Source organism: Bradyrhizobium sp. BLXBL-03 (assembly GCF_051853015.1).
GTDB classification, from domain to species: Bacteria; Pseudomonadota; Alphaproteobacteria; order Rhizobiales; family Xanthobacteraceae; genus Bradyrhizobium; species Bradyrhizobium manausense.
The window spans coordinates 3,727,156-4,169,013 of the sequence record NZ_CP182470.1 but is presented as its reverse complement, the minus strand read 5'-3'; the positions used below and the strand labels follow the sequence as shown (position 1 = coordinate 4,169,013).

Here is a 441,858-nt window from a genome sequence, read left to right as displayed (position 1 = left end):
AACGCCGCATGCGCCGTAGCGTCGGTCACAGTGCCGACAAGCAAGAGCAGCGTGACGAGCGCGGCGACGAGACGCATTACGGCTTGGGCAGCAGTTTCACGCCAGGCGCCGGCGACTTGTCTTCACCCGAATGCGCTGCACCCTGCGCCGGGATTTCAATCCAACGGCTGACACCCTTCTCGCATTCCTGCACCACAGGGAAATACAGCGTGGTGTTCGGTTTCAGGCTGTCGGTGAGGAAACTGCTGACGATGAACTCGTCGTAATTGTGATCCGGCAGCTTGCCGCCGGACCAGACAATTTCCTTCACGCCCGAGGTCAGCCTGTTGCCGTGATAGTCGTATGCGCTGGCATACTGGCCCTCGACGATATCGACATTCCAGCCGGCCTTCGGCATCGGCTTCACGGCGATCACGCCTTCCGGAATCTGCACGCGGATCTTGACGGTCGGCGAGCCGGAACAGCCATGCGGCACGGCGAAGACGGCCTTGTAGGACGCGCCGACCGTGGCCTGCTTGCCTTCCAGATATACATGGGCTGCCGCTGGCGATGCGGCGAGCGCAGCCATCAGGATCAGCCAGGGTGTCTTCGACATGCTCTTTCTCCCGGACATTAGATCGCGTCGGTCACATCTTCATTCCCGAATGATCGGGCATCTTCTTCATCATCATGCCTCCGCCACCGGGCGCCTGCGCGCCGACGCCCTGGACGTCAAGTGACACGGAGACCTTGCCGGCCTTCTCGAACTCGAGCGTCACCGGCACCTTCTGGCCCTCCTTGAACGGGCCCTTCAGGTCCTGGAGCATCAGATGGTTGCCGCCGGGCGCAAGCTTCACGGTCTTGCCGGGCTCGATGACGAGGCCCTTGTCCAGCGGGCGCATCTTCATCACGCCATTGTCCATCGCCATCTCGTGGACCTCAGCCTTGCCGGCGATCTCGGCCGACACGGCGATCAGCTTGTCGGGCGCCGTCCCCTTGTTCTCGATGGTCAGGAAGCCTCCGGCGACCTTGGCGCCTCCAGGCGTTGCACGACTCCACGCCTGCGAAATGACGAGGTCACCGGCCTTCACGTCGTCGGCGCTGGCGGGAGCACGCAGGGCGAGAGTGAGCAGGACGGCGCCCGCGATTGATCCGAACGATGCTTTATTGATGCGCACTTTGTGCTCCTTTTGTTGATTTCAGTTCGCGAGGTGGATGGCGGGATGCAGCGTGCCGAGCAGCCCGACTATAGCGAAAACGACAAGGCCGAGAACGAACTCGATGGTGCTGTTGCGCACGAGAGAGGCGCGCGCAGCATCCCCGTACTTGCCCAGCCGCGGGGTCAGTGACAGCCGGTTGACCGCAGCGAATGTCAGCATCAAGGCGAACACGGCGAGCTTGACCAACAACAATTGGCCGTACTCGGTGGCGATCAGCCCACGCACAGAGCCGACCAGGACCACGGTGTCGGCCACGCCCGTCAGTATGAGAGTTGCCACGCTGATGATGCCCATCGTCGAAAATCGCCCAACAGCGTCGCGGGCGAGCAACGGCGAGCTACTATGGCGGGTAGCGCCGAGGAAGAGAATCAGCGGCACCAGGCCACCGATCCAGGCGGCAGCGGCCAGAATATGGAGCGCGTCCGCAGCAAGATGCAGATGGCCCACGATACCAAAGGTCGCGCCGGCATGTCCGGTCCAGGCCAGCATTGCAGCAAATGCAAGCGACGCCGCAAGTCCAAGCCATCGCGCGGTAGCCGCACGATCGCAGACGAAGCAGATTGCCAGGCACACTGCAAGGCCGGCTCGAAGGGCAGTCACCTCGCCGAACTGGGTCTCGGTGACGACGGTCGACAGCACGTCCGCAGTGAGCGCTTCGTGGAGCGGCAGGCCACTCATCGACGCCGCCTGGAGCATGAGCCAGATCGCACCCGAGATCACGGCCATGGCAAGGCCGAACCACGAGAGCTGCGTCAGCTGCCCCCACAACGCGGCAGCCCTACCCGGCTCCGACCGCAAAACGGGCATGGCGATGAGACTGCCGAAAACGGTGTTTCCGATCATCATCGCCGTCGCCGCGAAATGCACGGCACGCGTTGCGACCAACGGCGCACCGGACGCTGACCAATCCATCAGCGGCTCGTCCCTATGGACCGACCTCGAAGCTGAAGCTCCCATCGGTCGTGTGTGTATCCACGGACAGGACGCGCCAATTGACATGGTAGGTGCCGGTGCCGCCGCCCTTGAGCGGAACCGACATCTGGTTGCCGCTGACGCGGGCCTTGCCCGCGTCGACGCGTTGCCCGTTGGGGCCTGTGACCGTCACAGAGCTGAATGCAGCCTCTAGCTTCTGCGTGAAGGTGAGCGTCACCTCGCGCGGCGGACTTCCGACCTTGTTACCGACGCGTGGCTCGGCATGGTCGAGGAACGCGTGCGCCTGCGCGTAGCCGGTTGCGAACACGAGCAAGAGCGGAGCAATTCCAATCAAGGATGAACGTCGCACGGTTACCTCGCAAACGGGCTTGCGGGCTGGACAGAGCCGCCGAATAGCGGTTTGCCGATCCCGCGCGGGTCGATGTCATCGAGATAGAGGTGCAACTGAGCGATCACGCCAACATTGCTGCCGCTTTGCCGGTTGATTGGGATCAGCGCCTCGACCGCGAACTGGAAGGTGTTGCCGACCCAGATCACACCGGGTTGGATCGTACCTGTAGTCAACGTTCCCGAGGTCAGGGTGTTCGCCACCGGCGTCTGCAGATTGGCCTCGACTAATGGGATCAGATGGTTGATGAAATCCGGCAGGCCCAGATCGACCACGGACGATTTCAGATAGGGCATGCTGTATTGAATGGTCCCGCCCCAGTTCAGCACGCGCGGGTGAAACTCGGTGTCGGCGGTCAGGTCGCCAGTGTCGGGATCAATCCCGAAGGTGGTTGTGAAATTCCGCCCCGGGATTGCATAGCCGACTTGACCGGTGATCGCGACCGGCCTGAGCCAGGAGAGTGTGTCTGGCAGGTCTCCCAACCCTTTGCCGAAAAAGACCGTCGGCGTGTAGGTGTTGAAAGCGTCGGCGCCCACAGTGGCCGAGCCGGTGCCGCCCCATTCCACGCCCAAGCCTACCGACATGACGAACTCATGCTCGGGGTTCTTGTACACCCGATACTTGAACATGGTGTCCAGATTCTGGAATCCGTTGGCACCAGGCACTGTCGGGTCGACCGGACCGAGAAAGGTGTAGGTCGTGCCAAACGAGATCGCGAAATCCTCGGTGATGCGCTTGGAGAACTCGCCTGACACGTCGCGCTGCCGAACCGGTGGAACGTCGCCGGTCTTGAAGCTATCGACGGTTGGAAGCGAGAGCTCATCGTTGACGCCGGGATCGTCGATGCCGAGCGTTGCCGGAAAGAAGCGATTGCCGACGATTTCGTGGGCAAGGCTTCTGGAAACAAGAGATGGGGAAAGAGAAAAAAGCGCAATGGCAAGGCCAGACAGGCCCGCGCGCCCGCGACTGATGGACATGAGAAGTCTCCGCAATAGTGACTTGCAAGTTCAAGCGACCGGTCCGGCCGCGAAGCCTTACGCCAATTGCGGAGGCGCGCGCGCCTGGGAGTTGGACCCGCCATATGCAGTGACTACGCCCGCATCCGCCTGATGCCACACCACGCGCTCGGCGTGGCGGAGGGGAACGGAGAGCGCCGCGTGTGGTGACGAATCAAGGGACGCGTTGGCCTGCGCGAGGCAACACAGCGCGCATGCGCCGGAATGCGCGATGGGCGAGCCGCCCTGGTCATTCGGAGCGCCCTGCTCGCTGATGCTATGGCAGATGACACCGGCGCCAAGCGGATCGGCAACGTCCTGACCGGCCGCCCAGCAAGCGGCAATCGGCGCCAGCACCTGCATCACCAACGCGAGCAGGACAACCGGTAAGAACTTTTGTAGCCGCGCGCGCATCCGCCGAACCATTCGTTAGCCTGCTAACTAAACACCACGCCTGCCCCGAGTCGAGATCACTTCGCCGGCCGTGTTCCGGCGGCGCAATTTTCTCGAAAAACGTGTCTGACGGCCTCTGCATCCGGGGCGATGTCCGACATTTGAGGCAGGTCTACAATCGGCCATATCCACAGAATTCTTATATCTGTCATATACTTACGCCTCTATCAGGCCGATCGTTTCGTCAGCTGCTCGAATTTTGAACATTCGTTGCCGAAAATGATGACAAGTGAGAAAAGTTGATCTAGCATCCCTCTTGCTCAGGCTGGCCGTGAGGTCGAAGTCTGGTGGTCCAAGTCTCGGGAGGAGCCCCTGGCGCGCAAAACGCAGCGTCGCCCCGTCAATCAAGATCAAATCTTAGAATCGGGGATAATAGGGTCGACACAATTTTTGAGCGGGGCCAGGGCCCCGCTCTTTTTTTATCTGCCTCTCCCAATCTGATCGAACAGCTTTAGGCTCGCAGCCTCGCGTTACGCCGATCTGCCGCCCCTCGTCTACCAACGGCCGTTCGATGAGCATCCTGAGACGCGCAGCGAGCCCGTGATGAGATCGATGCTTGCGCTGCCCATCAAGCCGATTCTCGACTTCGCGGGCGAGCGCAGTGGACTTGCAGCGTAGCGCGCTTTGCGCTGCACCAACTCTCGCGTAGCAGATTGGGTGGCGTGAACTCGTCGATTGTGAGACACTTTCCAGATCGGTAGCGCAACCAATGACGCGCCGACGACAAGATATATGGGAGCGAGCGATGTCCGAGACGAAAGATTTCTCGACGACGAGGCGCGATCTTCTTCAGGCGGCTGCGACCGCCGGCGCCGCGACTGCCATCCTCGGCAGCATGGGCATAAACCCAGCATTGGCAGCCGAGATGGGACGAAGTGAGAAGCCGCTGAAGGCGGCGTTCTCCAACGCAGGCCTTCAGGCCACCTGGTGCGCGCAGGGCAAGCAGGCCGCGGAATTCTGGGGCAAGCTGTTCAATGTCGAAGTCACCTGGTTCGATGGCCAGCTCGATGCGGTGAAGCAGCGCGCGGCGATCGACAACATGGCCTCGCAGAAATGGGATTTCGTCGCGATCCAGGCGTTCGGCATCGGCACCCTCACCCAGCCGGTGCAGAAGATGATCGACGCCGGCACGCCCGTCATCGACATGGACACGCTGATTGCGCCGCTCGACCAGATCAACGTCCATTCCTTCCTCGCCCCCGACAACGAGTTCATGGGCGCCTCGGTGACGCAGGCGCTCTGCAACGCGATGGGCGGCAAAGGCAAGATCATCATGACGCAAGGCGCGCTTGGCCACACCGGCGCACAAGGTCGTGCCAAAGGCTTCAACTCGGTGGTGAAGCAATTCCCTGCGATCGAGGTGCTCGACACCCAGCCGGCCGATTGGGACGTCTCCAAGACCGCCCGGCTCTGGGAGACCTATCTGACCAAGTACCCGCAGATCGACGCGGCGTTCTTCCACAATGACGACATGGCGCTGGCCGCTGCCAACATCATGAAGGCCCACAACCGCACCAACATCCTGATCGGTGGTGTGGACGCGATGCCGCCGGCGATCCAGGCGGTGAGCGAGGGCCGGATGTACGCGACCGTGCGCAATCCGTCGTGCCGCATCCACGGCGGCGCGATCATTGCGGGCGTTGCGGCCGTCGTTGGCGGCGAGAAGAGCGGCCAGGGCATTCCCAAGAACGTCGTCACCGACGGCCCTGTCGTGACCAAGGCCAATGCCGCGGGCATGCAGTGGATGCAGGATCACTTCCTGATCTGAAATCTCCATGCCTGAGGGTCGACGGCCCATCCTGGAACTGCAGGGCATCACGAAGAGCTTCGGCGGCGTCGAAGCGCTTCGTGGTGTCGACTTCGCGCTTCTCCCCGGCGAGATCCACGGTCTCGTCGGCGAGAATGGCGCGGGAAAAAGCACGCTGATGAAGATCATCGCCGGCGTGCACACCGAATTTTCCGGCCGCTTCCTGATCGACGGCCATGAGACCCATTTCCGCTCGGCGCGCGATGCGCATGCCGCGGGGATCGCCATGGTGCATCAGGAGCTTTCGGTCGCGCCTGATCTCACGGTCGCCGAGAACGTCTTCCTCGGCAACCAGCCGACCAACGCGCTTGGCCTCGTGCAATGGCGACGCATGGCGCACGAGGCCGGCGAGCAGCTCGCCCGCTTCGGCATCGACGTCGATCCGATGTCGAGGCTCGGCGACTTGCCGATCGGGCTACAGCAGCTGATCGAAATCGCCCGTGTGCTGTTCTCGGGCGCGCGCATCGTCATCCTGGACGAACCGACCTCCGCCCTCTCCCCGCCCGAGGTCGAGCGGCTGTTTACGACGCTGCGGCGCTTGCGCGAGGAAGGCACCGCCATCGTCTTCATCTCCCATTTCATCGAGGACATTCTTCGCGTGTCCGATACGGTCACCGTGTTTCGCAACGGGCGGAAGGTTGCGGAGACCGCGAGCGCCGCGACCACCAAGGGCGCGCTGATCGAGGCCATGATCGGCCGCGGCGGCGAGGCGCTCGAGCACAGCTACACCGACGATCTGATGCTGCCGCGGCCGAGCGACAGTTCGGTCGTGCTGAAGGTCGACCAGCTGTCGCTGGCGCGCAGCCTCAAGGACGTCTCCTTCGAGGCCCGCGCCGGCGAGGTGCTCGGCATCTACGGCTTCATGGGCTGCGGGCAACAAGAATTGTCCCGCATCCTGTTCGGCAAGCTGAAGCCGGACGCCGGCACGCTGATCGTCGAGGGCCGGCCGAAGACCTTCGCCAGCACGGCGGCGGCGCGGCGCGCGGGCATCGCGCTGGTGCCGGAGAGCCGGCGCGCCATGCTGTTTCACCAGGAGCCGGTGTACAAGAACATCTCGATCAGCATCCTCGAGCGCATCTCGTCGCTGCTGCTCAAACCGGCGCAGGAGCGTGATATCGCCAGGCGCCAGGTCGAGCAGTTGCAGATCAGGCCGCCGGTGGTCGGCCTCGACCTCGGCATGCTCTCGGGCGGCAACCAGCAGAAGGTTGCGCTGGCAAAATGGCTGACCTATCCGCCCAAGCTGCTCGTCCTGTGCGAGCCGACCCGCGGCATGGATGTCGGCGCCAAGAACGACGTCATCAACATCGTCCGCGACCTCCGCGCCAGGGGGCTCGCGATCATCGTGCTGTCGACCGAGCCGGAAACGGTGCTGTCGCTGGCCGACCGCATCCTCGTGCTCAAGCGCGGCGCATTGGTGCGGGAATTCAGGAACGAGCCGGTCAGCAAGGACCGCCTGCTGGAAGCGGCGTGACGGAGAAGCACAATGGCGAGCAGTGAGACGGCACCAGCAGCAAGCCAGCGCGCACGGGGCGCTGCGACGTTCCTGCGCTCGCAGATGCGCAACATCGCGCCGTTCCTGACGCTGATCTTCCTGTCCGCCTTCTTCGCCGTCGCCAGCCCCTCCTTCGCGACCATCGACAATCTCGGCAACATCCTGACGCAGGTGTCGGTCACAGGCATCATCGCCGTCGGCCTTACCTTCGTGATCCTCTGCGCCGAGATCGACCTGTCGATCGCGGGCATCGCCAACGTCACCGGCATCGCCGTCGCCTACTTCACGCTGCAGGAATCCTACGTCAACATCGCCAACATCCCCCTGCCCGGCGCGATCGCGATCATCCTGTCGCTCCTGCTATGCGCGGCTCTCGGCGTCGTCAACGCGCTGGGCCTGACCGTGATCGGCATCCCCTCCTTCATCATGACGCTGGCGATGATGCAGATCGCAGCCGGCATCTCGGCGCTGCTGGTGCGCGGCCAGATCGCCTACAAGGTCCCGAGCCTGATCTCGACGCTCGGCTCGGGCTCGATCGGCGGCATTCCCTGGATCGTGATCGTCGCCGCCGTCATGCTGCTCGGCGGGCACCTCGTGCTGACCTACACGCGCTTCGGCCGCTACGTCTACATGGTCGGCGGCAATCGCGAGGCGGCCGAATATTCCGGCCTCAACGTCAAGCTCATCTTGGGCAGCGTGATGATCATCTCCGCGGTGTGCGCCGGCATCGGCGGCATGCTCGGTGTCGCCCATTTCGGCAGCGCGCAGCAGAACGAGTTCGACACCTATCTGCTCGACTCCATCGCCGCCGTCGTGGTCGGCGGCACCAGCCTGTTCGGCGGCCGCGGCGGCATCGGCAACACCATCGTCGGCCTGTTCGTTCTCGGTGTTCTCAATAACGGCCTCGACCACGTCAACATCGACAGTTTCCTGAAGATCCTGATCCGCGGCCTGATCCTGCTGGCGGCGCTGATCATCAACGTCTATGCGCAGCGGTTGCGAGAAAAAGCGGCGGAATAGACGCCCTCGAAACAAAACCGCGAAAACAACCCCATGCACAGTAAAAATCATTGCGATGCGCATGAATTCTTCGCTATTCCCGAAATTAGGTTTGACGCGTCGGGCAAAACAGGAGTAGGATGTCATCATGGCAACGACCGGGTATCTGCGCAGCCGCTAGCTCAAGCTTGGCCAGCATGAGCGCGCGGGATCTTGCACGCTTCGGATTACTGTTCCTCAACAAGGGACGATGGAATGACGCTTCCGTCGTTCCGTCGCAATGGACGACCGAGTCGACCAAGGCCCATTCGGAGACCGATCGAAAAGACCGCGGCTATGGCTATCTATGGTGGACACTCGATGCCGGCGTTTGGGGACGAGACGCAATCTTTGCGTCCGGCTACGGCGGACAGTTGATCGTCATCGTGCCGGAGAAGCGTCTGGTTGCCGTTCAACTCGTCGAACTGGACCGGAGCCAGAAGCGAATTCATAGCGCGACTTTTCTCGACCTCGTTCCACAGATCGTGACGTTGGCCAATTGATTTGCCAGACCACGCCCCCGCACCGCGGCGTCATGCGACGAAGGTAATGTCCGCCCTATCCCCCATAGCGCTCGAGTTCGTGCAATGGGTATCCGCTACGGGGCCACAAGCGGCTTTCCTTCCTACCGCGCGCCCGCCGGCAGCTTCAAAATGTGGCCGGTAGCCGAGAGTGCGCATCGAGGGTTCATCTTCGAATGCCGCAACCTGGTCCCAAAGCTGCTCGACCGCACTCGCGGAGTCGCCATCGGCTCGGACGTTGATCGCGATTGCCATCGTCGCTCTATGGATTCCTGCAACTTCAGCTGCGAGTCCTGGGGCTGTAACGGGTCATCGGCGATTCTCCGGCGGTTGATAGGGCTCTTCCGGTCCAACTCCAGATACATCTCTGCGTCGCACCAACAGACACAATGGGCCAGAAGCGAACTACAGTGGGTTGGAGCAGCGGTTGGAAACGAACATCAAGCGACAGCTTCCTTGAGGAGCCGTTCTTGAGCCCGGAGTGTCAGAGCTCGCGCGAGTCGATCCTCGCACGCAGGTGATGGCAGAAATCCTCCAGGATCGTCTGCAGATTTTCGCAGTTGACCAATAGGCGATCTGCCTGTGCGCGTTCCGCCGTGTCAAACGCGAAGGCATTACGCAGGCGCCTTACGTGGTTCACTCTTTGGCGGCCATTGGCGGCGCGGGTTTCCGCGAACTCAAGATGCTCCAGATCGTGGCTGAGCCTGTCTTCTTCCTCGATGAGCAGCTTGGTGATGGTGGCCCGATTATGCGGTGCAAGGTCATCGCCATTCAGGAGATCGAGATAGTGATCCACATTCGCTCGGGCCACATATCGGTGCATGACGCCACTCCCGATTCGCTCATCTACATCAATCGGCATTTGCCGAAACGTCGCGCGCTGGCGCGCAACTTACACCGCAGAAACGGCCCTGCGATATGACGCCGATCAGCGTACAGTCGCCTGCTCCAGCGAGTTAATTTAAGTTGGGTTGTTGGGAGGCGCAAGAACGGATTACCGCAGCGATCCCGCTCATTGTCCATGCCGTGCAGACCTCGCGCGCGGATCGGCGTATTGCGCGCGGGTTGGCAGCGGCCAGAAGCGAAAATGCGTAGGCTGATGCCAACGAGGCGGCGTTCAGTTTCGTCCGGGCCTTCTTAAGGAACTCGGCCGCTCTTCAACATCCACACCGATCATCTTGCCGATGCGGCCTATTCAATATTTTGAATGCAGGATTGCGGCGGGGTCGAAACTAGCTTCCGAAAGACGATGCTGTCGTCCGAGAAGCTTGCAACGCATCCATGCCCCTTAACGAAATGACGAAGGCGGCTCAGAGCCGCGTCGTTTTCGCCAAAGAGCCGCTTGTAGTCGTCCGTCGACAAATTGTGGAGAGCTCCGTCGCCTAAGTCAGAGAGGGACTTGTCAAGGTCGGCCAAGGTGATTCTGGTTTGTCGCATTGCCTGCCTCGCCAACCATGACAGCATCCGTCAACCCGGCAAGATTGAGCGCTGAGCTCGGCTTCCTTGAAGTGACGTAAGCCTATGATGCCGGCTCGTATAATTTTTGACGTAGATCAAAAGCAAACCGAGGGCTCGCCAGCAGCGTCTATGTCAGCTGCGCGCCCTGGTTGTGTGGAAACGCATGGGTCGCACAAGCGGAAGTGATGTTACTGATTTTGAGTCACATCATGGGACCCGGAATGAAGCAGCGAATATCGGTTACGCGTGCTGGCATGCCATCGATATACTCATACACGGGCCACGCAATCGTCCGCCCGGTGAGGTTGGGTCCGACAATCACCGCTTCCGGTGGCACATCCCACCATTGTCCGTACAAACGGACGCGGTATCCGCTGCCCTTACTCTCCCAATCGGGGTTGGCAACTGCTATTCCGTCCGCGTTTGAGCAGCATGGCCCCTTGCCACTTTTGAGGCTCTCGAACCAATGATTGAGTTCAGGTCGGTTAGGATCGTGCGCGTTCGCTGCCAAGTGCGAGACCAGTAGCACGATCAATGTGGTCGCCGGGTTGGCGGTCATCGAGTGCATTTGAGTCATTGCAATTTCTCTAAGAAAACAAGAAATTAGCGCCGTGATCCCTTCAAATTGCGTTAGTTCGAACTGCGCGGTCTTCCGATACGAGCCGCGTCATGCTGCACCAATTCCGGACAATTGGACGACCTCCAAAAATCCCGCTCGTTGCTACGTCTGCGATCCGGACCCTAAGGTTCAATGGCTGCCGATATGAGGTAGGGGTCAAAAGCAGCCATCAGCGGCCAGCATGATCTTGGTCACCTGTCCGCGAATCTGGTTTGGAATCGAGCGAAACCCGACGCGCCTCCCGCGTCAGCGCATTCCAAGAGACATTCTCTGCTCAGCCGCGCCTGGGTTTCCGCGTTTTCGATCGAGCGTGGCGCCACGCCATCCCGCATCGGGCAGCTGGACGCGATCAGCAGCGCCGTCGCGATCGACAAACGTCCGACATTCATTGATACCCCCGACAAGTTGGACCAACGCCTATTTGATCTCGCCGTATGTCAGATCGTCGAACAAGGTCACGCTATCCGCCTTGGTCCACAGGCCGATCATGCCGGCATCAACGATGCTGGCGTCCTCCACTTCGAATAGCGATTTTCCGTCGTAGGTCACCTTGAACCGACTTGCTGCGAAATCGCAACGCAGCACGTGCCATTGCCCTGATGTCACCGGCGTGCTGACGCCGTATCCGGCTTTGCGGCCAACGATCTCCAGCGACGTCCTGACGCCCTTGATCGTCTTGTAAAGCACGACATTGTCCTCAAGGGCGTTGGCCCGGACGACGTAGTAATTGTTGGCATCCTTCGCGCGCCAGATGAGTCCCGCGGCGCGATCTTCCGACCCTGAGACTGCCTTGAATTTGACTTCAACGAAGCCGTTGCGGATCGCGGTGTCGCTCTTGATCGCAAGCGGAAAAGTCGCTCGTCCGGATTGCTTGAGAACGTTCGGCTTGCTTGGCGCCGAGGGCTCGGTCTCCACGGTCCATTTCGGCTCTCCCCTGCCGGTCATCGTCAAAGTCCACCCATCGGGCGGCATTCCGGCAGGAGCGTTGTCAAAATTCAGGGTCTCGGCCACGGCGTTTCCTCCCATCAACAAGCTCAGCACAGACGCCGCGGCGAGCCATACGCGCAATGAAGATCGCGACGGTAAGGCAGCGGCGGTGTACGTCATTGATCGTCCCACTCCCGATGTTCGGGCCGTTCTCAGCGGCATGATGTCCTCGTCAATCAGCGAAGCGACGGAAGCGTTGATGCAAGCAAGGACAGCCCGGCGACCAACAGCAGCGCCAGTACCGTCTTTCGGAAGGTCTCGTCGTCAATCTTTCCAAACAGCCGGAAACCGGACCACAGACCGGCGACCAGGAACGGCGCGCCCAGCGCGTACAACACCAGCGTATCCTTCGTGATGCTGCCGGCGGCGGCCTGGGAGATCGAAATGACCACGAACGCCAGGAACAGCACCGGCTGGAACACGGCCCGCTGCAGATCCTTCGGCCAGCCGCGCCATTGACAGGAGATGGTCGAGATAATGCCGCCGAGCCCGGTCAAACCGCCAAGCAGCCCATTCGAGATGCCGATCGCGATATCGGCACCGGTGCCGATCTTCATCGGCGCGAATACGGGTCGCGCCAGACCGTAGACGGCGTAGATCATCAGCAATACGCCGACAAAAAGCTGGAGATAGATCGGGTTCAAATAGGAGAGAATGCCCACTCCGATGGGAATTCCGACGACCGTCCCGAGCGCAAGCGGCCAGGCCTTGCGCAAATCCAGGCTGCTCCGCAGCTTGAAGATGCCATAGCCCTGCGTGAGCAGGCCATAACCGGCAATCAAGGTCGCGGTCTGCATCGGCGTGATGATGTGCAGCCATACGCCCGACACGACGAGGCCCATCGCAAATCCGGAAAATCCGCTGACGAAGCCGCCGACAAGGGCCGCAAGTGCAAAAATAGCAAAGACAGGAGCATCCATGAGCCGTTCTCCCGAACGAGACCGCGAACGCTTGGATGGAAATCCATCTGATGGGGAGGTCGCAGATCCCCAAAATTTGCAAAGTTTCATTTCCGAAACGGTTGTATGCTCAGCACTGCCACGTCTCTCCCCCAATGCGATGAAACGTGCACAACGCTACCGGTTCGGCTGCACTGCACGCACCGCAAAACGCGCGTGCCTTCCGAACAAAGCTCGTCACTGCGAGTTGGTGCAGCACCTCCTGCAAGGAAGGGAGACCATCATGAGACATTCGACATCAGCTGCCCTGCTTTCCGTTCTGGCGCTAGGCTTCCTGTTCGGCGGAAGCGCCGCACAAGCGCGATCCACCCCTGTCCAGCAACCCCAGTCGCCGCAGCAGTCGGAACAATCCCGCGAGCAGGATCGTAGCCGCGCGGAGGATGTCACGATCGGACGCGACTGGAAGACCCAGGGCAGCGAGGGTGATCACGCTGGCCAGACCGCGCCGAACGAGGACCATCAAACCGTGGGCCGCGACTGGCGCGCTCACCCCGAGGATCGGGATCGCCAATAGCCTCCCCGTCATTGTTCTCCTGGTCTTGCTCTCCAGCCCAGGTTCAGTCGGTGTCGTCGCCCCCAGGCGACGACGGCACAGTGCAGGGAGAGCCAGCTGCGCTTCGATGCGCACATCGATCGGCGCCGGCGCGTTGACCGCACCGATCAGCCGAGACAGCCTATTTGATGAAATCGCGGTATGTGATGTCGACATGCAGCGCCCCTGGTGATCAGGACGCGATTCTTGGGCATGTCGCCTCGCGGGGAGATCGCAATTCCCCGTGCCACGAATAAAAGCCCTGCCAGCCGGGCTGTCAACCCGGTTGCGCCGAAAGAAGCAAAGAATCGTCGGAGCGGAGATGCTGCACCGGCCTGCGAGGTGCCAGCGGTGCCTGGAGTTGCCCGCGTCAGTGCGGTGTGAACTGGTTCAGGTCGTGAATGCCCATCTGCTGCTCCAGCTCGGCGACGCGAGCCGCCATCTTCTCGAAGCCGTCCTCGCCGAACAGCTGGTGCTCCTTCTTCTCGAAGTCCTCGGCCATCGCGTCGTACTCGTTTGCGGAGACGACGTCTCTCAGCTTCGGAAAGAGATCGGTGTCCTCGCGGGCCGCGTGCGGACGGTACATCGTGATGAAGGATTGCATCGCACCGACCAGTTGCTTGCGGTCATCACTATTGCCTCGGCTAGTCGGTGCGAGCTTCAGGATATCTTCCGTGACCTTCCGGCCGGCCTCGTGCTGATGCAGCAGAATGTCCACCAGATCGGTCATCTGGCCGGCCTTCCTGAAGCGCGGGAAGACGTGCTCCTCCTCCGATTTTTCGTGGTAGTTGTTGATGAAGTCGCGAACGATGCCGGCGGATTGCGTGATCAGGCCTGGATCGAAATCCTCATTCGCCGAGAACTTCCGTATGCTGGCCTCGTAAAGCAACAGCACCCGATCGAGCACGCCGTGCTCGCGCATCAGGTCTTCGGGCGGGGTGACCTCCTCGCCTTTTTTCTCCGCACCCTTCTGCTTGCCGCCGACGCCCTTCCTGTCAGCAAGCGCTGGCCTGGTCAGGATGGCCGGAGCCGCGACAGTGGCCAGCGATCCTGCGAGCACAAGCAGGCGGCGCCTGCCGGGCACGACGTCCATCATGGCTCTCCCTGAATGCGCTGGTGGCCGCAGGGGCCTATCAGCGCCAGGCCTTTTCGTTCTTCTGCTCGTAATCCTTAAAGGCCTTCTCAAGCCCGCCCAAAACCTCGGCGGACGTTTCGAACATCGCCTTCAACTGCGGCTCATCGACCTTCTGGATGTCTTCGCGCAGGTGGTTCCTTATATCGTGCAGGGCTTTCTGCATCTTCTGCGTACGGTGTCGCGGATCGCGATCTGCCGCACTCGCCATGGCCGGTCTCCTCGCTGCTGAGGTGGCGCCTCCGAACCCGGAACGGCTTCTGGCGCGACGGCGCATTAACCGACAACGATCGACCTCGTTCCAATTCTGAAATCCGCCAAAGTGCATGAAGTTCAGGGATCTGCTGGCCGTGTTCGAGCGGATCGACGAGCACGCCTGCGCCGATCTCGTCGGGCTGTGCCAGTTTCTGCCCGGCCCGCCAGCAGCAAGGTCGGCTTCTCGACCGGCCTAGGATTTCGGCATTCGACGCCCTGTACGCGCGGATGGAGCCGGACCCGCAAAGGTTGTGGGATAGCGATCGCCATCAACGACGGGGTGTTCCACTGGCTGCGAGGTCGTAGTATCGTCAGGCGTTTTCAACCTGGAGAGTAATATGGCTGCGAAAAAGAAAGCAGAGGGCGAAGGCCCGCTCGCAAAGGATTTTGTTGCAGTGCGTGTCAATTTGACATCGGAGCAATTGGACCAGGTTCTCACCGCGCTCGGCGTTGCAAAGAAGCATAGGGCTAGTTTTGTCCCTGGCGCCGCGTTTATCGTGCAAAAGAAGAAGCCCGCTGCGAAGAAATCACAGCGACGACCGGCGAAGAAGTAGGCGTCGCAGACATTGACGAGTGACTGGAAGCTTACCTCAGTTGTTAGACGCTCGGGATCACCCAAACGGTCTCGATTGACAAGGTCTCCGGTCTTTGAGGGAGATCTTGGCGCGTTCAAGCTGCTGTCGACTGAAACGCCTGTCTCGTTGGAACATCCATCCGGAAGGTCCATGGCGGTCCTTCCGGGGGACGTTTTCCTTGCGACTCCCGGACATCGCGAGTCGACCCGATGGGTCGTCGGCGGCGTCCCCAAGGAGGGACTCATTCCCGGCAAGGAGTATTCGATCCTCTCGAGTTGCGGAATTGTCGGCGAACTAATCGGCTCATCCTCGCAAAGGAAAAGCCCCCTCGGCAAAGTCGAATTTTTGGGAAGGTGGGGGTCGAACCAGGCGAATATTCGAGATTTTTCGGCAATCAACGACGACGAGGCAGGCGCGGACAAAGGCGCGGAATTGTACCTGATCGTGGGCACGTCGGCGGAGGTCGGAAAGACAACGGCCGGGCTCACGATTTTGCGGTCGCTGCTTCATCAGGGTTATTCGAAGATCGCGGTCCTCAAGGCCACAGGGACCTCCTCGATCGTCGAGCTCATGACCTATCGGGATTTCGGCGCTTTCACGACGCTGGATTGCGTCGACTTCGGCCTTCCCACCACCTATCCCTCCGAAAGAGAAGATATCGCTCCGGTGTTCGATCGCGCAATCCGCTACATGCTCGGACTGCCCGCTCAAGCCGTGTTGATCGAGTGCGGCGGAGATATCCTGGGCGCAAACGTTCCTATCTTCCTCGAACGTCTCAAGAAGGCGCGCCAAGTTGACAAGCTCGTGCTCGTCGCTCCCGACTCGCTGGCGGCGTTTGGCGGCCTGCGCATCCTGGAAAAGATGGGCTTCGCGGCGGACCTGCTGACCGGCCCCTGCACCGACACGCCGACCCTGCTGGCGCGGACGGAGAAACTGTGCGGGGTCAAAGCGATGAACATGCTGGGACCACGTCCCTGACGGTGATGCGCCGGCTAGTCTAATTCGCCTTGATGCGTGCGCTGACCGCCCAAAAATGCGTTAGTCGCGTGATCCGCACGCGATCGCAATATCCAGAAAGCGAGAGCCTCAGATCGTCGTCGGTCGGGTAATTCTTGACGATTTCAAAGAGCGAATTGTCCTGCCCCACCCTTATCTCGTGCCTGTCACCGAAGCGATCATGCCTCGAGATCGGGTTCTTCGCCGCATTGCCCCGATAAACTTCATCGACGAGCAGAAGCTTTGCGCCTGGCGCAAGCCGCGACAAGAATTGAGCGACGAACTTTCCTTGCTCCCGCTTCCTGAGATGCGACCACCACAGCATCGCGATCCCAACTTCGAATTGGGTTTCGAATGCAGGCAGACGGAATGCGTCTGCGGTAACGAGTGAAACGTTCGAACCAAGGCGTCGCCCGGCTGCAACGGCCAGGGTATCGGCGTTATAGTCGGTGGCGACCACGAGCCTCGCCGATCGCGAACACACTTCTGTCCAATAGCCCGTGCCTGCGGCGATCTCCAACACGCTTCTTCCCTTGACGTGTCGCGCCACCCATCTGCGCAGCCTGGCGAGATCCGCCTGACGCCGACGCAGTTTGTAGATGTCGTCGTATTCAGACGATCGTTGCTTGTAGTACGTCTTGAGCGCGCCGGAGCCGCTTCGGATCATCACTCCACTGAATTTCAGCATAGAATGGCTCAATCCTCGGCATCATTTCCGGACATGCAGCTTGCACCGACGTCGGCCTTTATGCGGGCGAGAAGCCTCGAGGCCGTCTTGAACTCAAGCGTCGATTGACCCTCCGTCACGCCGGACAGAGCTGGCGAAAGGATCTTGTAGGCGGCGTCCATCTTGCTTTCGGCATGCCAGCACGCTGCCTGGGCGGCCGCGGCGCGCAGCTCCCAGAGCCTGGCCCCCTGCCCTCTGGCGATCGCTATCGCTTGGGCAAGCCACAGGTCTCTTTCAGTCGCGCTTGCCGCGCAAACCAGGGCCCGCATCCGCATGATCTCCGATTTGCACCAGGTCTCACCCGTCAGCTCCACCAGCTGGAATGCCCTCTCCAACAACATGAACGCCTCGGCGTGCTGCGCTTGCTCGTGGTGCACTTCCGCAGCCACGGCCATGAAGAATGGCAGGATGACGGAGTGACCGGCCTCGTCCAGTTCCGCAATGTGGCGCCTCATGGCTTCCAGATGGCTGACCGAGGCTTGGGTCCGCGACAACGCCCATGACTGGAAAAAGCCGCCTTCACGCTTTCCCAGAAAGGTTTCGTGGTCCCTGTTGACTTCCAGAAGCCGTGCGGAAAGCGCTGCACAGCCCTCCACGTCGCGCGACATGATGCGCTGTACGCATGCCCTCCTCATGGCAAGCACCAGCGTTATGACGTGATTGAGCGATTCCGCATGCCTCACGCCTTTCATTGCCGTATCGCAGCCGGATTCGGGATAGCCCATGGCGGTCTGCGACATCCCCATGATCGTATACATGGATGCCTTCATGTCCCGGCTGGCCAAATTGGCCTCGGGACCATCCCGATCGACTTCATAGTCGGTCAGCAACCTGGAAAGCACGTCGCAGGTTTCGCTAAACTGTCCGCGGATGAAATGCGCCAATCCGGCAGCGCGCAACGACATCACGTCCGACCGGGAGCCGGAAAGGTTTGTATCCTGGTGAAGGTTTCGAATATCGGCGGCGCATCGAGACAGGCTCTCCGCATCCGAATGCGTAAAATAGTAATTGATGAGACCGTCGTAGACTCTCAGGAGAGATACGGCATCACCGGTGCGCAGGCCCAATGCACGAGCCCGCTCATAGCAGGTCAGGACCTCTGCGCTGCCCGATCCACGAAGATCTATCAGTGCCCGACCGAGCTGCAGTTGCAACATCAGCTCTCGTTCAGCGCTCTGCGCCTCGGATGGAAGCAGCTCTTGCTGACGCAGGGCATTCTTCAAATGGCTGGCTTTCTCAGCCAGCGCCGAGCGACCCGACGCCTTTTCTGCGGCAAGCAGATAGTACTTTATCGACCTCTCGGGCTCGCCGGCCTCTTCAAAATGCAGCGCCAACGCCTCGGCGTTGGTGACCGGGCTATGTTCGGCAGCTCCTTCCAGCAGCAAAGCGAGGCGGAGATGCAGGTGCCGCCTGCGATTGCGCAGAATGGAGTCATAGGCCGCATTCTGGACCAGGGCGTGCTTGAACGAATAGGCGCTCTCGGGCGCGTAACCGCGGCCATTCACGAGCCCGGCCGCGGTCAGCTCGTTGAGTGCGGCAATCAAAACGCCCTCATCGAGGTCACTGATGCTCCTGAGAACGTCGAACGAAAACTCTCGTCCGATCACCGATGCGGTCTGGGCCACTTCCTTCGCATCGGGATGACGATCCAATCGCGCAGTCAGGGATGCATGGAGCGAGGGAGGAACCAACGAACGTCCCACGCCGACCTTGAGCTGGTCCAGTTGGATTTCCAGCACTGACTTGGTCAGCTCCTCGATGTGCAGCGGCACCCCATCGGAGCGGGATACGATTTCATCGATGATTTCTGCGGACAGGGCATGCTCGCCAGCGACCGCGCCGACAAGCAGGGCTGCGTGACGCCGGTCGAGCCCGGTCAGCATCAGGTGGGTCACCTGCGGACGGGTGATCCAGGGCGGCCGGAACTCCAGGCGACCGCTCGCGATCACCATGAGAGGAAAGCGATCTATTTCGTCGACCAGCCTGTCGATCAGATCCAAGGTCACCTGATCCGCCCAATGCAGGTCTTCAAAGACAGCCAACCTGGCGGATTGAGCCGTCTGCATTCTCAGCAGTCGAATGATCGACGCCAGGGTCATGTCCCTTTTCTTGCGCGCCGACAAGTCGAGCGGCAGGCTTGGCGCTGGCATGGAAATCGAAAGAAGGTCGCCGATCAGGAATCCATCGATTTCCGTCGCGCCGTATTCCGCGAGCAGAAGCGCCAACTTCTGCGACCTCACGGACATCGAATCTCCGCCCTCGATCTTCGCGGCGAGTTCGATGTGGCGGATGATCGGATAGAGCGGAGCGTCCTGCTGGTGCGCCGAGCACGAGAATTGCAGCGGCGGAAGTCGATCTCCTTCCTGGCTTGCATCTTCGAGGACCGAAATGAGCCTGGATTTCCCGACCCCGGCTTCACCGATCAGCAGACACATCACCCCCTGACCGGCGAGAACCTGTTCCCATCGGCGCAGAAGCAGGCTCTTCTCCTCCATTCGGCCGACCAGCGGCGTCTCGATCGAACGAAGGGCCCTGAAACGGCTCTCGATGATATTTTCCTTGGTGACCGCCCAGGCCGTGACCGGCCCCGCCAGGCCTTTCAGGTCCAGGGGCCCCAGGCGCCGGTATTGAAAGATTTCGCCGGTCAGTCGGCGGGTCGCCTCATCGATCACCACCGCGCCGGTGTCCGCGATGGCCTGCAAACGCGCCGCGAAATTCGGAGTTTCGCCGACCGCGGTCTGCGAATCCCTGTCGCCATCCACAATAGCGCCGATCACGGCGATGCCCGTCGCGATACCCACGCGACAGCTCAGCGAGCCCGCAGGCCCGGCCGGGGTGCTCAGACGATGAACGGCCTCGACCGCAAGCAAGCCGCTCCGCACCGCGCATTCGGCGTCGTCCTCGTGCGCGCTTGGATAGCCAAAATATGCCAGGATGCCATCGCCAATGTAGCGAGCGACATATCCTCCGTTTTCGGTGACCAGGTTCGTCACACAATTGTGGTGCGCGGAAATCGCCTCGCGCAGATCTTCCGGGTCCAGCCTCGTTCCAAGCGCTGTCGACCCAACCAGGTCGACAAACATGACCGTGAGCCGGCGACGCTCGACCTGCGGCTTTGCGCTGGCCTTGACCGGATCGGCCGCTTCGCGATCTTCGGGAAACTCCTTGGCGCTCGTCTGGCCGCAGACAGAGCAAAAGCGCGCGCCCGCAGCATTCTGGTGTTCGCACGAGGCGCATTGCCAAGACAGAGGCATGCCGCAGTCTCGGCAAAACTTGGAGCCGGTCGCAACATGCAATCCACAGCGCGAGCAGAGCATTTCCACCTGCTGATCCGGACCGTACCACACCACGCTTGGTCCCGACAAAAGCTTAAGGTCGTGCCGGCCCGCTGTCACGTGGCGGCACGGGTATTGCGTCAAAATCATTGCCGTTTCGGCAGCCACCGCCCGCGCATGGGACTGCCATGCCGACGGCGTCTGATCCCCTAACCGGGAAGACTCAGCCCATCGCCATAGTCCGGTTTTGCCACACTGCGGTCAGAGGTTGTCAACCCTCGCTCCACAACCCCGGAGACCGCAGAGCGGCGGTGCGCTCTATGCCTGGGTATGCCCATTGTCGCCCGACGCCATTGCCGCCTGCCCGGCGATCTCCTCGCTCCGCCAGCACCTGACTGCATGCCCGTCTGGCCGTGTCTCCAGCACCGGTCCCGGCTCATGGCGGCACAAATCTTCCGCGTAACGGCAGCGCGGGCTGAAAGCGCATCCGTTGGGCGGATTGAGCGGGTTGGGAAGATCTCCGCCCGTCGTCGCCAGCGGTGCATGGTGGAGCGGATCGGGGATCGCCGCGATCAAAGCGCGCGTATAGGGATGCGCAGGCCGCTCGAAAATCTCGCGCCAGTCGCCGTTCTCGACGATGCGGCCGAGATACATCACGGCGACGCGGTCGCTCATATGCTCGACGACGCCGAGGTCGTGGCTGATCATGATGTAGGACAGACCAAGCGTGTCCTTCAACTCCAGGAGCAGGTTGATGATCTGGGCGCGGATCGAGACGTCGAGCGCCGACACCGGCTCGTCGCAGATGACGATCCTGGGGTTGAGGATCAGCGCGCGGGCGATGCCGATGCGCTGGCGCTGGCCGCCGGAGAATTCGTGGGGGTAACGGTCGGCCTGTTCGGGCCGCAGGCCCACGTGCCGCAGCATGGTCGCGACGCGATCCTCGATCTCGCTTCTTGCAGTCACGCCATGCACGCGCAGGGGATCCTCCAGCGTGCGGCGCACCGTCTGGCGCGGATTGAGCGAGGCATAGGGATCCTGGAACACCATCTGCACGATACGGGCGAGCGCCTTGCGATCGCCCGACGGCCTGCCCGTGATCACCTGCCCGTCCAGCACGATGCGGCCGCGCGTCGGCGCCAGAAGACCCAGGATCGACAGGGCGACCGTCGACTTGCCCGAGCCGGACTCGCCGACGAGGCCGAGGCACTCGCCGCGTTTCAGATTGAGATCGACGCCGTCGACGGCGCGGAGCATCCGCCGGTTGCGGCCCAAGAGGCCGCCTCCAACTGGAAAATGAACCGCGAGATCCTCGACGCTGAGAATGAGATCGTCCTTCCCCCGCGGCTCATGCATGGTGGTGGCACCTCACCAGGCCGCCAGCCTCCAGGAGGTCCGCCGGCGGCGCAACGCTCCTGCAAATGTCGGTGGCATGGGCACAGCGCGGATTGAACCGGCAACCATCAGGGAAATTGGTGATGGCGGGCACGACGCCCGCAATCTCCTTGAGCCTGCTCCGGCCCAGGGCTGCGCGACTGCCCAGCCGCGGCAGCGAGTCGACCAGGCCCTGAGTGTAGGGATGCGAGGGCGTGCGGAAAATATCTGCGGAGCCGCGCTCCTCGACGATGCGGCCGGCATACATGACGGCGACGCGGCGGCAGACATTGGCGACGAGGCCAAGATCATGGCTGATCATCAGGATCGCCGTGCCGCGCTCGGCGCAGAGATTGCGCATCAGCTCGATGATCTCGGCCTGAACGGTGACGTCGAGCGCCGTGGTCGGCTCGTCCGCGATCAGCAGGTCCGGACCGCAGGCGAGCGCTATGGCGATCATGACGCGCTGGCGCATGCCGCCGGAGAGCTGATGTGGATAGTCGTTCACGCGCCGCTCCGGCGCAGGCACGCGAACGCTGGCCAGCGCCTCGACCGCGAGCTGATGGGCTTCACGCCAGCTCTTGCCCTTGTGCAGCACGAACATCTCGGCGATCTGCCGTCCCACCGGCGAGACCGGGTTCAGCGCCGTCATCGGCTCCTGGAAGATCATGGCGATCCTGTTGCCGCGCAGGTCGCGCTGTGCGGCCGCCGAGAGGTGTTGGATCTCCCGACCGTCAAACCGGATAACCCCGCTGCCAATCGATAACGGCGGCCGCAACAGGCCGATCAGGGCGAGCGCCGTGATGCTCTTGCCGCAGCCGGACTCACCGACGAGACCAAAGGTCTCGCCGCGGTCGATGCGGAAGGAGATGCCCTCGGCCGCGGCAACGCGCCTCTCGCCATCGTCGAGATTGATGCGCAAATCCTCGACCTCGATCAGCGGCGCGCCGGTCATGTCCGCCGGCTCCGCGAGTGGGGATCGAGAATGTCCCGCAGGCCGTCGCCGAGCAGATTGAGGCCGAGCACGGTCAGGAAGATGGCAAGGCCAGGAAACACCGACAGCCACGGCGCCGTGGTGATCTGGTCGCGGGCATCCGACAGCATGCTGCCCCAGCTCGGAAACGGCGGCCGGACGCCGAGGCCAAGGAACGACAAGGCCGCCTCCGAGAGCACCGCGCTGCCCATGCCGAGCGTGCCGATGACGACGATCGGCCCAAGCATGTTTGGCAGCAGCTGCGTCATCATGATGCGCAGATCGCCATAGCCGAGTACGGTTGCCGCCTGCACATAGCCCTGGTTCCGCAGCGACAGCGCCGAGGCGCGGGCGATGCGGCAGGTGAAGGACCAGTTGGTGAGGCCAAGCGCGATCAAGAGGCTGGTGAGGCCCGGCCCCAGCACTGCCATGATGGCGAGCGCAAAGATCAGCGAGGGGATCGCGAGCATGACATTGGTCAGGGCATTGACGACGTCATCCCACCAGCCGCCCCAATAGCCGGCACTGAGGCCAAGTGCGACGCCGATGACGCTGTTGATGAGCTGTGAGACGATGCCGACCGTGAGCGAGACGCGCGCGCCATAGACGACGCGGGAATAGATGTCGCGACCCTGATCGTCGGTGCCGAACCACCAGGTCCAGCTCGGCGGCTCCTCCGCGTTCATGAGGTTGGCATCGAGGACGGGGTCGGTATGGGCCAGCCAAGGGGCGAGCACGCCGACCAGAACCGCAAGCGCGAACAACGTGCCACCGATGACGAGATTGGCGCGCAGCTTCATGCGTATCTGATCCTCGGGTCGATCACGCCGTAGAGCAAATCGACCAGCAGGTTGATCGCGAGAAAGGCCAGCACCACCACGAGAATGGAGCCCTGGACGGCAGGAATATCACGCTGCAAGACACTGTCCACCAGCAGCGAGCCGATGCCCGGCCACGAGAACAGCTTTTCCACGACGACCGCCTGCCCCATCAGCCCGCCGAATTGCAGGCCGACGGTGGTGAGAATGATGACGAGCGCGTTGCGCATCACATGCCACTTCACCACGCGCGTCTCGCTCATCCCCTTGGAGCGCGCGGTGCGGACGAAATCGGCCGTCATGATCTCGAGGACGGCGGCGCGCGTGGTCCGGGCAAACAGCGCCATCGGCGAGACGCCGAGGGTCAAGGCCGGCAGCAGCAGATATTTCAGGCCGCCATCGCCATAGCCGAAACTCGGCAGCCAGCCGAGCTTCAGCGCGAAGACATACATGATCACCAGGCCGAGCCAGAACTTGGCAATCGACAGCCCCGTCACCGCGACGATCATCGCCGCACTGTCGACGAGGCCGCCCGGCCGCAACGCGGCGATGAAGCCGAGCGGCACCCCGAGCACGACGGAAAACGCCATGGCCGCGAGGATCAGCTGCAGCGTCGGCCATGCCCGCTTGGCGAGCATCGCCGTAACGGGCTCGCGTGTCCGGAACGAGGTCCCGAAATCGCCGGTGGCGAGCTTGGCGATATAGGCACCGAAACGCACATGGACAGGATCGTCGAGGCCGAGCTGTTTCTTCAGGCGCAACTCGACCTGCGGATCGGCGTCATCGCTCATCGACGAGACGATGCTGCCGGGGACGACGCTGAACAGAACGAACACCAGCAACACGACGGCGAGCACGGTCGGGATGGTTTGCAGCAGACGACGGATCAGGAAGGAGAGCATCGGCACTTTCTTCCGCCCCTATACCGCTTCCATCGCGATGGAGGAGCACGAGAATCCGTGTCATTTCGCGGGCGAAGTGTCGTCGACCCACAGCTCCTCGGTATTCTGATGGGTCAGCTCCGTCGGGTTCTTCTGAATGCCGTGGAGCCAGGGCTGCACGGCCATGACGGCCTTGTTGTAGTTGAAGAACCAGACCGGCGCCTCCTCATAGAGGAACGCATTGGCCTTTTGCAGTAGCTGCGTGCGCTTGGCGCTGTCGTCGGCCTGTCCCGCCTCGTCGAGGATCTTGTCGAAGTCGGGATTCCTGAAATTCATGTAGTTGCAGGCCGGCTGCGGCGTCGACGAGTGGAAGCATTTGAGGGCAGCCAGCGGATCCGGTCCGCTCTGCTGCGAATAGATGAAAGCCTGGTAGTCGCCGGTGCGCACCACCTCCGCCAGCACCGCGGTCTCGACCTGCTTGACCTTCACCTTGATGCCGACCTTGTCCAGCATCGGGATGACCGCCGAGACAATCGGCAGGCCCCAGCTTTCATTCTGGCTGGTGGTCCATTCGAATTCGAAGCCCTGGGGATAGCCGGCCTCGCTAAGCAGCTGCTTGGCCTTGGCGGGATCATAGGGATACGGCTTCATCGTCTTGTCGTAGGCGGGCGAGGTCAGCGGCAGCCAGCTGGTGGCGCGATACGCCTTGTCCTTGACCAGCTTGCTGATGATCAAATCGGAATCGATGGCGTAGTTGATCGCCTGCCGCACGCGCTTGTCGGCGAACGGCTTGAAGGCGGGATTCATCCCCATGTAGCGCGTGAAGACCTCGGCGACCTCGACGATGGTGCCCTTGAGATTGGGGTCGGCCTGATAGGCGACATACTGCGCCGGCCCGAGCACCGAGGTATCGATTTCCTTGTTGCGGAAGGCGACATCGCGCGCCGCGGCCTCGCCCATGATCGAGACGATGACCTTGTCGGCATAGGGCTTGCCGGCCTTGTAGAACTTGTCCCACCGCTCCAGGACGATGCGCGAGCCCGGCACGTGCTCGACGAACTTGAAGGGACCGAGACCGATCGGGTGCTGGATGAAGCTGTCCTTGGCGCCCTCGTCGGCGGGATAGATCGAGGTCAGCGCGGTGAAGAAATAGAAGCCGGGATCGACCTTTTCGGTCAGCTTCATCTCGAGGGTGAAGTCGTCGATCTTCTTTAGGCCGGAGATCTCCTTGGCCTGGCCCTTCTCGACCGCGGCTGCGCCCTCGATGATCCGGACATAGCGCGCGCCGGGATAGGCTTTGGTGCCGTCCATGATGCGGTTGAAGGTCCAGATGATGTCGTCGGCCGTCATCTTGCGGCCATTGTGGAAATAGGCGTCGTCGCGGAGCTTGAAGGTGTGAACGAGACCGCCGCCCGAGACGACGACCTCCTTCGCAAGCTCCGGCACCGGCTTTCCTTCCGCGGAGTCCCAGGTGTAGAGCGAGCGATGCAGCGCCTTGGCGTAGATCTCGTCCTGGGCGCGCTGGGTGGTGTGGATGTCGAGGCTGGTGAAGCTCGAACCGTAGGGCGCGGTCATGCGGATGGTCCCGCCCTTGCGTGGGGTCTGGGCCTCCGCCGATCCGGCAAGTGCCAGTGCCATCCCCGCGACGATCGCCGTCATCCTGAACATCATGTGGTCTCCCAATAGCGCAGGTATTTCGATCACGGATTTGATCATTCACTGCCCGTCGAACGCAAGCTTCGTTTTGAGGGCGGCCAATGCCGGTTCCTGAGGCAGGGCGCCTGATGACGCGGTGCGTCATCGCGCCGCCAGGGGCAGTGAACATTCTTCGCGATCGACGCGACCAAGCCTGAGATCGTTATCTGAGCCCCGGGAAACGCAAAACAATGATGCGCCAAACGTTAGGTATCTTGTTCGCGGGCAGCCTGGTTGCCGCGACGGCGGCGATGGCGATCCCCGTCACGCCGGATCCCGACAGGGACGGTCCCGCTGACGCCATCGACGTCGGCTGGTACCGCAGTTCGGGATCAAACACCTATGTCGACGAAACCTGGTGGGCGACCAGGAACCGCTGCACGCCTGATTATCTCGGCGAACGCTTGATCTGCGGCGCGCTGCGGATTTTGGCGCGGGCCACCAGCCGGACCTTCGAGGCCAAAATGTCCGATGATGCCGGCCTGCCGCTGCCGGCCAGCTGGGAGCTGATGACCGCAAAGAACGCCTTCTTCATCCGCTCGGGTCACGTCGAGACGCCGCTCGATCTCGCAACCGTAGCCAGCTTCTATCGCGCCGCGCTCGGACAGCGCGGCTGGATCGAGAAGGACGGCGCGGTGATCAAGCCTGACAGGGCCGAGATCGCCTTCACGACACCGGACGGACCGGCGATGCTCCGGCTCACTCGCCAGGACAACAGGACCATCGTCGACCTGTCCGTGCGCAAGCGTGCGAACGCGACGGCCGGTATCCCGCCCAAGTCGGGGCAAGTGAGGCTGATGCTCGGCAATGAGACCGATGAAGCGGCCGTCGTCACCGTCAACGAGCGGACCATCAGCCTGGCGCCGCATGTGGGAGAAAAACTGGCGCATACCGACGACGCAGCGAGCGAAGGGTCTGATATCCAAGAGATCGATCTGCCGCCGGGAAAGCACACGATCACTGTCAAGGTCGCGGGCAACGCAGCCCGGAGCCGGGAGCTCGAGGTCGCAGCAAATGAGACCTGGGGTCTGCTGGTCGGCCCGGACGGCGCTCCGCTGCCGATACGGCTGTATTGAGCGCGACGCTGTCTCCCCGTCATTGCGAGCGCAGCGAAGCAATCCAGAATCTTCCCGCGGCAGCAAGTCTGGATTGCTTCGCTGCGCTCGCAATGACGGAGCGCAAAGAGGCGCTCCGTCAGCCCGACAGCTCCGGCTGCCAGTCCCGCAGCTTCCGCGCCGCGCCGGTGACGTCGGCGACCGTCCGGAACGCTGCCGCCTCCACCATCATCCCGCGTGCGAGCCTGACGGCGCGCGCCTCGCTCACCGCCCGCTGGCGCGGATCCTCGATCAGCTCGAAATCGATGTTGTGGGCGAGGCCGAAGATGCGGCGAATGGTTTTGGCGGCGGCGAAACCGACGGTGTCGGTGAACAGGCGCTGCATGTAGGCTTGCCGCTCGGCTTCGAGCCGCATCGCGCCCTTTTCGCCGGCAAAGAGCGAGACCGGATAGGCATCGCCGCTCGCCTCCGACCGCCAGAGCTCGAGGAATTTTCGCGCGAATTCGTTCCAGACCTGGTCGACCGTCTCCAGCACCCAGGCTTCGAATTCGCGCCGCACGCCCGGCGCGCGCTCATGGCCGGCGGAGGCGAAATAGGCCATCAGGAGATTGGCGAGCACTGCGCCGACATCGAACCCCATCGGACCGAAGAAGGCGAATTCGGGATCGATCACCCGCGTCTCTGACGCCGTCACCATGATCGAGCCGGTGTGGAGATCGCCATGCAGCAGCGCCTCCGGGCTCGCCATGAATTTCAGCTTCAGCCTGCTGATCGCGACATGGAGCTCCATGTCCTCGCGCAAGGATGCGGCGAGGCCATCGAGATAGGGCGCGGTCCAGCGGTTCTGCTCGGCGATGCGATAGGGGTCGGTGAAGATCAGATCCTCGGTGATCTTGCAGAGCGCATGATTGCCGGCGAAGGCCGCGATGGCTTCCTTCTTCTCGGCGGCCGCGAGCGCGAGGTCGGAGGTGAAGAACAGCGTCCGCGCCATGAAGGTGGTGATGTCGTCGACGAAGCGCGGATATTGCACTCCTGCGACCAGGCCCTTGCGCATGATGATGTGGGGCCCGAGCAGCTCCATCACGGTGAGCGCGAGTGTCTCGTTGTGATGCAGCAAGGCCGGCACCAGGCGAGGTGCAAGCTTGGCCTGCCGGGACAGTGCGAGATATTCGTAATGGGCCCGCGACAGCGGCAGCGGCCAGCTCTCGCCGACGAGGCGGACGTAAGGCAGCGCCTGCTTCACGGCGATGCCACCGCCGGCGCCCTTCACGATGAAGACGAGATTGAGATTGCCGTCGCCGACCTCGGTGATGGACCAGGCGGTTGGCGCGCCGCCAAGCAGCGCCGCGATGTCGGGCAGGCCCGCGAGATAATCCCGCAAGGCTGCTTCCTGAAGAATCCGATAAGCTCCCTGCCCCATGACGATCCCTTCCCGCCTGTGTCGGCCGGATCGTTACTCCCGCTCCAGGAAGCTCGAGCCGATCTCGGCCTTTCTTTTGATCGGATCGTAATCACAATAAACGCTGTCCGCCACCAGCGTGTAGCTGGCGTAGACGCTGTATTTATCTGTCTTGACCGAGTTCAGGCCGATTACCGAGGTGCTTTTGCCGCCATTCCACTTGAACGGCGTCGAGCTCTTGGCCTGCTCGCAGGCCAGCACGGCCTCGTTGAAAACATAGCCCTCGACGAACGCCTTCAGCGTTCGCACCTGCACAGCCATTTTCCACTCGACATAGCCGACGGCTCCGAGGCCGGCGACCACAAGCACCAGCAGCGCGACGACGATCCTCTGAAAAGTCATTCGTTCCCCCAGTATACGAACTATCTCCGCCCGTCATTGCGAGCCGACGGGTCCGCGCAAAGCGCGGCCCGATGACGGGCTCCGCAAAGCAATCCAGAATCCCTCCGCGGCAAGACTCTGGATTGCTTCGCTGCGCTCGCAATGACGGGCTTGGCTGACATCCCCTGTCCCTTACTCTCCTAAAACGGCATTCCCATCATCTTCGACAGCCGCTCGAGCGAGAGATAGCCGGCGTGATAGGCGGCAAGCCCGAGGCCGTAGATGATCGCCGAGATGATCGTGGTCCAGATCAGCTTGCGCTTCATGCCGGTCAGGACAGGCGCGCCAGGGTCGGTGCCGGGCGCGCCGATACCGTCCTCGTGCTGGCTGCGCACGCCGAACGGCAGCGTCAAGAACAGCGCGATCCACCAGATGACGAAGTAGATCGCGAGCGCGGTTGAAATCTGGACGGCCATGATCCGGTCTTAAGCCTGCTCGATCTCGACCAGCGCGCCGGAAAAATCCTTCGGGTGCAGGAACAGCACCGGCTTGCCGTGGGCGCCGATCTTCGGCACGCCGTCGCCGAGCACCCGCGCGCCCTCCTTCACCAGCGTATCGCGCGAGGCGATGATGTCGACGACCTCGTAGCAGACGTGGTGGATGCCGCCGTCGGGGTTGCGCTCGAGGAATTTAGCGATCGGCGAGGCCTCGCCGAGCGGCTCGATGAACTCGATCTTGGTGTTGGGGAGCGTTGCGAACACCGTGGTGACGCCGTGCTCGGGCAGCGGCACGGCCTCGGAGATCACCGCGCCGAAGGCCGCGCCGTAGATTTTTGCGGCCTTGACGGCGTCCTTGGTCGCGATCGCGACGTGGTTGAGGCGACCCAGCATGTTCCTTCTCCCTTAGCGCGTGATGCGAAGACCACGCTCAGCCTACACTGTCAGGACGTGGACCAGACAGGGGGGCTTCTTGCCCCAATGTTCGTTGATGACGGCCCGGACGGCGCGTCGCACCGATTCCGCCAGCGCATCCGGATCCCGCCGGCGCGCCTTCGGCAGGCCCTCGACCGTGGACATCACGGCATCGAAAACCAGGTCGTCAAAAGTCTCGCCCGCCCTGTTCTTTTCGGGGATTCCGACCAGATCGACTTCGGGCTCGTCGGCAAGCTCGCCCTGCGCGGTCATGGCGATGGCGACGAAGGCGCAGCCGGAGAATGCCATGCGGCGGCGCTCGACCACGGCACGGGACTTGGAATCCTCGAGAATGGTGCCGTCCTTGTAGAGCCGGCCTGAAGGCACTTCGCCGACCACGCCCGGATCGCCCGGGCCGAGCTTGACGAGGTCGCCGTTGCGAATGACCAGCACGCGCGGCACGCCGGCGGCGCGCGCGAGCTTGGCGTGCTCGTTCAGGTGCAGGGCTTCGCCGTGGACGGGGATCAGGAGCTGCGGCTTTACCCAGGAGATCATGTCGCGCAGCTCATCGCGGCGCGGATGGCCGGAGACATGGACCAGATGGTCGCGGTCGGTGAGGACCTCGACGCCCTGCAGCACCAGATTGTTGATGATCGAGCCGACCGCCTTCTCGTTGCCCGGAATGGTGCGCGAGGAGAAGATCACGCTGTCGCCGCGATTGAGCGTGATCTCAGGGTGGTCGTCATTGGCGATGCGGGCGAGCGCCGCGCGGGGTTCGCCCTGGCTGCCGGTGCACAGCGCCAGCACCTTGTCCTGCGGCAGGTGGCCGTAGACCTCGGGCGAACGGAAATTCTGCACGCCGTCGAGATAGCCGGTCTCGCGCGCGACCTGCACCACGCGTTCCATGGCGCGGCCGACCACGACGACCTCGCGGTCAGCAGCTTTGGCCGCATCGGCGACGGCCTTGATGCGCGCGACGTTGGAGGCGAAGGTCGTGACCGCGACGCGACCCTTTGCTGATTTCACGAGATCGATGATGGTGCGGGCGACCTCGGCTTCCGACGGCGAGCGGCCGTCACGCACCGCGTTGGTGGAATCGCCGATAAGAGCGAGCACGCCCTCCTCGCCGAGCTCGCGCAGCCGCTTCTCGTCGGTCGGACGTCCCAAGGTCGGGGTCGGATCGATTTTCCAGTCGCCGGTGTGCAGCACCAATCCGGCCTCGGTGTGGATCGCCAGCGCATGCGCTTCCGGAATCGAATGAGCGACCGGGATGAACTCGACATTGAACGGGCCGACATCGATTCGCCCCCCCGACGGGACCACGGTGACCGGGATCACGGGCGCATTGCGCTCGGCGGCGCATTTGGCCTCGAACAGCGCTGCGCTGAATTGCGTCGCGTAGATCGGGCATTTCAGTTTCGGCCAGAGGTCGATGATGGCGCCGAAATGGTCCTCATGGGCGTGCGTCAGCACCAGGCCCATCAGATTCTTGCGTTCCTTCTCCAGGAAGCTGATGTCGGGCATGATCAAATCGATGCCGGGCAGATGCTCCTCGTCGCCGAAGGAGACGCCGAGATCGACCGCCAACCAGGAACGCTGGTGGCGGTTGCCAAGGCCATAGATCGACAGGTTCATGCCGATCTCGCCGACACCGCCGAGCGGCGCAAATACCAGTTCGTCGGGCCTCGCCATCACGCAGCTCCCACCGAACGGGCCGGGCCGAAGAACACTTCGCCCGCCGCCACGGGCACAAGGCGGCCCTCCGCGGTGCGGACGATCAGGCAGCCGGTTTCGTCGATCGTGTCGAAGATGCCTTCCAAGACCGTGGTTCCCGTATGGATCGCGATCGGCTCGCCCAGGCGGGCGGCGCGCTGCAGCCACAGCTTACGGATCTCGGCAAAGCCGCGGCCATTGTCCCAAATGCCGCGGAATTCGACCCAGGCGTCCGACAGCGCCGCGAACAGCTCTTCCGCGCTGATCTGGACGCCGAGGGCTGCGAGCGACACAGCGGGCGTCGGCATGCCTTCTGGCGCCGCCACGATGTTGGTGCCGATACCGACCACGATGGCGAGGCGATCGCCGACAGCTTCGGCCTCGAGGCCAATGCCGACCAGCTTCTTGCCGTCGGCGAGGACGTCGTTGGGCCATTTCAGGGCGTAGCGCGGCCTGCCCTCGCCGAGCCGTAGCGCGGCCTCGAGGCTGACCTTCTCCAAGGCGGCCTCCTCGGCCAGCCCGGCGGCGAAGCCGATCGTAGCAGCCACCGCAGGGGCGACGTCGAGGACTTCGAGGACAGTGGCGGCGAGATTACCTTTGGGCGCAATCCAGGGGCGCTGGCGGCGACCGCGGCCGGCGGTCTGCTCTGATGTGACGAACCAGATCGGGCCGCGTTCGCCGGCGCGGGCCGCTTCGATGGCGTCGGCATTGGTCGAGCCGGTCCGCTCAAGGACGGCGAGCTTGTAGCCCGCCGCGATCGCGCGAGGACCGAGCGCGAACCCCATCCTAAAACAGCGATTTTGCTGCGGCGGAGGCGACGCTCACCACCGGGCCCGCAAACAGGGCGAACAGCAGGTTGAACAGGCCCGCGACCGCCAGCACCGTCTTGACCTCGACCCTGACGGGATCAACCTGGCCGGCCGGCTCGTCGAAATACATCGTCTTGACGATGGCCAGATAGTAGTAGGCGCCCACGACGCTGGAGAGCACGCCGATCACGGCCAGCGTGAACAAATTCGCCTTGATGGCGGCGACGAAGACGTACCATTTGGCGAAGAAGCCGGCGAGCGGCGGAATGCCGGCCAGCGAGAACAGCAGCATCGCGAACATGAAGGCGAGCAGCGGGTTGGTGCGGGAGAGACCGGCGAAATCGCTGATCTGCTCGACGGCCTGGCCGTTGCGCTTCATGGCGAGGATGATCGAGAACGAGCCGAGCGTCATCGCGACATAGATCACGATGTACATCAAGACGCCCTGCGCGCCTTCGACGGTGCCGGAGGCGAGGCCGACCAGGGCAAAGCCCATATGGCCGATCGAGGAATAGGCCATCAGTCGCTTGATGTTGCTCTGGCCGATCGCGGCGAACGAGCCCAGCGCCATCGAGGCGATCGCCACGAACACCAGGATCTGCTGCCATTGCGAGACGATGCCGGGGAACGCCGTCAGCGTGACGCGGGTGAAGACCGCGAGCGCCGCGACCTTCGGCGCCGAGGCGAAGAAGGCGGTGACCGGCGTCGGCGCCCCCTCATACACGTCCGGCGTCCACATGTGGAACGGCACGGCCGAGACCTTGAAGCAGAGGCCGGCGAGCAGGAAGACCAGGCCGAACACCAGGCCGACATTCGCGGCGGTCGCCGCCGTTGCGATGCCGGCGAAGCTGACGGTGCCGGTGAATCCGTAGACCAGCGAGGCGCCATACAGCAGCATGCCCGATGACAGCGCGCCCAGCACGAAATACTTCAGGCCGGCCTCGGTGGACTTGGCGTTGTCGCGGTTCGAGGCCGCGACGACGTAGAGCGCGAGCGACATCAGCTCGAGGCCGAGATAGAGCGAGATCAGGTCGCCGGCCGAGATCAGCACCATCATGCCGAGCGTCGAGAGCAGCACCAGAATGGCGTATTCGAAGATGCGGCGCGACGCGTCAGCCAGGAACTCGGTCGACAGGATCAGCGTCACGGCCGAGCCGACCAGGGCCAGGATCTTCATGAAGCGGGCGAAGTCGTCGACGATGAAGCTGCCGCCGAACGTCACCTGCTTGCCCGCGGGCAGCGTGTATTCGAGCACGCCGACCAGGATCAGCAGCAGCACCGCGAGCGTCGTCACCGCGCCGGTGGTCCCCTGCCCGCGATAAGCGCCGAGCATCAGAAGCGCCATGGCGCCGATCGCGAGCACGATCTCGGGCAGCACCGGCGCCAGTTGATAACCTGCAGTCGTAATGCTCATGACGATATCCTGACCTGCCCGATCACTGGAGCAGTGCGGCGGCCTTCACGGCCGTCACAGCGGTGTTGTAGTTATTGACGAGTTGCTGAACCGAGGCGGCCGACATGTCGAGCACCGGCTTCGGATAGACGCCGAACAGGATCGTCAGCGCGATCAGCGGGAACAGGGTCACGCATTCGCGCAAGGTGAGATCCTTCATGCTCATCAGCGTCGGCTTGACCAGCGCCCCGAACACGACCTTGCGGTAGAGCCACAGCGCATAGCCAGCCGACAGGATCACGCCTGTCGTGGCGAAGAAGGCGGTCGGGATCGAGACCTTGAAGGTGCCGAGCAGCGTCATGAACTCGCCGACGAAGCCGGAGGTGCCGGGCAGACCGACATTGGCCATGGTGAAGACCATGAAGGTCAGCGCGTAGAGCGGCATCCGGTTGACGAGGCCGCCATAGGCCGCGATCTCGCGGGTGTGCAGGCGGTCGTAGACGACGCCGACGCAGAGGAACAGCGCGCCCGAGACGATGCCGTGCGAGATCATCTGGAACATGCCGCCGGCGACGCCCTGCATGGTGCCGGCGAAGATGCCCATGGTGACGAAGCCCATGTGCGCGACCGACGAGTATGCGATCAGCTTCTTCATGTCCTCCTGCATCAACGCCACCAGCGAGGTGTAGATGATGGCAATCACGGACAGGGTGAAGATCAGCGGCGCGAAGTCGTGCGAGGCCAGCGGGAACATCGGCAGCGAGAAGCGCAGGAAGCCGTAGCCGCCCATCTTCAGGAGGATCGCCGCGAGCACCACGGACCCCGCGGTCGGCGCCTCGACGTGCGCATCGGGAAGCCAGGTGTGCACCGGCCACATCGGCATCTTCACCGCGAAGGAGGCGAAGAAGGCGAGCCAGGCCCAGGTCTGCAACGACCGCGGCACGGCCGTGTGCATCAGGGTCGGGATGTCGGTGGTGCCGCCGTTCCAGTACAGCGCCATGATGGCGAGCAGCATCAGGACCGAGCCGAGCAGCGTGTAGAGGAAGAACTTGAACGACGCATAGACCCGGCGCGGACCGCCCCAGACGCCGATGATCAGGAACATCGGGATCAGGCCGCCCTCGAAGAACAGGTAGAACAGCACGAGATCGAGCGCCGAGAAGGTGCCGATCATCAGCGTTTCCAGGATCAGGAACGCCATCATGTATTCGCGGACGCGGTTCGAGATCGCCTTCCAGCTCGCGATGATGCAGAACGGCATGATCGCGGTGGTCAGGATCACCAGCGGCAGCGAGATGCCGTCGACGCCCATGTGATAGGTGATGCCGGTGGCGAGCCAGGCCGACTTCTCGACGAACTGGAAGTCGGCATTACCAGGGTCGAAGCGCATCACCAGGATCACCGACACCGCGAAGGTGATGATCGTGGTCCACAGCGCGATCCAGCGCGAATTGCTCCTGCTTGCCTCGTCGTCACCGCGGCTCAGGTAGACGATCAGCGCGCCGACCAGCGGCAGGAACGTCGTGACCGAAAGGATGGGCCAGGTTGTCATTTACTGGCCTCCAAAGCCGAACATGAACCAAGTGATCAGGCCGGCGGCGCCGATCAGCATGGCGAATGCATAGTGATAGAGATAGCCGGTCTGGATCTTGACGACGTTGCGGGTGACATCCAGCACGCGGGCGGAGACGCCGTCGGGGCCGAAGCCGTCGATGATGAAGCCGTCGCCCTTCTTCCAGAGCTGGTAGCCGATCCACTTCGCCGGACGGACGAAGATGAGATCGTAGAGCTCGTCGAAGTACCATTTGTTGAGCAGGAACTGGTACAGCATCGGCTGCGTGTTCGCGAGCTCGACCGGCAAATACGGTTTGCGGATGTAGAAGGTGTAGGACACCAGGAAGCCGCCGACCATCATCAGGAAGGGCAGCCAGCCGAGCAGAGGCGGCATGTGCTCCATATCCTCGAGGATATGCGGGTTCATCTTCACGGACTCGCGGAAGAACTCCTCCACGCCGTGCGGACTGGTGAACAGCTCCTTGAACGGAAAACCGGCCAGCACGGAGCCGACGGCGAGCACACCGATCGGGATCAGCATCCAGATCGGGCTTTCATGCGCGGCTTCGTAATGCTCCTGGTCGTGGGGTTCGCCGAAGAAGGTCTTGAACACCAGACGCCAGGAATAGAACGAGGTCAGGCCGGCGGCGACGATCGTCAGCAGGTAGGCGTAGGTCGAGAACGGGTTATGCGAGGCATAGGCGGCTTCGATGATCGCGTCCTTGGAGAAGTAGCCGGCGAACAGCGGGAAGCCGGTCAGCGCCAAGGTGCCGACGGTCATCACCGCGAACGTGTACGGGATCTTCTTCCAGAGGCCGCCCATGTTGCGGATGTCCTGCTCGTGGTGCATCGCGTAGATCACAGAGCCGGAGCCCAGGAACAGCAGCGCCTTGAAGAAGGCGTGCGTGAACAGATGGAACATGCCGACCGAATAGGCCCCCGCGCCCATCGCCACGAACATGTAGCCGAGCTGCGAACAGGTCGAGTAGGCGACGATGCGCTTGATGTCGTTCTGGACGAGACCGACGGTCGCGGCGAAGAACGCCGTGGTGGCGCCGAAGAACATCACGACGGCCTGCGCGTTCGGGGCGAGCTCGAACAGCGGCGAAAGCCGCGCCACCATGAAGACGCCGGCGGTGACCATGGTCGCAGCGTGGATCAGCGCCGACACGGGGGTCGGGCCTTCCATCGCGTCCGGCAACCAGGTGTGCAGCAGGAACTGCGCCGACTTGCCCATCGCGCCCATGAACAGCAGCACGCAGGTCAGCGTCAGCGCATCGACATTCCAGCCGAGGAAGTTGATGGTCTTGCCGGTGAGGCCGGGCGCGGCATGGAAGATGGTCTCGAAATCGGTCGAGCCGACCAGCGCGAAGATCGCGAAGATGCCGAGCGCGAAGCCGAAATCGCCGACGCGGTTGACCACGAAGGCCTTGATGGCGGCGGCGTTGGCCGACGGCTTCTGGTACCAGAAGCCGATCAGGAGGTAGCTCGCCAGGCCCACGCCTTCCCAACCGAAGAACAGCTGCACGAGGTTGTCGGCCGTCACCAGCATCAGCATGGCGAAGGTGAACAGCGAGAGGTAGCCGAAGAAGCGCGGCCGGTACGGATCCTCGTCCATGTAACCGATGGAATAGAGGTGCACGAGCGAGGACACCGTCGTCACCACCACCAGCATCACGGCGGTGAGCGTGTCGACGCGCAAGCTCCACCAGACTTCGAGCTCGCCGGAGAATATCCAGGGCAGGAGCTGGTAGCGGACGTCGTGGCCGTTGAAGCCGACATCCACCAGCGTCATCCAGGACAGCGCCGCCGAGACGAACAGCAGCGCCGTCGTGATCAGCTCGGCACCGCGCGAGCCGGCTGCGGCCGGCTCGGCCGGGCCGTGACCGTGGTCATCATGCCCGTCGCCGGGCTCGTGATGAGACTCGTGGATGACGGACGCATCCTCGTTGATCGTATCGGACGCATGGGCGTGCGCACCATGGCCGTGATCGCCGTGATGCTCGACCTCGTCGCCCGAGGGGTTGCGGCCGTGCGCGCCGACGAGCGAGATCAGGCCGGCCAGAATGGCGCCCAGCAGCGGCAGAAAAACGATTGCCTGAACCATTTGAGAGCTCAGCCCTTCATCAGATTGACGTCCTCAACCGCGATCGAGCCGCGGTTGCGGAAATAGACCACCAGGATGGCAAGGCCGATCGCGGCTTCGGCGGCAGCAACGGTCAAGACCAGCAGCGCGAAGACCTGACCGACGATGTCGCCGAGGAAGGTCGAGAATGCCACCAGGTTGATGTTGACCGAGAGCAGGATCAGCTCGATCGACATCAGGATGACGATGATGTTCTTGCGGTTCAGGAAGATGCCGAGGATGCCGAGCGTGAACAGGATCGCGCCGACCGCCAGATAATGTCCGAGCCCGATCGTCATTTCACCCACTCCGCCGCGTCGGCATCCGAGAGCCCCTGCCCCGGCGCCACCTGGCGCATCGCCATCGCCATGTCGGGCGTGCGTGCGTTCTGAACGTTGATGTCCTGCCGCTTCACGCTCGCCTTGTGGCGCAGTGTCAGCACGATGGCGCCGATCATGGCGACCAGCAGCACCATGCCCGCAAGCTGGAAGTAGTGGATGTACTTCGTATAGAGCACGAGGCCCAGCGCCTCGGTGTTCGAGACGTTGCTCGGGATCGGCGACGTGATGGTCTTGCTGACGGTCGGGTTGATGACCCAGGCGCCGACGGTCAAGAGCAGCTCGAACAGGAAGATGCCGCCGATCACGACGCCGACCGGCAGGTACTGGATGAAGCCTTCGCGCAGCTCGAGGAAGTCGACATCGAGCATCATGATCACGAACAGGAACAGCACCGCGACCGCGCCGACATAGACGACGATCAGCATCATGCCGAGGAATTCGGCGCCCATCAGCACGAACAGGCCGGAGGCGTTGACGAAGGCCAGGATCAGGTACAGCACGGAGTGCACGGGATTGCGCGAGACAATCACCATCACCGCCGAGGCGACGCAGACGGCTGCGAAGAGGTAGAAGAACAGCGCGGGAAGGATCATCGAGAAACTCCCGTCATTCCGGGGCGCGCGCCAGCGCGAGCCCGGAATCCAGAGGTTATGGCGCGAGATTCCGGGTTCGCGCTGCGCGCGCCCCGGAATGACGAGAGGGTGACGGGAAGGATCATGCCCTCACCTCACCGGTACGGCGCGTCGAGCTCGATCGCTTTCGCGATCTCGCGTTCCCAGCGGTCGCCGTTGGCGAGCAGCTTGGCCTTGTCATAGAACAGTTCCTCGCGGGTCTCGGTCGCGAACTCGAAGTTCGGACCTTCGACGATGGCGTCGACCGGACAGGCCTCCTGGCAGAGGCCGCAATAGATGCACTTCACCATGTCGATGTCGTAGCGCACGGTGCGGCGGGTGCCGTCGTTGCGGCGCGGGCCGGCCTCGATGGTGATGGCCTGCGCCGGGCAGACCGCTTCGCACAGCTTGCAGGCGATACAGCGCTCTTCGCCGTTCGGATAGCGGCGCAGCGCATGCTCGCCGCGGAAGCGCGGCGAGATCGGGCCCTTCTCGAACGGATAGTTCAGCGTCGGCTTCGGCTGGAAGAAATAGCGCATGGCGAGGAAGAACGCCGAGACGAATTCCGACAGCAGAAGCGAGCGCGCGGTGGCGTTGATGTTGATACCCATGACGGCCCTCACTTCGGCGCGATGCCGGCGAATTGCAGCACGCCCGCCACCACCACCACCATCACCAGCGAGAGCGGCAGGAACACCTTCCAGCCGAGGCGCATCAGTTGGTCGTAGCGGTAGCGCGGCACGATCGCCTTTGCCATCGCGAACAGGAAGAACATGAAGAACAGTTTCAGCGAGAACCAGATGATCCCCGGCACCCAGTTGAACGGCGGCAGGTCCACCGGGGGCAGCCAGCCTCCGAGGAAGAGGATCGTGGCCATCGCGCACATGGTGACGATCGCGACGTACTCGCCGAGCATGAACAAGAGATACGGCGTCGAGCCGTATTCGACCATGAAGCCGGCGACCAGCTCGGATTCGGCTTCGACGAGGTCGAAGGGCGGACGGTTGGTTTCCGCCAGCGCCGAGACGTAGAACACCACGAACATGGGGAACAGCGGCCAGACGTACCAGTTCAGGATGGTGAGCTGCGGCAGCCCGATCAGGCTGGCAAGGCCGCGGACATGCTGGGCCTCAACCACGGCCGACAGGTTCAGCGTGCCGGCGCAGAGCAGCACGGTGATGATGACGAAGCCGATCGAGACTTCGTAGGACACCATCTGCGCCGCCGAGCGCAGCGCGGCCAGGAACGGATACTTCGAGTTCGACGACCAGCCGGCCATGATGATGCCGTAGATCGACAGCGACGAGATCGCGAAGATGAAGAGGATGCCGACATTGATGTCGGAGATCACCCAGCCGAGATTGGTCGGGATCACCGCCCAGGCCGCCAGCGCGAGCACGCAGGACACCAAGGGCGCCAGCAGGAACACGCCCTTGTTGGCGCCTGACGGAATGATCGGCTCCTTCAGCACGAATTTGAGCAGGTCGGCGAAGGACTGGAACAGGCCCCAGGGCCCGACCACGTTCGGGCCGCGGCGGATCTGCACCGCCGCCCAGATCTTGCGGTCGGCCAGCAGAATGTAGGCGATCGCGATCAAGAGCACGACGAGCACCAGCACGCTCTCCGCGATCATGATGATCAGCGGCCAGAGGAAGCCGGTCCAGAATGCGCTTTCGAAGAATTCCATCAGCTCACTCCGCTGCGGTCAGCATCTGCCCGGAGGCAAGCCGCGAGCATTCCGCCATCACGGCGGACGCACGCGCGATTGGGTTGGTCAAATAGAAGTCCTCAATGACAGGCTTGAACGGCGCCTTCTCGGGCGAGCCGCCCCTCCCCGCCAGCTTCTTGATCTGGTCGGCGGAGCCGGCTTCGATCTGGTCGAGGCGGATCAGATGCGGCACGGCCTTGAAGATCGCCTGGCGCAGCGCGCTAAGAGAGTCATAGCCGAGCTTCTTGCCGAGCGCCTCCGAGAGCGCACGGACGATCGCCCAGTCCTCGCGGGCTTCGCCCGGCGGGAACGCGGCACGACCGGTCATCTGCACGCGACCTTCGGTGTTGACGTAGATCGCTGATTTCTCGGTGTAGGCGGCCGCCGGCAGGATCACGTCGGCGCGATGCGCGCCACGGTCGCCATGGGTGCCGATGTAGACGACGAAAGTGCCGTCCGGCGCCTTGATCTCGTCCGCGCCGAGCAGGAACAAGAGGTCCAGCGTGCCGAACGTCGTCATCTGCGCGGCGTTGAGCCCGCCCTGACCGGGGACGAAGCCGATGTCGAGCGCGCCGACCCGCGAGGCGGTCTCGTGCAGCACGCCGAAGCCGTTCCAGCCGTCCTTCACTGCGCCGACGTCGAGCGCGAGCTTGGCGGCGGCAGCCAGGATGGCAGCGCCGTCGTGGCGCGCGGCCGCGCCTGCGCCAACGAGAATGATCGGGTTCTTGGCGTTCTTCAGCACGTCCATGAAGGAATGCTTGCCGGCGGCGAGCTCACTGAGCGTCTCGGTGCCTGCGCCGAGATGGTCATAGTCATAGGTGAGATCGACCTTGGCGCCGATCACGCCGACCTTGAAGCCGCCGGCGCGCCAGCGCTTGCGGATGCGGGCGTTGAACACGGCCGCCTCCTTTCGCGGATTGGCGCCGATGATGAGCAGCGCATCCGCCTGCTCGACCCCTGCCAGCGTCGGGTTGAAGATGTAGGAGCCGCGGCCGAGCGCGGGACCGAAGGCGTCGCCACCCTGCACCGCCAGGTTGGCCGAGCCGAATTTGGCGAGCAGGTCTTTCAGCGCGAACATCTCTTCGACGCCGGCGAGATCGCCGGCGATCGCGCCGATGCGCTTGCCGTCGGTGCGCGCCGCCTTGGAGGCGATCGCCGCAAAGGCTTCCTGCCAGCTCGCCGCACGCAGCTTGCCGGCTTCGCGGATATAGGGCCGGTCGAGGCGCTGGGTGCGCAGACCGTCGACGATGTGGCGGGTCTTGTCGGAGATCCACTCTTCGTTCACGGCCTCGTTGATGCGCGGCAGCACGCGCATCACCTCACGGCCGCGGGTGTCGACGCGGATCGCCGAGCCCACGCCGTCCATGACGTCGATCGACTGGGTCTTGCCGAGTTCCCAGGGCCGCGCAGCGAAAGCATAGGGTTTCGAGGTCAGTGCGCCGACCGGGCAGATGTCGACGAGATTGCCTTGCAGCTCCGAGGTCAGCGCGTGCTCGAGATAAGTCGTGATCTCCATGTCCTCGCCGCGCCCCGTCGCGCCCATTTCGGGAGCGCCGGCGACTTCCGCCGAGAAGCGGACGCAGCGCGTGCACTGGATGCAGCGGTTCATCGAAGTCTTGACCAGCGCGCCGAGATACTTGTCCTCGACCGCGCGCTTGTTCTCGGCGAAGCGGCTGGTGTCGACACCGTAGCCCATCGCCTGGTCCTGCAGGTCGCACTCGCCGCCCTGGTCGCAGATCGGGCAGTCCAGCGGATGGTTGATCAGAAGGAATTCCATCACGCCTTCGCGTGCCTTCTTCACCATCGGCGAACGCGTCGAAATCTCCGGCGGCTCGCCCTTCGGGCCCGGACGGCAATCCCGCACGCCCCAGGCGCAGGATGCGACCGGTTTCGGGCCGCCCTTCACCTCGACGAGGCACATCCGGCAATTGCCGGCGATCGACAGGCGCTCGTGGTAGCAGAAGCGCGGAATCTCGGCGCCGGCCGCCTCGCACGCCTGAAGCAGCGTGTAATCGGCGGGGACATCGATCTCTTTGCCGTCGATGATGAGCTTGGTCATTGGCTCAATTCTCTCAATGCGATGCGTCGGTCAGCTCGAGGCGTCTCTCGATCCGGTCGACGCGAATCTCCAGCCGATCAAGTCTACGGTTCACTCCGGCCAAGCCCTCTTCCATCGCGGTTACGGGCACCTTTAGATCCTGCAGATCGTCTGCCATCCGCTCGGTTCGCTGATCGATCTTGCGCAGCAAGGCAAGCACGATGTTGTCGGGTTCGTCGGTCATTCTCTCTACTCCGCCGCGACCATGTTCACGGGATCGCGGACGCCGATGTCATCGACATCGGCCTTGTGCGAATACTGGTCGATGCGCGCTTCGATCTCGTGACGGAAATGCGTGATCAGGCCCTGGATCGGCCAGGCGGCCGCATCGCCGAGCGCGCAGATGGTGTGGCCCTCGATCTGTTTTGTCACCTCGAGCAGCATGTCGATTTCGCGCTTATGCGCACGGCCTTCAGCCATGCGGGTCAAGACGCGCCACATCCAGCCCGTGCCCTCGCGGCACGGCGTGCACTGGCCGCAGCTCTCATGCTTGTAGAAATAGGAGATGCGCGCGATGGCGCGGATCAAATCGGTCGACTTGTCCATCACGATCACGGCCGCGGTGCCGAGACCCGAGCGCAGCTTGCTCAGGCTGTCGAAATCCATCGGCGTGTCGATGATCTGCTCGGCTGGCACCATGCGCACCGACGAGCCGCCGGGGATCACGGCCTTGAGGTTGTCCCAGCCGCCGCGAACGCCGCCGCAATGCTTGTCGATCAGCTCACGGAACGGAATGCCCATGGCCTCTTCGACGTTGCAGGGCCGCTCGACATGGCCGGAGATGCAGAACAGCTTGGTGCCGACATTGTTCGGACGGCCGATGCCGGCGAACCAGGCCGCGCCGCGGCGCAGGATGTCCGGCGCAACGGCGATGGACTCGACGTTGTTGACGGTGGTCGGGCAGCCGAACAGGCCGACATTGGCCGGGAACGGCGGCTTCAGGCGCGGCTGGCCCTTCTTGCCTTCGAGGCTTTCGAGCAGCGCGGTCTCCTCGCCGCAGATATAGGCACCGGCGCCGTGCGCGACATAGAGGTCGAACGGCCAGCCGTTGACGTTGTCCTTGCCGATCAGCTTGGCCTCATAGGCCTGGTCGATCGCAGCCTGCAGGCGCTCGCGCTCGCGGATGAACTCGCCGCGGACATAGATGTAGCAGGCATGCGCGTTCATCGCGAAGCTCGCGATCAGGCAGCCCTCGACCAGGAGATGCGGATCGTGCCGCATGATCTCGCGGTCCTTGCAGGTGCCGGGCTCGGATTCGTCGGCGTTGACGACGAGATAGCTCGGACGGCCGTCGGTGGATTCCTTCGGCATGAAGGACCACTTCAGACCGGTCGGGAAGCCGGCGCCGCCACGGCCGCGCAGCCCCGAGGCCTTCATCTCGTTGATGATCCAGTCGCGGCCCTTGTCGATGATGTTCTTGGTGCCATCCCAGGCGCCGCGGCGCCGCGCGCCCTCGAGCCCCCAATCGTGGAGGCCGTAGAGGTTCTTGAAGATACGGTCCTTGTCCTCGAGCATATCAGTGCTTTCCGATCAACGGTTGGCCTGCTTGTAGGCAAGCCCGGCGGCGCAGACGGCGAAGGTCAGCGCCCAGAGCAGACTGGTTTCCTGCGTCGCGTTCATCACGAAGCGCTGCAGCAGGAACATGAAGGTGGCGGCGAGCGCGGCGTGGATGGCGATGAAGCCAACTTTCTTCACGGCTTCGCTCCCACGGTTCGCCTTGGACGGAAGACCCATCAGGAGGTCTCCTTCAGAGTGGTCGGCCCGCCCATCGGTGCGGAGAACTGGCGGCCGTTCTGCGGGCCGGGCTTGGGCGGGTTGCCCGAGGCAAAACCGTCGAGCACCTTGCCAAAGCTTTCCGCGGTCAGGTCCTCATAGGTGTCCTTGCCGATCAGCACCATCGGCGCGTTCACGCAGGCCCCGAGGCACTCCACCTCTTCCCAGCTGAAATTGCCGTCCTTGGAGAGGTGGAAGGGATCGTGATGGATCCGGCTCTCGCAGACATGGATCAGATCTTCGGCACCGCGCAGCCGGCACGGCGTGGTGCCGCAGACCTGGACGTGGGCCTTCTTGCCGACCGGTGCGAGCTGGAACATCGTATAGAAGGTCGCGACCTCGAGCACGCGGATATAGGGCATGTCGAGCAGGTCGGCGACGGCGCGGATCGCGGCTTCCGACACCCAGCCCTCGTGCTGTTCCTGGACGCGCCAGAGAATGGCGATGACGGCCGAGGCCTGGCGTCCGGCCGGATATTTCGCGATCTGCTGCTTGGCGAACGCGAGGTTCTCCTCCGTGAACGTAAAGCTCGCGGGCTGGACTTCCTTCGGTGCTAATCGGCGAACGGACATCTCTTAATCTCTCACTGCATACGGCGCGCGTTTTTGGCGTTCAGGGCATCGATCCTGTCCTGCCAGAACGCGCTTGCGGTGCCGAAAACGTTGTAGCCGACATGGGTCGAGACCTTGATGCGGTCGAGGATCGACAGCTCGGTCACGGTCTCCAGCCGGTTGGTGCGCGGATCGAGCACGATCAGCTTCAAGGGGGTTTGTTCGAGGATGTAGCGCGACACCGCATGCGACCGGTCGCTGCCGTGCTCCTCGCACATGATGACGCTGTCGGTCTGAAGCAGGCGGGCGCCGCCCTTGATCGCCTCGATCTCGACGCCCTCGACGTCGAGCTTGATCAGGTATTTGCCAGTCGCTGCAACCTTGCCGTCGTCGATCAGGTCGTCGAGCGCAAGGACAGGCACTTCTTCACCGCCAGCCGACGCGGCGCCGGCGATGCTGAAGGCTTCGTGCTTGGTGCCGGAGAGACGCGCGGTGCCGCGGGCGGCGCCGATCGCGCACTTCATGGTCTCGAAGCGATTGCCGTTGATGCGGGCATTGTTGGCGAGCTTCGGATAGTTCTGGCCCGACGGCTCGATCGCGATCGCCTTGTGCGCGCCAAACGGCCTGCTCGATACCAGTACCGACCAGTAGCCGTAATTGGCGCCGCAATCGAGCAACGTGTAGTCGACGTCGATGGAGTCGGCGAACAACAGCTCCAGCTCGTCCTCGTAGCAATAGGAACGGTTGAGCAGCTTGCTCCAATAGCCATCGCCGTAAGGAAATTCGAACACCGCGTCCGGGTTGAGCTTGATGGCAATGTTGCGCTCGGGCAGCGTCTTCCGCAGCAAATTCGCGCAGGCGATGTAGCCCATATGCGAGAAATGCGAGGAGATCTTCGATCCCGTCACCAGCGCCAAGGCAGCCGTCCGCTCCCACAGGTTGGCCCCTTCAAGGGCCCCCGAGGCACGGTCAAACTGGATTGGCGCCTGCGCCATCACCGATCGACCTCTCCGAACACGATGTCGAGCGAGCCGAGAATGGCCGAGACGTCGGCGAGCAGATGGCCGCGGCAGATGTGGTCCATCGCCTGGAGATGGGCAAAGCCCGGCGCGCGGATCTTGCACTTGTAGGGCTTGTTGGTGCCGTCAGAGACGAGATAGACACCGAACTCGCCCTTGGGCGCCTCGACCGCGGCGTAGACTTCGCCTTCCGGCACATGAACGCCTTCGGTGTAGAGCTTGAAGTGGTGGATCAACGCTTCCATCGAGCGCTTCATCTCGCCACGACGGGGCGGTGCGACCTTGTTGTCCTCGACGACGACGGGGCCCTTGCCGTCAGGTGCGTTCAGCTTCTGGATACACTGCTTCATGATGCGCACGGCCTGACGCATCTCTTCCATGCGGATCAGGTAACGGTCGTAGCAATCGCCGTTCTTGCCGATCGGAATGTCGAAATCCATCTCGGCGTAGCACTCATAGGGCTGCGACTTGCGCAGGTCCCAGGCAGCGCCCGAGCCGCGCACCATCACGCCCGAAAAACCCCACTCCCAGGCTTCCTTCAGCGACACCACGCCGATGTCGACGTTGCGCTGCTTGAAGATGCGGTTGGCAGTGAGCAGGCGGTCGAGGTCGTCCACGACTTTCAGGAACGGATCGCACCAGGCCTCGATATCGTCGATCAGCTTCTGCGGCAGGTCCTGATGCACGCCGCCGACGCGGAAGTAGGCTGCATGCATACGGCTGCCCGAGGCGCGCTCGTAGAACACCATCAGCTTCTCGCGCTCTTCAAAACCCCACAGCGGCGGGGTCAGGGCGCCGACGTCCATCGCCTGCGTGGTGACGTTGAGAAGGTGCGAGAGAATGCGGCCGATCTCGCAATAGAGCACGCGGATCAGCTGGCCGCGGCGCGGCACCTCGATGCCGAGCAGCTTTTCGGCGGCTAAGCAGAAGGCGTGCTCCTGGTTCATCGGCGCGACGTAGTCGAGCCGGTCGAAATAAGGGATCGCCTGTAGATAGGTCTTCTGCTCGATCAGCTTCTCGGTGCCGCGGTGCAAGAGACCGATATGCGGGTCGACGCGCGCAACGACCTCACCATCCAATTCAAGCACAAGACGAAGAACGCCATGCGCCGCCGGATGCTGCGGTCCGAAGTTGATCGTAAAGTTGCGAAGGTTTTCAGGTTGCTCGTTCATGACGCGCTACTCACTGCTTCGCCTTCTCGTCGCCGGGAAGTGGATAGTCCGCCCCTTCCCACGGCGAGAGGAAATCGAACTTGCGGAATTCCTGGTTGAGCCGGACGGGCTCGTACACCACGCGCTTCTCCTGGTCGTCGTAGCGGACCTCGAGGAAGCCGGTCAGCGGAAAATCCTTGCGCAGCGGATGCCCCTCGAAGCCGTAATCGGTGAGGATGCGTCGCATGTCGGGATGACCGACGAAGAACACGCCATAGAGGTCGTAGGCCTCGCGCTCGAACCAGTCGGCGCCGGGGAACACCTCGATCAGCGACGGCACCTGCGTGGTCTCGTCGGCCTGGGCCTTGAGGCGGATGCGGGTGTTCAGGGTGGGTGACAGGAAATGATAGATCACGTCGAAACGCTTTTCGCGCGACGGATAGTCGGTCGCCGTGATGTCGGTGAAGTTGACGAAACGGCAGTTCGGATCGTCGCGGAGGTACTTGACCACCTCGACGATCTTGCTGACCTCGACATCAACCGTGAGCTGGTTGAAGGCCACCTGATAGCCGGTGGCGGCGCCCGGAAGCGCGCTCACGATCGTCTGCCCCAGGGCGTCGAGCTTGGCGTCGTCCATGACGTAAAACCTTAGCGTTCGATGGTGCCGATGCGGCGGATCTTCTTCTGCAGCAGCAGCACGCCGTAGAGCAGCGCTTCCGCCGTGGGCGGGCAGCCCGGCACGTAGATGTCGATCGGCACGATGCGGTCGCAGCCGCGCACGACCGAGTAGGAATAGTGATAATAGCCGCCGCCATTGGCGCAGGAGCCCATCGAGATGACGTAGCGCGGCTCGGGCATCTGGTCGTAGACCTTGCGCAGCGCCGGCGCCATCTTGTTGGTCAGCGTGCCCGCGACGATCATCACGTCGGACTGGCGCGGCGAGGCACGCGGCGCAAAGCCGAAGCGCTCGACGTCATAACGCGGCATCGACACCTGCATCATCTCGACAGCGCAGCAGGCGAGACCGAAGGTCATCCACATCAGCGAGCCGGTGCGCGCCCAGGTGATGAGATCGTCGGTCGCGGCCGTGAAGAAGCCCTTGTCGGACAGCTCGGAATTGACCTCGAGGAAGAACGGATCATTGGCCCCGACCGGCTTGCCGGTGGAGGGATCCAGAATGCCCTTGGGGGCCGGCGCGATGGCCGGTCCAGCGGACCGCACAGGGTTCAATCCCATTCGAGTGCCCCTTTCTTCCATTCATAGGCGAAGCCGACTGTCAGCACGGCGAGGAACACCAGCATGGACCAGAAGCCGGTCGCGCCAAGCTTGCCGAACGCCACCGCCCAGGGAAACAGGAACGCCACCTCGAGGTCGAAGATGATGAAGAGGATCGCGACCAGATAGAAGCGGACGTCGAACTTCATGCGGGCATCGTCGAAGGCGTTGAAACCGCACTCATACGCCGACAGCTTTTCCGGGTCCGGCTGCTGGAACGCCACGATGAAGGGCGCGATCAGAAGCACCAGGCCGATGATGGCCGCTACCCCTATAAAGACGACGAGTGGAAGATAGTTCTGTAGAATGCCGCTCATTGACGAGCCCTTTTTCCCGCAGCCTCGGGACAGCCACGGATTCGTCCGATTTGGAATTATTCTGAGCCTTAGCGCAGTGCACCAATGGGCGCAAGACACGCTCTTTTCAGGCCCTTTCCTGCTCCCGGACCGGTGGAAATCCCGGAATCACCCCGCGGCTGGTATGAAGCAGATCGCCGGACGCGACAAGGGCGGCCACAGCTTTGCAGGGCAGCTGTTCTGGGATTGCGGCGGACGGACCGCGCCCCGCTATTTGCCGCCGATCGTCCCAGAAAATGGCCCGATTTTTTGGCTGCGGCGACGCACCCAACGCAGCCAATGACCGCGATCGTGGCCCCGACTGTCACCCGAGCGACATACTGGACCACATTCCCCCGAGCAGCGCAGCCAACAGACCCGTGACGGTCGCGGCCGCGAGCACGCCTGGTACCGCAAAGAAGCATATCCAAAGGCCGCGCGGTCAGGCGAGCCATGCATCACGACGGGGCCGAGCCTCGTTTGGCGAATGCGTCATGTCCGGAGATGACCGAACGATCAGTGCGCATCCTTCTCGGCCTCGAGCATCGCCTCCGCGGTCGCGGTGAGACGATCGATCTGAGCGAGCAGCGTCTCGAGCTCGTCCTTGCTCAATTGCGCCAGCAGTATCCGGTTGCGCTCCTGCGCGCCTTCGACGATCACATCATGCGCGGCGAGGCCTGCCGGCGTCAGCGACACCAGCACCTCGCGGCTATCCCTGGGATTTGCCGACTTCTCGATCAGCTTGCGCGCGACCAGCTCAGCCAATGCACGGCTGATCTGGCCCTTGTCCTGGCCGACGGCTTCGGCGAGCCGCGCCACGCTCATCGGCGGCCGCCGGCCAAGCGAGGCGACCAGACCGAACTCGACCGACGACAACCCAGCGAGACGCTTGTAGCGCAGGATGGCACCGCGCTTGAGCAGATTGGCAAGCACGATCAGCCGCGACGACAGCATCTCGGTGATCGGGGCCGGCGAATGATTGTCGTCCGTATCGGACGATACACGCCCGTCCCTGCTCACAGTCTGGCTCATGGCTCACCTCTGCCAAGAAAGCCAGGACGTGCCAAGTGGTCGTAGAGCCTTGGTAGCGCAACCTCTCTAATCTGTTCCGAATGCGACCGGGAGGTCTCCGGGAAGATCGTTGACATTGTCATCTAATTATTTTCCACTGGGTCAACGCATTGAAAACGACCCGGCCTACCCAAGGGCAGCGGCGGGAGGAACCAGCATGACGACCACCCAGCGCGATCGCGATCTCGGCACGGCCTATGCGATGAAGCCGGCGCAGACGCGCACCGAGCTCACTTCGGTCGTACGCGGCACGCCGATGGGCGAACTGCTGCGCCGCTACTGGCATCCGATCGGGCTCACCGGCGATGCCACCGACACGCCGAAGAAAGTCCGCGCGCTCGGCGAAGATTTGATCCTGTTCCGCGACAAGCACGGCCGCGCCGGCCTGCTCCACGCGCGCTGCTGCCACCGCGGCACCACGCTCTATTACGGCAAGGTCGAGGAGGACGGCATCCGCTGTTGCTATCACGGCTGGAAGTTCGACACCGAGGGCCATTGCCTGGAGCAGCCGTGCGAGCCCGATGGCGGCCAGTTCAAGGACAAGGTACGCCAGCCCTGGTATCCGGTCGCGGAACGTTACGGGCTGATCTTCGCCTATATGGGCCCGGCCGAGAGACGTCCGGTCCTGCCGCGCTATGAGTGCCTCGAAAACATGGACGACGGCGAGTTCGTCGAGGCCGACGATTCATCGATCGGCGGCGGCGGACCGGCGATCATTCCCTGCAACTGGCTGCAGCATTTCGAGAACGTGGTCGATCCCTATCACGTGCCGGTGCTGCATGGCTCGTTCTCGGGGCCGCAATTCACCAACATGATGGCCGCGATGCCGGAGGTGACGTTCGACAAGACGCCGCGCGGCATCGCCGTTCGCTCGATCCGCAAGCAGGACGATGGCCGTGTGTTCTACCGCGTCACCGAAGCCGCCCTGCCCACGCTGCGCGTGGTGCCCAATCCGCGCGTGGCGCAATTCGCCCGTGTCGAGTCGATCGGCTGGACGCTGCCGATCGACGACACCTCCTTCCGCATCTATGTTGCCGGTCGCGTCAAGACATCAGGCGACATCGGCCGCATGCGCTCGAAGTTCAACGGCAAATTCTGGTGGGACATGACGGAGGAAGAGCACCGGCAATTCCCCGGCGACTACGAAGCCCAGGTCGGCCAGGGCGCGGTGACCGTTCATTCCGAGGAGCATTTCGGCCAGAGCGACCGCGGCATCCTGATGATCCGGCGCATGCTGGGCGAGCAGTTGGAAGCGATGAAAGCGGGCCGTGACCCGATCGGCGTGTCCTTCGATGCGAACATGCCGCCAATAGAGTTTGAAGCGGGGAATTACATCCGCGAAGGCTGACGCAGCCCATGATGGGCCGTGCGCTATTCCCTGCTCTCCGCAGCGGTCACGACCACGCTCGGCGCGCTTCTGTTCATCTGGGCGGCGCGGACCATCCGCGCCGACATCGTCAGGGCGAGCTGAGCTTCCCTCAAGCCGCCATGAAGGCGAGCATGTCCGCAATCACCCGCTCGCCATGCGTCAGTGGCAGCGGATGCGGGCCGCCTTCGTAGACAACGAGCCTGCTGCCCTTGATCAGCTTTGCGGTCTTGGCCCCTGTCAACGGCAGCGGCGCGCTGGCATCCTCGTCGCCGTGGAGGATCAGCGTCGGGCGATCGATGCTGGCGGCAGCCGCGCGCAGATCGGAGAAGGAGATGGTCTTGCGGCATGCCAGCGCCACCGGCAGCGGCACGCGCATCATCATGTCGCGGATCCAGCTCCGCGTGATCTCCGGTGTCTCGGGCAGGAAGAATGGCGCTTCGTTCGCTGCGATCCATTTGGCGAAATCGCGGGCGATGGCTGTGTGGCCGGCCTCGATCATCTCCCTCGGCACCGCATCCGGATTGTCCTCGGTCTGGACCAGGAACGGCGTCGTCGGCGCGACCAGCACCAGCCGAGCGATCCGGTCCGAGCCATATCGTCCGAGATAGTTCACTGCCTCGACCGTCCCCATCGAGAAGCCGACCAGCGTGACGTCGCGCAGATCGCGAGCCTCGATCACCGCGGCGACGTCGTCGGTCAGGGTCTCCAGGTCATAACCCGTGGACGGCATCTCGGACCGGCCATGCCCGCGCCGATCAGGCGCAACGCAACGAAAGCCCTTCGCAGTGAGAGCTTCGATGTGACTGCCCCAGATGCTGGCATCGAAAGTCCAGGCCGACAGCAGCAGCACCGGTTTTCCGTTGCCCCAGTCCTGCACGAACAGCTTGGTGCCGTCCCTGGCGGTCACATAGGGCGATCGCGCCGCCGGCTGGGCGGTTTCGAGGAGCGAGGCTTGGATGGCTGGACGGTTCATGGGGCTTCTCCCTTGCCGGATGGTTCGCGGCGATGGAAGCGATCATGACGAGGGGATTACGCCCGCGCGATTACGCGGCAGGTAGGACTGCCCAGGACGAAGCGGCGAAATGGGGAGAATGAAACCATTTTGCGGAACCGCGAAACGATCCGGAAACAGATGATCCTTAAGACGTCAGCCTGCAGACGGCGCCAAAGCCCGTCGGGAGGCTTCGATGAACCACTCAATTCACTCTGCAGATCGGGGTACCCACCTGAAGATCGTGGTGGTGGCGCTGGTGGCCGGCATCGCAGTCGCCGCCTTCGGGATCGCAGCCCGCACCAATGCCGAATTCAGCCAGACCGCCCAGTCCACCCATGTGATCAAGGCCGGCAAGCCGGTGGCGGTCACGAGTTCGGGGGCCGCCGAGATTCGCTGACACGCCCTATTCCGGGCTGACCAGAGGCCGCCGTCCAGCGGCCTTTTTCGTTTTCCCAGGCAATGCTTAGCCGAGATGCTCCGGCGCATCGCAACGTCCTTGACTTCACCAAGCCCCGCCTTTAAGTCCCCCCTCGTTCCGCGGACATCGCGTCACGCGGGAGTAGCTCAGTTGGTTAGAGCGCCGGCCTGTCACGCCGGAGGTCGCGGGTTCGAGCCCCGTCTCTCGCGCCATTTTTGGCAATCCCTTCATCGTCTTAGCTCGAAATTCTCGACGCCTTTCCCGGCTGCGCCGGCTGTTCTCGACACGCCGACGGAACCCTCGGCATAGTCAGCCCACGTCCGAATCGTCTACGCCTTCCAGGAACTTAGGGGATCCCCGCGCTTTTCCGGTTTTTCCGGGGCTTCCCTGGCAATCGAGGAGGCCAGACAGCATGGCGAAGAAGGCAGCCAGTCCCGTCACCATCACCCTCAAACACCTTGCAGCCGATATCGCGGAACGCCAGGACGTCTCCAAGAAGCATGCCGAGGCCGTCCTGACCGACATGGTCAACCTCATCACCAAGCACCTGAAGAAGGGTGACCGCGTCCGCATTGTCGGGCTCGGCATCCTCCAGGTCCGCAAGCGCGCCGCCCGCACCGGCCGGAATCCGGCCACGGGCGAAGCCATCCACATCAAGGCCAGCAAGAAGGTTGCGTTCCGCCCGGTCAAGGAGCTGAAAGAGGCGATCTGAGCGCTTACGCCTCGTTAAGGCTGATCCGGCGTCTCGCGCGCCGCAACGCCGCCGCTTTCTGGTATATCGATGCTTCCCAGCATCTGCTCCCCCACAGCCGCGGCGGTTTGACCAGAAATGTCCCTGACCTTTTCGCACACCGTGACCGAGCGCTTCCTGCGCTACGTCACCATCGACACCCAGTCGGATCCGAATTCCCCGGCCTCGCCATCGACCGAGAAGCAAAAGGATCTCGGCCGCGTTCTCGTGACAGAGCTGAAGGCCATGGGCATCGCCGACGCCCATCTCGACGATTACGGCTATGTCTACGCAACAATCCCGGCCAATACGACCAAGAAAGTGCCGGTGATCTGTTTCTGCTCACACATGGACACCTCGCCCGACGTGACCGGCAAGAACGTGAAGCCGCAGGTCGTGAAGAACTATCGCGGCGGCGACATCACGCTGCCGGGCGATACCAGCCAGGTGATCCGCTTCACCGAGCATCCCGCGCTGAAGCACCAGATCGGCAACGACATCATCACCACCGACGGCACCACGCTTCTGGGCGCCGACAACAAGGCCGGCGTCGCCGAGATCATGGATGCCGCGCATTTCTTCCTCAACAACCCTGACGTGAAGCACGGCGCCATCAGAATCCTGTTCACGCCGGATGAAGAGATCGGCCGCGGCGTCGACAATGTCGACATCAACAAGCTTGGCGCCGACTTCGGCTACACCATGGACGGCGAAAGCGCGGGCAGCGTCGAGGACGAGACGTTCTCTGCCGACGGCGCCACCATCACCATCACGGGCGTCAGCGCCCATCCTGGTTATGCCAAGGGCAAGATGGAGCACGCGATCAAGATCGCGGCGGCCATCATCGAGCGCCTGCCCAAAGAAGGCTGCTCTCCCGAGACCACCTCAGGCAAGCAGGGTTTCCTGCATCCGGTCGGCATCGAAGGAGCGCTGGAACAGGCGACCCTCTCCTTCATCGTCCGCGACTTCACCGAGGAAGGGCTGAAGGAAAAGGAGGCCCTGCTCGAGGCCATCGTCAAGGAGGTGATGAAGGACTACCCGCGCTCGACCTACAAGTTCGAGGTGCGCGAGCAGTACCGCAATATGAAGCAGGTGATCGATCGTTACCCGCACATCCTCGAATATGCCATCGAGGCGATCCGCCGGGCCGGCCTGCGTCCGATGCGGACCGCGATCCGCGGCGGCACCGACGGCTCGCGCCTCTCCTTCATGGGCCTGCCCTGTCCCAATATCTTCGCGGGCGAGCACGCCTTCCACTCGCGGCTGGAATGGGTGAGCCGGCAGGATATGGAGAAGGCGGTGCAGACCATCGTGCATCTGGCGATGATCTGGGAGGAGAAGGCTTAAGCCTTCTCCTTACGGCATCGTCATGGCGCGCCGGCCGCGATGGAAGCGGTTGGAGCTTGCCATCCAGCTCGGCAGCGGCTCGCCATCGCGGTGCCGCCCACCGGCGACGGCCGCAGCCCAGGCCACGGCGGCGCCGATCAGGGCCGCAGCTGCGACCGAGAAAGCGACGATCACCGAATTGCGCCTGGCACGGTTGATCGCCGCATGGGCCTCGACGATCGATGCATCGACGCGCCGCTCGGCGTCCGGCGCACCCAATCCCGTCAGCGCGGCGACTTGCTGCACCAGATAAGCACGGTCGTCGACGCTGATGCCGCTGTGGCTCGATGTCGTCATCAGAATGCGCCCGGCTTCGGCACGGGCCTCCCGCATGTCAGTGTTAGGCGGTCGGCGTGGGGCGCGGAACAGCTTGTCGAGCTCGTAGCTGAGCAACGGCTCGGCGGAGCTCGCGTTGCCGGCGCCGCTGCGCATCGGCGAACGGTCGAGCGCAGCCGCACCGATAATTGCCAGCAGCGCCGCACCGATCAGCACGGCCAACGCCCATGACGTCAGCCCATGCAGCCCGTCGCGCCGTTCGCCGTCATCCTCGATGGTTGCCAGCGCCGGCGCCGGCCGAGCCGTGCGGCCGGCGATGTAGCCGCCGAAGCCAAAACTGATGATCGCCTGGATGATCAGATACAGTCCTGATAACAGCGCCAGCGCGGCCGAGGCATCGCGCCAGGTCGGCGAGGCCGAGCTGACACCGAGGCCCATGGCCACGCCGAAGCTGACCAGAATGAACGACATTGCGCCTGCCGCAACAGCGCCGGCGATGACGGAGCTCCACTGGATGCTCCGCCCCTCCTCGGCGGGGATAAAGCCGCCTTCCATGACGTTGTCCTGCACGAGAGTTTCGATCGCCATAGCGCGTCTCTCAGCGCAGGCCGAAGAACGACAAGATCGCCATGATCACGACGATCAGGCCAATCAGATAGATCAGTCCGTCCATAGTCCCATCCTCCTCAAACTCCTCAAACGCTCCGGAGCGCTAATGAGGGGGAGCGGAGAACGTTCCTAAATTTTGCAGGCTGACGGAACGAATTGACGAGACCTGAATTCTCTCTGCAAGTCCCAACGGATGAAGATTGTGAGCAAAAGAGGCCTCAGCCGGTCAGCCCCGGGCTGGGGCCTTTTTGTTTTGGCGCGTGCGACATCAAGTTCCGAAGATCGGGTCCCCGATAGCGCCAACGAGCTGGCGCTGCCGGCGCTCAACCTGTTGTTCCGGCGTGACGGCACGAACGAAACGCCTACAATGGCGGCTGATTTGGCTGATGCGGGGGAGCGCAGGTTTGGGTAGCCACGACCATCATGGTCATCACCATCATGACCACGGCCACGCGCATGATCATGGCCATGACCATTCCCACGGTCATGGTCAGGCCCATGTCCATGCGCCCGCCAATTTCGGCAAGGCGTTCGCGATCGGCATCGCGCTCAACACCGCGCTGGTCGTGGCGGAGGCGGTCTATGGCTATATCGGCAATTCCACCGCCCTGCTCGCCGATGCCGGCCACAATCTGTCCGACGTGCTCGGCCTGGTCATTGCCTGGGGCGCCTCGGTCGCGGCGAAGCGCGCGCCGAGCGGCCGCTTCACCTACGGCTTCCGCGCCTCCACGATTCTGGCGGCGCTGGCCAACGCGGTGTTCCTTCTGGTCGCCACCGGCGCGATTGGCTGGGAGGCGATCCTGCGACTGCGCGAGCCGGAGCCCATCGCAGGCGTCACCGTGATGGTGGTCGCCGGCATCGGCATCCTCATCAACGGCTTTACCGCCATGCTGTTTGCGAGCGGCCGCAAGGACGACATCAACATCGAGGGCGCCTATCTGCACATGGCGGCCGACGCCGCGGTCTCGCTCGGCGTCGTGGTCTCGGCCGCATTGATCATCTGGACCGGTTGGCTCTGGCTTGACCCCGTCACCAGCCTCGCGATCTGCGCCAGCATCCTATGGGGCACGACGAGCCTGCTGCGCGGCTCCATCGACATGTCAATGGCGGCCGCGCCCAGAGGCACCGACCTCGTTGCGATCAAGACATTCTTGCTGGCACGACCGGGCGTTTCGGCGATCCACGATCTCCATGTCTGGCCGATCTCCACCACCGAGACCGCGCTGACATGTCATCTCGTGATGCCATCAGGCACCGCCGATGCGTTCCTGATGGAGACCGCGCACCAGCTCAAGACGACCTTCCGCATCGGTCACACCACCCTTCAAGTCGAGACCCATCCGGACAATGGCTGCGCGCTGGCCCCGGATGATGTGGTGTGAGGGAAGCTCCATCAACACCGTCAGAGCGGCGACTTACGTCACCTTTGCCGTCACGATCCAGATCGCGCCCGGAAGCGCGACGCTCTGTCCTTTCACGAACGGCGCCAGCGTCTCGCGGATCGAGGCCTTGGCCGCCGCGACCGTCTCGGGCGGATGGCCCTGCAGCGCGCGGCTTGCGGGACCGATCTGCAGCGAGCCGTCGACGGCCGCATCGAGCCCGCCGCCGATGGCGATGTCCATCGGCAGATTATGCGGCTCCATCGCCACGTCCGCGAAACCGGCGCCCTTGAGGATGCGCATCACGCGCTCCTCGGAAGCAAACGCGAACGGACCCGGCTCCTCCGGCCCGACCGGCGGCATCTTCGGCACGTGCTTGTAGACCGCCATCAGCGGCGCCATCATCCACGGATTTTCCTTCGGCTCGCGCCAGCAGACGAACGCAAGGCGTCCCGTCGGCTTGAGCGCCCGGCGAAGATTGGTGAAGGACGCAATCGGATCGGCAAAGAACATCACGCCGAAGCGCGAGGCGAGCAGGTCAAAGCTCGCAGGCTCGAACGGATACACCGTCGCATCCGCCAGCACGAAATCGAGCGGCAGGCCCTTCGGCGCGAACGCCCGCGCTTGCGACAGCATCGGATCGGACACGTCGAGGCCAAGGGCGAAGCCGTCAGGTGCGACCGCTTTCGCGAATGCAAAGGTCGTTGCCCCCGAGCCGCAGCCAACGTCGAGAACGCGCTCGCCCGGCCTGGGCTTGGCGCGGTCGATCAGGACATCCGCGATAGGTCCGAGGATTTTCTCCTGTGCCGCGTGACGATCGGCCCAGCGTTGCCCGCCGGGACCGTTCCAGTAAGCGATCTGGTCGGCGTTTTGTTCGTGTCCGCTCGGTTGCTGCATTGGGGCCTCTGCCGTTTTCCAGGCGGGGTCATACCACGACGGCCGCCGTTCAGGGGGCAAAGGGGCCCGGTTTATGACAAGGCCACCTCTTGCTCCGAGACCCGGTGGAGCGCTAAAGAGGCGCCGTGGGGCGGTTAGCTCAGCTGGTTAGAGCATCTCGTTTACACCGAGAGGGTCCGCGGTTCGAATCCGTGACCGCCCACCAGCCTTCGCTCGCTTCGCGAGCTTCGGCTAGGCAGGCCAGCCAGGAACTTCATTGACGCGAAGCGAGTGAAGGCTGCCGCGCCGAAGCCGTTGGACGAAGGCGGGCTTTGGGCCGCAGGCTACGCTACGGCTCGGCAAGCCAGCCCCTCAATCCCCAGGCCGGCCCGGCAGCAGCGGCACCGCGTCGATCCACACCGCAGCCGACCGGCACCAGATCTGCCTGACTGGGCGCAATTTGTCGCGCTGGCGGATCGAGCCCCAGCGGATGCCCCAATCGTCGGCCTCCTCGCCCTCGCCGCTGGTGAACAGCGGGGAACCGCAGTCGGCGCAGAAGTGCTGGAAGCGCATCCGTCCATTGTCACCGCGCTTGCCGTAGACCTTGGGAATGCCGCTGGTGAGCTTGACATCGGCCGCGGTGCAGACGGCTGTCACCCGGAACGGCGAGCCCGTGAGGGTCTGGCAGTCGGTGCAGTGGCAGACTGACACCGCCTCGGGATCGATCTCGGCCTCATAGCTGATCTTGCCGCAGTGGCACTGCCCGTCGACCTGCATCACCATCCCCTTCCCCGAAAATAAAAACGGCGCCCGAAGGCGCCGTTTTATCATGTTTTTGAAGTTGCGATCTCAGTGAGCGGTCAGGCCGCCGGCGGCCTCATCCCCGTCGGGCTTCACGGTCACCTTGGTATCCTCTTCCCAGACGATCGGCACAGGCTTCTTCACCAGCGCCTTGGCGATGACGTCGTCGAGGCGCGAGACCGGGATGATCTCCATGCCGCCCTTGATCGCATCGGAAATCTCCGTGAGATCCTTGGCGTTATCCTCGGGGATCAGCACCGTCTTGATGCCGCCGCGGGCCGCAGCCAGCAGCTTCTCCTTCAGGCCGCCGATCGGCAACACGCGACCGCGCAGCGTGATCTCGCCGGTCATCGCGACATCGTGGCGGACCGGGATGCCGGTCATGACCGAGATGATCGCGGTGGCCATGGCCACGCCCGCCGATGGACCGTCCTTCGGCGTCGCACCCTCGGGCACGTGCACGTGGATGTCGCGCCGGTCGAACAGCGGCGGCTCGACGCCGTAGTTGATCGCCCGCGAGCGGACATAGGATGCCGCCGCCGAGATCGATTCCTTCATGACGTCGCGCAAGTTGCCGGTGACCGTCATCTTGCCCTTGCCGGGCATCATGACGCCTTCGATGGTCAACAGCTCGCCGCCGACATCGGTCCACGCCAGGCCCGTCACGATACCGACCTGCGCCTCGCTCTCGATCTCGCCGAAGCGGTACTTCGGCACGCCGAGGAACTCTTCCAAGGTCTTCTCGGTGACCTTGACCGACTTCTTCTTGGAGATCATCAGCTCCTTCACCGCCTTGCGGGCGAGCGTGGAGAGCTCACGCTCCAGATTGCGCACGCCCGCTTCGCGGGTGTAGCGACGGATCAGAAGCAGCAACGCGTCGTCGTCGATCGAGAATTCCTTGGAGTCCAGGCCGTGCTTGGACACCGCGTTCGGGATCAGGTGCTTGCGCGCGATCTCGACCTTCTCGTTCTCGGTGTAGCCCGCGATCCGGATGATCTCCATGCGGTCCATCAGGGGCCCGGGAATATTGAGCGTATTCGCGGTCGTGATGAACATGACGTTCGACAGATCGTAGTCGACCTCCAGATAGTGGTCGGCAAACGTCCCGTTCTGCTCGGGGTCGAGCACCTCGAGCAAGGCCGAGGACGGATCGCCGCGGAAGTCGGCGCCCATCTTGTCGATCTCGTCCAGCAGGAACAGCGGATTGGACGACTTCGCCTTCCGCATCGACTGGATGATCTTGCCGGGCATCGAGCCGATATAGGTGCGGCGGTGACCGCGGATCTCGGCCTCGTCGCGCACGCCGCCGAGCGACACGCGCACGAACTCGCGCCCCGTCGCCTTCGCGATCGACTTGCCGAGCGAGGTCTTGCCGACGCCGGGAGGTCCGACGAGGCACAGGATCGGCCCGGTCAGCTTGTTGGCGCGCGACTGCACCGCGAGATACTCGACGATACGTTCCTTGACCTTCTCGAGACCGTAGTGATCGGAGTCCAGGATGGCCTGCGCCTGCTCCAGGTCCTTCTTCACCTTGGACTTCTTGTTCCACGGGATCGACAGCAGCCAATCCAGATAGTTGCGCACGACGGTCGCTTCCGCGGACATCGGCGACATCTGGCGCAGCTTCTTCAATTCATGCTGCGCCTTGTCGCGCGCTTCCTTGGAGAGCTTGGTCTTGGCGATCTTCTCTTCGAGATCGGCGAGCTCGTCGCGGCCGTCGTCGTCGCCGAGCTCCTTCTGGATCGCCTTCATCTGCTCGTTGAGATAATACTCGCGCTGGGTCTTCTCCATCTGGCGCTTGACGCGTGAGCGGATGCGCTTCTCGACCTGCAGCACAGAGATCTCGCTCTCCATCAGGCCCAGCACCTTCTCCAGGCGCGTGGTGACGGACAGCGTCTCCAGGATGCCCTGCCGATCCGCGATCTTGACCGCAAGATGCGAGGCAACGGTGTCGGCGAGCTTGGCGAAATCGGTGATCGCCTGCACGACGCCGACGACCTCCGCCGAGATCTTCTTGTTGAGCTTCACATAGCTCTCGAAGTCGGACACGACGGAGCGCGCCAGCGCTTCCGCCTCGACCGACTTCGCATCGGTGTCGGCGAGCGCAACGGCGGTGGCCTCATAATAGTCCGCGCGATCGGTGTATTTTGACACGCGTGCGCGCTCGAGCCCCTCGACCAGCACCTTCACGGTGCCATCAGGGAGCTTCAAGAGCTGCAGCACGCTGGCAAGCGTACCGGTCTCGTAAATGGCATCGGGCGCCGGATCATCGTCGGACGCGTTCTTCTGCGTCGCGAGCATGATCAGCGCGTCGTTCTTCATCACCTCTTCGAGCGCGCGGATCGACTTCTCGCGACCAACGAAGAGCGGAACGATCATGTGCGGGAAGACGACGATATCGCGCAGCGGCAACACGGGATAAGCGTGCGTCTCGCCATGGACGATGGTTGGCCGGGGTTTTGGATTAGTCATGGCCTTTTCCTTTTGCTTTGCCCCCTCGCACGCAGCCCGCATCTGGTGCGCAACCGCCACAAGGTGCCGAGATGATCCACGAACCCGGTCTACCCTTCTTAGGTTGGACCGGGCTTGCCGGATCGAAACTGAGGCGAATCTTGAACAGAATTCTCGCTCGCCGCGGACATTAGGTGGCTATCGACCGGGGGGGTGTCAAGTCATTGAAAAACACGCGCCATCAGGCGCTTACGCAACCTGCAAGCGACGCAATTCCGGCTGCGGAGGAGATGTCCGCAGCCGCTACTATCAAAGACGGCAGGAAGCGTTCCAGCGCCGGGAAATCAGGCGCTGGCGTTCTCGACCGCGCGATCGGTCCGATCGGCGTAGATGTAGAGCGGACGCGCCGTGCCTTCCACAACTTCGCGGGAAATCACGACTTCTTCCACACCTTCCAGGCCCGGCAGGTCGAACATGGTCTCGAGCAGGATCGCTTCGAGGATCGAACGCAGACCACGCGCGCCGGTCTTGCGCTCGATCGCCTTGCGGGCGACCGCGCCAAGCGCCTCGTCGGCGAAGGTCAGCTCGATGTTCTCCATCTCGAACAGCCGCTGGTACTGTTTCACCAGCGCGTTCTTCGGCTCGGTGAGGATCTTCTTCAGCGAGGTCTCGTCCAGATCCTCGAGCGTCGCCACGACGGGCAGACGACCGACGAATTCGGGGATGAGGCCGTACTTCAAGAGATCCTCAGGCTCGACGTGACGGAAGATCTCGCCGGTCCGGCGGTCTTCCGGCGCCATCACCTGCGCTGCGAAACCGATCGAGGTGGACCGGCCACGCGCCGAGATGATCTTCTCGAGGCCGGCGAACGCACCGCCGCAGATGAACAGGATGTTGGTGGTATCCACCTGCAGGAATTCCTGCTGGGGATGCTTGCGGCCGCCCTGCGGCGGGACCGAGGCCACCGTGCCTTCCATGATCTTCAGCAGCGCCTGCTGCACGCCCTCACCCGACACGTCGCGCGTGATCGAGGGATTGTCGGACTTGCGACTGATCTTGTCGATTTCGTCGATGTAGACGATGCCGCGCTGAGCGCGCTCGACATTGTAGTCGGCAGCCTGGAGCAGCTTCAGGATGATGTTCTCGACGTCCTCACCGACATAGCCGGCTTCGGTCAGCGTGGTCGCATCCGCCATGGTGAACGGCACGTCCAGGATGCGGGCGAGCGTCTGGGCGAGCAGCGTCTTGCCCGAGCCGGTCGGACCGATCAGCAGGATGTTCGACTTCGCGAGTTCGACGTCGTTGTGCTTGGTCTGGTGATTGAGGCGCTTGTAGTGGTTGTGCACCGCGACCGACAGGACCTTCTTCGCATGGCTCTGCCCGATGACGTAGTCATCCAGCACCTTGCAGATTTCCTTCGGCGTCGGAATGCCGTCGCGCGACTTGACCAGCGAAGACTTGTTCTCTTCGCGGATGATGTCCATGCAGAGCTCGACGCACTCGTCGCAGATGAAGACCGTGGGACCCGCGATCAGTTTGCGGACTTCGTGCTGGCTCTTGCCGCAGAACGAGCAATATAGCGTGTTCTTGGAGTCGCTCGTGCCGACCTTACTCATTCATGTCTCCGTCCGCGGTTCGATCCCGTCCGCTCGATCGTCCCATCCCGAAACGTTGGCGGGTAAGGGATTCAAATAGAGCAAATTCCGTACCAAAAAAGACCCTACGCGTTACATCCAGTGCGAATCAGGGTCACTCGATTCTCCGCGATCATAGCCGATCAATCGTAGCCAACCATGCTGTCACCCGACTATCAAGAATTCGCTAATCGGGGGGCGCCGGCTACCCGTTACAATACCGTGATTTCAGGTCTTGGCACGGGCGAAGTGACCGAAATCACCCCGACGTTGCTGGATTACCACGAAAAAACGAGCACGAAAGCGGAACTTTCTGCTTGTCGCAGCGCGCAAAACGGCTTTTTGCGCCCTCGCGAACGCGTTCCCGACATAAACGCGGCGCTGACGATCCCCACCGATTGCGGCGATCGCCGTTCGCAGTCCCGGTCCTGCTACGGGGTCTTCGCAGGCGCGGCCTCTTCGGCGCGCTTGTCGATGACCTTGTCGACCAGACCGAACTCCTTGGCGTCGTTCGCGGTCAGGAACTTGTCGCGTTCCAGCGCATCCTCGATCGACTTGTAGGTCTGGCCCGTGTGCTTCACGTAGATCTCGTTGAGCCGCTTCTTCAGGTTCAGGATTTCCTGCGCGTGCAGCATGATGTCGGTAGCCTGGCCCTGGAAGCCGCCGGAAGGCTGGTGAACCATGATGCGCGCGTTCGGCAGCGAGAAGCGCATATCCTTTTCGCCGGCGGCGAGCAGCAGGGAACCCATCGAAGCCGCCTGGCCGGTGCACAGCGTCGAGACCGGCGGGCGGATGAACTGCATGGTGTCGTAGATCGCAAGGCCCGATGTCACCACGCCGCCCGGCGAGTTGATGTACATCGAGATTTCCTTCTTCGGATTTTCCGCCTCAAGGAACAACAGCTGCGCGACGATCAACGTCGACATGCCGTCCTCGACCGGTCCGGTCACAAAGATGATGCGCTCTTTCAACAGACGCGAGAAAATGTCGTAGGCGCGCTCGCCACGGTTGGTCTGCTCGACCACCATGGGCACGAGGTTCATGTAGGTTTCAACCGGATCGCGCATGAGTCACCTAGGGTTTTAGAGACGGACATCGCCAGTCCTGGCTGCAATCTTGGCTGCCGGTCGGACTGGATGTGCCTGAAGGCCGATGGACGTCCCGTGATGCAGGAAGTTGGTAGAGGTAGAACGCGTAGGTACCGACAGATATAGCGCAATTCGCGCCAGACAAGTGCGGAGCGAATTAAGGCTTAATCCACCGAGCCCTTTGCGGCACTTGAAGCTGATTCTCGCAAAAAGGCCCAGCCGGCCATCTGGCTAGCTGGGCCCGTTCGCTGATCATCCTTAATAGAAGACTGTGTCAAGGCCTTCAGGCTGCAGTCTTTTCCTCTTCGTCCTTGTACAGGTCCTCGCGCGAGACCTTCTTCTCGGTCACGTTGGCAAGCTCGAGGATGAAGTCGACGACCTTGTCCTCATAGATCGGCGCACGAAGCTGGGCCAAGGCCTGGGCATTGTTGCGATAGAAGTCCCAGACTTCCTTCTCGCGGCCCGGCATCTGGCGCGCACGCTCGATCACCGCGCGGCCGACTTCGTCGTCGGTGACGGTAATCTTGTTCTTCTCGCCGATCTCCGAGAGCACGAGGCCGAGACGGACACGGCGGTCGGCGATCTTGCGGTACTCTTCCTTGGCCGCCTCTTCAGTGGTGTTCTCGTCGGCGAAAGTCTTGCCGGCGGAATCCATCTCGGCCTTGACCGAGTTCCACATCAGGTTGAACTCCTCCTCGACGAGCGAGGACGGCGCCTCGAAGCGATGCGCCTCATCGAGACGATCGAGCAGCGCACGCTTGACGCGCTGGCGCGTCGCACCGGCGAACTCGGCAGCCAGGCGCTCGCGCGCGGCTTCCTTCAGCTTGTCCAGCGATTCCAGGCCGAGCGTCTTGGCGAACTCGTCGTCGATGGTGATGTCCTGCGGCGCTTCGATCAGCGTCGCGGTGGTCTCGAACTCGGCCGGCTGGCCGGCGAGCTTCTCGCTCATGTAATTCTTGGGGAACGAGACCTTCAGCGTGCGCGTCTCATTCACGCCAATGCCGATCAGCTGCTCCTCGAAGCCCGGAATGAAGCTGTTGGAGCCGATCACGACCTGGATGCCCTCACCGGTGCCGCCCTCGAAGGCTTCGCCGTTGATGGTGCCTTTGAAGTTGATGGTGACGCGGTCGCCGGAAGCGGCCTTCTCGCCCTCGGCCTTGGCGGCATAGGTGCGGTTGCTGTCAGCGATGCGCTTGATCGCCTCGTCGACGTCCGAATCGGACACGTCGGCGACGGGCTTCTCGACCTCGAAGCTCTTGAAGTCGGCGAGCGCGATGGCGGGCACCACTTCGATCGCAACCGTGTAGGTCAGATCGGTCTTGCCGTTCAGCAGCTCCTCGACCTCGGCCTTCTCCGTCGGCATCGTGATCTTCGGCTCGGTCGCGAGCTTGAAGCCGCGCTCGGAGAACAGCTGGGTGTTGGTGTCGCGGATGGTCTGGTCGATGGTCTCGGCCATCACCGAGCGGCCATAGACCTTCTTGAGGTGAGTGACCGGCACCTTGCCGGGACGGAAGCCGTTGAGGCGTACCTTGTCCTTGAGGTCGACGAGTTTGGCGCCAGCCTTGGCGTCGAGATCAGACGCGGGAACGCTGATCTTGAACTCGTGCTTCAAACCTTCCGAGAGGGTTTCTGTGACCTGCATGGCGTCCAATCTTCTTCTCGTTCGGCCCCGGCACGCTAACCGCGTCGGGACGCTGTCATTAATCGATCCAGCGCGAGGCAAACGCCTCAACGCCGGTGGTTCATCGAGCCCGGCCCAGACGGAAAAACTTCCGAACGGGAGCCAAGGCCCCTCAGTAATCCGTGCAAACGCGATAAGCGCTTGGTGCGGGCGGAGGGACTCGAACCCCCACAACTTTCGTCACTGGAACCTAAATCCAGCGCGTCTACCAGTTCCGCCACGCCCGCGTGAATTTGCATCAACACCGGCCGCGATGCCGCGGGCGGCCGGGCTTATAGCATGTGCCCGACTGTTCGCAGCAAAAAAATGGCCTGATGGAGGCAGCCCTCAAGTAGGTACTATGGCTGGACTTATCCAGCGCCGCGTGATCCGGATCCAGTCATGAAACCGCGGATTCTTGCCCCTGATCGGCGTCAGGTTCTGGCCGGGCTGGGAGCCTCGCTCGGAGCCCCGGCGGCCGGGTTCCTGGCCGGTGGCGCAGCCCCGGTCCCCACCGCCCAGGTCCTTCTCCAGGCCAGGCCCGCAACTCTGGATCTGAGACCGGGTCAGCCGACTACAGCGATCTGGGAGCTTGCTGCCGCAAGCCACACCAGGGGCGTCCATCTCAAGCGCGGCGACCTCTGCGAAGTGGTGTTTCGCAACGACCTGCCTGTGCCGCTTGCGCCGGCCTGGTACGGCCTGAACGGCGCAGCCGTGGCCGACCCCCAACGGGGGCGCGCGCCCACAGCTCCGGGGACCACGGAAACATCAACGATTTCAGTATTATCAGCGGGAACCCTGCTGACTGACTTCCGGCTGTTCGAAGACAGACTGAAGCAGCCCGCGCGGCCGCTTCCGATCATCGCTGAGGAGACAGGGCTCGTCGCCGTTGATCGCGACGAGGTCCTGCTGATCGAGGAATGGCGCCTGAGGCCGGACGGCAGCGCCGTCCCGCCGGGCCAGGATCCGAAGGACACCACGGCGCTCTATACGATCAACGGGCAGACTTCATTCGAACTCTCAGCCTTCGGCAACGAGCGACTGCGGCTGCGCTTTATCAATGGCTCGCAACGCTCTGTTCTGGCGATCAAATTGGAGGGTCACGAAGTCCTGGTCATGGCCCTGGACGGCCAGCCGGCCGAACCGTTCCCGGCGCGCAACGGCGCCCTCGTGCTGGCTCCCGGCGCAAGGGCCGATGCTTTTGTGGATACGGCCAGATCGGCCCAATTCCTTCTACACGATGGCAAGGAGGCGCGCCGGATTGGGGCCCTCATGGTCACCGGCTGGCTGGAGCGGCGCGCGCCTCTCCTGCCGCCGCGGCCGCTGCCCTCGAACGATTTGCCCGAAAGGCTCGACCTCAAAGGAGCCCTGCGGCTGGATGTCGTGCTCGGCGCACCCGACACCGGATGGGCGCGGACTGCCAACTTTTCCACCGCCTCTGACCCCGCCTTCCGCACCAAAGCCGGCCGCACCGTCATGCTCGCCTTGAAGAACCCGGCCCCCGTTGCCACCGTCTTCTCTCTGCACGGCCACCATTTCCGCCTGCTCGACAAGCTCGACGACGGCTGGAAGCCCTACTGGCTCGACACGCTCGCCATCGAGCCCGGCCAGACCGAGCGCATTGCCTTTGCCGCAACCTCGCCGGGGCGCTGGCTGATCGAATCCGTCGTGACCGATTGGTCCGCACCGCGGCTGGTGCGCTGGTACGGGGTGGAGTGAGCTATCGGCCCGGCCGCGTCCAAACGTACCGCGCGTCTGGCTCTTTCTCCTCGTTCCGCATTCCATCGGTCTGCTCAACCAGCGTGAACCCGCGCGCCGTCGAAATGTCCCCACACGCGGCAGGCCGGGAAAACCAGCTCGCGATAGAACCAGCCGTCTTGATCCGGCGGGCGCAGCCCGACGAGCCATGGCATTGCGTGATCGAACGCGATCCGATGGACTTGCGCCGCGGCGCCCATATCAGTGAGCGCAAGCGGCCTCAGCATCAATACTCGATCCCGAGCGCGTTATAGATCCGCCGGTGCACGGCCGGCAGGGTCTCGGTGAGATCTTCCGCGATCAGTCCCGGCCCTGCTTCGCTGGCCGCTTCACCGTGCATCCACACCCCGATGCTGGCGGCCTCGAAGGCCGGTACGCCCTGCGCCAGGAGCCCTGCGATGATGCCCGAGAGCACGTCGCCGGCGCCGGCGGTGGCGAGCCAGGGCGGCGCGTTGGCGGCGATGGTGGCGCGGCCGTCGGGCGCGGCGATGGTGGTGTCGGGGCCCTTCAGCAGAACGACGGCGGCGGAGCGTTCAGCGGCAGCACGCACGCGCTCGAGCTTCGAGCGACCCGGAGTCTTGTTGCTGAGATCGGAGAACAGCCGCGGAAACTCGCCCTCATGTGGGGTCAGCACCACGGCTGTGTCCCGCGACGATTTTATCGATTCAAACAGGCGCTCCGGCTTTGCGGCAAAGCTCGTCAGCGCGTCAGCGTCGAGCACCAGATGCCGCTGCGCGGTGAGCGCGGTGTGGACCATGTCGCAGGTGCGCTCGCCAACTCCCGCGCCGGGCCCGATCATGCAGGTGTTGTACCTGATGTCTCCCAGCAGCTCGCCGAACTCGATCGCGGTGTCCACGGGGCGAAGCATCACGGCTGTCAGCGCACTTGCGTTGATCACAAGCGCATCGCGCGGGGTCGCGAGCGTCACCAGGCCCGCGCCGGCGCGCAAGCTCGCTCGGGCAGCAAGCCGTGCCGCGCCGGTCGCAGCGGCATCGCCCGATACCGCAAGCACGTGGCCGCGCGCATATTTGTGGCCATCAATACGCGGCACCGGGAAAGCGGCGCCCCAGAAATCCGGATCGTTCTCAAAAATCTTCGGCGCGATCTCGTCGAGCACCTGCGCGTCGATCCCGATATCGGCAACGCGGACGCGGCCGCAATGCATGCGGCCGGGCAACAGGAGATGCGCGGGCTTCTTGCGAAAGAAGGTGACGGTCTCGGTCGCGTTCACCGCGACGCCCATCACCGCAGCGCTGGTGCCGTTGATGCCGCTCGGCAGATCGACTGCAAGCACGGGCGCGCCATTAGCGTTGATGGCCTCGATCATCGCGCGCGCCTCGCCGTCAACAGGGCGGCTGAGGCCGGCGCCGAACAATGCATCGATGATCAGCGCCGGCTTTCCGATCGCCTGCGGATTGAACGGCAGCACCGGATGCTTCCAGCCGCGCGCAGCCGAGGCCGCATCGCCCTGGAGCTGGTCGCGCTCGCACATCAGGATGACCGAGACCTCGCGCCCTTGCGCAGCGAGCTCGGCGGCTGCGACAAAACCGTCGCCGCCATTGTTGCCGGGACCGGCGACGATCAGGATCGGCCCCTCCTCCACCAGCGCATTGGCGGCCTCCGCAACCGCCTGGCCCGCGCCCAGCATCAGCTTGAAGCCGGGCGTGCCTGCCGCAATGCTGAGCTGGTCAGCCCGCTGCATCTCAGCGTTGGTCAGTACTTCCATGCCACTTCCCTGGTCCAAACGCCCTTTCAACAGGCACGTCCTGTGCCCACACGCCCAACGGAACAATTGATTGCACAGATATTGAACCGTTTGCCTATTTCGTAGCCTGCGGTATTTTGAGCCGGCCGGCCCCACCTATCAGAGATGCACGTTAAAAGGCTGATAACGCTCCAATATCCAGGGCATTTGCAACTTGGCATAGACCCTGCTTTCGAGGAAGCCGCTTCGGTTCGTCGTGCTCCCTGGCATCTTCTGGGTGTGGCCGGCCGTTGTTGCCGGGCTGGTCAGGTCCCGGCATGACGAAGACAAATCGCGCGTGAGACAAGCGCATCCTGACGACGACGTTGCTATTTGATCGAAATGCCGGGAGGCGCGCAGTGAAGAAAATCGAAGCCATCATCAAGCCATTCAAGCTCGACGAGGTGAAGGAAGCGCTTCAGGAAGTTGGTCTCCAGGGGATTACCGTAACCGAGGCCAAGGGTTTTGGCCGCCAGAAGGGCCACGCCGAGCTGTATCGCGGCGCAGAATACATTGTCGATTTCCTGCCCAAGGTGAAAATCGAGATCGTGATCGGCGACGACCTGGTCGAGCGCGCGATCGACGCGATCCGCCGCGCCGCGCAAACCGGGCGCATCGGCGACGGCAAGATTTTCGTCTCCAATATCGAAGAGGCGATCCGCATCCGAACCGGCGAATCCGGGCTGGACGCTATCTGAGCCGGGTGCTATCTCGCATTTTGCGACACTCTGACAAGAAATAAGGCTGCTTCGGCGGCCTGATTTCGTTTGTGCGCTCGCGCAAAAACTCGCCGAAAGCGAGAATAATTTTGCTCATCTGGAAACCGACCCGCAGAGCCAAAAGGGGTATGCATGAAGACCGCCAAAGACGTCCTGAAATCGATCAAGGACAACGACGTCAAATACGTCGACCTGCGCTTCACCGATCCGCGCGGCAAGTGGCAGCACGTGACCTTCGACGTCACCATGATCGAAGAGGACACGTTCGCTGAGGGCGTGATGTTCGACGGTTCCTCGATCGCGGGCTGGAAGGCGATCAATGAGTCCGACATGTGCCTGATGCCCGATCCGGTCACGGCCACGATCGACCCGTTCTTCGCCGAGACCACCATGGTCATCGTCTGCGACGTGCTCGAGCCGACCACGGGCGAGCCCTACAACCGCGACCCCCGCGGCATCGCCAAGAAGGCCGAGGCCATGGTGAAGTCGATGGGCGTGGGCGACACCGTGTTCGTCGGTCCCGAAGCCGAGTTCTTCGTGTTCGACGACGTGCGCTATTCGTCCGATCCCTACAAGACCGGTTTCCGGCTCGATTCCTCGGAGTTCCCGACCAACTCCGACACCGAATATGAAGGCGGCAATCTCGGCCACCGCATCCGCACCAAGATGGGCTACTTCCCGGTGCCGCCACAGGATTCCGTGCAGGACATGCGCTCGGAGATGCTGGGTGCCATGGCCAAGATGGGCGTGAAGGTCGAGAAGCATCACCACGAGGTTGCCTCGGCCCAGCACGAACTCGGCATGAAGTTCGACACGCTGACGCTGATGGCCGACCATCTGCAGATCTACAAATACTGCATCCATCAGGTCGCGCACATCTACGGCAAGACCGCCACCTTCATGCCGAAGCCGGTCTATGGCGACAACGGCTCGGGCATGCACGTGCACCAGTCGATCTGGAAGGACGGCAAGCCGGTGTTCGCGGGCAACAAGTACTCCGACCTGTCGGAGACCTGCCTGTCCTACATCGCCGGCATCATCAAGCACGCCAAGGCGATCAACGCCTTCACCAACCCGACGACCAACTCCTACAAGCGCCTGGTCCCGGGCTATGAGGCGCCGGTGCTGCTCGCCTATTCCGCGCGCAACCGCTCGGCCTCCTGCCGCATCCCCTACACCGCTTCGCCGAAGGCCAAGCGCGTCGAGGTGCGCTTCCCCGATCCGCTCGCCAATCCCTATCTCGGCTTCGCCGCGATGCTGATGGCCGGCCTCGACGGCGTAAAGAACAAGCTCGATCCGGGCCCGGCAATGGACAAGGACCTCTACGATCTGCCGAAGGAAGAGCTGAAGGCGATCCCGACCGTGTGCGGCTCGCTCCGCGAGGCGCTGGAAAACCTCGACAAGGACCGCGGCTTCCTCAAGAACGGCGGCGTGTTCGACGACGACTTCATCGACGCTTACATCGAACTGAAGATGACCGAAGTCGCCCGCTTCGAGATGACCCCGCACCCGGTCGAATTCGAGATGTACTATTCGGGCTAAGCGGCTCGAGATCACGACGCAAAAGGCGCCCTTCGGGGCGCCTTTTTTCGTTTGAATACCATCAGCTTTCGTTCTGCGTCTGACTCCATTTCGTTCTCAAAGAACGAATCGGAATCGCGAAAATCAGCACGCACCAATTCCTGACAATTGGTTTATTCGAGATATTCATTGCCCTCTTATCTACGCCGATCCACGCTCACGTCGCCTCACGCCGCGACGTGAAATGATCGAGCAAGCCCGTCGGCAGCGGAAACACGATGGTCGAGGATCGCTCACCGGCGATGTCATGCAGGGCCGCGAAGTAGCGCAGCTGCATCGCCTGTGGCTCCTGCGCGAGAATCCGCCCCGCTTCGACCAGCTTTTCGGCGGCCTGCTGTTCGCCCATCGCGTTGATCACCTTGGCGCGCCGCAACCGCTCCGCTTCGGCCTGCTTGGCGATCGCGCGCACCATGGTCTCGTTGATATCGACGTCCTTGATCTCGATGCCGGTCACCTTGATGCCCCAGACATCGGTCTGCTTGTCGAGGATCTCCTGGATGTCGGCGTTCAACCTGTCGCGTTCGGCGAGCATCTCGTCGAGCTCGTGCTTGCCAAGGACCGAGCGCAGCGTGGTCTGGGCGAGCTGACTGGTCGCGGCCATGTAGTCGCCGACCTTGATGATGGCGCGCTCGGGATCGACGATGCGGAAGTAGAGAACGGCATTGACCTTGACCGAGACATTGTCGCGCGAAATCACATCCTGCGGCGGCACCACCTGCACCATCACCCTGAGGTCGACCTTGACCAGCTGCTGCGCGACCGGAATGAGGATGACGAGGCCCGGACCCTTCACCCCGGTGAAGCGGCCGAGCGTGAAGATCACGCCGCGCTCGTATTCCCTGAGAATGCGAACGGCCTGGGTGAGAAACAGGACGATGATGAGCGCAAGCACTGCATAAAGCGAATATTCGAACATCAGACTTGACCTCCCTCACCGCTCGGCCGCCGAACCACCAGGGTCAAGTCGACGATACTGGCGACCTCGACCCTTTCTCCGGGTTTGAAGGTGTCGGCGCCGCGCGCTTGCCAGCGTTCGCCATGCGTAAAGACGTGCCCCTCGTTCTCGTTCCAGTCGAGCACCTCGGCGATCAAGCCTCGCATCGCCTGCGCGCCGACGCGTGGCGAACCGCGGCGGGCGCGCCTGACCGCACCGAGCACGACCAGAACGAACCCCGCGAAAATCGCCGCGACGATGGCGATGACCGACCACGACAACCGGTAGCTGGGCGACTCCACCCGGACCAGCATGATGGCGCCGAGCACAAAGGCGACGACGCCTCCAAGGCCGATCACGACGGTCGGATTGAAAGCCTCGATGGCAAGGAGCGCGATGCCGAGCAGCATCAGGCCGAGCCCGGCATAATTGATCGGCAGCATGTTGAGGGCGTAGAGGCCGAGCAGCAGGCAGATTGTCCCGATCACGCCCGGAGCAACGGTGCCGGGCGACATGAACTCGAAGACGAGGCCGTAAATGCCGACCATCAGGAGGATGAACGCGACGTTGGGATCGGTGATGACAGCCAGGAATCGGGAGATCGTGCCGGGATCGACGGCTTCGATGACGGCGTCCTGGGTCGCCAGGCGCTGCGTCGTGCCGCCGCCGAGTTCGACCATTCGACCATCGATTTGCCCGAGCAGATCGGCCTCATCGCGCGCGACGATGTCGATGGCATGCGCCTGCAACGCGCCGTTGGCGGACAGCGTGGCGGCTTCTCGGACCGCCTTCTCCGCCCAATCGGCATTGTGGCCGCGCAGCTCGGCAAGGCTGCGGATGAAAGCGACCGCATCGTTCGTCACCTTCGCCGTCATCGCGTCCTTCGGCTCGTCCTTCTTGTCCTTGTTGTCCTTATCGGGCGTACCGCTCGGCAAGCCCGGAAGCGGCCCGCCAATCTGCACCGGCGTGGCGGCCCCGATATTGGTGCCCGGCGCCATCGCCGCGATATGGGTGGCATACAGGATATAGGTCCCGGCGCTTGCCGCATGGGCGCCAGGCGGCGCGACATAGCCGGCGACAGGAACGGACGAGGCGAGCACATCCGCGATGATCTCGCGCATGCTGGAGTTCAGGCCGCCGGGCGTATTCAAGCGAAGGATCACGATCTCGGCGCGTCGTTCGCTTGCCTTGACCAGCGCCTCCCTCACATAGCTCGCCGACGCCGGGCCAATGGCGCCATCGATACTGACCGTGAGTGCAAGACGGCGGTGATCCTCCGCTGAGCCGGGACGGAGACTGGCAAGACAAGCGACGATTCCGATCGCCGCAACGAGGGCCGCCTTCATGATCTGCACGGCAAGGGCTCCCTTGCCGAAGATATGGTGGCCGTCACACAAACCTCAATGCGGAGGGAGGTCGCCGGCAAGTGCAATTGTGCGATGCAATGGGCGGGGTCGAACGGCGGCACTCATGAGGACAACGTCATTCCCGGATAGGTGCGCTAAGGAGGGCAACTCCTTCCTATTCCGAAGAAGCGGGAAAGGAGACCCAGCCCGGGCGAAATCTGTCGCGAAATCGCGAAGGCGTGGCTGCTATTTTCGTTCTGCATCTGACTCCATTTCGTTCGCAAAGAACGAATCGGAATCGCAACAACATCGCGAACCAATTCTTGCCGATTGGTTTAAGCAGCGACGCAATCCCGAATCCGAGATGGAGAGGAGGCGAAAGCGTGCCCTACGACCTCTCGCCTGTGTCCCTACGCCGCCGCCTTCTGCTTCGCCACCATCGCTTCGCCGAAAGCTTCGAACAGTTTCCGGTTGATGGGATTGCGCTGCGGGTCGTATTCGGCGTGCCATTGCACGCCGAGCGCGAAGCTCGGTGCTTCCGCGATGCGGATCGCCTCGATGGTCCCGTCCTCGGCGACGCCCTCGATCAGCACGCGCTTGCCGGGATCAAGGATGCCCTGCCCGTGCAGCGAATTGACCCGGATCTTCTCGCAGCCGAGGATTTTGGCGAAGGCGCCGCCCGGCGTGAGGTCGACGTCGTGGCGGTCGGCGAACACGACAGTCGGGTCGGGATGGATTTCCCCGTTCTCGAGCCGGGGCATGCGGTGGTTCATGCGGCCGGGGATTTCGCGGATCTCGGGATGCAGCGAGCCTCCGAAGGCGACGTTCATCTCCTGCAAGCCGCGGCAGATGCCGAACAGCGGAATGCCGCGCGCGACGCAGGCGACCGAAAGCGCCAGCGCGACCTCGTCGCGGTGGACGTCGTAGGGCTCGTGCTTCTCGCAGGGATCGACATTGAAGCGCGTCGGGTGCACGTTGGCACGGGCCCCTGTGAGCACGATGCCGTCCACGGTATCGAGCAGCGCGGCGATATCGGTAATGTCGGGCGCGCCCGCGAACATCACCGGCAAACCGCCGGAAACTTCGGCCACGGCGCGCAGATTGCGCTCACCGACCATCTGGACCTGAAATCGATTTTCGACGCGATGGGCGTTCCCGATCACGCCGACGACCGGCTTTCTCATCTCCCGTTCCGACCTCTCCGCAAGAAGATTCTCCAAACATGCCCCTCGTATGGAACATATTCAACAGAAGGGATCGCAGGACGGCAATGCCATTTTCGCGCAAATCCTGGGCGGAGGGCACCCCAAAAGGCACCCCTTGGCTCCGGACGCGTTGGCCGTAAGGCCGGCTCTCGGGCCAAATCGGCTCGGCCCCTGCTTGATTGCCGGCGGCAATTTGCGAAGAGTGCTCGATGCAGCCCGAAAAGGATCCGATGTGACCATTTCCAGAGACGAACGGCCCCGGACCCGCACCGACCTCGCGTGGGCTATTGCCGTCGGCGGCATCGCCGTGGTGCTGTTCACGGCACTGCTCGCCTTCACCTGGTATTTTGCCGCCACCGTGCTGCTGATCTTCGCCGGCATGCTGCTCGGCGTCGGGCTCAACGCGCTGACCAATGCACTCGGCCGCCTGGTCCACCTTCCCCATGCGGTCCGGCTTGCAATGGTTTGCGCCGTGCTTGCGATCCTGCTCGCGGGCGTCGCCTATCTCGGCGGCGCTACCATTGCCGATCAAGCCTCGGCGCTGAGCAAGACCATCAAATCGCAGATCGGCTCGGTAAAATCCTTGCTGGATCGTCATGGCATCGACACCAGCTTCTTCGATTTCGGCAATGCGGCATCCGACGGCTCGGCCACGACGCCACCGGACTCGACGTCTCCGCGAGCTGCGACGCAGCGCGGTCCCCTGCCCGCTGCTGACGCCCTGGCCTCCAGCGGCGGAGCCATCGTCAGCCAGACTTTCAAGCTGCTTCTCGGCACCATCCATGGCGTCGGCAACATCTTCATCTTGTTCTTTCTGGGACTTGCCTTCGCCGCCCAGCCAAGCGTCTATCACGACGGCCTGCTGTTCCTGACACCAGCGAAGCATCGCACCCGTGTTGCTCTGATTGTCGACCGCATCAGCGAAACGCTGGAGCGCTGGTTGATGGCGCAAATGATCGTCATGCTCGCGGTCGGCGCCGTGACCTGGATCGGGCTTGCCATCATCGGCATCCCCGGCTCGTTCATCCTGGGGATTCAGGCCGGCCTGCTCGCCTTCATCCCGACGGTCGGCGCCATCATCGCCGGCGTCGTCGTGGTGCTGGCGAGCCTCGCCTCGGGCTGGATCCCGGCACTATCGGCGCTGATCCTGTTCCTCGGTGTGCATGCGATGGAGAGCTACGTGCTGACGCCGCTGCTGCAGCGCCAGGCGCTGGACATCCCGCCGGCCACGCTGTTCGCCTTCCAGATCCTGCTCGGCGTCGTCTTCGGAATCTGGGGCCTCGCGCTGGCGCTGCCACTGGTCGCCATTGCCAAGGTCATGATCGATCATTTCAAGACGTATGAGGCGCCGCCTCTCGCCGAGGCGGCGTAAGGCGTCGTGCCGTAGCTCAGGTCGTCAGCACGGTCTCGGTGTGCTCGACATCAGGAGGCGAGGCGAAATACTGGCCGACCAGGCCGCGCCATTCGGTGAAATTCTCGGAGCCGCGGAAATCGACGGTGTGGTTTTCCAGCGTCGCCCATTTCACCATCAGCCGGTAGCGCTGCGGCTTCTCGATCGACTTGTGCAGCTCAAAACCGTGAAAGCCCTTCGAGCGACCGAAGGCGGCCTTGGCCTTGGCGACGGCGGCCTCAAAGTCCTTCTCGCTGCCCGGCTTGACGTCGATTTGCGCGATCTCGGTGATCATCGGTTTCCACCCCATTGTTTGGTGGCCGTGTCTAGCGCAGACGGAAGCAAAGAAAAAGGCGCCGAAACGGCGCCCTGCCCGGCCGAAAATGCGACGCTCTCAGGCAAACAGCAGCGCGGTGCCGGCGACGACGAGCGCGCAGCCGAGGAACAACGTGAACGGCCAATAGCTCCGGCTCTTGATGTAGCGCCCCTGGGCGCGGCGCTCGGCAATCAGCGCCGTCTCGTATTCGTCCGCGGTCGAGAACAGACAGGCGAAACCGCCGCGTGCCGAGCTTGCGGCGGCTTCGAGCGACATCAGGGCGGCTTGCGGGTTCTGTCGACGGATCGATTCCATGACGGCAATGGTAGGAACCGAATGGTAAACAGACGATTACCGCAAGCCCCAACCACCTCAGGCCGTTGCCGGCTGTGCCTTGGGAATGCCAATCCGCGCGGCGTTCTGGCGGCGCCAGTTCTCCAGCGACAGCGGCAGTTCCTCCGCCGCCTCGACGCGGTTACGGCCGCCGCGCTTGGCCTGGTAGAGCGCGGTATCGGCCGAGGCCAGCAACACTTCGAGCTCGGTGCCGGCAGGCCCGCCCGCCACGCCGATGCTGACGGTGGTGTCGACAGGGCCCTCCTCGACCACGACGCCTGATGTCTCGAACGCCTCGCGCACGCGCTCGGCGACCAGCACGCCTTCCTCGAGCGCGCAGGGAAGCAGCGCGGCGAATTCCTCACCGCCGATGCGGCCAGACAGGTCCGAGATGCGCAAATTGTTGACGACGATGGTCGAGAACAGTTTCAGCATCTCGTCGCCGGCGGGATGGCCGAAGCGGTCGTTGATCGACTTGAAATGGTCGATGTCGAAGATCATCACCGTGACAGGGCGGCCGCCCTTGGCCTCGCGGTCGATCATCCTTGCGCAGGCTTCCGAGAAGCCGCGGCGGTTGAGCATGCCGGTCAAGGGATCGGTCGACGCCGCGGTGCGGTGCGCGGTCACGGTGCGCTCCGACACCAGCATGAAGATCACGAACACGGTGCCGACGGCATAGAGGATGAGTTCGACCGCGAATACGGTGACCCAGACGCTGGCGGAGAAGCCGGCATCGTGCGGCCGCAGGAAGCTGCCGATCAGGATCGGCAGCATCAGCACACAGCCGTGCATGACCGGCACGACGAAGGCCGGCCAGCGCCGTTGCAGGCTCTTGCGCCGCTCCACCCAGAGCTCGCTCGCGGTCAGGGCCGCATAGACCGAGACGATGCCGGCGCCGATGATCATGCGCAGCATCGAGGCGGTGGGATCGAGCAGCGTGGCGGCCGCGACCCAGGCCAGTGCGCCGAATACGAGACCCGGCCAGTTCGGCTTGCGGCCGTGGAAGACGCGCGCCGCGTTCCACACCATGCCGCAGGCGACAAAGCCGACCGCGTTCAAGGCGAGATAGAGATACGGGCCGAGCTTGTCGCCGGTCGCGGTCCACAGCGCGACAGAGGACGCGCCGAGCAGATAGGCGCTGCCCCACCATTTCAGCGCGGGGCTGTTCTCCTGTTTGCCGAAAAACACCATCATGGCGCCGAGCAATGCGGCGACCATCGTGGCGACCAAATAGAGCGTGATGCTATCGAGCGACATCATGTCGGCCCCCTTCTAAACATAGCAGTTACGCGATCGGCCCAGCCGACTTGCGCGCCCTTCCAGATGCGACGCTAGGTCCGGCGAGTTCCATTCAGGTTTTCACGCGGGCCCAAGTTTTCGGGAAACACGCGCTCAATTTGCGTACAAACGAACAACAAAAAAGGCGCTGAAATCAGCGCCTTTTTGCTTCTCATTGAAGCCGCTTTCGCGGCGAATGTGACCGAAGCGATTAACGCTTCGAGAACTGGAAGGACCGGCGGGCCTTGGCCTTGCCGTACTTCTTACGCTCGACCACGCGCGAGTCGCGGGTGAGGAAGCCGCCCTTCTTGAGCACGCTGCGCAGCTCGGGCTCGAAATAGGTCAGAGCCTTGGAGATGCCGTGACGCACGGCGCCAGCCTGGCCGGACAGACCGCCGCCAGCGACCGTGCAGATCACGTCGTACTGGCCCGAACGCTGGGCCACGGAGAACGGCTGCTCGATCATCATGCGCAGCACGGGACGAGCGAAATAGACCTCGACCTCGCGCGAATTGACCGTGACCTTGCCGGCGCCTGGCTTGATCCAGACGCGGGCCACCGCGTCCTTGCGCTTGCCGGTGGCGTAGGCGCGGTTGAACTTGTCGACCTTCTTCTCGTGCTTGGGCGCATCGGGCGCGACGGCTGCGGTCTTGAGCTGCGAGAGCTGGTCGAGCGACTGAATGGATTCGGCCATGATTATGCGGCCCTCGTGTTCTTGCGGTTCAACTTGGCGATATCAAGCTTCTCGGGCGTCTGGGCCTCGTGCGGATGATCGGCACCGCCGTAGACGCGGAGGTTGCCCATCTGGACGCGACCGAGCGGACCACGCGGGATCATGCGCTCGACCGCCTTCTCGAGCACGCGCTCGGGGTGACGGCCCTCGAGGATCTGGCGCGCGGTGCGCTCCTTGACGTGGCCGACATAGCCGGTGTGCTTGTAATAGGTCTTCTGCTCGCGCTTGCGACCGGTGAGGACGGCATGCTGCGCGTTGATGATGATGACGTTGTCGCCGCAATCAACGTGCGGGGTGTAGGTCGGGAGGTGCTTGCCGCGCAGACGCATGGCGACGATGGTGGCGAGACGGCCGACGACCAGACCCTTGGCGTCGATCAGCACCCACTTCTTCGTCACCTCGGCCGGCTTTGCCGAAAAGGTTTTCATGTCAGAGTTTCCGTGGACGGGGAATAGCGGCGCGAACACCACGCCGGACTGGGCCGGTTTCTAGAGAAGAGACGCGCAACGGTCAATGCCCGATGATCGAATTTACGTAAATAGAATCAACGACTTAAAAATATGGTGCAATATTACCTGCGAAAAGCTCAAACATTTGGAATGGAATAGGTCGAGGTGACATGGGCGATGGGATCGGGCGACGTCCCGGACAGCAACTTGACCTCCCCGACCGCAAGGCGCTTGCCGAGCTTGAGCAGGCGGGCCTCGGCCAGCACGTCCTGACCGGGCTGGCCCTTACGCAGGAAGTTGATGTTGAGATTGGTGGTCACCGCGAGTCCGATCGGCCCGATCGCTGACAGCAGCACCACGTACATGGCGAAATCGGCGAGCGCCATCAGCGTTGGGCCGGATACGGTTCCACCCGGCCGCAGCATCTTCTCGCCGTAGCGCTGGCGTAAAAGGCAGGTCTGGCCGTCCGCGCTCTCGATCGTAATGTCGTCGCCGCTGAAGGCCTGGGGGAATTCGTCGCGGAGAAACTGCTCGAGCTCCGCCACGCTCATTTTCGCTGCCGCCATGCCGTTCCCCACCCTCGCTTCACGTCGCCTGCTACACTAGGTTATCTGCATCATCTAACCGCAATAATCCAATCGGAAACGCCACGATGTCTACCCAGGCCGCCCGCGCCCCCGCTCCTCATCAGCCAATTCTGCTGCGCGAAATGGTCGGGCCCATCGCTGTGCTGACCTTGAACCGGCCGGCGGCGCGCAACAGCCTGTCGACGACGATGATCGCCGCCCTGCATGCAGAGCTCGATGATATCGGCAACGACAAGGCCGTCCGCGCCGTCGTGCTCGCGGCCAATGGTGCCGCCTTCTCGGCGGGTCACGACGTGAAGGAACTGACCGCCCGCCGCAGCGATCCGGACCGCGGCCGCGCCTTCTTCGCCCAGACCATGAATGCCTGTAGCGCGATGATGCAGGCGATCGTGCATTTGCCCAAGCCCGTGGTTGCTGCCGTCCAGGGCATTGCGACGGCGGCCGGCTGCCAGCTCGTCGCGAGCTGCGATCTTGCGATCGCCTCGGAAGCGGCGAGTTTCGCCACGCCCGGTGTCGACATCGGTCTGTTCTGCTCGACGCCGATGGTGGCGCTGTCGCGCAACGTGCCGCGCAAGCAGGCGATGGAGATGCTGCTGACAGGCGAGCCGGTCCCAGCTGCGCGCGCCCGCGAGATCGGCCTCGTCAATCGCGTGGTCGCCGCCGGCACCGAACGCGACGCCGCCATTGCGCTGGCGCAACAGGTCGCGCTGAAATCCGCCTACACCGTCAAGCTCGGCAAGGAGGCGTTCTACCGCCAGGCCGAGATGAGCCTTGCCGACGCCTATCGCTATGCGGCAGAGGTGATGACCGAGAACATGATGGCCCGCGATGCCGAAGAAGGCATCGGCGCCTTCATCGAGAAGCGCACGCCGACCTGGCGGGATGAGTGACACTCTAGCATCGTCATTCCGGGGCCTCGCAGAGCCGAACCCGGAATCTCGAGATTCCGGGCTCGCGCTATCGCGCGCCCCGGAATGACGGAAAGAAACCATGAATCACGACGCCTATCCCGACAATTACATCCGCGGCATCCTCAACAGTGTGAAGTCGATCGCCATGGTCGGCGCCTCGCCGGTCAACGTGCGGCCGAGCTATTTCGCGTTCAAATATCTGGCGCAGCGCGGCTACGACATGATCCCGATCAACCCTGGACATGTCGGCAAGGAGCTGCTCGGAAAGCCCTTCGTCGCCTCGCTTCGCGACATCGGCCGCCCCGTCGACATGATCGACATTTTCCGCAACTCCAGCCACATCATGCCAGTGGTCGAGGAGGCGCTGACGCTCGACCCGCTGCCGAAGGTGATCTGGATGCAGCTTGGCGCGCGTGACGATGCGGCAGCTGAAAAGGCGGAAGCGGCCGGTATCAAGGTCGTGATGAACCGTTGCCCCAAGATCGAATATGGCCGGCTGTCGTCCGAGATCTCCTGGATGGGCGTCAATTCACGCACGCTCTCCTCCAAGCGCGCGCCGGCGCCGACGCAGGGCATGCGCCTCTCCCTCAACCGGATGAGCGTCGGCGGTGGCGACACCGCGGCCTCCGATCGCGCAGCCAAGAACAAGAGCGAGCAAAGCTGACGCACTTGCGAAGGATTCGTTTCGCGAACGCGTCGATGCGTAGCACGATCGTTGCGATGTGAAGCCGCGGCTTGACGCCGACCGCGGTGCCGATCAGCATGCCGCGCGATTTCAGACCACAAGAACAGGACGCCTCAATGAGCGATCGCCTTCCGGGATTTTCCACCCTCGCCGTGCATGCCGGTGCACAGCCCGACCCGACCACCGGTGCACGCGCCACTCCGATTTATCAGACAACCTCGTTCGTCTTTAACGACGCCGACCACGCCGCCTCGCTGTTCGGCCTGCAGGCCTTCGGCAACATCTATACCCGCATCGGCAACCCGACCAACGCGGTGCTGGAGGAGCGCGTTGCCGCGCTCGAGGGCGGCACGGCCGCGCTTGCGGTCGCTTCGGGCCATGCCGCCCAGGTCGTGGTTTTGCAGCAATTGCTCCAGCCCGGCGACGAATTCATCGCCGCGCGAAAACTCTATGGCGGCTCGATCAACCAGTTCACGCATGCGTTCAAGAGCTTTGGCTGGAACGTGGTGTGGGCCGATCCCGACGATATCGCGAGCTTCGAGCGCGCGGTGACGCCGCGCACCAAGGCGATCTTCATCGAGTCCATCGCCAATCCCGCCGGCAGCATCACCGACATCGAGGCGATCTCGTCGGTGGCGCGCAAGGCCGGCGTGCCGCTGATCGTCGACAACACCCTGGCCTCGCCCTATCTGATCCGCCCAATCGATCACGGCGCCGACATCGTGGTGCACTCATTGACCAAATTTCTGGGCGGTCACGGCAACTCGCTCGGCGGCATCATCGTCGATGCCGGCACCTTCGATTGGTCGACCGGCGGCAAATATCCGATGCTGTCGGAACCGCGCCCCGAATATCATGGCATCCGCCTGCAGGAGACCTTTGGCAATTTCGCCTTCGCGATCGCCTGCCGCGTGCTCGGCTTACGCGACCTTGGCCCTGCGCTGTCGCCGTTCAACGCCTTCATGATCCTGACCGGCATCGAGACCCTGCCGCTGCGCATGCAGAAGCACTGCGACAACGCCAGGGCGGTCGCCGAATTCCTCGCCGGCCATCCGGCGGTGGCTTCGGTGAGCTATGCGGGCCTTCCGAGTGACAAGTACAACCAGCTCGCACGCAAATATGCGCCGAAGGGCGCAGGCGCGGTGTTCACCTTCAGCCTCAAGGGCGGCTACGACGCCGGCGTCAATCTGGTGTCGAAGCTGCAGCTGTTCTCGCACCTCGCCAATGTCGGCGACACCCGCTCGCTTGTCATCCACCCGGCCTCGACCACCCATAGCCAGCTCGACGACGCCGCCAAGGTGAAGTCCGGCGCCGGTCCTGATGTGGTTCGGCTCTCGATCGGCATCGAGGACAAGGAAGACCTGATCGCCGACCTGGAACAGGCGCTGGGCGCGTAACATCCTGTCGTTCCGGGGCGGTGCGAAGCACCGAACCCGAAACCTCGAGATTCCGGGTTCGGGCTTTCGCGCGCCCCGGAATGACGATTTGCTTAACAGTCATTAACCATCCCTGCCCCATACATCATCCCTGGATCGCCCCTTGATTCGGAGCCGATGATGCTGCGCTGGATGGTACCTGCCCTTGCGGCAACGCTGACGGCCTCGGCAGCGTTTGCCGCCGACTTGCCGTCCCATCCGAAGCGAAGGGCCGCAGCTCCGCCGCCAAGGGTCTATGTCGAGACCGATCCGGACGCGCTGATCTCGCCCGCGGATGGCATCGGCAGTTACGTCAGCAATCTGCCGGGCACCCCGCTGTTGCCGGGCTCGCATACGTTGCCTGGATATTATGGCCGCCCCTGGAGCTACGATTATCAGGGCGGGTATTACGGCGGGAAGCAGGTCGATTATTTCTGGCGCCTGCCCTATGCGTGCGGCGTCTACGGCTATTGCTGATCAGCCGGGCTGTCCCACCGGAACCGCGCGCGGCTGCGCTTCCGCGTTCTGCCGCGACGCCAGCCGCTCCGCCTGCATCACCGCCAATGTCAGCACGGTGATCGCGACCGCCTGGTGCGAGAGCGCCAGATCAATCGGCACCTGGTTGAGCAGCGTGAGGATGCCGAGCACCACCTGCAAGCTGACCGCCGCGAACAGCCCGAGCGCCCCCCGCGTTGCCGCGCCTGCGCGCGAGCGTAGCGCGTCGAACGCATGCAGCGCCGCCAGCGTGAACAGCAGATAGGCCGTCATCCGGTGCTCGAACTGCACCGTCAGCACATTGTCAAACATATTGCGCCACCACGGTGTCTCGAACCACAGCCGCTCGACCGATGGAATGAACGCGCCGTCGATCTGCGGCCAGGTGTTGTAGGCGCGGCCCGCGCGCAGGCCTGCGACCAACGCCCCGAAATAGATCTGGACGAAGGTCACGACGAGCAGCAGCGCGCTGGTGATGCGCAGCCTTACAGGCGCGACAATCTGCGGCCGCTCCTCGAGCCGCCGCACCGTCCAGACGATGCCAGCGAAGATCAGCAGCGCCAGCACCAGATGTGTTGCGAGCCGATATTGCGACACCTCGACCCTTTCAGACAGTCCTGATGCCACCATCCACCAGCCGACCGCGCCCTGGAGGCCGCCGAGCGCGAACAGCAGCCACAGCCGCCGCTTCAGCTCACTGGCCAAGCCGCCGCGCCACAGGAAGAACAGGAACGGCAACAGATAGGCGATGCCGATGAAGCGCCCGAGCAGCCGATGGCTCCACTCCCACCAGAAGATCTCCTTGAACTCGGACAGGCTCATCCCCGCATTGAGCTCGCGATATTGCGGGATCTTCTTGTAGGCCTCGAAGGCGTCGGTCCACTGCGCCTCCGACAGCGGCGGAATACTGCCGGTGACCGGCTTCCACTCGACGATCGACAGGCCGGATTCCGTCAGCCGTGTCGCGCCGCCGACCAGCACCATCAGCGCGATCAGGGCGGCCACGGAGATCAGCCACCAGCGCACGGCGCGATGCGGATGGGTTGGGGCGGAAATCGTCGTCATTTCAGGGACAAACCAAGCCTTGTGACCAACAGACTTGAACCGGACTGCGTGCCCCTTATAGTCCCCCGCTCCCGCAGCGCAAGTTACGCGAAAGCCGCAAGTCCCCGCCATGACGATCCGCACCCGCAAGTTCCTCGGCGCCATTCTGCTCCTGGTGCTGGCCACCGTCTGGGCCCTGCTCGGCATGGCGGCGGCGCAGATGCCGTGGATCGCCGTATCCGGCTGGCGTCAGGCGATCTACTACGTGGTGGTCGGCATGGGCTGGGTGCTGCCGGCGATGCCGATCGTGAGCTGGATGCAGCGGCCGGACCGGGCGTAACCCCCGCAAACGCGCCTGCGCGTTTGTCGGTTGCGAAGGCTCTAACCATCGCGGCGTCAGCTCGTAGCGCTGCCCGTCGGTTTCACCGGTGCGAAGGCAATGCCCGACACCAGCACCCGCATCATGCGCAGCGAGCGCACCCGTCCGTCCCAGGAGATCCGAGGCAACGCCCGCAGATTGGTGCGCCCTTGCGCATCCACGATACCCGGGATGGTCGATACCGCGCTGGCAAAGCCCGCCTCTTCCGCCATCACGACGTGGCTGCGCCGGAATGAGGACCGATCGCCGAACGGATATGCCAGGTGCCTGACCTCACGGCGAAACGCGGCTTCCGCCACCGCCTTGCCCATCGTCATCTCGCGCAGCGCCGCCGCATCCTTCATGTTGGCGAGGTTGGGATAGTTCACGGTCGCACTGCCGATCGCGACCAGCGGATCGGCAGCCAGCCTCGCCAGATCCTCCCAATCCATCGACGCCTCGCGCGAGAGTGCAGCGAGATCGATGCTGTAGCGTGTGCAGAGATCGGCAATCGCGGCCGAGAGATCCGCCGGCGGCAGCGAGCGCAGCCAACCCTCGAGATGCCAAAACAGTGCCTGTTTCTCGGCATTATCAGTGATGGTGAAGCGCTGTTCCTTGTCGCCCATCATCAGGCTGATCCGGCTCTCGCGCGCGATCACCTGCTCGAGCCCAAGCCACCACGCTTCTCCAACGCCGTCGGGAAAGGCGGTCGGAACATAGAGCGTGAACGGCACGGCGTGGCGCGTCAGCACCGGATAGGCAAAGCTGATGAGGTCCTTGGGCGTGCCATCGAAGGTGAGTGCCACGAAGCGCCGCTTCTCCGGCAACGTCACCGCGCGCCGACAAACCTCGTCCATGCCGAGAAACTCATAGTCCCAGCGCTTCAGCGCACGAATGGCACGATCGAGGAATTGTGGCGTGATCTCGTGTTCGCGCAGCGGCTGGAACGCGCCGCTTCGCCGCGGCCGCACGTGCTCGAAGCGCAGGATGGCGCCCGCGCCGCGGCTGCGCAGCAAGGGTCGGCCCGAGAACCAGGCCAGTTCGAGCCGCAACCGCTGCACCCATCTGCCGTCGGATGCCAATACCCCACCTTCGCCTTTGCCGGCAGCCTGTTCCCTGCCCCATTGTCATTACCCTTTGTTGACATTTATTTGCAAAGGTCGGCCACAGGCCGAAATACGTATTTTTCGCTTTCTCGACAGGTTTCGCGCATGACCATGGCTGCGGCGATGCAAAGCCGGACGGCGGAATCGCCAGCGCGGTCCAAAGCCAGCCGTATTGCGCATGTCGATATCGTCGCCGATCTCGGTGAAGCCGAGAGAGTCTGGCGCGCGCTCGAGGAGCCCGGCCACCTCTTCACGCCCTATCAGCGGTTCGATCTCCTGGGCACCTGGCAACGATCGGTCGGGGAGCACGAAGGCGCCCGCCCCTTCATCGTGATCGCGCGCGATGCCGAGCAGAACCCGCTCGCCCTGCTTCCGCTGGCATTGCGCCGAGGTCACGGCGTGCGCACGGCCTGCTTCATGGGCGGCAAGCATACGACCTTCAACATGGGACTGTGGAACGCCGAGTTCGCAGCACAAGCCGTCGCTAGCGACCTCGACGCGTTGATCGCACCGCTGCGCAACCGGGTCGACGTCCTCGCGCTGACGCAGCAACCGAAGCGCTGGCACGATCAGCAAAATCCGTTCGCATTCCTGCCGCAGCAGAGCGCAATCAACGGCTGCCCGGTACTGGTCATGGAGCCAGGCGGCCCGCCCGCATCGCGGATCAGCAATTCCTTCCGCCGCCGGCTCAAGAGCAAGGAGAAGAAGCTCCAGGCGCTTGCCGGCTACCGCTATCACCTCGCCACATCGGACGCGGACGTCACCCGCCTGCTCGACTGGTTCTTCCGCGTCAAACCGGCGCGGATGGCTGAGCAGAAGCTGCCCAACGTCTTCGCCGAGCCCATCGTCGAGAAATTTATCCGCAGCGCCTGCCTGGCACCGCGCGGCGAAGGGCACGTCATCGATATTCATGCGCTGGAATGCGACGATGAGGTGATCGCGATCTTCGCCGGCGTTGCCGACGGCCAGCGCTTCTCGATGATGTTCAACACCTACACGATGTCGGAGCACGCCCGCTACAGCCCGGGCCTGATCCTGGTGCGCTACATCATCGACCGCTACGGCGAGCGCGGCTACCGCTCCCTCGACCTCGGCATCGGATCGGACGACTACAAGCGCATGTTCTGCAAGGATGACGAGGACATCTTCGACAGCTTCGTGCCCCTGACCCCGCGCGGCAGGCTCGCGGCCGCGGCGATGTCCTCGATCAACCACGGCAAGCGCCTGGTGAAGCAGAACCAGATGCTGTTCGACCTGGCCCGACGGCTAAGGCAGGCGTTCGGGTAGCGACGAATTGTCGTAGGGGGGGCAAAGCGAAGCGTGCCCACGTTCTGCGCGCGATCGGAGAGAGTGGTGGGGCAGCGCAAGCGCGCCTTTGCCCACTGAGGTAAGATCACTTATGCCGCCACCACGCGCGCAGTCTCGCCGGCGTTCGACGGCTGCACGGGCCGGCTCAACATCGTCACCTCGCTGAAGCCGACGGCCTTGAGCTGTTCGCACATGAGCGTACGCGCATCAGCCTCCATCGACGCGTCGGGGACCACGACAGCGCGGGCATTCGTCGTCAAGAGTTCTGCCGGCAATTCGGAAGCGCCACCGGCGTCGAGCAGCACGTAATCGTAAGCGCGCAGCAACGCATCGATTGCGAGCGTCACCCGCGGCGACTGGAGCAGGCTTTGGTCGAAGCCTGGACGACCGGCCAGGACGAGATGCAGCCGCGAGACTTTGTCGCGCGTAATGATCTGCGCGAACGAGGCCTGCCCCTGCATCAGCTCGGCAAGACCGGGCGACACCGGATCGACCGACACCGCTGATATCGTCGGCGAGGATGCGGCGAGATCGACCACGACGACGCGCGCCTCGCGTGCCAGATGCCGTGCGAGCGTCAGCGCCGACAGCGTGATCGCCTCGCCCGATGCGGTGCCGAGCACGGTGACCTTCTTCGCAGCTGCACCGGCAGCCCTCAGGCTCTCGGCCAGCTGTCCGATTTCGGCCAATTCGCTGACGTCGGCATCATCAGTCATCTCCGGCTGGAGCGGTGCCGCAACCGTCTCCACCGGATCGACAACAGGCTCGCGACGAACCGCCGCGGGGGCGAGCGTCGCGACGGCGCGCGGCGCGGTCTGGCGCAGCAGCTCGCCGGTGACGACAACACCAGAGGACAGCAGCAGCGTCGCAAGCGTCGCGATCAGTACGATCGGAAGCTTCTTCGGATAGGCCGGCGTATTCGAGACGATGCCACGCGAGATGATGCGGCCCTCGGTCGGCGCGGTGTCGATGGTTTCGCGGGTATTGGCCTCGCGATATTTGGCAAGATAGGTCTCGAGCAGGTCGCGCTGCGCCTTGGCCTCGCGCTCGAGCGCCCGCAGCTGAACGTCCTGGCCGTTGGTCGAGGTCGCCTGCTTCTTGAGCTGCTCGAGGCTCGTGGTCAGGCCGTCGACCCTGCCGCCGGCGATCCGCGCATCGTTTTCAAGCGAGCGCGAGATTTTTGCCGCCTCGTCGCGGATCTGACCATCGAGATCGCTCAGCTGCGCTTTCAGTTCCTTGATGCGCGGATGATTGCCGAGCAGCGTGGAAGACTGTTCGGCAAGCTGGGCGCGCAGCGTTACACGCTGTTCCGACAAGCGCCGCATCAGCTCGGAGTTCACGACCTCGGACGCCTCGATCGGCTTGCCGCTCTGGAGCATCTCGCGGATCAGCCGCGCCTTGGACTCGGCGTCGGCCCTCAGCGCGCGCGCATTGTTGAGCTGGGTATTGACCTCGCCCATCTGCTGGTTCGACAGCGTGGTGTTGTTGGTGCCGACGAACAGTGACGATTTGGATCGGAAGTCCTCGACCTTGGCTTCGGCCTCGGAAACCTTTTTGCGCAGGTTCTCGATCTCGCCCGCCAGCCACTGGCTGGCGTTGCGCGCCTGGTCCTGTCGCGCATTCTGCTGGAGCACGAGATAGCCGTCGGCGATTGAATTGGCGACGCGCGCGGCGAGCTCGGGATCCTGCGACTGGAATTCGACGACGATCACGCGCGACTTGTCGACGGCATAGGCCTGAAGGCGATCATAATACGCATCGAGCACGCGCTCTTCCGGTGTCATCGAGAACGGGTCGCGGCCGACGCCGACCAGCGCCGCGAGCGATTTCAGCGGCGAGATGCCTTGCAAGACCGGGTCGAATTCCGGCCGTTCGGCCAGCTTGTTCTTCTTGATGATCTCGCGCGCGAGATCGCGCGACAGCACAAGCTGCACCTGGCTGGTGACGGCCTCGGGGTCGAGTGCCTGCCGCTCCTCCGTGCTGCGATCGCTGCTCGGCCGCAGGAAGACGTTCTCGCGGCCGTCGATCAGGATGCGCGATTCGGATTTGTAGCGCGGCGTGATGAGATTGACGATCGCGACGGAGGCGACGAGGGCCAACACCGTCGGCACGATGATCCAGCCGCGCTTGCGCGCGAGCGCGCCGCCGAGCGCATGCAGATCGATGTCACCGGATTCGGCTGGCGCCTGCCTTGCAACGATCGGCGCCGGCTTGGCTTCGACCCGGGGCTTGGTGTTCGAAACGGCTCGCTCGATGACGGCCTTGTCCTTGCCGGCACGCCAGAACGCTAAACGCATCGAACACTCCCGCAGGGCAAGCCACTCGTGTACCTCAATGAGGCCGATTACACTCCATTAAGGTTGCTGCTGGGTTAATCGCGACCTCTGGCATGCAACGCAGAAGCGTTCGTCACCGTTTGTTAACCACGAGGGGTCCTTAATCGCATCGATATTTCGAGAAACTTTGTCCAGTTTCGCGCGCTGGTTTTGATCATGCCTCCCTCTCCTGACCGGCCGCTTCGCATTCTGCACGCCGTACGCGCGCCCGTAGGAGGCATCTTCCGGCACATCCTCGACGTCGCCAACGGTCAGGTCGATCGCGGCCATCACGTCGGGATTCTCGCCGACAGCCTCACCGGTGGCGAGCGCGCGGACAAGGCGCTGGCCGAAGTTGCGCCGCGGTTGAAGCTCGGCGTGCATCGGATGGCGATCCGCCGGGAACCCTCGGTGGAGGATTTTCTGGTTTGGTTGCGCATGCGCCGCCTGATTGCCGCGCTCAAGCCCGACGTCTTGCACGGCCACGGCGCCAAGGCCGGCGCTTTCGTTCGCGCGCGGCGCCGCGCTGACGACACCATTCGCATCTACACGCCCCATGGCGGCTCGCTGCACTATCCGCTCAACACCTTGAAGGGGGAATTTTACGCGCGCCTCGAACGCTCGCTGATGGACGCGACGGATCTGTTCCTGTTCGAGAGCGCTTTTGCGCGCGACACCTACCAGCGCATCGTCGGTACGCCCAAGGGCGTGGTGCATTGCGTCTTCAACGGCGTGACGCCGGAAGAGTTCGAACCCGTCGCTATCGCCGATGACGCTACCGACCTCTGCTATGTCGGCGAGTTCAGGCACATCAAGGGCGCGGACCTCCTGGTCGACGCGGTGGCGCGGCTGCGCGAGAGCGGCAGGCAAGTCACGCTGACGCTCGGCGGCGACGGTGAGGAGACCGCGGCGCTGAAGGCGCAGGTCGAGCGGCTCGGCCTGAAGGAGGCGATCCGCTTCATCGGCCACGTCAAGGCGCGTTACGGCTTTTCCAAGGGGCGACTGCTGGTCGTCCCCTCGCGCGGCGATTCCATGCCCTATGTTGTCATCGAGGCCGGTGCGGCCGGTATTCCCATGATCGCAGCGCGCGTCGGCGGCATCCCGGAGATTTTCGGGCCCGACAGTCCGGCGCTGTTCGCCGCCAGCAACGCCGAAGCCATGGCTGAGGCGATCGCGGCCGCGCTGGACGACGCGCAGGCGACCGCGCAGCGCGCATCGATCTTGCGCGAGCGCATCTCGGCGCATTTCTCGCAAGCCGCGATGGTCGAAGGCGTGCTCGCGGGCTACCGCGATGCATTTGCCAATCATTAACCACCCTTAAGCCGGCTTTAGAGAATCTTCCGATTTGTCCGATAATCGACGCCAGGGGATTGGAAGCCCGGGGCGCCAAGCCGTGCCGCGAGCTTTTGGAATGGACGTAGACGCCCGTGGAACCGTTCAACGCACGCTCGATGCTCGATGCCGCGACCAGCGCCGCGGCCCGGCCTGCCGGGACTAGTTTCGTGGAACGCCGCCGCCGGCTCACGCCGGCTGCGCTCGAGATCGTCAATCAGAAAGTCGCCCGCGCCTATTCGCCGATCGTGATTGCCGGCGTCGTGCGCGCCATCGACTTCGTGCTGCTCATCGTGGTGGGCATCGCCGTCTATGCCGGCTACGTCATGCCGCACAACGGCTTCAGCTGGGTCTATCCGTTAGAGATCGTCGCTGTCGCAGTCGCAGCCGTGGTCTGCTTCCAGGCCGCGGACATCTACCAGGTGCAGCTGTTCCGCGGCCAACTCCGGCAGATGACGCGGATGATCTCGTCCTGGTCGTTCGTCTTCCTGCTGTTCATCGGCGTCTCCTTCTTCGCCAAGTTCGGCAGCGAGGTCTCGCGGCTATGGCTCGCCGCCTTCTATTTCCTTGGCCTCGCCGCGCTGATCGCCGAGCGCCTCATCCTTCGTTCGCTGGTGCGCAGCTGGGCGCGCCAGGGCCGGCTCGATCGCCGCACCATCATCGTCGGCTCCGACAGCAACGGCGAGCAGCTGGTCGAGGCGCTGAAGGCACAGGAGGATTCCGACATCCACGTGCTCGGCGTGTTCGATGACCGCAACGACAGCCGCGCGCTCGATACCTGCGCCGGCGCGCGCAAGCTCGGCAAGGTCGACGACATCGTCGAATTCGCCCGGCGCACCCGCGTCGATCTCGTGTTGTTCGCGCTGCCCATTTCGGCGGAGACGCGCATCCTGGAGATGCTGAGGAAGCTCTGGGTGTTGCCGGTCGACATCCGTCTCTCCGCGCACACCAACAAGCTGCGCTTCCGGCCCCGTTCCTATTCCTATCTCGGCGAGGTGCCGACGCTCGACGTGTTCGAGGCACCAATCACCGATTGGGATCTGGTGATGAAATGGCTGTTCGACCGCGTCGTCGGCAGCCTCGCATTGCTTGCGGCCCTTCCCGTGATGGCGCTGGTGGCGCTGGCAGTGAAGCTCGACAGCCCCGGTCCCGTCCTGTTCCGCCAGAAGCGGTTCGGCTTCAACAATGAGCGCATCGACGTCTATAAATTCCGCTCGATGTATCACCACCAGGCCGACCCGACGGCCTCGAAGGTCGTGACCAAGAACGATCCGCGCGTCACCCGCGTCGGCCGCTTCATCCGCAAAACCAGCCTCGACGAGCTGCCGCAGCTCTTCAACGTGGTGTTTTCGGGCAATCTTTCCCTGGTCGGCCCGCGTCCACACGCGGTGCAGGGCAAGCTTCAGAGCCGGCTGTTCGACGAGGCCGTCGACGGCTATTTCGCCCGCCACCGCGTCAAGCCCGGCATCACCGGCTGGGCTCAGATCAACGGCTGGCGCGGCGAGATCGACAATGAAGAGAAGATCCAGAAGCGCGTCGAGTTCGACCTCTACTACATCGAGAACTGGTCGGTGCTGTTCGACCTCGTCATTCTCCTGAAAACGCCGCTCTCGCTGCTGACCAAGAACGAGAACGCGTATTGAGTTTCCGTCATGCCCCGGCTTGACGGGGCATCCAGTACGCCGAGGCGCCAGCCGTTTTCCGCAACAGGCGCCGCAGAGTCCTGGATCGCCCGGTCAAGCCGGGCGATGACAGCGGTATTTGTGGCGTGAGATTTGCGTGAGCGTGTGATGGCGTATGCGGCAACTGCCGGTGGAATGAACGTAGCCGCACCGGCTGCGCCCGGCGTGCTTGCCCTCCAGCGCGCGCTGGTCTGGCTGGTCGGCGCCTCGGGCGCTATCGTCTTCATCGAGCCGAGCCCTTACGAGATCGCGACGCTGCTCGCCACCGTCGCCTTCTTTGCCACCGGCCTGCGCCTGCGGCTCGTGCTGATGCCGCTGGTGCTTGCCCTGGTGCTGCTCAATGTCGGCTACACCATCGGCGCGATCCCGCTGCTCGACCAGTCGGAGGTCGCAAGCTGGATCGCGACCTCCTGGTACATGGCCGTCACCGTGGTGTTCTTTGCCATGGTCATTTCCGAGGACACGGCGGCGCGGCTCGACATGCTGCGCCGTGGCCTCGCGGTCGGCGCGATGATCGCCTCGCTCTCGGCTATATCAGGCTATTTCAACCTGGTCCCCGGCGGCCACGATCTGTTGACGCTCTACGAGCGCGCTCGCGGCACGTTCAAGGACCCGAACGTGCTTGGCGCGTTCCTGATCCTGCCGGCGCTGTTTGCACTTCAGAGCGTGGTCTCGGACAAGCTCGCCAAGGCGTTCCGCAACGCCATCGCCTTCGCCATTATGTCGCTGGCGATCCTGCTCGCCTTTTCCCGCGCCGCCTGGGGCGGGCTGATCCTGACCTCTGCCTTCATGCTGGCACTGATGGTGCTGACCAGCCGCAGCAATGCCGAGCGCTCACGCATCATCGTCATGGCGATCGTCGCGGTCGTGCTGGGCCTGGCGCTGATCGCGGTGCTGCTGTCGTTCGATTCCGTCGCCGAGATGTTCAAGCAGCGCGCGAGCTTCGACCAGAGCTATGACGAAGGCCGCTTCGGCCGGTTCGGCCGCCACATCCTCGGTGCGGAGATGGCGCTCGACCTGCCGTTCGGCATCGGCCCCCTGCAATTCCACCGCTACTTCCCCGAAGACACCCACAACTCCTACCTGAACGCCTTCATGTCCGGCGGCTGGCTCTCCGGCGTCTGCTATCCGGCGCTGGTCTTCACCACCGTCATCACCGGCTTGCGCCACATCTTCGTCCGCGTGCCCTGGCAGCGCGCTTACCTCGCGGTGTTCTCCGCCTTCGTCGGCACCGTCGGCGAAAGTTTCGTGATCGACACCGACCACTGGCGCCATTTCTGGATGATGCTGGGCGCGATGTGGGGCATGATCGCGGCCGCACAGGCCTACAAGGTCAGGTCCGGCGAGGACGCTCCTTCAGCTTGAGATCGGGCCGCTGCTCCGGTGGCGTATCAAGCAGGCCCTTCAATGCTGCGGTCGCTGCGACCACGCCCTCGTAGCCCTCATTGGCAAAACGCAGCAGCAGGCGCAGCTCCTCGTCGGTATAGGCGCTGAAGACCTTCTCCATCGCCTGCTGCATCGGCACATAGAGCTGGCCGATCCTCTTCGCGGTCTCGGGCACGACGGTGATGAAAACCTTGCGACGATCGGCCTCGTCACGCTCGCGTCGCACGAACCCTGCCTTCTCGAGCCGATCGACCACGCCGGTGATGGCGCCCGTCGTGAGCCCCGTCACCTCGGCAAGCCTGCCCGCGGTCACGCGCCCCTCGAGAGAGAGAATGTCCATGCATTCGAGGTCGGAATTGGCAATTCCAGCCACGTTCGCAACGGCTTGCCCATAGAGCACGCCCTGCGCGGACGACCGTCGCATCGCCTCTTCCAATTCTCCCAGCAACGCCGCGCGAGCCTTTGCCCTTGACAACGCCCACCTCATATCTTAGCCGATATATATCTTAGCCACTAAGAGAATTAGTGGCCTTAATTTCTCCTAGCACCACGGAAACCTCGGGAGCAAGCCAATGCCTCACCGTCCCCGCAAGGCCCTCATCATCGGCGCCGGCATTGCCGGGCCCGTCGCTGCGATCCTGCTGCGCCGCGCCGGCATCGAATCCGCGGTCTACGAAGCCTGGCCCTACTCCAAGGGCATCGGCGGCGGCCTCCAGATCGCGCCGAACGGCATGCATGTCATGGACGAGATCGGGCTTGCCGGCGAGCTGATCAGCCGCGGCTCGATCGCGGAATCCTTCGACTTCTATTCGCAAGACGGTCGACGGCTCGGCTCGATCAACCGCGACATGGCGCGGCGGTTCGGCCAACCCGCCGTGAACGTCTGCCGCGCCTCGCTGAACGAGATGCTGATCGACAAGGCCTGGTGCACGTGCGCGTCGCTCTATTTCGACAAGCGCCTGATCAAGATCGAGGATCGCGGCGACCAGCCCATCATCGCCTATTTCGCCGACGGCACCACCGCGGAGGGCGATTTTCTGATCGGCGCCGACGGCGTGCATTCGATCACGCGGCGCCAGGTTGTGCCTGATGGTCCCAAACCCTTCAACACCGGACTGATCGGCTTCGGCGGCTTCGTCCCTCATCCGGCCCTCGGCGGCAGGGCGATCGGCGGGCGTGTCGAGACCACGTTCGGACAGAGCGGCTTCTTCGGCTACGGCTATTGCAGCCCGGATCCCAAGGGCGGCGCAATGTGGTGGAGCACGCAGCCCGCGCACGGCATGGATGCCGCGATGTTTCGCGCGCTCGACGCACAGGCGCTGAAGCAGCATCTGCGCGGCTTCCATCAGGGCTGGCACGATCCGATCCCTGGGATCATCGAGGCGGCCGAGAACATTGTGGTCACCGACACTTTCGACGTCGCAACCTTGCCGACCTGGTCACGCAAGCGATCGCTGCTGATCGGCGACGCCGCCCATGCAACCAGCCCGCATGCCGGACAGGGCGCCTCGCTCGCGCTGGAAGATGCGATGCGGCTCGCCCGGCTGATGCAGGAGGGTCAGGAGTTGACGGCGACCTTCCAGGCCTTCGAAGCCGAACGTCGGCCGCGCGCGGAAAAGATCGTCGCCATCGCCCGGCGCAACGGCAACAACAAACGCGAGTTCAGCGCCGCCGGCGCGTGGATGAGAAATCACATGATCAAACTTCTGTTGCCACTGGGCTCGAAGGGCATGGACTTCATGTACGCCTATGACGCGAGGGCGGCGTAGCTTCATCTTCCCCCTCTCCCCGTTCTTACGGGGAGAGGGTTGCGGTGAGGGCTGCTTCCGCAAAAGCGGCGAGAGTTGGACTCGCAGAGACTCCCCCTCACCGGCCGCGCGTCGGCCTCTCCCCGCAAGCGGTGCGAGGCGAAGAAAGCCCTACTCCTCCACCCCAAACGTCAACCCGGCATTCTCCTGCAGCCGCTTGATCAGCTTGTGCTGCATCGCTGCGCCCGGAGTCCAGATTCCCCCGGGAACATCCGTTGCATCGCGCAACAAGCAGACGGCGCATTCGGCGATCATCTTCGAGGTCGAGCCGTAGCCGGGATCGCGGTCGCCCTTCACGAAAGTGCGGACCTGACGGCCATCCGGAGCAATCGCGACGAAGAGCAGGTCGTACATGCCGTTTTCGCGCTCTTCCTTCGAAGGCCCCTCGCCTGGCTTCGGCGGAGCCTGCGTCGCCATCCGGTTGTTAGCGGCGACGATTTCCTTTGCCGCCGCCTTGCCCTCCTCACCTGGACCGGCAATCTGCATCTCGTCGTAGACAAAGTCTCGGCCGTAAGCGAAGCCGAGCAGCATGTTGGAGCGGTGCACGTTGCGGGTGTTGATGTTCGCCATGAAGAAGGGCGTCAGCCAAGTCTCCAGGTCCTCGTCGTAGACTGGCTTGTTGCCTGGCGGCTGCTTCGGTCCCTCAAAGTCGGGCGTCAGCGCGAAGGGATCTCGTAACAAGGCTAGCAGGCTTGGATCCTGCGCGGCAGCGGCGAAGATCGCCTTGCTGCTCGCCGCCGTACCGCCCGAAAACGTGCCGCGCATCTCGCGCACCCGGCCCTTCACGCGCGGCGCCGTGGCGCCGAACACACGCTTGGCCTCTTCCTGGGCGGTGAAGGCACCGAGTTCAAATGGAATCGAGTCATAGCCGCAGGAGAACATGATCCGCGCGCCTGATTTCTGCGCGGCGGCAAGATGGGTGTCGATCATGCGGCGCATCCACGGCACCTCGCCACAGAGATCGAAATAGTCGGTGCCCGTGGCCGCACACTCAGCAATTAACTCATTGCCGTAAAGCAGATACGGCCCGACCGTCGTGATGACCGACTTCGTCTGCGCGACCATTGCCTTCAGCGATGCAGCGTCCGACGCATCCGCCACGATCAGCGGCGTGTCGGCGGGCGCGCCGATCGCATCGAGCACGGATTTCAGCTTGTCGAGGCTTCGTCCAGCCATCGCCCATTTGAGCTGCTTGTCGTTCTTGTAATGCGCCGCCAGATATTCGGCCACGAGCTGGCCGGTGAAACCGGTCGCGCCGTAGACGACGATGTCGAATTTCGCAGAGCTCATGACTGGCCTTTACTTCTTTGCGTAGCTCACGCCCATGCCGGCGCGGACGTCGCTTTGAATTCCATAGGGCGGGATCGGATAGCGCAGACCGTTTTTGGCCAGCGCCTTCATGCCTTCGATTGCCTTGGCGAGATGATGCGGCTTCAGCGCCATCAGCATCTCCTCATCAGGCACGCCGCCATAGCGCCGTTCGGCATAGCATGGCAAGGACAGGCTGGGCTCGCCTGATTTCAGCGCCCGCCCCCAGGAATCCGCGCACGCGGTCTCCCCGACCACCCCCCATTCGAACTTCTTGTAGCCGGTATATTGCAGCCCGTTGATCAGGATGATCATCTGGCCGGGCGTGGCGTAGACGAGGCAGATGTCGGGCGGATCGAGCCGGCCGCTTGCGAGCGGGCTGACCGCGAGCGCCTGATACTGCCCAAACGGAACCACGTCCAGCGCCTCCTGGCGCTTGCGCGCATCCTCCGCGGTGCCATGCCAGACCCCGACATAGTTTTCGCCGGCGAGCCATTTCTCGTCCTGAGGGCTGAGGCCGATCACCGCGCGGCACTGGTTGCCGACGAGATCGTCGCCGGTGATGCCCACGGTCCAGCCGAGCCGCGAGGCCATGCTGACGATCTGGTCGGTGGTGTGGATCGCAGTCGGCCGCCGGATCTTCGGGATCGCTTCCATGTCTTCGGCACGCGCGAACAGCTTCATGCCGATCACCGTGGTCTTCAGCCGCAACAGATTGTTGAGATCGGCGACGAGACCGGCAAGATCGATCCGGTCTGCACTCTGCTGTTGCATTGGAAGCCTCCCGACGGCTCGTTTGCGTTTCTGCGCTCTGTTCTAGTCCTTCGCAGGTCCCGGAAGCAACTCGCTGGTCCGGCCCATGAGGCGGTAGGCCAGAAGGCCGATCCATTCGCGCACCGCCACATCGGTGCGGCCGAGACCGTCCGCGCTGATATTGGTGAAAGAAAACAAATCGTCGGGCCCGCCCATCCGCCAGTCAACGGGATAGGCCTCGACGTCAAATCCGGCCTTGCGGAAAATGCCCATCGAACGCGGCATGTGAAAAGCCGAAGTGATCAGCAGCCAACGCTCGCCTGGCTTCGGCTGCACCAGGCGCTTCGTGAAGATCGCGTTCTCGTAAGTGTTGCGCGAGTTCCGCTCCACGACCAGGCGCTCTTTCGGAATGCCGATGCCCTCGAGGATCGGCACCGAATAGTCGGCCTCTCTGGCGTCGGTCGAGACCAGGTTCGCCGAGCCTCCCGTGAAGACGATACGCGCCTTCGGATAACGGCGTGCGAGCTCGGCCGGCGCCAACAAGCGATCGGCCGCATGCGCGACCACCGGAGTGCGATGCGCCGCCGACAGATCGGTATCGACGGAGCCGCCCAGCACGATGATGCCGTCGGGCGCGCCGCGCGACGGATTCCACGGCGGAAAACGCGATTCCAGCGGATAGAGCAGGAGATTGCCGAGCGGCGAAAATGCCGCGAGCGCGAGCAGGACCAGCGTGGCCACGGCCAGCTTGCGGCCGAACCGGGCAAAGCGCGTTGCCATCAGCACGACCGCGATGATCCCGAGCTCGACCAGAAGATTGAGCGGCAGCACCGCGGCACCAAGCGTCTTGGAAAGAACGAAGAACAGAAGAAACCCCGCTGAAATGATCGTAGCTGTGCCACGCGGGCTTGACCCGCCCGCTTGTCTTCAGAAATCTTCTTGGAAGAGGATCGATTGCCGGGTCAAGCCCGGCCATTGCAAGTTCTCAAGTGCTCTCGAATGAAAACGACTGGACCCCGCAAATGACCCATCACCACCTGCATGCGAGCGCCGAAACCTGCCATTGGGGCTTCTTCGAAGCCAGCCTCAAGCCAGTCCTCACTGTCGCAAGCGGCGACGAGGTCACGGTCGACACCATCAGCGGCGGGCCCGAAGTGATCCCGGAGCGCAGCCGGTTTCACGTTCCGCCTGAGATGGCCGAGGTGCATGCGAAATCCGATCGGATGGTGCCAGGTCACATTCTCACCGGGCCGATCGCCGTCGGCGGTGCCGAACCCGGCGACGTCCTCCAGATCGATATCCTCGACGTCCGGCTTCGGCAGGATTGGGGCTGGAATCTGATCAAGCCGCTCGCCGGCACCCTGCCCGACGATTTCCACGAGACCCGACTTCTCAACATCCCGCTGGACCGGGCGCGGATGGTCGGCCGTATGCCCTGGGGCCTCGACCTGCCCCTGAAGCCGTTTTTCGGCGTGATGGGCGTTTCGCCGCCCGCCAGCTGGGGCCGCATCTCCTCGCTCGTCCCGCGCGCCATGGGCGGCAACCTCGACAACAAGGAACTCGGCGCCGGCGCGACGCTCTATCTGCCGGTGTTCGTCCCGGGCGCGATGTTCTCCTGCGGCGACGGCCATGGCGTGCAGGGCGACGGCGAGGTCTGCGTCACCGCGATCGAGACCGCGCTCTCGGGCCGTTTCCGGCTGACGCTGCGCAAGGATTTGCGGTTCACCTATCCGCGCGCGGAGACGCCGACCCACTACATCACCATGGCGATGGACCCCGACCTCGACCTATGCGCGGTCCGCGCGCTGCGCGACATGATCGCGCTGCTCGGCGAAACGCGAAACCTCTCGCGCGAGGACGCCTATACGCTGTGCAGCCTCGCAGCCGATCTGCGGGTGACTCAGACCGTCAACGGCTCCAAGGGCATCCATTGCATGATCGAAAAAGCGATCGTGCACGGCTGAGCCCGGCCAAACCTCCTGCCTGCTGACACCACGCGCTGCCCGGCAATCCCGCGCGGCGCGTCGGCGCGCGCCAATTTTTCTGAGCGATTCCAATACGCTGCGCCACCGATAAAGCCAGGATTTGACTTCCACCCCCGAACCTAAATAGAGTCTTAATCGTTACTTTTATGTACCTGGGTAAGAGGCTAGCGTTCGGGCCATGGCCACCGAAAAAGCCGAGACTGACCGCATTCCCGTAACCTTGGCGCTCTCGACCATCACCTATCTGGAAAAACTGGTGAGACAGGGCACCCACGGCACCAGCGTTCCCGGCGTCGCACGGACATTGATCGAGGAGGGCATCCGTCTCGCCATCAAGGACGGGCTTTTGTCGATCCGCGACAATGGCAGGACGTGAACGCGCGACGAGCGTGAAAAGCGGACGGATCTCGGGCTGCTGATGGCCGGATGTCGCAACCTGGGACCGTTACAAATGCCTGTGCTCTCTCCGACCTGGACCGTTGAACGAATTGAACTGCTGAAGCAACACTTCGAGGCCGGCCTGTCCTGCCGCGAGATCGCGGCCGACATCGGCGTCAGCCGCAACGCCGTGATCGGCAAGCTGTCGCGCCTCAATCTCACGCGCGGCCGCACGCTCGACGAGCGCAGGCCGCAGGACCGAACGCCCGTCCCGCGCCCGCGCAAAGCGGTGCCTCGCCTGCAATTTGAAATGCTCGCCACGATCTACGGCGAAGCAGACACGGCAGGGGTGACCGGGCCGATCGACGACGCCAACCGTTGCTCATTGATGGAGCTCGATGCGAATAGCTGCCGCTGGCCGATCTCGACGCCCGGCGCGGAGGATTTCTGCTTCTGCGGCAACGCCGCGCACGAGGGCCAGCCTTATTGCATCGGCCACAGCCGCCTCGCCTACCGGCCCAACTCCCGCGCACGCGTCATGCGCGGCTGAGGCGAGTTCTAGCCTCTCCCCCACAACAAAAAACCTCCGGCAGGGCACTACCGGAGGTTTCTGGAGGCTTAGCGTGAAGCTAAGAGCCGTGACTTTCGAAATCGGCTGACAGGTATATAGCTTAGTAACTCAGGTAAGTAAATAAGATTGGCGACCTTTGAAACGCATAGCTCGTCTTCGCCGGCCGCAGGAGATTTCTGATTTTTGGAATCAGCCTGACCAATAAAAAAGCCCCGGCGGTCGCCCGCCGAGGCTCTCCAATCGATTGACGCGATCGATGATCAGAAGTTGCGCTGGGCGCGCAGCATCATGGTGAACGAGTCCTGGTCCTTCAGCTCGTACACAGCGGCCGGCTTGGCGGCGCTGGCAATCGCCGGCGCGTTGACGAAACCAGAGTACTTCTGGTCCAGACGCGACCAGCTCAGGTCAGCCGTGAACGCCAGGTTCTTGACCGGAGTCCACACGGTGTTGACACCGACGACGCCGAAGTTGAAGTCGGGGTTACAGGTCGAACCGGCCACGGCGATCGTAGCGAAGTTGGCGCAGATCATGGACTTGCCCGTCGAGCCGTAGCTCAGCGAACCATAACCACCATAGATGGCGCTCGCCCAATTCGGGCTCCAGTTGTGGGTATAACCACCGCGGACGCCCCAGGTCTTGACCGTATCGATGCCGGTACCGGTTCCGAAGACGCCGTCAGCAAGACCGGCGAAGCCGATGCTCTGATAGGCCGAGCTGCTGCCGCCGAACATGAAGAAGGCTTGCGGGAACAGGCTCTGGAAGTTGTAGCGGGTCGCACCGTCCGTATAGACGGCCTGCAGGTTGATCACGTCACCCGCACCGGTCGGGATGTTCTTGATCGACAACGAGCCCTGCACAGCCCAGCCCCACTTGTCGCTGGGATGACCGCTGGTTTCCGTCGCGCCGTAATAGGCCGCATGCATGTCATGCGCCGCGACCGAAATCTGGGCCAGACCCCAGGCTTGGTCGACACGGACCGCACCGGTGATGTCGGGTGAACGTGTTCCACCCCAATCGTTGGCGCCATAGACGCCGGTCACGAACTGGGCGGCCGTGCCCGACGAGACGTTCCAGAGATTCGACTGGCCGTTCGACGCGGTCGTCTCTTCCTCCAACGCGATCGAACCGGTGATGCCCTGGCCGAAATCAGCCGTATAGGCAACCTGGTTGATGCCGTTGACGTGGTTGGAGCCGCCCGGAAGGGTGTCGGGACCGCCCGCCACATAGCTCTGCCACGGGGCATCGAAGATCGAGACGGTGCGACCGAAGGTGAAGCCGGCAAACTGGATGAACGCGTGGTAGAGACCGAGCGCAGCCGAGCTGGACGAGATCGCCGACGGGTTGCTGCCGGTGACGTCGGACGAACTATAGGTAAAGACCATGTCGGCATAGGTTCGCACGACGCCGTATTCGGTCGCGGTGCGCGTATCGACGTTGAGGTCCATACGAGCGCGGGCGAGATAGTAGTTGGTCAGACGGTTGTTCGACCCGCCGTTCGCAGAGCTGGTGCTCTTGTTGAAGTCATAGTCGCCACCACCGCCGAGAACAGCGTCAGCGCGGACGTAACCGCCGAACTTGATGCAGGTGTCGGTGCCCGGCATGTAGTAGAAACCCGCACCGTACAGCGAGCAGATCTTCACGTATTCGACCGCCTTGGCCTTGACCGGAAGATCAGCCGCCTGAGCTCCACCGACGGCGATCAGACCCGCCGCAGTGCCGAGCAAAAGGCTCTTCACCACTTTCATTTAAAACCTCCAAGTTGCTCATTTTACGGAGATCGGACCGGATGGCCCCCCAGATCCCCGTCTCTTCATCAAATCCGCTCGGCCGCTTCGCGCTTTCGGACGTACCCGCGAAAGACGCGAGGAACGTGAACGAACCACCTGCAACGGGACGATCGAGAACCCCCCACCGTCACGGATCAATATGCCTGCGCCGTTCCGTTAATCAAAATAGTTTATTAGATCAGCTTTGTTGTTTCACTAACCCTGTGTCTGCGGCGCAACACCGCCCCCGGGGCCAAAATGCTGACCGGCTCATATTTGTAGTTTCCGTGACACAATTACCCTGCTCTGCACTTGCGTCAGGGCAGACTTGCGTGGACTATGCCCACCGCGAAGACTGGCGAGAATGAATCAGCTTGCGGGAGAGACGCGGTGTCAGCGACGAGGAAAGAAGGGGCGCGCCTCCGCTCCGCCGGCAATTTCGATATCATCAGGCGATTCACCTGGGAGATATCCTCGATCAACATGTACCTGGAGGAGCTGCGTCAGTTCTGGGCCAGGACGCTCGGCATCAGCGGACCGCAATGGCTGATCCTGATGGCGATTTCCGACCTCGACAAGAACGACGGCGTGCCCATCAACGTAGTCTCCAAGCTGCTTCACGTCGACCCGTCCTTCGTCACCACCCAGTCCAAGCTTCTCGAGAAAAAGGGCCTGCTGCGCCGCCGCCCCTCGCCAACGGATGCCCGCGTGGTGCGGCTGTCGCTGGTCGAGAAAACGCAGAAACACATCGCGAGCCTCAACGAGCAGTACAAGACGATTCGCGAATTCGTCTTCCAGGAATTCGACGAGAACGAGCTGACGGAATTCACCGCCAAGCTCGCGACGTTGAAGAGCCGGCTCGAGAAAGCCTGCGTCAGGATCTCCCTGGACTTCTAAGGCCGCTCGGCCTGAACGCCGCTCAGATCCGCTTCGCGGCGGCCCCGAGCTGGGATTCGAGCCAGTCGAAGATGTATTCGTTGGCAAGGCTCGGATTGTCGGCATGTGCCTGTGCCGCGCCGGTCTCCGCTGCGGTGAACACCTTCAGCACGATGTCCGAGCTACCGAGGCGGGATTTCTGCACGATCTGCTGCGCTCGGTCGGCCTCGAGCCAGCCGTCCTCGCCCAGCGTGATCAGCACCGGGCACTCGGCGCTTGACGCCATCAGCGGCGCATGCGGCACCGGAACGATGCTGAGGTCCGTCATGGCAAAACGGCTGGCAAAGAACGACCGCTCGTGCAGATCCCACAGACCGCCATCGCAGACGGCCGCGGCAAATCGCGGCTCCTGCAACACCGCGCGCGCGACGAACGACGAGCCCCACCCGTCGGCCACGATCGCAACGCGATCGAAATCGACATCGCTGCGCAGCTCCAAATAATCCATAGCGCTGGCGATCGAGCTCTCGATGTCCCGACGCTGCAGCAGCACGTCCACGTAATCGTCGCGCTCGACACCGAGCAGATCGAGCGCCAGCATCGCAAATCCGCGCTCGCGTGCATGCGGCGCAAGCTTGACCAGGAATTCCTCCTTGCGATGCCCGGGCTCACCGATGCAAATCACGGTCGGAGCGCGGCCGTTCGCCGCGGGCGCGGGCAGGAAATAGCCCTGCAATGAATGCGCTTCGCCCCAGGGGATTGTCACGACCTCGCCGGCGGGCCCGCGCGCCGCGAGGAAACGACGGGCGCATTCCTGCATCGCGAGCACCGCGACCCAGCGGCGCTCGTCGGCGGGATCGAGCGGCATCGCGGCTGCACCGTAATAATTCATCGCGCGCAGCCAATTGCGTTGCGCGGTGACCCTGTGGCCTTCGGCGAAGGCCGCCTCGGCACGATGCCTGTTGGCCTGGGCCAGCTTCTTCCACTCGCGATGCCAGGACTGTTCGTCGCCGTGCTTGAGCCGCCGTGCGATCATCAGGCATTCGGCGATGGTGGCGCCACCCTCTTGTGCCGCGGTCAGCAACCGGGTGAACTCAGCGGAGATATCTTCTCTCTCCGGGCAGAGGATGAAGTCGTCGGAGAGGCATGCGGGTATCATCGGAGCGACGCTCTGTCGTGGCATTACTCCTGATTCACTAAACTATTTTGGTTCCCCGACCAAGCAGCGCTGCGCCGAATGAGACCTATTCAAGATCACCATCGCTTGAACGGGGGAATATCCTTGCATGCGTGACTTTCGGTCTCGCCATGACGTCGTCAGGATGAGCAAGGGGCGCCGGCAAATACCTGAGTAAAATGTATCGCGCGCCCCTTGCGATGACGATGATCATCCCTAACTAGGCATGCCGTTATTGGCAGCCTCAGCCAAGCGAGGCAGCCAAGGAGAGTCAGCCAAGCCGCCAGCCGACCTCCTGGGTAAAGCTTTCGTAGAAGGCGCGGTCATAGGCCTGCTCTGGCGTCGCGCGGACACGTTCGTCGAGACGCTTTGCGTCATCTCCCACAAGAATACGCCACCGCTCTGCCTTCACGCCGTCCAGGATTATCTTGGCGGCCTGTGCAGCGGTCGTCGGTGCATCCTCGAGGAAGCTGCGGGCGCGCTCGGCGAACGCCGCCTGGATGTCCTCGTCCGACATTTTGTCAGCATCTGGCACGCCGGCCGCGACCATGCGCTTACGGGTCAGCGCGACCTCGTCGGCATTGAGCCGCTCCGAGCCGTCGCCGCTCTGCACCTTGCGGGAATTGGAGACGATCGAGGTGCCGATATGACCGGGCATCACCACCGAGCATTTGACGTGCGGGGCATGCAGGCGGAGATCGGTGATCAGCGCTTCGGTGAATCCCTTCACGGCAAATTTCGCCGAGCTGTAGGCGGTGTGCGCCTGGCCCATGCCGATCGAGGCCCAGAAGCCGTTGACGCTGGCGGTATTGACGATGTGGGCTTCGTCCGCCGCAACCAGCATCGGCAGGAAGGTGCGGACGCCGAGATAGACGCCGCCCCAGCAGATGTTGAAGGTGCGCTCCCACTGCTCGCGCGTGTTGGTGAACAGGCTGCCGCCGCCGCCGATACCGGCATTGTTGAACAAGAGATGGATCTTGTCCGTCTTCTGCTGCTCGGCAAGTTCAGCGCGAAAACGCTTCAGATGATCCTCGATCGAGACGTCGGCGACATGGGTGGTTACGCGCAGGCCCTGCGGCAGCTTCTCAACCTCGCAAAGCCGCTTGGTCTCGGCCATCGCAGCTTCCGAGACGTCGCACATCGCGACGTTGCAGCCTTCGGCCACGAGCTGCCGCGCGAGCTCCCGCCCCATGCCCGTGCCGCCACCGGTGATGACGGCGATCTTTCCAGCAAATTCCTTCATGGGACTTTCGGCCCTCCCCGCTCTGTTTCTTCGTCATTGCCGCGCCGCGCTTGCGACGCGCGCAAAATGTAGCAGCGCCGCATCAGCAGGTAAAAGCGGATGGGCGCTGCAATCGTTTTGGTTATTTCGGCGCGCGAACTATTCGGCCGCTTCGCCCCGCGCCCCGCTCAAGGCGCCGAGCGCCTCCAGCGCCTTGCGGATCACCGCCTGCTGCGCGGGTGAAGCCTCCGGCATTGGCGCGCGCGGATAGGTCCTGGGCAGGCCCTGCAGCGTTTGTGCGTAGCGCGTGCAGGCCGGCAGATTGTCGGCAATAACAGCGTTCCACAGTGTCAGCAGCTTCTTGTGCAGATCGAGCGCGCGCCCATGGTCACCCGCCTTCACTGCATCCCACAGCGCCACCGAGGCATGCGGCGCGGCGGTCAGAATCGCGGCGATCGAGCCGTGGGCGCCGAGCGTATAGGACGGATACATCAGGGCATCGACCGCGCTATAGATCAGCTTGTCCGGCGCCATCATCATGAGGTCCGCAAATAGCTTGAGATCGCCCGCGCTCTGCTTGACGCCGACCACCAGCGGCACTTCGGCCATGATCCGCGTCAGCAGCGCCGGCGACAGGTATGACCATGGCACCACATTGTAGATGATGATGGGCATGCCGGTTTCTTCGGCCATGGCGCGAAAATGCGCCACCATCGCCTCGTCATCCGGCTTGAACAGGTAGTGCACCGGCGTGACCTGGAGCGCTGCGACATCCATGTCGCGCACCAGCTGGCCGCGGCGGATCGCATCGCGCGTGGAATCCACGATGATGCCGGCGATGACGGGAATGCGTCCTTTCACCGCCTCGACCGTCGCTTCGATCAGGTCGCGATATTCCTCATGATCAAGCGTGTGCCCCTCACCGGTCGAGCCACCGGCCGCGACGCCATGCGCGCCGGCGCCGATCATCCAGTCGACCTGAGGCGCCACGAGCTTGTAGTCGATCTCGCCGTCTTTCCGGAACGGTGTCGTCATCGGCGGGATTACGCCGGTCGGTCGTACCCTCATGGTCTGCCCTCGCGTTTCCATTGTCATGTGCCGGTCCCGCTCTTTTGACGGATATTCCGCACGCCTCGAAGCGTATCGGCTGGGCCGGTCTTGTGAAGCGCTGAAGGCGCGGCGCAGCCCCTCCATTCGCTCATTGCTCTCTTATTTCCTGGGAGTTCCCCGTATTTGTCCGGCTTCGATTAAGGGACAAATTTTTTACAATCCGAATCGTCAAATGGGGCATTGGGGCGAGCAGGCCCAGCCAGCGTGTCGTTTCCGACACAGGCTGTGGCACTCGGCTTGCATCCTCCTCGTGGTCGAAACTGCCGATGAGGTGACTGGAATGTTCATAACTGTCGTTGCCGTGCTCTGCCGGCTTGGCGCTGCTGCCTCGGGCAGCTGTGTCGAGGAAATCGTGACCGACAGCAACATGACGCCCGACATGTCGATGATGGCATGTGCGGTCGGTGCGCAGGCCCCGCTTGCAAAATGGATGGACGAGCATCCGATCTATCGCGCAAATTGGCGCCTTGAGCGCTACAAATGCGTGCCGGGTCACTACGAGATCAAGGGCCGCGCCTAAGGCCCCGCAAAACCGCTGATATCGAGGAGACGCCCGCGGAGCCGCATTGTCCCTCCGTGCGGGCACCACCAACGCAAGGTCTCACGCGAGGCCGCGCGCAGCGTGACATCGGTCACGCTCTTTCCTTAAGCCACCGCCCCCAAAATCAGCGCACGCGCCCGCCGGCCCTCCGGCGTCGGCATCAGCGCGTAATTGTGCGGCTGGTCACGCCACAGATGCAACTCGACCGGCACACCAGCTGCCCGTGCTCGTACCGCGAGGTCGACACTGTCGGGGTAGAGCAGATCGCGCGTGCCCGAAAAGATCGTCATCGGCGCCAGCGCGCGGAACGCGCCATTGAGCGGGCTGACGAAGGGATGGCCGACATCGAGCTCGCCGGCATAGAGCCGCGCGGCCTCGATCATGCCAGGAATATCCTGGATCGGATCGCGCACGGCGATCTCCGCTTGCTCGGGGCGGCCGAGCGAGGCGTCGGCGGCCGGCGAGATCAGCATCAGCCGGTTCGGCTGGCGATGGCCGCGGTCGCGCAACCATTGGCACGCTGCAAGCGCAAGACCCGCCCCGGCCGAATTGCCCACCACCGTGACCTTTGCCTCCCCCGCATCCTCCAGCAGCATCCGCAACAGCTCGGCGGTTGCAGGCACGACATCCTTCGCAGTGGCGCGCGGCGCCAGCGGATAAATCGGTACGACGCAGACGACGTCCGCCTCGCGTGTCATCTGGCCGACAAAGCGCCAATGCGCCGGCACGATCTCGTTGATGTAGCCGCCGCCATGCAGGAACATGACGAAATTGCAGCCCTCATGTCCCGACGACGGCGCGGTATAATAGACCGGCCATCCGCCCATCTTGGTCAGCATCGCATCGACGCCGCGCCCCAAGCCCGTCGGCTCGAACGATGCAGGCTCCAGCGCGAGCTTCTGCACATGGGCCTGCACGGCCTCCGCGGAGGCGAGCTGCTGCTTGTAGGGAAGCTGCCGCAGCAGCAGGTTGAACAGCCGGCTCTGCAGGCTCGGCGCGGGATCGCGGCCGGCCGGCGGACTGAACCCGCAACCCACCGGGCAAAACTGCAAGGCCGACACGATCCTGGCAACGCTCATGGCCACATCCTCATCTGGCTCGTCCGAGGCGGCGACAAAGAGGCTTGCTGACCCGCCGCCCCTCGGCAATATAATGCGAGCATTCACTCGCTTTTCCTACTCGCATTCAGATCACAAGGCCGTGGGCCGCAAGCCGCCGACGAAACCCCGAAAAAGCGCTTCGCAGCAGCGATCCCGCGCCACGGTCGACGCGCTGGTCGAGGCGACCGCTCGCATTCTGGTCAAGGACGGTTTCGAGAAGACCAGCACCAACCGCATCGCCGAAATCGCCGGCGTCAGCATCGGCTCGCTCTATCAATATTTCCCGAGCAAGGAGGCGCTCGTCGCCGCCGTGATCGATCGTCACAACGAGGAGATCATGGCGATCGTCCGTGCAGCGCTCATCGAGGTTGCCGATATGCCGATCGAGAAAGCCGTGCGCCGCCTCGTCACCGTTGCGATCGAAGCGCACCGCATCAACCCCAAACTGCATCGCGTGCTCGCCGAGCAGATCCCGCGCGCGGGCAAGCTTGACGTCGAGGCCTTCAACCGCGAGGTCCACACCCTCATGCGCGCCTATCTCGACAGCCACCGCAAGGAGATGCGCAGGATCGACCTCGATATCGCGACCTTCATCTGCGTCAGCACCATCGAAGCCGTCGCGCACAACACGGTGCTGAACCAGGCCGAGACGCTGCCGGACCGGATCGTGCGGGCGCTGGTGGATGAGACGACGCGGATGGTGGTGGGATATCTGCGGCCGCCCGCCTAGCTAGATCTGCCCCGGCGCCGGGACGTCATCGAACCGAGGCCGCGATCGATTCGCGGGCGACCGGGACGGCACGCCGCACCCCGTTACCGAACTGTCGCGATTCAAGAACCCGTGCGCATGCCACGCAAGGGATTGAATCCCGCGCGAAGGGTAATTACCTGATGAAGTCAGATGATTAAGTCACCAGAATGGAAGGCGATCGCCATCGCGGCGACGGTTGCGGGCGTCTCGATGTCGCTTTTGGCCGTCGACGCAGCGCTGGACCTGAACGTCGGTGGGCTGACCAAGCGCCTGGAGAGTGCGCAAGCTTCCATCGTGGATACGATGGGACAATATCAACTCGCGTTCGCCGTTCCGACCTGGGCTCGTGGCAAGCCTCCCGCGGACCAGCCGTGTCCGCGCAACCGATGCTGATGACCAACCGCTGACGTCGGATTGTTCGGAGCACAGCAGATCGCTTGCCGATCCCGCGATCGCGCAAGCATTTGGTCCTTCTCTGAAGAAAATGGTCGGAGCGAGAGGATTTGAACCTCCGACCCCTAGTCTCCCAGACTAGTGCGCTAACCGGGCTGCGCCACGCTCCGAACGTCGTTCCATTAGCTAGGATCGGCGCGATGCGCAAGGCGAGCCGCAGCATTTTGGTGTCGTCGCCCAAAGCCCCGGAACTGCCCACAAAGCCGAGGAAAAGCCTGTCAGCCGTCCTTCAGCGCCTGATCCAGCATGTCCCGGCAGGCCACGAGGTCGGCGAGCACCCGACCCAGCCGTTCCCGGTCCAGCGCGCTGGGCCCCGCCGGCGCGGCGGGCGTGCCGCCCTTGCGGAAGGTGGTGAGGATTTCCTCGTCGTCGACCTCGGTGAAGCGGAAGTCGATGCCCTCCTCCTCGTCCCCCTGATAGTCGTCATCATCGGCATCGGTGATGCCCTTGATGGGCGGCTCCTCGTCCGGCTCCATCAGGCTGGCGCCGATGGCGTCCTCGATCGCGCCGAACGAAACCGCGGCTGCGCCGTCGGCCAGGCCCTGCACCGATTTGACACCGTGCTCCTTCAGGATCCGCTGCACCCCGCGAATGGTGTAGCCCTCGCCGTAAAGCAGGCGGCGGATGCCCTTGAGCAGGTCGACATCGTCTGGGCGATAATAGCGGCGGCCGCCGCTGCGCTTCATCGGCTTGATCTGGGAGAAGCGGGTCTCCCAGAACCGCAGCACGTGCTGCGGAATATCGAGTTCCTGCGCTACTTCGCTGATGGTTCGGAACGCATCCGGCGCCTTGTCCAAATGCCAATCCTTATCCGTTGGGCGGTTACGCCTCGGGTTGAGCCTTGCTGGCATCGCCATTGGTGCGGTGCTGGGCGTTGATCCGCTGCTTCAGGATCGCCGACGGCTTGAACACCATCACCCGCCGCGGCGAGATCGGCACCTCGGTGCCGGTCTTCGGATTACGGCCGATACGCTGGCCCTTCTTGCGGACCATGAAGGAGCCGAACGAGGACAGCTTCACCGTCTCGCCCTTTTCAAGGCAATCGGTGATCTCCTTCAGCACGAGTTCCACGAAGGCAGACGATTCCGTCCGCGACAGGCCCACCTTCTGGTAGACGGCCTCGCAGAGATCCACACGCGTTACGGTTTTGCTTTGATCGGTCATCGCCCTGCCCCACATCACGGCGAACAATTGTTGTCTGAAATTATGAGCTTACGATACGCCGGTCAACACCGCTCATCAATGCAAACGCATCGATATTAGGCGCAGATTCCGGCAAAACTTTATCTGATGTGGCTTTACCAGCGCACCAGCGCGGAGCCCCAGGTGAAGCCACCGCCCATGGCTTCCAGGAGAACCATGTCGCCGCGCTTGATGCGGCCGTCCTTGCGCGCCACCGCCAGCGCCAGCGGTATAGAGGCTGCCGAGGTGTTGCCGTGGCGGTCGACCGTCAACACCACCTTCTCCGGCGCGATATGGAGCTTGTGGGCGGAGGCATCGATGATTCGCTTGTTGGCCTGGTGCGGCACGAACCAGTCGATGCTGTCGGCATTGAGCCCGGTTGCCTGGAAGGCGTCGACGATCACGTCGGTGATCATGCCGACCGCATGCTTGAAGACCTCGCGGCCCTCCATCCGGAGGTGACCGACCGTCTGGGTCGAGGACGGCCCGCCGTCGACGAACAGCTTGGCCTTGTGCCGGCCGTCGGAGCGCAGATGCGTCGTCACCACGCCACGGTCGGTGGCAGCCATGCCCGGCTGCTCCTGTGCCTCCAGCACGACCGCGCCGGCGCCGTCGCCGAACAGCACGCAGGTGCCGCGGTCGTTCCAGTCGAGGATGCGCGAGAAGGTCTCGGCGCCGATCACCAGCGCGCGCTTATAGGCGCCGGTGCGCAGGAAATTGTCGGCGGTCGCAAGCGCAAACACGAAGCCCGAGCACACCGCCTGCAGGTCGAAGGCCGCGCCGTGGTTGATGCCAAGCGCGTGCTGGACGGCGACGGCCGTTGCGGGGAAGGTGTTGTCAGGTGTCGAGGTCGCGAGCACGATCAGCTCGATCGACTGCGCATCCACGCCGGCATCGGCGAGCGCGGCCTGCGCCGCCTTGATCGCAAGATGCGAGGTGAATTCGCCCTCGGCCGCAATGTGCCGTTCGCGAATACCGGTGCGCTGCACGATCCATTCGTCGGACGTGTCGATACGCGCCGCCAACTGGGCGTTGGTCACCACCTGCTCCGGCAAATAAGAGCCGCAGCCGAGCACGACCGAACGAATCTGAGTCACGAAACAGCCTCCTGCGCGGTCTGCACGGAATTGAGTGCACCACCCTCGCGGTTGAGCATCTGATTGATCTTGTTCAGGAGATCGTAGTGAGCCATCTCATAGCCAACATCGATCGCATAGGCAAAGCCTTCGGCGTTGATTCCGCCGTGGCTCTTGACCACCAGTCCGTTGAGACCCAGCAACACGCCGCCATTCGACTTGTTCGGGTCCATCTTGTCGCGCAGGGCCTGGAAGGCATTGCGGGCAAACAGATAGCCGAGCTTGGACAGCCAGCTCCGCTGAATCTCGTGACGGAGTAAGTCCGCCATCTGGCGCGCGGTTCCTTCGGCGGCCTTGAGCGCGATGTTGCCGCTGTAGCCCTCGGTCACGATCACATCGGCCATGCCCTTGCCGATGCCGTCCCCCTCGACGAAGCCGATATATTCGAGTTCCGGCAGGTCCATCGCGCGCAGCATTTCGGCGGCCTCGCGGATCTCCTCGTGGCCCTTGATCTCCTCGGTCCCGATATTGAGCAGGCCGACCGTAGGGCGCTTCTTGTCGAACACCACACTCACCATGGCTGCGCCCATCACCGCGAGCGCCACCAGATGGCGCGCATCGCCGCCGATGGTGGCGCCGAGATCGAGCACGACAGTCTGGCCGCGCGTGGTCGGCCATATCGCTGAAATGGCCGGGCGGTCGATGCCAGGCAGCGTGCGCAGATGGAACCGGGCCATCGCCATCAGCGCGCCGGTGTTGCCGGCGGAGACCGCGACATCGGCCTCCCCCTTCTTCACCGCATCGATGGCGAGCCACATCGAGGAGGTCTTGCGGCCGCGCCGCAGGGCCTGGCTCGGCTTGTCCGAGCCGCTGACGGCAACGTCGGTGTGAATGATCCTCGAGACGGCCTTGAGCTGCGGATGCCGGTCCAGCTCAGGCTCGATCCTGGCGCGGTCCCCGACCAGCAGGAATTCGGTGTCCCGATGCCTCGCGAGGGAAATGGCGGCGCCTGGAATGACCACGGCAGCGCCGTCGTCGCCTCCCATGGCGTCCAGCGCGATGCGAACCTTGCTTGGCATAAAAGTCCCGGAAACCTGGTCTGGTACGGTCCTGAACGGACGGGCCGCAAAATGGGTTCGCCATCGACATGGCGACCGGCCAAGCGCCACGCCGCACCCGGACCGGGGCGCGACAATAGCGTTTTGTTATCCCGAAACAACCTCTTGCCCCCAGCCTTTTGAACTAAGGGCGATCTGATGGCGGGCGCTCGAATTCACAAAAATATCATAATAATCAAATGGATGATGCGGACTTTCAAGTCGGTCCGGCAAGGACCTCACACGACGCAGGACGGCGGTCTTACGAGGAATGCCCAGCTATTTGCCCTTCTTCCTGCCCTGCTTGTTGTCCTGGAGCGCCTTCAGCGCCGCGAACGGATGGTCCTCGGGATCTGGCGCGGCGACCTCTGCCTCAAACACGGCACCCGGCTTGCGGGGGTATGGATCGATCGCCAGGAACAGCGCATCGGTCGCAATCCGGCCGAGGTCGATGATGCCGTTGACGATCGCCTCGGGCGGATCGGCGACATCAGGCGGCCCCTCGTCGTCCTGCCCTTCCTCGATCAGATCCTCCAGCCGCCGCGTCTCGGCCTCCGGGGCAAAGGTCAGATCGACCTCCTCGTCAATCTCGCTCTCGATCGGATCGAGCGTGACCACGCAGGTCTGACCGACCCGGGCGCGCACCCGGCCCGTGACCTGGACCCGGCCGCCGCTCTTCGGCTCGACGTCGAAATCGGCATGGGCCGACAGGACGTCGCGCAGCCCCGCGACATCGGCCATCGCCCGGCGTTCGGCCGCCGAGGCTTCGAGCTCACGGTGAAGCCCCGTATCGGGAATTTGCGCCACCGTTATGGGTGAACGCCAGGGATCGGGCTCGGACCCGGTCATCGATCGGTTCATGACGTCTCATCCTTCCGAAGCGGCGCGCGAAATTTGAAAGAGCCTTGCAAAAGGGCGGAATCGCCGGCCTGGCCGAGATCGGCATCAGCCGCCGCCGCGTAGCCGGCGAGTCGCCGCGCCTGATCCAGCCCTGAGCCATTCAAGATATTCTTGCAGACTGCCTGCGCCAGCGCCTCCGTGCCTGCCTCGATCGCCTGGTCGTAAGCCTGGACGCGGCCGTAAAAGGCCTCGCCGAAGGCCCGCATCCGCTTCGGAACGGATTGGTCGCCCACGCCCATCTCACGCAGATTGTCGTCCATATCCTCACAAAAGCGGTCGAACAGGGCCTGCGACAACTCCGCACCGCCCTGGACGACAGTCCGCAGCCGGCGCAGCAACAGCCAGAGGTGCAGGAGTAACAGGTCGAAACGGCCGTTAACCGTATCTGGCACGCCCAAGTCCCGGTAAAATATGGGTTCTCGCGCCTGCGTCACGATCATGCCATAGATGGCTTCAATGGTGCCGGGCGGGGCGAGCCGGGGTTTCCTGAAGTGATTGAACGGCCAAAGCATTGTGGTTTCCGCAAGCGGGCGCGCGCGAGTTGCATTCAGACGCCCAGCCCGGTACTTCAGCGCCTCGCGCGACGCAAGGGGACGGAATCAGTTCCGCTATGACGATAACGAACCAGACCAGCCTGCGCGCAACTCGGCGGCGCGGCCTTACCGCATGCTGGCGCGGCCTGCGCATGCTCGCGGCCGTGACCCTGGTTGGCGCCGCGCTCGCAGGCTGCACCGGCGAGCAGTTCCAGAAGGGCTACATCCTGCCGCCGGGTGCGCTCGAGCAGATTCCGATCGGCGCGAGCCAGGACCAGGTGCTGATCGTGATGGGCACCCCCTCCACCGTCGCGACCCTGGACGGCGAGGTGTTCTATTATATCTCGCAGCGCTCGGAGCGCCCCGTCGCCTTCATGAATCAGAAGGTGGTCGACCAGCGCGTGATCGCGATCTATTTCGACAAGAACCGGCGCGTGCGCCGGCTTGCGAATTACGGCCTGCAGGACGGCAAGATCTTCGACTCGATCAGCCGCACCACGCCGACCTCGGGCCAGGAGATGAGCTACCTCACGCCGCTGTTCAAGCTGCTCAGCTTCAACTGAGATCGAGCTGACCTGTCCGCCTGCGGCGTCGTGACGCTCTCCGCACGACGCGCATCGTCCCCCGACTTGCCGTTGCGCACCAGGTTCCCTACGCTCCCAGCAAAACAAGAAGCCGGGAGTGGATTCGTGCCCAAGAGACTTCAGAACAGATTGTTGTCCCGTCGTCGCGTGCTTGCGGGGGCCGCGGGCCTCTCGGCCGCAGCGATCCTGCCGCGATCGAGCCTCGCCGATTGGAAGCCGACCGAGAACGTCCGCATCATCGTGCCGGCCGCGGCCGGCGGCTCGACCGACGTGATGGGCCGGCTCCTGGCTGCGCATCTGCAAACCGCCTGGGGCCAATCGGCCGTGGTGGAAAACCGCTCCGGCGGCGGCGGCACGATCGGGACCGCCGAGGCCGTGCGCGCCAAGCCGGATGGTCACACCATCCTGATCGGCAACCCCGGCCCGAATGCGATCGCCTACAGCATCTTCAAGAACCTCACCTACAAGCCGGACCAGCTCCAGCCGGTCTCCAACATGATCCGGATCCCGAACATCGTGTCGGCGCATCCGAAGACCGGCATCAAATCGGTGGCGGAGCTGATCGCCTATCTGAAGGCCAATCCGGACAAGCTGAGCTACGCCTCGTCGGGGGTCGGCCAGAGCCCTCACCTCACCGGCGCCTGGTTCCTCCAGCTCACCGGGCTGAAGATGACGCACATCCCGTTCCGCGGCGCAGGGCCGGCGCTCCAGGCCGCGCTCGCCGGCGACATCCAGATCCTGTTCGACAATCTCTATCCAAGCCTGCCGCAGGTTCAGAACGGCACGCTCAACGGCCTCTGCGTCACCACGACAGAACGCAGCGAGCTCGCACCAACCTTGCCGACCATGCGCGAGAGCGCGCCGGAGCTTGCGAATTTCGACGTGTCGTCCTGGTTCGCGGTGTTTCTGCCGAAGGGCGTGCCTGCGCCCGTGCTCGAGGCGCTCAATCTCCAGGTCAAGGCGATGCTGGAGCGCGACGACATCAGGAAGAACATCGCCGCCATGGGGGCGCGCGCCGACTACGGCACGCCGCAGCAGTTCGCGGACTTCGTGGAGGCCGAGACGAAGAAATTCGCCGGCATCATCCAGAAGGAAGGGTTGCAGATGGACGTGCAGTAGCTTCCAGGCCGGCTTTAGGCAGGCTCGGCCGATGGCTGCTGCACCAGAGCGGCAATCGCCGAAATCGAGTCCAGGCGCGTCAGGTCGAAACCGATGTCGGAGAAATTGATCCCGTAATCGGTCTCGATGCTCATGATCAGCTCGACCGCGTCGAGGGAATCGAGACGCCCGCTGGTGAACAGCAGATCGTCGTCACTGAGCGGCGACATATCGCCCTTCATGATGAGGCGCTGCGTGATGTAGTGCCGCATCCGCGATCTGACTTCGGGGCGCTCTGTCGTGGTCATGTCGTGACTCCCAGGAGATAGAACAGGAATTCGGCGCGTTGCCAGAGCGAGTGCTCACGGTCCAGCGGTGCATCGAAGATGTGGATGACACAGAAGAAGCCGGAGACCCACAGGCAAGGCAGCAAGCGGCCGCGCAGCCACCCTCTCGGGGCCGGCTGCGGTACGCGGCGCATCTGCGAGAGCCCCACGCTGACAGCCAGGACGAACGTGTAGAATGCGTGGGATTGTTCGCCGACCACGGCGCGCCAAAGCCCCATCTCGCCGACGAAGTGAATGTCGCGAATGAAATGGAACAGCAAATTGCCGATACAGGCCGCGGCAAAGGTGGCGAAGAACATGCGAAGCCGGCGATGGCCGCGGAAACAGCGCACGAAGGTGGGGTAGAAGAAGTGATCGACCAGCAATTCCTTGTAGTAGAAGTAATAGCGGTTCCAGAACTCGGCGAGCGTCGCTGACTGCAGGGGACGATAGGTGTTGCGCAACAGCCGAAAGCCGGCAAGCCGCGCCGTTGCGACGATGACGCCGCCGAACACGGTCATGCTCAGCAGGTCGTCGACAAAGAAGACCACAACGCTTGCCCACCCCACCAGGCGTGGCTGTGGATGACCGGCGAGATACTGCAGCAGATTGTCGTCGAACATCGGAAGCCGCAACTGACCGTGGACGAGTTCGCCGAAGCAGATCTTGCCGATCGCCAGGATCAGGACCCAGGCCGCAAGCTTGACGCCCTTGAGCTGCGTGACCGCGAGCTCCTCCGACGTCTTGGCCTCGAAACGACGAAGATAGGACAGTCCTTTCCCGAATGGGGTCAGCGTTGCTCCCCAGAAGGGATGAAAGACGCCGAGGTGCTGCCACACCGGAGCTCGCTCCTTGGCCGCGTCGACCAGACCGTAGGTAAGGAACCACAGATACGGCTGGAACGTCATCAGGAACGACCAGAGCAGAACTCGCGGTGTGCCGGCCGTGAAACTGGCCTGCGTTACGACGACGAGCGCCAGGAATGCGATTAACAGGCCGAGCGTCGGGCGGCGGAGCACGATGGCTCCCGATCCCTGCATGGCCAGCAATCCCGAGAACAGCGCGAACGTCACGACCGCCATGGCGGACGACACCAATGTCTGATCGATCCGGTCCGCAACGCCTTCGTCGATTGCGAGCCGGGCGAGAAACGTGCGGTCGACCAGGAATCCGCTGCGCCAAAGCAGCAGCGAGGTCGCAAGAAAAATCAGGACGCGCCGGTATCGCCCGGCGTAGGCGCAGGCCAGCGCCAGACCGGCGGCCGAGAAGTCGATGCCGATCTGCCAGAACAGCACCGCCAGCAGCCCGACCCCGCAGCAAAGCAACACGCGTCCATGGGCCTCCTGCACACCGGCCACGAGCGTCGGGTCACGATCGATTTGAGGGATCAGTCGCCACGACGGCTTCGCGAGCACACCCGTGGCCGCACCATCATAGGGCTGGCTCTCGACGCTCATCGGACAACGCGCGTGGACGCTGCGGGCTGTGGCATCTACGAGGCCCTTGCGACGGCTTCACCAAGCAGTGACGCCACCGAACGCCGGTCTGCCTTGCCATTGGCGTTGACGGGAATGTGTTCCAGCCAGATGAACCTGCCCGGCACCATGTAGGCGGGAAGATGCGCGGCGCAGTGCTGACGCAGCTCGCTCTCCGGCAGTCTTTCACCTGCATAGGCAGCCAGCAGCCGGCTTGCACCGCCGGCATCCTGAAGCACCACGGCGAGCGCGCGCGTGACGCCCTTGCACGCGACGAGGGCGTGATCGATCTCCTCGAGCTCGACCCGGTAGCCCCGAAGCTTGACCTGATTGTCGGCCCGGCCACGAAAGCGGAGCACACCGGATCCAGCCTCGGCCTCGACGAGATCACCGCTGCGATAAAGGATCGATCGATAGCCCTGGATCAACGGATCCTGACGGAAGCGGCGGGCCGTCTCTTGCGGATTGTTGATGTAGCCAAGCGCAACGCCCGGACCTCCGAGCCACAGCTCGCCAGCGGTGCCCGCGGGAACCGGCTTCATGTCCTCGTCCAGAATCCGGTAGCTGAAATTGCGATTGAGCCGCCCCAGCGGAGCCAACCCGTCGGAGGTGTCAAAGGTGGATTCGACGATCTCGAAACCGCTACAGATGCAGCTTGTTTCGGTCGGGCCGTAGCAATTGATCAGCTTCGCCTTGCCGGCAAACGCGTCGTAGAACCGGCGAAGCCGCGCCAGCGGAAATCCCTCGCCGCCGAACATGAACCGGCTGACGCTCGGCAGCCAATCGGGCCTCAGCAGGTGCATGGAGTCCAGGAACATGAACAGCGTCGGCACTGCGAAGAAGAACGTGCACTGATGCTTCGTGATCTCCGACACCAGCTCCGCGGGCGGACGTCCCTTCAGCGCGTCGAGCGCAACGATCGCCGCGCCGTTGAGCAATCCGGCATAGATATCGAAGACTGAATTATCGAAGTAGATCGGATTGACGTTCGTCAGCCGGTCGCCGGGTCCGATGCCAAGATCGTGCTTGGCCCAATCGATCAGGTGCAGCACTCCTTGATGGGGGATGACCACGCCTTTCGGCTCACCGGTCGACCCCGACGTGAACATCACGTAGGCGGGATCAACCCCGGTGATCACAGCGGTTTGCGGCAGGTTCGAATCCTCAAGGCGCGACACGGCATCGCGCAGGGCCGCGCGGGCATCGGCGTCGCCGATCAATGCGCGGCTGCCAACTCCCCCGCGCACGCTGACGATCAGCGCCGGGCGGCATCGCTCCAGCATCAGCCGGGCGCGCTCCGCGGGAGCGGCCGGATCCAGGAACGCGTACGGCGCTCCGATCTTGATGCAAGCCATGGCGAGCGCATAGGCTTCGACGATCTTCGGCAGCTCGAGACAGACGACGGCGCCCCTGTCCACGCCCTGCGATGTCAGCCATCGCGCCAGCCGGTTTGCGGACTTGTTGAGCTCGGCAAAGGTGAGGCTGTCGCCTTCGCAGATAAGGGCGACGGCCTCCGGCGAGGCCGCGGCAACCGCTTCGAAATGCAGCGCCAGATTATGGGCGACCATCGCTATGCCTCGACCCGCTCATGGTTGGCAGCATCATCAGGCACGATCGACGGCGCCGGCATGATGTCGGCAAAATCGCGCTGGCTCAGCGCAATCACGGCCGCAGGCAATGTCTCCTGGCGGAATTGCCCTCGCAACGCATCGCTGAGCTCCATGCCGAGTTGCTGGAGGAACGCCGCGGCCATCGGGTCGGTCGCCAACGCCCTCCCCGCCCTGATCCAGGGTTCCGTTTGCGGCGCGAGGTCACGGCTCTTGCCGCACGCAGAAACAGCCTCGGGATCGACACGCAGCACCGCATCGTACCGATACCGGGTCAGCTCGTAGCTCGATCCGCGCTTGAGCTGGATCTCGGCTCCCGAAATCTGCGGGATGAATTCGGGGATGCCTTTAAAGTACTCGGGGTGGATCACCAGTTCGCGATCCTGGGCGATCGCCAGCATGATCTTGCGCTCCAGCGATGCCGGGGTGACACCCGACGGGGCTTTTGCGGATTGAACCTCACGGTGAAAGACCGGCAAGAGCTCGAGGTTGCGAACATCGCCGACGAAGATGTGGCCACCAGGAGCCACCAGCTTGACGGCCTGCTCCAGGACCGTGTGCAGATATTCGATGCCGGGGAAGTACTGCACGACGGAGTTGATCACCACCGCATCGAACGATTGCGGCGACAAGCCGCTGATATCAGTGGCCTCCCGCTCGTGAAATTCGACATGCCGAAGCTCGGCGTTCGACTGCGCGAACGCGCGCAATCGGTGAACAGCGACCGGTGAGAGATCGGTCCCGCAATACACCTCACACCCGGGCGCGAGCCTTTCGACGAGCAACCCAACCCCGCACCCGACCTCCAATATCCGCCTCGCACCGAAGGAGCGAATACGCTCGATCGTGCAATCCAGCCAATCGATCATCTCGGTTTCGGGAATGGGCCTGTTGGTGAAATTGCTGGTCCAGCCCACGAACGACGGCGCGACACTGTCAGGGCCATGACGGTACACTTGATCGAAAGCCCGACGCCATTGCGTCACCCTGCGATCGGTTTCGGCCTGAAGGTGTTTCGACTTGCCTGCGCTCAGGCGGTCAGGAGCAACGGCCGCGAACGCGACCTTGAACTGGCGGCCATCGGGGCTCTCCTCGGCGCAGATGACAGCATCCGTCACATCCGGATGCGCCGTCAGTGCACGCTCAATCTCGTTCATTGGGGGTGCACGCAACCGAACCTCCTCTTGCAGCCAGCCGCCAGGGCAACGAGCGCCGGAACATGTTGAGAGCGCATCGCGCCGTAGACGGGATGAGAGGACCCAAACGCGCGTGCTACGGAAATTCGCTAAAATGCCGCCAAAGCCTCGCGAGATTCTAGAGCGCAGCGGGTTAAGCAACCTTAAAGACGAGAGCTCCGGAACCGGCGCTTAACGGGCGGACGCCTGGCCCCTCGCCCCAAAATAAAACCCCCGCAGCCTGCGCCGCGGGGGTCACCGTCTTCAGGCCAGTTTCGTGGTTCAGTGCGCCAGGATCGCCAGCAGCAGGAGGGCCACGATGTTGGTGATCTTGATCATCGGATTCACCGCGGGACCCGCGGTGTCCTTGTAGGGATCGCCGACGGTGTCGCCGGTCACGGCCGACTTGTGGGCATCAGAGCCCTTGCCGCCGAAGTGACCATCCTCGATGTACTTCTTGGCGTTGTCCCAGGCGCCGCCGCCCGAGGTCATCGAGATCGCGACGAACAGGCCGGTGACGATCACACCTAACAGCATGGCGCCGACGGCCGAGAATGCCGCCGACTTGCCGGCAGGGCCGCCGCCCGCGATCGCGTAGATCACGAAGTAGACGACGATCGGCGACAGCACCGGCAGCAGCGAGGGGATGATCATTTCCTTGATCGCCGCGCGCGTCAGCAGGTCGACCGCCTTGCCGTAGTCGGGCTTGTCGGTGCCCTGCATGATGCCCGGCTTCTCGCGGAACTGGCGCCGCACCTCCTCGACGATCGCGCCGGCCGCACGTCCCACCGCGGTCATGCCCATCGCGCCGAACAGATACGGCAGCAGGCCGCCGAACAACAGGCCGACCACGACGTAAGGATTGTTCAGCGAGAAGTCCGGATTGACGCCGGCGAAATAGGCGTGGTGCGCGCTGTCTGCAACGAAGAACTTGAGGTCCTGGTTGTAGGCCGCGAACAGGACGAGAGCGCCGAGACCGGCGGAGCCGATCGCGTAACCCTTCGTCACCGCCTTGGTCGTGTTGCCGACCGCATCGAGCGCATCGGTCGACTTGCGCACCTCCTTCGGCAGGCCCGCCATCTCGGCGATGCCGCCGGCGTTGTCAGTCACCGGACCGAACGCATCGAGCGCGACGACCATGCCCGCCAGTGCCAGCATGGTGGCGGTCGCGATCGCGATGCCGAACAAGCCGGCGAGGCTATAGGTGACCAGGATGCCGGCGATGATGACGATCGCGGGCAGCGCGGTCGCTTCCATCGAGACGGCGAGGCCCTGGATCACGTTGGTGCCGTGACCGGTCACCGAGGCCTGGGCGATCGACTTCACCGGACGATAGTCCGTGCCGGTGTAGTATTCGGTGATCCAGATGATCAGCGCGGTGACGACGAGGCCAACCACGCCGCATTCGAACAGCGCCATGCCGGTGTAGTCGACGCCCTCGAGCTTGCCGAAGCCGATCAAATAATAGATCACCACTGCGATGCCGATCAGCGACAGGATGCCGGTTGCGATCAGGCCCTTGTACAGCGCGCCCATGATCGACTGGCTCGGCCCGAGCTTGACGAAGAACGTGCCGATGATCGAGGTGATGATGCAGATGCCGCCGATCGCGAGCGGCAGCGTCATCATGTTGGCGAGGATCGGCGTCTTGGCGAAGAAGATCGCAGCCAGCACCATGGTGGCGACCGCGGTCACCGCATAGGTCTCGAACAGGTCGGCCGCCATGCCGGCGCAGTCGCCGACATTGTCGCCGACATTGTCGGCGATGGTCGCCGGATTGCGCGGATCATCCTCCGGGATGCCCGCTTCGACCTTGCCGACGAGATCGCCGCCGACGTCAGCACCCTTGGTGAAGATGCCGCCGCCGAGACGGGCGAAGATCGAGATCAGCGAGGCCCCGAAGCCGAGCGCCACCATGGCGTCGACCACGGTGCGGCTGTCGGGTGCAAGTTTCAACGAATAGGTCAGGAAGCCGAAATACAGCGTCACACCCAGCAGTGCGAGACCGGCGACCAGAAGCCCGGTGATCGCGCCCGCCTTGAAGGCGAGCTCGAGGCCGCCGGCGAGCGACGTCGTCGCGGCTTGGGCGGTGCGCACATTGGCGCGGACCGAAACGTTCATGCCGATGAAGCCGGCGGCTCCCGACAGGATGGCGCCGATGGCAAAACCGATCGCGACATAAAGGCCGAGGAAATAGGCGAGCAGCACGAAGATGACGATGCCGACGATGCCGATCGTGGTGTACTGGCGCCGGAGATAGGCCTGTGCGCCTTCACGCACGGCTCCCGCGATCTCCTGCATGCGCGGCGACCCCGCATCCGCACTCAACACCGAAGACGTCGCCCAAATCGCGTAGACGACGGAAAGCACTCCGCAGAGCACTATCAACCATAATGCTGTCATTTGATTTTTGCCTCAGATCCTTGATGTACGACCCCCGGCGCCCTTTGTTGTCCGTCGTGCGGTGCGGCGCCTTGATTTTGAACAAAGCCGCCCGCAGGCGGCTTTAGTCGGCCGCAAGCTTGCCAAAATCAAATTGAGGGTGCAACGCCGTATAGGTGCGAAAAAGCCGATCTCGGCAAGTATTTAGACCTAGTCCCGAACGCCAGGCCGGCAGCTCCGATGCAGCCGGCCGCTACGTTTGGCAGGCTTGGCCTAAGCGGCCGCCCCCACGGGATGCCGGGATGAAGACGCCAATTCCAACCTCTGCCCGTCAGCACTTGTACGTCGGTTGAAGATTTTGACCTCGTAGACGCTGTCGCTCGCGCCGGCCTCCAGCGTCACCGAGATGACCTGGTCGAGCGTGAGGACACCGAGCGGCACTTCCTGATCGGGCAGGATCAGCGTCGCCTGCTCGCCGATGAACACGATCACAAGATGGCCTTTCGCCATGTTGCTCTTCGCCAGCACGCGCAACTGGCTGTGATAAGGCTGCCGCGTCCAGGCCGATGGCAGGTCGGGATCAACCACGACCTGGATGTTGTTGGTCTTGGGGTGCACTGTCAGCACCATCTTCGCCTGATCGGGCTTCCAGTGCATGGGCAGCGCCGGCGTGGTCTTCCAGAGACAATCGAACGCCGCGCACTCGCCTGGCCTGCTGTCATGGATGGCGCAGCCGACGGTGGGCTCGCAATGTGAGCACCACGTGCCGGCAGGCTTGCCGAACGCGACAACGTTGTAGACCTTGCAGCAAAGCATGCAGCTTCCGCACGCGCGCTCCTGAGCAGCCGGCGCCGCGCCCGCCCCCGAAATGACCGCCGTCATCGAAATATATCCATCAGCCGCCCATCCTCGGCGCTGATACATCCGCAGGCTTTCGCGGGGATTGCGGGAGGTCGGCCTTAAGCTGCCGATCTCCCGGAGTAGCGGGACGTGGATCCGACCTCGATCGTTTGGCCGTCCGGCATCCGAATCAAGCCCGCCCGTTGCGGTTGCCGATATTACCCTGATATCGCGAAAAACGGAGAGCCTGCGCTCGTATCCCGGCGAACCACGGGCCTGTCCGGGCCTAGAAATGGCTGTAGGACAATCGCCGCAGCTTGATCTCGCGGCCTTGTGCGTCGATCCATTGCGGCGCCCCCTGGCCGGCGATGATGGTCCCGATCATTGTAATCTGGACCCCGGCCTGCTCAGCCGCCCGCGAGAAGGCTGCGCTGCGTCCCTCCGGAACCGCGCACAGGACCTCATAGTCGTCGCCGCCCGACACCAGCTTCTCGAACCCGACCGCGGAGATCGCGATGGCGGCAGCCGGCGACGCCGGGACCTGATGCGCATTGACCACGGCACTGACGCCGGAGGCGGTACAGAGCTTGGCAAGATCGCCTGCCAGACCATCGGACACGTCCATTGCCGCGCTCGCATAGTCGCGCACGATGCTCGCCAGCGCATTGCGCGGCCGTGGAACGCGGTAGCGATCGACCAGATAGTCCCGAGCAGCCGGGTCCGTCAGCGCAGCAGCGGCCACACCGCCCGTGAGCACATCGAGGCCGAGGGCGGCATCGCCGATCGTCCCCGTCACAAAGATAAGGTCACCCGGACTTGCGCCGGTGCGTCCAACCATCCGCCCTTTCGGCACGCGACCGAAGGCGGTGATCGAGATTATCTGCGGTCCCGGCGTCGACACCGTGTCGCCGCCGAGCAGCGGACACGCAAAGCTCTTGGCGTCCTCGCCGAGAGCATCCGCGAACGGTCTCAGCCAGGCATCCTCCTTGCTGCGCAGCGCCAGCGTCAACACGAAACCAGCAGGTGAAGCGCCCTTGGCGGCAAGATCGGACAGGTTCACCCGCAGCGCCTTGCGCGCGATGGTATCAGGGGGATCGGTGGCAAGATAATGCACACCCTCGACCACGGCGTCGGTGGTGACGACGATGTCGTCGCCGGATGCGGACAGGATCGCTGCGTCATCGACCAGGGCGAGCGCACCCGGATCAGTCGCCAGCGGCTTGAAATAGCGCGCGATGAGGGAGTCTTCGGCGGAGACCTGTCTTTGGTCCTGCATCACGATAGCAGCCCCGTCATCCTGAGGTGCGAGCCCTTGCGAGCCTCGAAGGATGTGCGGCCGAGGTCGAGCCTCAGCGGCACGCCGCCACCCTTCGAGGCCTCCGCTTCGCTCCGGCACCTCAGGGTGACGGCTACGGCGGAAGTCGTTGCCTCAACTACCCCCGCCCGAACTCATCACCGCGAAACTGGCGGCCGATCTGGTCGAGCACGGCATTGACCATGCCGGTCTCCTCGCGGTCGACGAAGGCGTTGGCGACGTCGACATATTCGGACACTACGACGCGGCCCGGCACGTCCTTGCGATGCTGCAGCTCATAGGCCCCTGCCCGCAGCACCGCGCGCAGGATCGCCTCGATCCGCTTCAATGGCCAGCCCTTCGACAGCGCCTCGTCGATCAAGGGATCGAGCTTCTTCTGGTCGCGCACGACGCCGGAAACGACGTCGCGGAAGAATGCAGCTTCGGCCGGCAGATAGGTGTCACCTTCGACCTCGTTGCCGAGCCAGTGGCTCTCGAACTCGGCAAAGATGTCGTTGATGCCGGCGCCGGCGATGTCCATCTGGTACAGCGCCTGCACGGCTGCGAGCCGCGCCGCACCGCGCCGGTTGGCCTTCTTCTCCGCAGAAACTGCCGGTTTCTTGATCTCAGCCATGGCTCAGGCCCGCGCCAGGCGGCGCTTGATGCGCAGCATCGCAAGCGCCGCGCGTGCGGCATCGCCGCCCTTGTTGAGCTCGCTGGCGCGCGCCCGCGCCCAGGCCTGCTCCTCGTTGTTGACGGTGAGAATGCCGTTGCCGAGCGGCAGCTTTCGCGCAACCGCAAGGTCCATCAGCGCGCGCGAGGATTCCTGCGACACGATCTCGAAATGAATGGTGTCGCCGCGGATCACGCAGCCGAGCGCGATCACCGCGTCATAGGGATTGCCGTTCGCCGCAGCCGCGTCGACTGCGATGGCGACCGCCGCCGGGATTTCCAGCGCGCCGGGAACCGTGATGACGTCATGCGTCACGCCGGCCGCCTTCAGCTCCGCGACCGCGCCGTCCAGAAGCGCGTCCTGGAGATCGTCATAGAACCGTGCCTCGACGACAAGCGCCCGTGCGCCGGAAATGTCGGTCTGGTCCTTCAGGGGTGCGCGCCGCGCGTCAGCCATCGTTCAATCCGTTCTACTGGGGTCGGCGCGTTATGTAGTCACCGCGACCGCGTAAGCCAAGTTTTAAAGCGCAAATCCGGCTTCGCCGGTCACTTCATTTCCGTCAGCCGCGCCGCGTAGCGGGCCATCAGATCGACCTCGATATTGACTTCAGCACCCACCTTCCAGCCGCCGATCGTCGTGACTTCGAGCGTATGCGGAATGATCAGCACCGAAAAGGTCGTATCCTCAACCGTATTGACCGTCAGCGAGACGCCGTCGAGCGTGATCGAACCTTTGGTGGCGATGAAACGCGCCAGCTCCCGCGTCGTCGAGAGCTCGAATCGCGCCATGTCGGGCAGGTCTTCGCGGCTGATGATGGTCGCAATCCCGTCGGCATGGCCGGCGACGATGTGGCCGCCGAGTTCGTCACCGATCTTGAGCGCACGCTCGAGATTGAGCTTGGTGCCGAGCTTCCAATGCTTCGCCGTCGTCAGCGCCAGCGTCTCGGCGGCAGCATCGACGTCGAACCAGGTTTTGCCGTCGGCGACACCGGAAGCGACCACGGTCAGGCAGACGCCGTTGTTGGCGATCGAGGCGCCATCGGCGATGGTGGTCTGGTCGTAGCCGCAGGCAATGCGCAGGCGATGCAATTGCCCCTGCGCCACGGGCTTGAAGCTGACGATCTCGCCGATATCGGTGACAATGCCGGTGAACATATTAGGCGCGCTCGTAGATGGTGAGAGTATCGGGGCCGAATGTCTCGCTAGCATGAACCTCATAGGCCTGCGACTGCGTGATTTTCGACAGGGGCAATGCATCGAGCGCATCGACCCCGCCCGCGCCCACCTCTTCCGCTCCGCGGAACAGCCAGATCTCGTCGACGAGGTCGGCGGACACGAAAGAGGCCGCAACGCGGCTGCCGCCCTCGACCATCAGCCGCGTGATGCCTTTCTCGGCGAGCGCGCGCAGCACGGCTGGAAGGTCGAGCCCGGCTGCACCATTCGGCGGCATGCGCATGATTTGCGCACCGGCCGCGCCAAGGCGGGTCGCGGCGGCTGCTTCGGCAAGCTCGGAAGCAATCACCCAGAGCGGCATTTCGCGCGCAGAACGAACAAGCTGGCTGGAGGCGGGAATTCGCAAATTCTGGTCGAGGACGACGCGCACCGGAGAACGCGCTTCCATATCAGGCAGGCGGCAATTGAGCTGCGGATCATCCGCCAGCACCGTGCCGATGCCGACCAGGATGGCATCGCTCTGCGCGCGCAGCAGATGCACGCGATTGCGCACGGCTTCGCCCGTGATCGCGAGCGGCTTGCCGCCTTCAGCGCCAATCTTGCCGTCAGGCGAGACCGCGAGCTTCAGGATCACGTGCGGACGCTTGTCCCTGATACGGCGGAAATGGCCGGCATGGTCGAACGCCGCCTCCGCCGCGCACAGGCCGACATCCACGGTGACGCCGGCGGCGCGCAGGCGCCCATGGCCCTGCCCCGCCACTTCCGGATTGGGATCTTCGATCGCCGCCACCACGCGCTTGATGCCGGCCGCGATCACCGCATCGGCGCACGGCGGTGACTTGCCGAAATGCGAACAGGGCTCGAGCGTGACGTAGAGCGTTGCGCCGCGCGCCGCCTCGCCTGCACGCCGGAGCGCCTCACGCTCCGCATGCGGCCGTCCCCCTGGTTGCGTCCAGCCGCGACCGATAATGACGCCATCCTTGACGATAACCGCGCCCACGGCGGGATTGGGCCAAGTGCGTCCCTGCCCGCGCCGGCCGAGCGCCAGCGCCAGCTGCATGAAGCGGCGATCCGAATCCTTGGACTCGCGGATCCTCGCGGCGAACTGATCTTCCAGGATGCGGAAGATCATTTGCGGATCGCGGCGAGCCGCGCTTCCTCCTCGCCGGAGAGCTCGCCGAGCACGTCGGCGAAATCCTTGGCCTCGCGGAAATTGCGATAGACGGAGGCAAAGCGCACATAAGCGACGTCGTCGAGCGTGCGCAGATGCTCCATCACGGTCTCGCCGATCACCTCGGACGAGATCTCGGCTTCGCCCCCGGTCTCGAGCTCGCGCACGATGGTGGAGACCATCTTCTCCACCCTTTCAGGCTCGACCGGCCGCTTGCGCAAGGAGATCGACACCGAGCGCATCAGCTTGTCGCGGTCGAACGGCACGCGGCGGCCGTTGCGCTTGATCACCGTGAGTTCGCGCAGCTGCACGCGCTCGAAGGTGGTGAAGCGGAAATTGCAGGCGATGCACACGCGCCGCCTGCGGATGACGGAAGAGTCCTCGGTCGGACGCGAGTCCTTTACCTGCGTATCGAGACTGTTGCAGTTCGGGCAGCGCATCCGAGTACCTTGATCCCTAGAGCATGATCCGGAAAAATGCGAAGCGGTTTTCCGGAAAGATCATGCTCAAACAAAGAGCTAAAGCGCGATGACGATTCAACCCAATCTCATCGCGCTTTAGACTTGGCCGCTTACTGATAGATCGGGAACCGATCCGTGAGCGCCTTGACCCGTTCCTTGATCGCGGCCTCGACCAGCGGCGCCTTGCCGTCGTCGGACTGTGCGATCGCGTTGAGGACCTCCGCGATCATGCCGCCGACCTGCTGGAATTCGGCCACGCCGAAGCCGCGGGTCGTCGCTGCGGGCGTGCCGAGACGCAGGCCGGAGGTCACGAACGGCTTTTCGGGGTCGAACGGAATGCCGTTCTTGTTGCAGGTGATGGCGGCGCGAACCAGCGCCTTCTCCGAGACGTTGCCCTTCAGGCCCTTCGGCCGGAGGTCAACCAGCATCAGATGGTTATCGGTGCCGCCGGAGACAATGTCGAAGCCGTGGCTCTTCATCGCCGCGGCCAGCGCCTTGGCGTTCTCGACGACGTTCTTCGCATAGACCTTGAAGTCGGGACGCAGCGCTTCGCCGAAGGCGACCGCCTTCGCCGCGATCACATGCATCAAGGGGCCGCCCTGCAGGCCCGGGAAGATCGCCGAGTTGAGCTTCTTGGCGAGCACTTCGTCGTTCGAGAGGATCAGGCCGCCGCGCGGACCGCGCAGCGATTTGTGCGTAGTCGTCGTGGTGACGTGCGCATACGGCACCGGCGAAGCATGCACGCCGCCGGCAACGAGACCGGCGAAGTGCGCCATGTCCACGAGCAGGTAAGCGCCGACGCTGTCGGCGATCTCGCGGAAGCGCTTGAAGTCCCAGGCGCGCGAATAGGCCGAGCCGCCGGCGACGATCAGCTTCGGCTTGACCTCTTCGGCCTGCCTCGCGACCGCGTCCATGTCGATGATCTGGTCCTCGCGGCGCACGGTGTAGTGCGACGCCTTGAACCACTTGCCGCTCATGTTGACGGGCGAGCCGTGGGTGAGATGGCCACCGGCCGCAAGGTCGAGACCCATGAAGGTGTCGCCGGGCTGGAGCAGCGCCAGGAACACGGCCTGGTTCATCTGGCTGCCCGAGTTCGGCTGCACATTGGCGAAGTTGGCGCCGAACAGCTTCTTGGCGCGATCGATCGCGAGGTTCTCGGCGACGTCGACCCACTCACAACCGCCATAGTAACGTGCGCCCGGATAACCCTCTGCATACTTGTTGGTCATCACCGAACCCTGCGCTTCCAGCACGGCCCGGCTGACGATATTCTCGGAGGCGATCAGCTCGACTTCATGCCGCTGCCGGCCGAGCTCGCCCTTGATGGCGGCGGCGATTTCCGGGTCGGCCTGCTCGAGCGAGGCGGTGAAAAACGAAGCGGGCGCAGAGGTTTTGGCGGAGGCAGAGGTCATCGGCGAATATCTCCACCGCCGCAGCCTGTTGGTAAGGGCTACGGTCGGTCCTGTGTGGCGGTTGGAAGCACGCGCGATCTACCACATCGCCCGCCCCCGGCCAAGCATTTGCGGGTCGGGCGTCGGAATTATGCAAGATATGGTGGAGATGGCTGACCTGGAGGCCCGCAAGCTTACGGGACTGCCTCTGCGTAGAGATGGGGACTGACCGGTGTAGGCGGCCAAATCCCCAACCGAAGCCGGCAAGTCGCCCCCGCGGGGGTCAAGCTGACCGGACTTGCCGCCATTCAGGCCGTCCCGTCTACAGCCCGGTATACCCCGCCTTCACCGGGTCCACGCTGCCATCGAGCTGGCGCAGGTAGGTCAGGCCGCAGACGGTCAATCTGTGGGTGTCCTTCTCGCCGGCTTCCATCAGGGTGTTGAGGTAGTTTGTCACCTTTTCCCGCGCCTCTGCGCTCGCCGCCGCCGTCCGGTTGGCGAGCAGGTCATAGGTCTGCATGATGCGGTCGATGGCAGCTTCCATGGCACCCTCTGGTTCATCGATGTTTTTGGAGTCTTGATCAGGCAACGGCGCGAGCCTCGGACTGCGCCTCGAATCGCGTAATCGCCTTGTTGGCGAGCCTGATCTTGTTGAATTCGCCGTGCTGGAGCAGCTTGACGATGATCTCGAGCAGGCGGTCGTTGGTCGCCAGCGTGTCGGGGATTGCACCGGAGCGGCGAAGGTAATTCGCGGCGATGGCGTAGGCATCGCTCACGAGTTCGACGTTCATTACCTGGAACCCGCGCTCGACCAGCATCGCATCCTCCGATCCGGAGAGACAACTGCGACGCCAGAATCCGGTTCCGCCCCTGCTGGCTTTTTTTTGCAACTGCGAAGAGACGTCAAAACGCGCCGGTCCGGGCAAGCCGGGCCGACGGGCTTGGGGAAGTCAGGCACGTTGGGAGGCTTGCCGGTCTTGTTGCGGGCCGGCTTGGCCTTGATCCCTTCTGGAAACTCAGAGACGATACAGGATCTGGTCGGTCCAGAACCGCTCGAGGCGGTGCAGCGACTTGTTGAGGGTCGAGAACTCCTCGCCCGAGATGCCGCCGACCTGTTCAACGGTCTTGACGTGCTTCTGGTAGAGGCTGTCGACGATGCGGCGGACTTCCTGCCCCTGCGGCGTCAGGCGGATGCGCACCGAGCGGCGATCAACGCGCGAGCGCTGATGATCGAGGAAGCCGAGCTCGACGAGCTTCTTCAGGTTGTAGGAGACGTTGGAGCCGAGATAGTACCCGCGCGTGCGCAGCTCGCCTGCGGTCAGCTCCTTGTCGCCGATGTTGTAGAGCAGGAGCGCCTGCACGGAATTGATGTCGGCGCGGCCACGACGATCGAACTCGTCCTTGATCACGTCGAGGAGCCGGCGATGCAGCCGCTCCACCAGAGTCAAAGCTTCCAGATAGAGCGACTGCACCGAACCCTGCGGGCCGGAAACGCGCTCTGCGGTATCTGCCGCAGTTGCGACGGCTTTCATCATGACACTTCCCCTGTTGTCGTTTTTGTCGACACTTATTCGACGCAACTTGTGTTCCGTCTGATAGGTCCAACTTAAGAGGGGCGTTTGAAGATCGGCTTAAATAAGAGAATAAAGAGATCATGAATTTAAGACAGTGAATTGCGGATTAAGCCTGTGCCACAAGCACTTTTCGCAACCGTCTGTTGACCGTGGCAAGGTCCTGTTCACCCTCCGTCCGGGCCCGTTGTCGCATTCCAGAACAGCCACGCCCCAATTCGAAACGCTCGCGTAAGAGCTGTGGCGGATTCGGCGGAGTTAGCGAAAAGTTGCAGCGAATTTTACGCAACCAACGGTCAACCAAGTGCACCACTCCTGTCCCGGCCAAGGGGGAGCGCAGAGCCGGACCCAACAGAAGCCACAAGCGAGATCGCTGATACATGGGCCCGGCTCTACAATGCATCACACCGCTCTGGACGATGCTTTGCATCGCCAGGCCGCGCTGCATTGCGTCCGAGACACCAGCGTGCGCGCTAAGCTGGCGCCCGCTACGGCGGCCGTTCGCGCGCGGCCATCCAGGCGAGCGCGAGATAGGCGGCGAGCATGAAGGCCTCGACGCCGACGACGATCAGGCTGCCGCCATAGATCCCCGGAAACATCAGCTCGATCACCGCCATCGAGACCACGGTGGTCAGCCACACCACCGCGCCCCAGGGCGTGGCGAGCCACAGGCCGACGGCGGCGACGAGCTCGATCACGGCGAAGTAGATGGTTGAGGCCTGCCAGGCCATCGACTGGTTCTCGAATGCCTCGTCCTCGCCACCGACAAAGCCGGTCACCTGCGCCCAGTGATAGAGGCCCTTGAGGATCGACAGCAGCGCCATCACCCGCAGGAACAGCACCAGCCGGCGCGTCCAGACATTGTCATCGGACTCAGCTCGCTCCGACGAGATCGCAGCCACCGACATCGCGCTGTCCCGGGCGTTGTCTCTGACGGCATCCCTGGCATTGGTACTATCGCGGGTGGATATGTCGGACATGGCCCCCCTTCTGGCTGTTTCGCCCCGCAAAATCAATCGGCTGCCATCACCTTGCGGGAGGTCAAGCCGCGGTGACGGGAACCATGCGAACTGGTATAAGAATAATTCCAGCCGGAGGAAGAGTGTAATGGCGATCAAATACGGACGTCCGATCGAACTGCGCGAGGTTTCGCGCCGGGATGGCACGACCGCCTCCCCTGCCCTCGATCTGACCGTCCGCCCGCGCCGCAACCGCAAGGCCGAATGGGCCCGGCGCATGGTGCGCGAGAATGTGCTCACCACAGACGATCTGATCTGGCCGCTATTCCTGATCGACGGCAACAACAAGCGCGAGCCCATCGCCTCGATGCCCGGAGTCGATCGCCTCAGCGTCGATCAGGCTGTGCGCGAAGCCGAACGCGCGATGAAGCTCACCATTCCCTGTATCGCGCTGTTTCCCTACACCGACCCCTCCCTGCGCGATGAGCAAGGCTCGGAAGCGACCAATCCGAACAATCTGGTCTGCCAGGCGGTGCGCGCAATCAAGAAGGAATTCCCTGAGATCGGCGTCCTTTGCGACGTCGCGCTCGATCCCTTCACCAGCCACGGCCATGACGGCCTGATCTCCGACGGCAAGATTTTGAACGACGAGACGGTCGCGGTGCTGGTGCGCCAGGCACTGGTGCAGGCCGAAGCCGGCTGCGACATCATCGCGCCCTCCGACATGATGGATGGCCGCGTCGCCGCGATCCGGGAGGGGCTCGATCGCTCAGGCCTGCTCGACGTGCAGATCATGGCCTATGCGGCCAAGTACGCCTCCGCCTTCTATGGCCCGTTCCGGGATGCCATCGGCTCGGCAAAGACGCTCACCGGCGACAAGCGCACCTATCAGATGGACAGCGCCAACACCGACGAAGCGCTGCGCGAGGTCGAGCTCGACATCTCCGAAGGCGCCGACATGGTGATGGTGAAGCCCGGCATGCCCTATCTCGACGTGATCCGCCGCGTGAAAGACACGTTCGCGATGCCGACCTTCGCCTATCAGGTCTCCGGCGAATACGCGATGATATCAGCCGCCGCGAACAACGGTTGGCTCGACGGCGACCGCGCCATGATGGAGAGCCTGCTCGCCTTCAAGCGCGCCGGCGCAGACGGCGTGCTCAGCTATTTTGCGCCGAAGGCGGCAGAGAAGCTGCGCTCCCAAGCATAGTGCCGTTAGGGTGGACTAAGCGTAGCGTGCCCACCAGTTCCCGTCATTCCGGGGCGATGCCTTCGCATCGAACCCGGAATCTCGAGATTCCGGGTTCGGTCCTGCGGACCGCCCCGGAATGACGGTCGAGAGAGAACTTTGCTACACCACTCCATCAGCCGCTTACGCCGCAGGCCAGGGTCCACACAGCGGACGCAGCGCGTCGCGCTGCTCGCGGGACAGTACGGTGATGGGATAGATCGGCTCGCGCGCCTCCCGTTTGAAGAACGGATGCGGCCATGTCTTCCCACCCACCTTCCACGCAAGCACCTTGCCGATAGCGCGCAGGATGAGAGAGAGAGATTAATTCCAGTTGAGCCCACCGGCGGCTCGCCCACCGCATACTTACCGAGAATGGCGCCGACCGGCGGGCCGGCGGCATCGTCAACGGCCGACGTGCCTCCCTCGAACGCCTGCGCGATGATGCCGACAAAGGGAATGGTCGGCGAGACCGTGTTGCCGACCGGTGTGTTGCAGCAGCTTGCATACCACCGGTAGAGGCCCTTCGGGCTCAGTCGCACCCCCGCGATCCGGTCCTGTCCCTGCACAAAGGAGAGCGTCGACGGCGCGACCTGGACAATGTCGCTGCCGCCTTTCCTATTCAACAGATCGGCGCGGCCGAGCTGGTGGGCGAAGGCCTGGCAGTCGTCGCAGTAGCAGATCACACGATTGACCGTCCTGGGCGACACATCCGTTACCACGGCGCGGACGTCGCCGCAGCGGCAACGCAGTTCGATCTGACCACCCATGAAAATGATCCTGACCGGGGGCGGAATTGGGCCCTCGTCCCTGCAGCATGATGCAAATCATGAACCGCGCAAGCCATCGCCGGCCGTCGAATCGCCCGAATATTTTGCAGGGTTGACCGGCCGACAGCCTTGGCGTGTGGCCGGATGGTGCCCATGTGCTGCGGGTGAGAGATCCGAAACCGGAAGGGAAGCTCATGTCTTACTCGGGTTCGCCAGATGACAGCGGCGTCTGGCGCAATGACGGCGGGGCGCAGCCGCACGCCTACGATCCCTATCTGCATCCGGAACTGTTCCGCGGCGTTGCGACTCGGCGAGTGTTCGCGTTCCTGATCGATATGATCGTGATCTCCGTTCCCGTCATCCTCGGCTACATCTTCATCGCCTTGTTCGGCGTGGTGACGCTGGGCATCGGCTGGGCGCTGTTCTGGCTGGCCTGGCCGGCCTCCGTGATCTGGGCCATCGTCTATTACGGCGCCAGCATCGGTGGCCCCTCGTCGGCGACGGTCGGGATGCGGATCATGGACCTGGAGCTGCGCACTTGGTACGGCGCGCCGGGCTACTTTGTCCTCGGCGCCACCCACGCCGTGCTGTTCTGGGTCTCGGTCTCGTTCCTGTCGCCCTTCGTGGTGCTTGTCGGCCTCTTCAACAGCCGCCGGCGCCTGCTGCACGATTTCGTGCTGGGGACGGTCGTGATCAACAATTCCGTTCGCGCGCCCGTATCCCAGAGCGCACGGACCTGGTGAGTCATGATGGTCAAGGACCTGCTAACCTGGATCCGCTAGACTGATTGATCTGACCAGCCGAGCAGACAGATTGACCGGGAGCTTTCGTAGCGCGATGCTGATACCCAGTTCGGAGGCCCACGACGTCCCTTGACCCAGCATTCGCGCGACACCCCGCAATTCTACCTCACGGCGCCGTCCCCCTGCCCGTATCTGCCGGGCCGGCATGAGCGCAAGGTGTTCACGCACCTCGTGGGGGAACGCGCCGGCGACCTCAACGATCTCCTGACCCATGGCGGGTTCCGCCGCAGCCAGTCGATCGCGTACCGGCCGGCCTGCGACCAGTGCCGGGCCTGCGTCTCGGTCCGGGTCGTCGCCAACGAGTTCCGCCCCTCCCGCAATTTCCGCAAAGTGATGGCGCGCAACGCCGACATCATCGGCGAGCAGCGCAGCGCGGTGCCGACCTCAGAGCAATATTCGGTGTTCCGCGCCTATCTCGATGCCCGCCATCGCCATGGCGGCATGGCCGACATGACCGTGCTCGACTACGCCATGATGGTCGAGGACAGCCATGTCGAGACCCGCATCATCGAGTACCGCAAGCGCGGCCCCGACAGCGGCCTCACCGGCCGCGGCGAGGAGCTGATCGCGGTCGCACTTACCGACGTGCTCAGCGACGGTCTGTCGATGGTCTATTCGTTCTTCGAGCCGAGCCAGGTGTCCCGCTCGATGGGCACCTTCATGATCCTCGACCACATCGCCCGCGCGCGCCGGCAAGGCCTGCCTTACGTCTATCTCGGCTATTGGATCGAGGGCTCCAAGAAGATGGACTACAAGGCCCGCTTCCTGCCGCAGCAGCGCCTCGCCCCCTCAGGCTGGCTGCGCATCGATGCGCAGGGCGATACGGCCTCCGAGCCGCAGGATTAGCTTGCTGTCATGCTCCGCCTGGTGCGCAATTGCGCACGGGGGTCAACCAAACAGCGTATCCGCCAGCAGCTTCACGTTCAAAACCACGATCACGCCTGCGACGATCCACGCGGTCACAGCGACTGACGCCGGTATCGCGAACTGCCCCATCTTGCGGCGGTCGGAGACGAAGCGAACCAGCGGGATGACCGCGAAGGGAAGCTGCATCGACAGCACGACCTGGCTGAACACGAGTAGATCCGCCGTGCCGCGCTCGCCATAAACAGCGGTGACGGCGATCACCGGAATGATGGCGATGCCGCGCGTGACGAGGCGCCGCGCCCAGCTCGGCAGACGCAAATCGAGAAAGCCCTCCATCACGATCTGGCCGGCCAGCGTCGCGGTGACCGTTGAATTCAGGCCAGAGGCCAGCAGCGCCACCGCGAACAATGTCGAGGCGATGCCGAGGCCGAGCAGCGGCGACAGCAGCTCGAAGGCCTGGCCGATCTCGGCGACGTCGGAATGGCCGCTGGTATGGAACGTCGCGGCCGCGACGACGAGGATCGCAGCGTTGATGAACAGCGCCAGCATCAGCGCGATGGTGGAATCCGTCGTCGCCCATTTGATGGCGTCGCGGCGTCCCTCGTCGTTTCGCGCATAGGCGCGCGTCTGCACGATCGAGGAATGCAGATAGAGATTATGCGGCATCACGGTCGCGCCGATGATGCCGATCGCGATGTAGAGCATCTCGGGATTGGTGAAGATCTCCCGCTTCGGCGCAAAGCCGCGCAGCACCTCGGCAACCGGCGGCGCCGCAGCGACGATCTGAACCGCGAAGCAGACCGCGATCACCGCAAGCAGCGCCATCACGAAGGCTTCGAGGAAGCGGAAGCCACGGTTCATCAGGACCAGCAGCAGGAACGCGTCGAGGGCTGCGATCAGCGCGCCGCCGACCAGGGGAATGCCGAACAGAAGTTTCAGCGCGATCGCGGTGCCGATCACCTCGGCAAGATCGCAGGCGATGATCGCCGCTTCACAGGCGAGCCAGAGCAAGAAGTTCACCGCCGGCGAATAGGTGGCGCGGCAGGCCTGCGCCAGATCACGGTCGGTGACGATACCGAGCCGTGCCGCCAGCGACTGCAGCAGGATCGCCATCAGGTTCGAGAGCAGGATGACCGAGAGCAGCGTGTAGCCGAACCTTGACCCACCGGCGAGGTCGGTCGCCCAATTGCCGGGGTCCATGTAGCCGACCGAGACCATGTAGCCCGGGCCGACAAAGGCGAGCAATCGCCGCCACCATGCCCCGGCCGCGGGGATGGCGACGGTGGCATTCACCTCAGCGAGGCTCTTGGTGGCCGGCGCGTCGGTGCGCCAGCCGGCGGCATCTTGGGTCAGGTCCTGGGTCAGATCGGGCGATCGGGCATCCATGCGGTCAGAATACCGGAGTCGATTCTTATTGCAACTCATTTGCAACTGCATCTAGGCCCATTGGTTCCCACTGCCCGCCCGGGCTTTGCCCGCTCCTGTCGGGAAGCGGGTGGGATTGACCGTTCCCGGAAGCGAATACTGGCAGCATCACGAGTTTGCAGGAAATGCGCCATGTCAAATGCCCCTCGGCTTCCCGACACCTTCAACCGCCTCGCTTGGTCCAACCTCACGGCGCAATCGGCCGAGCAGATCGCGCTGGCCGCCGCCCCCATCGTCGCCGTGCTGACGCTGGGCGTTGCCGAGGGCCAGACCGGCGTGCTCCAGACCGCGCTCACTTTGCCCTTCGTGCTGTTCGCGATTCCCGCCGGCCTGCTGGCCGACCGCATCTCCCGCCGCGCGCTGATGGCAGGTGCCGAGGCGCTGCGGGCGGTGGCGCTGGCGGCGATCGTGCTGCTGCTCTGGCTCGGCGCGCTCAACCTGCCGCTGCTGGCGCTGCTCGGCTTTGCCGCCGTCTGTGGCACCGTCGTCTACAGCGTCGCCGCGCCGGCGCTGGTGCCCTCGCTGGTGAGCGCCGAGTTGCTGTCGGCCGCGAATGCCCGCATCGAGCTTGCGCGCACCATCGCCTTTGCCAGCGGGCCCGCGCTCGGCGGCGCGCTGGTCGGCTGGTGGGGCGCGAGCCCGGCCTTCGGCTTCGCCGCGGCGCTGTCAGCGATCGCCGTGATGCTGCTCTCCGGCCTCTACGAGCCCGCGCGTGCACCGGTGCCACGACGCCATCCGTTCCAGGACATTCGCGAGGGCGCCGGTTTTGTCTTCCACCATCCGCTGCTGCGGCCGGTGTTCATCACCCAATTCATCTTCAACACCGGCTGGTTTCTGCAGATCGCGGTGTTCGTGCCCTATGCGGTGCGCCATCTTGGCCTGACCGCGGCCGGCGTCGGCACGGTGCTGACGATGTACGGCGTCGGCATGGTGATCGGGGCGCTGTTCGCCACGCGCGTGATGAAGCGCATCGCCTTCGGCACCGTGGTCGGCCTCGGCCCGATCACCGGTTTTATTGCCGCTGTGGTGATGGCGCTGACGGTGCCGGTGCCCTCGCCCTGGCTTGCGGCCTTGAGCTTCTTCCTGCTCGGCGTCGGACCGATCCTCTGGGTGATCTCGACCACGACCTTGCGCCAGTCGGTGACGCCGCCGCGCCTGCTCGGGCGCGTCTCCGCCATCAACATCATGAGCTACGGCGCCCGCCCGCTCGGATCAGTGCTCGGCGCGATCGTCGGCGGCCTCTGGAGCGCGGAAGCGTGCCTCTTTGTTGCGGCAGCCGTGTTCGGCGTGCAGGCGCTGGTGATCTGGCTTTCGCCGGCGGTGACGCTCGACCGGCAGCCGGCGATGGTGGGCGACGAAGCAGCAGTGCGCTGTTAGGCGCAACGTCATTGCGAGCGAAGCAATCCAGTATCTCTCGGCGGGGCAGTCTGGATTGCTTCGTCGCAAGGGCTCTTCGCAATGACGGAGATGCGGAAGCAGCCGAGCTAGTTCGCCAGATACCGCTCATAGCTGCCGGTCACCGGCTCGCTCGCATCGACTTCAGGGTCGAGCGTGTAGAGATCCTGCGCGCGGCCGATGCCGCGCAGCGCATAGCGGCCGGTGGAAACGAGGTAGCGGCGGCCGGCGGCATCCAGGCCCTTGTAGAACTCGGCTGACGCCAGCAGCTCCCGATCGACCGAGCGGCTCATCGAGGCGATGCGGCTAACCTCGTTCACGGTCGGCCCCACCACGGTGAAATCGAGCCGGTCCTCGCTGCCGATATTGCCGTAAAAGACCTCGCCGACATGCAGGCCGATATAGGCCGACGTGGTCGGGCGGCCCTCCGCCGCCCGGCGCGCATTCAGCGCCGCGATGTTCTGGCGAAACAGGTGCTCGGCCCGCAGCGCGGCCCGCCGCGCATCGGCCATGTCCTCGCCCCAGAACATCGCCAGCACGCCGTCGCCGATCAGCTTCAGCACGTCGCCACCTGCCTCGTGGATCGCGTCGATCACGGCCTGGGCGTAGTCGTTGAGGAACGGGATGATCTCGTCAGGGGCGATGCTCTCGCTGATCCCGGTCGAGCCGCGCAAATCCGAATACCAGAGCACGGCATTGATGCGCTCGGTGACGCCGCGCGATATCCGCCCGCGCAGGACCTGCTCGGAGGCATCGCGCCCGAGATAGACCCGCCCCAGCGTCCGCACGATGTCGACCTGCTGCGCCGATTTGATCGCAAGTCCCAGCACCGGCACGAGATCGCGCAGCGCGGCGAGCTCGGCTTCGCTAAAACCTTCGTCCCGCCGCGTCGTCCAGTAGGAGTAGAGGCAGTCCATCTGCCCGAGCGCTCCGGTCTCGCCGAAGCGGTGCACGAAGGCCAGGAAATGGCGGTGACCGTGTTCGGCGAGCTCGCCGATCTGCGCGAAATCGAGCGAGGGCGCGTCGGCAAGATCGATCACCATCTCGTCGTGGCCATGCTCGAGCAGATGATAGAACACCGAGCGGCGCCAGTTCTTGGCCGCGTCGCCATCCGCCGTCGAGCCGTATTCGATGACGTTGCTCTCGTTGCTCGGCGTGTCGCTCCAGCGGAAGGCACGGCCCTCGTAGATCGGATGCAAGGTGTCGATGACGACGAGGCCGCGCGAAAGTTCCAGTCCTTCAGCGCGGCAGCGCTCGCAGAAGCCGCGCAAGAGTTCGGGTTCGGGAAGGCCGGTGAGCCCCTGGCCGGCCACCCAGTTCATCAACGCAAGGCGGGAGGTGAGTTGCATACGCCATTATGGCGTGCATTCGTGACGAACGAAAGGCCGCAACCAAGGCTCGCACGGCCAGCAGGTCGAATATGCCGCCAACGCTGTTGACGCGCTCTCGCCTCGGGTCGCAAATGCTGAAGATGACACCAAAGGCCAGAAATTCGACGACATGAGCCAGCGCCAGCTTCCGATCATCCTCGCGCTCGGCACCACGCAGACCCTGGCCTGGGCTTCCAGCTATTATCTGCCGGCCCTGCTCGCCGATCCCATGGCGCACGACCTCGGCATCTCCAGCAACTGGATTTTTGGCGCGTTCTCAGCCTCGCTCGTGATCTCCGCGATGCTGGGCCCCCGCATCGGGCGACAGATCGACCTCGTCGGCGGGCGACAGGTGTTGTCCGCCTCGAACCTGACCATTGCCGCCGGCCTCGTCCTGCTCGGCTTCTCCCAGTCGGTGGCGGTGATGACCTTCGCCTGGTTCGTGCTCGGCATCGGCATGGCGATGGGGCTTTACGATGCCGCGTTCGCGGCGCTCGGCCGCATCTATGGCACGGAAGCACGCGGCTCGATCACCGGCATCACCTTGATGGCCGGATTCGCCTCGACCGTGGGCTGGCCGCTCACCGCCTGGGGATTGGCCCATATCGGCTGGCGCGAGACCTGCTTCGCCTGGGCTGCCGCCAACGTCCTGATCGGCTTGCCCCTCAATTTCTTCATGCTGCCTTCGATCAAGGGCGCCAGGCAGGCCGCGGCAACGGCGGAGAAACCGCACGTCCCGCTCGACCGCACCATGGTCCTGTTCGCCTTCGTCTTTGCCGCGGTCTGGACCGTCACCGGCGCCATGGCCGTGCACTTTCCGCGCATCCTGGAGGCGACCGGTGCGAGCCATGTCGAGGCGATCGCGGCCGGCGCGTTGATCGGGCCGGCCCAGGTGGTCGCGCGCATTCTCGAAGCCAGCGTCCTCTCCCGCTTCCATCCATTGTGGTCGACCCGCCTGGCCTGCGTCACCCACCCGATTGGCGCGGCCGTCGTCGCCATCTTCGGCGCACCGGCCGCGAGCGCCTTTGCGCTGCTGCACGGCTCCGGCAACGGCATCTTGACGATCGCGCGCGGAACGCTGCCGCTGGCGATCTTCGGCCCGAAGGATTTCGGCTACCGCCTCGGCATCATCGGCGCGCCGGCGCGGATGGCGCAGGCGATCGCGCCGCTGGCCTTTGGCCTGCTGATCGACATGATGGGGGCCAAGGTGCTGATGGTCTCATCCGCGCTCAGCCTGTCAGCGCTGGCCGCGCTGTTCCTGATCCGCGCAGAGAAGCGGCCGGATTGACCGTGCCGCCGCTTTCGCGCACAAGCGCTGGCATGACCGACGACAAGAGCCCGCCCCGCACCCTCAAAGGCCTGATCCGCTGGGCCATGACGCCGCCGCAGGCCTGGGGCGTCTATCTGCTGGCTTTGCTCCTGGTGTGGCTGGTCTCGTTCTATGCCGGGACGCTGAAGCCGAAGAAGACGCCGGACGCAAGCCCGCCGCCGGTCACCGCACCGAAAAGCTGATCCTGTTTCAGTTGTAAAACTCCGGCGACATCTTCTGGGTGTCGCGCTGGGCCTTGTCGTGGTTGATCCAGAGCTGCGCCTTTTCCTTGTCGAGCGTGTCGGCAATCTTCTGCATCGAGGCCGCGCTCTGGTCCTTGTTCGCGTTCATGCTGGGAACGCGGCGGTTGTCCCAATTGTCCTTGAAGTGAACGGCATCGCCTGAGAGCACCACCACGCCGGTCTTCGGCAGCCGCACCATCAGCGATTGGTGCCCCGGCGTGTGGCCGGGCGTCGAGAGAATGGTGATGCTGCCGTCGCCGAACACGTCCTTGTCACCGGCGAGCAGCTCGACGGGATGTGAGGGCTTGAAGCGCGGCTCGTTGTTGGCGCCGGGCCAGTCATACTCGACTTTCTGCACGTAGAGCCTCGCCTGCGGGAACATCTCGACATTGCCGATGTGATCGGGGTGCGTGTGCGAGACGCCCATCACCTTGACGTCGGCGGGCTTCACGCCGATCTGCTCGAGCTGCGAAGCCAGCGTCTTCGGGCGTCGCCAGGTGACGGCCTTGGGATCGGCCGGCACAAGGCCGTTTGGCATCGCCGCGACGGCGTCGGCAATCCCGGTGTCCCACAGGAACCAGCCCTGGCTGTGCTTGATGAGATAGCAGGTGTCGACGAAATCCATCGGCTTGCCTTCGTTTACCCCCGGTGACCAGCGCCCGATATCGCCGGCAACGCCCTCCCCGCAATTCATGATGTAAAGCCTTTCGACGCCCGGCTTCTGCGCGAACGCAGCCTGGGCGGACAGCGCGAGTGCGGCCATAGCGAGAGCGAGCTTGAATTTGCGGGTCATCCTGGTCCTTCCTGCAGCCTTCTCTTTGCGACCGAGGATCAACCCCGGCCCCGCCGCAGAATTCCGCTTCCACGCACTCCAGGCGTGAGCGAATATCATTCTTGCGTACAATGCCATGGTATCAGGCGATTGACAGGTCGGCGTGGTTTCGCTGTAATCACGGCATGGGGATTTGAGCGATCTCCCCACGAGGCGACATGCCCAAGTATCGCGTCCCGTTCAGTTCCCACGAGGACGCATCAACATGCCTACATTCACGACGATATCTTCAGATAAATTGGCGCGCCTGATCGGCACGGCCAATGCTCCTGTCCTGATCGATGTCCGCACCGAGGACGATTTTGCCGCCGACCGGCGGCTGATCCCCGGCTCGATCAAACTCAGCCACGAGACGGTTGCGGAATGGGGCGGGCAATTTGCCGGCCGCCGCACCGTCGTCTCCTGCCTGCGTGGAGAAAAGCTCGCGCAGGGCACCGCGGCGTGGCTGCGCCAGCTCGGCGCCGAGGCCGAAACGCTCGAGGGCGGTTTCGAGGGCTGGAAAGCAGCAAATCTGCCGCTGCTCGACACCCGCAAGCTGCCCCCACGCGATGCCAAGGGGCGCACGGTCTGGGTGACGCGCGCCCGGCCCAAGATCGACCGCATCGCCTGCCCCTGGCTGATCCGCCGCTTCGTCGATCCCGCCGCGGTGTTCTTGTTTGTCGCGCCGCCCGAAGTGGTCGCGGTCGGCGAGCGCTTCAAGGCTGCGCCCTTCGACATCGAGAACGTGTTCTGGAGCCACCGCGGTGAACTCTGCACCTTCGACGTGATGATCGAGGAGTTCGGCATTGCCACGCCGGCGCTGCTGCGGCTCGCGACTTTGGTGCGCGGCGCCGATACGGCGCGGCCCGATCTGGCCCCGGAGGCCCCAGGCCTGCTCGCAGCCTCGCTCGGGCTGTCGCGCATGTACGACGACGACCTCGAACAGCTCGAGGCCGGCATGCTGCTCTACGACGCCTTCTATCGCTGGTGCCGCGACGCCACGGCCGAGACCCACAACTGGCCGACCAACAAGGTGAAGGCGTAATGGACACTCGTAACGTTCAAGCAGGAGCTGATGCCGGTCACGGCATCAGCTTCGGTGAAGCCTTTCGTGTCTGGCTCCGTGTCGCGTCGTTGAGCTTCGGCGGGCCTGCGGGCCAGATCGCCGTGATGCACCGCATCCTGGTCGAGGAGAAGAAGTGGATATCCGAAGGCCGCTTCCTGCATGCGCTGAACTACTGCATGCTGCTGCCGGGACCCGAGGCGCAACAACTCGCTACCTATGTCGGCTGGCTGATGCATCGCACCGCGGGCGGGCTGATGGCGGGCGGGCTGTTCATCCTGCCCGGCATCATCGCCATCATGGGCCTCAGCTATATCTATGCGGCCTACGGCAATGTCAGCTTCGTCGAGGCGCTGTTCTTCGGCCTGAAGGCCGCCGTGCTCGCCATCGTCGTCGAGGCCGTGTTTCGCGTCGGCAAGCGTGCGTTGAAGAATCGCATCATGATCGCGCTGGCCGCGATCGCCTTCGTTGCGATCTTTTTCTTCGCGGTGCCGTTCCCTGTCATCATCATCGCCGCCGGCCTGATCGGCTATGCCGGCGCCCGCGCCGGCCGCACCGAGTTCGCGCCCGCGGGTCATGGCCATGGCGGCAGCAACGCAGCAATCGACAGCATGCTCGGCGAAGCCGTGCCCGAACATGTGCGTCCCGACACCGCGCGTGCGATCCGCACCGCCGCGCTCTGGCTGTGCCTGTGGCTCGTTCCGGTAATCATTCTGCTGCTGGCGCTCGGCCAGGCCAGCGTATTCAGCCAGATCGCGCTGTTCTTCTCGAAGATGGCGCTGGTCACCTTCGGCGGCGCCTATGCCGTGCTGGCCTATGTCGCCCAGCAGGCGGTTGAGCATTATCACTGGCTGAAGCCGCACGAGATGCTCGATGGCCTCGGCATGGCCGAGACCACGCCGGGCCCGCTCATCATGGTGCTCCAGTTCGTCGGCTTCATGGCGGCCTATCGCGATCCCAGCGGGCTGTCGCCGATGCTGGCGGCAACCCTCGGCGGCTTGCTCGCCACCTGGGTCACGTTCACGCCCTGCTTCCTCTGGATCTTCGTCGGCGCTCCCTACATCGAACGGCTGCGCGGCAATACAGGGCTTGCCGGTGCCTTGAGCGCGATCACCGCCGCCGTCGTCGGCGTGATCCTCAATCTGTCGATCTGGTTCGCGCTGCACACGCTGTTCCGCGAGACCGTGCCGGTGCACGCCTTCCCGCTGGATTTCGACAGGCCGGTATTGACGAGCGTCGATCTGCCGGCGCTCGTGCTGTCGATCGCAGCCGCGACCGCGATCTTCCGCTTCAAGCTCGGCATGCTGACGGTGCTGGCCGGGAGCTGCGCCGCCGGCGTGGCGTTACGGATGGTGGGGGTGATCTAAAGCGGAATTCCGCGAGCGTTGACGTGGATCAATACTGCCGACGTTGGGAGTGCGACCGGTGTGTTGAACCCGACTTGGAGTACCGACTTGGAGTACCGACTTGGAGGACGCTCCAATGTGCAAATGGGCTTTGACGATTTTGACCGTGGCTATCGCCTTGACAGCGGGGCACGCCCGGGCCCAAAGATTCGATCCGGCTTTTCCCGTTTGCTTGAACGTCGTCTCTCGCGGAATCAGTCCATACTATCGGTGCACCTATACGACGATGGACCAATGCAGGGCGTCGGCCAACGGTCAGATGTGCGTCCTCAACCCATATTACGCCGGTGCGACGGCCGGAGGGAAGAAGCGGCGCAATTCTCACCAAACATACACGCCGCCTGAGCCGCCGGTCCACCGCCGGGCCGCGCCGTACAATCAATTCAATGAACCTTATTATGGCGCCTCCCAGGGTTACGCACCGGGCGAAAAAGAACGATTTCTCCAAAGTACGAGACAATACATGTGACGGATGATGCGCCGGTCGGGCAAAGCAGCCGCGATCGGGAGGCCCTTCTGTCAAGCCCTTCGGGCGCGATGGACGTTGCAACTCGCCGCGAGAAGGCAAAGGTGCGTCTGTTGTTTGGAATTTAGATTGGAGAGCGATGGCCTCTCCGCTTGCTCCGCCATTGCGAGCGCAGCGAAGCAATCCAGGGCCTTTTTTCAGAGGGATTCTGGACTGCTTCGCTGCGCTCGCAATGCCGAGATAGCCGCGAGGACCAGCGCACACGAGGCCCGCAGCACTACCTCATCATCATCCGCGCGATCGCTTCCCCGATCACCACCGTCGTCAAGTGCGTATTGGCGCGGCAGTCGGACGGCATGATCGAGGCGTCGGCGACGCGCAGGCCCGAGATGCCCTTCACGCTGCCATCAGGATTGACGACGCCGTCGGTATCATTGACGCCGCTCATGCGGCAGCTGCCGGCAGCATGCTGGATGTCGCCGGTTTCACGCCGCAACAATGCATCGAGCTCGTGATCCGGCAGGCTTGCTGCCTGCGGCAATGTCAGGTCGGTGTCGGCGAGCCTGATCCAGTCGGCGATGCCTGACAGCGCCGGCTGCGAGGTGATCGCTGCGAGCCGCTTCACCGCATCCATCATGCGCAGCATATCGCGGGGATCGGCCAGCATGTTTTCCTCGACGATGGGATCGATCGACGGATCGGTCGAGGCCAGCTTGAGCGTGCCGCGCGAATAGGCGTTGAACAGACCGGCGCCGATCGCTCCGGGCATGCCGATGCCGCGATGATTGAACGCGATCAGGATCATGTCGCGCTTGCCGCCATTGGCGAGGCCTGAGGAATAGGTCACGCAGCAATTGGTGTGGCGGGTGTCCGGATCAGTCGGCCGCAGATCCTCTTGGAGCTGGATCGTGGCGCGAAACAGTGGATGATCGAAGAAATGCTTGCCCACAGGCAGATCGCGTTCGACCCCGATGCCCATCGCCTTCAGCTCTTCCGCAGGCCCGATGCCCGAGCGCAGCAGGATCGCCGGGCTGTGGATCGCGCCGGCGCAGAGCACGATCTGGCGCGCGCTGATCTCGTGGGTGCCCTGCCCCTCGATGTGGACGCGAAGGCCGGTCGCCCTGTTGTCGCTGATCAGGACGCGATCGACCAGCGCACGCCCGCGGATCTCCAGATTGGCGCGGCCACGCGCGGGCTCCAGATAACCCTCATTGGTGGTGATACGGCGGCTGTCGCGGCTGTTGATGGGATAGCAGGCGACGCCCTCGCCGTCAGGGCCGTTGAGATCGGCGCACCAGGGATAGCCGCTCGCGAGCGCCGCATCGCGCAAGCCGCGATCGATCGGGCCCCATTTCTCCGGTGGTGCGCGATAGACCGGCAACGGTCCGCCGCGACCATGGCCTGAGGTGTCGCCGAACTCCAGATCGTCCTCGATCACGGAGAACAGCGGCATCACCTCCCGGGCCGACCAGCCGGTGCAGCCATTGGCCGCCCACTCGTCGAAGGCATCGGCAACCCCGCGGATGGCGATCTGGCCGTTCATCATCGAGGAGCCGCCCAGCCCCTTGCCGCGCCAATAGAAACGCGGCTCCTGCCCGGCGACGCGGCGCGTCAGCAGATCGGGCCATTGCCACTTCTCCTGATATTCGCGCTGGTGGATGATCGGGATCGGGTTCGGCGTCCTGACTTCCCAGGGCGCCTCGTCGGCGCGCCAGTCGAGCCCCGCTTCGAGCAGCAGGACGCGTCGTGCCGGATCCTCGGAGAGCCTTGCTGCAACCGCGGCGCCGGCGGAGCCACCGCCGACAACAATGACATTGTACATCGCGTTACTTCTCAACGTTCCCAAAAACCGGCATGACGGACGGTATCAGACCGCGCAGACCGATGCAGCAATGGAGGAGCATTGCTGCATATCAGGAACGAGAGCCACGCCTACCCGATCACCTTGCCGAACTTGTTCGACTTCGGAAAACCCTTCGGCGGCAGCCGGCCGGCGTCGGCGCGGGTGCCTTGCCATTCGGCGAGTTCCTTCATGCTCGCCGAGAATTCGCGCCCCGCGGAGTCCTTCCAGGTCAGGCCGGCCTTGGCGTCGAACACAGCGACGTCGGACAGGCCGCCGTCCTTGTACTTCTGCAAGCGCACGCCGCGGCCGCGCGCCATCTCCGGCACCTGCTCGAGCGGGAAGATCAGCATCTTGCGGTTCTCGCCGATGACAGCGACGGTGTCGCCAAGCACCTCGGTGATCGCGCGCGCCTCGTTTGGCATGTCGACGTTGAGGACCTGCTTGCCCTTCTTGGTGGTGCCGACGCAATCATCCTCGTTGACGACGAAGCCCTGGCCCTCGTGGCTCGCCACCAGGAATTTGCGGCCCCCCTTGTGCACGAACAGCGCGACGGGCGCCGCCTCCTGCTCGAGGTCGATGAACAGGCGGATCGGCTCGCCGTGGCCACGACCGCCCGGCAGCTTCGCAACGTCGAGCGAATAGAACTTGCCGTTGGTGGCGAACAGCAAGAGCTTCGAGGTCGTCTCGGCGAAGAAGGCGAAGCCGAGCTTGTCGTCCTGCTTGAAGGCCAAGCCGGAAAGATCCTCGACATGGCCCTTCATGGTGCGGATCCAGCCCTTGTCGGAGACGACCACGGTCACCGGCTCGCGCTCGACGAGGGCTTCCTCCATCGCGGCGAGATCGTGCTCGGGCGCATCGGCGAAGGTGGTGCGGCGCTTGCCGAGCGGCGTCTTCGGGCCGAACATGTCGCGGACCTTGCCGACCTGCTCGCCGACCTTCTTCCACTGCTCGGCTTCGGACGCCAGCAGGCTCTCGATCCCTTTCAGCTCCTTGCGGAGATCCCGGTCCTCGTTGCGGATTTCCATCTCCTCGAGCCGGCGCAGATTGCGCAGACGCATGTTGAGGATGGCTTCCGCCTGGATCTCGGTGAGCTTGAACGCCTTGATCAGGGCCGGCTTCGGCTCGTCCTCGGTGCGGATGATCTTGATCACCTTGTCGAGGTTCAGATAAGCGACCAGATGACCGCCGAGGACTTCGAGCCGGTGCTCGATCTGCGCCTTGCGATAGCTGCTGCGCCGGATCAGCACATCGCGCAGATGGTCGAGCCATTCGCGCAAGGCTTCCGCGAGCCCGACGACCTTGGGGATGCGGCCCTTGATCAGCACGTTGAGGTTCAGTGGAATCTTGTTTTCGAGCTCGGTCAGCCGGAACAGCGATTCCATCATGAGCGCCGGATCGACGTTCTTCGACTTCGGCTCGATCACGATGCGGACGTCTTCGGCCGACTCGTCCCTGATGTCGCCGACCAGCGGCAGCTTCTTCTGGTCGAGCAACTCGGCGATCTTCTCGATCAGGCGCGACTTCTGCACCAGGAAGGGAATCTCGGTGACGACGACGACCCAGGTGCCACGAGCGCCCTCTTCCTGCTGCCACCTGGCGCGGACACGGAACGAGCCGCGGCCGGTGGTGTAGGCTTCAGCGATCGCCTGCTTGGAATCGACGCAGATGCCGCCGGTCGGGAAATCCGGGCCCTTGACCCACTTCAGCAGCGCCTTGGATTTCGCGTCGGGCTTCTCGATCAGGTGCAGCGCGGCGTCACAGAGTTCGGCGGCATTGTGCGGCGGGATCGAGGTCGCCATGCCGACCGCGATGCCCTGCGCGCCGTTGGCGAGCAGGTTCGGGAAGCCGCCGGGCAGCACGATCGGCTCCTTCGATTGGCCGTCGTAATTGGCGCGGAACTCGACGCCGTCCTCGTCGATGCCGTCGAGCAAAAGCCGCGCGACATCGGTCATGCGCGCTTCGGTGTAGCGGTAGGCGGCGGGGTTATCGCCGTCGATATTGCCGAAATTGCCCTGGCCGTCGACCAGCGGGTAGCGCGAGGAGAAATCCTGCGCCAGACGCACCATGGCGTCGTAGATGGCCTGGTCGCCATGCGGATGGAACGAGCCCATCACGTCGCCGACGATCTTGGCGGATTTTTTGAAAGCCGTGCCCGGGTCCAGCCTGAGCAGGCGCATGCCGTAGAGGATGCGGCGGTGGACGGGCTTCAGGCCGTCGCGCGCATCGGGCAGCGCGCGATGCATGATGGTGGAGAGCGCATAGGCGAGGTAGCGCTCTTCCAGCGCTTCCTGCAGCCGGACCTCGTGAATTTCGGCCGGTTCTTCCGGTGGAACGATTCGTTTTCCCATGCCGCCCGGTTAAACCGTGGAAGCGAATCGGGCAAGGAGGGAGTGGTTCCCTGTGGGCTGCTCCTACCCTCCCCAACCCGCCGTCACGGTCGGCTGGACGCTGGCCGGGGGTATCGCCGGCATATTGGTGACACAGCGGCGGGCCGCCTCGATCTCGGCATCGGTTGCGCCATGGGACCGCGCCCATGTCTCTGCCGCCGCAGCGGAATATTTCGCCACATAGTACCGGACAAGGGTGCAGGAGGCGCGCCGAAACACGCCAGGTTGCGGTTCGCCGGCCATTGCATCGGGCGCAAAAGCAAGCAGCGCCGCCGTCAGCGCAAAACCCTTGATCAACATCTGGGCTGTCCCCCGTTGTGGAACCAGCCCGCCCAACGCGGAAGCCCCCATTTTGTTCCAGGAAACCCCATGTCACCAGGTATTGCAGGAGCGCGATCCGCTCATGGCGCCGGCAGCGCCGCCTTGGCCTGCTGCCGCGTCAGGGCGTTGATGAAGCCGGCGCGCGCATCGGAATGGCCCTGCCCGCGCGGCTCCAGCACATGGCGCAGCAGAAACAGGCCGGTCAGCCGAAAGCCGTCCTGGAGATCCTCGTCGGTGAGGTCGTCAGCGGCTTCGCCATGGCGCAGGAAGGGCGGCAGCCGCAACAGCCGGTCGCGCCACGGCTCGCCCGCGCCGCGCGACACCGCGCCGCCGGATTTCGGCGAGACGTAGATCAGATCCGTGGTCTCCCCGGTCACCGCGCAGTTTTCGAGTGCCAGCCCGAAGCCGAGCTCGGAGAGCATGGCCAGCTCGAAATGGATGAGATGCACGGCCGCGCTGCCGACGTCGTCGAAATCGTCGAGCGAATGCTCGAGCAGCGCAAAGATGTCCTCGTGCGGATCGCGCTCGGGCAGCAGCCGCGCAATCGAGGCCAGGTGGGTGATGCCATAGACACCATGGGAGGATGCCAGCAGCGTAGCGGCGCGCAGCTTCAATCCCTCGATCGCGTAGGTGCCGAGATGCTCGTCGAGCCGCGCCCGCCACACCGCGCTGACGCTGTTGCCGGGCTGCAAGAGCGGCCGCAGCCGCGAGCTGGCGCCGCCGCGCACCAGGCCGAGATGCCGGCCGTGCTGACGCGTCAAGAGTTCGACGATGGCGCTGGATTCGCCATGCCGCCGCACACCCAGCACGATGCCTTCGTCGGTCCATTCCATGGGGATGAAGCTTATCGCATTTCGAGCTGTCGTAGGGTCGGCAAAGCGAAGCGTGCCCACGCATTTTTCGTGATCGAGAGAGGTGGTGGGCGCGGCGCAAGGGCGCGCCTTTGCCCACCCTAGGGAACCTCTCGAAATCTAGGCGTTGAACCAGCCCCTCGCATCGCCGGTGAAGGAGAAATACAGCCCGAATGCCGTCAGCACGCAGGAGACGATCTCGATGGCGCTGTCGAGCTCCAGGCCCCGCTCGCCGAGGATCTGAGCGAGTGAGATCGCCGACAGCACCAGCGCCGCTGCCAGCACCCAGCGCGGCCAGTTCTTGCGCCAGCGCGCAGCCAGCCAGACGAAATAGACCAGCAGCAGGATCATCCCGCCGGCGAGCAGCGTCGCCGTCATGATCATCTGCTCGGTCATCTCGATGGAGGGCGTGCGATCCTGCACCGCCACCGACAGCGAGTCGAGCATCAGCGAGGCATAGAGCAGCGCTTCGAAACGCTGGACGTTGCGGGGCACGCTCATAAAATACCGATCTGTTCTTGCTTATTCTTTGGGGAATTCCAGGCCCATCTCGCGGTAGCGATCGGGGTCGTCACCCCAGTTCTCGCGCACCTTGACGAACAGGAACAGATGGACCGGCACGTCCAGGATCTGCATCAGTTCCTTGCGAGAGTCCGCGCCGATCGACTTGATGGTGGCGCCGCCCTTGCCGAGCACGATCTTGCGCTGGCTTTCGCGCTCCACGAAGATCGTCTGCTCGATGCGCACCGACTTGTCCTTGCGCTCCTCCCATTTGTCGGTCTCGACCGTCGACTGGTAGGGCAATTCCTGGTGCAGCTTCTGATAGATCTTCTCGCGCGTGATCTCGGCCGCCAGTTGCCGCATCGGCGCGTCCGACATCTGGTCCTCGGGGTAAAGATACGGGCCCGGCGGCACCATCTCGGCAAGCGTGCTGCGGACGTCGTCGACACCATCGCCCGAGATCGCCGCGATCATGAAGGTTCTGACAAACTTCGTGCGCTCGTTGGCGGCCTGCGCCAGCGCCAAGAGCTTCTCGCGCTGGACCAGATCGACCTTGTTGATGACAAGGATCTTGTCGTGATTGACGCTGGCGGCCTTGGCGAGGATCGCCTCGGCCTCCTCGTCGATGCCGGTCTTGGCATCGAGCAGCACGCAGACGAGATCGGCATCATGCGCCCCGCTCCAGGCGGTCGACACCATGGCGCGGTCGAGCCGCCGCTTGGGCAGGAAGATGCCGGGCGTGTCGACCAGAATGATCTGTGCGTTGTTCTCGATCACGATGCCGCGGATCAGCGCGCGCGTGGTCTGGACCTTGCGCGAGACGATCGTGACCTTGGCCCCGACCAGCGCATTGACCAGCGTGGACTTGCCGACATTCGGCGCGCCGATCAACGCGACGAAGCCGCAGCGCGTCGCCGTGGGCGTCCCGCCGCTTGTTTCAGCCGTCATTGCCACCGCCAACGCCTTCACGTTCGATCATCACTGAAGCTGCTACTTTCTCCGCCGCGCGCTTGCTGCCGCCGATGCCTTCGGCCGGCGCCAGTCCCGGCAGGTCGACGGCGACGCGGAACTGCGGATCGTGATGCGGGCCGGTCCGCTCGACCTCGCGATAAACGGGCGTCGGCAATCCCTTGCCCTGCGCCCATTCCTGCAGCACGGTCTTGGGATCGCGCAACGGGCGCCGCGGCTTGTGCATGCGCTCGGTCCAGTTGCGCTTGACGAATTCGTCCGCCGCCGCATGGCCGCCGTCGAGGAAGATCGCGCCGATCACGGCCTCGCAGATGTCACCGAGGATGGATTTTCGCAGGCGGGCATCGGCGCTGGAGCCGACCGAGCCGAGCTTGATGTCGTCGAGCAGGCCGAGCGACTTGGCAACGTCGGCGCAGCTCTCCTTGCGCACGAGTTCGGCAAGCCGCTTGGACAACTCGCCTTCATCGGCATTCGGGAAGGCATGATAGAGCATGTCGGAGACGACGAGCCCGAGCACGTGGTCGCCGAGGAACTCCAGCCGCTGATAGCTGTCACCGCGCTTGCGCCCGGACTTCAGCGCCGAGACATGCGTGATCGCCTGCATCAAGAGGTTCGGATCAGCGAAGTGGTGGCCGATGCGGGCCTCGAGCGCCGCGTTGGCGTCGGCCGCCGCCTTGGCCTTGTCCTTGGCCTTGCTGCTCCGCGTCCGCTTCTTCTTCGCGGGCACCTTGCTTTCAGGTGCCTTGCCCTCGGGAGTCTTGTTCGCAAGCGTCTTGGTTGCAGCTTCGCCGTCAGGGGCGGCTTGCGCCTCGATCGATTGGGTCGCGACGTCCTTGGCTTCGTCTTTCATCGGACGATTTTGAAGAAGCGATTCCAGCGCACCGACCACGGCCAGCGCCAGAACATCCAGGCATGCTCGCCCTCGCCGATCGAGAAGAAGATCATCTGGGCGCGGCCGATCAGGTTTTCCGCGGGCACATAGCCGACCTGGCCGAGGAAGCGGCTGTCAGTCGAGTTATCGCGGTTGTCGCCCATCATGAAGAAGTGGCCGGGCGGCACCGTATAGACGTTGGTGTTGTCCATGTAGCCGTTGTCGGCGCAGTCGAGCGTCTCGTAGGAGACGCCGTTCGGCAGCGTCTCCTTCCAGCGCTTCACCCGCGAGATGCCGCCGCCTTCGGAGCCGCACGGATCCTCGCCGACATATTCGCTCATGCGTTGGCGCTCGACCGGGGTATCGTTGATGTAGAGCAGACCGTCCTTCATCTGGATGTGGTCGCCGGGCAGTCCGATCACGCGCTTGATGTAGTCGGTGCTGTCGTCCTTCGGCAGACGGAACACGACGATGTCACCACGGTTCGGATCCGAGCCCCAGATCCGTCCCGAGAACAGCGGCGGCGAGAACGGGATCGAATAGTGGCTGTAGCCGTAGGAATATTTCGAGACGAACAGATAATCGCCGACCAGCAGCGTCGCCTTCATCGAGCCGGACGGGATGTTGAACGGCTGAAACAGGAAGGTGCGGATCACCAGCGCGATCAGGAGAGCATGGATCACGACCCGGACCGTTTCGCCGACGCCGCTCTCAGTTTTCGTTCCTGAAGTCACGCTCATTGCTCTCTCAATTCCGGCCGGCGATCACAGAACGCTCTCCCTCCGCGAACGGCCCACCCGGCTCGCAGCCCAAGGAGATTGTCCTGATTCTGATAGTGAGGGCCAATTCCGGCGTAAAGCCGAATTCACCCAGCCTGATTTGCGTCGGCAAACTTTTAGACGGTTGTCGCAGGCCACGCAATCAAGGATCGCATCAAAAACTCGCAAGCCATTGACTTGTAACAAGAATTATAAATTAAGCACTCGTCGTTCAGGGCTTAGCCAGCGGCACGGCGGAAATGATCACGAACGCTTGCGCCAGCGGCCAGTCATCGGTGATCGACAGATCAATCTGGGCCTCGAACCCCTCCGGCGTCAGGGCCTGGAGGCGGGCCAGCGCTCCCCCGGTCAGCCGCATCGACGGCTTGCCCCCTGGCAGATTGATCACCCCCATGTCGCGCCACCAGACGCCCTGCCGGATGCCGGTGCCGAGCGCCTTGGAGCACGCCTCCTTGGCGGCAAAGCGCTTGGCATAGGTCGCCACCACCATCTTCTCGTTCTTGGCGCGCCGCTCCGCCTTGGCGCGTTCGGCGGCGGTGAAGATGCGGTCGAGGAAACGCTCGCCATGGCGCTCGATCACCTTGGCCACACGGGTGATGTCGATCAGGTCGGAGCCGATGCCGATGATCATGCACGGCTCCGGCCGCGATCCATCGCCGCCCGCATCCGGCGCACCGTCTCGGCAAGACCGACGAACAGCGCCTCGCCGATCATGTAGTAGCCGATGTTGAGCTCCATGATCTCGGGTAGCGCGGCAATCTTCTCCGCCGTCGCATAGTCAAGCCCGTGCCCGGCATGGACCTCGAGGCCCGCGTCCTTCGCCAGTTTCACGCCCGCCACGATCCGCAGCCACTCCGCCTCGGCCTTGTCGGTATGGCCGTCGGTGACGGCATCGCACCAGGCCCCGGTGTGGATCTCGATCACGGGCGCGCGCAGGCGGGCCGCCATCGCGATCTGCGCGGGATCGGCGGCGATGAACAGCGAAACGCGAATGCCGGCATCGTTCAGCCGCGCAATATAGGGCGCAAGCGCATTATGCTGGCCGACCACATCTAACCCGCCTTCGGTGGTCACCTCCTGGCGCCGCTCCGGCACCAGGCACACCGCATGCGGCTTGGTGGCGAGCGAGATCCGCATCATGTCGTCGGTCGCCGCCATCTCGAAATTCAGCGGCTTGGAGATCTCCGCCTTCAGCCGCGCCATGTCCTCGTCGCGGATGTGCCGGCGGTCCTCGCGCAAATGCGCAGTGATGCCGTCGGCGCCGGCCTCGATCGCCAGCAGCGCGGCGCGGACCGGATCCGGATGGCGGCCGCCGCGGGCGTTACGGACGGTGGCGACGTGGTCGATATTGACGCCGAGGCGGAGCGGAGATGCAGGCATTTCAGGACTCGCGAAGTGATGTTTCCCAACTCGTCATGCGCGGGCTCGACCCGCGCATCCATCTTCTTTGAAAAGATGGGTTGCCGGGTCAAGCCCGGCAACGACGTGCTTCATCCATTAACACGTTCGACTTTGGCGACGACCGCCTTGGCGCGCAGCTGGGCCAGGATCGCGCTCAAATGCTTGAGATCGTAGACTTCGAGATCGATCGTCGTCTCCGTGAAGTCGGGCGAGCGGCGCTGCATGCTGATATTGTCGATATTGCCGTCATGCTCCGCGATCACGGTCGCGATCTGCGCCAGCGCGCCGGGCTCGTTGACGTTTTCGACCTTGATACGCGCCGGGAAGCGCTGCGGCGCGGAGTCCTCGATGTCCCAGCGGACGTCGAGCCAGCGCTCCGGTTCCTCCTCGAAATCCTTCAGCGCCGGCGACTGGATCGGATAGATCGTGATCCCCTCGCCCGGCGTGACGATGCCGACGATGCGGTCACCCGGGACGGCACCGCCGTTCGGGGCGAACTTCACCGGCAGGGCGGAATTGTTGCCGCCGATGGGAATCGCAACCGGGCTGCGCGACGGCTCCGGCGACTTCTCCTTGAGCTTGGCCGCAAGTGCACCCTTCTTGATGCCGTACCGCGCGACACGCTCTTCCTTGTAGTCAGGATACATCGCGCGGGCGACATGGGAGGCCTTGATCTCACCGCGCCCCACAGCCGCCATGACGTCCTCGATCGAGGTGCGCGCCAGCCGCGGCAACGCGCCCTTGAGCTTGTCATCGGCGTATTCGATCTTGGCACGTTCAAACAGGCGCTCGACGATCCGCCGGCCGAGGCCGACATATTGATCGCGCACGGCGGTCCGCGTGGCGCGGCGGATCGCGGCACGCGCCTTGCCGGTGACCGCGAGCGTCTCCCAGGCCGAGGGCGGCGCCGACTGCGCTTCCGAGGTCAGCACCTCGACCTCGTCGCCGTTCTGCAACTCCGAGGACAAGGGCGCGAACTTGCCGTTGATCTTGCACCCCACAGCGCTGTTGCCGACGTCGGTATGCACGGCATAGGCGAAGTCGATCACATTGGCGTGGCGCGGCAGCGCGATCAGCTTGCCCTTCGGGGTGAAGCAGAACACCTGGTCGTGGAACAGCTCGAGCTTGGTGTGCTCGAGGAATTCCTCGGGATTGGCGCTCTCCGAGAGAATGCCGATGGTATGGCGCAGCCAGGCGAACGCGTTGGACTCACGCTTGAGGAATTCGGTCGGCGATCCCACGCCTTCCTTGTAGAACACATGCGCGGCGATGCCGCGCTCGGCGATCTGGTCCATCGCCTCGGTGCGGATCTGCAGCTCGACACGCTGGTTGCCGGGTCCGATCACGGTGGTGTGGATCGAGCGGTAGTCGTTCTGCTTCGGCGTCGAGATGTAGTCCTTGAACCGCCCCGGCACGACCGGCCAGGTGGTGTGGACGATGCCGAGCGCGCGATAGCAGGCCTCGATGTCGTTGACCACGACACGGAAGCCGAAGATGTCGGACAGCTGCTCGAAGCCGACCGATTTGCGCTCCATCTTGGTCCAGATCGAAAACGGCTTCTTGCGGCGGCCATAGACCCGCGCCCCCAGGCCGCGATGACGCAGATTGTTGGAGAGCTGGTCCTCGATCTCGCCGATCAGATTGCGGTTACGCTCGGCGAGCGCATCGAGCCGCTGCATCACCACCGAATAGGCTTCGGGGTCGAGGGTGCGGAAAGACAGATCCTCCAGCTCCTCGCGCATCTCCTGCATGCCCATGCGCCCGGCCAGCGGCGCGTAGATGTCGAGCGTCTCCTCGGCGATGCGCCGGCGCGATTCCGTCGGCACGAAATCGAGCGTGCGCATGTTGTGCAGGCGGTCGGCGAGCTTGACCAGGAGCACGCGGACATCGTCGGCAATCGCCAGCAGCAGCTTGCGCAGGTTCTCGGCCTGCTTGGCCTCGCGCGAGACCAGCTCGAGCCGCTTCAGCTTGGTCAGGCCCTCGACCAGCGCGCCGATCTCGGGGCCGAAGATCTGGTCGATCTCGGCACGCGTCGCCTCCGTGTCCTCGATCGTGTCGTGCAGCAGGGCGGCGACAATGGTGGCGTCGTCGAGCTTCAGATCAGTGAGAATCGCCGCCACTTCGAGCGGGTGCGAGAAATAGGGATCACCGGAGGCGCGGGTCTGCGACCCATGCGCCTTCATGGCGTAGACATAGGCGCGATTCAGCAGGTCTTCGTTGGTGTTCGGATTGTAGGACCGCACACGCTCGACGAGGTCATATTGACGCATCATCCGCGCGCGCGGCTTCGCCGGCCGTGCCACTGGCGCAGTCGGAGCGACGGCAACCGATTCGGTTGCGGCCAGCATCTGCGTGGGTCTGCGGCGTCGATACACCATGCCGTCCTGCCTTCAGACGGACCAGGAAGTGGCCCGTTGTATACATCCTAAGCTCCGATCGCGGCTGCGGCCGATCAATTCACTGACAGGCGCGGCGCGAACGGGCGACGCTATGGTAACCACGAAAACGCCAACAAAAGCAAAGGCCCGAACGCGGGTTCGGGCCTTTGATAAGATCACAAGAAGTCGACGATCGCGAGTAAGACGATTACTCGTCCTCTTCGGGCTGCTCTTCGGGCGGCGCGAGGCCTTCGAGACCCTTCAGGAGCTCCTCTTCGGTCATGCGCTCCACGGCAACTTCGGTATCGTCCGCATCGACGCTGGCGCCGGCGGAGCCGATCAGCGGAACCGTGTCCGGCTCGGGCTCGTCGACCTCGACGAACTTCTGCAGGGAGTGCACCAGCTCCTCGCGCAGGTCCTCCGGCGAGATGGTCTGGTCGGCAATTTCACGCAAAGATACAACAGGGTTCTTGTCGTTATCGCGGTCAACCGTTAGTTGTGACCCGGACGAAATCATGCGGGCGCGGTGGGCGGCCAGCAGGACCAGGTCAAACCGGTTGTCGACCTTGTCGATACAATCTTCTACGGTGACGCGAGCCATGGACTGTCGCTCCGTTGTGGGTGGGACGAAATATGTGGATGATCGGGGCTAGTTATAGGGGCTGGGCCGATTTCGCAAGGCCAAATTGTGATTTGGCCTCGCCAAACGGCTCTGCTACCCCCACATTGGGGCTGAGATGGGTGGACCCCCGGGCTGCCATGGAAAGTGGCGCCGGGTGTAAGCAGGGCCGCCATAACTATACCTTGATTGCCCCGACTTCTCCGGATTTGCGGTTTCGACGGGTTTCGGCAGCACTTTGAACTGCGCGGCACGCTGCCGCCGCGCCAACAATAAAACGATCAATCACGAACACACTACGCGAGCAAACTGAATGTCACCTTCCCCTACCAACAAGATCGCGCTCTTCATCGACGGGGCCAATCTTTACGCGACGGCGAAAACCCTCGGCTTCGACATCGACTACAAGCGCCTTCTGAAGGAATTTCAGAGCCGCGGGACGCTGCTGCGGGCGTTCTACTACACAGCAATCATTGAGGATCAGGAGTATTCCTCGATCCGCCCGCTGATCGACTGGCTTGATTACAACGGCTACACCGTCGTCACCAAGGCGACCAAGGAGTTCATCGACGCCTCCGGCCGCCGCAAGGTCAAGGGCAACATGGACATCGAGCTCGCGGTCGATGCCATGGAGCTCGCCGAGCACATCGACCAGATGGTGCTGTTCTCCGGTGACGGCGACTTCCGGTCGCTGGTCGAGGCCGTGCAGCGCCGCGGTGTCAGGGTCACGGTGGTCTCCACCATCGCCAGCCAGCCGCCGATGATCGCCGACGAGCTGCGCCGGCAGGCCGACGTCTTCACCGACCTCGTCGAGTTGCAGTCCAAGCTTGGCCGCGACCCGTCCGAGCGCCCCGCCCCGCGCGACCGCGGCGAGCGTGGCGAGGGACGCCACCACGCCCCGCAATTCCTCCAGCGCGCAACCACGATGGCGCCGAGGGGCGATGACGACTTCGAGGAGTGAGGCGGCCCGGTCAAGCCTTAAGACCCCGACTCTCATCCCCGACCGTGACTGTCCGCTCTGTCCGCGCCTGGTCGCCTTTCGCGAGGCGAACCGCGCGCGGGAGCCGCTTTGGCACAACGCGCCGGTCCCGCCTTTCGGCGACATTACGGCCCGTCTCCTGATCGTCGGTCTCGCGCCGGGGATGCAGGGCGCCAACCGCACCGGCCGGCCCTTCACCGGCGACTATGCGGGCGACCTGCTCTACGCCACGCTGCTGGAATACGGCTTCGCGAAGGGCCGCTATCAGGCCCGGCCCGACGACGGGCTGAAGCTGGTCGACTGCAGGATCGCCAATGCCGTGCATTGCGTTCCGCCGCAGAACAAGCCGCTGCCGGCCGAGATCAACACCTGCCGCCAGTTCCTCGTCGCGAATCTCGAAACCATGCCGAAGCTGCGCGCGATCATCGCGCTCGGGCGGATTGCGCACGACAGCGTGCTCAAGCCCCTGAAGCTGAAGGCATCCCAGGCTCCCTTCGGCCATGGCGCCGTGCACCAGGCCGGCCCGTTCAAGCTCTACGACAGCTACCACTGCTCCCGCTACAACACGAACACCGGCGTGCTGACGCCGGACATGTTCCGCAGCGTGTTCGCGAAGGTGAAGGCCGGTCTCGACTAGGCTTTGGCAGGATTGGCCTTCAGCCAGTCCAGCACGTCGCCGGCGTTCCGGTCCGGCGGGAACACCGGATAGAACACGTGGGTGATCTTGGCGTCATCAACGATCAGCGCAAGACGCTTGATCAGCGTCAAGCCCGCGACCTCCATGGTCGGCAGATTGAGCGCGCGCGTGAACGCCAGCTTCTCATCCGAGAGCACCGGGAACGGCAAATGCAGGCGCGAGGCCATCTCAGTCTGGTAGGCGTTGCTCTGCGTCGAGAGGCCGAACACGTGGGCAGCGCCGGCAGCCTTCAACTCCGCGAACAGGTCGCGAAACGCACAGGTCTGCGGCGTGCAGCCCCGCGCCCCCGGGATCATGTCCCAATCGTCGACCAAAGAGATCTTGCCGGGCTCGCCGGTGCGGGGATAAGCGAACACCACGGTGCGGCCCGGTAGCGCCGCCAGATTGACCGAGGTGTCATCGGTTGCGAGCAGGCTGATCGCGGGCACCATCAGCCCCTTCAGATGCGCGGCACCGCCATCGTCATCGGGAGCGGGAATTTGGCTCCAATCGACCTCGAGCAAGTTCTTCTGAGACATCTCGTCCTCTTGCCGTCCTCTCAGGCCCTATCCCCTCGCCCGCATCAGGCGGCCCTTCTCACGGCTCCAGTCGCGCTTCTTCTCGCTCTCGCGCTTGTCATGCAGCTTCTTGCCCTTGGCAACTGCGAGCTGCAGCTTGGCCCGACCGCGTTCGTTGAAATAGAGCTTGAGCGGGATCAGCGTCATGCCCTCGCGATCGACCGCGCCCATCAGCTTGTTGATCTGCCGGCGGTGCAGCAGCAGCTTTCGCGGCCGCTTCGGCTCGTGGTTGAAGCGATTGCCCTGGAGATATTCGGGGATCGTGGCGTTGATCAGCCAGATCTCGCCGTTCTTGGAATCGGCGTAAGACTCCGCGATCGTGCTCTTGCCGTTGCGGATCGACTTCACCTCGGTGCCGGTCAGCGCAATGCCGGCCTCGATCGTATCCTCGATGGCGTAGTTGAAGCGGGCCTTGCGATTTTCCGCCATGACCTTGATGGGACGTTCGTTCTTATCGGCCATGTCAGACAAACCTGATCGAGATACGCAGCGAAGCTAACAGATTGGATGAAACGCGCGCGTCACTTCTTGAGGAGATCGCGGATCTCGGTCAGCAGAACGACCTCCGCCGACGGCTTCGGCGGCTCCGCGGGCTTGGCCTCCTCCTTACGCTTCAACGTATTCATGGCGCGGATCACCAGGAACAGCACGAAGGCGATGATGATGAAGTTGATCGTCAGCGTCAGGAAGTTTCCGTAAGCAAGCACGGCGCCTTGCTTTTTCGCATCCGCTAAGTTGGTGGCGGTCACCGCCTTCGACAAGGGGACGTAGTAGTTCGAAAAGTCGAGGCCGCCGGTCGCCGCGCCGATGACCGGCATGATGATGTCACCGACCAGCGAGGTGACGATGGCGCCGAAGGCCGCGCCGATGATGACACCAACGGCGAGGTCGACGACGTTGCCTTTCATGGCGAACTCACGGAACTCCGTGAGCATCTTCCGGCCCTTCTCGTCGACGCTCATAAACGGCTCCCCGGCAGGAAAATCAGTTGATCAGCCCGGCGTGCACCATCGCGCTGCGCACGGCGGCGCGGGTCGGCTCGGACACCGGGACCATCGGCAGGCGCAGCGTCTCGTCGAACTTGCCGAGCAGCGACATCGCGTACTTGATCGGCGCCGGATTGCTCTCGATGAACAGGTTGTTGTGCAGCGGCATCAGCTTGTCATGGATCGCGAGCGCCGCCTTGGTATCGCCCTTCGCCCACGCCGCGTGGAACTCGGCGCACAGGCGCGGTGCGACATTCGACGTCACCGAAATGCAGCCGTGGCCGCCATGCGCCATGTAGCCGATGATGGTGGCATCCTCGCCGGAAAGCTGGTTGAAATCCTCGCCCATCGCGGCGCGCTGCTGCGACACGCGCACCATGCTGGCGGTCGCGTCCTTGACGCCGGCGATGTTCTTCAGCTCCCATAACCGCTTCATGGTGTCGACCGACATGTCGATCACCGAACGCGGCGGAATGTTGTAGATGATGATCGGAATGCCGATCGCGTCGTTGATCGCCTTGAAGTGCTGGTACATGCCTTCCTGGGTCGGCTTGTTGTAGTATGGCGTCACCACCAGCACCGCATTGGCGCCGGCCTTCTCGGCGTGCTGGGCGAGCTCAATGGCTTCCTTGGTCGAGTTCGAGCCCGCGCCGGCGATCACGGGCACCCGCCCCTTGGCCTCCTCGATGCACCATTCGACGACCTTTTTGTGCTCGTCATGGGAAAGCGTCGGGCTTTCGCCTGTCGTGCCGACCGGAACCAGGCCATTGGTGCCTTCCGAAATCTGCCAGTTGACCAGGGAGCGGAACGCCGCCTCGTCCAGCGAGCCGTTTTTGAACGGCGTGACCAAGGCGGTGAACGACCCCCGGAATTTCGTCTTGGCTGCCATGGACTTCCTCCGTACGCGGCGAGATTTAGAGCAAGCCCTTTCATATCGGGTCTCACCCGCCCGTAAAAGGCCTGCATCCGCGTGACGCACCCGTTTAAGCCGCGATTTTGCCGCGGTGGTGGTGCAAACCCGGCGACGGTAAGCGGCTGTTGGTATTTTGTCCTCATATTCAATCAAATACAGCCAGGTCTTGTACACACAGGTCTTGGGCCAATTGACTGATTCGGGGCGACGAACCGCCGTGACCTCCTTATCCCGTTCCGCATGGCGATCTGCCGGTCTGGCGCTGTGCCTGATGGCCGGCCTGTCGGTCGGCTGCGTCGCTCTGGCCAAATCCAGCGAGACGACCGAAGACGGCACCAAGCAACCCGCCAAACAGGCGGCCAAGGGAACCGCAAAGCCAGCCGCCAAGCCGCCTGCGAAGGATACGGCAAAGGGCTCCGCCAAGGAGACCTCGAAGGGCGCGGGCAAGGACAGGGCCAAGGATACGGCAAAGGATACGGCCAAGGGTGCAAGCAAGGGAGCAACTCCGCCGACGGCCAAGGATGCTGCGAAGAAGCCTGCCGGCAAGGACGCCGCAAAGGACAAACCGAGACCTGCAGCTGCAGCCGCGGCACCAAAGTCACGACCAGCCGCTGGCGCGCCGGCGCCCCAGGCCGCGCCGGCGGTGACGGCCACCGTAAGACCCACTGCCCCTGCTCCAGCCTCCGCCAGACCCGTTGCAACGCCCGTGCTCGCGCCAGCGACCCGTCAGCATGCCGCACCGCGCAAGCCTGTGACGCCAGCCGCGGTCGCTGCGACCTCATCGACGTCGCAAGCCGACAAGGACACGCTGGAGAACGTCATCGAGCTCGTGCGCAAGCGCAAGCCGGGCGATGCCACCAGTTACGCGGATTCGATTTCCGATCCCGTCGCGCGAAAACTCGCCGAATGGATCATCCTGCGCAGCGAAGACAATGGCGCCAGCGTCGAACGCTACCGCGCCTTCCTCTCCGCCAATCCGAGCTGGCCGTCGCAAACCTTCCTGCGCCGTCGCCTTGAAGCTGCGATGTGGGACGACCGGCGCGACGATTCCGTCGCGTGGTCGTGGTTCGAGAACGAATCGCCTGTCTCGGCCAAGGGCCGCTTCGTGCTCGCCAAGGCGATGCTGGCGCGCGGCGACCGCGCCAATGCCGAGCGGCTGGTGCGCGAGGCCTGGCGCAACGATCCGATGTCGGAGGACACCGAGAACAACGCGCTCGACCAGTTCGGCGCGCTGCTGACGCCCGGCGACCAGAAGGCGCGGATGGACACGCTGCTCTATGGCAGCGAGCACGAGGCGGCGATGCGCGCCGCCCGGCGTCTCGGCGCCGGCTATGTCGCGCTTGCGAAAGCCCGCATTGCCTCCTTCAAGAAAGCGCCGAACACGCGCGCATTGCTGGAAGAGGTGCCGCGCGAGCTGCACAGCGATCCCGGCTTCATCTTCAGCAAGATCCAGCTGCTGCGCCGGGAAGAGAAGTTTGCCGAGGCCGCCCAGCTGATGCTGGCGGCACCGAAGGATCCGAACCGGCTCTACAATCTCGACGAATGGTGGATCGAGCGGCGCCTGCTGGCGCGCAAGATGATCGACACCGAGGATTTTCGCAGCGCCTATCTGATCGCACGTGATGCGGCCCTGCCCTCGCGCGACATCTACAAGACCGAGCAGGAATTCACCGCCGGCTGGATCGCGCTGCGCTTCCTCAACGATCCCGCCGCGGCCGCCCAGCATTTTGCCCGCATCGGCGTCGGCAGCGTCAATCCGACCACGCTGGCACGCGCTGGTTATTGGCAAGGCCGCGCCGCGGAAGCCGCCGGCCGCCAGCAGGAGGCGCGCAGCGCCTATGCCCGCGCCGCCGAGCAGTCGACCAGCTATTACGGCCAGCTCGCGCGCGCAAAGCTCGGCCTGCCGCAGATCGAGCTGAACAGCCAGCCGCGCGGCCGCGGCGCGGAGCGGCTCGAGATCGTGCGCGCGGCGCAATTGCTCTACGAGCTCGACGAGCGCGAGATGGCAGTGCCCATGCTTGCCGATATGGGCGAGAACGGCGATCCCGAGGCGCTCGCCGGCCTCGGCGAGCTGACCCAGCGCTATAGCGATGCGCGCGGCATGCTGCTGGTCGGCAAGGCCGCGCTCAATCGCGGGCTGCCGTTCGACTTCTACGCCTACCCCGTCAACGGCATTCCGCAGTTCACGCAGATCGGCCCCGAGGTCGAGCGCAGCATCGTCTATGCGATCGCGCGGCAGGAAAGCGCGTTCAATCCGGCCGTGGTCTCGCCGGCCCAGGCCTATGGCCTGATGCAGGTGACGCCGGATGCCGCCCGCTATGTCTGCAAGCGGCATGGCGCGACCTATGACCTGTCGCGGCTGAAGAGCGATTCGTCCTACAATGCCACGCTCGGCGCGGCTGAGCTCGGCGGCCTGCTCGAGGACTATCGCGGCTCCTACATCATGGCCTTCGCCGCCTACAACGCCGGTCGCGGCAGCGTGAAGAAGTGGATCGACCGCTACGGCGATCCGCGCGACCCCAAGGTCGACGCGGTCGACTGGGTCGAACTGATCCCGTTCTCCGAAACGCGCAACTACGTGCAGCGGATCATGGAGAATCTTCAGGTCTACCGCGCCCGCTTTGGCGGCGGCACGCGGCTTCAGATCGAGGCCGATCTGCACCGCGGCGCCGGCAGCGTGGAGTAGCGGCCATCTCCGCTCCATTTGCGGACGAGATTTGTGCGGGAACGAGTTCCGATCTCGGCCAGTGTTGCGTAAATGGCACAAACAAACGGCGAAGTATTCTTATCGTGTTGTTTTGATTTGGCTTTCTGAAGCGACGCCGACGCCCACCCGATCTCTCCGGACAGCAGAAACGGCCTTGGCAGCGCCCCGGATGGGTTGCTTGCAAAAATCGCTGGGAAAATTCGCGCCCAAACACGCGCTTCGAAATTGACCAGCCCAAGCAATTAGATGCATAAGGCTCGCACCGGAGAGGTGGCCGAGTGGCTGAAGGCAACGCTTTGCTAAAGCGTCATACGGTCTCAAGCTGTATCGAGGGTTCGAATCCCTCTCTCTCCGCCACCCCATTCAAATGACCCGATAGCACCGCTGAAGGCCGGCGGCAGATCTCGCCCGTCAGGCTGGCGCTCCACTGACGGAGCGCGGTCCACGGCGCTGTCCCCGCTCCAATGAACGGAGATGGCTCAATGCGCGGACACCCAGGCCCTCGCCTCGCGCTGCGCAGCCGAGATCTCGGCATCCGACATCTGGCTGGCCACTTCCTGGCGCAGCGCGATGGCGTCCTTGCGCCCCTTCAGAGCGGCGAGGTTGAACCATTTGTGCGCGGCAACGAGATCGACCAGGCCGGCGCGACCGCTCGCCCAGTAGATCCCGCGCTCGAACAGAACGTCCGACAGCGCGCTTGCATCGATCGGCGTCGCCGTATCGAGATCGAAAGTCCCCTGAAACATAACGCATCCCCTTTTTCTTGTGCCGCCCCGAATCCGCCGAGCGCGGCTCCCGTCCAACTCCGATGCACGTGATCCTTCCGGATCGCGCGCTGTTCAACTCATCCCCAGGGCTTCTCGCCCATTGCCGTTTGCCGGCTTGTTGAAGGCGATGATGGCGGGCAAATTTGAATGGCAGTTTAAGTATCGCGATGAAGCAGACGTAAACGCAAGGCTGCCCCTCGCCTGCGGGAACTTCAAGAAGTCCCTGATTCGCAGGTACTTCTGCGATTCGTCAGAATAGATTTACCTTGCGGTTTTCGGACATCGATAACCATCGCGCACGGTGGCGGACCGCGTCCGCCCCGTCATTCACCGCCACCGGGTCTTGTCTTCGGCGAGCCCGATGACAGGCTCCGGCGGGGGATCCAGCACACCGCGGCCCATCGCTTCAACCGCTGCCGCCTCGGCGTACTGGATCGCCCGGTCGAAGTCGGGCGATGACACTGCGAATGGGGAAGCGCCGCGCAAGCCGCGCGCGGCCTCAGCCCTCGCCTGCCTCAGGGCAGAACGGCCGGAACCACGACAGCCAAGTTCATGCTGCGGCGGCGTCGCGGTCAGATCAACAATGTGGGGAAAGGGATTGCCGGCAATACCCCGGCCTCAGGGAACGAGGGCGTCGGCGAACACGTCAGGACCAGATTCCAAATGAGCCCGAAGGCCGCTTGTGGAATTGCGGAGCCCTTTTGAGGGAGACCGCACCGAACGAAGAAAACTCTGTTTCTTCTGCCGGATCGTAAAGTCGAACGATCCGACCGTTGACCTGATGTCTCGCCGACACCCTCTTTCGTCGACCAGAACCTCTAGGAGGCGCCGATGACGTGCCGGCTACCAGGAGCCGGCAACTTCAGAAGTCGAAGTTACTTCTTCTTCTTCGCGACCTTGCGGGTCTTCTTCGCAGTCTTCTTCACTGCGCTCTTCGCCTTCTTCGCCTTCTTCGCTTTCTTGGCCATGTTGCCCTCCGATGTGTGAGATGGCTTTAATCGCTGTGCGCATTCGGGGATCGAATGCACTCACCCCGAATACACCAACACGACGAAAAAAACATCTTCTCACTTAAGGAAGTGTTGACGACGCCGCGCGCGTGCGCCAGCCGCACTTGATTTGCCGGTCAGCAGAGACACGCGTTCGCGATCGCAAATGCGTCGCGCTGTATCGACGCGGCCGTGCAATGCGATTGCACGAAAACACTATGCAGCAAGTATGATTCTGCGCGCGCGCATCGCGCGCGATCGATGCGATGAAGCGCGCGACTATGCGAGCGGTCGCCTCGCGAGGCGGAGTCGCGGACTCTGAGTCGCGATTTTTGGCAATGAAATTATTTTCATGCTTAACGGCGGAAGCGCTCGTCTGAGCGTGTGCAAGTCGCCGTTTTGAGCGAATCGAGCGAGCTGCGATTCGCCTCGCCGCGTCACGCTCGGATGGGATGATAACGCTATCGACGACGCGCGCGTGCGTCGCATCGCGAGGCTGATGCGAGGTGACGAAGCGTGTCGTCACCTCGTCCGAACGCGCGACGCTAGATGCCGAGCTTGGACTTGAGCAGCTCGTTGACCGCCTGCGGGTTGGCCTTGCCGCCTGAAGACTTCATCACCTGGCCGACGAACCAGCCGAGCGACTGCGGCTTGTCCTTCACCTGCGCGGCCTTGTCGGGATTGGCTGCGATGATGCCGTCGACAACCTTTTCGATCGCCGAAAGATCCGTCACCTGCTTCATGCCGCGGCTTTCGACCAGCGCGCGCGGGTCGCCGCCCTCCTGCCAGACGATCTCGAACAGATCCTTGGCGATCTTGCCCGAGATCGTGCCCTCGCCGATCAGGTCGATGATGGCGGCGAGCTGCTCGGCGTTAACAGGAGAGTCCGTAATGTCCCGGCCCTCCTTGTTGAGACGGCCGAACAGCTCGTTGATCACCCAGTTCGCCGCCATCTTGCCGTCGCGGGTGCGGTTGGCGAGCCTGTCCAGCACGGACTCATAGAACATCGCGCTCTCGCGCTCGGCGACCAGCACGCTCGCATCATAGGCCGACAGGCCGAAGTCTGCGACAAAGCGCGCCTTCTTCTGGTCCGGCAGCTCCGGCAGCTTTGCTTTCAGCTCGTCGACGAAGCTTTGCGAGAACTCGAGCGGCAGCAGATCCGGATCGGGGAAGTAGCGGTAGTCATGCGCCTCCTCCTTGGAGCGCAGCGAGCGCGTCTCGCCCTTGTTGGCGTCGAACAGGCGCGTCTCCTGGTCGATCTTGCCGCCATCCTCGATGATCTCGATCTGGCGCCGCGCCTCGTACTCGATCGCCTGGCCGATGAAGTTGATCGAGTTCAGGTTCTTGATCTCGCAGCGGGTGCCGAGCGGCCCGCCGGGCTTGCGCACGGAGACGTTGACGTCGGCACGCAGAGACCCCTTCTCCATGTCGCCATCGCAGGTGCCGAGATAGCGCAGGATCGAGCGCAGCTTGGTCACATAGGCCTTGGCCTGCTCGGCATCGCGGATGTCGGGCTTGGAGACAATTTCCATCAGCGCCACGCCGCAGCGATTGAGATCGATCAAGGACTGCGACGGCAATTTGTCGTGCAGCATCTTTGCCGGGTCCTGCTCCAGATGCAGCCGCTCGATGCCGACGGTGGCAGTCCTGCCGCCCTCGAGCTCGAGCAGCACCTCGCCCTCGCCGACGATCGGCGACTTGTACTGGCTGATCTGATAGCCCTGCGGCAGATCGGGATAGAAGTAGTTCTTGCGGTCGAACACCGAGCGAAGATTGATTGTCGCATTCAGCCCAAGCCCGGTCCGGACAGCCTGCCTGACGCATTCCTCGTTGATGACGGGGAGCATGCCCGGCATCGCCGCGTCGACCAGCGACACTTGCGTGTTCGGCTCGCCACCGAACGCGGTCGAGGCACCCGAGAACAGCTTCGAGTTCGACGTCACCTGGGCATGGATCTCCATGCCGATGACCACCTCCCAGTCACCGGTGGCGCCTTTGAGAAGCTTGTGCGTGGCCGTGCTCATGTCTTGCTCCCGAGCAGCGCGGCAGCGATCCGCTGCCACTCCGCTTCCAATGAATCCTTTGCCGCGACCTGGCCCGCCTGGCGATACCAGTAGCCGGCGTTACCAAGGTCACCTTCGACGCGGTGCAGATAAGCGTGCACCCAGGCGGCGTCGCGGCCGTTGTCGTCCTGGACGATCTTGTGCGCCTGGTCCCAGTCGCCCTTCGCAGCCCACCAGAGACCCCTCAGCGGCGCGTTCAGCTCAGGCGCGGGTGCCGCGCCGTCGAGGCTCGCGATGAAATCGGCGACATTCACCACCACCTCGCTGGCGTGAAGCGGCCGGCGGCCTGCTCGATCACCTCGCCGAGCGAGAACAGCGTCTCCTCCTCGAAAGGGCGGCCGATCAGTTGCAGGCCGAGCGGCAGGCCCTGTGCGTCCTTGCCTGATGGCACGGCGATACCAGGCAGGCCCGCCATGTTCACGGTCACCGTGAAGATGTCGTTGAGATACATCTCGACCGGATCGGCAGCGCCCTTCTCGCCAATGCCGAAGGCCGCCGACGGCGTCGCCGGGGTGAGGATCGCGTCCACGCCCTTGGCGAAGCAATCCTCAAAATCCTTCTTGATCAACGTGCGCACCTTCTGGGCCCGCAAATAATAGGCATCGTAATAACCGGCCGAAAGCACATAGGTGCCGATCATAACGCGGCGGCGCACCTCCGCGCCAAAGCCGCTGGCGCGGGTGTTCTCATAGAGCTCGATGATATTCTTAGCCGACTCGCGCAGGCCATAGCGGACGCCGTCGTAGCGCGCGAGGTTGGACGAGGCCTCCGCCGGCGCCACGATGTAATAGGCCGGCAGCGCGTATTTCGTGTGCGGCAGCGACACTTCGACCAGCTCGGCGCCGGCGCTCCTGAGCCAGGCCGCACCCTCGCTCCATAGCTTCTCGATCTCGGCCGGCATGCCGTCGAGGCGATACTCCTTGGGGATGCCGATCTTCATGCCCTTCACGGACTTGCCGATCGCCGCCTCGTAGTCCGGCACGGCAATGTCGGCCGAGGTGGTATCCTTCGGATCGTGGCCGGCCATCGAGCGCAGCAGCATCGCGGCATCGCGCACGCTGCGCGCGATCGGGCCCGCCTGGTCGAGCGAGGAGGCAAAGGCGACGATGCCCCAGCGCGAGCAGCGCCCATAAGTCGGCTTGATGCCGACGGTGGCCGTGAACGCCGCCGGCTGGCGGATCGAGCCGCCGGTGTCGGTCGCGGTCGCGCCCATGCAGAGTAGCGCGGCGACGGCCGAGGCCGAGCCGCCGGACGAGCCGCCCGGCACCAGCGTGGTGTTGCTTCCTTCGCGCCGCCAGGGATTGCCGACGGGGCCGAAGCACGAGGTTTCGTTGGCCGAGCCCATCGCGAACTCGTCATTGTTGAGCTTGCCGAGCATCACGGCGCCGTCGCGCCAGAGCTGCGAGGTCACCGTGGACTCATAGGTCGGCACGAAATTGCCGAGGATTTTCGAGCAGGCCGTGGTGCGCACGCCCTTGGTCGCGAACAGATCCTTGATGCCGAGCGGGATGCCGGCGAGCGGCCCCGCCTCGCCCCTGGCGAGCTTGGCGTCCGCCTCGCGAGCCATCGCGCGCGCCTGGTCGGGCGTCTCCAGAACGAAGGCATTGAGCAGGCGCGCTTGCTCGATCGCGGAAAGATGCGCGTCGGTCAGCTCGAGCGACGTGAAAGTCTTGTCGGCGAGACCCTTGCGGGCCTCGGCGAGCGTCAGCGATGTCAAATCGGTCATTTATTGATCGGGCTGCAGAAGAAAGGAGACAGGGTCTTGTCGTTGGCCGGGTCGTCTTTTTTGGCGGCCGCATTCGCCGCGGCCTGGAGCTCGTCGAGCACTTCATTGACGGCGACATTGGGATCGGCAGCCTTGCCCTGCCGCTCCATCTTGTCGAGGTAATTCATGTAGGCCTGATAGGCCTTCTCATCGTCGCAAAGCAGACACATCGGAGCACGTCCTGAGACTCTTTAGTTTGACGCGTTTTCTCTACGCGAACCGGTATCCGCTTCGCTCGAAAACGCTATGCAAGTTACTCGACGACCTTCGGCACCAGGAAGAAGTGTCCCTCGGTCGCCGGCGCGTTGGCAACGATATCGTCGGCGATCCCGCCGTCATCGACCACGTCCTGCCGCTTCTTCATCTGCATCGGGGTGACCGAGGTCATCGGCTCCACGCCCTCGACATTGACCTCCGAGAGCTGCTCGACAAAGGCGAGCATGGCGTTGAGCTCGCCTTGCAGATGCGGAACCTCGTCCTCGGAAACCGCAATGCGCGCCAGATGCGCGATGCGGCGGACGGTGGTGGCGTCGACGGACATTATATAAGGCCTCTCACGGCAAAACCTATGTGCCGTATAGCAGAGGCCGGTTTTGCGCCGCAACCGGCGCCTTTCCCCTATCCAGCCAGCGCTTTCATGCGGGCGAGCGCCGATTTGGCGAGATCCCGGGTCAATTCGGCTGCCGGGACCTCACGGCCGAGCGCAATCGCCTGCCCGGCCCAGAGATTGGTGAAATCCACCCTGCCCTGCTTTTCGGCCGCCGCCTTCAACGGCCCCAGCGCGGTCGCCGCATGGGGAAACGGCGGCGCGTCGGGTGAGATCGGCCCGGCTTCGCGCATCAGGCGATTCTGGACCCCGCGCGCCGGACGCCCGGTCATGACATTCGTGATCACGGTGGAATCGTCACCCGCCTCGGCGAGCGCCTTGCGCCCTCCGGGCGTGACCTTGGATTCGGGACACCGCAGATACGCGCTGCCGATCTGCACGCCGGCGGCGCCGAGCGCGAAGGCCGCGGCGATGCCACGTCCGTCAGCGATGCCACCACAGGCGATCACCGGCACCTTCACGGCATCGACGACCTGCGGCACCAGCGCAAACGTGCCGGGCTGCTCGGCGATCTTGTCGGTCAGGAACATGCCGCGATGGCCGCCGGCCTCGGCGCCCTGCGCAATAATGGCATCGACGCCGCGCTGTTCGAGCCAGACCGCTTCCTTCACCGTCGTGGCAGACGCTATGACGAGGCAGCCGGCCGACTTCACGCGCTTGAGCAGCGCCGGCTCCGGCAGGCCGAAATGAAAGCTGACGACCTCCGGCTTCAGCTCCTCGACGACTTTGCAGAAGGCGTCATCGAACGGTGCCCGGTTCGCCGCGTTGATCGGCGCTGACGGATCGAGACCATGCTCGGTGTAATATCCCGCAAGCCGCTGCTTCCACCGCGCTTCGGCCTCAGGCGTGAGATCGACCGGCTTGTGGCAGAAGAAGTTCATGTTCACCGGAGCCTTGACGCGCTGGCGAATGAGACCAACCTGCTCACGCGCTTTCTCCGCCGACAGCATCGCGCAAGGCAGCGAACCGAGCGCGCCACCTTGCGCGGCCGCGATCACCAACTCGGCATCCATCACACCGGCCATCGGCGCCAGCACGATCGGGAATTCGGTCTTGAACAGATCGATCAATCGACGGTCAGGCCACATGGCATGTCTCTCTTGGTTCAGGCGAACGATGCGATCGAGTTGCGTCGGCCGGCCAAAAGCTGCTCGGCTTCGGACGCAATCCGCTCGATGATCTCGGCCGCCGGCGGAATATCATGGATCAGGCCGACCGCCTCTCCCGCGATCACCGCGGCGACGTCAAAATCGCCCGAGATTTTCGCCGCTGCATACTCTGCCGAAACTGCGGCGACATTCTGCATCAGCTCGACCTCGCGGCCGATCCAGCGGCGGGCGTGGTCATTGATCAGACACCGTCCCGTGAACGGCGCGGGCCAGACATTGTTGCGCGAGAGATCGAAGATGATGCCGCGCACGGTCGAGCCGCTGCTCGCCGCGCAGATGCGCCGCTTGGCCTCACCGGCGCCGTCGGCCTCCTGGCTCGCATAGAAGCGCGTGCCGAGCAGCACGCCACTTGCGCCCAGCATCATCATGGCGGCGAGACCGCGGCCGTCGGCGATGCCGCCGGCTGCCACCACGGGCACACGGCCCGCTGCGAGGTCGACGATGGCAGGCACGAGATCGACGGTGGTGCGTGAGGCGCCGTGGCCGCCCGCCTCTGTCCCCTGTGCGATCACAATATCGGCGCCGGCATCGAGCGCCTGCCGCGCCATCGACTCGTCCTGCACCTGGCAGATCAGCCGCGCGCCGGCGGATCTGATCCGCGGCGCGAACGGCGCGGGGTCGCCGAACGACAACATGATCGCGGACGGCTTCGCGGCGAGCGCGATGTCGAGCAGCTCGGGCCGCTTGGCGAGGCTCCATGTAATGAAGCCGATCCCGAACGGCACACGCAACTCGGCGAGCTTCGCGGTCTCCTGCTCCAGCCACGCCTTCTCGCCGTAGCCGCCGCCGAGAATGCCGAAACCGCCGGCGGAGCTAACAGCCGTCACCAGTCGGCTACCAGCGATGACGTCCATCGGCGCCAGCAGGACGGGATGCTTGATCTCCAACAGCCGCGTCAGCGGCGTCGCAATGGGCATGGCCTCTCCCCGGTCTGGACACGGAGACTAGGCGCGTCTAGCATTCTCGAAAAATGAATTGTTGCGAACGCTGCCATCACAAAAGCGGAACGACGCCATGGAACTGAGCGACATCAAGACCTTTGCTGCAGTCGCCCGCACCGGCGGCATCACCCGCGCCGCAGAAGAGCTCCACACGGTGCAATCCAATGTCACCCAGCGCATCAAGGCCCTGGAGGCCGAGATCGGCACGCCATTGTTCGAACGCCATAGCCGCGGCATGGCGCTGACAGGCGCCGGCAAGCGCCTCCTTCCCTACGCCGAGCGGATGGCCGCGCTGTCGCGCGAAGCCCTGCTCGCGGCGCGCGACGATGGCGAGGCGAAGGGACCGCTGTCGATCGGCTCGATGGAGACCACGGCTGCGGTGCGGCTGGCGCCGTTGCTGGCCGATTTCCACCGCCGCTTTCCCGCCGTGCGCCTGTCCTTGCGCACATCGCCGACTGCCGATCTCGTCGCCGGTGTACTCGAAGGCACGCTTGATGGCGCCTTCGTCGCCGGCCCAATCGCGCATGACGACCTCACCGTGACAAGCGCATTCCGCGAAGAGCTGGTGCTGGTCAGCGCACGGCGCTGGGGCTCGCTCGCCGAGCTGCGCGCTGCTACGTCCGAGTCAGGCCCGACCGCGCTGGTGTTCCGCACCGGCTGCACCTACCGTCAGCGCCTCGAGCAGATCTTTGTCGAGTTCGGCTGGCCCTCGGCCGCACGCTTCGAACTCGGCACGCTGGACGGCATGATCGGCTGCGTCGCCGCCGATATGGGCGTCACGCTGCTGCCGCGCGCGGTGATCGAGCGCAGCGCGATGACCGGCAGCGTGACCATGCACGCGCTGGGTCCGTCGCATGCGCGCGTCGAGACGCTGTTCATCCAGCGCCGTGCCGGCCATCAAACCAGCGCGCTCGTCGGGTTTGCCGCCTGCCTGAAGCAGGACGACGAAACCATCGCGGCATGATATGCGCTAGTCCATGCCCGCTCTTATCCTGCCCCTCGTCGATGCTGCATCCCACTGGCCCGAACGCGGCGCACTTGTCGGCCTTGACCTCGGCACCAAGACCATCGGCGTTGCCGTGTCCAATCCGGACCGCCGGCTGGCGACCGGCGTCGAGACCATCCAGCGCAAGCAGTTCAAGCAGGATGCCGCCCGCCTGCTCGCCATCGCCACCGAGCGCAAGGTGGTCGGCTTCGTGCTCGGCCTGCCCATCAACATGGACGGCAGCGAGGGTCCGCGCGCCCAGTCGACACGGGCGTTTGCCCGCAATCTGGCCAATCTGACCCCACTGCCCATCGGCCTCTGGGACGAGCGCCTGTCGACCGCCGCGGTCGAGCGCGAACTGATCGGCATGGATGTCAGCCGCGCCAAGCGCGCCGAGGTGATCGACGAGCACGCCGCCATCTTCATCCTGCAGGGCGCGCTCGACCGGCTCGCCAATCTTCGCGCAGCATCGGGAAATGGCTGATTCATGGCCGTCGTCGTCGCGGCGCTGCTGCCGGTCTTCATCCTCATTGTGCTCGGCGTGGTGCTCAGGCACAGCCTGATGCGCCTCGACACGCAATGGCACGGATTGGAGCGGCTGACCTATTTCGTGCTGTTCCCGATGCTGCTGATCCAGACGTTGGTGAAGGCCGATCTCTCAAAAGTTCCGGTCGCCGGCGTCGGCGGCGCGCTGCTGCTGTCGGCGCTGGCGATGTCGCTGCTGTGCCTCGCGCTGCGCCCGGCCCTGTCGCGGCTCGACATCGACGGTCCCGCCTTCACCTCGATCTTCCAGGGCGCGACGCGCTGGCAGACCTATGTGGCGCTGTCCGTCTCCGCCAATCTGTACGGCGAGGTCGGGCTCGCGCTGGCCTCGGTCGCGATGGTCGCGATCATCCCGCTGGTGAACGTGTTCAGCGTCGCCGTGCTCGCGCATTACGCCTCGCCCGAGAAGCAATCCGCGCGTGCCATCGCCATGACCGTGATCCGCAATCCGCTGATCTGGGCCTGCGCCATCGGCATCGTCATCAATGTCGTCCATTTGCCGCTGCCAAAGATCTGGCACGAGGTCGCCGACGCGCTCGGCCGCTCCTCGCTCGCCATCGGCCTGCTCGTCACCGGAGCCGGCCTCCAGCTCAAGGGCCTGCTCCGTCCGAGCCTGGGGGCGACGATCGGCGTGGCGTTCAAACTGGTGCTGATGCCGGTGCTTGCGCTGACGCTTGCCGCCTGGTTCGGGCTGACAGGCACCAACCTCGCGATCGTCGCGATCTGCGCAGCGGTGCCGACCTCGCCGAGCGCCTATGTGCTGGCTCGTCAGATGGGCGGCGATGCGCCATTGCTGGCGCAGATTATCACGCTGCAGACGATCCTGGCGGCAATCACGATGCCGATCGCGATCGCGCTGGTGGCGTAGAACCCGTCGTTAGCGGGTACATCTCTCTCAACACCGTCATTGCGAGGAGCTCTTGCGACGAAGCAATCCAGAATCTCGGCGGAAAGATTCTGGATTGCTTCGCTCCGCTCGCAATGACGGAACGTGAGGCGACGGCCGGGCTAGCCGCCCAGCCACGTCGTCAGCACCACAGCGGTCATGTTGTTCAGCCCATGCAGCACGATGGTGAGCCACAGCGAGCCCGCGCGATAGCGCATATAGCCGAACCACAGGCCGATCGAGAAAACCTCGGCAAGGAAGTAGAGATCGTACTGGATGTGCACCACCGTCCACACCAGCGACGACAGCACGATCGCGCCGGGCACACGCAGAAAGCTCTCCGACCAGCCGCGATAGAGGAAGCCGCGCGCAAGCACCTCTTCCGACATCGGCGCGGCTACGCTGAAGGCGAACAGAAGCAGCACCGCGCCGCCCTTGTCGCGGCCGGATTTGAGGAGATCGGTCATGAAGCCAGGCGTCGCCTCGCGGCCCAGCGAACGCGAGACAACCTCCCATGCGAGCACGATCAGGACGAGACCGACCGCACCCAGCAGGATTTGCCGCCATGACGGCCAATGCAGCGCGAGATAATCGACAAAGGAGGCTTTCCTGATGCGAATGGCAAGCCACGCCACGAGAAGCGTTGCGGGCAGCCCGGCGATGACCGACAGTGCGAGCGCCTGAGGCTCAGCGCCGACGAGCTGCAGCGATGCGAGATCGAGCGGCAGACCGCGGCTCACCACGAGCCACACAACCGCGCCGATCTGCCCGACGAACATCGCGACAAAGAGCATGAAACCCCACAACGCCGTGCCCCAGAATTTCCAGACGCGCGGCTGCGCCGGCGTCTCGGTCAGCGGCGGATGGTCGGGATTGAGGGAGTCCATCAGCGAGACTTTCGTTGGGATTGCTGTCATTCCGGGGCGCCCGAAGGGCGAACCCGGAATCTCGAGATTCCGGGTTCGATGCTTCGCATCGCCCCGGAATGACGGCAAAAGAGAAGCAAGATACTCACGGCAGCGCCCGTTCCAGCAGCGCACGCACGTCGCCGTTGTCGAGCTCGACGGCGCCGTACATGCTGGCATGATGGGTAGGGAGGCGCGTGGCGGCGAACAGTTCTGCGTGATGCGGTGACACGCCATTGAGCGCGGCCGCGCCAGCCAGCAGCGCCAGTTTCTCGACCGCGAGCCGCGCGACGCGCTCGCCGTCAGTGCGGCGGAACGTCTTGCCGATGAAGGCGACGGCCTCGCCTGCCCCCGGCAAGCCCTTCGTCTCGGCCGCGAGAGCCTGCAGCACCGCCATCGCCGCCTCGCCCTCGCGCGAGAGCGCGCGGAGCACGTCGAGGCACATCACGTTGCCAGAACCTTCCCAGATCGCATTGACCGGCGCTTCACGGTAGTGGCGCGCCAGAATGCCGTCCTCGACATAGCCGTTGCCGCCCAGGCACTCCATCGCCTCGTAAAGGAATGGCGGCGCGCTCTTGCAGGTCCAGTATTTGATCGCGGGCGTCAGCAGCCGCATATAGGCGGCCTCCGCAGCATCATGCGGCGTGCGGTCGAAGGCGCGGCAGAGCCGCATCACCAGCGCCGTGCTCGCCTCCACATGCAGCGCCATGTCCGAGAGCACGGCCTGCATCAAGGGCTGATCGGCGAGATGCTTTTGGAACACGCTGCGGTGACGGGCGTGATGCAGCGCATGCGCGAGCCCCGAACGCATCAGGCCGCTTGAGGCGATCGCGCAATCCTGCCGCGTCAGCTGCACCATCTGGATGATGGTGCGGATGCCCTTGCCCTCTTCGCCGACACGTTCGGCATAGGCGCCGACGAACTCGACCTCGGACGATGCGTTCGAACGGTTGCCGAGCTTGTCCTTCAGCCGCTGGAACTGGATCGCGTTGACCGATCCATCCGGCGCGAAGCGCGGCATGAAGAAGCAGGTCAGCCCCTGCTCGGCCTGCGCCAGCACCAGGAACGCATCGCACATCGGCGCCGACATGAACCATTTATGGCCCGTGATGCGATAGGCGCTGCCGTCCCGCACCGCGCGCGTCAGGTTGGCGCGCACGTCGGTGCCGCCCTGCTTCTCGGTCATGCCCATGCCGAGCGTCATGCCGCGCTTGTCCCACCACGGCGCGAAGCTTGGATCATACCTTCTCGTCGACAGCACCGGCATCACCTTGCTGAGCAGATCCGGCTGCATCGCCAGCGCGGCGACCGAGGCGCGCGTCATCGTGATCGGGCAGAGATGCCCGGTCTCGACCTGCGCGGCCATGTAGAATTTCGCGGCGCGAATGACTTCGGCCGCGTCGCCCGCAGGCCTGCCGTCCGCGGTCCATGTCGAATTGTGCACGCCGGCATGCGCGCTGTGCGCCATCAGCTCGTGATAGGCGGGGTGAAACTCGACCTGGTCGCGGCGATTGCCCTTGGCATCGAAGGTGCGGAGCTTGGGCGTGTTCTCGTTCGCGATGCGGCCGCGATCGGCCATCGCCGCCGAGCCCCAATGCCTGCCGAATTCGGACAGCTCCCGTTCCGCGGCGGCGCCGCCATTGGCCTTCACGGCCTCGACCAGCGGCTGATCGACCGTGAACAGATTCACGTCCTCGAATGGCGGCGACTGGTTGAAGACCTCGTGGGTCGCGAATACAGGCTGTGTCATGGCGTGTCTCGGGCCGGAATCAGTTCCGCCGCGGCTGGATCGGGAAATCATAGGCCGCCCCGCCCGCCCCCGGCAGGGAAAAATGCCACCACTCCTTCGAATAGTTCACAAAGCCTTGCCTCGCCATCGCAGCCACCAGCCGCCTGCGCCAGGCGCGCTGATCGGGCGAGATCGACGGTGCTGCGGTATGCCCCTTCTCATCGGTGCAGTCATAACCGGTGCCCATGTCGACGCTGCCTTCCGGCAGCCGCGCCGCGACGGGCGCCGTGCAATCAGCGTAGGACCTTGACGGATCGATCCTGGCGGAATTGTCGGCCTTGAGATCGACCAGCGTGAGATCGAGCGCGGCGCCCGTGGAATGCTGCGAGCGGCTCGCGATATAGCCGAGGCGGAACAGTTCGGTCTTGGGAATCTTCGGATTGTAACGCCGATCGGCTGCGGTCTCGTGGCCGTTCTGCGACCATCTCACCATGTCGAGCGAGGCCCGCGCCGGCCGGTAGCAGTCGAACATTTTCAGCGACAAGTTCTGCGTCGCCAGTTCCTGCTGGACCGCTTTCAGCCGCAGGCCGACTTCGCGCTTCACCACGCATTCGCCGGCACCATAGCCGGCGAGCGGACGGCCGACGAAATTGTTCGGCGTGGCGTAGCGGATGTCCTGGATGATGGTGGGATCGATATCCCGCAGATAGACGAAGCCGCCGGGGAGTGACTGGGCGTGGGTGGTGGAGATTGCGATGATTGCTAAAAGTGCGATCGAAATCGTTCTGATGGAGCGCATCTAAACTTCCCTGTCATTCCGGGGCGGCTCGAAGAGCCGAACCCGGAATCTCGAGATTCCGGGTTCGATGCTTCGCATCGCCGCGGAATGACAGCAAGACAGATCAGGGGATAACTCCCCGCCCCGGCATTGGCCCTTGCTCCATCAGGCATCCGCGCCTATAGCTCTCGCTTTAATGACATCGAAATCGACCTTCGTCCTCGGCCACCGGCATTTGCTGGGCATCGAGGGCCTTTCCGCGGCCGACATTACCGGCCTCCTCGACCTGTCCGAAGAATATGTCGAGCTCAACCGCCAGGTTGACAAGAAGCGCACCGTCCTGCGTGGACGGACGCAGGTGAACCTCTTCTTTGAAGCCTCGACCCGGACCCAATCCTCGTTCGAGCTCGCGGGCAAGCGCTTAGGTGCCGACGTCATGAACATGTCGGTGTCCTCCTCGTCCATCAAGAAGGGCGAGACGCTGGTCGACACCGCGATGACGCTCAACGCCATGCACCCCGACATCCTGGTGGTGCGCCATCACGCCTCCGGCGCGGTGGAACTGTTGGCGCGCAAGGTCGACGGTTCCGTGATCAATGCCGGCGACGGTGCGCATGAGCACCCGACCCAGGCGCTGCTCGATGCGCTCACCATCCGCCGCAACAAGGGCCGGATCGAGGGCCTGGTGGTCGCGATCTGCGGCGACGTGCTGCATTCGCGCGTGGCGCGTTCCAACATCATCCTGCTCAACACCATGGGCGCCCGTGTCCGCGTCGTCGGCCCCTCCACGCTGCTGCCGCCCGGTATCGAGCGGATGGGCGTCGAGGTCGCGCGCGACATGCGCGAGGGCCTCAACGGCGCCGATATCGTGATGATGCTGCGGCTGCAGCGCGAGCGTATGAACGGCTCCTTCGTGCCATCGACCTCGGAATATTTCCATTATTTCGGGCTCGACCAGAGGAAGCTCGCCTACGCCAAGCCCGATGCGCTGGTGATGCATCCCGGTCCCATGAACCGCGGCGTCGAGATCGACACCGCGGTTGCCGACGGCGCGCAATCCCTGATCCGCGAACAGGTGGAGATGGGGGTTGCCGTGCGCATGGCGGTGCTGGAAGCACTCGCCCGTAACCTGCCGAACGCGTGATGCCCATGCTGATCGACCGCCGCCCGATCCTGCTCGCCAACGCCCGCGTCGTCGATCCCTCCAGGGATTTCGACGGCCCCGGCGACGTCCTGATTGCCGACGGCATCATCCGCGAGACCCGCCGCGGCATTGGGGCGGCCGGCGTCCCCGAGGGGACCGACGTCATCAACTGCTCCGGCAAGATCGTGGCGCCGGGCCTGATCGACATGCGCGCCTTTGTCGGCGAGCCCGGTTTCAGCCATCGCGAGACCTTTGCGAGCGCCAGCCAGGCGGCCGCGACCGGCGGCATCACCACCATCATCTGCCAGCCGGATACATCGCCCGTCATCGACAATTCCGCGACCGTCGACTTCGTAATGCGCCGCGCGCGCGACACAGCGATCGTCAACATCCAGCCGATGGCAGCGCTGACCAAAGGCATGCGCGGCGAGGAGATGACCGAGTTCGGCCTGCTCAAGGCCGCCGGCGCCATCGCCTTCAGCGATGGTGACCGCAGCGTCACCAATTCGCAGGTGATGCGGCGCGCGCTGACCTACGCCCGCGATTTCGACGCGCTGATCGTGCATCACACCGAAGACCCGGACCTGGTCGGCGAAGGCGTGATGAACGAGGGCGAGTTTGCCTCGCGCCTCGGCCTGATGGGCATCCCGAAGGCCGCCGAAGCCGTCATCCTCGAACGCGACATGCGCCTCGTTGCGCTGACCGGCGGCCGCTATCACGCGGCCTCGCTGTCCTGCATCGACTCGCTCGAGATCCTGAAGCGCGCCCGCGACGCCGGCCTTGCCGTCAGCGCCTCGGTCTCGATCAATCATCTTGCGCTGAACGAGAACGACATCGGCCCCTACCGCTCCTTCCTGAAACTGTCACCGCCGCTGCGCACCGAGGACGACCGCCGCGCCCTGGTCGAGGCGGTGGCCTCCGGCCTCGTCGACGTCATCATGTCCGACCACAATCCGCAGGACGTCGAGGTCAAGCGCCTGCCGTTCGCGGAAGCCGCTCCCGGCGCCATCGGGCTCGAGACCATGCTGCCGGCGGGCCTGCGGCTGGTCCACAATGAGGAACTCGAGCTCAAGACGCTGATCCGGGCCATGTCGACGCGGCCGGCCGAACTGCTTGGCCTTCCGGGCGGAACCCTGCGCGTGGGCAGCCCGGCCGATCTCGTGGTGATCGATCCCGATGTCCCCTGGGTGGTCGATCCCGCCGATCTGAAATCGCCCTGCAAGAACACCCCGTTCGACGAAGCCCGCTTTACAGGCCGCGCGGTCAGGACCATCGTCGGCGGAAGAACGGTTTACGAGCATGTCTAATGGGCGCTGGTTATGTCAGCCATGGAGAGGCCGCCAGAGGATTTGTAGACATGGGGCTTGATGCATTCCTGCCGGTGGCCTTCATCATCGGCTACCTCCTCGGCTCGATTCCGTTCGGGCTGATCCTGACCAGGCTTGCCGGCACGCAGGACCTGCGTTCGATCGGCTCCGGCAATATCGGCGCCACCAATGTGCTGCGCACCGGCCGCAAGGGCCTCGCCGCGGCGACCCTGCTGCTCGACGCGCTCAAGGGCACCGCGGCGGTGGTGATCTCAGGCTATATCGCCGGCCCCAATGCCGCGATGCTGGCAGGTCTCGGCGCCTTCCTCGGCCACCTCTTCCCGGTCTGGCTCAAGTTCAAGGGCGGTAAGGGCGTCGCCGTCTATATCGGCATCCTGCTCGGCCTGTTCTGGCCGGCGGCGCTGGTATTCTGCCTGATCTGGCTCGCGACAGCCTTCACCACCCGCTATTCCTCGCTCTCGGCGCTGGTGGCGGCCTTCATCACGCCGCTGTTTTTGTGGTGGTTCGGCCACCTTGCCCTGGCCTCGCTGTCCGTCGTGCTGACGCTGCTGCTGTTCTACATGCACCGCGAGAACATCAAGCGACTGCAATCAGGAAAAGAAGGCCGCATCGGCGAGAAGGCCTAAACAGCGCTTTCGAATCCAAGACCGGAAAAACTACGGATACCGCCGCGCCTCTTCCGCATTATATGCCAAATCCTGTTCGCAACTTTCACCCCACACGCGGGAGCTAGTGGCGGTCAGGTTCCATGCCTGTCATCCTGACAGTGGACATGGCGTTACGCGGTTGCTCAGAATGAGCGAGAAGATTGACGGCACGCATGAAGACGGTAGCTCGCAGAGCACTGCGGCGAGCCGCCTGCTGCTGTCGACCAATATCTGGTCTGACGCGCCTACACCGCCTCCCGCGCCAAAACCCGCTCCCGTTCCGCCGGCGCCGCCGCCCGCTACCATCGTGCAAGCGCCCGCGCCGGTCATAACGACAGCCGCGCCCCTTGCGCGCACTCGCCCCCAGCAATGGCCTCCGCGGAAACTTTCGGTGGCGCTCCAGGGCGGCGGCACCTTTGCCGCCTTCACCTGGGGCGTGCTGGAGCGGCTCCTGGAAGAGCCATCCATCGAATTCGACACCATCAGCGGCGCCAGCGCCGGCGCCATCAACGCGCTGCTCCTCGCCTGCGGCCTTGCCGAGGGCGGCCGCGAAGGTGCCCGCAACCGGCTGAACCGGTTCTGGACCCGGTTGATGCACGAGGCCTCGTTCCGCTCGCTGATGCTGGTCGGCGGCTTCTCGCCGGCAGGAAGCTCGGTCGCCTTCGGACCGACGCTGCGCTCCGGCCAGTTCGATCCGTTCGATCTCGACCCGCTGCGCCAGGCGCTCTCGCGCGACATCAATTTTGCCGCCTTGCGCGATGCGAAATGCCCGAAGCTGCTGATCGCGGCGACGCGGATCCGCGACGGCCAGCAGCAGATTTTCGGCAACGACGCCATCACCGCGGATGTCGCGCTCGCCTCGACCTGTCCGCCCCTCGTTCATTGCGCCGTCGAGATCGATGGCGAGGCCTATTGGGATGGCGGCTTCGGCGGCAATCCGCCGCTGCTGAAACTTGCGCAGCAATCGACGACGGCCGATCTGCTCATCGTCCAGGTCACGCCGACGCGCGACAGCTATGTACCGATCACGCTCGCCGCGATCGATCGCCGTCTCGACCAGATCGCAGCCAATGCCGCGCTCAAGGCCGAGATCGCAGCGATCGAATGGGCGCAGGCGCACGCAGCGCCAGCGCTGCGGCTCTCCAAGATCGCCGCCGAAGACTCTGTTGACGGACTTGCGCAGCGCTCGTCGACCGATCTCGGCCGCGGCTTCATCCGCCTGCTGCACCGGAGCGGCCGCGAGGCCGCCGAGCGTTGGCTTGGCCCAGCTGGCGCCGCGCCCCAGCGCGCGTTGCCCGCCGCCGAACCCGCGCTAGCCTGATTTCGCCAGCGCATTCTCCAAAAACCACGCCGCCGCCAGCGCGCCGGGATCGTTGCCGAAGCGCGCGATCACCTGCACGCCAACAGGCAGGCCACCGACCTTCATCACCGGCACGTTGACGCAAGGATTGCCCATCAGCGTCCACAGCCTGTTATAGCGGGGCGAGCCGGTCGAGGCGAGGTCCTTGGCCGGCGCAGTGCCGGGCGCCGAATAAGTCAGCAGCACGTCGAAACCCTCGAACAGCTCACCGAGCTCGCGGCGGCCGCGGCGAGCGATGCGGCGCGCATCATCATATTCCTTCGGCGTCAGCCCGACGGTCTCATCAAGGCTGGCGCGAAGCATCGGTGCGATCTCGTCGTGATGCTGGTCAAACTCCCAGGCGAGCGCGCGATGCGCCTCAAAATCCTGGATGATCGGGTGGATGCGCCAGGCCTCCTTGACCGCTTCGGGCAGATCGATGATCTGCACGCTGGCGCCGGCCTTCTCGGCCGCCTTGATCGCGGCCAGCAAGCCCTCCTCTACCGCCGGCTCAGCGGCTTCGGCAAACTCCTGCCGGACCACGCCGATGCGCGGCGCTTTCGCCGGCACAATGCCGGAGAACTCGGTGCGGCCGGTCATCGCCAACAGTCCGCGCGCGAGATCTTCCGCGCGCGATCCGAACAGGCCGACCGTGTCGAGCGCCCAAGAATAGCATTTCACGCCGACCGTCGGCAGCATCCGGAACGACGGCTTGATCGCGGCGGCCCCGCAATAGGCGGCAGGCCGGATCACCGAGCCGCCGGTCTGCGTGCCCAGCGCCAGCGGGATCATGCCGGCGCCGACGGCGGCCGCCGAGCCCGACGACGAACCTCCAGGCGTATGACCGGGATTGTGCGGATTGAGCGTCGGCGTCGGATCTCGCGATGCGAACGCCGTGGTCGTGGTCTTGCCGATGATGGTGGCGCCCGCCCGCTTCAACATCATCACGACAGGCGCATCGGCGCGCGGCTGCCAGCCACGATAGATCTCCGAGCCCATCTCGGTCGGCATATCAGCGGTATCGATGATGTCCTTGATCCCGACGGCGATGCCGCGCAGCGGACCGGAGGCCTGCGCCTTCGCGGAGATGTCGTGGCGGACGAAGGCATGGACGTCCTTCTCCTTGGCCTCGATCGCCGCATGCGACTGGGCGATGGCGTGCTCGGGCGAAAGCTCGCCCGCTTCGATGCGGCGCTGGAGATCGGCGAGTGAAATCATGGCAATACCCTTCTTATTGGCATCGCTTTTAGCATTGCAACAAGGCCGCGCAAGCGCATGCCACGCTTGCTCACGCCCTCAGGTTGTTCCATGCTGCCTCTGCAAGGAGACACCGTGGACGCCATCAACAAGAGCGTGGAGCTGAGCGAGCAAGAGCGGATCGACCGTCTGCGGCTGATCCGCTCGGACAATGTCGGGCCACGCACCTTCCGCTCGCTGGTCGATCATTTCGGCAGCGTCCGCGCGGCGCTGGAGCGGCTGCCGGATCTGGCCCGCCGCGGCGGCGCGCAGCGGTCGGGGCGCATCTGCAGCGTGGATGAAGCGAAGGCCGAGCTCGCCGCAAGCCGAAAGTTCGGCATCGCCTGGCTCGCGCCCGGCGAGGACGGATATCCGGCGCGGCTTTCGACGCTCGACGATGCCCCACCTTTGCTTGCCATACGCGGCGACAGAGCGACGCTGATGCGGCCGATGATTGCGATCGTCGGCTCGCGCAATGCCTCCGGAGCCGGCCTGAAATTCGCCGGCCAGCTCGCGCGCGAGCTTGGCGAGGCCGGCTTCATCATCATCTCAGGGCTTGCCCGCGGCGTCGACCAGGCCGCGCATGGCGCCAGCGTCGAGAGCGGCACCATCGCGGTGCTCGCCGGCGGCCACGACTGCATCTATCCGCCCGAGCATGGCGATCTGCTCAGCGCGATCCTCGATCATCAGGGCGCTGCGATCTCGGAAATGCCGCTCGGCCACGAGCCGCGCGCCCGCGACTTCCCTCGCCGCAACCGGCTGATCTCGGGCGCATCGCTCGGCGTGGTCGTGGTCGAAGCCGCACACCGTTCCGGCTCGCTGATCACCGCGCGCATGGCCGCCGAACAGGGCCGCGAAGTGTTCGCGGTGCCCGGCTCGCCGCTCGATCCGCGCGCTGCCGGCACCAACGATCTGATCAAGCAGGGTGCAACGCTCGTCACGGAAGCGTCCGACATCATCAATGCGGTGCAGCCGATCGTGGAGCGGCCGCTGATGAGTCCCGCGAGCGAGCCCGACAGCGAGCCGTTCGAGAGCGATCCGCAAGGCCACGACCACGACCAGATCACCGGCCTGCTAGGCCCCGCCCCCATCTCGATCGACGATCTCGTGCGCTTGTCCGGCGCCTCACCCGCGATCGTGCGCATGGTGCTGCTGGAGCTCGAGCTCGCCGGTCGGCTCGAACACCACGGCGGCGGACTGGTGTCGCTGATCTAGGCGTTGTTGCGCTCGTCGAACCGCGTGCGCGCCGCCGCGATCTTCTCCTGGTGCGCGATCGCCCACTCGCCCAGCGCCTTCACCGGCTGCTGCAGCCCGTGGCCGAGATCGGTCAACTCATAATCAACGCGCGGTGGAATGGTCGGGAAAATCGTGCGCGTGACGAGGCCGTCGCGCTCCAGCCCGCGCAGCGTCAGGGTCAGCATCCGCTGCGAGATGCCGTTGATCATGCGCTTCAGCTCATTGAAGCGCTTCGGCCCGTCGCTGAGCATCATGATCACGAACACGCTCCATTTGTCGCCGACCCGCGCGAGGATCGAGGCGACGTTGCGGCAGTCGGAATGGTTGGGATCGGGCCTCCGTTCGGCGGCAAAATCGATGTGTGTCGGTTCCAAAGATGTGCCCATGGCTCAAAAATGTGCGTTCTTGCGGGGTTTTTGACAGTCACTCATGTAGTGCGGGTTACAAATCTATACCATGGGTGACCCCAATGAAACTCCTCCATATCGACTCCAGCGTTCTCGGCCCCCACTCCGTCTCCAGGCAGGTTTCCGCCGCCATCGTCGACCGGCTCAGGCAGGCCACGCCCTCGCTTGAGGTCGTCTACCGCGACCTGACCGAGACCCCGCTCGCGCACTTGTCCGGATCCCACTTGGCCGCCGCCCAGGGCGCACCCGCGCCTGCGGAGCTCGGACCTGACCTCACCGCGAGCGAGACCGTCCTGAATGAGTTCCTCGATGCCGACATCGTCGTGATCGGCGCGCCCATGTACAATTTCACGATTCCAAGCCAGCTCAAGGCCTGGATCGACCGCGTGCTGGTGAAGGGGAAGACGTTCAAATATGACGCGAGCGGCCCGGAGGGCCTTGTTGGCGACAAGCGCGTGATCGTGGCGATTTCCCGCGGCGGTCATTATGGCGCCGAGACGCCGTACGCGGCCGGCGAACATCTGGAAACCTATTTGCGTTGGGTGTTCGGCTTCATGGGGATCACGAGCCTGGAATTCATCTCCGCAGACGGCGTCAATCTCGGGCCCGAACATCGCGAGAAGGCGCTTGCGGGGGCCCTCCAGGCCGCAACGGGCCTGCAAGCGGCCTGAGGCTACGCCGACGACGTCAGCCGCGAGCGGTGCTGCGGCGGCTGACAGAGCGGCAGATTGTTTGCGAAGCTAAAACCAGGAGCCCTGGATGCCCAGGATTACGGCCACGAGCGACATGAGCAGGCCGATGCCGGAGAAGATGGCAACCCCGATGAATTCCGACATGTCGGAGTGCTTGGCAGGAACTGCGGAGCGTTCAGTGTAAATACGCGGGTCTGAAATCGGAGCTAAAATGCGTGCTGCTTTCGGCATGACGGGCTCCCTCAAATGAGTCCTATGACCCCTGCCCGTAGAAAAGTCTTGGCAGCGCACGCAAAGGTTCAACGCGTCACGCAAGCTTCAGGAAATACATCTCCCGACACGCGGGAACCGGCCGGCGCAACCATTTTCGGCAAGTGCCGGCCGATTCAGTTTGAAACTGATTTGATCAGCCGCGATAGATCGGCGCGCCGGCGGGTGAGGCAACCGCGCCGCCATCGACGAAGATCTCCTGGCCCTGAATATGGGCGGCATCGTCCGAGGCGAGGAACAGCACCGTCTTCGAGATGTGATCAGGTTCGCCAATGCGCCCGAGCGGCGTCGACATTCCGATGCGCTTCTCGAATGCCTTCTCGGCTTCGGGCGTGGCAATCGCAGCGCCCCAAATCGGCGTGCGGATCGCACCGGGCGCGACCACGTTGACGCGGATGCCGCGCGGCGACAGCTCCGAAGCCATGATCCGCGCCATCGCTCGCACGCCGGCCTTGGCCGCGCCATAGGCCGAATAGCCGGGAATGCCGAGCACTGAGATCACCGAGCCGTTGAGGATGATCGAGGCGTTGTCGTTGAGGTAAGGCAGCGCGGACTGAACGGTGAAGAATACGCCGGTGAGGTTGGTGCTGATCACCTTTTCGAAAGCCTCATGCGTCGTCGAACCGAGCGGCGTGTTGCCGGGGATGCCGGCATTGGCGAACACGATGTCGAGCTTGCCGAACTTGTCGGTGCCCTTCTTGATCGCAGCTTCGGTCGCGGCAATGTCGGTCGCATCGGCAGCTAGCGCGATCGCGTTCGGGCCGAGTTCCCTGGCCGCGGCCTCCAGCGTCTCCTTGTTGCGCCCGGTGACGATCACCTTGGCGCCCTCGGCCACGAACAGCTTCGCCGTTGCCAGGCCAATGCCGCTGTTGCCGCCGGTGATCAATGCCGTCTTGTTCGTCAGCCTCATGCTCGTCTCCAGTGGTTGCATAATGAAACTATGTTGCCATCTAGGGCATATGGTTTTATGATGCAACCACACATCCGCGTGATCGGGGCCGAGCGGGCGCATGCGACAGGACCAGCACGATGGTGAAGCGAACGAGTTTTGAGGGTGATGCCTGCCCGATCGCACGATCGCTGGAGGCGATTGGCGACTGGTGGTCGCTGCTGATCATTCGCGAGGCGCTGTTCGGCGTGCGCCGCTTCGGCGAGTTTCAGAGCAAGCTCGGCATGGCCAAGAACATCCTGTCGGCGCGGCTGCGGTCGATGGTCGACCACGGCATACTGGAAACAGCCCCCGCCTCCGACGGCACCGCCTACCACGAATATGTGCTGACGCCGAAGGGCCGCGGCCTCTTCCCGATCCTGGTGGCGCTTCGGCAATGGAGCGAGGAATTCGACGATCATCCCGAGCAGATCACGACCATCCTGGTCGATCGCGCAAAAGGCCGACCGGTGAAGAAGCTCGAACTGCGCGCCGAGGACGGCCGGCTGCTCAGTCAGCCCGATACAATGGTGAAGCTGCGGCCGGCATCGCGCCGGCGGTCTGCGTAAGAGCAGCGTACTGTCGCCACACCGTCATTGCGAGGAGCCGTTGCGACGAAGCAATCCAGACTGTCTCTGCGGTGGGATTCCTGGATTGCTTCGCTGCGCTCGCAATGACGAGGTGGGTACGGTATGCCCTACACCGCCCCGCCCTCACGACAGCTTGCGCTTGCTCCGCAGCCGCAAATGCTCCTCGGCCTCCAGCTTGGTCATGCCCAGGAGATAATGGAGCACGCCCAGCTCGTGGCGCTCGGCGAGCTTGCGCAAGCTGGCCACCTGCTCGGCTATGAAGGCAACCGCCTCGTCAGCGCCGCCCTCGCCCGGTTCCTCGTTGCGCGAACGTGCTTGCGCGCGCGCCGCGTCGCGCGCGCGTTTCCGTCCTGGTTTTGCCACCAGTCCCACCCGAATCCATGCCCCGCGGGTACATTACGCCGACAGCGACTACAACTCCAAGGTGGTAATTTGCAACTTTCTCGATATGAAACTTTTCCCATTTGGCGGGCTTTCAACACCCTTCGATTTGACAGGACCCGCCCCACCACCCATGTTCGGGACGAAACGGCCGACCCGAATCTAGAGGAAATCGGCCCGAGATTTCCCCGTAAGTTACTGGAACTACATGAATATCGTCATTGTGGAGTCGCCGGCGAAAGCCAAGACGATCAACAAATATTTGGGCTCGTCCTATGAGGTTCTGGCCTCGTTCGGCCATGTTCGCGATCTGCCCGCGAAGAACGGTTCCGTCGATCCCGAGGCCAATTTCAAGATGATCTGGGAGGTCGACCCCAAGGCGGCCGGCCGGCTCAACGATATCGCCAAATCCCTGAAGGGTGCCGACCGCCTGATTCTGGCGACCGACCCTGATCGCGAGGGCGAAGCCATCTCCTGGCACGTGCTGGAGGTGATGAAAGAGAAGCGCGCGCTGAAAGATCAGAAGATCGAGCGCGTGGTGTTCAACGCCATCACCAAGCAGGCGGTCACCGACGCCATGAAGCATCCGCGCCAGATCGACGGCGCGCTGGTCGACGCCTATATGGCGCGCCGGGCGCTGGACTATCTGGTCGGTTTCACGCTCTCCCCCGTGCTGTGGCGCAAGCTGCCGGGCGCACGATCGGCCGGCCGCGTCCAGTCGGTGGCGCTGCGCCTCGTCTGCGACCGCGAGCTGGAGATCGAGAAGTTCGTGCCGCGTGAGTACTGGTCGCTGATCGCGACCCTGCTGACACCGCGCGGCGACGCCTTCGAGGCACGCCTGGTTGGCGCCGACGGCAAGAAGATCCAGCGCCTCGACATCGGTACCGGCGCGGAAGCCGAGGACTTCAAGAAGGCGCTGGAAGCGGCCACCTACGCGGTGACCGCGGTCGACGCCAAGCCCGCGCGCCGCAATCCGCAGGCGCCCTTCACCACCTCGACCTTGCAGCAGGAAGCCAGCCGCAAATACGGCTTTGCGCCGGCGCACACCATGCGCATCGCCCAGCGCCTCTATGAAGGCATCGACATCGGCGGCGAGACCACCGGACTCATTACTTATATGCGTACCGACGGCGTGCAGATCGATCCGTCCGCGATCACCCAGGCACGCAAGGTGATCGGCGAGGATTACGGCAACGCCTATGTGCCTGACGCCCCGCGCCAGTACCAGGCCAAGGCCAAGAACGCCCAGGAAGCGCACGAAGCGATCCGCCCGACAGACCTCACGCGCCGTCCCGACAGCATGAGCCGCAGGCTCGATGCCGATCAGGCCAGGCTGTATGAGCTGATCTGGAAGCGCACCATCGCGAGCCAGATGGAATCGGCCGAGCTGGAGCGCACCACGGTCGACATCACGGCCAAGGCCGGCGGTCGCACGCTGGAGCTGCGCGCGACCGGCCAGGTCGTCAAGTTCGACGGCTTCCTCGCCCTTTATCAGGAAGGCCGCGACGACGAGGAGGACGAGGATTCACGCCGCCTGCCGGCGATGAGCCAGGGCGAGGCGATCAAGCGGCAGTCGCTCTCCGTCACCCAGCACTTCACCGAGCCGCCGCCGCGTTTCTCCGAAGCCTCGCTGGTCAAGCGCATGGAAGAGCTCGGCATCGGCCGGCCCTCGACCTATGCCTCGATCCTGCAGGTGCTGAAGGACCGTGGCTACGTCAAGCTCGAGAAGAAACGCCTGCATGGCGAGGACAAGGGCCGCGTCGTGGTCGCGTTCCTGGAGAGCTTCTTCAACCGCTACGTCGAGTATGACTTCACCGCCAACCTGGAAGAGCAGCTCGACCGCATCTCCAACAACGAGATCTCCTGGCAGCAGGTGCTGAGGGATTTCTGGACCGGCTTCATTGGCGCCGTCGAGGAGATCAAGGATCTGCGCGTCGCGCAGGTGCTCGATGTGCTCGACGACATGCTGGGCCAGCACATCTATCCGCCGCGCACCGACGGCGGCGACATCAGGCAGTGCCCGAGCTGCGGCACTGGCCGTCTCAACCTGAAGGCCGGCAAGTTCGGCGCCTTTGTCGGCTGCTCGAACTATCCGGAATGCCGCTACACCCGTCAGCTCGCCGCCGACGGCGAGACCACCGCCGACCGCTCGCTCGGCCAGGATCCGGCGACGGGCCGCGATGTCTGGGTCAAGGCCGGCCGCTTCGGCCCCTACATCCAGCTCGGTGAGCAGAAGGATTATGAGGAAGGCGAGAAGCCGAAGCGTGCGGGCATCCCGAAGGGCACCTCGCCCAGCGATGTCGACCTGGAGCTTGCGCTCAAGCTGTTGTCGCTGCCGCGCGAGATCGGCAGGCATCCCGAGACCGGTCAGCCGATCACGGCGGGCCTCGGTCGCTTCGGGCCGTTCGTGAAGCACGAGAAGACCTATGCCAGCCTCGAGGCCGGCGACGAAGTCTTCGACATCGGCCTCAACCGCGCCGTGACGCTGATTGCCGAGAAGGTCGCCAAGGGCCCAAGCCGCCGTTTTGGTGCCGATCCCGGCAAGGCGCTCGGCGATCATCCCACCCTCGGCACCGTCACCGTGAAGAGCGGCCGTTATGGCGCCTATGTCACCGCGGGCGGCGTCAACGCGACCATCCCGGCCGAGTTCGAAAAGGACACGGTAACGCTGGCGCAGGCGATCGCATTGATCGACGAGCGCGCGGCCAAAGGGGGCGGAAAGGGCGGCGGCAAGGCGAAGGCCAAGAAGGCCGCGAAGCCGGCCAAGGCCAAAAAGACGACAGAGCAGGCTGCGGACGGTGACGACACCGCGCCGAAGCCAAAGAAACCGGCCGCGAAGAAAGCCGCGGCCAAATCCGAATCCACAAGCAAGGCGCGCGCTGCCGTGTCGACGACTGCCAAGACGTCGCCGACCAAGAGCGCCGCCACCAAGGCTCCGGCCAAGAAGAGTGCCGGCAAGAATTAGAGGTTAAGTGAAACCAAAGAAAGACCGTGGCTTTCCCGACAGGCAAGCCATCGTCGCCTTCATCAAGGCACATCCAGGAAAGGTCGGAACGCGCGACATCGCGCGCGAGTTCGGCCTGAAGAACGCCGACCGCATCGAGCTCAAGCGCATTTTGCGCGAGCTCGCCGACGACGGCACCATCAAGAAGAAACGCCATACGGTCTCCGAGCCGGACGCCCTTCCGCCGACGCTGCTCGCCGACATCACCGGCCGCGACCGCGACGGCGAGTTGATCGCCTCCCCCGCCGAATGGGACGAGGTCGAGAGCGGCGAGCCGCCAAAGATCCCGATCGAGATGCCGCGCCGGCCCAAACCCGGCACCGCCGCCGGAATAGGCGACCGCGCATTGCTGCGGGTCGAGCGCACGGACGAGGGCGAAGGCCCGGCCTATCGCGGCCGTATCATCAAGCTCATCGACAAGGCCAAGAGCCGCATTCTCGGCGTGTTCCGCGCGCTGCCTGAAGGCGGCGGACGACTCATCCCCGTCGACAAGAAGATGGCCGACCGCGAGCTGAATATCGCCGCCGCCGACACCAAGGGCGCGCAGGACGGCGACCTCATCAGTGTCGACATCGTCCGCACCCGTAGCTTTGGCCTCGCCTCAGGCCGGGTGAAAGAGAGGCTCGGCTCGGTCAAGTCGGAGAAGGCGATCAGCCTGATTGCGATCCACGCCCACGACATCCCCTTGCAGTTCTCCTCCGCCGCCGAGCGCGAGGCGGAAGCGGCGGAGCCTGCGAATCTCAGGGGACGCGAAGACTGGCGCGACGTCCCCCTCGTCACCATCGATCCGCCTGATGCCAAGGATCACGACGACGCGGTGCATGCGCAAGCAGACCCTGATCCGAACAACAAGGGCGGCTTCATCGTCGACGTCGCCATCGCCGACGTGAGCTTCTACGTCCGGCCGGGCACCGCGCTCGACCGCGACGCGCTCGACCGCGGCAACTCGGTCTATTTCCCCGACCGTGTCGTGCCGATGCTGCCCGAGCGCATTTCCAACAATCTCTGCTCGCTGGTGCCGGGCGAGCCGCGCGGCGCGCTCGCGGTGCGCATGATCATCGCCCCTGATGGCCGCAAGAAGTCGCACAGCTTTCATCGCATCCTGATGCGCTCGGCTGCGAAGCTGAGCTACGCGCAGGCGCAGGCTGCGATCGACGGCCGGCCCGACGACACCACCGGTCCCCTGCTCGACCCGATCCTGAGGCCGCTCTATGCGGCTTACGCCTGCGTCAAGCGCGCGCGCGATGAGCGCGATCCGCTCAATCTCGATCTGCCCGAACGCAAGATCCTCTTGAAGAGCGACGGCACCGTCGACCGCGTCGTCGTGCCGGAGCGTCTCGACGCGCACAAGCTGATCGAGGAGTTCATGATCCTCGCCAATGTCGCGGCCGCCGAGATGCTGGAGAAGAAGTCGCTCCCGCTGATCTACCGCGTCCATGACGAGCCGACGCTGGAGAAGGTCCATGCGCTCGCAGAATTCCTGGAGACGCTCGACGTCCCCTTCACCAAATCAGGCGCGCTGCGCCCGACCCTGTTCAACCGCGTGCTGGCCCAGCTCGAAGGCCATGACTACTACCCGCTGGTGAGCGAGGTGGTGCTGCGCGCCCAGGCGCAGGCGGAATATTCGTCGGAAAACTATGGACACTTCGGCCTGAATTTGCGTCGGTATGCGCATTTCACCTCGCCGATCCGTCGCTATGCCGACCTCGTCGTGCACCGCGCGCTGGTCCGCGCGCTCGGGCTCGGCGAAGGCGCCCTGCCCGACAGCGAGACGCCGGAAACTTTAAGCGAAGTCGCGGCCCACATTTCGCTGACCGAGCGGCGCGCGATGAAGGCGGAACGCGAGACCGTCGACCGCCTGATCGCGCATCACCTCGCCGACCGCATCGGCGCGACCTTTCAGGGCCGCGTCTCCGGCGTCACCCGTGCCGGCCTGTTCGTGAAGCTGAGCGACACCGGCGCGGACGGATTGATCCCGATCCGATCCCTCGGCACGGAATATTTCAACTATGACGAGAGCCGCCACGCGCTGATCGGCACGCGCAGCGGCACCATGTACCAGCTCGGTGACGTCGTCGACATCAGGTTGATTGAAGCTGCCCCCGTTGCCGGCGCGCTGCGTTTCGAACTGCTGTCGTCCTCCAGCGAGACGAGCCCGCGCGATCGCAGGCGCCCCAATCCGCAACGCCGCCCCTCCTTCAAGGCCCATCCCGGCCGCAGCCCGGATAAAAAACGCAAGCCGTCAAAGCAGAAATCCGGCAAGGGAAAGGACAAGGGAAAGAACAAGGGCAAGAGCAAAGGCAACAAGGGCAAGGCTTGGTGACCATGAGCACGGCGCCAAAAATCTGGACGCGCGAGACCGGCCTCGTCGAGAAGCGCGACCTGTGGGCGGCGATGAAGCGCGGCTTTCGCGGCCGCTGCCCACGCTGCGGCCAGGGAAAGCTGTTCCGCGCCTTCCTGAAGACGGCGGACCATTGCGCCTCTTGCGGCCTCGACTTCACGCCGCACCGCGCCGACGATCTGCCCGCCTATCTCGTCATCGTCATCGTCGGCCACATCGTGGTGCCCACCATCCTCTGGATCGAGACCAACTACACGACGCCGGTCTGGCTCAGCTTCGTGGCCTATTTGCCCTTCACCTTCTTCGCCTCGCTCGCCCTGTTGCAGCCGGTGAAGGGAGCTGTGGTCGGCTTGCAATGGGCTCTGCGCATGCACGGGTTTGACGAGGACCCGCCGGATGGTATTCCGCCTGTGTAAGCAACAAGCAAGAACCGTCTGGGTGAGGATATGAGCGATACGGCGCAGACAGCCGAGAAGGCCAAAGTCCACGAGGAAAAGGAAGCCGATCACCATCCCTATTTCCGCCCTCGGGATGCGGCAACGCTGATCCTGGTCGATCGCAGCGGCAGCATTCCAAAGGTGCTGGTCGGCAAGCGCCACGACAAGGTCGTGTTCATGCCCGGAAAATTCGTCTTCCCCGGCGGCCGCGTCGACAAGGATGATCATCGCGTGCCGTGTGCGGCCCCCATCACTCCTGAACTAGAGGCCAATCTCGCCAAGGGCAGCCCGAAGACGCCGGCCTCGCGCGCCAAATCGCTGGCGATCGCCGCGATCCGCGAGGCCTGCGAGGAAACCGGCCTCTGCCTCGGACGCAAGGCTGAAGGCAAGGCGAGGCTCGAAGGCCCCTGGAAGCCGTTCGCCGATGCGGGCCTCCTGCCCGATCCCTCCAGCCTGTTCCTGATCGCCCGCGCGATCACCCCGCCCGGCCGCGTCAAGCGGTTCGACACGCGCTTCTTCACCGCCGATGCGTCGGCGATCACCCATCACGTCGAGGGCGTGATCCATGCGGATGCGGAGCTGGTCGAACTGGTCTGGGTCGAGCTCGGCTCAAGGCCGCTCGCCGATCTGCATCCCATGACGCGGAATGTGCTCAACGAGCTCCACGCCCGCCTTGCCACCGGCCCCTTGCGCCACGACGCGCCGGTGCCGTTCTTCCATTTCTACGGCGGCAAGATGCAGAAGGATATTTTGAGCTAAGGGCTCTTGTAGCCCGGATGGAGCGCAGCGAAATCCGGGGCATCCCATCGCGGAGGGACTTTCCCGGATTGCGCTGCGCTCCATCCGGGCTACGCGCGCAGAGTATTCTTTCACGCGCCGTCAGCGTCGGGCTCGGTGCCGACATAGTCGCGCGCCGGCAGCTTTAAGACGCGGCCGATCTCGCTGGCGAGCTTGTTCGCATCCTCGCGCTTGGTGAAGCTCTGCAGCGTGATCGGCTCGGTGCCCTTGTTGCCGCAGAGATTGACGTCGTAGGTCGTCAGCTCGGGATCGTAGTCGTCGGTGATGCTGATGAAGTGATAATCGGCGAGATCGCGCGATTTGCGAAAGTTCAGCGGGCCGAATTGCCTGGTGACGACGATCTGGCGCAGAGCCGCGTTGAGCACGACGAAGCTGCGGAAGGTCAGCAGGATCAGGCCGGGAATGCCGACGAGCAGCCCGAGGCCCGAAAACACCAGCACCGGCACAAGGTCATCGGCAAGCCGGCCGAAGCCGGAGAAATCCTGGCGCAGGCCGAGCGCGACATTCCACAGCAGATAGAAGCCCGCCGCCAGCAGCGGCAGCGACAGCAGCCGGCCGAACCACGGCATCGGTCGGTCGATCCGGACGATGCCGCCGTCTACGGTCATTGCGCTGGCCATGAAAGGTCTCCTCGGGAGCGAAGGTCATGGCTTGGTCGGCGCAGGCGGCTGATTGGTTCGAAGGGACCCCCTCCCCGTCATTCCGGGGCGCGCGCAGCGCGAACCCGGAATCAATCGGGCCGCAGAGATCGGCGTCGGATAGATTCCGGGCTCGCCGCTAACGCGGCGCCCCGGAATGACGGAAACGTGCTGAACGTGCCGCAAAAAACAAAAAATTCTTCTTAGCCATCCCAATGGCGGAGTTCCGCGGCGTGCCTATGTCTTTCCCCAACAACACCAGAACGGGATTTTGGGCGCGATGGCACAACGGCAACTCAAGCTTGGCGCGTTCATGCGCCCGATCAGCATCCACACCGGCGCCTGGCGCTATCCCGGCGCCTGGCCCGACGCCAATTTCAACTTCTCGCACATCAAGACGCTGATCAGAAAACTCGAGGCCGGCAAGTTCGACGCCTTCTTCATGGCCGATCACCTCGCCGTCCTGAACATGCCGGTCAACGCGCTCAAGCGCAGCCACACCGTGACCTCGTTCGAGCCGTTCACGCTGCTCTCTGCCCTTTCCGCCGTCACCGAACGGATCGGCCTGATCGCGACGGGCTCGACCACCTTCGACGAGCCCTATCACGTCGCCCGCCGCTTCGCCTCGCTCGATCATCTCAGCGGCGGCCGCGCGGGGTGGAACATCGTCACCACCTCGAACCCGGACGCCGCGCTCAATTTCGGCCTCGACGACCACATGGAGCACGCCGAGCGCTACAAGCGCGCCCGCGAATTCTACGACGTCGTCACTGGCCTGTGGGATTCCTTCGCCGACGACGCCTTCGTGCGCGACGTCGACAGCGGGCTGTTCTTCGATCCGTCGAAGATGCACGTGCTCGACCACGTCGGCAAATATCTGAAGGTGCGCGGCCCGCTCAACATCGCCCGCCCGGTGCAGGGCTGGCCCGTGATCGTGCAGGCCGGCGCGTCGGAAGACGGCAAGCAGCTCGCGGCCGAGACCGCGGAAGCCGTCTTCACCGGCGGCGGCAGCCTCGCCGACGGGCAGAAGCTCTACGCCGACATCAAGGGCCGCATGGAGAAGATCGGCCGCGACCCTGAACATCTCAAGATCCTGCCGGGTGCCTTCGTCGTGGTCGGCGACAGCGTCGACGAGGCCAAGGAGAAGCGCGCCCTGCTCGACAGCCGCGTGCATTACGACAGCGCCATCGCCTCGCTCTCGGTGATCCTCGGCACCGACGCCTCCGGCTTCGATCCCGATGGACAGCTCCCCGAGATCCCCGAGACCAACGCCAGCAAGAGCGGCCGCCAGCGCATGGTCGACCTCGCCAAACGCGACAAGCTCACGGTGCGCCAGCTCGCCCAGCGTGTCGGCGGCTATGGCGGGCTGTCCTTCGTCGGCACGGCCAAGACCATCGCCGACCAGATGGAGGAATGGCTGGTCGGGCGTGGCTCGGACGGCTTCAACATCATGTTCCCGTTCCTGCCCGCCGGCCTGGACGATTTCGTCGACAAGGTGGTCCCGGAGCTGCAGAAGCGCGGGATTTTCCGCAAAGAGTATGAAGGGGCCACTTTGAGGGAGAATCTGGGCCTGCCGCGGCCGAAAAACCGCTTCTTCGAGGCTTAATCGGCCCGATTTGAGTGGTTTTGCGGCCCTAAATCCTTGACTTCCCCCGGTTTCTGGCTAGTTTGCCGGCCAACGCGGGCCGTTTGGCCGGCTCCAGATTCCCCTGATTTTCTGAGGTTCAGAACATGGCCAAAGCGGTCACCATCAAGGTCAAGCTCGTGTCCTCGGCCGACACCGGCTTCTACTACGTCGCCAAGAAGAATTCGCGCACCATGACCGACAAGCTGGTCAAGAAGAAGTACGACCCGGTCGCGCGCAAGCACGTCGAGTTCAAGGAAGCCAAGATCAAGTAAGATCTCGGAACGCTGAAGATTTTTGCGGGGCCCTATCGGGCCCCGTTTTCATTTGGCCCAATCCTCTCCACACGTCATTGCGAGCGCAGCGAAGCAATCCAGAATCCCTCCGCGGAAAGACTCTGGATTGCTTCGCGGAGGCTGTCATCGGGCCGCGCTTGGCGCGGACCCGTTGGCTCGCAATGACGGAGCGTGGGGTGACAGCACGCGCCCCTCTGCTCACCGGGACGCGCAGCACACCGCCAGCCTCGCGAAATCCTGGCGTGGTTAGAGTGGATCCGACTTCCACGCTCCAACCATTCATGAATCGCAGACAGCGCCGGGCCGCGGCGGCCAAACAAACCGGAAGAACCTCGCCGGCCGCACTCTGCCAGGCCGGCTTTGCGCATTTTCGTTCGGGGCGAATTGCCGAGGCCGAGCTGTGCTGCCAGCAGGCGCTGACACTGGATGAGCAGCACCCGGATGCGCTTCATCTCCTGGGTGCGCTTTGTTTTCACGCGCAGCAGCCTGACGCCGCCGAGGAATGGATCGGCCGAGCCGTCCGGCAAGCGCCGAAGGCCGAGTATCTCCTCAGCCTCGCCACGGTGCTGGAGCGACAGGGACGGCTCGAGGACGCACGGCACCACTACAGCCATGCCTTGAGCCTGAAGCCCGGCGATGCCGGCCTGTGGAATCACCTCGGCAACCTGCTCTGGCAGCTCGGGCACAAGGACGAAGCGGCGCAGCACCTGTTGCAGGCCTTGAAGCTCAATCCGCACTATTGGGAAGCCGCGCACAATTGCGGCATGCTGCTGCTTGAGCTCGAACGGCATGCGGAAGCCGTAAGATGCTTCGACATCGCCGAGAGGCTGAACCGAAGTTCCGCGGCCCTGCATCAGATGCGTGCCGTTTGTCTCTCGGCGCTGGGCCGCTTCGACGAAGCAGAGGCCGACTACGAAAAATCCATCGCGCTCGATCCGAACCTTGCGGAGACGCACAACAATCTCGGCCTCTTGCATTGGCGATTTGGCCGGCTGGAACAGGCCTTTGCCTGCTTCGATCGCGCGCTCGCGCTCCGCCCGGATTTCCACGCCGTGCTCAACAACAAGGCCGTGGTCCTGCTGCATCTGCAAATGCTGGATGAGGCCTTTGCGACCCTGCGCAAATCGCTCGCCGCCGCACCTGATGATGCGCAGACGCTGTTCTATCTGGCGACGCTTCAGCTCCTCACTGGCGATTTCGCGCACGGCTGGCTTGCGCGCGAGGCGCGTTGGCGGCTGCCTTCAATCGGCCTGGTCGATCGCGGATTTTCGCAAGCCCTTTGGCGTGGCGACCAGCCGCTCGCAGGCAAGACCATCCTGCTACACTCCGACGAGGGGCTGGGCGATGCGATCCAGTTCGCCCGCTATGTGCCCATGGTGGCGGCATCAGGCGCGCGCGTCATTCTGGAGGTCGAGCCTCCGATCCAACAGCTTCTGGGCGGCATCGAAGGGGTCGCAGAATGCATCGGCCGCTCCTCGACGCCGGAATTCGACTTGCACTGCCCCCTAGGAACGCTGCCGCTCGCATTCGGGACGCGGCTCGACACCGTCCCGCTCGCACAAGGCTACGTTCCTGCGCCGCCGGCAACGCGAATGACAGCGTGGGAAGACCGGCTTGAACAGCGGCTCGGCCCTCACGACCGCTTCCGCGTCGGCCTGGTCTGGGCCGGCAACCCTGACCATAAGAACGACCACAACAGATCGATGACTCTCCACACACTCGCGCCGCTGCTGGATTGCGACGCCCAGTTCGTCTCCCTGCAAAAAGGCGTTCGCGATCAGGACCGCGCCTTCCTCGCCGAACGCCGTGACATCGTCGACCTTACGGAGCATCTCACCGACTTCAGCGAAACAGCGGCGCTGATCTGCTGTCTCGATCTGGTGATCACAATCGACACCAGCGTTGCCCATCTCGCCGGCGCGCTTGCCGCGCCCGTCTGGACGCTGCTGCCCTTCAACCCGGATTGGCGCTGGCTGCTCGAGCGCGACGACAGCCCGTGGTATCGATCGATGCGGCTGTTCAGGCAGACAACGCGCGGCGACTGGGCCAGCGTGGTGGACGACGTATGCCGCGAACTCGAAAAGCAGATCGCCGCGTGGCGCGCAAGGAAGGATCAGGCGTCCCTCCCGCCTGCCTGATGAGCGCGCAGGCGGCCAAGTCGTCGAGATCAAAGTAAGATCGGCCAATGCTGCCGAGCTTTACGGGGCCCTCGCGACCCCGTTTTTATTTGCGACCAATGGTCGTAGCCTCCACGTCCATGATCGCAGCCTTGGACGAGGGACATGTCGGTGGCTATTCGGTCGCGTACGGCCGCGACGATACCTATTTTCCGGTCTACGTCACGGCGGCGCTCGCCGCGATCTTCTGCACGGCTGCGCTTCTCACCGGCGCGATCTACTGGCTTGCGCTCGCGGCACTCGCGGCCGGGTTCACCTACTACAACATTCCGCTGCTCGAGACCGGCCGGCCCACGATCGGCGCGAACCAATACGGCATCTTCATCCAGGCCTTCGGCCTGATCCGGTGGCGCGCCATCGAGCGCATCGATCTCGTCGAGATCGCCGAGCGCGCCATGACGGTGCATGAACTCCAGATCGTGCTGAACGCACCGCTCACCAGCGCGCTCGTGGCCGACTGGCGCAAGCAGCCGTCCTGGCGCTGGCTGATGCGCCTGCCCTGGCGGATGAGCCACACCAACATGGTACGGGTCAATGTCGAGCCGTTCGACCAGCCGCCGGACATGATCCATCGCACCTTCCTGCGGATGTGGCGCTACTACCGCAGCTAGTGCACGACCTCGCCATGCAGTGCGAGGTCGAGACCGTCGCGCTCCATATCCTCCGACACCCGCAAACCGACGAACAGCTTGATCACGGAGAGGATGATCAGGCTGACGACGGCGTCGTAAACAAAGACGGTAGCTACGCCGATGCACTGGTTGACGAACTGGCCGGGATTTCCTTCCAGCACGCCCGCGGTGCCACCATATTGCTCGACGGCAAAGACGCCGGTGAGCAGCGCGCCGACGATGCCGCCGAGGGCATGGACGCCGAAGCAATCGAGCGCGTCGTCATAGCTGAACATGGCCTTGAGCCCGGTGCATCCCCAGTAGCAGATGACGCCGGCCGCGATGCCGATCACGAAGGCCCCTACCGGGCCCACGAAACCGGACGCCGGCGTGATGGCGACGAGGCCCGCGACCGCGCCCGAGCAGATGCCGACAACCGTCGGCTTGCCCTTGAGAGACCACTCCACCAGCATCCAGGTGAAGCCGGCGACCGCCGTTGCGATCTGCGTCACCAGCATCGCCATGCCGGCCTGCATGCCTGCCGTCACCGCGGAGCCCGCGTTGAAGCCGAACCAGCCGACCCACAGCAGCGAGGCGCCGATGAAGGTCAGCACCATGTTGTGCGCCGGTCCCGTTTCCTTGCGCTTGCCGAGCATGATGGCGCACATCAGGCCCGCGACGCCGGCGTTGATATGCACGACGGTTCCGCCGGCGAAATCGAGCACCTTGACCCAGGCGGCGTCGTTGCCGGACGAGAAGATGCCGTCGGGGCCCCACACCCAATGCGCGATCGGCGCGTAGACGAAGATCGCCCACAGGCCGATGAACCAGAGCATCGCGGAGAATTTCATGCGTTCGGCGAACGCCCCTGCAATCAGCGCCGGCGTGATGATCGCGAACGTCATCTGGAAGCAGATGTAGACGCTTTCGGGAATCGTCGCCGCGAGCGGATTGGGATTGCCGATCCCGCCCTTGCCGATGTCGCTGAGGATGTCCCTCAGGAACATGCGGTCCAACCCGCCGATGAACGGCGTGCCGGCGCGGAAGGCCAGGCTGTAGGTCAAGATCGCGAACAGGATGGTGACGAGGCAGGTCACCGCGAAGCTGGTCATCACGGTGTCGCCGACGTTCTTCTTGCGCACCATGCCGCCATAGAACAGCCCAAGCCCCGGAACCGTCATCATCAGCACCAGCGCAACGGAGGTGAGCATCCAGGCGGTGTCGCCGGAATTGGGCGTGCACTTTTCGAGGATCTTGCCGCCGCAGGCGGGCGGGGCCGCATCCTCGGCGAGCGCAACCTCGCCGAGGGCGAGGTAGAGAAGCGCAATTCCCAACAGCGCGACCACCAGTGTCACGAGCCTTTGGCGCGTGGATGTTCTCGACTCCATCATCGTCCTCCCAAGTCTCGAGAGATCAATCGCAAGAGATTGGCTTCCGGGCATTGTTTGCGTGGAACCGCAGGGATGATCATTCGCGCCGGAGCGACAGCGCCAGCGTGATCGGCTCGGATTTTCGGGGCAAAATGATCGAGGCTCGACGCGATGAGGTCGTCGAGCGTCGATGTCTGGAGACTGGCATCGACCAGCCTCATGGCTTATCGGCCTTTCCCTTGTCGCCGGATCGGAAAGCGTTAGACGCGGTTCCAATTCCAGGCGAAAAGGAGATGCAAGATTCGCACCATCGGAACGATTCAATCAAGCTACTGAATGCGCTTCGATTCCAGTTTGCTGCTGTGCGGAAGCCGCGCCACGCGCTGCTTCACAGAGGTGCGCAACGCCCAACGGATGAGCAGCGGCTGATGATGCCTACGCCGTTCGCAGCAAGGGCGGCGCGGTCGGTTTGATCAGCGCGAATGCGATCTGGACGATGCCGCCGGCAAGGCCGAGCGCGACGCCGATGCGCCAGGCCATGGAGTAGGAGCCGAGCGTGTCATAGATCAGCCCTCCTCCGTAGGCGCCGAGGAAGCTGCCGATCTGGTGGCTCATGAAGGCCAGGCCCTGAATCATCGCCTGCCAGCGCAGGCCGAACATCTCGGCGACGGCGCCGGCGACCAGCGGGCCGACGCCCATCCACAGGAAGCCCATGATGGCGCCGAACAGCAGCGTCGAGAACGGCGTTGCCGGCAGCATGAAGTACCAGGCCAGCGCGAGCGAACGCAGCAGGTAGATCGCGCCCAGCAGCGCCAGCTTGTTCCAGCGCTGGCCGGCCCAGCCGAAGAACAGCGAACCCAGCACGTTGAAGCCGCCGATCATGCCGAGCGTCTGCGCGCTCAGCATCGGATCGAGCCCGCAGATGGCGAGATAAGACGGCAGATGGGTAGTGAGGAACACGAGCTGCATGCCGCAGACGAGATAGGCGCAGGTCATCACCGCGAAGGAGGCGTTGCCGAACGCGGCCCTCGTCACGGAGGCGGCCGTGGCATCGCCGATATCGTCGGCAGCAGGCTTTGGCAGCGGAATGGCATCGACGCGGCCGGCGTACCACGCCGCCGGGATCATCAGCACCGACATGACGACGAAGCCGGCAAGGCCAATGCGCCAGCCAAAACCCTCGTTGAGCATCTGCCCGACCGGCGCCGACAGCAGCGCACCGAGCGAGCCGGCGCCTGAGACGATGCCGAGCACGGTCGAGCGCACCGTCTCGGGCACCGCGCGCGCCGCCACCGACATCGCGATCGCAGCCGCGGTGCAGGCCAGCGAAGTGCCGATCAGCACGCCCGCGCCGATCATGATGCTGACGAGCCCGTTCGCCGTGGCCATCAGCGCGAGGCCGGCGATGTACATCAGCGCGCCCGCGATCATGATCGGGCGGAAGCCGTAGCGCACCGTCATCGCCCCGGCGAGCGGCTGGAGGAAGCCCCAGGCGAGGTTCTGCACGGCAAGGGCCAGTGTGAAATCCGACACCGAGAGATGGATGTCGTGCGTCAGCGGCGGCATGAAGATGCCGAGCGACTGCCGCAGCCCCATGCTCAGCGTCAGCATGATCGAGGCGCCGATCAGGATCGGCAATGTCGGACGCAGGACCTGCAACAGGGGCATTTTTGTTCTCCCTCATGGGCGCTGGCCGCGCGCCGGCATCTGCATGACCGGTTGATTTTGGTTACACAGACCTGTGTAATTAGTCTATAGGTAACGGGCGCTGTCAAGGTGCTTGTTACACAGGTCTGTGTTATGCCGTCCGCCGAAAAATCCGACATGAAGGAACGGATCCTTCAGACCGCCGACAGGCTGTTCTATCTGCAAGGCATTCGCGCCATCGGCGTCGATACCATCGCGGCCGAGATCGGCATCAGCAAGCGCACGCTCTACAACCACTTCCCCTCCAAGGACGCGCTGATCGCGGCCTATCTGGAGCGCCGCTTCGTCAGCGCCCGCCCCTCCGACAAGCCGCCGGCCGAGCAGATCCTCGCCACCTTCGATTCGCTGGAGCGGCGGTTTGCAGCGAAGGATTTTCGCGGCTGCCCGTTCGTCAACGCAGTCGCCGAGCTCGGCCCCACCGACCGCGCCGTGAAGAAGATCGCCATTGCCTTCAAGGAAAGCCGCCGCGTCTGGTTTCGCGAGCGACTGACCGAGCTCGGCGTCGCCGATGCGGATGCGCTCGCAACGCAGCTCGTGCTGCTGGTCGATGGCTCGATCGCCCAGGATTTAGTGCGTGACGATCCCGCGATGGCGCGCGCGGCGAAGGAAGCGGCCAAGGTGTTGCTGCGGAATGCCGGCGTGGATGTGGGTGGCGATGCGAAGCCGGTGAAGGGCAAGCGGTCATCCCAATAACCGCTGTCGCCGCACCTCTCGGTGTCATCACCCGCGAAAGCGGGTGATCCAGTATTCCAGAGGCAGTTGTGATTGAACCGAGACGCCGCGGCGTACTGGATTCCCCGCCTGCCGCCTACGCTAAAGCTTCGGCGCCCCTAGACCTCAACCCCGGCGAAGCCTTGGCGTAGCCGGGTCGCGGGGGATGACAGCCGAGTTTGTGCGAATAGCCGAGCGCAACACCCGAGCAGAGATCATCCCGTCAGAACATTGTATTCTAGTTCGTACCGCCATCGAGGTTTCGACATCATAGGGTGTCCCTGCGTTGCATTGTCTCGATCATGATCGTTGCAGATCGCTCGCCGGAATTGCGACAGCGGCGGCTTGAGGCCTCTCGAGCGGCGGAATGTGGCGCCTGACGGCCGCAAGCGCGACGAAGACCAGGATCATGGCCCCGCCGAGCATGAGCAGATAGGCCGACGCACCTCCCGAAGTGATCACGGCAGCTCCCGCGAACGCGCTCAGGATCGCACCAAATCGGCCAAAGGCGAGCGCCGACGCCGTCCCGGTTGCGCGCACGGCCGTCGGATAGACATAGGCGCACAACGCAAACATGGTCGACTGCACCGCATTGACGAACAGCCCGTGCACGCCGAGGCCGGCAATCAACAATGACGTGTGGTCCTTCGTGCCGAGCTGCTGGATGACGAGAGCGCTTGCGGTCGCGCCGATACAGCATGCCAGAAGCGGCCAGCGAGACCCGAAGCGTGCAATGGCGACAGCGCAGAACAAGGCGCCGAATACGCCACCCATGTTGTAGGCGGTCAGCCCGGAAGCTGCCACCGCCACGTCGAGGCCCTCCGAGGTCAGCATCGTCGGCAGCCAGCTGAAGGCGCTATACACGGCGAGCAGGCACATGAAGAACGCGCACCAGATCGCAATGGTGTCGCGAGCAAGCCCCGTCTCGAACAATGCGGCCAGTCCCTTGCGCTGCTCCGCGCGCTGTTCGATCCTGTCGCTGAACGTCGCGTCCGCGGGGATCGTCCGGGACATGCGCGCGAGCAAGCCTGACAGTTCCGCCCAGCGCGCCGAGCGGCGGACCAGGAAGCGCGGCGATTCCGGCAGGCCCAACACCAGCAGCAGACTGAGGATCAGCGGCAGCGAGCCGCCGATGAAGAAGAGCGCACGCCAGCCCAAGGCCGGGAGCACGGCGCTGGCGAACAGGCCCGCGAGCATCCCGCCCAGGGGCACGCAGACGATGGTTGCCGTCACCGCCAAAGTGCGGTGGCGGAGCGGCGTGAACTCCGCGGTCGTCGTCGTCGAGGTCGGCAAGGCACCGCCGATGCCAAGCCCGGCGACGAAACGAAGGCAGCCGATTGTCAGGAGATCCGGCGCAAGGCCGATCGCGCAAGTCGCGGTGCCGAATACAAGGACGCTGCCGATCACCGCCCAGCGGCGGCCAAAGCTGTCCGCGAACAATCCCGCACATGCGCTGCCGATCGCCATGCCGACCAGGCCGGCAGCGACCACCGGCGCAAACGCCCCGCGAGTGACGCCCCATTCCTTGATGATCACCGGAATCGCAAATCCGATGAGCTGACCGTCGAACCCGTCCATCACGATCGACAGCGCGGCCAACAGGACCGCGATCTTCTGGAACGCCGTGAAGGGACCCTCGTCGAGCAACTGGCCGACGTCGATTGCATTCGCTGCGCGTGCACCCGTGAGATTCATGATCTCTCGCCTTCTGTTCAGAACGGATAGTGACGTGGGGAGGTCTGCATGGTGATCCAGCGCAGCTCGGTGAACTCGGCGATGCCGGCCTTGCCTCCGAAGCGCCCGAAGCCAGAGTCCTTGACACCCCCGAACGGCATCTGGGCCTCATCATGCACGGTCGGACCGTTGATGTGGCAGATGCCGGATTCGATCCGCGCCGCCACCCGCATGCCTCTGGCGGAGTCCGTGGTGAATACGGCCGACGACAATCCGTAGGCATTGTCGTTGGCGCAGACGATCGCGGCCTCCTCGCCCTTGACGCGAACGATCGGCTTGACGGGACCGAAGGATTCCTCGCTGTAGATCCGCATGTCGGCCGTCACGTTGTCGAGCAGAGTGGCCGGCATCAGCGTCGAGTCCGCCTTGCCGCCGCAGAGCAGCTTCGCGCCCTTGGCGAGCGCATCGTCGATCAGCTCGTTGCAGCGAGCGACCGTCGCCATGTCGACGACGGAGCCAAGCACCACCGGGCCTTTCCTGGGGTCACCGACCGGCAGCTTGCCGGCCTTATCGGCCAAGCGCTGGACGAACACATCGGCAATGCTCTCGTCCACGATGATCCGTTCCGTGGACATGCAGATCTGCCCGGAATTGGCGAACGCGCCGAAGGCGGCGCCGTTGACCGCGGCGTCAAGATCGGCGTCGTCGAGCACCACGAGCGGCGCTTTGCCGCCGAGCTCGAGCACGACGGGCTTCAAGTACTTGGCGCAGACGCCGGCGATGATCTTGCCGACACGGGTCGAGCCGGTGAAGTTGACGCGGCGAACCGAGGGCTCGGCGATCATCGCCTCGACGACGGCGGCGGCATCCTTCGGCGCATTGGTGACGTAGTTGACGACGCCGGCGGGAAAGCCCGCCTCCCGCAACGCTTCGACGATGAGACCATGCGTCGCCGGGCAAAGCTCCGAGCCCTTCAGCACCACTGTGTTGCCGCAGGCGAGCGGCCATGCGACCGCGCGCACGCCGAGAATGACCGGTGCGTTCCAGGGCGCCATGCCGAGGACAACGCCGGCCGGACGGCGCACGCCCATCGCCAGGCTCCCCGGCACGTCGGACGGAATGATCTCGCCGCCGATCTGCGTCGTCATGGCGGCGGCCTCGAGCAGCATGCCGGCGGCAAGATGGACATTAAAGCCGCTCCATAGCGCCGACCCGCCTGTCTCCGCGGCAATCGCCGCCGCAAAGGCATCGGCCTTGGCTTCGAGGCAATGCGCAGCCTTGGTCAGAAGCGCGCGCCGCTCGGAGGGGCCGATGGCAGACCAGGACGGAAATGCGCGTGCGGCGGCCCGCACCGCCGCAACTGCATCGGCCGCAGTCGCCGCAGGAGCCCGTGTCGCAACGGTCGAATTGAGCGGGTTCTTCCGTTCGAAGGTTGCGCCATGGCTAGCCTGCTGCGGCTCTCCGTCGATCAGCATGGAAATCGTGTTCATGGTTTTCTCCCCTTCCTTCTCGATTTGTTTTGCTGCCCGGCGATCGTCGACCTCAACGTCGATGAGCATCGGCCCATCCGAGGCAAAGGCCTTGTCCAGCGCGGCATGCAGCGCCTCGGCATTGTCGACGCGGACTGCGGGACAGCCCATTCCCTTGGCAATCGCCACGAAGTCGAGGTCCGGCAGGTCGGTGCCCTGAACTGGCTCTTGCGAGGCAAAGCCGAACGACGGAGCAAAATCCTGCAGCGCGGCGTAGCGGCCATTGTTGACGATCACGAAGGTGATCGGCAGCGAGAGCTTGGCCGCGCTCCAGACCGACTGGATCGAGTAGAGACTCGAGCCGTCCCCGATCACGCCGATCACCCGCGTGCCCCGCTTTCCCAAGGCGACGCCGACAGCCGCCGGCATGCCGTAGCCGAGTCCGCCGCTGTCCATGGTGTAGAAGCCTTCGCTGCGGACAATGGGCAAATGAGCGTGCATCACCGGCCGCGCGCTCGGCGCCTCCTCGACGATGATGCTCTCGGCCGGTCGCCGCTCGGCGAGCGACTGGAAGAGATAGGCCGTCGATAGCGGAGCGGTCGGCTGGACCTGCGGCGCAGCCGCTCGCGGTGGAGGCGCGAGACGCGCAGGCGGCTTCGCCCGTTCCAGCAGATCGATGAGCCCGAGCCGTATGCTGCCGACGGCGGCCATGCCCTGCGGCGTCCACGTCGCGGTTTGGGGATCGTCGATCAACTGGACGAGCGTGGCGCCGGCAGGCACGTGTGGCCCGAAGCCCTCGACGTGATACGTGAACGCCGGAGCACCGATCGCGAAGACGAGGTCCGCGCCCTTGAGCAGAGAGACGATTTTCTCCCGCATGGCCGGCAGGAAGCCGGCGAACAGGCGATGGTCCTCGGGAAAGCTGCACCGGCCGGACATCGGCGCCACGAAGACACGGGCATTGTGAGCTTCCGCCAGACGGACCACTTCAGAGAACGCCGAGTCGCGGTCGACCGCACCGCCGACGACGAAGGCCGGGCTCGTCGCGCCGTCGAGGGCCCGGGCGATCTGGTCGAGAACATCGGGATCGGGCCGGATCTGCTGACTGACGAGGCGGACCGGCAGATATTCCGACGGACGATCCCAGTCGTCGACCGGGACCGACACCAGCACCGGCCCGCGCGGCGGCATCATTGCTAGATAGTAGGCCCGCGCGATCGCGTGCGGCACATCCTCGGCGCGCGCAGGTTCGATGCTCCATTTCACGTATGGCTTTGGCAGCTCGGTCGCCTCGCGCGAGGCAAGGAACGGATCAAGGGCCAGCATCGAGCGTGCCTGCTGACCGGCCGTGATCACCATCGGCGTGCGGTTCTTGAACGCGGTGAAGATGTTTCCCATCGCGTTGCCGACACCGGCCGCCGAATGCAGGTTGACGAACGCGGCATTGCGGGTTGCCTGCGCGTAGCCATCGGCCATTCCGACCACGACGGCTTCTTGCAGGCCTAGAATGTAACGAAAGTCGTCCGGAAAATTCCGGAACAGCGGCAATTCGGTCGACCCCGGATTTCCGAACACCGTAGTCATGCCGAGCCGGCGCATCAGGTCGCAGACGGCGTCACGAACAGTGAGGTGCGTGGCCTGCGAGCGCGCACGGTCGGTCGCAGAGCGTATGGCTTCCTGCATAGGCGTTTCCAAATGTTCTTGACGGCGTTGTTGGCGGCTTCGTCCGGCCGGCGCGAACTATGGAAAGCGGAGACTTGTTTTGAAATTGCCTTTTTACGGCAAAGTCATTACCTTTGTGCATGACCTTCGATTTGCGACAGTTGAACGCGTTCATGACGATCGTCTCGGCCGGCAGCCTCGGTCGTGCCGCGGACCTGCTGCACATTACGCAGCCTGCGCTCAGCCGCACTGTACGTCGCCTCGAGCAGCAGGTTGGTGCGCCGCTGTTCGAGCGTCATTCCAAGGGGATGCAAGTGACGGCCGTCGGCAGCGCCCTGCTTCCACATGCAACGCTGCTGCTGCGCGAGGCCGAAAACGCGACCGAAGAAATCAATGCGATGCGCGGACTTGCGAAGGGAACAATTCGCGTCGGCGCCGTCGGCAACATCGCGAGCCTTATTCTTCCGCTGGCGATCAGCGCCGTGCTGAAGAAGTGGCCCAACCTCACCGTCTTCGTGATCGAAGGCGTGTGGGACCGGCTTGCGGAGGCCCTCGTCAAGAATGAGATCGATCTCGCATTGGGTGCCGCGACCGAGACGCTCGATGAGATCGAAGCCCTCGCCGATTGCCGCTGGCAGGATCAGAGCCACGTGGTCGCCGGCACCCGTCATCCGCTGCGCAGCAAGCGGAAGCTGACACTGGAAGATACGATGACGGAGCAATGGGCGATCACGCCACGCGGCACCGCGCCCTACGAGGATTTGCTGCGGGTGTTCCGCACCCATGGTCTAGGGCTGCCCAACGTCGTTGTCGAGACCAGGTCAACCCTCGTCCTGAAGAGCCTGATCGCCCGCTCGGGCTTTCTTGGCTGGATGCCGGAATCGATCTACGACGCCGAGCGCCGCGCTCGCATGGTGGACGCCCTGAACATCCCTGGAGCCACAAGCGCAAGAACGCTGACGGCTTTCAAACGAAGACAGGGCATCTTACCCGCGCCAGCGATCAAGCTCCTCGAAGAACTGCGGAAACTGGCGGCTCGTCCCGCGAGATGGTGATCCGCGATAACCACGGGGAGAAGTTTGGCGAATACTCGGAGTTGCCAGCTTCGCGCTACAACCACTTCCTGTGGTTATGGCTTTCGCCAGGACGACGCCGGTGGATGTGGCGCGCAGCGCGCCCCTCGCCGTCTCACGCCGCGTGCGACACCACGCGATTGCGTCCATCATGCTTGGCGCGGTAGAGCGCCATGTCTGCGCGCTTGAGGACGTCGGCGACCGCCTCGCCCTTCTGCTCCAGCGTGGTCAGCCCGATCGAGATCGTCACCTCGACGCGCTTGGTGCCCTTGTGGACGGTGAACGGCTCGCCGGCAATCGAGCGGCGCAGGCGCTCGGCAACCATGCCGGCGACGTGCAGATCGGTCTCCGGCATCACGATGACGAACTCCTCGCCGCCGTAACGGCAGGCCAGATCGATGCCGCGGATCGACTTGCGCACGCGCACCGCGAATTCGCGCAGCACATCGTCGCCGCCGTCATGGCCGAAATTGTCGTTGATCGACTTGAAATAGTCGATGTCCAGAATCATCAGCGCCAGCGGCTTGCCGCGCGTCGCGGCCTGCTCGGCGAGCGTTGCCAGATGGCTCTCCATGTAGCGGCGATTGTGCAGGCCGGTGAGCGCATCGGTGATCGCCATCTCGATCGAATTCTGCACGTTGTCGCGTAAGTGATCGGTGTAGCGGCGGCGGCGAATTTGCGTGCGGGCGCGCGCCAGCAGCTCGGTCTTGTCGAGCGGGCGCAGCAGATAGTCGTTGACGCCGATCTCGAGGCCGCGCAGCAGCCGGGTCGAATTCTCCGCTTCCGCGATCGCCAGGATCGGCACGTGGCGCGTGCGCTCCAGCGAGCGGGCCTGGCTGCAAAGCCTGAGGCCGTCGAAATTGTTCAGATCGAGCGAGACGATCAGGAGGTCGTAATTGCCCTCGGCCGCATGGAACAGCGCTTCGGTCGGATTGGGCTCGACGTCGACGGTGTGCTCGGCGGCAAGGATCGACGCCAGCCGCTGATAGGACGACTCGCGATCGTCGACCAGCAGGACGCGGCCGCCCTTACCGGTATCGGCGACGGCACTGCGCTCGGGCGCCTGCATGCCGATTTCGAGCGAGGTGATGGCGCGCATGCGCAGCTCGTCGGTCATCATCTTCAGCCGCGTCAGCGAGCGCACGCGCGCGATCAACACGACGTCGGAGACGGGTTTTGTCAGGAAATCGTCGGCGCCGGCCTCGAGACCACGATTGCGATCGGCCGGGCTGTCGAGCGCGGTGACCATGACGACGGGAATGTGGTGGGTGGCCGGATCGGTCTTGAGGCGGCGGCAGACCTCGAAGCCGTCCATGTCGGGCATCATCACGTCGAGCAGGATGATGTCGCATTCGGCGCGGCGGGCCAGCGCCAGCGCCTCGGTGCCGTTCGAGGCGGTCATCACGTCGAAATATTCGGCCGACAGACGGGCTTCGAGGAGCTTGACGTTGGCGGGAACGTCATCGACGACAAGGATACGCGCGGACACCGAAACTCACTCCCTACCCGATAAAACGCCGGACCGTCTCAATGAATTTGCCGACCGAGATCGGCTTGGACAAATAGGCTTCGCAGCCGCCCTCGCGGATGCGCTCTTCGTCGCCCTTCATCGCGAAGGCCGTGACCGCGACGACGGGAATGGAACGCAGCTCCGGATCGTCCTTGATCCAGCGCGTCACCTCGAGCCCCGAGACCTGCGGCAATTGGATATCCATCAGCACGAGGTCGGGCCGCATCTTGCGCACGAGGTCGAGCGCCTCGTAACCGTTGCTGGTGCCGGAGGTCTGGTAGCCATGCGCCTCCAACAGGTCGCGGAAGAGCTTCATGTTGAGCTCGTTGTCTTCCACGATCAGGACGGTCTTGGCCATCCCGCCCTCCTGTTTGGTCCCGACGACCGGTGCATGGTAACGCCCCAGGCGCCGCTTTCCGGCGCTTCGAAAACTGGATTCAAACTAGCCCCAGAGTCGCTTGAGTTTGGTTAAACCCGAGCGGCCACTTTCTGCGATGTGGTTTCCAGTTGCTTGTCTGGGGCCGCAAGGCTCACGCCCAAGCCTCAACATAAAGACTCAGTCTCGAGACTCGGGCATAGTCCAAAGTAGACACCGAAAGTTAACGGAAAGGCAAACCGGGCCCGTGAAAAAGCCTGTTCACAACCCCCGCGAAGTCGCTGAAATCGTTGCGATTCAGGCGCTGTCCTTCGTCGCCGGCGAGCCTGAAAGGCTGGGCCTGTTCCTGGCCGAGACAGGGGTCGGTCCGGAGACGCTCCGGAATGCCGCCTCGGACCCGCATTTCCTGCTCAGCGTGCTCGATTTCGTGCTGCGCGATGACGACACCGCCAAGGCTTTTGCCAAGGCTGTGGGCCTGCATCCGACCAACGTTGCCGCAGCGCGGCAGGTGCTGGGCGATGCGCTCGGCGACCGGACCTGGGAGCGCGACGTGCCGTGACCGCCCTGGAGGCGGCCGGGCCCCGCTGTTTCTGCCGGGATTGTCTGGCCGATCAGGAAATGGGCGGGCGGCGCTGTTCCGCCTGCGGCTCCCCCCGCCTCGTCCGCCACCGGGCGCTTGCAGGGCTGACCATCGCCCATGTCGATTGCGACGCCTTCTATGCGACGGTCGAGAAGCGCGACAATCCTGACATCGCCGACAAGCCCGTCATCATCGGCGGCGGAAAACGCGGCGTGGTCTCGGCGGCCTGCTACATCGCGCGCACCTATGGCGTCCGCTCGGCGATGCCGATGTTCAAGGCGTTGGAGGCCTGCCCGCATGCGACCGTGATCCCGCCCGACATGACGAAGTACGTCCGCGTCGGCCGCGAGGTGCGGCAGGCCATGCAGGCGCTGACGCCACTGGTCGAGCCGCTCTCGATCGACGAGGCCTTCCTCGATCTCTCCGGCACCGAGCGGGTGCACGGCATGATCCCGGCAAAGGTGCTGGCGCGCTTTGCCCGCGAGGTCGAGCGCGACGTCGGCATCACCGTCTCGGTCGGCCTGTCCTGCAACAAGTTCCTGGCCAAGATCGCCTCCGATCTCGACAAGCCGCGCGGCTTTGCCGCGCTCGACCAGGAGGAAGCGCGGACCATGCTGGCCGAGAAGCCGGTCGGCTTCATCTTCGGCGTCGGCCCCGCAACGCAAGAACGTCTCATGCAGCGGGGCTTCCGCCTCATTGCCGATCTGCAAAAGGCCGACGAGATCGAGCTGATGCGGCTGTTTCCCAGCGACGGCCGCCGGCTCTGGCGGCTCGCGCGCGGCATCGACGATCGCCGCGTCGAGGCCGATCGCGGCGCCAAGACGATTTCCAGCGAAACGACGTTCGAGACCGACATCCGCGATTTCGCGACGCTGGAGAAGATCCTGTGGCGGCTGTGCGAGAAGACATCATCGCGGCTGAAAAGCAGCGAGCTTGCCGGCTCGACCATCACGCTGAAGCTCAAGACCGCCGATTTTCGCCAACGCACCCGCTCGCAGTCGATCGCAGCCCCGACGCAGCTTGCCGCAAAGATCTTCTCGATCTGCCGCGAGATGCTGGCGAAAGAGATCGACGGCACCGCCTTCCGCCTGATGGGCGCCGGCGTCAGCGCCCTGCGCGACGGCTCGCCCGCCGACGACACCGACATGCTCGACCGCCGCGCCGCGCATGCCGAGCGTGCGGTGGACAGCCTGCGCAAGAAGTTCGGCAATGCCGCCGTCATTCGTGGCATCGCCTATGAGGGACCGGAGAAGGCGCAGGAGTGATGGCGACCTGCCTCCAGATCGTCATTGCGAGCCACCGGGGCCGCGCTTCGCGCGGACCCGGTGGATCGCATGACGGCACACGGCGGGGCCTGTGTCATAGGCCGCTGGCCGACTGAAGTCTGCTCAACCCATGCGATTGGAACCGGGTTGTCCCGTAGTTTTCGATGTTTGGGCTTAGATTCTTGGGTCAAGCCGAGATCGCGGCTTGCTTCGCGGGAGCTTCGACGTGACACTGGCCGGATGCAATCGTTGGACCGGGGGGCCACGTGGAATCGAAATGGCGAATTCTGGCGCTGCTTTTCACAGTGCGCTGCGTCATGGGCATGCAGTTCGAAAGCGTCGGAGCGCTCGGCCCGCTGCTTCGAGCGGAGGGCCTCGATTACGCCCGGCTCGGCATCCTGGTCGGCGCCTATCTGGCACCTAGCGTCCTGGTTGCGCTTCCTGGCGGAATAGTGGTCCAACGGCTCGGCGAACGAACGACGCTTCTCCTCTGCGCGGCGCTGATGTTCGCCGGCGCCGTCGTCGATCTGTCGAGCGACTGGAACGCGCGCCTGCTGGCCAGAATCGTCGCGGGCACGGGCGCGGTGGTGTTTACCATCGCCGGCACCAAGATGATCGCCGATCTATTCACTGGGAGACAGTTCGGCCTTGCGATGGCGGCGTTCGCCGGCTCGTGGCCGTGCGGGATAGCGCTGGCGTTGGTCGCGTTGCCGCCGATCGCGGACAAGTTCGGGCTGATCGGCGCGTCGATGGCAATGGTGATCCTGACCCTCATCGCGCTGATCCTATTGTTCGCGCAGCCGAAGCAGGCGCGGCCGGTCGTGCCGTTGTCCGCGGCCTTCCCAGGCGCGGCCGTCACGGCCGCCGTGGTCATTGCAGGCCTCGTCGCCGGCACCGCCAACGCCACTTTCGCCAATGCGTTTGCGTTCGGTCCGCTGCTTCTCACCGAGAGGGGCTATACGGCCGAGATCGCCGCCTCTCACGTCAGCGTCGCGCTGTGGGTCACCATCGCGGCCATCCCACTCGGCGGCGCGCTTGCGATCCGGCGAGGTGCCGGCATCTGGATCGCTGCCGCGTCCCTCCTGCTCGCCGCGCTCGGGATGGCAGCCATTCCGGTGTCCGACCACGACCTTCTCATCTTCGCAGCACTGGGGCTGGTGGCCGGCCTGTCCGGTGCGACCTTCGCCAGCCTGCCGACATGGGCGCTTCCTGTCCAGGCGCGCGCGGTCGGAATGGGAATCTACTTCTCCGCGTTCTACGGCAGCATGCTGGCGTTGCCGCCGATCGCGGGCGTCTTCGCGCACCGCGCCGGCAGTGCGGGCATCGCCTTCAACGTCGCAGCCGTCGCGCTTTTTATCGCCATCCCGCTTCTCGGGGCCTTCGCCGCGCTGGTTTCCACGCCGAGGTTGGCTCCAGCGGTCGAGGAAGGCGCGGCCTAAGGCTTGCGATATTTGGGCGGCGGACGCGCATTCAGCGAATGTCCTCCGCTACAAAATCCAGCGCGTGCGGTAGATGTGTTCGTCGGCGGGCTCGACCGCTGCGCAGCCAAATCAGCGCCTGCACGAGGCTGCTGGTTGGCACCGGGACGACATGCGGTCGATTTCACCGAATCGCCTCGCCTCCTCAGCTTTATCGATCGCCGGGCCGCGACCTTTTCGCTGCTTACTTCAACGATTACTGCGAGTGCTCTCTCGGCCAGCAACGCCTGCGGCTGGAGGGCCGTCGGTGATGATGGCCAATAGACAGGGGGACCGATCGTTCCCAAAGATTTTCAAAACAAACGTCGTGAATCCGACTTAGATGTTGGCATGGCATCGCAACGGGGTTTGCACTCCCTTCTCCATTCAAGAGTGAACGAAGGTAGAGCGGCTTGGTTCACAAGAGGTCCGCGACGGGCCTACCGCTCGGGGCAATTGTGTCCACGTCAGCGGCGACGCTAATTCGAAGACTTGCAACTTAAGATTCTGGTTTGCAGCCAAAGGAGCCATAGCAATGCCGCAGCCGCACGGCGGATTGATCCGGCCAGGTGGCGGCTAACGCAAGATAAAGGCTGTCAGCAGCTCGGCCTTTCCTTTCAGTTCCAAAGTTGTGCGGTCTGCCTGCGGCTTCTTCTCAGAAAGGGCATCGTAAACCGTCTCGGAAATTAGAATCTCATTAGCTTTGGCCGCACTCTGCAGGCGTGCAGCCGTGTTCACCACGTCCCCGATAGCTGTAAAATTCTTCGATCCTCCTGTGGCCAGGGAGCCAACTTGCGCCTTGCCCATATGAATCCCGACACCAACCGGCAGCGACTCCGTGACCTTCCCCTCGGCCTGGATCAGCCGTCTCGTCGCTGCGACCATGATGTCCGCCGTTCGCGCGCCGAGCGAGGGCATATCGACAAGGTAGATAGCCATGACTTGGTCACCTATGAAGTCGACCAAGGCGTCATCGGAGGTGAGCACCCGATTAGCTCTCGCGTAGAAGCGGCTCACCAAGTCAGCTGCGGCGCTCGAGCTGTGGGTCTCGGACCACGAGGTGAACCCACGTAGGTCGGCGAAAAGCACTCCGACTTTCAGCTCATGAGTTGTTGTCGGCAAGGCTTCGAAGCAGCTCCGGCAGTAGTTTGGGTTGGGCGGCGACGGCCTGATGCCGAACACTTTGCCCAGGCCACCGAACGGCACCATGCAGAACCTACATCGCGGCTCTGACGGGAGCAGCCTCAGCATTCGCCGGTGCCTGCCAACGAATCCAGTTCTGCATAGCGGCAAGATCAGCGGGTTTTCCAGCGTCGATAGACGTCGCACGACCCAGGCATCGTAGTTGCAAATCAGCGAGACCAATCCCAGGAGGAGCACCCCGAGCAGAAGAAGGCCGGCCCAGATGGAGACGTACACGGCCAAAAGGAGCGCAAGCAACACCGCGATGATTTCGAGGCAGTCCACCCCGATCTCGAAGTATCTCGCCTTCGTCATGGGCGCACCACCTAAGTCGCAGGTTACCGGGGGTTCACCGGCAGGGACGCCGCGCTTTCAGCCACTTCAAGGAGGCGACATGGGGTTAAAGCTAGGGCACGTTGACTGGCGGCATAGGCGCCGTCGCGCGCGGCAAGAAATCAGTTTGATGCTGGCCGCGCGCCGCCAACATCAGCGCGAAAACGACAAAGAGTATTAAGAGCCCTCGCATCGTGCGCTGTCAAATCAAGGCATAGCCACCATGAGAGCAAGAGCAGCCCCGCCAGTTCCGGGACCAGCTGCCGCAAAATATAGCGCAGCCAGGGCGATAATCCCCAGGACGCAGTAGCCGGCGATAATCCGTCCGTCGTAATCCCTTGTTAGCTGGGCTGACGGCGCGTGAGTATATGCTTTAGCTGCCATGACCTAAGTCCTTCCAGTTTTGCTCGATGGGCGTGCTGAGACGAGGCGATGGTGTGTGTGGTGAAATGACTGTTAGTGAGCTGATCGATTGTCGTCGCGCAAGGTGGCGTGTTGTTCCATGCCACCCGACATAATCATGCTCTGGTGGAGACCAATCGCGACAGCGCCAGCGAAGAACAAGACAGCGTACAAGGCTAGGACAGCTCTCGCCCAGCGCCTGTGAGTGATCCTGTCTTCGTGAGTTCTGGCGGCAGTTCGGTCTAGTGAAAACGGCTTGGTAACGTGGGCGGAATCCTCACTAAAATAATCCATAGGAAAACTCCTTGAATTTGGTTCTGTGAGTGCTTGGGATTTCCTCTCCGATTTGGGATACTGCAAATTCCAGGATCACCTTACGCGTAAGCGCCGAGGGCGTTGTGTTAGCCCGTTCACATATGGGTCCCGACGGATTTCCCATAGTTCAATCGCATTACGAATTTAACAGGTCAGCGCTACTGCACTTCACGAGTAAGCGAAGACCGTTTCCGTTCGGCGGTATCCGACCAAGCACCACGTGCGACACGTTGGGCCATGCTTCGCTGATAACTTGCATCGGAATTCGATGCGAAACGTGAACTGGCTCACAGGGGGCACCGGAGACCCCAACTAAAGTAAACGCGGAAGTCGTGCTGCGAATATTTCTTTGCGTAGGAGATTTCCATGAAGAAGCTATTTTCGATCGGAGCTATTGCAGCTCTCCTCACTATAGCCAGAGCGTCGGCTGCGGAGCTTCCAACGTTTGAACTTGCGGCCTTCCCGATCACGGCACACCAAGTCGCCTTGATAGGAGGGACGAAGGTTGAGGAGCAGGCGCCCACGCCAACGCTTATGCTCAACGGCATGTCCGCCCTCCCCCCATCAGATCGCAGTCTTGGCTCCGCGCTCCAAGGTGACGGCGGCTACAATCGTTGCGAAGCAGGAATCAGTCGGATTGTCAGCGCGATAATCCAACCGGATGCATTTGCGGGTCTGATCGGCTTCGGTCGTCATCCTCTCCGTTGCTGTCTACTCGATCTGGAGGATTGCACCGCGACGCTGATGCGCGTGCCCGCCAAGTTGCGGAATCCGGAGATTGCACAATGAGCACGACCTATGGTGCAACAGGGCGGGCCAGACGGCTCGTTTTTGCGGAGCGAATTGTCAGCTTCCTGGAGAGATATTGGGATGCGTTTCAAGAGCGGTGCAAACGCGAAAGATTATGCGCCGTCTTGGCCAATCTAAATGACGCGGAACTGATGGACATCGGGATTTCACGCGGCGAGATCGACTACGTCGCCTCGAACCGGGACATCGACCCGCGAGGCGTCCGATCGATCCCTCCGATGAACGTCTGATGTCAGGTATCGATGGATTCTGGAATTGGACGCGTTGGCGTACCAATTTCTCGGGGCCGACTTTCTATGGGTCAAAGTGCAATGAACTCCGCTTATCTTGGTCGCTGCAATGACGGGCGATCGTTCGGCATCGCTCAGTTGTGGTGCAAGTGGCCGAGTTTCGAGAAGTCGAGCGGGACACCCCAATCAAATACCTGTTCAACGGGTGCGAGGTCCTGATCCGGAAACCATCGGACCGAACAGGAAAGTGACAGCCAGTCGGACCCTTTCCCCGGCATTCCCGAGACGTATCAGCGTCAAGATCCTGGTGCTAGACTTCCTGCCCTACCGATTAGGAGGACGAATATGCCCGACAGCGTCTACAAGGTCATAGAACTGGTCGGTACCAGCACCGACTCGTGGGAGAAGGCGGCCGCTAATGCGGTCGAGCAAGCTGCTCGATCTCTGCGAGATCTTCGCATTGCAGAGGTGGTCAAGCTCGATATGCAACTGGATGACAAGGGGAAAGTCGAGGCCTATCGCGCCAAGCTCAACGTATCGTTCAAGTTCGAGGGCTCCTGAGCCTCAGCACCTCGCCCCTTCTCGGGCGAGGATGGCTCCTGTTGGAAAAAGGGTGCGTGGTGGCCCATGTACATGGTCATTCGCAAGTACAGCAAGGTTCGTTCGGTAGCGGACGCCGCTCGTCGCGCCAGGAGCGGCGTTGGCGAGATCCTAAGGCAATCGCAGGGATTCAGATCTTACCATGTGCTGGATGCGGGCGACGGCGTCGGTATCGCGGTGATGATTTTTGACGATCGCGAAAGTGCCAACGCGGCGAACGCCAAGATACTGGCATTTGTTCAAGCCAGTCTACCTGACCTCGATCTTGGGGTTCCTGAAATCGCTGCCGGCGAGGTTTTGGTAAACATAGAGCCTAATGGGTCTTCAGGCATCAAGTAGCCGAAAACCCTGCCTGCTGTATGGCCTGCCGCCCGCTGATGATGCAGTCAACCTGACCCGCATCACGTTTGCGGTGATCGCGCCCTGGCACCGGCGTTTGCCGGCAAAGACTTTGCGACTGCGCATATGTTTTCAAGGAGCACACGGACATGAAGCAACACACCTGCGAAGCATTTTCCACTGCAGCGATCGGCCGGACACTACTCATGCTGACGCGCAGCGTGATGCCACCCAGGAATCCCGACGAGGACGAGGAGGACGAAGACGAAGACGAAGACGAGGAAGATGATGCTGACGAACCGGCGGTCGTGCGCGAGCCGGACGAAGACTAGACTAGCCCGTGTCTGGCAGTCAGCGTTATAATATCTACCATGGGCTGGGATGCGAAAGACATAGCGCTTCTCAAAAGGCTCTGGTCCGCAGGACAGAGCGCGGCGCAGATTGCGCGACACCTCGGCTGCAGCCGTAACGCGGTCTGCGGTATGCTGAACCGTTTGGGACTCAAGCGGGGCCACAAGCCGCCCACAGCTCGGCCCCAGATAAGGCCGGCCCCGAAGCTGACGCCGTCGTCGGCAGCCCGCGCCCGTCCCGTCGCGCGGAAGGTGGCGTCGAATACAGCAGAGAGCCAGCCGCCAAAGGAGTTCAACAGGCAGCAGCTTTACGCCATTTTGGCTGAGGCGGTCAGAAACACTGGTTAGGAGCTCACCACGAACGTCATTGCGCTCCGGTCAATCTCGGGCCCACCACGACGGTTCGGCTGTTGCGAAGCTTCCCAAGCCTTCGTCTGCTTCGGGGAGCCCCTTGTTTCCCTGCGCAGGCCCGAGCGCCGCTGTAAAAACTCATCAATCTCGCTATCGCTTGCCTGCCAACGTGGCCCACGTTCGCTTCTCAACAGCGACAGACCGAGGAGTTCTAACGGACAGCTGGCCACAAGCTGGAGCGCTCCTTTCTTCGCGATCCGGCGCTCCTCACCGTCCTTGTTGATACGATCAACCGAACATCCATGTTCGATTAGCGCAAGGTATGCTGGGACTTCTGTATTGCCTGCTGCCGCAATGCTTTCGCCAGTCATCTCATTCCCCGTGGCAGGCCAGGCAGGCGATGCTTGATTATCGCCTGATGATCACAATCGCTTGCCTGCGTTCCGCGACGACCGCATTCGGTCAAAAGGCGCCTTCGTCCTCGCGCCGGGGCTGGTCCGCTCTGCCCCATTGAGCGGAGCTCAGTCAGGCGCGGCGTAACTTCGCAGATAGGCCACAAGCGGCGGTCGGGCGCGCTTCCACTCCGCTCTGCTTTCGATAGCAGCAGCACAGCCGCATCACCGTGGTTCGGCTAAGGGCCACAAGGGCCTTCAAGAGATAGCAGGGCGGCCAACCGGATTTGCCAAGGCGGACTTGGAGCTTCGTCCCCCGGCGGTCGGCGCTGGGAGGCTGGGGCCGCCCCGCTTTGGTAGAGCTTAGGGCGCGGGCGCGGGTCCGCTTAGCTTGGTGTTGACGCTCGTGAATACTCCGGTCAATGCGGTACCAGTGTTCTTGACAGCAGCAATGATTCCGAGGGCGATGCCGGCCGCGATCAGGCCATATTCGATTGCTGTGGCGCCGGTTTCATCGGCTAGAAATCTCTTGACGGCAGACAAATCCACCTCCTTATGGTTGTGATTTTAGCGTGCAACAGCGGGTTGTAACAACCGCTTCATACTCGCGAGCGGATTAAGGATCGCTAAATCCGATCGGTCGATTTGACTGCAATCTGAGATCGAAGGGCCGCTGAACACCGCACGTCTCGTCGAGGTCTGCTCAGGGTCCACAAGCAGGCTTACAATGCTTATACAATCTTAGTCCGCCTTAAGTCAGACGGCGGACATTCCGAGGCTGATGATTGAAGCCAACGAGAGCCGAACTTGGATCGTCAAGCTGCGGGTCCGTCAGGTAGAGATGGTCGTCGTTCTGAATGTCGCACGTCATCCTTGCGCGATGGCTCCGGATGCAGCGTAGGCTTCTCGTCAGCGCGAAGGAAGTTTGCGTGGTTGATCAGTGCGGCCGCGGCAAGTAAAAGGTGAAACGCAGGAACTTTTTGCCGATTTTTCCCGTTTCCGACATTCTGGTTCAGTCATTCGCGGCCCATGCTGCATCGCAACGAACCCTGCCCACCCGCGCCGGTTCCTCCACAGGGCCGGCTGGGCCTGGTCGACATCCTGATCCGGCTGAAGCGCAATCCGCTCGAATGCTGGAGCGAAGACTTCTTTCGCGATCCGATTTGCAAGCTTCGCCTTCCTTTCCTTGACGCGTTCCTGGTTCACGAGCCGCAAGCCATCAAGCGCGTGCTGATGGACAATGCGAAGAATTATCCGAAAGACGCGATCCAGCGCCGGATTCTCTCCTCGGGCCTCGCCGACGGACTGCTCAGCGTCGAGGGCGAGCGGTGGGAGATCCAGCGCAGAGCGCTCGCCCCGTTGTTCGCGCGGCGGACGGTGAATTCGTTCACGAGAGCGATGCTGACGGCAGCAGACGAGCTGGTGGTGAAATGGTCGAAGCTGGGAGCGACCACGATAGACGTTGCCGCGGAGATGACTCTGATCACTCTGAGGGTGCTCACGCTGACGATCTTCTCCGACGGAATCGGCGGCGACCTCGGCGAATTCAGCTCGGCGATGACCGCTTACTTCGACGTGGTCGGGCGCATCGGGGCGCTCGATCTGCTCGGGGTGCCCACCTTCGTGCCGCGTCCCGGCCACGGACGCCTGCGGCGCACGATGGCCTATTTCGAGGGCATCATCGACAGGATCGTTCAGATGAGGCACGAACGGCTTGCCCGGGAAGAGGCCCCCGACGATCTTTTGACGCTCTTGCTGAAGGCGCTCGATCCGTCGACAGGCCAACGGCTGGATTCGACGGAGATCCGCTCGAACATCCTGACGTTTCTTTCAGCCGGCCACGAGACCACGGCAAATACGCTCACCTGGTCGTTCTTTCTGCTTTCACAATCGCCCGAGTGGCGCGCGCGCGTCCGCGAAGAGGCCGAGCGCGAGCTCTCTTCGCCGGACGGCCTGGCCGACCGGCTTGTCGTAGCCAGAGCGGTCGTGGAGGAGGCGCTTCGCCTGTACCCACCGATCGCAGCGCTGAGCCGTTCTGCCCTCGAGAGCGACCTGCTGGGCGACGTCAAAGTCGGGCGGCGCTCGCTGATCGTGATCGCGCCTTACGTGCTGCACCGGCACAGGGCCATATGGGACCGGCCCAATGCTTTCGACCCGTCGCGCTTCCTGCCGGAGGCGCGGTCCACCATTCCGCGCTTCACCTATCTGCCGTTCGGCATCGGTCCGCGGACATGCATCGGTTCTTCTTTCGCGCTGCAGGAAGCCACCATCATCCTGGCCGTCCTGATCCGGAACTTCGATATGCGCCTGTCTGCGGACGCCGACGTCTGGCCGGTTCAGCGGATCACGCTGCGAACGGCCAAAGGCCTGCCCATGCGGATCAGCCGCCGCGAACGGCTATGATGGCATAGTACTCCTGTTTTGCCCGACGGGTCAAAGGAAATTCTGCAAAAACGAAATGGACGCGCCGTTCGCGACGGCGCTTCTACTGTGCATGGGGTTGTTTTCAAGTTTTTGCGAGAGCGGCCTGCGACCTCAATCCGCGACCGCGATCGCCTCGATCTCGATCAGCCATTCCGGCGCGGCCAGCGCGGAGACGCCAACGAGCGTCGAGGCCGGCGGCTCCATGCCTTCGAAGAAGGCCGAGCGGGCCTTGCCGATGATCGGGCGCAGCTCCGGCTTGTAGCCGACGACGAAGGTCGTGATCTTGACGATGTTGGCGTAGGTGGCGCCGGCTGCCTTCAAGGCGTGGCCGAGATTCTGCATCACCTGCGTGGTCTGCGCGGCGATATCGCCCTCGCCGACGATCCGCCCCTCTTCGTCCACCGACACCTGGCCGGAGATGTAGATCGTTCGCGCCCCGGAGGCGGTGACGACGTGAGAATAAGCGGGATTGTGGTGCAGGCCGCTGGGGCGGAGATGATCAAGCTTGGGCAACGCTTCCTCCCGAAGTTCATGGTTGGACGGGAGCGTAACCGGAGATGGCGCTCCGGGCTAGTGTCGCCGCTCAATTGCAAGGCTTCTTCAATTACAGGGCTTCTTCAATTGCAGGGCTTCTTCAATTACAAGGCTTGCTGTCCTTGACGTCGAACTTGCCCATCGCGCCCGAGATCACAAAGTCGTTGTAATCGAGCACGAGCTGGCGGGAGACGCCGTTCTCGTAGAGCTCGAACGACATCGCATAGACCGGCGTCTGCTCGCCTTCCTTCTGCTGGGCTTCGCGGTCGAAATAGCTGACCGTCACCGGCCAGCGCGTCAGCGATTTCATGTGCTCGTCGGACGTCGACGGATCAGGCGAGGCGGTGCGGTCTGCGGGGATCGGCTGACCGATCACGGTCAGCGTATTGTAGACCTTCTGGCCGTCATCGGAGCCGTCATAGACGGAGAGCTCCAGCAGCGACTTGCCGTCCTTGGCGGCGGCAATGATGCGCTGGATCTGCTCGGTCGGGAACACGATCTTGCCGTCGAGGGTGAAGCTCTTCGGCGCCGGCAGTTTGAGCTTGACGTTGATGTGGTCGCCGTCGCGCTCCGCCGAGCCGTCGACGAGGCCGGCCTCGGCCTCGTTCATCCGCGTCTCGATCTTGAAGCGATAGCTTTTCCCGGCGGCATCCTCCCAGGAATTGGAGCGGAGGTCGCTCAGCGTGATCTTGCCCTCGCCGCTGTCGAGCTCGGAGACCTGGCGGAATTCGGACGTGTAGCCCTCGCAAGAGCTTCCGGCGAAATTGTAGAGGATGCGGCCGCGCGCGCTGTTGATCGAATTGGAGCGCGATTTGACCAGGCTGAGATCATAGAGCGCCTGGTGCGCGAGGAACGGACCGTTCGCGGCATGCGCGCCGCTACCGGCGCCGAGAGTGGCCACCGCGAGCGCCATCACACCGAGTGAAGTCCGGAAAAGGTGCACCATATCTATTCCCTGGGGACGCGCAGATTCGACACAATAATGACCGTTCCATTGCGTCGCAACTGCGGCAGTTTCACTTAAAGTTGCGCCCCTCCGTCGAACCTTCTGATCTGCCTCGGGAAAATGCAGAGCGCGCCGGCCTCTCGCGGACAAATCCGCTTGCTTGCATGTGGCGGCACGATGGGCGAAACAGGGCCGCCCGGGCAGTTCCCAGACGCACCGGGTTGGGACGAGTTTTCAGACATCGAGGTCGAGACATGGCAGGCACGGTCGAGCAGAAACTGGCGGAACAGGGCATCAAGCTGCATGAGGCCCCCTCTCCCGTGGCCAATTACGTCCCGTTCGTACGATCAGGCAATTTGCTGTTCGTCTCCGGCCAGGTCTGCTTCGATCCATCAGGCAAGCTGATCGCCAAGGGCAAGCTGGGCGCCGGCGTCTCGATCGAGGACGGCGCTGCGGCCGCGCGCGGCTGCGCCGTCAATCTGCTCGCGCAGGTCAAGGCCGCACTCGGCGACCTCGACAAGGTCACGCGCGTGGTGCGCCTCGGCGGCTTCATCAACTCGGCGCCGGACTTCCTGGACGGGCCGAAGGTGCTGAACGGCGCCTCCGACCTGATGGTCGCCGCGTTCGGTGACAAGGGCCGCCACGCCCGCACCACCGTCGGCGTCGCCTCGCTGCCCGCGGATGCGGCGGTCGAGGTCGAGGGCGTGTTCGAGGTCGCCTGACGTTCATGCGTGCTCCGGATTGGCTGACAGCGCGGCCGGTCGCCCATCGCGGCCTGCATGACATCTCCCGTGGCATCGTCGAGAACATGCCGGGGGCGGTACAGGCCGCAATCGCAGGCAATTTTGCCGTCGAGGTCGATATCCAGCTCTCCGCTGACGGCGAGGCCATGGTGCATCACGACCATGCGCTCGGCCGCCTCACCGAAGCCAGCGGCCCGGTGGTCGCGAAGACCGCCGCCGAGCTGAAGGCCATCACGTTCAAGGATACGCCCGAGCGGATGATGTCGCTCACTGACCTCTGCGCCATGGTCGACGGCCGCGTGCCGCTGGTGATCGAGGTGAAGAGCCATTTCGACGGTGACCGCAAGCTGGTGAAGCGGATGGCCGAGGTGCTGGCGTCCTATCGGGGTCACGCGGTCGGCATGTCCTTCGACCCCGACCAGGTGCTGGCGCTACGCGAGCTGCTGCCCTCCCGCCCGCGCGGCATCGTCGCGCAGCGGAGCTATGAGGACGAGTACTGGGCCTACCTGACCCAGGAACAGCGCGACACCATGCTGTACCTGCGTCACGGCTTTCAGACCCAGCCGCATTTCGTCGCCTTCAGCGTCGACGACCTGCCCGCGCCCGCCCCCTGGATCGCCCGGAACATCTTCGGCTGCGCCCTGCTCGGCTGGACCACCCGCACATCAGAGCAGCGGACGCGGGTCGCGCGATATGCCGACCAGATGATCTTTGAGGGCTTCGTCCCGTAAGCTTGATGGTCCGGACCCTTGAAGTCGCTGCTGCAATGCACGATCTTGGGCGCAATGGCATCATCCGAAATCACCCTGGAGGCGGTCCCGTCCATTGGCGAAGTCTCGCCGGAGGATTGGGACGCCTGCGCCAATCCTGGCAAGGCTCTCAACGAAAAGGCCTGCAACGGGCATGGCTTGGGAACCTCATCCGGGTTTCCAGGCGATTCGTTCGGCCTGTTAAAGCCCGCCTATAACCCGTTCGTCTCTCACGCCTTTCTTTCCGCGGTCGAGAAATCGGGTTCGGCCACGATCCGCACCGGCTGGGGACCGCGGCACCTCGTGGCCAAGATCGAGGGCCGCGTCGCCGGCGTCGTGCCCTGCTATCTGAAATCACACAGCCAGGGCGAATACGTTTTTGACCGCGGTTGGGCGGATGCTTATGAGCGCGCCGGCGGCCGGTACTATCCCAAGCTTCAGGTCGCTGTTCCCTTCACACCAGCCACAGGGCCGCGGTTGCTGGTGCGCGACGGCGTCGACCGCGAGCGCATCATGGAAGCGCTGGCGAGCGGCCTGGTGGCGCTGTGCGGCGTCAGCAAGGCGTCCTCGGTTCACGTCACGTTCGCGCGCGAGGCGGAGTGGAAGCTGCTCGCCCGGCACGGCTTCCTCCAGCGCACCGACCAGCAGTTCCACTGGCACAATGAGGGTTTTGCCACCTTCGACGATTTCCTGGCGACCCTGAACTCACGCCACCGCAAATCCATCAAGCGCGAGCGGCGCGATGCGCTTGCCGCCGGGATCAGTATTCACTGGCTCACGGGCAAGGACATCACCGAGGACGCCTGGGACGCGTTCTTCGAATTCTACATGGAGACCGGCTCGCGCAAATGGGGCCGGCCTTATTTGACGCGCGAATTCTTCTCACTGATCGGCGACACCATGAGCGAGGATGTGCTGCTGGTGATGGCCCGTCGCAACGACCGCTGGATTGCTGGCGCGATCAACTTCATCGGCTCGGACACGCTGTTCGGCCGCAACTGGGGCGCAGTCGAGCATCATCCGTTCCTGCATTTCGAAGTCTGCTACTATCAGGCGATCGATTTTGCGATCAAACATGGCCTTGCGCATGTCGAGGCCGGTGCGCAGGGCGAGCACAAGATCGCGCGCGGCTACCTGCCACGAACGACCCACTCCGCCCACTTCATCGCTGATCCGGGCCTGCGTCGCGCCATCGACGATTACCTCAAGCGCGAGCGCGCCTATGTCGCGGAGGCCGGGCGGGAGCTGGCCGAGCTCGGCCCGTTCCGGAAAGGCATCGACGAGGCGCCTTGACGCGCTCGCGCGGCTGGTGACAGTAAGCGCAAAATTGAGCTCAAAATTCCCGGGAGCCGCCGCCATGACTGCCTATGACCCCAACAACATCTTCGCAAAGATCCTGCGCGGCGAGTTTTCCTGCCACAAGGTCTACGAGGATGAGCATGTGTTCGCCTTCCTCGACATCATGCCGCGGGTAACGGGCCACACGCTGGTGATCCCGAAGGCCCCTGCCCGCAACATCCTCGACATCAAGGCGGACGACTACGCCCACGTCGCCCGCGGCGCGCACAAGATCGCCGCGGCCGCGATGAAGGCGTTCAAGGCCGACGGCATCACCGTGCAACAGTTCAACGAGCCCGCCGGCGGACAGGTCGTATTTCATCTCCACATGCACGTGCTGCCCCGGCACGACGGCGTCGCCATGCTGCCGCCCGCGAGCCGCAAGGAAGACGTCAAGGTGCTGGAAGAGAACGCGGCCAAGCTGATCGCGGCGCTGAAGGGCTGACCGTCATTCCGTCTGGGAATCCCCAGCCTGCGCCGCGGCCAATGGGGTGAACTCGCAGCGATCCGGCTTGATATCGATTAGTGGCGTATTATCGATGCAGTCGAGGCCGCGCACCAGAATCGCATTGCCTTCGATCCCGACCAGCTTGACGATCGAGGTGCCGATCGGATTGGGCCGCACCGGCGAGCGTAGTGAAAAGGTGCCGCGGGTCTTCTCGTTGTTCTTCGGGCTCTGCAGCACGATGTCGCGACGCGACTGGTCGAGCCAGTAGAGCACTTCGAGATTGCTGTAGAAGTCGACGCCCTTGATCGCCGGTATGAACGGCTCAAAGATCTCGAGGCGGCAAATCGGGCCGTCCTGGCGCCCCTGCCGTGGGGTCTCCAGCCGCGAGGTCCAGGGCGTGCGGATGCGGCCGATGAAGACGAGGCCGGCATCTTCCGTGGACGGCAGCTCGATGGCGACTTCGCCCTCGCGGAGCTCGTTTTCGCGAACCATATTTCCGGTTCCTTGGCTATTCGCTGGTGGTTTTAGCCCAACCACCACTTGCCGGCCAGCATGAAGACTTCGCCGGCGACAACGCCCGCGAAGATCGAACGGCGGGTCAGCAAGAAGACGACGAGGCCGGCGGCCACTGCGCCATAGCGCAAGCCATCCGGCACGCTGGCGAGCGCGCCGGGCGGCTGGACCACGATCTGGGCGATGACGCCGGCGAGGATCGCGGTGGCGACCGCCCTCACCCAAACCAGCAACTCCGAGCCCTCATCGATGCCGCCGCCGAACCACAGGCCGAGCATGCGCCAGATCTGGTTGGGCACGACCCCCGCGACGAACAGCACGACCAGCGCATGCCAATCGCCGATCAGTTGCGCAGCGTTCATGCGCGGACCTCGCGCCACCAGTGCACGCCATAGGCGATGGTGCCGGCGGCCACGCCGCTGACGAGGATGTCGAGGCCGGAGTTCATCTTCGCCGCCAGCGGATAGAGCAGGATGCCGAGCGCAAGTGCGACCACGTCGGCAACCTCGCGGCTGTTGCGCGCGGTCGAAAACAGGAAGGATAGCGGCGTTAGCAGCAGGATCGCGGCGCCCAATGCCTGCGTCAGATTGGCGGCGAGGAAATAGCCGACGATGTTTGCGGTGAGACACACCGAGACCAGGCCGAAGCCGAGCCCGTTGACGAAGGCGATGCGCCGCTCGCGCGGCACAAGCGGCAGGAAGCGATGGCATTCGACCCACAGGGTCACCGCCGTGAGATGGGCTGCAAAGAACAGCTCGCGCCGCTTGGTCGTCGGCGTGCGCATCAGGGGCAGCACCGAGACCACCATCGGAAACAGCCTGATCGCACTGACCGTGACCGCGATCGCCGACTGGATGATGGTGGCGCCGGAGCCGAGCGTCGTGATCAGGATGATCTGCGCCGGCCCCGCCCAAACGAACAGCGTCGAGCAGAGCGCCCAGAGCAGGCTGAAATGGGTGTCATGCGCGAGCGCGCCGATGCCGAGATAGGTCGCGAACAGGACCAGCGTGAGGATCGTCTGCGTGATCGAGCGCACGCCCCAGGCGAAGGCGCGCCAGGAACTTTGCCATTGCGGGGAATCGAGCGGAGGGAGCGCCACGGGAGCTTGGCCGAGGGTTGCGGAATCGTGCCCGCATAACGGGCAATGCGGATCGCCTCGTCAAGGAAGCCCGCGGCGGGGCTGGCATGCGCGTACAGCCAACGGCCGGACCCGCGCCCAAAGGGGCGTGCCCCGGAATGACGAGAGGCGCACCGCCTATCCGCTCACGCCGCGGTTCTTCAGCACAAAACATGCCCCGCCCGCTTTGCGAATGCGGTTACAGAGATCGTCCGCCTCACTTCGCGTGTCGGCCCCAATGCGCACCTGGTAGAAAGCGTGCGAGCCGCGGCTGCGCACCACCGAACTGAGCAGGCTCGGATCGCGCTCACCGATCACGCCGCTAAGCCGCGTGACGGCACGGGAATACATCGCCAGTGCCTTGTTGCGGTCGAAGCCCGCGGCCAGCTGAACCCCCCAGATCTTCGCAGCGGCGAGCTCGACATGCTGCTCGAGTTCTGCGACGAACGGGTTCGGCGCGCGCTTCAGCAGCGCCATCAGGTCGCGGCAGCTCGTCGGCGGCGAGCTCGGCGGTCCCTTGCCGCTGCTGCCGGCCTTGGCCCATGTATCAACGCTCGCGCCAGTGATGGCATAGACGTAATTGCGCGTCTGCTCCGGCATGGGACCAGTGCCCGCGAGCCATTCCTGGACCCGCCGCGGACCGGCATTGTAGGCGGCGGCGGCAAGGCCAAGATTGCCGAACTGGTTGCGCAGCTCGTTCAAGAACTCGGCGGATTTCGGCAATGCCTGAACCGGGTTGAAGGGGTTGAGAAGCCCGCGCTCGCTCGCGGTCCCCGGCATGAACTGCGCGATCCCCTGCGCCTGCTCGCCGCTGCGCGTCACCGGTCCGACCGCATCGGCCTGGAAACGGCTCTCCTGCCAGATCACACGGGCGAAGAATTCCAGCGGCAGGTTGGCATCACGCGCGGCCGCCTCGACGATCAGGCAGATCGACTCCCGCGTGTCGCTCTCGCGCGCGGGCTCGTTCGCTGCCGGTTTTGCCGGCGCCTCGGGGCCAAGCTGCGTCGGAGGGACCGGAGCATCCTCGGCCAGCACCGGCGTGCAAACGAACGCCGCCGCAAGCAGCCACCAGATCAGCTTCTGAGCCCCGACGAATGCCATGTCGCTCCCAAACTCGGCCCTTGAACTCGGCCCCCAAGGCAACTAGCACCGGCGGGAATTAGCAACGTTGAGCCCGGCCAGGATGCAGACAATCTATTTTGATCTCGACGGCACGCTGACCGATCCAAAGCCCGGGATCACCGGTTCGATCCAGTACGCCCTGAAAAAACTTGGGCAAGCGGTCCCTAGCCAGGATGAATTGACCTGGTGCATCGGGCCGCCGCTGCATGCGAGCCTCAAGAAGCTGACCGGAACCGACGCATTGGCCGACCAGGCGCTTCTGCTCTACCGCGAACGGTTTTCCGAGGTCGGGCTGTTCGAGAACACACCCTATCCGTCCATCCACGACACGCTGGCGGCGATCGCCGCAACGGGCGCGCGCATGTTCGTCGCGACCAGCAAACCCGCTGTCTATGCAAGCCGCATCATCGAACACTTCGGCCTGAAACCATATTTCGAGCGGGTGTTTGGTTCGGAGCTCGACGGCACCCGCGTCGACAAGCGCGACCTGCTGCGCTACGCGCTCGACGAGACCAAGGTCGACGCCGCCGGTGCCATCATGATCGGCGACCGCAGCCATGACGTGGTCGGTGCCCGGACCAACGGCATGACGGCGATCGGTGTGCTCTACGGCTATGGCAGCGAGGCCGAGCTCAGGGATGCCGGCGCGCATCACATTTGCGCGGCGCATCCGGAGCTGCTCGGCCACTGCGTCGCCTAAGCGGCAACCGTCTCGACCGCCGCAAGCATTCCCGTCTTCGGATGGCAGTTCAGATATTCGAAAAACTGCTCATCAGCGGCTGCCACCGTAACCTCGTGATAAAGCCGCAGCTTCGCTGACGGCCCCAGCGTCGAGAGATATTTCATCGCCGCGCCGAAGATTTTGACGTGGGTCGGGTGCGATTCCGCCCAGCGCTCCAGTGCAGCCAAGCTCCTCCACCAGCTCTGGCCGTATGATTTTTCACTTGCCTTGCCGTCAGCCGAGAGCACCTGCATGTAGCGGTTGGCATAGCATCCGATTCCGAGCCCGTCATCGCGCAGGAAATCCATGCCTTCGCGCAGCACGGGCTCGACGTCGTCGAGATACAACTTTCGCTCCGACGCTTCCGTATCGCTCCAGTCCTGCCCGGAGCGGATCAGGCAAAGATTGTCGTGCGCCTTCACCCGCAGCCGTGCACCGTCACGGATCAGTTCAGGATTGCCACAAGGCGACATCGGGTCGGTCTGCGACAGCGGAATGCGATCGCGCATGCCGCCCCAATAAGCGTGCTCCTGCACCTCGCCGCTCATGCCCTCGGCGATCGCCGCAACGCCTTCGGGCCTGCCTAACGAGGAGAACAGCGTCTCGTGCCGCGCCACAGCGGGGCGCAACACCTCGATGAAGGTGCCGATGCCGTCGCGCGACGCTCCGGTCCACGCCTCACGTGCCGGCGCAAACCAGGCGTCGAAGCGTGCAATGTCGTCCCAATAGGCCACCGAAACGATGTTGGCGTGTCCGGCCTGGTCGACATAGTGCGCGCGGTCCCAATGCGTGGGACCGCCCTCACCGGCAAACAGCCTGCCGATTTCGGCGAGCGCTTCTGTCGCAGCCGCCGATACCGCCCCACGATGCTGCACCCCGAAATAGGCCATCACCACGCGGCTCACTCCGGGTTTGTAGCGCGCCACGAAAGATGGATATGGCGGCTGATAGTCATCAGGCACGCGCTTGTGACGCGTGCGCGGGGTTTCGAGATGCGCGGGAATTGCGGATTCCATGATCATACCCTCCCCTCGATCGCAGCGATCAGCTCGCTGCCGCGCCGATTTCCACCGGCTCGACGGTGTCGACCGGCAGCGCGAACTGCTCGACCCGCTTGTACGGCTTCCGGTTGAGCAGCAGCCGCGTGACGTCGGGCCGCGAATAATGCCCGGCGGGATCGGCTGCGTTCTTGGCAACGCCGATGGCGCCGAGATCGATCTCTGCGATCAGCAGGCCCTCCTGGTCCGGCGCGAGCTTGTCGCCGATCTGGCTGCCGTCGGGCCCGTAGATCGCGGCAAACCCGCCGCCGACATGCAGCAGCGCATTCTTGTCCGGCCGGTCGCAGAGCTCGTCGATCATGGCCTGCGACACCGTCGCGCACGGCGCCAGCACGAAGCAGGAGCCCTCCACCGCATAGACGCGCGAGGCGGCGTTGTTGACCTCGGCCCCTAACGCCGGCGCGAAGGGATCGTAGAGCGAGAAGCTCGGCCAGGCCGCGACATGCACCTGCTCGTTCTGGGCGTACATCGCGTATTTCGATAGCGGCTGGAGATGCTCCCAGCAGCACAGCGCACCGAGGCGGCCGATGTCGGGCCGCGCATGGACCGCAAGATCGCTGCCATCCCCCTCGCCATACACCGTCCGTTCGGCATGGGTCGGCCGCAATTTGCGGCGTTTTGCGATGGTCTCGCCGTCGGGTCCGATCAGCCATTGCGCGAGATAGAGGCTGCCGCCGTCGCGCTCGGAGAGGCCGATCACCGCGGTGAGCCGCGCTTTCCGCACCGCATCGCGCAGCTTCTCGGCCTGCGGACTGTCATAAGACAGCGAATTGTCAAAGTAGCGCTGCACAAAACCGCGGCCGATCGCCCAGGCCGGCGAGTCCAGCCAGATATGCCAGGGGTATCCGGGGATGAACGCTTCCGGAAATGCGATCAGCTTGGCGCCCTTCTCGGCGGCCTCCCTGATCAGCGCGACCGACTTGTCGATCGAGGCGTCCAGATCGAGCCAGGCTGGCGCTGCCTGCACCACCGCGACCTTGTATTTCGGATGTTCGATGCCCATTGCCGCCTCCGTTGCCGGTTGATCCAAAACCACGTCCGATGCAGTCTATTGGGCCAAGCCGGGCGGCCGCGCTCGACCACGGCGGAACAAAAACTCGACTGGCAAGAACACGAGTAGGGATCGCGCCCCGGTACGGAACTTGCCTGCGAACCAGGCTGGATCTGAGCCACCATGCAGTTTGCTGGACGTGAAAGGGGAGGCCTGACGATGACAATCCAGTTCACGACGGACGGCAGCCCCGGCTACCGGCGCCTTGCCCTCTGGCAGGACATCGTCTGCGATGTGTTCGTCGGGCTCGACTGCAAGTCCGACCTCGGCAGCGCCTTTCACGGCTCGGTCACCCAGGCCCCGCTCGGGAAGGCCGTCTGCTCCGAGGTCTGCTCCGAGCGCCAGCACGTCTTCCGCACGCCCTCGCGCATCGCACGTTCGGATCAGGACTATGTCCTCGTTGCACTCGGCAATCGCGGCGATGGCGGTGTGGTGCAGGACGGCCGCGAGACGGTGATCCACCCCGGCGAGTTCGCGCTCTACGACACCACGCGTCCCTATGAGTTGAAGTTCAAGGACACGTTCTCCCAAACCATCTTCAAGGTGCCGCGCGAGATGTTGCAGCGGCGGCTGGGCGGCACCGAGAGGCTCACCGCGATCACGTTCGGGACCGATGCGCCGCTCGAGCGGCTCGCCTATGATTTCATCTTCAAGCTTTGCCAAAGCGCAGATCGGCTCGCGCCGAGCAGTGCAGCCGCCCTTTCCGAGCAGGCGGTCGACTTGCTGGGGATGGCGCTGAGCGAACGGCTTGGCGGGACATCGATGCCGTCCTCGACCCATCGCTCCGCCCTGCTCTACCGGCTCAAGGCGCATATCCGCGCGCGCCTTGCCGATCCCGATCTCTCGCTGGCCGAAACGGCCGCGGCTCTCGGCATCTCGCCCCGCTACGTCAACGACCTCCTCGCCGACGAGGACACTTCATTCCAACGCCATGTGCTTGCCGAACGTCTCGCGCAATGCCGGCGCGACCTCGCCTCGCCCCTGCTCGCCCATCGCCACATCAGCGAGATCGCGTTTGCCTGGGGCTTCAACGACGTCTCGCATTTCGGCCGCGTCTTCCGCGAGCATTTCGGGATGTCGCCGCGCGATTACAGGCAAAGCCAGCTGCAGCACTAGGATCCGGCCAACTCGATGACATGCGTCTGCACGAGTCCATTCCGCCAGCAAGGCGGGTATGTCAACGCGCCGTAGGACAACACATCTGCTTGCACTACGATCTCTCCCCAGGGCCGCGCCAATCAATCAGCGGCTCGCCGAGGAGCAGTTCGATGGAACACCGACGCTTGGGCCGATCCGGCCTCATGGTGCCCGCTTTGAGCCTTGGCACGGGCACGTTCGGCGGCGTCGGCCGCCTCGCGGCCTGGGGGACGACCGACGCGACCGAAGCGCGGCGCCTTCTGGACATCTGTCTGGAAGCCGGCGTGTCGATGTTCGACACCGCCGATGTCTATTCGCTCGGTGAATCCGAACGCGTGCTCGGTGAAGCCATCAAGGGCCGGCGCGACAAGGTGCTGGTCTCCACCAAGGCGACCTTCCGCTTTGGCGACGGCCCCAATGACATCGGCTCATCGCGCCAGCATTTGCTCGCGGCCGTCGACGGCTCGCTGAGCCGTCTCGGCACGGACTATATCGACCTGTTCCAGCTTCATGGCTTTGATGCCATGACGCCGCCCGAGGAGGTGCTCAGCACCCTCGATGTGCTCGTGCGCACCGGCAAGATCCGCTATGTCGGTGTCTCGAATTTCTCGGGCTGGCACCTGATGAAGTCGCTTTCCATTGCCGACAAGCACGGCTTCCCGCGCTACGTCGCCAACCAGACCTACTATTCACTGGTCGGGCGCGACTATGAGTGGGAGCTGATGCCGCTCGGCCTCGACCAGGGGTTAGGTGCCGTGGTCTGGTCACCGCTCGGATGGGGCCGTCTCACCGGAAAGATCCGCCGCGGCCAGCCGAGGCCTGAAGTGAGCCGCCTGCCCCAGACTGCCGATTTCGGGCCGCCCGTGCCAGACGAACATGTCTATCGCGTCGTCGACGCGATCGACGAGGTCGCCAAGGAGACCGGCAAGAGCGTTTCGCAGATCGCGCTGAACTGGCTGCTGCAGCGCCCGACCGTGTCGACGCTGATCATCGGCGCCCGCAACGAAACGCAATTGCGCGAGAATCTCGGCGCGGTCGGATGGTCGCTGACCAAGGAGCAGGTCGCCAAGCTCGACGCGGCGAGCAAGGTGACGCTGCCCTATCCGTACTGGCACCAGCGCGGGACCTTCTCCGACCGCAATCCGCCGCCGGTGTGATCGGCTCCCCTAAGAGCCGGCTTGAGCTGCATCAATCCGCTCCACGCTGACCATGGCACCATGCTGGCCCCACGAGGCAACCCGATGCGCCGATTTGCCATGAAGGCTCTGTTCACAGCCCTCAATCTCGACCGTGCAGAGCGGACGCGGATCGACTGGGATCGCCGCATCGTAATTTTCTCTACGGCAGTCACGATTGGGCTGATAGCACTCTACATCTACGGCAAGGCGACCTCGCGCTGGTGAGCGTGCGAACAGCGCGCCGATCCATGTCCCCAGCGCCGCCGGACCTGCTTCCGGCACAGGAACCGGCCGTGTCCTGCCGGGTTGCGATGGGCAGCGCAATTTCCTAATCGAGGGGACACTCACGGCTCCAATCAAGCACGCCCCCACTATGTCGTCTGTCCCGATCGAGCATGCCGACGGCTTGCCGCAACCCCAGCGCAACCAGGCGGTGCTGACGATTGCGCTCGGCATCATCATGGCCGTCGTGGACAGCGCCATCGCCAATGTTGCGTTGCCGACCATCGCGACCGACCTGAACGCCAGCCCGGCCTTCTCGATCTGGATCGTCAACGGCTATCAGCTTGCGATCACGATCTCGCTGCTGCCGCTGGCATCGCTCGGCGAGATCGTCGGCTATCGCCGCGTCTATCTGGTCGGCCTTGCGCTGTTCACGCTCGCCTCAGCCTTCTGCGCGCTGGCGCACACGCTGCCGCTGCTCACGATCGCGCGCATCCTCCAAGGCTTCGGCGCAGCCGGCATCATGAGCGTCAATTCGGCGCTGGTCCGCTTCACCTATCCCCGCAACCTGCTGGGCCGCGGCATCGGGCTTAATGCGATGGTCGTCGCCTTCTCCGCCGCGGTCGGGCCGACGCTCGCCGCCGGCATCCTCGCGGTCGGCAGTTGGCCCTGGCTGTTCGCCATCAATGTGCCGCTCGGCGTGGTCACGCTGGTGCTCGGCCTGCGCAGCCTGCCGCACACGATCCTGGCGAGCCATTCGTTCGACTGGCAAAGCGCGGCGCTCTCGGCGATCACCTTCGGCGTCGGCATCGCCGCGATCGACAGCGTCGGTCATGGCGAGGCGACGCTCACCTGCCTCGTCCAGTTCGCGATTGCGATCGTCGCCGGCGCGCTCCTCATCTACCGCGAGACGCACATGAAGTCGCCGCTGCTGCCGGTCGACCTGCTGCGCATCCCGGTGTTCGGACTGTCGATCGCGACCTCGATCGCCTCGTTCTGCGGGCAGATGCTGGCCTTCGTCGCGATCCCCTTCTACCTCCAGAGCCGGTTCGGCTATTCGGCCGTGCATATGGGTCTGTTGATCACGCCATGGCCGATCGCAGTGGCGTGCGCGGCTCCCCTCGCCGGTCGCCTGGTCGAGCATTATCCAGCCGGCCTGCTCGGCGGCATTGGGCTGACACTGTTTGCCTGTGGCCTCGGCGCACTCGCTTTCCTGCCGGCAAATCCGACCCCGCTCGACGTGGTCTGGCGGATGGCGCTGGCGGGCGCCGGCTTCGGCCTGTTCCAGACCCCCAACAACCGCACGATGATCGCAGCCGCGCCGCGCGAGCGTGCCGGTGGCGCCAGCGGCATGCTGGGCACCGCGCGCCTGCTCGGCCAGACCACTGGTGCGGCGCTGGTTGCGCTGTTCCTCGGCCGCTATCCGGTCGACGGGACCCGGATCGCTCTGCTCGCCGGCGTCGGATTTGCGCTCTGCGGCGCCGTGCTGAGCATGTTGCGGCTGTCGCCGGCCGGCGCACGCGGCGCCGAGCACGTCCGCATACAGGACGATCAGCGTCTGCGCGGCGAATAACACCGCCCACCACCCAAACAAAAAGGCCGGCTCTTCAGCCGGCCTTTTCGATTCATGATGCGCCGATCAAGCCTTGACCAGCGGGCCCTTCGAGGTCGGCCCCTTCGAGCCGCCGGGGCCGCCCGGCTTGTTGGGCTTGCCCGGCGGACGCTTGCGGGCGGGCAGCTTTTCCTGCTTCGGGGTGACCGGCCCCTCGACGAACTCGAAGCCGATCTTTTCCTTGGTCTCGTCGGCCTCGTCCTTGACCAGGACGACGCGAACGTGGCCGCCGCCCTTGAGCTTGCCGAACAGCACCTCGTCGGCCAGCGGCTTCTTGATGTGCTCCTGGATGACACGGGCCATTGGCCGCGCGCCCATCTGCTCGTCATAGCCGTGCTGGATCAGCCAGGTCTTGGCGGGCTCGGACAGCTCGATGGTGACGTCGCGGTCGCCGAGCTGCGCCTCGAGCTGAAGCACGAACTTCTCGACCACGGTGCCGATCACCTCGACACTGAGATGACCGAACGAGACGACGGCGTCGAGACGGTTGCGGAATTCCGGCGCGAACTGCCGGTTGATCGCCTCGTGGTCGTCGCCTTCCCGCTTGGAGCGCGTGAAGCCGAACGCCTGCCTGGCCAGATCCGCCGCGCCCGCATTCGTGGTCATGATCAGGATCACGTTGCGGAAGTTGACCTGCTTGCCGTTGTGGTCGGTGAGCCGGCCGTGGTCCATGATCTGGAGCAGCACGTTGTAGAGATCCGGATGCGCCTTCTCGATTTCGTCGAGCAGCACCACGCAATGCGGATGCTGGTCGACGCCGTCGGTGAGCAGGCCGCCCTGGTCGAAGCCGACATAGCCGGGAGGCGCGCCGATCAGCCGCGACACGGTGTGCCGCTCCATATACTCGGACATGTCGAAGCGCAGCAGTTCGACGCCGAGCGTCGCCGCGAGCTGCTTGGCGACTTCGGTCTTGCCGACGCCGGTCGGACCCGAGAACAAATAGCAGCCGATCGGCTTCTCCGGCTCGCGCAGGCCGGCACGGGCCAGCTTGATCGACGCGGCAAGCGACTCGATCGCCTTGTCCTGGCCGAACACGGTGCGCTTCAGGGTCTGCTCGAGATGCTTGAGCACTTCGGCATCGTCCTTCGACACGCTCTTCGGCGGGATCCGCGCCATCGAAGCGATCGTGGTCTCGATCTCCTTGATGCCGATCGTCTTCTTGCGTTTGTTCTCGGCCACCAGCATCTGCGCCGCGCCCGATTCGTCGATCACGTCGATCGCCTTGTCGGGCAGCTTGCGGTCGTGGATATAGCGCGAGGACAGCTGCACCGCAGCCTCGATCGCCTCATTGGTGTATTTCAGCCGGTGGTAGTCCTCGAAGTACGGCTTGAGACCCTTGAGGATGGCGATGGCGTCCTCGACCGTCGGCTCGTTGATGTCGATCTTCTGGAAGCGCCGCACCAGCGCGCGGTCCTTCTCGAAGTGCTGGCGATATTCCTTGTAGGTCGTCGAGCCCATGCAGCGGATCGTGCCCGAGGCGAGCGCCGGCTTGAGCAGGTTCGAGGCGTCCATCGCCCCGCCCGAGGTCGCGCCCGCACCGATCACGGTGTGGATCTCGTCGATGAACAAAATGGCGTTGGGATGCGCCTCGAGCTCCTTCAGCACCTGCTTCAGGCGCTCCTCGAAGTCGCCGCGATAGCGCGTGCCCGCGAGCAGCGTGCCCATGTCGAGGGAGAAAACGGTGGCGGCTGCCAGAACCTCCGGCACTTCGCTGTCGACGATGCGCTTGGCGAGGCCCTCCGCGATCGCGGTCTTGCCGACGCCGGCCTCACCCACGAACAGCGGATTGTTCTTCTGCCGGCGGCACAGCACCTGGATGGCGCGGTTGATCTCGGAATTGCGTCCGATCACCGGATCGATCTTGCCGTCGCGCGCCTTCTTGTTGAGGTTGACGCAATAGGTCTCGAGCGCCTCGCCCTTCTTCTTGGAGTCCTCGTTGCCTTTGGTCTCGGTTTCCTCATCGACGCCGCGCACGGGACGCGCCTCGGAGACGCCCGGCCGCTTGGCGATGCCGTGGCTGATATAGTTGACGGCATCATAGCGCGTCATGTCCTGCTCCTGCAGGAAGTACGCGGCATGGCTCTCGCGCTCGGCGAAGATCGCGATCAGCACGTTCGCGCCGGTCACCTCTTCACGACCGGAGGACTGCACGTGGATCACCGCGCGCTGGATCACGCGCTGGAAGCCGGCGGTCGGCTTGGCGTCGTCGGCGCCATCCGTCACCAGATTCTCGAATTCGGTCTCAAGATAATTGACAAGGCTCGTGCGGAGCTTGTCGAGATCGACGCTACAGGCGCGCATGACCGCGGCTGCATCGGAGTCGTCGATCAGCGAGAGCAAAAGATGCTCGAGCGTCGCGTATTGGTGATGACGCTCATTGGCGATCGCCAGCGCACGATGCAGGGATTGTTCAAGGCTTTGGGAAAAAGTCGGCATTCGCGTCCTCTATGGCCCCCACCATCATGATCGCCATCGCCCGGTCAGGCAACAACAACCTTTGTCACATATAGTTATACAAGATCGCGGCAAAAGACCGGTTCCGCGACTCTACGGGCATTGCGCGCCCACCGCATCCTCAATGCAAAACCCGTTCCGATTTGGGCAAAACTACCCATTTGGGCAGGACAGACGCCGGCGGTGAGTCGGCCGGATCACGCCGCGGCATGCGCTGACGTCACACACCGCACGAACAGAAGCACTCCAAAGAACGCCGGATTCGAACGCGCGGTTACTTCTTTTCCATCACGCATTGCAGGGGGTGCTGGTGCTTGCGGGCGAAATCCATCACCTGCGTCACCTTGGTCTCGGCAATCTCGTAGGTGAACACACCGCACTCGCCGATCCCGTGATGATGGACATGCAGCATGATCTTGGTCGCGGCCTCGACGTCCTTCTGGAAGAATTTCTCCAGCACATGGACCACAAACTCCATCGGCGTGTAGTCGTCGTTCAGGATCAGCACACGATAGAGGTTCGGCCGCTTGGTCTTGGGTTTGACCTTGGTAATGACAGACGTGTTCGGACCGGCCGGGCCACCGGAACGGTTCTCGTCGTTGCTCATCCGGGGAGCATGGGCGGCGGCCGCCGCGGACAGGTCGAGTCTGGAAGTCAATTGCAGCATGGCTCAGGCGTTCAAATTCCCCACGGAAGCGTCTGACGGTCCGCCGCGCCGCCCACACGCGTGGGTCTCGCGCCGGCGCGCCGCCTTGTCGGATCGCCGCTTCCAACCGACCCGGTCGAGCCGGGTCGATTGCAGCCAATATGGGCCCGCCCCCGGCTCGCCGCAAGCTTGCAAAGGCCCAGCCGATGCGGTCGCGGCGCCCCGATTCCCGATCCGGGCGATCCTGGACGAGGTTAGTCAATCCAGACCGGTTTGACAAAAACTTCCCGCCCGCCTGTTCAGAACACGCTGATCAGGAACCTGACATCGACATGACCGCGACGTTTCGGCCCGGCCATTTCTCCGGGTTTCTACGGTCCGCTTCATCCGTTGTTCAACGCTGTGGCGTGAGATCCAGCAAGACCACAATGACGCCGTCGTCATCTTTCGCCGGCCCGCTGACAGCCGCCCTTGACGAAGGCGGCCGCCTATTTCAATGCGCTGCTCGTCGATAAACGCTCACCGCGGACCTACACCGGGAGCGCTACGCGAAGAGAGCCCCGTGCAAAAATAAAAAAGCCCGGCTGATGCAGCCGGGCTTTGTGATCCGGAGTTCAGAAAATTACTGGGCAGCCGGGGTGAACTTCGACACGACCGTCTCAACCGGCTTGAACGCCTGCTTGGCGAGGTCGCTGTAGAGGCCAGCGATCTTCTGCGATTCCGCGACGAAGGTTTCGTAAGCGGAACGGGCGAAATCGGTCTGCGCTTCAAGCGCCTTGTCCAGCGACTTCACGCCGGAAAGCTTCTCGACGAACGACTTGGTGTCTTCGAACGACTTCTTGGTGTAGTCGCCATAGGCGCTGGCGATCGCCTGGAGGCCGTGCTGCACCGAGGTTGCGGAGGCAACGTAGGTCTCGAAATGCTCTTTCCCGTAGTTCTGGAAGTCTTCAACCTTGAACATCTTGGAATCCTTTTTCCCTGGCTCGCGTCCGGAAGCCCCGGCTCCCTGACTCTGCCCACAAATAGTGCAATGCACAAAAAAGTCAAGAATCTTGTGCGACGCACAAAAATCGGCAGCAGTTAGGGAAATTCCCGGGCTTTCCCGCAAGGGTTTCTTAAGCTTTTGGAAACCGCCAGCCCCTACCCTGATTCCCTGGACGTGTTCGCTTCAGCAGGCGGCCAAAAGCCGTTTGAGAACATCACCTTAGCCAGAACAGCGGCTCAGGCCCAACGTCCCCCGCAGTGAACACCAGCGGAGGGACAGCCTGAGCAGGTAATGATCCCGGGTCCGCAGGGCACAATTTCGCCTCACGAGCCGGTGATCAAGTCACAAACGGGGACGGGGTTCCATGCTTCGTAGCAACTGGTCTTCCTCGCGCTTGGCGCGGGTTGGCGTTTTCGGGTTTCTCACGGTCACCACAGCCGTCATCTTCACGACCGATGCAGCCGACGCACGGCGCTATCGGCGCCACTATGCGCACCACCGGGTGCATCACGAGGCCTCCGAGAGCTACAGCCCGCAATTCGCGTCGATCATCGTCGACGGTAATTCCGGTGCGGTGCTGCAATCGACCAGCCCCGACGGCATTCGCCATCCGGCTTCGCTCACCAAGATCATGACGCTCTATCTTCTGTTCGAGCGGCTGGAGTCCGGCAAGATGAAGCTCGATACCGAGCTGCCGGTGTCACAGCACGCCGCCGACCAGGATCCGACCAAGCTGAACCTGCGTGCCGGTCAGACCATCCGCGTCGAGGACGCGATCAAGGGCCTCGTCACCCGCTCGGCCAATGACGCCGCTGTCGTGATCGCGGAAGCGATCGGCGGCAACGAGGACGATTTCGCCGCAATGATGACGCGCAAGGCGCGCGCACTCGGCATGTCGAAGACGGTCTATCGCAACGCCAATGGCCTGCCCAACGACGAGCAGGTGACCACCGCGCGCGACCAGGCGACGCTCGGCCGGGCCATCCAGGAGCGCTTCCCGCGCTACTATCGCTATTTCTCGACCACCTCGTTCACCTGGCGTGGCGAGCAGATCCGCAACCACAATCACCTGCTCGGCAGCGTCGAGGGCGTCGACGGCATCAAGACCGGTTACACCCGCGCCTCCGGCTTCAACCTCGTCACCTCGATGCGCCGTGGCAACCGCCACCTCATCGGCGTCGTGCTTGGCGGTCGCAGCGGCGGCTCGCGCGACGCCATCATGCGCAATCTGCTCGCCGAGAATCTCGAGAAGGGCGCAACCACCCACACGGTTGCCGCAGTGACCGAGCGCAATGGTGCCGATGCCAGCACCGACGTCGCCGATGCATCGGAGACCCCGGCACGCCCCGTCCCGCAGGTCCAGGTCGCGGCCGCTTCTGCTCCCGAGGCCCCCGCGCCGCGTCCGGCCTCGCGCTTTGCGGCGCTGGCGGCTGCAACCGCAGCGATGCCGCCGGTGCAGCCCAAGCCTGAAGCCAAGCCCACCGAGTCCAAGATCGAGCCGGCGCCTCTCACCAACGGCGTGATCTCGAGCCAGCCGCTTGCCCTCATTCCGGGTTCGTCCGAGCCGATGAAGCCGGTCCGGGTCAAGACGGTTCAAGTCAAGGCCGGCGCAGTCAAGGTCGCCTCCGCCGCCCCGACGCAGGTCGGACCGCAGGTCACCAACACGGTTCCGGCCCGCGGTGACGTCGCCGAGACGTCCGGCGCCGTCGTCGCCAGGGCCGATATCGTCAACAAGCCGGAGCCCGCCCGAGCCGAATTGCCGCCGCAGCCGGCAGGCTTCGGCACCGGCAACGGCGTTCTTGGCGTGCTGCCGGCGGCCACCGCTGCCGCACCGGCGCCCGCGCCGGTTGCCAAGCTTGCCTCCGCCGATCCGGCGCCGCAGCCGATCCAGATGAGCGCCGGCAAGCCGGCCGTCACCCATAGCGGCTGGATCGTGCAGGTCGGCGCGCTCGAGAGCGAGAGCGAGGCCCAGCAGCGCATTGAAGCTGCCCGCAGCTCGGCCCGTGGCCTGCTCAGCAAGGCCGATCCGTTCACCGAGCAGGTCGTCGCCAGGGACAATCGCAAGCTCTACCGCGCCCGCTTTGCCGGGCTCGAACGGGACCAGGCCGAAGCCGTGTGCAAGACGCTGAAGCGCGCCGACATCTCCTGCATGACCCTCCGCAACTGATCTCCCGATCCTTTCGAATCAAAATGCCCGCGCCTTGCGCGGGCATTTTTGTTTTTGGGGACGTGGTGGCGCTGCAGGCTGTTCCGCGACAACCTCTCGTCAAGAATTTACGGTTAAAACTTTACCCAAGGGATCGACCACGCCGACAATGGCGGGCATCTGGGCGACGGCAAACAGAGCAAGGAAGCTCACGCGGTACGGGCGTTTGTGGCGTAGTGCCGGAGTTAGCCGTTATGCGTACGAAGCAAGGTATCCTTGGCCTCGTTTACCCGGGCAGCGAGGTACGTCGAGCCCCCCTGGTCGGGATGCAGTTTCTTCATGAGGGATTTGTGCGCCCGGCTGATGTCGTCGCGCCCCGCTCCCGGCTGCAAGCCAAGGATCTGATAGGCTTCCTCCGCCGTCATTTTGCCGCTCGCCGCCGTGCGGCGCTGCCCCCCTGCCGCGTTGCCCTGCGCGTTCTGACGCCAGGCGGGAAACCGGCGGTCCAGATAGCTTTCAAGTAAGGCCACGCTCTCGGCGTCGAACGCCGGGACCATCGCCAGCAGGCCGGCAAGATCGAACTCGTCGAGGCTGCGCCCGGCATACGGCCCGGAGACGATCTCGCCCGAGAGCTGGCCGGAATCGTGATCGAGCCGCATCTCCAGGAATTGCGATCGCACGCGCGAGGCCCGACCGGATGAGCGCGATGCGCCACCACCGAACAGCCCTCCGACATTGCCAAGGCCCGCATTCGCGAGCGGCGTCCAGCCGAGCAGTCCGGCTCCGAAAAGTCCGAGCGGAATCGCCACCGCCAGTTCGCCCCTCAAGCCGGTAAAGGCGGCGACCGCGAGCGCGACTACACCCCCGCCGAGCTTGATGGTGCGCGCCAGCACCGCCGGATTGGCGGCGCGGAACATCTGGAGCAACAAATAGAGCGTGATAACGGCGACAACGCCGGCGATCAGAGTCATGGCGTGAATATAGTCGCCCAATTGCCAAAAAGCATGCTGTCGCGCCCAACCGGAGGGGCCAGCCTCACTTCATCTGTCCGATCAACTGTGCAGCTCCGCCCGTCGTCTTCGCCAATCGCAGCAACGCCTCGCGGCCGCCGGCGGCATAAGCGGCGGCGGCTCGCAACAGCTCGCGGAGCTGTGCCGCCGCGCCCGGATCGAATCGGCACCAGGCACCGCCGGTCAAACGCGCGATCTCGCGAAACGCCTGTTCGGCGACCGCATCGTGGCCTTCCTGAAACAGGAACACCGGCACCTTCAGCATGCCGAGCTCGCCGGCCTTGGCGCAGAGCGCGTCGACCTTTTCCTCCATGGCGTCACCGACGAAGACCACGGCGCGCACGCCTGATCTAACCGCCTCGCCCCGCGCATCGGTCAGCACTCTGCCGATCTGGGTGTCGCCGCCGCGGCAATCGATCTTGCTCATCAGTGTTGCCAGCTTGCTGCTGTCGGAAATCCACCCCGTCGCGCGGCATTCATTGTAGCCGCGATAGTAGACCAGTCGGATGTCGAGGCTGCCAAGCGCCGCAGCCTCGCGAAACATGTCAGCCTGAAGCGCGCAGGCCATGTCCCAGGTCGGCTGCCGGCTCATCGTCGCATCCAGCGCGAAGATCAAGCGGCCCTTCGCACCCGGTGCATGCGGAGACAATGCACGCGCCTTGGCGACGAAGGCGGCGACATCCTCCGAGGTCGAGGTCTTTGCCTGCCGCAGCGCGCCGTCGCTCTCGGCTCTCTCGGACACGGGATCGCTATCGCGCGGTTTGATGGGATCGCCGGACATCTGGCATCGCCCTTGGTGTCTCGCCACCAATGTGGATAGCGTGCCCTGCCCGGTCAATGTGCAAAGCCTCCGCAGGCGGGCCCGGCGGAGGCTTTGAGACTTGTTTCGGTCAGCTCTTCAGATCAGCTCTTCTCGGATCAGCTGTTCCAGGATCAGCTCTTGGCGGGCGCCATCAGGGCAACCGGACCGGGCTCCAGCACCTTCGGCGGCGACGACGTCGTGTCGACCGGCGCGATCGAACTATCGGTATCGCTCAGGAATTTATCGAGCATGCCCTGGATCGAATTCTTGGCATCGTCCGGACCGGTGTCGCGCATGTCGTTGTGCTGGAAGTCGGTCTTCACGACCTGGATGCCGGCCTTCTCACACTCCTCGTCGGTCGGCAGCACGCCCGGATCGGTCTTGAACTGCGGATCGTGGGAGCGGAACGACAGGATCTTGAACTTGCCGGCGGTGACGAAGGGGACGCGGAGATTGTCCAGCGTCACGACTTTCTTGACCTCGTCCGGATACTGCTTGGCGAAATACATGGTGATGTCGCCACCCATGGAATGGCCGACCATCGTCACCTTGGTGTAGTCAGCGTTGGGCTGAACCTTCTTCATCTCCTGCATCGCCAGATGGATATTGGCGACACCGCGCAGGATCTGCGGCAGGCGGCCGACATAGAGCTCGCCGGGCTTGGTCACCATCGGCGGATCGGTCGGCAAATCGTGCTGCGGGCTCACGACCATGTAGCCGCGCGCAGCGAAGATGTTGGCAAGGAAGCCGTACTCGGTGTTCTTGACGGTGTTGCCGTGATTGATCACCGCGACCGGAAGCGTGATCATGCCGGCATTGGCCTGCATTTCCTTGTCGCGACGGATTGCGATGTCGACAGGCACGGGACGATTGTCGCGCGAAGCGTCGTAGAAGGTGATGGTCTCGTGCTTGATGGCCCACTTGCTCGCCGTGAAATAGGCGACACTGAAGAGGGCTCCCACAGAAACCAGAACGGCAATTCCACGCTTCATTTTCGTCCTCAGCCTCAGGCCGTGCGGCCTGATCCCTGTTGAAAATCGTGTTTCTTCCGAGGCTCTTCGGCCCCTGGTCGCCTATTCCCGAATATATGTCACAGGCGCGTGACAGGAAGGCTAAATATTGTGAACCGACAGCCCTTTCATTGTGCGACGCACACGTTTGGTAGGCACCGCGTTCTGATACCGCCACGTCCGGATACAGATGACCATCCGGCGCACCCCGTCACGATCGGGTTCAATTTCACGGTGAATGCGAGGTGAAAACAAACTTCAGGCCCAGCCGGTTCCCACGGGAACCGGCTGGGCCTGATTGACCGGAAGTACCGACGTACCGCGCCTAAGGCATGATCCGGAAAAGTGTGAAGCGGTTTTCCCTCGCGACATCAGCGGAACGCGTTTGCGCGGAGATCATGCTCCAACAAAGAGCTAAAGCGCGATAACGGTTCGACCCGATGTCATCGCGCTTCAGGCGCCTAGGATATCGTGGACCTCGAGCGGTTTGTCCACCTGGCTGAACCACTCGGCGCGATTTGCCGCACGTCGCCGGCCCCGCTCGTCGAGCGGCAGCTTGAGCTGGCGCAGCAGGCTCGTGACCTCCTCCCGCGCGGTGAGGTGGCCGAGATTGGGTCGCATCCCGAGCGTCGCCTCGTCGATCTCGTCGAGGGCAGTCAGGCCGCGCGGAAAGAACTCGCGATAGACGACACGCTCGGCGAAGCCGTCGACGTAGCGGAAGCCGAGCCGCAGCGACAAATCCTTCAGCCCGTCGGCGACGAGCTGCTTGTTGCGCGAGCCGAGCATCGACAGGCGATTGCGCACCACGATCCAGTCGGTGGTCGAGCCGTCGAGCTGACGGCGCTTGCGCCTGACATCGCGCACCATCTCGGCGTAATGGCTTTCCCCTGTTACCGCGTAGTTGGCGGGGTCGACGGTGCCGAGCACGTCGAAATCGAGGAAGCTGTCGTTGATCGGCGTCACCAGCGTGTCGGCCATCGAATGGGCCAGCCGCATCAAATAGCTGTCGGTGCCAGGTGTGTCGATGACGATGAAGTCGAAACTGCTCTCGACCGCCGAGACCGCCTCCATGAACTGCTGGAACTCGGAATTCTCGTTCTCGGCGATCAGCATGGTCTCGCCGAGCTTGATGCAGCGATGCACCGGCAGCTCGAGGTCGAGCTTGGTGCGGCGCGCCCAGGCGGACCGGTTGTTGATGTAACGAGTGAAGCTTTGCTGGCGGCAGTCGAGGTCGATGGTGGCGACGCGCTGACCGGCCTTCAGGAGCGCAACCGCGATGTGCAGGGCGGTGGTCGATTTGCCGGAGCCGCCTTTCTCATTGCCGAGCACAACAACGTGCGCCGAGCCAGATTGGCTTTGGCTAGCCTGCACAAGCATGGCGATCCTCAACACCCCTTAAGCAATATCTTCGATTTGGCCGCGTCTGCGGTCAAGTGAAATGCGTGACAGGATAACGAAATCACAGGGCGATAATGGTCATCATGAATCGCGCGCGGCCTCGCCTCCGTGATCCAGCCCACAATGGCGCGACATCCTCGCTGCAGAACGTGCTGTGCCCGATGTCGATGCATGGCGTCCACGGCCGGCGCTTGTTAAGGTTAGCCGGCTGCGCGGCTGGCGGCGCCGACCCCCAACCTTCCCGAGCTCTGATGTCACCAACCCCCTTGATCACCCGCACGGTGCCCGCCCTGCGACGCGCCGTCGACAATCTTCGCAAGCGAAAGGCCACGGTCGCGCTGGTGCCGACCATGGGGGCACTCCATGACGGCCATGTGTCGCTGGTGCGACTCGCCAAGCGGCGCGGCAGCCGCGTCGTCGTATCGATCTTCGTCAACCCGACGCAGTTTGCGCCATCGGAGGATTTCGGCGCTTATCCGCGGACTTGGACAGCCGACATCGCCAAGCTCGCAGCCGAGGGTGTCGACATCGTCTGGCACCCCGGCGTCGAGGCGATGTATCCGGAGGGTTTTGCGACTCGCATCGTCCCGGAGGGACCGGCGCTGGCCGGCCTCGAGGACCGCTTCCGCCCGCACTTCTTCGGCGGCGTCGCCACCGTCGTCGGCAAGCTGTTCACGCAATGCCGGCCCGACGTCGCGATCTTCGGCGAGAAGGACTTTCAGCAATTGCGCGTGGTCACGCAGCTGGCACGCGACCTCGACCTCGGCGTGAAGGTGATCGGCTCCCGCACCGTGCGCGAGCGCGACGGGCTCGCGATGTCCTCCCGCAACGTCTACCTCTCGCCCGAGGAACGCCAGACCGCAACCGTGCTCTACCGCGCCATGAAGGACAGTGCCGGCCGCATTCGCGCCGGCGAAGCGATCAGACCCGCGATGGCCCGTGGCGCCGAGACCATCGCCGCTGCCGGCTTTGCACTCGACTATTTCGAGGTGCGCAATGCAAAGACCCTGGCCCCTGTCACGTCGCACAACGATGGGCCGCTGCGAATCCTGGTCGCCGCCAGGCTCGGCACGACGCGGCTGATCGACAATGTCGCGGTTTAGAGCAGTCCGAGATCGCGCAGCTCCCGCCGCATCGGCTCAGGCATCGCCGCGATGGTGCCCGCAGCCGACTTGCCGAGATCGGGCGGCACGGAATCCTCGGTGAGATAGCGCCAGCCCTGGAACGGACGCATCGGTCGCGGCGACACCGAAATGACCTTCGGCTGCATCACGATCCGGCAGCGTCCGATGCCATCCTTGTCGCGGAATGGCTCGATGCCGATGATCTTCTCACGCGCGGCGATCTCGCCCTTGATGACCCAATAAAGCGATCCGCCGGCGAGAATCTCGGCGTCGCGCTTCGGCACCATGCGGGTGATGTGGATGTGGTGTTGCGGCAGGCCTTTTTTCTTGGCTGTCTGGATCCGTTCGGCGACCCACCCCTTCAATTCCTTGACGGAGTCGCAGCCGACGGCAAGCTTGATCAGATGGAGTGGCATGGCCCAGCATTAGCGGGCCATGCACAGGTTTTCAAAGCCGAACTAATTGTTATCCGCAGCCGCGGGAGCCGCGCCCGGCGGCGGTGCGAGCGGAACCGGCGCGGCGGCCGGCGCGCGCGCAGCCTTCGGCGCGGGCGGCTTCTTCGCAGCGGGCGCGGCGGCCTGAGCCGAGGTCGCAGCCGGCGCACGGGAGGCCGCAGCCGGTGCGGCCGACGCATTGGCGGCCGGCGACTGGCGCGTGGCTGCCGTCGGCGGCTCCGGAGTCATGATGCTCACCGGCGGGGTCGACGAGGCGCTCGGGAACTCGGCATTGGTCGGCTTGCCCGACGGCATCGATGGCGGCAATGCCGCGATCGCATTGGGCGGCAGCGCTCCTGGCGCCGCTGCAGGCGAATTCCAGGTCGGCGCATAGCGCGCGACCAGCTGATCATAGAGATGGGAATCCATATTGGCCGCGACCTGCTGCTGATCCGTCAGCGAGCGGAACGCGGCGCAATCGAACTGGGTGCAGCCGTCGCGGCGGACCAGCACCTGCGCCACGAAGCCGAATCGATCGCGCTCCAGCGCGTTGCGCAGCACCTTGGTGTCGAGCGTCAGGCTCTTGTCGGCGGTCGCGGCATCGCCAAGCGCGGTCAGCCGATCGATCCGGGCCGCCGTATAAGCCACTGCGGCTGCCGCCGTGTCAGGCGCGCCGAACAATGCCCTCTCGCAGCCGGCGGCCACGGCATCGCCGGCGAGATCGTCGAGGCACGCCAGCGCCGGGAGGGTCGCGGTGACAGTGGCTTGCGTGCGGGCTTCGGCCGGAGCCGCCTGCCCCACCGGTCCGTAGATATTCATGGTGGCGGCCACCGCGATGCCGATCGAGAGCAGCGTGATGACGGTCAGCGCGCCGTTGGCGACCGATTTCTCGGCGCGCAACAGCGTGATCAGCATGATCAATCCGAAGAAGCCGGCAGCCGCCAGCGTCAACCACATCGGGAAAGATGGCGAGCGCCAGGTTTGGTCGAGCGACGAGGCCCAGGCCCAGTTCATGCGCGATGTCCCCTCACGCGAGCAAAGAGCTGATGGTCAAGCGAGCACCGCGAGTCGGCAACTGCCCCCGGCCACCTTGCGGAGGTGAAGCGGGCCTTTTGACGGCGAGCGGCGCAAATTCGTCCGCGATGTCAATGCGCAGCTAGCGTCAGCGCATTACGACAGCGCGAGCTGGCTTTCCTTGGCGACCCGTTCGAAGGCCTCGGTGGAACTCTTGATCCGGTACTGGCAGTCGTCGCCTTCCGTCGGCAGCAGGCGAATGACCTCGTATGAGCCACTCGCAGCCGGGCGCGCGACGTTGCTGGCAGTGAACAATACGCGCGTTCCCACGGGGAATTTATGCTTCAACGCCCATCTCCATCACTCAAACAGCGCCGGCCGTGCCCAGGGTCCCACTGCGACGGACCGGCTGAAAACCCAGTGTGACCTATAGCATGCGATGCCGCGTTTTGGCCAGCAGTATACAACCATCGCAAGCGGGACAATCCGGCAACGTTTTCAGTACGATAGTAAGGGAACCAGGCTCCCTGTGATACCGCCGGAACGCCCCGCCCTTCAAGCGCCGTGAGGCAGATGGCCGTTCGGGCTTGCCTGGTCCACCGCCTTGGGCAGCTCCTGGGCCAGGATCTCGCCGAGCTGGTCAACCGGGATGTGGTAGCGCGCCGCGAGCTGGCGGACGGTGTCGTTGCCAAGCACGGCGCGGAGCTGGTCGGCCGAGATCGGCAGGTTCTGGCCATTGCCGAGCCAGGACTTCACCTGCTCGCCAAAGCCCGCCTGCTGCAGCTTTGCGACGATCGAGCCTAAGCCGCCCTGGTTGTTGCTGCCCATCACCTCGCTCAGCACGGCCGGCAGGACGGCGGCGCCGAGCTGCCCAAGCGCGCTGCGCAGTGCGGGATTGTTCTCCAGCGAGTCCAGAAGTCCCATGGCCGTCCCCTCTTCGTTATTCCCTATGATTGAGCGCCCCCGTTCGGCCCGTCGTCAAGCGGCGCCCATTCACATTTCAAGCGAGCATCAGCTTATCGAAGAACCGATATCCACGTCTCCGGCTCATGCTTTCGACTACGCGTCCTCGAACTTTTCGATGACAAGCGTTTCGGCGAGGCCATCGCGGGTCCATTCCTGGAACGCCGGCATCGCCATCATCGTATCCATGTAGGCCTTGGTCTCCGGCTTGACCTCGATTGCGTAGGTACGGAAGCGATGCACGACCGGCGCATACATCGCATCCGCCGCGCCGAAGCGGCCGAACAGGAACGGCCCGCCGGCGCCATAGCGGGTCCGGCACGTGTGCCAGATCTCCTCAACGCGCGCGACATTGGCCTTGGCGTCCGCCGACAGCGTCACAGGCCGCACCGGACGGTGCAGGTTCATGCCGCATTCGCTGCGCAAGGCCATGAAGCCGGAATGCATCTCGGCGCAGACCGAACGGGCAAAGGCGCGGGCCGCGACATCGTCGGGCCACAGCTTCTTCTCCGGATAACGCTCGGCGATGTACTCGATGATGGCAAGCGAATCCCACACCGTGATGTCGCCGTCGACCAGCACCGGCACCTTGCCGGCGCGGCTGAAGGACAGGATCTGCTCCTTGTCCGCGGGATTGTCGGTGTAGAGCGGGATCAAGGTCTCCACGAACGGGATGTCGTTGGCGCGCAGCGCAAGCCAGGGCCGCATCGACCATGACGAGTAGTTCTTGTTGCCGATCGCGAGCTTGAGCGCCGCCATGTCTCGTGTCCTTCCGTAAATCCGTCTGTGCGGCTGCTTTTAACGCCATCGCCTGCCGCCAATCAATCGTTGCCGCACAGGAGCATGCATGGCAATCGTGGTGGCCCGCGAGGAGACAGATATGAGCAGGCACTGGGTCGACATCACTGCCGTCGGCTTCTTCATCATCGAGTGGCTGGTCTATGCCGCCACGCTCGAGCACTCCGCCTATGGCCGCGACAGCCTGTCGGCCCGGATGAACAGATACCGCGAAGTCTGGGTGCGCCGCCTGCTCGACCGCGAGGCGCGCATGGTCGACATGCAGATCATGGCCTCGCTTCAGAACGGCACCGCCTTCTTCGCCTCCACCAGCCTGTTCGCGCTCGGCGGCGCGCTCGCGCTGCTGCACGCCACCAACGATGCCATCACGATTCTGGCCAAGCTGCCGATCGATCTCAGCACCTCGCCCGCAATGTGGGAGCTGAAATGCGTCGGCCTCGTGCTGATCTGCGTCTATGCCTTCTTCAAATTCGCCTGGGCGTATCGCCTGTTCAACTATGTCGCCATCCTCTATGGCGGCATGCCGCCGGCCTCGCAGCGCGACACGCCTGAAGCGGAAGCCCATGTCATGCGCACCACGCGCCTGTTCGAATCCGCCGGCCGCCACTTCAACCGCGGCCAGCGCGCCTTCTTCTTCGCGCTCGGCTATCTCGGCTGGTTCGTCAGCCCCTGGGTGCTGTTCGTGACCACCGCCGCGGTGGTGGTCGTGACCTGGCGGCGGCAGTTCGCCTCCAGCGCCTGGGCCGCCATGGCGCCGGAGGTGGCCGCGGGCGATGAGCGCAAGCGCGGCCGGTGAGCCGAGCTCTTTCCACATCGTCATTGCGAGCGCAGCGAAGCAATCCAGAGTCTTTCCGCGGAGGGGTTCTGGATTGCTTCGCTGCGCTCGCAATGACGGAGTATGAGGCGACGACATGGTTCTCCAAGTGACACTGTCATTCCCCGCGCAGGCGGGGAATCCAGTACGCCGCAGCTTCTCGGTTCTATCCGCGCCGTCTCGGAGTACTGGATCGCCCGGTCCAGGTGTGCAATTGCGCACTGGCCGGGCGATGACAGCGAGTGTGTAGACGCAGACACGTCGCGCGCTCGCGTCATTCCACCCGAAAACTATGACCCGAAATCCCGCGGCGTGAATGAAAGGTCCATCACCTTCCATTCCTCGTACTTGTCCGGCGGCAACATCTTGTAAGGCTGGCAGGCTTGCGCCGCACTGATCGCTGATTTCACGATGGCCACGCCCTTCGCGGACGGCGGCGCCTCGATCAGGATGGGTGGCCGCGCCAGCGTACCGTCGGTGGCCATCACCATCCGCAGCCTGATGCGCACGGCATCGGTCGGCGCGACGTCCGCCGGGAGTTTCGAACAACTTCTCAGGTGACGCCGTAGCTCGGCAATGACTTCCGGCGGCAGCTTCGCCGCGATCGAGTCCTTGGCATCGCCGCCATCATCCTTGGGGGCATCTTTCGACGCGGGCGGCAGTTCGGGCGGCAGGCCCAGCATCACGCCGTATTTGATCGTCACATCAGGCTCCGGCGGCTGATAGGCCGGAGCGGCCGCCTGCGGCTGCGGCACCGCAGGCTGCTGCTGTGGCGCCTCGTGCGCAGCCTGCTTCTGCTGAGGCGCCAGCTTGTCCTTGGCAGCAGGCTGGGCCGAGGTGTCCGGCTTATCCTTGTCGGTGAAGTCGAGCTTCGGCAGCTTCAGGTCAGAGGGCGGCTCGGATGGCTTCTCCTTCGCCTCCTCCTTTGCCTCCTCCTTTGCCTCCTTCTTGGCCTTCTCCTCTGCCTTTTCTTCTGCTTTGGCCTCTTGCTGCTTCACCTGCTCCGGCGTGACGATGTCGACCGCAACGGTCTCGGGCGGCGCGGAATGAAATGGATGGACCTCGCTGATCAGGATGATCAGCGCGACCAGCGTCAGATGCGCGATCGCCGACGCCGCAATGTCCGTCCGGATGATCTTGCGCAGTTCCATCGCCCGATCTTGGGTTGCCATCCTGCTCCTAGCATACCCAAGTTCCCCCTCAATCCCATTTCGGCGCGAAGCCGAAATCGGTCAGGCGTCCCTTGGGACTGGCAAGTGCGGCGATATCAGCCATCTCGCCATCCGAGAGCTCGAAATCGAAGATCTCGATGTTCTCCGAAAGACGTTCGACGCGCGAGGTTCTTGGAATGGCAGACACATTCTGTTGCACCAGCCAGCGCAGGCAGATCTGCGCCGGCGTCTTGCGATGGGCGTGGCCGATGTCCAAGAGTGTCTGGTCGGACTTGATGCGGCCCTTGGCGATCGGGCTGTAGGCAACGAGTGCCATCCCGTGCCGGTCGCAGGCCGCCCTCACCTTCGCCTGATCGAGATAGGGATGATATTCGACCTGGTTGCAGACCAGCGGCTCGCCTGACAGGGCGACCGCCTGCTCGATCAGCGCGACCGTGAAATTGGAGACGCCGATGTGGCGCGTGAGGCCCATGCGCTTGGCATGCGCCAGCGCGCCCAACGTCTCCTCCAGCGGCACGTGCGGATTGGGCCAGTGCAACAGCACGAGGTCGACAGCGGGAAGCCTCAGGCGCACCAGGCTCTCCTTGATCGACCGCTCGAGATCGTGGGGCGCGAAATGGTTGGTCCAGACCTTGGTGGTGACAAAGACGTCGTCGCGGCGGACGCCAGAGGCGCGCAATCCGTCGCCGACCTCGCGCTCATTGTCATAGACCTGGGCGGTGTCGATATGGCGGTAGCCCAGCCGCAGCGCCTGCTCGACCACGCGGGCGCAGGTCCGGCCGCTCAGCTCCCAGGTCCCGAGCCCGATCGCCGGGATTTTGGCGCCATTGGCCTCGACGAACAGCATGAGGAATCCTCTCTGTTGCGGCAGCCCCCGGGGAGTCGTCAACGCCGTCATTATGGACCTGGTCCGCCGGAGTGCAACGGACGAGGCTGGCTGTGAATGCGTCAGGCTTTGGCCAGCGCCTGGAACACCGTGTCAGGCGAATGCGCGATCACGGCCAGCAGCGCGCGGGCGGGTCCACGCGGGGCGCGCTTGCCCTGCTCCCAATTGCGGATGGTCTCGACGGGCACGCCGAGCTTGGCGGCGAACTCGATCTGGGTCAGACAGGCGCGCCGGCGCAGATCGCGCACCCCGAGCGAGCCGGCTTCCGCCGGCGGAGTTTCAACCGCTGGCTGGACCGGCTGGACGGAAAACGGCTGAACGGGAAGCTCTTGCCCATCCCGCAACTCAACGACCCGTCCGTCCGCCTTCAGCCGCAACCGCATGCTCATTCCCCCAAGCGCGGGCGATGATGCGACAGCACGCTTAAGGTCGGATTAAAGGCGCAGGCCGAGTGAGGGTGCCCCGCTCTCTCCCCCGTCAATGCGACGAGCCCTTGCGACGAAGCAATCCGGACTGCCGCTGCGGAGAAATTCTGGATTGCCTCGCTTCGCTCGCAATGACGGGGGAGAGAGCGGCATTCCAAATCAGCCGCTACTTCAGCCCGAACCACAGTGTCGCGATGCCGAGGAAGGAGAAAAAGCCGACCACGTCAGTCACCGTCGTCACGAACGTACCCGAGGCCACGGCCGGATCGGCCCTGACGCGTTCGAGCGCCATCGGGATCAGAATGCCACCGAGCGCGCCGGCGACGAGGTTCACGATGATCGCAAGCCCGATGACGACACCGAGGCCCGGGATCTTGAACCATGCCACCGCTGCGATGCCCGTGATCACCGCAAAGCCGATGCCGTTGACGAGACCGACCAGCGTCTCGCGGATCACCACGCGCCAGGCATTGGAGGAACCGAGCTCGCGGGTGGCGAGCGCGCGCACGGCGACCGTCATGGTCTGGGTCGCGGCATTGCCGCCCTGGCTCGCGACAATCGGCGCCAGCACGGCGAGCGCCACCATCTTCTCGAGCTGGCCCTCGAACAGGCCGAGCACGGACGAGGCCAGGAAGGCGGTGGCGAGGTTGATCAGCAGCCAGTTGAAGCGGCCGCGCGCAATGGTGAGAAAGGTGTCCGACAGCTCTTCATCGCTGGTGACGCCGCCGAGCGCCTTGAGGTCCTCGTCGGCCTCCTCCTCGATGACGTCGACGACGTCGTCGACGGTGATGACACCGACGAGGCGGTCCTGGGTGTCGAGCACGGGTGCCGCGACGAGGTTGTACTTGCCGAACATGCGCGCCACCTCTTCCTGGTCCTCCAGGACGGAGACGCGGCGGCGATCCTCGTCGGTCAGCTCGGTCAGCGGCACCGGGCGGCGGGCGCGGAGCAGCACGTCGAGCGGAACCGCGCCCTGCCAGTGCTGGTCCTTGTCGACGACGTAGATCTCGTAGAACCGGTCAGGCAGATCGGGCGTGTCGCGCATGTAGTCGATCGCCTGCCCGACCGTGAAATCCTGCGGCACGGCGATGAACTCGGTCTGCATGCGCCGGCCGGCGGAGTTTTCCGGATACAGCAGGCTGCGCTCGAGCGCGACGCGCTCCTTGAGCGGCAGCTTCTCGAGGATCTCTTCCTGCTCCGCCTCGTCGAGGGTCTCCAGCAACTCGACCGCATCGTCGGATTCAAGTTCGCGGACACCTTCGGCTACCGTTTCCGGAGGCAGCTCGTCGAGGATTTCCTCGCGAACGCTCTCGTCGACCTCGTTCAGCGCGGAAAAGTCGAAATCGGCGCCGGTAAGCTCGACCAGGCGGACGCGGTCGTCGGGCGCAAGCGCCGCGATGAGATCACCGAGGTCGGCCTCGTGCAGCTCGGCGACGCAGGCGCGCAGCGCAGCGCTGTCGGCGGCCTCGATCGCATGGGCAATTTCCTCGACGAATTCATGCCTGATTTCGCCGTCTTCATTGCGCATGGGGACGTGGTCGAGTACCAATGCCTCGGCGGAAGCAGCGCCATCGATCTGTTCATCCATGGGAACGCCTCGCCGTTTCACAGGTTTGATGGTTTGGGCTGACGGTGAGGGCAATACCCACAAGACAATCGCGAGCGCAATGGTAAAGATGCATCGGCCGAAATGGACCTCGATCACGACGGGCGTGGCTCTCGCCGGCCTCACCGCGATCGGCGCGGCCCGGGCGGCGGATTGCCCCCGGAGCGATGCACTCGGCACCGCCCGGATCCTGAGCGTCGATGCCAAGACCACGCCACGCGTTGGCTTGAAGAGCTTTCCGCAGACGCTGCCGCTTGAAGATCACGAGGTGGTGCTGACCTTTGACGACGGTCCGCGTCCCCCGTCGACGAACAAGGTGCTGGCGGCGCTGGCGCAGGAATGCGTGCGTGCGACCTTCTTCCTGGTCGGCCGCAGCGCCACCGAATTCCCTGATCTCGTCAAGCGCATCGCCCGCGAGGGTCATACCATCGGTCATCACACCTGGTCGCATCCGTACATGGCGCGTATCCCGGCTGATACGGCGAAGTACGAGATCGACCACGGCATCGCCTCCGACGAGAAGGCATTGCACGGGGTCTCGACCACGACACCGTCGACGCCGTTCTTCCGCTTCCCCTATTTCGAGTCCACGCCGGCCCAGCTCGACATGCTCGAGCACCGCGGCATCGTCGTGTTCGGCGCCGATTTCTGGGCCAGCGACTGGAACGACATGACGCCGGCGCAGGAACTCAAGTTGATCACCGACCGCGTCACCGCCGCCCGCAAGGGTATCATCCTGTTCCACGATGCCCAGGCGCGGACGGCCGCCATGATGCCGGACTTCCTGCGGTGGTTGCGGGAGAATGGCTATCGCGTGGTCCATATCGTGCCGGCGGGCACCTCCCAGAAGAACGCCGACGCGCATTGATGCCGGAATGTCACGGCTGACCAAATTGGGGTGATTTGAGCCCTATTAACATTCTGTTCATACTACGCCATGCAATGATTGAGGGGCGCCTCGGGCGGGAAGGTCTTGGCACCTGAACCGTTTCCCGATGTCTCCGACCTACCGATATCGCAGCCAATGTAGATGAGGGCAGACGGGGTTTCATGATCGGAAGTAGCGTTGTTTTTCGGGCGCGATCGTGGACCGTCCTGCTGCTGGGCTCGCTGACCATCGCGTCGCCGGCCGCCTTCGCAGCCGACTGCCCGGGACACCCCGATGCGCTCGGCACATCACGCACGCTCGTCGTCGACCCGCACGAGCATCCGCGCATTGGCACCATGCAGTACCGGGAGACGCTGCCGCTCAGGGATCACGAGGTGGTGCTGACGTTCGACGACGGTCCGCTGCCGAAATATTCCAACCAGGTGCTCCAGATCCTCGCGGGCGAGTGCATCAAGGCGACGTTCTTCATCATCGGGCAGCAGGCCAAGGCCAATCCGGAAGGCGTGCGCAAGCTGGTCGCGGCGGGCCACACCGTCGGCACGCACAGCATGACCCATCCGCTGACGATGGACAGGATGCCAATTGACAAGGCCGAGGCCGAGATCAACGGCGGCATCGAGTGGACGTCGGCGGCAATGACGGACCCGTCCAAGTTGGCGCCGTTCTTCCGCATTCCCGGCCTGATGCGTGCTGACGGCGTCGAAAACTATCTGATCTCGCGCGGCATCCAGGTGTGGAGCGCCGACTTCCCGGCGGACGACTGGCGCCACGTCTCGCCCGATCGCGTCTACCAGCTCGCGGTCCAGCGGCTGGAGGCCAAGGGCAAGGGCATCCTGCTGCTGCACGACATCCAGCCGCGCACCGTGGCAGCGCTGCCCAAGATCATCCGCGACCTCAAGGCGCGTGGCTATCGCATCGTGCATGTGGTGCCCGCGACCGCCGACCAGCCGGCGACGCCGACCACGCCGGTGGAATGGCTGCTGCATCCGCCGACGGAGACGACGCCGATCGCGCGCTGGCCTCAAGTGCCGAATTTCGTGTTCGCGCAAACCGCGACGCTGCCGGCGCCGGGTCTTGCCGATCTCAACGCCGAGACCGCGCACCAGCCGCGGGTGCTGCCGCGCAAGACCATGGCGCAGGCCGATATCGCCTCCACCCTGCCCGCGCCCGGCCGCGATCTCTTCGCAATCCCCGAGGGCTCGGTCGAGGTGCTGCTGTCGACGACCCTGTCGCGACGCGCCGCGACGCGGCTCGCGATGGCAGCAGAGACGCCGCATGCCGGCAAGGGCAAGGCAGGCAGAATTCAAGCCCGCCGGACGGCTGCGTCCTCCGCGCCGAAGCACGCGGCTCAGGCCAAGGGCACGGCGTCCCGCCCGACCCGGCTCGCCACCAGCCTGAAGAAGCGGGCCTGAGCTAAGCGCGTTACTGCCGCATGATATTGGCGACGCAGAGCAGCACGATCAGCGCCAGGAAGAACAGGTCCATATAGGACTTGAGCTCGCCGTCACGGCGCAACCGGGCAACGTCGGTCACGATCTGCTTGCGTGCGCTGCTCCCGCCCGAGCCGTCATTGATCGGCGCCTGAAGGCGCTTGGTCTCGGCCTCCAGCTTCTCGATCTTCTGGAAGAAATAGAACGCCCGCAGCGTCGAGGCTGCGCGCATGCCGGCATAGACAAGCACCAGGATCGCGAGGACCGCCCGGTTCTGGTACTTCTCCATGAAGTTCAGGCTGAAATAGACCAGCGCCATGAACGCAAAGTTGGTCAGGAACCGGTATACGAAGCTTAGAAAGACCATGCTGGCTCCAGCCGAGAGAGGTCGCGCAAGGCCCGTCTACGCCAATATTGTATCAAGAAGCCCATCGCCCGCGCGCCGCCGCCTTTTAGCCACGCGCCGCCATAATGCAAGCGAGAGCGCGCCGCCACCGCCCAGTGCTGCTCGATGGAGATTCAAGGAAAGCTACGGTAGACTGCTGCCGCCGCTGACGCGTGAGGTCTGCCGATGCCGAAGAAGGGAATCACGGGCCACGACGAGTGGGTTCTGACCGAGGCGCTCGCCACCGCCCTGGTCGCGCTGGAGCAGCTCGAGGCCAAGCACCAGCCGAGCGCGCACATGGACGACATCCGCAAGATTCTGTCGCACGGCAAGGAGCCGAACGCCGTGAGCCTGCACTTGGCCCAGGCCAAATGCCGCCTGTTCCCCGATCTCGACCCGCTCGAGATCTACCGGGAATACGGGATCGGCGAGGAATATGGCTGAGAGGCCCGAGCGGGCCGCTGGCTTCCAGGAATGAGATTTGAAAGTGGTGCGCTCGGAGGGACTCGAACCCCCACGGTGTTACCCACTGCCACCTCAAGGCAGCGCGTCTACCAGTTCCGCCACGAGCGCTAGGAGATACCGGCCTGAGGTCTTGAGGCTGGCCGGATCAGCGGCCGCCGATCTAACAAATCCATCAGGGGGATACAAGCCTGCAAAGGCGGGGAATTCCACAGGCCTGGCAGGAAAGTCCTATCCCCGCCCGGATCGGCCCTATCCGGCTGCGAATGCGTGCCCCGGCCGCTATCGGCTCCCGGGCGTCCGCGGCAGCATCTGCTTGACCTCGACCGCGATCCTGTTGCGGTCGACCAGCACGACGCCGGAAGCTACAGGCAGATTATTGGCGAGAACCTTGACCTCGTCGGCCTCAGTTGCGTCCAGCTCGATGATGGCGCCGCGGGAAAGACGTAATACTTGATGGATCGGCATGGTGGTCGTCCCGAGGACGACCATGAGATCCACGGTGACTTTATCGAGTGTGGGCACTGTCAGGACCGCCGCAACTGGAGAACGACACTTAGGGACTTGGCATTTGCTCCCGAGATGATCACCACGTTATGGTTAGCCAATGGTTAATTCGTCGCAAAACCCCCGCCGGAACAAGCGCCAAGAGCTCGATTTGACGTCGTTTTCCGCCGCCGGCGGCGAGCCCGTCGAGTGGCGAATCTCGGATAGCCCCGTGCCCTATCCGGATGCGGTGGCCGCCATGGAGGCCCGCGTCGCCGCGATTGCGGCCGGCGAGGCGCCGGAGCTGGTCTGGCTGCTCGAACACCCCCCGCTCTACACATCAGGCACATCAGGCAAGGCGACCGACCTGCTCGATTCCCGCTTCCCGACCTTCGCGACCGGGCGCGGCGGCCAGCTGACCTATCACGGCCCCGGCCAGCGGGTGGCCTACATCATGCTCGACCTCAAGCACCGCCGGCCTGATGTCCGGGCCTATGTCGCGAGCCTCGAAGAGTTGATCCTGAAGACGCTCGCCGCCTTCAACGTGCGCGGCGAGCGGCGCGAGGACCGGGTCGGCGTCTGGGTGAAGCGCCCGGACAAAGGGGCGGAGCACGAGGACAAGATCGCGGCGATCGGCGTGCGGCTGAAGCGCTGGGTCTCGTTCCACGGCATCGCCATCAATGTCGAGCCGGAGCTGGAGCACTTTGCAGGCATCGTCCCCTGCGGCGTCACTGACGCCCGCTACGGCGTCACCTCGCTGGTCGATCTCGGCCAGCTCGTGACCATGGCAGATGTCGACGTCGCGTTGCGACAGTCGTTTGAAGAACTGTTCGGGCCGACCCGCGCGCTGCTGCCGGAAGCCGCCGCCTGATGCATTCCTGTTGGCGATGAGCTGCTGCACGTTCTCCACGCGCGCGGAATCAGTTACGCTTGCATCAGGTGCCGCCCACGCCTCCCCCCTCCGCCGGGAAAGTAGAGATCATGCCGGGCGACTAAGCCATCGGACCGACTGTTCGAGCATCGGGCATAAGGAGGGATTGCGCTTTCTGCTCGCATCAGGAGGTTCTGACGATGAAATTGTCTGCGCCGATCTATCGTCTCAAGCGCAAAGCAAAGCGCCTGTCCCGCGAGCAAGGCATCCCGCTCCACGACGCGCTCGACCGCATCGCCACGACGGAAGGGTTTTCCGCCTGGAGCTTGCTCGCGGCGAAAGCTGCGGCGACAACGCCGGCCATCAGGCTGTTTCCGCAGGTCCAGCCGGGCGACCTCGTGCTGGTGGGGGCGCGGCCCGGTCAAGGCAAGACGCTGATGAGCCTCGAGCTCGCCGTGGAGGCGATGAAATCAGGCCACCGCGCCGCGTTCTTCTCGCTCGAATACACCGAGAAAGACGTGCTGGATCGCCTGCGTGCGATCGGCGTGGAGCCTGTGCAGTTCGACAAGCTGTTCGAGGTCGATTGCTCCGACGCCATCAGCGCCGACCATGTCGTCAAGCAGATGGCCACGGCGCCGCGCGGAACGGTCGTGGTCATCGACTATCTGCAGCTGCTCGATCAGCGGCGCGAAAACCCTGACCTCACCGTTCAGGTGCGTGCGCTGAAATCCTTCGCGCGCGACGAGGGGCTGATCGTCATCTTCATCTCGCAGATCGACCGCTCCTACGACCCGATGGTCAAGCCCTGCCCTGACATCAGCGACGTCAGGCTGCCGAACCCGCTCGACCTGAAGCTGTTCGACAAGACCTGCTTCATCAACAATTCCGAGATCGAGTTCCGGGCCGCAAGCTGACCGGCGAGCCGCGGGTGAGATGGCTCACCCGCGGCTCGAAGGCTTCACGCCGCCTTCAGCGACACGTCAAGCTTGCCGGCGATGTAACGCCGCTCCTGGGTCAGGCCGCCAAAGCCATAGGCGTCGCCCTTGACCTCGTCGACATGCAAGTACGTCTCCGGATGCAGCGGTCCCAGAATCTCGGCCATGCGTGTGAACATCGCGGCGAGATAGGTCGCCTTCTCGTCCTTGGTGTTGGTGCCCTCGCTGACGTGGATGTCGATCCAGTAGCTGGCGAGCTTCTGCTCGGCGAGCGACTTGCCGCCGGCGAACCAGTCGTCGGCATCGACCGACTTCACGATGATGGCGGTCACCTTGGGATCCTTGTGCAGGATTGTTGCGGTGAGTTCGGACACGGCGCTCGCGATGTCGGCCTTCAGCGACGGCGACTGGCGGGAGGTGCTGTAGGATACGGTGATCAGGGGCATGGTTGTTCTCCTCTAGAATGCCGCTGAACTCGCGGCGCTGGTGAGAAGCTAGACCTTCCCCTATCATATTGGTACCTTATCTCAGATGATACCAGTGATAACGGATTATAATGACAGCCACGCTCGACATCGCCACCGTCCAGGCTTTTCTGCTGGTCGCCGACCTCCAGAGTTTCACCCGCGCCGCCGAAGCGCTCGGCACGACGCAGGCTGCGGTCAGCCTCAAGCTGCAACGGCTGGAAACGCTGCTGGGCAAACGTCTCGTCGAGCGCTCGCCGCGCGCGGTCCGGCTCACCGCCGACGGCACTGGCTTCCTCGACCGTGCCCGCGCGCTGATGGCGGCGCATGACCGCGCGCTGTCGGGCGACGCACCGGCCGCGCAATCGCTCTCCCTCGGCATCTCCGATCATGCCGCCGGCCCCGAGCTGGTGCCGCTGCTCGAACGGCTGCACGCGATGTCGTCAAACCTGACGCTTGCCGTCACCATCGGCTTTTCACGCGAGATGCAGGAGGCCTATGACACCGGCGAGCTCGACGCGGTGATCGTCCGCCAGGAGGGCAGCCGCCGCGGCGGCGAGAAGCTCACCGAGGACGAGTTCGGCTGGTTCGCGTCACGACGCTTCACACTGCCGAAGGGCGAAGCGTTGCCGCTGGCAACGCTCGCCCCGCCCTGCGGCGTCCGGGCGATTGCCGTGCGGGCACTCGACAAGGCCGGCCTCCCCTGGCGCGAACGCTTTGTCGGCGGCGGCGTGACGGCGGTGGTCGCAGCCGCGCTTGCCGGGCTTGCGATCGCCCCGCTGGCACGCCGGATCGCGCCTCCCGGACTGATCGATATCGGTCCCACGTACAAGCTCCCGAAACTCGGTAGCTCGAAGGTTATGCTGCATTCGAAGGTCAGCGATCCCGCCAAGCTCGCGGCGCTGCGCGCAGTTGCGGCGACGTTCCGGAGCGCGGCGGCTTAACGCCGCGAGCCTCTACAAAATCGCCTCGAACGCGCTGCGCAGCGTCTCGTGCCTGAACACGAAACCGCGGCTCAGCGCCTTGTTGGGCAGCACGCGCTGGCCGCCGAGCAGCAGCTCATCGGCAAGGCCGCCGCCGATCCGACGGAGCAGGCCACCGGGGATGCGAAACACCGCGGGTCGACGCAGCCGGCGGCCGAGCTCCTCGGTGAACTTTGCATTGGTCACCGGAATCGGCGCCGTGGCGTTGACGGGGCCCGAGAGATCCGGCGTGGCGATCACATAGGCGATCAGCCGGATCAGATCGTCGCGCTCGATCCAGGACATCCATTGTCGCCCGGTGCCGAGGCGACCGCCGAGCCCGAACTCGAACGGCGTCAAGAGGCGCGTGATGAAGCCGCCTTCGGTGCCGAGCACGAGGCCGATGCGCAAGAAGACCACGCGGACGCCGAGCGCCTCCGCCGGCCGCGCCGCCTTCTCCCAGGCCGCGCACAGCTCATGGCTGAAGCAGGCGTGAGACTTGGCCGATTCCGTCAGCACCTGGTCGGCCCACAAGCCATACCAGCCGATCGCGGAGCCGCTGACCAGTACCTCCGGCTTGCGTTCGAGCCTTGCGATCAGCTTCACGACCTCGCCGGTCATGTCGATGCGCGAGCCGATGATCCTGGCGCGCTTGGCCTCGGTCCACAGGCCGTTGCCGATCGGCTCGCCGGCGAGATTGACGACGGCGTCGATATGCGTATCGGCTGGGAGCTGATCAAGGCTGGTGATCAGCGTCACCGGGGGCGGCAGCATCTCGGCCTTCGCAGGATTGCGGATCAGCGCAATGACGTGGTGCCCTGCTCCGCTGAGGCTCGCTGCAAGACGGCTGCCGATGAAGCCGGTGGCGCCGGTGATGAGGACGGTCTTGCGGCCGGGCAGCTTCTCGACGAGACCGTCCGTAGGAGCGCTTCGCAGGCGGCCGAGCCGGCGCACCGCGGCAAAATCCCTGAGACCGCAGAGTGTCGCGCCAATTGCGCAGGCGGTCGCAGCGATGCTGAGCAGGCCCTGATAGACGACGGTGACGCCAAAGGGCCGCATGGCCCAGGCGATCAGCAGCGGCAGCAGCAGCACCAGGATGGCGCCGTAATTGATCGCAAGCAGCGTGTGATTGATCCGCTCGCTCGGCGGCAGCTTGCGACTCAGATCCTCCTCGACGAAATCCATCAGCGTGATGACGATCTCGGCAACCAGCACCGCGACGACCAGCGGCGCCAGCACGCCATAGACCTCGAGCCAGCCGAGTGTGAGGAACAGCAGCGCATAAAACATGTTGCGGATGCCGTGCAGCTTCAGCTCAAGACGCTGCGACGGACGCCAGGCCAGGCGCTCGGTGAACTCGTGATGATAGAAGGTGTCGAACACACCCATCACGATCTGGATGGCGATGAGCGTCCACAACAGCGGCGTCATGACACGGCCTCCCTGAACAATGCTGATTGGTGGATCAGCGCGCCGTAACGCGGATGAATGACATCGAGGGTGAAGCGGAAGGCGCCCTCGCCGAGATCCCGATGCGTCACGGTGAGATCGCCCGGCGCGAGCCATCGCGGCAGCGGGATCCAGAGGCGTCCGAGCTGAAGGCCGTAACCGGCGCTGCGGAAGGTCAGCGTCTCACCCTCGACCGCGATGCGCAGTGCCATCGAGACGCCGAAGCCGACATATTCCTCCAGCCCGGTAGGGCCGGCGAAACGCTTGGCCGAATGGATCACCTGCGGAAAGCCGCGCTTGCGCGCGCAGATCCGGGTCCAGGTCTGACCGCCCGTCGTACCGTCCTCGGTGACGGTCACGATCATGGGCACGCCGGTGTCGCGCCCCGTGGGAAGTGGCCCGCCGATCAGGCGCGCGGCTTGCGCGAACCACCAGCCGATGTCGCTGAAGGCGACCTCGTCGACCACGCCGACATAGACCACGCTGTCGCCATCGGCGACGCGCTTGGAGAAGCGCCGCCAGGTCGCGAGCGGCAGCCGGCCCCAATCCTCGTCCGACAGCAATGTGCGGAAGCGCCGATCATCGAGCAGTTTGATGTGAGCAGTGGTTGGTGCGTTGGAGCCTGAGAATCGAGCCGACGTCATCGCACCCTCCTCAAACCTATTTGGCTTTGCCCAGCGGCAGCAGGTTGGCGATCTTCTCGCCAAGCCGCATCAAGGCGACCACCCGCGGCCGCGGCACTTTCAGCATCTGCATGAACCAGTGGTCGGCGAGCTCGGTGAAGGCGAGCATCTCCTTCAGCCGTTTGCTCGCCACCGGATTGATGGTCGGATCGTCGGCCGCATCGGTCACGCAGGCCCGCAGCGCCGTGATCGCGGGATCGAGCTCGCGCTCCTTGCGCCGCGCCGCGATACGCGTTGCGACCTCCCAGATGTCGGTCTCCGCCTCGTAGTGGTCGCGGCGGTCACCGAGGATCGGCACGCGCCGGATCAGGTTCCAGGCGAGCAGCTCCTTCAACGAATTGGAGACGTTGGACCTGGCCATGCCGAGCGTGTCGGCGATGTCCTCCGCGGTCATCGGAGCCTCGGCGAGATAGAGCAGCCCATGGATCTGACTGACCGAGCGGTTGACGCCCCACTGATCGCCCATGTCGCCCCAATGCAGGATGAAGCGCTGGACGGCGGCGGGGAGTTGCTTCTTTCCGGTTATTTCTGTCATAACAGAAATATCTGACGACATCGACCGCGTGTCAAGCACTTGTCGAAGCCTCCCCACCTCCATACCGTCCGCAAGATTTGCCTAAAAACCTCTCAGCAGATGGGAACCAAAGGCCCTTCAAGGCGTTTGCTCCGGTCGAGGCGGGGTCCGTAATGGTCAAAAAGTCCAGTCAACAGAGAGACTTGTTCGAAAGCGAACGGAGTTTCCGGCTGTTGGTTGAAGGGGTCGCGGACTACGCGCTCTACATGCTCGATCCCAATGGGATCATCACGAGCTGGAACATTGGCGGCGAGCGGATCAAGGGCTATTCGCCCCAAGAGATTCTCGGCCAGCATTTCTCGCGCTTCTATACCGAGGCCGACCGGGCCAACGGCAAGCCGGCCCGTGCGCTCCGCATCGCCCGCGAGCAGGGCCGCTACGAGGAGGAAGGCTGGCGCGTCCGCAAGGACGGCACTTTCTTCTGGGCCAGCGTGGTGATCGATCCGATCTATGAGGACGGAGCGCTGGTCGGCTTCGCCAAGATCACGCGCGACATCACCGAGCGCCGCAACACGCAACTGAAGCTCGAGGCGATGCAGACACAGCTTGCCGAGTCGCAAAAATTCGATGCGCTCGGCCAGCTCACCGGCGGCGTCGCCCACGACTTCAACAATCTCCTGATGATCATCAGCGGCAGCCTTCACATCCTCAAGAAGGGCGATCCCGAGGATCCCAGGTTCCAGCGCGCCATCTCGGCGATCGAGACCGCCGCCAAGCGCGGCGCCGCACTGACCGGCCAGCTATTAACCTTCGCGCGGCGGCAAAGCGTCAATCCGCAGGCGATCCATTTGGCTGACCGCATCGAGGCGATCCGCGAAGTGCTTTACGCCGGCGTTGGCAGCGCGGTTCATCTCGCCTTCGACATCGACCGCGAGGTCTGGCCCGTCAAGGCCGACATCTCCGAGTTCGAGACGGGACTGCTCAATCTCGTCATCAACGCACGCGATGCCATGCCCGACGGCGGCACGGTGACGATCGGCGCGCACAACATCGTCCTCGACGATCCGCTCCATAACGGCGAATACGTCGCCATCACCGTCAACGATACCGGGCTCGGCATCCCCTCCGACGTCGTCGACAAGATTTTCGAACCGTTCTTCACGACGAAGCCGGTCGGAAAAGGCACTGGCCTCGGCCTGTCGCAGGTGCACGGCTTCGCGCATCAGGCTGGCGGCACGATCAAGGTCGCAAGCGAGCTCGGCAAGGGCACGACCTTCACCATCCTGCTGCCGCGCGAAACCGCGACGGCGTCGAACGAGACGCCAGAGGCGGCGACGGTGCGCGGCAGCGGCACGGTGCTGCTGGTCGAGGATAATCCCGATGTCGCACTCGTCAGCACCGGTCTGCTGGAGCAGCTCGGGTACAGCGTGCGCCGGGTTGCAGATGCCGAAGCCGCGCTGCGCGAACTCGAGAGCGACGGCGTCGACTTCGTGTTCTCCGACATCGTCATGCCCGGCAAGCTGGACGGGCTCGGCCTGGCGCACCTGTTGCGCCAGACCCACCCCGACCTGCCGATCCTGCTCGCCAGCGGCTACAGCGAAGCCGCCGCCGGCGTGCGCGGCGACTTCCCGATCCTGCGCAAGCCGTATGAGATCCACGAACTGAGCGAAGCGATCTCGAAGCTGCCGCGGTGATGGTTCACCTCTCCCGAAGGGAGAGGTGAAGACCGCCGATGGAGCGCATAGAGGTTCACCTACACCGTCGGCAACACCGAGAATGCCTCCCCTGCCCGGCGCAGGTTCAGTTCATCGACGCTGGCCGTCTCGCTGGTCACGCTGTCCACGCGCGATGATGGCGGACCGTGGCGGCACAGCGCGACCATGTCGGCGACATGCTTCGGCGCGCCCGCGAACAGCGCTTCGACGCTGCCGTCGCGGCGGTTGCGGACCCAGCCTTCGAGGCCGCTCGCGGTTGCCTGGTATTCGACCCAGGCCCGATAGCCGACGCCCTGCACGCGCCCACGGATCATCACCTGGAGGATCGCCCGGCTCATTGCTTCAGCCCAAGGAGGTCGGCGCTGCGCACTTTGACATCGACCTCGCGCATGACGCGGCTGGTCAGCTCCGCCGACGGCAATCCCTTCAGCGCCTTCGGCGGCGTGCCCTCGCGCAACGCCCTCTGGACGTCGTAGACCGCCTGTATGGCAGCCGCGATCGGCGCGTGGCCCTGCAGCGCGATGCGCACGCGTTGGCCCGCGAGATAGTCGATCGCGTTCAATTCGTCCGGTGCACCGCCGAGCACGATGGGCAGACGCGTGGCGCCGGCGATGGCCTCGAGTTCGGCGCGTGACTTGATGCCGGTGAAGAACAATGCGTCGACACCGGTCGCCTCATAGGCTCTGGCGCGACGGATCGCATCCTCGACCGAGGTGATCGAGGCAGCGCCGGTGCGGCCCATGATGACCAGCGAGGGATCGCCGCGGCCATCGAGCGCGGCCTTCATCTTGCCGACGCCCTCCTCCAGGGAGATCAGCTGCGCCTTGGCCTCGCCAAAGGCCGCCGGCAACAGCGTGTCCTCGATGGTGAGGCCGGCGGCGCCCGCCGTCTCCAGCTCCTGCACCGTGCGGCGCACGTTGAGCGCATTGCCATAGCCGTGATCGGCATCGACCAGCACCGGCAGGCCTGCGGCACGCGACATCCGGCGCATCTGCTCGGCAAGCTCGGTGAGTGTGATCAGCGTGACATCGGGGTCGCCGAGCACGGCGAGCGAGGCGACCGAGCCGCCGAACATGCCGAGCGGAAAGCCGAGATCCTCGGCAATGCGGATCGAGATCGCGTCATAGACCGAGCCGGGATGGACGCAGGTGGGGCCCGAAATGATCGAACGCAGTTTCTCGCGGCGGGAACGAAAGGCCATGGTGCCCTCTCACACTATTGCGACGCAGCCGCAACATACTCCGTCATTGCGAGCGCAGCGAAGCAATCCAGAGTCTTTCCGAGGGAGGCAGTCTGGATTGCTTCGCTGCGCTCGCAATGACGATGTTGGTGGGGCCAGCAGGGCCCCACTCACACACTTACGCAAACTCCAGGATCAGCGCGTCCACCGCGAGCGTCGCACCGGCGCTGGCGTGGATCTTCTTCACCGTGCCATCCTGCTCGGCGCGCAGCACGTTCTGCATCTTCATGGCTTCGACCACGGCCAGCGTCTCGCCGGCCTTGACCTCCTGGCCTTCGGTCACTGCGATCGAGACGATGAGCCCGGGCATCGGACAGAGCAGCTTCTTGCCGGTGTCGGAGGCCGCCGTCACCGGCAACAGCCGGGCGGAGGCGGCTTCGGCTTCGGTCCAGACATAGACCGGCACCTCGACGCCCTGATGCGCGAGGCGAATGCCGTTGGGAACCGGCCGCGCCTGCACCGCAATGAAGTGGCCGTCGATGGTGCCCTGCCAGACCGGGTCACCCGGCTTCCATGGCGACTGCAACAGATGCGCCTTGCCGGCCGTGCCGTCGGCATCGACGAAACGGATTGCGATCGCATCGCCCTCGCGGGCAATCTCAAGCGGAATCTCCTGGCGGTCGAGCCAGACCGCGCGGCGGCGTTCGCGCTGCACGACGCGCCCGCCCATCTGGCCGGAGATCTGCCGCTTGCGCTCACCCAGCACGTGATCGATCGCGGCGCCAACCGCGGCGATGCGACGCGCGACCTCGCCCTCGGGCACGCGCACGGAAAAGCCCTTGGGGAATTCTTCCGCGATGAAGCCGGTCGACAGATTGCCTTCGCGCCAGCGCGGATGATGCATCAGCGCGGACAGGAACGGGATGTTGTGCCTGATGCCGTCGACATAGAACGAGTCAAGCGCGGTCGCCTGCGCCTCGATGGCGGCCGCACGCGACGGCGCGTGGGTGACGAGCTTGGCGATCATCGGATCGTAATGGATCGAGATCTCGCCGCCTTCCTGCACGCCAGTGTCGTTGCGCACCGTGATGCCGTCCTTGCTCACCTCCGCCGGCGGGCGATACTTCACCAGGCGCCCGATCGAGGGCAGGAAGTTGCGGAACGGGTCCTCGGCGTAGAGGCGCGACTCCACCGCCCAGCCCGTGAGCGTGACGTCCTTCTGCGCGATGGCGAGCTTTTCGCCGGCGGCGACGCGGATCATCTGCTCGACGAGGTCGACGCCGGTGACGAGCTCGGTGACGGGATGCTCGACCTGGAGACGCGTGTTCATCTCCAGGAAGTAGAAGCTCTTGTCCTGCCCGGCGACGAATTCGACCGTGCCGGCGGAATCATAATTCACGGCCTTCGCCAGTGCGACCGCCTGCTCGCCCATCTTGCGGCGGGTGGCCTCGTCGAGCAGCGGCGACGGCGCCTCCTCGATGACCTTCTGATTGCGGCGCTGGATCGAGCACTCGCGCTCGCCGAGATAGATGACGTTGCCGTGCTTGTCGCCCAGCACCTGGATCTCGATGTGGCGGGGATCGACGATGAACTTTTCGACGAAGACGCGATCGTCCCCGAACGAGGCTTTTGCCTCCGCCTTGGCGAGATTGAAGCCTTCTGCGACCTCGGCCTTGGAATGCGCGATGCGCATGCCCTTGCCGCCGCCGCCGGCAGAGGCCTTGATCATGACAGGGTAGCCGATCTCGTCGGCAATCCTGACCGCGTGCTTGTCGTCCTCGATGACGCCGAGATAGCCCGGCACGGTCGAGACCTTGGCCTTGGCGGCGGCCTTCTTGGATTCGATCTTGTCGCCCATCGCGGCGATCGCGCCGGGGTTCGGGCCGATGAAGACGATGCCGGCGGCTTCCAGCGCGCGCGGAAACGCCTCGCGCTCGGACAGGAAGCCATAGCCGGGATGCACGGCCTCGGCGCCGGTCTTTTTGCACGCCTCGACGATCTTCTCGATCACCAGATAGCTCTCGGCCGCGGCCGGCGGGCCGATTAGGACGGCCTCGTCGGCCATCTCGACATGGAGGGCGTCGCGGTCGGCCTCGGAATAGACGGCAACCGTCTGAATTCCCATCTTGCGGGCGGTCTTGATGACCCGGCAGGCGATTTCGCCGCGGTTGGCGATCAGGATGCGTTTGAACATGATTTTCTTGAGCTTCGTCCCCTGGGCGGGACCCTGCCCCACGCCTTGGCGGGCCGGTGGGACGGGGCCGTATCCTGTCGTGGTACAGCAAAATGGGCCGGAGGCAACGGGCAAAATCCGGCCCGCTCTGGCGTACCAGCGCAAGACCGGTATGGGCCTGAGGCCTTGACGCCCTATGGCTTTCCGCCCTTGGCCACGTCCCGGACCAGGCTGTGAATGAAGCCCAGTTTGGCGACCACGGCCGGCGACAGGATGAAGGGATAGAGGTCGCGCAGGCCCATGGCCCGGTTGACGCTGTTCATGGCGAAGGTGAAGGGCAGCCAGGCATCGACGATCGCCTGGATGTCCCGCGCCTCGTAAGGGTTGAAGCGGATCCGCGTCGACAGCTCCCCGTCGGGGTCGACCTTCGGACGCACCTCCATGCCGAACTCGCCAGCCATTTCCAGCGTATCGACGATGTGGAGGTAATGCGCCCAGGTCTCGGCGAAATCCTCCCAGGGGTGCGTGGTCGCATAGGCCGAGACGTAATTCTGCTGCCAGTCCGGCGGCGCGCCTTGGGCGTAATGCCGCTGCAGGGCCTCACCGTAGTCAGCGGAATCGTCGCCGAAGACCGCGCGGCATTCGTCCAGCCTGCCGCCCTCGCGCACCAGCACGTCCCAGAAATAGTGCCCGACCTCATGGCGGAAATGCCCGAGCAGCGTACGGTAAGGCTCGCCCATCTCCAGCCTGCGTCGCTCGCGCTCGATGGTATCTGTCTCGGTGAGCGCGATCGTGATCAGTCCGTTGTCATGGCCGGTCATGATCCTTTGCCCGGTGTTGGGATCATCGGCGAGGAAATTGAAGATCAGGCCGTGCTCGGGATCGTCCTGCCGGGTCTGGAGCGGCAGCCTCCAGCGGATCAGCGAATAGAACAGCCGGTGCTTTGCCACCTCCAACTCGCGCCAGCCGGCGAGCTGCGCGGGGTCGGAGAGATCGGGCACGATGCCGTTGTGGCGGCAGGCGCGGCAATAGCCCGTGGTATCGCCGGCATCGGTCAGCCAGTTGCAGGCGTCGTAATCGGCATTGCGGCAGAGCATCCGGCGCTCGCCTTTGTCCGCAAGCGTCTTCCAACCCTCCCCATCGGGCTCGATCGCCGACATCGTCTCCTTTTCCGGCAGGAAGGCGACCCGGTGGCCGCAGCGTCCGCAGGCACGGTTCTCGAAATAGAGAACGTTGCCGCAGTCCTGGCAAACAAAGAGCTTCAAGATCGAGCCTCTTGGGAAGGTGTGTCTTACTGACGTCAACTATGGCGCCACGCAGATACGCGCGCAGGCCGCTCATCGTTCCTTCTTTAGGAACAAATAGCCAGCCCCCACGTTCATTCACATCACCGGATGCGGTGCGGTGGGCGTTTCCTCAAGCTATTCCCTTTTGAGCAATGGCTATCACGCTATGTCTGTGTGAATATCGGTCCGCCACGTGCGCCCCCGCATCACAACGGCCGATACCTTGAACGATCCTTTGCCCGAGACCATCGCCGCCGAACGGCTGCGCCAGCACCTCGAAGAAATCGCGCGCGAGCGGGACGAGGCCTATCGCGCGCTGCAGGAGCGCGAGGCGGAGCTGGCGCGCATCCAGCGCATCGGCAAAGTGGGTGGGGTCGAAGTCGACCTCCGCGAAGGTTTCAAGAACCGCCGCTCGCCTGAATATCTGATCATCCATGGCCTGCCGCCCGAGGCCGCCGACGAGACGCATGAGGATTGGGTCAGCCGCATCCATCCCGACGACCGCGATGCCACCGTCAAGCATTTCTTCGATGCGCTGGCCGCGACCGGCGAGGACTACACGGCCGAATATCGCATCATCCGCCCCAGCGACGGCCAGACCCGCTGGATCCGTGTCGTCGCCAAGATCGAGCGCGACCGCGACGGCCGCGCCATCCGCCTGGTTGGCGCCCATATCGACATCACCGACCAGGCTCTGGCGCGCGAGACGTTGCGCGAGAGCGAAGAGCGCTTCCGGCTGATCGCCGACAGCGCGCCGGTGCCGATCTGGGTGACGAAGCTCGACCGCACGCGCTCCTTCGCCAACCAGGCCTATGTCGACTTCCTCGGCTTGCCCTACGAGCAGGCCATCGCCTTCGACTGGCGCAAGGTGCTGCACCCTGACGACCTGCCGCGTGTGTTGCAGCAATCGGTCCAGGGCGAAGCCTCGCTCAAACCGTTCGTGCTGGAGGCGCGCTACAAGAACGCATCAGGCGAATGGCGCTGGCTGCGCTCGGAATCGCAGCCGCGCTGGGACCCGACCGGCAAGCATATCGGCTTCATCGGCGTCGCCCACGACATCACCGCCGCCAAGCAGGCCGAGATCGAGCTGCGGAGGCTCAACGAGACGCTGGAAGAGCGCATCGTCGAGCGCACCGCCGAGCTCGAATCCAACGAGGCCCGGCTGCGCGCCATCCTGGAGACCAGCAACCAGTATCAGGGGCTGGTCAACCTGAAGGGCGAGCTGCTCTACGCCAACAAGACAGCGCTCGACGGTATCAAGGCCAGTTCTGCTGAGGTCATCGGCAAGCCGTTCTGGGACACGCCCTGGTTCACCGCTACGGAACGCATGAGCGCAACCGTGCGCGAGGCCTTCAACACCGTGCTGAAGGGCGAAGCCGTGCGGCTTGAGATGCGGCTGCGTCTGCCCATCGGCGAGCGCGATTTCGAGTTCAGCATCCGCCCCGTGCTCGACCGCCATGGCAACATCACCGGCGCGGTGCCTGAAGCCGTCGACGTCACCGAGCGCCGCCGCGGCGAGGAAGCGCTGCGGCAGTCGCAGAAGATGGAGGCGATCGGGCAGCTCACCGGCGGCGTCGCGCACGATTTCAACAACCTGCTCACCATCATCCGCTCGGCGACCGACTTCCTGCGCCGGCGCGAGCTGCCGGAGGAGCGCCGCCGCCGCTATGTCGACGCCATCTCCGACACCGTCGAGCGCGCCTCGAAATTGACCGCGCAGCTGCTGGCCTTCGCGCGCCGGCAGCCGCTGAAGCCGCAGATCTTCAATGTCGGCAGCCAGGTCGAGGGCGTGGCGCAGCTGGTCCGGCCGCTGGTTGGTGGCCGCATCGAGATTGTCGTCGAGATCGACGATGCGGACTGCTTCACCGTCGCCGACATCGCGCAGTTCGAGACCGCCCTCATCAACCTCGCCATCAATGCCCGCGACGCCATGAACGATGAAGGCCGGCTCACCATTTCAGTGCGCAAGGTCCAGGGCATTCCGAACCTGCGCGCGCAGTCCGCGCGCAGCGGCGACTATGTCGCGATCTCGATCGCGGACACCGGAAGCGGCATCGCGCCCGAAAACATCGACGCCATTTTCGAACCCTTCTTCACCACCAAGGAGGTCGGCAAGGGCACCGGGCTCGGCCTCAGCCAGGCCTTTGGATTTGCAAAACAGTCCGAAGGCGACATCGCCGTGACGAGCACACCGGGCCAGGGCGCGACCTTCACCATCTATCTGCCGCAGGCGCAGAGCCCCAGCGCCGAGAAGGAAGCATCCTCGCTGACCACTGAGGGCGCCACCACCGGCCGGGGCTATCGCGTGCTCGTGGTCGAGGACAATGACGATGTCGGCCAGTTCTCGACGGAGCTCTTGGAGGACCTCGGCTACGTCACCCGCCGCGTCGCCAACGCCAACGCCGCGCTCGCCATCCTTGGCGAGAACGAGTTCGCGGTTGATCTCGTCTTCTCCGACGTGATCATGCCCGGCATGAACGGCGTCGAGCTCGCCGGCATCATCCGCGAGCGCTATCCGGGCCTGCCCGTCGTGCTCACCTCCGGCTACAGCAACGTGCTCGCGGAAAATGCTCACCGCGGCTTTGAACTGATCCAGAAGCCGTATTCGGTGGAATCGCTCTCGCGCATCCTGCGCAAGGCGATCATGGAGAAACTGTCGGTGGCGAGGTGAGTGCTACAGTTGTACGACGTTGCCACAAATTCCGTCATTGCGAGCCAACCGGTCCGCGCGAAGCGCGGCCCGATGGCTCGCAATGACGACGATGGAGCGTCGTCCTGGAACAACGGATACCGATGACATGAAACCCGCCCTCTTCTCCGCCTGGCAAACCTGGGCGCTGCTCTCCGCCTGCTTCGCCGCGCTGACCGCGATCTTCGCCAAGGTCGGCGTAGAGACCATTAATCCTGATCTCGCCACCTTCATTCGCACCATCGTGGTGCTGCTGGCCTTCTCGGTGCTGCTGTTCTTCACCGGCCAGTTCACGGTGCCGTCGGCGGTCTCGCCGAAAACCTTCCTGTTCCTGGTGCTGTCGGGGCTTGCGACCGGCGCGTCGTGGTTGTGCTATTTCCGTGCCCTGAAGCTCGGGCCGGCGACGCTGGTGGCGCCGATCGACAAGCTCAGCGTCGTGCTGGTGGCGCTGTTCGCCTTCGCCTTTCTCGGCGAGCGGCCGAGCGCGCAGGGCTGGACCGGGATCACCATGATCGGCGCCGGGGCGGTGCTGCTCGCCGTGAAATTCTGACGCTTCCAATTTCATTCCACGCCAAGGACTATCCGTGCCGAGCCTGCCGTCTGCCCCCCTCTGGGCCTGGAGCATCATCGCCGTCGCGACTGCCGGCGTCATCATCCGCCCTTTCCACCTGCCCGAGGCGATCTGGGCCGTGCTCGGCGCCGGCGCGCTGGTGCTGCTCGGCTTCCTGCCCTGGCAGGATGCGCTTGTCGGCATCGAGAAAGGCGTCGACGTCTATCTCTTCCTGATCGGCATGATGCTGATCGCCGAGCTGGCGCGGCTCGAGGGCCTGTTCGACTATCTCGCCGCGGTTGCGGTGGAATATGCCGGCGGGTCGCCGCAACGGCTGTTCCTGCTGATCTACATCGTCGGCACTGTCGTCACCGTGCTGCTCTCCAACGACGCCACCGCCATCGTGCTGACGCCGGCCGTCTACGCCGCGACGCGCGCGGCCGGCGCAAAACCGCTGCCTTATCTCTTCGTCTGCGCCTTCATCGCCAATGCCGCGAGCTTCGTGCTGCCGATCTCCAATCCCGCCAATCTCGTCGTGTTCGGCGCGCGCATGCCGCAGCTCAGCGAATGGCTGCGCCTGTTCGCCCTGCCCTCGGCGGCGTCGATCCTGCTGACCTATATCGTGTTGCGCCTGACCCAGCATCACGCGTTGAAGGAGGAAACGATCGCAAGCAGCGTGCCGCATCCAACACTCGGCCGTGGCGGCAAGCTCACGGCTGTCGGCATCATCGCTGTCGGAATCGTGCTGGTCACAGCGTCCGCACTCGACAAGCAGCTCGGGCTGCCGACTTTCATCTGCGGCGTGGTGACGTCAGCCATCGTGCTGCTGATCAGCCGCCAATCGCCGATGCCGGTGCTGAGAGGCGTATCCTGGAGCGTGCTGCCGCTGGTTGGCGGTCTCTTCGTGATGGTGGAGGCGCTGATCAAGACCGGCGTCATCGGCCAGCTCAGCGCTCTGCTGCATGAAGCGGTGGCGCAATCGGTCCCGAAGGCGGCCTGGAGCGTCGGCATCGCAACCGCGATCGCCACCAACATCGCCAACAATCTGCCGGTCGGGCTCGTCGCAGGCTCGGTCGCTGCCAGCGATCACCTGCCCACGCCGGTCGTCAGCTCCATCCTGATCGGTGTCGATCTCGGGCCCAATCTGTCGGTCACGGGATCGCTTGCCACCATCCTGTGGCTGGTGGCGCTGCGGCGGGAGAAGATCGAGGTCGGCGCCTGGCCGTTCCTCAAGCTCGGCATGCTGGTGACGCCGCCGGCCCTGATCGCGGCACTGGCTGCCGCGATCAGGTGATGCTTCGACGTCAGTCGTTCTCGTAGCCGTAGACCTCAGGCAGGATGAAGATTGCCGCAAGCAATCCGATCAGCGGGAAGATCGCGACGAACAGCGTCGCGCTGGCCTGCCCGATCGCCGCGAACAGCGACGGGAACAGGAAGATCGCCAGGAACGACGGCAGCTTCACGAACATGTAGGCGAAGCCGCTGGCGGTGCCGCGGTACTTCGGCTTGGCGACCATGGTCGGGATCGTCATGCAGTTCGACGCGTCCCAATAGTGCCCCCACAGCATGGCGGCGGCCGCGAACGGCAGCAGCATCTTGTTGTCGGTGTAGAGCGCGAAGGCCGCGACCAGCAGCGAGGCCAGCACGATGGAAAAGCCCGCAATGGCGATGCCGCGATGGCCGATCTTCGGCGTCAGCAGCGGGCCGACCCAGCCCGACAGCGCGGCGAAGCAGAACAGGCCCATCGTCACCAGATTGTTGCCGAGCACGCTGGAGACGCCGACCATCACGAACAGCACCGGCAGGTAGAAGGCGAAGGTCGAGAATTCGCTGCCTTGCGCGAAGCAGGCGATCCAGCCGTAGATGGTGGCGCGCCAGCGGATCGGATCCTTCTTGAGGTCGGCGAGGAATGCACGGGTCGACACCTTCGGCACCTCGACGTCCTGGTCCGGCAGCATGGCGAGATCGTCGTTGAACATCTCGCGCGCGACCCGCTTGGCCTCGCGGTAGCGTCCCTTCTGCACCAGCCACACCGCCGTCTCCGGCACGTCGTGGCGCATCACCAGGATGATCAGCGCCGGCACCGCGCCGAGGCCCAGCGTCACGCGCCACAGCATCTCGTGCTGCATGTCGATCAGAAGGAAGATCACGATGACGCCGATGGTCAGCACCTCGCCGACGGCGAACATGAACTGCCAGCGGTTGCCCATCACCTCGCGCTCACCCTTGGCCATGGATTCCATGATGTAGGTGTAACCGGTCGAGATGTCGGAACCGAGCGGAACGCCGAGCAGGAAGCGGATCACGACCAGCCAGCCGACGCTGGGCACGAAGGCCTGCGCCAGGGCCAGCACGATGAACATCACCATCGTGATCAGGAACATGACGCGGCGGCCGATCTTGTCGGACAGCCAGCCGCCGAGCAGCGCGCCGATCAGCGCGCCACCCTGCGTGCCCGCGGCGGCAAGGCCGAGCATCAAGGGATCCGGATTGTACTGCTCCTTGATGAAGATCAGCACGAAAGCGATCGAATAGAGATCCCAGGCCTCGACCAGGATCGAGGCCATCATCAGCCAGCCGACCTTGTTGCCCTTGGGACTGTAATTGGTAATGAGGTAGCGGACCGCGGTTTCGCTTGCGGTCGGTTGTGGCATGGCCATTGTCTGCATGTTTGGTCCTCTCTTCAAAACTCTCTACGCGCCGAGCAGCGGCTCGATACTGCAATCGAGCAGGCGCGGATCGATCCCCGCCTCCATCCCTGAGAACATCTCGCCCATGTAGTCGATCAAGGCGTCGCTCGCCTTCACGGCATCCTCGACGCGGCGGTTCGCAACTGCGTTGAGAATACCGAGATGATGATCGATCGTTCCTGACAGATCGGCCTGTCCCGGCATGAAGCGATGATGGATGTAGCCGATGCGGCGATAGAGCGTGTGCAGGGGCCGCAGCGTATGCACCAGGAACGGCTCGCCGGCAGCTTCCAGCACCAGCGCATCGATGCGCCGGTCGAGGCTGTTGAACTCGTCCAGGGTCAAGGTGGCGCGGCGTTCACGAAGCAGGCGCTCGATGTGCAGCGCCTGATTGCGGTGCGAGAGACTGGCGCGATCGGCCGCGAGGCGGATGACAAACCGCTCCATGTCGCGGCGCAGGCCCAGCAGCATGCGCTCGCGCGCGAGGTCGATCGGCGCGATGTGCAGCCCGTGGCGCGGGCGGATGATGATGAGCGTGTCGGCGGACAGACGATTGACGGCGTGATGCACCGGCGTGCGGCCGAAGCCCGTGATCTGCTGCAATTCCAGCATGGTCATGAACTGGCCGGGCTTGAGCTCGCAATGAACCAGCAGCTCCTCAATCCGCTGATAGGCCAGCTCGAAGAAGTTGAGACGATTGCGCCGAGAGGGCCTGCCCCCGCCGTCCTCTGGTCTCACCACCTCGAGCGCGCGCTTGCGCCGTGCCATCGCATGTCCTCCCAACCGCCTGCGCTCTCGCTGCAGGGCGGCGCCTTATTTGTGGCACCCTTAAAACATGTTGTGATATATTACAAGCAGCGGTAAGAGACTTTCGCCGACGCCGCAATATGTTGCGTTGCGAAGTGAAAACAAGACGGCGCGAGGCGCCTTTTGACGGGAGGACTTGCCGTGAAGATCACGTCGATCGAGACGCTGCGCACCGAGGAATTCTCCAACGTCATCTGGGTGCGCGTTCACACCGATAGCGGCGTGATCGGTCTCGGCGAGACTTTTTATGGCGCCGGCGCAGTCGAAGCGCAGATCCACGATACTTTTGCCGGCCGCCTGCTCGGCCGCAATCCCCTGCACATCGAGGCCATCCATCGCGACATGCTGAACCTGCCGATGGCGCAGTCCTCGACCGGCGTCGAATATCGTGCAGCCTCAGCGATCGACATCGCGCTGTGGGACCTGTTCGGCAAGGTCTGCAGCCAGCCGGTGCACCAGATGCTCGGCGGCCTCTGCCGCGACAAGCAGCGCATCTACAACACCTGCGCCGGCACGCAATATGTCCGCTCCACCAATATCAGCCCGGTCTCGAACTGGAATCTCGGTGCCTCCACGGGACCCTACGAAGATCTCGACGGCTTCATGAACCGCGCCGATGCGCTGGCCGAGAGCCTTTTGGAAAGCGGCATCTCCGCAATGAAGATCTGGCCGTTCGATCCGGCGGCGCAGGAGAACAAGGGGCTCTACATCACTGCCGCGCAGATGAAGCAGGCGATCGAGCCGTTCGAGAAGATCCGTAAAGCGGTCGGCGACAAGATGGAGATCATGGTCGAGCTCCACTCGCTGTGGAACCTGCCGACCGCAAAGCAGATCGCCCGCGCGCTCGAGCCCTACAAGCCGACCTGGTACGAGGATCCGATCCGCATGAACTCGCCGCAGGCGCTGGCCGAATATGCCCGCTCGACCGATGTCTGGGTCTGCGCCAGCGAGACGCTGGGCTCGCGCTTCCCCTACAAGGACATGCTCGACCGCGACGCCATGCATGTGGTGATGGCGGATTTGTGCTGGACCGGCGGCCTCACCGAAGGTCGCAAGATCGCCGCGATGGCCGAGACCTATCACCGGCCTTTTGCTCCTCATGACTGCATCGGCCCGATCGGCTTCATCGCCGCCATCCACATGTCCTTCAGCCAGCCCAACACGCTGATCCAGGAATCCGTGCGCGCCTTCTACAAGGGCTGGTACAATGAGCTCGTGACCACGATGCCCGTGATCAAGGACGGCTACGTCTTCCCGATGGAAGGCCCCGGCCTTGGAGTCGACCTTCTGCCCGCCGTCTTTGAGCGCTCCGATCTGATCGTGCGCCGCTCCAACGCCTGAGGATTATTTGAGATGAGCACCGCCCTGTTCGACCTTTCCGGCCGCACCGCCCTCGTGACCGGCTCCTCCCGCGGGCTTGGCCGCGCCATCGCCGAAGGCATGGCCAAGGCCGGCGCGAAAATCATCATCAACGGTGTCGACCCGAAGCGTGTCGAGCAGGCCGTCGCCGAGTTTCGCGCCGCCGGCCATCAGGCCGAAGGCGCGGCCTTCAACGTCACCGACGAGCCCGCGATCATTGCAGCCTTCGAGCGCTTCGACCGCGAAGGACTCGCGGTCGACATTCTCGTCAACAATGCCGGGATCCAGCACCGCAAGCCGCTGGCGGAATTCACCACCGACGAATGGCGCAAGGTGATCGAGACTGATCTCACCAGCGCCTTCGTGATCGGCCGCGAGGCCGGCAAGCGCATGATCCCGCGCAAGCGCGGCAAGATCATCAATATCGGCTCGCTCGGCAGCGAGCTGGCGCGCCCAACGATTGCGCCCTACACCGCGGCCAAGGGCGGCATCAAGAACCTGACCCGCTCGATGGCGGTGGAATGGGCCCAGCACGGCATCCAGGCCAATGCGATCGGTCCCGGCTACATGCTCACCGACATGAACGAGGCGCTGGTCAACAATCCCGATTTCAACAGCTGGCTGATGGGCCGCATCCCCTCCAAGCGCTGGGGAAAGCCGGACGAGCTGGTGGGCGCGGCGATCTTCCTCGCCTCGGATGCCTCCACTTACGTCAACGGCCAGATCATCTATGTCGATGGCGGCATGATCGCCGCGATGTAGTCGCGAACAAGGAAACAGCACATGCGCGCCGTTGTCATTCACGCCCCGAAGGATCTGCGGATCGATACCTATCCGGATCCTGCGCCCGGCCCGGGCGAGGTCCGTGTCAAGATCGCCAATGGCGGCATCTGCGGCTCCGACCTGCACTACTACCATCACGGCGGCTTCGGCGTGGTGCGCATCCAGCAGCCGATGGCGCTGGGGCATGAGATCGCCGGCGTGGTCGCGGCGGTCGGTGACGGCGTCACCGGCGTGAAGGCTGGCACCCGCGTCGCGGTCAATCCGAGCAAGCCCTGTGGCCAGTGCCTGCATTGCCAGGAGGGCATGCGCAACCAGTGCCTCGACATGCGCTTCCTCGGCAGCGCGATGCGCTTTCCCCATGTGCAGGGTGGTTTCCGCGAGTTCATCACGGTCGATGCGACGCAGGCAGTTCCCATCTCCGACGAGCTGTCGCTGGCGGAAGCCGCGGTGGCCGAGCCGCTCGCGGTTTGCCTGCACGCCGGCAAGCAGGCCGGCCCCCTGCTCGGCAAGCGCGTGCTGATCACCGGCTGCGGCCCGATCGGCGCGCTGATGATCTTGGTGTCACGCTTCGGTGGCGCCTCCGAGATCGTGGTGACCGATGTCGCCGACGCTCCACTGGCCGTCGCGAAAAAGCTCGGCGCCACGCACGCCATCAACGTCGCGACCGATGCGGAAGCGCTCGATCCCTGGCGCGCCGGCAAGGGCGTGTTCGACACGCTGTTCGAAGCATCAGGCAATCAGGCCGCGTTGCGCACCGCGCTCGACGTGCTCCGCCCCGGCGCCACACTGGTCCAGCTCGGCCTCGGCGGCGAGATGACGCTGCCGATCAATTCCATCGTCGCCAAGGAATTGCAGCTTCGCGGCACCTTCCGCTTCGATCCCGAGTTCGAGCTGGCGGTGCGGCTGATGGGCGAGGGCCTGATCGACGTCAAGCCGCTGATCACGGCCACCATGCCGTTCGAGAACGCGGTCGCGGCGTTCGAGCTCGCCAGCGACCGCTCGCAATCGATGAAGGTGCAGCTGACGTTCTGAGCGCAGGCCGGCTTCAAGGCTGCGCCAGCGAAGCATCGCAGCAGTAGTTTTCCCGGCCGTTACCGGGAAAATTTCACGACGTTGCACCGCGGCAAGAGTGGCGCTTTGCGCAGGCAGGGTTCTGCCGGATAATGCGCAGGCGACAATTCCGTTCGCATCAGGTGCGCGCCGATGTGGAACCGTCCGAGATTCGATCTCAAGGTCCGCCTGACCTTGCGCGTGGCCGCCATATCGGCCGCCTGCTTCGCCGCGATATCGGCCTATTTCCTGATCACGGCGGACCGCGCCGCACATGCGCGCATCGACGCTATTGCCGCCATCGTCGCAAAGACGCTGGAGCTGCAACAAGGCAAGGTGCTCTGGACCGCGAACCCGCGCCCGGACTTTCCCAACCTCGATCCTGTTTCGGCCTATGTGATGACGCCCGGCCTGTGCCTCGCCTTCCGGGGGCCGAGCGGCGAAATCATCCAGCGCTTCTGCAGCGGCGCGCCCGTCACGGCCGACCCGCCGCCGCAGATTTTTACGGCGTTCTACCATGGCCTGTTCGACCCCGGCCGCGAGGCGGCACGGCCAGTGATGCTGCGTGGAAGCAGGCTCGGCGAGGCGGTGGTCTCGGTCGACCCTGCGGTGCAGACGGCCGAGGCCTGGCACGAGGTGGCCGCCTGATTCTGGCGCTTGCAATCGCCCTGCCGTTGTTGTGCGTGCTGGTCTACGCCGCGCTGGCACGCGCGCTGCGCCCTACCCGCTTGATCAGCACCGGCCTCGAGCGGATTGCCGCCGGCGACCTCACAACGCGGCTGCCGCCATTCGACCTCGCCGAGCTCTCGGCAGTGCGCGACGTCTTCAACCATCTCGCCGAAAGCCTCGACACCGCGCTCGCCGAGCGCGCCGAACTGACACGAAAGCTGATCGCGCTCCAGGACGAGGAACGGCGCCACCTCGCCCGCGAGCTGCACGACGAGTTCGGCCAGTCTCTCGCCGCGATCCGCGCCCTCGCCTCCTCCGCCCGCCAGACCGCCGCGCAGGACTGCCCCTCCTTGCTCGGCGAATGCGACGGCATCGCGCGGACCGCATCGGGTATGATGGAGACGCTGCGCGGCGCGCTGTTCCGGCTGCGACCGCCTGAAGTCGAGGAGCTCGGCCTCGTCGCCAGTCTCGAAGGCCTCGTTGCAGGCTGGAACGGACGCAGCCGCGGCGAGACGCGCTTTGCCATTCGCTTCGACGGCACGTTCGAGACGCTGCCGGCCTCGATCAGCGCCAATCTCTACCGCATCGTGCAGGAAGCGCTCACGAACGCCGCCAAGCACGCCGGCGCCACCAAGGTGAATCTCGAGCTGACCATGCATGAAGGCGAGATCGCGCTCGCCATCGACGATGACGGACGCTCGACCGATCCTGTCGCGAAATCAGGCATGGGTCTGCTCGGCATGCGCGAGCGTGTCGCGGCGCTGCGCGGCCGGCTGAGCTTTGAGGCCGGCCCGCAAGGCGGCTCCGCGCTGCGCGTCGTCATTCCGCTCGCGTCAGCGGGGCCGCAGGTGCTGGAGCACGCGGCATGACCGCGACGATCCTGCTGGTCGACGACCATTCGGTGGTCCGCGAAGGCTATCGCTCCGTGCTGCAGAAGCAGCCGGGACTTCGCGTCATTGCCGAGGCCGGCGATGGCGCGGAGGCTTATCGCCTGTTCAAATCAGAAGCGCCGGACCTCGTCATCATGGATCTCAGCATGCCCGGCATTGGCGGCGTCGAGGCCATCAGGCGTATCAGGCAATGGGACAAGGCGGCAAAAATCCTCGTCTTCACCATGCATGAGAATGCCGGGTTTGCGGTGCAGGCGATCCGCGCCGGCGCACGGGGTTACGTCACCAAGACCAGCCCACCGGAGACGCTGGTGCGTGCGGTGATGGACGTGCTCGCTGGCAAGATCGCGATCAGCCCCGATATCGACCACGAACTGGCGCTGAGCCGGCTCGGCGGCGAAAGCTCCGCCGCCGATGTCCTCACGCCGCGGGAGTTCGAGGTACTGCGGCTGCTGCTCGCCGAGAACACGACGGAGCAGATCGCCGAGACGCTCCACGTCAGTCCGAAAACGGTCGCCAATTTGCATTCGCTGATCAAGGACAAGCTCGGCGTCGGCTCCGACATCGAGCTGGTCCGATTGGCGCTGCGCCAGGGCATACTCACGGAGCCCGACCTCGGCGCGGCCTGAGCCGATCATTCACGCGCGACCACCTGATCCAGCCAGGCGCAGTTCAGCGGCGGCACGCGCGGATCGGGAACGCGCACACCGCGCGCGGCCGCATCCATCCGCATGTCGCGCAGGCGCTTGCGCTGCTCATCCGGCATGTTGAGCCGCTCGTGGCCCCAGAGTGACGGACCGTCGAAGGTCTCGTGCGGCTGCCAGGTCTGGGGATCGATGACACGCCCGCCCCAGCCATATTCGATGAAGAAGCCGGACGGCGTATTCACATAGAACGAGGTCATGTGATCGTTGGTGTGACGGCCCAACGTATAGGCGATGCGGCCATCGTCCATCTGCGCGAGGTCGTAGCCCTGCCCGACATCATCGAGGCTGCCGAGCTCGACCATGAAGTGATGCATCGCCTTGCGTCCCGAGCCAACCATCGCAAAGGAATGGTGGCGGCCATTGACGTGGAAGAAATAGAGGCCATAGGGCTTCAGACCAAAATCGGAGACGTGGAAGCCGAGCACGTCGCGGTAGAACGGCAGCAATGGCTCGACTTCCTCGACATTGAGCACCACGTGTCCCATGCCGAGCGCGCCGGTGCGGAAGCCCGAGATGGGGCGGCCCGGCTTGAACGGCTCGCTCGCAAGCTCGGGCTTGCAGAACGCTTCCAGCCTGTTGCCGGCGGGATCGGCGAACGCGATGAGCTCGGCGACATGCCGCTCGTCAGCCAGCGCGCGCGAGCCGCGCGTGACCTTGACGCCATGGCTTTCCAGCCGGCCGGCGAGTTGGTCGAGCTCCGCGGTCGAGGCGACCTCCCAGCCCATCACCGCAAGGCCGGCGTCGCTGCTGCCGTCGACGATCAGGCGCTGCTTGCGGTCGTCCATGCGGAAGGCGCGCATCTTGCCGCCGCGATCGACCTGTTGCATGCCGAGCAGGCTAGTTGCCATCTGGCCCCACTGATCGAGCTGCGACGAATTGATGCCGATATAGCCGAGCGCGGTGATTTCCATCGAATTCCTCCCGAGAGCACCGCCTTCGCCGCAGTGCGGCGAACTTGATACCGGCCGCGCGCGATCCTACGGTGGCGCAATCGCTTCGCGTTCGCAAAGACGATAGTCGCGTCGCGATCTGCCACAAGGGAGAAAACACGAAGTGTCCAAGGAGCGGACGCGGACCGGCCAACCGCGGCAGTCGGAAGGCGTCCGCGCCTTCAAGCGCGGTCTGGACGTGCTGCAGGAGGTCAACCGCTCCGGCGGCATCCGCGCCGGCGATGTCGCCCGCGCGCTCGACCTGCCCCGCCCGACCGTCTACCGCCTGCTCGAAACGCTGGAGGAACTCGGCTATGTCGCCCGCAGCGCCAGCGACGACCGCTTTCGCGTCACCCGGCTAGCCCTAAGCCTTGGCGATGGCTACGACCCCGGCGTGGTGATCTGCCAGGCGGCGGCGCCCTATTTGGCCGAGCTCAGCAAAACCCTGGTCTGGCCGGTCGATCTCTCCACTTACGAGAACGCCGCGATGGTGGTGCAGGAGACCACGCATTCCCGCAGCCCGCTCTCGATCGACCGCGGCATGATCGGCAAGCGCCTGCCGATGCTGCGGACCTCCGCAGGCCGGGCCTATTTGGCCGCCTGCCCCGCCCGCGAGCGCGACCTCATCATCAGCCATCTCCGCCGCATCGACGAAGCCGACGACCGCCCCTTCCTCGACCAGGGCCGCCTCGACCAGATGATCGCGGAGACGCAAGCGCGAGGCTACGCAATCCGCAGCGAGGGCGAATACAATCCGAAGACGGCATCGATCGCCGTCCCCATCGTGCGGAACGACGCGGTCTACGGTTGCATCTCCATCATCTGGATCCGCTCGGCGCTGGGGATCGAGGAAGCGGTGAAGCAATTTGCGGCGCAGCTTCAGGAGACGGCGCGGGCCATTCCGGTCGAGGTCTAGGGCCCGTCCGCAGAGCGGACACTTGGCGCGACGACGTTGATGCTGCGGCGCGGCTTGGGGAAGAGATAGCCCCATGCAAGATAAATCAACCCTCGAAGAATTCGATGTTGTCATCGTCGGCCGAGGCCCGGTCGGCGCGACGCTCGCCAACCTGCTCGGCCTCTGCGGTATCAGCACGTTGGTGCTGGAGCGCGAGGCGCGGACCTATCATCTGCCGCGCGCGGTGCATTTCGATGACGAATGCATGCGCGTGTTCCAGACCATCGGCCTTGCCGACGCCATCCTGCCGCATCTCATCCTCAGCCCCGGCATGCTGTTTCTCGATGCCCAGGGCAAGATGCTGCTGGACTGGTCGCGGCCGCAGACCCTGACGCCGATGGGCTGGAATCTCAGCTACCGCTTCCACCAGCCTGACCTCGAGGACGTGCTGATCTCAGGCCTCGCGCGCTGGCCGCATGTCAGCTTGCGCAGCCGCTGCGATGTGTTTGCCCTGGACCAGGATGAGAGCGGCGTGCGGGTCCGCTTTGAGGACCTCTCCAACGGCAAGCTCAGCGAGGTGCGCGCCGGTTACGTCATCGGCTGCGACGGCGCGCGATCTCTGGTGCGCCGCTTCATCGGCTCCGGCATGGACGATCTCGGCTTTCACGAGCGCTGGCTGGTGATCGATGCGCTGCTCAAGCGCCCCCGCGACGATCTCGGCGACTACAGCCTGCAGCATTGCGATCCCAGGCGGCCGGCGACCTATGTCCGCGGCACCGGGTCGCGGCGGCGCTGGGAGATCACGGTTCTCCCGGACGAGGATTCGAACGACGTCGCGCAGCCCGCCAAGGTCTGGCAGCTGCTGTCGCGCTGGATCACGCCTGATGATGCCGAACTCGAGCGCGCCGCGGTCTACACCTTTCATTCGGTGATCGCCCAGCAATGGCGGAACGGCCGGCTGCTGCTTGCGGGCGATTCCGCGCACCAGACCCCGCCCTTCCTCGGCCAGGGCATGTGCGCCGGCATCCGCGATGCCGCCAATCTTGCGTGGAAACTGGCGAGCGTCATCAATTGCGGCGCCGATGCCAGGCTGCTCGACACCTATCAGAGCGAGCGCCAGCCGCATGTCCGCGAGTTCATCGAACTCGCCATTCGCCTCGGCGGCGTCATCAACACCAAGGCGATCGAAGCCGGCCTCGCCGCCGGGCAAGCGCGCAAGAATGCGCCAGTCAAACTTGAAGTCAAAAAGCCCTTGCTCGGCCCCGGGCTGGCGCTTGGCGATCTGCCGCTCGCCGGTCATCTCGCGCCGCAATTCACGCTGAAGGACGGCAGCCGCAGCGACGACCGGATTGGTTACAGCCACCTGCTGCTTGTCGAAAGCGCGGCGCGCTTTGCTCGGTCACAGCCAGGGATCAACATCCTCGCCAGCGACGATGCCGAAGGCATCGGCCCTTGGCTGCGCGAGCACGGCATCATCGCCGCGCTGGTTCGTCCCGACCGCTACATCCGCGCCGCCGCGCGCAACGATGCCGAGCTTGACCGGCTTGTCGCCACCATTGCGCCTTCAACCCAAGTGCCGTCCGCGGCCTGACCCTACGCAGGATACCTCATGAAGCTGCTCTCTTTCATTGCCGACGGCCGCGCCTCCTTCGGAGCCGTCAAGGACAACGGCGTCGTCGATCTCGGCACGCGCATGGCAGGATGCACCACCCTGCGGCAGTTGCTCGAAACTGGCCGTATCGCAGAAGCCGCAAAGCTGGTTGCGTCCACGGCGCCGGATCATCCGCTCGACGCGATCAGCTTCGCGCCCGTCATTCCCGATCCCGGCAAAATTATTTGCGTCGGCCTCAACTATCGCGACCACGTCGCCGAAACCGGGCGCACCGTCACCGAGAAGCCGGCGCTGTTCGTCCGTTTCCCCTGCAGCCAGGTCGGCCATCTCCAGCCGATCGTGAAGCCGAAAGTGAGCGACGACTTTGACTATGAGGGTGAGCTCGCACTCGTCATCGGCAAGCAGGGTCGCCATATCTCCGCGAGCAACGCGCTTCAACACATCGCCGGCTATGCCTGCTACAATGAAGGTAGTATCCGCGACTGGCAACGCCACACCAGCCAGTTCCTTTCCGGCAAGACCTTTGCCGAGAGCGGCAGCTTCGGCCCCTGGCTGGTGACGGCGGACGAGATTCCCGATCCGTCGAAGCTCACGCTGCAGACACGCCTCAACGGCACCGTGGTGCAGGACACGACGACGGATCTGCTGATCACCGCCATCCCTGACTTGATCGCCTACATCTCGACGATCTGCCCGCTCGCCCCCGGCGACGTCATCGTGACAGGCACGCCTGGCGGCGTCGGCGCCAAGCGCACGCCGCCTTTGTGGATGCGCCCCGGCGACACCGTCGAGGTCGAAATCTCCGGCATCGGAATCTTGCGCAACAAGGTCGTCGCCGAGGCGGCCTGACCCTTGCAGCCGATCCATCAACGATAAAATCAGGAAACGCCATGGCCATCACCCGCACCCCATCCACTGCCGTCCTGCTGATCACATTGGCGCTGGCGGGCACTGCCCGCGCTGAGATCAAAAGCGACGCCGTCCGCATCGGTGTGCTCACCGACATGAACGGCATCTTCGCGACCGCGATGGGCCCCGGCTCGGTCGAGGCGGCGCGGATGGCGGCAGAAGAGTTCGGCGGCAAGATCAACGGCAAGCCGATCGAGATCTTGCAGGCCGATCACCAGAACAAGCCGGATCTTGCGGCCTCGCTCGCGCGCAAATGGTTCAGCGACGGGGTGCAGGCGATCGCCGATGGCGGCAGCTCCGGCGCGGCACTCGCGGTGCAGGAGTTGGTGCGCGGCAACGGAAAGATCTTCCTGATCTCCGGTGCCGGCGCCAACCAGCTCACCGATGAGGCCTGCGCGCCGTCGAGCGTGCAGTGGACCCAGGACGCCTATTCAACCGCAACCGCTGTCGTCTCCGGCGTCATGCAGACCAGCAAGGAGCCGTGGTTCTTCATCACCGGCGACTATGCCTTCGGCCACTCCATCGAGGCGACCGCGCGCGACCGGATCGCCGCACTCGGCGGCAAGGTGGCGGGCAGCGTCAAGGCCCAGCTCGGCACGCCCGACTACTCGTCGTTCCTGCTCCAGGCGCAGTCCTCTGGCGCAAAAATCCTCGCGATCAACGTCGCCGGCGACAATGCCACCGCGATCAAGCAGGCGGAGGAATTCGGCCTTGCGGACCAGGGCATCAAGATCGTGCCGATGTCGTTCCAGAACGTCGATATCGAGGCGGTCGGCCTCAAGGCGACGCGCGGCGATCTCATCGTCACCTCGTTCTTCGAGGACGTCTCACCGGCCGCGCGAAAGTTCTCCGATGCGTTCTATGCCCGCCGCAAGGCGATGCCCTCACAGATCCAGGCCGGCGTCTATTCCGCCGTCCGCCACTATCTGCAAGCCGTGAAGGATACGGATTCCGACGACAGCGCGACCGTGATGGCAAAGATGAAGGCGACGCCCGTGTCGGACGCCTATACGACGAACGGGCGCATCCGCGAGGACCAGCGCATGGTGCACGATCTCTATCTGGTGCAGGTCAAGACGCCAGCGGAATCCAAGGGCCCGTGGGACTTCGTCAAGCTGGTCGCGACCATTCCGCCCGACCAGGCTTTTCGCCCGCTCGACCGCAGCAAGTGCAGCCTGGTGGGGAAATAACCCTCAGGCGAGATACCGCGTGAGATAGCTTTCCATGGCATAGAGCGCGCAGAGCGCGAGGCTCGACCATACGGCGGCGCTGAAATACAGGAACATCCAGGTCAGCTCGCCCTTCCAATGCGCGATGTCGTGAGTCACCACCCAGCGCGTCGCAACATCATGCAGGCCTTCGAGGAGGCCCAGGAATCTTCCGCCCTCGGCGTGCCCTGCCCGCCAGCGGCTGAGATACATGGGAACGTCGACGGTGACGAGGAAGGCGAGGAAGCAGGCGATGCCGACAATGCCCGCGATGAGCGCCCAACGCACCACGCCCTGGAATTCCGGCGTCAGGCGGCACAGGGCGATGCCGGCGAGGAAGAAGGTCACCGCCCACAGCGAGTTCTCGATCGCGTTGAAGAGGAAATTCGTCGTCACCACCGCGTACCAGGAGAAGCACTCCGCGATGATGATAACAGGCACGATCACCAGCGCGATGTTCACCGCGGTCTCGGCGCCCGTCATCCGGCCGAGCTGATGCAGGATGATCGCCCACTGCGCGGCGAAGCAGACTTCGGCCACGGTCGCGACCGTGCGGCCGACAAACACGCTCGACAGCCAGGTGTCGAACAGGCAGATGCGCTGCACGTCGGCGCGCGGCAATACCGAGCGAAAGGCACAGCCGAACACATAGGCCGCGCAGAGCAGGAACATCAGCCCGATATCCGAGCCCCCGCCGACGCTGCCGGCGACGTTCGGATAGAACTCGCGATACAGCATGAACCAGACGAGAATATTCGCGGCGCTGACCAGCGTCAGGGACCCCCACCACCACGCCAGGGGATTTGACCGTGCCTGCCACCGCAACATGAACCGCTCCGCCGTAGTCATCTTGACATCCAACGGTAGCAATCCTGTCATAAATCCTTCGTTCCCGGCGACAAAAATCTGCGTACCGCCACTGTCATAATTCGACGACGCGCGCTGTCATAATTGTAAACGCGCCTGCGTTTCCAGGCTTATCCGGGAGCGCCACTGCGAAGGCGCCCCCGAATCACGCTGGCACCCTATTTCTTCAGCCCACCGACATAGGCCGCCAGCTTGTCCAGCGTCTGGTAGCCGTATTCGACGGCGCCGAAGCCGATCATGCCGTCGCGCTGTTCGGTGCTCGCGGCCAGCTGCCGCATCATCAGCACGGTCTTGCCGTTGGCCTGCTCGGCAAAGGTAATGGTGAAGCGGAACATGCCGGGATCATCGTCCTGGTCGACGCCGTGGTCCATCTCCATGAGGGACGGCCGCTCGATGCGGAGGAAGCGCATCCGGTTCGGATAGACGGTGCCGTCGGGGCCGATCATGTTGAAGCGCCAGACGCCGCCGACCCGCACGTCGATCTCGAAGGTCTCGATCTCAAAGCCCTTCGGCCCGAACCATTGCGGCAGATGCTTCGGGTCGGACCACGCCTCGAACACCAGATCGCGCGGCGCGTCGATCACCCGCGACATCACGATCTCGCGGTCGATCGACCATTGCGACAGGGCAGCATTCGTCATCATCAGGTCCCTTTCCGTTTGCTTGGCTTGTTGGTTGTCTTCTCTGTCGTTTTGGCCGGCCGCTTGGCGGCCGCCTTCTCCTGCTTGAGCTTCATCACATAGGCCTCGAAGCGGTCGAGCCGCGCCTCCCAGATCGCGCGCTGGTGCTGGAACCAGTCTTCCGCACCGACCAGCGCCTCGGGGCTGAGGCGGCAGGTGCGCACGCGGCCGGACTTCTCCGACTGCACGAGCCCGCTCAGCTCCAGCACGTGGATGTGCTTCATGAAGCTCGGCAGCGCCATGTCGAACGGCTCGGCGAGTTCGCCGACCGAGGCCTCGCCGGCGCAAAGCCGCATCACGATCGCGCGCCGCGTCGGATCGGCGAGCGCCGCGAAAACCTGGTCGAGTCGGGGTTGTTGGTTAGCCATGTAGCTAACTATAACCACAGCGCGAGCGGGAGTCAATGATTGTTAGCTCAGAAGCTAAGTATTCTCTTGTAGCCCGGATGGAGCGAAGCGCAATCCGGGTCTCTTCGCCCTGCAGACCTTCCCGGATTTCGCTTTCGCTCCATCCGGGCTACAAAGCGGAACCTGCACGCGCAATCGTGAATTGGGATGCGCAGCCCTCCCCGCTAGAACAACATTCGGGGCGCACCGCATCATCAGTCAGAGCACGTGCCACCTGTTGTCACCTCCCCGCAAATCACCCGGCGATCCCTCGCCCGCGCCGCGCTTGTTCCCTTCGTGGTTGCGCTGGCCCGGCCGCATCGTGCCTCGGCGGATTCGGACATGATTGCGCAGATGCGCGACATCGTCGCTGCCGAGCTCGCGCCCACCGCGACGCCGGATCACCCGGGCGGCCTCGCCGCCGCGCTCTATGCCGGCCGCCATGTCGAATTCTTCAGCTACGGCCTTGCCGACGCCGCCACCAGGCGGCCCGTGACGCCGGACACGCAGTTCAACCTCGCCTCGTTGCGAAAGCCGTTCGAGGCCGCGCTGGTGGCAGCAGGCACGCTGCGCGGCGAGCTCAGGCTCGACGATCCCGTGCCGAAATATCTGCCCGAGCTCACCGGCGACTATGTCCGCAGCATCACAATCGGCGAGCTCGCCACGCACACCTCGGGCCTGCTGCTCCCAACCGATCACCCGCCCTGGCCGAACGAGACCTACTCGCAGGCGCAATTCATCGCGATGCTCAACGCCTTCACGCCGCCCGCGGGCATCGCGCCGGGCAAGCAGCGCATCTACAGCCATGCCGGCTACGTCCTGCTTCAGCTCGTGCTCGAGCGCTGCTATCGCACGCCGATCGCCGGACTGATCGAAAGCCGCGTGCTCAAGCCGCTCGGCATGCGCGCAACATCCGTTCCCGAACGAGGACCGGACAATCGCGCGGTCATGGATGAGGCCATAATGCGGCGCGTCGTGCAAGGCTATTCCGACCAGGGCAGCGCGATCGGCCCGATCGGAGACCAGCAGAGTTATTTCGACTTCCCCGGCACGGGCCAGATGTTCTCGTCCGCGCGCGATCTCGCGACATTCGTCGCGGCCTGTGTCGACGGCCGCAGCATCGACCCGCGTCTGCGGGAGGCCTTGCGCATGACACAGCGCGAAGTTTTCCACGTCGACCAGAGGTACGAGCAGGCGACCTTCGGCCAGGCCATGGCCTGGGAGACCGTCCACCTGCCCGGCGTCACCATCGTCGACAAGCCGGGCGGCCTCAACAATGCATCGGGCTATATCGGCCTCGTGCCGGCGCACCGGATCGGCATCGTGCTGCTTGCCAATCGCGGCGACTATCCGCATGAGATCGCCCGCTACAAGATCCTGCCTGCGCTGGCGAGACTGCTGGCGCACGCCTGAGCTCCTGCCTCAGACCGAGCGGGTCAGCCCGCCGTCGACGCGGATGTTCTGGCCGGTGATGTAGGCCGCGCCCTCGGACGCCAGGAACGAGACGGTCGCCGCGATCTCCTCGACCTTGCCGTAACGCTTCAGCGGCACGCTGTCGCGACGCACGTCAGTCTGCGGCAGGCTGTCGATCCAGCCCGGCAGCACGTTGTTCATGCGGATGTTGTCACCCGCATGGGTGTCGGTGAAGATCTTCGTGAAGGCGGCAAGACCCGCGCGGAACACCGCCGAGGTCGGAAACATCGCGCTCGGCTCGAACGCCCAGGCGGTCGAGATATTGATGATGGCGCCGCCCTTCTGCGCCTGCATCACCGGCGTCACCAGTCTGACAGGACGGATCACGTTGAGCAGATAGGTGTCGAGACCGGTGTGCCACTGCTCGTCGGTGATCTCCGTGATGGCGGCGCGCGGGCCGTGGCCGGCGCTGTTGACCAGCACGTCGATGCGTCCCCACTTCGCCAGCGTCCCGTCGACGAGCCGCTTCAGATCGTCATTCGACTTATTCGAGCCGGTCACACCAAGCCCGCCGAGCTCGGCTGCGAGTGCCTCGCCCTTGCCGGAGGACGACAGGATCGCGACGTGAAAACCGTCGGCGGCAAGCCGCCGCGCGGCTCCTGCTCCCATGCCGCTGCCGCCTGCGGTGACGAGCGCGACCTTCTCTGCTGCCATGACTGATCATCCCTGTGATAACGTAGAGGCGAACCCAGATTCAGGCTGCTATGGCTCAGCCTGTCGTCTGGCCTTCTACAGCCATCCTTGCCCGCAAGCCAGACTTGCTAATAAGCCCATCGTCACGAGGCACCACGACATGAGTGATTTGCAGATCCGCAATCTGCGCCCCGAGGAGATCTCCATCGCCATCGACTGGGCCGCGGCGGAAGGGTGGAATCCCGGCCTGCGAGACGCCGCCTGCTTCGCGATTCCTGACGCAAAAGGCTTCTTCGTCGGCGAGATCGACGGCGAGCCGGTCGCATCAGTGTCCTGCGTCACTCATGACGAACGCTTCGCCTTCCTCGGCTTCTACATCGTGCGCGCAGGCTTTCGTGGCAGAGGCTACGGCCTGCGTATCTGGAACGCCGCGATCGCGCATGCGGGCGCGCGGGTCATCGGGCTCGACGGCGTCGTGGCGCAGCAGGACAACTACAAGAAGTCAGGCTTCCAGCTCGCTTACGCCAATATCCGCTATGGCGGCATCGTTGCATCGCCGCCAAAGCCACCCGCCGAGATTGTTGCGCTCGATACGATCCCATTTGCGCTTGTACAAGCTGACGACGCCACCGTCTTCCCTGCCCCGCGCGCGGCGTTCTTGCGCGCCTGGATCGATACGCCAGGACACGTCGGCCGCGCACTGCTGCGCGACGGCAAGCTTGCCGCGTGGGGCGTGATCCGCCCCTGCCGGACCGGCCACAAGATCGGCCCGCTGGTAGCTGATGACCGTGCCGCGGCGGAAGCGGTTGCGCAGGCCTTGCTGGCGAGCCCCGGCTGCAACGAATTTGTGCTCGACATCCCCGCGATGAACCGCGATGCTATTGCGCTTGCGGAATGCCTTGGGCTGAAGCCGACATTCGAAACGGCGCGAATGTACACTGGACCGATCCCGTCACTGCGGCTTGACCGCGTGTTCGGCGTAACCAGCTTTGAACTGGGCTAGTTCGATTTTGATTTAGGGCCGTGCCCACCTGGAATTTGTAATCTGGTTCACGTCGCCACTGTGGCGCAACGTGTATGCGTGTTGCATCCGCCAATTTTGCCGGACGGCTCGAACGACATTTCTTGACCAGCGCTATTTCATCGAGAGGATTTCATGAGCGAAGCCAGAACCAAGATCCGCTCTTCCCAGCATACGGCCGATGACACGGAGCGCCTCGGCATCGCGGCCGCGTTGGTGCTTGCCGTTGCGGCGGCCCTCGGGATTCACACGCTCGTCTCTGTGCCGACGATCCGGGAAGCCGGGCGGGCCGAGCTCGCGCGCGTCATTGCCGATGAGGATCGGGATGTCTGCGGACAGTTCGGGTTGCGCCCGGGAACGAGCGCATTTGTCGTCTGCAGCCGTGAGCTCGCCAATGTCAGGCGAAAACAGTCCGAGCGCGACCAGGCGGCCGCCGCGGGCTTTTTGTAGCAAGCCGTGAAATGCGGCGCGCTGCTCAGTAGCAGCGCGTGATGTTGACCGTGTGCTCGGCACCACCGCGGCCCGGCACCGTCACCTGCTCCGTTGGGCAGCTCGACACATAGGGCCGGTCGGACGGCACGACGTTCGGCGGGAAGCGATGCGCCCAGTCCCAGGGAACGTCGTAGGTGTAGGTATAGCGAACATCGTTGGTGGCGGGCTGGTCGGCGTAAGCGAACGGCTCGCTGTAGCCGGCTCCGTCGTTGTAGAAAGCGCCGCCACCGGGCCAGTAAACCCAGGGATTGTTGAAGCGATGGCCGTGGCCATGGAACCGCGCGCCCGGCGCGATCGGCGGGCGCACTGCCGGCGCGGCGGTCACCATGCCGTGCGGCGCGGCGCCGCCCGGTCGTGCAAAGCTTTCGCTGGAGCCGAGAAGCAGCGCGGCTGCGCTGAACGAGGCGAACAAGGCCCCATATGATCTGGACATCATGATACGCACCACACTCGTTTGGCTTCGCGAGACGGCTCCCCATCGCGACGCTAGGCCGGTCCATCACCCGTCCGCAAACCTATAATTAATTATTGGTTAAGGCACGCGATTAATGGGAACCCGGTGGTCTCGTAGGGTGGATTAGACGACGGCTGCGCGAAGCGCAGTCGACGGCGTAATCCACCGCGTTTGTCACCGCGAAGACGGACAGTGGTGGATTACGCCTTCGGCTAATCCACCCTACGAAGGGGCGACGAGATCTTGCGTTGGCCGTCGGGCAAAACACCCAAAATGCCAGTCAATCCGCTCGCCTAAAAATATTCCACTTTACCGAAATTCGGAAATGGCGTATGTGTCGCGGCAACCCGGCCCATGGAAGAGGGGCGTATCGCGATCGTCACGACGCGGGCCGGACGGCGGTGGGCGCAGGTCACATCGGCGCGATCAGGCTTTGCAGGGCGGGCAACCGTGAGCGAGGCCATCGCGCAAACGACCGGTGTGATTGCTGCGTACGGCAAAATCGTGTGGTCCTGGCGCCCGGAGCCTGTGCGCCAAGGCTCGTGGTGAGGTGCGATGTCCAACCGGGCGTGCACATCAGTCATCTGCGAGACGACGGGGGCAATAGTGCATCGCTCCCCGGGGAGATCACGACATAAGCCGTTCCAACCACTGCGCAGGGAAGGCCGGATGTTTCGGCTTCACCTGTATGCCGCTGTGCAGCCTCTTGTAGCGCAACCTATCGCACAGTGGACCGCGGGTGCCGGTCGGGCACCCGGTCTTCCCTGCGCCCTCTTTCAGATGAGGGTGAGGCGATGAAACAAAGCTCGGGCGAGATGAGCCGCGAGGATGCGAAAGTGTGTCTGCGATGAAGATGCGGATTGAAGAGCGACGCCGCCACCACACACTCCGTCATTGCGAGCGCAGCGAAGCAATCCAGAGTCTTTCCGCGGAGGGATTCTGGATTGCTTCGCTGCGCTCGCAATGACGGTGTTGATGCAGGTGCGCCCAAAAACGCAAACTCGTGCCCCGGACGCAGCGCAGCGTACCCGGCAATGCGGAGCATCGCCCGGTGCGGCGCGCTGCAGAGCCGGGGCCCACGCCACAGCATGCCTGCCCCCTCCCCATCACTTCTGCATGCCCGCTCGCTCTTGTAACATAATCGTCATACAGCAAAACTAAACGATTGCCGGGGGCCGCGGATCGGCGGCCGAGCCGCCTCACCGCTAGGAGATTTCGATGCGACGTTCACTGCTGCTGCTGTCGGCCGGGCTGACACTGCTGTCCAGCGGTTTTGCCTCCGCTGAGAACAACACGCCCCGCAACCTGATCCTGTTCATTCCTGACGGGCTGCGCGCCCTGAAGATCACCCCCGAGACCGCGCCGGCCATGGCCGAGGTCCGCGACAAGGGCGTCAACTTCAAGAACTCGCATTCGCTGTTCCCGACCTTCACCATGGCCAACGGCTCGGCGATGTCGACCGGCCACTACCTCGGCGACACCGGCGTGTTTTCCAACACGATCTGGACCAACTACACCTCGGTGCCAGCCGGCGACACGGTGGTGCCCTTCATCGAGAACGACGCCGTGCTCGGCGACATCGACGAGCATTTCAAGGGCGACTATCTCAACGAAGAGACGATTCTGAAGATGGCCCGCGACAAGGGCTACAGCACCGCCGCGCTGGGCAAGCATGGTCCGACCTACCAGTTCGACCACACCGACAAGCCCGAAAAGCCCGGCCTGCATTCGGTCGTGTTCGATGACGCCACCGGCGGCAAGAACGGCGTGGCGCTGTCGGACGAGGTCAAGGAGGCGCTGACCAAGGCCGGACTTCCCCTCGCCGCGCCGTCGCGCGGCGACAATGCAAAGGCGGGCGACGCCAAGACGCCAGGCACCACGGTCGCCAACGTCGCGCAGCAAGCCTATTTCGCCGACGTCGCCACCAAGGTGGTGCTGCCGATGTTCAAGGCACGCAACAAGCCATTCGTGCTGGTGTTCTGGTCGCGCGATCCCGACGGCACCCAGCACAATCAGGGCGACAGCCTCAACCAGATCCTGCCCGGCATCAACGGCCCGAGCACGATGGCGAGCATCAAGAACGTCGACAACAACCTCGCCCAGATCCGCAAGGCGCTGGACGAGCTCGGGCTTGCCGCGAGCACCAACATCATGATCCAGGCCGACCACGGCTTCTCGACCATATCCAAGGAGAGCAAGACCAGCCCCTCAGCCAAGGTCGGCTATGACGACACGCCGAAGGACTTCCTGCCGATGGGCTTCGTCGCCCTCGACCTGGCCAAGGCGCTCGACCTGCCGCTGTTCGACCCCAACGACAAGAACGCCGCCGTCACCGGCAACGCCCATCCGAAGGCCGGCAACGGCGTGCTCGGCAAGGACCCGACCAAGCCCGACCTCGTCGTCGCCACCAATGGCGGCTCGGACCTGATCTATCTGCCGAACAAGGACAAGAAGCTGGCGGCCAGGACCATCAACGCCCTGCTGGAGCAGGACTACGTCTCCGGCCTGTTCGTCGACGATTCCCTCGGCCGTTTCCCCGGCACCCTGCCGCTGTCGAGCATCAATCTGCGCGGCAAGGCGGCGACGCCGACGCCGGCGATCGTGGTCAACTTCCGCTCCTATGCCAGCGAATGCGGCGAGGCGCCGACCAATTGCTCGGTGCAGGTGGCCGACACCGTGCTGCGCCAGGGCCAGGGCATGCACGGCAGCTTCAGCCGCGGCGACACCTACAACTTCATGGCTGCGATCGGTCCGGACTTCAAAGCCGGCTATGTCGACGAGCTGCCGGTCAGCAATGCCGACGTCGGCATGACGGCGGCGCAGCTCCTCGGCCTGCGCGGTTCGCGCAATGGCAGCCTGGTCGGCCGGGTGATGTCGGAGGCGCTGCCCAACGGCGTCGTGCCGAAGGCGTTCAAGTCAGTCGAGCGGTCGAAGAAGAAGTCCGAGAACGGTCTGGAGACCGTGCTCAACGTCCAGCGCGTCGGCAGCCAGCGTTATTTCGACGCCGCCGGATTCCCCGGCCGCACGTTGGGCCTCGAGCCGGAGAGCGGCAAACAAAAAACGGCGGGGAAATAACCCCGCCGCTTGCTCTCGCGCCTCGCAAGGCGCGCGGGACTATTTCGGTTCTTACAGGCCCAGATTCTCTTACATTCCAATGTCGAAGACGTTAGGCAGTTGGCCCGCCAGAGGCAGCGCGGTGGCACCCAGGAAAGTCGCCACCATTGCCATCAGGCGACGGTTGTTCTGGCGCTTGCCGCGCATCTGGCCGGCGATCCACTCCAGCATCTCGCTCTTGACCTTCGAGGCATAGGACGGCGCCCAGCTTTCGATGTCGGTGTCCTGCGCCAGCGCGACGCAGCGCGGCGGCACTTTCAAGCCCGAAGCGCTCGCGGCATAATGGGCGACGGCCTTGGCCAGCAAATCGTCGAAGCGGCCCCCGTCGGCACGTTCGGTCGCGGCCTCGTTGATCTCGAACAGCGCCTCGGCTTCGGCGCGGCTGACCGGCTGGTCGTTGACCGCGGCGGCGGTCAGGATGCGCGCGCACCAGGCGGTGTCATCGGCATCGATGGAGCGGGAAAAGTGCACCCTGCCCTTGGTGGTCGGGCCTTCCCCCGTGATCACGCCGTCGCGCACGATGGTGAGGGCATGGGCCGCGGTGTCGCGGCAGGACGGTTCGAGCGACGGCGACTCAACGGAGTCTTCAAGTGACTTGGGCAGTGCGGCAGACATAGTTCACTTCCAGATTTCTTCTGATCGACCAGCATTTTCATGCGGGCGTAAAGGGGTGGTTAATGATTGGAAACGGGGGTCGCGACTTTTCTCAATGGTTGCCGATTAGTCGCTGCGAGGACCGTTCCGGTTCCGTAAGAGCGTCGGGCGGGCGTGATGCGGGTTATAAAAGGCATTATCGGGGCAAGCGAGACCGTGAAGCCCCGGTGGAGATGTTTCGCCGCAGGTGCGGCCGTAACAAAATTGTGCTGAGAAATCAGCCCTTCAGAGCAAGAATTCACATTTTACTTCAAGCGGTTCAGTTGGCGTTCACTTGGCGCCGGCAAGCCCCTATACTGGGTCTGACGGTCAGACGGCAATTTCCAAGCAATTTCAATGCGATGAGGTCAAACCATGACACTTCCGATCGGCACCACCGCCCCGGACTTCGAAGCCGAGACCACTGAAGGGAAGATCAAGTTCCACGATTGGATCGGTAACAGCTGGGCCCTGCTGTTTTCCCACCCCAAGGACTTCACGCCGGTTTGCACGACCGAGCTCGGCGCACTCGCCAAGCTGAAGCCGGAATTCGACAAGCGCGGCGTTAAGTTGATCGGCCTCTCGGTCGACCCGATCGACCGCCATGCCAAATGGGCCGAAGACATCAAGGAGACCCAGGGCGCCGCGCCGAACTATCCGTTGATCGGCGACACCGACTTCAACGTCTCGAAGCTCTACGAGATGCTGCCGGCCTCGACCTCGGGCGATCCCCTCACCCGCACGCCCGCCGACAACCAGACCGTCCGCAACGTCTTCATCATCGGGCCGGACAAGAAGATCAAGCTGGTGCTGGTCTATCCGATGACCACCGGCCGGAATTTCCAGGAGATCCTGCGCGTGATCGACTCGCTCCAGCTCACCGCCAAGCATCGCGTCGCAACGCCGGCCGACTGGTCGCAGGGCGAGGACGTCATCATCGCGGGCTCGGTCTCCAACGACGAGGCCAAGACGATCTATCCGCAGGGCTGGAAGGAACCGAAGCCCTACATCCGCATCGTGCCGCAGCCGAAGTGACGGGCTGCGGTTGCGACTAGCAACCGCGGACCGTCATCCCGGGACGATGCGTCAGCATCGAACCCGGGATCTCGAGATTCCGGGTTCGGTCCTGCGGACCGCCCCGGAATGACGCCATCAAGTAAAACGATCCGTCAGCAACAGACCCGCGGTCGACGAGACCGCGGTCACCACCGCGCCCCAGCCGATGTCGACGAACGCGACCGGCCAGCTCCAATGCTTGAGCAGTGCCAGCGCGGTGAGATCGAACGTCGCATAACAAAACAGGCCGAACAGCGCGCCATAGAGCAGCGTCGATTGCCAGGTCGCATCCGCAGAGCCGCTGACAAAGATCAGAACGCCGCCGACATAGAGCAGGTAGAACAGGATCGCCGGCAAAGGCTTCAGCTCACCCAGCATGTCGCCAACTTCCGCGGTGAAAAAGCCCTTGGCGATCAGACCAAGGAACAGGAAATCCAGCCCGGTCAGGACGACAAGGGTCGCGACATAAAGCACGGCGATGCGGTTCACTGGCGGCCTCCCCTGCCCGCAAAGCGCAGGCAGTCACATCTTGCCGTCAGCTACGTCACAGCGGGCCGATGGTTTCGGCCCGCCTCGTTCATCAAGCCGCTTGCACGCGGTCGAGGAAGCTGTCGACCTCGGCCTTCAGGCTCCGGCTCTCGCCCGACAATGCCTGGGCGGAGGCGAACATCCGGCTCGAGGTCTCGCCCGTCTCGCTCGCGCCTTCGGCTGCCTGACGGACATTGACGGCCACGTCGGCGGTGCCCGAGGCCGCCGCGCGAACGCTGACCGCGATATTGTGCGTGGCGCTGCGCTGCTGCTCGACCGCAGCCGAGATCGAGCCCGCGATGCCGCTGATGCGCTCGATGGTCTCGGTGATCGCCTTGATGGCGGTCACCGACTCCTCGGTCGCAAGCTGCATGCTCGCGATCTGGGTCGAGATCTCGTCGGTCGCCTTCGCGGTCTGGCCCGCGAGCGTCTTGACCTCCTGGGCCACCACCGCAAAGCCACGGCCCGCATCGCCCGCGCGCGCCGCCTCGATGGTGGCGTTCAGCGCCAGCAAATTGGTCTGCTCGGCGATCGAGGTGATGAGCTTGACGACGTCGCCGATGCGCGCGCCTGCTTCCGAGAGCTGCGCGATGCGCTGATCGGTGGCCTCAGCCTGCTGCACCGCCTCGGCGGAGATCGCGTTGGATTCCTTTACCCTTTTGGTGATTTCGGAGATCGACTGCGAGAGCTCGTCGGAGGCCGACGCCGCCGCTCGGACGTGGTCGGAGGCCTGCTCGGATGCGCCGGCCGATTTCGCCGACAGATCAGCGGTGGAGCGCGCGGTGTCGGTCAATTGCCGCGCCACGCGCTCGAACTCGCCGGAGGAACGCAGGACCTTGTCGAGCATGCCACCGACGCCGCTGCGGAATTCAGCAACGAAGTTGCGAAGGTCGGCCTTGCGCTGCTCGGCTGCCGCCGCCGCGGCTTCCGCCTGTTCGCTGCGCATCCGCGCCCGCTCCAGCGAATTGCTCTTGAACACCGCAACGGTGCGCGCGATCTCGCCGATCTCGTCGGCACGGTCCTCGCAATCGAGCGCGACATCGCTCTTGCCATTGGCGAGTGCCGTCAGCGAGCGGGTGACCGAGGTCAGCGGTCCGGTGACGCGGCGCACGACCAGAATGGTGAGCACCAGGACCAGCAGCGCCGCGATGCCGGCGGCGATCGCCATGCTTTCGATTGCACGAGACAGCATGGTCTCGTACTGCGCCATGGGGATGCCGACATAGAGAATGCCGACGATTTTGCCAGTCGCATCCGAAATCGGGAAATAAGCCGTCATGAAGGACTTGCCGAACAGCGTGGCCGGCCCCTTATAAGCCTCGCCACGGCGCAGGCCTGCTTGTGCCGGATGGTCGGCGGCAAGCTGGGTGCCAACGGCACGGTCGCCGTTCTCCTTTTTTACGTTGGTCGAGCGGCGGACGAACTGCCCGCTCGCATCGTCGAACACGAACAGGGTCGCATTGCCCCCGACATAGGACACCGTACGATCGACGATGGCGTGATCTTTGAACTCAGGCATCTTGGCGATCTCGGCGCGTGCCACCGCACCATCGCGCATGGTGATCCTGGCGTCAGGAACGACCTCGGCGAAGGCCAGCGCCAGCGTGCGCAGGCTGACCTCGATGTCGCGCAGCGCGCGATCGTTGAAGGCGGAGGTAAGAGACCAGTAGCCGGCGCCGACCACCAATGCGGTATTCATCGCAATCAGCAGGACGGCGCACAGGACAGCCTTGGTCCCCAGCTTGAACCGAGGCAAGAACTTCAGCGTTAACGAGTTGGTCATGAATGGAACCACCCCCGGAATTCCTGCATATTGATGCAATCCGCTTACGGCCCCATTAACGCTGGTTCACACCACCTCCCGCGGCATACTTTCCAAAGCGTAAACGAGGACGCACCTGCCCCCGCCAAGCCCCCCGCCTGCCATCGTCTGGCTCCGCGACGACCTTCGACTGTCCGATCACCCCGCCCTGCACGCCGCCGCCAGATCCGGCGCGCCCGTGATTTGCCTTTATGTGCTCGACGAAGGGGCCGGACGGGCCCTTGGCGGCGCGGCGCGCTGGTGGCTGGCCCAATCGCTGCGCGCGCTCGGCGCCGACATTGCAGCGCACGGCGGATCGCTGGTCCTGCGCAAGGGATCGGCGGCCTCGGTGATTCCCGAAGTGGCGCGGGAGACTGGCGCAGGCGCCGTACATTGGAATGAGATCGCTCAGGCCCCGCATCAGCTCGTCGAGAAACAGCTCGAAACAGCGCTGGCTAGGCTCGGCGTGGACTCGCAAAGTTTTCCCGGCGACTTGCTGGTCCAGCCGTCGGCGATCCGCAACAAGGAAGGCCGGGGCTTGCGCGTGTTCACGCCATTCTGGCGGCGGGTGCTGTCGCTCGGCGACCCACCCAAGCCGCTGCCCGCACCGAAGGAGCTGCGCCCGGGTCCGAAGATCGCGAGCGACAGACTGGAGAGCTGGCAGCTCGAGCCAAGCAAGCCCGACTGGGCCGGTGGCCTGCGCGAGAGCTGGACGCCGGGCGAGGCATCAGCCCGGGCGCGTCTGCGCGACTTCCTCAAGCACACGGTGCACACTTATGCCGGCGACCGCGACCGCCCCGATCGCCAGAGCACCTCGGGCCTGTCACCGCATTTGCGGTTTGGCGAGCTTAGCCCGCGCCAAATCTGGCACGCGGCCCGCTTCGCCGCGGCGGCGAATCCGGGGCTTGGCTCAGGCATCGACAAGTTCCTGAGTGAGCTGGGTTGGCGCGAGTTCTGCCGCCACCTGCTCCACGACCATCCGAATCTCGCCACCGAGAACCTCCAAACCAACTTCGACGACTTCCCCTGGAAGGCTGACAAGAAGGCGCTCACCGCCTGGCAGCGCGGCCGCACCGGCTACCCCATCGTCGATGCCGGCATGCGCGAGCTCTGGCACACCGGCGTGATGCACAACCGGGTCCGGATGGTGGTCGCATCGTTCCTGGTCAAGCACCTGCTGATCGATTGGCGCGATGGCGAAGCCTGGTTCTGGGACACGCTGGTCGACGCGGACGCCGGCAGCAATCCGGCCAATTGGCAATGGGTCGTCGGCTGCGGCGCCGATGCCGCACCTTATTTCCGCGTGTTCAATCCGGTGCTCCAGGGTGAGAAGTTCGATCGTGAGGGAGCCTACGTCCGGCGCTGGCTGCCGGAGCTGAAGGACATGCCGGCAAAGCTGATCCATCAACCGTGGCAGGCCACACCAATTGAGCTTGCGAGCGCAGGCGTTACGCTCGGAAAGACCTATCCACAACCGCTCATCGATCATGCCAGGGGACGCGAGCGAGCGCTCGCCGCCTACGCAAAGATCCGCAAAGGTTGAGCGTTGCTTTGACACAATCGTGAAACCCGCTATCGTCATCGTTCCATGCAAACCGTGGGGGACACGATATGGACGACGACAAGCCGATCACCGCGCAGGTGATGGAGACGATGACCACCGCCGTGGAGGCAACCAAGGACGCCGCCGTCACCGCCGTCAAGAAGGTGAAGAAGGTCGCGAAGAAAGCCGCGCCCAAGAAGGCTTCGAAGAAGAAAGCCAAGAAGGCTGCAAAGAAGGCTGCAAAGAAGTCTTCGAAGAAAGCAGCCAAGAAGTCTGCGAAAAAGGCTGCCAAGAAATCTGGGAAGAAAGCCACCAAGTCGAAAAAGAAGGCCAAGAAGGCCAAGCGCTGATCACAGCGCAAAGTGGGTCTCCGGGTTTGGGCGCGTCCGGAGGCCCCTCCTACCCTCGCCGCTTGGCGGCGCGCCGCCCCGGGTGATGCTGGCCCTTCGGATCGCGAAACTCGCTGCGATGGCCCCGCCGGTCCTCTTTCGCGAAGCGTCGCCGCTTCGCAGGTGAGCCGAACGCCCTGATCACCTTCCGTCCGTTGACCTTCTTGATAACGTAGCCGCCCTCGGCCATCGAGAACGGCGCTTTCAGCGTTCCCTTGTGGTCGAACTTGGTGCCGCGGGGATGCCTGAACGGCTCGAACCAGGACGGATAGACGAAGTTCGACATCGGCAAACCGTCGACCTTGAAGGTGTCTTCCTCCACGGCGTCGCAGACTTCATAGGCGTATTGGGTGTTCCGATTTTGGTCGGCCCAGAGATTGGCCATGGGATCGAGCACCATCTCAAACAGTTCGTGCGAGGCCGCCACGCTGACCGCCTCGCCATCCAGCGCTTTGACGAAGATCTTCGAGATCGGTTGGCCGCGATAGGTCAACTCGTGGCGTCCGAGCATATTCTTGTGCAGGGCATCGTCGAAATAGACCAATTGCCAATCGGTGGCCTTCGGCTTGCGCGTGACATAGAGGTCGACCGGATAGCCCCACACCGGCAGGAAATGCTTGTCGTAACACTTTTGCAGTGCCGCGGTGAGCAGCCTCATATCGCCGTCGCCAATCGACTCCCGGGCATAGTTGATGCAGGCAATCCTGACCGGCTTCAGGGACCTGCCGAGCAATGCGCGTTTTGCCGTCTTCATGGAAATCACCGTGGGCGCGGGCCGCTGAAATACGGTCAGCCTAACATGATTGACCTTGCACGTCAGGGATGTATTCCGGCAAGCCCGCCTACGCGCCGAAGCGGCGGTTGACCACGAACACCGCAGCCGCGCACATCGCCATGCCGGCGATCGCCAGCGCGTCGAGCTTCTCGCCGAATAGCAGATAGGCCATCAGCGAAGTCACGGCTGGCACCAGGTAGAACAGGCTCGCGACCGATGTCGCTGCAGCGTGGCGGATCAGCCAGTACAACAGGCCGATCGATCCGATCGAGAGCGCGACCGCAAGCCAGGCCAATGCGAGCACGAACTCCCGTGTCCAGTGCACGACCCGATCCTCGAACAGAAAGGCGGCGAGCGTGAAGAAGATCGTCACCGCCACGTACTGCACGAGATTGCCGGCGCGCCAGTCGATGTGGTTGCAGTAGCGGCGCTGGTAGAGCGTGCCAAGCGTGATGCTGATCAGCGAGACCACCGAGGCGAGCCAGCCCAGCCCGGCTTCGCCGGACATCGGGCGGTTGTGCAGGATCAGCCCGACGCCGCCGAGGCCGAGCACGAGGCCCGCCCATTGCACCGGGGTCACCTTCTCGCCCAGCCAGCGGTTGGCGATCGTCGAGGTCAGGATCGGCTGCAGCCCCGGGATGAGCGCGGAGAGCCCCGCCGGAATCGAATGCGCGATCGCAATCGCGGTGCCGCCGAGATAGAAGCCGTGGACGAGGATGCCGGCGACGGCGCTGTGCGCTATCCCTGCGCGATCAGGCCATTTCGGTCGGGCGATGCCTGCGATGATTGCCATCAGGCCGACCACCACCGCCATGCGGATGGCGAGGTAGGTGAAGGGATCGGCGTTGTCGACGACGTATTTGGTGGCGATAAAGCCGGTGCTCCAGAGCAGGACGAACAGCACCGGCGCTGTGCGGGCAGCGAGATGATCTTGGTTATGATTCATTGCCCTCTCATTGCCCGAGGGAGCGGTCGTGCGGCAATGCGAATTTCTGATGCTGCGCTGCGATGGACGCGGCGGCTCAGATCAGCCGCTCACCATTCTTCCGGACAGGGATCGATGATCTTCCAGAGTTCGACCCCGTTCTTGATCTTCTTCATGTCGGTGGTGAGCCCGCCATTGCGGCGGATCCAGTCTTTCACCGTATCCGGATAGTAGGACATCAGGTCGGACGTCCCTTCCGCACTGGTGACCTTGATGCCGAAGGTGAAGGCCTTGTCGTAGTAGGCCTGGTGGAAGCCGAGGCTCGCCTTGGGCGTCACGCAGATCTTGTTCAGCGGCACGATGCCGAGAACCAGCGTGCACGCCGAATTGCAGATGCCATCGATGATCACGCGCTCGCCGGTGTCGCGGACGCGCTTGTATTTGGCCTTGTACTCCTCGACATAGCCGCCGTGGTCGCGGGTGATATGCAGCTGGGCCCGCGCGGGAGTAGCGGCAGCGACGAAGAGCAACAGCAGGCTGAGGAGCGTGATGCGCATGGCAGCTTGACGACGAAAACCTTGCAAGGAAACGTACCGGCCCCGAAGAGCACCCCAGACAAAACCCCAAAGGAGCCGGCGCGAGAATTCTTTAGCCGGATTCTCTTTGGCCATACTTGTGTGGGGAATTCGTTAAGCATCCCGAAAAGGCCAAAAATGGGCAGCGTTCGCCCCTGGGTCCGGCAATTCTGTCACACCCGTCGAGGAATCTGCCGGATTTGTCCCGATTTCCAGGCTCCAGACGGGTGCCCCGGCGGCCCGAAATGGCTATAGATGACAGACTTATTTGCGGGTTCCGGAGAATCGAGATGAGCAAGTTGGCCCTTGTAGCCGCTTTTGCTGCCCTGTCGGCGGCAGTCCTTGCCCCTGGCTACGCGGAGGCGCGGGTGCACCACCGGTACCATCGCTATCACGCCAATCCGCTGCCCTACCCGATCAGCTATCTGCACAATTATGGCCCGGGAATCACCTCGGGCACCTTTGCCTACTATGACGGCCCGTCGACCAATCACTGCTACCAGAGCGCGGCTGGCTATGTCGGTCAGGACCGCCGCCGGCACCCCTGCTACTGAGGGGCGCCGCGAGCGTCCTCTCCCGGCGGGCAGTCCCTATCCGACCGCCCCCGACAGCAGCAACTGCTTCTCGATCTCATAGACCGGCAACTTGACGAGGTCCTTGCCGACCTCGCCGCGAAGCGCCCTGCGCACAGCATCCGAATAATCGGTCCGGATCATGCCCAGCGCGCGCGGTGAGGCCACCATGGTCAGGCCTGAGGTCTCCCCGGTGCTGAGCGCGGTATCCAGCCGCTCAGCCAGACTGCGCAGGAATGTGCGTTCGGCCTCGTCGTGCCAATCGGTCTGCTCCGCCGAGCTGCGGGCACCGCCGACGGATGCATGGAACCTGCCAGGCGCGTCGGTCCCTTGCGCGGCCGTGGATGGGTTGTCCTGCTCGCGAACCTCCCTGGTGTGAAGGTTCGGAAACATCTCGTCACCGAGATTTTCCAGGATGAGCGCCTTGCGTCCGTCGCACACGACGAGCCAGTCGCCCTTGTCGATCCTCATCTTGTTCATTGCACTGCTCCAAACCACCTGTGCGCCTATTCTTCGAATTCGGCGAAGGACGGCCACCATTGCAAGATTAGGCACGAAGGCGCACCGACGAATTGCGCAGGATCAACGAGGGTGGCGATGATCGAAGAGCTGGCCCGGCAAGTGATGGTCTGGCCTACGACGGAAGAGCGGAAGATTTGTTCATCAGCATTACATTTCGGCTCCGCCACAATTTAATCAGAACAACTTCGATATCCTTCGTTGCGTAAACGGAGGAATACATCATGAATCTCAAGATCGGCCTCGTCGCCGCGTCCCTGTTCGGTGCTCTTGCGGCATCGTCGACGGCGTCGGCCATGCCGGTTGCGCCGGCGCCTGCGACCGCTCAGGTCTCTGACGTCGAGCAGGTCCGCATGGTCTGCAACGCCTGGGGACGCTGCTGGTGGCGGCCGAACGTCTATTACGGTTACGGGCCCGGATATGGATATTATGGGCCGCCGCGCTATTACGGCCCGCGTTATTATGGCTATTACGGCTATCGCCGCTGGTGAGATTTGCAGGGGCCCTCTGGGCCCCCTCGCTTTGCGAGATAGCGGGCCTGCCACGGCCGATCAGGCTCGCGCAATTCCAAAACTGATCTAGATCAAAGATAAAATTTGGCGTGCTGTCATTCTGTTTCGATGGCTGATTTGATTGTTTTCCGATGCCCACAGACGGGCATGAATGTGCAAACCCATCTCGAAAGGCGGCAGGAGCACGAGGGCCGGAGCTTTGAATCCTTCAACTGCCCCGCCTGTACAAGGCTCCATTTCATCGACCTTACCACCGGTCAGCCGATGAGCCGCGACCGTTGACGGTGACATCGATGGCGGCATGACGTCCGCAATACGACGGCCGGAAATCCGATTTACTGAATCGCCATGTTTCGCCATGGATGGCCGCATATCGACGTTCATTTTATTGTCACGTTGTGGAGCAGAAAACCCTGCAACCCCTCGACAACCCGTTCGGCCCAAGGTTGTCACCCATGTCTTAGGTACGAAACGTGACCTATGTCTCCGGGCTGGACACAACCTTGGCCTGGCGCGCTCGGAAGGATTCGAACCTCCGACCCTCGGAATCGAAATCCGATGCTCTATCCAGCTGAGCTACGAGCGCCTGACCCCGGATATTGGGCCACCAGCCGAAGCGCCGCGGTCGTATGCTGGCTGGCCAGCACAGCGACGACGTTCGGTTCGGTTCGAATTAGCAGAGAGGCCGGACAATAAAAAGCCCTCCCGCCCCGTTTCGAGACGGGTCAAAAGCGCTCTCACCAAGTGGTGTTGAACAGACCGAAATGCGGCTGCTGCGCCACCAGCATCATCGGCTGGCCACGCTGCGGCATCGGACGCGCCCGGACGACCTTGCGCCTCGGGTGCGCCGGCGCCTGTGGCGTCTGGGCCTGGGCAACCTGAGCTTGCGGATTGGCGTCAGCCTTCTTGGCCGCAGCCGCATCGGCTGGCGTGAGCTGAGCGAATGTCTCGCGCACCCGTGCCTTGGCCGACATGTCAGCCGTCACGTCTGCCTGCGCGGTCGGCTGTGGCGCCGCGGCGGAAGCCGTCTTCACCACCGGCGCGGCAACGGTAGGTTGGTTGGTGTCGAGCACGACCCGGTCAGGCAAATGGCGATCGGACCGGATCCGGATCAGCGGCTGGTCGTAGCTCGCGACGCCGACGGTTTGGGCAATCGGCGCTATCGGCCAAACGAAATCTGCCGCAAACAACAATGCGAGCAGCGCTCCACCGACGAACATGAAATACCGAAAGATGGGCATTGACCGCGCTCCGCCCCGCATCCCCGCGTGGGCCCATCGCCTTAACCGGCGATCCTCTAATTGGTTCCTGCTCCCAGCCTTAGGTTCAATTGGCAACGCCAAGATTTTTGGCCAAGGGGCAAGGACGGTAACTTTTCCGCTAGCGGAATGGCCCCTCAGGCCCGCCGCGCCGTCACCAGCGAACACTTCGCCTGATCGGCGTTCACGTTGACGAATCCAACGGGAACGCGCGCAAAAGTCTTGCGGCTCTTCATGTTGACCGTATCCGCCAGAACGCGGCTGCGGTCGGTCAGGTGGCTGCCGTCGCGCCGCATGAACGCACAGACGATCTCGAGATCCTTTACGGCATAGTCGTTGCCATTTCGCACGGTGAACGTCACCAGCGCCTTCGAGCCGAGCCCGCCGCGACGCCAGGTCTGCGACGAGATCTTCATCCGGTCGAGCCCGGCGGCTTCCAGAGCCGAGGTATCTGAGGCTGAAATTGGCGAAGCAGAATCGTCACTTGCCAGTGCCAATTTCACGGGTTCGGTTTGGACGACATTGCCTTCGGAGGGAGGCATCAACAGCCAGACGGAAGCGCCGACCACGCTCACGGCCAGCAGCCACAATAGGCCTCGTTTCAACCAAATGCTGGTGGCCGCCTGGACCCGTTGCCGCTCCTCGCCGTTCCCGACGAAAGGTCCCAGTCCGATCCGGCCAAGCCTTGATTTCATGGATGCGTTGCTCGCTCCTCGTTTAATCCGCGAGACGAATTGAGGTTCCCGCCGCTGTGGCAAATCTCAGGGCGGAGCCATAGTGGCGATCGTCGATGGGGATCGCTAACATGCGCTGCAACATCGAAGGCCTTATCGGGAGGAATTGAAATGCCTTTCGCCGTCACCTGGGATCACGTCCATCTGCGCAGTCCCGATCCGGAAGCGACCGCCGCCTGGCTGCGCGATATCCTCGGCGGCGAGATCGTGCGCGCACCGGGACGAATCGACGTCAATCTCGGCGGCGCAAGGATCTTCATCGCGCCGCTGGAAGGTGACAGCGCCGTCAACCCGCCGCCTCAACATCCGCATCAGGGCCTCGACCATTTCGGTCTCACCGTGAAGGACATCGACGCCGTCGCTGCCGAAATCAAGGCCAAGGGCGTGACGTTCACGCGCGAGCCGACCACGATTCGGCCCGGCGTGCGCATCTGCTTCATCCGTGGTCCCGAAGGCATCTCCGTCGAGCTGCTCGAGCGCGACAAGAAATATACCTGACGCGGCGGGCGAGGCGCTGCCCGGCCAGCTAGGTCATGCTACCGGGCATAAAGCAGCGAATGGTGACGCCCATATAGCCATAGATCGGCCACACCATGGTTCGTCCAACCCGATTGGGCTCCGAGATCACGGCCTCCTCGGGCACATCAACCCAGACCAGCTCTTGCTGCTTGCCTTCGATGACGTAGCCGAGGCGCGGGATGCGCACACGATAGTGCCCGTCCTTGCTCTCCCAATCGGAATCCGATATCGCCGAGCCGTCTGCATCGGAGCAGCATGGTCCCTTGCCGCTGCGTAAGCTGTCGAACCAGGCCTTCAGCTCGGTACTGGTGTTGACGAACTGGCCGCGGTCGCGCGCGTGCCCGAGCGGGGCAATCAGCGCCAGCGCGCAAGCCACACTTGCCGCGCTTCGCCATGGTGTGGAACGGCCGATCCGCCGTCGTTTTATTTCACAAATCGTAGGACGCACATCGTACAGACGCGGCTCTTCGCCGCCGGAATTGATCCAGTTGCTCACGTTCGTCTTGCTCCAGCACCCCGCGGCCAGTGCAACAATGGTTATGCATTTCGCGGGCCAACTCTGATTCGCAACGACTGGCCTCGCTGCATGATCAGACCGTCATATCTGCATTACAGACAAGCCGGGACGACTACGGGTCGCATGCCGGCACAGGACACCGCCGGCAAAATTGCCGCGTTGCGCGAGGGGTTGCGCTTTGGCATAAAAGCTTCACCGGTGACGCCATTGGGCGATGGTGGCCGGCCGATGGGACGTTATGAAGAACGGCCTCTATTCGATTCACGTGAGCCTGCTCGATGGTCGAGTCGGGAAAGGCAGCGGCGTGATTCTTTTTCGCGACGGCAAGATCCTTGGCGGCGATGCCTACCTTTATTACACCGGCCGCTACGTGGTGAAGGACGACCACACGTTCAAGGGCGAGGTGCTGGTGCAACGACACACCACGCCGCGCGGCGATGACAATCCGCTGTTCGGTGGCCCTGCCCCTGTTGGCATCGGCGTCAGCGGGACCTACACCGATACTCGTGCGGAGATGACGGGAACGGCGCTGGTCGGCAAGGCCAGCCTGATTTTCGGCGCGACCCTGCACAAGCTCGTCGACGTCGATTAAAGCGTTTTCGAGCGAAGTGGATACCGGTTCGCGTCAAGAAAACGCGTCAAAACAAGAATCTAGAGCCCCATTCCGATTCCATCGGAACGGGAAAGCCTCTCGCGCGTACTATTCTGCGGCCTGCTCCAGTGGTGCGACGCGCGGCAAGATCATCTGGATGCGCGTGCCGCCGCCAGGCTCGGAATCGAGATCGAGCCGGCCGCCGAGCCGGTTGGTAACGATGCTGTAGACGATGTGCAATCCGAGACCGGTACCGCCCTGGTCGCGCCGCGTGGTGAAAAACGGATCGAAGGCGCGGCGCCGCACATCGAGGCTCATGCCACAGCCATTGTCGGAGACGATGACCTCCACATTGTCCTTGCCGGACTCGCGCACCTGGATGTCGATGATCCCGGGACGTCCGTCGGGGAAAGCGTGCGCCACCGAATTCAGGAACAGATTGGTCAGCACCTGGCCGTACGGGCCGGGATAGCTGTTCATGGTCAGATTGGGCTGGCACTCAACGTTGAGCGTCAGGTTCTGCTTGCGCAGGCCCGGGCGCAGGCTCATCACCACCTGCTCGGTGAGGTCGGCGAGGTCGAAGGTGCGCTGGTCTGAATAATTGCGATCGGCCGCGACCTGCTTGAATGACTGGATCAGCTCGGCCGCACGATTCAGATTGGAGACGAGCTGCGAGGACGCATCGCGACTGGTGTTGAGATAGTCGTTGAGCGTCGAGCGGCGAAGCTCGCCGCGCTCGACCTCGGCGCTGAACATGGCGGTCTTGCGCTCGAGCGCAGAGGCGACCGTCAGGCTGATGCCGACGGGATTGTTGACCTCGTGCGCGACGCCGGCGACCAGGCGTCCGAGGGCGGCGAGCTTCTCCGCCTCGATCAGCGAGGCCTGGGTCTCGCGCAGATTGCGCAAGGCGGTTTCGGCGGCGTCCTTGGCCTTGCGCATCTCCTGCTCGCCGCGCTTGCGTTCGCCGATGTCGAGCGCCACGGTGACGATCCGCTCGATCTCGCCCTCGGCATCGAGCAGCGGCAGCTTGTTGACCAGCCATTGCCGCATGTTGCCGGAGGCGTCCTTGTATTCCTCCTCGTAGAATCCGAGCCCCTTGCGCTGGCTCAGCACTCGCTTGTCGTTCTCGTCGGTCTTGGCAGCGCCATAGCGCGACATCAGGTCCGCGGTGGTGCGGCCGAGCGCATCACCGGGCTCGATGCCGAAGATGCCGGCCATGTAGCGGTTCATCAGCACGTAGCGGAGATTGCGGTCCTTGACGTTGATGACCGCGGGCACGGTGTCGATGACCTGCTGCAACAGGCGCCGGCCTTCGGCGATGGCATCTTCCGCCCGCTTCTGGTCGGTGATGTCGCGCAGCGTGCCCTCGTAGCGGACGATCGTGCCCTGCTCGTCCCGCACGCCGGTTGCGCTGTCGGAAAGCCAGAGGATGTCGCCGCTGCGCTGGCGCACCTGATACTCGAACTCGCGCACCATGCCGTCGCGATGCATCAACCGTTGATATTCCGCGCGCGCCTCGGGATGGACATAGATGGTGTGGGCGATGTCGTTGATGCTGTCGATCAGGTGCTGCGGACTGTCATAGCCCATCATCCGCGCCAGCGCCGGATTGGCGTTGAGAAGATCGCCTGCCGGCGTCGTCACGTAGATGCCGTCGACCGAGCCCTCGAACAGTTTTCGGTAGCTCTCTTCGGCCAGCCGCTGCTCGGTGAGCGCGCGCACCGCCGCTTCGCGGGCCGTATCGGCCTCCTCCAGCGCACGGCGGAACACTTCGGCCGCGCGTGCGATATCGCCAATCTCGTTGTTGAGATCGGCCGACGGGATCGACGTATCCTTCACGCCAGCCGCAAGCGCGCGGATGGAGCGCGCGATCTGCGCCAGCGGCCGCACCGTGCGCCCCACCACGAGGACGGCGGCGAGGATACCGATCAAGACGCCCATACTGCCTAGCACGATGCTCTGCCAGCGGGCCTCCGCCAGCGTCCGGGCAAAGTCGCGCGACAGCACATGGCCACGGCGGTCGCTGACGTCGCGCAGCAATTCGGTGACCCGGCCGATCAGCCGGCCCTCGGTGCCCAGCACCTCGCGGTCGATATCGGCGATCTGCCGTTCGCGCACGGCGACAGCGATGATGGCATCGGCGTAATTGTTCACCGCCGTCTTCAATTTGCCATCGGCAATGTTCATCGTCCGCATGCCCTGGGCGGCCTGTTCGGCCGCCGAGGGATTGCGCGCGAGCAGCCCAAGCGCGATCCGGCTCTGGGCTTCCGACAGGCGCGCGGCGAGATCACGGTCCCCGCTTTCGGAGACCGCCGCGTCGAACTGGTCGCGCAGCGGGGGCAGCCCGGCAAGCAGTTGCGCGCGGCGATCGATCAGGGTCGATATCCGATCCAGCCCGCTGCGATAGGTCGCGAGCCGCTCGGAGACGCCGTCGATCATGTCCTGCTGCTCGGGCGCGAGCTCGATCCGGGTCTTCTTGAGGATGTCGCTCAGCGTCGATGCGGCCCCGCCGACCTGCTTGAACTGGATGCCGGCGCCGGGATCGGTGACGAAGTCACGCGCGGCGAGCCGCAAATCGTTCATGCGGCGGTCGATGTCTTCGGCGAGATCGCCGACGCTTTGCAGCCGCTGGAGTTCGGCGAAGGTGGCATCGATGTGCCGGATCGCGATCACGCTCGCAGTCGAGGTGACGATGATCACCGCCAGCACCAGGATGAAGCTGCCATACGTCATCTGGCCGATCGATAGCGAAAATGATCGCTTCGGCGGCGGATTCGGTGGCGTTTCGGCGGACATTGGGGCGGAACCGGACTCCATACGCCCCTAATATACGCTGTATCGCCCCTCCGGGGGAACATGCCTCCACGGGCCGGAAGGGGCTGTTCTTCATGATGGTTTAGCGACGGCCGCCCGCCGCCCCGGGATCGTCATGGCGGCGACACCGAGGACGACGCAGGCGAGGCCAATCCATGCGGTCCGGCTCAGGGTCTCGCCGAGGAAGGCGACGCTGATGGCCACTCCGATGGGGACGCGCAGGTAAGCCTGAGCGGAAATAGATCGCGAAGGCGGCTGCGGTCGAGAATACCGCGAGCGCGAGCAGCGCGAGGACGGAGCTTAGCGACGGCGACAGCGTCCAGGGCTGCTCGAGCAGGAGCGAAGCCGGGATCAGCACGGCCGCGCCCGCCAGCAGCGAGCCGGCGGCGGGCGCCATGGGATCGAGGCCCTTGAAGCTGCGGCCGAAGATCGCGGCGCAGGCGTAGCAGATGGTGGCGGCGACGATTGCCGCCTCCGCAACGAGGCTGCGCCCGATCTCGCGGAACGCACCGACGCCGACGATCAGCAGGATGCCGGCCATGCCCGCGACCACGCCGAACAGCTTTCGCGGCGTCGTTGCCTCATGGCGGGTGATGATCGCGGTGAGCAGGAAGGTGAAGATGGGCCCGGCCGAATTGAGGATGGTGGCGAGCGCGGCATCGACATGGCGTTCGCCCCAGGCGATCAGGGTCCATGGAATGACGCTGTTGAGCACGGCCTGGAACGCGAAGCGCTGCCAGGTCGCGGCATCCGCAGGCATGCTGATGCCCCTCGCCCACATGACCGCGAGCAGTAACAGGCCCGCAACCGTCGTGCGCGCGGCGATCAGCGTGACCGCAGGGATGGTGGCGACGCCGAGCTTGATGAAGGTGTAGGAGCCGCCCCAGAGGGTTGCGAGCGCGACCAGCAGCGCCAGCTCGACGGCGATATTGGTGTCCTGCCTGGCATCCATCTGATCCATCCCATCCATTCGCGATGGACGGAACCTAGCTCATCGATGGTCGCCAATACTTCGTTCGGTATCGAAGTGTTCTAGCCGACCGCGCCGACCTCGAACACCTCGCCGTCATAGCCGGCCTCGCGGGGGATGCGGAGCTGCCGCCCGCTTTCGGTTTTCGTCATTACCGGCATCACCGTGACGATCGACATCCCCTTGGCATGATCGAGCGCAGCACTTACGGTTGGCTGCTTCGCCAGCCGAATCAGATTTCGCGTGGTCGGGAACGGCAGCTTGAAGCGGCCGCTCTGACCGCCCTCCACCGCCTCGCGGGCTGACAGCCAGATCGAGTCAGTCGACTCCCGCCCGTCATGCGCGCCGAGCTGGTCGGGCGGTGCAGCCGCGAGAAAAAACCAGGTGTCGAAACGCTTGGGCATGCCCTCCGGCGTGATCCAGTGCGCGTAAGGCACGAGCGTGTCGAGCGCGAGCTGAAGGCCGTTATCCTCGAGGATTTTCAGGAAGCTGATCTTGTGCTCGTTCAGCGCGACGCGATGCGCCTCGGCGATCTCGCCGGCGCGTTTGGCATCGATAGGCCTGTTCGAGCCTTTCGACCGTGCCAGCAGGATGCCGCTCTCCTCAAACGTCTCGCGGATCGCGGCGATACGAAAACCGCGGTCAGCTTCGCTTAAGCCCTCGCCGCCCGAATAAAGATCGGCGCGGGCAACGATTTCCTGATCGCCCGCATCGACGCTGCCGCCCGGAAACACCAGCGCGCCCGAGTTGAACTCGATCTGATGATGGCGGACCATCATGAAGATTTCGACCTCCTTGGCGCCATCACGCAGCAGGAGGATTGTCGAAGCCGGGCGTGATGCTGATGTCTCGGACATTCAACTAACCTGCCGCGCTGGATTGCGGGCCGAGATTGGCGCGCTTGTCGAAACGGGCGACGCGCGACAAGAGATAGTCGACTTCCGCTTTCGCGGTCGCCGTCATCGTCGCGCCCGGCTTGCGCTGTGCGCTGGAGGCGATGATGCCGCGCTTCTGCAGCACGTATTTGCGCACGGTCAGGCCGACGCCGGGCTGCTGCTCGTAGCGGATCAGCGGCAAATGCGCGTCGAAGATGTCATGCGCGGCATCGCGCTTGCCGGCCTTGGAGAGGTTGACGACGTCGATCAGAAGCTCGGGGAACGCATAGCCGGTCATGGCACCGTCGGCGCCGCGCTCCATTTCAAAGTCGAGGAACGTGCCGCCATTGCCGCAGAGGATCGAGAGCGGACGGAGCGAGCCGTCCTTCTGGAAGCCGCGCAGGGTCGTGATCTTTTCCAGGCCCGGCCAGTCCTCGTGCTTGAGCATCACGCAGTTCGGATTGTCCATGACGATCTTGCGGATCACGGCGGGCGTAAACACCACAGTGAGCGTCAAAGGATAGTCCTGGAGCACCCAGGGCACATCGGGGCCGATCGCCTCGGCCGCCTGCTTGAAATAGCCCACGATCTGATCGTCGGTGCGAAGTGAGGGCGGCGGCGCGATCATGACGCCGGCCGCGCCTGCGTCCATCGAGGCCCTGGCCAGCGAGCGCATGGTGGCAAAGCCCGGCGCGGAGACGCCGACGATCACCTGCATCTTCCTGGCGCGCTTGACGTAGCGCACCGCGACCTGCTCGGCCTCGGCGGCATCGAGCTTCGGGGCCTCGCCGAGGATGCCAAGCACCGTGACGCCGTCGCAGCCGACCTCCTCGTAGAAATCGGTCAGGCGGTCGATCGAGCGCTCGTCGATCCGGCCGTCGTCGTGGAACGGCGTCGGCGCGATTGCGAAAGTGCCCTTGGCGTCGGCGGTGAGTTTCATAAGTCAATATTCCCTTTGTTCGTCATTCCGGGGCGATGCGTCAGCATCGAACCCGGAATCTCGAGGTCCCGGGTTCGCGCGTTGCGCGCCCCGGGACGACCATGGCTAAAACCGCCGCGCGCCCATCTTGATCTGCTCCTCCGAGAAGAAGATCTCCTTGGCATGCGCAACGATGTCCTGGGCATTCCAGCCCGTATGCGGCGGCTTCCAGCCTTCCATCTCCATCATCCGCATTTCGCGCACGCCGCGGGGCCCGGACACGCCCAGCACCTTGCCGGTCTGGTCGCCCGACAAATCGCTGACCATGTATAGCACGGCCGGCGCGATGCCGTCCGGCCCCAGCGCTGCACCTGGGTTCTCCTTATAGCGGGGCAGGTCTGCGGTCATGCGGGTCAGGGCGCCCGGCGCCAGCGTCCAGATCCGGATGTTGTACTTGCGACCCTCGATCGCCAGCACGTTGGACAGGCCCCAGATGCCGCCCTTGGCGGCCCCGTAATTGGTCTGACCGAAATTGCCGATCAGGCCCGAGGTCGAGGAGGTGTTGACGATGACGCCGCCGCCATTTTCCCGCATCCAGCGAAACACCGGCATGGTGCAACAGAAGGTGCCTTTCAAATGCACCTTGATGACCTTGTCCCAGTCGGCCTCACTGGCCTTGTGAAAGGTCTGGTCGCGCAAAATGCCGGCATTGTTGACGAGGATGTCGGCGCGGCCGAAATGCCTGATGGCGTCGTCGAACACCGACTGGCCGCCCTCCATGGTGGAGATGTCGGCGCCGTTGGCGACCGCCTTGCCGCCCTCGGCCTTGATCGCGTCCACCACCTGCTGCGCCATGGACTTATCGGCACCGGAGCCGTCGCGGGGCCCGCCGAGATCGTTGACCACGACCGAGGCCCCTTCCCGCGCGAACAGCTTTGCGTAGGCCTCACCGAGCCCTCCGCCCGCGCCGGTGATCAGCGCAACCTTGCCGTCGAGTAGTCCCATGGTGGCTTCTCCCTGTTTATTATTGTCATTCCGGGGCAGCGCGCAGCGCTGAACCCGGAATCCAGAGGTTGTAACGCGCGAGATTCCGGGTTCGCGCTTCGCGCGCCCCGGAATGACTGCGAGGCCTAACCCAACACCGTCTTGCCGTTCTTGATCACCGTCACCCCGCGCGACTTCACCTTGGCTTCGAACGAGATCGTGTTGCCGTCCTTCCAGAGGTCCATGGTGACAGTCTCGCCTGGATAGACGGGCGAGGAAAACCGCGCGACGTGCTGGCGGAACGCTGACGCATCGTAGTCGGCATAGGTCTGCAGCACGCCGCGGCAGGTGATGCCGTAGGTGCACATGCCGTGCAGGATCGGGCGCGGGAAGCCGGCCTTCCTGGCAAACTCGGGATCGGAGTGCAGCGGATTGCGGTCGCCGCAGAGACGATAGACCAGCGCCTGGTCCGGGCGCGTCGCGATGTCGATGGTCTTGTCGGGCGCGCGCGAGGGGATCTTGTGCGGATCGGGCTGGGTGAGATTCGGCCCGCCGAAGCCGCCGTCGCCGCGAGCGAAGCGCGAGGCGACAAGTGTCGCGAGCTTCTCGCCCTTCTCGTTCTTCAGCACGGTCTGGTGGCTGATGACGACGCCCTTGTCCTTGCCCTTGTCGTAGACCTCGAGCACGGAGGAATCGGCGGTGATGTTGGCGGCGACCGGCAGCGGCTGGTGGAAGGTGATGTCGCGCTCGCCGTCAACCACCATCACGCGGTTGAGATTCATCTCGCCCGGGCCCGAGCCCCAGGCCGCGACGGAGGCAAAGGTCGGTACGACCTTCAGCGGCCGCGGCGTGAGCGTGCCCTCGTTGACGAAGGCGAGTTCGTTCTCGTCCATCGGGTCGGCGCCGAGACCGATGCCGTAGGCGTAGAGCATCACCTCGCGGTCAGTGTAGGCATATTTTTGGCCGAGGTTTTTCAGGCCTTTGAGTTCTTCGTATCTGGCGGACATTTTTTGGTTTCCTCCCGGTGGTTCTCATCCTCGTGGTGAGGAGGCGCTGTTGCGCCGTCTCGAACCATGAGGATGCCCGAAACGCTTCTTGTCATGGCCCTCCTTCGAGACGCTTGCTTCCCAAGCTCCTCAGGATGAGGACCTACACCGGCGTAAAAAACGGCAGTGGCGCCCCGTCCGTTGGCTTGAACACCACCTTCACCTTCTGGCCGATCTTGAGCTTCTCGAGATCGCAGTCGACGAAATTGGTCTGCACGGAAGGCCCCTCCTTCAACGTGACGTAGCCGATGGCGTAAGGACCGGTCGGAGATTTCCGCATCAGGCTGTAGGTGTAGATCGTGCCCTCGCCCGAGGCTTCCTCCCACACCGTCTTGTCGGAGTAGCAGAACGGGCAGATCGAGCGCGGGAAGTAATGCGCTTCGCCGCACGCCGTGCAGCGCTTGATCATGAACCTGCCCGATTTCGCCGCGTCCCAGAACGCAGCGGTCTCGGGGTTCGTGACCGGCGCTGGATATTTTCTCGCTTCGCTCATCACACGCGCTCCAGAATGGCCGTCGAGGCGGCGTGGCGAACACCCAAGAGGCCGCCGGTGCCGTGGGCGATGGCGAGATCGCAATTCGGAACCTGCACCTTCGGATGCGCCTCGCCGCGCAGCTGCCTGACGGCCTCGATGATCTTGGTCATGCCGCCGCGATTGACGGGGTGGTTGCTGCACAGGCCGCCGCCATCGGTGTTGAACGGCAGCTTGCCGACGCCCGAGATCAGATTGCCGTCGGCAACGAACTTGCCGCCCTCGCCCTTCCTGCAGAAGCCGAGGTCCTCGAGCTGCATCAACACCGTGATGGTGAAGCTGTCATAGATCGAGGCGTATTTGATGTCCTTCGGCGTGATGCCGGCCTCCTCGAACGCGCGCGGGCCGGACCAGACACCGGCGGAGTAAGTGAGATCGAGATCCTTGCCGCCCCGCGGACCCTTCATCGCCTCGCCATGGCCGATCAGGCGCACCAGCGGCTTCTTCAGGCTCCTGGCGATTTCAGGCGTGGTCACGATCAACGCGCCACCGCCGTCGGAGACGACGCAGCAATCCATGCGATGCAGCGGATCGGAGATCATCGGCGAATTCAGCACGTCCTCGACGGTGACGACGTCCTTGAGCATCGCATGCGGATTGTATTGCGCATGATGAGAGGCCGCGACCTTGATCCAGGCGAGCTGTTCGCTCGTGGTGCCATAGTCGTGCATATGGCGCATGGCACACATGCCATAGGCATTGTGTGTGGTCGCACCGTAAGCCGACTCGAAATCGGCTTCCGCGCCGGCCGCGCGCGGCGGCATCGCGCCGGTGCGCGGCTTGCCCGCGAGCGTGATGAGCGCGATCGAGCACTTGCCTGCCGCGATGGCTTCAGCGGCATGGCCGAGATGGATGATGTAGGAGCAGCCGCCGGTCTCGGTGGAATCGACATGGCGGAGCCTTTTGGTGTTCAGCCCGAGATAGTCGACCATCGGCCAGGCGCCGCCGGGCGCATCGCCCGCGCAGAAATAGCCGTCGACATCGTCCTTGCTGATCCCGGCATCCTCGATCGCGCCCTTGGCGACCTCGGCATGAAGCTGGGCGGTGGATTTGTCCGGCGCATGCCGGGTCGGGTGTTCGTAGATCCCGGCAATGTAGGCCTTGCCCTTGATGGTCAAAACAGAGGTCTCCGCTCGCGTCTCTTATTGGCTCTTTTTTCTGAACCGCACCGGGCGGATTGGCAAGCGCGGAAATATTCCGCCTCGCGAGAGGGCGGCGTGTGTGCCCGACGGCACAAGCCGCTTTTCGTTTTACACGAAATGGAGCCGGACTCTCGAAAACAACCCCATGCACAGTAGAACGAGGGTTGATTTCAAAGAGGAAATTGTAGGGTGGGCAAAGCGACAGCGTGCCCACGCATTTTCCGTGATCGAGAGAGATGGTGGGCACGGCGCAAGCGCGCCTTTGCCCACCCTACATGACTCACCCTACTCCGCCGCGATCTGCCGCGGCGCCGGGGGCGGGTTCGCCAGATCGGCGGCGAGCTGGGCGTAGCGGGCCTTGGCGTCGGTCACGGCCTTCTCCTTCACCGGACCGTAGCCGCGGATGCGGCCGGGCAGTGAGAGGAGTTCGACGGCTGTGTCGTGCGTGACCGGCGACAACAGACCGAGCACGGTGGCGACGTCCTTCTCGTAGCCTGCGATCAGGTCGCGCTCGAGCTTGCGGTCGGCGCTGCGACCGAAGATGTCGAAGGGGGTGCCGCGCAGGAATTTGAACCTGGCGAGCACGCGGAACGCCTTCAGCATCCACGGGCCGAAGGCGCGCTTCTTCGGGCGGCCCAGCGCATCGACGCCGGACGCCAAAATCGGCGGGGCGAGGTTGAAGCTGAACGTGTAGTCGCCCTCGAACTGGTCGCGGAGCTGCTGCTCGAAAGCGCCGTCAGAGAACAGGCGCGCGACCTCGTACTCATCCTTGTAGGCGAGCAGTTTTGCGTAGTTGATCGCGACCGCGCGCGGCAGCGCTTCGCCATAGCCCTTGATCGCGGCATCGCGAACCTGATCGACCAGCTTGCGATAGCGCTTGGCCAGGCGGCCGTTCTGATAGGCGGTGAGATGCTTGGCGCGATGCTCGATGACTTCATCGAGAGTCATGGCGTCCAGCGTCTTGGGCGCGGCAACCTCGTCCGTGCCCTTCAGCATCTCGGCGAGGCGCGCAGGGTCCGCGACGGCAAGGCGGCCGAGGCGGAAGGCTTCCTTGTTCATCTTGATCGAGACCCCGTTGACCTCGATGGCCTGCTCGATCGCTTCCGCCGACAGCGGGAACAGCCCCTTCTGATAGGCATAGCCCATCATCATCATGTTGGTGGCGATGGCATCGCCGAGCAGTTGCTCGGCCGGCCTGGTGAAATCGAAGAACACGGAATCCTTGTGCAGCGCCGTCTCCAGCAGGCCGGTCAGCTTGCGGGTCTGGAAGTTGAAGTCGCGGTTGAGCACGAAATCGGCGGTGGGGATGACGTGGCTGTTGATGATGCCGCGGGTGCGGCTGGTGTCGCACAGCGAGATCGTGTCCTTGGCGACCGCGACCACCTCGTCGGCAGCGAGCACGACATCGGCGGTGCCGGTGACGATGCGCGAGCACGTCACCTCGGCCGGATGATCCGAGAGGCGGACGTGGCTGAGCACCGCGCCGCCCTTCTGCGCAAGGCCGGACATGTCGAGGATCATCGAGGCCTTGCCCTCGATATGGGCGGCCATGCCGAGCAGCGCGCCGATGGTGAGCACGCCGGTGCCCCCGACACCACCTACGGCAATGTTGTAGGGCTTGTCCAGCGTCGGCCGCGAGGCCGGCTCGGGCAGCTCACCAATATCGGCGAGCTCGGCCGGCGCGCGGTGGCGCGGCTTGCCGCCATCCACGGTGACGAAGGACGGGCAGAATCCCTTGAGGCAGGAATAGTCCTTGTTGCAGGCGGACTGGTTGATGGCGCGCTTACGGCCGAACTCGGTCTCCAGCGGCTCGACCGAGATGCAGTTCGACTGCACCGAGCAGTCGCCGCAGCCTTCGCAGACGGCCGGGTTGATCATGACACGGCGCGCCGGATCCTCCATCAGGCCGCGCTTGCGGCGGCGGCGCTTTTCGGCGGCGCAGGTCTGCACGAACACGATCGCAGAGGTGCCCTTGTACTCGCGGCACATCTTCATGACGTTCTGCAAGTCGTCGCGGTGATATTTCTTGACGCCGGGCGCAATGCTGTCGGCGGGATAGGCGTCCGGGTTTTCCGAGACCAGATAGATCTCGCGGATGCCTTCGGCGTGAAGCTGGGCCATGATCTTCTCCGGCGAGAGATCGCCGTCATGGCGCTGGCCGCCGGTCATGGCGACGGCGTCGTTGTAGAGGATCTTGTAGGTGATGTTGGCCTTGGAGGCGATCGCCTGTCGAATGGCGAGAATGCCCGAGTGGAAATAGGTGCCGTCGCCGAGGTTGGCGAATATGTGGTTCTCGTTGGTGAAGGGGGCGATACCGACCCACGGCACGCCCTCACCGCCCATATGGGTGAAGGTCTCGGTGGAGCGATCCATCCACAGCGCCATGAAATGGCAGCCGATGCCGGCGAGCGCACGGCTGCCCTCAGGGACTTTCGTGGAGGTGTTGTGGGGGCAGCCGGAGCAGAAGTAAGGGGTGCGAGAAACCGGCGCCGTGGGGATCATCTGGGACGCCTGCCGGCCGTTGAACCAGTCGGCCTTGGCGCGGAGCATCTCGGCAATCTCGGGGTTGAGATTAAGTCGAAGCAGCCGTTCGGTCAGCGAGGTCGCAAGCGAGGCGACGCTGAGCTCGGCGGCGAAGGTCAGGAAGCGCTTGTCGTGCTCGTCCATCTTGCCGACGATGCGCGGGCGGACGTCGTCGCGCCAGTTGAACAGCTCCTGCTTGACCTGGTTCTCGACGATCTCGCGCCGTTCCTCGACGATGAAGATCTCCTCCAAGCCAACGGCGAACTGGCGCACGCCCTCCGGCTCCAGCGGCCAGGGCATGCCAATCTTGTAAAGACGAAGACCGATTCTAGCGGCGATCTCTTCGGTGATGCCGAGCTCGCGCAGCGCCTGCCGCACGTCCTCATAGCTCTTGCCCGAGGCCATGATGCCGAAACGGGCGTTCGGCGAATCCATGGTGACGCGGTTGACCTTGTTGGCGCGTGCGAAGGCGATCGCAGCAAAACCCTTGTAGTCCTGCAGGCGCCGGTCCTGCTCGAAGCGATCGTCGGGCCAGCGCAGGTTGAGGCCGCCGGGCGGCAGCTCGAAATCGCTGGGGATGATGAAGGGCTTCATCTCGTCGGTGAGGTCGATCTCGGCGGTGGTCTCCACCGTCTCCGTGATCACCTTCATGCCGACCCAGCAGCCGGAATAACGCGACATCGCGATGCCGAGCAGGCCCATCTCGATCATCTCGTGGATGCTCGAAGGATAGAGATAAGGCATCAGCGCCGAGATAAAGGCGTGGTCGGACTGATGCGGGACGGTGGAGGATTTGGCACCGTGGTCGTCGCCGGCAAGGCATAGCACGCCGCCGTTCTTGGCGGAGCCGGCGGCATTGCCGTGGCGGAAGACGTCGCCGCAGCGGTCGACGCCTGGGCCCTTGCCGTACCAGATACCGACCACGCCGTCATATTTGGCCCCGGGCGAGAGGTTGAGCTGCTGCGAGCCCCAGATGGCGGTCGCCGCCAGGTCCTCGTTCACGCCGGGCTGGAATTTGATGTTGTACTGCTCGAGGTGCTTTCGCGCGGCGAAAAGCTGCTGGTCGTACCCGCCGAGCGGCGAGCCGCGGTAGCCGGAGATGAAGCCCGCGGTGTTCAGGCCGGCGGCGCGGTCGCGCCTGATCTGCGCCATGGGCAGACGGACTAGCGCCTGGATGCCCGTCGTGAAGATATGGCCGGTCCCTTGTGTGTATTTCTGATCGAGACTGATCGGACCCTGGTTGATGCCCATTCTTGTCCTCTTCCGCCCTTTTGAGCGTTTGGCTGCCTAAGCCGTTGCCTGCCCGTTGTTTTCAGGTAGGGCACGCCGACCACCTCTGCCACTCTATGTCGGATATTTAACGCGGCGCATCACAAATCTGGACCTTCCGCGGCGACGGGAAAAAAACGCAATTTCGTGGCCGGAAAGACATTGGCGATTTTCAATTTGTGTCACCATACCCCCGCTGTCGCGAAACGACATGACGCCGCTATGATTGGGCATTCGACCGATGGTCGCAGGAGCAGGCTTCTCATGCGGACGATTCTGGCTGTTGCGCTGTTGTGCAGTGCGGTTGCGGAGGCCGCTCCCGCCGCCGAGCCGTCGCCCGAGCTGATCGCCTACGGCAAGACGCTTGTCGAGGCCGGCGACTGCGCGGGCTGCCACACCGCCGATCCCGCCAAGCCCTTCGCGGGGGGAAAACGCATCGACACGCCCTTCGGTGCGATCTATGCGCCGAACCTGACGCCTGATCGCGACACCGGGATTGGCGCCTGGACCGACGCCGATTTCACCCGCGCCTTGCGCTATGGCACCGCGCCGGACGGCTCGCTCTACTATCCAGCCTTCCCCTACCCCTACTTCACGCGGATGACCAAGGACGACACGCTGGCGATCCGCGCCTATCTCGGCACCCTCGCGCCCGTGGTCAGCCGCAACAAGCCGCCGGAGCTGCACTGGCCCCTCAACTATCGCTTCCTGATGCGCGGCTGGAACTTGCTGTTCTTCACGCCCGGGCTGTTCGAACCGGACCAGAACAAGAGCGCAGCGTGGAATCGGGGCGGCTATCTCGTCACCGGGCTCGGTCATTGCGGCGCCTGCCACACGCCGAAGAACGCTTTGGGCGCGGACAAAAGCTCGCAGGCGCTGACCGGCAACGAAATCGAGGGCTGGTACGCACCGCGCCTCGATGGCGCTGCGCGGACCGGGCTGCAATCGTGGAGCACTGAGGACATCACCGAATATCTGCAGAGCGGCCGCAACGCCAGGAGCCATGCCGGCGGGCCGATGGCCGAGGTGATCGTCGCCTCGACCTCGAAGATGAGCGATGCCGACATCCGAGCGATCGCGATCTATTTGAAGAGCCTGCCGCCGGCGCGGCGCGAGACCATCGTGGCGCCGCCCGAGGCGGCCGAGATGAAAGCGGGCCAGGCGGTCTACGCAAAATTCTGCATCGCCTGCCATGAGGCCGACGGCTCCGGCGCGCCCCGCATCTATCCGCCGCTGCCGGGCAATGCGCTGCTGCAATCCATCAACCCCTCCTCGACCTTGCGCGTCATTCTCGACGGCGCCCACACCGTGACGACGCCGCGCGCGCCGAACACCGGCGAGATGCCCGGCTATGCCAAGCAATTGTCGGATGCGGAGATCGCGGCGGTCACCAACTACATCCGCAATTCCTGGGGCAATGCCGGCCTGCTGGTGACGCCGGCGCAGGTGGCGAGGGCGCGCAGGCCGGCGCCGTAGCTGTCTCCCTGTCATTGCGAGCGCAGCGAAGCAATCCAGAATCCCTCTGCGGTGACAGACTGGATTGCGCTCGCAATGACGATGCCGAGAGAGCTGCTACTCCTCATCCCCCGTGAACACGAATTTCGGCATCTCCCATTTGTAGCGCACGGCGAGGAGACGAAAACTGATGCCGAGGGCGAAGGTCAGGATGGTCCATAGCTCGGCGTTGAGTTTCAAACCGAACGCGGTGGCATAGAACAGCCCCGTCACCACCGAGACGCTGGCGTAGAGCTCGGAGCGAAACAAGAGCGGCACGTCGTTGCAGAGCACGTCGCGGAGCACGCCGCCGGCGCAGCCCGTCACCATGCCGGAGACGATCACGATCGGCAGCGAGGCATCCATCTGCCAGGCGACGTCGCAGCCGGTCATGGTGAAGACGACGAGGCCGATGGCATCGAGCACGATGAAGGCGATCTTCAACCGGTGCACGAGACGCGCGAACAGGATCGTGAGGAACGCAGCCCCGCCGGCGAGCGCGAGATAGATCGGGTTCTGCACCCAGGCCAGCGGATAATGGCCGAGGAAGAGATCGCGTAGCGTGCCGCCGCCGAGCGCCGTGATGCAGCCGAGAAAGCAGACCCCGAGCCAATCCATGCTGCGCCGTCCCGCCGCAAGCGCTGCCGTCATGCCTTGCGCGGCGACGGCGATCAACGACAAGAGATGGAGCACGCTATCGATCGGTGGCAGGCTCCACATCGCTTTGTTCCCCCTTTTTGCCGTGGAACTTACGCGCCGAGTTCCGCGTGCACAGGTTCCCGATTCCTCGCTCGAGGGCAACATCCGACGAAAGCACTAGGGAACCCGGAACAGAATCTCGCAGCCGTGGGTTGTCTGAAGGCAATCAACGAGGAGACCCAATCGATGGCTGACGACCGTTTTCCCAACGATCCGTACCGCCCGAACCTCGCCGACGATGAGTATCTTCGCGCGGCGCGCCGGGATGCCGACCTGCAGGCTGATCCCGAGCTCGGCGAAGGCCCCGCCTCCAGCGGCAAAATCGCGCTGTTCGCGGTGGCGATCGCCCTGGTGCTGGGCGCCGTGTTCTATGGCTTAAACAATACCAACTCAGGCAACCAGGCGAGCAATACGCCGGCTACACAAACCGCGCAGCAGACGACTCCGGCCAACCCCGCCGCACCTCCCGGCATGCGTGACGTGACGCCGCGCAACAACACCGCGCCGGGCGTGACCACGGGTGCTGCGCCGAGCAAGCCGGCGGTGGATACGCAGACGCCGTCTGATGGCGCGAAGTAACGGCACGACCGTCTTCGCGTAGCACACAAACGTCATCGCCCGGCCTTGTGCGCAATTGCGCATCAGGACCGGGCGATCCAGTCCTCCGAGACGGTTGAAGTCGAATCGACAAGCCGCGGACGACTGGATGCCTCGCCTGCGCGGGGCATGACATCGAGAGGATGAGAGAGCGGCGGGATCGAAAGGTCCCGCCGCTTTCGTTGGGAGCTAGCTGAACATCTTGTTGAGCTCGCCGCCGGGATAGCCGCCGGCCAGTTCGCCAAACGTCCCCTTCTCCGCCATTTCCTTCGCCGCGCGCATGAAGCCGCCCCAGGCGGCGCGGGCGAGCGAGCCACCGACGCTGATGCGGCGCACGCCGAGATCTTCGGCCTCCTTCAGCGACAAGCCGGAGCTGCCGATCAGCAGGTTGAACGGCTTTGGTGCGACGGCCTTCACCACGGCCGCGATGTCCTCGCGCGTCTTCAGGCCCGGCGCGTAGAGGCAATCGGCACCGGCATCGGCGTAAGCCGTGAGCCGGTCGATGACGAGCTTGAGATCGGTGACACCCCAGAGATAAGCCTCGCAGCGGCCGACCAGCAGCGTGCCACTGTCGCCGATCGCCTTGCGCGAGGCCTTGATGCGCTCGACTGCAAGCGCGCGATCATAGAGCGGCTTGTCCTTGTCCCCGGTGGAATCCTCGATCGACAGGCCGGCGACGCCGGTGCGCACGCCACGCTCGACATTTTCGGCGACCTGGTCCGGCTCGACGGCAAAACCGCCCTCGAAATCCGCGTTCACGGGAATGTCGACGGACGAGCTCAATGCTGCCAGATGCTGACAGACGTCCTCCACGGTGACGCGATTGTCGGCCTTGCCGATGGTCCAGGCAAAGCCCGCGCTCGACGAGGCGATCGCCTTGAAACCGAGATGCTGCAACGCCCTGGCGCCGCCGACATCGACCGGATTGGGCAGGATGAAGCAGCCGCTCTCGTGCAGCTTCCTGAACGTCGCGCGCTTGTCAGCCGTTGTCACATGCATGTTTCTCTCCCATGTTGGCCGCGCAGAGATAGGGACGCTCGCAGGACGGCGCTAGTCCAATACCACCTTGCGCAGGAAGGTGCGCTCTTCCGCCAGGATGAACTTGTTGTCCTCGGCGAAATGGAAGTTCGCCATGCCATCGCCATCCTGCCGCAGCCGCGCGCGATAGGCCTCGTAGGCGGCGAGGCTCTCGAAAGTGATCAGTGCAAAGGCGATGTTGTTGGTGCCTTCATGCGGCATGAAATAGCCGATCAGGTCGCCGCCACATTTCGGGATGATGGACAGCCAGCGCTTCGAATAGTCCTCGAACTGCGCGCGCTTGAAGGGATCGAGCTGGTAGCGGATGAAGACGGTGACGGACATGTTGGGCTCCTGTTTTCGCGCTGTCATTGCGAGCGCAGGTCTCGTGGGGTGGGCAAAGCGAAGCGTGCCCACCTCGTCTCTTCGCAACGACGATTGGTGGACACGTCGCTCCGCTCCTTTGCCCACCCTACGGGTCCCGCGATGACGACTTGGTGAGACGCTACGCTCTTGCCCGACTACAATGCTTCGGCTACCATCGAAGCATGAAATCTGGACCCGACATCGCCATGGTCGCCGCGCTGGTCGGCGATCCCGCCCGCGCCAACATGCTCACGGCGCTGATGAACGGCCGCGCGCTCACGGCGAGCGAGCTGGCGCAGGAGGCCGGCATCACGCCGCAGACCGCGAGCTCGCATCTGGCCAAGCTCGAGGCCGGCGGGCTGGTCGAGCCGGAGAAGCAGGGCCGCCACCGCTACTACCGCCTCACCGACGACGACGTCGCCGGCGTGCTCGAAGGACTCGCCGGTCTTGCCGCGCGCACCGGCCATATGCGCGTGCGCACCGGGCCGAAGGATCCGGCGCTGCGCCGGGCGCGGATCTGCTACGACCACCTCGCCGGCGATCTCGGCGTGCAGATGCTGGACTCGCTTCGGTCGCGCAACCTCGTAAAGCAGAAGAAGCAGGAGATCGAGCTGACGACGGAAGGCGAGCGCTTCCTCGCCAAGCATTTGCAGATCTCGCCCGACATGCTCAGCCATCCGCGCCGCCCGGTCTGCAAGGCCTGCCTCGACTGGAGCGAGCGGCGCCACCATCTCGCCGGCACGCTCGGGGCTGCCATGATGCAGCGCTTTGCCGAGCTGAAATGGGCCGCGCGCGATGCCACGCCCGGCAGCCGTGTGGTGAATTTCACCCGCACCGGCGAGAAACAATTCGCGGCGCTGTTCGGGAACAGCAAGGACTGATCACGCAAACGGAGTGAGCTCGCAAATTTGCGTGTGATCGAGCGGTGTTACGATCGCCGGGCTTGACCCTGCCATCCACGCGCTTATGGCCTCAGTCATTCCGGGCGGCTCGCAGAGCCGAACCTCAGGTGCGCAACTGCGCACCGGGGAATCTCGAGGTTCCGGTTCGATGCTTTGCATCGCCCCGGAACGACGCCGTAAATTAAGAGACCTCTATGATCCGCATTCTCCCGGCCGCCCTCGCCGCCGCCCTCTTTGCGTCCCCACTCATCGCCCACGCCGCCGACGCGCCCCAGCGCGAGCCTTACGGCATTGCGCTCGAAGGCTTTGCCTATCCCTATCCCGTTCATCTGCTGCCTGTTGTCAATGACGGCGAGCAGCTCGCCATGGCCTATATGGACGTCGCCCCAGCTCAGCCGAACGGCCGCGCCGTCGTGCTGCTGCATGGGCGCAATTTCCCGTCGAGCTACTGGGCCGATGTCATCAAGATGCTCAATGACGCGGGCTATCGTGTGGTGGTGCCGGACCAGATCGGCTTCGGCAAATCCTCCAAGCCGATGGGCGAGTTGCATTTCGACAATCTGGCGCGCAACACCATCGCGCTGCTCGATCACCTCAAAATCGACAAGGTCGACGTCGTCGCGCATTCGCTCGGCGGCATGTTAGGGGTGCGCATCGCCCGCGCCTATCCGGACCGTGTCGCCCATCTGGTGCTGACCGCACCGATCGGCCTCGAAGACTATCGTCTCTACGTGCCGCCGGTTCCGACCGAGACAATCATCGAAACCGAGGACAAACTCACCGCCGACGGCTACCGAAAGCAGCTCCAGACCAATTATGCGATCAAGCTGCCGCCGGAGGCGATCACGCCGTTCATCGACGCCCGCTTCAACATCAAGGGCAGCCCCGACTATCCGCGCTGGCTGCGCGCCTTCGTCTCATCCGGCCAGATGATCTATCGCGAGCCGGTCGCGCACGAAATTCCTGAGATCACCGCGCCGACACTGTTCATCATGGGCGCCGACGACCACAACGCCCCGGGCCGGCCGAATGCGCCGGAAGCGTTGCGCGCAAAGATGGGGCAGAATGCCGAGCTTGCAAAAGCGTTGGCTGCGAAGATGCCGAATGCGCGCGCCGAGATTATTCCGGACACCGGTCACCTCGTCTTCTTGGAGGCGCCGGAGAGGTACCGAGAGCTCGTGTTGGGCTTTCTCGGCCGCTAGCGTCATCGATGTCGCGCGAAGCCGCACGCGCAAAATGTTCATGCCGCATTCAGGTCATGATTGGCAGGTTTGGATCGCAACGTGACGGCACGTACTCGTTTTGATGTGTCGAATCGTGTCTGTTGATTCATTGCGCGCCGCAGGCGCTAAGCCCCTGTCCCAAGAACTTGCTCCAAGAACTTGCTTCCAAGAACTTGCTTCCAAGAACTTGCTCCCAGAGACCAGAAGGAAAATCAGATGAAATATCTTTTCGCCGCCGCGATGCTCGCCAGCGCGGCCGTCGGCTTCAGCGAGTCCGCCAGCGCCGCCGGGGGTTGCGGCCCGGGCTGGTACCGCGGTCCCTATGGCGGCTGCCGTCCGATGGAGCGGGTCGTCGTGGCTCCCGCGCCGGTCGTGGTTGCTCCGCCTGTTGTCGTGGTGCGTCCGCGCGTGTGCCCCTATGGCTTCCGCTGGTACGCCGGCCGCTGCCGTCCGTTCTGATCTCTCCCAGTTGCGAAGCAGCAAAAAGGGGATCGCGATTGCGATCCCCTTTTTCATTCCGGGCCCGGCGTTACCAGTGACGCCAATGGCGATGATGCCAGCGATGGCGCCAACCCCAATGACGATGACGCCAGCCCCAGTGGCGGTGACGCCAACCCCAGTGACGGTGGTGCCAACCCCAGTGACGGTGATGCCAGTGGCCGTGACCCCAGCGCACCTGCTCCGGCTTGAGCTGGGCTGCTTCCTCGCTGGTGGTGACGGCAGGATGAGCGTCCGGATTGGCCGATGGCAGGCTGTCTTTCCCCAGCACTTGCGGCGCGAGCGGCGCGGCCTGCGCGGCGGCGGTGAATGCGGCAGCTCCCGCCGCGACACCGAATGCAAGTTTCAAAAAGTTCCGGCGCTCCATGACTTAATCCTCTGCTTCATCGATCAAGTGATGCAGAACAAGTGTCGCGGCGCCGATATGAACCGCCGCTGAATCGACCGTTCAGGTTCACTGCAGAGAGCCCCGATGGAACGAAGCTCTATCCGTCCTGCGCTCGGCCAAAAAATTCGCACCCCCCGTCGGAGCGCGCCGTCTCCATCCGTCCTAGGGCTGAGACAGCACGGAGACAGCACATGGCCGACCTCACGCACGGGAAGACCCGATGGCGCATGTCGCGGCGGCCGATAAGGCCCCGGGCAATGTGATCGACCGCACACACATGGCGTCGCGGTAGCTCTACAGTCACCCCAGCCATAACGAATTGCCGCGAAGCCATTTCAGAGAGAGAAAGGTGTCCCATGTCCCGCATCGCATATCTCAGAGAACAGATTGCCCGCGCCGAGCGGCTGGCGAAAGCCATCCTCGACCGGCGGACGGCGGAGCAGCTTCAAACCTTCGCAGCCGAATGCCGCGCCGAACTGTCCGAGCTGACCCTCAAGACCGCCGCGTGATGCGTACGGCCTGCCCGGGGCGTCACACCAGCTTCATCGGCGTATCCGCGACCACGCGCAGATCGATGCTGCCGATCAACGCCGACCGGCGCGCTTCCGCAGCGCCGATCGCATCGTCCGTCTGCCGCAACGTGCTGATGTTCGAGCCGAGCGAAACGATGCCGCCGAGCACCAGGGCGATCGAGCCGATCGCGGCGGTCTGACCAAATCCAAACAGCCCGAGAATGGTGGCCAGGAGCAGCACCGCACCGCTGCCAATCGCGATCTTGGACGCCAGGATGTACTTCCGGCACCGCTCGGCGATCTCGGCGAGCCGCTCGATGCGATCTTCGATGTCGGCGATTTCGTCGGTCGGATCGTCTTCGGTCATTGGATTTTGATCGAACCTGTAGGGAGGGTTACGGCTTCGCCTAACCCACCCTACTCATTTCTCACAACGGCAAATTGTCGTGCTTCTTCGCCGGCATTTCCGTCTTCTTGTCCTTGAGCATCGCCAGCGCCCGCGCGATCCGCTTGCGGGTCGAATGCGGCATGATGACGTCGTCGATGTAGCCGCGTTCGGCGGCGATGAAGGGCGACAGGAAGCGGTCTTCGTATTCCTTGGTGCGCGCGGCGATCTTGTCGGGGTCGCCGATGTCGCTGCGGAAGATGATCTCGACCGCGCCCTTGGCGCCCATAACGGCGATCTGGGCGGTCGGCCAGGCGTAGTTCATGTCGGCGCCGATCTCCTTGGACGCCATGACGTCGAAGGCGCCGCCATAGGCCTTGCGGGTGATGACGGTGACGAGCGGCACCGTGCACTGCGAGTACGCGAACAGGAGCTTGGCGCCGTGCTTGATCAGGCCGCCATATTCCTGCGCGGTGCCGGGCAGGAAGCCCGGCACGTCGACGAAGGTGACGATCGGGATGTTGAAGGCATCGCAGAAGCGCACGAAGCGCGCGGCCTTGCGTGAGGCGTCAGAGTCGAGCACCCCGGCCAGCACCATCGGCTGGTTGGCGACGAAGCCGACGGTGCGGCCGGCGATGCGGCCAAAGCCGGTGACGATGTTCTTGGCGAAGGCTTCCGCGATCTCGAAGAAGTCGCCCTCGTCCACGACCTTCAGGATCAGCTCCTTCATGTCGTAGGGCTTGTTCGGATTATCGGGAATCAGCGTGTCCAGGGACATGTCGACGCGGCCGATGTCGTCGAAGCTCGGCCATTCCGGCACGCCGTCGGTATTGTTGGACGGCAGGAAGTCGATCAGGCGACGCATCTGCAAAAGCGTCTCGACATCGTTCTCGAAGGCGCCGTCGGCGATCGACGAGCGCGTGGCGTGCACCGAGGCGCCGCCGAGCTCTTCGGCGGTGACGACCTCGTTGGTCACGGTCTTCACGACGTCAGGCCCGGTGACGAACATGTAGCTGGTGTTCTTTACCATGAAGATGAAGTCGGTCATCGCAGGCGAATAGACGTCGCCGCCGGCGCAAGGGCCCATGATGACCGAGATCTGCGGGATCACGCCCGAGGCCAGCACGTTGCGGCGGAACACGTAGGAGTAACCGGCGAGCGCGGCGACGCCCTCCTGGATGCGGGCACCGCCCGCATCATAGAGGCCGATGATGGGCGCCCGCGCCTTCATCGCCATGTCCTGGAGCTTTGTGATTTTCAGCGCGTGGGTTTCGGAGAGCGAGCCGCCGAACACGGTAAAATCCTTGGCGAAGACGAAGGTCTTGCGGCCGTTGACGGTGCCCCAGCCGGTGACGACGCCGTCGCCCGGCACCTTGGTCTTCTCCATGCCGAACTCGGTGGAGCGGTGCTCGACGAACATGTCGAACTCCTCGAACGATCCCTTGTCGAGCAGGAGCTCGATGCGCTCGCGCGCGGTCAGCTTGCCGCGGGCGTGCTGCGCCTCGATGCGCTTCTCCCCGCCGCCGAGCTTGGCGCCGGCGCGACGGTCTTCAAGGGCGTCCAGGATATGTTTCATTTGCTCCCGCCAGTTCTTAAGCCTTAAGTGCTGGGCGTTCTAACACGGCATTTTGCAGGCCGGGAAGCGGCTTTCGGCGCCGCAGGGCTGCTTTGACGCAGCGTGAAAGCGCAAGGAATTCCAAAGTTTTGCCTGGGGATGCGACCATGGACGACAGAGCTGTTGACACCGGCGCCGTGACAGGCGGCGTCAGGGCCCTGCTGCGGCTCGAGGGGCTCGCTCTGTTCGCGGCCATGACGGCGCTCTATGCGACCTGGGGCGGCTCCTGGCGGGTCTACGCCCTGCTCTTCCTGGTGCCGGATCTGAGCTTCCTGGCGTACCTCGTGGACGCCAAATTCGGTGCGCTGGTCTACAACGCCGCCCACAGCTACATGGCGCCGGTGGCGCTGATGACGCTGGGTTTTGGCCTCGCCTCGCCCCTCACGCTCTCCATCGCCTTGATCTGGCTCGCCCATATCGGCATCGACCGAGCGCTGGGCTATGGCCTGAAATATTCCGCCGGGTTCGGCTTCACCCATCTGGGGCGGATCGGCCGGCAGAACGGCGCCTGAGCTGCCGCGCGAGCGGCGGGATGACCGTGATTTTGTCGCGGCTGGCCGGTTGACCGGGCCTGCCGATTCAGGCTTGCTCCAGGCTTGCGATCAGGCGCCGAATGTTGCGTGAGCTCAGTCGGTACGGCGGCGGTCATCACGTCCGGCTGCAAGCATCACCTCATGTCCGCCACCGTCGTTCCCTTGCCTGCGAACAGCGCGTCCGAGACCACCGACTTCCTGCGGCGCATGGCCAGCATGGTGTCGGGGCGGAACGGCGAGATGCTGCTGCGCGCGGCCGCGCTGATTGAATCACTCAAACAGCGGGCCATGTCGGCCGAACGGCTGTTTCACGAGCAGCAGGAAGAGAACAAGCGCCTGGGGGAGCTGCGCGAGGCCACTGAACTCGCATCCGACGCGATGGCCAGCCAGATCGCCGCGCTGCGGACGCAGCTAGCCGAGGTGACGACAGCCGCGGCCAGCGAGCGTGCCGCGTTCGACACCGAGCGCGGCAAGCTGCTCGGCCTGATGCAGGACGCGGAGAGCCATATCGGCAAGCTCACCACCGAGCTCGATACGTTGCGCGCCTCGGTCGATGCTTTCAACGAGACCGCGGTGACCGTGCCGATCGAGGTGCTGCGGCTGGCGCGCACCCAGTTCGACTATCTCTCCAGCGGCTTTGCGCGCAAGGGCGACGTGATCGCGCAGGCGATGAGCGAGATCGGAGGCTTTGCCATCGATCAGGCGCTGACGGCGAAGAAGCCGGGCGACAAGGTGTGAAACTGCCTCTTTGGAGCTTTTGCAGGCCCTGTTCAAGCTGGGATAGCGACCCTACACTCCGTCATTGCGAGCGCAATGACGTGTGGAGAGAGACGCGCCGGCGTTGTGCGCTAGCGCGCGCGGCCCGACAGCCGCAGCACGAACACCAGAACTTCGGCGACGGCCTTGTAGAGGTCGGGCGGGATTTCGTCGCCGAGCTCGACCTTGGAAAGCGCGCCGGCCAAAATCTCGTTCTCCTCGATCGGAATGTCATGAGCCTTGGCGATCTCGACGATCTTGGCGCCGATCGTGCCCTTGCCCTTGGCAACCACGACGGGCGCGCCGCTACCCTTCTCGTAATGCAGCGCAATCGCGAGCTTGGATTCGTCGCTCATGTGGCGCGATCCAGGAAATGCCCGGCGCGCGCCGGCGCGGCCAGCGGCGGCGTGCCGTCGCGCACGATGATGTCGCCGGGCTTGAGCTCGGCCTTGGTCAGCGCCTGATTGAGCTCGCCGATGCCAGCGCGGAGCTGCTGCGCGGTCGCCGGCCGTTCGGCCCACATCCGCACAAAGGTCTTGTCGCCGTTGAGCGTGATCAGCGCGTGCACGGGTCCTGATGGCTCGACATTGATGGTGAAGCGCGCGCGCCAGGCGCGCTTGGCGGGATCGGGCGTTTCGTTGCCGCCGTCGCGCGAGATCTCGAATTGCGCCATCGCGGTACCTTGCGGGGTCGCAAACGGAATCTCGAAATTCCACTGCGGCGCGGTCGGGTCGCTGCGATGGCCACTGGCGTCAGTGCGATCAGGCAGCGAAGCGACCTGAAGCAGCGTCTGCCGCGCGATCGCAGCATCGGTGTCGCCGAGCAGGCGATGCACGGTGGCAGCGAGCGGTGTGGTGGGCGCGAGCGACGGCGAAGCGACGGGTTGCTGCGCCGGTAGCGCGCCGCGGAACGGCGGTGGCGTCGTCGTGCGCGCAGCTGCCTCGAAGATATGGCCGTCAGGAACGGCCTTGGTCGCACCCGGCACGTTGCCGGTCAGGCGCGGCAGGCTTTGCGTAACCTCTTGCAGCAGGCTCGCGGCAAGGCCTGCCGACATCGTGCGTGGCAAAGGCGCCCGAGGCGTCTCACCAGCCATGTCTTTCAGCACGGCAGCCGCAAGCGCAGCGTCGCGCGGCAATTGTGCAGGCTGGGCAATCCCCACTTCCGGCGATGGCAACGCCGCCTGCGCAGCCTCGCCTGGCACCTGCAGCGGCGAAGTTGCGATCTGCGGCGCGGCCGCAGGACTGGGCACAATCGTGGCGGTTGGTGTGGCCGCGTGTGGCGCGGCGGTCGCCGGTGTAACTGACGTCGCCGCCAGTATCTGGCGCAGCACGAGCAGCGCGGCCTTCAAGTCCGGCACGGCCCCAGGCTGCGGCGTTGCGCCCGCGGCCAGCGAAGCCTCGAGAAACAGGCCGGACTTCTGGAACGCGGATTCGATATCGCCGCCATCCAACGCCATGTTGAGTGGCGTCTGCTGTGCCAGCACGTCCAGCACGGCCTGCTTCAGTCCGGCCGGCAGATTGCTGCCGGATACGACCGATGCGAGATTGGCGAATAGCGGCGCCTGGCTGCCCTGTTTTGTGACCGCCTCGGCCGAGGCTGCGGTGACGGCGACTTGCTCCAAAGGTGTCAGCATGGTGCGGGCCGCATTGACCGACGGCGCCAGCGGCGGGCTCTCGACCAGCGAGGCTGCGGTCGACGTCAGCGTGACCTGATCGGCGCTGGCCTCGCCTGCCCCGTTGACCACGGCGAGCCTGATCGTGCCGTCGTTCTGCGAGACCGCGAGCTGAAGATTTTGCCCCGGGGTCAGCGACACCTCGGACATCACGTCCATCGAGAGGTTGGCGATCGCGATCCGCACCAAATTGTCGGCGAGCAAGCTGACGACCCTGGCATCGACGACGGTGCCGGCCTGGAGCACGAGATCGGGCGTCGCCGCATCAGCCACGGGGCTGGCGGCACTGACCGGAAGGATCGAGCTTATCGGCGTCGGCATTTCAGGGGCCCGGGAATGCGAATCCCACCCTAGGGCCCCGGCGTAAACCTCTCGTTAAGGACCTTAGGTCCTAGGCGGGTTCACCGCCGCCAGCACCGCGACGGCGGCCTCGAAATCCCTGAGGCGGGCGGCCCGGCGGGCGGCCGCCTCCTCATCCACGCCCCATTGGTCGATGTTCCAGTCCTCATCGACATGGCCCGCGGCCCAGACCTGGTCGGCGTCGCGCACGCCATGGGCCAGCGCCAGCGCCAGCAGCGCCGAGCCGGTCAGGGTCGTCACCATGTGGAGCGCGGCCACGGACCAGGGATCGCCAGGCAGCGCCGCACGGGCAGCCCGGAGCGCCTCATCGGGCTGCCTCACATGCATGATGCCCTCGGAGAGGATGAAATGCGCTCCCAGCGCCTCCGCGGCCCAGAACAGCACGCCGTCCCAATGCGCGGCCTCCCGGGCGACCAGCCCCTCGGGATGGCCGGCGCGATAGAACAGCAGGTCGGTCTCGAAGTATTTGGCGAGATCGTTCGTGACGAGCTCGACGCGGTCGATCACGCCCTCGACCACGCTGTTGGCGATCCGCGTCAGCGGCATGGTCACGGGGTCGATCGCCTCGCCCTGGGCGGCCCATTCCGCAGCCACGGCATCGGCCAGCGCCCGCGCCGGGATCACCACCTGGCGGCCGGACGGCGTGCGGATCGGCCTGCCATCGAGCGTGACGGCAAAGCCGCCCTCGGTCTCGGTGACGCCGACCTCCTTGTAGAAGCGCTTGCGCAGCGGCGTCCGCGCGGAGGCGCGTGCCGATTCCCGTGGGTCCGGCGGGGGCTGCCCGGCTGCTTCTTCGAACAATTCGCGCATGTGAGTTTTCGGTCCCGGTCGCTGAGTGCTAAAGCGCGATGAGATCAGGATGAACGTCAGCCGCTTTAGGTTATTGTTTGAGCATGATCTTTTGGGAAAACCGCTTCGCACTTTCCCGGATCATGCTTTAGGCTTCTAAAGTAAGACCTGTGGCCGATAAAGCGAGCGGCGGGCATGAGGGAACTTGCGGGCATCGTGGCCCTGTTCGCCGGGCTTTGGCCGGTCGCGGCCGGGGCCGGCTTTCGCACCCCGGAATCGCTGATCCGCAACGTCTATGCCCATTACGGCAACGGCGCGCCGGAGCTGTCGAGAGGCCTGCCGCGGGACGATGCCACGACCCGGCAATTCTTCGACCCCTCATTGCGCAAGGCATGGTCCGCGCCGCGCAGCGAGCCCTATGACTTCCTGGTGCAGAGCCCGAACTGGAAGCTCGGCCCTGTGACGATCGCGATCACCCGCAAGCAATACGACAAGACCTATGTCGCGGCGAATTTCGACAATCACGGCCGCAAGGTCGCGCTGAACTTCATCCTCGTCAACGGTCCGGAGGGCTGGCTGATCATGGATGTCGAGAGCCCGCATGACAGCTTGCGGATGTTTCTGGAGCAGTTTCGGAATTAGCCGCGGCTGTCGCCACGCCGTCATTGCGAGCGCAGCGAAGCAATCCGGAGTCTTTCCGCGGAGGCAATCCTGGATTGCTTCGCTACGCTCGCAACGACGGGGTTAACAGCCGGACCCAGCCCCCTACTCCTCCGGTGCGTTCTCGATCGGGTCGAACCGGCTGGCATCGAGCCCGAGCAGATTCCACGACTGCTGCATGTGCGGCGGCAATGGCGCGGTGGCGTCGATGACGCCGCCGCGGGGATGCGGGATCACGATGCGGCGCGCGAGCAGATGCAGGCGGTTTTGCAGGCCGCCCGGCAACTGCCAGTTCTCGATGTTGAAATATTTGGGATCGCCGACGATGGGATGGCCGATATGGGCCATGTGGGCGCGAAGCTGGTGGGTGCGGCCTGTCACCGGCTTCAGCGACACCCAGGTCAGCTTGTTGCCGGCGGTCTCGACCACCGCATAGTAGGTCACGGCGTGGCTGGCGCCCTCGTCGCCATGCTGGGCGATGCGCATGATGGTGTCGTCCTCGCTCTCCTCCTTGGCAAGGAAGGTCGAGATGCGGCCCTGCTTCGGCTTCGGCAGGCCCGGCACCAGCGCCCAATAGACCTTGCGCGCCGAGCGCGAGCGGAACGCGCCGGTGAGATGCGAGGCAGCAAATCGCGTCTTGGCGATGAGCAGACAGCCCGAGGTCTCGCGATCGATGCGATGCACGAGGCGCGGCTTCTGCCCCTTGGCATCGCGCATCACCTCCAGCATCTGATCGATGTGGCGCGTCATGCCCGAGCCGCCCTGCACGGCAAGGCCGGCGGGCTTGTTCAGCACGAGGACGTCGTCGTCCTCGTAGATCGTCATCTCCTTCAGCGCCTTGAGCGTCTTCTGCGCGGCCTCCGAGAGCTCGCCGACGACCTTCGGTGTGTCGAGTTTCAACGGTGGGATGCGGACGCTCTGGCCCTGCTCCAGCCGATCCTTGCTGTCGACGCGCTTGCCGTCGACGCGCAGCTCGCCTTTGCGGACGACGCGCTGGATGTGGGAGAATGACAGGCCGGGAAAGCGCGCTTCAAGGAAACGATCGACGCGCATGTTGTTCTCGTCGGCCGCCACCGTGACGGTCTGCACCTTGGTCGGCAGCAGCGCCTCGACAGGCTTCTCCGATGCCGGCCTTTCCTGTGCAGCCTTGTTCTGTGCAATCTTGGGCGGCCGTCGCTCGGCGCGGTCGCCGGCAAAGCGCGGCGGTTTGCTGGGCTTGCCGCCCGGACGCGGTCCCGCTTTCTTCGCGCTCCGTGCCTTGAACGGACGCGAATCCTTGCGCTCATCGCGCGAACGGGGCTCTTGATTGGTTCTTTTGATACGGCGGCTCATGGCTGCCTGCGTACCCTAAAAGCGGCCCTTCGTCACGGCGAAATGGCCACCTCTAGCGCGAACCCCGCTCCTTGCGCAGCTTGGCCCAGTAATCCAGCCGTTTCCTGATCTCGCGCTCGAAGCCGCGCTCAGGCGGATCGTAGAAGGTCTGGCGTCCCAGGGCCTCCGGGAAGTAGTCCTGCCCCGAAAAAGCGTCGGCGGCATCGTGGTCGTATTCGTAGCCTGAGCCGTAGCCTTCCGACTTCATCAGCTTGGTCGGCGAATTCAGGATGTGCTTTGGCGGCAGCAGCGAGCCGGCCTGTTTTGCCACCTGCATCGCCGTGCCGAAGGCCGTATAGACCGCGTTCGATTTCGGCGCGGTGGCGAGATAGACCACGGCTTGCGCGATCGCTAGCTCGCCTTCGGGATGGCCGAGGAAGTCGAAGGCGTCCTTGGCCGCATTGGCGATGACGAGCGCCTGCGGATCGGCGAGGCCGATATCCTCCACCGCCATGCGTACCACACGGCGCGCCAGGAACAGCGGGTCCTCGCCGGCATCGAGCATGCGGCAGAGATAATACAGCGCAGCATCGGGATCCGAGCCGCGCACCGATTTATGCAGCGCCGAGATCAGGTTGTAATGGCCGTCGGCCGATTTGTCGTAGATCGGTGCGCGGCGTTGCAGGATGTCCTGCAACTGTGCGGCGTTGAAGATCTCGTCGGCTCGTGCCGAGCGCCAGACCTCCTCGGCGAGCGTCAGCGCTGCGCGGCCGTCGCCGTCGGCCATGCGCACCAGCACCGCCCTCGCCTCCGCATCGAGCGGCAGCTTGCGGCCCTCGACCGCCTCGGCATGCGCGAACAGCTTTTCGATCGCGGCGGCATCGAGCGAGCGAAACACCAGCACCCGTGCGCGGGACAAAAGCGCCGCGTTGAGCTCGAAGGACGGATTTTCCGTGGTGGCGCCGACCATGACCACCGTGCCGTCTTCCATCACAGGCAGAAACGAATCCTGCTGGGCGCGGTTGAAGCGGTGCACCTCGTCGACGAACAGCAGCGTGCCCTTGCCCATCTCGCGGCGGGCGCGCGCGGCATCGAACGCCTTCTTGAGGTCGGCGACGCCGGAGAACACCGCGGAGATCTGCTCGAAATGCAGGTCGGTCGCATCCGCGAGCAGCCGCGCCACGGTGGTCTTGCCGGTGCCGGGCGGGCCCCAGAACACCAGCGATCCCAGCGTGCGCGTCTCCAGCATGCGCGTCAGCGCGCCGTCGGGCCCGAGGATGTGATCCTGGCCGACGACCTCCGACAGCGTCCGCGGCCGCAGCCTGTCAGGCAGCGGATGCGGGGCATCGTGATCGAGCCCCGCCGCGGCGAAGAGAGTTGGCGTCTGCTGTGGTCGCTTCGGACTCATCCGCCCAGCGTGACGTTGATCTGCTGACCGGCCCGCACCAGCGTGATGCGCCAGAGCCGCTGGCTGACGGCCGCCGCCTTCTCGAGGTCGCCGGTCTTGCCGATCTTCTGGTTGTTGACGGCCAGGATGATGTCGCCCTTCTGGAAGCCGACCTGGGCGGCGGGCGAGTCATCACCGAGATCGGTGATGACCACACCTTCGGTGTCGGCGTCGAGATGCAGCTCGTCGGCAACCGCAGGCGTGATGGTCGAGACCTTGGCGCCCTGGAACGGCGAGCGGGCGGTGACGACGAGCTCATTGCGGCCGGTATCGGGCGCGGTCTCGAGCGCGATGGTCAGCTTGAGCGGCCTGCCGCCGCGCTGCACGTCGATCTGCGCCGTGCCGCCGATCGGGCGAGTGGCAAAGCGATAGTCAAACGCGTTGGGATCGTCCACGGCCTGGCCGTCGATGCCGGTGATGAGGTCGGAGGATTTCAACCCGGCCTTCGCCGCAGGCCCATTGGGAACGACGCTCGCGACCAGCGCACCGCTTGGCGAACGCAGGCCGAGACTATCGGCGATCTCCGGCGTCACCGCCTGCAGCTTCGCGCCAAGCCATGGCCGCTTTACCGCCTTGCCGCCGCTCTTGGCGGAGGCGACGACGACGCGCACCATATTGGCGGGAATTGCGAAGCCGATGCCCTGCGAGCCGCCGGAGCGCGAATAGATCGCGGTGTTGATGCCGGCGAGCCGGCCGTTCATGTCGACCAGCGCGCCGCCGGAATTGCCGGGATTGATCGCAGCATCGGTCTGGATGAAGAACTGATAGTCGGTGATGCCGACCTGCGTGCGCGCCAGCGCCGAGATGATGCCGTGGGTCACGGTCTGGCCGACGCCGAAGGGGTTGCCGATCGCCATCACGACGTCGCCGACCATCAGCTCGTCCGAATTGGTGAATTCGAGCGCCGGGAACTTTTCCTTGGCATCCTTCAGGCGCAGCACCGCGAGATCGCTGCGGGAGTCCTTCAACACGATCTCGGCCTCGAACTCGCGCTTGTCCGACAGCGACACCTTCACCTGGTCGGCACCTTCGATGACGTGGACGTTGGTGACGACGAGCCCGGAGGCGTCGACGATCACGCCCGAGCCCAGCGACCGCTGCACCTGCTCCTGCTGCTGGCCGCCGCCGAAGAAACGGCGGAAGATGGGGTCGTCCAGCAGCGGGTTGCGGTTCTGCACCACCTTGGCGGCATAGACGTTGACGACCGCCGGTTGCACCCGCTGCACGATCGGCGCATAGGACAACCGCAGCTCGGCCTGCGACGAGGGCACGCGACGGTCCTGCGCCGCAGCCGGATTGAAGTGGGCCGAAAAGCCTATGCACAATGCCGTGACGACGGCGGTCAAGTTCGCTCGAAACATCCCTACCTCTTGGAAAAGACGCCGGAATATAGGCGCGTTCGCCCCCCAATAGAAGGGCGCCGGGCGGCAATATTCAGCCCCTTTCCGGTGTGTCCCACCTGCAAGCCCAGCGTGCGAAATCACAATCTGCCGGGACGATGGATTGGCATGATGCGCATCATCCTGCATGCTCGTGCCAGGCGGATTCGGTTGCGGCGAATTGGCATCAGTGGGAACCGCAGAGCCGGGCGCGCGCGTCGCGGGGCAGTCATCGATCAGTCTTAGGCTCTCCCGTTGCGACTTGGGGAAGTTCGTCAAAGGATGGAGCACGACATGAGCAGGACAGGACTAGCAGCCACGGCGATCGGTCTCGCCGGCGTGCTGGCGGCTTCACAGGCCCAGGCCCAATCGGCCAGCACCAGCGAGCAGGAGATCGCGCTCCTGAAGCAGCAGTTGAAAATGCTGGAGCAGAAGCTCGACAAGCTCCAGAGCCAGACCGCCGCGAACGCGGCCGCCACGGCGAAAGCCAGGCAGGAAGCGAAGGCCGAGGCCAAGGCCGAAGCGCGCTCGGAGGCGAAAGCCGCGGTCGCCAATGCCAACGCGGCCATTCCGGTCAAGGGGCCGGTGGCCCCATCGGGCGTCGTGGTGACGATGCCGAACAATCGCCCGACCATATGCACCGCCGACGGGCACAACTGCGTCGCCATCACCAGCCGCGTGCACTGGGACGTCGGCGGGTACGACTACCGACCCAACACGGCAGCCACGGTACCGCAGAAGCTCGACAGCGGCGAGAACGTTCGTCGCGCGCGCATCGGCGTCGTCGGCAAATTCCTCGAAGACTGGAATTTTGCGCTGATCTACGATTTCGGCGGTTCGGCTGACGGCTTCGGCGGCACCGGCGCCGCCGGCGCGACTCCCGTGGGCTTCGATCCCGGCGGAGGCACGTCCGGCATCGAGAACGCGTATCTGAGCTACACCGGGCTGAAGCCGTTCGGCGGCAAGATGGCGATCGAAGCCGGCATCATGGACATTGCCTGGACCATGGATGAATCCACGAGCTCCAACGACATCGCCTTCATGGAGCGCGCCTCGGTCGGTGTCATCGCGCAAAATATCGCCGCAGGCGACTTCCGCTCTGCCGCCGGCGCCCGCTGGTACAATGACGTGTTCTATGCCGGCGCCTATGTGACCGGCCCGACCACGGGTGCCATTCACTCGGCCTCGAGCATTTCACCTCCGGGGACCAGCGAGCAATACGGCGCAACCGCCCGTGTTGCCGGCCAGGTCGTCAGCGGCAACGACTATTCGGTGCATCTCGGCGCCGACGCCGAGTGGCTGATCCAGCCGCCGCGCAATCTGATCGCCAACACGCAAACTCTGACGCTCAGCGATCGTCCCGAACTGCGCATCGATCCGACGACGCTGATCTCGACCGGGGCGATTGCAAACGTATCGGGTGCGCAGGTGTATGGCCTCGAAGCCGCCGCTTCCTATGGACCGCTCTGGGTCCAGGGCGAATACTATTGGTTCAACATTGAACGCAATGCGAATACCGCCGTGGCGCCCATCGGCACGTCGAGCCTGAATTTCCAGGGGGGTTATGCGCAGGCGGCCTATGTCCTGACCGGTGAAAGCCGCAAGTACAATCCGGGCAACGCCGCGTATGGCGGCGTCAAGCCGAACAATCCGTTCTCGCTCGACGGCGGTGGCTGGGGTGCCTGGGAAATCGCAGCCCGCTACTCCACGATGAACTTGAACGATCAGCTCGCGACCGCCGCCGGAATCGCCGGCGGGCGGCAGGACGTCTACACGCTGGCGCTCAACTGGTACGTCAACGGCAACGTGCGCTTCATGCTCGACTACCTGCATGGCACGGTCTCGAAGCAGGCCTCGGCGGTGTCTACGGCGGATGTCGGCTCGAAGTTCGATGCGGTCGCATTGCGCACGCAGTTCGCGTTCTGACGCGCCCTGTTCGGGAGCGGCATCGTCCGCTCCCGAACATCTAGGCCGCCCGCTTCGGCTTCCTCTCGACCACAGGCGGCGGTGCGCAGGACAGCCGCTGCTGATGGCTCTCGCCCCAGGCTTTCAGAATATCGATCACCGGCCGCAGGCTCTCGCCCAACTCGGAGAGACAATACTCCACGCGCGGCGGCACCTCGGCATAGACCTTGCGGATGACGAGCTTGTCCTCCTCCAGCGCGCGAAGCTGCTTGGTGAGCATGCGCTGGGTGATCCCAGGCATCATGCGGCGCAATTCGCCGAAGCGCCGGGTGCCGCTCTGCAGGTGATAGAGGATCACGCCCTTCCACTTGCCGTCGATCAAATCCAGCGTCGCCTCGACCGAGCAGCCCGGACGACGGGCAAAATCGCGCCGTTTCATCAGTGTTTTCCCAATAGTATCCAAACGGGGACTATATCCCCGAATGTACAGTACTTGCCAAATTGGAGCCAGCGCGACAGGTAAGACGCGGGCGAAAACGCCATCTGATGGAGACAAGCCATGAAGGCCGTCGGCTACAAGAAGTCGCTTCCGATCGAGGATCAGGACGCGTTGATCGATTTCGAGACCGCCAAGCCAGAGCCGAAGGGACGCGACATCCGCGTCGCCGTGAAGGCGATCTCGGCCAATCCCGTCGATTACAAGGTGCGCAAGCGCGCCGCGCCGCCCGAAGGTGAGACCAAGATCTTGGGCTATGACGCCGCCGGCATCGTCGATGCGGTCGGGCCCGAGGTCACCCTGTTCAAGCCGGGCGACGAGGTGTTTTACGCGGGCTCGATCCTGCGCCAGGGCACCAATGCCGAATTCCACCTAGTGGACGAACGCATCGTCGGCAACAAGCCGAAATCGCTCTCCTTCGCGCAGGCCGCGGCGCTTCCCCTCACCTCCATTACCGCGTGGGAATTGCTGTTCGATCGCCTCGGCGCAATCCCGGGCAAGAGCGTCGATCCGCGCACGCTTCTCATCACCGGCGGCGCCGGCGGCGTCGGCTCGATCCTGATCCAGCTCGCCCGCCGCCTCACCGGCCTCACCGTGGTTGCGACCGCGACGCGGCCGGAATCGCAGAAATGGTGCCTCGATCTCGGCGCGCATGCGGTGATCGATCACGGCAAGCCGATGAAGGAGCAGATCGAGAAGCTCAAGCTGCCGCCGGTCGCGCTGGTCGCGAGCCTTACCTTCACCGATCAGCACTACAAGAGCATCGCCGAGTTCATGGCACCGCAAGGCCGGTTCGGCCTGATCGACGATCCCCCGGAATTCACCATGAGCACGTTCAAGGGCAAGGCGATCTCGGTGCACTGGGAATCGATGTTCACGCGCTCTTCGTTCCAGACGCCTGATATGATCGCGCAACATCACCTGCTCAACGATGTCGCCGATCTGATCGACAAGGGCGTGCTGCGTACCACGCTCGACCAGACCTTTGGCACGATCAACGCGGCCAATCTCAAGCGCGCGCACGCGCTGCTCGAGAGCGGCAAGTCGCGCGGCAAGATCGTGCTGGAAGGGTGGTAGGCGATCGCATCGCCAATGCGTAGGGCGGGTTAGACCAGCGGCTGCGCGAAGCGTAGTTGCTGGGCGTAACCCACCCTACGATTTCTCGCTCTATCGCAATATCCCGGACAACGCCGACAACAGCCGATCGATCTGCGCGTCGGTGCCGACGGTGATGCGCAGGAAATCCGAGATGCGCGGCGCCGAGAAGTGACGGACGATCACCGCCTGCTCCCGTAGCGCCGCCGCAAGCTTGGCCCCCTCGTGCGCGGGATGGCGCGCGAAGACGAAATTGGCGAGCGAGGGCAGCACCTCGAAACCGGCGCTTTTCAATCCGCGGGACAGGCGTTCCCTGCCCTCGGTCACGCGACGGCGGCCTTGCTGGAAATAAGCATCGTCCGCGAGGGACGCGATCGCACCTTCCTGGGCAGGCCGGCCGAGCGGATATGAATTGAAACTGTCCTTTACGCGCGTCAGCGCATCGATCAGATCGGCGTCCCCAACGGCATATCCGACGCGAAGCCCGGCGAGAGCGCGCGACTTCGACATGGTCTGCACGACCAGGAGATTGCGATGAGACGCGACCAGCGGAATCGCCGTCTCGGCCCCGAAATCGACATAGGCCTCGTCCACGACGACGGGCACATCAGGGTGGTCGTCGAGCAGTGTCGCGATCTCGGTGCGCGACAGCGCGATGCCTGTCGGCGCGTTCGGATTGGGGATGATGATCGCGCCGGCCGGCCGGCGATAATCAGCGGTGCGGATCTGCATGGCCTGATCGAGCGGCAAGGTCTCATAGGCGATGCCGAACAGGCGGCAGTAGACCGGATAGAAACTGTAGGTGATATCGGGAAACAGCAGCGGCGCATCGTGCTTCAGCAGCGCGACGAAGGCGTGTGCCAGCACCTCATCCGAGCCGTTGCCGACGAACACCTGCTCGGGCCTCACGCCGTGATAGGCGGCAAGGGCCGCCCGCAGCGCGGTCGCCTGCGGGTCCGGATAGAGACGCAACGTATCGGCCGCCGCGCCCCGGATCGCCTCCAGCGCACGCGGCGACGGACCAAGCGGGTTCTCGTTGGTGTTGAGCTTGACCAGATCCGCCATGCGCGGCTGCTCGCCCGGCACGTAGGGTTTCAGCTCATGCGTCAAGCTGCTCCAGAAACGGCTCATCTTCCTTCTCCCTCACGCGGACGCGTGGCGCGCTCAACGAAGCCCTTTGCGAGCGCGTGATAGATACCCTCCTCGCAGATCATCCGCGAGACGAAATGCGCGATCAGCGCCGCCGCCATCAGTGGCACGACCATGCCGTGATTGTCGGTCATCTCGGTCACGATCACGAAGGCGGTGATCGGCGCCTGCACGACGCCGGCGAAATACGAGACCATGCCGAGCAGCATGATCGCACCGAGCGGCGCGTCGTGGAAGAACGCGGCGATGTTGCTGCCGATGCCGGCGCCGACGGCGAGCGAGGGCGAAAAGATCCCGCCCGGTATGCCGCTGATCGCGGCGAAGCTCGTCGCCAGCAGCTTGAGCACGCCAAAATCCTGCGGCAACGGGGTGCCGTGATCCAGCGCCTCTTTCACCTGCACGTAGCCCGTGCCGTAGATCGTGTCGCCGGACACCAGGCCGCAAATGGCGACCGCGAGGCCGCAGGCAAAGGCGAACCACAGCGGATGGCCCTTGATCGCGCGTCCGAGCGGGCTCTTGAAACCGCGCGCCATGGCGATGACGACGCGGCTGAACAGGCCGCCGGCGAGGCCACCGACGACGCCGCAGGCCGGAACGGCCAGCCAGTCGGCGCCACGCGAGAGCGTCATCGCGCTGCTGCCGAAATAGGCGTAATTGCCGGCCAACGCGAGCGAGGTCAGGCCGGCCGCGATCACGGCGGCAATGATCAGGCTGGATGTGCGGGTCTCGAAGGCGCGGCTCATCTCCTCGATGCCGAAGACGATTCCCGCCAGCGGCGTGTTGAAGGCCGCGGCGACGCCGGCGGCGGCTCCGGCCAGGATCAATCCAGGCTGGCGGCGCGGCGAGACACGACCGAGCGCGAACATGATGGAGGCGCCGACCTGAACGGTCGGCCCTTCCCGCCCCACGGAGCCGCCGCACAGCAGCCCGAACAGCGTCAGGATCATCTTGCCGATCGCGATCCGGATCGAGACCAGGTTCTCGCGCGCGGCCTGATCGGTCAGCTGCCGCGCGGCGATTGCCTGCGGAATGCCGCTGCCCTGCGCATTCGGGAACAGACGGAGGGTCATATAGGCCGACAGCATGAAGCCGAGCGGCGTCACCGCCAGCACGGCATAGCGCGACTTCGCCAACAGGAGTGCGAAGGCGTAGTGCGCGAGATCGGCAAGCTGCGCCAGCGCCACGGCTGCTGCGCCGACCCCGATCCCGCCGAGCAGAAAGATCGCCCGCCGCTGCCAGCGTGCGGAGGTCAGCCTGAACAGGCGCTTGTGGCGGGTCGAGAGGGGCCAGGGCATGGAGACCCCGTTTTAGCCAGTCCCGGCACGAATGAAAGGGGGCGCAAGAGCAGAGCAGCTAGGCGGCCCGTCCCGTGCCCAATCGCGGCTTAAGCGATGGTGTTGACGATGCCGCCTTCGGCACGCAGCGCCGCACCGTTGGTCGCTGATGCCTCCTTCGAGGCGACAAAGACCACCATGTTGGCGATCTCCTCGACACTGGCAAAACGCTGGATCAGCGAGCTCGGGCGGTGCTGCCTGACGAAATTGGCGGCGGCTTCATCCACCGATTGCCCGTTCTGCCTGGCCAGATCCTTCACGAAAGTCTCGACGCCCTCGGACATGGTCGGGCCAGGCAGCACCGAATTCACGGTGACGGCTGTGCCCTGGGTGAGCTGCGCGAGGCCACGGGCGACCGCGAGCTGGGCCGTCTTGGTCACGCCGTAGTGGATCATCTCGGCGGGAATGTTGAGTCCGGACTCCGAGGAGATGAAGACGATGCGGCCCCAATTGCGCTTCAGCATGCCCTGCATATAGGCGCGCGAGAGCCGCACGCCGCTCATCACGTTGACCTCGAAGAAGCGGATCCAGTCCTCGTCCGGAATCTCGAAAAAGCCCTTCGGCTCGAAGATGCCGGCATTGTTGACGAGGATGTCCACGTCGGGCAGCGCCGCAACCAGCGCCTTGCAGCCGGCCGCGGTCGAGACGTCGGCGGCGATGCCGCGCACCTTGGCACCCGACCCCTCCAGCTTGCGCACGGCGGCATCGACCTTGTCCTGGCCGCGCCCGTTGATCACGACGCTCGCACCAGAGCCCGCAAGGCCCTTCGCGATGGCGTGGCCGATGCCGGCAGTCGAGCCGGTGACGAGGGCAGTCTTTCCGGAAAGATCGATCTTCATATGTCATCTCCGCTGAGGTTGAAGCGGATATCGTGCGCTGCACGGGCGGGTGCAATCACCGCTCACCGATGCGTGAGAGCTGCCACAACGGCAAATTTGCAGGGTGGGCAAAGCGGCCTGTCCGCCGAAGCTCGAAGAGCGAAGGCGGAAGCGTGCCCACCATCTGCAGGTGGTGGGCACGGCGCGCGAAGCACGCGCGCCTTTGCCCACCGTACGGCACCATTTCTTTGGTTGCAGCGTTCTGACAAACGCGAGTGCCGAATTTGTGGGACTGATTGGCCGAATTCCCCAAACAAAAACGGCGCCCGAAGGCGCCGTTTTCAAACTCAATGCTGCGATTTGGCTTACGCCGCCTCAGCTTCCTTCGCCTGCACCGGACCTGAGTCCTGGCCCTTGGCATCGACGTCGCGATCGACGAACTCGATCACGGCCATCGCGGCGTTGTCGCCGTAGCGGAAGCCCGCCTTGATGATGCGGGTATAGCCGCCCTGGCGATCCTTGTAGCGGGGCGCCAGCACGTCGAACAGCTTCTTGACCTGGTCCTTGTCGCGCATCTCGGAGATGGCCTGGCGGCGCATCGACAGGCCGCCCTTCTTGCCGAGGGTGACCAGCTTCTCGACGATCGGACGAAGCTCCTTGGCCTTCGGCAGCGTGGTGACGATCTGCTCGTGCTTGATCAGCGCGGCCGCCATGTTGGCGAACATCGCGCGGCGATGCTCGGCCGTGCGGTTGAGCTTCCGATGAACCTTGCCGTGACGCATGTAACTATTCCTTGTTCTAGAACTGCCGCGACGGTTCGTCGGACCAGTTGCTCAGGTGGGCTGCCTGCGTTCGCCCTTTCAGTCATTCCGGGGCGTGCGAAGCACGAGCCCGGAATCTCGAGGTTCCGGGCTCGGCTCTGCGAGCCGCCCCGGAACGACGAAGTCTCAGTAGTGATCTTCGAAGCGCTTGGCGAGCTCGTCGATGTTCTCCGGCGGCCAGCCCGGCACTTCCATGCCGAGGTGCAGACCCATCTGGGCCAGCACTTCCTTGATTTCGTTCAACGACTTGCGGCCGAAGTTCGGAGTGCGGAGCATTTCCGCCTCGCTCTTCTGCACGAGGTCGCCGATGTAGACGATGTTGTCGTTCTTCAAGCAGTTGGCCGAACGCACCGACAGCTCGAGCTCGTCCACCTTCTTGAGGAAGGCCGGGTTGAAGGCGAGGTCCGGGATGATCTCCTGGGCGACTTCCTTGCGCGGCTCTTCGAAGTTGACGAACACGTTGAGCTGATCCTGCAGGATGCGGGCGGCGTAGGCCACCGAATCATCCGGCGAGATCGCGCCGTTGGTCTCGATCGTCATGGTCAGCTTGTCGTAGTCGAGGATCTGGCCCTCACGGGTGTTCTCGACCTTGTAGGAGACCTTGCGGACCGGCGAATACAGGCTGTCGACCGGGATCAGGCCGATCGGCGCATCCTCGGGACGGTTGCGCTCGGCGGGCACGTAGCCCTTGCCGGTCGAGACCGTGAACTCCATGCGGATCTCGGCGCCCTCGTCGAGGGTGCAGATCTGCAGGTCCGGGTTGAGCACCACGACGTCGCCCACGGTCTGGATGTCGCCGGCGGTGACGACGCCCGGGCCGGACTTCTTCACGACCATACGCTTGGGGCCTTCGCCCTGCATCTTGATCGAGATGTCCTTGATGTTGAGCACGATGTCGGTGACGTCCTCACGGACGCCAGCGATCGAGGAGAACTCGTGCAGCACGCCGTCGATGTGCACCGACTGCACCGCCGCGCCCTGGAGCGAGGAGAGCAGGATGCGGCGCAGCGCGTTGCCGAGCGTCTGGCCGAAACCGCGCTCGAGCGGCTCGGCGACGATGGTCGCGAAACGCGAGGGGTCGCTGCCAGGGGTCACCTGGAGCTTGTTCGGCCGAATCAGTTCTTGCCAATTTTTCTGGATCGTCACTGTTTCACCCATACAGGCCAGCCGATTTGAAAATTCAAATACTGGCGTTGGAGAAAGGCCGCAGATCAAACCCGCGGCTTCTTAAAAAAGCATCGCGGGCACCACAGCGCCCGCATCTTCGTATCAGACGCGCCGACGCTTGCGCGGACGGCAACCGTTGTGCGGGATCGTGGTCACGTCGCGGATCGAGGTGACGGTGAAGCCCGCGGCCTGCAGCGCGCGGAGCGCCGACTCACGGCCCGAACCGGGACCGGCGACTTCGACTTCCAGCGTGCGCATGCCGTGCTCCTGCGCCTTCTTGGACACGTCTTCAGCGGCGACCTGCGCGGCATAGGGGGTCGACTTGCGCGAGCCCTTGAAGCCCATCGTGCCGGCGGAGGACCAGGCAATGGTGTTGCCCTGCGCGTCGGTGATGGTGATGGTCGTGTTGTTGAAGGACGAGTTCACGTGCGCGACGCCGGAGGCGATGTTCTTGCGCTCACGACGACGAACGCGAGTGGCTTCCTTGCCCATAGAGTACCTTTCCTGAAGATCTCAAACGCCGCCGTAATGCCAGCGGCTACACCTGTGGAACGAAAGGCGCGTGGCGAAAGGGTTTCCCCTATCGCCACACGCCGCGATTGGAATAGAAAACTTACTTCTTCTTGCCGGCGATGGCCTTGGCCGGACCCTTGCGCGTACGCGCATTGGTGTGGGTGCGCTGACCGCGCACCGGCAGACCGCGACGATGACGCAGGCCGCGATAGCAGCCGAGGTCCATCAGACGCTTGATGTTGATACCGACTTCACGACGCAGATCGCCCTCGACGAGATAGTCGCGGTCGATCACTTCGCGGATCTGGAGCACTTCAGCGTCGCTGAGCTGATTGACGCGACGATCCTCGGGGATCTTCACCTTTTCGAGGATCTCACCAGCGATCTTCTGGCCGATGCCATGGATGTACTGGAGCGCGATCAGGACGCGCTTGTTGGTCGGAATGTTCACGCCGGCAATACGGGCCACGGCCTTCTCTCCTGTTGCCGACCCCTCGTCAGGAATCGGGCTTTAAGTGCTTATGTTTCTCGGGCAGGTGTTCACAAACGCGAACACGACGCCCACCCCTGGTCTTCCTGGGGCCCGGCATCGTTTGAAACTATCCGACTTGGATGCTGGGCTTATTAAGGGATTCCGGGGGCTTTCGTCAACCGCCGCTAGCGCTTGGCTCGCTTTTTCGTGACCTTTTTTGCAGCCTTTTTGGCACCTTTTTTGACGGCCTTCTTGGCCGCCTTTTTGACCATTTTCTTGGCCGTCTTTTTGGCGCCCTTCACGACCTTTTTGGTGGATTTGGCCGATTTGGCGGCCTTTTTGGCGGATTTCGCTGGCTTTTTGGCTGCCTTCTTGGCCGGCCCTGCCTTGGCGGCGCTCTTGGCGTGAGTCCTGGGCTCGATCGCACCCAGCGCCAGGAGCTGGCGGTGGATGGCGCGGGTGACCTCATCGATGGCCATCATGCCGTCGATGGTCGAAAGCTTGCGGCGCTCGGAATAGTAGTGAATCAGCGGTTCGGTCTGGCTGCGGTAGCTGGCGAGACGCTTGGTCAGGACCTCCGGGGTGTCGTCGACCCTGACCTCCTCCCCGCGCTCCCGCATCTGGGCGACGCGGGTCTCGACGCGGTTCAGAAGCGCGCTCTCGTTGACACGGAGCTCGATCACGGCGTCGAGCTTCATGTGCTTGTGCTTCAGCAGCTCGTCCAGCGCTTCGGCCTGCGGCACGGTGCGGGGAAAGCCATCCAGGATGAAGCCGTGCTTGGCGTCCGGCTGGTCGATGCGGTCGGAGATGATTCCGACCACGATATCGTCAGGGACGAGACCGCCGCTGGCCATGATCTCCTTGGCCTTCAGCCCGACCGGCGTGCCGGCCGCGACCGCTGCGCGCAACATCTCGCCGGTCGAGAGCTGGACAATGCCATAGCGCTGCACCAGCAGCTGCGCCTGGGTCCCTTTGCCTGACCCCGGCGGTCCAAGAAGTATAATTCTCATCGGCGTACGCCCCCCGGATTGGTGAGCGATACGTCGCGCACCCGTGTTTGAAACTTCAGCAACAGTGCAAATCATAATCAGCGCCGCGCCGCTACCCATATCATAAGGGAGCAAGTGCCCGGACGCCAAGAAGGCCTTTGAAATCAGGGATTGCGCTGCAGTGAGAGCAGCTCATCCGATGCGACCAAAGGACGGGCTGATCGTCTCGGCGGGCGCCGCGCATCACTTGGGTGGCGAATCGGCGGCGCGGACGCGCCGCCTTCAGTCAACGTGCCGCTCAGCGGCGGCGGCCGCGCAGCTTCGACTTGCGGATCAGGCCTTCATACTGGTGGGCCAGCAGATAGCCCTGCACCTGCGCCACCGTGTCCATGGTGACACTGACAACGATCAGCAGCGAGGTGCCGCCAAAGTAGAACGGCACCGAGGCGTAGGAGATCAGGATTTCCGGGATCAAGCAGACGATCGCCAGATAAATCGCACCCAGCACGGTGATGCGCGACAGCACATAGTCGATATATTCGGCCGTGCGCTCGCCCGGACGGATGCCAGGGATGAAGCCGCCGTGCTTCTTCAGATTGTCCGCCGTCTCGGTCGGGTTGAACACGATTGCGGTGTAGAAGAAGGCGAAGAACACGATCAGCGCGAGATAGAGCACCAGGAACAGCGGACGGCCGTGGCCGAGCTGCGTGGTGATCCACTGGAACCATTCCGGTCCCTTGCCCGCGTTGAAGTTTGCGACCGTGGTCGGCAGCAGCAGCAACGAGGATGCGAAGATCGGCGGGATCACGCCCGACGTGTTGAGCTTGAGCGGCAGATGCGAGGACTGGCCCTCGAACATCTTGTTGCCGACCTGGCGCTTCGGATACTGGATCAGCAGCCGGCGCTGGGCGCGCTCCATGAACACGATGAAGGCGATCACGGCGACCGCCATCACGATCACGACCAGGATCAGGCCGGTCGACATCGCGCCCTGACGGCCGAGCTCGAGCATGTTGGCGAGCGCCGCCGGGAGCTCGGCGACGATGCCCGAGAGAATGATCAGCGAGATGCCGTTGCCGATGCCGCGCGAGGTGATCTGCTCGCCCAGCCACATCAGGAACATGGTGCCGCCGGTCAGCGTGATCGCGGTGGAGAGACGGAAGAACATGCCGGGGTCACTGACGACGTTGCCGGCGCCTTCGAGACCGACCGCGATGCCGTAGGACTGGAACGCGGCCAGGATTACCGTCAGATAGCGCGTGTACTGGTTCAGCGTCTTGCGGCCCGCCTCACCTTCCTTCTTCAGCGCCTCGAGTTGCGGCGAGACGGTGGTCAGGAGCTGGATGATGATCGAGGCCGAGATGTACGGCATGATGTTCAGCGCGAAGATCGCCATGCGGTGGATGCCGCCGCCGGCGAACATGTTGAACATGCCGAGGATGCCGCCTGCCTGCGACTTGAACACCTGCTCCCAGATGTTGGGATCGATGCCGGGCAGCGGGATGTAGGTTCCGAGCCGATAAACGAGCAGCGCACCCAGGGTGAACCAGATACGCTTCTTCAGTTCGTCGGCTTTGGCAAACGCGCCGAAATTGAGGTTGGCTGCCAGTTGTTCCGCTGCTGAGGCCATATTGGACTTTCTCCCGCCGCCTTTTGCGCCGTCATACCCGCGGCCGGGCTACTTTAGCGGACGCCGGACATTATCTGGCGCTTCGGCTTCGATAAGTCCATCGTCCCGCATGCGAAAAGGCCCGCGAGCCGCGGGCCAATGACGCAGTTGTTACGCCGCCTCGCCTTCTTCCTTCGCAGGGGCAAGGATCTTCACCGATCCGCCGGCCTTCTCGACCGCTTCGATCGCGGACTTGGTGGCGCCGTGGACCTCAATGTTCAGCTTGGCCTTGAGCTCGCCGCGGCCGAGCAGCCGCAGACCGGCCTTGGCGCGGCGCAGCACGCCCGCCTTGACCAGGGCCTCGACGTTGACGACGCTGCCGGTGTCGAGCTTCTTGGCATCCACCGCATCCTGGAGCCGGTCGAGATTGATCTCGGCGTACTCGACGCGGAAGATGTTGTTGAAGCCGCGCTTGGGCAGACGGCGATGCAACGGCATCTGGCCGCCTTCGAAACCCTTGATGCGCACGCCCGAACGCGCGGTCTGGCCCTTGCCGCCGCGGCCCGACTGCTTGCCCTTGCCCGAACCGATGCCACGGCCGACGCGCATGCGCTTCTTGCGCGAGCCGGCGTTGTCGGCGATATCGCTGAGCTTCATCGCCCTGCTCCTTGTGTTTTGCGCATGATCTGGCCCGAAAACCGGGATCATGCGCGCTATCTTACTTCTCGTCGACGATGCGAACGAGATGGTGAACCTTTTCGATCATGCCGCGGACGGCCGGGGTGTCCGGCAATTCGCTGACGCGGCCGATCTTGTTGAGCTTGAGCCCGATCAGCGTGGAACGCTGCGAGTGATGGCGGCGGATCGCGCTGCCGGTCTGCTCGAGCTTGATCGTCTTTGCGGACTTAGCGGCGTCCTTGGCCATCGTGATCTACTCCGAAAAGCGTTGGTTAGTCCGCCGCCGCCTCGGCATCGCCGCCGATGCGACGACCCTGGAGGGTGGACACCTTGATGTTGCGGCGCGCCGCGACCGAGCGCGGGCTATCCTGATGCTTCAGCGCATCGAAGGTCGCGCGAACCATGTTGTACGGGTTCGACGAGCCGATCGACTTCGCCACCACGTCCTGGACGCCGAGCGTCTCGAACACGGCGCGCATCGGACCGCCGGCGATGATGCCGGTACCGGCCGGAGCTGCACGCAGATAGACGCGGCCAGCGCCATGACGGCCGGCGATGTCATGATGCAGGGTGCGGCCCTCGCGCAGCGACACGCGGGTCAGGTTACGCTTGGCGGACTCGGTGGCCTTGCGGATCGCCTCAGGCACTTCGCGTGCCTTGCCGTGACCGAAGCCGGCGCGGCCCTTCTGATCGCCGATCACGACCAGCGCTGCGAAACCGAAGCGCTTGCCGCCCTTGACGACCTTGGCCACGCGATTGATGTGGACGAGCTTGTCGACGAACTCGCTGTCGCGCTCCTCGCGCTCCTTGCGTTCACGTCCGCCGCCGCGTTGATCGCGTCCACCACGTTGTTCGCGTTCTGCCATTTTTCCAATCCTTCAGAGGCTTGCGCCTCAATCCTCAAATTCTGTTAGAAGCTCAGCCCGCTCTCACGCGCAGCGTCGGCGAGAGCCTTGACGCGCCCGTGGTAGAGGTAGCTGCCGCGATCGAACACGACTTCCTTGACGCCCTTCTCGGCAGCGCGCTCGGCCAGCAGCTTGCCGACCGCCTTCGCCGCATCGATGTCGGCGCCGGTCTTGCCGCCGTCGCGCATCGCCTTCTCGAGCGAGGAGGCAGAGGCCAGCGTCTCGCCCTTCAGATCGTCGATGACCTGGGCGTAGATGTGCTTGGACGAGCGGAACACCGACAGACGCGGACGACCACCGCCGGAGCGGCGCAGCTTCAGCCGCACACTCCGCTTGCGCCGGGCATTGGTAACCTTGGCTTTGGACATGACCGGCTCCGTTACTTCTTCTTGCCTTCCTTGCGGAAGATGAATTCGCCCACATACTTCACGCCCTTGCCCTTGTAGGGCTCCGGCGGACGATAGGAGCGGATCTCGGCGGCAACCTGGCCGACGCGCTGGATGTCGCTGCCCGACACCGTGATTTCGGTCGGCTTCGGCACGGCGATCGTGATCCCTTCCGGGATCGGATAGATCACGTCGTGGCTGTAACCGAGCGCGAGCTGCAGGTTCTTGCCCTGCATCGCGGCGCGGTAACCGACGCCGGTGATCTCGAGCTTCTTCTCGAAGCCCTTGGTCACGCCTTCGACCAGATTCGCGACCTGGGCGCGAGCGGTGCCATACAGCGCCCGCGCGCGATTGGTCTCGGCCCGCGGCTTGACCTTGACCTGGCCGTTCTCGAGCTTCACCTCGACGTCGTCATGGACGACGAACTGAAGCTGGCCCTTCGGCCCCTTCATCTTGACGGTCTGCCCATCGACAGTCGCGGTCACACCGGACGGCACCGCCACAGGCTTTTTGCCAACTCGTGACATGGATCAAAAACCCTTCTCAGAACACCGTGAAGAGGACTTCACCGCCCACGTTCGCTTCACGCGCACTGTGGTCGGCCATGATCCCCTTCGGCGTCGACAACACCGAAATACCGAGCCCGTTATTGACCCGCGGCAGGTTCTTCACCGAGGCGTACACGCGACGCCCGGGCTTGGAGACACGTTCGATCTCGCGGATGACGGGCTCGCCGTCGAAATACTTCAGCTCGATCTCGATCTCGCTGCGGCCCGAGGCGTGCTCGAGGGTCGCGTAACCGCGGATATAGCCCTCGCTCTTGAGCACTTCGAGGACGTTCTCGCGCATCTTCGAGCCCGGCGTGGAGACCTTGCTCTTGGAGCGCATCTGCGCGTTGCGGATGCGGGTGATCAGATCGCTGATTGGATCGTGCGTAGACATCTAAACGACCCTCCTTACCAGCTCGACTTCACGAGGCCCGGGACCATGCCCTTGGAGCCAAGGTCGCGGAGCGCGATACGGGACAGCTTGTTCTTGCGATAGTTCGAGCGCGGGCGCCCCGACAGCTCGCAACGCAGACGGATGCGGGTGGCCGACGAATTGCGCGGCATTTCCGCAAGCTTCAGGGTCGCGGCGAACCGCTCCTCCATCGGCAGCGTCTTGTCGGCGATGATCGCCTTCAACCGCTCGCGCTTCGGGGCGGCGTTCTTCACCATCCGCTTGCGCCGGTTGTTCTTCTCGACTGAACTCTTCTTTGCCATGCTTGGCTCCTGGGTATCCGCGTTTGAGAGGCTTTAGGTCAGCGTCTCACTGCCGGAACGGGAAATTGAAAGCGGTCAACAAGGCCCTCGCCTCTTCGTCGGTCTTGGCCGTGGTGCAGACGGTGATGTCCATACCGCGGGCTTCCGTGACCTTGTCGAAGTCGATCTCGGGGAAAATGATGTGCTCCTTGATGCCGAGCGAGTAGTTGCCGCGGCCGTCAAAGCTCTTCGGGTTCAGGCCGCGGAAGTCGCGGACGCGCGGCAGCGCGACGTTGACCAGGCGATCGATGAACTCGTACATGCGGGCCTTGCGCAGCGTGACCTTGCAGCCGATCGGCTGGTTCTCACGCAGCTTGAAGGTCGCGATCGCGATCCGCGAGTAGGTCACGATCGCCTTCTGGCCGGCGATCTGGGTCAGCTCGGCAGCGGCGGTCTCGGCCTTCTTGCGGTCGTTGACGGAATCGCCAACGCCCATGTTCAGCACGACCTTGTCCAGACGCGGAACCTGCATGACGTTCTGATAACCGAACTTCTCGGTCAGCGCCGTGCGGATCTTCGCATCGTATTCCGCGCGCAGGCGCGGGGTGTAAGCGGTCTCAGCCATCGATCTCAGCTCCCGAGCTCTTGGCGATGCGAACCTTCTTGCCGTCCGCCAGAATCTTGAATCCGACGCGGGTCGGCTTTCCGTCCTTGCCGACATACGCGATGTTGGACAGTTGGATCGGCGCCTCTTTCGAGATGATGCCGCCCTCCTGGGCCTGCGTCTGCTTCTGGTGACGCTTGACCATGTTGATGCCGCGCACGAGCGCCGTGCCGGCGTCGGGGCGAACTTCGAACACTTCGCCGGTGCGGCCCTTGTCGCGACCGGTCAGCACGACGACCTTGTCGCCCTTGCGGATCTTCGCAGCCATCACAGCACCTCCGGCGCGAGCGAAATGATCTTCATGTGGTTCTTCGCACGCAGCTCGCGCGGCACGGGCCCGAAGATACGGGTGCCGACCGGCTCGGCCTGGTTGTTGATCAGGACGGCGGCGTTCCGGTCGAAGCGGATGACCGAACCGTCGGCGCGGCGGATGTCCTTGCGGACGCGCACCACGACGGCCTTCATCACGTCGCCCTTCTTCACCTTGCCACGCGGAATGGCTTCCTTGATCGAGACGACGATGATGTCGCCGATCGTGGCGTAGCGGCGCTTGGAGCCTCCGAGCACCTTGATACACATGACACGGCGTGCGCCAGAATTATCGGCCACGTCGAGGTTGGTCTGCATCTGAATCATTGATGCACCTCGTCCTCTTTCTCTTTGCGCCAGCCTAGCCGGCGCTCAACATTTCCCTGAAGTCAGTCGGCCAAATGAACGGCCAAGGCCAACAGATCAGGCGCTTTTCTTGTGTTCGCCCCGGATCACGATCCAGCACTTCAACTTCGAGATTGGCTTGGTCTCTTCGATCCAGACCATGTCGCCCGGCTTGAACTCGTTGTTCTCGTCGTGCGCGTGGTAGTTCTTCGAACGGCGGATCGTCTTCTTGTAGATCGGGTGCGTGAAGCGGCGATCGACGCGCACCACGACGGTCTTGGCAGTCTTGTCGCTGACGACCACGCCTTGCAAAGTACGTTTCGGCATATCCGTTAGCCCCTTACTTCTTCTTCGCGCGCTGCTGCGCGGCGACGGTCTTGATCCGGGCGATGTCGCGGCGAGCCTCGCGCAGACGCGAGGTGTTCTCGAGCTGCCCGGTGGCACGCTGGAAGCGCAGGTTGAAGCGCTCCTTCTTCAGGTTCAGGACGGCATCGTCCTGCTGGTCGGGGCTCATCGCGCGGATGTCTTCGATCTTCATCTGGGCCATGGCCATTACTCCGCAATGCGCTCGACGAAGCGCGTCTTGATCGGCAGCTTGGCGGCCGCGAGCGTCAGCGCTTCGCGCGCCGTCTGGGTGTTGACGCCGTCGATCTCGAACAGCACCCGGCCCGGCTTGACGCGGGCGACCCACAATTCCGGCGAGCCCTTGCCGGAGCCCATGCGGACTTCGGCCGGCTTCTTCGACACCGGAACGTCGGGGAACACGCGGATCCAGACGCGGCCGGCGCGCTTCATGTGGCGGGTCAGCGCGCGGCGGGCGGCTTCGATCTGGCGCGCGGTGACGCGCTCCGGCTCGGTCGCCTTCAGGCCGAACTGGCCGAACGCCAACGTCGCACCCGACGACGCAACGCCGTGGATACGGCCTTTATGCGCCTTCCGGAACTTCGTTTTCTTAGGTTGCATCATGGCTTTAAGCCCTCAAATTCCTGTGCTGATCAGGCCGCAGCCGTATCGCGGCGCTGACGGCCACCGCGATCGCCACTGCCACCCGTCTCGCCCTCGGCCATTCTCTTGTCCTGGGCCATCGGATCGTGCTCGAGGATCTCGCCCTTGAAGATCCAGACCTTGACGCCGCAGGTGCCGAAGGTCGTGAACGCGGTCGCGACGCCGTAGTCGATGTCGGCGCGCAGCGTGTGCAGCGGCACGCGACCTTCGCGATACCACTCCATGCGCGCGATTTCCGCACCGCCCAGACGTCCCGAGCAGTTGATGCGGATGCCTTCCGCGCCGAGACGCATCGCCGACTGCACGGCGCGCTTCATGGCACGGCGGAATGCCACGCGGCGCTCCAGCTGCTGCGCGATCGACTCGGCCACCAGCGTCGCATCGAGCTCCGGCTTGCGGATTTCGACGATGTTGATGACGACGTCGGACGAGGTGATGTCCGCGACCTTCTTGCGCAGCTTGTCGATGTCCGCGCCCTTCTTGCCGATCACCACGCCCGGACGAGCCGAGTGGATGGTGACGCGGCATTTCTTGTGCGGACGCTCGATCACGATGCGGGCGACGGCTGCCTGCTTGAGCTCCTTGTGCAGGATCTCGCGGATCTTGACGTCCTCGTGCAGCAGCTTGCCGTATTCCTGCTTGCCGGCGAACCAGCGGGAATCCCAGGTCCGGTTGATGCCGAGACGCAGACCGATCGGATTGATCTTTTGACCCATCGTTTTCTCCTGCGACCCTTAAGCCGCTGCTGCTTCGGCTTCGACCTGACGAACAATGATCGTCAGCTGCGAAAATGGTTTGTAGACACGGCCCGAACGGCCGCGGCCGCGGGCGGCAAAGCGCTTCATCACGAGGCCGTTGCCGACGAAGGCCTGCGCCACGACGAGATCATCGACGTCGAGGTCGTGGTTGTTCTCGGCATTGGCGATCGCCGATTCCAGGCACTTCTTCACGTCGACCGCGATCCGCTTGCGCGAGAACTGCAGGTCGGCGAGCGCAGCGGAAGCCTTCCGGCCGCGAATGAGCTGGGCGACCAGGTTGAGCTTCTGCGGGCTCACCCGAAGCATCCGGGCGACCGCCTTGGCCTCGTTCTCGGCGAGGCTCCGTTCGCGCTTAGGTTTGCTCATCGTTTAATCCTCAAGCCTTCTTGGCTTTCTTGTCGCCGGAGTGGCCATGGAAGGTCCGGGTCGGCGAGAACTCGCCGAACTTGTGACCGACCATTTCCTCATTGACGGCCACCGGCACGTGCTTCTGACCGTTGTAGACGCCGAAGGTCAGGCCGACGAATTGCGGCAGGATCGTCGAGCGACGGCTCCAGATCTTTATGACGTCGTGACGGCCGGACGCGCGGGCGGCATCTGCCTTCTTGAGCAGAGAACCCTCGACGAACGGGCCTTTCCAGACTGAACGAACCATGTCCGGCGTTCCTTACTTCTTCCGCTTGTGGCGGCTTAGGAGAATGAATTTGTTGGTCGACTTGTTGGTGCGGGTCTTCTTGCCCTTGGTCGGCTTGCCCCACGGGGTGACCGGGTGGCGACCGCCCGAGGTGCGACCTTCACCACCGCCGTGCGGATGGTCGATCGGGTTCATGGCGACACCGCGGTTGTGCGGGCGACGGCCCATCCAACGCTTGCGACCGGCCTTGCCGATCGAGGTGTTCATGTGGTCCGGGTTCGACACCGCGCCGATCGTGCCGCGGCAACGGCCGTGCACCAGGCGCTGCTCACCCGAGTTGAGGCGGATGATGACGTAGTCCTGGTCGCGGCCGACCAGCTGGGCGTAGGTGCCGGCGGAACGGGCGAGCTGGCCGCCCTTCCCGATCTTGACCTCGATGTTGTGGATGATCGTGCCGACCGGCATGTTGCCGAGCGGCATGACGTTGCCCGGCTTCACGTCGACATAGTTGCCGGCGACGATGGTGTCACCCACGGCCAGGCGCTGCGGCGCCAGGATGTAGGCCTGCTCGCCGTCCTGATACTTGATCAGGGCGATGAAGCCGGTGCGGTTCGGATCGTACTCCAGCCGCTCGACGGTCGCGGGAACGTCGGTCTTCTCGCGCTTGAAGTCGACGGTGCGCAGCGTCTGCTTGTGGCCACCGCCACGGAAGCGCACGGTAATGCGGCCGGTGTTGTTGCGGCCACCCGAGGACTTCTTGCCTTCGGTGAGCGCCTTGAGCGGCTTGCCCTTGTAGAGCGCCGAACGATCGACCATCACCAGCTGGCGCTGGCCCGGCGTCGTGGGATTGAATGTCTTCAGTGCCATCGTCGTGCGACCTTACAGACCGGTGGTGACGTCGATCCGGTGGCCCTCTTCGAGGGTCACGATCGCGCGCTTGGTGTTCGACTGCGAGCCGAGATTGCCGCGGAAGACCTTGACCTTGCCCTTGCGGACCAGCGTGTTGACGCTCTTGACCTTGACGTCGAAGAGCTTCTCGACCGCTTCCTTGATCTGCGGCTTGGTCGCCTTGGCGGCCACCTTGAACAGGACCTTGTTGTGCTCCGACGCCAGCGTCGCCTTTTCGGTGACGACAGGGGCGACGATCACGTCGTAGTGCCGAGGCTCGATGTTCTTGCTCATTTGAAGCGCGCCTCCAGCGCATCGATGGCGGCCTTGGTCAGAACGAGCTTCTGACGGCGCAGGATGTCATAGACATTGATGCCCTGGATCGGCAGCACGTCCATGTTCGGGATGTTGCGGGCCGCAGCGGCGAAGCCGTTGTTGAGCTCGGCGCCGTCGATGATCAGCGCGTTGGTCAAGCCGAGGCCCGAGAAGTGACCGAGCAGCGCCTTGGTCTTGGCGGCTTCCAGCGCGGCCTTCTCGATCACGAGCAGATCGCCGTCCTTGGCCTTGGCCGACAGCGCATGCTTGAGAGCGAGCGCGCGGACCTTCTTCGGCAGGTCGGTGGCGTGCGAACGCACGACCGGACCGAAGGCACGACCGCCGCCGCGGAACTGCGGCACGCGGGCCGAGCCGTGACGAGCACCGCCGGTGCCCTTCTGCTTGTACATCTTCTTGCCGGTGCGCCAGATCTCGGCGCGGCCCTTGGCCTTGTGCGTACCGGCCTGGCGCTTGTTGAGCTGCCACTGCACGCAACGCGCAATGATGTCCTGTCGCGGCTCGAGGCCGAAAATGGCGTCGGACAGCTGGACCGAGCCAGCTTCCTTACCCTCAAGGGTGGTGACCTTCAGTTCCATCTCACGCACCCTCTTGCTGGGCCGCAGCCTCGGCTTCGCCGCCCGCAACCTTGAACTTGCCGGGCTTCGGAGCTTCCTTCGGCAGCGGCTTCTTGACGGCGTCGCGCACGCGGATCCAGCCGCCCTTGGAGCCGGGAACGGCGCCTTCGACGAGGATCAGGCCACGCTCGACATCGGTCTGGACGACGCGAAGGTTCAGCGTGGTGATGCGGTCGACACCCATGTGGCCGGGCATCTTCTTGTTCTTCCAGGTCTTGCCGGGATCCTGACGACCACCGGTCGAACCGATCGAACGGTGCGAGATCGACACACCGTGCGTGGCGCGCAGACCGCCGAAATTCCAGCGCTTCATACCGCCGGCGAAGCCCTTACCGACCGAAGTGCCGGTGACGTCGACGAACTGGCCGACGACGAAGTGATCGGCCTGGATCTCGGCGCCAACGGGGATCATGGCGTCCGCGCTGACGCGGAACTCCTCGACCTGGCGCTTCGGCTCGACCTTGGCGACCGCGAACTGGCCGCGCTCCGCCTTGGGCATGTACACGGTCTTGCGGCTGCCAGAACCCAGCTGGAGCGCGACGTAACCGTTCTTCTCTTCAGTGCGGTGGCCTACGACCTGGCAATTGCCGAGCTTCAGCACGGTCACGGGGATATGTTCGCCGGCCTCTGTAAAGACCCGCGTCATCCCGACCTTTTGTGCGATCACTCCGGAGCGCATCGGCGTGCTTCCTGTTCTTTCTGTCCGCTAGGTGCGAACGTGATCCAAAATCTTAGAGCTTGATCTCGACGTCGACACCGGCGGCCAGGTCGAGCTTCATCAAAGCATCGACGGTCTGCGGGGTCGGATCGACGATGTCGAGCAGGCGCTTGTGAGTGCGCATCTCGAACTGCTCGCGGCTCTTCTTGTCGACGTGCGGCGAACGGTTGACGGTGAACTTCTCGATGCGGGTGGGCAGCGGAATGGGTCCGCGGACCTGCGCACCGGTGCGCTTCGCCGTGTTCACGATCTCGCGGGTCGACGTATCGAGGATACGATGGTCGAACGCCTTGAGACGGATACGAATGTTTTGGCCGTTCATTGCCGTGGTCTCTCTTTAGTGGGGGGTGGCGAATAGCGAATAGCGAATGTCCCCATTCGCTACCCGCCAATCCCTATTCGCGTAATTACTCGATGATCGAGGCGACGACGCCGGCGCCGACGGTGCGGCCACCTTCGCGGATCGCGAAGCGGAGCTTCTCTTCCATCGCGATCGGCACGATCAGGTGCACTTCCATCGCAATGTTGTCGCCCGGCATCACCATCTCGGTACCCTCCGGCAGATGCACGACACCGGTCACGTCGGTGGTGCGGAAGTAGAACTGCGGACGATAGTTGGTGAAGAACGGGGTGTGACGACCGCCCTCTTCCTTGGTGAGGATGTAAGCCTCGGCCTTGAACTTGGTGTGCGGCTTGACCGAACCCGGCTTGCACAGCACCTGGCCGCGCTCGACGTCTTCACGCTTGGTACCGCGGAGCAGCGCACCGATGTTGTCGCCGGCCTGGCCCTGATCGAGCAGCTTGCGGAACATTTCGACGCCGGTGACGGTGGTCTTCTGGGTGGCGCGGAGACCGACGATCTCGATTTCCTCGCCGACCTTGACGACGCCGCGCTCGACACGGCCGGTCACGACGGTGCCGCGGCCCGAGATCGAGAACACGTCTTCAACCGGCATCAGGAACGGCTGGTCGATCGGACGCTCCGGCTGCGGGATGTAGCTGTCGACGTTCTTCATCAGCTCGAGGATGGCGTCGTGGCCGAGCTTCTTGTCCGAATCCTCGAGGGCGGCGAGAGCCGAACCCTTGATGATCGGGATCTTGTCGCCCGGGAAGTCGTACTTGGAGAGCAGCTCGCGAACCTCGAGCTCGACGAGTTCGAGCAGCTCCGGATCGTCGACCATGTCGCACTTGTTGAGGAACACGACGAGCGCGGGCACGCCGACCTGGCGGGCGAGCAGGATGTGCTCGCGGGTCTGCGGCATCGGGCCGTCAGCAGCCGACACGACCAGGATCGCACCGTCCATCTGGGCGGCGCCGGTGATCATGTTCTTCACGTAGTCGGCGTGGCCGGGGCAGTCGACGTGCGCGTAGTGGCGGTTCGGCGTCTCGTACTCGACGTGCGCGGTCGAGATGGTGATGCCGCGCGCCTTCTCTTCCGGCGCCTTGTCGATCTGGTCGTACGCGGTGAACGTCGCACCGCCGGCTTCGGCGAGAACCTTGGTGATCGCCGCGGTCAGCGACGTCTTGCCATGGTCGACGTGACCGATGGTGCCGATGTTGCAGTGCGGCTTGGTACGTTCAAACTTTGCTTTGGCCATTTGACTCTCCGTTCAATCGTCAGCTCTAGACCGACGACAATCAGGCAAACTTCTTTTGGACTTCCGCCGACACGTTAGCCGGCGCTTCTGCGTAGTGATCGAACTGCATGGTGAAGGTCGCGCGGCCCTGGCTCATCGAGCGCAGATTGTTCACGTAACCGAACATGTTCATGAGCGGCACCATCGCATTGATGACGTTGGCGTTGCCGCGCATGTCCTGGCCCTGGATCTGACCGCGCCGGGAATTCAGGTCGCCGATGACCGAACCGGTATAGTCTTCCGGGGTCACCACTTCGACCTTCATGATCGGCTCGAGCAGGACGGACTTGCCCATCTGCAGCGCTTCGCGGAAGCAGGCGCGCGAAGCGATTTCGAAGGCCAGCGCCGACGAGTCAACGTCGTGATACTTGCCGTCGACGAGCGTCACCTTGACGTCGACCACGGGGAAGCCCGCGACCACGCCGGACGACAGCACGCTCTCCAGACCCTTCTCGACGCCGGGAATGTATTCCTTCGGCACCGCGCCGCCGACGATCTTCGATTCGAACTCGTAGCCCTTGCCGGGCTCGTTCGGCTCGACGATGAACGACACGGCCGCGAACTGGCCGGTACCGCCGGTCTGCTTCTTGTGGGTGTAGCTGTGCTCGACGCGCTTGGTGATGCGCTCGCGGAACGCCACCTGCGGCGCGCCGATGTTGGCGTCGACCTTGTAGGTACGCTTGAGGATGTCGACCTTGATGTCGAGGTGGAGTTCGCCCATGCCCTTGAGGATGGTCTGGCCGGACTCGTGGTCGGTCGACACACGGAAGGACGGATCCTCCGCGGCGAGCTTGGCCAGCGCCACGCCCAGCTTCTCCTGGTCTGCCTTGGACTTCGGCTCGATCGCGATCTCGATGACCGGCTCGGGGAATTCCATCTTCTCCAGGATCACCTGCTTGTCGGGATCGCACAGCGTGTCACCGGTGCGCGCTTCCTTCAGGCCAGCCAGCGCGACGATGTCGCCGGCATAGGCTTCCTTGATGTCTTCGCGGTTGTTCGCATGCATCAAGAGCATGCGCCCGATGCGCTCCTTCTTCTCGCGGGTCGAGTTCACGACGCCGGTGCCGCTCTGCAGAACGCCGGAGTAGATGCGGCAGAAGGTGATGGTGCCGACGAACGGGTCGTCCATGATCTTGAACGCGAGCAGAGCCAGCGGCTCCTTGTCGTCCGCCTTGCGCACGACCTCGTTGCCCTTGTCGTCGGTGCCCTTGATCGCGGGCACGTCGAGCGGCGACGGCAGATAGTCGACGACCGCGTCGAGCAGCGGCTGCACGCCCTTGTTCTTGAAGGCCGAGCCGCACAGCACGGGATAGAACGCGCCGGTCAGCACCGCCTTGCGGATCAGGCGCTTCAGGGTGGCCTCGTCCGGCTCCTTGCCGTCGAGGTAAGCGGCCATGGCGTCGTCGTCGAGCTCGACGGCGGCTTCCACCATCTTCTCGCGGTATTCCTTGGCCTGGTCGACGAGGTCTTCCGGAATGTCGACATAGTCGAACTTCGCACCGAGCGACTCGTCGTTCCAGACGACGCCCTTCATCTTCACGAGGTCGACGAGACCCTTGAAGTTGTTCTCGGCACCGATCGGAAGCTGGATCGCGACGGGCTTGGCACCCAGACGGTCGACGATGTCGGCCAGACATTTGAAGAAGTCGGCACCGATCTTGTCCATCTTGTTGGCGAAGACGATGCGCGGAACCTTGTACTTGTCGCCCTGGCGCCAGACGGTCTCGGTCTGGGGCTCAACACCCTGGTTCGAGTCGAGCACGCAGACAGCGCCGTCGAGCACGCGCAAGCTGCGCTCGACTTCGATGGTGAAGTCGACGTGGCCGGGAGTGTCGATGATGTTCAGGCGCTTGCCGTTCCAGAACGCGGTGGTCGCAGCCGAGGTGATCGTGATGCCACGCTCCTGCTCCTGCTCCATCCAGTCCATCGTCGCGGCACCTTCGTGCACTTCGCCGATCTTGTGGCTCTTGCCGGTATAATAAAGGATGCGCTCGGTCGTCGTCGTCTTGCCGGCGTCGATATGCGCCATAATACCGAAGTTACGGTAGTCCTCGATGGCATGTTGGCGGGGCATGGGGTGTTCCTTGCGAGTCCGTTTGGTTCGCCGTTACCAGCGATAATGCGAGAAGGCGCGGTTGGCTTCCGCCATCCGGTGCACGTCTTCACGCTTCTTGACGGCGTTCCCGCGGTTGTTCGATGCATCCAGCAGCTCTGCCGAGAGACGCTCGGTCATGGTCTTCTCGTTGCGCTCGCGTGCAGCCGAAATCAGCCAGCGGATGCCCAGCGCCTGACGGCGGGTCGAGCGAACTTCGACCGGAACCTGATAGGTCGCGCCGCCGACGCGGCGGGAGCGCACCTCGATCGTCGGCATGACGTTCTCGAGCGCCTGCTCGAACACGCCGAGCGGGTTCTGCTTGGTCTTGGATTCGATGATGCCGAACGCACCGTAGACGATGCCTTCCGCGACCGACTTCTTGCCGGCGTACATCACCGAGTTCATGAACTTCGTGACGATGATGTTCCCGAACTTCGGATCGGGAAGAACTTCGCGCTTTTCCGCTGAGTGGCGACGAGACATTGAGCTGGTTCCCGCTTACTTCGGACGCTTCGCGCCGTACTTCGAACGACGCTGCTTACGGTTCTTGACGCCCTGGGTATCCAGAACGCCGCGGAGGATGTGGTAGCGCACGCCGGGCAAGTCCTTGACGCGGCCGCCGCGGATCATGACCACCGAGTGCTCCTGAAGGTTATGGCCCTCACCCGGGATGTAACCAATCACCTCGAAACCGTTGGTCAGACGCACCTTGGCGACCTTACGAAGCGCCGAGTTCGGCTTCTTCGGGGTCGTGGTGTAGACGCGCGTGCAAACGCCACGCTTCTGCGGCGACTGCTGCAGCGCTGGCACCTTCTTGCGCGACTTCTGCACTTCACGCGGTTGAGCGATCAGCTGGTTGATCGTCGGCATCCTGGCCTTACCCTTTGTTATCGCAGCCCCTTGCGGGTCCGCTGTCTTGCCGCGAGCCCGTTGCCGGGACCGCAAATTCTTGTCGCGCTACCCGCCCGACGGGGCCGCCTCGCACGGGAACAATCCGCACAAAGCGAAATCGCGCCAACCGCTCCATCGCTGAGCGGAAAGCGCTTCGACGCCACAGAGGACCGCAGTCTTTGGGCCGATCAGCGTAAAGCGACGGCCCGCGCACTGAGGTCATGCATCCGAATTCGGCCTCGCGAGAACATGCTCGGAAGACCTAAAATCGCACTGGCATTGCCTAGCTATTATCGACAGCGTTTGAGCGGCATTCGTCGAGGTTGGTGCCCGTCTTTGCGATCCTCAGGGATCAAACGGGTAGCCCGTTCCGACGTTGGCGATGCTCACCGCCTGTCGTTAAGTGAGGCGCTTTCTATAAGTGAGAATCGTTCAAGTCAAGGCGAAACGACAGTCACAAAGCGCTTCTCGCGCCTTCAGAAATTGCCTGCTTGGCGCCCTCACAGCGCGTCCCGGATATGGGAACGAAGCCCCTGCTCCGCCAGCCTCAGACCAATTTTTACCCGGGCTAAATGTACTTTTATAACCAGCGCTAAGGCTTTTTTTTCTGTTCACGCGGCAATCTGCCCACTTTCGGCAGAGGCAAGCGCGATGCGGTACACCGATATTGCCATCATTGGTGGGGGACTTGCCGGCTCCACCGCCGCCGCAATGCTTGGGCGTGCCGGAGCTTCAGCCGTGCTGATCGACCTGCGCGAGACCTATCCGGCCGATTTTCGTGTCGAGAAACTCAGCGGTCACGCGCAGCTCGAGCGATTCCAGCGCACGGGAATCGCCGACTCAGTGCTGCGCCGCGCGACTTTATCCGGCGAGAACTGGATCGCACGGTTCGGCCATCTGCTCGACAAGGCGCCGAGCCGCCAGTTCAACCTCCTCTATGATTCCCTGGTCAACGCGATCCGCGACGAGATTCCCGGCACCGTCGAGCGAATCTGGACCAAGGCGGTCTCGATCGAGACCAGCCCCGAACGGCAGAGGGTGGCGCTCGCCAATGACGAGACGATTTCCGCCCGCCTGGTCGTGCTCGCCAACGGTCTGAATGTCGGCTTGCGGCACCAGCTCGGCATCAGCAGAAACATCGTCAGCGCCTGTCATTCGATCTCGATCGGGTTCGATGTGGCTCCGGCCGGGCGGAACGCGTTCGACTTCCCGGCGCTGACCTATTTCTCCGAGCGGCCGAGCGACCGTATTGCCTACATCTCGCTGTTTCCGATCGGCACCCGGATGCGGGCCAATCTGTTCGTCTATCGCAGCTTCGACGATCCCTGGCTGAACGAATTCCGCCGCGCGCCGGCCGAGACCTTGAACGCCGCCCTGCCGCGGCTCAAGTGCATCACCAGCGCCTTCGACATCATGGGCGAGGTGAAGATTCGCCCGGTCGATCTCTATGTGAATGATGCCAGCGATCAGCCCGGCGTGGTGCTGGCAGGCGATGCCTACGCAACCTCCTGCCCGGCTGCGGGCACGGGCTGCGACAAGGTGTTCACGGACGTCGAGCGGCTCTGCAACGTCTACATCCCGCAATGGCTGGCGTCGGACGGGATGGATGCGAACAAGATCGCCGCCTTCTACGCTGATCCCGTCAAGCGGGCCTGCGATGAATGGTCGGCGGCGAAAGCCTTCGACTTCCGCTCGGTTTCGACTGCGACGAGCCCCTACTGGACGGCGCAGCGCTGGGCGCGCTTCATGGCATGGTCGACCCAGGGATTATTGCGGCGGCTCGGAGGGGCTGTCCACCTGGAGCCGAACTTTCTCGGTCACTCCTCGTCCTCGTCGTCCTCGTCGAGGTCCTCATCGTCCTCGTCGTCATCGCTGTCATCGTCAGCCTGAGCGGCCACGCCGTGCGGCTGGTGGATCTGGTCGTTCCACAGCTTGCGATAGGTGCCGTTCTTGGCGAGCAGCTCGGCATGCGAACCGCGCTCGATCGCCCTGCCCCCTGAAATCACGATGATCTCGTCCATCTCGACCACCGACGTCAGGCGATGGGTCGACCAGATCATGGTGCGGCCCTTGGCCACCTTCAGCAACGTGCGGTTGATCGCGGCCTCCGTGGTCTGGTCGAGCGCCGAGGTCGCCTCGTCGAGCAGCAGCACGGAGGGATTGCGGATGACCGCGCGCGCGATCGCAATGCGCTGGCGCTGGCCGCCTGAGAGTGTATCACCGCGCTCGCCGACCGGGGTGTCGTAGCGCTGCGGCAGGCTCATGATGTAGCGGTGGATCTCGGCCTTCTTGGCCGCCTCCTCCACCTCATCATCGGTCGCGCCCTCCTTGCCGAGCCGGATGTTCTCGCGGATCGACATGTTGAACAGCATGTTCTCCTGAAACACCACCGCCATGCTCCGGCGCAGCGAATCCAGAGTCACTTTGCGGACGTCGACACCGTCGATGGTGACGCGGCCCTCGTCCGGCACGTAGAGCCGCAGGATCAGGTTCAGCAGCGTGCTCTTGCCGGAGCCCGAGGGGCCGACAATGGCGATGCGCTTGCCGGCGTTGAGCCTGAGGCTGAGATTGTCCAGCACCGGAGTCTGCGCGCCCTCGTACTGGAACGTCACGTGGTCGAAGGTGATGTCGTGGGTGATGCGCGGCAGATCAGGCGCGCCGGGACGGTCGGCAGCGCGGGTGGGCTCGTCGAGCAACTCCTGCATATGACGGATCGCGGCGGCCGAGGAGATCGACACCGGGATGAAGTGCATCACATGGGCGATGTTGTAGGAGACCTCCCAGAACGCGCTCTCGAAAGTGACGAAAGTTCCGATGGTGATCTGGCCCTTGGTCGCCAGGTAAGCGCCGATCGCGAGCACGACGAGGTGCAGCAACAGCACCGAGATGGTGACGGTGCGCTCCACCATCGTCGACAGGAACCCGGCAGCCGCGATCTTGTTGCGGGTCTCGTCATTGCGGAAGGTGAAGAAACCGAACATCTTGCGTTGCAGGCTGAAGGCCTTGATCACGGCCTGCGCCGCCACGTTCTCCTGCACCATGCCGAGCAGCGCGCTCTCGTTGAGCTTCTGCTCGTAATTGGCCTGCACCGCCTTCGGCGTCAGGATACGTGGACCGATCAGCGTGATCGGGAACACCAGCAGCGCGACGACTGCGAGCTGCCAGTTCAGGAACAGCATCAGGATAATGCCGGCGATCAACTCCAGGAACGGCAGCGCGGCGCTGTTGGTGAAGGTCTTGACCGAGCCTTCGAAGGCCGAGAGGTCGACCGAGAAGCGCGACAGGATCTCGCCGCGCTTGGTGCGGCCGAAATAGGCGGCGGGCAGGTCCTGAACGTGCTCGAACAGGCGCTTGCGGACATCGGAGATGACGCAGGCGGCGAGCCGCGCGTCCCAGCGTTCGTACCAGACCGCGACGATCGAGGTGAAGATGCCGGCGGCCGCGAGCACGCCGAGGATCTTGTACAGCGCCTGGAAATCCTCCTCGCCGAGCGCGTCGTCGATCAGGAACTTCAGGCTGAGCGGCATGATGACGTTGAACAGCGTCTCGACCAGAACGCCGAACGCCACATAGCCCAGGATGCGCTTGTAGTTGGACAGGAAGGGCTTGACGAAACCCAGGATGGTCGCGAGCGCACCGGCGGCTTCGCGCGCGGTAAAGACGACAAGATCCTCATCATCATCGTCGTCGTCGAGCTCAAGCTCGTCATCATCCTCCTCTTCGTCGTCCTCGTCGTCTTCGAGGTCCGGCTTGATGCTGGAGGCGAGCTTGTCGTCGAGCTCGGCCGCCTCTTGCGCGGCGAGCTTCTGTTTGTCGGGAGAAAGGGGCCTGGACGCCATGAAACCAACCGATGCTGACGGCCGGCATGACCGCAGAGAAAGCAGAAAATAGCGGAAAGCCGCTACTTGCACCGATTCTATGCGATCAGGATGAATTCGGCAAAGCAATTGGCGAATTCATTCCGCCTTGAAGTGCTAGTCGTCGTCTTCGTCCTCGACCTTGTCGAAGAAGGAATAGCGCAAGCTGTCGGCGTCGGCATACCACTGGCCCGGGCCCTTGCCTGCGGCAAGCGTCGCGGTCCAGAGCGCATCGGTGCAATCCTTGCGGTGCATCGACAGATCGAAGCCGTTGCCGAAGAACAGTTCGGACCATTCCCACCACGTGCCGAGCTTCTTGACCCCGCGCAGGAGGTCGTAGCGGTCGATCACGGCCGGGGCCATGTCCGAGGTGACCGAGCCGAACACGAGTCCGGTCTTGACCACACGGTTGAGCTCACGGATCGCGCGGACCACCTGCTTCGGGGCAATGTGACAGAGGCAGGTCTCGAACACGAAATCGAACGAGCCATCCTTAAAAGGCATGTCGGTGATCGAGCCGAGCTTGTTGTACTTCTTCAGCGCCTTCGGCGTCTTGGCGTGGATGGCGCGGTTGTTCTCGATGCCGAAGGCATCGATGCCGCGCTCGCGCAGCGCGCCGACAAGCTCGCCGCTGGCGGAGCCCGCGACCAGGAGCTTTGTGCCCTTGGCCCTGCCCCAGACGATGCCGATCAGCCTGGTCAGATAGTCGGGATCGGTGAAGTGGCGCCACGCCTCGCTATAGGGGCCGAGGCCGCGATAATTCTCGAAATAGTCGCGATCGATCTTGTCCGAGATCGGCTCGCCCTTTTCCTGCGCGCGCTCACGGCGCAGCCGCATCATCTCGGTCAGGATGATGTCGGTCGCGGCATCCGAGGAATCGAGCAGGCCGTTCAGCGTGGAATCGAACAGATAATCGCCGACCACGACGATCCCAGGATGTTCCTTCGGCTCGGGCCGGTGATTGGTCATGACGTCGCGCACGGGTAGACCGCCCGGTATCGCATTGACCGAGGACAGCCAGCGGTGGATCTTGCCTTCCATGAAGTGCGCACGGGCATCGCCGAGCGATGCGGGGAGCGATTTCAGCGCAGCGTCGATCAGCTCCTGGTCCGACAGATTGGCGAAGGCGAGCGCATCGGAGCCGGGAATCAGCCAGTTCAACACGCCGTGCTTGCCGACGTCGTGGCGCGCGCCCTCGTTGTAGACGCAGCAGCCGCCAAAGGCTTCCGACATGAACCAGGCGCCGGGAATCATGTCGCCCCAGAACGGGCTATCGAACAGGATCGAGACGCGCAAATAATGCGCGGGACGGTCGAAATAAGCGACGTGCTTGACCATCGACTTGCGCAGCTGCTCGCCTTCCCACCCCATCGTGGAGAGCCAGGAATGCGGCAGGCAGACCAGCACGAGATCGAAGTCGCGCGTCTCCGGCCCCTTCCCGTTCATCATCTTGAGCTGATAGCGCCCGGTCGGCGCCTTGCCGACAGCGAGCACGCGATGATTGAGCTGGATGTCGGCGTTGACCTCGGACTGCAGGCATTCGATCAGCTGCTCGTTGCCGTTCTGGATGGAGTAGAGGCCGATATAGCCGTCGACATCCATCAGATAGTTCTTGAGCGCGTTGAGGCCGTTGGTGTTGTGGCTTTCGGTCGCGATGTCCGAACGCGCCATCACCTTGAAGAAGCGCTTTGCGGTCTCGTCCTCGACCTCCTCGTCGAGCACCTGTTCGGCGGTCTTGTAGGCCCAGGGGTTCTCGTTGTCGTGCGCACCGACGCCCTCGTAATATTCGATCGGTGACATCACCTCGGTGCAGCGCTTGCGGAACGCCTCGATTGCCGCTGCGGTCTTGGCGCCGTATTTGCGGCGCATGCCGGCGACGTCGTCGAGCAGCTCGCCGCCGAACTGCACCTGCTCGGCGTCCATCGGAATGGTCTGCAGGCCGAAATGCTGGATCAGCTCGCGCAGCGGATCCGGGCCCGTCATCGAGTAATCGTAGATCTCCGCAACGCCGGCTTCGTACATCGCCGGCGCGGAATCGAATTTGCGCGTGACGATCTTGCCGCCGAGCCGGTCGGAGGCCTCGAAGATGGTGATGCGGCAGAGGTCGCCGAGCTTACGCTTCAGGTACCAGGCGCTCATCAGCCCGCCGGGGCCGCCGCCTACGATTGCGAGATCAAGCATGTGAGTTCCGTGGTCTCCGGCCCTGCCCCCGTCACGGGACCACCGGTCTAAGCTCCCTTAGCAGAAGCGCTTTTCAGGCTGAAGGAAAGATGAACAAAGGTTGATCCCGCATCGCAGCAGACGGAGAAAGCAACAAAAAGGCCGGCAAAAGCCGGCCTTTCCGTTATCCTCAGTAATCGTACGGAGGAGCTATTATTCCGCGGGCGGCAGCGCAGGAAGCTCGGCCTCCGGCGCCGGCGACACGACGGCCGCCTGCTTCTCGCGTTCGTCCAGGATCAGCTTGTCGCGCTTCATGGCGACTTCGCGGATCTTGGCCATGGAGGCGCCGGTGCCTGCCGGGATCAGCCGGCCGACGATGACGTTCTCCTTGAGGCCTTCGAGCGGATCGATCTTGCCGTTGACCGCCGCTTCCGTGAGGACGCGGGTGGTCTCCTGGAACGAGGCCGCCGAGAAGAAGGAGCGCGTCTGCAGGCTCGCCTTGGTGATACCGAGCAGAACCGGCGTACCCGTGGCGGGCTTCTTGCCCTCTTCCTTGGCCTTCTCGTTCAGCGCGTCGAACTCGATCTTGTCGACCTGCTCGCCGGAGATCATGTCCGTGTCGCCCTGGTCGGTGATTTCCACCTTCTGGAGCATCTGACGGACAATCACCTCGATGTGCTTGTCGTTGATGAGCACGCCCTGGAGCCGGTAGACCTCCTGGATTTCGTTGACCAGATAGGCAGCCAGTTCCTCGATGCCCTTGACCGCAAGGATGTCGTGCGGCGCCGGGTTGCCTTCAACGATGAAGTCGCCCTTCTCGACGATGTCACCGTCCTGAAGGTGGATGTGCTTGCCCTTCGGGATCAGGTACTCGCGCGGCTCGTCGGTCTTGTCCATCGGCTCGATCGAGATGCGACGCTTGTTCTTGTAGTCGCGTCCGAACCGGATGGTGCCCGCGATTTCGGCGATGATCGCCGCATCCTTCGGACGCCGTGCCTCGAACAGTTCCGCCACCCGCGGCAGACCGCCGGTGATGTCACGCGTCTTGGCGCTTTCGGTCGAGACACGGGCAAGGATGTCACCCGGGTTGACCTTGGCCCCGACGTCGACCGAGAGAATGGCGTCGACCGACAGCATGTAGCGGGCATCGCCGCCACGGGCGAGCTTGAGCACCTTGCCGTCCTTGCCCTTCACCACGATGGCCGGACGCAGGTCCGAGCCGCCGCGGGTCGAGCGCCAGTCGATGACCACGCGCTTGGCGATGCCGGTGGCCTCGTCCAGCGTTTCCGAGATCGACTGGCCCTCGACCAGATCCTCGAAGCCGATGGTGCCTTCCACTTCGGTGAGAAGCGGACGGGTGTACGGGTCCCACTCGACGATGCGCTGGCCGCGCTTGACCATGTCGCCGTCGTCGACGTGCAGACGCGAGCCGTACTGGACACGATGCGTTGCGCGCTCGGTGCCGTCGGCATCGACCACCGCAACCACCATGTTGCGCACCATCGCGATCAGGTGACCTTCGCTGTTGCGGGCGATGGCCTTGTTCCGGATCACGATCTTGCCGTCGAAATTGGCTTCGACGAACGACTGCTCGTTGAGCTGCGCCGCACCACCGATGTGGAAGGTACGCATGGTGAGCTGGGTGCCCGGCTCGCCGATCGACTGCGCCGCGATGACGCCGACCGCTTCGCCGTGGTTGACCGGCGTGCCGCGGGCGAGGTCGCGGCCGTAGCACTTGCCGCAGATGCCGTTGACGAGTTCGCAGGTCAGCGCCGAGCGGATCTTCACCTCCTGAACGCCGCCCTGCTGGATGGCCTCCAGATGGCTCTCTTCCATCAGCGTATCGCGCTTGATGATCACCTTGCCCGAAGCGTCCTTGATGTCTTCGCAGGCCGTGCGTCCGAGGATGCGCGAGCCGAGCGAAGCGACCACGGTGCCGGCATCGACGATGGCGCGCATCTTGATGCCGAGCTTGGTGCCGCAATCGGACTGCGTGATGATGCAGTCCTGCGCGACGTCGACCAGACGACGGGTCAGGTAGCCCGAGTTCGCGGTCTTCAACGCGGTGTCCGCGAGGCCCTTGCGGGCGCCGTGGGTCGAGTTGAAGTACTCGAGAACCGAGAGGCCTTCCTTGAAGTTCGAGATGATCGGCGTCTCGATGATCTCACCCGACGGCTTGGCCATCAGGCCGCGCATGCCGGCGAGCTGGCGCATCTGGGCCGGCGAACCGCGGGCACCGGAGTGAGCCATCATGTAGATCGAGTTGATGTCGGCATCGGCTCCGCTCGCCGTCTTCTTAGTGGCGGAGATTTCCTTCATCATCGCCTTGGCGATTTCTTCCGTGGCCTTCGACCAGGCGTCGACGACCTTGTTGTACTTCTCGCCATGGGTGATCAGACCGTCGTTGTACTGCTGCTCGAAATCCTTCGCCAGCGTACGGGTGGTGTCGACGATCTTCCACTTGCCGTGCGGCACGACCATGTCGTCCTTGCCGAACGAGATGCCGGCCTTGAACGCGTTGTAGAAGCCGAGCGCCATGATGCGGTCGCAGAAGATCACAGTCTCCTTCTGGCCGCAGTGACGATAGACCTGGTCGATGACGCCCGAGATCTCGCGCTTGGTCATCAGCTTGTTGATGATCTCGTACGAGATGCGCGGGTTCTTCGGCAGCAGATTGCCGAGCATGACGCGGCCGGCGGTGGTCTCGATCCAGCGCTTGGAGACCTTGCCGGTCTCGTCCATGCCTTCCCACCGGTACTTGATCTTGGTGTGGAGGTGGATGACCTTCGCATGCAGGGCGTGCTCGAGCTCGGCCATGTCGCCGAACAGCTTGCCCTCGCCGGGCAGGCCTTCGCGCATGATCGAGACGTAGTAGAGACCGAGCACGATGTCCTGCGACGGCACGATGATCGGCTGGCCGTTCGCCGGATGCAGGATGTTGTTGGTCGACATCATCAGGACGCGCGCTTCCAGCTGCGCTTCGAGCGACAGCGGAACGTGCACGGCCATCTGGTCACCGTCGAAGTCGGCGTTGAACGCCGAGCAGACCAGCGGGTGAAGCTGGATCGCCTTGCCCTCGATCAGTACCGGCTCGAACGCCTGAATGCCCAGACGATGCAGCGTCGGCGCGCGGTTGAGCAGCACCGGATGCTCGCGGATGACCTCGTCCAGGATGTCCCAGACCTCGGGCCGCTCCTTCTCGACCAGCTTCTTCGCCTGCTTCACGGTGGTGGACAGGCCCTTGGCGTCAAGCCGGGAATAGATGAACGGCTTGAACAGCTCGAGCGCCATCTTCTTCGGCAGGCCGCACTGGTGCAGGCGCAGCTCGGGACCGACCACGATGACCGAACGGCCCGAATAGTCGACGCGCTTGCCGAGCAGGTTCTGACGGAAACGGCCCTGCTTGCCCTTCAGCATGTCGGCGAGCGACTTCAGCGGGCGCTTGTTGGCACCCGTGATGACGCGGCCGCGGCGGCCGTTGTCGAACAGCGCATCGACCGCTTCCTGAAGCATGCGCTTCTCGTTGCGGATGATGATGTCGGGCGCGCGCAGCTCCATCAGCCGCTTCAAGCGATTGTTGCGGTTGATGACACGACGATAGAGGTCGTTGAGGTCGGAGGTCGCGAAGCGGCCGCCATCCAGTGGCACCAGCGGACGCAGGTCCGGCGGGATCACGGGAACGACGGTCAGGATCATCCATTCCGGCTTGTTGCCGGAGTGGCGGAAGGCCTCGACGATCTTCAGGCGCTTGGCGAGCTTCTTGTGCTTGATGTCGGAGTCGGTCTCCTGCATCTCGGCACGCAAGCTGAGCTCGAGCTTCTCGAGGTCCATGCCCTTGAGCAGCTCGCGGATCGCCTCGGCGCCGATCATGGCGGTGAAGCTGTCCTGGCCGTACTCGTCCTGCGCCTTCAGATACTCGTCTTCCGACAGCAACTGACGGTCCTTCAGCGCGGTGAGGCCCGGCTCCAGCACGACGTAATATTCGAAGTACAGGATCCGCTCGAGATCCTTCAGCGTCATGTCGAGCAGAAGGCCGATGCGCGAGGGCAGCGACTTCAGGAACCAGATATGGGCAACGGGCGCCGCGAGCTCAATGTGGCCCATGCGCTCGCGCCGGACGCGCGACAGCGTGACCTCGACCGAGCACTTCTCGCAGATGATGCCCTTGTACTTCATGCGCTTGTACTTGCCGCACAAGCACTCGTAATCCTTGATCGGCCCGAAGATGCGGGCGCAGAACAGGCCGTCGCGCTCGGGCTTGAAGGTGCGGTAGTTGATGGTCTCCGGCTTCTTGATCTCGCCGTAGGACCAGGACAGAATCTTCTCCGGGGACGCGATCGAGATCCGGATCTGGTCGAAGACCTGAGCCGGCGTCGTCGGGTTAAAGAGATTCATAATTTCTTGATTCATCGTCTTCTCCTCGCGTACCGGTCGCCTCCGGCCGCAAATTCGAAAATCACTCGAGCGGGGCGCCCTGCCCTCAAGGCATCGGAAAGGGCGCCAATGCCCGGCCGCGATGGCCGGGCATGAAAGGTCGTGTTACTCGGCCGCTTCCGACGTCGGCGCCGGACCCATCTTGGAATTGTGCAGGTCGACGTTGAGGCCGAGCGAGCGCATTTCCTTGACCAGCACGTTGAACGATTCCGGAATACCGGCCTCGAAGGTGTCGTCGCCACGCACGATCGCCTCGTACACCTTGGTACGGCCGGCGACGTCGTCCGACTTCACGGTGAGCATTTCCTGGAGCGTGTAGGCCGCACCGTAAGCTTCGAGCGCCCACACCTCCATTTCGCCGAAACGCTGGCCGCCGAACTGCGCCTTGCCGCCCAGCGGCTGCTGGGTGACGAGCGAGTACGGACCGATCGAACGCGCGTGGATCTTGTCGTCCACGAGATGGTGCAGCTTGAGCATGTAGATGTAGCCCACCGTCACCTTGCGATCGAAGGCGTCGCCAGTGCGGCCGTCATAGACGGTCGACTGACCCGAAGCGTCGAGACCCGCGAGCTTCAGCATCTCCTCGATGTCGGTCTCCTTGGCACCATCGAATACCGGCGTCGCGATCGGCACGCCGCGGCTCAGATTATGGCCGAGTTCAAGCAGCTCGTTGTCGTTGAGCGACTTGATGGTCTCGTCCTCGCCGTAGACCTTCTTCAAGGTTTCCTTGAGCGGCTTGATGTCCTGCTTCGACAGGTAAGCATCGACCGTCTGGCCGATACGCTTGCCGAGGCCGGCGCAAGCCCAGCCAAGATGCGTCTCGAGGATCTGTCCGACGTTCATGCGCGAGGGCACGCCGAGCGGATTGAGCACGATGTCGGCATGCGTGCCGTCCTCGAGGAACGGCATGTCCTCGATCGGCACGATCTTCGACACCACGCCCTTGTTGCCGTGGCGGCCGGCCATCTTGTCGCCGGGCTGGATCTTGCGCTTCACCGCGACGAAGACCTTGACCATCTTCATCACGCCGGGCGGCAATTCGTCACCACGCTGAAGCTTCTCGACCTTGTCGAGGAAGCGCTGTTCCAGCCCCTTCTTCGACTCGTCGTACTGCTTCCGCATGGCCTCGATCTCGGCCATCAGCTTGTCGTTGGGCGAAGCGAACAGCCACCACTGCGACTTCGGGTACTCCTCGAGCACCGCACGGGTGATCTTGGTGTCCTTCTTGAAGCCCTTGGGACCGGCAATGCCCTGCCGCCCCTCGAGGAGCTCGGCGAGACGGTTGTAGACGTTGCGGTCCAGGATCGCCTGCTCGTCGTCGCGGTCCTTGGCCAGACGTTCGATCTCTTCCCGCTCGATCGCCAGCGCACGCTCGTCCTTGTCGACACCGTGGCGGTTGAACACGCGGACTTCCACGATCGTGCCCTGCACGCCCGGGGGGACGCGCAGCGAGGTGTCGCGAACGTCGGACGCCTTTTCGCCGAAGATGGCGCGCAGCAGCTTTTCTTCCGGCGTCATCGGGCTCTCGCCCTTCGGCGTGATCTTGCCGACCAGGATGTCGCCCGCACGCACTTCCGCGCCGATGTAGACGATACCGGCTTCGTCGAGGTTCTTCAGCGCTTCTTCCGAGACGTTCGGAATGTCGCGGGTGATTTCCTCAGGCCCGAGCTTGGTGTCGCGCGCCATCACCTCGAACTCCTCGATGTGGATCGAGGTGAAGACGTCTTCCTTCACGATCCGCTCGGAGAGCAGGATCGAGTCTTCGAAGTTGTAGCCGTTCCACGGCATGAACGCGACGAGCACGTTGCGCCCCAGAGCGAGCTCGCCGAGATCGGTCGACGGACCGTCAGCGATGATGTCGCCCTTCTTGACGATGTCGCCGACCTTCACCAGCGGACGCTGGTTGATGCAGGTCGACTGGTTGGAGCGCTGGTACTTCATCAGACGGTAGATATCGACGCCCGACTTGGTCGGATCGAGATCTTCCGTCGCACGGATAACGACGCGGGTCGCGTCGATCTGGTCGATCACGCCGGAACGGCGCGCCGCGATCGCGGCACCCGAGTCACGCGCAACCACGCCTTCCATGCCGGTGCCGACGAACGGCGCCTCGGCGCGAACCAAAGGCACCGCCTGGCGCTGCATGTTCGAGCCCATCAGCGCGCGGTTGGCGTCGTCGTTCTCGAGGAACGGGATCAGCGCCGCGGCGACCGAAACGAGCTGCTTCGGCGACACGTCCATGTAGTCGACCTTGTCGGGCGTCAACGGCACGACGTCGCGGGTGCCGCTGGCGCGGCAGACCACGAGGTCCTCGGTGAAGCGGCCCTTGGCGTCGACAGGCACGTTGGCCTGCGCGACCGAATAGCGGCCTTCCTCCATCGCCGACAGGTACACGACCTCGTCGGTGACGCGACCGTCCTTGACCTTGCGATACGGCGTCTCGACGAAGCCGTACTTGTTCACGCGCGCGAAGGTCGCAAGCGAGTTGATCAGACCGATGTTCGGGCCTTCCGGCGTCTCGATCGGGCAGATACGGCCGTAATGCGTCGGGTGCACGTCGCGCACTTCGAAGCCGGCGCGCTCGCGGGTCAGACCGCCCGGTCCAAGCGCCGAGAGGCGGCGCTTGTGGGTGATCTCGCTGAGCGGATTGGTCTGGTCCATGAACTGCGAGAGCTGCGAGGAGCCGAAGAACTCGCGCACGGCGGCAGCCGCCGGCTTGGCGTTGATCAGATCCTGCGGCATGACCGTGTCGATATCGACCGAGGACATGCGCTCCTTGATCGCGCGCTCCATGCGGAGCAGGCCGATGCGGTACTGGTTCTCCATGAGCTCGCCGACCGAGCGCACACGGCGGTTGCCGAGATGGTCGATGTCATCGATCTCGCCCTTGCCGTCGCGCAGGTCCACCAGCGTCTTGATGACGCAAAGGATGTCTTCCTTGCGCAGCGTGCGCTGGGTGTCGGGCGCATCGAGGTCGAGGCGCATGTTCATCTTGACGCGGCCGACCGCGGAGAGGTCGTAACGCTCGGCATCGAAGAACAGCGACTGGAACATCGCCTGCGCCGAATCCAGCGTCGGCGGCTCGCCCGGACGCATCACGCGGTAGATGTCGAACAGCGCGTCTTCACGCGTCATGTTCTTGTCGGCCGCGAGCGTGTTGCGGATATAGGGACCGACATTGACGTGGTCGATGTCGAGCAGCGGCAGCTCCTTGTAGCCCTGCTCGTTGAGCACCTTCAGAGACTTGTCGGTGATTTCCTCACCGGCTTCGGCGTGGATCTCGCCGGTCTTCGGGTTGACCAGGTCCTCGGCGAGGTAGTTGCCGACGAGCTCTTCATCCGACAGACGCAGCGCCTTGAGCCCCTTTTCCTGGAGCTGGCGGGCGGCACGGACGGTGAGCTTCTTGCCGGCTTCGAGCACGACCTTGCCGGTGTCGGCGTCGATCAGGTCGTTGACGGTCGAGTAACCGCGGAAACGGTTGGCGTCGAACGGAACGCGCCAGCCTTCCTTGGTCCGCTTGTAGAGGATCTTCTTGTAGAACGTGGACAGGATCGCCTCGCCATCGAGGCCGAGGGCGAACATCAGCGACGTCACCGGAATCTTGCGGCGACGGTCGATACGCGCATAGACGATGTCCTTGGCGTCGAACTCGATGTCGAGCCAGGAGCCGCGATACGGGATCACGCGGGCAGCGAACAGCAGCTTGCCCGACGAATGGGTCTTGCCCTTGTCGTGGTCGAAGAACACGCCCGGCGAACGGTGCATCTGCGAGACGATGACGCGCTCGGTGCCGTTCACGATGAAGGTGCCGTTCATCGTCATGAGCGGAATGTCGCCCATGTAGACGTCCTGCTCCTTGATGTCCTTGACCGACTTCGCGCCGGTTTCTTCATCGATATCGAACACGATGAGGCGCAGCGTCACCTTGAGCGGGGCCGCGAAGGTCATGCCGCGCTGGCGGCACTCGTCGACGTCATACTTGGGCTGCTCGAACTCGTAGCGGACGAATTCGAGCATCGAGGTTCCCGAGAAGTCGGAAATCGGGAATACGGAACGGAACACAGCCTGCAGGCCCTCGTCGAGGCGCCCGCCCGCGGGTTCATCGACCATCAGGAACTGGTCATAGGACGCCTTCTGAACCTCGATGAGGTTCGGCATCTCGGCGACTTCCTTGATGTGTCCGAAAAACTTGCGAACGCGTTTGCGACCGGTGAATGTCTGCTGCGCCATCGTGGCCTCTCATTTTCGTCGCCCGATCTGGGCGAACCGTCCGGAACGCAGCTGCCGCCGCCCCCCGGGTTGAATTTTTCGAACCCGTTTTGGGGGACCGAAAAACCAGTTTCAGGCCGTCATGTCCTGAATCTGTTCTTCAGACCTTCAAAACGCAAAACGACGCGCGGGGCGCATAGGCACGCCCGCCCGTCACAACGATCGTCTTCACGGACTGCAAAAGCCCGAAATAGCCTGCTCTCCCAACGGCTTACAGGGAAACCCGGCATCCCTGCCCACCGCGCTTTCGTGCTGTCGACCCGATATGGGGCGACAATAGTGCAGATTCGAGGGTCAAACCCTCAAATCCCCACACATTTTCGTGTGTGGCCCGCGTCGGGACGATCCGTCGCACGCCTTTTGCATCTGGCCCCGTCCCTTCCCGATCGTCATGGCCGGGCCTGACCCGGCCATCCACGATCTGGAGACGAGATCCCGGATCTCGCTTCGCGAGCCCGGGATATCGTTGAAGCAACCTGTGTTACTTCAGCTCAACCTTGGCGCCAGCCTTCTCGATCTGGGCCTTGATCTTCTCGGCTTCTTCCTTGTTCACGCCTTCCTTCAGCGGCTTCGGAGCACCCTCGACGAGGTCCTTTGCTTCCTTGAGGCCGAGACCGGTGATGGCGCGGACTTCCTTGATGACCTCGATCTTCTTCTCGCCGGCGGAGGCGAGAACGACCGTGAACTCGGTCTTCTCTTCAGCCGGAGCGGCGGCAGCGCCACCACCAGCCGGACCGGCCACGGCGACAGCCGCGGCAGCCGAAACGCCCCACTTCTCTTCGAGGAGCTTCGCCAGTTCAGCGGCTTCGAGCACGGTGAGGCTCGAGAGGTCGTCAACGATCTTCTGCAAGTCAGCCATTGTTCAGTTTCCTTAGGTGTAAGTCTGGTTCGGGTTTGAGTTTTGCGAAGGGCGTCAGGCCGCTTCGCCCTTTGAGGCATGAGCCTGGATGACGCGCGCGAGCTTGCCCGCGGGCGCGTTGGCGAGCTGAGCAAGCTTGGTCGCCGGGGCCACAAGCAGGCCGACGATCTTGCCGCGCAGTTCGTCAAGCGACGGCAGCGAGGCAAGCGCCTTCACGCCGTCGACATTCAGGACGGTCTTCCCCATCGAGCCGCCGACGATGACGAACTTTTCGTTCGCCTTGGCGAATTCGATGGCGACCTTCGGCGCCGCTACCGGATCGTTCGAAGTGGCGATCACGGTCGGTCCCTTCAGCATGGGGCCGATGGCAACGACGTCGGTGCCTTCAAGAGCAATTTTGGCGAGACGGTTCTTCGAGACCTTCACCGAGGCTCCAGCCTGCTTCATCTGCTTGCGCAGGGTCTGCATCTGGGCAACGGTCAGGCCGGAATATTGAGCAACGATCGCGACGCTCGTGGTCTTGAAGACCCCATTGAGCTGTTCGACCGCCTCTTTTTTTGCCGCTCGTTCCACAGCAAGCTCTTTCCGGTTGGCGGTCATCGCGAAAGCGGGACCGCCGGGTTGCACCCATCGTCCCGCCCAAACCTGGACCTCAGGGCCAAAACCCATCGGACACGCCGGGCAAGACGACAATTCAAAGCCTGCCCTCCGGGAGCCCGCTAAGGCCCACGGCGTGTCGAGGTCCGAACCAGACGCGTTCCGCAACCACCCAGGGGTGGAAGGCGAAGTGAAATCCGGTCTTCACCCGTCTATGCAGGCCATGCGATTAAGCCGTTGAGAAATCGAAATTTCCCGCGGGCGCCTGCAGTCTTGGACAGGACAAGGCCAGCCGGCGAACCGCCTGACCCCTGCCCGCATCCCACCGGCCGATGGATTTTCCTTCCTTTTCGGGCAAATCCTTACGGACGTCCTGAAAAGGAATGATCTCCTGCGTGTCGGTTTTCGGAATGCGTGCACGAACGCGCCAGCCAAGGCCGGCACGTCCGGAAGCGGTTCTTTAACCGCTCTCTGCCGGATTGCCAAGAGCAAAATTCACACCAGTTCCAATCCGTTGCCGACCCGGCTTGATCCGGGCCAACAAGGGCCGATTCAGGCCGATTTGACCGCATAAGGCAGCGGCTTGCCCTCGAAAAACGCTGTGAGGTTGGCCAGCACGCAATTCTGCATGGCGACCTGCGATTCGAGGGTGTGGCCGCCGATATGCGGGGAGAACACCACGTTCGATAGCGCCGTCAGCGCGTCAGGGGTGTGCGGCTCCTTCTCGAAGACGTCGAGACCGGCACCGGCGATGGTTTTGTCGATCAAGGCCGCGAGCAGGGCCTTCTGGTCGATCACCGAGCCGCGGGAGATGTTGACGACATAGCCGTCCGCGCCGAGGCGCCCCAGGATGTCGGCGTTGACGACGTGCTGGGTCGCCGCCCCTGCCCGAACTGCGATCATCAGGACGCTGCACCAGTCGGCCAGCGCCTCCAGGGTCGGGAAATATTGATAGGGCAGATCGTATTTGCTGCGGCTGAAATAGCCGACCTCGCTCTCAAACGCGGCGCAGCGCGCCGCGATCTTGCGGCCGATCTCGCCCATGCCATAGACGCCGATGCGCCGGCCGGGCATGCCGGCTTGCGGGCGCATCATCGGCGAGGGCTTCGATGTGGCCCAGTCGCCGCTGCGGACATATTGGTCGGCGACCATGAGCCGCCGCGTCGTCGCCAGCATCAGGGTCATCGCAATATCCGCGACTGAGGCCGCATTGGCGCCCGGGCTGTGTCCGACAGCGATGTTGCGCGCGGCCGCGGCCTCCAGGTCGACCCCGTCATGGCCCGTGCCGTAGCAGACGATCGCGCCGAGCTTCGGGAACAGGTCCATCGCATCCGTATCCAGCGGCGATCCGCCGGCCGTGAGCAAGGCGCGGACGGAGCCGAGTTCGTCCGCCGAAAACACCTCCTGCGCAGGCTGGCCGCGCGTGTCGAGTAGCTCGAACCGCTCGGCGAAGCGCGCGATCATCGACTTGGGAAAGCGCGAGTAGACCAGGACCTTGTCAGCCATTGTTGTTTCCGATGAGTGCCGCCCACAAACGACGAGGGGCGGAATCGGTTGCCCGATTCCGCCCCTCGCCTCATGCAATTTCCAGACTTAACCGAGAATGGTGCCCGGTTCGACCTTCACGCCCGGGCCCATTGTCGAGGACACCGCAACGCGCTGGATGTAGGTGCCCTTGGAGCCGGCCGGCTTTGCCTTGGCGACCGCATCAGCGAGCGCCTTGATGTTCTCGACCAGCTTCTCCTCTGAGAAGGAGGCCTTGCCGACGCCAGCCTGCAGGATGCCGGCCTTCTCGACGCGGAACTCGACCGAGCCGCCCTTGGCCCCCTTGACCGCACCGGTGACGTCCATGGTCACGGTGCCGATCTTCGGGTTCGGCATCAGGCCGCGCGGGCCAAGCACCTTACCGAGGCGGCCGACCAGCGGCATCATGTCGGGGGTCGCAATACAACGATCGAAATCGATCGTGCCTTCCTGCACCTTCTGGACCAGGTCCTCGGCGCCGACGACGTCGGCACCGGCGGCCTTGGCCTCATCAGCCTTGGCGCCGCGGGCGAACACGCCGACGCGGAGCGTACGGCCGGTGCCGTTCGGCAGGGTCACGACGCCGCGGACCATCTGGTCGGCGTGGCGCGGATCGACTCCGAGATTGATCGCGACCTCGATGGTCTCGTCGAACTTCGCCTTGGCGCGTTCCTTGACCATCTTGATGGCGTCCGCGAGCGGGTAAAGCTTTTCGCGGTCAACACCTTCACGGGCTTTCTTCAAACGCTTTCCGATTGCCATGACCGCTTACCCCGCAACTTCCAGACCCATCGAACGGGCGGAGCCCTCGACCATCTTCATGGCCGATTCGATGGTGTCGCAATTGAGATCCTTCATCTTCTTCTCGGCGATCTCGCGCACTTGCGCGCGCGTCACCTTGCCAGCCTTGTCACGACCCGGCGCCTTCGAGCCGGACTGGATCTTGGCGGCCTGCTTGAGGAAGTAGGACATCGGCGGCGTCTTCATCTCGAAGGTGAAGGAACGGTCCGCGTAAATGGTGATGATCACCGGGATCGGGGTGTTCTTCTCTTCCTTCTGGGTCTGGGCGTTGAACGCCTTGCAGAACTCCATGATGTTGAGACCGCGCTGACCAAGCGCGGGACCGATCGGGGGCGAGGGATTCGCCGCACCGGCCGGGACCTGAAGCTTCAGGTATCCGGTCACTTTCTTTGCCATGTATCACTCCTGTTGTGCCGGCTGACGCCGGCGGTTCAGGTTCGTGGTCTGGGTCGGATGCGGCTGGCAACCGCCCTCTCCCTCCCACGGCCTCTTGATGCGTGAGACCGAGGTCTCGCGCGTTACCCGGTCAGACCTTCTCGACCTGACCGAATTCCAGTTCCACGGGCGTGGCGCGGCCGAAGATCGACACGGCGACCTTCACGCGCGAGCGCGCCTCGTCGATTTCCTCGACCACACCGGAGAACGAAGCGAACGGGCCGTCGGCCACGCGCACGTTCTCGCCAATCTCGAACGACACCGACGCCTTCGGCCGTTCCACGCCTTCCTGCACCTGGTGCAGGATGCGCATGGCCTCGGATTCCGAGATCGGCATCGGCTTGTTTTCCGCGCCGAGGAAGCCCGTCACCTTCGGCGTGTTCTTGATCAGATGGAACGCCTCGTCGGTCAGCTTCATCTTCACCAGCACGTAGCCCGGGAAGAACTTGCGCTCGGCGTCGATCTTGCGGCCGCGGCGCACTTCCGTGACCTTCTCGGTCGGAACCAGCACCAGCTCGAACAGCTCCTCGAGCCCGCGCTGCTTGGCCTGCTCGCGGATCGATTCGGCGACCTTCTTCTCGAAGTTCGAATAAGCGTGGACGATATACCAGCGCTTGTCGGACGATTGGGTTGCGGCGGCTGTTGCCATCAGTGAATGCCCAAAAGGAAGGTGATGAGGTAGCGGATGATCTGGTCGGCGGCGAAGAAGAAGATCGAGGCCACGGCGACCATCACGAACACCATGATGGTGGTGATCGTGGTCTCACGACGGGTCGGCCAGGTGACCTTGGCGGTCTCCGAGCGCACTTCCTGCAAGAACTTGAACGGGCTGACTGCCATCGTTTGAGACGCCAATAAGGATTTCAGGGATCCGAACAGCCGCCTGTGGCCCAGCCCTCTGTCTCGAAGGATGAGCCGGAAAACCGGGCTCTGATGTTCGGGGATTTCAAAGCCGCGCCGGAGATCCGCGTTTAACGGGCCGGCTGCGAGTGCGGGGTATCTACTGCGAATGAGGCCAAAGGTCAAGATCGAGGGAGCCTTCCCGGCCCGACCGGCCCTGCCTGGGCGACGAGGCAGAGCCCAAGCCGATCAAGGATTTATCTGTCCCTTGGGGCGCGCCCCAAACGGCTTTGACCCGTTCCCTGCAGATCGCCCATCAGCGCCCTCGGCTTGGCCCTCGCCTTTGGGAGCGGCGCTGCAGGGGCGGCGCAATCGAAGCAAGGGCTTCGAGCCCAACCCTTGCCTCTCGCCGATAGACGCGCCGGCAGACCAAACCTTCATCGCTTCTTCAACACGGTCGAGAGCGCCGAACCGTCGTTCAAGATCGAAAAGACCTCCCGCGAAGACAGATGTTCTGCGGCCTCCTCGAAAGTATCGCTCGCATCGACCCTGGCACGGCCGACCGCCAGATTGGGGTCGACCTTGTCGGGCCTGGCGGCGCGGGGGGGCGGCAGCTGCGCGAGATGGAAGGTCAGGAGCGCAGGGTCTTCGCGCAGCTCCACCAACGCGGGTTTGATCCCTGCATCCGCCGACGCGCTCAATTCGTTCGCCCGACGCAGGATCGGAGGCGGCTCTCGTTCTTCGGGGGTGACAAACAAATTGCCCGAGATGGGCTGGGAGGTGAGCGCGCCGATGGGAACGGCGAACAGCAGTCCGACGATAACCGGCGACATCCAGAGCAGAAGCGGCAGCGAAACGGCGTAGGCGCTTGCCGCCATCGCCACGCCGCACAGGGTTGGAACGCCGTATTTCCGATAGAGCTCGCGGCGCTCCACCGTGCCGTCGTCGCGCCTTTGCGTCTGCCAGCCCGCATCGCGACCGGCCAGAATCTCGACCACCGCGATCGACTGAAAGATCATCATCACCGGTGCCATCAGCGCGGATACGATGATCTCTGCGAAAAGACCGGCCAAGGCTCGCAATGCGCCGCCGAATTGGCGTCGCGCCGAACCCCGCACGCAAAGCAGGATTAGGCTGAGCAGCTTCGGTAGCAGCAGCAGACCCATGGTGGCGACGAACACCCAAATGGCGAGTACGGGATCCTGGGCCGGCCAGGTCGGAAATAACGAGAACCCCTTCGGAAAATACTCCGGCCGCACGAAGCGGGCCTGCAGCGAGATCAGCATGCCCAGCAGCAGGAAGAGCAGCCACAGCGGTGCGGTCAGATATGCCCCGATTCCCACCATGAAATGCAGGCGCGACACCCAATGCAGACCTCGCGCCGGCACGACAGCGAGATGCTGAAGATTGCCTTGGCACCAGCGTCGATCGCGCGCCGCAAAATCGAGGAGCGAGGGCGGCACCTCTTCGTAGCTGCCGCCAAGCGTCGGCAGCATGTAGATGCCCCATCCGGCCCGCCGCATCAGTGCGGCCTCGACAAAATCGTGGCTCAGGATGTGGCCGCCGAATGGCTTGCGTCCGCGCAGCTGCGGCAGCGCGGCCGATTCCGCGAAAGCCTTCACCCGGATGATCGCGTTGTGGCCCCAGTAATTGCCTTCCGAGCCGTGCCACCACGCCACGCCGGCCGCGATCATGGGGCCGTACAGGCGGCCCGCAAATTGCTGGACGCGGCTGAACAGGCTTCGCGCGTTCACGACCATGGGAAGCGTCTGGACGAGCCCGGCGCTCGGGTTGCTCTCGATAGCATGGACCAATCGGACGATGGTCCGCCCGCTCATCAGACTGTCGGCATCGAGCACGATCATGAAGTCGTAGATGCCACCGAACCGCGTGATCCAGTCGGAGATGTTACCGGCTTTCCGCGCCGTGTTGTCGGCCCGGTGGCGATAATACAGCCGCGTTCCAACGGCCTGTCGCAACGCGAGCAGGGCTTTTTCTTCGGCCACCCAGATGTCCGGATCAGTGCTGTCGCTCAGAACGTACCAGTCAAACAGCTTTTGGTGCGATGTCGCCTCCAAGGATTCGATCATCGCATGAAGCCGCGCCGTCAATCGGTGCGGGTCTTCATTGTAGGTGGGAAGCAGCATAGCGGTGCGGCTTGCGACGGCAGGCAGCTCCGTCGCCTGGCCGTCCCCGTCCGGACGATGGGCCAGCAGCACAAAGAAGCCGGCCAATGCAGACACGAAAGAAAAGGCGACCCAAGCGAGCAGAACCAAGAAGAGCGCCAGCACCATGGCTTCGAGGATGGTAACGCCGCCGACCTGCAGCACGCGATACATCTCGTAGCCACCCGCTCCCGTAAGCGCCGCCGTGGAGACAAGGATGACGCCGCGTCGCCAGGCCAACGCGGGCACAGCCGCCGCAGGAAGACGGTCCGGTATCCGGCTCTTTCCGAGGTCGCCAGCAGCCATCGGAAGTGGGGCCTCGCGCGGCAGCAGGCGCTGGGTCGCGACATCGCCAGCCATCGGCTGCGGTGCAGTCAGGGTGCCCATCGGTAGACCCAGATTTCCGACAAGGGCTTGTCGCCTTGGGTGAGAAACGCGCGCAGCTCGATCGGCTCGCCTTTCACCTGGCACTGGAAGCTGAGCCGCCAGCCGCCGGTGTACGGGTTGGGCTGCGTCACGATGTTCTTCACCTCGGACTTCTCCGCCGTCACCACGCCCTTGACGGCCGCAGGATCGATGCCCTTGAGGTTGTCGCCGACCAGATCGAGCACGAAGAGGCGCGCGTCCTCGCCCCTCGCGCCGACGCCGCTTCGGGTGAATCGGGCGAGCGAATGCGGTTTTGGGCTATCCGGTCCCCAATGCAGCCGATAGGTGTAGTTGTGTTCGCCTTTAGCCTGGAGCGGGGTTTTGGGCCGCCAGAACGCGGCGATGTTGTCGTGGACTTCCTCTTTGGTCGGGATCTCGAACAGCATGACGCCGCCCTCGCCCCAGTCACCGATCGGCTCCATCCACAGACTTGGGCGTTTCTCGAAGCCGGATTCGATGTCTTGGTAGGCGAAGAAATTTCGCTCGCGCTGCATCAAGCCAAACCCGCGCGGATTGAGATCCTGAAAGGTGCTGATCTGCAGATCGCGAGGGTTGCTGAGTGGGCGCCAGAGGCTTTCGCCCTTTCCGTTGAAGATCGCAAGCCCATCGGAATCGTGGACGGACGGACGGAAGTCGTCGATGTCGTTGTGGTCGTTCGGGCCGTAGAAAAACATGCTGGTCATGGGTGCGAGGCCGGCGCGCTGCATTTCGACTCGCGGGTAAACCGACATCTCGACATCGAACACCGTCGTGTCCCCGGGCCGCACGGTGAACCGGTAGCTCGCTGCGCAGCTTTTGCTATCGAGCAGAGCATGGATCACCAGCGAGGTCGCACCCGGTGCCGGCCGCTCGAGCCAGAAGGTCTTGAAGAGCGGAAATTCCTCGCCCTTGGCTTCACCCGTATCGATCGAAAGCCCCCGGGCGGAAAGCCCGTACGTCTGCCCCTTGGCCACGGCGCGGAAATAGCTCGCGCCGAGGAAGACGCAGACCTCGTCGTAATAGTCGGGGCGGTTTATGGGCGAGTGTATGCGGAAGCCGGCGAACCCGAGATCGATGTCTTCGAACGCCGGGACCTTCTCGCCGAACGAGAAGTCCGCCTTGCGGTACTTGATCTCGGTTGCCTTTCCGTCGGCGACCTCGAAGATCGTCACCTTGTTCTTGTAGAAGAAGCCGCGATGAAAGAACTGCGCCTCGAATGGAAGATTCTTGTCGCGCCAAAGCGCCCGTTCGGGCAAAAAGCGGATCGAACGGTACTGATCGTAGTCCAAGTCCTTCAATTCGCTCGGAAGCTTTTCGTCGGGAGCCTCGTACGGCTTGCCCGCCAGCATGCGGGCCAAGTCCCTCACCGTTGACGGCCCAAACACACCATCCGGCGCCGCGGCGAAACCGCTGCGCGAAGCGAGCAGCAACGCCGGCAGCACTGCCGACCCTTGAACAAGCTGGCGTCGGTTCACATGCCCTCCTACTCGCTCCTGCTGCCGCGGCCATGCAACACCCACCGCGCCCGCGAGTTCCATGGCCGGATCGACCACGGAACGGACGAAATTGAACGAGCTCAAACTCCTCCACCATCCAGAACGGCTGCTGGCCCGCGCTTAACCGATGGTCGCCAACGCCCCCGCCGGTAGGTAGGAACTGCCCGACTGCTCCCGCGTTCCCGCCACGTCTGAATTCAGCGAATGCGCCGGCTTGGCGCGGCGGCGATGCCTTCGGAGGACAAATGTCGAGATTGGCGCCCGGAGCCGCTCCCAGATCACTGCTGCATCCCGGCTTCATCGGTGCAGGATCAACCCTGCTGATCGCGGGGTTGGCGACCGATATCATGTACTGGAATACGTCGAACTGGCAGTGGGCCAATTCGTCAACATGGTTGATCGCGGCAGGCTTGGTCCTGGCTCTGTTCGCCACCATCATCCTGATCATCGATTTTCTCACCAGCCGAGCTGGACGGATCAATTGGATCCCCTTCCTGCTCGTGGCAGCGGCAGCGCTGCTGTCGCTCGTGAATGTCTTCGTTCACAGTCGCGACGCCTGGACCTCGGTAGTGCCGCAGGGGATTTCGCTTTCCGCGATCGTGACGATTCTGCTCCTGATGGCCGCCGCCACCGGTTGGAAGGTGACAACGGTTCGTACCACCGCGACCGGAGACAGCCTGTGACCCATGCAACGCTTCGAGCCTTGCCAGCCCTCTGCGCCCTCCTCGCGCTGACCGCCTGCAGCGACCAAGGCGGTGATCCAATGCGGCAATACGGGTCGGATCCCTATCTGCCGGAGCCTCAGAACTACTTGTTGCCACCCATGAGCGTTCCCAAGGAGATTGGCTGGAAACCAGGGGAGACGCCAACGGTCGCGGGAGGATTGAAAGTTCAGGCAATGGCGACAGGGCTGATGCATCCTCGCATCGTTTATCCTCTGCCGAACGGCGACGTCCTCGTTGTCGAGGGCAACAGCCCCGGCACCACACCTTTCCGGCCCAAGGACTTCATCCAAGGCAAGGTTAAGGCGCGGGCCGGAACCGCCGGCAAGGGCGGTAACCGCATCACACTGCTTCGCGATGCCGACGGAGATGGAACGCCGGAGCAGCAAACAATACTCGTCGACCACCTCCACTCACCCTACGGCGTGGCTTATGTGGACGGCACACTCTACGTAGCCAACACGGACGCAATCATGGCGTTCAAATACACGCTCGGACAGACCAAGATCACCGAGCCAGGTTCGCAGCTTGCGGACCTTCCTGCCGGACCGATCGACCACCACTGGACGAAGGCGATGGCAGCGAGCTCCGATGGATCCAAGCTCTACGTTGGGGTCGGGTCGAACAGCAACATCACCGAAAACGGCCTCGACGCCGAAGAGGGTCGCGCCGCGATCTATCAGGTCGACCGCCAGACTGGTGCCAAGCGCATCTTTGCTTCGGGTACGCGCAATCCAACTAATCTGGCGGTCGATCCCGAAACTGGCCGGTTGTTTGCGGTGGTGAACGAGCGGGACGAGATCGGCCCGGATCTTGTCCCGGACTATCTCACAATGGTGCAGGAGGGCGCCTTCTATGGCTGGCCTTACAGCTATTGGGGCCAGCATATTGACGTCCGAGTCCATCCGCAGAGACCTGACCTTGTGGCCAAGGCCGTCAAGCCCGACTACGGACTAAGTTCTCACGTGGCCGCGCTCGGCCTTGCATTCAGCAAAGGCGAGACGCTATCTCCGAAGTTTGACAACGGCATCTTTGTCGGCGAGCACGGCAGTTGGGACCGCAGCCCGGTCAATGGTTACCAGGTCATTTTCGTGCCGCTGGTGAATGGGCGACCGGAGGGCAAACCCATCCCGGTCGTCAGCGGATTTCTCGGCAATGATACCGATACGGTGCATGGTCGACCCGTGGGCGTAGCGCTTGACCGCACCGGTGCGCTGCTGGTTGCCGACGATACCGGCAACACGGTGTGGCGCGTCAGCGCGCAAAATTCGGCTCGTTAGTCCAGAGGATCGTCACGTCGGCCTATCCTGTCCCAAGACGATCGTCGGGTTCACGGCAGTCCAAGCCAAGTGAGTAATTGAGCGCTCCCTCCTCCATCCGTCGCCGTCGCCTTTCGGTCCAGCACGACCTGTGGTAGCTTGCTTCTATCATCGGTCGAGGCTTTGTCCGTAGGCACCGGTGGCTGAGAGACCGAGCGAGCTCCCGCCTGCATAGTTGGGGAGCACAGCCATGCCGCACCAAAAGCCCATCAGACGCTTGCTTGCAATCGCTCGCCGGGGACCTCCGGGCCAACATAAGTCATTACCAGTCGCGCCAATCTAGGAACGGCGCGCTATCACTGCTCATTGTGCTGGCGATCAGTCCGTATGCCACCGCATCTGGACCGCGATGCCATCATCTCGTGCGATCGAGATCGAGGTGGCCACTTGGCCGGAGCCAGTTCGCTGCACATTGAATGCGTCAGGGTTCGCGAGCACTCTTGGCTCATCTCAGGAGGTCATCATGACCACGCCTGAAGGCCAGACCAGTACACTGGATGGACTTGACGATTGCGTGATTACGGCGGAGCTGGCCCGGCGCCCGTGCAAGGCCCCGGACTATGAGGCCGAGAACCGGGCCCTGACTGCTCTGGTTCAGGATATGACCGCCGAGCCGCGTGCCGTGCTTCAGAAATGCGCCGAGTTGGCCGTGTTGCTATGCCATGCCGACTCCGCTGGCATCAGCCTTCCCGAATGTGGCGACCGGGTTTTCCGCTGGCGCGCCGTTAGCGGCGAGCTCGCGGCCGAGGCTGGCCGTACCGCGCCTGATGACGCTCGCCTGAGCGAGACCGTGATCGCTCGCGACAGCGTAGTCCTGTTCCGCGAAGGGGAGCGGCTCTTTCCCGGGATGACGGGACATGAACCGCATGTCTACGAGGTCCTGGTGGCGCCCTGGCATGCGCGCGGGAAGCCGGTCGGCGCGCTCTGGGCGATGAAGCATACGCCGGAGGGGCAATTCGACGCGGAAGATGCCCGCCTGTTGCAAAGCCTTTCCCACACCGCGGCCGGCACCTTCCAGACTACCGAGGCGTTGGATCAAGCAGAAGCCCGCTGCATGGAACTGGAGCGGGGGATTGAGGACCGCACCCGCGACCTCTCGGAAGCCCAAGAAAGCGCGCGAAAAAGCGAGGCCAGACTCGCGCAAGAGCTCGAAGGTGCTCGTCAGCTCCAGCAGGTCAGCTTGGAGCTGCTCTCCAACCGCCCTGAGCTTCTCTACGAGCAAATTCTCGATGCGGCCATGGCGGTGATGCGCTCACAGGGTGCGAGCATGCAGATACTTGAGCCGGATACGGGGATTTTGAAGCTGCTGGCCTGGCGCGGCTTTCATCCGGACGCGGCGGCGTTCTGGGATCGCGTCGACTGCAACTCGGCGAGCACGTGCAGCGAAGCGCTGAAGACAGGACGGCGCATTCTCGTCAGCGACACCGAGACCTGCACCTTCATGGCGGGGACCGAGGACCTGGAGGCCTACCGCCTCTCCAGCCTGCGCGCGGTCCAGTCGACGCCGCTGCAGTCTCGCAATGGCCGCGCGCTCGGCATGGTCTCGACCCATTGGCGGGAGCCGCACGAGCCCAGCAAGGACGATTTCAGCCGCTTCGATGTGCTGGGCCGGGAAGCGGCCGACCTGATCGAGCGGGCGCAAACCGAAGCGGCCTTGCGCGAGAGCGAAGCGCGGCTAAAGGCTGCGGTCGACTTGGTAGAATTGGGCCGCTATTCCTGGAACCCTCAAACCAATGAGCTGAAATGGGACGAAAAGTGCCGGGCAATGTGGGGCCTTCCAACGGATGCGACCGTGGACTACGACACCTGGCTCACAGCGGTGCATCCGGAGGATGTGGGAGCTGTCGAGGCTGCTATTCAACGATGTATCGATCCACGGGGCGACGGGGTTTACGATGTCGAATATCGGGTGCTCGGCGATGACCGCGGGGAGCGTTGGATCGCGACGCGTGGCCAGACGCAGTTCGAGATTGACAAGCCCGTTTGGTTTTATGGTGTCGTGATCGATGTCACCGACCGAAAACGTATTGAGAAAAGACTCGAACGCCGCGTCGAAGCACGAACCCGGGAGCTGGAAGAGGCCAATAACGCGCTGCGCTCTCAGATAGAGAAACGGGAGATCGCCGAAGCCGAGGTCCAGCAGTTGCAGCGGCTCGATGCGATCGGGCAGATCACGTCAGGCGTGGCGCACGATTTCAACAACCTGCTGAGCGTGGTGCTCACCAATGCGCGTCTGCTTTCCCATACGGTGCAAGGACCTTACGATCAGGAAGGCATCGAATTGATCCGGTCTGCTGCTGATCGGGGTGCGAAGCTCATTGCGCAACTCCTCGCCTTTTCGCGGCAACAGCGGCTTGAGCCCGACCAGGTCGATCTAAACAGCAGGATCGCCGGAATGGGCGATCTGCTCGGCGTCACCCTGGGCGGAACGGTGCAACTCAAAACGATATTTGCTCCGGATCTCTGGCTCGCTTTGGTCGATCCAAACCAAATCGAGATGATCGTTCTCAATCTCGCTATCAACGCCAGGGACGCGATGCAGCCGGGCGGCACACTCACCATCGAGACGTTCAACACCGTCATCGAAGGCGAGTCATTCCAGCCGGAAGAGCCGTCGCCGGGAGACTACGTGGTTCTCGCCATCAAGGATACCGGCAACGGTATCCCAGACGAGGTTCTGCTGCATGTTTTCGAGCCGTTTTTCACGACGAAGGAACCGGGAAAAGGCTCGGGCCTCGGATTAGCGCAAGTCTTCGGTTTTGCTAAACAGTCCGGCGGTGGCGTGCGTATTGAGACCCGCCTCGGCGAGGGTACTGCGGTGAAGGTCTTCTTGCCGCGCGCTAGGATCGACGCTGCCGATCACCATGCCGACTCCGTTGATGCGAGCAAACGCCTGCAGACCACGACGCGATTGCGTGTTCTGGTCGTGGATGACGACAAGGCTGTTCTGAGGTCCACGGTCAGGATGCTCGATGTTCTCGGATATGCAGCGGTGTCGGCGGAGAGCGGCAGCGCAGCGCTCCGCGTGCTCGCGAGCAATCAGGAAATAGATCTCGTTCTCGCGGACTTCGCGATGCCGGAAATGAGCGGCGGCGAGGTTGCGAAAGCGATCCGCGCGATGCGGCCAATTTTGCCGGTCGTCCTCATGAGCGGCTATCGTGATCTGAATGTCCGGAAGGAATTCAACGACCTGCGAATAATTTTGAAGCCATTCACGGAAAACGACCTAGTTAACGCGATCAGCGCCGCACTAAGATAGGGCGAACGTCCGATGTGCGTTGTTGTGCCCATCGCTTCCATTAGGGCGTTGCGGCGAGATGTCCGAAGGCGAAGGTAAACAGGAAACGCCCGATCGGCACGGCGCTTTTGACCAAAAGCGAGCTATCTCCGGGGTAGCAATGACAGGTCTCCTGAAGCCCAGTCCGTGCAGCGGCGTCCCGGCGGCGCCTTGCTGTCAGTCATGCCGCCGCGAGATTCCGCGGCTCATTTTCGGCTGCCTGGCTCAAGATTTAGAACTGCGAGATGGTGGCCAATCGCAAGGCCGTCCCGCCTCACGACTGCTTTGCCTTTTCCTTGGCTGCTTTGACGGCATCCGTTCCCGCTTGCTTCATCCGATCCACCGCCTCGGCACCCATATCGCCCGCCTCCGCCACCAGCGTATCGGCCGCTTCGCGCAGCGCCTTCGACACGGCAGTCCCACGCCTGCTCAGATCATCCTTCACCTCGTCGCTGACCCCGCCGATGTAGTCGTCTTCGATCTGAGACGTTCGAAACGCGCCCGCGAGTGCGGCGCCGATGGCCAAGCCGATGGCGCCGATGACCAGCGGCTGCCTCTCCATAATGTCCCGGAGCGAAGACTGAGTTTTCGCCAAGGTCTCTGCTGTGCCCACGTTGGCGAACCGTTCGCGAGCGTAAGCTACGCCTTCCTCGAAACGGTCCCGGACGCCCTCCGCCGCATCAGACATCGTGTCGGCTGCAGTTCCGGCGGCCGCGCGTATCGTCCCGCCTGCATCGCTCCCCTCATGGTCAAACTCCGGAGCAGTCGGCGGTGCTGCCGTCCGCTGCAAGCCCGAGGCGGCAGCCCGAAGATTGCTCGCGCTGGTGTCGACGACATCTGACGCGACGTTGGCAGCCGATCGTGCAGCACCCTTAATCTTCTCGTCGCCAACCAGCAGCCAGAGTGCTCCAGCCCCGATCAGCGCGGCGGAGAGCGGGTTTTCTCGGGCCGCAGCGAGGAGACTGTCAAAAAAACCGGTTTGCGCACCACCGCTCATCGCACCATTCCCTTCACAGTGTCCTTGTCTTTTTCAAGCTGCCGTATCGTCTCCTGCGGCGTGAGGTTGCGCGGGTCCAGCCGCTTCACGCCAACAGCAAACAAGGCGCCCGATATGGCGGCCGCGACAATCGCCGCGCTTAGGTAGGCGAATGTCGGCGACCACCCGGCACTGATCAGCGCCGATGACAACGCGAACAATGCCATCACTACGGCAGGTATAACCAGGACTGCGCCTCCGGCAAATAGTCCAACGGCTCCACCGAGCCTCTGCACTTTTTCCGCAAGTTCGGCCTTCGCCAGATCAAGCTCATTCTGGAAAAGCTTCGCGACCTGAGCCATTGCGTCGCCGACGAGTCCCGAAATTTTGTGAAGATCGTTCTCGCCGGTTTCGATATCGTGCTTGATGCTCATGATGCGCCACCATTCCCCGAAGGTGACTTCTGCTGCTGTCCAGTCGTGGATTCCGTCGAGTTTTGGCCACTGAAGCCACTCGCGTAGGCGGCTCTCTGCCCAGATGAGCCAGTTCCTGCGGCTGTCGTCGAGCCCGTTCGCTGTGAGGTCGAGGAGCCGCCGGAAGCCTTTAGAAAGCGTACCGCGGCGAACCCGGCCAAAACGGACAGGCCTAGAAATGCCGCGGGTTGCCGCTTCGCAAAATCGGTCGCACCGCCCACGAGTTCTCGGAAGCTGCCGTCGCGAACCTTCGCGGCCGCTTCTTCCACGTAGTCCGCAGCTGAATTGATCCCTCGTGCGGCGAATGGCACGTCAATCTCGAAGGCGCCGGCGGCCTGGCGGAAGTTGCCCGCTAGGCGCTCGATGAAATCGGCGCCCGCTCGCTGTTGTTCCCGCGCACGCTCTTGAATTTGGTCGACGGTACCACTCGCGACGTCCTTAGCGGCATCGGTGGCTTCGCTGAACCTGTCACGGGCCATGTCCGCCGATGCCTGCAGGGCCTCCGTGGCGCGCTGCTTCATCTCGGCCCCGGCGTCCCCAACCTGATCCTTCAGGCTTGTGGAGGAGTTGTTCTTACCTTTGTTGAAGTTGGCCGGTTTGATCACATCTGAATCGCTCATGTTCTGTCTCTCAGGTGCTCGATTTTGAGGGTGGGCTGAATGCTGCGTCGACGGCCTCGCCCGCCGCCTCCTTGAGGTTGTCGGCAAGATTGCGTGTCATGCGGCTCGCGTGCCGCCCGAGATCGGCTTCACTCACGGATCTCGTGGCAGCATCGGCGGCAGACAACGTGGCCTCCTTGGCTGCCGCGAAACCGGATTGAGCCATTTCGCTTGCCGCCTCCTTAAGGCTGTCGCTGGTCGGGCCTGCCGTCCTGTCCTCGAATTTCGTTTCCGGGAGCGCGGCCGCAATCATGGCTCCGATGGCGATACCGAGTCCTCCAATCAGCGCGGCATTGTCGCCGACGATCTGGCGCGCCTGTTCCGGAGCGGCGGTCGCCGAATCCCTTATGGCGTCCATTCCCCCGGTGATCTTGGTAGCTACTGTTCCAGCCGCCTCCGTTGCTCGCGTCTTGAGGTCGTCGGCCGCCGTCTTGGCCGCGTCCATCGCATCGTTGACGGCGCCGGCGGCCCGTCCTTGGAATTCGGAAAAATTCGCCTTCGCCTGCACTCCCTCGGCAGTTTGGCCGATGAATCGGCCCGCACCATCCACCAGCGGCGACGCCGCTCCAGCAGCCCGCTCGCGGACGCTCTTGGAGGTAAGAGCGAGGCCCGCAGCAATCATGAGAAGCGGCAGGGGTACACCTCGCGCCAATCGCAGCAGAGGCACGGCCACTGCGGTGCCCGCGGCGATCGCATGCATCGGGTTGTCCATCGCCTGCTGTTTGAGCCCTTCGACCCAGCCCTGAGCTTTGTCGCTCACATACTCCGACACTTCCGATTTGACGTGCTGGGGCGAGACCATCTGACGCAGATCCCGCGTCGTTTCGGAGATCCCCTGCTTCAGACGGTCGACCGTGGCCGCCAACTCTGCCCGGCTACGCTCGGACTCGCGTCGTAGCTCCTCCACCGATCGAGTCATGTTCGTCCTCTTGGTCTTGTTTTCAATTGTGTCTCGAGGACGAACTCACCTTCTGTTGGATCGTTCCTAGTAGCCGCTCCAACCACTCCGCGACCAAACAAGCGGGAAAGCGCTGCGGAGGAACGCAACCGGGATAGCCAGGTCCGATCACTGTCACATCGCCACGTCTCCTCGATCGACTATTCTAGACCCTCGGAAAGAACGCGGGATCTCGGCCTACCAATCCTCGAATTGCCTGCGGCTCGTCTGGAGGGATAAGGCCTGGTGTCCTTAGGAACGCTGGAACCGGCGGCGAATTGTTATGCGCTGGTTTGCTGGCTGCATCGGCGAGCGGCCCTTTCCTGCGGGGAAGGGACCACGATTTTGCGCAAGGTCCTCATGTCGTGGACGAAGAGCGCGAGCGGAGGATAACTTGCGGGTTCTTGTAGCAGAGGACGAAGACCTGATCCGTGACGTGGTGGTGGACATTCTGGAGGCGCACGGACATCAAGTGATGGAGGCCGATAGCGGCGAACGCGCGCTCCAGCTCTGCGCGCAGGCCACACCCGAACTTCTATTCACCGATATAAGGTTGGCCGGCACTTTGTCGGGATGGGATGTAGCCATCAAATGTCGGGAGTCGAATCCACGTATCCCGGTCATCTACGCGACCGGCTACACTCACACCGCGCCGCGTCCGGTATCGGGCAGTGTCATGCTTCAAAAGCCATTCAGACTTGAACGCCTTCTTGAGGCGATGAAGTCGCTCACCGGCAAGTAGCGGTGCCCGAAGTGACGGGTGACCAGCGAGCTATGAACATCCTTGCCGAGCTACATGAAGCTGAGGAAGAGCTGATAGGGCGCGCTGTCATCTTGACGGACGGTAAGGCAGGTTCGATTGAACGCCTGTTTCTCGACGACATTCATGGGCTGCGCATATCCATAGTTGGACATGATGGTCAGTGGCCCATTTCAACGATCAAGAACATTGAGGGTTGATCGCCGGCCATGAATCCAGCAGGGCATCGGAGCGGACCGCGCGCACGCCCCCGACGCTTTCTTCCCATGCGATGTCAGCCGGGACCATATAGCCGGAGGATATTCTGCCGCCCAGACTGGTGTCAGCAGTGTCCGGCGCTCATGGCCCCACGCTCTTCACTTTTACCGCGATCTCATTGAGAACCGTCAATGCGCGGCCCTTTGGCGTTTGCGATGAATCAAACGCGGTGTCCACCATCGCTGCCCTTTCCCCGGGCGTCCTCCCTTGACTTGGACCGCCAGCACACAGCTGAGCGGTCCTTTCTTTCTCCACGCGAATGAGAGACCGGGCGTCGCCGGCGCGGATCCACGCACAGCACAGCGGCCACAATGCCCGGCCGGACGAAGAGGCCGAGCAGTTCTGTCGATCGCTCCCACCGATGGTACCGATCAGCACGGTCGTCCCCCTCTACGAAGGGTGGCCGGGGTCCAAATGGTAGAGCGGCGTCTTCTTCGCGCGCTGCGGCGTCATCTTGGCGGGGTCTGGCGCTCCGGGAACGCCGCGCGGCCCCAACATCTCGCGTTGAATGTCATCTTCTGACTTGTCGGGTTCAACGCCGTTCATGGGACGGTCTTTCGGCACGCTCTTCTCCTTGCCTCTGCAGAGGTACTCGCGCCCCTGCTCATCATACTGCTCAAGGGCGGTTCTGCCATTTAGAAGTAATACGTAAGACTCTACGATCCGAATTGTCTCGGAGCGCTCAAAGCTTGATAGCTGTCAAGGCACGTCGTGGCGGCAGGTCGCTAGGATGGCGGGGACCTGGAACCGACAGCTATTCCGACTGCTATTCTTGGAGCTAGACATGACCAGCACGACGTTCAACAGCAATGCTGACTTCAACATCGACTCCGCCTCCGCGATGCTTGCCAGGAATTGGTGGCTGTTCCTGCTGCGGGGCATCTTCGGAATTATCTTCGGGTTGCTCGCTTTTCTCTTTCCGGGGCCCACCATGCTTTCGCTGGCGTTGTTGTTCTCGGCTTACATGTTGGTCGACGGCATAGCAGGAATCATTTCCGCCGTTCGTGCGATGCGACGGAAGGATCAATGGGGACTGCTGGTATTTGAAGGCCTGCTGAATATCGCCGTCGGCGTTGCCGCCTTTGTCTGGCCTGGCCTGACGGTGCTTGCCTTTGTCTTCATGGTCGCTGCCTGGGCGATCATCTCAGGCGCGCTGATGATGGCTGCGGCCTTTCGCCTCAAGCTTGACCATGGCCGCTGGTGGATGGTTCTGGGCGGGCTGTTGTCTCTCGTTTATGGCGCGCTTCTGGTTGCTATGCCGCTGATCGGGGCAGTGGTCCTTACGTGGTGGATGGGAGCCTACGCGATGGCCTTCGGTATTGCGCTGGTCGTTCTGTCCTTCAAGTTGCGCGCCCGCCAGAACGAGCAAACTAGCTCCTCCGCCGTGGCGGCGTGAGGGATGAGCGGACCTCCGCCAGACGGCGGCGCATCTTCGCAGATTGGCCAACATCGGACCTAACCAGGCATAGCGTACCGCCGCCAGCGGCGAGTGATCGCCGGTCCAGAGTGTCGGAACGAAAACAAAACTGCAGGGTTCATGATCGACAATCGGAAGTGATCCGATGCTTCTGATCCGACATGAGTACGGCAGGCGGACGATGTCCGCCGGAACCTTTCTGATCGCGGTGCTCGCAATGTGCGCAGCGGTGCTCGTGACCCGCTGCGAGACTTGACGTGTTCAGGTGGAGTTCTCGCGCCTCTGGCGGCGTCTTGCCGTGATCGCGCGGGCAATCGAGATCGCTGCTGGTGTTGTTCTGGTCGTGCTCGCTCTGCGAGACGTGTTCGACACGGTCGTCGTCCCTGGCGAGAGCAGAGGCGCTTTGCGCGTAGCCCGTAGGCTCCTCGTGGTGGCGGTCCCGATCTGGAAGTGGACACGTCGCGGCAAGCGTGCGGTTTCGACCAGTTTCGCACCCGCAATCTTGATGGGCTCTTTTTTCATCTGGATGGGTCTTCTCTTGCTGGGCTTCGGCCTGGTGGCCCATGGCTTGAGGTATTCGTTCTCTCCGTCTCCCGATTTCCTTCAGGCGTTGTTCATCGTCGGAAGCGCCCTCTGTACCGTGGGGCTGAGCGGCATCGAGGCGCAAGGACCCGCGCGTTGGGCCCTCGTTTTAGCGGGCTTCTCCGGCCTTTCGGTCCTGACGATGGCGGTGACCTACTTGCTCGAGGTGCAGGAGGGCATCTCTCGCCGCGACTCCGGGATTTTGAAGCTCACAACGGCGGCGGGCGAGCCGCCCTCTGCGCTAGGACTGCTGGAACGTTACGCCGACCTGAACTCCCCCGAGGAAATCAGGCGCGTTCTCTATGGCGGCCGCGACTGGTGCGCATCCGTGCTCCAAAGCCATGCATCGCACCCCTCCCTGATTTACTTCAGGTCGGCGTCAGTAGGCGCCGGGTGGCCGGCGACTCTTGGCGCAATGATGGACCTCGCGCTCATCCTCGAGCTACTGATCGATGACCCGGGGAGCCTAGCTCCCGCGATCCTTCTTCGCAGCGAAGGATTGCGGCTCATTGACGAATTGAACCGAGTGGTCGGCCTCGATCCTCTGGTTGACGATACGACAGGAGCGTCCGTGCCACAGCTCTGCGCCCGGCTGGCCGCCGCAGGCTACAAGCTGCGACCGTCGATCGATGCGCTGACGTTTACGGAGCGACGCCGTAGGCATGCAACGTGCGTGCAGGCCGCTGCGGAGCATCTTGGTACGGCGGCGGCGCCGTTATTGCCCTGATCGCGCCGCTATGCGCTCAGCCGCACGGACCTCGGCGAGGAATTGCGCGACTTCGGCCACAACTCATGCCAAGACGTCCGATACGCCAGAGCTGGCTTCGGTTTTGGGTCGATAAGCGGAACGTTGAGAATGAAAGAGGCCGACGCGGCCTTACAGGAAGGTCATAAGCAGGCCGGCAAGGAAAATGATCGCACCGACGAGCGCAATCCCAAGACAGATGCGCGCTTGGCGAGAATAAGCCTCGATTTGTGGCTCGGGGATCACGCGATCAATACGGCTATTGGAGGCCGGGCGTTCTCAGCCACTCGCTCATGTGCATACCCTCTTCGAACTGGCGGGCTCTGCGCAGAAGGGTTTCCCGCTCGGTACCTGGGGGAGCCTTAACTGCCTTCTCGCGCAGGTGCTCAGCCTCCGCCGCAAGGCGCTCTTCCAATGATCGCGATTGCTTGAAGCGACGCCGCCGCTTGGACATAGCGCTCTCCCAGTATGCTTTGGCGCGAGCGCTGATGGTCGCCCTCATCACCGATGGTTGCCGCGGGCCGGGCGGCGATCTGGGAAGCTAGTGAGTTTGTGACGCGGCTTCCCTGACAACTGTTAATTCCAGGCGACTACTATCGTCGCACCAGTTTGGCAAAGTGCAAAAGCCGACGACAGTGAACAAAAAAAGGAACACGCCCGGCCGTATGCGATTGGAGGTTCGGAGAGCGTCATGACGAATGTTGACACGGTTCCGGGCGGCCAAGAAGGCACGAGCCAGAACCAGATTCCCAACTCAAAAAAATCTCCCGAGGCGCCTCGGAGAGCCAACACGGACGTCGAATCAGAAGAAGATCGTGGCCGGCAGGCGACCTCGCCGTCGGAAATCCCCGCGAAGGGATGGAAGGACATCCTGCTGCGCGTCTTTTCCAACATCTCTAGACACCGCGTCCTCACCCTCGCAGCAGGCATGGCCTACTACAGCATACTTGCCATTTTTCCGGCGATTGCGGCGCTGGTCGCGATCTACGGACTCTTCTCCGATCCCATGACCATCGGCAAGCACCTCGATCAGCTTGGCGGCTTCCTACCTGGCGGGGCATTGGATATCGTGAGAGAGCAACTGACCCGGGTGGCGTCGAAAGGCTCCAACACGCTCGGCCTCACCTTCCTGATCGGGCTGGCAACATCTCTTTGGAGCGCCAATGCCGCCATGAAGTCGCTGTTCGACACGTTGAACATCGTTTACGGCGAAGACGAGAAGCGCGGGTTCTTCAAGCTGAATGCTATTTCCCTGGGTTTTACGGTCAGCGGGATCGTGTTCATGATGGCGGCCTTAGGCTGCATCGTCGCTGTTCCAGTGATCCTCAATTATGTTGGTTTGTCCAACACCGGCGACCTGATCCGCATCGGGAGGTGGCCAGCGATGTTTCTGTTACTCACGCTGGCCTTGGCCTTGATCTACCGCTACGGCCCCAGCCGAGAGGCGGCCCAATGGCGTTGGGTGACGTGGGGCAGCGCGATCGCGGCACTGCTTTGGCTCGCGGTATCCGGGTTATTCTCCTGGTATGTCGCGAGCTTCGGTAAATTCAACGAGACGTACGGTTCGCTTGGGGCTGTCATCGGCTTTATGACCTGGCTGTGGATCTCGGCCATCGTCATCCTTCTTGGCGCCGAGATCGATGCCGAGATGGAGCATCAGACCGCCCGCGACACAACCACGGGCCCGCCAACCAAGATCGGCGCCCGCGGGGCCCGGGTGGCCGACACGGTCGGCGAGGCACGAGGTCATTGAAGGTGGCGTTGCTCATCGAGCCGCCGTCCGGATGTGCCATGCCGATAGCTGCACTCGCGACGATGCTGTCGAACAAAGCAGATACATAGAATGTCCAGCCTCACCGGGCCACGATGGCTCGATAGTGACGCAAGTAATCCCTCGCCATCCGCTCCGCCGTGAAGCGCTCTTCGAAGCGCGTACGGACGCGCCGGCGATCGATTTGCCCAAGCCGCGCTACAGCCTGAACTGCTTCGTCCTCATTTTGGACGATGAAACCTGTCACGCCTTCCTCAATAATCTCGGGCACCGAACCGGACCGGTAGGCAATGACTGGCGTTCCGCAGGCCATCGCCTCAATCATCACCAATCCAAACGGCTCGGGCCACTTGATCGGGAAGAGCAAAGCAGCAGCTCCTGCAAGGAAAGGCTGTTTCGATTCGTCATCTACTTCGCCGACCAGCTGGATTTGTTTGCCGTCAATCCGAGGCTCTATCTTCTCTCTGAAATACCCTGTTTCGGCGCGAGGGACCTTTGCAGCAATTCGAAGCGGCATTCTTGCGGCGAGAGCGATGCGGATAGCATCTTCGGGGCCTTTTTCGGCGGTTAAGCGCCCGAGAAACGCCAGGTACGATCCGGCAGCCAATGAGGCGCGGAACTGGTCGATGGGCAGACCGTGATAAACCGTTCCACACCAGTTTGCGCTGGCGAGCGGGATGCGCTGATTATCGGAGATGGATACAAAACAAGCTTCTGGAAACTTGCTGGTCACGGCCGGCAATCCAGGCAGATCCAGCCGGCCGTGCATCGTCGTAAGGAATGGCACTCCCGCTCGTTTGAGGATGGGCAGATGTAGCCAATCGATGTGAGCGTGAATCACGTCGAACTGGCTAGCGCAATCGGATACGGCTTCCAGTTGGGCGGCCAAAGCCGCGTTCGGATCCGAGCGTGGTCGCCCAAGGCGAAGGGCTTTGGGCCAGACCGGAAAAAGCGTAGCTCGGGTCCTGGAATCGCCGCTCGCAAACAAAGTGACCTCATGCCCAAGCTCGACGAGTGCGTCCACCAGCCAGGCAACAACTCTTTCAGTTCCGCCATAGAGCCTTGGCGGGACGCTTTCGGCCAGGGGAGCAATCTGAGCTATCCTCATTGAAATACTCGAAACCGCGCTTGCGTCTCAGCGGCCTAAATTCGAACCGGCGGGCTCGTGAAAGCTACCGCGGAGCAGGTCGCCTCTGGCAGACAAGCGCACCATCATTCCATGCGAAACCAACGAAATCCGTAGCCATCAAGTTCAAACTCATCATCCAGGTTGGCGTTTGATGAGTAAACGCGATTACCGAAGACGTCTATCAGCTTGCGTTCTTTCGAAAGACCCGTGACATGGACATTGCACTTAGCCTGCGACAAGTTGTGCAATGTGAACACCGATCGGCCCTCCCACGCGAATTGTTGGGTCAGAACTGTGGATTGATCGCTTTGCGGCAAACTCAAATCGCCCCACCCGATTTCCGGGCAAGACTGGCGGGTTTCGACCAGGCGTCGCAACCAATTGAAGAGCGAGTCCGGATCTCGTTGCTGGGCGACGGCATTGACCTCGGCCGGAGCGTATTCGACGTCATTGATGATGCGGTGCAGTAATCTGGCAGCCGGCGGAGAAGAAAACCCGCCATCTTCGTCATGGGTCCATTGCATGCACGTTCGCACCGGCCATCGCTCCGGAAGCGCGAGGTCATCACCCATACCGAGCTCGTCACCGTAATAGATGACCGGTGTGCCAGGCAAGCTGAAGAGCAGGCTGAAGGCGAGTTCGATGCGCCGGCGATCGTTGCCAAGGATGCATGCGAGCCGCCGGCGAATCCCGCGGCCATAAAGTTGCATCTTTCGAACTGGAGCAAAGGCGGCGTAGACTTCCTCACGCTCTTCGGGCGCCAACCGCCCGAGATCAAGTTCATCGTGATTGCGCAAGAACTGGGCCCACTGAGCGAATGGTGCCAGCCGAGGTAGCGCGGCCAGACACCTCTGCAGGGGTTCGGCGTTCTCGCGCGCAAGCGCTAGAAACAAATGCTGGTTCAACAAGAACGCGAACAGAAGGTGTATGCGCGATCCATCGCCGAAGTAATGGTCAAGTTCGGAAGGAGCAACATTAGCTTCCGCCAACAGGACCGCATCACCCTTGCGCCACGACAAAAAGTCGCGGAGTTCTCCAAAGAACTCGTATCGGTGTTTTGCTGGACGATCCGGGCGTATCTCCTCAACGACGAACGGTGCAGCGTCGATGCGGAATCCTGACACGCCGAGCTCCAGCCAAAAGCCGACTATTTTGAAAATCTCTTCACGGACGGCAGCGCAGGCGATGTTTAGATCAGGCTGATGCTGATAGAATCTATGATAGTACCAGGCGTGGGCAGAAAGATCGTAGGTCCATACACTCAGTTGAACCCCGGGAAAAACGACGCCCTCGGTGCTGTTCTCCGGCTCCGCATCTGACCAGATATAGTATTCGCGAAATGGTGATTTTGGATCGGTCCGCGCCTGCTGAAACCACGGATGCCGCTCCGAAGTATGATTGATTGGGAGGTCGATGATCAACCTCATGCCGCGCAGTCGCGCCTGATGGCTGAATTCGACGAAGTCGCCAAGCGTTCCGAGAGCTGGCGCTACATTGTAGTAGTCCGTCACATCATAACCATGATCGAGTCCTGGACTTGGATAGAATGGCAGCAGCCACAGGCAATTCACTCCTAGCTGAGCAATATGGTCAAGCTGCGCCACCAGTCCCTTGAAATCGCCGATGCCATCGCCGTTGCCATCTTTGTAAGTGGCCACGTTGAGGCTGTAGATTGCTGCGTTCTTGTACCAAAGGTCGAGCAACGGCCATCTTCCTTGTAGAATCACTCTTGCAGGACAACCGCGCTTACGTCCGCTTTATCGTCGTCGGCGACGCGCTACGAGAGGCTCGCCTCCAACTACCTTGCCTTGGTCCAATTGAGATTCGTCGAGCTATGTTGACCGCGCGGTATGAATCCACGCCATAAGCGCCGTTAGGCAGCGATCGTGTCAGAACCGGCGTTCGGATACCTTCTACCGATTTGATGCTCCAGTGCATCGCGATTCACAATACGGACTGTTCGAATCCCAATCAGGGCAATGACACCGCGCTGCTGCAGATCTGAAAACGCACGACACACAGTTTCCACGGAAACGGCGAGGTACTCGGCGAGATCATACCGCGTGATGGGAAGCCGTATGTCTCCCCGCTGGTCCCCGTAGCGTTCCTCAAGCAGCAGCAGGAACGCACTTACTTTGTCCGCTGTCGTTACCCCCCCGAGGACGACGAGCTGCTGTCGGGTACGTTCTAACGATTGAAAGGTGATCTCTCTCAGTTCTCTTGCGAACTCGCGATCGCGCTCGCCGAGACCCTCAAGCCGCACTGCCGAATAGCCCGCGAGCACGGTCTCTTCCGTAATAGCCTCGATCGCTTCCTCTCTCTGGCTGTTCCCGACAAAGAAAAAATCCCGCACCAGCATCAGGTCCAGGATCTGCCGCCGTCCATCGGCGCGGATAGTTGAACATCGTGCGGCGCCGGCAATCACGTAGTACCAATGCCCAGTGGTGCCGTCGTCTTCCGGAACCTGCTGATCACGGCTCAATTTGACAATCGCCGCCGACCCATCGAGCCGCTTCAGCGCGTGCGGCTGTGCGGCGAGCATCCTTCGATAGTAGTCCGCTGGGTGGATTATCGGCTTCATCTCGTCGTCCTTTTTTTCAGCGCACTCGCGGTGGGAGGAACGATCCGCTCGCAGTCAATCAACTATCAGCAATACAACCTCGTAAACTTGGGAAGTTTTCGTACGTAGAAACACGTAACGGCGCTTGGGCCACATCGCACGGAAAGGCCCTCTGCTTTCTTCACAACGGATTACGGCACGATGGTTCCTACGACTTCGTGCCTCTCGCGGCATCGATCCAGGCGTATGCTGCCGCGAAGGCGCAGCCATGACGGTTGGACAATCAAGGCACTGAGCCCGGTGTCGATTAAGGGATCTGCGAAAATTGACAATGGTCAGCGCACCCCAGGTTCAAAGGGGGTACTCGCTATGTCACTAACTGTCACAGGAGCGAGACATGGAAGCAACCCTCCCCCGTCCTCTTTCAACACTCATGATCAGCTTGGCGGCACTGGGCGGAATATTGGCCGTCCTCAGCAGCAATCCCGCCCTGCCGCAGGCTGGCGTAGCTCTCGTCAAGGTTGACCTAAACGTCGTCGCTCAGGGCTATCGCATGAGCAAGCTGATCGGCAGTACCGTTAGCAACGACAAGAATGAGAAGATCGGAAGCCTGGACGACGTGATTGCCGCCAAAGACAAGAAACAACTCGACTTCGCGATTCTGCAGGTCGGCGGCTTTCTCGGCGTAGGTGGCCATCTGGTCGCAGTCCCGTTTGATAGCCTCACCATCGATGACACCGGCAGCAAGATCACTCTTCCGGGCGCATCCAAAGAAGAGCTGAAGAAGCTATCGGAATTCCACTACCGATCCTCTTGACGGTCACATCCTATGTCGATGCCAAGATCCACCGACACGATCCTGGACCGGACCCGCACCCGCGAGGTGACTGCTGTGTTCCACTCGCGACGGGCGCTCGATGACGCGGCCCAGGATCTTCTTCTGTCAGGATTCGATCGCTCCGACATCGACATCAGCGCATCTCCCGATGAAGTGCAGCGACGGCTGAATTACGCTGTGATTCCTCCAGCCGATCTCGCCGACACGCCGACCGCGCCGAGACAGCCCTTCTTTGGTGCCGACGATTTGCTTGGTGTTGAAGCCGTCGCCAGTAGCGTTCTTGGTTGCATCGCAGCAGTTGGCTCCGCTCTTTTCCTGATAATCAAAGGCTATGAGGCTATGGCTGTCGCCATGTGGTCGATCCTGATCGGGATCTTCACAGGCGCCGTCGTCATAGTGCCCATATACCGACTACTACGGCGTGAGCGCGTCAGAGGCTTGGAGCCGGCTGCAGAATGGGATGGCCTCTTGATATGGGTTCGGGTTCGCGCACCTGAGAAGGAAGCTCAGGCCCAGGAGATTCTAATGCGGCATGGCGGGCAGGCCGTGCACGTTCATGAAATCGACCTGGAAAAGCGGCCGGAAGATCTACCATTGCACTCACTTCGTCCGGATCCCTGGCTGGGTGACGAACGCCTCGGGCGGCCGTAACGAGGCCGCAACAAATGCTGCGCCCTCACTCCTCACTCCGTCCACAAAGATCATCTCCGGCGATTTTAACTCAACCCGGCTTCAAAGACTCAAGAAGAAAACTCGAGACGGAAGTTGACGGTCGTCATGGCTCGCTTGCTCGCCCCGGGTAGATTGCCCCTACCAGCGATGACGCAGCCGCGCCGAGAATGCCGCTCGCATAGCCCCTAGAATCTCTTGGATCTCAAACATGGAAGGAGAAGCCAAAAATGAGGTTACGTTCACTGGTCCCATCTCGTGATGCAGGAATGCTGATGCGACCCGACTTCGGCCTGTTCGGCCTGCATCGGGAAATCGACCGCCTGTTCAGCGAGTTTTCGCAGGGCTTGATGCCGAACGGCCAGCAGCTCGTGCCGAGCATTGACATCGCGGAAACAGACAAGGCAATCGAAGTCACCGCCGAAATGCCGGGACTCGAGCGCAAGGACGTCGACATCTCCATCGAGGACGATACGCTCACCATTCGTGGCGAGAAGAAGGTGGAGCAGAGCACGGATGGCGGCAAGGACAAGAGCGACAAGAATGTCCAGCATAGCGAACGCAGCTACGGCATGTTCCTTCGCGTGCTGCAGCTGCCGCCCGGCATCGACCCCTCCTCCGTTCAGGCGACGATGGCCAACGGCGTCCTGAAGATCACGATTCCAAAGCCGGCAAAGCCCGAACCGAAAAGGATCGAGGTCAAGGAAGCTGCCTGACCGTTGGCGCGGCGAGGCGCCAGAGCCCGTTCTCTCCTCACAACACCGGCTCGAAGCGTCTCGCCGCCCGTCCCCGAACATTCAGGACGTCGCAGCCGTCCGCCGTACTCAAATCGAAGGAACTTGATCATGGCAAAAGCAATCGGCATCGATCTCGGAACCACCAACTCTTGCGTGGCTGTCATGGAAGGCAGCAAAGCCAGGGTCATTGAGAATGCCGAAGGCGGGCGCACCACGCCGTCCATGGTCGCCTTCACGGACGATGGTGAAGTCCTGGTCGGGCAGCCGGCCAAGCGGCAAAGTATCACCAACCCCGAGAACACGATCTACGCCATCAAGCGACTGATCGGCCGGCGTTACGATGACCCGATCACGGCAAAGGACAAGACCATGGTGCCGTATCACATCGTGCCGGGCGACAACGGCGACGCCTGGGTCGACGTCCGGGGCAAAAAGTACAGTCCGAGCCAGATCAGCGCCTTCATCCTCACCAAGATGAAGGAAACCGCGGAAGCCACTCTCGGCGGCGCCGTCACGCAGGCCGTCATAACCGTGCCCGCCTATTTCAACGACGCCCAGCGCCAGGCAACCAAGGACGCCGGCCGGATCGCCGGGCTGGAGGTCCTTCGCATCATCAATGAGCCGACTGCGGCCGCCCTCGCCTACGGCCTCGACAAGAGAGGCAGCGGCAAGATCGTCGTCTATGACCTCGGTGGCGGTACGTTCGATGTCTCGATCCTGGAGGTCGGCGACGGTGTGTTCGAGGTCAAGTCAACCAACGGCGACACCTTTCTCGGTGGTGAGGACTTCGACAAGCGGATCATCGACTATCTGGCGGACGAGTTTCGCAAGGAAAATGGGATCGACCTCCGCAAAGATCGCCTCGCCCTGCAACGGCTCAAGGATGCCGCAGAGAAGGCCAAGATCGAACTCTCCAGCGCCACCCAGACGGATGTCAATCTGCCCTTCATCACCGCGGATCAGGCCGGACCGAAACATCTTAATATCAAGCTGTCGCGCGCCAAACTTGAAGCGCTCGTCGACGACCTGATCCAGCGCACGATCGATCCGTGCAAGGCAGCGTTGAAGGACGCCGGCCTGCAGCCATCGGACATCAACGAAGTCGTGCTGGTCGGCGGCCAGACCCGCATGCCGAAGGTTCAGGAGACCGTGCAGAAGCTGTTCGGACGCGAACCTCACAAGGGCGTCAACCCCGATGAAGTGGTCGCGGTCGGTGCCGCGATCCAAGCCGGCGTTCTCCAAGGCGACGTCAAGGACGTCCTGCTCCTCGACGTGACACCCCTGTCATTGGGCATCGAGACACTTGGCGGCGTCATGACGAAGCTGATCGACCGCAATACCACGATCCCGACCAAGAAGAGCCAGGTGTTCTCGACAGCGGAGGACAATCAGACCGCGGTCACGATCCGGGTCTTCCAGGGTGAGCGCGAGATGGCAGCGGACAACAAGCTGCTTGGACAGTTCGATCTGGTCGGGATCCCGCCGGCCCCGCGGGGCGTGCCGCAGATCGAGGTGACCTTCGATATTGATGCCAATGGCATCGTCAACGTTTCGGCCAAGGACAAGGCGAGTGGCAAGGAGCAGAGTATCCGGATCCAGGCGTCCGGCGGCCTGACCGAAGCAGACATCCAGAGGATGGTCAGGGAGGCCGAAGCCCACGCCGACGAGGACAAGCGGCGCAAGGAGCTCATCGAAGCCCGCAACCAGGCCGACGCGGTGATCTACAGCACCGAGAAGGCCCTGAAGGAGTCCGAAGGAAAGATCCCTGCCGAAGTCAAGAAGGAGATTGAGCAGGCGATCGCCGAGGCAAAGCAACGGTTGAACGCCGAGGACGTGACGGCGATCCAGCAGGCAACCCAGCGGCTGCAGCAGTCGGCATCCAAGATCGGCGAAGCCTTGAACCGCGCGGCGTCCCAAGGCGGAGCTCCCGGCAGCGGACAGGCGGGATCGTCTGGCAGCGGCGAGGACGTCGTCGACGCGGAGTTCGAAGAAGTCGACCCCGGCGATCGAAAGGCTTCTTGAAGCCTTCCAATCCGGCCGAACGCGACAGATGGAGCACGACATGGCTACCAAGACCATCGAGGATGGGCTCGGCGAGCTTCCCGCGGGTGAGCACAAGGAAAGCGACCAGCCGCAGGAGACCACCGCCGAGCGCGATCGCCTGATGCGTGCACTTGCGGACGCCGAGAACACGAGACGCATGGCCGAGCGTCGGGTCCAAGACGCCCGGCAATATGCCATCGCCGACTTTGCCCGCGAACTGCTGCAGGTGGCGGACAATCTGCGGCGAGCCATCGACGCCGGCTCGCCGGACCCGGGAGCCAAGGACGACGACGGCCTGCTGGGCGGCGTCGTCGCCACCAATCGTATCCTGACACAGATCCTGAAACGCTTCGGTGTCGAAGAAATCGACGCTCTCAATCGGCCATTCGACCCGATGAAGCACGAAGCCGTGATGGAAACCGATCGGTCCGATCAGTCTCCCGGGAACGTCGTGGACGTTTTGGAGAATGGCTACATGCTTCATGACCGTCTCTTGCGGCCGGCCCGGGTCGTTGTAGCCAAACCGCCTAGACCACAATCGCCGCAGCCCCCGCAACAATGAACGGCGGTCCGGTCGACGCGTAAACAGGAGCTGGTGTTGGCTGCAGACCCATATGCAACGCTGGGCGTGAAGAAGGACGCAACGCAGGCCGACATTCAAAAGGCCTACCGGCGGCTCGCGAAGAAGCTGCATCCTGATCTCAATCCCGGCAACAAGGCGGCAGAGGACAAATTCAAGGAACTATCTGCCGCCTACAATCTTCTGAACGATCCGGACAAGCGCGCCCGTTTCGACCGCGGTGAGATCGATGCATCAGGTAGCGAGCAGCAGCCCCGGCAATACTACCGGGATTTTGCCGACCGTGAAGGCTGGTCGGGCTATTCCAATGGGGCCGGCTTTGCCGATTTCACTGACTTCGCCGGCAGCGACGATATTCTCTCCGAGATCTTTGGACGTTCCGGCCGCACCACCCGGCGCGGACGCGGGGCCGACGTCCGATATCACCTCGAGCTCAACTTTCTCGATGCCGTCAACGGCGGCAAGCAATCCATTGTCCTGCCCGACGGGAGTACGCTCGAGGTCAACATTCCTCCCGGCACCAGCGACGGCCAGATTCTGCGCCTGAAGGGGAAGGGTCGTCGGGGAGCCGGAGACAGTCCGCCGGGCGACGCCCTGATCGAGATCAGTGTCCTGCCGCACCCCTACTTCGTCCGCAAAGGCGACGACATCCACCTGGACCTGCCGATCTCACTGAAAGAAGGCGTGCTGGGCGCGAAACTCAAGGTGCCAACCGTGAGCGGTGCTGTCGCGGTCTCTGTGCCAAAATGGTCGAGCTCGGGCCGGGTTCTTCGGATCAAGGGACGCGGCGTGCCGCGCGCCGATGGCGGCCGCGGCGACCAGTACGTCACGCTGAAACTGGTTCTGCCAAAAAAACCAGACCCGGATCTCGAACGGTTTGTGAGTGGGTGGCAGCCTTCCGATAGCCCAAGACAGTCGATGCGAGTGTGACAATGCAGCTTCAGGAATTCGCCGATCGATCTCATCTCGATTCCTCCACGATCGAAGCCTGGATGGATGCGGAATGGCTGGTAGCGCATCGACCAGGGCATCCGTTTTCCGAGCAGGATCTCGCCCGCGTGCGCCTGATTGAGGATCTCAAGGGGGACCTGGGTGTCAACGACGAAGGTGTCGCGTTGGTCCTTTATCTGCTGGATCAATTGTATGGGCTGCGTTGCCTGCTCCGAGACATCCAGGCGATGCGGATCACAGCCAATGACCGCACGCATTGATGCGTTTGCTGATCGGCTACCATAAGCTTGCGCGCTCGGGCATCGCTAATCTCTTGAAGGTCACGGATCATGCAGTCACTTCTCTCAACGCTTCACGATGCAGCGATGTCCGCGGATGCCTGGCCAAAAGCGCTTCAAAGGCTGATGGATGAGGCGGGCGTGGCGGGAGCGGCATTGATTGTCACGAACAAGACGACAGGCACGGTCGATGAGGCCGTCTTTTGCGGGCTCAGTGCCGAGTTCAAATCCCGCTACGTCGAGACCTACGCCGCGCTCGATCCATACTCGCCCATGCTGGGTGCGCGCTGGAGCATGCTCTCCACATGTCTTCCGGAGGAACTTTTGCGGAGAAGCGAGTGGTACAACGAGTTTGTGCTGAGCTGCGGCGTTCGGGACATCCTCGGAGCGCGGCTCACGGACACTGCAGGTCATTCCGTCGTTCTGGGCATTCACCAGCGGATCGGACGTCACTTTTCTCAAGATGTCGAGCCACTGATCGCCACGATCACCGAACCCCTGAGGCATGCGGCGCGCTGTCATCTCGTTCGCCTGAATGGGGGACAGCCGATCGGCGATCCGCAAACGACGAAACCCGCAGACGGAGGCCATTTCTTCTTTCATATTGAGAACGGAACGAACTATCCCGACGAATGCGGTAGCATTCTCCTCTCCCCCGGCCACGCTGCGGAACGTGGCCTGACCATTGCTCGTGAGCTGGCGCGAGATGGCGGCTGGTCTGGCTTTTCTGTCGTTGTCACCGATGACCGGGGACGAACGATCACGCACGTACCAATTGAATCTTGACCGTAAGCCGAGCACCGCATTCGACGCAAAACGGAAAACACTTACGAATTGCTGACAGCGAACTCGACGCCCAAATCGCCCAGCTGAGCGCGCTGGCCAGATCGCGGGGACGCCGGCGAAACATTCTGCCGTAGCAGCACCGGCGGTCCGCTCTCCAGCAGTTAGGAGCATTGACGATTGTCAGCGCGATGTAGCGATCCTCCGTTAGATTGCGGTGTAGAGATCGAAAGGTCTTCGGACGCTTTCTTACCGAAGGCTTGAATCAGTTCGCTCCTTCGAGTTGAGGCAGTATGGTCATCGCTACCACGCACAGCCGCGTGCTCGACGCGGTCCAAAACGGGGATGCGAATCCCCTCTTCCAACCATGCCGGCTTGGTCCATTCAGCCTGCCCCATCGCGTGGTCATGGCGCCATTGACCCGTTCAAGAGCACGACAGCCCGGCAATGTGCCGTCTCAACTCGCGGCCTGTTATTATGCGCAGCGTGCGTCTGCCGCCCTGATCATAAGCGAGGCCACGCAGATCTCGATGCAGGGCCAAGGCTATGCCTGGACGCCGGGTATCCATAGCCGCGAACAAGTCGAAGCCTGGCGGCAGGTCACGAAGGCGGTGCACAAGGCTGATGGACTGATCTTCAACCAACTTTGGCACGTCGGTCGCATTTCACACCCGGCCCTGCAGCCGGACAACATGCCACCTGTCGCGCCCTCGGCGATCACGCCCGCGGGCAAGGCCTTCATCGAAAACGAGCGCGGCGAGGGAGAACTGGTTCCATTTGTGCGTCCACGCGCGCTGACTTTTGAGGAGATGCCATACCTCATCAAACAGTATGAGCGCGCGGCGAGGAACGCGGAGGCCGCCGAGTTCGACGGCATCGAGATTCATGCGGCCAACGGTTACCTGATCGATCAGTTCATCGAGAGCAGCACCAACCGACGCAACGACGCCTATGGCGGCGCAGTTCAAAATCGGGCGCGGCTTCTGCTCGAAATCATCGAGGCCCTCATTCCCATTCTTGGGGCGGACAGGATCGGCGTCCGGCTCTCACCTCTTGGCAAGATGAACGACATCAGCGACGAGGCTCCGGAATCGACGTTCGGTTACCTCGCCGAGCAACTCTCCGGCTATGGTTTGGCCTACCTGCACATCGTCAATCCGGCGCTCGAACAAATGCAGAAGGGCGAGAAGCCGGAGCCGTACGCCCTCAACATGGCCCGAGTGATCAGGAATAAGTATCAGGGAACACTCATCGTGGCGGGGGGCTTCAACGCCGAAAGCGCCACGCAATGGCTGCGCGATGGCCAGGCCGACTTGATCGCCTTCGGCCGCAAGTTTATCGCCAATCCCGACCTGCCCGAACGGCTGCGCGCCGGTGCTCCACTCAACGAGGACGACCCGACGACATACTATGGTGGCGGCGAGAAAGGTTACACGGACTATCCGTCACTGGAACAGGACCGCGGCGAGAAGGCGAAGGCCTGTGTCGACCAACGTTGGCGATGATGCAGCAGAGGGGCCAGTCCGTATGAGAATGTTGATCGTCCTCATGGCGTTCCGAAAGGTATTTCCTAAGGTGATTGTCGAAGTACGCCTTGCGGAGCCGAACCCGCGAGTACCAACAGCCGCACAGCTTGTGCAACCTGACGGACTCCCAATCTATGCAACATTCGCGCTCGATGGACCTCCACCGTTCTAATACTGATGCCGAGCTTGAAGGCAATTACCTTGTTTGGTTGTCCGCCCGCAATTGCATCGAGAACCTGACGCTCGCGTTGGCTGAGGACAGCAATCCGGTTCCACGCCTCTAGCGCCTCACGAGCCTGGTGTGGACGACCGGACCGCGCCAGCGCGCGTTCAATCGCTTCGAGCAGCACTTCATCATCGAACGGTTTCTCAAGGAAATCCACCGCACCGGCCTTCATCGCCCGAACCGCCGTCGGTACGTCACCTTGGCCCGTCATAACGACAACAGGAATCGTGCAGCCCATTCTGTCGAGCGCCGCCTGCACTTCGAGACCGCTCATGACATCCATCCGCACGTCCAGCAGGATACACCCCCTTGCAAGATTGGGAGCTGCATCCAGAAACTGGATCGGCGCCTCAAACGAACGTGGAACAAAGCCAGCTGACTCGAGCAGCCGTGCAAGCGATCGGCGAACGGCTGCATCATCATCGACGATGTACACTACATCATTTGGCATGGTCCTATTCCGTTGGCTCTGCAGATGAGAGAGTGAAGCGAAACAAGGCTCCGCCACCGGGATTTGGCTCGTACCAAAGCTTTCCACTGTGCGATTCCACAATCGAACGGCAGATGGCGAGGCCCAACCCCATACCGTCGTGCCGCGTCGAGACGAATGGTTGAAACAGCTTATCGACCACGGGCGGCACCACGCCGCGCCCATTGTCTGCGACAGAGATCTCGATCTCCTTGTTGTCGATTCGTCGTGTCGCAACATCAATCGTGGCTTGCGGTACTTTCGCGACTTCTTCGAGCGAATTACGGATCAAATTTACCAAGACTTGCTGGATCTGAATTCGATTGACGTAAATATGCGACGCGTTGGGATCGAAAAGCAGATTCACTGACACTTCCAAGCTCTCGAATCCAGTACGGGCAAATGCGTTCGCTTCACGGATCAGTGTTTCGATGTCCTCGCTCTTCTTTTCGCTCTTCCCGCGAGTGACAAAGTCGCGAAGACGCCGAACTATTTGGCCAGCGCGCAATGCCTGCCCGGCAACATCATCCATTATTTCGCGCATCGACTCTGTCCGCATCGACCCGGATCGCGCAAGAAGACGTAGAGCAGCGTTGGCGGAGTTGGCAACTGCCGTGAGCGGCTGGTTCAACTCATGTGCCAGAGCAGCAGCCATTTCGCCGGCAACACTTAGCCGGCCCGCATGCGAGAGAGCTGACTGCAATTCCCGCGACCGTTCATCCGCCCGCTTTCGCTCTGTGATCTCCGCCATCAGCTCGGCGGTACGCAACTCCACGCTTCGTTCGAGCGACTGGTTTAAACGCCGCAGTTCGCGTTCGGCTTGTTTTTGCCTTCTCAGATCGCGGCTGACCGTGGCAACGTTCATAGGCCCGTGGCCTCGAGGGTCGTCGATCCTGAAAATATCGACTAAGAATGGAATTATTTCGCCCGTCTTGAAATGACATAAGTTAAGCTCCCCCATCCAGCGTCTATCTGTCAAAGCGGCGGGCCAACATTGATTGGACAGACGCTCCTGAGCGCTCGAGCTAACGAAGTCGACGACGTGCAAATTTGAAATGTCGTCTGCCGGCTCAATTCCCACCAGCTCGCGGCCAGCCAAATTGACGAATTGCACCCCGCCATTCAGGTCCGAAAAGGCGACGAAGTCGGGTGATCGCTCGACGAGTGCTACAAAGCGCCGTTCGTCCGCCTCTACCTGCCGACGCTGCAACGCTATTGCGACATTACCTGCAGCGATGCTGAGCATCAGTCGATCGGTCTCCCTCGGAAATCCTGGGCCAGACGACCCGGCCACGAGTATCGATCGACCCAATCCGATTGCAGCCGTGGCAATGTGCGCACTGCCGCGGCCAAGCGGATTGGACATCACCTGAGGCCGCCCTGGACCATGAAACCATTCGGGCTTGATCTCGAGCTGGATCGCCCCAGTGACGTCCCGGGGCATTTGTCCGTGCGCGCCATGTGTTGCCGTGATCGGCCCTTCGTCCTGTCCGACAGAAAGACTGACATGTACGAAGTCGGCGGACAGGATCGACTGGAGAGCGAGAGCCACACTGTCGGCTATTTCCTTCGCGGAGTATCTCTCCCAAAGGGCAGGCAAGGTCGATAGTGCCACTAAGTCTCTGATGCAGCGCCGGAGCTCGCCGGGATCTGAAAGCTCTTCCACCCAAGGCATTAGCGCGCTGATTCCAATCCATGTTGCGAGTTTGCTATCTCCTACTCCCAACAGGCGATGGGACCGATCGTTCGGTTCCCGACGCCTTATCGACACCAAGGACAGCGTCTCAAGACTCCGACGCAACCACCGGTCGCCTATTAGATGCTGAATTCAAGTAAGCAAAACTACGTAGTGGACGGCGGCCCTACAAAGTTCATGCTTAACCCTGCTGTTCATGGTGTCCTGCCCGAGGATTGTCCGATGCAAAACCGCCAGCCCGGCACAGAGGCAAGGTCCGGCAAGACCTTTCAAAATGGCATCAATCCACCGGCGCGCGCAGGACGCGGCGACGAAACGATCCATGAGACTCTGATGAATGCCATCAGGGCTGCCGAAGCAGATTTCGGCACTGTGCAGCGGTACGATAGCGCGGAGGACTGCCTCAGGATCGTTGCCAGTTGCGGATTTCCCGATCAAGCTCTGGATTTGTTTCGAATTGTTCGCCGCGACACTAACTCTACTTGTGCAGCAACGCTGAAGAAACGCATGCGCACGGTCGTGGGAAATATCGCCGCCAGCTACCTGTTTGTTGGCACGAGCGAGCTGGCAGCGTTACAAGAAGTGGGCGTCGCAGCGGCGCATTCGGCGCCCATAATTGTTGATAACGGACGGCTGTGGGGCGTTCTCACGGTACATTTTCGCCAGCCCTGGGAAGATACTGAGTATGATCCCACGCCAATGGAGCGGATAGCCGTCCACTTTGCCGAGTGTCTCAAGGATGAAACCCGAGAGCAGACTACTCCGCACCGCGGCGCTGGAAGGGCCCACCCCCCCGCTTCAACGAAAGCGGGGCCGATTGCGCGCTCGTCCGCGGCACCGATTCCTTTCGCTGGCTCCATGCTTCGCGAACACCGGCATGTTTGCGCTTTTTTTTGCTCGGCGGACGACGAATACAATACGCTTTTGCCTTTTATCTGCGATGGCCTGAATTGCGGTCAGCGCGCTTTCCACGTGCTCCCTGAACGGCATGTCGACGATCACGTGACACGACTTCGGAGCGCCGGCATAGACGTTGATGCCGCGCAACGATCGGGGCAGCTCGAGATCGCGCTGCCGCAAGACACGTATTCGCGAACGGGTCGCTTCAACAAGGAAGACATGCTCAATCTCATCCAACAAGTGCTGCAGAATGGGACCTCGCTTGGATACCCGCTTACGCGCATGATCGCACACCCCGAAACCGCATTGGATGACTGGAAGAGCAGGAATGATTGGGCGGAATATGAAATGCGGCTCAACAGCGTGCTATCGAACTTCGATGATCCGGTCATTTGCACCTTCGATGTCAATCTCCTGAACACGGCTTTGGCAATCGACATTCTGCGCACGCATCCTGTCGTCGTAATGGGGGGCGTTCTCGTGGAAAACTCGTTCTTCACCCAGCCCGAGGAGTTCCTACGCAAGGTGACGGAGCGCACGTCGGCGTCCCGGCCGTATCGGGGATAGGGCCTGCAACTCCCTCGCGGCGAAGCCCCCCTCTCAATGGCGGCTCAACCCGTTCGATCCCTGAGCGCACGCCGCCATTGGACCGCCAGCGATCAGCGATCCTCCCTCGGCAATTTCTTCTCAATCCATTTGACGAGCATCATGGCCGCAATCTCGGCATTGTTGAAAAACAAGCACTGTTCAAACAGGGCGCGAGCACCGATGAGCAGAAGCTTTGGGTCATATGCCTGTCCAGAATGTGCAAAGATGCTGCGCGTGGTTCGCGAGCGAAAGACCGGTGCCAGGCGAACAGGCGCCACTTGCAGCGATCCGATGCAGCGACGCGATATTTCGAACCTCCTTAACAGCGAATTGCGGCCTCCACGTGAGCTCCGTTGGGTCGCGACCGAGACGGGGAGATCAAAATAATCAGCCCGCCGTTCATCCAAACCTCCGTTAGGTACGCCTCGATGCGCCAGATCCATGCAGCATTGGACCATTTCCATCGCGGCGATTTCGAGTGCGCTGCGACCCTGGCCGCTGCAGCCTGCGGAATGCTGCCGGCTATCGACAGTGCCGCTCTGCCCGCGTCTGAAGCCCTTTCAGCGCGCGTCGAGACCGTTGCCCATTGGCTCGCGCATGGCACGATCCTCGATCGGACCGGCAACAGTAGACGGGAAGAGACCATCGCTATACGAACGGCCGAGGTCAGGATCGCGATCCATGTGGCGATCAAGAGGTTTGACACCGCGTTTCCGGAGCAGAAAACCCCTCAGATGATGAGTTTCAAGCGCGCGCATCGATTTTGTGAGGACCGCGGGCGGATAGCTAAGGCGCGCCACCTCCCTCCTCCTTGACGCGCTGCGCCGCCGCCATCCAGTCCTGCCACATCGCAGGATCGACCGGAGACCCATCGGCCCATTTCAAACCGGCAAGCAGAAACGCGACTTCGTCCTGGGGTTTGTCCATACGACGCCAGATGCTCTCCACGAAGATCCGCATTGCATCGTAAGCCTCAATCAGGGTGATTGTGTCATTAGCCTGCATGGCGACCCGACCAGTTGTCCTTGAGTTACGCATTATCGGATGCCTGCTGCTCGGCGGCACCATTCCCGATCACCGGCAGCCTCTCCGCCGGCATGGGGCATCCTGTTCCGCAATTCATGAGGCCGCAGGCGCGGCTGAAGGCGCATGCTGGCGCAACCATTGGCGCAGAGCCTCGAGGCCGACGGCGCCGGCGCGTTGAGCGACAACGTTGCCTTTGTGGAATAGCATCACGGTCGGAATGCTTTGAATGTTGTAGCGGGCCGCCAGCTCCGCTTCCGCCTCGGTGTCAACCTTCAAGAAGCGAAGCTCGGGTTCGAACTCGCCGGCGGCGCGCTCGAAAACCGGCGCCATCGCTTTGCAAGGCCCGCACCATGCCGCCCAGAAATCGACCACAACGGGAATATCGTTGCGCTGGATGTGAGTGGCAAAGCTGCCGGTGGAAACCGGCATCGGATGTCCCGTAAAGAGGAGCTGCCGACAGCGTCCGCATTTCGCCTGACGCGCATCCCTGCGGGCCGGAATGCGGTTAATGCTCGTGCAATGCGGGCAAACGATGTGGCGGTCCTCTTTGCTCATGGCTCGATGTCTCCCGAATTAGTGCGATGCCAGAGGTTGCTTGCGATGCGGCGGCGGAAAGGTTTCATCGAGCTCGGCCAGGTCTTGAGGCGTCAGGCGAACGTCCACCGCGCCACGGTTCTCGCGCACATGCTCCGGCTTGCCCGATTGCGGTATCGCACATACGCCATCCTGGCGCAGCACCCAGGCCAGCGCCACTTGTGCCGGTGTTGCGCCGAGACGCGATGCAATGGTCTCGAGCGTGACGTGGTGCAACACACGACCCTGCTCGATCGGCGAATAGGCCATGACCGGCAGACGCTACGCTGGCACAAAGGCATGAGATCGAACTCGATCCCGCGGCGCGCAAGATTGTAGAGCACCTGATCGGTCGCGACATTTGCACCATTGGGCAAGTCCACGAGCTCCTGGATGTCGCCGACGTCAAAATTACTGACGCCCCAGTATCGGATCTTGCCCGTGCCCACCAGGGTTTCGAAGGCGTCGACGGTCTCTTCCAGCGGCACCGACCCCCGCCAATGCAGCAGGTAGAGGTCGATCTCATCCACTCCCAGCCGAGCCAGGCTTCGGTTGCAGGCCGCCACCGTGCCGCGCCGCGTGGCGTTCTGAGGTAGCACCTTGCTCACCAGAAAAGTCTCGTCACGCCGTCCCTTGATCGCCTCGCCGACGACACGCTCGGCACCACCGTCGGCATACATTTCGGCCGTATCGATCAGGCTCATGCCGAGATCGATGCCGAGACGTAGCGCGTTGACCTCCTTCGTTCGATTCAGCGGATTCTCGGCCATGTGCCAAGTCCCTTGACCGAGCCTCGGAATATGTTCACCTGAAGGCAACACGATTGTCCTGATGGTCTCCATCAGAGTCATAGGGGGCACTCCCTGTCCTCCGCACTTTCATGCGGATCTGCGAACTCCAGCAGGATTAGGTGCGACCGGCTACAGCAGCAGCTCGAAGATCCGCGAGGCAAGTTCCCAATGCTTCGTCTGCGGATTTTTCAAATCCGGCTCGATGATCTTCAATGTTCGTGCGACCGCGATGCCAAGCCCCCCGGCAAGGTCCGGCAGCATTGCCTCGGTCTCGTCGCTATAGCTGACTTGCAGCGGCGGCCGATGAGCCAGACGCTCGAGAATCGGCGCCAGCTCTAGCGTTTCATCCAGCTTTCTGAATTGCTCGATGCATTCCTGGAGCCCCGCGGTGATCGGGAGATTCCAGGGCTGGATCAGGACGTCGCCGCCAGCCTTGGCGTCGGCTTCGGCGCGCAATAACAGCCGATAAATCCTGTGGTCGATGAAATCCTCGTAGTGCTTGAGGTCAGCCTTGTCGACGTTGAGACCAGCCGCTTCGCGAAATAGTCGCTGGAACTGCCGCACGCCCTCTGGGCGCGGCGGCGGCATCTTGTCCGGGGGAAGTTGCGCGATCATCGGGCACGTTTGCCATTTTTCGCCGCCGGTCGCATTGACAGGCGTCATATGCGCGGAGTTCTTTCGTCGCTCGCCCGCTTCGCAATCATGCCGCGGCGGCCTGCGCCGGCTCTCCACTTTGGTTGGTCCGCGCCGTTTCAAGATACGCGTGAATCTGCTGCACGACGGTGGCTCCCTCGCCGATCGCCGCGCCAACGCGCTTGACGGATCCCAAACGAACATCACCCACTGCAAACACACCAGCCACGTTCGACTCGAGCGATGGTACGCTCGCGCCGTCAGCCGATAGAAGGTCGTCAGGTGGTATGTTCGTCCCTGTTCGCACAAATCCCTTGCTGTCGCGGCTGACGTTGCAGCCGCTCAGCCACTCTGTTGCGGGCTCTGCACCGATGAACATGAAGACGTTGCGGATCGTTTTCTCAACTTCGGCGCCGGTCCTGTCGCGCCAGCGGACTCGTTCGAGTTGGCCCTGCTCGTTACCCGACACCCCTACGATCTCCGTGCAGGTGAGCAGCTCGATATTCTCTGTCGCTGCGATCCTGTCGATCAAATATTGCGACATACTCGCGGCCAGGCTGGGTCCCCGCACGAGCATCCATACCTTCTTGGCATAGCGGCTGAGAAACACCGCCGCCTGCCCCGCGGAGTTGCCTCCGCCGACCAGCGCCACCTCCTCGTTTCGGCATAGGCGAGCCTCGATCGGGGAGGCCCAATACCAAACTCCCCGCCCCTCGAAATGCTCCAAATTCGGTATGTTCGGCCTGCGATATCGCGCGCCACTCGCGATCACGACACTCAGCGCGGTGACGCTCCGACCGTCGGAGAGCTCGATCGTGAATGGACGGTGCTCACAACGAAGGTTCGTGATCTTCTCGGGGATGATCATCTCCACGCCGAACTTCTGTGCCTGCACATAGGCACGCCCCGCCAGCGCCTGGCCTGAAATTCCCGTCGGAAATCCCAGATAGTTCTCGATGCAGCTGCTGGCGCCGGCCTGTCCCCCGAACGCCCGTGCGTCAAAGACGCCGACCGACAAACCCTCAGACGCCGCATACACGGCAGCCGCAAGTCCTCCCGGGCCAGCGCCGACAATTGCCACGTCGTAACGGCGCCCTTCGAGATCCGGAGGCACCATCCCCAGGGCCCGACCCAAGTCAGCTTCACTCGGGTTTTTCAGGATTGCCCCGTTCGGACAGACCACCAGCGGCAGTTCCTCCGACTTGCAGGGATAGTGCTTCAAGAACGCTTGCGCATCCGGATCCTTTGTGGGGTCGAGCACCTGGTGCGGATAGGCGTTGCGCGCCAAAAATTCCAGTAGACGCACCATTCCGGGATGGCCGTCGTGCCCGATGAGACAAGGGCCGCCCGCGCCGGCCTCAATCAGGAATACCCGTCGCAAAATCAGGGCCCGCATAATGCGCTCGCCGAGTTGAACGTCGGCGATCAGCAAAGCGCGAAGTCTGGCTGGCAGAAAGAGCAGCGATTCAACGGGCTCGGTTGCGCGCGCATCGACCAGGGCGGGTCCACCGAAGAGTTGGGCGACTTCGGCAACAAAGTCGCCTGCGCCCAATTCCACGATTTTCTCCGCCCGACCAGGTCGATCGCGAGCTTCGATCGATACGCGACCGGCAATGATGACGAACGTGCCCGGCGGGCTCTCACCCGTCCGGAATAGATGTTGATCGACGGCATAGTGCTTGATCTCGCCAAACCGGCGCATGCGGTCGATCTCGTCCGGCGTGAACTTGGGAAACATATGCTCGTGGCGGGACTCCAGCATGCCGTTGCTGCTCGTCTGGAGACCAGCGACAACCGTGTTGGATAGGTCGTCCATCCTATGCGCCTTTCATGACCACGGCCCCTGCACGACGGAGGCGCTCCAGGGGTAGCCTCGCGGCGCGTGCTGTGCGGTCAGCCATTGGTCCGTCGTGAAGGCCTCGATCGCCCAAGAGCCATTGAACCGACCGATGCCGGAATTCTTCTCGCCGCCAAACGGACAGGTCGGCAAGTCGATGACGGAGTGATCATTGACATGGGCCATGCCGACCTGCATTCGCTGGGCAAAGTGCACGCCCCGGTGCAGGTCGCGCGTGAATACGGCGCCGCTCAGTCCAAAACTCGTTTCATTGGCCACGGCCAAGGCTTCTTCGGCACTCCCGACCCGGAGGATCGGCGCCAACGGGCCGAATATTTCCTCTGCCGCAAGTTCCATCTGGTTAGTGACGTTCACGAAGACATGCGGCGGCAACACGAGTCCATCCGGCTCGCCGCCGAGCACCTGTTTGCAGCCGTCGTCGCGGGCGCGGCGAACGCGTGCCACCAACTTCTGAAGCTGCGAGTTGTTGATGATCGGACCAACCATGGTGTCGCCATCGCGGGGGTCGCCGGTTTTCAATCTCGCCACTCGCTCGGTAAAGCGCTCGACGAACGCGTGGTAGATGGGCTCCTCGACAATGAGGCGGTTAATAGCGATGCAGATCTGGCCCTGGTGCAAAAATTTGCCGAACACTGCGGCCTCGATGGCCTGATCCAGATCGGCGTCCGCGAGCACAACGAAGGGAGCATTGCCACCGAGCTCCAGATCGACGCGCTTGATGATCGGCGCCTTCGCCGCAAGTTCCGCGATCCTGCGGCCGACCGGCGTCGAGCCGGTAAACGAAATGACTCGTGGAACGGGATGACTGACGAAAGCATCGCCGACTTCGCTGCCCGCGCCGACAACGACGCTGAGGAGCCCCGCTGGCAGGCCGGCTTCCTCGAAGATTTTCGCCAACAACAATCCTCCCGTGACGGGCGTATCACTTGCCGGCTTCACCACAACGGCATTACCGACCGCGAGCGCCGGCGCGATGGTGCGATTGCTCAGATGAAGCGGCCAGTTCCAAGGGCTGATCGCACCGACCACTCCGACCGGCTTGCGGCGCACCTGATTTTCCTTGCCCGGAATGTCGGACGGAATGTAGCGGCTTTCGACCGCATGCGGCACCGAGGTCGCCCACAGCATGACCGTATGGGTCACTTCCCACTCAAGGTTCGCCTTCAGTCGCGTGCTGCCGGATTCATTGATGAGCCAATCGACGATTTCGCCACGGCGCGCTTCCATCACCTCTGCGGCACGGCGAAATACCCGCGCCCGCACCGCCGGTGCTGAGGCGGCCCACTCCCCCTGAGCCTTGGCAGCCGCTGCAAACGCCGCATCAAGATCGCGACGATCGGCCTGCTTGATTTCGAGGAGGACATCGCCGGTAAAAGGATTGGTGTCGACCAGCCTGTGATCTGCCTGCCCATGGCGCCAGGTCCCGGCGATGGGCAGCAGTTCAAACCGATCATAAGGTTGCGGATCGCTCGTTTGAACTTTGGTGCCACCCGGTACTCTGGCTTCGTGTCGGTCGGAACTACGGCTGGCAGTGCGCGCGACCATGTCCATCTCCCTGGCAGGCTGTTTCGCAGCTGACGATGACGCGTAGAGCGACGCTCTACCTTGACAGCCGTCAACGCAAACGCCGGAAAGCATCGAGTGTCGTCAATTGTTGTTTGCGGTTCGCCCACGCCTTCAGAGTCTCTAGTCGAGCAGCGCGGTGTAGGGCGTCAATAAAACCTCGGGATCGGACCTAGTTGCGGCGTGGGCCGATCCGATAAGTCAAACATCAGTTCATCAACATAACACCAGCCCCAGCCTTCGGGCGGATCATAGGCTTCGATGATTGGGTGGCCGGTTGCATGAAAATGCTTCGTCGCGTGTCGATTGGGCGACTGATCACAGCAACCGACGTGACCGCAGGTTCGGCAGACACGCAGGTGCAGCCATGGGTCGCCCAGTTGCAGGCATTCTTCACACCCAAGAGAATGGGGAACGACGTCATGAATTCCTGCCAAGTGCCTGCAACGCTGTGCCATGTCATCCTGCTCAATATCTGCGTGCTGCGTTCTGTCTGATCTCAATCCCCGCTCTTTTCAGAGCGAGCCGTCACAGTCCTGCCAGTTCCGATACTCCTCGGCGCAGCACGCTATGCCAGCATCCTGGCAGGCCGTTCAGTTCAATCTCCGTTTCGGAGGTGGGGCATTGAATTGCGCTATTTCCGCCGTCTGCGGCGCCTTGCCGTTGAATGTCAGCACATTGCCTTCCGCCGAGATCGCGACCTTGTCACCGTCCTTCACCTCGCCTGCGAGGATCATTTCGGCCAGGGGGTCCTGCAGATACTTTTGGATCACCCGCTTCAGCGGCCGCGCGCCGTAAGCGGGATCCCAGCCCTTCGCTGCGAGCCAATCCCTTGCGTCCGCATCGAGCGTGATCGTGATCTTGCGATCGTCCAGCAGCTTTTGCAGGCGGCCGAACTGGATCTCGACAATCCGTCCCATCTCGCTCCGCTGCAGGCGGTGGAACAGGATGATCTCGTCGACGCGGTTGAGGAATTCGGGCCTGAAATGGGCGCGCACCATGCCCATGACCTGCTCACGCACGGCAGCCGTATCCTCACCCTCCGGCTGGTTCACGAGGAATTCCGAACCAAGGTTGGAGGTCATGATGATCAGCGTGTTGCGGAAGTCGACCGTACGGCCCTGGCCGTCGGTCAAGCGGCCGTCGTCGAGCACCTGCAGCAGGACATTGAAGACGTCAGGGTGCGCCTTCTCGATCTCGTCGAACAGCACGACCTGGTAAGGCCGGCGTCGCACCGCTTCGGTCAGCGCCCCGCCCTCGTCATAGCCGACATAGCCCGGAGGCGCGCCGATCAGCCGCGAGACCGAGTGCTTCTCCATGTATTCGGACATGTCGAGGCGGACCATCGCGGTCTCATCGTCGAACAGGTACTCCGCCAAGGCCTTCGTCAGCTCGGTCTTGCCGACACCGGTGGGGCCCAGGAACATGAACGAGCCCATCGGCCGGTTGGGGTCTTGCAGCCCTGCGCGAGAGCGACGAACGGCCGTCGCGACCGCATGCACCGCTTCCGCCTGGCCGACGACGCGCTCACTCAGCGCTTCCTCCATCTTCAGGAGCTTCTCCTTCTCGCCTTCCAGCATCTTGTCGACGGGCACACCGGTCCAGCGCGAGACGACCTGCGCGATATGGTTGGCGGTGACGGCTTCCTCCACCATCTCACCGGAGTTCTCCTTGGCCTCGATCTCGGCAAGCTGCTTCTCGAGTTGCGGGATCCGGCCATAGGCCAGTTCGCCGGCTTTCTGGAATTCGCCGCGGCGCTGCGCATTGGCGAGTTCGACGCGCAGCCCATCGAGCTCCGCCTTCAGCTTCTGGGCGTTCACGAGCTTGCTCTTCTCGGCGCTCCAGCGCGCCGTCAGCGCCGCGGCCTTCTCCTCGAGATCGGCGAGCTCCTTCTCCAGCGACTGCAGCCGAGTCTTGGAGCCGGGATCGCTTTCCCTCTTCAGGGCTTCCTGCTCGATCTTCAGCCGGACAATTTCCCGATCCAGCGAATCCAGCTCTTCCGGTTTGGAATCGACCTGCATCTTCAGCCGCGCCGCGGCCTCGTCCATCAGGTCGATCGCCTTGTCGGGCAGGAAACGGTTGGTGATATAGCGGTGCGACAACGTCGCAGCCGCCACCAGCGCGGAATCGGTGATGCGCACACCGTGGTGCTGCTCGTACTTGTCCTTCAAGCCGCGCAGGATCGAGATCGTGTCCTCGACCGAGGGCTCGTTGACGAAGATCGGTTGGAATCGCCGCGCCAGCGCGGCGTCCTTCTCGACGTGCTTCTGGTACTCATCGAGCGTGGTCGCACCGATGCAGTGCAGTTCGCCGCGGGCAAGCGCGGGCTTGAGCAGGTTGGACGCATCCATTGCGCCGTCAGCCTTGCCTGCGCCGATCAGCGTGTGCATCTCGTCGATGAACAAGATGAAGGTGCCCTCGCTCGCAGTCACTTCCTGGAGCACGGCCTTCAACCGCTCCTCGAACTCACCGCGGTATTTCGCGCCAGCGATCAGCGCTCCGAGGTCGAGCGCAAGCAGCTTCTTGTCGTGCAGGCTCTCGGGCACGTCACCATTGACGATGCGCAGTGCCAGGCCTTCGGCGATGGCGGTCTTGCCGACGCCGGGCTCGCCGATCAGGACGGGGTTGTTCTTGGTCCGACGCGAGAGCACTTGAATGGTGCGGCGGATCTCCTCGTCGCGGCCGATCACCGGGTCGAGCTTGCCGTCGCGCGCGGCCTGGGTCAGGTCGCGGGCATATTTCTTCAGCGCGTCATAGGCATTCTCGGCCGTGGCGCTGTCGGCGGTGCGGCCCTTGCGCAGGGATTCGATCGCAGCATTTAGGTTCTGCGCGGTAATGCCGCCCTTGGCCAGCAGCTGGCCGGCTTCGCTGTTCTTGTCCATGGCGAGGCCGAGCAGGAGACGCTCAACCGTGACAAAGCTGTCGCCGGCCTTTTCGGCTGCCTTTTCCGCAGCGTCGAATGCTCGGGCGAGCTCGGGTGCAAGATAAACCTGGCCGGCACCGCCACCGGAGACCTTTGGCACCTTGTTCAGGGCGTCCTCGGTCGCCTTCAAGATTGCACGGGAATTGCCACCAGCGCGGTCGATCAGACCGCCAGCAAGGCCCTCACTGTCATCAAGCAGGACCTTCAGCAGATGCAGCGTGGAAAACTGCTGATGACCTTCGCGCATCGCCAACGACTGCGCGGACTGGATGAAACCGCGCGAGCGCTCGGTATATTGTTCAATATTCATCGTCCTCTTCTCTCGGCGATGCCGCTCCGCCCCCGAGTGCGATCAGCAAAAGATCGGGTACCGGTTTTGCGTTCGATCGGGATCAAGGTATTGAAGATCCACGATCTGGTCGCCAAACCGCACGCCGTTTGGTGAACTATGGGCAAGGCGCGCACGCTGCATGCTCTTTGGGTTTCCGCAAGCTCGCACTGACATTCGTCAACTCGCCAACGGGTTTTCGTCGTCGCTGAAGCCTGTTGCGACAGTGGGTGCTCATCTTGCGGCGTTTGAGCATTGCCGTGTCTGCCGGCGCCAGCTAACCGCTCCGACCGCGCGTCTCACCCGCCGTCTCACGCTCTCCCCCCAAGACTCGGCGCGGCTATCGGACAATCCAGCTCGACCCGGCAATAGTGGCGATCCTCTTGGCTGAAAAGGAGCGGCAGCTTCGGCTGCTCACCGAGGTTCACGACAGGTATCCATGATCGGCCCGCCGGAAGCTCTCATGTTTCCAGCCATCTCCGTGTCGGCTACGCCCCGCGGCATCCCGGAACTTCTCTCGGGACTATCATCCACGCCCCAGCCCTGCTCGACGCAGGGGTGCCGATCCACACCCTGGCGCAGCGGATGGGTGACGACACAGCGGTTTTGCGGCGCACCTGCACGAAGCGCAGGCGCAGCCGGCAAGCCGATCAGCGCCTGACGAGTACCATCACTGACTTGGCAGCAAGCATCCCGCTTGACGAGCCGTCAGACAAAATTGGGTACAAGGACGGTAGAAACCCTCGTTCTACCGCACTCACATTTAGGCTAAGTTATTGATTTTGCTGGCAGGAGTGGCAGGGCTCGAACCTGCGACCCCCGGTTTTGGAGTACGCGCGCAACCGTTTTGCCCGGTCCGCGCGCGTACCGCTTAGTATGCTTTCACCGGGCTTTTTGAGCCATCCCCGCCTCCTGCGGTCCGGCGCCGTCCATACCTGTCCATGCTGGTCTATCGCCCATTGGGACACAGCTTGGGACAACCGAGCAGCCTCGTCCCGGTAGTTGCCGGCTATCTCCCGCAAGCCGGCGCGCTCCTCCGGCATGGTCGCCTGCCCGGCCAGATCCCGGCAGATGCGCTCCATGCGCGCGAGTTCGTCGATGTCGTGCTGATGCCGCCCCATGTCGCGATCAGACTCCCGGTTGCATCAGGTCGTCAAGAGTCGGCCACCCGTAAATTTCCCAATACCGCGATCCGTCGGCTGCTTCGATCATTTCGCGATGAAGTCAGCAAAGCCAAAGGAATGGACGGAGGCCGAGCGGAAGCGGCTTGCGTGGTTGGCGCGTCGGCGTGTCGTGGCGGAGATTGTTGCGGACCTTGGCCGCCACGCCGGGTCCATAAGGCGGATGGCGCGGGAGATGGGACTGATCCTGAAGAAGTAGTTCGACGACGGCCGGCGCTGTGCCGCCTCCCACCACGCGCAGTGGCTCGCGCGCGTTCGCAGCCCCCACTAATCGACAATTTGACTCTCGCCGGCGGCGCGCTTCGATGGCGGCATGACCGTCCGTCTCATCAAGCACGAAGCCGTGCCAGGCACCGGCAGCTTCGAGGTGCGCTTCGCTGATGGCCGGCGGAGCGGCCCCGGCCGATACCCCTAGCCCCCTGCGGCAGGAGTCGTGATCGCCTTGCTCTAAAGCTTTTGAAGGCCAACTCAGGCGCTTGTGCTGGGTCAATATCGAATGGTCCGCGCTGCTTTAGTCTGCACCAATGCCTCAGATCCAAGTACACGCAGGCTCCGCTGACGTTCCGTCTCTCCAGCAAGTTCGCTGGGCAAAGTATCCTTTATTCGCACTCGTAATCGTCGCCATAGGTCCGAGCACGCTCGCACCGTTCGTTTACATTGCGCTGCAATTGTTTGGAATTGATCATCTGGAAGGCTACGCAATAGAATTTAGCGGAAGCACAATTGCCTTCATGATGGTGTTCCCGGTGTTTTCCGCGATAGCGAACGTATCGTTTATCTTGCTTTCCAAGATTTCTGCTTGGCAAGCACGAAAGGAGTGGCCGCATCTTGTTTCCGTCAAGACCGCGATGTGGTTCTCACTGATTGCAATGTGCATCCCGAACACAGTTCTTTTCATCGGTACACCGCAGGAGATGATTTTGAAGGCGCCCAACGCGGGGCAAGGATCAGGCCTCGCAATCGTCGGACTTTTCCTCACCGTTCCAATATTTGGTCTTGTTGGATGGTTTGTCGGGCGGCTTCTCGCGTGGGCTCTCCGAAAGCTTTCATAACCCATGTCAGTTTGAAGCCTCGGGTATGAGGTTCTGGAATGAAAGGCCCGCCAGCGTGAACCGGCGGGGTGATCAACTATTACTCGGTGAAACAATTGGTGAGCTCCATCTGCCAAGCGAATTGGCCAACCGATGTAGCAGTTCGGTGACAGCATCTTCCGACGATGTTGCTAGAGTGTTCGCAACACATCGGAGGCCCACGCATGGCAATCGATCGCGCTCAGAGCCTTAAACCGGACGAAGACCGCACCAAGGTCGCCGCAGATTCTGCCCGTTCCGCCCATCCCCAACCGTCCAATTTCAATTTCGTAGAAACGGAAACGAATGCGGATGATGGTAGCCATTACTTGCCGGGCAAATGGAGCTGGGGGCCGGCGAAGTCGTCATTCGATTGGTAGTGCACGTGCTCAGCGCCGCATGGAACGCGTGCGCAGAAGTGGGCTTGCCAGCGTGAAACGGCGCGCAGAATCGTGCGATCATGCGAACGATCAGCGAGCATCGGTCAGCGAGCTTCCCCATGTCTCATTTCGTGATGGATTGTTATTTTCCCGACGTGACGAAGCCCGGCGGTCTCACGTGCGATTCCTTGCCGATCCAAGCCCTTAACGAGGGTGATGCGATCGAGGAGGCTAAAAGGATCGCGATCTGGAAGAGGCCCGTCCGATTCGATGTGCGATCCGTCAGCAGGGGCGGAGGCAAAACGATATTCGCCTCATAGTGGGAGTGAAGCGCGGGACCGAAGCCCCGCGCTGTTTGCCGTTCACCGCTTTAACCGCCGGCGGTGCGTCATCAGCCGCTGCCGGTCGCGCTTTCTATGGGTTCGGCGACGGCGTTTCATGCGGTGCTCTCCGCACCGTCCGTCGTCGACGCCTCGCCGAAATCCGCCCGATATCGTTCCTCCAGGCTCTCGATCATCTCCTCTAGGTGGTACACGGCGAAGAGCAGCTTGTCGTTGGAGCCGTCGTCGGCGTCATTCATCAGGTTCGCGGTTATCCGAGCCATCAGCACGCAATTGTGGAGCGGCCCCTCCATTTTGGAATAAGCCTCCGCGTGCCGTTTCTCGCGGACGTTCTGAACTTGAAGCTTGGTGATGGTTGCCATGGCTCAGCCCTCCATCCTCCGCGCTGCTTCGACGGCCGCGCCCAGCTTTGCAATTACGGTGGCTAGCTCTTGGACCTTCTTTTGTGCCTGCTCCGTGAAACTTTGGAGGTAGGCTCGATGGTGGGCCAGCTTCCGCTCTGCCTTCTCCAGGTCGAAGCGGACGTCCGCAAGCAGGGTCGCCTCATCGACTTCGAGGATCAATGTCCGGCTGCGGAAGACCAGCGTGTGCATATTCTTCCTTGATCTGGCGTACGTGAATGACGGATTGCTGAGGGTGTCGCGGCGGCCGCCGGCGGGGAAAGCGAGGATGTTGCTCATGCGCGCACCTCGCCGCTCAGAATGGTTTCTAGTGCCGCGGCCATGGTCGCACGGAGCTGGTAGTGCCAGCCCTCGGGGCCGATCGCGTCGGTGTTCGGCCACTCGCCCCCCTCATCCTCGATCAGGTTCGCGAAACGGAGCACGGCGACCACCCCGGCCAGCGTGGTCGGCTGGATCGTCGCAAGCTTCCAATCGGCTTCCTGGGCGGCGTGACAAGCCGCCTCGCACCGATCCGCTGCCTCCCATCTCTCTTCCGATGCTCTACCGAATTGGAGTTGGGCTGTCGCCTCCGCCTCAATCGCCCAGCAGTGCTTGACATCGGCCAGCCGCTTGGCGCGGATCAGCGCGAAGGCCGGATCTGCGTCGTCGACGCTTGGAGCGGGCACCGCAACGGCAGGCTTGGCCGCGGCGGCCGGCAGGAGCGCAAGGGCGCCGAGCATGTGGCGTCGGGATAGCCCCTCAGCGGGCTCGCGGGACTCGCTGGTGCGTTCGGCGATTTCCCGCTGTACGGTAGCGGGTTGGGCTTCAAACGAATCCATGGACTCCGCTCGCGGCGGAAACATCGGTCGTTGTAGGGACATGGTGCTTGCTCTGTGTAAGGGCTTTCGACGGCCCAAATGCAGCGGGACAGCCGCTGCAGCCGGGGGGTCGAAACTCGCCAGAGCGACGAGCCGAGCGCTTTTAAGGGTTGCCCCTCTGGACAGCACGCCCGACCCCGGCCATAAAGGCAGGGTTCGGAGCCGCACCGCCAAGTGCGTCCGTCGAAACTACCCGCGAGGGACAGTTTCATTCAGCCGTCACCCCCGACGCCAATCGGGAGCATCCTGACCAAGGATGTGCGGCTATAGCTCTGGTCCGGGTTTCGACGCCCACGGACATCATCAGGTGATTTGCCCTAACCGTCAATTAACTTCCCCACTTGGGGAAAACGACTCGCACGGTCTGGACGCCCATGGACGAGCGGCTGACAGCTGTGCTCCTGGTGGGGCCCATGATGGATCAAAACGAATTCTACCACCTCGCCACCGTTCGCCTTCGCGCAGGAAGCATAATCGAGGCTGGCAACTGGGGGCGGCTGCTCCGCCGTTATCAGAATGCCAGCAACTTCGGAAATATATTTGGGAATTCGTGGATCCTTGCCCGCGAAGCGTTCTTTGAGATCGTGCGGCTGGAGCAATTCCCGAACAAGCCGTCTCGGTGGCAAGCCGCCTTCTGCTGCATGACTGCCGAGGATGCCAGGGGCTATCAACAGAAGACTGATCGACCAGCAGCCAACGTGCTTCACCGCGTTGAGCTTGTTGACCCGGAAGCGAATTTTCACGTCGGCCCACTGAATTCTCTGGACTGGCCACCACCAGACACGTCATTTGTCGATGTCACACGGTATTACGCAATGGCCTATTGGGGCGGTCAATGCGATGGACCGCAGGAATTTATCACGCTATCGCCGCTGCGAATCCTCGAAAGTTACCCCTAGACCTTTCCCTTGCGCTCGCCCACCGGTTGGATCCGATCGCGGAGGCGCAAGACACGATTCTCAGTTGCATTAATGGCTGCATGCAATTAAAAAATCCCGTTAATCGGGAGGTACTTTGCGTTGAAGCGAGAACCGAGAACGAGATGTCCCATCTGCGAAGAGCCAGAGTTTCGCTCAAAGCTTCGCGTCACGCGGCACAACGAAAATTTTGAGATCGTAGAGTGCGGCGCTTGTGGCTTTACGTTTGTAGCCGATCCGCCGACTGATACCGCTAATCATGTAGACATCAACAAGATCGACTGGGCCTTCAGGCCTCGCCACAACCAGATCCGACGGCTCATACTAAAACACATTAAGCCGGGCGGACGCGTGCTCGAGATAGGGTGTGGGCGAGGCGAAGTCGGCTACCTGCTGCGCCATGACCCAGTTCGATACCAGGGCTATGAGCCCGCGCACGGGCTCTCCGACTTTGGGATCCGGGCGGGCGTGCCGATCCATCAGCGAATCTACAGTGGCGGCGAGAAGGCAGACGTTGTGGTCATCGACAACGTATTGGAGCACGTGGCCGAACCGGCCGCACTGATAAAGACAGCAGCGGAATCGCTTACTCCAGGTGGCCTGTTAATTGTCATAACTCCAAATCGAGACGATGTTCGCGCAGCACTCTCGACTGCTTGGCGGGAAAAATATCTTTGGGTCCCTCCGGATCATATCAACTTCTTTTCCGCAACTGACATCAACGCCATCTTTGCGCAAATCGGCATGCGTCCCGAGCGCTTCAAGTTCGCTCCTTTAACCTTGTCCGATTGGAAATTCGTCCCGCGGGCGACAGCTGAATCTCTAGGCCTC

At 63.6% G+C, this 441,858-nt stretch carries 441 protein-coding genes, 7 tRNA genes and 4 pseudogenes (2 of these 452 cut by a window edge); 160 read left to right on the top strand and 292 right to left on the bottom strand.

Annotated elements, in window-relative coordinates; genetic code table 11:
- The 7 genes in view from ACNJX9_RS20105 to ACNJX9_RS20075 are tightly spaced (at most 57 nt apart) and all read right to left on the bottom strand, a layout consistent with a single transcriptional unit that may run on beyond the window.
- Nucleotides 1-77, bottom strand: partial view of a copper resistance CopC/CopD family protein gene (locus ACNJX9_RS20105; protein WP_439409982.1) — the 5' portion only. The gene continues 1,486 nt to the left of window position 1, outside the view; the window shows 77 of its 1,563 coding nt (coding positions 1-77); the start codon lies at nt 75-77; its stop codon lies off the left edge, out of view.
- Complete coding sequence (locus ACNJX9_RS20100) at nt 77-595, bottom strand: YcnI family copper-binding membrane protein (protein ID WP_439409981.1); 519 nt, start codon at nt 593-595, stop codon at nt 77-79. Before ACNJX9_RS20100 ends, ACNJX9_RS20105 begins: the two co-directional genes overlap by 1 nt.
- Nucleotides 596-626: 31 nt before the next feature.
- Nucleotides 627-1,151, bottom strand: coding sequence for a copper chaperone PCu(A)C (locus ACNJX9_RS20095; protein ID WP_063958325.1), 525 nt, complete (start codon nt 1,149-1,151; stop codon nt 627-629).
- Nucleotides 1,152-1,178: 27 nt separating this feature from the next.
- Complete coding sequence (copD, locus tag ACNJX9_RS20090) at nt 1,179-2,111, bottom strand: copper homeostasis membrane protein CopD (RefSeq protein WP_439409980.1); 933 nt, start codon at nt 2,109-2,111, stop codon at nt 1,179-1,181.
- 13 nt (nt 2,112-2,124) lie between these two features.
- The gene (locus ACNJX9_RS20085) at nt 2,125-2,481 is read right to left on the bottom strand and encodes a copper resistance CopC family protein (RefSeq protein WP_057756111.1); all 357 of its coding nucleotides are present in this window, start codon (nt 2,479-2,481) and stop codon (nt 2,125-2,127) included.
- 2 nt (nt 2,482-2,483) lie between these two features.
- Complete coding sequence (locus ACNJX9_RS20080) at nt 2,484-3,497, bottom strand: hypothetical protein (protein WP_439409979.1); 1,014 nt, start codon at nt 3,495-3,497, stop codon at nt 2,484-2,486.
- A gap of 57 nt (nt 3,498-3,554) precedes the next feature.
- Nucleotides 3,555-3,941, bottom strand: a complete 387-nt coding sequence (locus ACNJX9_RS20075; RefSeq protein WP_439409978.1) for a DUF2946 domain-containing protein — start codon at nt 3,939-3,941, stop codon at nt 3,555-3,557.
- A 772-nt stretch (nt 3,942-4,713) separates the two neighbouring features.
- Here ACNJX9_RS20075 and ACNJX9_RS20070 point away from each other — a divergent pair.
- The 4 genes from ACNJX9_RS20070 (at nt 4,714) to ACNJX9_RS20055 (ending at nt 8,808) form a co-directional block, all read left to right on the top strand.
- Nucleotides 4,714-5,736, top strand: a complete 1,023-nt coding sequence (locus ACNJX9_RS20070; protein WP_057756120.1) for a sugar ABC transporter substrate-binding protein — start codon at nt 4,714-4,716, stop codon at nt 5,734-5,736.
- A gap of 7 nt (nt 5,737-5,743) precedes the next feature.
- Entirely contained in the window at nt 5,744-7,246 is a 1,503-nt protein-coding gene (locus tag ACNJX9_RS20065; RefSeq protein ID WP_439409977.1) for a sugar ABC transporter ATP-binding protein, read from the top strand.
- Nucleotides 7,247-7,258: 12 nt separating this feature from the next.
- Entirely contained in the window at nt 7,259-8,287 is a 1,029-nt protein-coding gene (locus tag ACNJX9_RS20060) for an ABC transporter permease (RefSeq protein ID WP_439409976.1), read from the top strand.
- Between the two features lie 176 nt (nt 8,288-8,463).
- The gene (locus ACNJX9_RS20055; RefSeq protein ID WP_439410089.1) at nt 8,464-8,808 is read left to right on the top strand and encodes a serine hydrolase; all 345 of its coding nucleotides are present in this window, start codon (nt 8,464-8,466) and stop codon (nt 8,806-8,808) included.
- A gap of 502 nt (nt 8,809-9,310) precedes the next feature.
- On the opposite strand, the gene ACNJX9_RS20050 is transcribed toward ACNJX9_RS20055, so the two are convergent.
- The 4 genes from ACNJX9_RS20050 to ACNJX9_RS20035 all read right to left on the bottom strand — a co-directional run bounded on the left by ACNJX9_RS20050 (nt 9,311) and on the right by ACNJX9_RS20035 (nt 12,810).
- Nucleotides 9,311-9,649: a hypothetical protein gene (locus ACNJX9_RS20050; protein ID WP_439409975.1), complete on the bottom strand. Its 339-nt coding sequence runs from the start codon at nt 9,647-9,649 to the stop codon at nt 9,311-9,313.
- 837 nt (nt 9,650-10,486) lie between these two features.
- Nucleotides 10,487-10,861, bottom strand: coding sequence for a hypothetical protein (locus ACNJX9_RS20045; RefSeq protein WP_439409974.1), 375 nt, complete (start codon nt 10,859-10,861; stop codon nt 10,487-10,489).
- A gap of 459 nt (nt 10,862-11,320) precedes the next feature.
- On the bottom strand, nt 11,321-12,052 hold the full coding sequence (locus ACNJX9_RS20040; RefSeq protein WP_439409973.1) for a hypothetical protein: 732 nt from the start codon (nt 12,050-12,052) through the stop codon (nt 11,321-11,323).
- Between the two features lie 14 nt (nt 12,053-12,066).
- Complete coding sequence (locus ACNJX9_RS20035; RefSeq protein WP_057756139.1) at nt 12,067-12,810, bottom strand: sulfite exporter TauE/SafE family protein; 744 nt, start codon at nt 12,808-12,810, stop codon at nt 12,067-12,069.
- Here ACNJX9_RS20035 and ACNJX9_RS20030 point away from each other — a divergent pair.
- Nucleotides 12,809-13,363, top strand: a complete 555-nt coding sequence (locus tag ACNJX9_RS20030) for a hypothetical protein (protein WP_439409972.1) — start codon at nt 12,809-12,811, stop codon at nt 13,361-13,363. The two genes, ACNJX9_RS20035 and ACNJX9_RS20030, sit on opposite strands and share 2 nt — an antisense overlap.
- A 388-nt stretch (nt 13,364-13,751) precedes the next feature.
- Here ACNJX9_RS20030 and ACNJX9_RS20025 read toward each other — a convergent pair whose 3' ends face one another.
- Nucleotides 13,752-14,477 (bottom strand): hemerythrin domain-containing protein, encoded by a 726-nt coding sequence (locus tag ACNJX9_RS20025; RefSeq protein WP_439409971.1) that lies wholly within the window; start codon nt 14,475-14,477, stop codon nt 13,752-13,754.
- Between the two features lie 37 nt (nt 14,478-14,514).
- Nucleotides 14,515-14,724: a hypothetical protein gene (locus ACNJX9_RS20020; RefSeq protein WP_439409970.1), complete on the bottom strand. Its 210-nt coding sequence runs from the start codon at nt 14,722-14,724 to the stop codon at nt 14,515-14,517.
- A 115-nt stretch (nt 14,725-14,839) separates the two neighbouring features.
- Between ACNJX9_RS20020 and ACNJX9_RS20015 the strand changes: the two genes are divergently transcribed.
- The 3 genes from ACNJX9_RS20015 (at nt 14,840) to ACNJX9_RS20005 (ending at nt 16,321) form a co-directional block, all read left to right on the top strand.
- Nucleotides 14,840-14,965 (top strand): hypothetical protein, encoded by a 126-nt coding sequence (locus tag ACNJX9_RS20015; protein WP_430648666.1) that lies wholly within the window; start codon nt 14,840-14,842, stop codon nt 14,963-14,965.
- Between the two features lie 141 nt (nt 14,966-15,106).
- The gene (locus ACNJX9_RS20010; protein ID WP_057756145.1) at nt 15,107-15,322 is read left to right on the top strand and encodes a hypothetical protein; all 216 of its coding nucleotides are present in this window, start codon (nt 15,107-15,109) and stop codon (nt 15,320-15,322) included.
- Between the two features lie 171 nt (nt 15,323-15,493).
- Complete coding sequence (locus ACNJX9_RS20005; protein ID WP_057756147.1) at nt 15,494-16,321, top strand: hypothetical protein; 828 nt, start codon at nt 15,494-15,496, stop codon at nt 16,319-16,321.
- A gap of 19 nt (nt 16,322-16,340) precedes the next feature.
- Here the strand turns inward: ACNJX9_RS20005 and ACNJX9_RS20000 are convergent, their stop codons facing one another.
- The 7 genes from ACNJX9_RS20000 to ACNJX9_RS19970 form a co-directional block, all read right to left on the bottom strand.
- The gene (locus ACNJX9_RS20000) at nt 16,341-17,027 is read right to left on the bottom strand and encodes a class I SAM-dependent methyltransferase (RefSeq protein WP_439409969.1); all 687 of its coding nucleotides are present in this window, start codon (nt 17,025-17,027) and stop codon (nt 16,341-16,343) included.
- Between the two features lie 8 nt (nt 17,028-17,035).
- Entirely contained in the window at nt 17,036-20,491 is a 3,456-nt protein-coding gene (locus ACNJX9_RS19995) for an AAA family ATPase (protein ID WP_439409968.1), read from the bottom strand.
- A gap of 168 nt (nt 20,492-20,659) precedes the next feature.
- A complete protein-coding gene (locus ACNJX9_RS19990; RefSeq protein ID WP_057756155.1) occupies nt 20,660-21,697 on the bottom strand; it encodes an ABC transporter ATP-binding protein in 1,038 nt (345 codons plus the stop codon).
- Nucleotides 21,690-22,670, bottom strand: a complete 981-nt coding sequence (locus ACNJX9_RS19985; protein WP_439409967.1) for an ABC transporter ATP-binding protein — start codon at nt 22,668-22,670, stop codon at nt 21,690-21,692. Before ACNJX9_RS19985 ends, ACNJX9_RS19990 begins: the two co-directional genes overlap by 8 nt.
- The gene (locus ACNJX9_RS19980; protein ID WP_057756160.1) at nt 22,667-23,488 is read right to left on the bottom strand and encodes an ABC transporter permease; all 822 of its coding nucleotides are present in this window, start codon (nt 23,486-23,488) and stop codon (nt 22,667-22,669) included. Before ACNJX9_RS19980 ends, ACNJX9_RS19985 begins: the two co-directional genes overlap by 4 nt.
- On the bottom strand, nt 23,485-24,408 hold the full coding sequence (locus tag ACNJX9_RS19975; protein ID WP_439410088.1) for an ABC transporter permease: 924 nt from the start codon (nt 24,406-24,408) through the stop codon (nt 23,485-23,487). Before ACNJX9_RS19975 ends, ACNJX9_RS19980 begins: the two co-directional genes overlap by 4 nt.
- A gap of 60 nt (nt 24,409-24,468) precedes the next feature.
- On the bottom strand, nt 24,469-26,058 hold the full coding sequence (locus ACNJX9_RS19970) for an ABC transporter substrate-binding protein (RefSeq protein ID WP_439409966.1): 1,590 nt from the start codon (nt 26,056-26,058) through the stop codon (nt 24,469-24,471).
- 215 nt (nt 26,059-26,273) lie between these two features.
- Between ACNJX9_RS19970 and ACNJX9_RS19965 the strand changes: the two genes are divergently transcribed.
- Nucleotides 26,274-27,158, top strand: coding sequence for a hypothetical protein (locus ACNJX9_RS19965; protein WP_439409965.1), 885 nt, complete (start codon nt 26,274-26,276; stop codon nt 27,156-27,158).
- Between the two features lie 118 nt (nt 27,159-27,276).
- Here ACNJX9_RS19965 and mtnK read toward each other — a convergent pair whose 3' ends face one another.
- From mtnK to ACNJX9_RS19850, 23 genes are all read right to left on the bottom strand, one after another.
- Nucleotides 27,277-28,557, bottom strand: a complete 1,281-nt coding sequence (mtnK, locus tag ACNJX9_RS19960; protein WP_439409964.1) for an S-methyl-5-thioribose kinase — start codon at nt 28,555-28,557, stop codon at nt 27,277-27,279.
- A 33-nt stretch (nt 28,558-28,590) separates the two neighbouring features.
- Nucleotides 28,591-28,938, bottom strand: a complete 348-nt coding sequence (locus tag ACNJX9_RS19955) for a hypothetical protein (RefSeq protein ID WP_057756169.1) — start codon at nt 28,936-28,938, stop codon at nt 28,591-28,593.
- Between the two features lie 179 nt (nt 28,939-29,117).
- Nucleotides 29,118-29,393 (bottom strand): DUF1467 family protein, encoded by a 276-nt coding sequence (locus ACNJX9_RS19950; protein ID WP_057756172.1) that lies wholly within the window; start codon nt 29,391-29,393, stop codon nt 29,118-29,120.
- A 9-nt stretch (nt 29,394-29,402) separates the two neighbouring features.
- A complete protein-coding gene (gene mce / locus ACNJX9_RS19945) occupies nt 29,403-29,807 on the bottom strand; it encodes a methylmalonyl-CoA epimerase (protein ID WP_057756175.1) in 405 nt (134 codons plus the stop codon).
- A gap of 42 nt (nt 29,808-29,849) precedes the next feature.
- Entirely contained in the window at nt 29,850-31,520 is a 1,671-nt protein-coding gene (locus tag ACNJX9_RS19940) for a ribonuclease J (RefSeq protein ID WP_439409963.1), read from the bottom strand.
- Nucleotides 31,520-32,326, bottom strand: coding sequence for a biotin--[acetyl-CoA-carboxylase] ligase (locus ACNJX9_RS19935; protein WP_057756181.1), 807 nt, complete (start codon nt 32,324-32,326; stop codon nt 31,520-31,522). Before ACNJX9_RS19935 ends, ACNJX9_RS19940 begins: the two co-directional genes overlap by 1 nt.
- 1 nt (nt 32,327) lies before the next feature.
- Entirely contained in the window at nt 32,328-33,764 is a 1,437-nt protein-coding gene (nuoN, locus tag ACNJX9_RS19930; protein ID WP_439409962.1) for an NADH-quinone oxidoreductase subunit NuoN, read from the bottom strand.
- 22 nt (nt 33,765-33,786) lie between these two features.
- On the bottom strand, nt 33,787-35,295 hold the full coding sequence (locus ACNJX9_RS19925) for an NADH-quinone oxidoreductase subunit M (protein ID WP_057756185.1): 1,509 nt from the start codon (nt 35,293-35,295) through the stop codon (nt 33,787-33,789).
- A complete protein-coding gene (gene nuoL / locus ACNJX9_RS19920; RefSeq protein ID WP_057756188.1) occupies nt 35,296-37,404 on the bottom strand; it encodes an NADH-quinone oxidoreductase subunit L in 2,109 nt (702 codons plus the stop codon).
- Nucleotides 37,405-37,412: 8 nt separating this feature from the next.
- Nucleotides 37,413-37,721 (bottom strand): NADH-quinone oxidoreductase subunit NuoK, encoded by a 309-nt coding sequence (nuoK, locus tag ACNJX9_RS19915; RefSeq protein WP_008547737.1) that lies wholly within the window; start codon nt 37,719-37,721, stop codon nt 37,413-37,415.
- The gene (locus ACNJX9_RS19910; RefSeq protein ID WP_057756191.1) at nt 37,718-38,356 is read right to left on the bottom strand and encodes an NADH-quinone oxidoreductase subunit J; all 639 of its coding nucleotides are present in this window, start codon (nt 38,354-38,356) and stop codon (nt 37,718-37,720) included. Before ACNJX9_RS19910 ends, nuoK begins: the two co-directional genes overlap by 4 nt.
- A gap of 134 nt (nt 38,357-38,490) precedes the next feature.
- Nucleotides 38,491-38,979, bottom strand: coding sequence for an NADH-quinone oxidoreductase subunit NuoI (gene nuoI / locus ACNJX9_RS19905; protein ID WP_026232873.1), 489 nt, complete (start codon nt 38,977-38,979; stop codon nt 38,491-38,493).
- Between the two features lie 14 nt (nt 38,980-38,993).
- Entirely contained in the window at nt 38,994-40,061 is a 1,068-nt protein-coding gene (gene nuoH / locus ACNJX9_RS19900) for an NADH-quinone oxidoreductase subunit NuoH (protein ID WP_220005638.1), read from the bottom strand.
- Between the two features lie 4 nt (nt 40,062-40,065).
- Nucleotides 40,066-42,141, bottom strand: coding sequence for an NADH-quinone oxidoreductase subunit NuoG (nuoG, locus tag ACNJX9_RS19895; protein WP_439409961.1), 2,076 nt, complete (start codon nt 42,139-42,141; stop codon nt 40,066-40,068).
- A gap of 13 nt (nt 42,142-42,154) precedes the next feature.
- Complete coding sequence (locus ACNJX9_RS19890; RefSeq protein WP_439409960.1) at nt 42,155-42,364, bottom strand: hypothetical protein; 210 nt, start codon at nt 42,362-42,364, stop codon at nt 42,155-42,157.
- 5 nt (nt 42,365-42,369) lie between these two features.
- Nucleotides 42,370-43,695: an NADH-quinone oxidoreductase subunit NuoF gene (gene nuoF / locus ACNJX9_RS19885; RefSeq protein ID WP_057756205.1), complete on the bottom strand. Its 1,326-nt coding sequence runs from the start codon at nt 43,693-43,695 to the stop codon at nt 42,370-42,372.
- Nucleotides 43,696-43,710: 15 nt separating this feature from the next.
- Complete coding sequence (locus ACNJX9_RS19880) at nt 43,711-43,914, bottom strand: hypothetical protein (RefSeq protein ID WP_439409959.1); 204 nt, start codon at nt 43,912-43,914, stop codon at nt 43,711-43,713.
- A complete protein-coding gene (nuoE, locus tag ACNJX9_RS19875; RefSeq protein ID WP_212232502.1) occupies nt 43,914-44,525 on the bottom strand; it encodes an NADH-quinone oxidoreductase subunit NuoE in 612 nt (203 codons plus the stop codon). Before nuoE ends, ACNJX9_RS19880 begins: the two co-directional genes overlap by 1 nt.
- Before the next feature lie 11 nt (nt 44,526-44,536).
- Entirely contained in the window at nt 44,537-45,499 is a 963-nt protein-coding gene (locus tag ACNJX9_RS19870) for an FkbM family methyltransferase (RefSeq protein WP_439409958.1), read from the bottom strand.
- Nucleotides 45,499-46,695, bottom strand: a complete 1,197-nt coding sequence (locus ACNJX9_RS19865) for an NADH-quinone oxidoreductase subunit D (RefSeq protein WP_057756216.1) — start codon at nt 46,693-46,695, stop codon at nt 45,499-45,501. The genes ACNJX9_RS19870 and ACNJX9_RS19865 overlap by 1 nt, the downstream gene beginning before the upstream one ends.
- 10 nt (nt 46,696-46,705) lie before the next feature.
- Complete coding sequence (locus ACNJX9_RS19860; protein WP_439409957.1) at nt 46,706-47,311, bottom strand: NADH-quinone oxidoreductase subunit C; 606 nt, start codon at nt 47,309-47,311, stop codon at nt 46,706-46,708.
- Nucleotides 47,312-47,322: 11 nt separating this feature from the next.
- Complete coding sequence (locus ACNJX9_RS19855) at nt 47,323-47,910, bottom strand: NuoB/complex I 20 kDa subunit family protein (RefSeq protein WP_057756221.1); 588 nt, start codon at nt 47,908-47,910, stop codon at nt 47,323-47,325.
- A complete protein-coding gene (locus ACNJX9_RS19850; RefSeq protein WP_092290902.1) occupies nt 47,901-48,266 on the bottom strand; it encodes an NADH-quinone oxidoreductase subunit A in 366 nt (121 codons plus the stop codon). The genes ACNJX9_RS19855 and ACNJX9_RS19850 overlap by 10 nt, the downstream gene beginning before the upstream one ends.
- A gap of 163 nt (nt 48,267-48,429) precedes the next feature.
- On the opposite strand from ACNJX9_RS19850, the gene ACNJX9_RS19845 reads away from it, so the two are divergent.
- Nucleotides 48,430-48,588, top strand: a complete 159-nt coding sequence (locus ACNJX9_RS19845) for a hypothetical protein (RefSeq protein ID WP_157083743.1) — start codon at nt 48,430-48,432, stop codon at nt 48,586-48,588.
- Between the two features lie 212 nt (nt 48,589-48,800).
- On the opposite strand, the gene ACNJX9_RS19840 is transcribed toward ACNJX9_RS19845, so the two are convergent.
- Complete coding sequence (locus tag ACNJX9_RS19840; RefSeq protein WP_439409956.1) at nt 48,801-49,316, bottom strand: MarR family winged helix-turn-helix transcriptional regulator; 516 nt, start codon at nt 49,314-49,316, stop codon at nt 48,801-48,803.
- 196 nt (nt 49,317-49,512) lie between these two features.
- Here ACNJX9_RS19840 and ACNJX9_RS19835 point away from each other — a divergent pair, with 196 nt between their 5' ends.
- On the top strand, nt 49,513-50,703 hold the full coding sequence (locus ACNJX9_RS19835; protein WP_439409955.1) for a Rieske 2Fe-2S domain-containing protein: 1,191 nt from the start codon (nt 49,513-49,515) through the stop codon (nt 50,701-50,703).
- Between the two features lie 130 nt (nt 50,704-50,833).
- On the opposite strand, the gene ACNJX9_RS19830 is transcribed toward ACNJX9_RS19835, so the two are convergent.
- On the bottom strand, nt 50,834-51,697 hold the full coding sequence (locus tag ACNJX9_RS19830; RefSeq protein WP_439409954.1) for an alpha/beta fold hydrolase: 864 nt from the start codon (nt 51,695-51,697) through the stop codon (nt 50,834-50,836).
- Between the two features lie 214 nt (nt 51,698-51,911).
- On the opposite strand from ACNJX9_RS19830, the gene ACNJX9_RS19825 reads away from it, so the two are divergent.
- The 4 genes from ACNJX9_RS19825 to pepT all read left to right on the top strand — a co-directional run bounded on the left by ACNJX9_RS19825 (nt 51,912) and on the right by pepT (nt 54,213).
- Entirely contained in the window at nt 51,912-52,115 is a 204-nt protein-coding gene (locus tag ACNJX9_RS19825) for a hypothetical protein (protein ID WP_057756230.1), read from the top strand.
- A 156-nt stretch (nt 52,116-52,271) separates the two neighbouring features.
- Nucleotides 52,272-52,348 (top strand) — tRNA-Asp (locus tag ACNJX9_RS19820).
- 200 nt (nt 52,349-52,548) lie between these two features.
- A complete protein-coding gene (locus tag ACNJX9_RS19815; protein WP_057756233.1) occupies nt 52,549-52,848 on the top strand; it encodes an HU family DNA-binding protein in 300 nt (99 codons plus the stop codon).
- A 117-nt stretch (nt 52,849-52,965) separates the two neighbouring features.
- Complete coding sequence (gene pepT, locus ACNJX9_RS19810) at nt 52,966-54,213, top strand: peptidase T (protein WP_439409953.1); 1,248 nt, start codon at nt 52,966-52,968, stop codon at nt 54,211-54,213.
- A 9-nt stretch (nt 54,214-54,222) separates the two neighbouring features.
- On the opposite strand, the gene ACNJX9_RS19805 is transcribed toward pepT, so the two are convergent.
- A complete protein-coding gene (locus tag ACNJX9_RS19805) occupies nt 54,223-55,116 on the bottom strand; it encodes a hypothetical protein (protein ID WP_439409952.1) in 894 nt (297 codons plus the stop codon).
- 425 nt (nt 55,117-55,541) lie between these two features.
- Here ACNJX9_RS19805 and ACNJX9_RS19800 point away from each other — a divergent pair, with 425 nt between their 5' ends.
- On the top strand, nt 55,542-56,519 hold the full coding sequence (locus ACNJX9_RS19800) for a cation diffusion facilitator family transporter (protein ID WP_439409951.1): 978 nt from the start codon (nt 55,542-55,544) through the stop codon (nt 56,517-56,519).
- Between the two features lie 33 nt (nt 56,520-56,552).
- Here the strand turns inward: ACNJX9_RS19800 and ACNJX9_RS19795 are convergent, their stop codons facing one another.
- Entirely contained in the window at nt 56,553-57,413 is an 861-nt protein-coding gene (locus ACNJX9_RS19795) for a methyltransferase domain-containing protein (RefSeq protein ID WP_439409950.1), read from the bottom strand.
- A 128-nt stretch (nt 57,414-57,541) separates the two neighbouring features.
- Here ACNJX9_RS19795 and ACNJX9_RS19790 point away from each other — a divergent pair.
- A tRNA-Val gene (locus ACNJX9_RS19790) sits at nt 57,542-57,618 on the top strand.
- 146 nt (nt 57,619-57,764) lie between these two features.
- Here the strand turns inward: ACNJX9_RS19790 and ACNJX9_RS19785 are convergent.
- The 6 genes from ACNJX9_RS19785 to ACNJX9_RS19760 form a co-directional block, all read right to left on the bottom strand.
- Nucleotides 57,765-58,169: a GFA family protein gene (locus ACNJX9_RS19785; RefSeq protein WP_057756757.1), complete on the bottom strand. Its 405-nt coding sequence runs from the start codon at nt 58,167-58,169 to the stop codon at nt 57,765-57,767.
- 72 nt (nt 58,170-58,241) lie between these two features.
- On the bottom strand, nt 58,242-60,665 hold the full coding sequence (gene lon, locus ACNJX9_RS19780; RefSeq protein ID WP_057756759.1) for an endopeptidase La: 2,424 nt from the start codon (nt 60,663-60,665) through the stop codon (nt 58,242-58,244).
- Nucleotides 60,666-60,988: 323 nt separating this feature from the next.
- Nucleotides 60,989-62,260, bottom strand: coding sequence for an ATP-dependent Clp protease ATP-binding subunit ClpX (gene clpX / locus ACNJX9_RS19775; protein ID WP_018642420.1), 1,272 nt, complete (start codon nt 62,258-62,260; stop codon nt 60,989-60,991).
- Nucleotides 62,261-62,709: 449 nt separating this feature from the next.
- Nucleotides 62,710-63,345: an ATP-dependent Clp protease proteolytic subunit gene (locus tag ACNJX9_RS19770; protein ID WP_057756249.1), complete on the bottom strand. Its 636-nt coding sequence runs from the start codon at nt 63,343-63,345 to the stop codon at nt 62,710-62,712.
- A gap of 304 nt (nt 63,346-63,649) precedes the next feature.
- On the bottom strand, nt 63,650-65,008 hold the full coding sequence (gene tig, locus ACNJX9_RS19765) for a trigger factor (protein WP_439409949.1): 1,359 nt from the start codon (nt 65,006-65,008) through the stop codon (nt 63,650-63,652).
- A 181-nt stretch (nt 65,009-65,189) separates the two neighbouring features.
- A tRNA-Leu gene (locus tag ACNJX9_RS19760) sits at nt 65,190-65,274 on the bottom strand.
- A gap of 154 nt (nt 65,275-65,428) precedes the next feature.
- On the opposite strand from ACNJX9_RS19760, the gene ACNJX9_RS19755 reads away from it, so the two are divergent.
- On the top strand, nt 65,429-66,745 hold the full coding sequence (locus tag ACNJX9_RS19755) for a multicopper oxidase domain-containing protein (protein WP_439409948.1): 1,317 nt from the start codon (nt 65,429-65,431) through the stop codon (nt 66,743-66,745).
- Nucleotides 66,746-66,819: 74 nt separating this feature from the next.
- On the opposite strand, the gene ACNJX9_RS19750 is transcribed toward ACNJX9_RS19755, so the two are convergent.
- Both ACNJX9_RS19750 and ACNJX9_RS19745 read right to left on the bottom strand, forming a co-directional pair.
- Nucleotides 66,820-67,011: a hypothetical protein gene (locus tag ACNJX9_RS19750; protein ID WP_439409947.1), complete on the bottom strand. Its 192-nt coding sequence runs from the start codon at nt 67,009-67,011 to the stop codon at nt 66,820-66,822.
- Nucleotides 67,011-68,510: an NAD(P)H-hydrate dehydratase gene (locus ACNJX9_RS19745; RefSeq protein ID WP_439409946.1), complete on the bottom strand. Its 1,500-nt coding sequence runs from the start codon at nt 68,508-68,510 to the stop codon at nt 67,011-67,013. Before ACNJX9_RS19745 ends, ACNJX9_RS19750 begins: the two co-directional genes overlap by 1 nt.
- 377 nt (nt 68,511-68,887) lie before the next feature.
- On the opposite strand from ACNJX9_RS19745, the gene ACNJX9_RS19740 reads away from it, so the two are divergent.
- Both ACNJX9_RS19740 and glnA read left to right on the top strand, forming a co-directional pair.
- Complete coding sequence (locus ACNJX9_RS19740; protein ID WP_007603495.1) at nt 68,888-69,226, top strand: P-II family nitrogen regulator; 339 nt, start codon at nt 68,888-68,890, stop codon at nt 69,224-69,226.
- Between the two features lie 153 nt (nt 69,227-69,379).
- The gene (gene glnA, locus ACNJX9_RS19735; RefSeq protein WP_057756260.1) at nt 69,380-70,789 is read left to right on the top strand and encodes a type I glutamate--ammonia ligase; all 1,410 of its coding nucleotides are present in this window, start codon (nt 69,380-69,382) and stop codon (nt 70,787-70,789) included.
- Nucleotides 70,790-70,985: 196 nt separating this feature from the next.
- Here glnA and ACNJX9_RS19730 read toward each other — a convergent pair whose 3' ends face one another.
- From ACNJX9_RS19730 to ACNJX9_RS19720, 3 genes are all read right to left on the bottom strand, one after another.
- A complete protein-coding gene (locus ACNJX9_RS19730; RefSeq protein ID WP_409363916.1) occupies nt 70,986-71,744 on the bottom strand; it encodes a slipin family protein in 759 nt (252 codons plus the stop codon).
- Nucleotides 71,744-73,117: an NfeD family protein gene (locus ACNJX9_RS19725; protein ID WP_439409945.1), complete on the bottom strand. Its 1,374-nt coding sequence runs from the start codon at nt 73,115-73,117 to the stop codon at nt 71,744-71,746. The genes ACNJX9_RS19730 and ACNJX9_RS19725 overlap by 1 nt, the downstream gene beginning before the upstream one ends.
- 401 nt (nt 73,118-73,518) lie before the next feature.
- Entirely contained in the window at nt 73,519-74,292 is a 774-nt protein-coding gene (locus ACNJX9_RS19720; protein ID WP_057756266.1) for a gamma-glutamyl-gamma-aminobutyrate hydrolase family protein, read from the bottom strand.
- A 253-nt stretch (nt 74,293-74,545) separates the two neighbouring features.
- Here ACNJX9_RS19720 and ACNJX9_RS19715 point away from each other — a divergent pair, with 253 nt between their 5' ends.
- Nucleotides 74,546-75,685: an AI-2E family transporter gene (locus tag ACNJX9_RS19715; protein WP_439409944.1), complete on the top strand. Its 1,140-nt coding sequence runs from the start codon at nt 74,546-74,548 to the stop codon at nt 75,683-75,685.
- A 16-nt stretch (nt 75,686-75,701) separates the two neighbouring features.
- On the opposite strand, the gene ACNJX9_RS19710 is transcribed toward ACNJX9_RS19715, so the two are convergent.
- The 6 genes from ACNJX9_RS19710 to ACNJX9_RS19685 all read right to left on the bottom strand — a co-directional run bounded on the left by ACNJX9_RS19710 (nt 75,702) and on the right by ACNJX9_RS19685 (nt 79,378).
- Nucleotides 75,702-75,998: an antibiotic biosynthesis monooxygenase family protein gene (locus tag ACNJX9_RS19710; RefSeq protein ID WP_057756272.1), complete on the bottom strand. Its 297-nt coding sequence runs from the start codon at nt 75,996-75,998 to the stop codon at nt 75,702-75,704.
- Between the two features lie 99 nt (nt 75,999-76,097).
- A complete protein-coding gene (locus ACNJX9_RS19705) occupies nt 76,098-76,334 on the bottom strand; it encodes a hypothetical protein (protein ID WP_057756275.1) in 237 nt (78 codons plus the stop codon).
- A 57-nt stretch (nt 76,335-76,391) separates the two neighbouring features.
- Complete coding sequence (locus tag ACNJX9_RS19700; RefSeq protein WP_439409943.1) at nt 76,392-77,612, bottom strand: diguanylate cyclase; 1,221 nt, start codon at nt 77,610-77,612, stop codon at nt 76,392-76,394.
- A 229-nt stretch (nt 77,613-77,841) separates the two neighbouring features.
- Nucleotides 77,842-78,324 (bottom strand): 30S ribosomal protein S9, encoded by a 483-nt coding sequence (gene rpsI / locus ACNJX9_RS19695; protein ID WP_057756279.1) that lies wholly within the window; start codon nt 78,322-78,324, stop codon nt 77,842-77,844.
- A gap of 2 nt (nt 78,325-78,326) precedes the next feature.
- Nucleotides 78,327-78,791, bottom strand: a complete 465-nt coding sequence (gene rplM / locus ACNJX9_RS19690; RefSeq protein ID WP_057756282.1) for a 50S ribosomal protein L13 — start codon at nt 78,789-78,791, stop codon at nt 78,327-78,329.
- A 158-nt stretch (nt 78,792-78,949) separates the two neighbouring features.
- Nucleotides 78,950-79,378 (bottom strand): PaaI family thioesterase, encoded by a 429-nt coding sequence (locus ACNJX9_RS19685; RefSeq protein ID WP_057756285.1) that lies wholly within the window; start codon nt 79,376-79,378, stop codon nt 78,950-78,952.
- 86 nt (nt 79,379-79,464) lie between these two features.
- On the opposite strand from ACNJX9_RS19685, the gene ACNJX9_RS19680 reads away from it, so the two are divergent.
- From ACNJX9_RS19680 to ACNJX9_RS19665, 4 genes are all read left to right on the top strand, one after another.
- A complete protein-coding gene (locus ACNJX9_RS19680) occupies nt 79,465-80,289 on the top strand; it encodes an enoyl-CoA hydratase (protein WP_439409942.1) in 825 nt (274 codons plus the stop codon).
- A 100-nt stretch (nt 80,290-80,389) separates the two neighbouring features.
- Nucleotides 80,390-80,974, top strand: coding sequence for a CoA-binding protein (locus ACNJX9_RS19675; protein ID WP_057756291.1), 585 nt, complete (start codon nt 80,390-80,392; stop codon nt 80,972-80,974).
- A gap of 137 nt (nt 80,975-81,111) precedes the next feature.
- On the top strand, nt 81,112-82,392 hold the full coding sequence (locus ACNJX9_RS19670; protein ID WP_057756761.1) for an O-acetylhomoserine aminocarboxypropyltransferase: 1,281 nt from the start codon (nt 81,112-81,114) through the stop codon (nt 82,390-82,392).
- A 159-nt stretch (nt 82,393-82,551) separates the two neighbouring features.
- Nucleotides 82,552-82,887, top strand: a complete 336-nt coding sequence (locus ACNJX9_RS19665) for a hypothetical protein (RefSeq protein WP_057756764.1) — start codon at nt 82,552-82,554, stop codon at nt 82,885-82,887.
- Here the strand turns inward: ACNJX9_RS19665 and ACNJX9_RS19660 are convergent, their stop codons facing one another.
- Nucleotides 82,888-83,970, bottom strand: coding sequence for a COX15/CtaA family protein (locus ACNJX9_RS19660; RefSeq protein WP_439409941.1), 1,083 nt, complete (start codon nt 83,968-83,970; stop codon nt 82,888-82,890).
- A 109-nt stretch (nt 83,971-84,079) separates the two neighbouring features.
- Between ACNJX9_RS19660 and ACNJX9_RS19655 the strand changes: the two genes are divergently transcribed.
- Entirely contained in the window at nt 84,080-84,289 is a 210-nt protein-coding gene (locus tag ACNJX9_RS19655) for a DUF2842 domain-containing protein (protein ID WP_057756297.1), read from the top strand.
- Nucleotides 84,290-84,345: 56 nt separating this feature from the next.
- Here the strand turns inward: ACNJX9_RS19655 and ACNJX9_RS19650 are convergent, their stop codons facing one another.
- Nucleotides 84,346-85,389 (bottom strand): polysaccharide deacetylase family protein, encoded by a 1,044-nt coding sequence (locus ACNJX9_RS19650; RefSeq protein WP_439409940.1) that lies wholly within the window; start codon nt 85,387-85,389, stop codon nt 84,346-84,348.
- Nucleotides 85,390-85,518: 129 nt separating this feature from the next.
- Between ACNJX9_RS19650 and ACNJX9_RS19645 the strand changes: the two genes are divergently transcribed.
- Nucleotides 85,519-86,700 (top strand): GNAT family N-acetyltransferase, encoded by a 1,182-nt coding sequence (locus tag ACNJX9_RS19645; protein WP_057756304.1) that lies wholly within the window; start codon nt 85,519-85,521, stop codon nt 86,698-86,700.
- A gap of 110 nt (nt 86,701-86,810) precedes the next feature.
- Here the strand turns inward: ACNJX9_RS19645 and ACNJX9_RS19640 are convergent, their stop codons facing one another.
- Nucleotides 86,811-89,018: a GumC family protein gene (locus ACNJX9_RS19640; RefSeq protein ID WP_439409939.1), complete on the bottom strand. Its 2,208-nt coding sequence runs from the start codon at nt 89,016-89,018 to the stop codon at nt 86,811-86,813.
- 195 nt (nt 89,019-89,213) lie between these two features.
- On the opposite strand from ACNJX9_RS19640, the gene ACNJX9_RS19635 reads away from it, so the two are divergent.
- The 3 genes from ACNJX9_RS19635 to ACNJX9_RS19625 all read left to right on the top strand — a co-directional run bounded on the left by ACNJX9_RS19635 (nt 89,214) and on the right by ACNJX9_RS19625 (nt 93,415).
- A complete protein-coding gene (locus ACNJX9_RS19635) occupies nt 89,214-90,347 on the top strand; it encodes a glycosyltransferase family 4 protein (protein WP_057756765.1) in 1,134 nt (377 codons plus the stop codon).
- A gap of 116 nt (nt 90,348-90,463) precedes the next feature.
- Nucleotides 90,464-92,011 (top strand): undecaprenyl-phosphate glucose phosphotransferase, encoded by a 1,548-nt coding sequence (locus ACNJX9_RS19630; protein ID WP_439409938.1) that lies wholly within the window; start codon nt 90,464-90,466, stop codon nt 92,009-92,011.
- Between the two features lie 147 nt (nt 92,012-92,158).
- A complete protein-coding gene (locus ACNJX9_RS19625; protein WP_439409937.1) occupies nt 92,159-93,415 on the top strand; it encodes an O-antigen ligase family protein in 1,257 nt (418 codons plus the stop codon).
- On the opposite strand, the gene ACNJX9_RS19620 is transcribed toward ACNJX9_RS19625, so the two are convergent.
- A complete protein-coding gene (locus ACNJX9_RS19620; RefSeq protein WP_439409936.1) occupies nt 93,384-93,860 on the bottom strand; it encodes a MarR family transcriptional regulator in 477 nt (158 codons plus the stop codon). The two genes, ACNJX9_RS19625 and ACNJX9_RS19620, sit on opposite strands and share 32 nt — an antisense overlap.
- 148 nt (nt 93,861-94,008) lie before the next feature.
- Between ACNJX9_RS19620 and ACNJX9_RS19615 the strand changes: the two genes are divergently transcribed.
- Nucleotides 94,009-95,205 (top strand): FAD-dependent monooxygenase, encoded by a 1,197-nt coding sequence (locus ACNJX9_RS19615; protein ID WP_439409935.1) that lies wholly within the window; start codon nt 94,009-94,011, stop codon nt 95,203-95,205.
- 150 nt (nt 95,206-95,355) lie between these two features.
- On the opposite strand, the gene ACNJX9_RS19610 is transcribed toward ACNJX9_RS19615, so the two are convergent.
- From ACNJX9_RS19610 to ACNJX9_RS19600, 3 genes are read right to left on the bottom strand one after another with little or no spacing between them, the layout of a single operon-like run.
- On the bottom strand, nt 95,356-96,534 hold the full coding sequence (locus tag ACNJX9_RS19610; RefSeq protein ID WP_439409934.1) for a saccharopine dehydrogenase family protein: 1,179 nt from the start codon (nt 96,532-96,534) through the stop codon (nt 95,356-95,358).
- A gap of 9 nt (nt 96,535-96,543) precedes the next feature.
- Complete coding sequence (locus ACNJX9_RS19605) at nt 96,544-97,326, bottom strand: DUF169 domain-containing protein (RefSeq protein ID WP_057756320.1); 783 nt, start codon at nt 97,324-97,326, stop codon at nt 96,544-96,546.
- Nucleotides 97,327-97,368: 42 nt separating this feature from the next.
- Entirely contained in the window at nt 97,369-98,136 is a 768-nt protein-coding gene (locus ACNJX9_RS19600) for a YdcF family protein (protein WP_057756324.1), read from the bottom strand.
- Between the two features lie 191 nt (nt 98,137-98,327).
- On the opposite strand from ACNJX9_RS19600, the gene ACNJX9_RS19595 reads away from it, so the two are divergent.
- From ACNJX9_RS19595 to ACNJX9_RS19585, 3 genes are all read left to right on the top strand, one after another.
- On the top strand, nt 98,328-99,269 hold the full coding sequence (locus ACNJX9_RS19595) for an acetamidase/formamidase family protein (RefSeq protein ID WP_439409933.1): 942 nt from the start codon (nt 98,328-98,330) through the stop codon (nt 99,267-99,269).
- A gap of 199 nt (nt 99,270-99,468) precedes the next feature.
- Entirely contained in the window at nt 99,469-99,666 is a 198-nt protein-coding gene (locus tag ACNJX9_RS19590; protein ID WP_007603456.1) for a hypothetical protein, read from the top strand.
- Between the two features lie 75 nt (nt 99,667-99,741).
- A complete protein-coding gene (locus ACNJX9_RS19585) occupies nt 99,742-100,218 on the top strand; it encodes a GcrA family cell cycle regulator (RefSeq protein WP_057756330.1) in 477 nt (158 codons plus the stop codon).
- A 281-nt stretch (nt 100,219-100,499) separates the two neighbouring features.
- Here ACNJX9_RS19585 and ACNJX9_RS19580 read toward each other — a convergent pair whose 3' ends face one another.
- The gene (locus ACNJX9_RS19580) at nt 100,500-101,984 is read right to left on the bottom strand and encodes a porin (protein WP_439409932.1); all 1,485 of its coding nucleotides are present in this window, start codon (nt 101,982-101,984) and stop codon (nt 100,500-100,502) included.
- Nucleotides 101,985-102,395: 411 nt separating this feature from the next.
- Between ACNJX9_RS19580 and ACNJX9_RS19575 the strand changes: the two genes are divergently transcribed.
- Nucleotides 102,396-102,902 (top strand): MarR family winged helix-turn-helix transcriptional regulator, encoded by a 507-nt coding sequence (locus tag ACNJX9_RS19575; RefSeq protein ID WP_057756336.1) that lies wholly within the window; start codon nt 102,396-102,398, stop codon nt 102,900-102,902.
- Between the two features lie 22 nt (nt 102,903-102,924).
- On the opposite strand, the gene ACNJX9_RS19570 is transcribed toward ACNJX9_RS19575, so the two are convergent.
- The 3 genes from ACNJX9_RS19570 to ACNJX9_RS19560 all read right to left on the bottom strand — a co-directional run bounded on the left by ACNJX9_RS19570 (nt 102,925) and on the right by ACNJX9_RS19560 (nt 106,348).
- Nucleotides 102,925-104,040, bottom strand: coding sequence for an alpha/beta hydrolase family protein (locus ACNJX9_RS19570; protein WP_439409931.1), 1,116 nt, complete (start codon nt 104,038-104,040; stop codon nt 102,925-102,927).
- Nucleotides 104,041-104,329: 289 nt separating this feature from the next.
- Nucleotides 104,330-105,301: an SDR family NAD(P)-dependent oxidoreductase gene (locus ACNJX9_RS19565; RefSeq protein ID WP_057756342.1), complete on the bottom strand. Its 972-nt coding sequence runs from the start codon at nt 105,299-105,301 to the stop codon at nt 104,330-104,332.
- Nucleotides 105,302-105,439: 138 nt separating this feature from the next.
- The gene (locus tag ACNJX9_RS19560; RefSeq protein ID WP_439409930.1) at nt 105,440-106,348 is read right to left on the bottom strand and encodes a dihydrodipicolinate synthase family protein; all 909 of its coding nucleotides are present in this window, start codon (nt 106,346-106,348) and stop codon (nt 105,440-105,442) included.
- A 322-nt stretch (nt 106,349-106,670) separates the two neighbouring features.
- Between ACNJX9_RS19560 and ACNJX9_RS19555 the strand changes: the two genes are divergently transcribed.
- Nucleotides 106,671-106,910 carry a hypothetical protein gene (locus tag ACNJX9_RS19555; protein WP_057756768.1) on the top strand — a complete coding sequence of 80 codons (240 nt, stop codon included), beginning with the start codon at nt 106,671-106,673 and terminating at the stop codon, nt 106,908-106,910.
- Between the two features lie 125 nt (nt 106,911-107,035).
- Here ACNJX9_RS19555 and ACNJX9_RS19550 read toward each other — a convergent pair whose 3' ends face one another.
- Nucleotides 107,036-108,010 carry an alpha/beta hydrolase fold domain-containing protein gene (locus ACNJX9_RS19550; protein ID WP_439409929.1) on the bottom strand — a complete coding sequence of 325 codons (975 nt, stop codon included), beginning with the start codon at nt 108,008-108,010 and terminating at the stop codon, nt 107,036-107,038.
- Between the two features lie 73 nt (nt 108,011-108,083).
- Between ACNJX9_RS19550 and ACNJX9_RS19545 the strand changes: the two genes are divergently transcribed.
- Both ACNJX9_RS19545 and ACNJX9_RS19540 read left to right on the top strand, forming a co-directional pair.
- Complete coding sequence (locus ACNJX9_RS19545; protein WP_439409928.1) at nt 108,084-108,761, top strand: TetR/AcrR family transcriptional regulator; 678 nt, start codon at nt 108,084-108,086, stop codon at nt 108,759-108,761.
- Between the two features lie 171 nt (nt 108,762-108,932).
- Nucleotides 108,933-109,175 carry a hypothetical protein gene (locus ACNJX9_RS19540; protein WP_245317306.1) on the top strand — a complete coding sequence of 81 codons (243 nt, stop codon included), beginning with the start codon at nt 108,933-108,935 and terminating at the stop codon, nt 109,173-109,175.
- 92 nt (nt 109,176-109,267) lie between these two features.
- Here the strand turns inward: ACNJX9_RS19540 and ACNJX9_RS19535 are convergent.
- The 7 genes from ACNJX9_RS19535 to ACNJX9_RS19505 form a co-directional block, all read right to left on the bottom strand.
- Nucleotides 109,268-109,345: transfer RNA gene (locus ACNJX9_RS19535), tRNA-Pro, on the bottom strand.
- Between the two features lie 108 nt (nt 109,346-109,453).
- Nucleotides 109,454-110,032 (bottom strand): MerR family transcriptional regulator, encoded by a 579-nt coding sequence (locus ACNJX9_RS19530; RefSeq protein WP_271600485.1) that lies wholly within the window; start codon nt 110,030-110,032, stop codon nt 109,454-109,456.
- 25 nt (nt 110,033-110,057) lie between these two features.
- Nucleotides 110,058-110,399 carry an integration host factor subunit alpha gene (locus ACNJX9_RS19525; protein WP_018456841.1) on the bottom strand — a complete coding sequence of 114 codons (342 nt, stop codon included), beginning with the start codon at nt 110,397-110,399 and terminating at the stop codon, nt 110,058-110,060.
- Between the two features lie 134 nt (nt 110,400-110,533).
- The gene (locus ACNJX9_RS19520) at nt 110,534-111,514 is read right to left on the bottom strand and encodes a beta-ketoacyl-ACP synthase III (protein WP_057756353.1); all 981 of its coding nucleotides are present in this window, start codon (nt 111,512-111,514) and stop codon (nt 110,534-110,536) included.
- A complete protein-coding gene (plsX, locus tag ACNJX9_RS19515; RefSeq protein ID WP_439409927.1) occupies nt 111,511-112,572 on the bottom strand; it encodes a phosphate acyltransferase PlsX in 1,062 nt (353 codons plus the stop codon). Before plsX ends, ACNJX9_RS19520 begins: the two co-directional genes overlap by 4 nt.
- 297 nt (nt 112,573-112,869) lie before the next feature.
- Nucleotides 112,870-113,451, bottom strand: a complete 582-nt coding sequence (locus tag ACNJX9_RS19510; protein WP_439409926.1) for a YceD family protein — start codon at nt 113,449-113,451, stop codon at nt 112,870-112,872.
- Nucleotides 113,448-114,002 carry a ubiquinol-cytochrome C chaperone family protein gene (locus ACNJX9_RS19505; RefSeq protein WP_057756359.1) on the bottom strand — a complete coding sequence of 185 codons (555 nt, stop codon included), beginning with the start codon at nt 114,000-114,002 and terminating at the stop codon, nt 113,448-113,450. Before ACNJX9_RS19505 ends, ACNJX9_RS19510 begins: the two co-directional genes overlap by 4 nt.
- A gap of 98 nt (nt 114,003-114,100) precedes the next feature.
- Between ACNJX9_RS19505 and ACNJX9_RS19500 the strand changes: the two genes are divergently transcribed.
- Nucleotides 114,101-114,586, top strand: a complete 486-nt coding sequence (locus ACNJX9_RS19500) for an outer membrane protein assembly factor BamE (RefSeq protein WP_057756362.1) — start codon at nt 114,101-114,103, stop codon at nt 114,584-114,586.
- A 126-nt stretch (nt 114,587-114,712) separates the two neighbouring features.
- Entirely contained in the window at nt 114,713-115,726 is a 1,014-nt protein-coding gene (locus tag ACNJX9_RS19495) for a Bug family tripartite tricarboxylate transporter substrate binding protein (protein WP_439409925.1), read from the top strand.
- Nucleotides 115,727-115,740: 14 nt separating this feature from the next.
- On the opposite strand, the gene ACNJX9_RS19490 is transcribed toward ACNJX9_RS19495, so the two are convergent.
- From ACNJX9_RS19490 to ACNJX9_RS19410, 17 genes are all read right to left on the bottom strand, one after another.
- Complete coding sequence (locus ACNJX9_RS19490; RefSeq protein WP_271600476.1) at nt 115,741-116,013, bottom strand: acyl carrier protein; 273 nt, start codon at nt 116,011-116,013, stop codon at nt 115,741-115,743.
- On the bottom strand, nt 116,010-117,488 hold the full coding sequence (locus tag ACNJX9_RS19485; RefSeq protein ID WP_439409924.1) for a hypothetical protein: 1,479 nt from the start codon (nt 117,486-117,488) through the stop codon (nt 116,010-116,012). The genes ACNJX9_RS19490 and ACNJX9_RS19485 overlap by 4 nt, the downstream gene beginning before the upstream one ends.
- 35 nt (nt 117,489-117,523) lie before the next feature.
- Entirely contained in the window at nt 117,524-119,074 is a 1,551-nt protein-coding gene (locus ACNJX9_RS19480) for an amino acid adenylation domain-containing protein (protein WP_439409923.1), read from the bottom strand.
- A gap of 2 nt (nt 119,075-119,076) precedes the next feature.
- The gene (locus ACNJX9_RS19475; RefSeq protein ID WP_439409922.1) at nt 119,077-120,450 is read right to left on the bottom strand and encodes a methyltransferase; all 1,374 of its coding nucleotides are present in this window, start codon (nt 120,448-120,450) and stop codon (nt 119,077-119,079) included.
- Nucleotides 120,451-120,570: 120 nt separating this feature from the next.
- Complete coding sequence (locus ACNJX9_RS19470) at nt 120,571-122,691, bottom strand: sodium-translocating pyrophosphatase (RefSeq protein ID WP_057756380.1); 2,121 nt, start codon at nt 122,689-122,691, stop codon at nt 120,571-120,573.
- Between the two features lie 252 nt (nt 122,692-122,943).
- Entirely contained in the window at nt 122,944-123,552 is a 609-nt protein-coding gene (locus ACNJX9_RS19465; protein ID WP_439409921.1) for a hypothetical protein, read from the bottom strand.
- 244 nt (nt 123,553-123,796) lie between these two features.
- Nucleotides 123,797-124,786 carry a thiamine-phosphate kinase gene (thiL, locus tag ACNJX9_RS19460; RefSeq protein ID WP_439409920.1) on the bottom strand — a complete coding sequence of 330 codons (990 nt, stop codon included), beginning with the start codon at nt 124,784-124,786 and terminating at the stop codon, nt 123,797-123,799.
- Between the two features lie 157 nt (nt 124,787-124,943).
- Nucleotides 124,944-125,438 (bottom strand): transcription antitermination factor NusB, encoded by a 495-nt coding sequence (gene nusB / locus ACNJX9_RS19455; protein WP_057756390.1) that lies wholly within the window; start codon nt 125,436-125,438, stop codon nt 124,944-124,946.
- Between the two features lie 3 nt (nt 125,439-125,441).
- The gene (gene ribH / locus ACNJX9_RS19450) at nt 125,442-125,933 is read right to left on the bottom strand and encodes a 6,7-dimethyl-8-ribityllumazine synthase (RefSeq protein WP_057756392.1); all 492 of its coding nucleotides are present in this window, start codon (nt 125,931-125,933) and stop codon (nt 125,442-125,444) included.
- Between the two features lie 89 nt (nt 125,934-126,022).
- Nucleotides 126,023-126,631 (bottom strand): riboflavin synthase, encoded by a 609-nt coding sequence (locus ACNJX9_RS19445; protein ID WP_439409919.1) that lies wholly within the window; start codon nt 126,629-126,631, stop codon nt 126,023-126,025.
- A 1-nt stretch (nt 126,632) separates the two neighbouring features.
- The gene (gene ribD / locus ACNJX9_RS19440; protein WP_439409918.1) at nt 126,633-127,781 is read right to left on the bottom strand and encodes a bifunctional diaminohydroxyphosphoribosylaminopyrimidine deaminase/5-amino-6-(5-phosphoribosylamino)uracil reductase RibD; all 1,149 of its coding nucleotides are present in this window, start codon (nt 127,779-127,781) and stop codon (nt 126,633-126,635) included.
- Entirely contained in the window at nt 127,778-128,260 is a 483-nt protein-coding gene (gene nrdR, locus ACNJX9_RS19435) for a transcriptional regulator NrdR (protein ID WP_057756398.1), read from the bottom strand. The genes ribD and nrdR overlap by 4 nt, the downstream gene beginning before the upstream one ends.
- Nucleotides 128,261-128,391: 131 nt before the next feature.
- Nucleotides 128,392-129,693: a serine hydroxymethyltransferase gene (gene glyA, locus ACNJX9_RS19430; RefSeq protein ID WP_439409917.1), complete on the bottom strand. Its 1,302-nt coding sequence runs from the start codon at nt 129,691-129,693 to the stop codon at nt 128,392-128,394.
- A 301-nt stretch (nt 129,694-129,994) separates the two neighbouring features.
- Nucleotides 129,995-130,216 carry a hypothetical protein gene (locus ACNJX9_RS19425; RefSeq protein ID WP_057756403.1) on the bottom strand — a complete coding sequence of 74 codons (222 nt, stop codon included), beginning with the start codon at nt 130,214-130,216 and terminating at the stop codon, nt 129,995-129,997.
- A 37-nt stretch (nt 130,217-130,253) separates the two neighbouring features.
- Nucleotides 130,254-130,490, bottom strand: coding sequence for a hypothetical protein (locus ACNJX9_RS19420; RefSeq protein ID WP_439409916.1), 237 nt, complete (start codon nt 130,488-130,490; stop codon nt 130,254-130,256).
- A 198-nt stretch (nt 130,491-130,688) separates the two neighbouring features.
- Complete coding sequence (ldtR, locus tag ACNJX9_RS19415; RefSeq protein ID WP_027529973.1) at nt 130,689-131,207, bottom strand: transcriptional regulator LdtR; 519 nt, start codon at nt 131,205-131,207, stop codon at nt 130,689-130,691.
- A gap of 524 nt (nt 131,208-131,731) precedes the next feature.
- Complete coding sequence (locus ACNJX9_RS19410) at nt 131,732-132,223, bottom strand: DUF6163 family protein (protein WP_057756408.1); 492 nt, start codon at nt 132,221-132,223, stop codon at nt 131,732-131,734.
- Nucleotides 132,224-132,350: 127 nt separating this feature from the next.
- Here ACNJX9_RS19410 and hemB point away from each other — a divergent pair, with 127 nt between their 5' ends.
- Nucleotides 132,351-133,412 (top strand): porphobilinogen synthase, encoded by a 1,062-nt coding sequence (gene hemB, locus ACNJX9_RS19405; protein ID WP_057756411.1) that lies wholly within the window; start codon nt 132,351-132,353, stop codon nt 133,410-133,412.
- Nucleotides 133,413-133,417: 5 nt separating this feature from the next.
- Here the strand turns inward: hemB and ACNJX9_RS19400 are convergent, their stop codons facing one another.
- Entirely contained in the window at nt 133,418-134,200 is a 783-nt protein-coding gene (locus ACNJX9_RS19400; protein WP_439409915.1) for a DUF6151 family protein, read from the bottom strand.
- A gap of 194 nt (nt 134,201-134,394) precedes the next feature.
- On the opposite strand from ACNJX9_RS19400, the gene ACNJX9_RS19395 reads away from it, so the two are divergent.
- Nucleotides 134,395-134,943, top strand: coding sequence for an RDD family protein (locus tag ACNJX9_RS19395; RefSeq protein ID WP_439409914.1), 549 nt, complete (start codon nt 134,395-134,397; stop codon nt 134,941-134,943).
- Nucleotides 134,944-135,072: 129 nt separating this feature from the next.
- Nucleotides 135,073-135,849 carry an arginyltransferase gene (locus tag ACNJX9_RS19390; RefSeq protein WP_057756417.1) on the top strand — a complete coding sequence of 259 codons (777 nt, stop codon included), beginning with the start codon at nt 135,073-135,075 and terminating at the stop codon, nt 135,847-135,849.
- A 42-nt stretch (nt 135,850-135,891) separates the two neighbouring features.
- On the opposite strand, the gene ACNJX9_RS19385 is transcribed toward ACNJX9_RS19390, so the two are convergent.
- Complete coding sequence (locus ACNJX9_RS19385) at nt 135,892-137,256, bottom strand: Nramp family divalent metal transporter (RefSeq protein ID WP_439409913.1); 1,365 nt, start codon at nt 137,254-137,256, stop codon at nt 135,892-135,894.
- Nucleotides 137,257-137,427: 171 nt separating this feature from the next.
- Between ACNJX9_RS19385 and ACNJX9_RS19380 the strand changes: the two genes are divergently transcribed.
- Entirely contained in the window at nt 137,428-138,672 is a 1,245-nt protein-coding gene (locus ACNJX9_RS19380; RefSeq protein WP_057756423.1) for an MFS transporter, read from the top strand.
- A gap of 107 nt (nt 138,673-138,779) precedes the next feature.
- Here ACNJX9_RS19380 and ACNJX9_RS19375 read toward each other — a convergent pair whose 3' ends face one another.
- Nucleotides 138,780-140,039, bottom strand: a complete 1,260-nt coding sequence (locus ACNJX9_RS19375; protein WP_057756426.1) for an adenylate/guanylate cyclase domain-containing protein — start codon at nt 140,037-140,039, stop codon at nt 138,780-138,782.
- Between the two features lie 151 nt (nt 140,040-140,190).
- Between ACNJX9_RS19375 and ACNJX9_RS19370 the strand changes: the two genes are divergently transcribed.
- Entirely contained in the window at nt 140,191-141,348 is a 1,158-nt protein-coding gene (locus ACNJX9_RS19370; RefSeq protein ID WP_439409912.1) for an MFS transporter, read from the top strand.
- A gap of 32 nt (nt 141,349-141,380) precedes the next feature.
- On the top strand, nt 141,381-141,572 hold the full coding sequence (locus tag ACNJX9_RS19365) for a hypothetical protein (RefSeq protein WP_057756774.1): 192 nt from the start codon (nt 141,381-141,383) through the stop codon (nt 141,570-141,572).
- A gap of 7 nt (nt 141,573-141,579) precedes the next feature.
- Here the strand turns inward: ACNJX9_RS19365 and ACNJX9_RS19360 are convergent, their stop codons facing one another.
- Nucleotides 141,580-142,404, bottom strand: coding sequence for an N-acyl homoserine lactonase family protein (locus ACNJX9_RS19360; RefSeq protein WP_057756432.1), 825 nt, complete (start codon nt 142,402-142,404; stop codon nt 141,580-141,582).
- A gap of 244 nt (nt 142,405-142,648) precedes the next feature.
- On the opposite strand from ACNJX9_RS19360, the gene ACNJX9_RS19355 reads away from it, so the two are divergent.
- The 3 genes from ACNJX9_RS19355 to ACNJX9_RS19345 all read left to right on the top strand — a co-directional run bounded on the left by ACNJX9_RS19355 (nt 142,649) and on the right by ACNJX9_RS19345 (nt 145,360).
- Nucleotides 142,649-143,467, top strand: coding sequence for a chromate resistance protein ChrB domain-containing protein (locus ACNJX9_RS19355; protein WP_439409911.1), 819 nt, complete (start codon nt 142,649-142,651; stop codon nt 143,465-143,467).
- Complete coding sequence (gene chrA, locus ACNJX9_RS19350; RefSeq protein WP_439409910.1) at nt 143,467-144,852, top strand: chromate efflux transporter; 1,386 nt, start codon at nt 143,467-143,469, stop codon at nt 144,850-144,852. The genes ACNJX9_RS19355 and chrA overlap by 1 nt, the downstream gene beginning before the upstream one ends.
- 115 nt (nt 144,853-144,967) lie before the next feature.
- Nucleotides 144,968-145,360 carry a DUF3551 domain-containing protein gene (locus ACNJX9_RS19345; protein WP_439410087.1) on the top strand — a complete coding sequence of 131 codons (393 nt, stop codon included), beginning with the start codon at nt 144,968-144,970 and terminating at the stop codon, nt 145,358-145,360.
- A gap of 274 nt (nt 145,361-145,634) precedes the next feature.
- On the opposite strand, the gene ACNJX9_RS19340 is transcribed toward ACNJX9_RS19345, so the two are convergent.
- From ACNJX9_RS19340 to rpoZ, 12 genes are all read right to left on the bottom strand, one after another.
- Nucleotides 145,635-147,179, bottom strand: coding sequence for a GMC family oxidoreductase (locus ACNJX9_RS19340; RefSeq protein ID WP_439409909.1), 1,545 nt, complete (start codon nt 147,177-147,179; stop codon nt 145,635-145,637).
- Between the two features lie 110 nt (nt 147,180-147,289).
- On the bottom strand, nt 147,290-149,548 hold the full coding sequence (gene parC / locus ACNJX9_RS19335) for a DNA topoisomerase IV subunit A (protein ID WP_057756443.1): 2,259 nt from the start codon (nt 149,546-149,548) through the stop codon (nt 147,290-147,292).
- A gap of 63 nt (nt 149,549-149,611) precedes the next feature.
- Complete coding sequence (locus ACNJX9_RS19330; RefSeq protein ID WP_439409908.1) at nt 149,612-149,887, bottom strand: hypothetical protein; 276 nt, start codon at nt 149,885-149,887, stop codon at nt 149,612-149,614.
- A gap of 101 nt (nt 149,888-149,988) precedes the next feature.
- Nucleotides 149,989-150,741: a DNA repair protein RecO gene (gene recO / locus ACNJX9_RS19325; RefSeq protein WP_439409907.1), complete on the bottom strand. Its 753-nt coding sequence runs from the start codon at nt 150,739-150,741 to the stop codon at nt 149,989-149,991.
- A 138-nt stretch (nt 150,742-150,879) separates the two neighbouring features.
- Nucleotides 150,880-151,260 carry a hypothetical protein gene (locus ACNJX9_RS19320; protein ID WP_439409906.1) on the bottom strand — a complete coding sequence of 127 codons (381 nt, stop codon included), beginning with the start codon at nt 151,258-151,260 and terminating at the stop codon, nt 150,880-150,882.
- 21 nt (nt 151,261-151,281) lie between these two features.
- Nucleotides 151,282-152,208 (bottom strand): GTPase Era, encoded by a 927-nt coding sequence (gene era, locus ACNJX9_RS19315; RefSeq protein WP_439409905.1) that lies wholly within the window; start codon nt 152,206-152,208, stop codon nt 151,282-151,284.
- Complete coding sequence (gene rnc / locus ACNJX9_RS19310) at nt 152,198-153,079, bottom strand: ribonuclease III (protein WP_439409904.1); 882 nt, start codon at nt 153,077-153,079, stop codon at nt 152,198-152,200. The genes era and rnc overlap by 11 nt, the downstream gene beginning before the upstream one ends.
- Complete coding sequence (lepB, locus tag ACNJX9_RS19305) at nt 153,076-153,840, bottom strand: signal peptidase I (protein ID WP_057756462.1); 765 nt, start codon at nt 153,838-153,840, stop codon at nt 153,076-153,078. The genes rnc and lepB overlap by 4 nt, the downstream gene beginning before the upstream one ends.
- Nucleotides 153,841-154,090: 250 nt before the next feature.
- The gene (gene acpS / locus ACNJX9_RS19300; protein ID WP_057756466.1) at nt 154,091-154,510 is read right to left on the bottom strand and encodes a holo-ACP synthase; all 420 of its coding nucleotides are present in this window, start codon (nt 154,508-154,510) and stop codon (nt 154,091-154,093) included.
- A complete protein-coding gene (locus ACNJX9_RS19295) occupies nt 154,507-155,259 on the bottom strand; it encodes a pyridoxine 5'-phosphate synthase (RefSeq protein WP_439409903.1) in 753 nt (250 codons plus the stop codon). The genes acpS and ACNJX9_RS19295 overlap by 4 nt, the downstream gene beginning before the upstream one ends.
- A 110-nt stretch (nt 155,260-155,369) precedes the next feature.
- Nucleotides 155,370-157,658 (bottom strand): RelA/SpoT family protein, encoded by a 2,289-nt coding sequence (locus ACNJX9_RS19290; RefSeq protein WP_057756474.1) that lies wholly within the window; start codon nt 157,656-157,658, stop codon nt 155,370-155,372.
- Nucleotides 157,659-157,866: 208 nt separating this feature from the next.
- Nucleotides 157,867-158,259, bottom strand: coding sequence for a DNA-directed RNA polymerase subunit omega (rpoZ, locus tag ACNJX9_RS19285; RefSeq protein ID WP_027522935.1), 393 nt, complete (start codon nt 158,257-158,259; stop codon nt 157,867-157,869).
- Nucleotides 158,260-158,590: 331 nt separating this feature from the next.
- On the opposite strand from rpoZ, the gene ACNJX9_RS19280 reads away from it, so the two are divergent.
- Together ACNJX9_RS19280 and ACNJX9_RS19275 are read left to right on the top strand one after the other, a co-directional pair.
- The gene (locus ACNJX9_RS19280; protein WP_018644573.1) at nt 158,591-159,238 is read left to right on the top strand and encodes a LabA-like NYN domain-containing protein; all 648 of its coding nucleotides are present in this window, start codon (nt 158,591-158,593) and stop codon (nt 159,236-159,238) included.
- Nucleotides 159,219-159,893: a uracil-DNA glycosylase gene (locus ACNJX9_RS19275; RefSeq protein WP_439409902.1), complete on the top strand. Its 675-nt coding sequence runs from the start codon at nt 159,219-159,221 to the stop codon at nt 159,891-159,893. The genes ACNJX9_RS19280 and ACNJX9_RS19275 overlap by 20 nt, the downstream gene beginning before the upstream one ends.
- On the opposite strand, the gene ACNJX9_RS19270 is transcribed toward ACNJX9_RS19275, so the two are convergent.
- From ACNJX9_RS19270 to dapA, 4 genes are read right to left on the bottom strand one after another with little or no spacing between them, the layout of a single operon-like run.
- Nucleotides 159,890-160,471 carry a peroxiredoxin gene (locus ACNJX9_RS19270; protein WP_057756480.1) on the bottom strand — a complete coding sequence of 194 codons (582 nt, stop codon included), beginning with the start codon at nt 160,469-160,471 and terminating at the stop codon, nt 159,890-159,892. The two genes, ACNJX9_RS19275 and ACNJX9_RS19270, sit on opposite strands and share 4 nt — an antisense overlap.
- A gap of 27 nt (nt 160,472-160,498) precedes the next feature.
- Nucleotides 160,499-160,972 (bottom strand): SsrA-binding protein SmpB, encoded by a 474-nt coding sequence (smpB, locus tag ACNJX9_RS19265; RefSeq protein ID WP_024341117.1) that lies wholly within the window; start codon nt 160,970-160,972, stop codon nt 160,499-160,501.
- A gap of 59 nt (nt 160,973-161,031) precedes the next feature.
- Entirely contained in the window at nt 161,032-161,445 is a 414-nt protein-coding gene (gene mscL, locus ACNJX9_RS19260; protein WP_057756776.1) for a large conductance mechanosensitive channel protein MscL, read from the bottom strand.
- A 49-nt stretch (nt 161,446-161,494) separates the two neighbouring features.
- Nucleotides 161,495-162,385 (bottom strand): 4-hydroxy-tetrahydrodipicolinate synthase, encoded by an 891-nt coding sequence (dapA, locus tag ACNJX9_RS19255; RefSeq protein WP_057756483.1) that lies wholly within the window; start codon nt 162,383-162,385, stop codon nt 161,495-161,497.
- Nucleotides 162,386-162,680: 295 nt separating this feature from the next.
- Between dapA and ACNJX9_RS19250 the strand changes: the two genes are divergently transcribed.
- Nucleotides 162,681-165,095: a lytic transglycosylase domain-containing protein gene (locus ACNJX9_RS19250; RefSeq protein ID WP_439410086.1), complete on the top strand. Its 2,415-nt coding sequence runs from the start codon at nt 162,681-162,683 to the stop codon at nt 165,093-165,095.
- 285 nt (nt 165,096-165,380) lie between these two features.
- Nucleotides 165,381-165,473, top strand: a tRNA-Ser gene (locus ACNJX9_RS19245).
- Between the two features lie 122 nt (nt 165,474-165,595).
- Here the strand turns inward: ACNJX9_RS19245 and ACNJX9_RS19240 are convergent.
- The 8 genes from ACNJX9_RS19240 to ACNJX9_RS19205 all read right to left on the bottom strand — a co-directional run bounded on the left by ACNJX9_RS19240 (nt 165,596) and on the right by ACNJX9_RS19205 (nt 173,393).
- Nucleotides 165,596-165,862, bottom strand: a complete 267-nt coding sequence (locus tag ACNJX9_RS19240; RefSeq protein ID WP_057756490.1) for a hypothetical protein — start codon at nt 165,860-165,862, stop codon at nt 165,596-165,598.
- Nucleotides 165,863-167,417: 1,555 nt separating this feature from the next.
- On the bottom strand, nt 167,418-168,896 hold the full coding sequence (gene gatB / locus ACNJX9_RS19235; RefSeq protein ID WP_439409901.1) for an Asp-tRNA(Asn)/Glu-tRNA(Gln) amidotransferase subunit GatB: 1,479 nt from the start codon (nt 168,894-168,896) through the stop codon (nt 167,418-167,420).
- The gene (locus tag ACNJX9_RS19230; RefSeq protein ID WP_439409900.1) at nt 168,893-169,195 is read right to left on the bottom strand and encodes a hypothetical protein; all 303 of its coding nucleotides are present in this window, start codon (nt 169,193-169,195) and stop codon (nt 168,893-168,895) included. The genes gatB and ACNJX9_RS19230 overlap by 4 nt, the downstream gene beginning before the upstream one ends.
- On the bottom strand, nt 169,186-170,661 hold the full coding sequence (gene gatA, locus ACNJX9_RS19225; RefSeq protein WP_439409899.1) for an Asp-tRNA(Asn)/Glu-tRNA(Gln) amidotransferase subunit GatA: 1,476 nt from the start codon (nt 170,659-170,661) through the stop codon (nt 169,186-169,188). Before gatA ends, ACNJX9_RS19230 begins: the two co-directional genes overlap by 10 nt.
- Complete coding sequence (locus tag ACNJX9_RS19220) at nt 170,658-170,870, bottom strand: hypothetical protein (RefSeq protein ID WP_057756502.1); 213 nt, start codon at nt 170,868-170,870, stop codon at nt 170,658-170,660. The genes gatA and ACNJX9_RS19220 overlap by 4 nt, the downstream gene beginning before the upstream one ends.
- Nucleotides 170,871-170,953: 83 nt before the next feature.
- A complete protein-coding gene (gene gatC, locus ACNJX9_RS19215; protein WP_057756505.1) occupies nt 170,954-171,241 on the bottom strand; it encodes an Asp-tRNA(Asn)/Glu-tRNA(Gln) amidotransferase subunit GatC in 288 nt (95 codons plus the stop codon).
- A 77-nt stretch (nt 171,242-171,318) separates the two neighbouring features.
- Nucleotides 171,319-172,395 carry an NAD(P)H-dependent flavin oxidoreductase gene (locus ACNJX9_RS19210; RefSeq protein ID WP_439409898.1) on the bottom strand — a complete coding sequence of 359 codons (1,077 nt, stop codon included), beginning with the start codon at nt 172,393-172,395 and terminating at the stop codon, nt 171,319-171,321.
- Between the two features lie 17 nt (nt 172,396-172,412).
- Complete coding sequence (locus ACNJX9_RS19205) at nt 172,413-173,393, bottom strand: NAD(P)H-dependent flavin oxidoreductase (RefSeq protein ID WP_439409897.1); 981 nt, start codon at nt 173,391-173,393, stop codon at nt 172,413-172,415.
- A gap of 97 nt (nt 173,394-173,490) precedes the next feature.
- On the opposite strand from ACNJX9_RS19205, the gene ACNJX9_RS19200 reads away from it, so the two are divergent.
- From ACNJX9_RS19200 to ACNJX9_RS19190, 3 genes are read left to right on the top strand one after another with little or no spacing between them, the layout of a single operon-like run.
- Nucleotides 173,491-174,381 (top strand): LysR family transcriptional regulator, encoded by an 891-nt coding sequence (locus ACNJX9_RS19200; protein WP_271600441.1) that lies wholly within the window; start codon nt 173,491-173,493, stop codon nt 174,379-174,381.
- Between the two features lie 13 nt (nt 174,382-174,394).
- On the top strand, nt 174,395-174,886 hold the full coding sequence (gene ruvX / locus ACNJX9_RS19195) for a Holliday junction resolvase RuvX (protein ID WP_271600440.1): 492 nt from the start codon (nt 174,395-174,397) through the stop codon (nt 174,884-174,886).
- Between the two features lie 3 nt (nt 174,887-174,889).
- Nucleotides 174,890-175,813, top strand: coding sequence for an AEC family transporter (locus ACNJX9_RS19190; RefSeq protein WP_057756520.1), 924 nt, complete (start codon nt 174,890-174,892; stop codon nt 175,811-175,813).
- A 140-nt stretch (nt 175,814-175,953) separates the two neighbouring features.
- On the opposite strand, the gene ACNJX9_RS19185 is transcribed toward ACNJX9_RS19190, so the two are convergent.
- The 3 genes from ACNJX9_RS19185 to ACNJX9_RS19175 all read right to left on the bottom strand — a co-directional run bounded on the left by ACNJX9_RS19185 (nt 175,954) and on the right by ACNJX9_RS19175 (nt 179,264).
- Entirely contained in the window at nt 175,954-176,718 is a 765-nt protein-coding gene (locus tag ACNJX9_RS19185; RefSeq protein ID WP_439410085.1) for a lysostaphin resistance A-like protein, read from the bottom strand.
- A gap of 124 nt (nt 176,719-176,842) precedes the next feature.
- Nucleotides 176,843-178,486 carry an isovaleryl-CoA dehydrogenase gene (locus tag ACNJX9_RS19180; protein WP_439409896.1) on the bottom strand — a complete coding sequence of 548 codons (1,644 nt, stop codon included), beginning with the start codon at nt 178,484-178,486 and terminating at the stop codon, nt 176,843-176,845.
- 19 nt (nt 178,487-178,505) lie between these two features.
- Nucleotides 178,506-179,264, bottom strand: coding sequence for a M15 family metallopeptidase (locus ACNJX9_RS19175; protein ID WP_439409895.1), 759 nt, complete (start codon nt 179,262-179,264; stop codon nt 178,506-178,508).
- Nucleotides 179,265-179,439: 175 nt separating this feature from the next.
- Here ACNJX9_RS19175 and ACNJX9_RS19170 point away from each other — a divergent pair, with 175 nt between their 5' ends.
- The 4 genes from ACNJX9_RS19170 (at nt 179,440) to ACNJX9_RS19155 (ending at nt 183,683) form a co-directional block, all read left to right on the top strand.
- A complete protein-coding gene (locus tag ACNJX9_RS19170; protein WP_057756530.1) occupies nt 179,440-180,387 on the top strand; it encodes an aspartate carbamoyltransferase catalytic subunit in 948 nt (315 codons plus the stop codon).
- A 5-nt stretch (nt 180,388-180,392) separates the two neighbouring features.
- Nucleotides 180,393-181,694, top strand: a complete 1,302-nt coding sequence (locus ACNJX9_RS19165) for a dihydroorotase (protein WP_439410084.1) — start codon at nt 180,393-180,395, stop codon at nt 181,692-181,694.
- Nucleotides 181,695-181,744: 50 nt separating this feature from the next.
- Nucleotides 181,745-182,341 (top strand): glycerol-3-phosphate 1-O-acyltransferase PlsY, encoded by a 597-nt coding sequence (gene plsY, locus ACNJX9_RS19160; RefSeq protein ID WP_057756533.1) that lies wholly within the window; start codon nt 181,745-181,747, stop codon nt 182,339-182,341.
- A gap of 169 nt (nt 182,342-182,510) precedes the next feature.
- Nucleotides 182,511-183,683: a patatin-like phospholipase family protein gene (locus ACNJX9_RS19155; RefSeq protein ID WP_439409894.1), complete on the top strand. Its 1,173-nt coding sequence runs from the start codon at nt 182,511-182,513 to the stop codon at nt 183,681-183,683.
- Here ACNJX9_RS19155 and ACNJX9_RS19150 read toward each other — a convergent pair.
- Complete coding sequence (locus ACNJX9_RS19150) at nt 183,675-184,919, bottom strand: amidase (RefSeq protein ID WP_439409893.1); 1,245 nt, start codon at nt 184,917-184,919, stop codon at nt 183,675-183,677. The two genes, ACNJX9_RS19155 and ACNJX9_RS19150, sit on opposite strands and share 9 nt — an antisense overlap.
- 90 nt (nt 184,920-185,009) lie before the next feature.
- On the opposite strand from ACNJX9_RS19150, the gene dprA reads away from it, so the two are divergent.
- On the top strand, nt 185,010-186,152 hold the full coding sequence (gene dprA, locus ACNJX9_RS19145) for a DNA-processing protein DprA (RefSeq protein WP_439409892.1): 1,143 nt from the start codon (nt 185,010-185,012) through the stop codon (nt 186,150-186,152).
- Here dprA and ACNJX9_RS19140 read toward each other — a convergent pair.
- Nucleotides 186,149-186,559, bottom strand: coding sequence for a winged helix-turn-helix transcriptional regulator (locus ACNJX9_RS19140; RefSeq protein WP_439409891.1), 411 nt, complete (start codon nt 186,557-186,559; stop codon nt 186,149-186,151). The genes dprA and ACNJX9_RS19140 overlap by 4 nt on opposite strands.
- 83 nt (nt 186,560-186,642) lie before the next feature.
- Between ACNJX9_RS19140 and ACNJX9_RS19135 the strand changes: the two genes are divergently transcribed.
- Nucleotides 186,643-187,251, top strand: coding sequence for an FMN-dependent NADH-azoreductase (locus ACNJX9_RS19135; RefSeq protein WP_057756547.1), 609 nt, complete (start codon nt 186,643-186,645; stop codon nt 187,249-187,251).
- Between the two features lie 69 nt (nt 187,252-187,320).
- On the opposite strand, the gene ACNJX9_RS19130 is transcribed toward ACNJX9_RS19135, so the two are convergent.
- Together ACNJX9_RS19130 and ACNJX9_RS19125 are read right to left on the bottom strand one after the other, a co-directional pair.
- Entirely contained in the window at nt 187,321-187,503 is a 183-nt protein-coding gene (locus ACNJX9_RS19130) for a hypothetical protein (protein ID WP_057756550.1), read from the bottom strand.
- Between the two features lie 175 nt (nt 187,504-187,678).
- Nucleotides 187,679-188,452, bottom strand: a complete 774-nt coding sequence (locus tag ACNJX9_RS19125; RefSeq protein ID WP_057756554.1) for a glucose 1-dehydrogenase — start codon at nt 188,450-188,452, stop codon at nt 187,679-187,681.
- A 119-nt stretch (nt 188,453-188,571) separates the two neighbouring features.
- Between ACNJX9_RS19125 and ACNJX9_RS19120 the strand changes: the two genes are divergently transcribed.
- Nucleotides 188,572-189,039 (top strand): winged helix-turn-helix transcriptional regulator, encoded by a 468-nt coding sequence (locus tag ACNJX9_RS19120; protein ID WP_439409890.1) that lies wholly within the window; start codon nt 188,572-188,574, stop codon nt 189,037-189,039.
- Between the two features lie 144 nt (nt 189,040-189,183).
- Here ACNJX9_RS19120 and ACNJX9_RS19115 read toward each other — a convergent pair whose 3' ends face one another.
- A complete protein-coding gene (locus ACNJX9_RS19115; RefSeq protein WP_057756782.1) occupies nt 189,184-189,423 on the bottom strand; it encodes a hypothetical protein in 240 nt (79 codons plus the stop codon).
- A gap of 226 nt (nt 189,424-189,649) precedes the next feature.
- Between ACNJX9_RS19115 and topA the strand changes: the two genes are divergently transcribed.
- From topA to ACNJX9_RS19095, 4 genes are read left to right on the top strand one after another with little or no spacing between them, the layout of a single operon-like run.
- The gene (gene topA, locus ACNJX9_RS19110) at nt 189,650-192,406 is read left to right on the top strand and encodes a type I DNA topoisomerase (RefSeq protein ID WP_439409889.1); all 2,757 of its coding nucleotides are present in this window, start codon (nt 189,650-189,652) and stop codon (nt 192,404-192,406) included.
- A 7-nt stretch (nt 192,407-192,413) separates the two neighbouring features.
- Complete coding sequence (gene rnr / locus ACNJX9_RS19105) at nt 192,414-194,768, top strand: ribonuclease R (protein ID WP_439409888.1); 2,355 nt, start codon at nt 192,414-192,416, stop codon at nt 194,766-194,768.
- On the top strand, nt 194,762-195,202 hold the full coding sequence (locus ACNJX9_RS19100; protein ID WP_439409887.1) for a DUF983 domain-containing protein: 441 nt from the start codon (nt 194,762-194,764) through the stop codon (nt 195,200-195,202). The genes rnr and ACNJX9_RS19100 overlap by 7 nt, the downstream gene beginning before the upstream one ends.
- A gap of 30 nt (nt 195,203-195,232) precedes the next feature.
- Nucleotides 195,233-195,982, top strand: coding sequence for an NUDIX hydrolase (locus ACNJX9_RS19095; RefSeq protein ID WP_439409886.1), 750 nt, complete (start codon nt 195,233-195,235; stop codon nt 195,980-195,982).
- Between the two features lie 110 nt (nt 195,983-196,092).
- On the opposite strand, the gene ACNJX9_RS19090 is transcribed toward ACNJX9_RS19095, so the two are convergent.
- Entirely contained in the window at nt 196,093-196,641 is a 549-nt protein-coding gene (locus ACNJX9_RS19090) for a hypothetical protein (RefSeq protein ID WP_057756567.1), read from the bottom strand.
- 298 nt (nt 196,642-196,939) lie between these two features.
- On the opposite strand from ACNJX9_RS19090, the gene ACNJX9_RS19085 reads away from it, so the two are divergent.
- The 4 genes from ACNJX9_RS19085 to ACNJX9_RS19070 all read left to right on the top strand — a co-directional run bounded on the left by ACNJX9_RS19085 (nt 196,940) and on the right by ACNJX9_RS19070 (nt 201,367).
- Complete coding sequence (locus ACNJX9_RS19085) at nt 196,940-198,265, top strand: LLM class flavin-dependent oxidoreductase (RefSeq protein WP_439409885.1); 1,326 nt, start codon at nt 196,940-196,942, stop codon at nt 198,263-198,265.
- Between the two features lie 125 nt (nt 198,266-198,390).
- Nucleotides 198,391-198,558, top strand: a complete 168-nt coding sequence (gene rpmG / locus ACNJX9_RS19080) for a 50S ribosomal protein L33 (RefSeq protein ID WP_057756569.1) — start codon at nt 198,391-198,393, stop codon at nt 198,556-198,558.
- A 302-nt stretch (nt 198,559-198,860) separates the two neighbouring features.
- The gene (locus tag ACNJX9_RS19075) at nt 198,861-200,717 is read left to right on the top strand and encodes a tetratricopeptide repeat protein (protein ID WP_439409884.1); all 1,857 of its coding nucleotides are present in this window, start codon (nt 198,861-198,863) and stop codon (nt 200,715-200,717) included.
- Between the two features lie 119 nt (nt 200,718-200,836).
- On the top strand, nt 200,837-201,367 hold the full coding sequence (locus ACNJX9_RS19070; protein WP_439409883.1) for a hypothetical protein: 531 nt from the start codon (nt 200,837-200,839) through the stop codon (nt 201,365-201,367).
- On the opposite strand, the gene ACNJX9_RS19065 is transcribed toward ACNJX9_RS19070, so the two are convergent.
- Nucleotides 201,364-202,758 (bottom strand): ammonium transporter, encoded by a 1,395-nt coding sequence (locus ACNJX9_RS19065; protein WP_439409882.1) that lies wholly within the window; start codon nt 202,756-202,758, stop codon nt 201,364-201,366. The genes ACNJX9_RS19070 and ACNJX9_RS19065 overlap by 4 nt on opposite strands.
- Nucleotides 202,759-203,172: 414 nt before the next feature.
- Nucleotides 203,173-204,405, bottom strand: coding sequence for an MFS transporter (locus tag ACNJX9_RS19060; RefSeq protein WP_439409881.1), 1,233 nt, complete (start codon nt 204,403-204,405; stop codon nt 203,173-203,175).
- 156 nt (nt 204,406-204,561) lie between these two features.
- Here ACNJX9_RS19060 and ACNJX9_RS19055 point away from each other — a divergent pair, with 156 nt between their 5' ends.
- Nucleotides 204,562-205,137 carry a TetR/AcrR family transcriptional regulator gene (locus ACNJX9_RS19055; protein WP_057756786.1) on the top strand — a complete coding sequence of 192 codons (576 nt, stop codon included), beginning with the start codon at nt 204,562-204,564 and terminating at the stop codon, nt 205,135-205,137.
- A gap of 318 nt (nt 205,138-205,455) precedes the next feature.
- Here ACNJX9_RS19055 and ACNJX9_RS19050 read toward each other — a convergent pair whose 3' ends face one another.
- The 3 genes and pseudogenes from ACNJX9_RS19050 to mdlC all read right to left on the bottom strand — a co-directional run.
- Entirely contained in the window at nt 205,456-206,850 is a 1,395-nt protein-coding gene (locus tag ACNJX9_RS19050; protein ID WP_439409880.1) for an MFS transporter, read from the bottom strand.
- A gap of 17 nt (nt 206,851-206,867) precedes the next feature.
- Entirely contained in the window at nt 206,868-208,319 is a 1,452-nt protein-coding gene (locus ACNJX9_RS19045) for an aldehyde dehydrogenase (protein WP_439410083.1), read from the bottom strand.
- 54 nt (nt 208,320-208,373) lie between these two features.
- A pseudogene (gene mdlC, locus ACNJX9_RS19040) lies at nt 208,374-209,981 on the bottom strand (benzoylformate decarboxylase); the annotation flags it as partial.
- A gap of 119 nt (nt 209,982-210,100) precedes the next feature.
- Here mdlC and ACNJX9_RS19035 point away from each other — a divergent pair.
- Nucleotides 210,101-211,015: a LysR substrate-binding domain-containing protein gene (locus ACNJX9_RS19035; RefSeq protein ID WP_439409879.1), complete on the top strand. Its 915-nt coding sequence runs from the start codon at nt 210,101-210,103 to the stop codon at nt 211,013-211,015.
- A gap of 133 nt (nt 211,016-211,148) precedes the next feature.
- Here ACNJX9_RS19035 and ACNJX9_RS19030 read toward each other — a convergent pair whose 3' ends face one another.
- On the bottom strand, nt 211,149-212,522 hold the full coding sequence (locus ACNJX9_RS19030; RefSeq protein WP_057756587.1) for a PleD family two-component system response regulator: 1,374 nt from the start codon (nt 212,520-212,522) through the stop codon (nt 211,149-211,151).
- A gap of 13 nt (nt 212,523-212,535) precedes the next feature.
- Nucleotides 212,536-212,901, bottom strand: coding sequence for a response regulator (locus ACNJX9_RS19025; RefSeq protein ID WP_008130064.1), 366 nt, complete (start codon nt 212,899-212,901; stop codon nt 212,536-212,538).
- A gap of 265 nt (nt 212,902-213,166) precedes the next feature.
- Here ACNJX9_RS19025 and ACNJX9_RS19020 point away from each other — a divergent pair, with 265 nt between their 5' ends.
- From ACNJX9_RS19020 to ACNJX9_RS19010, 3 genes are all read left to right on the top strand, one after another.
- Entirely contained in the window at nt 213,167-213,478 is a 312-nt protein-coding gene (locus ACNJX9_RS19020) for a DUF3572 domain-containing protein (protein WP_439409878.1), read from the top strand.
- Entirely contained in the window at nt 213,475-214,764 is a 1,290-nt protein-coding gene (locus ACNJX9_RS19015) for a DNA polymerase IV (RefSeq protein ID WP_439409877.1), read from the top strand. Before ACNJX9_RS19020 ends, ACNJX9_RS19015 begins: the two co-directional genes overlap by 4 nt.
- Nucleotides 214,765-215,030: 266 nt before the next feature.
- Nucleotides 215,031-216,203, top strand: a complete 1,173-nt coding sequence (locus ACNJX9_RS19010; RefSeq protein ID WP_439409876.1) for an MFS transporter — start codon at nt 215,031-215,033, stop codon at nt 216,201-216,203.
- Between the two features lie 594 nt (nt 216,204-216,797).
- Here ACNJX9_RS19010 and ACNJX9_RS19005 read toward each other — a convergent pair.
- Nucleotides 216,798-217,718, bottom strand: a complete 921-nt coding sequence (locus ACNJX9_RS19005; RefSeq protein ID WP_439409875.1) for an adenylate/guanylate cyclase domain-containing protein — start codon at nt 217,716-217,718, stop codon at nt 216,798-216,800.
- Nucleotides 217,719-218,819: 1,101 nt separating this feature from the next.
- Between ACNJX9_RS19005 and ACNJX9_RS19000 the strand changes: the two genes are divergently transcribed.
- From ACNJX9_RS19000 to ACNJX9_RS18975, 6 genes are all read left to right on the top strand, one after another.
- Nucleotides 218,820-219,242, top strand: a complete 423-nt coding sequence (locus ACNJX9_RS19000; RefSeq protein WP_057756600.1) for a hypothetical protein — start codon at nt 218,820-218,822, stop codon at nt 219,240-219,242.
- Entirely contained in the window at nt 219,239-219,493 is a 255-nt protein-coding gene (locus tag ACNJX9_RS18995; protein WP_439409874.1) for a DUF1127 domain-containing protein, read from the top strand. The genes ACNJX9_RS19000 and ACNJX9_RS18995 overlap by 4 nt, the downstream gene beginning before the upstream one ends.
- A 345-nt stretch (nt 219,494-219,838) precedes the next feature.
- Nucleotides 219,839-220,054 (top strand): dodecin family protein, encoded by a 216-nt coding sequence (locus ACNJX9_RS18990; protein WP_057756602.1) that lies wholly within the window; start codon nt 219,839-219,841, stop codon nt 220,052-220,054.
- A 66-nt stretch (nt 220,055-220,120) separates the two neighbouring features.
- On the top strand, nt 220,121-220,432 hold the full coding sequence (locus tag ACNJX9_RS18985) for a hypothetical protein (protein WP_057756604.1): 312 nt from the start codon (nt 220,121-220,123) through the stop codon (nt 220,430-220,432).
- Nucleotides 220,433-220,581: 149 nt separating this feature from the next.
- Complete coding sequence (locus ACNJX9_RS18980) at nt 220,582-220,764, top strand: hypothetical protein (RefSeq protein ID WP_439409873.1); 183 nt, start codon at nt 220,582-220,584, stop codon at nt 220,762-220,764.
- A 39-nt stretch (nt 220,765-220,803) separates the two neighbouring features.
- Entirely contained in the window at nt 220,804-221,130 is a 327-nt protein-coding gene (locus ACNJX9_RS18975) for a GcrA family cell cycle regulator (protein ID WP_057756607.1), read from the top strand.
- Between the two features lie 758 nt (nt 221,131-221,888).
- Here ACNJX9_RS18975 and ACNJX9_RS18970 read toward each other — a convergent pair.
- Complete coding sequence (locus ACNJX9_RS18970; protein WP_057751786.1) at nt 221,889-222,068, bottom strand: Flp family type IVb pilin; 180 nt, start codon at nt 222,066-222,068, stop codon at nt 221,889-221,891.
- Between the two features lie 486 nt (nt 222,069-222,554).
- Here ACNJX9_RS18970 and ACNJX9_RS18965 point away from each other — a divergent pair, with 486 nt between their 5' ends.
- The gene (locus ACNJX9_RS18965) at nt 222,555-223,928 is read left to right on the top strand and encodes a cytochrome P450 (RefSeq protein ID WP_439409872.1); all 1,374 of its coding nucleotides are present in this window, start codon (nt 222,555-222,557) and stop codon (nt 223,926-223,928) included.
- A gap of 132 nt (nt 223,929-224,060) precedes the next feature.
- Here ACNJX9_RS18965 and ACNJX9_RS18960 read toward each other — a convergent pair whose 3' ends face one another.
- Nucleotides 224,061-224,462 (bottom strand): RidA family protein, encoded by a 402-nt coding sequence (locus tag ACNJX9_RS18960; protein WP_057751440.1) that lies wholly within the window; start codon nt 224,460-224,462, stop codon nt 224,061-224,063.
- 121 nt (nt 224,463-224,583) lie between these two features.
- On the bottom strand, nt 224,584-225,429 hold the full coding sequence (locus ACNJX9_RS18955; protein ID WP_057751442.1) for a cell envelope integrity EipB family protein: 846 nt from the start codon (nt 225,427-225,429) through the stop codon (nt 224,584-224,586).
- A gap of 254 nt (nt 225,430-225,683) precedes the next feature.
- Here ACNJX9_RS18955 and ACNJX9_RS18950 point away from each other — a divergent pair, with 254 nt between their 5' ends.
- The 4 genes from ACNJX9_RS18950 to ACNJX9_RS18935 all read left to right on the top strand — a co-directional run bounded on the left by ACNJX9_RS18950 (nt 225,684) and on the right by ACNJX9_RS18935 (nt 228,704).
- Entirely contained in the window at nt 225,684-226,151 is a 468-nt protein-coding gene (locus ACNJX9_RS18950; protein WP_057751444.1) for a RidA family protein, read from the top strand.
- Nucleotides 226,152-226,156: 5 nt separating this feature from the next.
- Nucleotides 226,157-226,903 (top strand): glycerophosphodiester phosphodiesterase, encoded by a 747-nt coding sequence (locus ACNJX9_RS18945; protein WP_439409871.1) that lies wholly within the window; start codon nt 226,157-226,159, stop codon nt 226,901-226,903.
- 54 nt (nt 226,904-226,957) lie between these two features.
- On the top strand, nt 226,958-228,214 hold the full coding sequence (locus tag ACNJX9_RS18940) for a GNAT family N-acetyltransferase (RefSeq protein WP_439409870.1): 1,257 nt from the start codon (nt 226,958-226,960) through the stop codon (nt 228,212-228,214).
- 64 nt (nt 228,215-228,278) lie between these two features.
- Complete coding sequence (locus ACNJX9_RS18935; RefSeq protein ID WP_057751448.1) at nt 228,279-228,704, top strand: HIT domain-containing protein; 426 nt, start codon at nt 228,279-228,281, stop codon at nt 228,702-228,704.
- A 3-nt stretch (nt 228,705-228,707) separates the two neighbouring features.
- On the opposite strand, the gene tsaA is transcribed toward ACNJX9_RS18935, so the two are convergent.
- The 4 genes from tsaA to ACNJX9_RS18915 form a co-directional block, all read right to left on the bottom strand.
- Complete coding sequence (gene tsaA / locus ACNJX9_RS18930; RefSeq protein ID WP_057751451.1) at nt 228,708-229,199, bottom strand: tRNA (N6-threonylcarbamoyladenosine(37)-N6)-methyltransferase TrmO; 492 nt, start codon at nt 229,197-229,199, stop codon at nt 228,708-228,710.
- A gap of 32 nt (nt 229,200-229,231) precedes the next feature.
- The gene (locus tag ACNJX9_RS18925; RefSeq protein ID WP_057751453.1) at nt 229,232-229,582 is read right to left on the bottom strand and encodes an AzlD domain-containing protein; all 351 of its coding nucleotides are present in this window, start codon (nt 229,580-229,582) and stop codon (nt 229,232-229,234) included.
- On the bottom strand, nt 229,579-230,319 hold the full coding sequence (locus tag ACNJX9_RS18920; protein ID WP_057751455.1) for an AzlC family ABC transporter permease: 741 nt from the start codon (nt 230,317-230,319) through the stop codon (nt 229,579-229,581). Before ACNJX9_RS18920 ends, ACNJX9_RS18925 begins: the two co-directional genes overlap by 4 nt.
- A 156-nt stretch (nt 230,320-230,475) precedes the next feature.
- Nucleotides 230,476-231,438 (bottom strand): lytic transglycosylase domain-containing protein, encoded by a 963-nt coding sequence (locus ACNJX9_RS18915; protein WP_439409869.1) that lies wholly within the window; start codon nt 231,436-231,438, stop codon nt 230,476-230,478.
- 82 nt (nt 231,439-231,520) lie between these two features.
- Here ACNJX9_RS18915 and ACNJX9_RS18910 point away from each other — a divergent pair, with 82 nt between their 5' ends.
- A complete protein-coding gene (locus tag ACNJX9_RS18910; protein WP_057751459.1) occupies nt 231,521-232,159 on the top strand; it encodes an HAD family hydrolase in 639 nt (212 codons plus the stop codon).
- Here ACNJX9_RS18910 and ACNJX9_RS18905 read toward each other — a convergent pair.
- A complete protein-coding gene (locus tag ACNJX9_RS18905) occupies nt 232,156-233,196 on the bottom strand; it encodes a phenylacetaldoxime dehydratase family protein (RefSeq protein WP_439409868.1) in 1,041 nt (346 codons plus the stop codon). The genes ACNJX9_RS18910 and ACNJX9_RS18905 overlap by 4 nt on opposite strands.
- Before the next feature lie 28 nt (nt 233,197-233,224).
- Nucleotides 233,225-234,241: a carbon-nitrogen hydrolase family protein gene (locus ACNJX9_RS18900; RefSeq protein WP_057751462.1), complete on the bottom strand. Its 1,017-nt coding sequence runs from the start codon at nt 234,239-234,241 to the stop codon at nt 233,225-233,227.
- Nucleotides 234,242-234,448: 207 nt separating this feature from the next.
- Here ACNJX9_RS18900 and ACNJX9_RS18895 point away from each other — a divergent pair, with 207 nt between their 5' ends.
- The 4 genes from ACNJX9_RS18895 to ACNJX9_RS18880 all read left to right on the top strand — a co-directional run bounded on the left by ACNJX9_RS18895 (nt 234,449) and on the right by ACNJX9_RS18880 (nt 238,399).
- On the top strand, nt 234,449-235,405 hold the full coding sequence (locus ACNJX9_RS18895) for a helix-turn-helix domain-containing protein (protein ID WP_439409867.1): 957 nt from the start codon (nt 234,449-234,451) through the stop codon (nt 235,403-235,405).
- A gap of 152 nt (nt 235,406-235,557) precedes the next feature.
- Nucleotides 235,558-236,583, top strand: a complete 1,026-nt coding sequence (locus tag ACNJX9_RS18890; protein WP_439409866.1) for an aldo/keto reductase — start codon at nt 235,558-235,560, stop codon at nt 236,581-236,583.
- Between the two features lie 84 nt (nt 236,584-236,667).
- Nucleotides 236,668-236,829: a hypothetical protein gene (locus tag ACNJX9_RS18885; protein ID WP_167353994.1), complete on the top strand. Its 162-nt coding sequence runs from the start codon at nt 236,668-236,670 to the stop codon at nt 236,827-236,829.
- A gap of 148 nt (nt 236,830-236,977) precedes the next feature.
- Nucleotides 236,978-238,399 (top strand): MFS transporter, encoded by a 1,422-nt coding sequence (locus ACNJX9_RS18880; protein WP_057751471.1) that lies wholly within the window; start codon nt 236,978-236,980, stop codon nt 238,397-238,399.
- Nucleotides 238,400-238,465: 66 nt separating this feature from the next.
- Here ACNJX9_RS18880 and clpA read toward each other — a convergent pair whose 3' ends face one another.
- The 3 genes from clpA to ACNJX9_RS18865 all read right to left on the bottom strand — a co-directional run bounded on the left by clpA (nt 238,466) and on the right by ACNJX9_RS18865 (nt 242,499).
- Nucleotides 238,466-240,874: an ATP-dependent Clp protease ATP-binding subunit ClpA gene (gene clpA, locus ACNJX9_RS18875; RefSeq protein ID WP_057751473.1), complete on the bottom strand. Its 2,409-nt coding sequence runs from the start codon at nt 240,872-240,874 to the stop codon at nt 238,466-238,468.
- 292 nt (nt 240,875-241,166) lie between these two features.
- Nucleotides 241,167-241,499, bottom strand: a complete 333-nt coding sequence (gene clpS / locus ACNJX9_RS18870) for an ATP-dependent Clp protease adapter ClpS (protein WP_027530069.1) — start codon at nt 241,497-241,499, stop codon at nt 241,167-241,169.
- Nucleotides 241,500-242,160: 661 nt separating this feature from the next.
- Nucleotides 242,161-242,499, bottom strand: a complete 339-nt coding sequence (locus ACNJX9_RS18865; RefSeq protein ID WP_057751475.1) for a phasin family protein — start codon at nt 242,497-242,499, stop codon at nt 242,161-242,163.
- 388 nt (nt 242,500-242,887) lie between these two features.
- On the opposite strand from ACNJX9_RS18865, the gene ACNJX9_RS18860 reads away from it, so the two are divergent.
- Nucleotides 242,888-244,690 (top strand): D-alanyl-D-alanine carboxypeptidase, encoded by a 1,803-nt coding sequence (locus tag ACNJX9_RS18860; RefSeq protein WP_439409865.1) that lies wholly within the window; start codon nt 242,888-242,890, stop codon nt 244,688-244,690.
- A gap of 224 nt (nt 244,691-244,914) precedes the next feature.
- On the opposite strand, the gene ACNJX9_RS18855 is transcribed toward ACNJX9_RS18860, so the two are convergent.
- The 4 genes from ACNJX9_RS18855 to ACNJX9_RS18840 all read right to left on the bottom strand — a co-directional run bounded on the left by ACNJX9_RS18855 (nt 244,915) and on the right by ACNJX9_RS18840 (nt 248,868).
- Nucleotides 244,915-245,640, bottom strand: coding sequence for a DnaJ domain-containing protein (locus ACNJX9_RS18855; protein ID WP_439409864.1), 726 nt, complete (start codon nt 245,638-245,640; stop codon nt 244,915-244,917).
- Between the two features lie 64 nt (nt 245,641-245,704).
- Nucleotides 245,705-246,460 carry a VWA domain-containing protein gene (locus tag ACNJX9_RS18850; protein WP_439409863.1) on the bottom strand — a complete coding sequence of 252 codons (756 nt, stop codon included), beginning with the start codon at nt 246,458-246,460 and terminating at the stop codon, nt 245,705-245,707.
- A gap of 152 nt (nt 246,461-246,612) precedes the next feature.
- Nucleotides 246,613-247,473, bottom strand: coding sequence for an alpha/beta fold hydrolase (locus ACNJX9_RS18845; protein WP_057751481.1), 861 nt, complete (start codon nt 247,471-247,473; stop codon nt 246,613-246,615).
- Between the two features lie 471 nt (nt 247,474-247,944).
- Nucleotides 247,945-248,868 carry a division plane positioning ATPase MipZ gene (locus ACNJX9_RS18840; RefSeq protein WP_057751483.1) on the bottom strand — a complete coding sequence of 308 codons (924 nt, stop codon included), beginning with the start codon at nt 248,866-248,868 and terminating at the stop codon, nt 247,945-247,947.
- 272 nt (nt 248,869-249,140) lie between these two features.
- Between ACNJX9_RS18840 and panC the strand changes: the two genes are divergently transcribed.
- Nucleotides 249,141-249,992 carry a pantoate--beta-alanine ligase gene (gene panC, locus ACNJX9_RS18835; protein ID WP_439409862.1) on the top strand — a complete coding sequence of 284 codons (852 nt, stop codon included), beginning with the start codon at nt 249,141-249,143 and terminating at the stop codon, nt 249,990-249,992.
- On the opposite strand, the gene ACNJX9_RS18830 is transcribed toward panC, so the two are convergent.
- From ACNJX9_RS18830 to ACNJX9_RS18810, 5 genes are all read right to left on the bottom strand, one after another.
- Nucleotides 249,989-250,429 carry a DUF1489 family protein gene (locus ACNJX9_RS18830; RefSeq protein WP_439409861.1) on the bottom strand — a complete coding sequence of 147 codons (441 nt, stop codon included), beginning with the start codon at nt 250,427-250,429 and terminating at the stop codon, nt 249,989-249,991. The genes panC and ACNJX9_RS18830 overlap by 4 nt on opposite strands.
- A gap of 42 nt (nt 250,430-250,471) precedes the next feature.
- Nucleotides 250,472-251,461: a hypothetical protein gene (locus ACNJX9_RS18825; protein ID WP_439409860.1), complete on the bottom strand. Its 990-nt coding sequence runs from the start codon at nt 251,459-251,461 to the stop codon at nt 250,472-250,474.
- A 156-nt stretch (nt 251,462-251,617) separates the two neighbouring features.
- Entirely contained in the window at nt 251,618-251,809 is a 192-nt protein-coding gene (locus ACNJX9_RS18820) for a hypothetical protein (RefSeq protein ID WP_026312695.1), read from the bottom strand.
- Nucleotides 251,810-252,016: 207 nt separating this feature from the next.
- The gene (locus tag ACNJX9_RS18815) at nt 252,017-252,385 is read right to left on the bottom strand and encodes a YidB family protein (RefSeq protein WP_271598837.1); all 369 of its coding nucleotides are present in this window, start codon (nt 252,383-252,385) and stop codon (nt 252,017-252,019) included.
- Nucleotides 252,386-252,520: 135 nt separating this feature from the next.
- On the bottom strand, nt 252,521-253,183 hold the full coding sequence (locus tag ACNJX9_RS18810; protein ID WP_439409859.1) for a glutathione S-transferase family protein: 663 nt from the start codon (nt 253,181-253,183) through the stop codon (nt 252,521-252,523).
- A gap of 121 nt (nt 253,184-253,304) precedes the next feature.
- Here ACNJX9_RS18810 and ACNJX9_RS18805 point away from each other — a divergent pair, with 121 nt between their 5' ends.
- Nucleotides 253,305-254,018: a DUF599 domain-containing protein gene (locus ACNJX9_RS18805; protein WP_057751800.1), complete on the top strand. Its 714-nt coding sequence runs from the start codon at nt 253,305-253,307 to the stop codon at nt 254,016-254,018.
- 308 nt (nt 254,019-254,326) lie between these two features.
- Here the strand turns inward: ACNJX9_RS18805 and ACNJX9_RS18800 are convergent, their stop codons facing one another.
- The 4 genes from ACNJX9_RS18800 to mgtE form a co-directional block, all read right to left on the bottom strand.
- Nucleotides 254,327-255,187 carry a hypothetical protein gene (locus ACNJX9_RS18800; RefSeq protein ID WP_439410082.1) on the bottom strand — a complete coding sequence of 287 codons (861 nt, stop codon included), beginning with the start codon at nt 255,185-255,187 and terminating at the stop codon, nt 254,327-254,329.
- A 49-nt stretch (nt 255,188-255,236) separates the two neighbouring features.
- Nucleotides 255,237-256,055 carry an aldo/keto reductase gene (locus tag ACNJX9_RS18795; RefSeq protein ID WP_057751494.1) on the bottom strand — a complete coding sequence of 273 codons (819 nt, stop codon included), beginning with the start codon at nt 256,053-256,055 and terminating at the stop codon, nt 255,237-255,239.
- Between the two features lie 101 nt (nt 256,056-256,156).
- Nucleotides 256,157-256,483: a helix-turn-helix domain-containing protein gene (locus ACNJX9_RS18790; RefSeq protein ID WP_057751496.1), complete on the bottom strand. Its 327-nt coding sequence runs from the start codon at nt 256,481-256,483 to the stop codon at nt 256,157-256,159.
- 202 nt (nt 256,484-256,685) lie between these two features.
- Nucleotides 256,686-258,107 (bottom strand): magnesium transporter, encoded by a 1,422-nt coding sequence (mgtE, locus tag ACNJX9_RS18785; RefSeq protein WP_057751499.1) that lies wholly within the window; start codon nt 258,105-258,107, stop codon nt 256,686-256,688.
- A 79-nt stretch (nt 258,108-258,186) separates the two neighbouring features.
- Between mgtE and ACNJX9_RS18780 the strand changes: the two genes are divergently transcribed.
- A complete protein-coding gene (locus tag ACNJX9_RS18780; protein WP_439409858.1) occupies nt 258,187-258,993 on the top strand; it encodes a polysaccharide deacetylase family protein in 807 nt (268 codons plus the stop codon).
- A 182-nt stretch (nt 258,994-259,175) separates the two neighbouring features.
- Complete coding sequence (locus ACNJX9_RS18775) at nt 259,176-260,426, top strand: polysaccharide deacetylase family protein (RefSeq protein WP_439409857.1); 1,251 nt, start codon at nt 259,176-259,178, stop codon at nt 260,424-260,426.
- A 10-nt stretch (nt 260,427-260,436) separates the two neighbouring features.
- Here ACNJX9_RS18775 and ACNJX9_RS18770 read toward each other — a convergent pair whose 3' ends face one another.
- Nucleotides 260,437-260,811, bottom strand: a complete 375-nt coding sequence (locus ACNJX9_RS18770) for a hypothetical protein (protein ID WP_057751504.1) — start codon at nt 260,809-260,811, stop codon at nt 260,437-260,439.
- A 204-nt stretch (nt 260,812-261,015) separates the two neighbouring features.
- Here ACNJX9_RS18770 and ACNJX9_RS18765 point away from each other — a divergent pair, with 204 nt between their 5' ends.
- Nucleotides 261,016-261,273 (top strand): hypothetical protein, encoded by a 258-nt coding sequence (locus tag ACNJX9_RS18765; protein ID WP_057751505.1) that lies wholly within the window; start codon nt 261,016-261,018, stop codon nt 261,271-261,273.
- A 44-nt stretch (nt 261,274-261,317) separates the two neighbouring features.
- Here ACNJX9_RS18765 and ACNJX9_RS18760 read toward each other — a convergent pair.
- Both ACNJX9_RS18760 and ACNJX9_RS18755 read right to left on the bottom strand, forming a co-directional pair.
- A tRNA-Leu gene (locus ACNJX9_RS18760) sits at nt 261,318-261,402 on the bottom strand.
- A 171-nt stretch (nt 261,403-261,573) separates the two neighbouring features.
- The gene (locus tag ACNJX9_RS18755) at nt 261,574-261,816 is read right to left on the bottom strand and encodes a FliM/FliN family flagellar motor switch protein (RefSeq protein WP_057751563.1); all 243 of its coding nucleotides are present in this window, start codon (nt 261,814-261,816) and stop codon (nt 261,574-261,576) included.
- Nucleotides 261,817-261,898: 82 nt separating this feature from the next.
- On the opposite strand from ACNJX9_RS18755, the gene lipB reads away from it, so the two are divergent.
- Both lipB and ACNJX9_RS18745 read left to right on the top strand, forming a co-directional pair.
- Nucleotides 261,899-262,648: a lipoyl(octanoyl) transferase LipB gene (gene lipB / locus ACNJX9_RS18750; protein WP_439409856.1), complete on the top strand. Its 750-nt coding sequence runs from the start codon at nt 261,899-261,901 to the stop codon at nt 262,646-262,648.
- A gap of 200 nt (nt 262,649-262,848) precedes the next feature.
- Entirely contained in the window at nt 262,849-263,562 is a 714-nt protein-coding gene (locus tag ACNJX9_RS18745; protein ID WP_439409855.1) for a DNA helicase, read from the top strand.
- Nucleotides 263,563-263,606: 44 nt separating this feature from the next.
- Here ACNJX9_RS18745 and ACNJX9_RS18740 read toward each other — a convergent pair whose 3' ends face one another.
- Nucleotides 263,607-264,029 (bottom strand): tautomerase family protein, encoded by a 423-nt coding sequence (locus tag ACNJX9_RS18740; RefSeq protein ID WP_439409854.1) that lies wholly within the window; start codon nt 264,027-264,029, stop codon nt 263,607-263,609.
- A 110-nt stretch (nt 264,030-264,139) separates the two neighbouring features.
- Here ACNJX9_RS18740 and ACNJX9_RS18735 point away from each other — a divergent pair, with 110 nt between their 5' ends.
- A complete protein-coding gene (locus ACNJX9_RS18735; RefSeq protein ID WP_439409853.1) occupies nt 264,140-264,991 on the top strand; it encodes a LysR family transcriptional regulator in 852 nt (283 codons plus the stop codon).
- 12 nt (nt 264,992-265,003) lie between these two features.
- Here ACNJX9_RS18735 and ACNJX9_RS18730 read toward each other — a convergent pair whose 3' ends face one another.
- Genes ACNJX9_RS18730 through ACNJX9_RS18720 form a run of 3 tightly spaced genes read right to left on the bottom strand, consistent with a single transcriptional unit; the run spans nt 265,004 to nt 267,676 of the window.
- The gene (locus ACNJX9_RS18730; RefSeq protein ID WP_439409852.1) at nt 265,004-266,440 is read right to left on the bottom strand and encodes a TIGR01777 family oxidoreductase; all 1,437 of its coding nucleotides are present in this window, start codon (nt 266,438-266,440) and stop codon (nt 265,004-265,006) included.
- On the bottom strand, nt 266,437-267,102 hold the full coding sequence (locus ACNJX9_RS18725) for a DUF4166 domain-containing protein (protein ID WP_439409851.1): 666 nt from the start codon (nt 267,100-267,102) through the stop codon (nt 266,437-266,439). Before ACNJX9_RS18725 ends, ACNJX9_RS18730 begins: the two co-directional genes overlap by 4 nt.
- 16 nt (nt 267,103-267,118) lie before the next feature.
- Nucleotides 267,119-267,676, bottom strand: coding sequence for a GbsR/MarR family transcriptional regulator (locus tag ACNJX9_RS18720; protein WP_439409850.1), 558 nt, complete (start codon nt 267,674-267,676; stop codon nt 267,119-267,121).
- Nucleotides 267,677-267,828: 152 nt separating this feature from the next.
- Between ACNJX9_RS18720 and ACNJX9_RS18715 the strand changes: the two genes are divergently transcribed.
- On the top strand, nt 267,829-269,349 hold the full coding sequence (locus ACNJX9_RS18715) for an ATP-binding protein (protein WP_439409849.1): 1,521 nt from the start codon (nt 267,829-267,831) through the stop codon (nt 269,347-269,349).
- 59 nt (nt 269,350-269,408) lie between these two features.
- Here the strand turns inward: ACNJX9_RS18715 and ACNJX9_RS18710 are convergent, their stop codons facing one another.
- From ACNJX9_RS18710 to ACNJX9_RS18695, 4 genes are all read right to left on the bottom strand, one after another.
- On the bottom strand, nt 269,409-269,708 hold the full coding sequence (locus ACNJX9_RS18710; protein WP_057751581.1) for an acylphosphatase: 300 nt from the start codon (nt 269,706-269,708) through the stop codon (nt 269,409-269,411).
- The gene (locus ACNJX9_RS18705; protein ID WP_439409848.1) at nt 269,705-270,571 is read right to left on the bottom strand and encodes an isocitrate lyase/PEP mutase family protein; all 867 of its coding nucleotides are present in this window, start codon (nt 270,569-270,571) and stop codon (nt 269,705-269,707) included. The genes ACNJX9_RS18710 and ACNJX9_RS18705 overlap by 4 nt, the downstream gene beginning before the upstream one ends.
- A gap of 157 nt (nt 270,572-270,728) precedes the next feature.
- Nucleotides 270,729-272,744, bottom strand: coding sequence for an acetyl-CoA carboxylase biotin carboxylase subunit (locus ACNJX9_RS18700; RefSeq protein WP_439409847.1), 2,016 nt, complete (start codon nt 272,742-272,744; stop codon nt 270,729-270,731).
- A gap of 173 nt (nt 272,745-272,917) precedes the next feature.
- Entirely contained in the window at nt 272,918-273,988 is a 1,071-nt protein-coding gene (locus ACNJX9_RS18695; protein WP_439409846.1) for a zinc-binding metallopeptidase family protein, read from the bottom strand.
- 214 nt (nt 273,989-274,202) lie between these two features.
- Between ACNJX9_RS18695 and ACNJX9_RS18690 the strand changes: the two genes are divergently transcribed.
- The 3 genes from ACNJX9_RS18690 to ACNJX9_RS18680 all read left to right on the top strand — a co-directional run bounded on the left by ACNJX9_RS18690 (nt 274,203) and on the right by ACNJX9_RS18680 (nt 278,542).
- Nucleotides 274,203-276,680, top strand: a complete 2,478-nt coding sequence (locus ACNJX9_RS18690; RefSeq protein WP_057751590.1) for a hybrid sensor histidine kinase/response regulator — start codon at nt 274,203-274,205, stop codon at nt 276,678-276,680.
- Nucleotides 276,681-276,807: 127 nt separating this feature from the next.
- Complete coding sequence (locus ACNJX9_RS18685) at nt 276,808-277,248, top strand: EamA family transporter (RefSeq protein WP_439409845.1); 441 nt, start codon at nt 276,808-276,810, stop codon at nt 277,246-277,248.
- Nucleotides 277,249-277,291: 43 nt separating this feature from the next.
- Entirely contained in the window at nt 277,292-278,542 is a 1,251-nt protein-coding gene (locus tag ACNJX9_RS18680) for an arsenic transporter (RefSeq protein ID WP_057751814.1), read from the top strand.
- A 10-nt stretch (nt 278,543-278,552) separates the two neighbouring features.
- Here the strand turns inward: ACNJX9_RS18680 and ACNJX9_RS18675 are convergent, their stop codons facing one another.
- Both ACNJX9_RS18675 and ACNJX9_RS18670 read right to left on the bottom strand, forming a co-directional pair.
- The gene (locus ACNJX9_RS18675; protein WP_439409844.1) at nt 278,553-279,917 is read right to left on the bottom strand and encodes an MFS transporter; all 1,365 of its coding nucleotides are present in this window, start codon (nt 279,915-279,917) and stop codon (nt 278,553-278,555) included.
- A gap of 24 nt (nt 279,918-279,941) precedes the next feature.
- On the bottom strand, nt 279,942-280,706 hold the full coding sequence (locus ACNJX9_RS18670; RefSeq protein WP_057751594.1) for a GntR family transcriptional regulator: 765 nt from the start codon (nt 280,704-280,706) through the stop codon (nt 279,942-279,944).
- Between the two features lie 180 nt (nt 280,707-280,886).
- On the opposite strand from ACNJX9_RS18670, the gene ACNJX9_RS18665 reads away from it, so the two are divergent.
- From ACNJX9_RS18665 to ACNJX9_RS18645, 5 genes and pseudogenes are all read left to right on the top strand, one after another.
- Complete coding sequence (locus tag ACNJX9_RS18665; RefSeq protein WP_057751597.1) at nt 280,887-282,086, top strand: mandelate racemase/muconate lactonizing enzyme family protein; 1,200 nt, start codon at nt 280,887-280,889, stop codon at nt 282,084-282,086.
- A 12-nt stretch (nt 282,087-282,098) separates the two neighbouring features.
- Entirely contained in the window at nt 282,099-282,866 is a 768-nt protein-coding gene (locus ACNJX9_RS18660; protein WP_439409843.1) for an SDR family oxidoreductase, read from the top strand.
- A gap of 21 nt (nt 282,867-282,887) precedes the next feature.
- Nucleotides 282,888-283,919 (top strand): L-idonate 5-dehydrogenase, encoded by a 1,032-nt coding sequence (locus ACNJX9_RS18655; protein ID WP_439409842.1) that lies wholly within the window; start codon nt 282,888-282,890, stop codon nt 283,917-283,919.
- Between the two features lie 171 nt (nt 283,920-284,090).
- A pseudogene (locus ACNJX9_RS18650) lies at nt 284,091-285,475 on the top strand (histidine kinase).
- Nucleotides 285,472-286,125 carry a response regulator gene (locus ACNJX9_RS18645; protein WP_439409841.1) on the top strand — a complete coding sequence of 218 codons (654 nt, stop codon included), beginning with the start codon at nt 285,472-285,474 and terminating at the stop codon, nt 286,123-286,125. The pseudogene ACNJX9_RS18650 and the gene ACNJX9_RS18645 overlap by 4 nt, the downstream one beginning before the upstream one ends.
- Nucleotides 286,126-286,130: 5 nt before the next feature.
- Here the strand turns inward: ACNJX9_RS18645 and ACNJX9_RS18640 are convergent, their stop codons facing one another.
- Nucleotides 286,131-287,114: a VOC family protein gene (locus ACNJX9_RS18640; RefSeq protein WP_439409840.1), complete on the bottom strand. Its 984-nt coding sequence runs from the start codon at nt 287,112-287,114 to the stop codon at nt 286,131-286,133.
- 142 nt (nt 287,115-287,256) lie between these two features.
- Between ACNJX9_RS18640 and ACNJX9_RS18635 the strand changes: the two genes are divergently transcribed.
- From ACNJX9_RS18635 to ACNJX9_RS18620, 4 genes are all read left to right on the top strand, one after another.
- Nucleotides 287,257-288,048, top strand: a complete 792-nt coding sequence (locus tag ACNJX9_RS18635) for a DNA-binding transcriptional regulator (protein WP_439409839.1) — start codon at nt 287,257-287,259, stop codon at nt 288,046-288,048.
- 73 nt (nt 288,049-288,121) lie between these two features.
- The gene (gene mhpA / locus ACNJX9_RS18630; RefSeq protein WP_439409838.1) at nt 288,122-289,618 is read left to right on the top strand and encodes a bifunctional 3-(3-hydroxy-phenyl)propionate/3-hydroxycinnamic acid hydroxylase MhpA; all 1,497 of its coding nucleotides are present in this window, start codon (nt 288,122-288,124) and stop codon (nt 289,616-289,618) included.
- Nucleotides 289,619-289,636: 18 nt separating this feature from the next.
- Nucleotides 289,637-290,488, top strand: a complete 852-nt coding sequence (locus ACNJX9_RS18625) for a fumarylacetoacetate hydrolase family protein (protein ID WP_439409837.1) — start codon at nt 289,637-289,639, stop codon at nt 290,486-290,488.
- Nucleotides 290,489-290,529: 41 nt separating this feature from the next.
- On the top strand, nt 290,530-291,738 hold the full coding sequence (locus ACNJX9_RS18620; RefSeq protein ID WP_439409836.1) for an ABC transporter substrate-binding protein: 1,209 nt from the start codon (nt 290,530-290,532) through the stop codon (nt 291,736-291,738).
- A 3-nt stretch (nt 291,739-291,741) separates the two neighbouring features.
- Here the strand turns inward: ACNJX9_RS18620 and ACNJX9_RS18615 are convergent, their stop codons facing one another.
- From ACNJX9_RS18615 to ACNJX9_RS18605, 3 genes are all read right to left on the bottom strand, one after another.
- Entirely contained in the window at nt 291,742-292,584 is an 843-nt protein-coding gene (locus ACNJX9_RS18615; RefSeq protein ID WP_439409835.1) for a hypothetical protein, read from the bottom strand.
- A 197-nt stretch (nt 292,585-292,781) separates the two neighbouring features.
- Nucleotides 292,782-293,267: an SRPBCC family protein gene (locus tag ACNJX9_RS18610; protein ID WP_083514432.1), complete on the bottom strand. Its 486-nt coding sequence runs from the start codon at nt 293,265-293,267 to the stop codon at nt 292,782-292,784.
- Nucleotides 293,267-293,671 (bottom strand): ArsR/SmtB family transcription factor, encoded by a 405-nt coding sequence (locus ACNJX9_RS18605; protein ID WP_057751617.1) that lies wholly within the window; start codon nt 293,669-293,671, stop codon nt 293,267-293,269. The genes ACNJX9_RS18610 and ACNJX9_RS18605 overlap by 1 nt, the downstream gene beginning before the upstream one ends.
- A 360-nt stretch (nt 293,672-294,031) precedes the next feature.
- On the opposite strand from ACNJX9_RS18605, the gene ACNJX9_RS18600 reads away from it, so the two are divergent.
- Nucleotides 294,032-295,102 carry a serine hydrolase gene (locus ACNJX9_RS18600; RefSeq protein WP_439409834.1) on the top strand — a complete coding sequence of 357 codons (1,071 nt, stop codon included), beginning with the start codon at nt 294,032-294,034 and terminating at the stop codon, nt 295,100-295,102.
- A 9-nt stretch (nt 295,103-295,111) separates the two neighbouring features.
- Here ACNJX9_RS18600 and ACNJX9_RS18595 read toward each other — a convergent pair whose 3' ends face one another.
- Nucleotides 295,112-295,816 (bottom strand): SDR family oxidoreductase, encoded by a 705-nt coding sequence (locus ACNJX9_RS18595; RefSeq protein WP_439409833.1) that lies wholly within the window; start codon nt 295,814-295,816, stop codon nt 295,112-295,114.
- Nucleotides 295,817-295,955: 139 nt separating this feature from the next.
- On the opposite strand from ACNJX9_RS18595, the gene ACNJX9_RS18590 reads away from it, so the two are divergent.
- Together ACNJX9_RS18590 and ACNJX9_RS18585 are read left to right on the top strand one after the other, a co-directional pair.
- Nucleotides 295,956-296,798: a GNAT family N-acetyltransferase gene (locus ACNJX9_RS18590; protein WP_439409832.1), complete on the top strand. Its 843-nt coding sequence runs from the start codon at nt 295,956-295,958 to the stop codon at nt 296,796-296,798.
- Nucleotides 296,799-296,951: 153 nt separating this feature from the next.
- Nucleotides 296,952-297,266 (top strand): hypothetical protein, encoded by a 315-nt coding sequence (locus tag ACNJX9_RS18585; protein ID WP_057751624.1) that lies wholly within the window; start codon nt 296,952-296,954, stop codon nt 297,264-297,266.
- A gap of 25 nt (nt 297,267-297,291) precedes the next feature.
- Here ACNJX9_RS18585 and ACNJX9_RS18580 read toward each other — a convergent pair whose 3' ends face one another.
- Complete coding sequence (locus tag ACNJX9_RS18580; RefSeq protein WP_057751626.1) at nt 297,292-297,744, bottom strand: hypothetical protein; 453 nt, start codon at nt 297,742-297,744, stop codon at nt 297,292-297,294.
- Between the two features lie 1,236 nt (nt 297,745-298,980).
- Here ACNJX9_RS18580 and ACNJX9_RS18575 point away from each other — a divergent pair.
- On the top strand, nt 298,981-300,837 hold the full coding sequence (locus ACNJX9_RS18575) for an alkaline phosphatase family protein (RefSeq protein ID WP_439409831.1): 1,857 nt from the start codon (nt 298,981-298,983) through the stop codon (nt 300,835-300,837).
- A gap of 69 nt (nt 300,838-300,906) precedes the next feature.
- On the opposite strand, the gene ACNJX9_RS18570 is transcribed toward ACNJX9_RS18575, so the two are convergent.
- A complete protein-coding gene (locus ACNJX9_RS18570; RefSeq protein ID WP_439409830.1) occupies nt 300,907-301,491 on the bottom strand; it encodes a hypothetical protein in 585 nt (194 codons plus the stop codon).
- Between the two features lie 393 nt (nt 301,492-301,884).
- Here ACNJX9_RS18570 and ACNJX9_RS18565 point away from each other — a divergent pair, with 393 nt between their 5' ends.
- Nucleotides 301,885-302,544 carry a peroxiredoxin gene (locus ACNJX9_RS18565; protein WP_057751633.1) on the top strand — a complete coding sequence of 220 codons (660 nt, stop codon included), beginning with the start codon at nt 301,885-301,887 and terminating at the stop codon, nt 302,542-302,544.
- A gap of 117 nt (nt 302,545-302,661) precedes the next feature.
- On the opposite strand, the gene ACNJX9_RS18560 is transcribed toward ACNJX9_RS18565, so the two are convergent.
- Nucleotides 302,662-303,054: a DUF2177 family protein gene (locus ACNJX9_RS18560; protein WP_057751635.1), complete on the bottom strand. Its 393-nt coding sequence runs from the start codon at nt 303,052-303,054 to the stop codon at nt 302,662-302,664.
- Between the two features lie 91 nt (nt 303,055-303,145).
- Nucleotides 303,146-304,876 carry a methyl-accepting chemotaxis protein gene (locus tag ACNJX9_RS18555; protein WP_439409829.1) on the bottom strand — a complete coding sequence of 577 codons (1,731 nt, stop codon included), beginning with the start codon at nt 304,874-304,876 and terminating at the stop codon, nt 303,146-303,148.
- 169 nt (nt 304,877-305,045) lie between these two features.
- Between ACNJX9_RS18555 and ACNJX9_RS18550 the strand changes: the two genes are divergently transcribed.
- Nucleotides 305,046-306,437: a cryptochrome/photolyase family protein gene (locus tag ACNJX9_RS18550; protein ID WP_439410081.1), complete on the top strand. Its 1,392-nt coding sequence runs from the start codon at nt 305,046-305,048 to the stop codon at nt 306,435-306,437.
- Between the two features lie 68 nt (nt 306,438-306,505).
- Nucleotides 306,506-306,787, top strand: coding sequence for a hypothetical protein (locus ACNJX9_RS18545; RefSeq protein WP_439409828.1), 282 nt, complete (start codon nt 306,506-306,508; stop codon nt 306,785-306,787).
- A 49-nt stretch (nt 306,788-306,836) separates the two neighbouring features.
- On the opposite strand, the gene ACNJX9_RS18540 is transcribed toward ACNJX9_RS18545, so the two are convergent.
- The 3 genes from ACNJX9_RS18540 to ACNJX9_RS18530 form a co-directional block, all read right to left on the bottom strand.
- Entirely contained in the window at nt 306,837-307,580 is a 744-nt protein-coding gene (locus ACNJX9_RS18540; protein ID WP_057751646.1) for a hypothetical protein, read from the bottom strand.
- An 88-nt stretch (nt 307,581-307,668) separates the two neighbouring features.
- Complete coding sequence (locus ACNJX9_RS18535) at nt 307,669-308,547, bottom strand: DMT family transporter (protein WP_439409827.1); 879 nt, start codon at nt 308,545-308,547, stop codon at nt 307,669-307,671.
- A gap of 89 nt (nt 308,548-308,636) precedes the next feature.
- Nucleotides 308,637-309,083 carry a hypothetical protein gene (locus tag ACNJX9_RS18530; RefSeq protein ID WP_057751653.1) on the bottom strand — a complete coding sequence of 149 codons (447 nt, stop codon included), beginning with the start codon at nt 309,081-309,083 and terminating at the stop codon, nt 308,637-308,639.
- A 308-nt stretch (nt 309,084-309,391) separates the two neighbouring features.
- On the opposite strand from ACNJX9_RS18530, the gene ACNJX9_RS18525 reads away from it, so the two are divergent.
- A complete protein-coding gene (locus tag ACNJX9_RS18525; protein ID WP_057751828.1) occupies nt 309,392-309,655 on the top strand; it encodes a hypothetical protein in 264 nt (87 codons plus the stop codon).
- A gap of 36 nt (nt 309,656-309,691) precedes the next feature.
- Here ACNJX9_RS18525 and ACNJX9_RS18520 read toward each other — a convergent pair whose 3' ends face one another.
- On the bottom strand, nt 309,692-310,153 hold the full coding sequence (locus tag ACNJX9_RS18520; protein ID WP_057751655.1) for a baeRF12 domain-containing protein: 462 nt from the start codon (nt 310,151-310,153) through the stop codon (nt 309,692-309,694).
- A gap of 263 nt (nt 310,154-310,416) precedes the next feature.
- Here ACNJX9_RS18520 and ACNJX9_RS18515 point away from each other — a divergent pair, with 263 nt between their 5' ends.
- Complete coding sequence (locus tag ACNJX9_RS18515) at nt 310,417-310,683, top strand: hypothetical protein (RefSeq protein ID WP_057751658.1); 267 nt, start codon at nt 310,417-310,419, stop codon at nt 310,681-310,683.
- 87 nt (nt 310,684-310,770) lie between these two features.
- Here ACNJX9_RS18515 and ACNJX9_RS18510 read toward each other — a convergent pair whose 3' ends face one another.
- From ACNJX9_RS18510 to ACNJX9_RS18495, 4 genes are all read right to left on the bottom strand, one after another.
- Complete coding sequence (locus ACNJX9_RS18510; RefSeq protein WP_439410275.1) at nt 310,771-311,088, bottom strand: hypothetical protein; 318 nt, start codon at nt 311,086-311,088, stop codon at nt 310,771-310,773.
- A 125-nt stretch (nt 311,089-311,213) separates the two neighbouring features.
- Nucleotides 311,214-311,290 (bottom strand) — tRNA-Arg (locus tag ACNJX9_RS18505).
- A 151-nt stretch (nt 311,291-311,441) separates the two neighbouring features.
- The gene (locus ACNJX9_RS18500; RefSeq protein WP_439409826.1) at nt 311,442-311,945 is read right to left on the bottom strand and encodes a hypothetical protein; all 504 of its coding nucleotides are present in this window, start codon (nt 311,943-311,945) and stop codon (nt 311,442-311,444) included.
- Between the two features lie 155 nt (nt 311,946-312,100).
- Complete coding sequence (locus ACNJX9_RS18495) at nt 312,101-312,658, bottom strand: hypothetical protein (RefSeq protein WP_439410080.1); 558 nt, start codon at nt 312,656-312,658, stop codon at nt 312,101-312,103.
- 150 nt (nt 312,659-312,808) lie between these two features.
- Here ACNJX9_RS18495 and ACNJX9_RS18490 point away from each other — a divergent pair, with 150 nt between their 5' ends.
- Nucleotides 312,809-313,195, top strand: a complete 387-nt coding sequence (locus ACNJX9_RS18490; protein ID WP_057751664.1) for a VOC family protein — start codon at nt 312,809-312,811, stop codon at nt 313,193-313,195.
- A 28-nt stretch (nt 313,196-313,223) separates the two neighbouring features.
- Here ACNJX9_RS18490 and ACNJX9_RS18485 read toward each other — a convergent pair whose 3' ends face one another.
- Complete coding sequence (locus tag ACNJX9_RS18485) at nt 313,224-313,712, bottom strand: hypothetical protein (protein WP_439409825.1); 489 nt, start codon at nt 313,710-313,712, stop codon at nt 313,224-313,226.
- A 259-nt stretch (nt 313,713-313,971) separates the two neighbouring features.
- On the opposite strand from ACNJX9_RS18485, the gene ACNJX9_RS18480 reads away from it, so the two are divergent.
- Nucleotides 313,972-314,325: a GrlR family regulatory protein gene (locus ACNJX9_RS18480; protein WP_057751670.1), complete on the top strand. Its 354-nt coding sequence runs from the start codon at nt 313,972-313,974 to the stop codon at nt 314,323-314,325.
- 108 nt (nt 314,326-314,433) lie between these two features.
- On the opposite strand, the gene ACNJX9_RS18475 is transcribed toward ACNJX9_RS18480, so the two are convergent.
- From ACNJX9_RS18475 to ACNJX9_RS18435, 9 genes and pseudogenes are all read right to left on the bottom strand, one after another.
- A complete protein-coding gene (locus ACNJX9_RS18475) occupies nt 314,434-317,121 on the bottom strand; it encodes a PAS domain S-box protein (RefSeq protein ID WP_439409824.1) in 2,688 nt (895 codons plus the stop codon).
- Nucleotides 317,122-317,211: 90 nt separating this feature from the next.
- Nucleotides 317,212-318,091 (bottom strand): annotated as a pseudogene (locus ACNJX9_RS18470) (DMT family transporter).
- Nucleotides 318,092-318,171: 80 nt separating this feature from the next.
- Nucleotides 318,172-318,966, bottom strand: a complete 795-nt coding sequence (locus ACNJX9_RS18465) for an NUDIX hydrolase (RefSeq protein WP_439409823.1) — start codon at nt 318,964-318,966, stop codon at nt 318,172-318,174.
- A 4-nt stretch (nt 318,967-318,970) separates the two neighbouring features.
- On the bottom strand, nt 318,971-319,924 hold the full coding sequence (locus ACNJX9_RS18460; protein ID WP_057751685.1) for a dihydrodipicolinate synthase family protein: 954 nt from the start codon (nt 319,922-319,924) through the stop codon (nt 318,971-318,973).
- 105 nt (nt 319,925-320,029) lie between these two features.
- Nucleotides 320,030-320,908 (bottom strand): SDR family oxidoreductase, encoded by an 879-nt coding sequence (locus tag ACNJX9_RS18455; RefSeq protein ID WP_057751687.1) that lies wholly within the window; start codon nt 320,906-320,908, stop codon nt 320,030-320,032.
- A 125-nt stretch (nt 320,909-321,033) separates the two neighbouring features.
- A complete protein-coding gene (locus ACNJX9_RS18450; RefSeq protein WP_057751689.1) occupies nt 321,034-321,894 on the bottom strand; it encodes a MaoC family dehydratase in 861 nt (286 codons plus the stop codon).
- Between the two features lie 142 nt (nt 321,895-322,036).
- Nucleotides 322,037-322,426, bottom strand: coding sequence for a Zn-ribbon domain-containing OB-fold protein (locus ACNJX9_RS18445; RefSeq protein ID WP_057751693.1), 390 nt, complete (start codon nt 322,424-322,426; stop codon nt 322,037-322,039).
- Nucleotides 322,426-323,583 (bottom strand): thiolase domain-containing protein, encoded by a 1,158-nt coding sequence (locus tag ACNJX9_RS18440; protein ID WP_439409822.1) that lies wholly within the window; start codon nt 323,581-323,583, stop codon nt 322,426-322,428. The genes ACNJX9_RS18445 and ACNJX9_RS18440 overlap by 1 nt, the downstream gene beginning before the upstream one ends.
- 309 nt (nt 323,584-323,892) lie before the next feature.
- Complete coding sequence (locus tag ACNJX9_RS18435) at nt 323,893-327,381, bottom strand: indolepyruvate ferredoxin oxidoreductase family protein (protein ID WP_439409821.1); 3,489 nt, start codon at nt 327,379-327,381, stop codon at nt 323,893-323,895.
- Nucleotides 327,382-327,663: 282 nt separating this feature from the next.
- Between ACNJX9_RS18435 and ACNJX9_RS18430 the strand changes: the two genes are divergently transcribed.
- Nucleotides 327,664-328,875, top strand: coding sequence for a c-type cytochrome (locus tag ACNJX9_RS18430; protein WP_439409820.1), 1,212 nt, complete (start codon nt 327,664-327,666; stop codon nt 328,873-328,875).
- Nucleotides 328,876-328,971: 96 nt separating this feature from the next.
- Here ACNJX9_RS18430 and ACNJX9_RS18425 read toward each other — a convergent pair whose 3' ends face one another.
- Nucleotides 328,972-329,613 (bottom strand): trimeric intracellular cation channel family protein, encoded by a 642-nt coding sequence (locus ACNJX9_RS18425; RefSeq protein WP_057751713.1) that lies wholly within the window; start codon nt 329,611-329,613, stop codon nt 328,972-328,974.
- 165 nt (nt 329,614-329,778) lie between these two features.
- Here ACNJX9_RS18425 and ACNJX9_RS18420 point away from each other — a divergent pair, with 165 nt between their 5' ends.
- Entirely contained in the window at nt 329,779-330,171 is a 393-nt protein-coding gene (locus ACNJX9_RS18420) for a hypothetical protein (RefSeq protein ID WP_057751718.1), read from the top strand.
- A 207-nt stretch (nt 330,172-330,378) separates the two neighbouring features.
- Here the strand turns inward: ACNJX9_RS18420 and ACNJX9_RS18415 are convergent, their stop codons facing one another.
- Nucleotides 330,379-331,188: an isocitrate lyase/PEP mutase family protein gene (locus tag ACNJX9_RS18415; protein WP_439409819.1), complete on the bottom strand. Its 810-nt coding sequence runs from the start codon at nt 331,186-331,188 to the stop codon at nt 330,379-330,381.
- 51 nt (nt 331,189-331,239) lie between these two features.
- Complete coding sequence (locus tag ACNJX9_RS18410; RefSeq protein WP_439409818.1) at nt 331,240-331,551, bottom strand: NIPSNAP family protein; 312 nt, start codon at nt 331,549-331,551, stop codon at nt 331,240-331,242.
- A gap of 203 nt (nt 331,552-331,754) precedes the next feature.
- Between ACNJX9_RS18410 and ACNJX9_RS18405 the strand changes: the two genes are divergently transcribed.
- The 3 genes from ACNJX9_RS18405 (at nt 331,755) to ACNJX9_RS18395 (ending at nt 334,156) form a co-directional block, all read left to right on the top strand.
- Entirely contained in the window at nt 331,755-332,453 is a 699-nt protein-coding gene (locus ACNJX9_RS18405) for a metalloregulator ArsR/SmtB family transcription factor (RefSeq protein ID WP_057751729.1), read from the top strand.
- A 215-nt stretch (nt 332,454-332,668) separates the two neighbouring features.
- The gene (locus ACNJX9_RS18400; RefSeq protein WP_057751736.1) at nt 332,669-333,676 is read left to right on the top strand and encodes an alpha/beta fold hydrolase; all 1,008 of its coding nucleotides are present in this window, start codon (nt 332,669-332,671) and stop codon (nt 333,674-333,676) included.
- 237 nt (nt 333,677-333,913) lie between these two features.
- Nucleotides 333,914-334,156: a GCG_CRPN prefix-to-repeats domain-containing protein gene (locus ACNJX9_RS18395; protein WP_271598914.1), complete on the top strand. Its 243-nt coding sequence runs from the start codon at nt 333,914-333,916 to the stop codon at nt 334,154-334,156.
- A 70-nt stretch (nt 334,157-334,226) separates the two neighbouring features.
- Here the strand turns inward: ACNJX9_RS18395 and ACNJX9_RS18390 are convergent, their stop codons facing one another.
- The gene (locus ACNJX9_RS18390) at nt 334,227-334,562 is read right to left on the bottom strand and encodes a twin-arginine translocation signal domain-containing protein (protein ID WP_083514440.1); all 336 of its coding nucleotides are present in this window, start codon (nt 334,560-334,562) and stop codon (nt 334,227-334,229) included.
- Between the two features lie 377 nt (nt 334,563-334,939).
- On the opposite strand from ACNJX9_RS18390, the gene ACNJX9_RS18385 reads away from it, so the two are divergent.
- Nucleotides 334,940-335,092: a hypothetical protein gene (locus ACNJX9_RS18385; RefSeq protein WP_167353995.1), complete on the top strand. Its 153-nt coding sequence runs from the start codon at nt 334,940-334,942 to the stop codon at nt 335,090-335,092.
- 22 nt (nt 335,093-335,114) lie between these two features.
- On the opposite strand, the gene ACNJX9_RS18380 is transcribed toward ACNJX9_RS18385, so the two are convergent.
- Nucleotides 335,115-335,462, bottom strand: a complete 348-nt coding sequence (locus ACNJX9_RS18380; protein ID WP_439409817.1) for a hypothetical protein — start codon at nt 335,460-335,462, stop codon at nt 335,115-335,117.
- Nucleotides 335,463-335,523: 61 nt separating this feature from the next.
- Complete coding sequence (locus tag ACNJX9_RS18375; RefSeq protein ID WP_057751748.1) at nt 335,524-337,056, bottom strand: acyl-CoA carboxylase subunit beta; 1,533 nt, start codon at nt 337,054-337,056, stop codon at nt 335,524-335,526.
- Nucleotides 337,057-337,202: 146 nt separating this feature from the next.
- Here ACNJX9_RS18375 and ACNJX9_RS18370 point away from each other — a divergent pair, with 146 nt between their 5' ends.
- Both ACNJX9_RS18370 and ACNJX9_RS18365 read left to right on the top strand, forming a co-directional pair.
- Entirely contained in the window at nt 337,203-337,607 is a 405-nt protein-coding gene (locus tag ACNJX9_RS18370; protein WP_439409816.1) for a DUF4260 domain-containing protein, read from the top strand.
- Between the two features lie 162 nt (nt 337,608-337,769).
- Nucleotides 337,770-338,366, top strand: a complete 597-nt coding sequence (locus ACNJX9_RS18365; RefSeq protein WP_439410079.1) for a hypothetical protein — start codon at nt 337,770-337,772, stop codon at nt 338,364-338,366.
- Nucleotides 338,367-338,476: 110 nt separating this feature from the next.
- Here ACNJX9_RS18365 and ACNJX9_RS18360 read toward each other — a convergent pair whose 3' ends face one another.
- From ACNJX9_RS18360 to ACNJX9_RS18350, 3 genes are all read right to left on the bottom strand, one after another.
- Complete coding sequence (locus ACNJX9_RS18360) at nt 338,477-338,740, bottom strand: EscU/YscU/HrcU family type III secretion system export apparatus switch protein (RefSeq protein WP_057751754.1); 264 nt, start codon at nt 338,738-338,740, stop codon at nt 338,477-338,479.
- Nucleotides 338,737-340,377 carry a flagellar hook-length control protein FliK gene (locus ACNJX9_RS18355; RefSeq protein WP_439409815.1) on the bottom strand — a complete coding sequence of 547 codons (1,641 nt, stop codon included), beginning with the start codon at nt 340,375-340,377 and terminating at the stop codon, nt 338,737-338,739. Before ACNJX9_RS18355 ends, ACNJX9_RS18360 begins: the two co-directional genes overlap by 4 nt.
- A 63-nt stretch (nt 340,378-340,440) precedes the next feature.
- Entirely contained in the window at nt 340,441-341,226 is a 786-nt protein-coding gene (locus tag ACNJX9_RS18350) for an ATP12 family chaperone protein (protein ID WP_439409814.1), read from the bottom strand.
- Between the two features lie 174 nt (nt 341,227-341,400).
- On the opposite strand from ACNJX9_RS18350, the gene ACNJX9_RS18345 reads away from it, so the two are divergent.
- Nucleotides 341,401-341,847, top strand: a complete 447-nt coding sequence (locus ACNJX9_RS18345; protein WP_271620048.1) for a hypothetical protein — start codon at nt 341,401-341,403, stop codon at nt 341,845-341,847.
- Nucleotides 341,848-341,970: 123 nt separating this feature from the next.
- Here the strand turns inward: ACNJX9_RS18345 and ACNJX9_RS18340 are convergent, their stop codons facing one another.
- Genes ACNJX9_RS18340 through ACNJX9_RS18330 form a run of 3 tightly spaced genes read right to left on the bottom strand, consistent with a single transcriptional unit; the run spans nt 341,971 to nt 345,984 of the window.
- Nucleotides 341,971-343,197 (bottom strand): RluA family pseudouridine synthase, encoded by a 1,227-nt coding sequence (locus ACNJX9_RS18340; protein ID WP_439409813.1) that lies wholly within the window; start codon nt 343,195-343,197, stop codon nt 341,971-341,973.
- A gap of 52 nt (nt 343,198-343,249) precedes the next feature.
- Nucleotides 343,250-344,584 (bottom strand): replication-associated recombination protein A, encoded by a 1,335-nt coding sequence (locus ACNJX9_RS18335; RefSeq protein ID WP_439409812.1) that lies wholly within the window; start codon nt 344,582-344,584, stop codon nt 343,250-343,252.
- The gene (locus ACNJX9_RS18330) at nt 344,581-345,984 is read right to left on the bottom strand and encodes a DegQ family serine endoprotease (RefSeq protein WP_439409811.1); all 1,404 of its coding nucleotides are present in this window, start codon (nt 345,982-345,984) and stop codon (nt 344,581-344,583) included. Before ACNJX9_RS18330 ends, ACNJX9_RS18335 begins: the two co-directional genes overlap by 4 nt.
- A 312-nt stretch (nt 345,985-346,296) precedes the next feature.
- Here ACNJX9_RS18330 and ACNJX9_RS18325 point away from each other — a divergent pair, with 312 nt between their 5' ends.
- Complete coding sequence (locus ACNJX9_RS18325) at nt 346,297-347,928, top strand: OprO/OprP family phosphate-selective porin (RefSeq protein ID WP_439409810.1); 1,632 nt, start codon at nt 346,297-346,299, stop codon at nt 347,926-347,928.
- A 40-nt stretch (nt 347,929-347,968) separates the two neighbouring features.
- Here the strand turns inward: ACNJX9_RS18325 and ACNJX9_RS18320 are convergent, their stop codons facing one another.
- Nucleotides 347,969-348,346, bottom strand: a complete 378-nt coding sequence (locus ACNJX9_RS18320; protein WP_057751776.1) for a winged helix-turn-helix transcriptional regulator — start codon at nt 348,344-348,346, stop codon at nt 347,969-347,971.
- Nucleotides 348,347-348,466: 120 nt separating this feature from the next.
- Here ACNJX9_RS18320 and ACNJX9_RS18315 point away from each other — a divergent pair, with 120 nt between their 5' ends.
- Nucleotides 348,467-349,480 (top strand): zinc-binding alcohol dehydrogenase family protein, encoded by a 1,014-nt coding sequence (locus tag ACNJX9_RS18315; protein WP_439409809.1) that lies wholly within the window; start codon nt 348,467-348,469, stop codon nt 349,478-349,480.
- 90 nt (nt 349,481-349,570) lie between these two features.
- On the opposite strand, the gene hisC is transcribed toward ACNJX9_RS18315, so the two are convergent.
- The 34 genes from hisC to rpsL all read right to left on the bottom strand — a co-directional run bounded on the left by hisC (nt 349,571) and on the right by rpsL (nt 372,453).
- On the bottom strand, nt 349,571-350,629 hold the full coding sequence (gene hisC, locus ACNJX9_RS18310) for a histidinol-phosphate transaminase (RefSeq protein ID WP_439409808.1): 1,059 nt from the start codon (nt 350,627-350,629) through the stop codon (nt 349,571-349,573).
- Nucleotides 350,626-351,942, bottom strand: coding sequence for a chloride channel protein (locus ACNJX9_RS18305; protein ID WP_439409807.1), 1,317 nt, complete (start codon nt 351,940-351,942; stop codon nt 350,626-350,628). Before ACNJX9_RS18305 ends, hisC begins: the two co-directional genes overlap by 4 nt.
- 89 nt (nt 351,943-352,031) lie before the next feature.
- Entirely contained in the window at nt 352,032-352,820 is a 789-nt protein-coding gene (locus tag ACNJX9_RS18300; protein WP_439409806.1) for an SDR family NAD(P)-dependent oxidoreductase, read from the bottom strand.
- 344 nt (nt 352,821-353,164) lie between these two features.
- Nucleotides 353,165-353,581, bottom strand: a complete 417-nt coding sequence (gene rplQ, locus ACNJX9_RS18295) for a 50S ribosomal protein L17 (protein WP_057745449.1) — start codon at nt 353,579-353,581, stop codon at nt 353,165-353,167.
- Nucleotides 353,582-353,746: 165 nt separating this feature from the next.
- On the bottom strand, nt 353,747-354,778 hold the full coding sequence (locus tag ACNJX9_RS18290) for a DNA-directed RNA polymerase subunit alpha (protein WP_057745452.1): 1,032 nt from the start codon (nt 354,776-354,778) through the stop codon (nt 353,747-353,749).
- Nucleotides 354,779-354,889: 111 nt separating this feature from the next.
- Nucleotides 354,890-355,279, bottom strand: a complete 390-nt coding sequence (gene rpsK, locus ACNJX9_RS18285; RefSeq protein ID WP_007603045.1) for a 30S ribosomal protein S11 — start codon at nt 355,277-355,279, stop codon at nt 354,890-354,892.
- Between the two features lie 121 nt (nt 355,280-355,400).
- On the bottom strand, nt 355,401-355,769 hold the full coding sequence (gene rpsM, locus ACNJX9_RS18280) for a 30S ribosomal protein S13 (RefSeq protein ID WP_014494511.1): 369 nt from the start codon (nt 355,767-355,769) through the stop codon (nt 355,401-355,403).
- A 188-nt stretch (nt 355,770-355,957) separates the two neighbouring features.
- On the bottom strand, nt 355,958-356,782 hold the full coding sequence (locus tag ACNJX9_RS18275; protein ID WP_439409805.1) for an adenylate kinase: 825 nt from the start codon (nt 356,780-356,782) through the stop codon (nt 355,958-355,960).
- A gap of 277 nt (nt 356,783-357,059) precedes the next feature.
- Nucleotides 357,060-358,391, bottom strand: coding sequence for a preprotein translocase subunit SecY (secY, locus tag ACNJX9_RS18270; RefSeq protein ID WP_092228451.1), 1,332 nt, complete (start codon nt 358,389-358,391; stop codon nt 357,060-357,062).
- Between the two features lie 150 nt (nt 358,392-358,541).
- Entirely contained in the window at nt 358,542-359,027 is a 486-nt protein-coding gene (rplO, locus tag ACNJX9_RS18265) for a 50S ribosomal protein L15 (RefSeq protein WP_057745461.1), read from the bottom strand.
- Nucleotides 359,028-359,088: 61 nt separating this feature from the next.
- The gene (gene rpmD / locus ACNJX9_RS18260; RefSeq protein WP_057745463.1) at nt 359,089-359,295 is read right to left on the bottom strand and encodes a 50S ribosomal protein L30; all 207 of its coding nucleotides are present in this window, start codon (nt 359,293-359,295) and stop codon (nt 359,089-359,091) included.
- A gap of 25 nt (nt 359,296-359,320) precedes the next feature.
- Nucleotides 359,321-359,914, bottom strand: a complete 594-nt coding sequence (gene rpsE, locus ACNJX9_RS18255; RefSeq protein ID WP_057745465.1) for a 30S ribosomal protein S5 — start codon at nt 359,912-359,914, stop codon at nt 359,321-359,323.
- A 44-nt stretch (nt 359,915-359,958) separates the two neighbouring features.
- Entirely contained in the window at nt 359,959-360,321 is a 363-nt protein-coding gene (gene rplR, locus ACNJX9_RS18250; RefSeq protein ID WP_008549238.1) for a 50S ribosomal protein L18, read from the bottom strand.
- Between the two features lie 11 nt (nt 360,322-360,332).
- A complete protein-coding gene (gene rplF, locus ACNJX9_RS18245; protein WP_057745468.1) occupies nt 360,333-360,866 on the bottom strand; it encodes a 50S ribosomal protein L6 in 534 nt (177 codons plus the stop codon).
- Between the two features lie 16 nt (nt 360,867-360,882).
- Nucleotides 360,883-361,281, bottom strand: a complete 399-nt coding sequence (gene rpsH / locus ACNJX9_RS18240; protein WP_057745471.1) for a 30S ribosomal protein S8 — start codon at nt 361,279-361,281, stop codon at nt 360,883-360,885.
- Nucleotides 361,282-361,295: 14 nt separating this feature from the next.
- A complete protein-coding gene (rpsN, locus tag ACNJX9_RS18235; protein WP_057745473.1) occupies nt 361,296-361,601 on the bottom strand; it encodes a 30S ribosomal protein S14 in 306 nt (101 codons plus the stop codon).
- A gap of 46 nt (nt 361,602-361,647) precedes the next feature.
- Entirely contained in the window at nt 361,648-362,205 is a 558-nt protein-coding gene (gene rplE / locus ACNJX9_RS18230; RefSeq protein WP_057745478.1) for a 50S ribosomal protein L5, read from the bottom strand.
- Complete coding sequence (gene rplX / locus ACNJX9_RS18225) at nt 362,198-362,512, bottom strand: 50S ribosomal protein L24 (protein ID WP_011088142.1); 315 nt, start codon at nt 362,510-362,512, stop codon at nt 362,198-362,200. Before rplX ends, rplE begins: the two co-directional genes overlap by 8 nt.
- Nucleotides 362,512-362,880: a 50S ribosomal protein L14 gene (gene rplN, locus ACNJX9_RS18220; RefSeq protein ID WP_008549246.1), complete on the bottom strand. Its 369-nt coding sequence runs from the start codon at nt 362,878-362,880 to the stop codon at nt 362,512-362,514. The genes rplX and rplN overlap by 1 nt, the downstream gene beginning before the upstream one ends.
- Nucleotides 362,881-362,976: 96 nt before the next feature.
- Nucleotides 362,977-363,225 carry a 30S ribosomal protein S17 gene (rpsQ, locus tag ACNJX9_RS18215; RefSeq protein ID WP_057745481.1) on the bottom strand — a complete coding sequence of 83 codons (249 nt, stop codon included), beginning with the start codon at nt 363,223-363,225 and terminating at the stop codon, nt 362,977-362,979.
- A 13-nt stretch (nt 363,226-363,238) separates the two neighbouring features.
- Nucleotides 363,239-363,445: a 50S ribosomal protein L29 gene (rpmC, locus tag ACNJX9_RS18210; protein WP_027520957.1), complete on the bottom strand. Its 207-nt coding sequence runs from the start codon at nt 363,443-363,445 to the stop codon at nt 363,239-363,241.
- 5 nt (nt 363,446-363,450) lie between these two features.
- Nucleotides 363,451-363,864, bottom strand: coding sequence for a 50S ribosomal protein L16 (gene rplP / locus ACNJX9_RS18205; RefSeq protein ID WP_008136349.1), 414 nt, complete (start codon nt 363,862-363,864; stop codon nt 363,451-363,453).
- A gap of 29 nt (nt 363,865-363,893) precedes the next feature.
- Nucleotides 363,894-364,619 carry a 30S ribosomal protein S3 gene (gene rpsC / locus ACNJX9_RS18200; RefSeq protein WP_014494500.1) on the bottom strand — a complete coding sequence of 242 codons (726 nt, stop codon included), beginning with the start codon at nt 364,617-364,619 and terminating at the stop codon, nt 363,894-363,896.
- Between the two features lie 18 nt (nt 364,620-364,637).
- Nucleotides 364,638-365,027: a 50S ribosomal protein L22 gene (rplV, locus tag ACNJX9_RS18195; RefSeq protein ID WP_057745488.1), complete on the bottom strand. Its 390-nt coding sequence runs from the start codon at nt 365,025-365,027 to the stop codon at nt 364,638-364,640.
- A gap of 10 nt (nt 365,028-365,037) precedes the next feature.
- Nucleotides 365,038-365,316, bottom strand: coding sequence for a 30S ribosomal protein S19 (rpsS, locus tag ACNJX9_RS18190; protein WP_008136357.1), 279 nt, complete (start codon nt 365,314-365,316; stop codon nt 365,038-365,040).
- Between the two features lie 12 nt (nt 365,317-365,328).
- Nucleotides 365,329-366,162, bottom strand: a complete 834-nt coding sequence (gene rplB / locus ACNJX9_RS18185) for a 50S ribosomal protein L2 (RefSeq protein WP_057745491.1) — start codon at nt 366,160-366,162, stop codon at nt 365,329-365,331.
- A gap of 12 nt (nt 366,163-366,174) precedes the next feature.
- Nucleotides 366,175-366,477, bottom strand: coding sequence for a 50S ribosomal protein L23 (locus ACNJX9_RS18180; RefSeq protein ID WP_057745495.1), 303 nt, complete (start codon nt 366,475-366,477; stop codon nt 366,175-366,177).
- The gene (gene rplD / locus ACNJX9_RS18175; protein ID WP_057745497.1) at nt 366,474-367,094 is read right to left on the bottom strand and encodes a 50S ribosomal protein L4; all 621 of its coding nucleotides are present in this window, start codon (nt 367,092-367,094) and stop codon (nt 366,474-366,476) included. The genes ACNJX9_RS18180 and rplD overlap by 4 nt, the downstream gene beginning before the upstream one ends.
- 1 nt (nt 367,095) lies before the next feature.
- Nucleotides 367,096-367,812 carry a 50S ribosomal protein L3 gene (gene rplC / locus ACNJX9_RS18170; RefSeq protein ID WP_057745500.1) on the bottom strand — a complete coding sequence of 239 codons (717 nt, stop codon included), beginning with the start codon at nt 367,810-367,812 and terminating at the stop codon, nt 367,096-367,098.
- 52 nt (nt 367,813-367,864) lie between these two features.
- A complete protein-coding gene (rpsJ, locus tag ACNJX9_RS18165) occupies nt 367,865-368,173 on the bottom strand; it encodes a 30S ribosomal protein S10 (protein WP_002712302.1) in 309 nt (102 codons plus the stop codon).
- An 85-nt stretch (nt 368,174-368,258) separates the two neighbouring features.
- Nucleotides 368,259-369,449 carry an elongation factor Tu gene (gene tuf, locus ACNJX9_RS18160; protein WP_057745503.1) on the bottom strand — a complete coding sequence of 397 codons (1,191 nt, stop codon included), beginning with the start codon at nt 369,447-369,449 and terminating at the stop codon, nt 368,259-368,261.
- A 40-nt stretch (nt 369,450-369,489) separates the two neighbouring features.
- Nucleotides 369,490-371,562, bottom strand: a complete 2,073-nt coding sequence (gene fusA, locus ACNJX9_RS18155) for an elongation factor G (RefSeq protein WP_057745506.1) — start codon at nt 371,560-371,562, stop codon at nt 369,490-369,492.
- Nucleotides 371,563-371,595: 33 nt separating this feature from the next.
- Complete coding sequence (gene rpsG, locus ACNJX9_RS18150; protein WP_008136420.1) at nt 371,596-372,066, bottom strand: 30S ribosomal protein S7; 471 nt, start codon at nt 372,064-372,066, stop codon at nt 371,596-371,598.
- A 15-nt stretch (nt 372,067-372,081) separates the two neighbouring features.
- Nucleotides 372,082-372,453, bottom strand: a complete 372-nt coding sequence (gene rpsL, locus ACNJX9_RS18145) for a 30S ribosomal protein S12 (RefSeq protein ID WP_007603006.1) — start codon at nt 372,451-372,453, stop codon at nt 372,082-372,084.
- 672 nt (nt 372,454-373,125) lie between these two features.
- Here rpsL and ACNJX9_RS18140 point away from each other — a divergent pair.
- Nucleotides 373,126-374,364: an FAD-dependent monooxygenase gene (locus ACNJX9_RS18140; RefSeq protein WP_439409804.1), complete on the top strand. Its 1,239-nt coding sequence runs from the start codon at nt 373,126-373,128 to the stop codon at nt 374,362-374,364.
- On the opposite strand, the gene ACNJX9_RS18135 is transcribed toward ACNJX9_RS18140, so the two are convergent.
- The 13 genes from ACNJX9_RS18135 to ACNJX9_RS18075 all read right to left on the bottom strand — a co-directional run bounded on the left by ACNJX9_RS18135 (nt 374,292) and on the right by ACNJX9_RS18075 (nt 396,295).
- Nucleotides 374,292-376,313 carry an ABC transporter ATP-binding protein gene (locus tag ACNJX9_RS18135; RefSeq protein WP_439409803.1) on the bottom strand — a complete coding sequence of 674 codons (2,022 nt, stop codon included), beginning with the start codon at nt 376,311-376,313 and terminating at the stop codon, nt 374,292-374,294. The genes ACNJX9_RS18140 and ACNJX9_RS18135 overlap by 73 nt on opposite strands.
- Nucleotides 376,314-376,448: 135 nt before the next feature.
- Nucleotides 376,449-378,512 (bottom strand): FAD-dependent oxidoreductase, encoded by a 2,064-nt coding sequence (locus ACNJX9_RS18130; protein ID WP_439409802.1) that lies wholly within the window; start codon nt 378,510-378,512, stop codon nt 376,449-376,451.
- A 192-nt stretch (nt 378,513-378,704) separates the two neighbouring features.
- A complete protein-coding gene (rpoC, locus tag ACNJX9_RS18125) occupies nt 378,705-382,901 on the bottom strand; it encodes a DNA-directed RNA polymerase subunit beta' (RefSeq protein WP_220005471.1) in 4,197 nt (1,398 codons plus the stop codon).
- Nucleotides 382,902-383,030: 129 nt separating this feature from the next.
- On the bottom strand, nt 383,031-387,155 hold the full coding sequence (gene rpoB / locus ACNJX9_RS18120; protein ID WP_057745516.1) for a DNA-directed RNA polymerase subunit beta: 4,125 nt from the start codon (nt 387,153-387,155) through the stop codon (nt 383,031-383,033).
- Nucleotides 387,156-387,675: 520 nt separating this feature from the next.
- Entirely contained in the window at nt 387,676-388,053 is a 378-nt protein-coding gene (gene rplL, locus ACNJX9_RS18115; RefSeq protein WP_018647233.1) for a 50S ribosomal protein L7/L12, read from the bottom strand.
- A gap of 54 nt (nt 388,054-388,107) precedes the next feature.
- Nucleotides 388,108-388,626 (bottom strand): 50S ribosomal protein L10, encoded by a 519-nt coding sequence (gene rplJ, locus ACNJX9_RS18110; protein WP_057745888.1) that lies wholly within the window; start codon nt 388,624-388,626, stop codon nt 388,108-388,110.
- Between the two features lie 576 nt (nt 388,627-389,202).
- Nucleotides 389,203-390,156, bottom strand: coding sequence for a 2-hydroxyacid dehydrogenase (locus ACNJX9_RS18105; RefSeq protein WP_439409801.1), 954 nt, complete (start codon nt 390,154-390,156; stop codon nt 389,203-389,205).
- Nucleotides 390,157-390,243: 87 nt separating this feature from the next.
- Nucleotides 390,244-390,936, bottom strand: a complete 693-nt coding sequence (rplA, locus tag ACNJX9_RS18100; protein WP_057745525.1) for a 50S ribosomal protein L1 — start codon at nt 390,934-390,936, stop codon at nt 390,244-390,246.
- 6 nt (nt 390,937-390,942) lie between these two features.
- Nucleotides 390,943-391,371, bottom strand: coding sequence for a 50S ribosomal protein L11 (rplK, locus tag ACNJX9_RS18095; protein WP_057745528.1), 429 nt, complete (start codon nt 391,369-391,371; stop codon nt 390,943-390,945).
- A 130-nt stretch (nt 391,372-391,501) separates the two neighbouring features.
- Nucleotides 391,502-392,059 carry a transcription termination/antitermination protein NusG gene (gene nusG, locus ACNJX9_RS18090; protein WP_015685389.1) on the bottom strand — a complete coding sequence of 186 codons (558 nt, stop codon included), beginning with the start codon at nt 392,057-392,059 and terminating at the stop codon, nt 391,502-391,504.
- Entirely contained in the window at nt 392,059-392,250 is a 192-nt protein-coding gene (gene secE / locus ACNJX9_RS18085) for a preprotein translocase subunit SecE (protein WP_007611620.1), read from the bottom strand. The genes nusG and secE overlap by 1 nt, the downstream gene beginning before the upstream one ends.
- Before the next feature lie 437 nt (nt 392,251-392,687).
- Nucleotides 392,688-394,802 (bottom strand): glucans biosynthesis glucosyltransferase MdoH, encoded by a 2,115-nt coding sequence (gene mdoH, locus ACNJX9_RS18080; protein WP_439409800.1) that lies wholly within the window; start codon nt 394,800-394,802, stop codon nt 392,688-392,690.
- Nucleotides 394,790-396,295, bottom strand: a complete 1,506-nt coding sequence (locus ACNJX9_RS18075; protein WP_439410078.1) for a glucan biosynthesis protein G — start codon at nt 396,293-396,295, stop codon at nt 394,790-394,792. Before ACNJX9_RS18075 ends, mdoH begins: the two co-directional genes overlap by 13 nt.
- Nucleotides 396,296-396,570: 275 nt before the next feature.
- Between ACNJX9_RS18075 and ACNJX9_RS18070 the strand changes: the two genes are divergently transcribed.
- The 3 genes from ACNJX9_RS18070 to ACNJX9_RS18060 all read left to right on the top strand — a co-directional run bounded on the left by ACNJX9_RS18070 (nt 396,571) and on the right by ACNJX9_RS18060 (nt 401,616).
- Nucleotides 396,571-396,999, top strand: coding sequence for a DUF2231 domain-containing protein (locus ACNJX9_RS18070; protein ID WP_245316832.1), 429 nt, complete (start codon nt 396,571-396,573; stop codon nt 396,997-396,999).
- A complete protein-coding gene (locus tag ACNJX9_RS18065) occupies nt 396,996-398,318 on the top strand; it encodes a PQQ-dependent sugar dehydrogenase (protein ID WP_439409799.1) in 1,323 nt (440 codons plus the stop codon). Before ACNJX9_RS18070 ends, ACNJX9_RS18065 begins: the two co-directional genes overlap by 4 nt.
- Nucleotides 398,319-398,820: 502 nt before the next feature.
- On the top strand, nt 398,821-401,616 hold the full coding sequence (locus tag ACNJX9_RS18060) for a response regulator (protein ID WP_439409798.1): 2,796 nt from the start codon (nt 398,821-398,823) through the stop codon (nt 401,614-401,616).
- A gap of 292 nt (nt 401,617-401,908) precedes the next feature.
- Here ACNJX9_RS18060 and ACNJX9_RS18055 read toward each other — a convergent pair whose 3' ends face one another.
- Genes ACNJX9_RS18055 through ACNJX9_RS18040 form a run of 4 tightly spaced genes read right to left on the bottom strand, consistent with a single transcriptional unit; the run spans nt 401,909 to nt 404,661 of the window.
- Complete coding sequence (locus ACNJX9_RS18055) at nt 401,909-402,631, bottom strand: hypothetical protein (protein WP_439409797.1); 723 nt, start codon at nt 402,629-402,631, stop codon at nt 401,909-401,911.
- A complete protein-coding gene (locus ACNJX9_RS18050) occupies nt 402,628-403,044 on the bottom strand; it encodes a phage holin family protein (protein WP_439409796.1) in 417 nt (138 codons plus the stop codon). Before ACNJX9_RS18050 ends, ACNJX9_RS18055 begins: the two co-directional genes overlap by 4 nt.
- Nucleotides 403,041-403,703, bottom strand: coding sequence for a hypothetical protein (locus tag ACNJX9_RS18045; protein WP_439409795.1), 663 nt, complete (start codon nt 403,701-403,703; stop codon nt 403,041-403,043). Before ACNJX9_RS18045 ends, ACNJX9_RS18050 begins: the two co-directional genes overlap by 4 nt.
- A gap of 10 nt (nt 403,704-403,713) precedes the next feature.
- Nucleotides 403,714-404,661 (bottom strand): DUF3618 domain-containing protein, encoded by a 948-nt coding sequence (locus ACNJX9_RS18040; RefSeq protein ID WP_439409794.1) that lies wholly within the window; start codon nt 404,659-404,661, stop codon nt 403,714-403,716.
- A gap of 412 nt (nt 404,662-405,073) precedes the next feature.
- On the opposite strand from ACNJX9_RS18040, the gene ACNJX9_RS18035 reads away from it, so the two are divergent.
- A complete protein-coding gene (locus ACNJX9_RS18035) occupies nt 405,074-405,421 on the top strand; it encodes a response regulator (RefSeq protein WP_057745572.1) in 348 nt (115 codons plus the stop codon).
- A gap of 32 nt (nt 405,422-405,453) precedes the next feature.
- Nucleotides 405,454-405,639 (top strand): PRC-barrel domain containing protein, encoded by a 186-nt coding sequence (locus tag ACNJX9_RS18030; RefSeq protein WP_439409793.1) that lies wholly within the window; start codon nt 405,454-405,456, stop codon nt 405,637-405,639.
- Between the two features lie 448 nt (nt 405,640-406,087).
- Here the strand turns inward: ACNJX9_RS18030 and ACNJX9_RS18025 are convergent, their stop codons facing one another.
- Entirely contained in the window at nt 406,088-406,243 is a 156-nt protein-coding gene (locus tag ACNJX9_RS18025; RefSeq protein WP_167353971.1) for a hypothetical protein, read from the bottom strand.
- 238 nt (nt 406,244-406,481) lie between these two features.
- Here ACNJX9_RS18025 and ACNJX9_RS18020 point away from each other — a divergent pair, with 238 nt between their 5' ends.
- The 3 genes from ACNJX9_RS18020 (at nt 406,482) to ACNJX9_RS18010 (ending at nt 410,194) form a co-directional block, all read left to right on the top strand.
- On the top strand, nt 406,482-407,093 hold the full coding sequence (locus tag ACNJX9_RS18020; protein WP_057745576.1) for an HdeD family acid-resistance protein: 612 nt from the start codon (nt 406,482-406,484) through the stop codon (nt 407,091-407,093).
- A gap of 286 nt (nt 407,094-407,379) precedes the next feature.
- Nucleotides 407,380-408,423 carry a hypothetical protein gene (locus ACNJX9_RS18015; protein WP_439409792.1) on the top strand — a complete coding sequence of 348 codons (1,044 nt, stop codon included), beginning with the start codon at nt 407,380-407,382 and terminating at the stop codon, nt 408,421-408,423.
- 709 nt (nt 408,424-409,132) lie between these two features.
- Complete coding sequence (locus ACNJX9_RS18010; RefSeq protein ID WP_439409791.1) at nt 409,133-410,194, top strand: YihY/virulence factor BrkB family protein; 1,062 nt, start codon at nt 409,133-409,135, stop codon at nt 410,192-410,194.
- Between the two features lie 100 nt (nt 410,195-410,294).
- Here ACNJX9_RS18010 and ACNJX9_RS18005 read toward each other — a convergent pair whose 3' ends face one another.
- The 3 genes from ACNJX9_RS18005 to ACNJX9_RS17995 all read right to left on the bottom strand — a co-directional run bounded on the left by ACNJX9_RS18005 (nt 410,295) and on the right by ACNJX9_RS17995 (nt 413,922).
- Nucleotides 410,295-411,320 carry a glycosyltransferase family 4 protein gene (locus ACNJX9_RS18005; RefSeq protein ID WP_439409790.1) on the bottom strand — a complete coding sequence of 342 codons (1,026 nt, stop codon included), beginning with the start codon at nt 411,318-411,320 and terminating at the stop codon, nt 410,295-410,297.
- Nucleotides 411,321-411,424: 104 nt separating this feature from the next.
- Complete coding sequence (locus tag ACNJX9_RS18000) at nt 411,425-413,044, bottom strand: alpha-amylase family protein (protein ID WP_439409789.1); 1,620 nt, start codon at nt 413,042-413,044, stop codon at nt 411,425-411,427.
- A 170-nt stretch (nt 413,045-413,214) separates the two neighbouring features.
- A complete protein-coding gene (locus ACNJX9_RS17995) occupies nt 413,215-413,922 on the bottom strand; it encodes a replication/maintenance protein (RefSeq protein WP_057745592.1) in 708 nt (235 codons plus the stop codon).
- A gap of 376 nt (nt 413,923-414,298) precedes the next feature.
- On the opposite strand from ACNJX9_RS17995, the gene ACNJX9_RS17990 reads away from it, so the two are divergent.
- The 9 genes from ACNJX9_RS17990 (at nt 414,299) to ACNJX9_RS17950 (ending at nt 422,285) form a co-directional block, all read left to right on the top strand.
- Nucleotides 414,299-414,718, top strand: a complete 420-nt coding sequence (locus ACNJX9_RS17990; protein ID WP_439409788.1) for a PRC-barrel domain-containing protein — start codon at nt 414,299-414,301, stop codon at nt 414,716-414,718.
- A gap of 66 nt (nt 414,719-414,784) precedes the next feature.
- Complete coding sequence (locus tag ACNJX9_RS17985; protein ID WP_439409787.1) at nt 414,785-415,390, top strand: hypothetical protein; 606 nt, start codon at nt 414,785-414,787, stop codon at nt 415,388-415,390.
- A gap of 293 nt (nt 415,391-415,683) precedes the next feature.
- Nucleotides 415,684-416,124 carry an Hsp20/alpha crystallin family protein gene (locus tag ACNJX9_RS17980; protein ID WP_245316833.1) on the top strand — a complete coding sequence of 147 codons (441 nt, stop codon included), beginning with the start codon at nt 415,684-415,686 and terminating at the stop codon, nt 416,122-416,124.
- 129 nt (nt 416,125-416,253) lie between these two features.
- Complete coding sequence (gene dnaK / locus ACNJX9_RS17975; protein WP_057745605.1) at nt 416,254-418,167, top strand: molecular chaperone DnaK; 1,914 nt, start codon at nt 416,254-416,256, stop codon at nt 418,165-418,167.
- A gap of 40 nt (nt 418,168-418,207) precedes the next feature.
- On the top strand, nt 418,208-418,750 hold the full coding sequence (locus ACNJX9_RS17970; protein ID WP_057745899.1) for a nucleotide exchange factor GrpE: 543 nt from the start codon (nt 418,208-418,210) through the stop codon (nt 418,748-418,750).
- 36 nt (nt 418,751-418,786) lie between these two features.
- A complete protein-coding gene (locus tag ACNJX9_RS17965; protein ID WP_057745608.1) occupies nt 418,787-419,698 on the top strand; it encodes a DnaJ C-terminal domain-containing protein in 912 nt (303 codons plus the stop codon).
- Nucleotides 419,699-419,700: 2 nt separating this feature from the next.
- On the top strand, nt 419,701-419,979 hold the full coding sequence (locus ACNJX9_RS17960) for a MerR family transcriptional regulator (RefSeq protein ID WP_439409786.1): 279 nt from the start codon (nt 419,701-419,703) through the stop codon (nt 419,977-419,979).
- 69 nt (nt 419,980-420,048) lie between these two features.
- Nucleotides 420,049-420,783 (top strand): DUF6894 family protein, encoded by a 735-nt coding sequence (locus tag ACNJX9_RS17955; protein ID WP_439409785.1) that lies wholly within the window; start codon nt 420,049-420,051, stop codon nt 420,781-420,783.
- A gap of 290 nt (nt 420,784-421,073) precedes the next feature.
- Nucleotides 421,074-422,285, top strand: coding sequence for an alkene reductase (locus tag ACNJX9_RS17950; RefSeq protein ID WP_439409784.1), 1,212 nt, complete (start codon nt 421,074-421,076; stop codon nt 422,283-422,285).
- 65 nt (nt 422,286-422,350) lie between these two features.
- Here ACNJX9_RS17950 and ACNJX9_RS17945 read toward each other — a convergent pair whose 3' ends face one another.
- Complete coding sequence (locus ACNJX9_RS17945) at nt 422,351-422,983, bottom strand: response regulator transcription factor (protein WP_057745620.1); 633 nt, start codon at nt 422,981-422,983, stop codon at nt 422,351-422,353.
- 4 nt (nt 422,984-422,987) lie between these two features.
- A complete protein-coding gene (locus ACNJX9_RS17940) occupies nt 422,988-424,553 on the bottom strand; it encodes an ATP-binding protein (protein ID WP_439409783.1) in 1,566 nt (521 codons plus the stop codon).
- 366 nt (nt 424,554-424,919) lie between these two features.
- Between ACNJX9_RS17940 and ACNJX9_RS17935 the strand changes: the two genes are divergently transcribed.
- On the top strand, nt 424,920-426,164 hold the full coding sequence (locus ACNJX9_RS17935) for an MEDS domain-containing protein (RefSeq protein ID WP_439409782.1): 1,245 nt from the start codon (nt 424,920-424,922) through the stop codon (nt 426,162-426,164).
- Nucleotides 426,165-426,256: 92 nt separating this feature from the next.
- Here the strand turns inward: ACNJX9_RS17935 and ACNJX9_RS17930 are convergent, their stop codons facing one another.
- A complete protein-coding gene (locus tag ACNJX9_RS17930; RefSeq protein ID WP_439409781.1) occupies nt 426,257-426,463 on the bottom strand; it encodes a hypothetical protein in 207 nt (68 codons plus the stop codon).
- A gap of 150 nt (nt 426,464-426,613) precedes the next feature.
- On the opposite strand from ACNJX9_RS17930, the gene ACNJX9_RS17925 reads away from it, so the two are divergent.
- Entirely contained in the window at nt 426,614-427,000 is a 387-nt protein-coding gene (locus ACNJX9_RS17925; protein ID WP_439409780.1) for a hypothetical protein, read from the top strand.
- Here the strand turns inward: ACNJX9_RS17925 and ACNJX9_RS17920 are convergent.
- From ACNJX9_RS17920 to clpB, 8 genes and pseudogenes are all read right to left on the bottom strand, one after another.
- A complete protein-coding gene (locus tag ACNJX9_RS17920; protein WP_271597635.1) occupies nt 426,972-427,190 on the bottom strand; it encodes a hypothetical protein in 219 nt (72 codons plus the stop codon). The genes ACNJX9_RS17925 and ACNJX9_RS17920 overlap by 29 nt on opposite strands.
- 114 nt (nt 427,191-427,304) lie before the next feature.
- Nucleotides 427,305-427,766, bottom strand: coding sequence for a thioredoxin TrxC (gene trxC / locus ACNJX9_RS17915; RefSeq protein WP_057745639.1), 462 nt, complete (start codon nt 427,764-427,766; stop codon nt 427,305-427,307).
- A gap of 18 nt (nt 427,767-427,784) precedes the next feature.
- Nucleotides 427,785-428,629 (bottom strand): annotated as a pseudogene (locus tag ACNJX9_RS17910) (aldo/keto reductase).
- 75 nt (nt 428,630-428,704) lie between these two features.
- Nucleotides 428,705-429,238 (bottom strand): DUF1931 family protein, encoded by a 534-nt coding sequence (locus ACNJX9_RS17905; RefSeq protein WP_439409779.1) that lies wholly within the window; start codon nt 429,236-429,238, stop codon nt 428,705-428,707.
- A 37-nt stretch (nt 429,239-429,275) separates the two neighbouring features.
- Nucleotides 429,276-430,970: an FAD-dependent oxidoreductase gene (locus tag ACNJX9_RS17900; RefSeq protein ID WP_057745909.1), complete on the bottom strand. Its 1,695-nt coding sequence runs from the start codon at nt 430,968-430,970 to the stop codon at nt 429,276-429,278.
- A 66-nt stretch (nt 430,971-431,036) separates the two neighbouring features.
- Nucleotides 431,037-432,611 (bottom strand): aldehyde dehydrogenase family protein, encoded by a 1,575-nt coding sequence (locus tag ACNJX9_RS17895; protein ID WP_439409778.1) that lies wholly within the window; start codon nt 432,609-432,611, stop codon nt 431,037-431,039.
- 167 nt (nt 432,612-432,778) lie between these two features.
- Nucleotides 432,779-433,087, bottom strand: a complete 309-nt coding sequence (locus ACNJX9_RS17890) for a UBP-type zinc finger domain-containing protein (protein ID WP_083514123.1) — start codon at nt 433,085-433,087, stop codon at nt 432,779-432,781.
- Between the two features lie 135 nt (nt 433,088-433,222).
- Nucleotides 433,223-435,862 (bottom strand): ATP-dependent chaperone ClpB, encoded by a 2,640-nt coding sequence (gene clpB, locus ACNJX9_RS17885; protein WP_439409777.1) that lies wholly within the window; start codon nt 435,860-435,862, stop codon nt 433,223-433,225.
- A 1,723-nt stretch (nt 435,863-437,585) separates the two neighbouring features.
- On the opposite strand from clpB, the gene ACNJX9_RS17880 reads away from it, so the two are divergent.
- Both ACNJX9_RS17880 and ACNJX9_RS17875 read left to right on the top strand, forming a co-directional pair.
- A complete protein-coding gene (locus ACNJX9_RS17880) occupies nt 437,586-438,113 on the top strand; it encodes a hypothetical protein (protein ID WP_439409776.1) in 528 nt (175 codons plus the stop codon).
- Nucleotides 438,114-438,316: 203 nt separating this feature from the next.
- Nucleotides 438,317-438,511, top strand: a complete 195-nt coding sequence (locus ACNJX9_RS17875; RefSeq protein ID WP_439409775.1) for a hypothetical protein — start codon at nt 438,317-438,319, stop codon at nt 438,509-438,511.
- Nucleotides 438,512-438,947: 436 nt separating this feature from the next.
- Here the strand turns inward: ACNJX9_RS17875 and ACNJX9_RS17870 are convergent, their stop codons facing one another.
- The 3 genes from ACNJX9_RS17870 to ACNJX9_RS17860 are packed head-to-tail and all read right to left on the bottom strand — an operon-like array spanning nt 438,948 to nt 440,071.
- Nucleotides 438,948-439,214, bottom strand: a complete 267-nt coding sequence (locus ACNJX9_RS17870) for a hypothetical protein (RefSeq protein ID WP_439409774.1) — start codon at nt 439,212-439,214, stop codon at nt 438,948-438,950.
- Between the two features lie 3 nt (nt 439,215-439,217).
- Nucleotides 439,218-439,532, bottom strand: a complete 315-nt coding sequence (locus tag ACNJX9_RS17865) for a hypothetical protein (RefSeq protein WP_439409773.1) — start codon at nt 439,530-439,532, stop codon at nt 439,218-439,220.
- Complete coding sequence (locus ACNJX9_RS17860) at nt 439,529-440,071, bottom strand: hypothetical protein (protein ID WP_439409772.1); 543 nt, start codon at nt 440,069-440,071, stop codon at nt 439,529-439,531. Before ACNJX9_RS17860 ends, ACNJX9_RS17865 begins: the two co-directional genes overlap by 4 nt.
- Nucleotides 440,072-440,484: 413 nt before the next feature.
- Between ACNJX9_RS17860 and ACNJX9_RS17855 the strand changes: the two genes are divergently transcribed.
- Nucleotides 440,485-441,009 carry a DUF2441 domain-containing protein gene (locus ACNJX9_RS17855; protein ID WP_439409771.1) on the top strand — a complete coding sequence of 175 codons (525 nt, stop codon included), beginning with the start codon at nt 440,485-440,487 and terminating at the stop codon, nt 441,007-441,009.
- A gap of 120 nt (nt 441,010-441,129) precedes the next feature.
- Nucleotides 441,130-441,858, top strand: partial view of a class I SAM-dependent methyltransferase gene (locus tag ACNJX9_RS17850; protein WP_439409770.1) — the 5' portion only. It continues 39 nt past the right edge of the window; 729 of the gene's 768 nt are visible here — the first part of the coding sequence; it begins with the start codon at nt 441,130-441,132; its stop codon lies beyond the right edge, outside the window.

What these genes read in the sequence shown, in the direction of transcription:
- ACNJX9_RS20100 (WP_439409981.1), bottom strand. Translation starts at nt 595, where the DNA reads ATGTCGAAGACACCCTGGCTGATCCTGATGGCTGCGCTCGCCGCATCG.
- copD (WP_439409980.1), bottom strand. Translation starts at nt 2,111, where the DNA reads ATGGATTGGTCAGCGTCCGGTGCGCCGTTGGTCGCAACGCGTGCCGTG.
- ACNJX9_RS20080 (WP_439409979.1), bottom strand. Translation starts at nt 3,497, where the DNA reads ATGTCCATCAGTCGCGGGCGCGCGGGCCTGTCTGGCCTTGCCATTGCG.
- ACNJX9_RS20075 (WP_439409978.1), bottom strand. Translation starts at nt 3,941, where the DNA reads ATGGTTCGGCGGATGCGCGCGCGGCTACAAAAGTTCTTACCGGTTGTC.
- ACNJX9_RS20070 (WP_057756120.1), top strand. Translation starts at nt 4,714, where the DNA reads ATGTCCGAGACGAAAGATTTCTCGACGACGAGGCGCGATCTTCTTCAG.
- ACNJX9_RS20065 (WP_439409977.1), top strand. Translation starts at nt 5,744, where the DNA reads ATGCCTGAGGGTCGACGGCCCATCCTGGAACTGCAGGGCATCACGAAG.
- ACNJX9_RS20060 (WP_439409976.1), top strand. Translation starts at nt 7,259, where the DNA reads ATGGCGAGCAGTGAGACGGCACCAGCAGCAAGCCAGCGCGCACGGGGC.
- ACNJX9_RS20055 (WP_439410089.1), top strand. Translation starts at nt 8,464, where the DNA reads ATGAGCGCGCGGGATCTTGCACGCTTCGGATTACTGTTCCTCAACAAG.
- ACNJX9_RS20050 (WP_439409975.1), bottom strand. Translation starts at nt 9,649, where the DNA reads ATGCACCGATATGTGGCCCGAGCGAATGTGGATCACTATCTCGATCTC.
- ACNJX9_RS20045 (WP_439409974.1), bottom strand. Translation starts at nt 10,861, where the DNA reads ATGACTCAAATGCACTCGATGACCGCCAACCCGGCGACCACATTGATC.
- ACNJX9_RS20040 (WP_439409973.1), bottom strand. Translation starts at nt 12,052, where the DNA reads ATGCCGCTGAGAACGGCCCGAACATCGGGAGTGGGACGATCAATGACG.
- ACNJX9_RS20030 (WP_439409972.1), top strand. Translation starts at nt 12,809, where the DNA reads ATGAGCCGTTCTCCCGAACGAGACCGCGAACGCTTGGATGGAAATCCA.
- ACNJX9_RS20035 (WP_057756139.1), bottom strand. Translation starts at nt 12,810, where the DNA reads ATGGATGCTCCTGTCTTTGCTATTTTTGCACTTGCGGCCCTTGTCGGC.
- ACNJX9_RS20025 (WP_439409971.1), bottom strand. Translation starts at nt 14,477, where the DNA reads ATGATGGACGTCGTGCCCGGCAGGCGCCGCCTGCTTGTGCTCGCAGGA.
- ACNJX9_RS20020 (WP_439409970.1), bottom strand. Translation starts at nt 14,724, where the DNA reads ATGGCGAGTGCGGCAGATCGCGATCCGCGACACCGTACGCAGAAGATG.
- ACNJX9_RS20015 (WP_430648666.1), top strand. Translation starts at nt 14,840, where the DNA reads ATGAAGTTCAGGGATCTGCTGGCCGTGTTCGAGCGGATCGACGAGCAC.
- ACNJX9_RS20010 (WP_057756145.1), top strand. Translation starts at nt 15,107, where the DNA reads ATGGCTGCGAAAAAGAAAGCAGAGGGCGAAGGCCCGCTCGCAAAGGAT.
- ACNJX9_RS20005 (WP_057756147.1), top strand. Translation starts at nt 15,494, where the DNA reads ATGGCGGTCCTTCCGGGGGACGTTTTCCTTGCGACTCCCGGACATCGC.
- ACNJX9_RS20000 (WP_439409969.1), bottom strand. Translation starts at nt 17,027, where the DNA reads ATGCTGAAATTCAGTGGAGTGATGATCCGAAGCGGCTCCGGCGCGCTC.
- ACNJX9_RS19995 (WP_439409968.1), bottom strand. Translation starts at nt 20,491, where the DNA reads ATGATTTTGACGCAATACCCGTGCCGCCACGTGACAGCGGGCCGGCAC.
- ACNJX9_RS19990 (WP_057756155.1), bottom strand. Translation starts at nt 21,697, where the DNA reads ATGCATGAGCCGCGGGGGAAGGACGATCTCATTCTCAGCGTCGAGGAT.
- ACNJX9_RS19985 (WP_439409967.1), bottom strand. Translation starts at nt 22,670, where the DNA reads ATGACCGGCGCGCCGCTGATCGAGGTCGAGGATTTGCGCATCAATCTC.
- ACNJX9_RS19980 (WP_057756160.1), bottom strand. Translation starts at nt 23,488, where the DNA reads ATGAAGCTGCGCGCCAATCTCGTCATCGGTGGCACGTTGTTCGCGCTT.
- ACNJX9_RS19975 (WP_439410088.1), bottom strand. Translation starts at nt 24,408, where the DNA reads ATGCTCTCCTTCCTGATCCGTCGTCTGCTGCAAACCATCCCGACCGTG.
- ACNJX9_RS19970 (WP_439409966.1), bottom strand. Translation starts at nt 26,058, where the DNA reads ATGATGTTCAGGATGACGGCGATCGTCGCGGGGATGGCACTGGCACTT.
- ACNJX9_RS19965 (WP_439409965.1), top strand. Translation starts at nt 26,274, where the DNA reads ATGATGCGCCAAACGTTAGGTATCTTGTTCGCGGGCAGCCTGGTTGCC.
- mtnK (WP_439409964.1), bottom strand. Translation starts at nt 28,557, where the DNA reads ATGGGGCAGGGAGCTTATCGGATTCTTCAGGAAGCAGCCTTGCGGGAT.
- ACNJX9_RS19955 (WP_057756169.1), bottom strand. Translation starts at nt 28,938, where the DNA reads ATGACTTTTCAGAGGATCGTCGTCGCGCTGCTGGTGCTTGTGGTCGCC.
- ACNJX9_RS19950 (WP_057756172.1), bottom strand. Translation starts at nt 29,393, where the DNA reads ATGGCCGTCCAGATTTCAACCGCGCTCGCGATCTACTTCGTCATCTGG.
- mce (WP_057756175.1), bottom strand. Translation starts at nt 29,807, where the DNA reads ATGCTGGGTCGCCTCAACCACGTCGCGATCGCGACCAAGGACGCCGTC.
- ACNJX9_RS19940 (WP_439409963.1), bottom strand. Translation starts at nt 31,520, where the DNA reads ATGGCGAGGCCCGACGAACTGGTATTTGCGCCGCTCGGCGGTGTCGGC.
- ACNJX9_RS19935 (WP_057756181.1), bottom strand. Translation starts at nt 32,326, where the DNA reads ATGGGGTTCGCGCTCGGTCCTCGCGCGATCGCGGCGGGCTACAAGCTC.
- nuoN (WP_439409962.1), bottom strand. Translation starts at nt 33,764, where the DNA reads ATGAGCATTACGACTGCAGGTTATCAACTGGCGCCGGTGCTGCCCGAG.
- ACNJX9_RS19925 (WP_057756185.1), bottom strand. Translation starts at nt 35,295, where the DNA reads ATGACAACCTGGCCCATCCTTTCGGTCACGACGTTCCTGCCGCTGGTC.
- nuoL (WP_057756188.1), bottom strand. Translation starts at nt 37,404, where the DNA reads ATGGTTCAGGCAATCGTTTTTCTGCCGCTGCTGGGCGCCATTCTGGCC.
- nuoK (WP_008547737.1), bottom strand. Translation starts at nt 37,721, where the DNA reads ATGACGATCGGGCTCGGACATTATCTGGCGGTCGGCGCGATCCTGTTC.
- ACNJX9_RS19910 (WP_057756191.1), bottom strand. Translation starts at nt 38,356, where the DNA reads ATGATCCTTCCCGCGCTGTTCTTCTACCTCTTCGCAGCCGTCTGCGTC.
- nuoH (WP_220005638.1), bottom strand. Translation starts at nt 40,061, where the DNA reads ATGGAATTCTTCGAAAGCGCATTCTGGACCGGCTTCCTCTGGCCGCTG.
- nuoG (WP_439409961.1), bottom strand. Translation starts at nt 42,141, where the DNA reads ATGACCAAGCTCATCATCGACGGCAAAGAGATCGATGTCCCCGCCGAT.
- ACNJX9_RS19890 (WP_439409960.1), bottom strand. Translation starts at nt 42,364, where the DNA reads ATGACCGACGAACCCGACAACATCGTGCTTGCCTTGCTGCGCAAGATC.
- nuoF (WP_057756205.1), bottom strand. Translation starts at nt 43,695, where the DNA reads ATGCTCGAGGACAAGGACCGTATCTTCAAGAACCTCTACGGCCTCCAC.
- ACNJX9_RS19880 (WP_439409959.1), bottom strand. Translation starts at nt 43,914, where the DNA reads ATGGGTCTTCCGTCCAAGGCGAACCGTGGGAGCGAAGCCGTGAAGAAA.
- nuoE (WP_212232502.1), bottom strand. Translation starts at nt 44,525, where the DNA reads ATGTCCGTTCGCCGATTAGCACCGAAGGAAGTCCAGCCCGCGAGCTTT.
- ACNJX9_RS19870 (WP_439409958.1), bottom strand. Translation starts at nt 45,499, where the DNA reads ATGGCGCAGGCGCCAATCCAGTTTGACCGTGCCTCGGGGGCCCTTGAA.
- ACNJX9_RS19865 (WP_057756216.1), bottom strand. Translation starts at nt 46,695, where the DNA reads ATGAACGAGCAACCTGAAAACCTTCGCAACTTTACGATCAACTTCGGA.
- ACNJX9_RS19860 (WP_439409957.1), bottom strand. Translation starts at nt 47,311, where the DNA reads ATGGACGACGCCAAGCTCGACGCCCTGGGGCAGACGATCGTGAGCGCG.
- ACNJX9_RS19855 (WP_057756221.1), bottom strand. Translation starts at nt 47,910, where the DNA reads ATGGGATTGAACCCTGTGCGGTCCGCTGGACCGGCCATCGCGCCGGCC.
- ACNJX9_RS19850 (WP_092290902.1), bottom strand. Translation starts at nt 48,266, where the DNA reads ATGAGCGGCATTCTACAGAACTATCTTCCACTCGTCGTCTTTATAGGG.
- ACNJX9_RS19845 (WP_157083743.1), top strand. Translation starts at nt 48,430, where the DNA reads ATGAAGCAGATCGCCGGACGCGACAAGGGCGGCCACAGCTTTGCAGGG.
- ACNJX9_RS19840 (WP_439409956.1), bottom strand. Translation starts at nt 49,316, where the DNA reads ATGAGCCAGACTGTGAGCAGGGACGGGCGTGTATCGTCCGATACGGAC.
- ACNJX9_RS19835 (WP_439409955.1), top strand. Translation starts at nt 49,513, where the DNA reads ATGACGACCACCCAGCGCGATCGCGATCTCGGCACGGCCTATGCGATG.
- ACNJX9_RS19830 (WP_439409954.1), bottom strand. Translation starts at nt 51,697, where the DNA reads ATGAACCGTCCAGCCATCCAAGCCTCGCTCCTCGAAACCGCCCAGCCG.
- ACNJX9_RS19825 (WP_057756230.1), top strand. Translation starts at nt 51,912, where the DNA reads ATGAACCACTCAATTCACTCTGCAGATCGGGGTACCCACCTGAAGATC.
- ACNJX9_RS19815 (WP_057756233.1), top strand. Translation starts at nt 52,549, where the DNA reads ATGGCGAAGAAGGCAGCCAGTCCCGTCACCATCACCCTCAAACACCTT.
- pepT (WP_439409953.1), top strand. Translation starts at nt 52,966, where the DNA reads ATGTCCCTGACCTTTTCGCACACCGTGACCGAGCGCTTCCTGCGCTAC.
- ACNJX9_RS19805 (WP_439409952.1), bottom strand. Translation starts at nt 55,116, where the DNA reads ATGGCGATCGAAACTCTCGTGCAGGACAACGTCATGGAAGGCGGCTTT.
- ACNJX9_RS19795 (WP_439409950.1), bottom strand. Translation starts at nt 57,413, where the DNA reads ATGCAGCAACCGAGCGGACACGAACAAAACGCCGACCAGATCGCTTAC.
- ACNJX9_RS19785 (WP_057756757.1), bottom strand. Translation starts at nt 58,169, where the DNA reads ATGCAGGTCGACGGGCAGTGCCACTGCGGCAAGATCAGCTATGAGGCC.
- lon (WP_057756759.1), bottom strand. Translation starts at nt 60,665, where the DNA reads ATGACTAATCCAAAACCCCGGCCAACCATCGTCCATGGCGAGACGCAC.
- clpX (WP_018642420.1), bottom strand. Translation starts at nt 62,260, where the DNA reads ATGAGTAAGGTCGGCACGAGCGACTCCAAGAACACGCTATATTGCTCG.
- ACNJX9_RS19770 (WP_057756249.1), bottom strand. Translation starts at nt 63,345, where the DNA reads ATGCGCGATCCGGTTGAAACCTACATGAACCTCGTGCCCATGGTGGTC.
- tig (WP_439409949.1), bottom strand. Translation starts at nt 65,008, where the DNA reads ATGCAGGTCACAGAAACCCTCTCGGAAGGTTTGAAGCACGAGTTCAAG.
- ACNJX9_RS19755 (WP_439409948.1), top strand. Translation starts at nt 65,429, where the DNA reads ATGAAACCGCGGATTCTTGCCCCTGATCGGCGTCAGGTTCTGGCCGGG.
- ACNJX9_RS19750 (WP_439409947.1), bottom strand. Translation starts at nt 67,011, where the DNA reads ATGCTGAGGCCGCTTGCGCTCACTGATATGGGCGCCGCGGCGCAAGTC.
- ACNJX9_RS19745 (WP_439409946.1), bottom strand. Translation starts at nt 68,510, where the DNA reads ATGGAAGTACTGACCAACGCTGAGATGCAGCGGGCTGACCAGCTCAGC.
- glnA (WP_057756260.1), top strand. Translation starts at nt 69,380, where the DNA reads ATGAAGACCGCCAAAGACGTCCTGAAATCGATCAAGGACAACGACGTC.
- ACNJX9_RS19730 (WP_409363916.1), bottom strand. Translation starts at nt 71,744, where the DNA reads ATGTTCGAATATTCGCTTTATGCAGTGCTTGCGCTCATCATCGTCCTG.
- ACNJX9_RS19720 (WP_057756266.1), bottom strand. Translation starts at nt 74,292, where the DNA reads ATGAGAAAGCCGGTCGTCGGCGTGATCGGGAACGCCCATCGCGTCGAA.
- ACNJX9_RS19710 (WP_057756272.1), bottom strand. Translation starts at nt 75,998, where the DNA reads ATGATCACCGAGATCGCGCAAATCGACGTCAAGCCGGGCAGCGAGAAG.
- ACNJX9_RS19705 (WP_057756275.1), bottom strand. Translation starts at nt 76,334, where the DNA reads ATGGAATCGATCCGTCGACAGAACCCGCAAGCCGCCCTGATGTCGCTC.
- ACNJX9_RS19700 (WP_439409943.1), bottom strand. Translation starts at nt 77,612, where the DNA reads ATGATGTCGCTCGATAGCATCACGCTCTATTTGGTCGCCACGATGGTC.
- rpsI (WP_057756279.1), bottom strand. Translation starts at nt 78,324, where the DNA reads ATGGCCGAATCCATTCAGTCGCTCGACCAGCTCTCGCAGCTCAAGACC.
- rplM (WP_057756282.1), bottom strand. Translation starts at nt 78,791, where the DNA reads ATGAAAACCTTTTCGGCAAAGCCGGCCGAGGTGACGAAGAAGTGGGTG.
- ACNJX9_RS19685 (WP_057756285.1), bottom strand. Translation starts at nt 79,378, where the DNA reads ATGGCGGCAGCGAAAATGAGCGTGGCGGAGCTCGAGCAGTTTCTCCGC.
- ACNJX9_RS19680 (WP_439409942.1), top strand. Translation starts at nt 79,465, where the DNA reads ATGTCTACCCAGGCCGCCCGCGCCCCCGCTCCTCATCAGCCAATTCTG.
- ACNJX9_RS19675 (WP_057756291.1), top strand. Translation starts at nt 80,390, where the DNA reads ATGAATCACGACGCCTATCCCGACAATTACATCCGCGGCATCCTCAAC.
- ACNJX9_RS19670 (WP_057756761.1), top strand. Translation starts at nt 81,112, where the DNA reads ATGAGCGATCGCCTTCCGGGATTTTCCACCCTCGCCGTGCATGCCGGT.
- ACNJX9_RS19665 (WP_057756764.1), top strand. Translation starts at nt 82,552, where the DNA reads ATGCTGCGCTGGATGGTACCTGCCCTTGCGGCAACGCTGACGGCCTCG.
- ACNJX9_RS19660 (WP_439409941.1), bottom strand. Translation starts at nt 83,970, where the DNA reads ATGACGACGATTTCCGCCCCAACCCATCCGCATCGCGCCGTGCGCTGG.
- ACNJX9_RS19655 (WP_057756297.1), top strand. Translation starts at nt 84,080, where the DNA reads ATGACGATCCGCACCCGCAAGTTCCTCGGCGCCATTCTGCTCCTGGTG.
- ACNJX9_RS19645 (WP_057756304.1), top strand. Translation starts at nt 85,519, where the DNA reads ATGACCATGGCTGCGGCGATGCAAAGCCGGACGGCGGAATCGCCAGCG.
- ACNJX9_RS19640 (WP_439409939.1), bottom strand. Translation starts at nt 89,018, where the DNA reads ATGCGTTTAGCGTTCTGGCGTGCCGGCAAGGACAAGGCCGTCATCGAG.
- ACNJX9_RS19635 (WP_057756765.1), top strand. Translation starts at nt 89,214, where the DNA reads ATGCCTCCCTCTCCTGACCGGCCGCTTCGCATTCTGCACGCCGTACGC.
- ACNJX9_RS19625 (WP_439409937.1), top strand. Translation starts at nt 92,159, where the DNA reads ATGGCGTATGCGGCAACTGCCGGTGGAATGAACGTAGCCGCACCGGCT.
- ACNJX9_RS19620 (WP_439409936.1), bottom strand. Translation starts at nt 93,860, where the DNA reads ATGCGACGGTCGTCCGCGCAGGGCGTGCTCTATGGGCAAGCCGTTGCG.
- ACNJX9_RS19615 (WP_439409935.1), top strand. Translation starts at nt 94,009, where the DNA reads ATGCCTCACCGTCCCCGCAAGGCCCTCATCATCGGCGCCGGCATTGCC.
- ACNJX9_RS19610 (WP_439409934.1), bottom strand. Translation starts at nt 96,534, where the DNA reads ATGAGCTCTGCGAAATTCGACATCGTCGTCTACGGCGCGACCGGTTTC.
- ACNJX9_RS19605 (WP_057756320.1), bottom strand. Translation starts at nt 97,326, where the DNA reads ATGCAACAGCAGAGTGCAGACCGGATCGATCTTGCCGGTCTCGTCGCC.
- ACNJX9_RS19595 (WP_439409933.1), top strand. Translation starts at nt 98,328, where the DNA reads ATGACCCATCACCACCTGCATGCGAGCGCCGAAACCTGCCATTGGGGC.
- ACNJX9_RS19590 (WP_007603456.1), top strand. Translation starts at nt 99,469, where the DNA reads ATGGCCACCGAAAAAGCCGAGACTGACCGCATTCCCGTAACCTTGGCG.
- ACNJX9_RS19585 (WP_057756330.1), top strand. Translation starts at nt 99,742, where the DNA reads ATGCCTGTGCTCTCTCCGACCTGGACCGTTGAACGAATTGAACTGCTG.
- ACNJX9_RS19580 (WP_439409932.1), bottom strand. Translation starts at nt 101,984, where the DNA reads ATGAAAGTGGTGAAGAGCCTTTTGCTCGGCACTGCGGCGGGTCTGATC.
- ACNJX9_RS19570 (WP_439409931.1), bottom strand. Translation starts at nt 104,040, where the DNA reads ATGATACCCGCATGCCTCTCCGACGACTTCATCCTCTGCCCGGAGAGA.
- ACNJX9_RS19565 (WP_057756342.1), bottom strand. Translation starts at nt 105,301, where the DNA reads ATGAAGGAATTTGCTGGAAAGATCGCCGTCATCACCGGTGGCGGCACG.
- ACNJX9_RS19560 (WP_439409930.1), bottom strand. Translation starts at nt 106,348, where the DNA reads ATGAGGGTACGACCGACCGGCGTAATCCCGCCGATGACGACACCGTTC.
- ACNJX9_RS19555 (WP_057756768.1), top strand. Translation starts at nt 106,671, where the DNA reads ATGTTCATAACTGTCGTTGCCGTGCTCTGCCGGCTTGGCGCTGCTGCC.
- ACNJX9_RS19550 (WP_439409929.1), bottom strand. Translation starts at nt 108,010, where the DNA reads ATGAGCGTTGCCAGGATCGTGTCGGCCTTGCAGTTTTGCCCGGTGGGT.
- ACNJX9_RS19545 (WP_439409928.1), top strand. Translation starts at nt 108,084, where the DNA reads ATGCGAGCATTCACTCGCTTTTCCTACTCGCATTCAGATCACAAGGCC.
- ACNJX9_RS19540 (WP_245317306.1), top strand. Translation starts at nt 108,933, where the DNA reads ATGATTAAGTCACCAGAATGGAAGGCGATCGCCATCGCGGCGACGGTT.
- ACNJX9_RS19525 (WP_018456841.1), bottom strand. Translation starts at nt 110,399, where the DNA reads ATGACCGATCAAAGCAAAACCGTAACGCGTGTGGATCTCTGCGAGGCC.
- plsX (WP_439409927.1), bottom strand. Translation starts at nt 112,572, where the DNA reads ATGCCAAGCAAGGTTCGCATCGCGCTGGACGCCATGGGAGGCGACGAC.
- ACNJX9_RS19510 (WP_439409926.1), bottom strand. Translation starts at nt 113,451, where the DNA reads ATGAACCGATCGATGACCGGGTCCGAGCCCGATCCCTGGCGTTCACCC.
- ACNJX9_RS19505 (WP_057756359.1), bottom strand. Translation starts at nt 114,002, where the DNA reads ATGCTTTGGCCGTTCAATCACTTCAGGAAACCCCGGCTCGCCCCGCCC.
- ACNJX9_RS19500 (WP_057756362.1), top strand. Translation starts at nt 114,101, where the DNA reads ATGACGATAACGAACCAGACCAGCCTGCGCGCAACTCGGCGGCGCGGC.
- ACNJX9_RS19490 (WP_271600476.1), bottom strand. Translation starts at nt 116,013, where the DNA reads ATGACCACGACAGAGCGCCCCGAAGTCAGATCGCGGATGCGGCACTAC.
- ACNJX9_RS19485 (WP_439409924.1), bottom strand. Translation starts at nt 117,488, where the DNA reads ATGAGCGTCGAGAGCCAGCCCTATGATGGTGCGGCCACGGGTGTGCTC.
- ACNJX9_RS19480 (WP_439409923.1), bottom strand. Translation starts at nt 119,074, where the DNA reads ATGGTCGCCCATAATCTGGCGCTGCATTTCGAAGCGGTTGCCGCGGCC.
- ACNJX9_RS19470 (WP_057756380.1), bottom strand. Translation starts at nt 122,691, where the DNA reads ATGACAGCATTATGGTTGATAGTGCTCTGCGGAGTGCTTTCCGTCGTC.
- ACNJX9_RS19465 (WP_439409921.1), bottom strand. Translation starts at nt 123,552, where the DNA reads ATGACGGCGGTCATTTCGGGGGCGGGCGCGGCGCCGGCTGCTCAGGAG.
- thiL (WP_439409920.1), bottom strand. Translation starts at nt 124,786, where the DNA reads ATGCAGGACCAAAGACAGGTCTCCGCCGAAGACTCCCTCATCGCGCGC.
- nusB (WP_057756390.1), bottom strand. Translation starts at nt 125,438, where the DNA reads ATGGCTGAGATCAAGAAACCGGCAGTTTCTGCGGAGAAGAAGGCCAAC.
- ribH (WP_057756392.1), bottom strand. Translation starts at nt 125,933, where the DNA reads ATGGCTGACGCGCGGCGCGCACCCCTGAAGGACCAGACCGACATTTCC.
- ACNJX9_RS19445 (WP_439409919.1), bottom strand. Translation starts at nt 126,631, where the DNA reads ATGTTCACCGGCATTGTCACCGATATCGGCGAGATCGTCAGCTTCAAG.
- ribD (WP_439409918.1), bottom strand. Translation starts at nt 127,781, where the DNA reads ATGATCTTCCGCATCCTGGAAGATCAGTTCGCCGCGAGGATCCGCGAG.
- nrdR (WP_057756398.1), bottom strand. Translation starts at nt 128,260, where the DNA reads ATGCGCTGCCCGAACTGCAACAGTCTCGATACGCAGGTAAAGGACTCG.
- glyA (WP_439409917.1), bottom strand. Translation starts at nt 129,693, where the DNA reads ATGACCTCTGCCTCCGCCAAAACCTCTGCGCCCGCTTCGTTTTTCACC.
- ACNJX9_RS19425 (WP_057756403.1), bottom strand. Translation starts at nt 130,216, where the DNA reads ATGGAAGCTGCCATCGACCGCATCATGCAGACCTATGACCTGCTCGCC.
- ACNJX9_RS19420 (WP_439409916.1), bottom strand. Translation starts at nt 130,490, where the DNA reads ATGCTGGTCGAGCGCGGGTTCCAGGTAATGAACGTCGAACTCGTGAGC.
- ldtR (WP_027529973.1), bottom strand. Translation starts at nt 131,207, where the DNA reads ATGATGAAAGCCGTCGCAACTGCGGCAGATACCGCAGAGCGCGTTTCC.
- ACNJX9_RS19410 (WP_057756408.1), bottom strand. Translation starts at nt 132,223, where the DNA reads ATGTCCGACATATCCACCCGCGATAGTACCAATGCCAGGGATGCCGTC.
- hemB (WP_057756411.1), top strand. Translation starts at nt 132,351, where the DNA reads ATGGCGATCAAATACGGACGTCCGATCGAACTGCGCGAGGTTTCGCGC.
- ACNJX9_RS19400 (WP_439409915.1), bottom strand. Translation starts at nt 134,200, where the DNA reads ATGGGTGGTCAGATCGAACTGCGTTGCCGCTGCGGCGACGTCCGCGCC.
- ACNJX9_RS19395 (WP_439409914.1), top strand. Translation starts at nt 134,395, where the DNA reads ATGTCTTACTCGGGTTCGCCAGATGACAGCGGCGTCTGGCGCAATGAC.
- ACNJX9_RS19385 (WP_439409913.1), bottom strand. Translation starts at nt 137,256, where the DNA reads ATGGATGCCCGATCGCCCGATCTGACCCAGGACCTGACCCAAGATGCC.
- ACNJX9_RS19380 (WP_057756423.1), top strand. Translation starts at nt 137,428, where the DNA reads ATGTCAAATGCCCCTCGGCTTCCCGACACCTTCAACCGCCTCGCTTGG.
- ACNJX9_RS19375 (WP_057756426.1), bottom strand. Translation starts at nt 140,039, where the DNA reads ATGCAACTCACCTCCCGCCTTGCGTTGATGAACTGGGTGGCCGGCCAG.
- ACNJX9_RS19370 (WP_439409912.1), top strand. Translation starts at nt 140,191, where the DNA reads ATGAGCCAGCGCCAGCTTCCGATCATCCTCGCGCTCGGCACCACGCAG.
- ACNJX9_RS19365 (WP_057756774.1), top strand. Translation starts at nt 141,381, where the DNA reads ATGACCGACGACAAGAGCCCGCCCCGCACCCTCAAAGGCCTGATCCGC.
- ACNJX9_RS19360 (WP_057756432.1), bottom strand. Translation starts at nt 142,404, where the DNA reads ATGACCCGCAAATTCAAGCTCGCTCTCGCTATGGCCGCACTCGCGCTG.
- ACNJX9_RS19355 (WP_439409911.1), top strand. Translation starts at nt 142,649, where the DNA reads ATGCCTACATTCACGACGATATCTTCAGATAAATTGGCGCGCCTGATC.
- chrA (WP_439409910.1), top strand. Translation starts at nt 143,467, where the DNA reads ATGGACACTCGTAACGTTCAAGCAGGAGCTGATGCCGGTCACGGCATC.
- ACNJX9_RS19345 (WP_439410087.1), top strand. Translation starts at nt 144,968, where the DNA reads ATGTGCAAATGGGCTTTGACGATTTTGACCGTGGCTATCGCCTTGACA.
- ACNJX9_RS19340 (WP_439409909.1), bottom strand. Translation starts at nt 147,179, where the DNA reads ATGTACAATGTCATTGTTGTCGGCGGTGGCTCCGCCGGCGCCGCGGTT.
- parC (WP_057756443.1), bottom strand. Translation starts at nt 149,548, where the DNA reads ATGGGAAAACGAATCGTTCCACCGGAAGAACCGGCCGAAATTCACGAG.
- ACNJX9_RS19330 (WP_439409908.1), bottom strand. Translation starts at nt 149,887, where the DNA reads ATGTTGATCAAGGGTTTTGCGCTGACGGCGGCGCTGCTTGCTTTTGCG.
- recO (WP_439409907.1), bottom strand. Translation starts at nt 150,741, where the DNA reads ATGGAATGGACCGACGAAGGCATCGTGCTGGGTGTGCGGCGGCATGGC.
- ACNJX9_RS19320 (WP_439409906.1), bottom strand. Translation starts at nt 151,260, where the DNA reads ATGAGCGTGCCCCGCAACGTCCAGCGTTTCGAAGCGCTGCTCTATGCC.
- era (WP_439409905.1), bottom strand. Translation starts at nt 152,208, where the DNA reads ATGACGGCTGAAACAAGCGGCGGGACGCCCACGGCGACGCGCTGCGGC.
- rnc (WP_439409904.1), bottom strand. Translation starts at nt 153,079, where the DNA reads ATGAAAGACGAAGCCAAGGACGTCGCGACCCAATCGATCGAGGCGCAA.
- lepB (WP_057756462.1), bottom strand. Translation starts at nt 153,840, where the DNA reads ATGAGCGTGACTTCAGGAACGAAAACTGAGAGCGGCGTCGGCGAAACG.
- acpS (WP_057756466.1), bottom strand. Translation starts at nt 154,510, where the DNA reads ATGATCATCGGCATCGGCTCCGACCTGATCGACATCACCCGTGTGGCC.
- ACNJX9_RS19295 (WP_439409903.1), bottom strand. Translation starts at nt 155,259, where the DNA reads ATGCCTGCATCTCCGCTCCGCCTCGGCGTCAATATCGACCACGTCGCC.
- ACNJX9_RS19290 (WP_057756474.1), bottom strand. Translation starts at nt 157,658, where the DNA reads ATGGTGTATCGACGCCGCAGACCCACGCAGATGCTGGCCGCAACCGAA.
- rpoZ (WP_027522935.1), bottom strand. Translation starts at nt 158,259, where the DNA reads ATGGCTCGCGTCACCGTAGAAGATTGTATCGACAAGGTCGACAACCGG.
- ACNJX9_RS19280 (WP_018644573.1), top strand. Translation starts at nt 158,591, where the DNA reads ATGTCACCTTCCCCTACCAACAAGATCGCGCTCTTCATCGACGGGGCC.
- ACNJX9_RS19275 (WP_439409902.1), top strand. Translation starts at nt 159,219, where the DNA reads ATGACGACTTCGAGGAGTGAGGCGGCCCGGTCAAGCCTTAAGACCCCG.
- ACNJX9_RS19270 (WP_057756480.1), bottom strand. Translation starts at nt 160,471, where the DNA reads ATGTCTCAGAAGAACTTGCTCGAGGTCGATTGGAGCCAAATTCCCGCT.
- smpB (WP_024341117.1), bottom strand. Translation starts at nt 160,972, where the DNA reads ATGGCCGATAAGAACGAACGTCCCATCAAGGTCATGGCGGAAAATCGC.
- mscL (WP_057756776.1), bottom strand. Translation starts at nt 161,445, where the DNA reads ATGCTCACGGAGTTCCGTGAGTTCGCCATGAAAGGCAACGTCGTCGAC.
- dapA (WP_057756483.1), bottom strand. Translation starts at nt 162,385, where the DNA reads ATGGCAGCCAAGACGAAATTCCGGGGGTCGTTCACCGCCTTGGTCACG.
- ACNJX9_RS19250 (WP_439410086.1), top strand. Translation starts at nt 162,681, where the DNA reads ATGGCCGGCCTGTCGGTCGGCTGCGTCGCTCTGGCCAAATCCAGCGAG.
- ACNJX9_RS19240 (WP_057756490.1), bottom strand. Translation starts at nt 165,862, where the DNA reads ATGTTTCAGGGGACTTTCGATCTCGATACGGCGACGCCGATCGATGCA.
- gatB (WP_439409901.1), bottom strand. Translation starts at nt 168,896, where the DNA reads ATGAGCACGGCCACGCACAAGCTTCTCAAAGGCGCCACCGGTGACTGG.
- gatA (WP_439409899.1), bottom strand. Translation starts at nt 170,661, where the DNA reads ATGACCGATTTGACATCGCTGACGCTCGCCGAGGCCCGCAAGGGTCTC.
- ACNJX9_RS19220 (WP_057756502.1), bottom strand. Translation starts at nt 170,870, where the DNA reads ATGTGTCTGCTTTGCGACGATGAGAAGGCCTATCAGGCCTACATGAAT.
- gatC (WP_057756505.1), bottom strand. Translation starts at nt 171,241, where the DNA reads ATGTCCGTCGACGCCACCACCGTCCGCCGCATCGCGCATCTGGCGCGC.
- ACNJX9_RS19210 (WP_439409898.1), bottom strand. Translation starts at nt 172,395, where the DNA reads ATGTGGCCTGACCGTCGATTGATCGATCTGTTCAAGACCGAATTCCCG.
- ACNJX9_RS19205 (WP_439409897.1), bottom strand. Translation starts at nt 173,393, where the DNA reads ATGCCCATTGCGACGCCGCTGACGCGGCTGTTGGAGATCAAGCATCCC.
- ACNJX9_RS19200 (WP_271600441.1), top strand. Translation starts at nt 173,491, where the DNA reads ATGGAACTGAGCGACATCAAGACCTTTGCTGCAGTCGCCCGCACCGGC.
- ruvX (WP_271600440.1), top strand. Translation starts at nt 174,395, where the DNA reads ATGCCCGCTCTTATCCTGCCCCTCGTCGATGCTGCATCCCACTGGCCC.
- ACNJX9_RS19190 (WP_057756520.1), top strand. Translation starts at nt 174,890, where the DNA reads ATGGCCGTCGTCGTCGCGGCGCTGCTGCCGGTCTTCATCCTCATTGTG.
- ACNJX9_RS19185 (WP_439410085.1), bottom strand. Translation starts at nt 176,718, where the DNA reads ATGGACTCCCTCAATCCCGACCATCCGCCGCTGACCGAGACGCCGGCG.
- ACNJX9_RS19180 (WP_439409896.1), bottom strand. Translation starts at nt 178,486, where the DNA reads ATGACACAGCCTGTATTCGCGACCCACGAGGTCTTCAACCAGTCGCCG.
- ACNJX9_RS19175 (WP_439409895.1), bottom strand. Translation starts at nt 179,264, where the DNA reads ATGCGCTCCATCAGAACGATTTCGATCGCACTTTTAGCAATCATCGCA.
- ACNJX9_RS19170 (WP_057756530.1), top strand. Translation starts at nt 179,440, where the DNA reads ATGACATCGAAATCGACCTTCGTCCTCGGCCACCGGCATTTGCTGGGC.
- ACNJX9_RS19165 (WP_439410084.1), top strand. Translation starts at nt 180,393, where the DNA reads ATGCTGATCGACCGCCGCCCGATCCTGCTCGCCAACGCCCGCGTCGTC.
- plsY (WP_057756533.1), top strand. Translation starts at nt 181,745, where the DNA reads ATGGGGCTTGATGCATTCCTGCCGGTGGCCTTCATCATCGGCTACCTC.
- ACNJX9_RS19155 (WP_439409894.1), top strand. Translation starts at nt 182,511, where the DNA reads ATGAGCGAGAAGATTGACGGCACGCATGAAGACGGTAGCTCGCAGAGC.
- ACNJX9_RS19150 (WP_439409893.1), bottom strand. Translation starts at nt 184,919, where the DNA reads ATGATTTCACTCGCCGATCTCCAGCGCCGCATCGAAGCGGGCGAGCTT.
- dprA (WP_439409892.1), top strand. Translation starts at nt 185,010, where the DNA reads ATGCTGCCTCTGCAAGGAGACACCGTGGACGCCATCAACAAGAGCGTG.
- ACNJX9_RS19140 (WP_439409891.1), bottom strand. Translation starts at nt 186,559, where the DNA reads ATGGGCACATCTTTGGAACCGACACACATCGATTTTGCCGCCGAACGG.
- ACNJX9_RS19135 (WP_057756547.1), top strand. Translation starts at nt 186,643, where the DNA reads ATGAAACTCCTCCATATCGACTCCAGCGTTCTCGGCCCCCACTCCGTC.
- ACNJX9_RS19130 (WP_057756550.1), bottom strand. Translation starts at nt 187,503, where the DNA reads ATGCCGAAAGCAGCACGCATTTTAGCTCCGATTTCAGACCCGCGTATT.
- ACNJX9_RS19125 (WP_057756554.1), bottom strand. Translation starts at nt 188,452, where the DNA reads ATGAGGCTGACGAACAAGACGGCATTGATCACCGGCGGCAACAGCGGC.
- ACNJX9_RS19120 (WP_439409890.1), top strand. Translation starts at nt 188,572, where the DNA reads ATGGTGAAGCGAACGAGTTTTGAGGGTGATGCCTGCCCGATCGCACGA.
- topA (WP_439409889.1), top strand. Translation starts at nt 189,650, where the DNA reads ATGAATATCGTCATTGTGGAGTCGCCGGCGAAAGCCAAGACGATCAAC.
- ACNJX9_RS19095 (WP_439409886.1), top strand. Translation starts at nt 195,233, where the DNA reads ATGAGCGATACGGCGCAGACAGCCGAGAAGGCCAAAGTCCACGAGGAA.
- ACNJX9_RS19090 (WP_057756567.1), bottom strand. Translation starts at nt 196,641, where the DNA reads ATGGCCAGCGCAATGACCGTAGACGGCGGCATCGTCCGGATCGACCGA.
- ACNJX9_RS19085 (WP_439409885.1), top strand. Translation starts at nt 196,940, where the DNA reads ATGGCACAACGGCAACTCAAGCTTGGCGCGTTCATGCGCCCGATCAGC.
- rpmG (WP_057756569.1), top strand. Translation starts at nt 198,391, where the DNA reads ATGGCCAAAGCGGTCACCATCAAGGTCAAGCTCGTGTCCTCGGCCGAC.
- ACNJX9_RS19075 (WP_439409884.1), top strand. Translation starts at nt 198,861, where the DNA reads ATGAATCGCAGACAGCGCCGGGCCGCGGCGGCCAAACAAACCGGAAGA.
- ACNJX9_RS19070 (WP_439409883.1), top strand. Translation starts at nt 200,837, where the DNA reads ATGATCGCAGCCTTGGACGAGGGACATGTCGGTGGCTATTCGGTCGCG.
- ACNJX9_RS19065 (WP_439409882.1), bottom strand. Translation starts at nt 202,758, where the DNA reads ATGATGGAGTCGAGAACATCCACGCGCCAAAGGCTCGTGACACTGGTG.
- ACNJX9_RS19060 (WP_439409881.1), bottom strand. Translation starts at nt 204,405, where the DNA reads ATGCCCCTGTTGCAGGTCCTGCGTCCGACATTGCCGATCCTGATCGGC.
- ACNJX9_RS19055 (WP_057756786.1), top strand. Translation starts at nt 204,562, where the DNA reads ATGAAGGAACGGATCCTTCAGACCGCCGACAGGCTGTTCTATCTGCAA.
- ACNJX9_RS19050 (WP_439409880.1), bottom strand. Translation starts at nt 206,850, where the DNA reads ATGAATCTCACGGGTGCACGCGCAGCGAATGCAATCGACGTCGGCCAG.
- ACNJX9_RS19045 (WP_439410083.1), bottom strand. Translation starts at nt 208,319, where the DNA reads ATGAACACGATTTCCATGCTGATCGACGGAGAGCCGCAGCAGGCTAGC.
- ACNJX9_RS19035 (WP_439409879.1), top strand. Translation starts at nt 210,101, where the DNA reads ATGACCTTCGATTTGCGACAGTTGAACGCGTTCATGACGATCGTCTCG.
- ACNJX9_RS19025 (WP_008130064.1), bottom strand. Translation starts at nt 212,901, where the DNA reads ATGGCCAAGACCGTCCTGATCGTGGAAGACAACGAGCTCAACATGAAG.
- ACNJX9_RS19005 (WP_439409875.1), bottom strand. Translation starts at nt 217,718, where the DNA reads ATGACGAAGGCGAGATACTTCGAGATCGGGGTGGACTGCCTCGAAATC.
- ACNJX9_RS19000 (WP_057756600.1), top strand. Translation starts at nt 218,820, where the DNA reads ATGAAGAAGCTATTTTCGATCGGAGCTATTGCAGCTCTCCTCACTATA.
- ACNJX9_RS18995 (WP_439409874.1), top strand. Translation starts at nt 219,239, where the DNA reads ATGAGCACGACCTATGGTGCAACAGGGCGGGCCAGACGGCTCGTTTTT.
- ACNJX9_RS18990 (WP_057756602.1), top strand. Translation starts at nt 219,839, where the DNA reads ATGCCCGACAGCGTCTACAAGGTCATAGAACTGGTCGGTACCAGCACC.
- ACNJX9_RS18985 (WP_057756604.1), top strand. Translation starts at nt 220,121, where the DNA reads ATGTACATGGTCATTCGCAAGTACAGCAAGGTTCGTTCGGTAGCGGAC.
- ACNJX9_RS18980 (WP_439409873.1), top strand. Translation starts at nt 220,582, where the DNA reads ATGAAGCAACACACCTGCGAAGCATTTTCCACTGCAGCGATCGGCCGG.
- ACNJX9_RS18975 (WP_057756607.1), top strand. Translation starts at nt 220,804, where the DNA reads ATGGGCTGGGATGCGAAAGACATAGCGCTTCTCAAAAGGCTCTGGTCC.
- ACNJX9_RS18965 (WP_439409872.1), top strand. Translation starts at nt 222,555, where the DNA reads ATGCTGCATCGCAACGAACCCTGCCCACCCGCGCCGGTTCCTCCACAG.
- ACNJX9_RS18955 (WP_057751442.1), bottom strand. Translation starts at nt 225,429, where the DNA reads ATGGTGCACCTTTTCCGGACTTCACTCGGTGTGATGGCGCTCGCGGTG.
- ACNJX9_RS18950 (WP_057751444.1), top strand. Translation starts at nt 225,684, where the DNA reads ATGGCAGGCACGGTCGAGCAGAAACTGGCGGAACAGGGCATCAAGCTG.
- ACNJX9_RS18945 (WP_439409871.1), top strand. Translation starts at nt 226,157, where the DNA reads ATGCGTGCTCCGGATTGGCTGACAGCGCGGCCGGTCGCCCATCGCGGC.
- ACNJX9_RS18940 (WP_439409870.1), top strand. Translation starts at nt 226,958, where the DNA reads ATGGCATCATCCGAAATCACCCTGGAGGCGGTCCCGTCCATTGGCGAA.
- ACNJX9_RS18935 (WP_057751448.1), top strand. Translation starts at nt 228,279, where the DNA reads ATGACTGCCTATGACCCCAACAACATCTTCGCAAAGATCCTGCGCGGC.
- tsaA (WP_057751451.1), bottom strand. Translation starts at nt 229,199, where the DNA reads ATGGTTCGCGAAAACGAGCTCCGCGAGGGCGAAGTCGCCATCGAGCTG.
- ACNJX9_RS18925 (WP_057751453.1), bottom strand. Translation starts at nt 229,582, where the DNA reads ATGAACGCTGCGCAACTGATCGGCGATTGGCATGCGCTGGTCGTGCTG.
- ACNJX9_RS18915 (WP_439409869.1), bottom strand. Translation starts at nt 231,438, where the DNA reads ATGGCATTCGTCGGGGCTCAGAAGCTGATCTGGTGGCTGCTTGCGGCG.
- ACNJX9_RS18910 (WP_057751459.1), top strand. Translation starts at nt 231,521, where the DNA reads ATGCAGACAATCTATTTTGATCTCGACGGCACGCTGACCGATCCAAAG.
- ACNJX9_RS18905 (WP_439409868.1), bottom strand. Translation starts at nt 233,196, where the DNA reads ATGGAATCCGCAATTCCCGCGCATCTCGAAACCCCGCGCACGCGTCAC.
- ACNJX9_RS18900 (WP_057751462.1), bottom strand. Translation starts at nt 234,241, where the DNA reads ATGGGCATCGAACATCCGAAATACAAGGTCGCGGTGGTGCAGGCAGCG.
- ACNJX9_RS18895 (WP_439409867.1), top strand. Translation starts at nt 234,449, where the DNA reads ATGACAATCCAGTTCACGACGGACGGCAGCCCCGGCTACCGGCGCCTT.
- ACNJX9_RS18890 (WP_439409866.1), top strand. Translation starts at nt 235,558, where the DNA reads ATGGAACACCGACGCTTGGGCCGATCCGGCCTCATGGTGCCCGCTTTG.
- ACNJX9_RS18885 (WP_167353994.1), top strand. Translation starts at nt 236,668, where the DNA reads ATGCGCCGATTTGCCATGAAGGCTCTGTTCACAGCCCTCAATCTCGAC.
- ACNJX9_RS18880 (WP_057751471.1), top strand. Translation starts at nt 236,978, where the DNA reads ATGTCGTCTGTCCCGATCGAGCATGCCGACGGCTTGCCGCAACCCCAG.
- clpA (WP_057751473.1), bottom strand. Translation starts at nt 240,874, where the DNA reads ATGCCGACTTTTTCCCAAAGCCTTGAACAATCCCTGCATCGTGCGCTG.
- clpS (WP_027530069.1), bottom strand. Translation starts at nt 241,499, where the DNA reads ATGAGCAACGACGAGAACCGTTCCGGTGGCCCGGCCGGTCCGAACACG.
- ACNJX9_RS18865 (WP_057751475.1), bottom strand. Translation starts at nt 242,499, where the DNA reads ATGTTCAAGGTTGAAGACTTCCAGAACTACGGGAAAGAGCATTTCGAG.
- ACNJX9_RS18860 (WP_439409865.1), top strand. Translation starts at nt 242,888, where the DNA reads ATGCTTCGTAGCAACTGGTCTTCCTCGCGCTTGGCGCGGGTTGGCGTT.
- ACNJX9_RS18855 (WP_439409864.1), bottom strand. Translation starts at nt 245,640, where the DNA reads ATGACTCTGATCGCCGGCGTTGTCGCCGTTATCACGCTCTATTTGTTG.
- ACNJX9_RS18850 (WP_439409863.1), bottom strand. Translation starts at nt 246,460, where the DNA reads ATGTCCGGCGATCCCATCAAACCGCGCGATAGCGATCCCGTGTCCGAG.
- ACNJX9_RS18845 (WP_057751481.1), bottom strand. Translation starts at nt 247,473, where the DNA reads ATGAAGCGTGGAATTGCCGTTCTGGTTTCTGTGGGAGCCCTCTTCAGT.
- ACNJX9_RS18840 (WP_057751483.1), bottom strand. Translation starts at nt 248,868, where the DNA reads ATGCTTGTGCAGGCTAGCCAAAGCCAATCTGGCTCGGCGCACGTTGTT.
- panC (WP_439409862.1), top strand. Translation starts at nt 249,141, where the DNA reads ATGTCACCAACCCCCTTGATCACCCGCACGGTGCCCGCCCTGCGACGC.
- ACNJX9_RS18830 (WP_439409861.1), bottom strand. Translation starts at nt 250,429, where the DNA reads ATGCCACTCCATCTGATCAAGCTTGCCGTCGGCTGCGACTCCGTCAAG.
- ACNJX9_RS18825 (WP_439409860.1), bottom strand. Translation starts at nt 251,461, where the DNA reads ATGAACTGGGCCTGGGCCTCGTCGCTCGACCAAACCTGGCGCTCGCCA.
- ACNJX9_RS18815 (WP_271598837.1), bottom strand. Translation starts at nt 252,385, where the DNA reads ATGGGACTTCTGGACTCGCTGGAGAACAATCCCGCACTGCGCAGCGCG.
- ACNJX9_RS18810 (WP_439409859.1), bottom strand. Translation starts at nt 253,183, where the DNA reads ATGGCGGCGCTCAAGCTCGCGATCGGCAACAAGAACTACTCGTCATGG.
- ACNJX9_RS18805 (WP_057751800.1), top strand. Translation starts at nt 253,305, where the DNA reads ATGAGCAGGCACTGGGTCGACATCACTGCCGTCGGCTTCTTCATCATC.
- ACNJX9_RS18800 (WP_439410082.1), bottom strand. Translation starts at nt 255,187, where the DNA reads ATGGAACTGCGCAAGATCATCCGGACGGACATTGCGGCGTCGGCGATC.
- ACNJX9_RS18795 (WP_057751494.1), bottom strand. Translation starts at nt 256,055, where the DNA reads ATGCTGTTCGTCGAGGCCAATGGCGCCAAAATCCCGGCGATCGGGCTC.
- ACNJX9_RS18790 (WP_057751496.1), bottom strand. Translation starts at nt 256,483, where the DNA reads ATGAGCATGCGGTTGCGGCTGAAGGCGGACGGACGGGTCGTTGAGTTG.
- mgtE (WP_057751499.1), bottom strand. Translation starts at nt 258,107, where the DNA reads ATGGATGAACAGATCGATGGCGCTGCTTCCGCCGAGGCATTGGTACTC.
- ACNJX9_RS18780 (WP_439409858.1), top strand. Translation starts at nt 258,187, where the DNA reads ATGGTAAAGATGCATCGGCCGAAATGGACCTCGATCACGACGGGCGTG.
- ACNJX9_RS18775 (WP_439409857.1), top strand. Translation starts at nt 259,176, where the DNA reads ATGATCGGAAGTAGCGTTGTTTTTCGGGCGCGATCGTGGACCGTCCTG.
- ACNJX9_RS18770 (WP_057751504.1), bottom strand. Translation starts at nt 260,811, where the DNA reads ATGGTCTTTCTAAGCTTCGTATACCGGTTCCTGACCAACTTTGCGTTC.
- ACNJX9_RS18765 (WP_057751505.1), top strand. Translation starts at nt 261,016, where the DNA reads ATGCCGAAGAAGGGAATCACGGGCCACGACGAGTGGGTTCTGACCGAG.
- lipB (WP_439409856.1), top strand. Translation starts at nt 261,899, where the DNA reads ATGGTTAATTCGTCGCAAAACCCCCGCCGGAACAAGCGCCAAGAGCTC.
- ACNJX9_RS18745 (WP_439409855.1), top strand. Translation starts at nt 262,849, where the DNA reads ATGAAATTGTCTGCGCCGATCTATCGTCTCAAGCGCAAAGCAAAGCGC.
- ACNJX9_RS18740 (WP_439409854.1), bottom strand. Translation starts at nt 264,029, where the DNA reads ATGCCCCTGATCACCGTATCCTACAGCACCTCCCGCCAGTCGCCGTCG.
- ACNJX9_RS18735 (WP_439409853.1), top strand. Translation starts at nt 264,140, where the DNA reads ATGACAGCCACGCTCGACATCGCCACCGTCCAGGCTTTTCTGCTGGTC.
- ACNJX9_RS18730 (WP_439409852.1), bottom strand. Translation starts at nt 266,440, where the DNA reads ATGACGCCGCTGTTGTGGACGCTCATCGCCATCCAGATCGTGATGGGT.
- ACNJX9_RS18725 (WP_439409851.1), bottom strand. Translation starts at nt 267,102, where the DNA reads ATGACGTCGGCTCGATTCTCAGGCTCCAACGCACCAACCACTGCTCAC.
- ACNJX9_RS18720 (WP_439409850.1), bottom strand. Translation starts at nt 267,676, where the DNA reads ATGACAGAAATAACCGGAAAGAAGCAACTCCCCGCCGCCGTCCAGCGC.
- ACNJX9_RS18715 (WP_439409849.1), top strand. Translation starts at nt 267,829, where the DNA reads ATGGTCAAAAAGTCCAGTCAACAGAGAGACTTGTTCGAAAGCGAACGG.
- ACNJX9_RS18710 (WP_057751581.1), bottom strand. Translation starts at nt 269,708, where the DNA reads ATGAGCCGGGCGATCCTCCAGGTGATGATCCGTGGGCGCGTGCAGGGC.
- ACNJX9_RS18705 (WP_439409848.1), bottom strand. Translation starts at nt 270,571, where the DNA reads ATGGCCTTTCGTTCCCGCCGCGAGAAACTGCGTTCGATCATTTCGGGC.
- ACNJX9_RS18700 (WP_439409847.1), bottom strand. Translation starts at nt 272,744, where the DNA reads ATGTTCAAACGCATCCTGATCGCCAACCGCGGCGAAATCGCCTGCCGG.
- ACNJX9_RS18685 (WP_439409845.1), top strand. Translation starts at nt 276,808, where the DNA reads ATGAAACCCGCCCTCTTCTCCGCCTGGCAAACCTGGGCGCTGCTCTCC.
- ACNJX9_RS18675 (WP_439409844.1), bottom strand. Translation starts at nt 279,917, where the DNA reads ATGCAGACAATGGCCATGCCACAACCGACCGCAAGCGAAACCGCGGTC.
- ACNJX9_RS18670 (WP_057751594.1), bottom strand. Translation starts at nt 280,706, where the DNA reads ATGGCACGGCGCAAGCGCGCGCTCGAGGTGGTGAGACCAGAGGACGGC.
- ACNJX9_RS18660 (WP_439409843.1), top strand. Translation starts at nt 282,099, where the DNA reads ATGAGCACCGCCCTGTTCGACCTTTCCGGCCGCACCGCCCTCGTGACC.
- ACNJX9_RS18655 (WP_439409842.1), top strand. Translation starts at nt 282,888, where the DNA reads ATGCGCGCCGTTGTCATTCACGCCCCGAAGGATCTGCGGATCGATACC.
- ACNJX9_RS18645 (WP_439409841.1), top strand. Translation starts at nt 285,472, where the DNA reads ATGACCGCGACGATCCTGCTGGTCGACGACCATTCGGTGGTCCGCGAA.
- ACNJX9_RS18640 (WP_439409840.1), bottom strand. Translation starts at nt 287,114, where the DNA reads ATGGAAATCACCGCGCTCGGCTATATCGGCATCAATTCGTCGCAGCTC.
- mhpA (WP_439409838.1), top strand. Translation starts at nt 288,122, where the DNA reads ATGCAAGATAAATCAACCCTCGAAGAATTCGATGTTGTCATCGTCGGC.
- ACNJX9_RS18625 (WP_439409837.1), top strand. Translation starts at nt 289,637, where the DNA reads ATGAAGCTGCTCTCTTTCATTGCCGACGGCCGCGCCTCCTTCGGAGCC.
- ACNJX9_RS18620 (WP_439409836.1), top strand. Translation starts at nt 290,530, where the DNA reads ATGGCCATCACCCGCACCCCATCCACTGCCGTCCTGCTGATCACATTG.
- ACNJX9_RS18615 (WP_439409835.1), bottom strand. Translation starts at nt 292,584, where the DNA reads ATGTTGCGGTGGCAGGCACGGTCAAATCCCCTGGCGTGGTGGTGGGGG.
- ACNJX9_RS18610 (WP_083514432.1), bottom strand. Translation starts at nt 293,267, where the DNA reads ATGATGACGAATGCTGCCCTGTCGCAATGGTCGATCGACCGCGAGATC.
- ACNJX9_RS18605 (WP_057751617.1), bottom strand. Translation starts at nt 293,671, where the DNA reads ATGGCTAACCAACAACCCCGACTCGACCAGGTTTTCGCGGCGCTCGCC.
- ACNJX9_RS18600 (WP_439409834.1), top strand. Translation starts at nt 294,032, where the DNA reads ATGATTGCGCAGATGCGCGACATCGTCGCTGCCGAGCTCGCGCCCACC.
- ACNJX9_RS18595 (WP_439409833.1), bottom strand. Translation starts at nt 295,816, where the DNA reads ATGGCAGCAGAGAAGGTCGCGCTCGTCACCGCAGGCGGCAGCGGCATG.
- ACNJX9_RS18590 (WP_439409832.1), top strand. Translation starts at nt 295,956, where the DNA reads ATGAGTGATTTGCAGATCCGCAATCTGCGCCCCGAGGAGATCTCCATC.
- ACNJX9_RS18585 (WP_057751624.1), top strand. Translation starts at nt 296,952, where the DNA reads ATGAGCGAAGCCAGAACCAAGATCCGCTCTTCCCAGCATACGGCCGAT.
- ACNJX9_RS18580 (WP_057751626.1), bottom strand. Translation starts at nt 297,744, where the DNA reads ATGATGTCCAGATCATATGGGGCCTTGTTCGCCTCGTTCAGCGCAGCC.
- ACNJX9_RS18575 (WP_439409831.1), top strand. Translation starts at nt 298,981, where the DNA reads ATGCGACGTTCACTGCTGCTGCTGTCGGCCGGGCTGACACTGCTGTCC.
- ACNJX9_RS18570 (WP_439409830.1), bottom strand. Translation starts at nt 301,491, where the DNA reads ATGTCTGCCGCACTGCCCAAGTCACTTGAAGACTCCGTTGAGTCGCCG.
- ACNJX9_RS18565 (WP_057751633.1), top strand. Translation starts at nt 301,885, where the DNA reads ATGACACTTCCGATCGGCACCACCGCCCCGGACTTCGAAGCCGAGACC.
- ACNJX9_RS18555 (WP_439409829.1), bottom strand. Translation starts at nt 304,876, where the DNA reads ATGACCAACTCGTTAACGCTGAAGTTCTTGCCTCGGTTCAAGCTGGGG.
- ACNJX9_RS18545 (WP_439409828.1), top strand. Translation starts at nt 306,506, where the DNA reads ATGGACGACGACAAGCCGATCACCGCGCAGGTGATGGAGACGATGACC.
- ACNJX9_RS18540 (WP_057751646.1), bottom strand. Translation starts at nt 307,580, where the DNA reads ATGAAGACGGCAAAACGCGCATTGCTCGGCAGGTCCCTGAAGCCGGTC.
- ACNJX9_RS18535 (WP_439409827.1), bottom strand. Translation starts at nt 308,547, where the DNA reads ATGAATCATAACCAAGATCATCTCGCTGCCCGCACAGCGCCGGTGCTG.
- ACNJX9_RS18530 (WP_057751653.1), bottom strand. Translation starts at nt 309,083, where the DNA reads ATGCGCATCACGCTCCTCAGCCTGCTGTTGCTCTTCGTCGCTGCCGCT.
- ACNJX9_RS18525 (WP_057751828.1), top strand. Translation starts at nt 309,392, where the DNA reads ATGAGCAAGTTGGCCCTTGTAGCCGCTTTTGCTGCCCTGTCGGCGGCA.
- ACNJX9_RS18520 (WP_057751655.1), bottom strand. Translation starts at nt 310,153, where the DNA reads ATGAACAAGATGAGGATCGACAAGGGCGACTGGCTCGTCGTGTGCGAC.
- ACNJX9_RS18515 (WP_057751658.1), top strand. Translation starts at nt 310,417, where the DNA reads ATGAATCTCAAGATCGGCCTCGTCGCCGCGTCCCTGTTCGGTGCTCTT.
- ACNJX9_RS18510 (WP_439410275.1), bottom strand. Translation starts at nt 311,088, where the DNA reads ATGAACGTCGATATGCGGCCATCCATGGCGAAACATGGCGATTCAGTA.
- ACNJX9_RS18500 (WP_439409826.1), bottom strand. Translation starts at nt 311,945, where the DNA reads ATGCCCATCTTTCGGTATTTCATGTTCGTCGGTGGAGCGCTGCTCGCA.
- ACNJX9_RS18495 (WP_439410080.1), bottom strand. Translation starts at nt 312,658, where the DNA reads ATGAAATCAAGGCTTGGCCGGATCGGACTGGGACCTTTCGTCGGGAAC.
- ACNJX9_RS18490 (WP_057751664.1), top strand. Translation starts at nt 312,809, where the DNA reads ATGCCTTTCGCCGTCACCTGGGATCACGTCCATCTGCGCAGTCCCGAT.
- ACNJX9_RS18480 (WP_057751670.1), top strand. Translation starts at nt 313,972, where the DNA reads ATGAAGAACGGCCTCTATTCGATTCACGTGAGCCTGCTCGATGGTCGA.
- ACNJX9_RS18475 (WP_439409824.1), bottom strand. Translation starts at nt 317,121, where the DNA reads ATGTCCGCCGAAACGCCACCGAATCCGCCGCCGAAGCGATCATTTTCG.
- ACNJX9_RS18465 (WP_439409823.1), bottom strand. Translation starts at nt 318,966, where the DNA reads ATGTCCGAGACATCAGCATCACGCCCGGCTTCGACAATCCTCCTGCTG.
- ACNJX9_RS18460 (WP_057751685.1), bottom strand. Translation starts at nt 319,924, where the DNA reads ATGAAACTCACCGCCGACGCCAAGGGCACTTTCGCAATCGCGCCGACG.
- ACNJX9_RS18455 (WP_057751687.1), bottom strand. Translation starts at nt 320,908, where the DNA reads ATGGGACTACTCGACGGCAAGGTTGCGCTGATCACCGGCGCGGGCGGA.
- ACNJX9_RS18450 (WP_057751689.1), bottom strand. Translation starts at nt 321,894, where the DNA reads ATGTCCGCCAGATACGAAGAACTCAAAGGCCTGAAAAACCTCGGCCAA.
- ACNJX9_RS18445 (WP_057751693.1), bottom strand. Translation starts at nt 322,426, where the DNA reads ATGAGCGAAGCGAGAAAATATCCAGCGCCGGTCACGAACCCCGAGACC.
- ACNJX9_RS18435 (WP_439409821.1), bottom strand. Translation starts at nt 327,381, where the DNA reads ATGGGCATCAACCAGGGTCCGATCAGTCTCGATCAGAAATACACACAA.
- ACNJX9_RS18430 (WP_439409820.1), top strand. Translation starts at nt 327,664, where the DNA reads ATGCGGACGATTCTGGCTGTTGCGCTGTTGTGCAGTGCGGTTGCGGAG.
- ACNJX9_RS18425 (WP_057751713.1), bottom strand. Translation starts at nt 329,613, where the DNA reads ATGTGGAGCCTGCCACCGATCGATAGCGTGCTCCATCTCTTGTCGTTG.
- ACNJX9_RS18420 (WP_057751718.1), top strand. Translation starts at nt 329,779, where the DNA reads ATGGCTGACGACCGTTTTCCCAACGATCCGTACCGCCCGAACCTCGCC.
- ACNJX9_RS18415 (WP_439409819.1), bottom strand. Translation starts at nt 331,188, where the DNA reads ATGCATGTGACAACGGCTGACAAGCGCGCGACGTTCAGGAAGCTGCAC.
- ACNJX9_RS18410 (WP_439409818.1), bottom strand. Translation starts at nt 331,551, where the DNA reads ATGTCCGTCACCGTCTTCATCCGCTACCAGCTCGATCCCTTCAAGCGC.
- ACNJX9_RS18405 (WP_057751729.1), top strand. Translation starts at nt 331,755, where the DNA reads ATGAAATCTGGACCCGACATCGCCATGGTCGCCGCGCTGGTCGGCGAT.
- ACNJX9_RS18400 (WP_057751736.1), top strand. Translation starts at nt 332,669, where the DNA reads ATGATCCGCATTCTCCCGGCCGCCCTCGCCGCCGCCCTCTTTGCGTCC.
- ACNJX9_RS18395 (WP_271598914.1), top strand. Translation starts at nt 333,914, where the DNA reads ATGAAATATCTTTTCGCCGCCGCGATGCTCGCCAGCGCGGCCGTCGGC.
- ACNJX9_RS18390 (WP_083514440.1), bottom strand. Translation starts at nt 334,562, where the DNA reads ATGGAGCGCCGGAACTTTTTGAAACTTGCATTCGGTGTCGCGGCGGGA.
- ACNJX9_RS18385 (WP_167353995.1), top strand. Translation starts at nt 334,940, where the DNA reads ATGTCCCGCATCGCATATCTCAGAGAACAGATTGCCCGCGCCGAGCGG.
- ACNJX9_RS18380 (WP_439409817.1), bottom strand. Translation starts at nt 335,462, where the DNA reads ATGACCGAAGACGATCCGACCGACGAAATCGCCGACATCGAAGATCGC.
- ACNJX9_RS18375 (WP_057751748.1), bottom strand. Translation starts at nt 337,056, where the DNA reads ATGAAACATATCCTGGACGCCCTTGAAGACCGTCGCGCCGGCGCCAAG.
- ACNJX9_RS18370 (WP_439409816.1), top strand. Translation starts at nt 337,203, where the DNA reads ATGGACGACAGAGCTGTTGACACCGGCGCCGTGACAGGCGGCGTCAGG.
- ACNJX9_RS18365 (WP_439410079.1), top strand. Translation starts at nt 337,770, where the DNA reads ATGTCCGCCACCGTCGTTCCCTTGCCTGCGAACAGCGCGTCCGAGACC.
- ACNJX9_RS18360 (WP_057751754.1), bottom strand. Translation starts at nt 338,740, where the DNA reads ATGAGCGACGAATCCAAGCTCGCGATTGCGCTGCATTACGAGAAGGGT.
- ACNJX9_RS18355 (WP_439409815.1), bottom strand. Translation starts at nt 340,377, where the DNA reads ATGCCGACGCCGATAAGCTCGATCCTTCCGGTCAGTGCCGCCAGCCCC.
- ACNJX9_RS18350 (WP_439409814.1), bottom strand. Translation starts at nt 341,226, where the DNA reads ATGCGCGAATTGTTCGAAGAAGCAGCCGGGCAGCCCCCGCCGGACCCA.
- ACNJX9_RS18345 (WP_271620048.1), top strand. Translation starts at nt 341,401, where the DNA reads ATGAGGGAACTTGCGGGCATCGTGGCCCTGTTCGCCGGGCTTTGGCCG.
- ACNJX9_RS18340 (WP_439409813.1), bottom strand. Translation starts at nt 343,197, where the DNA reads ATGAGCCGCCGTATCAAAAGAACCAATCAAGAGCCCCGTTCGCGCGAT.
- ACNJX9_RS18335 (WP_439409812.1), bottom strand. Translation starts at nt 344,584, where the DNA reads ATGAGTCCGAAGCGACCACAGCAGACGCCAACTCTCTTCGCCGCGGCG.
- ACNJX9_RS18330 (WP_439409811.1), bottom strand. Translation starts at nt 345,984, where the DNA reads ATGTTTCGAGCGAACTTGACCGCCGTCGTCACGGCATTGTGCATAGGC.
- ACNJX9_RS18325 (WP_439409810.1), top strand. Translation starts at nt 346,297, where the DNA reads ATGAGCAGGACAGGACTAGCAGCCACGGCGATCGGTCTCGCCGGCGTG.
- ACNJX9_RS18320 (WP_057751776.1), bottom strand. Translation starts at nt 348,346, where the DNA reads ATGAAACGGCGCGATTTTGCCCGTCGTCCGGGCTGCTCGGTCGAGGCG.
- ACNJX9_RS18315 (WP_439409809.1), top strand. Translation starts at nt 348,467, where the DNA reads ATGAAGGCCGTCGGCTACAAGAAGTCGCTTCCGATCGAGGATCAGGAC.
- hisC (WP_439409808.1), bottom strand. Translation starts at nt 350,629, where the DNA reads ATGAGCCGTTTCTGGAGCAGCTTGACGCATGAGCTGAAACCCTACGTG.
- ACNJX9_RS18305 (WP_439409807.1), bottom strand. Translation starts at nt 351,942, where the DNA reads ATGCCCTGGCCCCTCTCGACCCGCCACAAGCGCCTGTTCAGGCTGACC.
- ACNJX9_RS18300 (WP_439409806.1), bottom strand. Translation starts at nt 352,820, where the DNA reads ATGAAGATCGATCTTTCCGGAAAGACTGCCCTCGTCACCGGCTCGACT.
- rplQ (WP_057745449.1), bottom strand. Translation starts at nt 353,581, where the DNA reads ATGCGTCACGGCAAGGTTCATCGGAAGCTCAACCGCACGGCCGAGCAT.
- ACNJX9_RS18290 (WP_057745452.1), bottom strand. Translation starts at nt 354,778, where the DNA reads ATGGGTGAAACAGTGACGATCCAGAAAAATTGGCAAGAACTGATTCGG.
- rpsK (WP_007603045.1), bottom strand. Translation starts at nt 355,279, where the DNA reads ATGGGCAAGGAAGCCACTCGCGTTCGTCGTCGTGAGCGCAAGAACATC.
- ACNJX9_RS18275 (WP_439409805.1), bottom strand. Translation starts at nt 356,782, where the DNA reads ATGAGAATTATACTTCTTGGACCGCCGGGGTCAGGCAAAGGGACCCAG.
- secY (WP_092228451.1), bottom strand. Translation starts at nt 358,391, where the DNA reads ATGGCCTCAGCAGCGGAACAACTGGCAGCCAACCTCAATTTCGGCGCG.
- rplO (WP_057745461.1), bottom strand. Translation starts at nt 359,027, where the DNA reads ATGAAGCTCAGCGATATCGCCGACAACGCCGGCTCGCGCAAGAAGCGC.
- rpmD (WP_057745463.1), bottom strand. Translation starts at nt 359,295, where the DNA reads ATGGCCAAGGACGCCGCTAAGTCCGCAAAGACGATCAAGCTCGAGCAG.
- rpsE (WP_057745465.1), bottom strand. Translation starts at nt 359,914, where the DNA reads ATGGCAGAACGCGAACAACGTGGTGGACGCGATCAACGCGGCGGCGGA.
- rplR (WP_008549238.1), bottom strand. Translation starts at nt 360,321, where the DNA reads ATGTCCAAAGCCAAGGTTACCAATGCCCGGCGCAAGCGGAGTGTGCGG.
- rplF (WP_057745468.1), bottom strand. Translation starts at nt 360,866, where the DNA reads ATGTCACGAGTTGGCAAAAAGCCTGTGGCGGTGCCGTCCGGTGTGACC.
- rpsH (WP_057745471.1), bottom strand. Translation starts at nt 361,281, where the DNA reads ATGTCTACGCACGATCCAATCAGCGATCTGATCACCCGCATCCGCAAC.
- rpsN (WP_057745473.1), bottom strand. Translation starts at nt 361,601, where the DNA reads ATGGCAAAGAAGAGTTCAGTCGAGAAGAACAACCGGCGCAAGCGGATG.
- rplE (WP_057745478.1), bottom strand. Translation starts at nt 362,205, where the DNA reads ATGGCTGAGACCGCTTACACCCCGCGCCTGCGCGCGGAATACGATGCG.
- rplX (WP_011088142.1), bottom strand. Translation starts at nt 362,512, where the DNA reads ATGGCTGCGAAGATCCGCAAGGGCGACAAGGTCGTCGTGCTGACCGGT.
- rplN (WP_008549246.1), bottom strand. Translation starts at nt 362,880, where the DNA reads ATGATTCAGATGCAGACCAACCTCGACGTGGCCGATAATTCTGGCGCA.
- rpsQ (WP_057745481.1), bottom strand. Translation starts at nt 363,225, where the DNA reads ATGCCGAAACGTACTTTGCAAGGCGTGGTCGTCAGCGACAAGACTGCC.
- rpmC (WP_027520957.1), bottom strand. Translation starts at nt 363,445, where the DNA reads ATGGCCCAGATGAAGATCGAAGACATCCGCGCGATGAGCCCCGACCAG.
- rplP (WP_008136349.1), bottom strand. Translation starts at nt 363,864, where the DNA reads ATGATGCAACCTAAGAAAACGAAGTTCCGGAAGGCGCATAAAGGCCGT.
- rpsC (WP_014494500.1), bottom strand. Translation starts at nt 364,619, where the DNA reads ATGGGTCAAAAGATCAATCCGATCGGTCTGCGTCTCGGCATCAACCGG.
- rplV (WP_057745488.1), bottom strand. Translation starts at nt 365,027, where the DNA reads ATGAGCAAACCTAAGCGCGAACGGAGCCTCGCCGAGAACGAGGCCAAG.
- rpsS (WP_008136357.1), bottom strand. Translation starts at nt 365,316, where the DNA reads ATGGTTCGTTCAGTCTGGAAAGGCCCGTTCGTCGAGGGTTCTCTGCTC.
- rplB (WP_057745491.1), bottom strand. Translation starts at nt 366,162, where the DNA reads ATGGCACTGAAGACATTCAATCCCACGACGCCGGGCCAGCGCCAGCTG.
- ACNJX9_RS18180 (WP_057745495.1), bottom strand. Translation starts at nt 366,477, where the DNA reads ATGAGCAAGAACATCGAGCCTCGGCACTACGACGTGATCGTCGCCCCT.
- rplD (WP_057745497.1), bottom strand. Translation starts at nt 367,094, where the DNA reads ATGGAACTGAAGGTCACCACCCTTGAGGGTAAGGAAGCTGGCTCGGTC.
- rplC (WP_057745500.1), bottom strand. Translation starts at nt 367,812, where the DNA reads ATGCGCTCCGGAGTGATCGCACAAAAGGTCGGGATGACGCGGGTCTTT.
- rpsJ (WP_002712302.1), bottom strand. Translation starts at nt 368,173, where the DNA reads ATGAACGGCCAAAACATTCGTATCCGTCTCAAGGCGTTCGACCATCGT.
- tuf (WP_057745503.1), bottom strand. Translation starts at nt 369,449, where the DNA reads ATGGCCAAAGCAAAGTTTGAACGTACCAAGCCGCACTGCAACATCGGC.
- fusA (WP_057745506.1), bottom strand. Translation starts at nt 371,562, where the DNA reads ATGCCCCGCCAACATGCCATCGAGGACTACCGTAACTTCGGTATTATG.
- rpsG (WP_008136420.1), bottom strand. Translation starts at nt 372,066, where the DNA reads ATGTCTCGTCGCCACTCAGCGGAAAAGCGCGAAGTTCTTCCCGATCCG.
- rpsL (WP_007603006.1), bottom strand. Translation starts at nt 372,453, where the DNA reads ATGCCGACGATCAACCAGCTGATCGCTCAACCGCGTGAAGTGCAGAAG.
- ACNJX9_RS18140 (WP_439409804.1), top strand. Translation starts at nt 373,126, where the DNA reads ATGCGGTACACCGATATTGCCATCATTGGTGGGGGACTTGCCGGCTCC.
- ACNJX9_RS18135 (WP_439409803.1), bottom strand. Translation starts at nt 376,313, where the DNA reads ATGGCGTCCAGGCCCCTTTCTCCCGACAAACAGAAGCTCGCCGCGCAA.
- ACNJX9_RS18130 (WP_439409802.1), bottom strand. Translation starts at nt 378,512, where the DNA reads ATGCTTGATCTCGCAATCGTAGGCGGCGGCCCCGGCGGGCTGATGAGC.
- rpoC (WP_220005471.1), bottom strand. Translation starts at nt 382,901, where the DNA reads ATGAATCAAGAAATTATGAATCTCTTTAACCCGACGACGCCGGCTCAG.
- rpoB (WP_057745516.1), bottom strand. Translation starts at nt 387,155, where the DNA reads ATGGCGCAGCAGACATTCACCGGTCGCAAACGCGTTCGCAAGTTTTTC.
- rplL (WP_018647233.1), bottom strand. Translation starts at nt 388,053, where the DNA reads ATGGCTGACTTGCAGAAGATCGTTGACGACCTCTCGAGCCTCACCGTG.
- ACNJX9_RS18105 (WP_439409801.1), bottom strand. Translation starts at nt 390,156, where the DNA reads ATGGCTGACAAGGTCCTGGTCTACTCGCGCTTTCCCAAGTCGATGATC.
- rplA (WP_057745525.1), bottom strand. Translation starts at nt 390,936, where the DNA reads ATGGCAATCGGAAAGCGTTTGAAGAAAGCCCGTGAAGGTGTTGACCGC.
- rplK (WP_057745528.1), bottom strand. Translation starts at nt 391,371, where the DNA reads ATGGCAAAGAAAGTGACCGGATACCTGAAGCTTCAGGTCCCGGCCGGT.
- nusG (WP_015685389.1), bottom strand. Translation starts at nt 392,059, where the DNA reads ATGGCAACAGCCGCCGCAACCCAATCGTCCGACAAGCGCTGGTATATC.
- secE (WP_007611620.1), bottom strand. Translation starts at nt 392,250, where the DNA reads ATGGCAGTCAGCCCGTTCAAGTTCTTGCAGGAAGTGCGCTCGGAGACC.
- mdoH (WP_439409800.1), bottom strand. Translation starts at nt 394,802, where the DNA reads ATGGGCACCCTGACTGCACCGCAGCCGATGGCTGGCGATGTCGCGACC.
- ACNJX9_RS18060 (WP_439409798.1), top strand. Translation starts at nt 398,821, where the DNA reads ATGACCACGCCTGAAGGCCAGACCAGTACACTGGATGGACTTGACGAT.
- ACNJX9_RS18055 (WP_439409797.1), bottom strand. Translation starts at nt 402,631, where the DNA reads ATGAGCGGTGGTGCGCAAACCGGTTTTTTTGACAGTCTCCTCGCTGCG.
- ACNJX9_RS18050 (WP_439409796.1), bottom strand. Translation starts at nt 403,044, where the DNA reads ATGAGCATCAAGCACGATATCGAAACCGGCGAGAACGATCTTCACAAA.
- ACNJX9_RS18045 (WP_439409795.1), bottom strand. Translation starts at nt 403,703, where the DNA reads ATGAGCGATTCAGATGTGATCAAACCGGCCAACTTCAACAAAGGTAAG.
- ACNJX9_RS18040 (WP_439409794.1), bottom strand. Translation starts at nt 404,661, where the DNA reads ATGACTCGATCGGTGGAGGAGCTACGACGCGAGTCCGAGCGTAGCCGG.
- ACNJX9_RS18030 (WP_439409793.1), top strand. Translation starts at nt 405,454, where the DNA reads ATGAACATCCTTGCCGAGCTACATGAAGCTGAGGAAGAGCTGATAGGG.
- ACNJX9_RS18025 (WP_167353971.1), bottom strand. Translation starts at nt 406,243, where the DNA reads ATGAACGGCGTTGAACCCGACAAGTCAGAAGATGACATTCAACGCGAG.
- ACNJX9_RS18020 (WP_057745576.1), top strand. Translation starts at nt 406,482, where the DNA reads ATGACCAGCACGACGTTCAACAGCAATGCTGACTTCAACATCGACTCC.
- ACNJX9_RS18010 (WP_439409791.1), top strand. Translation starts at nt 409,133, where the DNA reads ATGACGAATGTTGACACGGTTCCGGGCGGCCAAGAAGGCACGAGCCAG.
- ACNJX9_RS18005 (WP_439409790.1), bottom strand. Translation starts at nt 411,320, where the DNA reads ATGAGGATAGCTCAGATTGCTCCCCTGGCCGAAAGCGTCCCGCCAAGG.
- ACNJX9_RS17995 (WP_057745592.1), bottom strand. Translation starts at nt 413,922, where the DNA reads ATGAAGCCGATAATCCACCCAGCGGACTACTATCGAAGGATGCTCGCC.
- ACNJX9_RS17990 (WP_439409788.1), top strand. Translation starts at nt 414,299, where the DNA reads ATGGAAGCAACCCTCCCCCGTCCTCTTTCAACACTCATGATCAGCTTG.
- ACNJX9_RS17980 (WP_245316833.1), top strand. Translation starts at nt 415,684, where the DNA reads ATGCGACCCGACTTCGGCCTGTTCGGCCTGCATCGGGAAATCGACCGC.
- dnaK (WP_057745605.1), top strand. Translation starts at nt 416,254, where the DNA reads ATGGCAAAAGCAATCGGCATCGATCTCGGAACCACCAACTCTTGCGTG.
- ACNJX9_RS17970 (WP_057745899.1), top strand. Translation starts at nt 418,208, where the DNA reads ATGGCTACCAAGACCATCGAGGATGGGCTCGGCGAGCTTCCCGCGGGT.
- ACNJX9_RS17960 (WP_439409786.1), top strand. Translation starts at nt 419,701, where the DNA reads ATGCAGCTTCAGGAATTCGCCGATCGATCTCATCTCGATTCCTCCACG.
- ACNJX9_RS17955 (WP_439409785.1), top strand. Translation starts at nt 420,049, where the DNA reads ATGCAGTCACTTCTCTCAACGCTTCACGATGCAGCGATGTCCGCGGAT.
- ACNJX9_RS17950 (WP_439409784.1), top strand. Translation starts at nt 421,074, where the DNA reads ATGGTCATCGCTACCACGCACAGCCGCGTGCTCGACGCGGTCCAAAAC.
- ACNJX9_RS17945 (WP_057745620.1), bottom strand. Translation starts at nt 422,983, where the DNA reads ATGCCAAATGATGTAGTGTACATCGTCGATGATGATGCAGCCGTTCGC.
- ACNJX9_RS17935 (WP_439409782.1), top strand. Translation starts at nt 424,920, where the DNA reads ATGCAAAACCGCCAGCCCGGCACAGAGGCAAGGTCCGGCAAGACCTTT.
- ACNJX9_RS17925 (WP_439409780.1), top strand. Translation starts at nt 426,614, where the DNA reads ATGCGCCAGATCCATGCAGCATTGGACCATTTCCATCGCGGCGATTTC.
- ACNJX9_RS17920 (WP_271597635.1), bottom strand. Translation starts at nt 427,190, where the DNA reads ATGCAGGCTAATGACACAATCACCCTGATTGAGGCTTACGATGCAATG.
- trxC (WP_057745639.1), bottom strand. Translation starts at nt 427,766, where the DNA reads ATGAGCAAAGAGGACCGCCACATCGTTTGCCCGCATTGCACGAGCATT.
- ACNJX9_RS17905 (WP_439409779.1), bottom strand. Translation starts at nt 429,238, where the DNA reads ATGACGCCTGTCAATGCGACCGGCGGCGAAAAATGGCAAACGTGCCCG.
- ACNJX9_RS17900 (WP_057745909.1), bottom strand. Translation starts at nt 430,970, where the DNA reads ATGCTGGAGTCCCGCCACGAGCATATGTTTCCCAAGTTCACGCCGGAC.
- ACNJX9_RS17895 (WP_439409778.1), bottom strand. Translation starts at nt 432,611, where the DNA reads ATGGTCGCGCGCACTGCCAGCCGTAGTTCCGACCGACACGAAGCCAGA.
- ACNJX9_RS17890 (WP_083514123.1), bottom strand. Translation starts at nt 433,087, where the DNA reads ATGGCACAGCGTTGCAGGCACTTGGCAGGAATTCATGACGTCGTTCCC.
- clpB (WP_439409777.1), bottom strand. Translation starts at nt 435,862, where the DNA reads ATGAATATTGAACAATATACCGAGCGCTCGCGCGGTTTCATCCAGTCC.
- ACNJX9_RS17880 (WP_439409776.1), top strand. Translation starts at nt 437,586, where the DNA reads ATGCCTCAGATCCAAGTACACGCAGGCTCCGCTGACGTTCCGTCTCTC.
- ACNJX9_RS17875 (WP_439409775.1), top strand. Translation starts at nt 438,317, where the DNA reads ATGGCAATCGATCGCGCTCAGAGCCTTAAACCGGACGAAGACCGCACC.
- ACNJX9_RS17870 (WP_439409774.1), bottom strand. Translation starts at nt 439,214, where the DNA reads ATGGCAACCATCACCAAGCTTCAAGTTCAGAACGTCCGCGAGAAACGG.
- ACNJX9_RS17865 (WP_439409773.1), bottom strand. Translation starts at nt 439,532, where the DNA reads ATGAGCAACATCCTCGCTTTCCCCGCCGGCGGCCGCCGCGACACCCTC.
- ACNJX9_RS17860 (WP_439409772.1), bottom strand. Translation starts at nt 440,071, where the DNA reads ATGGATTCGTTTGAAGCCCAACCCGCTACCGTACAGCGGGAAATCGCC.
- ACNJX9_RS17855 (WP_439409771.1), top strand. Translation starts at nt 440,485, where the DNA reads ATGGACGAGCGGCTGACAGCTGTGCTCCTGGTGGGGCCCATGATGGAT.